357 protein-coding genes, 8 tRNA genes, 1 rRNA gene, 3 pseudogenes and 1 riboswitch are annotated in these 383,398 nt (G+C 41.5%); of the genes and pseudogenes, 152 read left to right on the top strand and 217 right to left on the bottom strand.

Annotated elements, in window-relative coordinates; translation table 11 throughout:
• From V6E90_RS13285 to V6E90_RS13300, 4 genes are all read right to left on the bottom strand, one after another.
• Positions 1–1,188, bottom strand: a 1,188-nt coding sequence (locus V6E90_RS13285) for a BapA/Bap/LapF family prefix-like domain-containing protein (RefSeq protein WP_332605601.1), incomplete at its 3' end; no start/stop codon positions are given.
• Between the two features lie 455 nt (positions 1,189–1,643).
• Positions 1,644–3,143, bottom strand: coding sequence for a cation:proton antiporter (locus V6E90_RS13290; protein ID WP_332605602.1), 1,500 nt, complete (start codon positions 3,141–3,143; stop codon positions 1,644–1,646).
• A 273-nt stretch (positions 3,144–3,416) separates the two neighbouring features.
• Positions 3,417–4,310, bottom strand: a complete 894-nt coding sequence (ypfJ, locus tag V6E90_RS13295) for a KPN_02809 family neutral zinc metallopeptidase (RefSeq protein WP_332605603.1) — start codon at positions 4,308–4,310, stop codon at positions 3,417–3,419.
• A gap of 37 nt (positions 4,311–4,347) precedes the next feature.
• Positions 4,348–5,274 carry a DUF808 domain-containing protein gene (locus tag V6E90_RS13300; RefSeq protein WP_332605604.1) on the bottom strand — a complete coding sequence of 309 codons (927 nt, stop codon included), beginning with the start codon at positions 5,272–5,274 and terminating at the stop codon, positions 4,348–4,350.
• 164 nt (positions 5,275–5,438) lie between these two features.
• Here V6E90_RS13300 and trpS point away from each other — a divergent pair, with 164 nt between their 5' ends.
• The 3 genes from trpS to V6E90_RS13315 all read left to right on the top strand — a co-directional run bounded on the left by trpS (position 5,439) and on the right by V6E90_RS13315 (position 9,257).
• Positions 5,439–6,452 (top strand): tryptophan--tRNA ligase, encoded by a 1,014-nt coding sequence (trpS, locus tag V6E90_RS13305; protein WP_023271589.1) that lies wholly within the window; start codon positions 5,439–5,441, stop codon positions 6,450–6,452.
• Positions 6,453–6,869: 417 nt separating this feature from the next.
• Complete coding sequence (locus V6E90_RS13310; RefSeq protein WP_016541331.1) at positions 6,870–7,514, top strand: YqiJ family protein; 645 nt, start codon at positions 6,870–6,872, stop codon at positions 7,512–7,514.
• Between the two features lie 30 nt (positions 7,515–7,544).
• Positions 7,545–9,257: a flotillin family protein gene (locus V6E90_RS13315; RefSeq protein ID WP_016541332.1), complete on the top strand. Its 1,713-nt coding sequence runs from the start codon at positions 7,545–7,547 to the stop codon at positions 9,255–9,257.
• A 170-nt stretch (positions 9,258–9,427) separates the two neighbouring features.
• Here the strand turns inward: V6E90_RS13315 and V6E90_RS13320 are convergent, their stop codons facing one another.
• The 10 genes from V6E90_RS13320 to sdhC all read right to left on the bottom strand — a co-directional run bounded on the left by V6E90_RS13320 (position 9,428) and on the right by sdhC (position 22,170).
• Positions 9,428–10,117 (bottom strand): alpha/beta fold hydrolase, encoded by a 690-nt coding sequence (locus V6E90_RS13320; protein WP_332605605.1) that lies wholly within the window; start codon positions 10,115–10,117, stop codon positions 9,428–9,430.
• Positions 10,118–10,291: 174 nt separating this feature from the next.
• Positions 10,292–11,182: a succinate--CoA ligase subunit alpha gene (gene sucD, locus V6E90_RS13325; RefSeq protein WP_003655479.1), complete on the bottom strand. Its 891-nt coding sequence runs from the start codon at positions 11,180–11,182 to the stop codon at positions 10,292–10,294.
• Between the two features lie 12 nt (positions 11,183–11,194).
• Entirely contained in the window at positions 11,195–12,361 is a 1,167-nt protein-coding gene (gene sucC, locus V6E90_RS13330) for an ADP-forming succinate--CoA ligase subunit beta (RefSeq protein WP_003655470.1), read from the bottom strand.
• A gap of 137 nt (positions 12,362–12,498) precedes the next feature.
• Positions 12,499–13,932 (bottom strand): dihydrolipoyl dehydrogenase, encoded by a 1,434-nt coding sequence (lpdA, locus tag V6E90_RS13335; RefSeq protein WP_332605606.1) that lies wholly within the window; start codon positions 13,930–13,932, stop codon positions 12,499–12,501.
• A gap of 59 nt (positions 13,933–13,991) precedes the next feature.
• Positions 13,992–15,182 (bottom strand): 2-oxoglutarate dehydrogenase complex dihydrolipoyllysine-residue succinyltransferase, encoded by a 1,191-nt coding sequence (gene odhB / locus V6E90_RS13340; RefSeq protein ID WP_065343720.1) that lies wholly within the window; start codon positions 15,180–15,182, stop codon positions 13,992–13,994.
• A complete protein-coding gene (locus V6E90_RS13345) occupies positions 15,182–18,022 on the bottom strand; it encodes a 2-oxoglutarate dehydrogenase E1 component (RefSeq protein ID WP_332605607.1) in 2,841 nt (946 codons plus the stop codon). Before V6E90_RS13345 ends, odhB begins: the two co-directional genes overlap by 1 nt.
• A gap of 748 nt (positions 18,023–18,770) precedes the next feature.
• Positions 18,771–19,481: a succinate dehydrogenase iron-sulfur subunit gene (locus tag V6E90_RS13350; protein ID WP_004664446.1), complete on the bottom strand. Its 711-nt coding sequence runs from the start codon at positions 19,479–19,481 to the stop codon at positions 18,771–18,773.
• A 14-nt stretch (positions 19,482–19,495) separates the two neighbouring features.
• On the bottom strand, positions 19,496–21,391 hold the full coding sequence (locus tag V6E90_RS13355; RefSeq protein WP_332605609.1) for an FAD-dependent oxidoreductase: 1,896 nt from the start codon (positions 21,389–21,391) through the stop codon (positions 19,496–19,498).
• A 12-nt stretch (positions 21,392–21,403) separates the two neighbouring features.
• Positions 21,404–21,769 (bottom strand): succinate dehydrogenase, hydrophobic membrane anchor protein, encoded by a 366-nt coding sequence (sdhD, locus tag V6E90_RS13360; RefSeq protein WP_004652198.1) that lies wholly within the window; start codon positions 21,767–21,769, stop codon positions 21,404–21,406.
• On the bottom strand, positions 21,769–22,170 hold the full coding sequence (gene sdhC / locus V6E90_RS13365; RefSeq protein WP_050559707.1) for a succinate dehydrogenase, cytochrome b556 subunit: 402 nt from the start codon (positions 22,168–22,170) through the stop codon (positions 21,769–21,771). The genes sdhD and sdhC overlap by 1 nt, the downstream gene beginning before the upstream one ends.
• A 900-nt stretch (positions 22,171–23,070) precedes the next feature.
• Here sdhC and gltA point away from each other — a divergent pair.
• Together gltA and V6E90_RS13375 are read left to right on the top strand one after the other, a co-directional pair.
• Positions 23,071–24,345, top strand: a complete 1,275-nt coding sequence (gene gltA / locus V6E90_RS13370; RefSeq protein ID WP_004652200.1) for a citrate synthase — start codon at positions 23,071–23,073, stop codon at positions 24,343–24,345.
• Between the two features lie 117 nt (positions 24,346–24,462).
• A complete protein-coding gene (locus V6E90_RS13375) occupies positions 24,463–26,226 on the top strand; it encodes a DKNYY domain-containing protein (protein WP_332605610.1) in 1,764 nt (587 codons plus the stop codon).
• Between the two features lie 76 nt (positions 26,227–26,302).
• Here the strand turns inward: V6E90_RS13375 and V6E90_RS13380 are convergent, their stop codons facing one another.
• Positions 26,303–26,800, bottom strand: coding sequence for a DUF1289 domain-containing protein (locus V6E90_RS13380; protein WP_016541339.1), 498 nt, complete (start codon positions 26,798–26,800; stop codon positions 26,303–26,305).
• Positions 26,801–26,909: 109 nt separating this feature from the next.
• On the opposite strand from V6E90_RS13380, the gene trhO reads away from it, so the two are divergent.
• Positions 26,910–27,842, top strand: a complete 933-nt coding sequence (trhO, locus tag V6E90_RS13385; protein WP_023271583.1) for an oxygen-dependent tRNA uridine(34) hydroxylase TrhO — start codon at positions 26,910–26,912, stop codon at positions 27,840–27,842.
• A gap of 141 nt (positions 27,843–27,983) precedes the next feature.
• Entirely contained in the window at positions 27,984–28,607 is a 624-nt protein-coding gene (locus V6E90_RS13390; protein WP_332605611.1) for a DedA family protein, read from the top strand.
• 33 nt (positions 28,608–28,640) lie between these two features.
• On the opposite strand, the gene V6E90_RS13395 is transcribed toward V6E90_RS13390, so the two are convergent.
• Positions 28,641–29,531: a LysR family transcriptional regulator gene (locus tag V6E90_RS13395; RefSeq protein ID WP_332605612.1), complete on the bottom strand. Its 891-nt coding sequence runs from the start codon at positions 29,529–29,531 to the stop codon at positions 28,641–28,643.
• A 101-nt stretch (positions 29,532–29,632) separates the two neighbouring features.
• Between V6E90_RS13395 and V6E90_RS13400 the strand changes: the two genes are divergently transcribed.
• Entirely contained in the window at positions 29,633–30,238 is a 606-nt protein-coding gene (locus V6E90_RS13400; protein ID WP_023271580.1) for a LysE family translocator, read from the top strand.
• A 123-nt stretch (positions 30,239–30,361) separates the two neighbouring features.
• Here V6E90_RS13400 and V6E90_RS13405 read toward each other — a convergent pair whose 3' ends face one another.
• Both V6E90_RS13405 and V6E90_RS13410 read right to left on the bottom strand, forming a co-directional pair.
• Positions 30,362–30,886, bottom strand: coding sequence for a YecA/YgfB family protein (locus tag V6E90_RS13405; RefSeq protein WP_016541344.1), 525 nt, complete (start codon positions 30,884–30,886; stop codon positions 30,362–30,364).
• Positions 30,887–30,958: 72 nt separating this feature from the next.
• Positions 30,959–31,165 (bottom strand): PA3496 family putative envelope integrity protein, encoded by a 207-nt coding sequence (locus tag V6E90_RS13410; RefSeq protein ID WP_004652209.1) that lies wholly within the window; start codon positions 31,163–31,165, stop codon positions 30,959–30,961.
• A gap of 348 nt (positions 31,166–31,513) precedes the next feature.
• On the opposite strand from V6E90_RS13410, the gene rpoD reads away from it, so the two are divergent.
• From rpoD to V6E90_RS13440, 6 genes are all read left to right on the top strand, one after another.
• Positions 31,514–33,400 carry an RNA polymerase sigma factor RpoD gene (rpoD, locus tag V6E90_RS13415; RefSeq protein WP_332605613.1) on the top strand — a complete coding sequence of 629 codons (1,887 nt, stop codon included), beginning with the start codon at positions 31,514–31,516 and terminating at the stop codon, positions 33,398–33,400.
• Between the two features lie 138 nt (positions 33,401–33,538).
• Entirely contained in the window at positions 33,539–33,826 is a 288-nt protein-coding gene (locus V6E90_RS13420; protein ID WP_004652212.1) for a YbeD family protein, read from the top strand.
• 147 nt (positions 33,827–33,973) lie between these two features.
• Positions 33,974–34,627, top strand: coding sequence for a lipoyl(octanoyl) transferase LipB (gene lipB / locus V6E90_RS13425; RefSeq protein WP_065343724.1), 654 nt, complete (start codon positions 33,974–33,976; stop codon positions 34,625–34,627).
• Positions 34,628–34,708: 81 nt separating this feature from the next.
• Positions 34,709–35,242: a hypothetical protein gene (locus V6E90_RS13430; RefSeq protein WP_004652214.1), complete on the top strand. Its 534-nt coding sequence runs from the start codon at positions 34,709–34,711 to the stop codon at positions 35,240–35,242.
• A 1-nt stretch (position 35,243) separates the two neighbouring features.
• Positions 35,244–36,428 (top strand): iron-containing alcohol dehydrogenase, encoded by a 1,185-nt coding sequence (locus tag V6E90_RS13435; RefSeq protein WP_262756764.1) that lies wholly within the window; start codon positions 35,244–35,246, stop codon positions 36,426–36,428.
• 268 nt (positions 36,429–36,696) lie between these two features.
• Entirely contained in the window at positions 36,697–38,091 is a 1,395-nt protein-coding gene (locus V6E90_RS13440; protein WP_016541349.1) for an APC family permease, read from the top strand.
• Between the two features lie 53 nt (positions 38,092–38,144).
• Here V6E90_RS13440 and V6E90_RS13445 read toward each other — a convergent pair whose 3' ends face one another.
• Positions 38,145–38,549, bottom strand: a complete 405-nt coding sequence (locus tag V6E90_RS13445) for a PH domain-containing protein (RefSeq protein WP_016541350.1) — start codon at positions 38,547–38,549, stop codon at positions 38,145–38,147.
• A 383-nt stretch (positions 38,550–38,932) separates the two neighbouring features.
• On the opposite strand from V6E90_RS13445, the gene V6E90_RS13450 reads away from it, so the two are divergent.
• Positions 38,933–40,666 (top strand): PT dipeptide repeat lipoprotein, encoded by a 1,734-nt coding sequence (locus V6E90_RS13450; RefSeq protein WP_332605614.1) that lies wholly within the window; start codon positions 38,933–38,935, stop codon positions 40,664–40,666.
• 78 nt (positions 40,667–40,744) lie between these two features.
• Here V6E90_RS13450 and V6E90_RS13455 read toward each other — a convergent pair whose 3' ends face one another.
• Entirely contained in the window at positions 40,745–41,299 is a 555-nt protein-coding gene (locus V6E90_RS13455) for a flavodoxin family protein (RefSeq protein ID WP_332605615.1), read from the bottom strand.
• A 117-nt stretch (positions 41,300–41,416) separates the two neighbouring features.
• Between V6E90_RS13455 and V6E90_RS13460 the strand changes: the two genes are divergently transcribed.
• Together V6E90_RS13460 and V6E90_RS13465 are read left to right on the top strand one after the other, a co-directional pair.
• Positions 41,417–41,800, top strand: a complete 384-nt coding sequence (locus V6E90_RS13460) for a winged helix-turn-helix transcriptional regulator (protein ID WP_016541353.1) — start codon at positions 41,417–41,419, stop codon at positions 41,798–41,800.
• Between the two features lie 15 nt (positions 41,801–41,815).
• The gene (locus V6E90_RS13465; protein WP_065343726.1) at positions 41,816–42,196 is read left to right on the top strand and encodes a VOC family protein; all 381 of its coding nucleotides are present in this window, start codon (positions 41,816–41,818) and stop codon (positions 42,194–42,196) included.
• Positions 42,197–42,206: 10 nt separating this feature from the next.
• Here V6E90_RS13465 and V6E90_RS13470 read toward each other — a convergent pair whose 3' ends face one another.
• From V6E90_RS13470 to lolA, 6 genes are all read right to left on the bottom strand, one after another.
• Positions 42,207–42,677 carry a tRNA (cytidine(34)-2'-O)-methyltransferase gene (locus V6E90_RS13470; RefSeq protein ID WP_004803126.1) on the bottom strand — a complete coding sequence of 157 codons (471 nt, stop codon included), beginning with the start codon at positions 42,675–42,677 and terminating at the stop codon, positions 42,207–42,209.
• Between the two features lie 42 nt (positions 42,678–42,719).
• Positions 42,720–43,424 carry a hypothetical protein gene (locus V6E90_RS13475; RefSeq protein WP_332605616.1) on the bottom strand — a complete coding sequence of 235 codons (705 nt, stop codon included), beginning with the start codon at positions 43,422–43,424 and terminating at the stop codon, positions 42,720–42,722.
• Between the two features lie 9 nt (positions 43,425–43,433).
• Complete coding sequence (gene cysG, locus V6E90_RS13480) at positions 43,434–44,810, bottom strand: siroheme synthase CysG (protein ID WP_332605617.1); 1,377 nt, start codon at positions 44,808–44,810, stop codon at positions 43,434–43,436.
• Positions 44,811–44,877: 67 nt separating this feature from the next.
• The gene (gene serS / locus V6E90_RS13485; protein ID WP_005205904.1) at positions 44,878–46,149 is read right to left on the bottom strand and encodes a serine--tRNA ligase; all 1,272 of its coding nucleotides are present in this window, start codon (positions 46,147–46,149) and stop codon (positions 44,878–44,880) included.
• Between the two features lie 118 nt (positions 46,150–46,267).
• Entirely contained in the window at positions 46,268–47,032 is a 765-nt protein-coding gene (locus V6E90_RS13490; protein ID WP_065343729.1) for an RsiV family protein, read from the bottom strand.
• A 122-nt stretch (positions 47,033–47,154) separates the two neighbouring features.
• Positions 47,155–47,853, bottom strand: coding sequence for an outer membrane lipoprotein chaperone LolA (lolA, locus tag V6E90_RS13495; RefSeq protein WP_016541357.1), 699 nt, complete (start codon positions 47,851–47,853; stop codon positions 47,155–47,157).
• A gap of 291 nt (positions 47,854–48,144) precedes the next feature.
• On the opposite strand from lolA, the gene V6E90_RS13500 reads away from it, so the two are divergent.
• Positions 48,145–49,014: a pirin family protein gene (locus tag V6E90_RS13500; protein WP_332605618.1), complete on the top strand. Its 870-nt coding sequence runs from the start codon at positions 48,145–48,147 to the stop codon at positions 49,012–49,014.
• Between the two features lie 68 nt (positions 49,015–49,082).
• Here the strand turns inward: V6E90_RS13500 and rpmA are convergent, their stop codons facing one another.
• Positions 49,083–49,337, bottom strand: a complete 255-nt coding sequence (gene rpmA / locus V6E90_RS13505) for a 50S ribosomal protein L27 (RefSeq protein WP_004640422.1) — start codon at positions 49,335–49,337, stop codon at positions 49,083–49,085.
• An 18-nt stretch (positions 49,338–49,355) separates the two neighbouring features.
• The gene (gene rplU, locus V6E90_RS13510) at positions 49,356–49,667 is read right to left on the bottom strand and encodes a 50S ribosomal protein L21 (RefSeq protein ID WP_004652230.1); all 312 of its coding nucleotides are present in this window, start codon (positions 49,665–49,667) and stop codon (positions 49,356–49,358) included.
• 445 nt (positions 49,668–50,112) lie between these two features.
• Here rplU and sdsA point away from each other — a divergent pair, with 445 nt between their 5' ends.
• The 8 genes from sdsA (at position 50,113) to V6E90_RS13550 (ending at position 61,211) form a co-directional block, all read left to right on the top strand.
• The gene (gene sdsA / locus V6E90_RS13515; RefSeq protein WP_016541359.1) at positions 50,113–51,090 is read left to right on the top strand and encodes an All-trans-nonaprenyl-diphosphate synthase; all 978 of its coding nucleotides are present in this window, start codon (positions 50,113–50,115) and stop codon (positions 51,088–51,090) included.
• Between the two features lie 14 nt (positions 51,091–51,104).
• Entirely contained in the window at positions 51,105–53,153 is a 2,049-nt protein-coding gene (locus tag V6E90_RS13520; protein ID WP_332605621.1) for a site-specific recombinase, read from the top strand.
• A gap of 604 nt (positions 53,154–53,757) precedes the next feature.
• Complete coding sequence (locus V6E90_RS13525; protein ID WP_016541361.1) at positions 53,758–54,408, top strand: phosphatase PAP2 family protein; 651 nt, start codon at positions 53,758–53,760, stop codon at positions 54,406–54,408.
• A complete protein-coding gene (locus V6E90_RS13530) occupies positions 54,395–55,645 on the top strand; it encodes an efflux RND transporter periplasmic adaptor subunit (protein ID WP_332605622.1) in 1,251 nt (416 codons plus the stop codon). Before V6E90_RS13525 ends, V6E90_RS13530 begins: the two co-directional genes overlap by 14 nt.
• 12 nt (positions 55,646–55,657) lie before the next feature.
• Positions 55,658–58,831, top strand: a complete 3,174-nt coding sequence (gene adeJ, locus V6E90_RS13535; protein ID WP_004755952.1) for a multidrug efflux RND transporter permease subunit AdeJ — start codon at positions 55,658–55,660, stop codon at positions 58,829–58,831.
• 5 nt (positions 58,832–58,836) lie between these two features.
• Positions 58,837–60,300, top strand: coding sequence for a multidrug efflux RND transporter AdeIJK outer membrane channel subunit AdeK (gene adeK / locus V6E90_RS13540; RefSeq protein WP_332605812.1), 1,464 nt, complete (start codon positions 58,837–58,839; stop codon positions 60,298–60,300).
• A gap of 108 nt (positions 60,301–60,408) precedes the next feature.
• Positions 60,409–60,759: a YbjQ family protein gene (locus tag V6E90_RS13545; RefSeq protein ID WP_005296351.1), complete on the top strand. Its 351-nt coding sequence runs from the start codon at positions 60,409–60,411 to the stop codon at positions 60,757–60,759.
• Between the two features lie 8 nt (positions 60,760–60,767).
• Positions 60,768–61,211: a YbjQ family protein gene (locus V6E90_RS13550; protein WP_278493655.1), complete on the top strand. Its 444-nt coding sequence runs from the start codon at positions 60,768–60,770 to the stop codon at positions 61,209–61,211.
• A 91-nt stretch (positions 61,212–61,302) separates the two neighbouring features.
• On the opposite strand, the gene V6E90_RS13555 is transcribed toward V6E90_RS13550, so the two are convergent.
• From V6E90_RS13555 to V6E90_RS13580, 6 genes are all read right to left on the bottom strand, one after another.
• Positions 61,303–62,931 carry an OFA family MFS transporter gene (locus V6E90_RS13555; protein WP_023271570.1) on the bottom strand — a complete coding sequence of 543 codons (1,629 nt, stop codon included), beginning with the start codon at positions 62,929–62,931 and terminating at the stop codon, positions 61,303–61,305.
• A gap of 228 nt (positions 62,932–63,159) precedes the next feature.
• Positions 63,160–63,870, bottom strand: coding sequence for a diphthine--ammonia ligase (locus V6E90_RS13560; RefSeq protein ID WP_332605623.1), 711 nt, complete (start codon positions 63,868–63,870; stop codon positions 63,160–63,162).
• A gap of 57 nt (positions 63,871–63,927) precedes the next feature.
• Positions 63,928–64,263, bottom strand: coding sequence for a hypothetical protein (locus V6E90_RS13565; RefSeq protein WP_332605624.1), 336 nt, complete (start codon positions 64,261–64,263; stop codon positions 63,928–63,930).
• A gap of 33 nt (positions 64,264–64,296) precedes the next feature.
• Positions 64,297–65,103, bottom strand: a complete 807-nt coding sequence (locus V6E90_RS13570; protein ID WP_332605625.1) for an SDR family NAD(P)-dependent oxidoreductase — start codon at positions 65,101–65,103, stop codon at positions 64,297–64,299.
• Positions 65,104–65,116: 13 nt separating this feature from the next.
• Positions 65,117–65,779, bottom strand: coding sequence for a hypothetical protein (locus V6E90_RS13575; RefSeq protein WP_332605626.1), 663 nt, complete (start codon positions 65,777–65,779; stop codon positions 65,117–65,119).
• Between the two features lie 112 nt (positions 65,780–65,891).
• Positions 65,892–66,572 carry a hypothetical protein gene (locus V6E90_RS13580; RefSeq protein WP_016541371.1) on the bottom strand — a complete coding sequence of 227 codons (681 nt, stop codon included), beginning with the start codon at positions 66,570–66,572 and terminating at the stop codon, positions 65,892–65,894.
• A 371-nt stretch (positions 66,573–66,943) separates the two neighbouring features.
• Here V6E90_RS13580 and V6E90_RS13585 point away from each other — a divergent pair, with 371 nt between their 5' ends.
• Positions 66,944–69,844: a valine--tRNA ligase gene (locus V6E90_RS13585; protein WP_332605627.1), complete on the top strand. Its 2,901-nt coding sequence runs from the start codon at positions 66,944–66,946 to the stop codon at positions 69,842–69,844.
• Between the two features lie 150 nt (positions 69,845–69,994).
• On the opposite strand, the gene V6E90_RS13590 is transcribed toward V6E90_RS13585, so the two are convergent.
• From V6E90_RS13590 to V6E90_RS13610, 5 genes are all read right to left on the bottom strand, one after another.
• Positions 69,995–70,471 (bottom strand): hypothetical protein, encoded by a 477-nt coding sequence (locus V6E90_RS13590; RefSeq protein WP_065343740.1) that lies wholly within the window; start codon positions 70,469–70,471, stop codon positions 69,995–69,997.
• 71 nt (positions 70,472–70,542) lie between these two features.
• Positions 70,543–70,950 carry an endonuclease domain-containing protein gene (locus V6E90_RS13595; protein WP_332605628.1) on the bottom strand — a complete coding sequence of 136 codons (408 nt, stop codon included), beginning with the start codon at positions 70,948–70,950 and terminating at the stop codon, positions 70,543–70,545.
• A 123-nt stretch (positions 70,951–71,073) separates the two neighbouring features.
• Positions 71,074–72,093: a molecular chaperone DnaJ gene (locus tag V6E90_RS13600; protein ID WP_332605629.1), complete on the bottom strand. Its 1,020-nt coding sequence runs from the start codon at positions 72,091–72,093 to the stop codon at positions 71,074–71,076.
• 104 nt (positions 72,094–72,197) lie between these two features.
• On the bottom strand, positions 72,198–72,785 hold the full coding sequence (locus V6E90_RS13605) for a hypothetical protein (protein WP_332605630.1): 588 nt from the start codon (positions 72,783–72,785) through the stop codon (positions 72,198–72,200).
• A gap of 48 nt (positions 72,786–72,833) precedes the next feature.
• A complete protein-coding gene (locus V6E90_RS13610; RefSeq protein ID WP_332605631.1) occupies positions 72,834–73,412 on the bottom strand; it encodes a TetR/AcrR family transcriptional regulator in 579 nt (192 codons plus the stop codon).
• A gap of 290 nt (positions 73,413–73,702) precedes the next feature.
• Between V6E90_RS13610 and V6E90_RS13615 the strand changes: the two genes are divergently transcribed.
• Together V6E90_RS13615 and V6E90_RS13620 are read left to right on the top strand one after the other, a co-directional pair.
• On the top strand, positions 73,703–74,122 hold the full coding sequence (locus tag V6E90_RS13615; RefSeq protein ID WP_332605633.1) for an acyl-CoA thioesterase: 420 nt from the start codon (positions 73,703–73,705) through the stop codon (positions 74,120–74,122).
• A 26-nt stretch (positions 74,123–74,148) separates the two neighbouring features.
• Positions 74,149–75,069, top strand: a complete 921-nt coding sequence (locus V6E90_RS13620) for a DMT family transporter (RefSeq protein ID WP_332605634.1) — start codon at positions 74,149–74,151, stop codon at positions 75,067–75,069.
• A gap of 53 nt (positions 75,070–75,122) precedes the next feature.
• Here the strand turns inward: V6E90_RS13620 and V6E90_RS13625 are convergent, their stop codons facing one another.
• A complete protein-coding gene (locus V6E90_RS13625; protein ID WP_332605635.1) occupies positions 75,123–75,908 on the bottom strand; it encodes a 3-hydroxybutyrate dehydrogenase in 786 nt (261 codons plus the stop codon).
• Positions 75,909–75,980: 72 nt separating this feature from the next.
• Positions 75,981–77,405 (bottom strand): GntP family permease, encoded by a 1,425-nt coding sequence (locus tag V6E90_RS13630; protein ID WP_005269564.1) that lies wholly within the window; start codon positions 77,403–77,405, stop codon positions 75,981–75,983.
• A gap of 506 nt (positions 77,406–77,911) precedes the next feature.
• On the opposite strand from V6E90_RS13630, the gene V6E90_RS13635 reads away from it, so the two are divergent.
• From V6E90_RS13635 to V6E90_RS13685, 11 genes are all read left to right on the top strand, one after another.
• Positions 77,912–78,796 carry a LysR family transcriptional regulator gene (locus V6E90_RS13635; RefSeq protein ID WP_332605636.1) on the top strand — a complete coding sequence of 295 codons (885 nt, stop codon included), beginning with the start codon at positions 77,912–77,914 and terminating at the stop codon, positions 78,794–78,796.
• 179 nt (positions 78,797–78,975) lie between these two features.
• On the top strand, positions 78,976–79,680 hold the full coding sequence (locus V6E90_RS13640) for a CoA transferase subunit A (protein WP_005243873.1): 705 nt from the start codon (positions 78,976–78,978) through the stop codon (positions 79,678–79,680).
• Positions 79,681–79,682: 2 nt separating this feature from the next.
• A complete protein-coding gene (locus V6E90_RS13645; protein ID WP_016651056.1) occupies positions 79,683–80,324 on the top strand; it encodes a CoA transferase subunit B in 642 nt (213 codons plus the stop codon).
• 132 nt (positions 80,325–80,456) lie between these two features.
• Positions 80,457–81,866 (top strand): short-chain fatty acid transporter, encoded by a 1,410-nt coding sequence (locus tag V6E90_RS13650; RefSeq protein WP_023271555.1) that lies wholly within the window; start codon positions 80,457–80,459, stop codon positions 81,864–81,866.
• Between the two features lie 351 nt (positions 81,867–82,217).
• A complete protein-coding gene (locus tag V6E90_RS13655; RefSeq protein WP_332605637.1) occupies positions 82,218–83,405 on the top strand; it encodes an ammonium transporter in 1,188 nt (395 codons plus the stop codon).
• A gap of 447 nt (positions 83,406–83,852) precedes the next feature.
• Positions 83,853–84,797 (top strand): transporter substrate-binding domain-containing protein, encoded by a 945-nt coding sequence (locus V6E90_RS13660; protein WP_016541383.1) that lies wholly within the window; start codon positions 83,853–83,855, stop codon positions 84,795–84,797.
• Positions 84,798–84,876: 79 nt separating this feature from the next.
• Positions 84,877–85,620 (top strand): amino acid ABC transporter permease, encoded by a 744-nt coding sequence (locus V6E90_RS13665; protein WP_262756727.1) that lies wholly within the window; start codon positions 84,877–84,879, stop codon positions 85,618–85,620.
• 1 nt (position 85,621) lies between these two features.
• Positions 85,622–86,305 (top strand): ABC transporter permease subunit, encoded by a 684-nt coding sequence (locus tag V6E90_RS13670; protein WP_016541385.1) that lies wholly within the window; start codon positions 85,622–85,624, stop codon positions 86,303–86,305.
• A complete protein-coding gene (locus tag V6E90_RS13675; RefSeq protein WP_442881261.1) occupies positions 86,302–87,045 on the top strand; it encodes an amino acid ABC transporter ATP-binding protein in 744 nt (247 codons plus the stop codon). Before V6E90_RS13670 ends, V6E90_RS13675 begins: the two co-directional genes overlap by 4 nt.
• Positions 87,046–87,233: 188 nt before the next feature.
• Complete coding sequence (locus V6E90_RS13680; protein ID WP_332605638.1) at positions 87,234–87,950, top strand: phosphatase PAP2 family protein; 717 nt, start codon at positions 87,234–87,236, stop codon at positions 87,948–87,950.
• Positions 87,951–88,011: 61 nt separating this feature from the next.
• Positions 88,012–88,827, top strand: a complete 816-nt coding sequence (locus tag V6E90_RS13685; protein ID WP_016541388.1) for a lipopolysaccharide kinase InaA family protein — start codon at positions 88,012–88,014, stop codon at positions 88,825–88,827.
• Positions 88,828–88,836: 9 nt separating this feature from the next.
• On the opposite strand, the gene V6E90_RS13690 is transcribed toward V6E90_RS13685, so the two are convergent.
• The 5 genes from V6E90_RS13690 to V6E90_RS13710 form a co-directional block, all read right to left on the bottom strand.
• Complete coding sequence (locus V6E90_RS13690; RefSeq protein WP_332605640.1) at positions 88,837–90,183, bottom strand: ATP-binding protein; 1,347 nt, start codon at positions 90,181–90,183, stop codon at positions 88,837–88,839.
• A gap of 4 nt (positions 90,184–90,187) precedes the next feature.
• Positions 90,188–90,865 carry a response regulator transcription factor gene (locus V6E90_RS13695; protein ID WP_065343750.1) on the bottom strand — a complete coding sequence of 226 codons (678 nt, stop codon included), beginning with the start codon at positions 90,863–90,865 and terminating at the stop codon, positions 90,188–90,190.
• A 14-nt stretch (positions 90,866–90,879) separates the two neighbouring features.
• Positions 90,880–92,517: a phosphoethanolamine transferase gene (locus tag V6E90_RS13700; RefSeq protein WP_332605641.1), complete on the bottom strand. Its 1,638-nt coding sequence runs from the start codon at positions 92,515–92,517 to the stop codon at positions 90,880–90,882.
• Between the two features lie 287 nt (positions 92,518–92,804).
• Entirely contained in the window at positions 92,805–93,911 is a 1,107-nt protein-coding gene (locus V6E90_RS13705) for a porin (RefSeq protein ID WP_332605643.1), read from the bottom strand.
• Positions 93,912–94,258: 347 nt separating this feature from the next.
• The gene (locus tag V6E90_RS13710) at positions 94,259–95,506 is read right to left on the bottom strand and encodes an MFS transporter (protein WP_332605645.1); all 1,248 of its coding nucleotides are present in this window, start codon (positions 95,504–95,506) and stop codon (positions 94,259–94,261) included.
• Between the two features lie 144 nt (positions 95,507–95,650).
• Between V6E90_RS13710 and V6E90_RS13715 the strand changes: the two genes are divergently transcribed.
• The 4 genes from V6E90_RS13715 (at position 95,651) to V6E90_RS13730 (ending at position 98,767) form a co-directional block, all read left to right on the top strand.
• Entirely contained in the window at positions 95,651–96,277 is a 627-nt protein-coding gene (locus V6E90_RS13715) for a lysophospholipid acyltransferase family protein (RefSeq protein WP_023271546.1), read from the top strand.
• 62 nt (positions 96,278–96,339) lie between these two features.
• The gene (locus tag V6E90_RS13720; RefSeq protein WP_332605646.1) at positions 96,340–97,257 is read left to right on the top strand and encodes a patatin-like phospholipase family protein; all 918 of its coding nucleotides are present in this window, start codon (positions 96,340–96,342) and stop codon (positions 97,255–97,257) included.
• A 181-nt stretch (positions 97,258–97,438) separates the two neighbouring features.
• Positions 97,439–97,897: an NfeD family protein gene (locus V6E90_RS13725; protein WP_016541396.1), complete on the top strand. Its 459-nt coding sequence runs from the start codon at positions 97,439–97,441 to the stop codon at positions 97,895–97,897.
• Between the two features lie 18 nt (positions 97,898–97,915).
• Positions 97,916–98,767, top strand: coding sequence for an SPFH domain-containing protein (locus V6E90_RS13730; RefSeq protein ID WP_004652274.1), 852 nt, complete (start codon positions 97,916–97,918; stop codon positions 98,765–98,767).
• Positions 98,768–98,815: 48 nt separating this feature from the next.
• On the opposite strand, the gene V6E90_RS13735 is transcribed toward V6E90_RS13730, so the two are convergent.
• The 4 genes from V6E90_RS13735 to prpF all read right to left on the bottom strand — a co-directional run bounded on the left by V6E90_RS13735 (position 98,816) and on the right by prpF (position 101,899).
• The gene (locus tag V6E90_RS13735) at positions 98,816–99,184 is read right to left on the bottom strand and encodes an MmcQ/YjbR family DNA-binding protein (RefSeq protein ID WP_332605647.1); all 369 of its coding nucleotides are present in this window, start codon (positions 99,182–99,184) and stop codon (positions 98,816–98,818) included.
• A 77-nt stretch (positions 99,185–99,261) separates the two neighbouring features.
• Positions 99,262–99,570 (bottom strand): hypothetical protein, encoded by a 309-nt coding sequence (locus V6E90_RS13740; protein WP_332605648.1) that lies wholly within the window; start codon positions 99,568–99,570, stop codon positions 99,262–99,264.
• 63 nt (positions 99,571–99,633) lie between these two features.
• A complete protein-coding gene (locus tag V6E90_RS13745) occupies positions 99,634–100,551 on the bottom strand; it encodes a polyprenyl synthetase family protein (RefSeq protein ID WP_332605649.1) in 918 nt (305 codons plus the stop codon).
• A 160-nt stretch (positions 100,552–100,711) separates the two neighbouring features.
• Entirely contained in the window at positions 100,712–101,899 is a 1,188-nt protein-coding gene (prpF, locus tag V6E90_RS13750; RefSeq protein ID WP_332605650.1) for a 2-methylaconitate cis-trans isomerase PrpF, read from the bottom strand.
• A gap of 372 nt (positions 101,900–102,271) precedes the next feature.
• Here prpF and V6E90_RS13755 point away from each other — a divergent pair, with 372 nt between their 5' ends.
• Positions 102,272–103,630, top strand: coding sequence for an amino acid permease (locus V6E90_RS13755; protein ID WP_016660181.1), 1,359 nt, complete (start codon positions 102,272–102,274; stop codon positions 103,628–103,630).
• Positions 103,631–103,699: 69 nt separating this feature from the next.
• Positions 103,700–103,772 (top strand) — tRNA-Arg (locus tag V6E90_RS13760).
• A 48-nt stretch (positions 103,773–103,820) separates the two neighbouring features.
• Here V6E90_RS13760 and V6E90_RS13765 read toward each other — a convergent pair.
• The 5 genes from V6E90_RS13765 to V6E90_RS13785 form a co-directional block, all read right to left on the bottom strand.
• The gene (locus tag V6E90_RS13765) at positions 103,821–105,233 is read right to left on the bottom strand and encodes a glutamine synthetase family protein (protein ID WP_332605651.1); all 1,413 of its coding nucleotides are present in this window, start codon (positions 105,231–105,233) and stop codon (positions 103,821–103,823) included.
• A 158-nt stretch (positions 105,234–105,391) separates the two neighbouring features.
• A complete protein-coding gene (locus V6E90_RS13770) occupies positions 105,392–105,952 on the bottom strand; it encodes an undecaprenyl-diphosphatase (protein ID WP_016541402.1) in 561 nt (186 codons plus the stop codon).
• Positions 105,953–106,164: 212 nt separating this feature from the next.
• Positions 106,165–107,274 (bottom strand): porin, encoded by a 1,110-nt coding sequence (locus tag V6E90_RS13775; RefSeq protein WP_332605652.1) that lies wholly within the window; start codon positions 107,272–107,274, stop codon positions 106,165–106,167.
• A 141-nt stretch (positions 107,275–107,415) separates the two neighbouring features.
• Positions 107,416–108,753 carry a CitMHS family transporter gene (locus V6E90_RS13780; RefSeq protein WP_016541404.1) on the bottom strand — a complete coding sequence of 446 codons (1,338 nt, stop codon included), beginning with the start codon at positions 108,751–108,753 and terminating at the stop codon, positions 107,416–107,418.
• Positions 108,754–109,237: 484 nt separating this feature from the next.
• Positions 109,238–110,317, bottom strand: a complete 1,080-nt coding sequence (locus V6E90_RS13785) for an AraC family transcriptional regulator (protein ID WP_016541405.1) — start codon at positions 110,315–110,317, stop codon at positions 109,238–109,240.
• A 131-nt stretch (positions 110,318–110,448) separates the two neighbouring features.
• Here V6E90_RS13785 and V6E90_RS13790 point away from each other — a divergent pair, with 131 nt between their 5' ends.
• Positions 110,449–111,909, top strand: coding sequence for a coniferyl aldehyde dehydrogenase (locus V6E90_RS13790; RefSeq protein WP_332605653.1), 1,461 nt, complete (start codon positions 110,449–110,451; stop codon positions 111,907–111,909).
• A 60-nt stretch (positions 111,910–111,969) separates the two neighbouring features.
• Here V6E90_RS13790 and V6E90_RS13795 read toward each other — a convergent pair whose 3' ends face one another.
• Genes V6E90_RS13795 through V6E90_RS13805 form a run of 3 tightly spaced genes read right to left on the bottom strand, consistent with a single transcriptional unit; the run spans position 111,970 to position 113,701 of the window.
• Positions 111,970–112,647: a DUF799 domain-containing protein gene (locus tag V6E90_RS13795; RefSeq protein WP_332605654.1), complete on the bottom strand. Its 678-nt coding sequence runs from the start codon at positions 112,645–112,647 to the stop codon at positions 111,970–111,972.
• Positions 112,644–113,012 (bottom strand): DUF4810 domain-containing protein, encoded by a 369-nt coding sequence (locus tag V6E90_RS13800; RefSeq protein WP_332605655.1) that lies wholly within the window; start codon positions 113,010–113,012, stop codon positions 112,644–112,646. The genes V6E90_RS13795 and V6E90_RS13800 overlap by 4 nt, the downstream gene beginning before the upstream one ends.
• A gap of 17 nt (positions 113,013–113,029) precedes the next feature.
• Complete coding sequence (locus V6E90_RS13805; RefSeq protein WP_016541409.1) at positions 113,030–113,701, bottom strand: CsgG/HfaB family protein; 672 nt, start codon at positions 113,699–113,701, stop codon at positions 113,030–113,032.
• A gap of 465 nt (positions 113,702–114,166) precedes the next feature.
• On the opposite strand from V6E90_RS13805, the gene V6E90_RS13810 reads away from it, so the two are divergent.
• Positions 114,167–115,792 (top strand): long-chain fatty acid--CoA ligase, encoded by a 1,626-nt coding sequence (locus V6E90_RS13810; protein WP_332605656.1) that lies wholly within the window; start codon positions 114,167–114,169, stop codon positions 115,790–115,792.
• A 29-nt stretch (positions 115,793–115,821) separates the two neighbouring features.
• On the opposite strand, the gene V6E90_RS13815 is transcribed toward V6E90_RS13810, so the two are convergent.
• Genes V6E90_RS13815 through kdpA form a run of 5 tightly spaced genes read right to left on the bottom strand, consistent with a single transcriptional unit; the run spans position 115,822 to position 123,572 of the window.
• Positions 115,822–116,520 carry a response regulator transcription factor gene (locus V6E90_RS13815; RefSeq protein WP_332605657.1) on the bottom strand — a complete coding sequence of 233 codons (699 nt, stop codon included), beginning with the start codon at positions 116,518–116,520 and terminating at the stop codon, positions 115,822–115,824.
• A 10-nt stretch (positions 116,521–116,530) separates the two neighbouring features.
• Positions 116,531–119,179, bottom strand: coding sequence for a sensor histidine kinase KdpD (locus V6E90_RS13820; RefSeq protein WP_332605658.1), 2,649 nt, complete (start codon positions 119,177–119,179; stop codon positions 116,531–116,533).
• Positions 119,180–119,191: 12 nt separating this feature from the next.
• Positions 119,192–119,827, bottom strand: coding sequence for a potassium-transporting ATPase subunit KdpC (gene kdpC / locus V6E90_RS13825; RefSeq protein ID WP_332605660.1), 636 nt, complete (start codon positions 119,825–119,827; stop codon positions 119,192–119,194).
• A gap of 9 nt (positions 119,828–119,836) precedes the next feature.
• Complete coding sequence (kdpB, locus tag V6E90_RS13830) at positions 119,837–121,849, bottom strand: potassium-transporting ATPase subunit KdpB (protein WP_332605661.1); 2,013 nt, start codon at positions 121,847–121,849, stop codon at positions 119,837–119,839.
• 16 nt (positions 121,850–121,865) lie between these two features.
• The gene (gene kdpA, locus V6E90_RS13835; protein WP_332605662.1) at positions 121,866–123,572 is read right to left on the bottom strand and encodes a potassium-transporting ATPase subunit KdpA; all 1,707 of its coding nucleotides are present in this window, start codon (positions 123,570–123,572) and stop codon (positions 121,866–121,868) included.
• A 488-nt stretch (positions 123,573–124,060) separates the two neighbouring features.
• Between kdpA and V6E90_RS13840 the strand changes: the two genes are divergently transcribed.
• Together V6E90_RS13840 and V6E90_RS13845 are read left to right on the top strand one after the other, a co-directional pair.
• Complete coding sequence (locus V6E90_RS13840; RefSeq protein WP_262756696.1) at positions 124,061–125,551, top strand: outer membrane protein transport protein; 1,491 nt, start codon at positions 124,061–124,063, stop codon at positions 125,549–125,551.
• 252 nt (positions 125,552–125,803) lie between these two features.
• Positions 125,804–127,033 (top strand): OmpP1/FadL family transporter, encoded by a 1,230-nt coding sequence (locus V6E90_RS13845; protein WP_332605663.1) that lies wholly within the window; start codon positions 125,804–125,806, stop codon positions 127,031–127,033.
• Positions 127,034–127,121: 88 nt separating this feature from the next.
• Here the strand turns inward: V6E90_RS13845 and thrH are convergent, their stop codons facing one another.
• A complete protein-coding gene (thrH, locus tag V6E90_RS13850) occupies positions 127,122–127,739 on the bottom strand; it encodes a bifunctional phosphoserine phosphatase/homoserine phosphotransferase ThrH (RefSeq protein ID WP_016541418.1) in 618 nt (205 codons plus the stop codon).
• Positions 127,740–127,947: 208 nt separating this feature from the next.
• Between thrH and V6E90_RS13855 the strand changes: the two genes are divergently transcribed.
• Complete coding sequence (locus V6E90_RS13855) at positions 127,948–128,568, top strand: phosphoadenosine phosphosulfate reductase domain-containing protein (RefSeq protein ID WP_332605664.1); 621 nt, start codon at positions 127,948–127,950, stop codon at positions 128,566–128,568.
• Between the two features lie 185 nt (positions 128,569–128,753).
• Positions 128,754–130,136 (top strand): WS/DGAT/MGAT family O-acyltransferase, encoded by a 1,383-nt coding sequence (locus tag V6E90_RS13860; protein WP_016541420.1) that lies wholly within the window; start codon positions 128,754–128,756, stop codon positions 130,134–130,136.
• Positions 130,137–130,172: 36 nt separating this feature from the next.
• Here V6E90_RS13860 and V6E90_RS13865 read toward each other — a convergent pair whose 3' ends face one another.
• From V6E90_RS13865 to V6E90_RS13890, 6 genes are all read right to left on the bottom strand, one after another.
• On the bottom strand, positions 130,173–130,346 hold the full coding sequence (locus V6E90_RS13865; RefSeq protein ID WP_004775299.1) for a PA1571 family protein: 174 nt from the start codon (positions 130,344–130,346) through the stop codon (positions 130,173–130,175).
• Positions 130,347–130,481: 135 nt separating this feature from the next.
• Positions 130,482–131,936, bottom strand: a complete 1,455-nt coding sequence (gene rng, locus V6E90_RS13870; protein ID WP_016541421.1) for a ribonuclease G — start codon at positions 131,934–131,936, stop codon at positions 130,482–130,484.
• 43 nt (positions 131,937–131,979) lie between these two features.
• On the bottom strand, positions 131,980–132,546 hold the full coding sequence (locus tag V6E90_RS13875; protein ID WP_016660179.1) for a Maf-like protein: 567 nt from the start codon (positions 132,544–132,546) through the stop codon (positions 131,980–131,982).
• Positions 132,534–133,025: a rod shape-determining protein MreD gene (mreD, locus tag V6E90_RS13880; RefSeq protein ID WP_332605665.1), complete on the bottom strand. Its 492-nt coding sequence runs from the start codon at positions 133,023–133,025 to the stop codon at positions 132,534–132,536. The genes V6E90_RS13875 and mreD overlap by 13 nt, the downstream gene beginning before the upstream one ends.
• The gene (gene mreC, locus V6E90_RS13885; RefSeq protein ID WP_016541422.1) at positions 133,012–133,869 is read right to left on the bottom strand and encodes a rod shape-determining protein MreC; all 858 of its coding nucleotides are present in this window, start codon (positions 133,867–133,869) and stop codon (positions 133,012–133,014) included. Before mreC ends, mreD begins: the two co-directional genes overlap by 14 nt.
• 17 nt (positions 133,870–133,886) lie before the next feature.
• Entirely contained in the window at positions 133,887–134,927 is a 1,041-nt protein-coding gene (locus tag V6E90_RS13890) for a rod shape-determining protein (RefSeq protein WP_004652309.1), read from the bottom strand.
• A gap of 133 nt (positions 134,928–135,060) precedes the next feature.
• On the opposite strand from V6E90_RS13890, the gene gatC reads away from it, so the two are divergent.
• The 3 genes from gatC to gatB are packed head-to-tail and all read left to right on the top strand — an operon-like array spanning position 135,061 to position 138,379.
• Positions 135,061–135,378 carry an Asp-tRNA(Asn)/Glu-tRNA(Gln) amidotransferase subunit GatC gene (gatC, locus tag V6E90_RS13895; RefSeq protein ID WP_004652310.1) on the top strand — a complete coding sequence of 106 codons (318 nt, stop codon included), beginning with the start codon at positions 135,061–135,063 and terminating at the stop codon, positions 135,376–135,378.
• Positions 135,379–135,431: 53 nt separating this feature from the next.
• Positions 135,432–136,910 (top strand): Asp-tRNA(Asn)/Glu-tRNA(Gln) amidotransferase subunit GatA, encoded by a 1,479-nt coding sequence (gene gatA, locus V6E90_RS13900; protein ID WP_016541423.1) that lies wholly within the window; start codon positions 135,432–135,434, stop codon positions 136,908–136,910.
• Entirely contained in the window at positions 136,910–138,379 is a 1,470-nt protein-coding gene (gene gatB / locus V6E90_RS13905; protein ID WP_023271527.1) for an Asp-tRNA(Asn)/Glu-tRNA(Gln) amidotransferase subunit GatB, read from the top strand. The genes gatA and gatB overlap by 1 nt, the downstream gene beginning before the upstream one ends.
• Positions 138,380–138,422: 43 nt before the next feature.
• On the opposite strand, the gene V6E90_RS13910 is transcribed toward gatB, so the two are convergent.
• Positions 138,423–139,043: a TetR/AcrR family transcriptional regulator gene (locus V6E90_RS13910; RefSeq protein ID WP_016541425.1), complete on the bottom strand. Its 621-nt coding sequence runs from the start codon at positions 139,041–139,043 to the stop codon at positions 138,423–138,425.
• Between the two features lie 111 nt (positions 139,044–139,154).
• Here V6E90_RS13910 and V6E90_RS13915 point away from each other — a divergent pair, with 111 nt between their 5' ends.
• From V6E90_RS13915 to V6E90_RS13925, 3 genes are all read left to right on the top strand, one after another.
• Positions 139,155–140,021: a metal-dependent hydrolase gene (locus tag V6E90_RS13915; protein ID WP_016660177.1), complete on the top strand. Its 867-nt coding sequence runs from the start codon at positions 139,155–139,157 to the stop codon at positions 140,019–140,021.
• A gap of 13 nt (positions 140,022–140,034) precedes the next feature.
• Positions 140,035–140,127 carry a hypothetical protein gene (locus tag V6E90_RS13920; protein ID WP_392390234.1) on the top strand — a complete coding sequence of 31 codons (93 nt, stop codon included), beginning with the start codon at positions 140,035–140,037 and terminating at the stop codon, positions 140,125–140,127.
• Positions 140,128–140,225: 98 nt separating this feature from the next.
• Entirely contained in the window at positions 140,226–140,705 is a 480-nt protein-coding gene (locus V6E90_RS13925) for a hypothetical protein (RefSeq protein WP_332605666.1), read from the top strand.
• Between the two features lie 89 nt (positions 140,706–140,794).
• Here the strand turns inward: V6E90_RS13925 and V6E90_RS13930 are convergent, their stop codons facing one another.
• The 7 genes and pseudogenes from V6E90_RS13930 to V6E90_RS13960 form a co-directional block, all read right to left on the bottom strand.
• A complete protein-coding gene (locus V6E90_RS13930; protein WP_332605667.1) occupies positions 140,795–142,099 on the bottom strand; it encodes a hypothetical protein in 1,305 nt (434 codons plus the stop codon).
• Between the two features lie 215 nt (positions 142,100–142,314).
• Complete coding sequence (locus V6E90_RS13935) at positions 142,315–142,836, bottom strand: hypothetical protein (protein ID WP_005322606.1); 522 nt, start codon at positions 142,834–142,836, stop codon at positions 142,315–142,317.
• A gap of 136 nt (positions 142,837–142,972) precedes the next feature.
• Positions 142,973–143,743 (bottom strand): annotated as a pseudogene (locus V6E90_RS13940) (hypothetical protein).
• A gap of 34 nt (positions 143,744–143,777) precedes the next feature.
• Positions 143,778–144,842 (bottom strand): DUF1176 domain-containing protein, encoded by a 1,065-nt coding sequence (locus tag V6E90_RS13945; protein WP_332605668.1) that lies wholly within the window; start codon positions 144,840–144,842, stop codon positions 143,778–143,780.
• A 154-nt stretch (positions 144,843–144,996) separates the two neighbouring features.
• Positions 144,997–145,374 (bottom strand): hypothetical protein, encoded by a 378-nt coding sequence (locus V6E90_RS13950; protein ID WP_332605670.1) that lies wholly within the window; start codon positions 145,372–145,374, stop codon positions 144,997–144,999.
• Between the two features lie 256 nt (positions 145,375–145,630).
• Positions 145,631–146,194, bottom strand: a complete 564-nt coding sequence (locus tag V6E90_RS13955) for a DUF4189 domain-containing protein (protein ID WP_332605671.1) — start codon at positions 146,192–146,194, stop codon at positions 145,631–145,633.
• A gap of 122 nt (positions 146,195–146,316) precedes the next feature.
• Positions 146,317–146,805, bottom strand: coding sequence for a hypothetical protein (locus V6E90_RS13960; RefSeq protein ID WP_332605672.1), 489 nt, complete (start codon positions 146,803–146,805; stop codon positions 146,317–146,319).
• Between the two features lie 284 nt (positions 146,806–147,089).
• On the opposite strand from V6E90_RS13960, the gene V6E90_RS13965 reads away from it, so the two are divergent.
• Positions 147,090–147,839: a DUF4850 domain-containing protein gene (locus tag V6E90_RS13965; RefSeq protein ID WP_332605673.1), complete on the top strand. Its 750-nt coding sequence runs from the start codon at positions 147,090–147,092 to the stop codon at positions 147,837–147,839.
• A gap of 6 nt (positions 147,840–147,845) precedes the next feature.
• Here the strand turns inward: V6E90_RS13965 and V6E90_RS13970 are convergent, their stop codons facing one another.
• The gene (locus V6E90_RS13970) at positions 147,846–148,745 is read right to left on the bottom strand and encodes a LysR family transcriptional regulator (RefSeq protein ID WP_332605674.1); all 900 of its coding nucleotides are present in this window, start codon (positions 148,743–148,745) and stop codon (positions 147,846–147,848) included.
• Positions 148,746–148,845: 100 nt separating this feature from the next.
• On the opposite strand from V6E90_RS13970, the gene V6E90_RS13975 reads away from it, so the two are divergent.
• Both V6E90_RS13975 and V6E90_RS13980 read left to right on the top strand, forming a co-directional pair.
• A complete protein-coding gene (locus V6E90_RS13975; protein WP_332605675.1) occupies positions 148,846–149,418 on the top strand; it encodes a chromate transporter in 573 nt (190 codons plus the stop codon).
• Positions 149,415–149,930 carry a chromate transporter gene (locus tag V6E90_RS13980; protein WP_016541434.1) on the top strand — a complete coding sequence of 172 codons (516 nt, stop codon included), beginning with the start codon at positions 149,415–149,417 and terminating at the stop codon, positions 149,928–149,930. The genes V6E90_RS13975 and V6E90_RS13980 overlap by 4 nt, the downstream gene beginning before the upstream one ends.
• Positions 149,931–149,979: 49 nt before the next feature.
• Here the strand turns inward: V6E90_RS13980 and V6E90_RS13985 are convergent, their stop codons facing one another.
• The 6 genes from V6E90_RS13985 to V6E90_RS14010 all read right to left on the bottom strand — a co-directional run bounded on the left by V6E90_RS13985 (position 149,980) and on the right by V6E90_RS14010 (position 159,159).
• A complete protein-coding gene (locus V6E90_RS13985) occupies positions 149,980–152,031 on the bottom strand; it encodes a M13 family metallopeptidase (protein WP_332605676.1) in 2,052 nt (683 codons plus the stop codon).
• A 218-nt stretch (positions 152,032–152,249) separates the two neighbouring features.
• Positions 152,250–153,443 carry a peptide antibiotic transporter SbmA gene (sbmA, locus tag V6E90_RS13990; RefSeq protein WP_332605678.1) on the bottom strand — a complete coding sequence of 398 codons (1,194 nt, stop codon included), beginning with the start codon at positions 153,441–153,443 and terminating at the stop codon, positions 152,250–152,252.
• Between the two features lie 227 nt (positions 153,444–153,670).
• Positions 153,671–154,651, bottom strand: coding sequence for a patatin-like phospholipase family protein (locus tag V6E90_RS13995; protein WP_016541437.1), 981 nt, complete (start codon positions 154,649–154,651; stop codon positions 153,671–153,673).
• Between the two features lie 157 nt (positions 154,652–154,808).
• Entirely contained in the window at positions 154,809–156,290 is a 1,482-nt protein-coding gene (locus tag V6E90_RS14000; protein WP_005206050.1) for an alanine/glycine:cation symporter family protein, read from the bottom strand.
• 94 nt (positions 156,291–156,384) lie between these two features.
• Positions 156,385–157,620, bottom strand: coding sequence for a sodium/glutamate symporter (gene gltS / locus V6E90_RS14005; RefSeq protein WP_004652335.1), 1,236 nt, complete (start codon positions 157,618–157,620; stop codon positions 156,385–156,387).
• Positions 157,621–157,809: 189 nt separating this feature from the next.
• A complete protein-coding gene (locus tag V6E90_RS14010; protein ID WP_332605679.1) occupies positions 157,810–159,159 on the bottom strand; it encodes a DcaP family trimeric outer membrane transporter in 1,350 nt (449 codons plus the stop codon).
• 424 nt (positions 159,160–159,583) lie between these two features.
• Between V6E90_RS14010 and V6E90_RS14015 the strand changes: the two genes are divergently transcribed.
• Positions 159,584–160,288 (top strand): nitroreductase, encoded by a 705-nt coding sequence (locus V6E90_RS14015; RefSeq protein WP_332605680.1) that lies wholly within the window; start codon positions 159,584–159,586, stop codon positions 160,286–160,288.
• Between the two features lie 22 nt (positions 160,289–160,310).
• Here V6E90_RS14015 and V6E90_RS14020 read toward each other — a convergent pair whose 3' ends face one another.
• The gene (locus V6E90_RS14020) at positions 160,311–161,525 is read right to left on the bottom strand and encodes a multidrug effflux MFS transporter (protein WP_332605681.1); all 1,215 of its coding nucleotides are present in this window, start codon (positions 161,523–161,525) and stop codon (positions 160,311–160,313) included.
• A gap of 107 nt (positions 161,526–161,632) precedes the next feature.
• On the opposite strand from V6E90_RS14020, the gene yccS reads away from it, so the two are divergent.
• A complete protein-coding gene (yccS, locus tag V6E90_RS14025; RefSeq protein WP_016541442.1) occupies positions 161,633–163,807 on the top strand; it encodes a YccS family putative transporter in 2,175 nt (724 codons plus the stop codon).
• A gap of 105 nt (positions 163,808–163,912) precedes the next feature.
• Positions 163,913–164,494 carry a YcxB family protein gene (locus V6E90_RS14030; RefSeq protein ID WP_016541443.1) on the top strand — a complete coding sequence of 194 codons (582 nt, stop codon included), beginning with the start codon at positions 163,913–163,915 and terminating at the stop codon, positions 164,492–164,494.
• A 111-nt stretch (positions 164,495–164,605) separates the two neighbouring features.
• Here the strand turns inward: V6E90_RS14030 and V6E90_RS14035 are convergent, their stop codons facing one another.
• From V6E90_RS14035 to V6E90_RS14060, 6 genes are read right to left on the bottom strand one after another with little or no spacing between them, the layout of a single operon-like run.
• Entirely contained in the window at positions 164,606–165,712 is a 1,107-nt protein-coding gene (locus tag V6E90_RS14035) for a type VI immunity family protein (RefSeq protein ID WP_332605683.1), read from the bottom strand.
• A 4-nt stretch (positions 165,713–165,716) separates the two neighbouring features.
• Positions 165,717–166,817, bottom strand: coding sequence for a type VI immunity family protein (locus V6E90_RS14040; protein ID WP_332605684.1), 1,101 nt, complete (start codon positions 166,815–166,817; stop codon positions 165,717–165,719).
• Positions 166,818–166,821: 4 nt separating this feature from the next.
• Positions 166,822–167,919, bottom strand: coding sequence for a type VI immunity family protein (locus V6E90_RS14045; RefSeq protein WP_332605685.1), 1,098 nt, complete (start codon positions 167,917–167,919; stop codon positions 166,822–166,824).
• A gap of 4 nt (positions 167,920–167,923) precedes the next feature.
• Positions 167,924–169,027, bottom strand: coding sequence for a type VI immunity family protein (locus V6E90_RS14050; protein WP_332605687.1), 1,104 nt, complete (start codon positions 169,025–169,027; stop codon positions 167,924–167,926).
• A gap of 15 nt (positions 169,028–169,042) precedes the next feature.
• Positions 169,043–169,753, bottom strand: coding sequence for a VRR-NUC domain-containing protein (locus V6E90_RS14055; RefSeq protein ID WP_016541448.1), 711 nt, complete (start codon positions 169,751–169,753; stop codon positions 169,043–169,045).
• The gene (locus V6E90_RS14060; protein ID WP_016541449.1) at positions 169,746–170,285 is read right to left on the bottom strand and encodes a PAAR domain-containing protein; all 540 of its coding nucleotides are present in this window, start codon (positions 170,283–170,285) and stop codon (positions 169,746–169,748) included. Before V6E90_RS14060 ends, V6E90_RS14055 begins: the two co-directional genes overlap by 8 nt.
• Positions 170,286–170,525: 240 nt before the next feature.
• Here V6E90_RS14060 and V6E90_RS14065 point away from each other — a divergent pair, with 240 nt between their 5' ends.
• Positions 170,526–173,063 (top strand): sulfite reductase flavoprotein subunit alpha, encoded by a 2,538-nt coding sequence (locus V6E90_RS14065; protein WP_332605688.1) that lies wholly within the window; start codon positions 170,526–170,528, stop codon positions 173,061–173,063.
• Between the two features lie 123 nt (positions 173,064–173,186).
• Entirely contained in the window at positions 173,187–173,972 is a 786-nt protein-coding gene (locus V6E90_RS14070) for a YdcF family protein (RefSeq protein WP_332605689.1), read from the top strand.
• A gap of 16 nt (positions 173,973–173,988) precedes the next feature.
• On the opposite strand, the gene V6E90_RS14075 is transcribed toward V6E90_RS14070, so the two are convergent.
• From V6E90_RS14075 to V6E90_RS14115, 9 genes are all read right to left on the bottom strand, one after another.
• Positions 173,989–174,477 (bottom strand): DUF2750 domain-containing protein, encoded by a 489-nt coding sequence (locus V6E90_RS14075; protein ID WP_065343788.1) that lies wholly within the window; start codon positions 174,475–174,477, stop codon positions 173,989–173,991.
• An 86-nt stretch (positions 174,478–174,563) separates the two neighbouring features.
• A tRNA-Val gene (locus tag V6E90_RS14080) sits at positions 174,564–174,639 on the bottom strand.
• Between the two features lie 101 nt (positions 174,640–174,740).
• Positions 174,741–174,817, bottom strand: a tRNA-Asp gene (locus tag V6E90_RS14085).
• Positions 174,818–174,855: 38 nt separating this feature from the next.
• Positions 174,856–174,931 (bottom strand) — tRNA-Val (locus V6E90_RS14090).
• Positions 174,932–175,034: 103 nt separating this feature from the next.
• A tRNA-Asp gene (locus V6E90_RS14095) sits at positions 175,035–175,111 on the bottom strand.
• Between the two features lie 43 nt (positions 175,112–175,154).
• A tRNA-Asp gene (locus tag V6E90_RS14100) sits at positions 175,155–175,231 on the bottom strand.
• A 24-nt stretch (positions 175,232–175,255) separates the two neighbouring features.
• A tRNA-Val gene (locus V6E90_RS14105) sits at positions 175,256–175,331 on the bottom strand.
• A 163-nt stretch (positions 175,332–175,494) separates the two neighbouring features.
• A complete protein-coding gene (elsL, locus tag V6E90_RS14110; protein ID WP_332605690.1) occupies positions 175,495–176,004 on the bottom strand; it encodes a cell wall-recycling L,D-carboxypeptidase ElsL in 510 nt (169 codons plus the stop codon).
• Between the two features lie 449 nt (positions 176,005–176,453).
• The gene (locus tag V6E90_RS14115) at positions 176,454–176,819 is read right to left on the bottom strand and encodes a YbaN family protein (protein ID WP_004802942.1); all 366 of its coding nucleotides are present in this window, start codon (positions 176,817–176,819) and stop codon (positions 176,454–176,456) included.
• Positions 176,820–176,919: 100 nt separating this feature from the next.
• Here V6E90_RS14115 and V6E90_RS14120 point away from each other — a divergent pair, with 100 nt between their 5' ends.
• The 3 genes from V6E90_RS14120 to dapE all read left to right on the top strand — a co-directional run bounded on the left by V6E90_RS14120 (position 176,920) and on the right by dapE (position 179,301).
• Positions 176,920–177,780 carry a DUF1853 family protein gene (locus tag V6E90_RS14120; protein WP_065343790.1) on the top strand — a complete coding sequence of 287 codons (861 nt, stop codon included), beginning with the start codon at positions 176,920–176,922 and terminating at the stop codon, positions 177,778–177,780.
• 120 nt (positions 177,781–177,900) lie between these two features.
• Positions 177,901–178,044 carry an entericidin A/B family lipoprotein gene (locus V6E90_RS14125; RefSeq protein WP_016541456.1) on the top strand — a complete coding sequence of 48 codons (144 nt, stop codon included), beginning with the start codon at positions 177,901–177,903 and terminating at the stop codon, positions 178,042–178,044.
• A 123-nt stretch (positions 178,045–178,167) separates the two neighbouring features.
• Positions 178,168–179,301: a succinyl-diaminopimelate desuccinylase gene (dapE, locus tag V6E90_RS14130; RefSeq protein WP_065343791.1), complete on the top strand. Its 1,134-nt coding sequence runs from the start codon at positions 178,168–178,170 to the stop codon at positions 179,299–179,301.
• 49 nt (positions 179,302–179,350) lie between these two features.
• Here dapE and V6E90_RS14135 read toward each other — a convergent pair whose 3' ends face one another.
• From V6E90_RS14135 to pilG, 6 genes are all read right to left on the bottom strand, one after another.
• Positions 179,351–179,806 (bottom strand): hypothetical protein, encoded by a 456-nt coding sequence (locus tag V6E90_RS14135; RefSeq protein ID WP_065343792.1) that lies wholly within the window; start codon positions 179,804–179,806, stop codon positions 179,351–179,353.
• A 13-nt stretch (positions 179,807–179,819) separates the two neighbouring features.
• Positions 179,820–184,871, bottom strand: a complete 5,052-nt coding sequence (locus V6E90_RS14140) for a hybrid sensor histidine kinase/response regulator (protein ID WP_332605694.1) — start codon at positions 184,869–184,871, stop codon at positions 179,820–179,822.
• 153 nt (positions 184,872–185,024) lie between these two features.
• A complete protein-coding gene (locus V6E90_RS14145) occupies positions 185,025–187,109 on the bottom strand; it encodes a methyl-accepting chemotaxis protein (protein ID WP_016541460.1) in 2,085 nt (694 codons plus the stop codon).
• A 46-nt stretch (positions 187,110–187,155) separates the two neighbouring features.
• Complete coding sequence (locus V6E90_RS14150) at positions 187,156–187,692, bottom strand: chemotaxis protein CheW (protein ID WP_016541461.1); 537 nt, start codon at positions 187,690–187,692, stop codon at positions 187,156–187,158.
• 48 nt (positions 187,693–187,740) lie between these two features.
• Positions 187,741–188,103, bottom strand: a complete 363-nt coding sequence (locus V6E90_RS14155; RefSeq protein ID WP_004652355.1) for a response regulator — start codon at positions 188,101–188,103, stop codon at positions 187,741–187,743.
• A 20-nt stretch (positions 188,104–188,123) separates the two neighbouring features.
• Positions 188,124–188,507 (bottom strand): twitching motility response regulator PilG, encoded by a 384-nt coding sequence (gene pilG, locus V6E90_RS14160; protein WP_004652356.1) that lies wholly within the window; start codon positions 188,505–188,507, stop codon positions 188,124–188,126.
• A gap of 279 nt (positions 188,508–188,786) precedes the next feature.
• Between pilG and V6E90_RS14165 the strand changes: the two genes are divergently transcribed.
• Both V6E90_RS14165 and V6E90_RS14170 read left to right on the top strand, forming a co-directional pair.
• Positions 188,787–189,440, top strand: coding sequence for a hypothetical protein (locus V6E90_RS14165; protein WP_016541462.1), 654 nt, complete (start codon positions 188,787–188,789; stop codon positions 189,438–189,440).
• 196 nt (positions 189,441–189,636) lie between these two features.
• Positions 189,637–191,352, top strand: coding sequence for a proline--tRNA ligase (locus V6E90_RS14170; RefSeq protein WP_016541463.1), 1,716 nt, complete (start codon positions 189,637–189,639; stop codon positions 191,350–191,352).
• Positions 191,353–191,404: 52 nt separating this feature from the next.
• Here V6E90_RS14170 and V6E90_RS14175 read toward each other — a convergent pair whose 3' ends face one another.
• The 5 genes from V6E90_RS14175 to V6E90_RS14195 all read right to left on the bottom strand — a co-directional run bounded on the left by V6E90_RS14175 (position 191,405) and on the right by V6E90_RS14195 (position 193,516).
• The gene (locus V6E90_RS14175) at positions 191,405–191,740 is read right to left on the bottom strand and encodes a YegP family protein (RefSeq protein ID WP_016541464.1); all 336 of its coding nucleotides are present in this window, start codon (positions 191,738–191,740) and stop codon (positions 191,405–191,407) included.
• Positions 191,741–191,892: 152 nt separating this feature from the next.
• On the bottom strand, positions 191,893–192,237 hold the full coding sequence (locus V6E90_RS14180) for a zinc ribbon domain-containing protein YjdM (protein WP_016541465.1): 345 nt from the start codon (positions 192,235–192,237) through the stop codon (positions 191,893–191,895).
• Positions 192,238–192,289: 52 nt separating this feature from the next.
• Complete coding sequence (locus V6E90_RS14185) at positions 192,290–192,646, bottom strand: DUF488 domain-containing protein (protein ID WP_332605695.1); 357 nt, start codon at positions 192,644–192,646, stop codon at positions 192,290–192,292.
• 21 nt (positions 192,647–192,667) lie between these two features.
• The gene (locus V6E90_RS14190) at positions 192,668–193,030 is read right to left on the bottom strand and encodes a DUF2004 domain-containing protein (protein ID WP_081403845.1); all 363 of its coding nucleotides are present in this window, start codon (positions 193,028–193,030) and stop codon (positions 192,668–192,670) included.
• Positions 193,031–193,063: 33 nt separating this feature from the next.
• Positions 193,064–193,516, bottom strand: coding sequence for an SRPBCC family protein (locus tag V6E90_RS14195; RefSeq protein WP_332605814.1), 453 nt, complete (start codon positions 193,514–193,516; stop codon positions 193,064–193,066).
• Positions 193,517–193,698: 182 nt separating this feature from the next.
• Between V6E90_RS14195 and ygfZ the strand changes: the two genes are divergently transcribed.
• From ygfZ to V6E90_RS14220, 5 genes are all read left to right on the top strand, one after another.
• Positions 193,699–194,424 (top strand): CAF17-like 4Fe-4S cluster assembly/insertion protein YgfZ, encoded by a 726-nt coding sequence (gene ygfZ, locus V6E90_RS14200; RefSeq protein WP_332605698.1) that lies wholly within the window; start codon positions 193,699–193,701, stop codon positions 194,422–194,424.
• A 128-nt stretch (positions 194,425–194,552) separates the two neighbouring features.
• A complete protein-coding gene (locus V6E90_RS14205) occupies positions 194,553–195,278 on the top strand; it encodes a DsbC family protein (RefSeq protein WP_442881262.1) in 726 nt (241 codons plus the stop codon).
• A 9-nt stretch (positions 195,279–195,287) separates the two neighbouring features.
• Entirely contained in the window at positions 195,288–195,608 is a 321-nt protein-coding gene (locus V6E90_RS14210; RefSeq protein ID WP_332605702.1) for a low molecular weight protein tyrosine phosphatase family protein, read from the top strand.
• Positions 195,609–195,682: 74 nt separating this feature from the next.
• Positions 195,683–196,414 (top strand): DsbC family protein, encoded by a 732-nt coding sequence (locus tag V6E90_RS14215; protein ID WP_023271401.1) that lies wholly within the window; start codon positions 195,683–195,685, stop codon positions 196,412–196,414.
• Positions 196,415–196,664: 250 nt separating this feature from the next.
• Entirely contained in the window at positions 196,665–197,465 is an 801-nt protein-coding gene (locus V6E90_RS14220; protein WP_016660719.1) for a tetratricopeptide repeat protein, read from the top strand.
• Between the two features lie 37 nt (positions 197,466–197,502).
• On the opposite strand, the gene V6E90_RS14225 is transcribed toward V6E90_RS14220, so the two are convergent.
• Positions 197,503–199,632, bottom strand: coding sequence for a TonB-dependent receptor (locus tag V6E90_RS14225; RefSeq protein WP_332605709.1), 2,130 nt, complete (start codon positions 199,630–199,632; stop codon positions 197,503–197,505).
• A gap of 207 nt (positions 199,633–199,839) precedes the next feature.
• Between V6E90_RS14225 and mutM the strand changes: the two genes are divergently transcribed.
• Positions 199,840–200,661 (top strand): bifunctional DNA-formamidopyrimidine glycosylase/DNA-(apurinic or apyrimidinic site) lyase, encoded by an 822-nt coding sequence (gene mutM / locus V6E90_RS14230; protein ID WP_332605711.1) that lies wholly within the window; start codon positions 199,840–199,842, stop codon positions 200,659–200,661.
• A gap of 10 nt (positions 200,662–200,671) precedes the next feature.
• Positions 200,672–200,983: a peptidylprolyl isomerase gene (locus tag V6E90_RS14235; protein WP_081401633.1), complete on the top strand. Its 312-nt coding sequence runs from the start codon at positions 200,672–200,674 to the stop codon at positions 200,981–200,983.
• A 55-nt stretch (positions 200,984–201,038) separates the two neighbouring features.
• On the opposite strand, the gene V6E90_RS14240 is transcribed toward V6E90_RS14235, so the two are convergent.
• The 3 genes from V6E90_RS14240 to typA form a co-directional block, all read right to left on the bottom strand.
• Positions 201,039–201,371, bottom strand: a complete 333-nt coding sequence (locus V6E90_RS14240) for a gamma-glutamylcyclotransferase family protein (RefSeq protein ID WP_016541476.1) — start codon at positions 201,369–201,371, stop codon at positions 201,039–201,041.
• 159 nt (positions 201,372–201,530) lie between these two features.
• The gene (gene mscL / locus V6E90_RS14245) at positions 201,531–201,962 is read right to left on the bottom strand and encodes a large conductance mechanosensitive channel protein MscL (protein WP_332605713.1); all 432 of its coding nucleotides are present in this window, start codon (positions 201,960–201,962) and stop codon (positions 201,531–201,533) included.
• 245 nt (positions 201,963–202,207) lie between these two features.
• Positions 202,208–204,043 (bottom strand): translational GTPase TypA, encoded by a 1,836-nt coding sequence (typA, locus tag V6E90_RS14250; RefSeq protein ID WP_332605715.1) that lies wholly within the window; start codon positions 204,041–204,043, stop codon positions 202,208–202,210.
• A 176-nt stretch (positions 204,044–204,219) separates the two neighbouring features.
• Between typA and V6E90_RS14255 the strand changes: the two genes are divergently transcribed.
• The 5 genes from V6E90_RS14255 (at position 204,220) to V6E90_RS14275 (ending at position 210,023) form a co-directional block, all read left to right on the top strand.
• Positions 204,220–205,578: a uracil-xanthine permease family protein gene (locus V6E90_RS14255; protein WP_016541478.1), complete on the top strand. Its 1,359-nt coding sequence runs from the start codon at positions 204,220–204,222 to the stop codon at positions 205,576–205,578.
• A 62-nt stretch (positions 205,579–205,640) separates the two neighbouring features.
• Positions 205,641–206,666: a class I SAM-dependent methyltransferase gene (locus V6E90_RS14260; RefSeq protein ID WP_016541479.1), complete on the top strand. Its 1,026-nt coding sequence runs from the start codon at positions 205,641–205,643 to the stop codon at positions 206,664–206,666.
• A 278-nt stretch (positions 206,667–206,944) separates the two neighbouring features.
• On the top strand, positions 206,945–208,402 hold the full coding sequence (locus V6E90_RS14265; RefSeq protein WP_016541480.1) for an amino acid permease: 1,458 nt from the start codon (positions 206,945–206,947) through the stop codon (positions 208,400–208,402).
• A gap of 252 nt (positions 208,403–208,654) precedes the next feature.
• The gene (locus tag V6E90_RS14270) at positions 208,655–209,860 is read left to right on the top strand and encodes an RtcB family protein (protein WP_016541481.1); all 1,206 of its coding nucleotides are present in this window, start codon (positions 208,655–208,657) and stop codon (positions 209,858–209,860) included.
• Positions 209,861–209,864: 4 nt separating this feature from the next.
• On the top strand, positions 209,865–210,023 hold the full coding sequence (locus tag V6E90_RS14275) for a hypothetical protein (RefSeq protein WP_016541482.1): 159 nt from the start codon (positions 209,865–209,867) through the stop codon (positions 210,021–210,023).
• 130 nt (positions 210,024–210,153) lie between these two features.
• Here V6E90_RS14275 and omp38 (V6E90_RS14280) read toward each other — a convergent pair whose 3' ends face one another.
• Together omp38 (V6E90_RS14280) and omp38 (V6E90_RS14285) are read right to left on the bottom strand one after the other, a co-directional pair.
• Entirely contained in the window at positions 210,154–211,179 is a 1,026-nt protein-coding gene (gene omp38 / locus V6E90_RS14280; protein ID WP_262756650.1) for an outer membrane protein Omp38, read from the bottom strand.
• A 468-nt stretch (positions 211,180–211,647) separates the two neighbouring features.
• Positions 211,648–212,706, bottom strand: coding sequence for an outer membrane protein Omp38 (gene omp38 / locus V6E90_RS14285; protein WP_262756649.1), 1,059 nt, complete (start codon positions 212,704–212,706; stop codon positions 211,648–211,650).
• A gap of 367 nt (positions 212,707–213,073) precedes the next feature.
• Here omp38 (V6E90_RS14285) and V6E90_RS14290 point away from each other — a divergent pair, with 367 nt between their 5' ends.
• The 3 genes from V6E90_RS14290 (at position 213,074) to V6E90_RS14300 (ending at position 215,448) form a co-directional block, all read left to right on the top strand.
• Positions 213,074–213,589: a GspH/FimT family pseudopilin gene (locus V6E90_RS14290; protein ID WP_262756648.1), complete on the top strand. Its 516-nt coding sequence runs from the start codon at positions 213,074–213,076 to the stop codon at positions 213,587–213,589.
• A gap of 110 nt (positions 213,590–213,699) precedes the next feature.
• Positions 213,700–214,875 carry a thiolase family protein gene (locus V6E90_RS14295; protein WP_004802873.1) on the top strand — a complete coding sequence of 392 codons (1,176 nt, stop codon included), beginning with the start codon at positions 213,700–213,702 and terminating at the stop codon, positions 214,873–214,875.
• A 129-nt stretch (positions 214,876–215,004) separates the two neighbouring features.
• A complete protein-coding gene (locus V6E90_RS14300; RefSeq protein WP_332605719.1) occupies positions 215,005–215,448 on the top strand; it encodes a VOC family protein in 444 nt (147 codons plus the stop codon).
• A gap of 51 nt (positions 215,449–215,499) precedes the next feature.
• Here V6E90_RS14300 and V6E90_RS14305 read toward each other — a convergent pair whose 3' ends face one another.
• The 7 genes and pseudogenes from V6E90_RS14305 to V6E90_RS14335 all read right to left on the bottom strand — a co-directional run bounded on the left by V6E90_RS14305 (position 215,500) and on the right by V6E90_RS14335 (position 224,561).
• On the bottom strand, positions 215,500–216,909 hold the full coding sequence (locus V6E90_RS14305) for a hypothetical protein (protein ID WP_332605720.1): 1,410 nt from the start codon (positions 216,907–216,909) through the stop codon (positions 215,500–215,502).
• Between the two features lie 58 nt (positions 216,910–216,967).
• Positions 216,968–217,181 (bottom strand): annotated as a pseudogene (locus V6E90_RS14310) (hypothetical protein); the annotation flags it as partial.
• A 49-nt stretch (positions 217,182–217,230) separates the two neighbouring features.
• Positions 217,231–217,716: a DUF934 domain-containing protein gene (locus V6E90_RS14315; RefSeq protein ID WP_332605722.1), complete on the bottom strand. Its 486-nt coding sequence runs from the start codon at positions 217,714–217,716 to the stop codon at positions 217,231–217,233.
• Positions 217,709–219,352 (bottom strand): nitrite/sulfite reductase, encoded by a 1,644-nt coding sequence (locus V6E90_RS14320; protein WP_004802867.1) that lies wholly within the window; start codon positions 219,350–219,352, stop codon positions 217,709–217,711. The genes V6E90_RS14315 and V6E90_RS14320 overlap by 8 nt, the downstream gene beginning before the upstream one ends.
• Before the next feature lie 173 nt (positions 219,353–219,525).
• Positions 219,526–221,931, bottom strand: a complete 2,406-nt coding sequence (locus V6E90_RS14325; RefSeq protein ID WP_023271391.1) for a glucose/quinate/shikimate family membrane-bound PQQ-dependent dehydrogenase — start codon at positions 221,929–221,931, stop codon at positions 219,526–219,528.
• A gap of 143 nt (positions 221,932–222,074) precedes the next feature.
• The gene (locus V6E90_RS14330) at positions 222,075–223,298 is read right to left on the bottom strand and encodes a carbohydrate porin (RefSeq protein WP_332605815.1); all 1,224 of its coding nucleotides are present in this window, start codon (positions 223,296–223,298) and stop codon (positions 222,075–222,077) included.
• A 144-nt stretch (positions 223,299–223,442) separates the two neighbouring features.
• The gene (locus tag V6E90_RS14335; protein WP_332605727.1) at positions 223,443–224,561 is read right to left on the bottom strand and encodes a CaiB/BaiF CoA transferase family protein; all 1,119 of its coding nucleotides are present in this window, start codon (positions 224,559–224,561) and stop codon (positions 223,443–223,445) included.
• A gap of 478 nt (positions 224,562–225,039) precedes the next feature.
• Here V6E90_RS14335 and V6E90_RS14340 point away from each other — a divergent pair, with 478 nt between their 5' ends.
• Both V6E90_RS14340 and V6E90_RS14345 read left to right on the top strand, forming a co-directional pair.
• Positions 225,040–226,053, top strand: coding sequence for an AraC family transcriptional regulator (locus V6E90_RS14340; RefSeq protein WP_004652394.1), 1,014 nt, complete (start codon positions 225,040–225,042; stop codon positions 226,051–226,053).
• 94 nt (positions 226,054–226,147) lie between these two features.
• On the top strand, positions 226,148–226,633 hold the full coding sequence (locus V6E90_RS14345; protein ID WP_262756639.1) for a GNAT family N-acetyltransferase: 486 nt from the start codon (positions 226,148–226,150) through the stop codon (positions 226,631–226,633).
• A gap of 1 nt (position 226,634) precedes the next feature.
• Here the strand turns inward: V6E90_RS14345 and V6E90_RS14350 are convergent, their stop codons facing one another.
• From V6E90_RS14350 to V6E90_RS14365, 4 genes are all read right to left on the bottom strand, one after another.
• A complete protein-coding gene (locus V6E90_RS14350; protein WP_016540624.1) occupies positions 226,635–227,066 on the bottom strand; it encodes an NUDIX hydrolase in 432 nt (143 codons plus the stop codon).
• Positions 227,063–227,608 (bottom strand): adenylate kinase, encoded by a 546-nt coding sequence (locus V6E90_RS14355; RefSeq protein ID WP_332605732.1) that lies wholly within the window; start codon positions 227,606–227,608, stop codon positions 227,063–227,065. The genes V6E90_RS14350 and V6E90_RS14355 overlap by 4 nt, the downstream gene beginning before the upstream one ends.
• Positions 227,609–227,661: 53 nt before the next feature.
• The gene (locus V6E90_RS14360) at positions 227,662–228,198 is read right to left on the bottom strand and encodes an AAA family ATPase (protein WP_016540626.1); all 537 of its coding nucleotides are present in this window, start codon (positions 228,196–228,198) and stop codon (positions 227,662–227,664) included.
• 83 nt (positions 228,199–228,281) lie between these two features.
• Complete coding sequence (locus V6E90_RS14365; protein ID WP_332605734.1) at positions 228,282–229,379, bottom strand: agmatine deiminase family protein; 1,098 nt, start codon at positions 229,377–229,379, stop codon at positions 228,282–228,284.
• A gap of 218 nt (positions 229,380–229,597) precedes the next feature.
• Here V6E90_RS14365 and V6E90_RS14370 point away from each other — a divergent pair, with 218 nt between their 5' ends.
• The 5 genes from V6E90_RS14370 (at position 229,598) to V6E90_RS14390 (ending at position 234,842) form a co-directional block, all read left to right on the top strand.
• On the top strand, positions 229,598–230,803 hold the full coding sequence (locus tag V6E90_RS14370; RefSeq protein WP_016540628.1) for an acetyl-CoA C-acetyltransferase: 1,206 nt from the start codon (positions 229,598–229,600) through the stop codon (positions 230,801–230,803).
• Between the two features lie 10 nt (positions 230,804–230,813).
• Positions 230,814–232,949, top strand: a complete 2,136-nt coding sequence (locus tag V6E90_RS14375) for a 3-hydroxyacyl-CoA dehydrogenase NAD-binding domain-containing protein (RefSeq protein WP_016540629.1) — start codon at positions 230,814–230,816, stop codon at positions 232,947–232,949.
• Positions 232,950–233,115: 166 nt separating this feature from the next.
• On the top strand, positions 233,116–233,340 hold the full coding sequence (locus V6E90_RS14380; RefSeq protein WP_005244151.1) for a hypothetical protein: 225 nt from the start codon (positions 233,116–233,118) through the stop codon (positions 233,338–233,340).
• A 246-nt stretch (positions 233,341–233,586) separates the two neighbouring features.
• On the top strand, positions 233,587–234,441 hold the full coding sequence (locus V6E90_RS14385) for a patatin-like phospholipase family protein (protein WP_016540630.1): 855 nt from the start codon (positions 233,587–233,589) through the stop codon (positions 234,439–234,441).
• A gap of 173 nt (positions 234,442–234,614) precedes the next feature.
• The gene (locus V6E90_RS14390) at positions 234,615–234,842 is read left to right on the top strand and encodes a hypothetical protein (RefSeq protein WP_016660169.1); all 228 of its coding nucleotides are present in this window, start codon (positions 234,615–234,617) and stop codon (positions 234,840–234,842) included.
• A 73-nt stretch (positions 234,843–234,915) separates the two neighbouring features.
• Here the strand turns inward: V6E90_RS14390 and V6E90_RS14395 are convergent, their stop codons facing one another.
• Together V6E90_RS14395 and V6E90_RS14400 are read right to left on the bottom strand one after the other, a co-directional pair.
• On the bottom strand, positions 234,916–235,548 hold the full coding sequence (locus tag V6E90_RS14395; RefSeq protein ID WP_016660168.1) for a hypothetical protein: 633 nt from the start codon (positions 235,546–235,548) through the stop codon (positions 234,916–234,918).
• A 116-nt stretch (positions 235,549–235,664) separates the two neighbouring features.
• Complete coding sequence (locus V6E90_RS14400; protein WP_332605739.1) at positions 235,665–236,882, bottom strand: class I SAM-dependent methyltransferase; 1,218 nt, start codon at positions 236,880–236,882, stop codon at positions 235,665–235,667.
• A 101-nt stretch (positions 236,883–236,983) separates the two neighbouring features.
• On the opposite strand from V6E90_RS14400, the gene trhA reads away from it, so the two are divergent.
• The 3 genes from trhA (at position 236,984) to lpxO (ending at position 240,208) form a co-directional block, all read left to right on the top strand.
• Entirely contained in the window at positions 236,984–237,625 is a 642-nt protein-coding gene (gene trhA, locus V6E90_RS14405; RefSeq protein WP_332605740.1) for a PAQR family membrane homeostasis protein TrhA, read from the top strand.
• 203 nt (positions 237,626–237,828) lie between these two features.
• Complete coding sequence (locus V6E90_RS14410; protein ID WP_016540633.1) at positions 237,829–239,139, top strand: MFS transporter; 1,311 nt, start codon at positions 237,829–237,831, stop codon at positions 239,137–239,139.
• A gap of 163 nt (positions 239,140–239,302) precedes the next feature.
• The gene (gene lpxO / locus V6E90_RS14415; RefSeq protein ID WP_023271381.1) at positions 239,303–240,208 is read left to right on the top strand and encodes a lipid A hydroxylase LpxO; all 906 of its coding nucleotides are present in this window, start codon (positions 239,303–239,305) and stop codon (positions 240,206–240,208) included.
• Positions 240,209–240,271: 63 nt separating this feature from the next.
• On the opposite strand, the gene V6E90_RS14420 is transcribed toward lpxO, so the two are convergent.
• Both V6E90_RS14420 and secA read right to left on the bottom strand, forming a co-directional pair.
• Positions 240,272–240,676, bottom strand: a complete 405-nt coding sequence (locus tag V6E90_RS14420; protein WP_016540634.1) for a hypothetical protein — start codon at positions 240,674–240,676, stop codon at positions 240,272–240,274.
• Positions 240,677–240,823: 147 nt separating this feature from the next.
• A complete protein-coding gene (gene secA / locus V6E90_RS14425) occupies positions 240,824–243,556 on the bottom strand; it encodes a preprotein translocase subunit SecA (protein ID WP_016540635.1) in 2,733 nt (910 codons plus the stop codon).
• Between the two features lie 365 nt (positions 243,557–243,921).
• Between secA and V6E90_RS14430 the strand changes: the two genes are divergently transcribed.
• The 3 genes from V6E90_RS14430 to V6E90_RS14440 all read left to right on the top strand — a co-directional run bounded on the left by V6E90_RS14430 (position 243,922) and on the right by V6E90_RS14440 (position 246,508).
• Positions 243,922–244,563, top strand: coding sequence for a peroxiredoxin (locus V6E90_RS14430; protein ID WP_016540636.1), 642 nt, complete (start codon positions 243,922–243,924; stop codon positions 244,561–244,563).
• Between the two features lie 551 nt (positions 244,564–245,114).
• A complete protein-coding gene (locus tag V6E90_RS14435; RefSeq protein ID WP_332605741.1) occupies positions 245,115–245,924 on the top strand; it encodes an MBL fold metallo-hydrolase in 810 nt (269 codons plus the stop codon).
• Entirely contained in the window at positions 245,924–246,508 is a 585-nt protein-coding gene (locus tag V6E90_RS14440) for a dual specificity protein phosphatase family protein (protein ID WP_016660167.1), read from the top strand. Before V6E90_RS14435 ends, V6E90_RS14440 begins: the two co-directional genes overlap by 1 nt.
• A gap of 140 nt (positions 246,509–246,648) precedes the next feature.
• On the opposite strand, the gene V6E90_RS14445 is transcribed toward V6E90_RS14440, so the two are convergent.
• The 5 genes from V6E90_RS14445 to trpA form a co-directional block, all read right to left on the bottom strand.
• Positions 246,649–247,578 (bottom strand): DUF6929 family protein, encoded by a 930-nt coding sequence (locus V6E90_RS14445; protein ID WP_332605742.1) that lies wholly within the window; start codon positions 247,576–247,578, stop codon positions 246,649–246,651.
• Between the two features lie 94 nt (positions 247,579–247,672).
• Positions 247,673–248,722: an SPOR domain-containing protein gene (locus V6E90_RS14450; protein WP_332605743.1), complete on the bottom strand. Its 1,050-nt coding sequence runs from the start codon at positions 248,720–248,722 to the stop codon at positions 247,673–247,675.
• The gene (gene folC / locus V6E90_RS14455; protein WP_332605744.1) at positions 248,713–249,999 is read right to left on the bottom strand and encodes a bifunctional tetrahydrofolate synthase/dihydrofolate synthase; all 1,287 of its coding nucleotides are present in this window, start codon (positions 249,997–249,999) and stop codon (positions 248,713–248,715) included. The genes V6E90_RS14450 and folC overlap by 10 nt, the downstream gene beginning before the upstream one ends.
• Positions 249,996–250,892 (bottom strand): acetyl-CoA carboxylase, carboxyltransferase subunit beta, encoded by an 897-nt coding sequence (gene accD, locus V6E90_RS14460; protein ID WP_262757784.1) that lies wholly within the window; start codon positions 250,890–250,892, stop codon positions 249,996–249,998. The genes folC and accD overlap by 4 nt, the downstream gene beginning before the upstream one ends.
• Positions 250,889–251,692 (bottom strand): tryptophan synthase subunit alpha, encoded by an 804-nt coding sequence (trpA, locus tag V6E90_RS14465; RefSeq protein WP_005269294.1) that lies wholly within the window; start codon positions 251,690–251,692, stop codon positions 250,889–250,891. The genes accD and trpA overlap by 4 nt, the downstream gene beginning before the upstream one ends.
• A gap of 276 nt (positions 251,693–251,968) precedes the next feature.
• On the opposite strand from trpA, the gene V6E90_RS14470 reads away from it, so the two are divergent.
• Complete coding sequence (locus V6E90_RS14470; protein WP_332605745.1) at positions 251,969–253,300, top strand: Na+/H+ antiporter NhaC family protein; 1,332 nt, start codon at positions 251,969–251,971, stop codon at positions 253,298–253,300.
• Between the two features lie 294 nt (positions 253,301–253,594).
• On the opposite strand, the gene V6E90_RS14475 is transcribed toward V6E90_RS14470, so the two are convergent.
• Entirely contained in the window at positions 253,595–254,617 is a 1,023-nt protein-coding gene (locus V6E90_RS14475; RefSeq protein ID WP_023271374.1) for an AraC family transcriptional regulator, read from the bottom strand.
• A gap of 116 nt (positions 254,618–254,733) precedes the next feature.
• Here V6E90_RS14475 and V6E90_RS14480 point away from each other — a divergent pair, with 116 nt between their 5' ends.
• On the top strand, positions 254,734–255,609 hold the full coding sequence (locus V6E90_RS14480) for a metal-dependent hydrolase (RefSeq protein WP_005206151.1): 876 nt from the start codon (positions 254,734–254,736) through the stop codon (positions 255,607–255,609).
• A 240-nt stretch (positions 255,610–255,849) separates the two neighbouring features.
• Here V6E90_RS14480 and V6E90_RS14485 read toward each other — a convergent pair whose 3' ends face one another.
• Together V6E90_RS14485 and V6E90_RS14490 are read right to left on the bottom strand one after the other, a co-directional pair.
• Positions 255,850–256,320, bottom strand: coding sequence for a hypothetical protein (locus V6E90_RS14485; protein WP_332605746.1), 471 nt, complete (start codon positions 256,318–256,320; stop codon positions 255,850–255,852).
• A gap of 134 nt (positions 256,321–256,454) precedes the next feature.
• Positions 256,455–257,450: a DUF2804 domain-containing protein gene (locus V6E90_RS14490; RefSeq protein ID WP_016540646.1), complete on the bottom strand. Its 996-nt coding sequence runs from the start codon at positions 257,448–257,450 to the stop codon at positions 256,455–256,457.
• Between the two features lie 213 nt (positions 257,451–257,663).
• Here V6E90_RS14490 and V6E90_RS14495 point away from each other — a divergent pair, with 213 nt between their 5' ends.
• Positions 257,664–259,442 carry a bifunctional metallophosphatase/5'-nucleotidase gene (locus V6E90_RS14495; protein ID WP_442881263.1) on the top strand — a complete coding sequence of 593 codons (1,779 nt, stop codon included), beginning with the start codon at positions 257,664–257,666 and terminating at the stop codon, positions 259,440–259,442.
• 61 nt (positions 259,443–259,503) lie between these two features.
• Here V6E90_RS14495 and V6E90_RS14500 read toward each other — a convergent pair whose 3' ends face one another.
• From V6E90_RS14500 to V6E90_RS14510, 3 genes are read right to left on the bottom strand one after another with little or no spacing between them, the layout of a single operon-like run.
• On the bottom strand, positions 259,504–260,016 hold the full coding sequence (locus V6E90_RS14500; RefSeq protein WP_332605747.1) for a DUF1543 domain-containing protein: 513 nt from the start codon (positions 260,014–260,016) through the stop codon (positions 259,504–259,506).
• Positions 260,017–260,025: 9 nt separating this feature from the next.
• Positions 260,026–261,255, bottom strand: coding sequence for a tryptophan synthase subunit beta (trpB, locus tag V6E90_RS14505; RefSeq protein ID WP_004652427.1), 1,230 nt, complete (start codon positions 261,253–261,255; stop codon positions 260,026–260,028).
• Entirely contained in the window at positions 261,239–261,895 is a 657-nt protein-coding gene (locus V6E90_RS14510) for a phosphoribosylanthranilate isomerase (protein WP_332605748.1), read from the bottom strand. The genes trpB and V6E90_RS14510 overlap by 17 nt, the downstream gene beginning before the upstream one ends.
• A gap of 119 nt (positions 261,896–262,014) precedes the next feature.
• Positions 262,015–262,228, top strand: a riboswitch (cobalamin riboswitch).
• A gap of 35 nt (positions 262,229–262,263) precedes the next feature.
• On the opposite strand from V6E90_RS14510, the gene V6E90_RS14515 reads away from it, so the two are divergent.
• The 3 genes from V6E90_RS14515 to V6E90_RS14525 all read left to right on the top strand — a co-directional run bounded on the left by V6E90_RS14515 (position 262,264) and on the right by V6E90_RS14525 (position 265,556).
• Positions 262,264–264,126 (top strand): TonB-dependent receptor plug domain-containing protein, encoded by a 1,863-nt coding sequence (locus tag V6E90_RS14515; RefSeq protein WP_332605749.1) that lies wholly within the window; start codon positions 262,264–262,266, stop codon positions 264,124–264,126.
• A gap of 104 nt (positions 264,127–264,230) precedes the next feature.
• On the top strand, positions 264,231–264,818 hold the full coding sequence (locus tag V6E90_RS14520) for a cob(I)yrinic acid a,c-diamide adenosyltransferase (RefSeq protein WP_332605750.1): 588 nt from the start codon (positions 264,231–264,233) through the stop codon (positions 264,816–264,818).
• Positions 264,819–264,839: 21 nt separating this feature from the next.
• A complete protein-coding gene (locus V6E90_RS14525; protein ID WP_016540653.1) occupies positions 264,840–265,556 on the top strand; it encodes a glycerophosphodiester phosphodiesterase in 717 nt (238 codons plus the stop codon).
• Positions 265,557–265,587: 31 nt separating this feature from the next.
• Here V6E90_RS14525 and V6E90_RS14530 read toward each other — a convergent pair whose 3' ends face one another.
• A complete protein-coding gene (locus tag V6E90_RS14530; protein WP_016540654.1) occupies positions 265,588–266,115 on the bottom strand; it encodes an META domain-containing protein in 528 nt (175 codons plus the stop codon).
• 211 nt (positions 266,116–266,326) lie between these two features.
• On the opposite strand from V6E90_RS14530, the gene V6E90_RS14535 reads away from it, so the two are divergent.
• The 3 genes from V6E90_RS14535 to V6E90_RS14545 all read left to right on the top strand — a co-directional run bounded on the left by V6E90_RS14535 (position 266,327) and on the right by V6E90_RS14545 (position 269,671).
• Positions 266,327–267,496 (top strand): acyl-CoA desaturase, encoded by a 1,170-nt coding sequence (locus tag V6E90_RS14535; RefSeq protein ID WP_016540655.1) that lies wholly within the window; start codon positions 266,327–266,329, stop codon positions 267,494–267,496.
• 138 nt (positions 267,497–267,634) lie between these two features.
• The gene (locus V6E90_RS14540; RefSeq protein ID WP_065343942.1) at positions 267,635–269,077 is read left to right on the top strand and encodes a protein adenylyltransferase SelO; all 1,443 of its coding nucleotides are present in this window, start codon (positions 267,635–267,637) and stop codon (positions 269,075–269,077) included.
• 12 nt (positions 269,078–269,089) lie between these two features.
• Positions 269,090–269,671 (top strand): L,D-transpeptidase family protein, encoded by a 582-nt coding sequence (locus V6E90_RS14545; RefSeq protein ID WP_016540657.1) that lies wholly within the window; start codon positions 269,090–269,092, stop codon positions 269,669–269,671.
• Positions 269,672–270,091: 420 nt separating this feature from the next.
• Here the strand turns inward: V6E90_RS14545 and V6E90_RS14550 are convergent, their stop codons facing one another.
• Positions 270,092–270,778: a response regulator gene (locus V6E90_RS14550; protein WP_004652437.1), complete on the bottom strand. Its 687-nt coding sequence runs from the start codon at positions 270,776–270,778 to the stop codon at positions 270,092–270,094.
• 46 nt (positions 270,779–270,824) lie between these two features.
• A complete protein-coding gene (baeS, locus tag V6E90_RS14555; RefSeq protein WP_016540658.1) occupies positions 270,825–272,498 on the bottom strand; it encodes a sensor histidine kinase efflux regulator BaeS in 1,674 nt (557 codons plus the stop codon).
• 131 nt (positions 272,499–272,629) lie between these two features.
• Between baeS and V6E90_RS14560 the strand changes: the two genes are divergently transcribed.
• From V6E90_RS14560 to V6E90_RS14575, 4 genes are all read left to right on the top strand, one after another.
• Entirely contained in the window at positions 272,630–273,004 is a 375-nt protein-coding gene (locus V6E90_RS14560) for a heavy-metal resistance (protein ID WP_332605751.1), read from the top strand.
• A gap of 311 nt (positions 273,005–273,315) precedes the next feature.
• Positions 273,316–275,118 (top strand): acyl-CoA dehydrogenase C-terminal domain-containing protein, encoded by a 1,803-nt coding sequence (locus V6E90_RS14565; RefSeq protein ID WP_332605752.1) that lies wholly within the window; start codon positions 273,316–273,318, stop codon positions 275,116–275,118.
• A gap of 162 nt (positions 275,119–275,280) precedes the next feature.
• Positions 275,281–277,062, top strand: coding sequence for an acyl-CoA dehydrogenase C-terminal domain-containing protein (locus V6E90_RS14570; RefSeq protein ID WP_332605753.1), 1,782 nt, complete (start codon positions 275,281–275,283; stop codon positions 277,060–277,062).
• A gap of 122 nt (positions 277,063–277,184) precedes the next feature.
• Complete coding sequence (locus V6E90_RS14575) at positions 277,185–277,682, top strand: phosphate-starvation-inducible protein PsiE (protein WP_016540663.1); 498 nt, start codon at positions 277,185–277,187, stop codon at positions 277,680–277,682.
• 41 nt (positions 277,683–277,723) lie between these two features.
• On the opposite strand, the gene V6E90_RS14580 is transcribed toward V6E90_RS14575, so the two are convergent.
• Positions 277,724–278,095: an RcnB family protein gene (locus V6E90_RS14580; protein WP_016660161.1), complete on the bottom strand. Its 372-nt coding sequence runs from the start codon at positions 278,093–278,095 to the stop codon at positions 277,724–277,726.
• A 153-nt stretch (positions 278,096–278,248) separates the two neighbouring features.
• Positions 278,249–278,740, bottom strand: a complete 492-nt coding sequence (locus V6E90_RS14585; RefSeq protein WP_065343947.1) for an RcnB family protein — start codon at positions 278,738–278,740, stop codon at positions 278,249–278,251.
• A 179-nt stretch (positions 278,741–278,919) separates the two neighbouring features.
• Here V6E90_RS14585 and V6E90_RS14590 point away from each other — a divergent pair, with 179 nt between their 5' ends.
• Positions 278,920–279,357: a hypothetical protein gene (locus tag V6E90_RS14590; RefSeq protein WP_016660160.1), complete on the top strand. Its 438-nt coding sequence runs from the start codon at positions 278,920–278,922 to the stop codon at positions 279,355–279,357.
• A gap of 84 nt (positions 279,358–279,441) precedes the next feature.
• Here the strand turns inward: V6E90_RS14590 and V6E90_RS14595 are convergent, their stop codons facing one another.
• The 4 genes from V6E90_RS14595 to V6E90_RS14610 all read right to left on the bottom strand — a co-directional run bounded on the left by V6E90_RS14595 (position 279,442) and on the right by V6E90_RS14610 (position 283,886).
• On the bottom strand, positions 279,442–280,251 hold the full coding sequence (locus tag V6E90_RS14595; protein WP_065343948.1) for a hypothetical protein: 810 nt from the start codon (positions 280,249–280,251) through the stop codon (positions 279,442–279,444).
• A gap of 105 nt (positions 280,252–280,356) precedes the next feature.
• Complete coding sequence (locus V6E90_RS14600; protein ID WP_332605754.1) at positions 280,357–281,721, bottom strand: sel1 repeat family protein; 1,365 nt, start codon at positions 281,719–281,721, stop codon at positions 280,357–280,359.
• Positions 281,722–281,823: 102 nt separating this feature from the next.
• Positions 281,824–283,287, bottom strand: a complete 1,464-nt coding sequence (locus V6E90_RS14605; protein WP_332605755.1) for a phospholipase D family protein — start codon at positions 283,285–283,287, stop codon at positions 281,824–281,826.
• Positions 283,288–283,469: 182 nt separating this feature from the next.
• A complete protein-coding gene (locus V6E90_RS14610) occupies positions 283,470–283,886 on the bottom strand; it encodes a carboxymuconolactone decarboxylase family protein (protein WP_016660159.1) in 417 nt (138 codons plus the stop codon).
• A gap of 108 nt (positions 283,887–283,994) precedes the next feature.
• Between V6E90_RS14610 and V6E90_RS14615 the strand changes: the two genes are divergently transcribed.
• Positions 283,995–284,315, top strand: a complete 321-nt coding sequence (locus tag V6E90_RS14615; RefSeq protein WP_332605756.1) for a winged helix-turn-helix transcriptional regulator — start codon at positions 283,995–283,997, stop codon at positions 284,313–284,315.
• Positions 284,316–284,452: 137 nt separating this feature from the next.
• Here the strand turns inward: V6E90_RS14615 and znuD are convergent, their stop codons facing one another.
• Positions 284,453–286,531 (bottom strand): zinc piracy TonB-dependent receptor ZnuD, encoded by a 2,079-nt coding sequence (znuD, locus tag V6E90_RS14620; RefSeq protein WP_262757773.1) that lies wholly within the window; start codon positions 286,529–286,531, stop codon positions 284,453–284,455.
• Positions 286,532–286,668: 137 nt separating this feature from the next.
• Here znuD and V6E90_RS14625 point away from each other — a divergent pair, with 137 nt between their 5' ends.
• From V6E90_RS14625 to V6E90_RS14640, 4 genes are all read left to right on the top strand, one after another.
• Entirely contained in the window at positions 286,669–287,439 is a 771-nt protein-coding gene (locus V6E90_RS14625; RefSeq protein WP_332605757.1) for a DUF4184 family protein, read from the top strand.
• A gap of 144 nt (positions 287,440–287,583) precedes the next feature.
• Positions 287,584–289,365, top strand: coding sequence for an aspartate--tRNA ligase (gene aspS, locus V6E90_RS14630; RefSeq protein ID WP_065343953.1), 1,782 nt, complete (start codon positions 287,584–287,586; stop codon positions 289,363–289,365).
• Between the two features lie 189 nt (positions 289,366–289,554).
• The gene (locus tag V6E90_RS14635) at positions 289,555–289,776 is read left to right on the top strand and encodes a hypothetical protein (protein WP_005269244.1); all 222 of its coding nucleotides are present in this window, start codon (positions 289,555–289,557) and stop codon (positions 289,774–289,776) included.
• A 4-nt stretch (positions 289,777–289,780) separates the two neighbouring features.
• Complete coding sequence (locus V6E90_RS14640; RefSeq protein ID WP_016660158.1) at positions 289,781–290,644, top strand: lysophospholipid acyltransferase family protein; 864 nt, start codon at positions 289,781–289,783, stop codon at positions 290,642–290,644.
• A 22-nt stretch (positions 290,645–290,666) separates the two neighbouring features.
• Here the strand turns inward: V6E90_RS14640 and V6E90_RS14645 are convergent, their stop codons facing one another.
• The 4 genes from V6E90_RS14645 to V6E90_RS14660 are packed head-to-tail and all read right to left on the bottom strand — an operon-like array spanning position 290,667 to position 294,226.
• Positions 290,667–291,818: a glycosyltransferase family 4 protein gene (locus V6E90_RS14645; RefSeq protein ID WP_016540675.1), complete on the bottom strand. Its 1,152-nt coding sequence runs from the start codon at positions 291,816–291,818 to the stop codon at positions 290,667–290,669.
• 20 nt (positions 291,819–291,838) lie between these two features.
• On the bottom strand, positions 291,839–292,618 hold the full coding sequence (locus V6E90_RS14650; RefSeq protein ID WP_016540676.1) for a glycosyltransferase: 780 nt from the start codon (positions 292,616–292,618) through the stop codon (positions 291,839–291,841).
• Positions 292,619–292,655: 37 nt separating this feature from the next.
• Complete coding sequence (locus tag V6E90_RS14655) at positions 292,656–293,420, bottom strand: glycosyltransferase family 25 protein (RefSeq protein WP_016540677.1); 765 nt, start codon at positions 293,418–293,420, stop codon at positions 292,656–292,658.
• Positions 293,417–294,226 (bottom strand): glycosyltransferase family 25 protein, encoded by an 810-nt coding sequence (locus tag V6E90_RS14660; protein ID WP_332605758.1) that lies wholly within the window; start codon positions 294,224–294,226, stop codon positions 293,417–293,419. Before V6E90_RS14660 ends, V6E90_RS14655 begins: the two co-directional genes overlap by 4 nt.
• A 679-nt stretch (positions 294,227–294,905) precedes the next feature.
• Between V6E90_RS14660 and V6E90_RS14665 the strand changes: the two genes are divergently transcribed.
• Positions 294,906–295,808, top strand: a complete 903-nt coding sequence (locus V6E90_RS14665) for a glycosyl transferase (protein ID WP_332605759.1) — start codon at positions 294,906–294,908, stop codon at positions 295,806–295,808.
• 78 nt (positions 295,809–295,886) lie between these two features.
• The gene (locus V6E90_RS14670) at positions 295,887–296,783 is read left to right on the top strand and encodes a lipopolysaccharide biosynthesis protein (RefSeq protein ID WP_332605760.1); all 897 of its coding nucleotides are present in this window, start codon (positions 295,887–295,889) and stop codon (positions 296,781–296,783) included.
• A gap of 18 nt (positions 296,784–296,801) precedes the next feature.
• On the opposite strand, the gene V6E90_RS14675 is transcribed toward V6E90_RS14670, so the two are convergent.
• The 3 genes from V6E90_RS14675 to V6E90_RS14685 all read right to left on the bottom strand — a co-directional run bounded on the left by V6E90_RS14675 (position 296,802) and on the right by V6E90_RS14685 (position 299,547).
• Positions 296,802–297,713 carry a glycosyltransferase family 32 protein gene (locus V6E90_RS14675; protein ID WP_332605761.1) on the bottom strand — a complete coding sequence of 304 codons (912 nt, stop codon included), beginning with the start codon at positions 297,711–297,713 and terminating at the stop codon, positions 296,802–296,804.
• A 73-nt stretch (positions 297,714–297,786) separates the two neighbouring features.
• Positions 297,787–298,545: a glycosyltransferase family 25 protein gene (locus V6E90_RS14680; protein ID WP_065344013.1), complete on the bottom strand. Its 759-nt coding sequence runs from the start codon at positions 298,543–298,545 to the stop codon at positions 297,787–297,789.
• Positions 298,546–298,548: 3 nt separating this feature from the next.
• The gene (locus tag V6E90_RS14685; RefSeq protein WP_065343956.1) at positions 298,549–299,547 is read right to left on the bottom strand and encodes a Stealth CR1 domain-containing protein; all 999 of its coding nucleotides are present in this window, start codon (positions 299,545–299,547) and stop codon (positions 298,549–298,551) included.
• 373 nt (positions 299,548–299,920) lie between these two features.
• Between V6E90_RS14685 and V6E90_RS14690 the strand changes: the two genes are divergently transcribed.
• From V6E90_RS14690 to V6E90_RS14700, 3 genes are read left to right on the top strand one after another with little or no spacing between them, the layout of a single operon-like run.
• Positions 299,921–300,802, top strand: coding sequence for an ATP-grasp fold amidoligase family protein (locus tag V6E90_RS14690; protein WP_332605762.1), 882 nt, complete (start codon positions 299,921–299,923; stop codon positions 300,800–300,802).
• Positions 300,803–300,837: 35 nt separating this feature from the next.
• Positions 300,838–302,007 carry a nucleotide sugar dehydrogenase gene (locus V6E90_RS14695; RefSeq protein ID WP_332605763.1) on the top strand — a complete coding sequence of 390 codons (1,170 nt, stop codon included), beginning with the start codon at positions 300,838–300,840 and terminating at the stop codon, positions 302,005–302,007.
• Positions 302,004–303,029, top strand: a complete 1,026-nt coding sequence (locus V6E90_RS14700; protein WP_332605764.1) for an NAD-dependent epimerase — start codon at positions 302,004–302,006, stop codon at positions 303,027–303,029. The genes V6E90_RS14695 and V6E90_RS14700 overlap by 4 nt, the downstream gene beginning before the upstream one ends.
• 86 nt (positions 303,030–303,115) lie before the next feature.
• Here V6E90_RS14700 and V6E90_RS14705 read toward each other — a convergent pair whose 3' ends face one another.
• The 4 genes from V6E90_RS14705 to V6E90_RS14720 all read right to left on the bottom strand — a co-directional run bounded on the left by V6E90_RS14705 (position 303,116) and on the right by V6E90_RS14720 (position 309,095).
• Positions 303,116–303,871, bottom strand: coding sequence for a hypothetical protein (locus V6E90_RS14705; protein WP_016162601.1), 756 nt, complete (start codon positions 303,869–303,871; stop codon positions 303,116–303,118).
• Positions 303,872–304,046: 175 nt separating this feature from the next.
• The gene (locus V6E90_RS14710; RefSeq protein ID WP_004652473.1) at positions 304,047–304,973 is read right to left on the bottom strand and encodes a branched-chain amino acid transaminase; all 927 of its coding nucleotides are present in this window, start codon (positions 304,971–304,973) and stop codon (positions 304,047–304,049) included.
• A 30-nt stretch (positions 304,974–305,003) separates the two neighbouring features.
• Complete coding sequence (glnE, locus tag V6E90_RS14715; RefSeq protein WP_332605765.1) at positions 305,004–307,751, bottom strand: bifunctional [glutamate--ammonia ligase]-adenylyl-L-tyrosine phosphorylase/[glutamate--ammonia-ligase] adenylyltransferase; 2,748 nt, start codon at positions 307,749–307,751, stop codon at positions 305,004–305,006.
• Positions 307,752–307,823: 72 nt separating this feature from the next.
• On the bottom strand, positions 307,824–309,095 hold the full coding sequence (locus tag V6E90_RS14720) for a sensor histidine kinase (RefSeq protein WP_332605766.1): 1,272 nt from the start codon (positions 309,093–309,095) through the stop codon (positions 307,824–307,826).
• Positions 309,096–309,395: 300 nt separating this feature from the next.
• Between V6E90_RS14720 and V6E90_RS14725 the strand changes: the two genes are divergently transcribed.
• Both V6E90_RS14725 and V6E90_RS14730 read left to right on the top strand, forming a co-directional pair.
• Positions 309,396–309,839: a hypothetical protein gene (locus tag V6E90_RS14725; RefSeq protein WP_032865931.1), complete on the top strand. Its 444-nt coding sequence runs from the start codon at positions 309,396–309,398 to the stop codon at positions 309,837–309,839.
• Between the two features lie 157 nt (positions 309,840–309,996).
• Entirely contained in the window at positions 309,997–310,482 is a 486-nt protein-coding gene (locus V6E90_RS14730) for an NF045616 family extracytoplasmic (lipo)protein (protein ID WP_332605767.1), read from the top strand.
• 139 nt (positions 310,483–310,621) lie between these two features.
• Here V6E90_RS14730 and V6E90_RS14735 read toward each other — a convergent pair.
• Positions 310,622–310,708 (bottom strand) — tRNA-Leu (locus V6E90_RS14735).
• Between the two features lie 180 nt (positions 310,709–310,888).
• On the opposite strand from V6E90_RS14735, the gene queA reads away from it, so the two are divergent.
• The 7 genes from queA (at position 310,889) to secF (ending at position 318,677) form a co-directional block, all read left to right on the top strand.
• Positions 310,889–311,926 (top strand): tRNA preQ1(34) S-adenosylmethionine ribosyltransferase-isomerase QueA, encoded by a 1,038-nt coding sequence (queA, locus tag V6E90_RS14740; protein WP_016162594.1) that lies wholly within the window; start codon positions 310,889–310,891, stop codon positions 311,924–311,926.
• A gap of 178 nt (positions 311,927–312,104) precedes the next feature.
• Entirely contained in the window at positions 312,105–313,133 is a 1,029-nt protein-coding gene (locus tag V6E90_RS14745) for a hypothetical protein (protein WP_332605768.1), read from the top strand.
• 31 nt (positions 313,134–313,164) lie between these two features.
• Positions 313,165–313,734, top strand: a complete 570-nt coding sequence (locus tag V6E90_RS14750) for a LemA family protein (RefSeq protein ID WP_332605769.1) — start codon at positions 313,165–313,167, stop codon at positions 313,732–313,734.
• Positions 313,735–314,176: 442 nt separating this feature from the next.
• Positions 314,177–315,307, top strand: a complete 1,131-nt coding sequence (tgt, locus tag V6E90_RS14755; RefSeq protein WP_005206304.1) for a tRNA guanosine(34) transglycosylase Tgt — start codon at positions 314,177–314,179, stop codon at positions 315,305–315,307.
• 108 nt (positions 315,308–315,415) lie between these two features.
• A complete protein-coding gene (gene yajC, locus V6E90_RS14760) occupies positions 315,416–315,745 on the top strand; it encodes a preprotein translocase subunit YajC (RefSeq protein WP_005206306.1) in 330 nt (109 codons plus the stop codon).
• A 51-nt stretch (positions 315,746–315,796) separates the two neighbouring features.
• Positions 315,797–317,698 carry a protein translocase subunit SecD gene (gene secD, locus V6E90_RS14765; RefSeq protein ID WP_016540693.1) on the top strand — a complete coding sequence of 634 codons (1,902 nt, stop codon included), beginning with the start codon at positions 315,797–315,799 and terminating at the stop codon, positions 317,696–317,698.
• Positions 317,699–317,708: 10 nt separating this feature from the next.
• Positions 317,709–318,677, top strand: a complete 969-nt coding sequence (secF, locus tag V6E90_RS14770; RefSeq protein WP_332605770.1) for a protein translocase subunit SecF — start codon at positions 317,709–317,711, stop codon at positions 318,675–318,677.
• Positions 318,678–318,800: 123 nt separating this feature from the next.
• Here secF and V6E90_RS14775 read toward each other — a convergent pair whose 3' ends face one another.
• Positions 318,801–319,514: an aspartate/glutamate racemase family protein gene (locus V6E90_RS14775; protein ID WP_332605771.1), complete on the bottom strand. Its 714-nt coding sequence runs from the start codon at positions 319,512–319,514 to the stop codon at positions 318,801–318,803.
• Between the two features lie 192 nt (positions 319,515–319,706).
• Between V6E90_RS14775 and V6E90_RS14780 the strand changes: the two genes are divergently transcribed.
• Positions 319,707–321,173 (top strand): NCS1 family nucleobase:cation symporter-1, encoded by a 1,467-nt coding sequence (locus tag V6E90_RS14780; protein ID WP_332605772.1) that lies wholly within the window; start codon positions 319,707–319,709, stop codon positions 321,171–321,173.
• Positions 321,174–321,195: 22 nt separating this feature from the next.
• Here the strand turns inward: V6E90_RS14780 and V6E90_RS14785 are convergent, their stop codons facing one another.
• The 37 genes from V6E90_RS14785 to V6E90_RS14965 all read right to left on the bottom strand — a co-directional run bounded on the left by V6E90_RS14785 (position 321,196) and on the right by V6E90_RS14965 (position 355,123).
• A complete protein-coding gene (locus V6E90_RS14785) occupies positions 321,196–321,849 on the bottom strand; it encodes a 4'-phosphopantetheinyl transferase family protein (protein WP_332605773.1) in 654 nt (217 codons plus the stop codon).
• Positions 321,850–321,871: 22 nt separating this feature from the next.
• Complete coding sequence (locus V6E90_RS14790; RefSeq protein WP_023271351.1) at positions 321,872–322,306, bottom strand: hypothetical protein; 435 nt, start codon at positions 322,304–322,306, stop codon at positions 321,872–321,874.
• Positions 322,307–322,323: 17 nt separating this feature from the next.
• A complete protein-coding gene (locus V6E90_RS14795) occupies positions 322,324–323,547 on the bottom strand; it encodes a beta-ketoacyl-ACP synthase (RefSeq protein ID WP_332605774.1) in 1,224 nt (407 codons plus the stop codon).
• A complete protein-coding gene (locus tag V6E90_RS14800) occupies positions 323,547–324,272 on the bottom strand; it encodes a 3-ketoacyl-ACP reductase FabG2 (RefSeq protein ID WP_332605775.1) in 726 nt (241 codons plus the stop codon). The genes V6E90_RS14795 and V6E90_RS14800 overlap by 1 nt, the downstream gene beginning before the upstream one ends.
• Before the next feature lie 17 nt (positions 324,273–324,289).
• Positions 324,290–324,718 carry an ApeP family dehydratase gene (locus tag V6E90_RS14805; protein WP_332605776.1) on the bottom strand — a complete coding sequence of 143 codons (429 nt, stop codon included), beginning with the start codon at positions 324,716–324,718 and terminating at the stop codon, positions 324,290–324,292.
• Entirely contained in the window at positions 324,719–325,912 is a 1,194-nt protein-coding gene (locus V6E90_RS14810; protein WP_332605777.1) for a beta-ketoacyl-[acyl-carrier-protein] synthase family protein, read from the bottom strand. It abuts the gene before it with no gap.
• On the bottom strand, positions 325,909–326,463 hold the full coding sequence (locus V6E90_RS14815) for a DUF3261 domain-containing protein (protein ID WP_332605778.1): 555 nt from the start codon (positions 326,461–326,463) through the stop codon (positions 325,909–325,911). Before V6E90_RS14815 ends, V6E90_RS14810 begins: the two co-directional genes overlap by 4 nt.
• A 1-nt stretch (position 326,464) precedes the next feature.
• Positions 326,465–327,760, bottom strand: a complete 1,296-nt coding sequence (locus V6E90_RS14820; protein WP_442881264.1) for an NAD(P)/FAD-dependent oxidoreductase — start codon at positions 327,758–327,760, stop codon at positions 326,465–326,467.
• A gap of 25 nt (positions 327,761–327,785) precedes the next feature.
• Positions 327,786–330,098, bottom strand: coding sequence for an MMPL family transporter (locus tag V6E90_RS14825; RefSeq protein ID WP_332605779.1), 2,313 nt, complete (start codon positions 330,096–330,098; stop codon positions 327,786–327,788).
• Complete coding sequence (locus V6E90_RS14830; RefSeq protein WP_332605780.1) at positions 330,073–330,750, bottom strand: LolA family protein; 678 nt, start codon at positions 330,748–330,750, stop codon at positions 330,073–330,075. Before V6E90_RS14830 ends, V6E90_RS14825 begins: the two co-directional genes overlap by 26 nt.
• Entirely contained in the window at positions 330,743–331,171 is a 429-nt protein-coding gene (locus V6E90_RS14835; RefSeq protein WP_004802675.1) for an acyl-CoA thioesterase, read from the bottom strand. The genes V6E90_RS14830 and V6E90_RS14835 overlap by 8 nt, the downstream gene beginning before the upstream one ends.
• A 9-nt stretch (positions 331,172–331,180) precedes the next feature.
• Entirely contained in the window at positions 331,181–332,722 is a 1,542-nt protein-coding gene (locus V6E90_RS14840) for an HAL/PAL/TAL family ammonia-lyase (protein WP_332605818.1), read from the bottom strand.
• 25 nt (positions 332,723–332,747) lie between these two features.
• Positions 332,748–333,680, bottom strand: coding sequence for an LpxL/LpxP family acyltransferase (locus V6E90_RS14845; protein ID WP_332605781.1), 933 nt, complete (start codon positions 333,678–333,680; stop codon positions 332,748–332,750).
• Complete coding sequence (locus V6E90_RS14850) at positions 333,680–334,420, bottom strand: glycosyltransferase family 2 protein (RefSeq protein ID WP_332605782.1); 741 nt, start codon at positions 334,418–334,420, stop codon at positions 333,680–333,682. The genes V6E90_RS14845 and V6E90_RS14850 overlap by 1 nt, the downstream gene beginning before the upstream one ends.
• Before the next feature lie 10 nt (positions 334,421–334,430).
• Positions 334,431–336,104 (bottom strand): AMP-binding protein, encoded by a 1,674-nt coding sequence (locus V6E90_RS14855; protein ID WP_332605783.1) that lies wholly within the window; start codon positions 336,102–336,104, stop codon positions 334,431–334,433.
• 6 nt (positions 336,105–336,110) lie between these two features.
• Positions 336,111–336,662 carry a septation protein IspZ gene (locus V6E90_RS14860; protein ID WP_016540711.1) on the bottom strand — a complete coding sequence of 184 codons (552 nt, stop codon included), beginning with the start codon at positions 336,660–336,662 and terminating at the stop codon, positions 336,111–336,113.
• Complete coding sequence (locus V6E90_RS14865; protein WP_005193178.1) at positions 336,659–336,907, bottom strand: acyl carrier protein; 249 nt, start codon at positions 336,905–336,907, stop codon at positions 336,659–336,661. Before V6E90_RS14865 ends, V6E90_RS14860 begins: the two co-directional genes overlap by 4 nt.
• Positions 336,908–336,918: 11 nt before the next feature.
• Positions 336,919–337,179, bottom strand: a complete 261-nt coding sequence (locus V6E90_RS14870; protein ID WP_005206340.1) for a phosphopantetheine-binding protein — start codon at positions 337,177–337,179, stop codon at positions 336,919–336,921.
• On the bottom strand, positions 337,163–337,984 hold the full coding sequence (locus V6E90_RS14875) for a lysophospholipid acyltransferase family protein (RefSeq protein ID WP_141669910.1): 822 nt from the start codon (positions 337,982–337,984) through the stop codon (positions 337,163–337,165). Before V6E90_RS14875 ends, V6E90_RS14870 begins: the two co-directional genes overlap by 17 nt.
• The gene (locus V6E90_RS14880; RefSeq protein ID WP_332605784.1) at positions 337,969–338,583 is read right to left on the bottom strand and encodes a beta-ketoacyl synthase chain length factor; all 615 of its coding nucleotides are present in this window, start codon (positions 338,581–338,583) and stop codon (positions 337,969–337,971) included. The genes V6E90_RS14875 and V6E90_RS14880 overlap by 16 nt, the downstream gene beginning before the upstream one ends.
• A 252-nt stretch (positions 338,584–338,835) precedes the next feature.
• On the bottom strand, positions 338,836–340,245 hold the full coding sequence (gene der / locus V6E90_RS14885; RefSeq protein ID WP_159414268.1) for a ribosome biogenesis GTPase Der: 1,410 nt from the start codon (positions 340,243–340,245) through the stop codon (positions 338,836–338,838).
• Positions 340,246–340,421: 176 nt separating this feature from the next.
• The gene (gene bamB, locus V6E90_RS14890; RefSeq protein ID WP_332605785.1) at positions 340,422–341,564 is read right to left on the bottom strand and encodes an outer membrane protein assembly factor BamB; all 1,143 of its coding nucleotides are present in this window, start codon (positions 341,562–341,564) and stop codon (positions 340,422–340,424) included.
• On the bottom strand, positions 341,564–342,262 hold the full coding sequence (locus tag V6E90_RS14895; protein ID WP_332605786.1) for a YfgM family protein: 699 nt from the start codon (positions 342,260–342,262) through the stop codon (positions 341,564–341,566). The genes bamB and V6E90_RS14895 overlap by 1 nt, the downstream gene beginning before the upstream one ends.
• 29 nt (positions 342,263–342,291) lie before the next feature.
• The gene (gene hisS, locus V6E90_RS14900; RefSeq protein WP_016540717.1) at positions 342,292–343,584 is read right to left on the bottom strand and encodes a histidine--tRNA ligase; all 1,293 of its coding nucleotides are present in this window, start codon (positions 343,582–343,584) and stop codon (positions 342,292–342,294) included.
• Complete coding sequence (gene ispG / locus V6E90_RS14905) at positions 343,581–344,696, bottom strand: flavodoxin-dependent (E)-4-hydroxy-3-methylbut-2-enyl-diphosphate synthase (protein ID WP_004802647.1); 1,116 nt, start codon at positions 344,694–344,696, stop codon at positions 343,581–343,583. Before ispG ends, hisS begins: the two co-directional genes overlap by 4 nt.
• 22 nt (positions 344,697–344,718) lie before the next feature.
• Complete coding sequence (locus tag V6E90_RS14910) at positions 344,719–345,513, bottom strand: helix-turn-helix domain-containing protein (RefSeq protein WP_016540719.1); 795 nt, start codon at positions 345,511–345,513, stop codon at positions 344,719–344,721.
• Positions 345,504–346,310, bottom strand: a complete 807-nt coding sequence (pilW, locus tag V6E90_RS14915; RefSeq protein WP_023271336.1) for a type IV pilus biogenesis/stability protein PilW — start codon at positions 346,308–346,310, stop codon at positions 345,504–345,506. Before pilW ends, V6E90_RS14910 begins: the two co-directional genes overlap by 10 nt.
• Before the next feature lie 16 nt (positions 346,311–346,326).
• A complete protein-coding gene (gene rlmN / locus V6E90_RS14920; RefSeq protein WP_016540721.1) occupies positions 346,327–347,562 on the bottom strand; it encodes a 23S rRNA (adenine(2503)-C(2))-methyltransferase RlmN in 1,236 nt (411 codons plus the stop codon).
• 121 nt (positions 347,563–347,683) lie between these two features.
• Positions 347,684–348,115 carry a nucleoside-diphosphate kinase gene (gene ndk, locus V6E90_RS14925; RefSeq protein WP_004652531.1) on the bottom strand — a complete coding sequence of 144 codons (432 nt, stop codon included), beginning with the start codon at positions 348,113–348,115 and terminating at the stop codon, positions 347,684–347,686.
• A 107-nt stretch (positions 348,116–348,222) separates the two neighbouring features.
• On the bottom strand, positions 348,223–348,423 hold the full coding sequence (gene iscX, locus V6E90_RS14930) for a Fe-S cluster assembly protein IscX (protein WP_332605787.1): 201 nt from the start codon (positions 348,421–348,423) through the stop codon (positions 348,223–348,225).
• 96 nt (positions 348,424–348,519) lie between these two features.
• Positions 348,520–349,071 carry a phosphatase PAP2 family protein gene (locus V6E90_RS14935; RefSeq protein ID WP_332605788.1) on the bottom strand — a complete coding sequence of 184 codons (552 nt, stop codon included), beginning with the start codon at positions 349,069–349,071 and terminating at the stop codon, positions 348,520–348,522.
• A gap of 38 nt (positions 349,072–349,109) precedes the next feature.
• A complete protein-coding gene (locus V6E90_RS14940; RefSeq protein ID WP_332605819.1) occupies positions 349,110–350,381 on the bottom strand; it encodes a glycosyltransferase family 4 protein in 1,272 nt (423 codons plus the stop codon).
• A 476-nt stretch (positions 350,382–350,857) separates the two neighbouring features.
• Entirely contained in the window at positions 350,858–351,697 is an 840-nt protein-coding gene (locus V6E90_RS14945; protein WP_332605789.1) for a symmetrical bis(5'-nucleosyl)-tetraphosphatase, read from the bottom strand.
• Positions 351,697–352,509 (bottom strand): 16S rRNA (adenine(1518)-N(6)/adenine(1519)-N(6))-dimethyltransferase RsmA, encoded by an 813-nt coding sequence (gene rsmA, locus V6E90_RS14950; protein ID WP_016540725.1) that lies wholly within the window; start codon positions 352,507–352,509, stop codon positions 351,697–351,699. The genes V6E90_RS14945 and rsmA overlap by 1 nt, the downstream gene beginning before the upstream one ends.
• 18 nt (positions 352,510–352,527) lie before the next feature.
• The gene (locus V6E90_RS14955; RefSeq protein WP_332605790.1) at positions 352,528–353,397 is read right to left on the bottom strand and encodes a pilus assembly protein PilJ; all 870 of its coding nucleotides are present in this window, start codon (positions 353,395–353,397) and stop codon (positions 352,528–352,530) included.
• A 36-nt stretch (positions 353,398–353,433) separates the two neighbouring features.
• Positions 353,434–354,408, bottom strand: a complete 975-nt coding sequence (gene pdxA, locus V6E90_RS14960) for a 4-hydroxythreonine-4-phosphate dehydrogenase PdxA (protein WP_332605791.1) — start codon at positions 354,406–354,408, stop codon at positions 353,434–353,436.
• 76 nt (positions 354,409–354,484) lie between these two features.
• Positions 354,485–355,123 (bottom strand): hypothetical protein, encoded by a 639-nt coding sequence (locus V6E90_RS14965; RefSeq protein ID WP_332605792.1) that lies wholly within the window; start codon positions 355,121–355,123, stop codon positions 354,485–354,487.
• A 267-nt stretch (positions 355,124–355,390) separates the two neighbouring features.
• On the opposite strand from V6E90_RS14965, the gene rplM reads away from it, so the two are divergent.
• On the top strand, positions 355,391–355,819 hold the full coding sequence (gene rplM / locus V6E90_RS14970; RefSeq protein WP_004802631.1) for a 50S ribosomal protein L13: 429 nt from the start codon (positions 355,391–355,393) through the stop codon (positions 355,817–355,819).
• A 12-nt stretch (positions 355,820–355,831) separates the two neighbouring features.
• Positions 355,832–356,218: a 30S ribosomal protein S9 gene (rpsI, locus tag V6E90_RS14975; RefSeq protein ID WP_004652544.1), complete on the top strand. Its 387-nt coding sequence runs from the start codon at positions 355,832–355,834 to the stop codon at positions 356,216–356,218.
• 163 nt (positions 356,219–356,381) lie between these two features.
• Here rpsI and V6E90_RS21895 read toward each other — a convergent pair.
• Positions 356,382–356,528, bottom strand: a pseudogene (locus tag V6E90_RS21895) (hypothetical protein); the annotation flags it as partial.
• A gap of 274 nt (positions 356,529–356,802) precedes the next feature.
• On the opposite strand from V6E90_RS21895, the gene V6E90_RS14985 reads away from it, so the two are divergent.
• The 12 genes from V6E90_RS14985 to V6E90_RS15040 all read left to right on the top strand — a co-directional run bounded on the left by V6E90_RS14985 (position 356,803) and on the right by V6E90_RS15040 (position 366,495).
• Positions 356,803–357,462 carry a glutathione S-transferase N-terminal domain-containing protein gene (locus tag V6E90_RS14985; protein ID WP_332605793.1) on the top strand — a complete coding sequence of 220 codons (660 nt, stop codon included), beginning with the start codon at positions 356,803–356,805 and terminating at the stop codon, positions 357,460–357,462.
• A 14-nt stretch (positions 357,463–357,476) separates the two neighbouring features.
• The gene (locus V6E90_RS14990) at positions 357,477–357,902 is read left to right on the top strand and encodes a ClpXP protease specificity-enhancing factor (RefSeq protein ID WP_016540732.1); all 426 of its coding nucleotides are present in this window, start codon (positions 357,477–357,479) and stop codon (positions 357,900–357,902) included.
• A gap of 15 nt (positions 357,903–357,917) precedes the next feature.
• The gene (locus V6E90_RS14995; RefSeq protein ID WP_332605794.1) at positions 357,918–358,580 is read left to right on the top strand and encodes a hypothetical protein; all 663 of its coding nucleotides are present in this window, start codon (positions 357,918–357,920) and stop codon (positions 358,578–358,580) included.
• 387 nt (positions 358,581–358,967) lie between these two features.
• The gene (locus V6E90_RS15000) at positions 358,968–359,327 is read left to right on the top strand and encodes a hypothetical protein (RefSeq protein WP_004802620.1); all 360 of its coding nucleotides are present in this window, start codon (positions 358,968–358,970) and stop codon (positions 359,325–359,327) included.
• Positions 359,328–359,490: 163 nt separating this feature from the next.
• Positions 359,491–360,459 carry a hypothetical protein gene (locus V6E90_RS15005; RefSeq protein WP_016540734.1) on the top strand — a complete coding sequence of 323 codons (969 nt, stop codon included), beginning with the start codon at positions 359,491–359,493 and terminating at the stop codon, positions 360,457–360,459.
• 8 nt (positions 360,460–360,467) lie between these two features.
• Positions 360,468–361,010, top strand: a complete 543-nt coding sequence (locus tag V6E90_RS15010; RefSeq protein WP_016540735.1) for a GTP-binding protein — start codon at positions 360,468–360,470, stop codon at positions 361,008–361,010.
• 22 nt (positions 361,011–361,032) lie between these two features.
• Positions 361,033–361,452 carry a roadblock/LC7 domain-containing protein gene (locus tag V6E90_RS15015; protein WP_004652554.1) on the top strand — a complete coding sequence of 140 codons (420 nt, stop codon included), beginning with the start codon at positions 361,033–361,035 and terminating at the stop codon, positions 361,450–361,452.
• Between the two features lie 360 nt (positions 361,453–361,812).
• Positions 361,813–363,156, top strand: coding sequence for a sphingomyelin phosphodiesterase (locus V6E90_RS15020; protein WP_332605795.1), 1,344 nt, complete (start codon positions 361,813–361,815; stop codon positions 363,154–363,156).
• A 12-nt stretch (positions 363,157–363,168) separates the two neighbouring features.
• A complete protein-coding gene (locus tag V6E90_RS15025) occupies positions 363,169–364,098 on the top strand; it encodes a lipase secretion chaperone (RefSeq protein ID WP_332605796.1) in 930 nt (309 codons plus the stop codon).
• Positions 364,099–364,292: 194 nt separating this feature from the next.
• On the top strand, positions 364,293–365,072 hold the full coding sequence (locus tag V6E90_RS15030) for an AraC family transcriptional regulator (RefSeq protein ID WP_332605797.1): 780 nt from the start codon (positions 364,293–364,295) through the stop codon (positions 365,070–365,072).
• Between the two features lie 74 nt (positions 365,073–365,146).
• On the top strand, positions 365,147–365,995 hold the full coding sequence (locus tag V6E90_RS15035; RefSeq protein WP_332605798.1) for a sterol desaturase family protein: 849 nt from the start codon (positions 365,147–365,149) through the stop codon (positions 365,993–365,995).
• 26 nt (positions 365,996–366,021) lie between these two features.
• Positions 366,022–366,495, top strand: a complete 474-nt coding sequence (locus V6E90_RS15040; protein ID WP_332605799.1) for a hypothetical protein — start codon at positions 366,022–366,024, stop codon at positions 366,493–366,495.
• 34 nt (positions 366,496–366,529) lie between these two features.
• Here V6E90_RS15040 and V6E90_RS15045 read toward each other — a convergent pair whose 3' ends face one another.
• From V6E90_RS15045 to V6E90_RS15065, 5 genes are all read right to left on the bottom strand, one after another.
• Positions 366,530–368,488 carry an acetyl/propionyl/methylcrotonyl-CoA carboxylase subunit alpha gene (locus V6E90_RS15045; protein ID WP_332605800.1) on the bottom strand — a complete coding sequence of 653 codons (1,959 nt, stop codon included), beginning with the start codon at positions 368,486–368,488 and terminating at the stop codon, positions 366,530–366,532.
• Between the two features lie 85 nt (positions 368,489–368,573).
• On the bottom strand, positions 368,574–369,404 hold the full coding sequence (locus V6E90_RS15050; RefSeq protein WP_332605801.1) for an enoyl-CoA hydratase/isomerase family protein: 831 nt from the start codon (positions 369,402–369,404) through the stop codon (positions 368,574–368,576).
• A 10-nt stretch (positions 369,405–369,414) separates the two neighbouring features.
• Positions 369,415–370,575, bottom strand: coding sequence for an acyl-CoA dehydrogenase family protein (locus tag V6E90_RS15055; protein WP_332605802.1), 1,161 nt, complete (start codon positions 370,573–370,575; stop codon positions 369,415–369,417).
• A 108-nt stretch (positions 370,576–370,683) separates the two neighbouring features.
• The gene (locus V6E90_RS15060; RefSeq protein ID WP_332605803.1) at positions 370,684–372,297 is read right to left on the bottom strand and encodes an acyl-CoA carboxylase subunit beta; all 1,614 of its coding nucleotides are present in this window, start codon (positions 372,295–372,297) and stop codon (positions 370,684–370,686) included.
• 2 nt (positions 372,298–372,299) lie between these two features.
• Positions 372,300–373,175, bottom strand: coding sequence for an SDR family oxidoreductase (locus V6E90_RS15065; RefSeq protein ID WP_332605804.1), 876 nt, complete (start codon positions 373,173–373,175; stop codon positions 372,300–372,302).
• A gap of 180 nt (positions 373,176–373,355) precedes the next feature.
• Between V6E90_RS15065 and V6E90_RS15070 the strand changes: the two genes are divergently transcribed.
• Entirely contained in the window at positions 373,356–375,323 is a 1,968-nt protein-coding gene (locus V6E90_RS15070) for a DUF2075 domain-containing protein (RefSeq protein WP_332605805.1), read from the top strand.
• Positions 375,324–375,387: 64 nt separating this feature from the next.
• On the opposite strand, the gene V6E90_RS15075 is transcribed toward V6E90_RS15070, so the two are convergent.
• A complete protein-coding gene (locus tag V6E90_RS15075; protein ID WP_332605806.1) occupies positions 375,388–377,190 on the bottom strand; it encodes an acyclic terpene utilization AtuA family protein in 1,803 nt (600 codons plus the stop codon).
• A 195-nt stretch (positions 377,191–377,385) separates the two neighbouring features.
• Here V6E90_RS15075 and V6E90_RS15080 point away from each other — a divergent pair, with 195 nt between their 5' ends.
• From V6E90_RS15080 to V6E90_RS15095, 4 genes are all read left to right on the top strand, one after another.
• Positions 377,386–377,985, top strand: coding sequence for a TetR/AcrR family transcriptional regulator (locus V6E90_RS15080; protein WP_332605807.1), 600 nt, complete (start codon positions 377,386–377,388; stop codon positions 377,983–377,985).
• Positions 377,982–378,491 carry a GNAT family N-acetyltransferase gene (locus V6E90_RS15085; protein ID WP_332605808.1) on the top strand — a complete coding sequence of 170 codons (510 nt, stop codon included), beginning with the start codon at positions 377,982–377,984 and terminating at the stop codon, positions 378,489–378,491. Before V6E90_RS15080 ends, V6E90_RS15085 begins: the two co-directional genes overlap by 4 nt.
• A 119-nt stretch (positions 378,492–378,610) precedes the next feature.
• The gene (locus tag V6E90_RS15090) at positions 378,611–379,228 is read left to right on the top strand and encodes a DUF6915 family protein (protein WP_065344005.1); all 618 of its coding nucleotides are present in this window, start codon (positions 378,611–378,613) and stop codon (positions 379,226–379,228) included.
• Between the two features lie 17 nt (positions 379,229–379,245).
• Positions 379,246–379,983 (top strand): hypothetical protein, encoded by a 738-nt coding sequence (locus V6E90_RS15095; protein ID WP_016540750.1) that lies wholly within the window; start codon positions 379,246–379,248, stop codon positions 379,981–379,983.
• A gap of 60 nt (positions 379,984–380,043) precedes the next feature.
• Here the strand turns inward: V6E90_RS15095 and V6E90_RS15100 are convergent, their stop codons facing one another.
• From V6E90_RS15100 to rrf, 6 genes are all read right to left on the bottom strand, one after another.
• Positions 380,044–381,207 (bottom strand): acyl-CoA dehydrogenase family protein, encoded by a 1,164-nt coding sequence (locus V6E90_RS15100; RefSeq protein ID WP_332605809.1) that lies wholly within the window; start codon positions 381,205–381,207, stop codon positions 380,044–380,046.
• Between the two features lie 133 nt (positions 381,208–381,340).
• Complete coding sequence (locus tag V6E90_RS15105; RefSeq protein ID WP_262757728.1) at positions 381,341–381,904, bottom strand: DUF4256 domain-containing protein; 564 nt, start codon at positions 381,902–381,904, stop codon at positions 381,341–381,343.
• Positions 381,905–381,926: 22 nt separating this feature from the next.
• A complete protein-coding gene (locus tag V6E90_RS15110; protein WP_332605810.1) occupies positions 381,927–382,274 on the bottom strand; it encodes a GFA family protein in 348 nt (115 codons plus the stop codon).
• Between the two features lie 65 nt (positions 382,275–382,339).
• Positions 382,340–382,735, bottom strand: a complete 396-nt coding sequence (locus tag V6E90_RS15115) for a hypothetical protein (protein WP_065344009.1) — start codon at positions 382,733–382,735, stop codon at positions 382,340–382,342.
• A gap of 74 nt (positions 382,736–382,809) precedes the next feature.
• Positions 382,810–383,205: a putative signal transducing protein gene (locus V6E90_RS15120; RefSeq protein WP_332605811.1), complete on the bottom strand. Its 396-nt coding sequence runs from the start codon at positions 383,203–383,205 to the stop codon at positions 382,810–382,812.
• Positions 383,206–383,296: 91 nt separating this feature from the next.
• Positions 383,297–383,398: ribosomal RNA gene (gene rrf / locus V6E90_RS15125) — 5S ribosomal RNA — on the bottom strand; the annotation flags it as partial.

Below are 383,398 nucleotides of genomic sequence, written 5' to 3' on the forward strand. Positions count from 1 at the left end.
TGAAACATCTGGTCCCACCGTATCCACTGTTTCAGTCCCTGGTACAGACGGGTTGCCTGCAGGATCAGTTGCTACAGCTGTTACTGTACCGCCATTCGGTAAGTTACCTGGATTTGGTGTGGTCCATGCCCCAGTCGTTGGATCTGTTGGGACCTGAACACTTGTACCATCTGGGAAGGTCACGGTCACAGTCGAACCAGGTTCCGCTGTTCCTGTAATCGGATCTGTACCATTGATTGGATTAATCTCTGGCGCATTCGGTGCAGTGGTGTCCACTGTATAAACTTGAGTATCCGTTACATTGCTGCTGTTACCTGCTGCATCTGTAAACGTCACTTTGGCATCAATAGTCTTATCGCCATCCGCCAATAAACCGCTACCCGGTACACTCACACTCCACGTACCATTCGCTGAATTGACTGTTGCGGTATAAGTCACCCCATTCACAACAACAGTTACGACAGTAGTCGCTGCATCTGTAGGTATACCTGTTAATGTCCCCGTTAATGTTACATTCCCCGCCGATTCTGCCGCATTCAGTACATTATCCGCAGTCACTGGATCAATATTAAATTTTACGGCATCGGTACTTGGTGGTGTGGTATCTGTATTGTTGTCATTATTTCCCCCACCTCCACCGCCACCACTTGCTGCTGCAATACCACCAATCGCAAGTACAGGTAAAGCCCATAGCCATGGACTGAAACCACTAGATGCTTCACCCGCATAAAGTAATGGCTCTACTGCCTGAATAGGTTGTAATGTTGCTGCTTCAACAGGTGCCGCCGCCGCCTCAGGCACAACTGCTGGAGTTTCTTCTAGAAAAACAGCCCCTTCATGATCATCATCATCTGAGTCCGCATCAGCATCGGCGTCCGCATCAGCATCGGCGTCTGCATCAGTTTCAGCATCTTTAAAATGCGCCCAAACTAATTGATTATCTTCACCTTGAAGAACCAGACTATTATCTGCTACTTCACTATTATTGAAGAAATTATGAATAACGATTGTTTCGCCATTCTTTAATACTACTACCGCATTTACACCATCTCTCTTAACAACTGAAATATCATTTGCAGAGACCTTAATTAATACAACTGAAGGTTCAGAAGGTAATGTGGCTGTTTTTCCCGTCGTATTTACAAGGGTTTGATGACTTTCCTTGGAAATAATTTGTATCTGAGACATGGTTATATTCCTCATTATAAATTTTTAATATTTAATCAGTTCTTAATGCATTATTAACTTAAGTTTAAATTATTGTTTCTAAGTGATAGAGTTCACAGCACCACTTTAAATCAAACCAAATAAATGTTAAATAGCTCACAAAACAAAAAAGTAAAATAACATTGAAACACTTCTTAACAAATAAGCAAGATATTGATTAAAAAGAAAATAAAACATTAATTTTTTTTAAAATTAAAATTCAAATTACACTTTTAAACAAATAGAACCAAAAATACCATTAAATTCCCAAAAGGTATTTAAATAAAATTTAAAAGACTATTAAAATATAATATCGAAATAGATTTAACATAGAAAATATTTAAAAATTCTTAAAAGATATTTAAAAATCTTTTAGATATAAAATAAAAAAAGCCTTTCAAAAAAGGCTTTTTTTAACAAACAAAAAAAACATAGTATTAAAAATTATCAGGATTCTCTAACCGCTTAACCTCTTCATGTTTATTCGGATGATGCATGGTTGCAACACCATCATCAGTTTTTTGATCCAATAAAATCTCTGGATTAAAGATAGTAATTGTTTCACGCCCCTGACTATCTTCACCTACAATATATTTAAAACCACGACGATTCATCTTATTACACAGCCGCTGATAGAAGCCTTTCAAACCTTGGGTCTCTTCACTCGGGTTGTAGTAGAAAGCATTCATTACAGCTGGTAAACCAAGACCACAAACTACACCTGATAGCAATACACTAATAAAGGTATAACCGATCAGGATGCTACTGTATTGACTCAATTCAGGAATATTCGCTACAGCAAGGATCAACGCCAATGAAATGCCTCCACGCACTCCGCCCCAAGAGAGTATTGCTAAGCTACCGTTATAGCTTTTATTTCGGAATGATGGAAATAAGGCAAAAGCGGCAAAGTTCGCTGCAAAGCGAGATAAATGTAGAATAATAAAGGCAATGATGCCACCAATAATCAGATTCGCACTCAAATCAAGGATAAACAGCTCTAAACCGATCAAAGTGAATAGGAAGGAGTTAATAATCCCCTCAACCGTATGCCAAAAATGATTGACCTCGCGAATTTCTCGCTGCTCACGAATTTCCTGCCATTTATTTCCGACGATCAGTCCACCAATCACACAAGCAATCGGTGCAGAGGCATGTGCAAATAAAGCCACTAAATATGAACCACTGGCAAGTAAGGCCGTGGTTAAAATCAGAGATTCCATCTCATGTTTACCACGAAGTAAACGTAAGATCGCAAAACCAAATGCAAAACCGATAATTACTGCAACGAAGATCTCATATAATAAGGTTTCAACTGTGGCCAATAATGAAAAATGCTCTCCTTGTAAAACTTTCAACAGCGTCATAAATAAGGCAATACACATTGCATCATTAAATAATGACTCACCTTCCAGTTTCACAATCAAATGATGCGGTGCCCGAATAGAACTGAGCACTCCTTTAACCCCAATTGGATCAGTTGCACCAAGTGCTGCACCTAATAAGAGTAAAACACCGATTGGTACTGGATAACCAACCAGCCATTGAAATAAGTACAGTAAACCTGCATAAAATCCAGCACATAAAACCAAAGCAATTGTGGCCAAAATGCTAATCGGCTTCCAGTAACTTCTCAAATCTGAAATTTTAAACTTCAATGCAGATGAAGTTAAAATAAAACAAATTACACCATTGATTAGAAAATCATAAAAATCAATATTTCTTACAGCAGCTTCAATATTATGAATATTAATGGTAATAAATTGATTACCATTTAATAGACTCGCACCCCACTGTAAAATAAAGACAAAAATAGCCGAGACAATTGGAACACCAATGGCCTGAGGAAAACCTAATATTCGTTTATTGAAAATGGTCGTCGCAATGGATAAAGCAAAAACAACCGTCAATGCCTGCAAAAGAAAAAAGTTACCCATAAGACCTCTTTATTTATTCAATTTTAATAACATAGACCTGCTTTAAATTTTAATAAATGATAAAATTTAAAATACTGTACGATTGAATAAAGAATGATGGCCTATGCTGTAATTCATTTATCTGATTATTTAATTCTTATTAACAAATGGTTTAAGCACAACAATAAACCAATCATCCTCAATTCAGCATAGACGCTATTATTTTACGTTAATTCTTCTTCTGATTCGTATATCTTCCGTATAAAAATCAAGGAGCAACGCTCCTTTTTTATCCTACTTAAAGGTATTACACTGATTCACATCACCCGATTTCAACCCAATTTGGAACCATTGCATCCGTTGTTCACTGGTACCATGGGTAAAACTATCTGGCACAACTTGTCCAGTCGCACGGCGCTGGAGATAATCATCCCCAATTTTCTCAGCTGCATCCATCGCTTCTTCGATATCACCTTGCTCTAAAAATTGAGTTCGTTTCTGATTCTGATGTGCCCAAATGCCTGCGAAACAATCTGCCTGCAGTTCCAAACGTACAGAAAGTTGGTTGCCTTGTGTTTGACTGGCTTGGGCACGTGCCTGCTGTACCTGCCCTGAAATACCTAATAGGTTTTGGATATGATGCCCTACTTCATGTGCAATCACATAAGCTTGGGCAAAATCACCCGCTTGATCCTGACGAGAGAGTTCAGTTTGATTCTGCTCACCAGAAATACCCATTTGCTGACGCATTTCTTTAAAAAATGAGGTATCGATATAAACTTTCTGATCAGCCGGACAATAAAAAGGTCCCATCGCAGCCTGTGCAGTACCACAACCTGATCGAAGCACCCCACTAAATAATACAAGTCGTGGTGGTTTGTAGCTCATCCCCAATTGTTGAAAAATCGGCGTCCACGTATCTTCGGTATCTGCCAACACTGTCCCAACAAAATCACTGGCCTCTTTTTGATCAGGTGTTAAGCTTTGTGGTGTACTGTCTTGCTGTGAAGACTGAGCATTGGTAACCGCTTGGGTTGCTTGATAGGCCTGTTGAGGGTCAACCCCAAAAAATTTCCAAGCCACAAAAGCGACCACTAGCCCAATAATACTAATTCCACCTGCTTTCGCACCGCCACCACCGCGACGGTCTTCAACATTGGTACTGACTCGACGACCTTTCCAACGCATAACTACCTCACATAATTCTGATGATGACGACTTAGCTTTAAGCGGATGCTTTTTTTGGCCAGAATTTCTGAATCAAACTGACAACCATCAACACAACCACACCTGCAAGCAACCCCACCCCTAAATTAATTAAGGTTGGCGTTAAAGCACCAATAATTGAACCTACACTCGGAATCAGCTCTAAATGATCAACCGTTTCTTCAGTAAAGTGATGCAATAAAGGAATGGTATGCGTAATGATCCCCCCGCCAACTAAAAACATTGCAATCGTGCCTACAATTGAAAGTGTTTTCATTAAAATTGGCGCAAAAGCAAGTAAACCACGACCGATTGTATTTTTTAATTCAGAAGCTTGTTGTGTAAGATATAAACCTAAATCGTCAATTTTTACGATCATTGCAACTAAGCCATACACCCCGACAGTCATAACGATTGCAATAATACTTAATACTGTCACTTTATTCATAAATGCAGCTGTTGCAACGGTACCTAACGAAATCACCACAATTTCAGCAGAAAGAATAAAGTCTGTTCGAATTGCTCCCTTTACTTTTTGCTTTTCAAACTGAGCCAAGTCGATCTCGACTTGTTGTAAGTTCTCACTGGCTTCCTCTGCTGTTTTGGCTTTTTTATGGAACAGCATATGCACGACCTTCTCTACCCCTTCATAACACAGGAAGAGGCCTCCGATCATAAGCAATGGATTAATCAACCAAGGGGCGACAACACTAATCAATAGAGCCAATGGAACGAGAATTAATTTATTAACAAATGAACCCTTTGCAACACTCCAGACCACAGGTAATTCTCGATCTGAACGCACACCGCTGACTTGTTGGGCGTTAAGTGCTAAGTCATCACCTAAAACCCCTGCGGTTTTTTTGGCTGCCATTTTACTCATGACTGCAACATCGTCTAAAATCGTTGCAATATCATCCAGTAGTAGTAATAAACCACTCGCCATTTTTATGTCCTGATTTGTATTTATATACCCATTGTAGAATCACGCAGTGAAAGCACAATATGATTTTAAGAAAAAGTTAAAATTATCGCTGACGAAAAAAATTTATTTCTCGTACAATAATATCAATCTTATATCTATGAAATTACTGAATCTTGGAACATATCATGAGTAATGTTGATCAACGTCCCATCATTTTGACAGGCGACCGTCCTACAGGACAACTCCACCTTGGCCATTTTGTCGGTTCATTACGTTCTCGTGTAGGTCTACAAGACAGTCACCATCAACATCTGCTATTAGCTGATGCACAAGCGATGACAGACAATGCAGATAACCCAGATAAAGTACGCAACAATATTCTTCAAGTGGCGCTTGACTATCTTGCTGTTGGCATTGATCCGACTAAAACCACGATCTGCGTACAGTCATGTTTACCTGCGCTCAACGAATTGACCATGCTTTATCTCAACTACGTAACTGTTGCACGTTTAGAGCGTAATCCAACGATTAAGTCTGAAATCCAAATGCGTGGTTTTGAACGTGATATTCCAGCGGGTTTCTTGTGCTATCCAATCGCCCAAGCAGCTGATATCACTGCATTTAAAGCAACGGTTGTCCCAGTGGGCGAAGATCAGATTCCAATGATTGAGCAAACCAACGAGGTTGTGCGTCGTGTGAATCGTCAAATTGGTCATGACCTACTACCAGAATGTAAAGCCCTGTTATCAAATATGGCTCGTTTACCTGGTTTTGATGGTAAAGCGAAGATGTCAAAATCCTTAGGTAATACCATTGTGCTCAATGCCACTGATAAAGACATCAAAAAAGCTGTAAATGCGATGTATACCGATCCAAACCATTTACGTATTGAAGATCCAGGTCAGGTTGAAGGCAATATTGTCTTTACCTATCTTGATGCTTTTGATCCAAATAAAGAAGAAGTAGAAGAGTTAAAAGCACATTACCGTCGTGGTGGTTTAGGTGATGGGACGGTAAAAAAACGTTTGGAAGGTGTGCTAAAAGAGTTAATTAGTCCAATTCGTGAACGTCGTGCCGAATTAGAAAAAGATCCGGATTACATCATGGATATTTTAAAACACGGTACAGACAAATGCCGTGATATCACTCAACAAACACTGGATGAAGTAAAAGCGGGATTAGGTTTATTTAGATTCTAATTTACGTTACTTTTCCCATAAAAAAGCCCACACTTGGGCTTTTTTTAATTTAACTATCTGATTAACTTTAATTATAAAACTTTATTAAAAAAATGAAAAACTAACAATTTTCGTCACTTCTTAACATCAATTAACAGTATTTAACATGAATACCGATGAACTTAGTCAGGTTTTTTAATAATATGGCCTCGTAGGTTAGTTAACACTAATCTCATGACATTTCTCCTTTCAACCGAAACTGTTTTAAACAGATTCGTTGTTCAACGCACTGATCACCCCAATCATTGCGTTTTTTTTTGCCTGCAATAATGTGGTCGATATAGGTTGAAATTCAGACGTATACGCTTTACTCTTATAACTGTTTTATTTTTATAAAAAATTTATTAATTAACGCTAAAAGAAATAAGAGTAATCGCGATGATCTGGGATCTTTTAATACATCCGTCTAATTTGGTTTTTAGCATTGCTTTAATGCTGTGCCTATTTATCGGTATCCTTGAACTCATTCTTTTATTATTCGGTGGTAGTTCAAGTTTTCTAGAACAGTTTTTACCTGACAGCCTCAGTGAGGTTGATCATGCAAATGTCTCTTTAGAGTCATCAGAAAATATTTTCACCCAATTATTAGAATGGCTCTATCTCGGTAAAGTCCCTTTACTCATTTGGCTGATTATCTTTTTAACTGTGTATGCACTGACGGGCTTGATCATCCAAGACCTTTTTTTCCAGTTTACTGAACACTATCTATCAGCATGGATCATTGCACCTGCCTGCTTATTTTTATCAATGCCACTCGTACGCTATAGTGCTGCATTAATTGCCAAAATAATCCCCAAAGATGAAACAACTGCAATTCAAGCAGATGATCTGATTGGTAGAACTGCACACATCATTTTAGGGGATGCGAAACCCAACTCCCCTGCACAAGCCAAAGTTAAAGACCAATTTGGCCAAACGCATTACGTCTTGGTTGAACCCGAGCTGGATCTAGTTTTCCATCAAGGGCAAGATGTGATTTTAACGCAAAGAACCAAAATTGGATTCCAAGCGATTGCTGCTTAATTTTTATATTTATTACATGAGGGTATTTACATGTTGAATTCAGCATTGACTGAAATTTTAATTATTACTGGTGTTATTTTTGCAGCACTGATTTTTATTGGCATTATCATTGCCCGTCTCTATACCCGTTCAAGTAAAGAAGTCTCCTTTGTCCGCACAGGTTTTGGTGGCGAGAAAGTGATTCTAAACGGTGGCGCCATTGTTCTCCCTGTTTTACATGAAATTATTCCTGTAAATATGAATACCTTACGTTTAGAGGTAAAACGTGCCGCAGACCAAGCACTGATTACTCGAGACCGTATGCGTGTTGATGTGATGGCCGAGTTCTATGTTCGTGTCAAACCGATTGCTGAATCAATTGCAACCGCAGCTCAAACCTTGGGGCGTAAAACCATGTCCCCACCAGAACTTAAAGATCTGGTTGAAGGTAAATTTGTCGATTCACTCCGTGCCGTGGCTGCGGAAATGGCGATGGAAGAATTGCACGAAAAGCGTGTCGACTTCGTACAGAAAGTTCAACAAGTGGTCTCAGAAGATTTATCCAAGAATGGATTAGAGCTTGAAACAGTATCCTTAACAGGTCTAGACCAAACCAGTTTTAAATTCTTTAATCCACAAAATGCCTTCGATGCGGAAGGTTTAACTAAACTGACTGAAACCATTGAAGACCGTCGTAAAAAGCGTAATGACATTGAACAAGATGCGGACCTTGCCATTCGTGCCAAGAACTTGGAAGCAGAGCGTGCACGCCTAGAAATTTCACGTGAAGAAGAATATGCAAAGTTGCAACAAGAGCGTGAAATCTCGATTCGTAAAGCTGAACAAACCGCAGAAATCGCCTCTCAAGAAGCAGGTAAAAAACGTGAGGCTGAAGAAGCTCAAATTGCTGCTGAGCGTGAAGTGGAGCTAAAACGAATTGCTTCTGCTCGTGATGTAGAGAATGAAAATATCCAAAAAGCGCAGCTCATTCAAAAAGCACAGGTCGAACAGAAGAAAACTATTGAATTGGCTGAGCAAGATCGTGCCATTGCGATTGCTGAAAAATCTCGTGCTGAATCAGAAGCCAAAGCGCAAGCTGACAAGGCCCGTGCCGAAGCGGTAAAAGCAGAGGAAGAAGTTGTGACGGTACGTGAAACTCAACGCGCTGAGCGTCAAAAAGCAGTCGAGCTGGTTGCAGCTAAACAAACGGCAGAGAAAGAAGCGATTGCGATTACCGTAGCTGCTGATGCAGGTAAGAAAGCCGCTGCCGATGAAGCAGAAGCAGTACGTATTGCAGCAGAAGCAGATGCTGAAAAGATTCGCTTAAAAGCGAAAGGTGAGGCGGATGCAAAAATCCTACTTGCTCAAGCATTGGAAAAACAATATCAGGTTGATGCGGAAGGTGCTCGTGCAGTCAATGAGGCAGCCAATACCTTGTCTGCTGAACAGGTAGAGATGCAAGTTCGCTTGGCACTGCTCAAACATTTACCAGAGATCATTCGTGAAAGCGTCAAGCCAATGGAAAATATTGATGACATCAAAATTTTACAAGTGAATGGCTTAAATGGCTTTGCAGGTGGTTCTGCTGTTTCAAGTGAAAATACTGAACATGGCTCAACGGCTTCATTATCAGATCAGGTGGTAAATAGTGCCCTACGTTACCGTTCACAAGCACCATTGATTGATAGCTTGATGAATGAATTAGGTCTACAAGGTGGAGACATCAATGGTTTGACGCAAGGGTTAAAACCAAAAGCGGAATAAATGTATATACGCCATTTATAGCACTCTTTTGTCAATGGAGACCGAAATGCCGAATGTTCGGTCTTCAATTTTTATCTTACGCTCTTCATTCTTTTCACTAGTATACATGCCAATCCATAACCTCATCTTTTACAAGTATGAGTACTTTAGACAAGATGAACCACTGTATTTCACTGAACTTCAGCCAAGAATAGTTTGATAATCGAGGCAGCATGACTCGGCACAGCTTGAAGTAAACAGTGAGGTGCATCAATCGGTACAATACGAACGTTTGAAAGTTCCTTCTGTATAAAATATGCAGCCGTAGGTGGAACGACTCGGTCTTTGGTTGCTTGTAAATACAAAACTGGCACTGCAATGAATTTTAACTTTGACAAAACATTAACTGCGTGAACTGCATTCAGTCGTGCTTCAAACGCTGCAGACGACACCTGCCCCACTGCCAAAGCTAGAGCTGAACGAAGTTCTCTAGTCGAATAGCGACCGAGCAGTAGGTAATCTAGCACTGCAATCGGCGCTAACCTAGGTGGGAGGATTTTAAGCAGAGAGCGAAATACCGAAAAAGTTGGACGAGGGTTGATCGCAAAGGTGCAGCATAAAATCACACCAATCAGACCTTTCGGCTGTGCCGCAGCAATAGAGATCGCGATAGGTCCAGAGAATGATTCACCAAGGATCACGAAAGGCTCATCAACTGGAAGGCTCTTTACAACAAGCTCTTCCAAAGTCTCATAACCGAATGCTTCTGTAGATGGATATCGAATAACTTTGACGTTAAAAGTATCACCAACTTCTGCGATCAGTGGCTGAAACAACGTGCCAGTGCCATCCATTCCAGGAAGAAGTACGAGAGCAACCATACAATACTAGCTACAGCTATACGGAAGATAACCATATAACTTTCCAAAAATTATTCCAAGGCTTCTCATCGATTTTATGTAATAACCAAAATTTGGGGATTAAAGCAATAATAACCCAATAAAAAAACCCCAATGTCTCCATTGGGGTTTTTTTAAAGATTAAAATCTAACGTATTACGCTAAACCTTTCTCTTTTAAAACTTGCAACATAGTAGAACCAAGCTCAGCTGGGCTACGTGTGTAAGCCATTCCCGCACGTTCAAATGCAGCGAATTTTTCTTCAGCAGTACCTTGACCACCAGAAATGATCGCACCAGCGTGACCCATACGCTTACCTTTAGGTGCAGTTACACCCGCGATGTAACCGACTACAGGCTTAGTCACGTTTGATTTGATGAATTCAGCAGCTTCTTCTTCCGCTGTACCACCGATCTCACCGATCATGATGATTGCATCAGTATCTGGATCGTCTTGGAACAATTGAAGTGCTTCGATTTGGTTCATACCTGGGATTGGGTCACCACCAATACCGATACAAGTAGACTGACCTAAACCAAGCTTAGTTGTTTGAGCAACAGCTTCATAAGTCAATGTACCTGAACGTGAGATGATACCAATACGACCTGGTTGGTGGATGTGACCAGGCATAATACCAATCTTACATTCACCTGGAGTGATCACGCCTGGGCAGTTAGGACCAACTAAACGAGTACCGTTACCGTTAGTTTCTAAGTAGCGTTTCGCTTTAAGCATGTCGATCGTTGGAACACCTTCAGTGATCACAACGATTAGGCCAACACCTGAATCAACCGCTTCAACGATTGAGTCTAAAACGAATGGAGCTGGTACATAGATTACAGATGCATCTGCATTTGTTTCACGTACCGCTTCTTTCATTGTGTTGAATACTGGTAGGTCAAGGTGAGTTGTACCACCTTTACCTGGAGTAACACCACCAACAACTTTTGTACCATAGTCTAAAGCTTGTGCAGAGTGGAAAGTACCGTTTTTACCAGTAAAACCTTGTACCAATACTTTAGTGTCTTTATTAATTAATACGCTCATGATTGATACTCCTTACGCTTTAACTGCAGCTACAACTTTTTCTGCGGCATCAGATAAACCGTTCGCAGAAATTAATTTCAAACCTGATTCATCAAGTAATTTAGCACCTAACTCAGCGTTGTTACCTTCTAAACGAACAACAACTGGTACAGTTACATTTACTTCTTGAACCGCTGCAATAATTGCTTCAGCAATCATGTCACAACGTACGATACCACCGAAGATGTTGATTAAAACACCTTGTACAGACGTATCAGCAAGGATGATTTTGAACGCTTCGATTACGCGCTCTTTCGTTGCACCGCCACCAACGTCAAGGAAGTTTGCAGGCTGACCACCATAAAGTTTGATGATGTCCATAGTCGCCATTGCAAGACCAGCACCGTTCACCATACAACCAATGTTACCTTCTAAAGCAACATAGTTAAGGTCAAATTCAGATGCTTTCAATTCACGCTCATTCTCTTGAGACTTGTCACGTAAAGCAGCTACTTTAGGTAAACGGTAAAGCGCGTTAGAGTCGATACCTACTTTCGCATCTACACATAAAATATCGCCATTTTCACGAACTGAAAGTGGGTTAATTTCGAATAATGCAAAATCATTTTCAACAAATGCTTGGTAAGCAGCAGCCATGATTTTTACAAATTGGCTGATTTGTTTGTCTTTCAAACCTAAAGCAAACGCAACTTCACGTGCTTGGAATGGTTGTAAGCCAACTAAAGGATCAACTTCAACTTTGATAATTTTTTCAGGCGTTTCTTCTGCAACTTTCTCGATTTCTACACCACCTTCGGTAGAAGCCATGAAAGTAATACGACGGCTAGAACGGTCTACAACCGCGCCTAAGTAAAGCTCACGCTCAACAGGATAAACGTCTTCAGCAACGATAATGCTGTTAACTGGTTGACCATTTGCATCTGTTTGATACGTTACAAGACGAGTACCAATGATGTTGTTAGCAAATTCAATTACATCTTCTTTAGATTTTGCAACTTTAACGCCGCCAGCCTTACCACGGCCACCAGCATGAACTTGCGCTTTCATTACTGCGAATTTACCACCAAGCTGTTCAAATGCAGCGACTGCTTCGTCTGCATTTGTTGCCAAGATACCTTCTTGTACTGGCATGCCATATTCTTTCAATAATGCTTTAGCTTGATACTCATGTAAGTTCATTTAGTTACCTACTATGTTGTTTGTAGTGATGCAGCCTAGATCTTCTTAAAACCAGACTGCTACATATTGAATCAATGATTATCTAAACTAGACAATCATCATCATTCAAAAAAGTGTGGCGAACCACACTTTATGTTTTATTTACGCTTACGTTGAATGGCGTGGATTGCACGACCGTCAACTGAAAGCGCTGCTTCATGTACAACTTCTGAGAATGTTGGGTGACCAAAAGTCATCAACTGTAAGTCTTCAACAGAAGAAACAAACTCAAGCGCGATCATACCTTGGTGTACGATATCAGATGCATTAGGACCCACAACGTGCATACCTAAAAGACGATCTGTTTTCGCATCAGCAACGAATTTCACAAAACCAGCAGTATCACCAGCAGCCAACGCACGACCATTCACCGCAAACGGGAATTGACCAGCTTTAACTTCGTGACCTTTTTCAGCAGCTTGTTCTTCAGTTAAACCAACCCAAGCAGCTTCTGGGTGTGTATAGATCACGCTGATAATCGTGTCATAGTTCACTTGAGCAGCATGACCGTGAATACGTTCAACCGCCATTACGCCCTCTTCCATTGCTTTATGTGCAAGCATTGGACCGCGTACCAAGTCACCAATCGCGTAAACACCTTCTACAGATGTTTGACATTGATCATTTACATCAACCAAACCACGCTCAGTCAATTTAATGCCTGAATCTTCAGCCAATAAACCTTCTGCATAGGCTTTACGGCCTACACAAACGATAAGCCTGTCAAAAACTTGTTCTTTGTCTTCGCCAGCTTGGTTGTATTTAACCGTTACTTCTTGACCATTGGTTTCAGCGCCAGAAACTTTCGCACCAATGCGGATATCCAAACCTTGTTTTTTCAAGATTTTTTGATATTCCTTCGCCAATGCTTTGTCAGCCATTGGTAAGAATGCATCTAATGCTTCAAACACAACAACTTCTGAACCAAGACGACGCCATACTGAACCAAGCTCTAGACCGATAACACCTGCACCGATCACACCAAGACGCTTAGGAACTTCTGAGAATTTCAATGCGCCAGTTGAGTCAACAATTAAGTCTTCATCAACAGGTGCGACTGGGATATTTACAGGTACAGAACCCGTCGCAAGAATCACGTACTTCGGTTCTAAAACTTGTACTTCACCTTCAAACGGTGTGAATTCTACTTTTTTACCTGCAAGTAATTTACCAGTACCTTGTAACCACTCGATACCATTACCTTTTAGTAACTGAGCAACACCACCCGTCAATTGATCTACAACTTTGTCTTTACGTGCCAACAAAGTGTCTAAATCAAATTTGACTTCACCTGTGGTGATACCGTGTTCAGCAAGTTCATGAACTGTTGCTTCGTAACGGTGAGAAGAGTCAAGCAATGCTTTAGAAGGGATACAACCAACGTTTAAACAGGTACCACCTAAAGATGGCTTACCATTGTGAATACGTTTTTCGATACAAGCGACTTTGAAACCAAGTTGAGCTGCACGAATCGCCGCTTCATAACCACCAGGTCCACCGCCAATGACAACAAGATCAAACTGTTGAGACATTTTTATCTCCAAAATCCCATATAAAGGATCACTTTATATGGGAGGCAATATTTGTAGTATTAAAGATCAAGAATGAGTTTAGCTGGTTCTTCTAACAATTCTTTGATTGTTACCAAGAAACCTACAGCTTCTTTACCATCGATTAAACGGTGGTCATAAGAAAGCGCTAAGTACATCATTGGCAAGATTTCAACTTGACCATTTACCGCCATAGGACGTTCTTGGATTTTATGCATACCCAAGATCGCTGTTTGCGGCGTATTCAAAATTGGCGTAGATAATAATGAACCGAAAGTACCACCATTGGTAATCGTGAACGTACCGCCAGTCATGTCTTCGATACCTAATTTACCGTCACGCGCTTTGAAAGCGTAATCACGGATACCGTTTTCCACTTCTGCATAGTTCATACGGTCAGTATCACGAAGGACTGGTACAACTAAGCCACGCTCACTCGATACAGCTACACCGATGTCATAGAAACCGTGATAAACAATATCATCACCATCAATAGAACCGTTCACTGCTGGGTAGCGTTTTAATGCTTCAGTCGCTGCTTTAACAAAGAAAGACATAAAGCCTAAACGCGCACCATGACGTTTTTCGAAAGCATCTTTATATTGCTTACGCATTTCCATGATTGGCTTCATGTTAACTTCGTTGAACGTTGTTAACATTGCAGTTTGTTGTGTAGCCGCCAATAAACGCTCAGCAACACGCTTACGTAAACGTGTCATCGGAACACGTTTCTCGATACGCTCGCCAACAGCAACGCTTAATGGTTGAACTGATGTACCTGGCTTATGGTTCGCAACATCTTCTTTGGTGATGCGACCACCGCGGCCTGTACCTTGTACGTCAGCAGCATTGATACCAGTTTCAGATAATGCTTTACGAACTGCAGGCGCTTGGTTCGAATCAACTGCTTGAGTTGATGCAGCAGCCGCAGGAGCAGATGCAGCAGGTGCCGCTTCTGCTGGAGCAGCAGCTTCAGGAGCAGCGGCAGCAACAGCACCAGCTTCGAATTGAGCAATCACTTCGTCAGAAAGAACTGTATCGCCTTCACCTTTGATGATTGCAACTAAGCTACCATCAGCTGGAGCAACCACTTCTAAAACAACTTTATCGGTTTCAATGTCACAGATCACTTCATCACGTGATACAGGTTCACCTACTTTCTTGTGCCAAGTTGCGATCGTACCGTCAGCAACTGACTCTGGAAATACCGGTGCTTTAATTTCGGTTGCCATTATTTAGAATCTCCTGATTGTTCAACTTCAATCGCAAGTGCGTCATTGATAAGCTGAGCTTGTTGTTTTGCATGCAAGTATGGCGAGCCACAAGCAGGTGCGGCAGATGCTTCACGACCAGCATAGCTAATACGGATTTGTTTACCAGATTTAAGAACGTCTTCATACAAACGAGGAACGATGAATAACCAAGCGCCTTGGTTCTTCGGCTCTTCTTGTGCCCAAACAAGTTCTTGAATGTTTGGATACTCAGCCATAACTTCAGCTAAGCGTTGTTCTGGGTATGGATACAATTGTTCGATACGTACGATTGCAACATGGTTTAGACCAAGTTCACGACGTTTTTCGAGCAAATCGTAATAAACCTTACCACCACAAAGCACTAAGCGAGTTACGTCAGCTTTGTTGATTTGATCAATTTCATCAATCACAGTTTGGAATGAACCGTTTGCTAATTCATCTAAAGTTGAAGTCGCAAGTTTATGGCGCAATAACGATTTTGGTGACATTACGATCATTGGTTTACGAATCGGGCGAACTGCCTGACGACGTAATGCATGGAAAATCTGTGCAGGCGTCGTTGGTGTCATCACTTGCATGTTGTCTTCAGCACATAGCTGTAAGAAACGCTCTAAACGTGCAGATGAATGCTCTGGACCTTGGCCTTCATAACCGTGTGGTAACAACATGGTTAGACCACACACACGCTCCCACTTGGTTTCACCCGAAGCGATAAACTGGTCAATTACCACTTGTGCACAGTTAGCGAAGTCACCAAATTGAGCTTCCCAAACGATCAAGCTTTTCGGCAATGTGGTTGAATAGCCGTATTCAAATGCAAGCACGGCTTCTTCTGACAATAAAGAGTCATAAACCGCAGTACGTGGCTGATTTTCTTTGATATGGCAAAGTGGAATATAAACAGAACCGTCGACCTGGTTATGTAATTTGGCATGACGGTGCGAGAATGTACCACGCCCCACGTCTTCACCCGTAATACGAACCAAGAAACCATCATCAAGTAAAGTCGCATACGCTAAGGTTTCTGCAGCACCCCAGTTGAGTGGCATTTCACCGGTTTGCATTTTCACGCGATCATCAATGACTTTTTGAACTTGGCGCTGCAATACAAAACCTTCTGGTAATGTATTCATGGTTAAACCAAGTTCTTTCAAACGATCGATGCTGAATGTTGTATCCCAAAGATCGGTGTATTCATGGCCCAAGTAAGGCGCCCAATCAACAAACATCTTTTTGTTTGGTTCACGAACTAAAGCATTGGCAACGTGATTACCTGCTTCTAAATCAGAACGATAGCCTTCAACCATTGCATCTGCGCTTGCGCGATCAAGTACTTTTTCTTGAACCAATTGATCAGCATACAAGGTACGTGTAGTCGCTTTCTTGTTGATCACTTGATACATTAATGGTTGAGTTGCAGATGGTTCATCTGCCTCGTTATGACCGCGACGACGGTAGCAGAACAAGTCTAAAATGACATCTTTACGGAAAGTATGACGGAAATCATGTGCAAGCTGAGTTACGAAAATCACAGCTTCAGGATCATCACCATTGACATGGAAAATTGGTGATTGGATCATTTTTGCAACGTCAGTACAGTATTCTGTAGAACGTGTATCACGTGGATCAGAGGTCGTGAAACCCACTTGGTTGTTGATCACGATATGGACTGTACCGCCCACTGTATAACCACGTGTTTGTGACATTTGGAAGGTTTCTTGGTTTACACCTTGACCCGCAAATGCAGCATCACCATGTACGATCACAGGAAGTACGTCATCACCGCCAATGTCTTTACGACGAACTTGACGTGCACGAACCGAACCTTCAACCACAGGTCCAACGATTTCTAAGTGTGATGGGTTAAACGCTAATGCCAAGTGAACTTCGCCACCTGGTGTCATTACGTTTGAAGAGAAACCTTGGTGATACTTAACGTCACCAGAACCTTTCTTATGTAGGCTCTTACCTTCAAACTCACCAAATAGGTCAGCTGGGTTTTTACCCATAATATTAACAAGAAGGTTGAGACGACCACGGTGTGGCATACCAATCACAACTTCTTTACAACCAACACTACCTGCACGCTGGATGATTTCGTTCATCATAGGGATAAAAGACTCACCGCCTTCTACACCAAAACGTTTCGCACCAACGAATTTATTACCAAGATACTTTTCTAAGCCTTCTGCAGCGGTTAAACGCTCAAGGAAGCCTTTCTTCTGATCACTGGTATAGTTAAATTTACCGCGAACACTTTCCAAACGTTGTTGAATCCAACGCTTTTCTTTGGTGTCAACGATATGCATGTATTCCACGCCAACTGAACTACAGTAAGTCGCTTCCATGGCCTCAACCATTTCAGACAATGTTGCTTCTGCTTTGCCAATTGCGAGGTTGCCAGTATTAAATACAGTATCAAGATCTGACTTGGTTAAACCGTGAGCAGATAAATCGAGGTCAGGAACGTCTTCGCGTTTCGCAAGACCTAATGGATCGAGTTTAGCTTTTTGATGACCACGGTTACGGTAAGCAGCGATGAGTTGTAATACACCAATTTGACGACGCTCATGTTCTGTACTTACAGTGCTTTGTACGACAGGCTGAACTCGGCTTGCATTACGTCCCAAAAGGAGGAATTGCTCGCGCACACTGCCGTGTGGTTGATCACCTTTAGGGTATTTATCGAAATATTCACGCCAATCCTCTGACACTGAGGTTGGAGAAGTTAGGTACTGTTCGTATAGCTCTTCAATATACGCTGCACTATCAGCGGAAAGTTCAGTGTCAAGACGCGATGCGTCAGCAACTTCTTGCATTTTTGGACCCATTTCCTATTGCAAAAAATAATACAGGCTGCCTTTTAAGCATACCCATGATTCATAGTGTCAAACTGGTAAACACGACACTACTACTCAAGATCATCCAACCTTGAGACATTATTACTACACATCAGGAGTATTCCCTTTGATGTAACAAATGAGCTACGCACCTTCAATTCAAGGCCCATAACTCATTCTTCATACTCGATGAAATCGAGCAATTTTTTGCAAATCATTTTAGAAAAATTAACTCGAATTTTAACTTTTCTAAATTGACTTTTTTGATGAAATCTGTACAAATCAGCAAGACACTATCGAACGATAACATCAAGAATCTGTTTATTTTTTGATTTCATTTGTGGCAGAAATCCTAACATGTTCTCAGGCTTGGATTGATTTTTTTGACACATACCATCCATAAAGCAGCGAAATACACATATCAAATTATATTCTAATATACCGCCCTTTTGATAAAAGTTGCACTCCAATTGGTCAAAAATAAACATTCTCTACAAATCTTGCACAAACACTATTCAATCTGATGAAAAATAAACCAATATTTTAAATATATCGATTCTCATGATTTGTCTTAACAGCAAAATCTATAAATATTTAAGGCCGAATTACTGAAATTCAAGTCTAAAATATTTAAGTAAACACTTTTTAACCAAGCTCACCCTTTAATCAAATCCCAATAAAAAAAGAAGCCCCTTTCGGAGCTCCTTTTTCGCATTAGAAAAACAGATTAACCTGCTTGATCTAACAACATATTACGAATGTGACCAATTGCCTTTGTCGGGTTCAAACCTTTAGGACATACAGACACACAGTTCATGATCCCTTTACAACGGAACAAAGAGAATGGGTCGTCTAAACGAGCCAAACGCTCTTGTGTTGCCGTATCACGAGAGTCAATGATAAAGCGATATGCATTTAACAATGCTGATGGCCCAAGGAACTTATCAGGGTTCCACCAGAATGATGGGCATGATGTTGAACAACATGCACAAAGAATACATTCATATAGACCATCTAAGTGTTCACGTTCTGCTTGAGACTGTAAACGCTCTTTTGCTGGTGCTGGCTGATTGTTAATCAAGAACGGTTGGATCTTGTCATATTGATCATAGAACTGGTTCATGTCTACAACCAAATCTTTTACCACTGGTAAACCAGGTAAAGGACGGATCACAATCTTCTCTGGTAAATCGTTCAAGTTCCACAAGCACGCTAAACCATTTTTACCATTGATGTTCACACCATCCGAACCACAAATACCTTCACGGCAAGAACGGCGGAATGTTAATGATTCATCTTGCACTTTCAACGCAAGTAACGCATCAAGCAACATACGGTGCTTATCGGTTAACTCAAGTTTGAAAGTTTGCATGTACGGCGCTTTATCCTTATCAGGATCATAGCGGTAGATTTCGAATGTACGAGTGCCTCTACTCATCTTTGTTCTCCCGATTAGAATGTACGTGGCTTAGGTTCAATTGCTTCAACCGTTAATGGGCTGAAACGTACCGGCTTATATTCAAGACGATTGTCTGATGAATACCATAAAGTATGCTTCATCCACTCATCATCACGACGACCGTAAGAGTAAGTTGGGTGATCAGGTGCCAACTCATAGTCAACAACCGTATGCGCACCACGACACTCTTTACGTGCAGCAGCTGAAATCAGAGTCGCCTTCGCTACTTCATATAAGTTTTCAACTTCTAACGCTTCAACACGTGCAGTGTTAAATACTTTAGATTTGTCTTTTAAATGAATGTTACGAACACGTGGTTCAATCGCAAGAATTTCTTTTACACCTTTGTCAAGCAAAGCTTGAGTACGGAATACACCTGCGTGATCTTGTACGATGTCACGAATTGCATCAGCAACTTCTTGTGCGTTTTCACCCGTCGTTGAATCATCTAACTTACGAATACGATCTAATGTATTTACCAATACATCAGCCGGAAGCGGTTGATAATCATCGCCATGATGTTTGGTCACGTAATCAATGATGTGCTCACCCGCGGCTTTACCAAAGACCACAAGGTCAAGCAAAGAGTTGGTACCTAAACGGTTTGCACCATGTACAGATACGCAAGAACATTCACCGATCGCATAGAACCCTTTCACTGGTTTTACATAATCACGAGTACCGACATAATGATACTCTTTAGTGTCTTTGTTGTAGCTTGCAGAGAATTCACCTTCTTCTACGCCATGCGGTACAACCACTTGGCCATGAATATTGGTCGGAATACCACCCATTTGATAATGGATTGTTGGCACCACTGGAATTGGCTCTTTGGTACAGTCAACGTTTGCAAACTTCTTACCAATCTCAAATACAGATGGAAGACGTTTCATAATGGTTTCAGCACCTAAGTGAGTCATATCCAATAAGATATAATCCGCTTTAGGACCACAACCACGACCTTCTTTAATTTCTTGGTCCATAGAACGTGATACGAAGTCACGTGGCGCCAAGTCTTTTAACGTTGGTGCATAACGTTCCATGAATGGTTCGCCGTCTTTGTTACGAAGGATACCACCTTCGCCACGACAACCTTCAGTCAACAATACGCCTGCGCCCGCAACACCCGTTGGGTGGAATTGCCAGAATTCCATATCTTGCAATGGAATACCTGCACGAGCAGCCATACCAAGACCGTCACCAGTATTGATATAAGCATTGGTTGATGCACGGTACACACGACCCGCACCACCTGTAGCGAATAAGGTTGCTTTCGCTTGGAATACTGCGATGTTACCGGTTTCTTGGTCAATCGCCGTTACACCAAGTACATCACCTTCTTCGTTACGGATTAAATCTAATGCAATCCATTCAACGTAGAATTGTGTACCCATTTTAACGTTGCTTTGATACAAGGTATGCAATAACGCATGGCCTGTACGGTCAGCAGCAGCACACGCACGTGGAACTGCTTTTTCGCCGTAGTTTGCAGAGTGACCACCGAATGGACGCTGATAGATCGTACCATCTTCGTTACGGTCAAACGGCATACCCAAGTGTTCAAGCTCGTAAACAACTTTCGGCGCTTCACGCGTCATGAACTCGATTGCGTCCTGATCGCCTAACCAGTCAGAACCTTTCACCGTGTCATAGAAGTGGTAGTGCCAGTTATCTTCCTGCATGTTACCTAACGACGCACCAATACCACCTTGTGCGGCAACTGTATGCGAACGAGTTGGGAAAACTTTGGTCAATACCGCAACTTTTAAACCCGCTTGAGCAAGTTGGTAAGCAGCACGCATACCAGAACCACCACCACCAACGATAACAGCATCGAAAGTGAGGTTTTGAATATTTGAATAATCTTGTTTAGGGTTAATTGCGCCCATGATCTCTTCCTATCAATTTGCCCAGAAAATCTGGATACCCCAGATTGCGTACACGAACACTGAAATAATGACAGCAGAAGTGAGTACAAGGCGTAAACCTGAAGCTGAAGGGCCCATTTGACGAGTCGTTACATAATCAGTAAAGACTTGCCACATACCAATCCAAGCGTGTGCAACGAGCGATAACACTGCTAATAAAGAAAAAATCTTCATTGGCAACGTCAGCATAAAGCCAGCCCACTGTTCATAACCGAATCCGCTATTGCAAAGGATCCAGCCAAACAAAACCACAGTGTATGCAGCTAACACTACAGCACTGACACGTTGGATATACCAGTCGCGAGAACCTGAACCTGTTAAACCTGTAGCACTTTTCATCAGAACATAATCCATACGAATGCTGCGACAATACCAACCGCAGACAAGATCAATGAAACTGTAGCAGCGATACGACCGCTTTGAAGTTCTTCAGCAAAACCGAGGTCAGCAAGTAAATGCTTCACACCTGCGATAAAGTGGAAAATCAAGCCAGCTACAAATACCCATACGATGAAACGTACAATGATATTTCCGAAAACGACATTTTTAACGTAGTCAAATCCTTCTGGAGAAGATAAAGACTTATCCAAAATCCATAAAAGAACTGCAACTAATACGAAAACGATTACACCTGATAGACGGTGTAGAATTGAGGCAATAGCCACGGGTGAGCGTAAATTTACCGCTAATACCTGACCCATGGACAAATTGACAGGTCTGTTGCTTTTCACAGCGGGCATCCTGTAGGTAGAAACTCCATCTGGAGTTTGTTTGACTTAATTCAAAGGAAAGCTGGCATTGTTAGGCAAGCACAGCACATGCCTAACCTATATAACGACACCGAATTATAAAACGTGAAATATCAAAATACAAACAATCAACTTTCGCTTTAGTCGAAAAAAACTTTAAATAAGAATCATTCACACGCATAATAACAGCGACAAATACACCAAGTTTCCCTAAAAACAACTATCTGATTGTTTTGTAATGATAAAAATAAAATACTATTTTTTATAAATACTTTTTAATTTTATAAATTCTTTTCTTCATATTTCACAAAAAATCCCCGTTTCAGCATGAAAGCAGCACAATTTTTCAAGCTTTATATATAGTCTAAAATAATACTGCTCATTTATATATTAAATATAATTAATTAATAATCTATGTTTATGCTTGTTTTTGCCAAATTCAATCAGTCATTTTTTAAACAATTAATCGCACCAAAATGCACCAACAACTTATCGCTCTTGAACGCTTTTGATTGGTTTTTGAATGAACAGTTCACTGTAAAGCACAGCAAATATAGGGCTTGCAGATGGGGTAAGTATTTATTTTATAAGCCGCAACACCTAAGCCCAATAAAAATTTACTTACAATTGGACTGATGCTTCATTTTTTTTATGCACCTAAAACTTGATTTGACATATTATACTCGACCGGTGCTGTGATTTTACTCAGTTTTTTCTTCGATACTGAATGACTAATTGACTGTAGCAACGTCATTTTTTATCCCTAAGTATAATTGACAAAATTTTAGTAACCACTAATCTTATAGCAAATTTTGACACCGTCTGATTCGCACATGACAAGATTAGTATTTCGAGTCAGATAATCATTCACCAGGACAGGAGATCTATTGAATGTCTGCAGCAACTGGCAAAAAAGCCGTATTACAGCTTGATGGCAAAGAAATTGAATTACCAATTTACAGCGGCACATTAGGCCCAGATGTAATTGACGTTAAAGATGTATTGGCATCAGGTCACTTTACTTTCGACCCTGGTTTTATGGCGACAGCGGCTTGCGAATCTAAGATCACATTCATTGATGGTGACAAAGGTGTGTTATTACACCGCGGCTATCCAATTGATCAATTAGCGACTCAAGCAGACTACTTAGAAACTTGCTACTTATTACTCAATGGCGAGCTTCCAAATGCTGAACAGAAAGCAGAATTTGATGCGAAAGTACGTAACCATACGATGGTTCACGACCAAGTAAGCCGCTTCTTCAATGGTTTCCGTCGTGATGCTCACCCTATGGCAATCATGGTTGGTGTTGTTGGTGCATTATCTGCGTTCTATCACAATGGCTTAGACATCGAAGATGTTAACCACCGTGAAATTACTGCAATTCGTTTAATCGCGAAAATCCCTACACTTGCAGCGTGGAGCTACAAGTACACTGTAGGTCAACCATTCATTTACCCACGTAATGACCTTGGTTATGCAGAAAACTTCTTACACATGATGTTTGCTACACCTGCTGACCGTGATTACAAAGTAAATCCTGTTCTTGCTCGTGCAATGGACCGTATCTTCACGCTTCATGCTGACCACGAACAAAATGCATCTACGTCTACAGTTCGTCTTGCTGGTTCTACTGGCGCGAATCCATATGCATGTATTTCTGCGGGTATCTCTGCACTTTGGGGACCTGCGCACGGCGGTGCAAACGAAGCTGTACTTAAAATGTTAGATGAAATTGGTAGCGTAGAAAACGTTGCTGAATTCATGGAAAAAGTAAAACGCAAAGAAGTTAAACTCATGGGCTTCGGTCACCGTGTTTATAAAAACTTCGACCCACGTGCGAAAGTCATGAAAGAGACTTGTGACGAAGTTCTTGCTGCATTAGGCATCAACGATCCACAATTGCAACTTGCAATGGAACTTGAGCGTATTGCACTGAACGACCCGTACTTCGTTGAACGTAAACTTTACCCGAACGTAGACTTCTACTCAGGTATCATCTTAAAAGCGATTGGTATCCCTACAGGTATGTTTACGGTGATCTTCGCGCTTGCACGTACTGTTGGTTGGATCAGCCACTGGTTAGAAATGCACAGCGGTCCTTACAAGATCGGTCGTCCACGTCAGCTTTATACAGGCTCGACTCAACGCGACATCAAACGTTAATTTCGATTAGCGTTAATAAAAAAGGATGCTTCTGCATCCTTTTTTTTGTTTTATCGGTTATGCTCTTGAAATAAAACTTAAACAACATTTATTTTACAGAACTAATTTACCGAGCCGATGATCAAAAAAACTACTATTTTGATGCAAGTTACGTTGCCCGTCTTTCAAATAAAAATGGCGTCTTTTACCTTGTTTTTATTGATGATCATACTAACTTGGGCGATTTTCATTTACTTTATTTATGATTTAAGCCTGTATTATTTTTATCAATTTATTCCTTTTTTCGCCCAGCTTTTCAATATCGCCTTGATGTTCGGTTTATTGCTTATCATTGTTTACCTATATAACCAGCTTTATCAGAGGTACTTTAGACGCGCCATCACCTTTAAGTTATACCAGCAAGGCATGGCACTAGAGAGTGCAAAGCAATCTACTTTTTTCACTTGGCAAGATTTGATTCAGATCCAACTTCAGCAGCAGCAAGCTCAAATCCATAGTTTTAATCTCCTGAGTAAAAGCAAGCCCTATCGACAGTATTTTTATTTTAATTCATGGATGTGGCCTGCCACATTAACCCAACAACATTGTGAGTTTTTACCATTTTGGAAAAAACTGGAAGCGCTGGCAAAACAGCAACAGTTGCAACGAATCAGCAATACAAGCACCCACAAGAAAACCCATATTGACATCATTAGCATAATTGCAAATCAACAGGCACTAGACGCTTTTCAACGGAAACAGAGATGGACTGCTTTCGCATTCATTCTTGGTATTTTAGTGAGTTTCAGCCTTTTTATTGCCTATCTTCTCTGCGATAAATTTAACGATGGTAGTGTCAAACTCCCCCATCAACAAACCCAGTCAATCTCTGGCACAAATTTCGAAACATTTCAGAATCAAGTTTATATTTTTAAACAAGGCCAAGGTACTTTTTTACTCCCTCAAGTCAAGGCCAATCAATTTACTGGTTTAGCCTTGGATAACCTTCCTGATCGTGCACCTGAGTTGTATAGCAATGTCGGTAAAACACCACAACAAGTTTACTGGCAAGACCATATCCTGTCTCAATTAAATCCTGCACAAACAAGCTATTTAGGCAATGACTTTACCAAAGATCATCAACAGGTTTACTTTCAGGATAAACACTTAGTCAACGCGAATGCAGATCACTTTGCAGCAGTACTGCACCCAGTTTTCAACACATTAAGTTATTTTTATGCCAAAGATGCTCAACAGGTTTATTACAAAACCCACGCTTTAACTGGTTTAAATCCACAACAGAGCCAAGCATTTCCGAATAGCAGCCAATATATTCACGATCAGCAGCTGGTTTATTATCAAGATACAAAGCTGAACCAGTTAAATGCACAACAAACGCAAATTTTCAGTGGCAGTAATCGTTTTAGTCGAGATCTGAATTTAGCAACCGATGGCCATGCTTATTATCTCAATCAACAACCACTCCCTCATATTGCTGAACATAAATTCTGGGGAACTACACCTGTTGACGTGACTCGGTTACAACTGCTTGGCAGTCAAAGCAATGAACCCTACCCCGGAAATTTCAGCTATCTTTTTGCAGATCAGCAACAGATTTATGTCTATGACGAGTTTTATCAACAACTCAAAGTGCTGTACCGTTTTCAGCAGCCTGTGCGATTAATAGTTTTAGCTGATCGACGTCTAAGTGATGGGCAACATAGTTACCTGATTACAGAAAAACTCTACCGCACCAGAGGACGCTCTTCTGGCAGCACCACCCATGGCTTTAAAATCAGCCTGATTCGTGAACAAGATCAACAGATCATGGCACAATATTTTGCTCGCAACCCTAACGCTCTAAAACTATCCAACCTACTTCATGACAGGGAGATCAACTAATCTCAGAATTAACAAGATAATAGGGATGTCGATCAACATCCTTGGTTATCATTCAGATTTCTGCAGGATTGCTGGCTTAAATCTCATCTTCTTCTAGCTCTAATGCGCGCAATAGTGTATTGCTGATGCCATCGGCACGCAACCACGCCAATTCATAACTGGCCTTTGCCAAAGCCAGTACGCGACGCTCAAACTCATCCCAGATCGGTTTAACCTGAGCATCGCTAATTCCCAGCCCACTCTCATGTGCCAAGTGTTTGTTTTTTTCACAAATCTTCAAAGCATGGTACAGCTTGCGCCCTTTACTGGCACTGTCTAAGACACGGGTTCGTTTATTCTGAATAAAACCCTCGATATGCTGTAAATTCGCATGAGGTAACAAAGGCACCAAAATTTGGTCCAGTTGCGCATCTAAGCGCTTCCACACCATCAAACGCTGCTCTGGCGTATAGGTATTCCACTGAATCACTTCATGATTAAAACGGCGACAGCCACGGCAGACCAGATCACCAAATACCGTTGAACAACGCCCTGCACACGGGGTCAATGAAGGGATTCGACGATCATTACTCAAAACCAACTCCTCTAAAACCATATTTATTTTATGGTTTTCTCGCTTATTTTCAGATTTCGCGCTAAAATGTGCGCCTTATTTTTCTATCTTAATACATTTGGAGTTATCCATGAACGCTACTGTAGAACAGCTTGCACCTGTAGAACAGCAAGCGACCAATAATTGGGTTGTTGCAGCACTATATCAATTTAAAGAAGTTTCAGATGCAGCGGATCTGCAACAACGTCTTTTGGACTTAGTGAAAAGCATCAATTTATGTGGAACTCTGATTGTAGCGTCTGAAGGCATTAATGGTACGGTTGCAGGCGATCGTGCCGCGATTGATGCCGTTCATCAATTCCTTTTGAACGAAGGTTTTAACGCAATGGAATATAAAGAGTCTGAAAGCTCTGAAAAACCATTCCGTAAAATGAAAATTAAACTTAAAAATGAAATTGTAACTTTAGGTGTAGAAGTCAAGCCACGCGATTTAGTTGGCCACTATCTTGATCCTAAAGAATGGAACGAGCTAATTAGTCGTGATGATGTGATCTTAATTGACACACGTAATGACTATGAATATAAAGCAGGCACATTCAAAGGTGCAATTGATCCGAAAACTGAAAGCTTCCGTGAATTCCCTGAATACGTAAAACAAAATCTTGAACAGCACAAAGACAAAAAAATTGCGATGTTCTGTACGGGTGGTATCCGTTGTGAAAAATCGACCTCTCTCCTGCTTCAAGAAGGTTTCAATGAGGTTTATCACCTCAAAGGCGGTATTTTAAAATACTTAGAAGAAACCCCTGCTGAAGAAAGCATGTGGGAAGGTGAATGCTTCGTATTTGATGGTCGTACTGCGGTGACCCACGGTGTTGAAGAAGGCGAAAACATCAAGTGTCATGCGTGTGGTTGGCCACTGACCAAAGTTGAAGCAGAATTACCAAGCTATGAACATGGCGTGTCTTGTGTATACTGTATTGATAAAACCACGGACAAGCAAAAAGCAGGCTTCCGTATGCGCCAATCACAAATTGCTGCGGCAAAGCGCAAACGCCTGTAAGCTAAAAAGTAGATTAAAAGCCATAGTATAACTATGGCTTTTTTATTGCGCGATAAAATCAAGTAACGATTCCACCCTTGAGCATTCACATAACAATCACTATGCTGAAAATAACAATCAAATGAATCAGATAAGGGCGTTATGGGACTTGAAGAATGGGTTCTATCCATCATGGAGAAACTGGGATATTTAGGTATCGCATTTTTAATGTTTCTCGATAATGTTTTTCCACCGATTCCCTCAGAAATCATTATGCCTTCAGCAGGTTATACCGCCTCCAAAGGTGAGCTTAGGCTGATTGGCGTGATTATCGCGGGAAGTGTTGGCTCCATTCTGGCCGCAATGTTACTGTATTGGGTCGGGCGCAAAGTCCCCCAGCAACAGTTGTTTCATTTTATCGAACGCTACGGCAAATATTTACGCATTCAAGTGAAAGATCTAGAAAAAGCACTGACATGGTTTAACAAACATGGACATCGCATTGTGTTCTTCGGGCGAATGATTCCAGCAGTTCGCTCCTTGATTAGTATCCCCGCAGGGATGAGCCGAATGCCTTTTGGTAAATTTATACTTTACAGTAGCGCTGGAACCGTGATTTGGACCAGTTTTCTCGCCTATCTCGGTTATCATTTTAGTGAAAATCAAGCGCTGATGATCGTGATTCTACAGCGTGTCAGCTATCTGATCCTTGCCATTGTGATGCTGTACCTGCTGTGGTGGGCAATTAAAAAGTTTTACCTGTCTAAATCAAATCGCAACTCATAGCACCAACAAAACTTAGCCAGAGATGAAACCGTGTTAAAGCGAACTGATAGCCAGTGTATCAAACCCCAACTGGCTTTTATGCATTTCATCTTTTAACCAGTCTCTGAGCAATCGTTTACGGATATCATCCTCAAAAGGTTGCGCGGATAATAAATAATAGGCCGAACCATCCACATAGGCTGTGGTGAGTGGCTCCAACATTTGATATTTCATTTCTCGCTCAACCATATAGGCAGAAACCACGGTTGCGCCTAAACCCGCCAAACAAGCCTCGATACAAAGATAAAAATGCTCAAGTGAAGATCGTTTTAAATCAGCAAACCGTTCTGGGTTTCGGCGCTTAAACTGTTGCCATAGCTGAGGTCTGGATTTAGAAATAAATACTTGCGTTGTTGCCGCTTGATCATACTTCGCCGCTACAGCAAGCATCTGTTCATCCGCAATTTTTTCGCTATACAGGGCTGCCCCCCAATCAAAATCATCTCGCCTTAAGGCCACATCAATATGTTGTGAATTAAAATCCACCGCCCCGCCGCCCGTTAACAAGCTCACTTCAAACTCTGGATAGAGCTGCTTAAATTGCGCTAAACGTGGGATCAGCCATTTCATCGCCAGCGTCGGTTCACAGGACAGAATCAGGTTCTTTTGTGCTTTGCTGTGTTGTTGTAATTGTAATAAGCATTGTTCAATCTGCTGAAAGACCTGCTGACAACAATCAAACAGGACTTCACCCTCTGGCGTTAAACTTAATTTTCGGGCTTCGCGCACAAACAATACCAGACCTAAACCATCCTCCAAGTTTTTAAGCTGTTTGCTGACTGCACTTTGTGTCACAAATAGCTTTTCTGCAGCTACAGTGACACTTTCATAACGCGCCACATAATAAAAAAACTTAAGTGAATTCAAAGACAATCGTTCAATCATTCCAAAAACTCATACATAACAGGAATTAACTTCAATTTTAAATATAGCAAGAATATGAAAAATATAAAAAATCTTTAATGAGTCAATTTAGGAATAAATGAGTGAATGAAATCATTGCTGTAGGTTTAGTGACCCTGCTCGCAGTTATTAGCCCTGGTGCAGACTTCGCCCTTGTGACACGAAATAGTTATCTCTATGGCCGCCATTTGGGCATCTGTACCGCCTACGGCATTGCAATGGGTGTCTGGGTACATATCAGTTATAGTTTGATTGGACTCAGCTTTTTACAGCAACACCTTCCCCACTTAATCCAACTGATTCAATATATCGGTGCAGCTTATTTGATTTATATTGGCTACCAAACCTTTACCCAAGCCCCGATCCTTTTTGATGAAAATAGCCATCAGATCACACGTTGGCAGGCCATTAGACATGGATTTCTTACCAACAGCCTCAACCCCAAAACCACACTGTTTGTGATGAGTATTTATTCACAGGTCATGACCAGCAATAACAATCTACACACCCTAATCGGCTATGGTGTATTTATTTCTGGCAGCCATCTGGCTTGGTTTAGCCTCGTTGCCTTATTCTGCTCCACCCCTTTTATTCGCAATAAAATCCTTGCGCGACAAGTCAGTATCAATCGGGTCATTGGTGGTATCTTGAGTGCTTTAGGACTCAGTCTATTTTTTGCTCATTTTTAAATCTTAGTCTTGAGATGAGCTCAATAGAACAGCACAAGCAGCCATAAAAAAACGCCTTCTAGAGGCGTTTTAGTATTTTATGATCATTCATCAACCACGATGACCGCAGTATCAGATATGCCCTTACGCAGGCGTATGGTACATAAGATAAATTTCATTTAGATTATCAGGAATTTCTTCAGCCAATTCATCCATTAACTGACCATTACGGCGGAAAGATTCCATCTGTGGATCTTCTTCATCAATACCGCTAAACACCATGATTGGCAGGGTTAAATCAACTAACTGCTCTTCAAACTCAGGCGCAAACCATGCATCTTCATTGAGGAACATGGCATCAACGAAACCAACACTCCAATCACCTAAGCTTGAATCTACATCTGCTTCTTCAATTTCAAATGGAAATTCGATTCCATTTTCATTGGCCAAGTCTTGACGAATTGATTCCAACCAAGCTTTAACTTGTTCAATGATTTCACTTGGAACTTTCTTTTGATTGCTCTCAAAAAGTTCATCTAACCAACGATCGAATTGTGGACCAACTGCAATCGCACATAAAAAGCCATGAGTCGCTGCAAAATCTAGACCATATTCGTTTTGATCGCCGTCAAGATAGTTACTCAATAAGTCTAAATCTAACGTGCTCATTCTTTCATCCAACTTTAAAAATACATCGGCAACAGCATAACATTTTCGGACATAAAGTCTTAGCTATTTCGCTCAGTCTTCGTCGTCAAGGTCATCGTCGTCGAAATCATAATCAAAATCTTTGAGTTCTCGCTCTAAACGACGTTGGGCCAAGAGATCATCGATCAAACGGCGCTTTTCTAATGATTCTTTGGCGCTGATTTTTCCAGATGATTCGTCAAAACCAGCATCATCTTCACCATAGTTATCATCATCTAATTCAAAATCTGTAGAAGACACTAAGTACCTCTAATGAAAAAATATAAATGGGCCTAGCCGCTATTTATCGGTCTTGGCCCACCTTGTCAAGTTTTATTTGTTTTTTTTACTATAAAATGATGATTTGTACTTTTTTTCGTCAGTTTTTTTGTGTATTTATAATCTGAGGATTGTTGCCCTTAAAAAACATCTTTAATCAGGACTGACTGCTTGAAAAATGATAACTTAACCCCATATTCAAGGAACGAACATGAAATCAAAGCTATTTTTTATTTAAAGCAAACGGATCAAATCCAAAACATTCGTCGTGAATTGTGCTATCATGCACGGTTTTTCACCGCCCCAGATTCAACAAAAGAGTAAGCAAAGATGAGCGATATGAATTCCCCTACTTCGCAAGTAGCGGCTCTGATTAGCCGAGGCAAAGAGCAAGGTTATTTAACTTACGCTGAGGTTAACGATCATCTACCAGACTCAATTACGGAAAGTGAGCAGATTGAAGACATCATTCAGATGCTTCAAGACGTTGGTATTCCAGTGCATGAACGTGCGCCAGAAACTGACGACACCATGTTTGGTGAATCAACTGAAGCTGCCGATGAGGTTGCTGAAGAAGAAGCTGCTGCCGTATTAGCATCGGTTGAAAGTGAGCCTGGTCGTACCACAGACCCTGTCCGTATGTATATGCGTGAAATGGGTACGGTTGAACTTCTTACACGTGAAGGCGAAATTAGCATTGCAAAACGTATCGAAGAAGGTATTCGTGACGTTTTACACTCGATTGCTTACTGGCCAAATGCTGTTGAAGTTGTTTTACAAGAATATAATGACTTTTTAACTGGCGAGCGTCGTCTTGCCGATATTCTCTCTGGTTATTTAGATCCAGAAACTGACGAAGATATTCCTGAAGTTCTTGAAGAAGAAACTGAACTTGAAGAAGAAGAGACAGATTCTTCTACAAAAACCAAAGACGTTAAACTTGATGATGATGACGAAGAAGAAGAGTCTGAAGGTGATGATGATTCTGAAGGTGATTCAGGTCCAGATCCTGAAGTTGCCAAAGTTCGTTTCTCTGAATTAGAAGCAGCGTGGAATGAAACCAAAACTGTTGTGGCAAAACATGGCCGCAATAGTGATGAAGCAAAAGCCGCGCTTGAAGCGCTTGCGGCTGTGTTCATGATGTTCAAATTCACGCCACGTTTATTTGATATTATTTCAGAAATGATTCGTGGTACGCATGAACAAATCCGTTCGAACGAACGTGAAATTATGCGTTATGCAGTTCGTCGTGGCCGTATGGACCGTAACCAGTTCCGTATGACCTTCCCTGAGCAAGAATCAAATCCAGCTTGGTTAGATGAACAAATCGCGAAAGCACCTGCTGAAACCAAAGCACATTTGGAAAAAGTACGTCCTGACGTATTGGCATTCCAGCAAAAGATTGCCGATATTGAAAAAGACCTTGGCTTAAATGTTAAAGATATTAAAGATATCTCGAAACGTATGGCGGTTGGTGAAGCGAAAGCACGTCGTGCCAAGAAAGAAATGGTTGAAGCGAACTTACGTTTGGTAATTTCGATTGCGAAAAAATATACCAACCGTGGCTTGCAGTTCCTCGACTTGATTCAAGAAGGTAACATCGGTTTGATGAAAGCCGTAGACAAGTTTGAATATCGTCGTGGTTATAAATTCTCGACTTATGCAACGTGGTGGATTCGTCAGGCGATTACGCGTTCGATTGCCGACCAAGCACGTACTATTCGTATTCCAGTACACATGATTGAAACCATTAACAAGATCAATCGTGTATCTCGTCAACTTCTTCAAGAAATGGGTCGTGAACCGACGCCTGAAGAATTGGGTGAGCGTCTGGAAATGGACGAAGTTAAAGTTCGTAAAGTACTTAAAATCGCAAAAGAACCGATTTCGATGGAAACACCGATCGGTGATGATGAAGATTCGCATCTTGGTGACTTCATTGAGGACTCAAACATCACTTCACCAGTAGATGCTGCGACCTCAGAAGGCTTAAAAGAAGCGACCCGTGAAGTACTTGAAAACTTGACTGAACGTGAAGCGAAAGTATTGAAAATGCGTTTTGGTATTGATATGCCAACCGACCACACTTTAGAAGAAGTAGGTAAACAGTTTGACGTAACCCGTGAACGTATCCGTCAGATTGAAGCGAAAGCGTTACGCAAGCTTCGTCACCCTTCTCGTTCAGAACACTTACGTTCATTCTTGGAAAACGACTAATCTTTGGGAAATCTTGTGCTAGACCAATACATGGTATTGGTTTAGCGCAGGACTTGAAGTTCAACACTTCATCCCCATTTATGTATTAGATCAAAAGCGCCTGCACTGATGCAGGCGTTTCAAATTAAGAGGTTGCTCATGTTAGACCGCACTCCTTCTCGTGAATTGCAAGAACATCTTTGGGTTTTCCCGATGGACTATCCGATCAAATTGATTGGTAATGCAGGGGATGAACTTCGAGTGGCTGTTGTTGATATTTTGCAGAAGCACTTCCCTGAATTTGATGGTGACACCGTAAAAGTTCAGCCGTCACGCACAGGCAAATACCACTCTTTAACTGCACAATTGCGCTTTGAAGAGTTGGAACAAGTTCATGCCTTATACGCTGACCTTGCAGCCTGTCCTTTAATTAAGACAGCGCTTTAATAAAGAAGTCCAAAATACGAAAGTGTTTTGGATTTTTTTTCGCAAAAAATAACACGCGACTTTTTAATAAACCCCTATTGATCTGATCCAAATCATTACATAATTCAACAACTCATCAATTCAAGCTGACAAGGAAATCCTGTTGTAATGAGCGCTGCAAAACCAACTTTAATCATTCGTTGTTTCAATGATCTACAAGATTACACGACTCGTTTTGAAGCAATGAAAGACTTCACAAGCAATCGTGATGAAAGCACACCTGATGAGGTTTGGCTGTTACAGCATCAAGATGTCCTAACCCAAGGACAAGCAGGCAAGCCTGAACATATTCTACTGCACAGTAATCTGCCGATTGTACATACTGATCGCGGTGGCCAAGTCACTTGGCATGGCAAAGGCCAATTGGTTGCCTATTTTCTATTAGACCTGAATCGCTTGAAATGGCATGTGCGTACTTTGGTCAGTTTTGCAGAACAAGCCATGATTGATCTACTCAAACAATACAACATCCATGCCTATGCCAAAGCTGATGCCCCAGGCGTTTATGTCGATGACCGCAAAATCGGGTCCTTAGGCTTTAAAATTCGTCGTGGCCGTAGTTATCATGGTCTTGCCCTGAATATTGATTGTGACCTCACTGGTTTTCAAACCATTAATCCCTGCGGTTATGCAGGCTTAGAGATGGTACGCTTACAAGACTTACTGACAGATTATCCAAGCTTTGAGCAGCTCTGTGCCGATTTTGTCCACTATCTGCAAAATACCGATTTCTTTAATGACCTTGTAGTCAAATCTGAATAATTTACTTTTCAATTCCAATAAAATAAATTAGAGTAAATACTCTAAATTAGCTTTTGCATAATTTTAACAAGGGATACGCAAGTGATTTCAACCAAAGCAGTGAAGCCCACGTTGCAATTTGCCTACGTCAAACTCATGATGGATGTTGTGGGTCGTGGCCTCGTGATGGCAAGCCAAGTGGATGATGAAGTACAACAGGAAGTGTCGAAGTTTCCGGTTGGTTTTATCCTTTCAATGAATGTTTTCCCCAATGGACCTGCATTTGTTGCTCGAGTAACCGAAGAAAAACAATTAGAGCTATTGTCTAATTACAAAGGCAAGCCTGATTTAACCATTACCTTCAAGCATTTAACCCATGCCTTTTTGGTATTTTCTTTCCAAGAAAGTACCGCACAAGCCTTTGCCAATGACCGTATGATTGCCGATGGTGATGTTTCAAGCGCCATCCGTCTGGTGCGTTGCTTGAACAAAATGGAAGCTCTGATCTTACCTAAGCTAATCGCTTCACTTGCAGTCAAACGCTACCCTGCTGAATTAACATTAAAAGAAAAATTCACAGGTGCAAAAAATATTTATCTTAAAGTCGCAAAATCATATCTCAAACGGAGCGCATAACATGGCTAAGCCTTATTACGAGTTTTTCTGTCCTGTAAAAGTCATTGCTGGTAACGCTGCCTTAGAGCATATTCCATTTGAACTTGCGACGCTTGGCGCAAAACGTCCGATGATCATTACCGATAAAGGTGTACGTGCCAATGGTTTGCTTAGCCCAATCGAAGCAGCATTCAGCACCACCGATGCGGTGATTGGTGCGATCTTTGATGATGTTCCACCCGATTCAAGCTTGGAAGTGGTTCGCTTAGCCGCAGAACTGTACCGCAAGCAAAAATGCGATGCGATCATTGCAATTGGTGGTGGCTCAGTCATCGACACCTCTAAAGCGACCAATATCTTGGTGTCTGAAGGTGGTGACGATTTATTACAATATTCAGGTGCGCACAATCTGCCAAAACCACTCAAACCTTTCTTCGTGATTCCAACCACCTCTGGTACAGGTTCAGAAGTGACCATGGTAGCTGTGGTTTCGGATACGCAACGCAATGTCAAACTGGCTTTTGCCTCTTATTACTTGATGCCGCATGCTGCAATTCTTGATCCACGCATGACACAGACACTCCCACCTCATTTGACTGCCATGACAGGCATGGATGCACTGACACACTGTGTTGAAGCCTATACCTGCTTAGCTGCGAACCCACTCAGTGATGCCTATGCCAGCGCAGGGATTAAAAAGATCAGCGAAAACTTGTTCAAAGTTTTAGACAATCCAAGCGATGCACAAGGTCGTTTAGAGCTTGCACAAGCATCTACTATGGCAGGGATTGCTTTCTCGAATTCAATGGTGGGCTTAGTTCACTCATTGGGTCATGCACTTGGTGCAGTTGCACATCTGCCCCACGGCTTATGCATGAACTTATTCCTACCATACGTGCTGGAATATAACAAAGAAATCAATGGTGACAAGATTGGTGAATTACTGCTGCCGCTTGCGGGTGCAGATATTTATGCTCAAACGCCTGCTAACTTACGTGCAGACAAAGCGATTGCCACAATTTTAGCGATGCGTGATCGTTTATTCAGCCTGACCAAATTGCCACGTACGCTACGTGAAACAGCTAAAGTCACTGAAGCACAATTGGATGAAGTTGCAGATAAGGCATTGAATGATGGTTCTATCATTTACAACCCGAAAGAAGCAAACTTGCAAGACATTCGTGCAATCTTACAAAAAGCATGGTAATACATTGAGTTAAATCAAGTATTCCTGCTTAACAGCCCCGATATTGATGTGATATCGGGGCTTTGTATTTTTAAGTGAATCTTTATTCATCTATTTATTTACCCAATTGGCAAAAAAATTGCTAAAAAAAGCATAAAAGTACTGACAATTTATAGTGTTTTAGGATAGATTGGCGCACTTTCGTTTTTTGTACGGGGGATCGTTTTTGTCTCAAACGATCCTTAACACTATGGCTGATCTTTGATCAACGATTATGAGGATAACGCCGTTGACAAATTTATCTGGGACTCAACCAACAGCGAAGCTTCAAAAGAATCTTGTGCTTTGGCACATCATCATTATTGGCTTAGCTTATATTCAACCATTAACTTTATTTGATACGTTTGGTTTAGTATCTGAAAGAAGTGGTGGTCATGTACCGACTTCCTACATATTTGCCTTAGTTGCAATTCTTTTAACGTCGATCAGTTATGGTCACATGATTCGTCGTTATCCGTCTTCTGGTTCTGCATATACCTATGCCCAAAAGTCGATTCACCCTAATGTTGGTTTTATGGTGGGTTGGTCTTCGTGGTTAGATTATTTGCTCTCTCCTCTGGTCAATATCATTCTTGCTGATATTTATTTGAGAGCACTCTTCCCAGAAGTAAATAACTGGATTTGGGTGATTGGTTTAACCGTCCTGATGACGGTGATCAACCTGTTTGGGGCACGTTTTGTCGCGCGTTTTAACAGTACCATTGTGGTCATCCAGCTCGGTGTTATTTTCTACTTTGTGTATCAGGTCTATATCCTGCTCACACAAGGGGTTTATGCCGATGGCACTCTGAATCCAGATAAAGCTGAGTTATGGTCGCTTGCGCCATTCTGGAATGAAATGACCTCTGTCGGGGCATTAATTGCAGGTGCAACGGTGCTATGCTTCTCATTTACGGGCTTTGATGCGCTTTCTTCACTTGCCGAAGAAACCAAAGATGCTGAAAAGACTTTGCCACGTGCAATTTTCACCACAGCATTGCTTGCAGGTATCATCTTCATTGTCAGCACCTACTTTATTCAGCTTTACTTCCCAAGTAATCCGAATACCTACTTCAACCCACTGGATGAATCTCAACCAGTCATGGTTGCAGCCATTGGTAGCCTTGCATTTAAAACCATGGTTTTATACTTTGCAGTCGTAGCAGTGATGGCATCAGGTATTTCGGCACACGCAGGTGTATCGCGTTTAATGTATGTGATGGGTCGTGATGGCGTGATCAATAAGAAATTATTCGGTCATATTAGCCCACGTTTACATACGCCAACTTACAATATCTTGATTGTGGGTGTTGTGGCTTTATCTGCGGGTTTCCTTGATCTTGAGCATATCGTGAACTTAATTAGCTTTGGTGCATTAACTGCATTTAGCTTTGTTAACTTCTCGGTGATTTCTCGCTATGCATTAAGAGATGGCAAGAACAAGACGCCTAAAGACATTATCAGCTATATCATTATCCCAACACTCGGTTTTGCCAGCGTGTTTATGATGTGGTTGGAAATTGACAAATTGGCTTTACAGATTGGTTTGGCTTGGGCCGTCATCGGTGTCGGTTATCTTGCTTACAAGACCAAAGGCTTCAAATACAATGCGCCACAGCATAATGAATTTGATGACAGACATTAATCTGGTGAAATCATAAAAAAGGCGCTGAATGCGCCTTTTTTATGCGCTTAACTTTAAACAATTCTTGATTTTGATCTTCTTAAGCCTTCGACATTTGATCTAATCTGAGTAATTAAGTCGCCACCGTCACGAATGGCAATCAGGTTTAATACTTTATCTGTCTTGTCGGTACTGATCAGCACAATATTACTTAAGCCAAAAATACGTAGAAAAAACGGTTGCTCATGTCGATAGTCTCTGACTCGATAGAGTTCCAATTGATTGGTGGTTTTATTCAATACCCCTTTGGACATAATTAAACGCTCAGAGGTTAACTCGTATTTTGTATATTTAGTCTGTAACCAACGCCATAAGATCAATAGCAAAGGAATGACCAAAAAGAATAAAACACCACACACAACAAAGTATGCAAGATTACTGATTTGAGAAGGAGTCCCCTGCCATTCTACATTTTCCATAACAACCCCGATAAGTCATTTAAAGTTTTTATGAGATCGCTTTCACAATTATTTTTATTGATCATTGCCTTATTAGAAATAATCGCTTTAAAAATTAGTTATTAAAAAATAATGTATGAAAGCACTCTGTTTAGTACATATTAATAAGAAAGAACTTTTAATACTTCCATAGCAAATATAATCAAAAAAATCAAAGTGATCAAAAGATTCAGATGTAAAGCATATTCAACAAAAAAACATTTAAAACCAATTTAATAACCTAATGAGGCCTTTTGTTTATTTCCCTCTCACTGCTGCATTATGATTAAAAAAAATCCAACAATATTTGAAAATTAAAAATCAAATTGATTTTTAAACACCACAAAAACAGAGGGAATAGAATAATGAAAAATATCGTGAAAGGAAGTGGCGTTGCGCTGCTTTCAGTAGCACTCAGTGCTTGTTGGTTTGACTCTGGTAGCGGCGGAGGTTCAAGCTCATCTGGACCTGCCCCAACGCCTACGCCTACGCCTACTCCAACGCCGACGCCGACACCAACACCTACTCCGACACCCACTCCAACGCCTACGCCAACTCCGACCCCGACACCGACACCGACACCGACACCGACACCGACACCGACACCGACACCAACGCCAACGCCAACGCCAACGCCAACGCCGACTCCAACACCTACGCCGACTCCAACTCCTACGCCAACACCTACGCCTACGCCTACGCCTACGCCTACGCCAGTCTCTCAAACCTTTGCAGGAACTTGGGAATCTCAATCATGTGCAGCAGCACCACTTAATTTCCGTCTAATTATGGAAAACCATGTCGTATCGAATAATTCATTCGACACACTTCTTGATACTGAACGTTATCAAGAAGCCAATTGCTCAGGGGAAATTTTTGGAGATTTTGAACACGATGGCGGCCCTCGTGGTCTGTCGTACTACAATATCGGCAACGCGCAACGCACGAATCAGACCACATATCATCTGGCACGAGTAAAACTTTATGGTGATGATGACAGTCAATCAAATGCAGCCGTATTAGCCTTTAAAGATGCAAATACGCTTTGTATTTTTGAAAGCTCTGAAACCAATGGCACGAACATTGATCAGACTGTACAAACAATGAGTGCTGCAAATCAATGCTTAAGAAAATCCTCACTTAAACGCTTCCAAAGTTTGAGAGCCAGTCCATTTATTACGACCAGCACTTATGAATTTAAAGATCTGGAACCCACCCTTGCACGACTCAAAAATCAACTAGATGCTCAAGCCAATGCAGGCTTTAGACTGGTAGATGTTCGTATTGATACCAATGTAACTTCCGACACCGCATCTTCTTTGCTTACTACCGAAGAAATGCGTATGCGTAATCTTTATATTAAAAACAACGCAAACAATGCAGCTAAGTGGCAATACCAACTCACCACGGCCACTACGACAGGCACATCAACCGAAAGACACAATCTGTTCAAAGCTGAATTAACGACTCAAGCGAGCCAAGGTTTCCATTACCGTACACAATATCAACTTGATCAGGATAAGGGCACCTTTAATATTTATGAAAAACGCGTTGGTGATACTGCAGTCTATACGGTAGATGAAAGTCTTATCCGCCCCAATCTCGTGACTCCAACAACTTGGACAAATTATGCCAATGAACTTGGCAAAGCAGGCTGTCGCTTGGAATATGCTTATCGCATCAACCTCCAACAGTACTCTTTCCTCTGTACCAACAGTAATCTTCATAATGGGACTTATGATTATCGTTGGATTCCAATCAGTAGCAGCACTAAAGCCACTGAGATCAAAACGATTTTGGATCAACAAAAAGCTGCTGGTTATATTTATCGTTTTAATTTCCAAGATGGTAATGATGATTATGGCTTAGTATTAGAAAGAGATAGCAGCAATACCAATACCACCAATTTGGTATACAAAATATTTGATGGCAGTGTCTTAGATGATCGTGAGCCAGGTGCCAGCGTTTATCTATATACACAACGCCTGATTGGACAGTCTTCTCTTGGCTGGAATTTATGGGCTACACCAATTACTGGTAGACGCTTCGCAAGTGGTGATCAAACACTTACGATTTATGCCAATCGTGCTAGAGACTAAGCCCATCGTGACACAACATTAAAAGCAATAACAAAAGACCGCCTAAATTTGGCGGTCTTTTGTTATTAGTTTAAAAACTTAACCATGCAATTTTTCAACAATTGCTTTCACGCGTTGTGCATAAAGCTTCGCTGTTTCTAAATCCCCTGTTGGAATCTCATCGGTACTTGCATCAGATGGAGACTGAACCAACAATCCAACCGAACCACCTAAGTTATTTACATCTTCACGCTTCGCTGCTTTGGTATTGGCAGGCAATAACCCCAAGCTCACCCAAATACCGCCATGCTGCGAAGCCAAAGTTTGTAATTGAATCAAGGTCACTTGCTTATCACCATTCAGGCTCGCGCTATTGGTAAAACCCGCAAAGACTTTATCTTGCCAACCACGAGTAAACCAGACTTTTGAAGAAGCGTCGGCAAATTTCTTAAATTGCCAAGGGGCTGCCGCCATATAAGTTGGTGTGCCAAACACAATCCCTTGTGCATCATTTAAAGTCTGCCAATCTTGCTCTGTGATCTCACCATTCTGATCAATTTCAATTAAAGCTGCGTCAATTGCACCCGCAAAAGTTTCAGCAACCACTTTGGTATGGCCATAGCCCGAGAAGTAAACAACCGCAATTTGTGTCATGAGAGTATCCAAAATTTTTCAAAAGTTCGATTTAATGATATATTTTAGAAACTAGGTGTCAATTAGTTACCAGATGGTAACTACTGCCATTCAATTGAAAAAATGAGGGTTGTCGCTATGAATCAGGCATTAAAATACGATATTTATCAACAACATTGTCCTGCTCGGTTATTTTTTGAAAAAATTGCAGACAAATGGGTGCTGATGATCATCAATGTGCTTGCGCGAGAAACCCAACATTTCAATTTACTCAAAAAGAGCATTCAAGGCATCTCACCTAAAGTATTGTCACAGAAACTAAAAATGCTAGAACGTGATGGCTTTATTGAAAGGCAAGTACAAGATACTGCACCAATTCGGGTGGATTATTCACTCACGCCACTCGGTCTGGAAGTTGCAGAAATGGCGTACCAACTCAAAGATTGGGCTGAAAGTAATATTGAACAAGTGATCTACGCTCAACAACGTTTTGATACGATACAGGAACAACAATTCGAATAATTCCGTGAGGTGTGTATGTACCCACAGCCTTTAATTGCAGTGGCCGATGTCGAGAAAACCAGTCAGTGGTATCAAACAGTACTGGGCTTAGAAAGTGGACATGGCGGCAGAGAATATGAACAATTGCTGTTTGAACAGCGCATGGTGCTGCAATTGCATCAATGGCAAGCCCATGACCACTCACATATCGGAGACCCTAAACGGGTCGTTGGTAATGGCGTTTTGCTTTGGTTTGAAAGCACTCAATTTGATGAGATTGTAGCGAGTTTACAAACCCATCAAGTCGAAATTTTGGAAGGGCCGAAATATAACCCGAACGCGCATCATCGCGAAATCTGGTTTAAAGACCCAAATGGCTACACGCTGGTTGTGGCGAGTCCATATGGTGATCTCTAAGCTGCGAAAATTAGAGTTGTTTAAAACCCTGTTGTCTCCACGCTTCATAGACAATCACAGCGGTTGCATTCGAGAGGTTTAAGCTTCTTGAATTTTCAGCCATCGGCAAACGAATCCATTGCTCTTGCGGGAACATGAGACGCACTTGCTCTGGCAGACCACGGGTTTCAGGCCCCATCAACAAGGCAACGGGACGATTCAGATCAACCGTATGCGGTGTCGCTGTCCCTTTGGTGGTAAGCGGGAAAACATGCTCAACCCCTTTCGCCTTTAAATCGGCAAGGCAAAGTTCGATATTGTCCCAAATTTGCATTCTTGCCCATTCGTGGTAATCCAAACCTGCACGCTTCAACTTTTTATCATCCAGCTCAAAACCTAAAGGTTTGACTAGATGTAGTTGCGCACCGGTATTGGCGCATAGACGAATGATATTACCTGTATTCGCTGGAATTTCAGGTTCGTATAGGACGACATGAATCACAAATTTTCTCTACTAAATTTTTCTAGATAAATCTTAAATATTTTACCAAGAATTAACCAATTTTACTTTGGCAATCCCCCAAGGAACCGCCTCAAATCCATTCGGATTATCATTTAAAAATGCTTCAATTTGATCGCTTTTTGAGGGCTCTTCAAACAACCCAAATTCATTTAAAGTTAAATCAAATTTTTCAACTAAATTGTTAGAAAGATCATGGCAGTGAAAACTATGAAAATCACCACTTACTTCCAAGCCAATATAGTCATATCCCAAAAGCTTTTCATCTGGGATGCAATCTTCTCTAATGCCTTTTTTTAAACACTGATAGATACCAATTTCGCCAACGTGTTCAGAACTTGAAGCAAAAATCTCTAAAATATCACTCCTATAATCACCATCTACATAAAGAGATAGCAAATAAATATCAGCATGATTTTTAAAAAATCTTTCTTTATATTGGGTTGCGGTCTGAATATCCTGAAAGACATTAGCCCAACCTAGCAAATTCTTCTGATGTAAGTCATTTACCCAATTTTCAAGTAAATGGAATTGTTCATTCGTTAAACTAAGTTTGGATTTTATTTCCTGAATTTCGTCTTGCGTTTTTAATACCCAAGAATATGACCAACGATCAACAAGATGATCATTTATACAAGAACTACATGTAAAAATTCTAGATGGCACGTCCTTAAATAGATTAGCTGATTTCAATTGAATGAGATGATAACCAGCTAAATAGAACGCCATGATCTTATCCTACATAGACCATTTTAACTGTTCGCGTAGACTCACCACTTCACCAATAATGGTTAAAGTTGGCGCTACGATCTGATGTTCAGATACTTTGGTCGCGATATCCGCCAATGTACCCACCACCACTTTCTGATCAGGGGTTGTTCCTTTAGAAATTAAGGCCACAGGCATAGTTGGACGCTGACCATGTGCAATCAATTGCTCACAAATGCGTTCCAAACCGACCAAGCCCATATATAACACCAAAGTTTGGTTTTCATAGACCAGTTCATTCCAAGGTAACTCAGGTGAGCCTTCTTTTAAATGACCTGTCAGGAAACGTACACTTTGCGCATAATCACGATGCGTCAGTGGAATACCTGCATACGCTGAACAACCTGAAGCTGCGGTAATACCCGGAACAACCTGGAAAGTCACATTGGCTTGCACCAATTCCTGAATCTCTTCTCCACCACGGCCAAAGATAAAAGGATCGCCACCTTTTAAACGACAAACACGTTTACCTTGCTGTGCATATTCCACCAATAAGGCATTGATGCCATCTTGCGGAACCGAATGATTAGAACGGGCTTTACCGACATAAATCTTTTCAGCATCACGGCGGCACAAATCCAGAATCGGTGCAGATACCAAGCGGTCATAAATCACCACATCGGCTTGTTGCATTAGACGCAAAGCTTTTAAAGTCAGTAGTTCTGGATCGCCCGGACCTGCCCCGACCAAATACACCTCACCTTTCGGTGCAGTCCATTCAGTTAAAGCCTGCTCAATCAGATCATTGGCCACATCAATATTGTCATTGAAAACCTGTTCTTTCAGCGGACTGGCGTACAAGTTTTCCCAGAAGATACGACGTTCATCTGGATTGGCAATTTTGGCTTTCACTTGCTTACGCCATTGCCCCGAAAACTCAGCCAATTTACCCATACCATGCGGCACGATGGTTTCAATCTGAGTACGCAACTGTCTGGATAAAACGGGTGATGCACCATTGGAAGCCACCGAAATTACCAATGGTGAGCGATCAATAATCGCAGGCACCATAAAGCGGCAGTGTGGAATATCATCAACACTGTTGACCAACAGATTACGCTGTTCACACTGTTCAAATACTGCTTTATTGACGTCGGGCTGATCTGTCGCAGCAATCACCAAGCGATAAGCTGTTGCCAGAACAGTTTCAGAAAAAGAGGCTTGAATATATTGCCCTGCCGATTGCTCAATCAGTTGGTCTAATTCGGGAAGGATCTCTGGTGCAATCACATCCACAATTGCACCAGCTTTGACGAGCAGGTTTGCTTTGCGGTAGGCAATATGCCCACCCCCCACAATCAGACAACGTTGCTGTTGCAACTTTAAAGAGATTGGGAAAATTTCCACGTGACGCCTCTATATTTTCAATCTGATTGAGCTAAAGCAAAAACTATGCACAAATTCGATGCACAGTTTAGTCGATGTAGCTAACACCGCCCATATATGGACGTAAAACTTCTGGAATCTCGATTGAACCATCAGCGCGTTGATAGTTTTCCATCACCGCAAGCAAGGTACGACCAACTGCCAAACCTGAACCATTCAAGGTATGCACCAATTCGATCTTCTTCTGATCAACACGGTAGCGTGCTTTCATACGACGTGCTTGGAAATCACCCACATTTGAGCAGCTTGAGATTTCACGATAAGTATCTTGGCTTGGTACCCATACTTCTAGGTCATAGGTTTTAACCGCACCAAAGCCCATGTCACCACCACAGAGCAAAATCTTACGGTACGGTAAGCCTAATGCCTGCAAAATGCCCTCTGCGTGTGCAGTCAACTCTTCAAGTGCCTGCATAGAGTGCTCTGGTTTTACGATTTGCACCATTTCGACCTTATCGAATTGGTGTTGGCGAATCAAACCACGGGTATCACGGCCATAAGAACCTGCTTCGCTACGGAAACATGGCGTATGTGCAGAATATTTCAGTGGCAAACGATCCGCATCAATAATTTCGTCACGAACGAAGTTGGTCACTGGCACTTCAGCAGTTGGAATCAAGTAATACTCTTTTTCACCCTGAAGTTTGAATAAGTCTTCTTCAAACTTAGGCAGTTGACCTGTACCACGTAAGCTGTCTGCATTGACCAAATACGGCACATAAGCTTCGGTATAGCCATTTTTAAGCGTGTGCGTATCCAACATGAACTGGGCTAAAGCACGTTGTAAACGCGCCAAAGGTCCTTTCAATACGCTGAAACGTGAACCTGTTAATTTGGTCGCCGTTTCAAACTCCAGACCACCCATCATTTCACCAAGATCGGTATGATCTTTGATCTCGAAATCAAACTGACGTGGTGTACCCCACTTTAGGATTTCAAGGTTATCGCTTTCATCTTTACCAAAGGGAACAGATTCATCTGGCAAGTTTGGAATCGCCAATGATTTTTGTTCAAGCTCAGCTTGCAACTCAGCCAAAGCCACTTCCGCAGCTTTGATCTCATCACCAATGGCTGCCATACGCGCCATGATTTCAGAAGCATCTCCACCCGATTTTTTGATTTGACCGACTTGCTTGGCACCTGCATTACGCTCAGCTTGCAAGTTTTCAGCTTTGGATTGCAAATCTTTACGGCGAGCTTCTAAATCAGCCCACTCTTGCACATTTAGCTGAATACCACGTTTTGCCAAAGCAGCATTGACTGCTTCGATATTATTTCTAAGTAATTTTGGGTCGATCATAATCAATCATGAATAGAGAAAAAAACTGGCTATAGTGTAAGGCTTTAACCTAAAAAAATACAGCGATTGGCAACAAAGTCTCAGCATCTACATCTAAGATGTAGATGCTGGAGAAGAACTAGTTCGGATCTTTTGGCAAACTTGGTAAATATTCAGCCTTCACAAACTGTTTGGCTGCATAGTACGGCAAAGTCAACTCACTCATACCTTCCGCATAAGATGCCAATTCATACAGTGGATAAACAAATACGATGCCATTTACCCCATAGTAATAGTTATCACTGACCTGTAATTGTTCTTTTTTAATGCTGTGGTCTTCGAGCCAGTTTTGATTGGATGCATATAGTTCATCGCGCAGTTTGGTATTCATATCAGGTTTGAGCAATTCACTGACCGTGATATGTTTTTTATTACTCAAGTCAAAATTCACAAACTCTTGATGTGACATGCCATGTGCCGCCCCCGCAGAATAAGAATAAGTCTGGATTGCAAAAGTGGCTAGATTATAGTTTTGCCCCACAAAGCGGACATAGGTACTGCTTTCGCTTTGCGATGCTTCGTCCGCAGGGACTTTTACTTTCTGGTCTGCAATATTGGAAAACGCATTCGGCTCGGCCTTTTTCATCCGATTCACGAAATATTCATCAATCCATTTCTGATTGGTTTCAACCGTTTGTAAATCATAGCTGGTACAACCGTCCTCCAAACAGACTTTCTGCTTTGGAATTTTAACCGTCACCACTTTTGCATGAATCAATGGAATATCGACTTTTTCAGTGGTCGCAGTGCTGTCTTTTTTAGGTTGGCAACCCGCTAATGCAACAACCGTCAGAATGGGGAGCAGTGGAATAATTTTTGATAATTGTGAAGGTTTCATCGTCATGCAAGTCTCTGATGTTTTTCTTCACTATACAAAGCCTTGCCCCAAGATGAAATTAAAAAATGTATCCAAACCTCATATCAAAAAAGCCGCAACATGTGCGGCTTTTCAAGTCAAGCGGAGAGTTACTGATCAATAATATCTGTGCCTTTAGGCGGTGTGAAATTAAACACTGATGCTGGAATCGCCTGATTCACTTTAATATTATTGAAACGCACATAAGTGGTTTGCCCCAAAGAGTCTTGTAATACCATCAAATTCGGCGCTTTATTGCCACCAAAACTAATCGTTAAACTCTGGAATGCCCCATCTTCTTGCTTAGGATATAAAGTGTAATACAGCTTGCTGCGATCCGGTTGAGTCACACGATAAGACTGCATGATCTGGTTGGTATTGCCCGATAACAATAATGCTGGCGTATTGGCAATTTGATCATCTAAGCTTTGACGCACGGCTTGCTGCAAGTCTGGATCATAAATCCACACCACTTTACCCGTAGTCACGATGGTTTGTTTGGCTGGACTGGTGGTTTCCCAATAAAATTTCCCAGGACGCTCAACTTTCATTGTTCCTTTAAAGGTCTGATTCATGTGTTGAGCAGTTAAACCTTTTTTTTGTACTGCTTTATTACTGTTTGCTACTTTTGTGCTTTGTTCAAAATCTGCGGTGAATCGTTGCAAGCCAGATAACTGTTGAACCAAACTGGTGGTCGCTTGCTGAGCCGATGCAGCAACAGGTGCAGCGAAGACCTGACTACTCACAACAGGAGCAAGTGTCATTGCACTTAACGTTGCAGCATAAGCCATTTTTTTTACGAAATTCATAAAAACAACCTTCTATCAGATTTCTACTGGTATGACGACATCTTACTGTTTTTAATCATTAAAAAAATGAAGAAAAGCAACGGTTTTGTGTAATTCGTGTCGCAAAGTCCTGCATTATGTATGAAGTTACAGCCTTTATGTAGAGATTGTAAGAACGAAAATTAACTTTTCGACCATTCACCAACTACATCCGTCAATGTCTGATCAGGGAAAATTATTGCTCAGCGTGAATCTAGACGAATCACCAGCATTTGCTAAGCTAAAAGCCAATGATTTTAACCAGCATCATTCATGAAAAGTCTTGCCTTTATCCACCGTAATGACACGCGATTTGCGATTGGCGATTTTTATCCCGCCCTTTCGGTATTTTCGTATCAGGAACTGGGGAATACCACCTCACCATTTTTATTATTGGATCATCTAGGGCCAGGACGCTTGGCACCCAAAAGCACGAAAAAAGGTGTGAGTGAGCATCCTCACCGCGGCTTTGAAACAGTGACCTTTGTGTTTGCGGGTGAGTTACAACACCAAGACTCTACGGGGCAAGGTGGAATCATCGGACAAGGTGATGTGCAATGGATGACAGCTGCCGCTGGTATTCAGCATACCGAACATTTTAGTCCAGAGTTTCGTGAGCGTGGTGGATACTTTGAAATGTTGCAATTGTGGATTAACCTTCCTGCAAAAGACAAAATGTCTACACCTCGCTATCAAAGCCTATTAAAGAATACGATCCCCCAAATACCTCTCGAACAGAATGCAGGCTATGTCCGGATTGTGGCTGGACAGTTTCAAAATATTCAAGGGATCGCCCAAACCTTTAGCCCAATGAATGTTTTTGATGTTCATCTAAATAAAGCTCATCAACTGACACTCCCTGCCCATCATGGGGACACGACTTTAATTTATTTACGTAAAGGCAAGCTTCAATTCACCGAACATGAAGACACATTGGAAGAACAGGCCTTAGCGGTGTTGTCCAGCTTTGATACTGATGTTGCGATTACCGCATTAGAAGATAGTGATCTGTTATTTTTATCTGCGCCGCCCTTGCAAGAGCCAATCAATGGGCATGGCTTTTTTGTGATGAACAGTTATGAGCAAATTTTACAGGCTTATGAAGATTTAAAAACAGGAAACTTTGGAAAACCTTCAGACTAAACCACAATGCAAAAACTTATATGCATAAAAAAACCCGCTAAAAGCGGGTTTTCTCGAACTATTAAAACTTAAGCTTCAACAGTTACATAGCGACGGCCAAATTGACCTTTCACTTCAAATTTTACTACGCCGTCAGCAGTAGCAAATAAAGTATGGTCACGACCCATACCAACATTTGCACCAGCGTGGAACTCTGTACCACGTTGACGAACGATGATGTTACCAGCAGTTACAGTTTGACCACCGTAAACTTTAACACCTAACATCTTAGGATTCGAATCACGACCGTTCTTCGTCGATCCACCGGCTTTTTTAGTTGCCATGTCTATTTACTCCTCGTATTAGCCTGCGATACCAGTAATTTTCAACTCGGTAAACCATTGACGGTGACCTTGTTGTTTACGATAGTGTTTACGACGACGCATTTTGATGATGCGGATTTTGTCGTGACGACCATGGCCAACTACTTCTGCAGTTACTTTTGCGCCAGCTACAACTGGAGCACCGATTTGAATGTTGTCACCGTTAACAACCATTAATACGTCATCAAACGTAATAGTCGCGCCAGTTTCAGCTTTCAATAATTCTACTTTAAGGGTTTCACCCTCAACAACACGGTGCTGTTTACCACCGCTTTGGATTACTGCGTACATAATGTACTCCAACTTGCCCGTGTCGTCGTGCCGATAAAGGGACATATCGATCTTAAGACGAACGCCACTGGGGTTATACAAGGGGACAAATTTTAAGTGAAAATTGATCAAACGACAAGTGATTTTACATAAACACATGTATATCGATAACTTGCTTGGATTTTTAAGCAAAATCAATTAGATTGATGACGGATTTTCGATTGATTCTGATCAAAATTTGAAATACATTTCTGAAAATAAGTTGTAACAATAACAAACTGTGTTTTTTAAAAGCCATAATTAAAGTAATGGTATGTGGTGGGAAACCTCTTTTCTGTCTAAATTAAGACCAAAAAACTCTTCATCGTGTCTTAAATAGCAGATTACACAGTCTGTATAACTGTTTAGTTATAGATAAATTGATACACTTGGCAACATTACCCACCTATACGAGGTTTTTCTTCATATGGTTATCGATTTTAAGCAAGACATTCTCTCCCCTGTTGCGACAGATTTTGCTGCGATGGATCGCCTCATTAATGAAGGAATTAGCTCAAAAGTGGGCCTCGTCATGAGTGTCAGCAAACACGTGGTTGAAGCAGGCGGAAAACGCATGCGTCCGATTATGTGTTTATTGGCAGCGCGAGCTTGTGGACTCGCTGATATGCAACAAGCACAGCATTTGGCGGCAGTCATTGAAATGCTGCATACTGCAACCTTGGTGCATGACGATGTGGTCGATGAATCAAGTTTGCGCCGTGGTCGTCCAACCGCAAATGCAACATGGAACAATCAAACTGCGGTTTTGGTCGGTGATTTCCTAATTTCAAGAGCTTTTGATTTATTGGTCGATTTAAATAATATGACCTTATTAAAAGATTTCTCGACTGGGACTTGTGAAATTGCAGAAGGTGAAGTACTCCAACTCCAGTCTCAGCACCAACCAGAAACCACAGAAGAAACCTATTTAAGAATTATCCATGGTAAAACTTCCCGCTTATTTGAACTCGCCACCGAAGGCGCCGCCATTTTAGCTGGAACAGAAGAATACCGTGAACCTTTGCGTCGCTTCGCAGGTCATTTTGGCAATGCCTTCCAAATTATCGACGATATTTTAGATTACACTTCTGATGCTGAAACATTAGGTAAAAATATTGGTGATGATTTAATGGAAGGGAAACCGACTTTACCGTTAATTTCTGCATTAGCTCATTCAACTGGCGAGGAACACCAAATCATTCGTCGCAGTATTGCAACAGGTGGTGTTGAGCATTTAGATAAAGTGATTGAAATTGTTCATCACTCAGGTGGCCTAGATTACTGTCAAAAACGTGCCCAACAGGAAACGGATGCCGCTTTAGAAGCGTTGAAAGCGCTGCCAGATAATGAATATCGCCAAGCACTGATCAATTTGACCTTAATGGCTTTACATCGACTACAATAATTTTTTGACTGCCTATGCATTTAACCTTATCTGATCTTTTTTTAAAAATGCAGGAACAGCTTGACCAACCTCAAGCTGTTCTTGACGAACAACTGTTGATTGAACTGGTCAATCGGATCCGTCCCAAAAATCCAAATGATGCGGATGAAGTTAAACAGCGTATCCATGCGCTAATCAAAATCTTATTACTGACTCCAACGTCAGCCATCTTACTGCAAAACTTTTTACTTAAGCTTATCAGCCAATATAAACAGTTAAGCTTATATGCTGACAGCGGGATTCTTTCGCTGGATGGATTTTGGAACCAGTTGGGACAACGTCTGGGCGCGCACTTCCTCCCTTTAGTCGAAGATGGTCAACAGCTTAAAACCCTAATTGGAAAAGTCTTTCACCAAGAAAATGACAGTGAATGGCTCGATCTGATTGAGAATCAGGACTGGATTACCCTATTTAATCTATTAGGTGAAAGCCAAAGCAATACCACAGAAAAACAAATTTCAAAAAATGAGCTAATTAAAGCGATTACGGTATTGTCCTATCGGATTAGTGGTATCGGCCTCTACCCTGAATTTATTAATGCGCAACCTGAAATTACCGAATATGAATCGCCTTTTCTGGTGCAAAATCGTGAAATCGTAGAGTTCATCGAGAAATATAAAAAACAGATTGATGATCAAGATGCGGTTGTGGTTTTACCACCACCAGATGCATCGCAAGCCTTTGTGATGCTGGATCAATGCCGTGAAGTGGTGCTCAAAATTCGCCGTGCCACCAAGCGGATTGGCGTTAGTATCAGCCTCACCTATTTATTATCGCTGTTAGAACAGGCAATTGATCGGATTGAACTGCTACTGACCCTATTAGCCAGCAAAAATGATGCGCGTTACACGGCATTAGGTGAGTTAATCACTGACTTAACCAAAGCGCATTATAATGAGAAAAGTGTCCGCCACTTATTAACCTCAACCAGTGAGCTGATTGCCTTACAGGTCACAGAAAATGCCAGTAAAACAGGTGAGCATTATGTAAGTACCGACAAATCAGGCTTCTTTGGCATGTACAAAGCAGCTGCAGGTGCTGGTGCGATCATTGCCACCATGGCAACGCTGAAAATTTTAACGGCGCGTTTGGTCTTAGCTCCATTTGGTCATGCCTTTTTATACAGCATGAACTATGCGCTTGGCTTTATGTTGATTCATGTATTGCACTTTACCGTGGCGACCAAACAACCTGCCATGACTGCAGCGGCGTTGGCGTCAACCGTACAGCAGCAAAAAGGCAGCAAGACCGCACAAATTGCAGAACTGGCCGCCTTGATTATTAATATTATCCGAACCCAGTTCATTGCAATTCTGGGGAATATCTCGATTGCGATTCCAACCGCAGCACTGATTACCTTTTTGTGGCAATACAATCTTGGTGAGCCACTGCTCAATCACGCCAAATCAGCCGCATTGCTACATAGCCTCAACCCCTTTACGTCATTGGCAGTTCCACATGCCGCAATTGCGGGTGTATGTTTGTTTTTCTCTGGCTTGATTGCAGGTTATTTCGATAACTTGGCAGTTTATCGTAAAGTCGGTCCACGTTTAAAACAGCATCGACGCTTAAAACGCTGGATGGGACAACAACGCTTAGATAAATTCGCGGGTTATATCGAGACCAATCTCGGCGCCTTGGCGGGTAACTTCTTGTTTGGAATCATGCTGGGCAGTATGGGCACGATTGGATTTATTCTCGGTTTACCTTTAGATATCCGTCATATTGCCTTCGCCTCTGCCAACTTCATCCAAGGTTTAATGACCATTGGTGGGCCTGACATTGGTTTAATTTTAGTGTCATTCCTTGGTGTGATGCTGATTGGATTAACCAACTTATTTGTCAGCTTCACCCTCACCATTATTGTTGCTTTACGCGCCCGCCGTGTCCGTTTTGCACAATGGAAGCCTCTCGCAAAGTTGGTAACGACTCACTTCCTGACCCGACCAAGCGATTTTTTCTGGCCACCTAAACAACCCGTTGAAGTGGAAGTACAGACGAAGAACACCCCATCTGCACACTAGCTTTGTACAGAAAAAACGACAAAGTACAAGTCTAACATTTGAACTATTTTTGCGTATAATCAAGCCACCAAAAATAGTTTAAATGGGTTGGTATTCCCTGCGTCTATTATTGAATAGATTACTTCTCCGCCATGGTATCCCTTTTACTAGGAGATACTATGACGCCAGTCTATAAGTATCTCGAATTGAATGAGAGATCTCAAGTATGCATCTGCACTCTAAAACTTACTGCTAAAACTATGTAAAACAACTTATTCAATCTTGATCTTTTACTTTTTGAATATTGCACTGAGCTGAATATTGCCTACATAAATACAGTTTAGGCTGCTTGAGTCAAACGAGGTGATGCAAAGTAAATTTGCAATCTAGAGAATGGCTTAGGCTGTTGAGAAAACAGCTTAAAAAAGTACTTTTCATGATAGGCATAGATTCAATTAAAAGTGAGATATACATCAAATTTTGTTATGTTTTTTTACTAAGTCTTAAAAAAACATCAAAATGAAATTATCATAAAATTTCAAGACTTGACCAAAAGTGTACTCGCGAGTACACTTTCAAACACTCAACAACCCTGAATAATGGTTAAGCAAATAATGAGTAGCGCATGCCGTACCTATTGCTTTGTATTGGTTGCTTTTTTTTAGGATTCGGTGTGATTGGATTAGTTCTTTCCAACACATCAACTTTAGACCTTTTTAGTGTTCAAGTTTTTTTTGAGCACCGTTCATTTACGCTTAATCATGTGACAGTTCTGCTCTCTCTACTTGGCGGGATGCCTTTTTTACTATTTTTAACTACATTTTTGTGTCTTTACCAAACTTGGATTAAAAATTATAAGAATGTGACCTTTATCGCTTTAAGTGTGATCGGCAGCATTGTGATTGGTTGGCTTCTGAAATGGAGCATTGATCGGCCAAGACCAATGGAGTTTTATCACTTGGTTCAAAGTTATGGTGCATCCTTCCCAAGTGCCCATAGCCTTTATGCTGCAACCCTTGCGAGTTTAGCCATGTTGTTGTGTCAACAACACAAATATCGCACCAGTGTCATTTTAGTATCTACTTTATGGTTTATCTTCATGGGGATATCTAGAGTTTATGCGGGGGTTCACTACCCAACTGACGTACTTGCCGGTTGGGGAATTGGGTTGATTTGGACTTCCTTGCTTTGGTTTGGGCTGTATCAAAGCACTTTCAGCAATAATTTGTTTTTAGATAAAAAATCTAAATTGAGGTGGAATAATGATGTCGGCTAAGCTTTGGGCTCCTGCCCTCACTGCTTGCGCATTAGCAACAAGCATTGCGCTTGTTGGTTGTAGCAAAGATCCTAAAGATGCACAGCAAGCTGCTGCTGCTCAAAAAATGCCACCTCCAGAAGTTGGTGTCATTGTTGCTCAACCACAAAGCGTTGAACAAAACGTCGAACTGTCAGGACGAACCTCTGCATATCAAGTTTCTGAAGTGCGCCCGCAAACAGGTGGCGTGATTCTAAAACGTTTATTTGCTGAAGGTAGCTACGTTCAAGCAGGTCAAGCACTTTATCAAATTGATGCAAATACTAACCGTGCAACAGCAGACAATGCTCGTGCAACCTTATTGCGTCAACAAGCAAACTTAAATGCATTACGCGTGAAAGAAGGTCGTTATCGTCAATTGGTTGGAACCAATGCGGTTTCTAAACAAGAATATGACGATATCAATGCTCAAGTAAAATTGGCTGAAGCTGATGTAGCTGCGTCTGAAGCTGCATTAAAAAATGCTGAAATTACACTGGGTTACTCAACAGTTCGCGCACCAATCTCAGGTCAGTCTAGCCGTTCTTCGGTGACGCCTGGTGCTTTGGTAACTGCAAACCAAGCTGATCCATTGGTCACGATCCAACAACTTGATCCAATCTATGTTGATATCAACCAATCAAGTGCTGAATTATTGCGTTTACGCCAGCAACTCAGCAAAGGCAGTTTAAATAACAGTAACAATACCCGTGTCAAAATCACACTGGAAGATGGGTCTGAATACCCAGTCGAAGGCCAACTTGCTTTCTCTGACGCAAGCGTGAATCCAGATACAGGTACTGTAACCCTACGTGCAGTCTTCTCGAATCCAAACCACCTGTTATTACCAGGAATGTATGCAACGGCTAAAATCTCGCAAGGTGTTTTACCAAATGCATATCTGATTCCTCAAGCAGCGGTATCTCGTTTACCTACAGGCCAAGCAATTGCATTGGTGGTCAATGCTAAAGGTGCAATTGAAACACGCCCAATTAAAACAGTGGGTGTGAAAGGTCAGGACTGGATTGTAACTGAAGGCTTACAGGCTGGTGATAAGGTTGTTGTTGATGGTGTTGCCAAGGTCAAAGAAGGACAAGAAGTGTCTACTAAACCTTACCAACCAAAAGCAGCTGAAGCTCAAAATGCAGCACCAAAAGCTGCTGAACAAAAACAAGCCAATTCACCAAAAGCTGAACAAAAAGCAACTTCAGAAGCTTAAGGGGTAGATTGCATGGCTCAATTTTTTATCCATCGCCCAATTTTCGCTTGGGTGATCGCACTGGTCATTATGTTGGCGGGTATTATCACGCTCACAAAAATGCCAGTTGCACAATATCCGACAATTGCCCCCCCCACGGTAACGATTTCTGCAACTTATCCTGGGGCTTCTGCACAAACCGTTGAAAATACGGTCACCCAAATCATTGAACAACAAATGAATGGTTTGGATGGTTTACGTTACATTTCATCGAATAGTGCGGGTAATGGTCAAGCATCAATTAACTTGAACTTCGCACAAGGTGTCGATCCAGATATCGCCCAAGTACAAGTTCAAAACAAACTGCAATCAGCTACAGCACTGTTACCTGCTGACGTACAACGTCAAGGTGTAAAAGTGACGAAGTCTGGTGCAAGCTTCTTACAAGTTATTGCATTTTATTCGCCAGATAACAGCCTTTCTGCTTCTGACATTAAAGACTATGTGAACTCAAATATTTCTGAGCCACTGAGTCGTGTGGCAGGTGTAGGTGAACTCCAAGTATTTGGTGGTTCATATGCAATGCGTATCTGGTTAGATCCAGCAAAGCTGACTAGCTTTAACTTGACGCCAAATGATGTTGCAACTGCTATTCGTGCACAAAACTCGCAAGTTGCGGTGGGTCAGCTCGGTGGTGCGCCATCAACTGCAGGCCAAGTTCTTAACGCAACGGTAAATGCACAAACCATGTTGCAAACCCCTGAACAGTTTAAAAACATCTTCCTGAAAAATACCTCAGGTGGTGCACAAGTTCGTTTGGGTGATGTTGCACGTGTCGAACTCGGTTCAGATAACTATCAATTTGACTCAAAGTTCAATGGTAAACCTGCAGGTGGTGTCGCAATCAAACTGGCAACAGGTGCCAACGCATTGGATACTGCTGCTGCGGTTGAAAAACGTTTATCTGAGTTACGTCATAACTATCCGAGCGGTTTAAAAGACAAGCTAGCCTATGACACCACACCATTTATTCGTCTTTCGATTGAAAGTGTTGTGCACACGCTCATTGAAGCGGTTGTCTTGGTATTTATCGTAATGTTCTTGTTCTTACAGAACTGGCGCGCAACGATTATTCCAACATTGGCAGTTCCTGTGGTTGTGTTGGGTACATTTGCCGTGATTAATATCTTCGGCTTCTCAATCAACACCCTCACCATGTTTGCAATGGTACTGGCCATCGGTCTATTGGTGGATGACGCCATTGTCGTGGTCGAGAACGTTGAACGGGTAATGCAGGAAGAACATCTGGAACCTGTCCCTGCGACCGAAAAGTCGATGAGTCAGATTTCAGGTGCCTTAGTCGGTATTACCAGTGTGTTAACAGCGGTATTCGTACCGATGGCGTTCTTTAGTGGAACCACTGGGGTAATTTATCGTCAATTCTCGATCACGCTGGTTACTGCGATGATCTTGTCATTGATCGTAGCACTTACCTTTACCCCTGCCCTATGTGCAACCTTGTTAAAACAGCACGATCCAAACAAGCAGGAAAGCAACAATATTTTCGCACGTTTCTTCCGTTGGTTTAACCGTAGCTTTGAAAGACTTTCGGAGAAATACCAAGGCGGTGTCAATCGTATGACCCACCACAAGTTATTCTCTGGGGTACTTTATATTGTTGTGATTGCCGCTTTGGTTGGCATTTATAAAGTTTTGCCATCTTCATTCTTACCAGAAGAAGACCAAGGTGTGGTGATGACACTGGTTCAGTTACCACCGAGCGCGAGCTTGGAACGAACCGATAAAGTCATCGATACCATGACAGGCTATTTCTTGAATAAGGAAAAAGAAAATGTAGAGTCAATCTTTACAGTTGCTGGTTTCTCATTCACAGGGGTGGGTCAAAACGCTGGTCTTGCCTTTATTAAATTAAAAGACTGGAGTGAGCGTACGACACCAGAATCACAAATCGGTGCCATCATTCAACGTGGTATGGCATTGAACATGATTGTGAAAGATGCGTCTTACATCATGCCATTGCAGTTACCCGCAATGCCTGAATTGGGTGTCGCTTCTGGTTTCGATATCCAGTTAAAAGATGCCAGCGGTCAAGGGCATGAAAAACTCATTGCTGCTCGTAATGCGATTTTAGGTATGGCATCACAAGACAAACGTCTTGCGGGTGTACGTCCAAATGGTCAAGAAGATACACCACAGTACCAGATCACCATTGATCAAGCGCAAGCAGGTGCAATGGGTGTCAGTATTGCCGATATTAACAGCACCATGAGCATGGCTTGGGGTGGTTCATATATCAATGACTTCGTTGACCGTGGTCGTGTGAAGAAAGTTTATGTCCAAGGTGAAGCGGATACACGCATGATGCCTGAAGACTTGAACAAGTGGTATGTGCGTAATAACAAAGGCGAAATGGTTCCTTTCTCTGGCTTTGCCAAAGGTGAATGGACCTATGGTTCACCACGTCTAGAGCGTTATAACGGCGTATCATCTGTTAACATTCAAGGTACGCCTGCACCGGGTGTCAGCTCTGGTGATGCAATGTTGGCAATGGAAGAAATCATTGGTAAGTTACCGTCTATGGGCTTAACCGGTTTCGACTATGAATGGACAGGTTTATCTTTAGAAGAACGTGATTCTGGTAGCCAAACAGCACCTCTTCTTGTTCTTTCATTATTAATCGTATTCCTGTGTCTTGCTGCACTCTATGAAAGCTGGTCTGTACCTGTTTCGGTATTGCTGGTTGTACCTTTAGGTATCGTCGGTGCATTTGCCTTGACATGGTTAGGTATGCTGATTAAAGGTGATCCAAACTTATCCTTTAACATTTACTTCCAGGTTGCAATTGTTGCCGTAATTGGTCTATCCGCGAAGAATGCGATTTTGATCGTCGAATTTGCGAAAGAATTACAGGAACAAGGCGAAGAACTCTTTGAAGCAACATTACATGCTGCCAAAATGCGTTTACGTCCAATTATCATGACTACACTTGCATTCGGTTTCGGTGTTTTACCGCTCGCCCTAGCAAGCGGTGCTGGCGCAGGTAGCCAACACTCGGTCGGTTATGGTGTACTTGGTGGTGTAATTTCTTCAACACTTTTAGGTATTTTCTTCATCCCTGTATTCTTCGTGTGGATTCGTAGTATCTTTAAGTACAAACCTAAAACTTTAAATACTCAGGAGCATTGATCGTGATGCAAACTGTATGGTCTATTTCCAGTCGTGGCATTGCAATCTCTGCCCTCGCGCTGTCTTTGGCTGCCTGCCAAAGCATGCGCGGGCCAGAGCCTGTGGTAAGCTCAGATGTTCCTGAAAGCTTCGCGTCTTACGGCAATGCTTCTGGAACATCAATCGCGGAACAAGGTTACAAAGACTTCTTTGCTGACCAACGTTTACTGCAAGTGATTGATCTGGCGCTTGCCAATAACCGTGATTTACGTACTGCAGCTTTAAATATTCAAAAAGCACAACAGCAATACCAAATCTCGGAAAACAATCAGTTACCAACGATTGGCGCAAGTGGTAGTGCGGTTCGTCAAGTGACCCCTACTCGTGATCCAAATAACCCATATTCAACCTATCAAGTCGGTTTAGGCCTAACTTCATATGAGTTGGATTTCTGGGGTCGTGTACGTAGCTTGAAAGATGCGGCTTTGGATAGTTATCTTGCAACGCAAAGCTCACGTGATGCAACGCAGATCAGCTTGATCAGCCAAGTCACTCAAGCCTGGTTGAACTACTCATTCGCGAACGCACAATTGAAACTTGCGGATCAAACGCTGAAAGCTCAACAAGACTCGTTTAACTTGAACAAGAAACGTTTTGATGTGGGTATTGATAGCGAAATCCCTGTGCGCCAAGCACAAATTTCGGTTGAAACAGCACGTAATGATGTTGCGAACTACAAGACTCAAGTTGCTCAAGCACAAAACTTGTTGAACTTGCTTGTTGGTCAGCAAGTGCCACAAAACCTGTTACCGCAACAACAAGTAGCGCGTATCACCCAACAAAGCGTGTTTAGTGCTGGTTTACCAAGTGACTTGCTCAACAACCGCCCAGATGTGAAAGCATCTGAATACCAGTTAAGTGCTGCAGGTGCGAATATTGGGGCAGCTAAAGCTCAACTGTTCCCAACGATTAGCTTAACTGGTTCTGCGGGTTATGCATCAACTGACTTGAGCGATCTGTTCAAAGCAGGTAATGGTGTATGGTCTATTGGTCCAAGCCTGAATATCCCAATTTTTGACTGGGGTACACGTAAAGCGAACATCAAAATCTCTGAAACCGATCAGAAAATTGCATTGGCTAACTATGAAAAGTCAGTTCAGTCTGCTTTCCGTGAAGTGAATGATGCTTTGGCAACACGTGCCAATATTGGTGACCGTTTAACAGCGCAACGTCGTTTGGTTGATGCGACCAATACCACATATAAACTTTCAAACGCCCGCTTCCGTGCAGGTATTGATAGCTATTTAACCGTATTGGATGCACAGCGTTCTGCTTATTCAGCTGAACAAGGTTTATTGTTGCTTCAACAAGCAAACCTTAACAACCAAGTTGAACTGTATAAAACCTTAGGTGGCGGCCTCAAAGCATCTACCAGTGAAACGGTAACGCATCAGCCATCAAGTTCAGAACAACATTACGCAAAAAAATAATTTCATCTTTTGCGGATAAAAAAGCTCACTTCGGTGAGCTTTTTTGTTGCAACCCTTGCGAATATTTCTTATCTTCAAACTGAATAGATTGAAGATTTAGAAAAGACAATGTTATTGAGCAGTTTAGAGTCTGTACCCGGGCATGAAATTTTACGTCAACTTGATGTGGTGTATGGCAGCACCGTTCGTAGTAAACATGTCGGCCGTGATTTGATGGCAGGCTTAAAGAATATTGTCGGTGGTGAGTTGACGGGTTATACCGAACTGCTTGAAGAATCTCGCCAAGAAGCGACTCAACGGATGATTGATAAGGCCAAAGGTTTAGGCGCCAATGCCATTGTCGGGATACGTTTCTCGACTTCAAATATTGCACAAGGCGCATCAGAATTATTTGTCTACGGCACAGCAGTGGTGGTGCAACCCGTTGCCCCTAAGCTCCCAGATCCATTTGGCGCATAGGCAAAACCATGGATGGATTCATTTTTCAGATCGTCCTGTTTCTGATCCTATTCTCAGTCGGTTGGGGTTTTGGTCGTCATATCGAGCAAAAACACTTGCGCGAACTGGACCAGAAAGAAAAGCAATTGGCGCATATTCGGATTGATACCAATCGCTTTGTCAAAACCTCTGCACATGGACATATGGTCAGCAGTAATGTGGTGATCTCACACGATTATTTTAAATATGTACTGGCAACCATTCGCAACTTCTTTGGTGGGCGTTTGGTCAGCTATGAAAGTGTGGTGGAACGTGCGCGTCGTGAAGCTGTGATTCGACTCAAGCAGGAAGCCCATGCTATGGGTGCCAATCAGATTATGGGGGTTCGACTCAGCACCACTGAATTGGGTATGCAAGGTGGTATGGTTGAAGTATTTGCCTATGGAACTGCCATCGTAAACGCTCCACATTGATGACAGTAGCCTATTGGGGAATTACTGTATTACCAATAAAATAAAAAATGCCTCGAATCATGAGGCATTTTTTATAGCTTAGATTTTAAAGTTAATGAAATAAAACAATCGCCTTTTGCAAAGTAAACCAAATCCCTGCCAGTAAAGGAAGCCCCACCACCAACCAAGCAAGTACCACGGTAATCGTCTTGGATGGCGCATGTGCTACATCATGATTCAGGCTTAAATCTTGCGGTAATTTCTCATGTGCCAAAGCCTTTTCAGCAGCCAATTCAGCCTCTGTCATGTATTGATCTTCATCAACTGGTTTGACCATTAAATTGAGTACAAATCCAATCGCTAACATAGCTGCCAAAATATACATCGTCGTGTCATAAGATTGAGCTTGAGCTATGCCATGTGCCAGTTGATAATCTCGAATATTGGTAATCAATAAGGTTCCAAATACGCCTGCGACAGACCATGCGGTAAGCAAACGCCCATGAATAGCCCCAACCATTTGGGTACCGAAAATATCAGCCAAATAAGCAGGCACAGTGGCAAAACCACCACCATACATCGACAGGATGACACAGAAGGCTAAAACGAATAATGGCAAATTTTCGGCCTGTGCCAAGTGTGGAATCGAGACATATAACAAGAAACCCAAGGCGAGAAAAATAAAATATGTGTTTTTACGACCAATAAAGTCCGATGTCGATGCCCAGAAGAAGCGCCCAGCAATATTAAATAAGGACAGTAAACCCGTGAAGCCTGCTGCAAAAGTTGCAATCTGCATTTTTTGGTCCGCATTTAATTCATTAATTCCCACATCTAAGCCGATGAGACGTCCGCCAAATACTTCCTGTAACAACGGCGAAGCCATGGCTAAAATACCTATACCAGCAGATACGTTTAAACAAAGTACACCCCAAATCAACCAGAACTGCTTGGTTTTCCATGCCTTATTTAAATGCACGTGACGATTGGTCACAAGACCTGTCGCCTGCGTTACTGTCGGTTGCCAGCCACTCGGTTTCCAATTTGAAGGCGGAATGCGGTAACCAAAGGCACCGCCAATCATGAAAATAAAATAAACGGCAGCCAGTACCAAAAACGTTTGCCAGACACCCACAGAGGTATCCGTTGCAAAGAGCTTCATTAACTTATCTGCCAATGGCGCACCAATCATGGCGCCTCCACCAAAGCCCATAATGGCAAGACCTGTTGCTAAACCCCGACGGTCTGGAAACCATTTAATCAGGGTAGATACAGGTGAAATATAACCAAGCCCAAGCCCGATGCCCCCTATTCCACCTCCTAACCACAATAACCACAACTGATGTGTATAAACACCCAGCGCAGATAAGATCAAACCACTTGCCCAGCAAAATGCCGCAACCACGCCTGCCTTTCGCGGCCCTGCATGTTCAAGCCAACCCCCAAACAAAAATGCGGATGAACCTAAAAAGACAAAAAACAGCGTGTACATAATGCTTAATGTAGACACACTCCAGTCACAGGTTGTAGTGAACAACTGCTCAAGCAGACCTATGTTTTTACATTCGATTGGCGCATCAATTCCCAATGCTTTGGATAATGGCAACCAAAACACAGAAAAGCCATATGCCATACCAATACTGAGATGAATCGCTAAGGCGGCAGGAGGCAATAGCCAACGGTTATAACCAGAATGGGCAATCGTGCGTTCCTTGGCCAGAAGTGAAAGTCGTCTTTCCATGTACAATCTCCATGCCTTCACTGCTAAAGAGAGGTTAGTATTATTCATTTGGATCTAGGTAGCGATTCACGCTTATGCCAGAGCTTTGTATTATGCTTATTTTTCAGTGAAGACCGAATGATTGTGCAAAAAATAGCTTGTTTTTATCAAGTAGCTTTTTTTAATAAAAAGTAAATAACGGGTTTAATGATTTTTAAAAAAATCCTGTGCCAAGCACAGGATTTTTGCTTAGGAGTCGGCAAAGATGGCTTGCCAATAATGATAGGTTTTTTCTTCCCCATTCTCTAACTTAAACTCATAAGACATTTGCCGCGTTTCAGCAATCTCAAATTCAACAGGGAACTTAAATAACCCGCCTGCATAAGCAAAGGTATGGTACTCCCCATTTTCACCACAGACATCAACTTCACTTGGCATTTGCTCAAGCAAAGCTGCATCGATATCTTGACCAATAAACGACTCATCGAGCTTGCTGGCATCGGTCACAATAATTTTGGTTTGAATCCCTGAATCCAAAAAATCTTGCATGACTTCAGTCGAGTTCAGGTTCCAGATTGGCTCAACCACTTCGATGCCTAAAGGCTGTAAACGATCTTCCCGATATTGACGCACATCACTGAGATAGATATCACCAAAGATAAAGTGCTCAACCCCCTGTGCCTTAAAATGATGGGCTGCATCCAACATACGCTGTTCATAGATAGGCAGATTTTTGGGCAAAAACACTGGATAAAGTGGAATGCCAATACTTTCAGCCTGCTTTTCAAGCAGCCTATGTGGAATGGCATGCATCGAAGACAACTCGGTTTCTTCATTCACTGTAGTTAATAAGGCAATCACCTCGAACTCGTCCTGCTGTAAGACTTTATACAATGCTAAGGATGAGTCTTTGCCGCCGCTCCAATTAAAAACGGCTTTTTTGCGGTTATTGATTGTCATTCGATTACACCATTCCACAGAGCATCTAGAATCCACTCTATTTTCAATTACTTCAGTCTAGTTGAGAACACTGGTGAGATATAAAACCAAAAAAAAAGTTAAACCCCCGAATATCCAGACAGTCGTAGATAAAATGTGAGGCACTTTTTTAATCATGATCGGCAAAGCAATCAGACAAGATAAAAAGATCGATGGAACAGCCAACATAAAGACTCCCATCCATGCATAGCCATTAGCGCCTTCAAAATGGGAAATCGTGACGGTCAATAACTGAGCCACAAGTCCAGCAATGAAGAAGCTGGCAGGCAAAGCAAGTAACAAATAACTGACAATCAATGGAATCGATACGCGATGGCTCGAAGATGGCTGAGATAAATTTTGACTATCTTCCACCTACACGTCCTTTTAAAACCACAATATTCGCAATCATTTCACTTTCATTTTGCGAATCATCTTATACAACAAGTTGGGTGACAATCGAGAGACCAACACACCCAATTGCTCTTTTTTCCCGCCAACGACAATATATTGCTCGCCTGCCATTAAGGATTCCACCACCCGTTCCGCAAATACATCAGCATCTAGACCATTTTCAATGGCTTCATCCTGATGCCCTTGGGGCTTACCTTCGCCATTTAAAGCATTGAAGGATACATTGGTTTTCACAAAACCTGGGAACACCACTGACACCTCAACCCCTGCTGGAGCAACTTCGGCACGCAGACTGTTAGCCCACATATGAATCGCTGCTTTTGCGGCAGAGTAAGTGGCACGATACTGTGTACCCAATAAGCCTGCTACACTGGAAACAAACACCACACGACCCGACTTTTGTTGTAGCAAGGTCGGTAATACGGTTTTGGTAAAGAACACTTGCGAGAAATAGTCCACCTCCATAATGGCACGTTCAGTGTGCATGGTGGTGTCCTGAATTAAGGCACGTTGACTCAAACCGGCATTATTGATCAACCAATCAATCCGCCCTTTACAGGCCAAAACCTGATCATGCGCGTGGCGGACTTGGGTTTCATCGGTAATGTCGGCAGCAATCGAAAGATGCTGTTCTGGCTTGAGTAGTCCAACCCGTACCGCTTCTAATTCATCATAACGGCGTGAAGTGAGCACCACTTGTGCCCCTTGTAAGGCACATTCACGGGCTAAAGCTTTACCTAAACCAGAAGAAGCCCCTGTAATCCAGACCACTTTATTTTCAAGTGTTTTGAGTTTTGCCATTTCTCTGTCCTACCTATGCTTGCTGGCGCATAAATTTAAGGAAATAATCGACATAGGTTGCTGCGACTTGCTGATCAATTTGCGCACCCAGTTTTTCTAGACGTTTATAGCCCAAATGAGTGGTCATATTAATGACCCCATTCAGCGTTTTATCCACCACAAAATTAAACTTGAGACATTTTTTTGGCTCACGGATTAAATGAGTTACCCCAACATCAATCACTTCTGTTAATAATTTTAAGGCATTTGGAATTTCGCGACTATCGCCTTCGGCCAATTTCAGACTAGAGGTTCTGACTTGCTGTGCCAACAGTTGTTCAACAGGATAGATCATATACACCTGTTCATCTTCAATCTGTAGGGTCTTGGAGAGATATTCCACCAAAGGGATTAAACGATCATTGCCAAAAAATGAGATCGACCACGGCATATATTTACGAATCGCATCTAAAATTTGCTGAATGACTTTTTCTGATTCGCCTGTTTGCGAATATTGCTGATTCTCTTGGAGCAGTACCATAAACACTTGTTCAATCACTTCACATGCCATTTCCGACAATACACTGCCTAAAGCATTGGCCTGACTTTCTTTACTTCCTTGCAATAATTGCGTCCGAATATGTGCAAAACGTGCATAAGTATCCGCATGAATATTTAAAAAAACGGCGGTGTTCATTTTAATAACCCTAGTTTTTGGATCGCATAAAAAAGAGCTTGATCAACAAGCCCTTTCATCAGATCAATTTTTCTATCATTTTTGGCGTTGTACACGCCGAATTTAGCACACTCTATTCAGTATCGACATGCATAAATGCTAAAAAATGATTGACACAATCCGTTGCGGCATTGCTATCCACTTGATTACCCATTTTCTCTAAACGCTTATAACTTAAATGTGCAGTCATATTGATCACCCCATTTAAAGTTTTATCCACCACAGCATTAAAATTGAGACATTTTTTCGGTTCACGAATCAAATTGGTTACCCCCAAATCCACGATTTGGATCAAGGTTTGGAATACATCGACCATATCACTGATTTCATTATTCTTGAGTTGCGTGACCAAACCATGTGCCTGCTGTACCAGTTGTCGATCAATCGGATAAGACACATACACCTGCTCATCGTGATACTTGATCATATTGGAAAAATAATTGGCAAAGGGACAAAGACGCTCATTGCCAAATAAGGCAATCGACCACGGCATATATTTACGCACCGCAGCAATAATCTGTTGAATAATTTTTTCTGATTCAACGGTGTTTTTTTGGGTGAGTTGTGTCGGTTGATGGCTTTGAATCAGTAAAACCGCAAACACTTGCTCGACAATTTCACAGGCAATTTCGGATAACACCTCACCCAAGATACGAGATTGGCTTTCATGCGTGCCCGCGTTCAATTGCTGGCGAATGGTCTCAAATTGTCCATGTGTGACGTCATTAATTTTCAATAAGATTGAATAAGTCATGAGCAGCATCCCTTTTTAGTTTTTCGCATTCTTATATTGTTGTTTTAAGCATCAATATTTTTAAGTTATGTGATGCACTCCACAAATCTAATCCTATTTGTATAAAAATCCAACGCCTTTCATCGGCTTTTTTAGAAAAATTTGAAGCGTATAAAGATGTTATCGTACTTGAGTGGTCGATTCGCTCTCATAAAAACCACTTTATGAAGATGTACTAAACATCTCATCTATAAAAGCTCAAGAAACACCAATTTAGCCATTATTTAAGCGGCTTTTATCATTCACATCAGGTCAGGCTGAAATGCCTACAGAAGCGAGGATTTTTTGCTACAATAGATCTAATTTTTTATTCAATTTTAATCTTCTGTACTATGACTGACGCTCAATCTGCTCAAAATATTGCAACCACTTACGATCCAACTGAGATCGAAAAGAAATGGTATCAAATCTGGGAACAACAAGGTTATTTCAAACCCTCAGGTCAAGGTGAATCATTCTGTATCATGATTCCGCCACCGAACGTCACGGGTAGCTTGCACATGGGACATGGCTTTAACAATGCCATCATGGATGCACTGACGCGTTACAACCGTATGATGGGTAAAAACACCTTATGGCAACCCGGGACTGACCATGCAGGGATTGCAACGCAGATGGTGGTCGAGCGTCAATTGGGTGCGCAAGGCGTCAGCCGTCATGACTTAGGTCGTGAAAAATTCATCGAAAAAATTTGGGAATGGAAAGAGCAATCGGGCGATACCATCACCCGTCAGATCCGTCGCCTAGGTTCTTCTGTCGACTGGTCGCGCGAACGCTTCACTATGGATGAAGGTTTATCCAATGCAGTCAAAGAAGTGTTCGTTAAACTGCATGAAGATGGCTTGATCTACCGTGGTAAACGACTCGTCAACTGGGACCCGAAACTACAAACTGCGCTGTCAGATTTAGAAGTTGAATCAGATAAAGAAGAAGCAGGTTCATTGTGGCACTTCAAATATTTCTTTGAAGATAAAAACCTACGTACCCATGATGGTAAAGACCACATTGTGGTTGCTACCACTCGTCCTGAAACCTTGTTAGGTGATACTGCGGTTGCTGTGGCACTGGATGATGAACGCTATACGCACCTTGTAGGTCAGAACATTATCCTGCCAATTACAGGTCGTGCTGTTCCAATCGTTAAAGATGAATATGTCGATAAAGAATTTGGTACAGGCTGTGTGAAAATCACCCCTGCACACGACTTTAACGACTATGAAGTCGGTAAGCGTTGTGAATTGCCAATCATCAATATCTTCAATAAAAATGCAGAAGTATTGGCTGAGTTTGAATACATCGCCAAAGCTGGCGAGCAAATTTCTAAAACCATTCCTGCTCCTGCAGACTATATCGGTTTAGAGCGTTTTGCAGCACGTAAAAAACTGGTTGAACAAGCCGAAGCTGAAGGCTGGTTAGATCAAATCCAACCTTATACGCTGAAACCACCTCGTGGTGACCGTTCAGGTGTGATCGTTGAGCCATTATTGACAGATCAATGGTATGTAAAAATTGCACCATTGGCACAACCTGCAATTGAAGCGGTTCAAGATGGCCGTATCAAGTTTGTTCCTGAACAGTACAGCAACATGTACATGGCGTGGATGAACAACATCCAAGATTGGTGTATCTCGCGTCAGCTTTGGTGGGGTCACCGTATTCCAGCGTGGTACGATGCTGAAGGCAACATCTATGTCGGTCGTGACGAAGCGGAAGTTCGTGCTAAAAACAACATCCCTGCTGATATTGCTTTAAACCAAGATGAAGATGTACTGGATACATGGTTCTCTTCTGCACTTTGGACGTTCTCAACCTTAGGTTGGACGGGCGATGCCAAGAAAGATGCGGAAAACTATTTCCTTAATACGTTCCACCCAACTGATGTATTGGTAACGGGTTTTGACATCATCTTCTTCTGGGTTGCTCGTATGATTATGTTTACGATGCACTTCATGAAGAATGAAGATGGTACGCCACAAGTCCCGTTTAAAACGGTTTATGTACACGGTCTGGTTCGTGATGGCGAAGGTCAAAAGATGTCGAAGTCTAAGGGCAACGTGCTTGACCCATTAGACCTGATTGACGGTGTTGACCTTGAGACTTTAGTACAAAAACGTACGACGGGTCTGATGAACCCGAAACAAGCGGCGAAGATTGAGAAATCAACCCGTAAAGAATTCCCAGAAGGCATTCAAGCTTATGGTACTGACGCGGTTCGTTTCACGTTCTGTGCGCTTGCCAATACAGGTCGTGACATTAAGTTCGATATGAAACGTGTTGAAGGTTACCGTAACTTTGCCAACAAGATCTGGAACGCAACCCGTTTCGTATTGATGAATGTTGAAGGTCAAACGGTTGCTCAAGAAGCGCGTCCTGAGCTGTGGGAACTTCCAGAAAAATGGATCATGAGCCGTCTGCAAAAAGCAGAAGCTGCGGTACATCAAGCATTCGCGACCTATCGTTTAGACCTTGCTGCACAAGCGATCTATGACTTTATCTGGAATGAATACTGTGACTGGTATGTTGAGTTAACTAAACCCGTTTTGAACGATGCCAATGTCTCTGAAGAGCGTAAAGCTGAAGTTCGCCGTGTATTACTTGCGGTGATGGAAGCGTCTTTACGTTTGGCACATCCGTTGATGCCGTATTTGACTGAAGAAATCTGGCAAACGCTTGCGCCGATGTTAGGCAAAGGCGGTGCAACGATTATGACTGCGCAATACCCTGTTCCTGATCAAGCAAAAGTGAATGATCAAGCTGAAGCAGATATGCAGTGGTTACAAGGCCTGATTGGTGCAGTACGTAATATTCGTGGTGAAATGGGCTTAGGTAATGCGCGTTTATTGCCTGTATTACTCAAGAACATTTCTGATGCTGAGCGTGAGCAAATCATCCGTATTGAAGCCTTGTTCAAAGCACTCGCTAAAGTTGAAAGCATCGAGTTCTTAAGCAATGAGCAAGAACCACCGTTGTCTTGTTCTAGCGTTGTCAGCCATGCTTCGGTATTTGTACCAATGAAAGGCTTGATTGATCCTAAAGCTGAGTTGGGTCGTTTGCAGAAGGACTTGGATAAAGTTCAAAAGCAACATGATCAAATTGCCAATAAACTTTCAAACGAAGGTTTCGTAGCGAAAGCACCAGCAGCGGTTGTTGAAGGTGAAAAAGTGAAATTGGCTGAGTTTGCTGATCAGCTAGCGAAGATTAAGCAAAGTATGGAGCAGATTGCTGCGCTTTAAGCGGTAATTTAAATAAAAAACCCCTCAATTGAGGGGTTTTTTTGAATGCATAAAATTAATAAATAAATTGCTAAGGGATCTAAAAATTGTCCAAGAGCCTATTCATGTAGATGACAAAGAAAGTTCTATAAGAATTTAAATATAGGACTCCTAATATCCTTTAATATCGGTTCTTTTTTGTATATCTGTTTCTTTAAGAAAACATGCATATTCACTCAACTTAAAAAGCCTCATCTCTCTAGGTTTTATGTCCAACCAATCTTTTACATCCAAGAAGATGTCATTATCAATATCCCATATTTGCTTATAACGGATATCAATTTCTTTTTCCTTACCAACAAACAGTTGAAAAGTATTTCTTAGAAACCCATCTTGTTGAATTACTGTTAAGCGCTCATCATCTAAACGATACAACTTTCTATCGAATAGAAAAAAAATAAACTCTTCGCAACCCAAAATTGCTACTAATTTTTTCTGTTTATCTACTTCAATAAAAAAACCATATCCATTCGCTGCACGCTTGGTTCTAGAGATATTTGATCTCTCTAATTCTTTATTTTCAAAATTAAAAGAATAAAGTTTTTCTTCATTATTAATATTTAAAAAAATTACTGGATTATTGTCCATTCTTTAAAATCCAAATAACTCTAATATTACTATGTTGCTTGATTCTATTCACGCTGAAAGTAGCAAATTTTCTAACACAGATTCGATATATCAATTTTCCCTCTCCTTTTGGGAGAGGTCTTATTAGAAAGTGCACAACATTTATTCCATAAATCATCCAAAACTCTCTCAGTATTTTTTAAAATCTCATGATTCCAATACCGTTCTACTTTTAAATCCAAAGCCTCTAAAAACTTGGTTCGTTCAGCATCATAAGCCCGCCCATCCTCAGTCCCATGCTGACTACCATCCAGTTCAACGACCAAACACAACTCATGGCAGTAAAAATCTACAATATAGGGTGCAATCACATGCTGTCTGCGAAATTTAAGATTCATAAAACGTTTAGCACGAAGTAGTTGCCACATCAGGTGTTCTGCATCTGTCGCATTACTGCGCATGGCTTTAGCGAATTCTAATAATTGTGGGTCTAGTTTCATTTTATGTTATCACCTCTCCCTAGCCCTCTCCTAAAAGGAGAGGGAATATCATCTAATTACATACCACTATAAAATCCATTGCTACTCCCTCTCCCTCAGGGAGAGGGTTGGGGTGAGGGAAAATCAAAGCACCCCATGACCCAACAACATTTCCACTCCACTCACCCTTTTCATATGTTTTAAACGCTCTTTTTCCCACTTCAACTGCTGCTTTAACTCAACACAATCCGCATCTATGGCTTTATACACATCACTAATATGCAAATGCTCTGCTTTGACTTTGTTCGCCAACTGAAAAGAATCCAAAATCTCATCAATTTGGCTTTCAAGCTGCTGACTCTGTGCATCCAAAGCCAGTTTATAAAACTTCACTTGCTCCGCTGATAACTCTTTAGCCCCAACACCTCTATTCTGTTCAAGCTGTAATTGAAGTTTGAGTAAATAAAACAAATCCTGCTGTTCATAGGCCTGACTCGCCTGCTGGAATAACTCGGTTTTTTCTTCCTTTTTGGACTCGTCTTGCTCACGGTCAGGATGAATCATCGCGGCAATTTTTAAATACACCGTTTTCAGCGATTGCGCTGCCATCTGCTCAGCTTGTTCTCTTTTCTGCTGTTGTCTGAGTTGCTTGGCCTGTTCCCTTGCCTGTTGCTGCTCGGCCGCATACTGCTCAAAATCATCTTGTTCTAATTCTGTACTTTGCTCATAACTTTGATGCTGTTCAAACTTGGCTGACTGTAGTTTTTTATTCTTTTTAACCGATTGCTGGGCATGTTGCTGATAAAAAGTATCAATCTGCTTGACCAACGTTAACTGTTCATCCTTCAACATCTTGGAACGCTTTAACATTTGGGCAAGCTGGGCAATTTTTTCATCCAGTTGCTGCATATCAGTTTTGGAAAACTCATGCTGTTGTAACAGCGTCCAAAGCTGATCTAGCTGCTGAAACAAGATTTCATGCAGCTCGCTATACACAGGCATCAGCTTTTGCCGTGTATGTTTTTGAATCTCGGCTTGCGCATTCTGCCATGTGGCAAGGCTGATTTTTTGCTGTTCTATTTGATCAATTAGGCGATTCAGCTTTTTCTGCTGTGAAGAAGGTTCAGCCCTTTGCTTTAAACTGACTTTGAGATCAAAGGACATAATGCTTCCGCCTAAAAATAAAAAAAGTGTAGCAATAATTAGCCGACAAAGGCAGCAAACACTTTCAATATCGTGTTTGGACAAACAAATCGCTTAACTAAGCTTTACTCATCGCCAAATAAGGTATTGGCTGAAACCACTTTGGTGATTTTAACTTTATCTTGTTTCAGCAAGGGATAGATTTTTTGTCTAACTGCATCACTGGTCATAGTGCCATTCAAATTCAGTAACACTGGCTCTTCACTCAGAGAGCCTTTGCCCAAGTATTCTTGATTCAAATCATTGGTAGTTGCTTGATTGACCACAACAAAATATCCCGCAATGCCTTTGACCTGACCACAGGCCAAACTTTGCGGTGACCAATCACCTTGGCGAATCACTTTTTGCAACGTATAGCCTTTACTTTTTAATTGCTGCGTTTGTGCTGCGGTTGCAATTGGAAAATCAATCCGCTTTTGCTGGCCTTTCCAGTTCACCAGCAAATGACTCGATTGACAAGATTCACGCATAACGCCTCCACTTCCTCTCAATGCGCCTTCATCGGGATCAAAACAGGATGAAATCACTTGAAAAGTCGCTTCACCACAATGCAAGGGCTCAGATTGATAGGTCTTGAATGACGTTGCTTGAGCTTGGTTTATTTGAATTAAACACAAAGATAACAGGCAAAAGTTGGCGAATTTATTGTTCATATCAAGTCATATTAGAATTAAAGGCTGATTCATTCTAACCAAGAATATTTATTTTTTTACTAAAATTTGAACAAAAGCATCACATGTATTCTGAAGGAAAGTGGGATCTTTATAAGCTCTTTCCATCACAGCAATACCCCTCGTATATGTGATTAAAACATCTGCTGTTTGACCAACTTCTAAAATCAATGAATCCTTCCATTTTGGGTCAGATAATTTAACCTCTAATGCCAATCGAAGTTCATTCATGAAATCTCTTAAGCGCTGCTGTATACGTTCACTTGTTAGATTTATATCTACTAACATTTTAGTGGTCAGACATCCTTTTGAAGGAGTGCCCTTAGACATATTAGCCAATGCTGCGCTAAAAAAATTGGTTAAAACCTCCTGTAATGAATCTCCTTTCATTGCCAAATCAATATTATTTAAAAAATTTTTACAATAAATTTCATATGCTTGAAGAAAAAGCTCATCTTTTCCTCCATACGCATTATACAAAGATCCTCGTTGGACACCTGTTTCCTTCGCAATCTCAACTAATGAAGTTGCTTGCCAGCCATTTCTCCAAAAGATATCCAAGACTAATGGGAGGATAAATGCCTCATCAAACTGCCTTACTCCAGACAAGTTACACTCCTTATACTTGACAACCCTGTCAAAATTGACAAGACTGTCAAAGATAACTCACAATTATCGTAATTAAAAGATTAGAAAATAATAGTTTTTCAATTTGTCAATTAACTAAAAGAGTGTTGTATGACATTGAAAAACCAAAATTAACACATTCCGCTATGAGGATGATTGTATATGAAAACAAATAGCAACTCTTATCAGTTTTTCATATTTTTAATATCAACTCAAAAATATAATCAAGAGTATTAATTATCCTTGGTTATAATTTGGTTAAGGACAATACAATGAATATAAAATCAAAATCTTATCCCCTAGTGACAATGGATAAATTAAGATATTCAGATACTGATAGACAAGGCCATATTAACAATGCTTTATTCTCAACATTTCTAGAAACAGGACGTGTAGAGATTTTATACAACCAAAAAATAATAAATCAATCAAATGAAACTGAATTTGTAATAGCAAACTTAACCATACAATTTATAAGTGAAATTTTATGGCCAGGCTACATTGAAACGAAAACTGTTATAAAAAAAATAGGTACGAGCTCCATTATTTTTGAACAAGTTATTTATCAAGCTGAAAAACAATGCGCAGCAGCAGAAACCGTAATCGTTCAAATAAACAAATTAAATCGTCAACCATCGCCGTTAACAAATATGGACATCCAAGAATTAAATAAATACTTAAGAAAAAGTTAAACATCAAATAAACAAGGATGTTAAAAATGACAAAAACAAATGACTCTTGGTTAGGTATTATCTACGGAAGCTTAGCAGCTTTAATATGGGCAGCTTTTCCAGTCATGACCAGATTTGGGGTTTCAAAATCAAACTTAGATCCCTTTGAGATTACTTTTATACGTTTTTTTGTTTCAGGAATATTAGTCATTCCTTACTTGCTCATGAATAAAAATATGAAAATCCCAATAAAAGGGCTTCTAATTATAACTGTTGGCTTAGGTGTTCCATATATGCTTATAATTTCCTTTGGACTCAAATATGCACCTGTCGAACAGTTTTCAATTATGACTCCAGCCTGTATGATCTTATTCTCTCTTTTATTAAGTACAATGATATTAAAAATAAAATCTCATAAAAATGAAAGTCTAGGTGTCATCACCATCATGATTGGAGTTCTATTTTCAGTATATTCAACATTTAATAGCTCATATATATTTTCACACTTTCTTTTTATTATTGGAGGATTTTTATGGGCAACCTATACGATTGCATCTCGGTATTATTTTAACTCAGCCATGTATGCAACTGCGCTGGTATGCTTCTTTTCAATGATTTTATATACACCATTTTATTTATACATCAAAGGAATAGAAATATTTTCCAACCCTTTATCCACTTTAATCCCTCAAATTATTTATCAAGGGTTTTTCGTTTCTATCATCGCACTATTTTTTTACAGTAAATCTGTAATTTTACTTGGATCAACTACAGGATCTGTTTTTGCAGCCTTAGTTCCTATTCTATCCACTCTAATTTCAGCAGTAATACTAAAAGAAACGATATCCTTAACTTCAATATCAGGATTATTGATCATAACAATTGGTATACTTATCACAATATTCAAAGCAAGTCAGTGGAAAAATATATTCAAACTTTTCAAAGATAAGAAAATAAATAGATTATAAATATAGACAAAAAATCTTGCTACCTCCCCCTCAAGTGAGAGGGAGTGTTGTCCTTACTGTGCAGTATAACCACCATCCATCACCACCGCCTGTCCTGTGATTCCTGCGCCTTTGTTACTGACAAGGAAAATCGCATAGTCGGCAATTTCTTCAACACTGAGTAAACGCTTTTGTGGCACCATCGCTAAAATTACATCTTCCAAAGCACTTTCCAGACTCACATTACGGGTTTTCGCCAAATCTGCAATTTGCCCACGCACCAACGGCGTATCCACATAACCTGGACATAATGCATTCACAGTAATGCCGTCACGGGCACATTCCAAAGCTGCCACTTTGGTCAAGCCGATCACGCCATGCTTGGCACTGTTATAACCCGCCTTACCAGCAAAGCCAATCAATCCATTGATCGAAGACATATTGATAATACGACCATATTTTTGCGCTTTCATAATCGAAAATACATGTTTAATCCCGATAAATGAACCTGTCAGCATCACCTGAACCAGTTTCTGATAAATATCTGTTGAGAAGTCTTCAATCGCTGCAACATGCTGAAAACCCGCATTATTGATCAGGATATCCAGACGACCAAAGGTTTGTGTGGTCAAATCAATTGCCGCTTTATAAGCCTGTTCATCAGTTACGTCACAAGGTGCAGACAAGGCTTCAAAACCTTGCTGTTTTAACTGCTCCACGGCTAGCTGGCATTTCTCTGCATTGACATCAGAAATCACCACTTTGGCACCTTCCTGAGCAAATTTTTTCGCAATTTCTAAACCAATACCGCTCGCCGAACCAGTAATAAAGGCCACTTTGGCTTCGAGTTGTTGAGTCACTGTGCTACTCCTGTTCTTAATCATTTTGATTGCTCACCTGTCAAAACGGGCAAGCTGAATTTAAAATTTGCCTTAGACAATACCGAACCATGTAAATGCAGCAATCACCACAAATACCGCCAAGGTTTTAATAATCGTCACTGCGAAAATATCTTTATAGGATTGTTTATGGGTTAAACCTGTCACCGCAAGCAAGGTAATCACTGCGCCATTATGCGGCAGCGTGTCCATACCGCCCGATGCCATCGCCACCACGCGATGCATCACTTCAGGGGGAATACCCGCTGCTAAAATCGCTGCATTGTAGGTTTCTGCCATCGCACTCAAAGCAATACTCATCCCACCCGATGCAGACCCAGTAATCCCTGCTAGTACTGTCGTGGTCACTGCACCATTGACCAAAGGATTGGTAAAGGTCGTCCCCAATGCATGGCTAATCAAAGCAAAGCCTGGCAAGGCCGCAATAATCGCTCCAAAACCATACTCCGATGCAGTATTCATCACCGCCAATAATGAACCACTGATACTGGCATTCACACCTTCTTTAAAGTTAGTTACCACGCGCTGATAATCAAATAAAATCGCCGCAATAATGCCAACAATCAAGGCCAAACCGACTGCCCAAATCGCCCCTGTTTTTGCCACATCAACAGTGTAGTTGGCTAAACCAATTGCATTAAAATCAAAGCCATTCGGATACCATTCTTTGATGGCTGTGGATAGATAACGGTTCATCACCGCAACCAGAATCAACGGAACAAAGGCCATACATTGACGCAGCACTGAACCGTTGTTTTGCTGAGATAGCTCTACATCAGCAGTCGTTTGCGTAGCTGCATCTTCAGCAGCAAAACCAGCATAACCTTCACCTGCACGAGCAGCAGCTTTACGGCGTGATTCCAGATACAGTAGACCCATGCTTAAGACGAAGATCGCCCCAATTACACCCAAAAACGGTGCTGCATAGATATTGGTACCAAAGAAGGTGGTCGGAATCACGTTCTGAATTTGTGGTGTACCCGGCAAGGCATCCATGGTGAATGTAAATGCGCCTAAGGCAATGGTGCCAGGAATCAAACGTTTTGGAATATTGGCCTGTTGGAACAACTGATTGGCAAATGGATAAATCGCAAATACCGCCACAAATAAGCTAACACCGCTATAGGTCAGAATGGCACCCAGTAAAACTACGGTTAAAATGGCTTTTTTTGCGCCAATCAAATTGACAATGGTACGGGCAATCGACTCAGCAATACCCGACATTTCCACCACTTTGCCAAAGATCGCCCCCAGCAAGAACACCAGAAAATAGTCTTTAATGAAATTAACCATTTTCGGCATAAAAACGCCCGAATAAAACGGCAATACATTGGCGGGATTAATCAGAAAAACCGCCAGCAATGCACATAACGGTGCCATCAAAATTACGGAAAAACCGCGATAGGCCGTGTACATCAGCAAGCCTAAAGACAGCAGAATGACAAATAAGTCCCACATATTCTTTTACTCCATTCCAAAGAATATATGTCAGGGTCAACCAAATTATTTTTTTTATACTATGTGGTGGTTATCCTAACCATAAACAAAATTAAAATACTGCGAACTGCGGTACAGAATCTAAAGCAAAGACGCATGCTAAAACGTATTTTAAAATAGCATTAAAATCATAAAAAACAAGACGATTAAAACAAAATACACCATTTAAATTAATCATAAAAATCATACAGATATAAAAATAACACCCAAATAATTTAATTGATTAATAAAACAAATTAACTATTCAAAAATACTCATTAATCTCATCAAAGTATATTTAGCTTATTATTTTAATAATCTATTTTTCGATATTGAGATAAAATAAATCAATAATCTCATATCGTATTTCAAAAAAATAAACGGCTTGCCTCTCATCAGCGAATTAACAAAAATGCCAGTCACAATGTGCTGTTTTTTTTATAAATTACAGCATATAAATCAAAAACTTTCCGTATAGGTCGCCCACCATGACTTTAAAGCAACTCAAAGCATTTCTGGCTTTGACCCGTACCCTGAATTATGCAAATGCCTCTGCTGAATTGCATCTCAGTCAATCTGCTTTAAGTCTAAGTATCAAATCACTGGAAGAAGAACTGGGTGGCAAGCTGTTTAAGCGCAATACCCGTCGGGTTGAATTGACACAGGAAGGAAAGTCATTGATTCCCTATGCCAAGAAATTACTGGCCAATTGGGAAGATATGGAAAAAGACGTCAAACAACGTTTTAAACTCAATCGTGGCACATTGAATATTGCTTCGATGCCCTTTGTCACCCATGCGATTTTGCCACAAGTGATTCATAGCTTTTTAGCCAAACATCCCAATATCAGCTTTTCCATTCATGACATTCCCAATGAAAAAGTACTGGAAAATGTTCAGGATGGTATATTTGAAATTGGCATCTGCTTTGAACCACCACGCAATGATCAACTGGAATTTAAATCCTTATTTGAGGAAGATTTCCTTGCGCTCTTACCAAAAACACATCCTTTGGCAAGCGCGGATTCGATCAGTTGGAAACAACTGTGTGCCAATCCCTTTGTGACCTTGCAACATCCCTCGATCGTTCGACACCTGATTGAAGAAAACTGTCTTAAAAACCATCTGACATTAGATTTAAAAGTTGAATGTCATCAAATCAGTTCCCTCTCCAGCTTTGTGGCATTAGATATGGGCGTCAGTGCCATCCCCCGTCATTTTCAAAATTTTATCGACAAGGAACATAACGTCTTGATTGAGATTGAGGACGGCAAATTGCCGCAAGCGATTGGGATTGTCTATAAAAAAGACTTTGAGCTTTCCAATATCTCAGCCGAGTTTATTGAGATCTTGCTGCAACATGATTTTGGCTAAGCCCTTTCGGCTGCTACAGCAAGACAGATTCACCCCGTCATCCTGCCCTGTTGAGTGAAATAGATGAAATTTATTGTATTAATGAGTTTCCCTCATTAATCCTTTAAAAATTTAAACTTCTGTAAATAATCCCTGAATGCTAAAACTATTAGAAACCAAGGAATTTACAGGTGAAAAAAATGAATAAAGTCTATTCAAGCGCAGCATTGGCACTGCAAGATGTGGTGCAAGATCAGCAGACTTTTGCGGTTGGCGGTTTTGGCTTATGCGGTATTCCTGAAGCCTTAATTCAGGCGCTGAAAGAAACAGGTGTCACAGGCCTGACTTGTATCTCTAATAATGCAGGTATTGATGATTTTGGCTTGGGTGTTTTACTCAAGACCCGACAAATTAAAAAAATGATCTCCTCTTATGTGGGCGAAAATAAAGAATTTGAACGCCAATATTTGAATGGCGAACTCGAAGTTGAACTCACCCCACAAGGCACATTAGCTGAAAAACTACGCGCGGGCGGTGCAGGCATTCCTGCTTTTTATACCGCAACAGGTGCAGGTACCTTGGTGGCTGAAGGTAAGGAACAACGCGAATTTAATGGTCGTACCTATATTCTAGAACCATCTCTCACTGCGGATGTGGCCTTGGTCAAAGCCTATAAAGCGGATAAAGCCGGCAATCTGGTATTCCGTAAAACCGCGCAAAACTTTAACCCTGAATGTGCAATGGCTGGAAAAATCACCATTGCCGAAGTTGAACAGATTGTAGAAATTGGCGAACTGGATCCAGATGAAATCCATTTAGCAGGGATTTACGTCAATCGTGTGGTGCTGAATGCCACGCCAGAAAAACGGATCGAACAAAAAACCCTCAAAGCACAGGACGCATAATCATGGCATGGACACGTGAACAAATGGCACAACGTGCCGCACAAGAATTACAAGATGGTTTCTACGTCAATCTGGGAATTGGCCTGCCGACATTGGTTGCCAATTACATTCCAGAGGATATGGATGTGTGGCTACAATCGGAAAATGGTCTGCTCGGCATTGGCGAGTTTCCTACAGAACAGCAACTTGATCCCGATTTAATCAATGCAGGCAAACAGACCGTTACCGCGCGTGCAGGTGCAGCCTTTTTCTCAAGCAGTGAATCCTTTGCCATGATTCGTGGCGGGCATGTCAACATTGCCATTTTGGGTGCCATGGAAGTCTCTGAGCAAGGTGACTTGGCCAACTGGATGATTCCAGGCAAGAAGGTCAAAGGCATGGGCGGCGCAATGGACTTGGTCGCAGGCGTACAGCGTGTGGTGGTGTTGATGGAACACAATGCCAAAGACGGTACCGCTAAAATTGTTAAACAATGCAGCTTACCACTGACAGGTCAAAAAGTCGTACATCGCATTATTAGCGATTTAGGTGTTTTGGATGTTGTTGCTGAAGGCATCAAACTGGTGGAGTTAGCACCTGATGTGACTGAACAACAAATTCAAGCGGCTACAGGTGTTGAGCTGTTGATTGAAGCCCAAGCTTAATTCTACACACGCTTTTATTTTTCTCGTTGAAGTGATGCTGTGATGGCATCACTTTTCGCTGTTTTCATAACAGCAAAAATTCATTTAGGACAAATGAATCAGATACAACAAAATTAAAAATGGATGCTCAAGATGAATAAACAACCTGCCTTGTTAGAACGGTTTGCCCTGCGGATTAGTAACTGGTCGGAAAAATGGTTTCCAGACTCCTACATTTTTGCCCTGCTCGGTGTAATTATCGTTTCCTTTGCTGCCATCGGGATTGGTGCATCGGTACAAGATGTCGCAAGCTCCTTCGGGAATGGTTTCTGGAGTTTAATCCCCTTCACCTTACAAATGACCATGCTGATTATTGTCGGTTATGTGGTTTCTGTTTCTGCTCCTGTGAAAAAACTGATTCAGAAAATGGCACGGATTCCACACTCTGGACGCAGTGCCATTGTCTTGGTCGCTACAGTTAGTTTATTGATTTCATTGGTCAATTGGGCAGTCAGTACCATTTTGACCGCATTATTGGTGATTGCGCTAGCCAAGCGTAAAGAGCTACAGATGGACTACCGTGCTGCTGCCGCCGCTGCAATTATTGGTATGGGCGCAACCTGGGCACTAGGCATCAGTTCGTCTGCGGCACAATTACAGGCCAATAAAGCCAGTTTGCCGGAATCCATCTATAACCTCACGGGTGTGATTCCATTTACCGAAACCATCTTCCTATGGCAATCCATGCTGATGACCTTGATCTTGGTGATTGTCTCAATTGCGATTGCCTATTGGTCTGCGCCGAAAGGTGACAACGTCAAAACCATGCAGGATTTTGAGCTGAGTTTTGATGAAGAAGAAAAAACTGAAGTTAAATCAACCCGACCGGGCGACTGGTTGGAAAACTCACCCTTATTGACCATTATCGTGGTGGCATTAGGCTTGATCTGGATGTTCATCGAGTTTTCTAAAACTAATCCCATCATCGCCATTTCTAGCCTCAATACCTATAACTTTGTGTTCTTGATGCTGGGGCTTGCACTACACCGTACTCCGCGAAACTTCCTCAATGCAGTGAGTCAGGCAGTGCCTGCGGTGTCGGGGATTCTGATTCAGTTCCCGCTCTACGGCAGTATCGCCTTTATTATGACCCAAGCGCTGAATAGTCAGGATTTATCGCTGTCGCATTATATTGCTGAATTCTTTGTTTCGATTGCCTCGAAAGAAACCTTTGCAATTGTGATGGGCATCTACTCTGCAGTACTGGGTTTCTTTGTTCCTTCTGGCGGTGGTAAATGGATTATTGAAGCGCCTTATGTGATGCAAGCAGCCAATGATTTACAAGTGCATTTAGGCTGGTCGGTGCAGATTTATAATGCGGCAGAAGCCTTACCAAATCTGATCAATCCCTTCTTTATGCTGCCAATGCTCGGGATTTTAAAACTCAAAGCCAAAGACGTGATCGGTTTTACTGTGACTCAATTGGTGTTCCATCTGCCTTTAGTGTTGTTCTTACTCTGGATTTTAGGACGCACTCTTACATATAGCCCACCAGTTATGTAACTACACAGTTCCGTCAGCGCCACTTTTTATCTTGAAACTCTTGAAGATGAAAAGTGGTGATCCCTGTTGCTTAGCACAGTAAAGATCATCGACCGATCTTCATGCGCGTTCACCTGGTTCGCTTTATTTAGTAATGTCCAAAACCGTGCTATTTTTAAGCAAATTGCACCACTTTTCACCAAAATTACAATTTAACTTCTAAATTGGTGCGTTTTTTGCTTTAGATATTTCATCAAATTAAGTTGTTGCAATACAGCTTGAGTTTCTAGATTTACTAAATCCATTTTGGTGCAGAAAACGAATCAAATATTTGCATCAAAATAAAATTTAGCACTTTTTTTGAGCACCACTATGCAAAACGTAGATCTATTTTTCTTACTGCTCGGGGCAGTACTGGTATTGGCAATGCACGCTGGCTTTGCGTTCTTGGAATTGGGCACCGTGCGCCATAAAAACCAAGTCAATGCATTGAGTAAAATCCTCACCGATTTTGCCATTTCAGCGATTGCCTATTTCTTTGTAGGCTATTGGATTGCATATGGTCAAAACTTTTTCCATGCAGGCAGTACCTTAGCAGCCGATCATGGTTATAACCTGATGCGTTGTTTCTTCTTACTGACCTTTGCTGCGGCGATTCCCGCGATTATCTCGGGCGGTATCGCCGAACGTGCCAAAATGCGTGCGCAAGCCATTGCCACACTGATCTTGGTTGCCCTGATCTACCCATTGTTTGAAGGCATGATCTGGAATAGTAACTATGGTCTGCAAAAATGGTTAGAGAACTCTTTTGGTGCAAGCTTCCATGACTTTGCAGGTTCTGTTGTCGTTCATGCCATGGGCGGTTGGATTGCCCTTGCTGCTGTGATTTTACTGGGTGCTCGTCATGGTCGTTATAAAAATGATGGTCGTGTCAGTGCCCATCCACCCTCATCTATTCCATTCCTTGCTTTAGGTTCATGGATTCTAATCGTGGGCTGGTTTGGCTTTAACGTGATGAGTGCACAACGGGTTGAAGCGATTTCAGGTCTGGTGGCAATTAACTCACTGATGGCGATGGTTGGGGGTACTTTGGCAGCCAACTTCATGGGCCGAAATGACCCAGGTTTCTTACACAATGGTCCATTGGCTGGCTTGGTCGCAATCTGTGCAGGTTCAGATATTGTGCACCCAATTGGTGCATTAATCATTGGTGGTACGGCTGGCGCACTGTTTGTTTACCTGTTCACCTATACTCAAAATAAACTGAAAGTCGATGATGTGCTTGGGGTATGGCCTTTACACGGTGTTTGCGGGGCATTGGGAGGTATTGCAGCAGGCATCTTTGGTCAACAAGCTTTGGGGGGGCTCGGTGGTGTTTCCATCATCTCGCAAATCATTGGCACAGGCCTCGGCATTATCATTGCCTTGCTTGGTGGTTTTATTGTCTATGGCCTATTAAAAGCTACGATGGGGATTCGTCTGTCACAAGAAGATGAATATCGTGGTGCAGACCTTTCCATTCATAAGATTTCAGCCAACTCGGAAGAGTCCATGTTCTAAGCTTGTGAATGCATAAAAGCGGCGATCAATGCCGCTTTTTTTTATGTGTAATCAAACAATATAAGTGATTCAATCTTTCCTATTCCAAGCTCTATTGTCAGCAGAAACGGCCTATGGATTGAGTATGGCAAGTCCTTGAAATATGCCACGCAAGATAAATGCTGTGCATGCTATCTAAAATCCAAATCACAGTCATGGCACATATCATGCTTTATATTTCTTGCAATTTTTACTGTAATTTACAATGTTTAAATTACACCATTCATCCACCATTACGATTAACAAAACCGTAAAGAATATCGCTTGAGCATGTGCATTGAACTCCATTAAGATGAAAAATAATGTTTTTTAATACATCAAAAAGAACACATTATTTTTCATAAAAATGAACGGTTAAACCGCAACAATGACGCATGCGATCATAACGATACAAAAGGAGTTTTGTAGATGATTTATAAACGCACCATGACCTCTCTGCTTTGTGCAGGCACAATGATATTCGGACTCAGTGCTTGTAGTGACAACAAAGCGCCGGCTGCTGGAGACAAAGCGACTGAAGCGGGTGCCTCCACTTCGGGAACATTAAACAAAATCAAAAGTTCTGGCACGATTGTGCTGGGTTATCGCGATTCATCGATTCCCTTTTCCTATATTGCCTCTACCCCAAACCAACCTGTTGGTTATGCACATGATCTGCAACTTAAAGTTGTTGAGGCAGTGAAGCAGAAGCTGAATATGCCAGACCTGAAGATCCGCTATAACTTGGTCACCAGTCAGAACCGTATTCCACTGGTCTCGAATGGCACGGTAGATCTGGAATGTGGCTCAACCACCAATAATAAAGAACGCCAGCAGCAAGTCGATTTCTCTGTCGGTTTCTTTGAAGTGGGTTCTCGATTGCTGACTGCAAAAAATTCGGGCATCAAAGACTTTGCCGATTTAAAAGGTAAAAAACTGGTGACCACAGCAGGCACCACCTCGGAGCGCTATATCCGTCAACATCAACAAGAACTTGGTATTGGCGAAATCATTTCCGCCAAAGACCATGCCGAATCCTTCTTGATGCTACAAAATGGTCGGGCTGTCGCGTTTATGATGGACGATATCCTACTCGCAGGGGAAAAATCCAAAGCCAAAGATCCAAATCAGTGGGATATTGTCGGGACCGCACCCATCCATGAAATTTATGGCTGTATGCTGCGTAAAGGCGATACAGGCTTTAAACAAGTGGTCGATGATGCCATTAAGGCAACCTATGCATCTGGTGAAATCAACAAGATGTATGAAAAATGGTTCCAGCAACCGATTCCACCGAAAAATATTAATTTGAACTTTGCCATGTCGGATCAGCTCAAAGCCTTAATCAGCAATCCACATGATCGCGATCAGTAATTCGCTCCCCTTATAGCAAGAATAGTATGCTGGAATGGGGCAACAGCAAATGTTGTCCTGATTCTGCTCAGGAGTCGTTATGAATTATAGCTGGAACTGGGGAGTTCTGTGGCAATCGACAGGGATCGGAGACACCACCTACCTGAACTGGATCATCACAGGTCTAGGTTGGCTGCTTGTGATTGCTGTGGTCGCATGGAGTATTGCCCTGCTGCTTGGTAGCACGCTTGGTATTATGCGCACGCTCCCCAATAAAACCGCCAGAGCCATCGGCACTGCCTATGTCACCTTATTTAGAAATGTACCTTTACTGGTTCAATTATTTATTTGGTTTTATGTGGTTCCCAACTTTCTGCCCGCACCAATTAAAAGCTGGTGGATGAATGATCTTGGCGCCAATACCACCGCTCTGATTTCCGCCAGTGTCGGACTGGGTCTATTCACCGCAGCACGTGTTTGTGAACAGGTGCGAACAGGGATTGAAGCTTTACCCAAAGGACAAATCAATGCTGGCTATGCCATGGGATTTACCACAACACAACTCTATCGTTATGTGATTCTACCGCAGTCCTTTCGTACCATTTTACCGCCACTAAGCTCAGAACTGACTAACTGTGTCAAAAACACCTCGGTCGCCTCATTGGTTGGGGTCGCAGAAATTATTTCGCAGATGAAAACCATTAGCGAATATACCCAAAACACCATTGAGATTTATACCTATGTCACGCTGATTTTTATCGTGATCAACATCTGCCTCATTTTTAGCATGAACCTGTTGGAAAAACGTCTACGTATTCCTGGTTTAATCTCAGGAGGCAAGTAATATGGAATGGTTAACTTCTTTTTTCAGTGACTTACAACAGTCCGGGCCTGCACTCTGGTATGGATTCAGCATTACTTTAAAAGTCGTGGTGATTGCAACCATTGGCGGTATTGCGATTGGTACTGTACTGGCAATGATGCGCTTGTCTTCAATCAAAATTTTCAATTGGATTGCACAAGCTTATGTGGATCTGTTCCGTTCCATTCCGCTGTTATTAGTCTTGATGTGGTTCTATTTTGCTGTGCCATTTTTTTATACCGCCATCACAGGTCAATATCTGACCATTGATACAGCTTTAGTTTCAAGTATCGTGGCCTTCATGTTATTTGAAGCTGCTTATTTTTCTGAAATTGTGCGTGCTGGGATTCAATCTATTCCCAAAGGTCAATCTGCTGCGGCTTATGCTCTCGGAATGAGCTATAGCCAGTCGATGCGGCTGATTATTTTGCCACAGGCATTCAGGAAAATGACCCCGTTGCTACTTCAGCAGACTATCATCCTATTTCAAGACTCCACCATGGTCTATGCCATTGGATTACTTGATTTCTTTAGAACAAACTATGTTCGTGGTGATTTGATGTCTCTGCTCACCCAATATATTTTATTTGCAGGTCTGGTGTACTTCACCATCAGCGCTTTAGCGACATTCGCAGTGAAACGTTTACAAAGGAGGTTAAGTGTATGAGTGACAATAACGTAATGATAGACCTCCAAAATGTCAGTAAATGGTATGAACAATTTCAAGTACTGACCGACTGCAGTACTCAAATCTGTCAAGGCGAAGTGGTGGTGGTCTGTGGCCCATCGGGCTCGGGAAAATCAACACTAATTAAAACCGTGAATGGGCTTGAACTGTTTCAGCAGGGTAAAATCTTTGTCGATGGTGTACCTGTGCATGAACCCAAAACCGATATGACCAAATTACGAAGCCGAGTTGGAATGGTGTTCCAACACTTTGAACTGTTTCCGCACTTAAGCATTACCGAGAACCTAACTCTGGCACAAATCAAGGTCCTTGGGCGTTCCGAAGCCGAAGCCAATAAAAAAGGACTGGCCTATCTAGATCGTGTTGGGCTAAGCGCGCATGCCAAGAAATTTCCGGCACAACTGTCTGGAGGGCAACAACAACGTGTAGCAATTGCCCGTGCGCTCAGTATGGATCCGATTGCGATGCTGTTTGATGAACCAACCTCTGCACTTGATCCTGAAATGATCAATGAAGTGCTTGATGTCATGGTGGGGCTGGCCAAGGAAGGCATGACCATGATGTGTGTGACGCATGAAATGGGCTTTGCCCGTCAGGTGGCAAATCGGATTATTTTCATGGACCAAGGTAAAATTGTAGAAGACTGTTCTAAAGATGAATTCTTTGGGGCACCACGTGGAGAACGTGCACAGCAATTCCTGAATAAAATCCTGCATTAATCAGTTCTGGTTTACAGTAGAAATAAAGCAGCAAAATGGCTGCTTTATTTTGAAAACCCTGCAAAATAAATCACCTATCTTATTTTTCAATGAGTACCCATTACTCTTTTTTAAGGCTCATTTAAGAGCCAATTAAGCTTCTACGCATTAAATAATCAGAACATCATCCAGCCCTAACAGCCAGTTCCATGATTCTGAAAACACCTTTTTTTGCATTGACGAGCTTTTTATTATTGATCAGCTTTTTCATTTTGTTATGGGTATTTCCTGTAGGTGGAACCATTGATTTACAACTGATTCAACCGTGGGTCAGCTTACATGGCAGCTTTCCCTATAAAAATGATTGGTTTCTTGAAAAGCTAAATCACACCTATGTTAAGCAGCTATTAACCGTTGTTTATGTAGCTTTTTTCTTTTTATGGTGCGCCTCTTTTAAAGTCGAAAAGCTGAAACCACAACGTTGGCAATATGGCTACATGTTTTGGGTGAGTATGTTATGTACTGGCATTGTCGGCTTACTCAAAGCCCACTCCTATCATGCTTGCCCTTGGTACATGACCCATGAAACCACGATGGGCTTTGTCTGGGATTTCTCGGCAACCGCTGGGCATTGTTTCCCAGGTGGACATGCCAGCACAGGCTTTGCTCTGATCACAGGCTATTTCGTCTATCGCTTGCATCAAACACAACGAGCTTGGTTTTATTTGATTACAGGAATCATTATTGGCTTTGCCATGGGCTGGGCGCAGATGATGCGTGGTGCGCACTTCCTTAGTCATAACCTTTGGACGGCTTGGGTTTGTGTCGCAATTAATTTGGTCTGTTATGCACTGACCTATAAATATCATCAAGCCGTTGCAAATCGTAATTCTATACCTTTACCGACAATTGATGTGGTAAAGTGAACGCCCGTACTCAAACAACGAGTACGTTTGACGCTCACATTAGGATTATTTTTGCTGCCGTATGTCTGACTATCAATCTTTTTTGGAAACCACTTTAGCAACTCAATCCGACTCTATTCAATCTTATGAATTAGATTCACGCAAAGTATGGCTTAAAAAAGCATCTGAACGCCATGGATTATGGCTTTACACTCCATTGAAATGGCTAGCAAAAATATTTAACCTCGGCTCCATCACCCCTGTTCCCAATCAAGGCGGGTCAGCTGCAATTCAATGTGAATTCAAACGCATCCAGCAACTTAAAGCCTTGGGGATTTCAACCCCAAATGTTTTGGCACTCTCAAAAAAAGGCATTTTACTCGAAGATGTCGGCTCACAACGTCAAAGCCCTGTGAGTCAATTAGATCAGAAGATTGCCAGCTTAAAACACCATCCTGAAGCACAATTCGACTTATTTCATCAAGCCATTCAGTCTATTCGTCAACTGCATGCAGACGAAGGTTATTTAAGTGAAGCCTTTGCACGCAACATTTTAGTCGATGAGCAAAATCAGTTCACTTTTATTGATTTTGAAACAGATCCGCGAGATGTGCTCAGTTTGCATGATTGTTTTGTTCGGGACTGGTTACTGTTTATCTTCTCAACAGCCTATCATTTTGAATTTGAAAGACTTGAGTCAGCCAGCCAACTGCTCTATCAAGCTTTATTAGATGAACCTCAAGTCTATAAAGATATTTGTAAGGTTGGTAAACGTTTAAATTGGGTATTACGCTTCAATGTCAGCAAAGTCGGTAATGATGGCAAACGTATCCAGAAATGTGTGCTCTTCCTGCGCTACCTAAAACAGCAATCTGAAAGCAATACACAGCCCAATTAAGTGCTGTGTTTACTCAAAGCGGTCATGATGTGCAAGTTTTTTCGGTAATTTGACCAACACACTCAGACCACCTAATTCAATACTTCGAGATAAAGTCAAAATTCCACCTAAACGTTGAGTGGCTTTATCCACAATCGAAAGTCCAAGCCCACTCCCCACTTCTAAATGATGATGGACACGATAAAAACGTTTTAAAACTTTGTCGTATTGTTCAGGATCAATTCCTGTACCGCTGTCTTCGATTTGAATATAGGCAAAATCATCCGCATCGCTATACACTGAAATATTAATAATGCCCTGATTTGGGGTATATTTAATTGCATTATCAATCAAGTTGAAAATAATCGAATGTGCGGTTGATTCAAGGCTCTGCATTTCGATTGGATCGTTACGTTCAAAACCTAAATCGATTTCCTTTTGCATAGCCAAATTGACCAACTGTTCAACACAGTTGAGCGCTACATCATTCAATCTGAAGTTTGTGTTGGGTTCAATCAGACTCAGTGCAACATCCTGTTTTGCCAAGGCCAAAAGCTGGGTGACTAAATGTTGAATACGAGCCAAGCCTTTGCTCAGATTCTGTAAAGCCTCATGTTCAGGAAACTGGCTGATCAAGATTCGTGTTTGTAAATTCAGCGCAGTCACAGGTGTTCTGAGTTCATGTGCAGCATCGGCAATAAATTGCTTTTGCTCGGTCTGAGCATGTTGAATACGTTCAAATAGACGATTCATTTCTTCGATGGTGGGCAACAGTTCTTGTGGATAATCTTTCACATCTATCGGCGACAGACCATCTGAATCACGCTGGGTCAGTTCGGTTTTAAAATCATCCAAGGGTTTTAAACTTAAACTAATAATAAATGCCAGTACAATAATTGCGATCGGTAACAGTAGGATATAGGGAACAAACATACTCCCAGCCAATTCCCATGCAAACGCATGGCGAACCTGTTCTTGCTGACTGACCTGAATCTGATAATCTTTGAGTGGAATCACATAAACACGCCATTTTCCTTGCGGTGTGTTTTGGGTATAAAAACCAGCTTGCTTCACAGGTGGAACCAGAAGATGAGTCTGATGCCATAAATGGCTTTGATCTTTATAGGCCCAGATATCAATCAATAAATCTTCTTCGTGATAGGTTCGATGCAGTTCCACTCGACTTGCCATTGGCGTTACAGGATGAGAGCTTGAACGCTCCGCCATATACTGCATTTGGGTATCTAAAATTTCATCGACTTCATGTAATGAAATTTTATAGGCGGCTAAAATCAAAAAACAGCCCAGCACAATACTGAAAATGGAGGTTCCCCAAATCAGTCGTTTCTTCAGTGAATAATGCCGAGTTGTTTTCATAAATTTAAGCTTGCCCCAAACGATAACCTAGACCACGAATGGTTCGAATAAAGTCTTTGCCAAGTTTGGCACGTAAATGGTGTACATAGACTTCAATGGTATTACTGGTCACTTCACTGTCAAAATCATACAACTTATCCTCTAAATTGGCTTTAGAGAAAATTTTATTGGGATGAGAAACCATCGGAATTAAAATTGCCCATTCACGATTGGACAGTTCAATCTGCTGCCCTTTAAAGGTTGCTAAATGCTGTTCTACATCTAAGATCAGCTCACCACTTTTTAACAATTGTGACTGACTTTTTAGTTGTGCAGCCTCATTACTGCCACGACGCAATAAAGCATGGATACGCGCCAGTAACTCATCAAACTCATATGGCTTGATCAGATAATCATCTGCGCCTTGGTTGAGACCATCGACACGATTTTGTAGCTGATCTCGTGCAGAAATAATCAACACTGGAACAGCGCTACGTTGGCGAATCTGTTTAAGGATTTGCATCCCATCCATTAACGGCAAGCCCAAATCTAAAAGTACTAAATCAAAAGCCTGTTTGGTCAGCAAAGCTAGCCCATCAACCCCATTGTTAACCCATTCCACCTCAAACTGATGGTATCGCAATAAAGTCAATGTTGACTCTGCAATCATAAAATCATCTTCTATCATCAAGATCTTGGTCATGATTCCATTACACCTTATGGTTTCGTACATGTTGCTAACATGTCATCTTTAGCATTAATTACGTTGGTTTTAATATCAAGTAAACTGAGCATGGTTGGGAATAAATTATCCTGACTCAGCTTATTTTTGCTTTGTTGTGCCAGACATTTGACTTGCTTGGCTGCTTGTTGCTGCCATGTATTCGAGAACCACATCAGCATTGGAACATGGGTTTGTTGCGTCGGTGCAATCGCATAAGGCGCACCATGCAAATACATCCCACTCTCACCTGTAGACTCACCATGATCAGATAAATACCACAAACCAGTTTGATATTGCGTTGTATTTTTTAAAGTCTCAATCACTGAATCTAAAACATAATCAGTATAAAGCAGAGTATTGTCATAACTATTAATCAAAGCCTCTTGGGTACAGCCTTGGATCGCATTGGTATCACAGGTAGGTTTAAATACTCGATACTCCGCAGGTATCCGCTCATAATAAGCTGGACCGTGACTCCCCATTTGATGTAACACCACCAACCGTGGCCGTGTATCATCCTTCGGAATCGTTTCAAGATAAGCCTTCAGACTATCAATTAAGATATCATCGAGACATTCACCGTTCTTACACCATTTTTGTTGAATTGGCTCAGGAATTTTAAACTCACCCACCCGATCACAAGTTCCTTTGCAGCCTGAATTATTATCAATCCAAGTGACTTGATAACCCGCTCGCTTTGCAATATCAAGTAATCCTTCACGATGACTCGCTAACCGCTCATCATAATCCTCTCGCTGCATACCTGAGAACATGCAAGGAACTGATACCGCCGTAGCCGTACCACACGAACTGACTTGAGAGAAATTTAAAATATCCTGTTTGGCGAGTTTAGGATTGGTGTCTTTGGCATAACCATTTAAAGAAAAGTTTTCTGCACGTGCTGTTTCACCGACCACCAAAACCATTAGTTTTGGTAATCCTTTCACTGCTGCATTTCGCTGCGCATCTTCACCATAGCTCACTAAAGGTAAATTCTCTTTAGGTGCTTTCTTTTTATAATAAGACACCGATGAGGCAATCATATTTTGTGGTGAAATCATGCCTTTTATATCGCGATTCTCTCGAAAGATTGCAGCAAAATCAACATAAAACACAAAGAGTAAACCACCAACAACCGCTAAAGAAATCACAGAAGTTATTACTTTTTTGATGATTTGTTTAGTTACAGGTTCAGATTTGAGTTTGACAATGAAAATCAAAATGCAAGGGATAACAATCATACCCAGCAGCCACACAAGCAAACGCCAAGACCAAGTATCTCTTGCTTCAGCCAAATTGGTTTGCATTAGATTTTGAATTTGGTCCGAAGTAATCCAAACGCCTAATGTATTCACCGCATAGGCCGCAAAGCCGCCGATAAAAACCAAAGCAATTGCAATCGGTTTTGCGGTCCATTTCCAATTTAAAATTTGAAAAATAAAATTATATAATGCAATGACCACCCCCACAGAAGCTGCCACAAAAAGCCCTGCCTTCATCCCTGTATAAGGTGTTAGCGCTTGCATCTTTTGATAAAAGGCAACATTCAGGAATAAGCCTAACCAAATCGCAAGCAATAGATTAAAACTAAGTAATGAAATAGACCTAGATCTGAATTTTTGTAGCGACATAGAAGGCATCATAATCTAAAAGTAAATTTTTCGTTTTTTTAAGATAAGAATAAAAACTTAAAAATGACTTAAACCAAATCATCAGTAATCGTAGATTCATTCAACTCAATCGTTGTTTTTATTAATAATTAAAATAACATCCTGTTTTCTAAGGATACTTTTCCACTACTTAAACTTAAATGTCACTTTGTTGTTATAAAATAATAGTTTGTAATTTCATTAACGCTTCCACAAAAAAGAAAGCGCCCTTTAAGCAAGCTTAAAGGGCGCTTTCTAAGACAAATAGATTAGAACTTGAATTCTAAACCTAGACCCGCTACAGGTTGTTTATCTTTTTTACTTGCTTGTTCAAGCGTTAAATAACCTGCATAACCATAGGTTTTCACTTGTTTGTTAAAAGCATAGTCCGCACCAGCAATAATTTGTTTTGCTTTAAAGTCGGCAGTGTTGGTTTTAAAGCTGGTGTCATTCTGGCTGTATTGGCCTTTCACGGTCCAGTTTTTCGCTTGAGGGATGTTATATTCAGCCCCCAGTAACCAGCCTTGTGCATCATCAATATTTTCAGAACCTGCCGCATTACCTTCGGCCTTTTCAACTTCAGAAGTTTGATAAAGTGCTTTTAATGCTAAACCTTCAAGCGGTGTCACTTTACCAATGGCACGAACTGTATTCGCCGCAGCAAAAAGGCTCCCCCCCGTAATTGCCGGTTCAGCAGCATTTAAGAAGCCTCGACCAAGGAAATTACTTGGAATCGCTTTGTCATAACCGATCCCTGCTACCACTAATGGATTTTCATAAGTGATCGATGTTGACCATGCATCACCTAAACCACGACCCGCAGTTTTAACAACACCTTTGTCTGACTTAATACCACTTGATTCACCAGTCGCAAGTAATGCATTAAATTTAAACGCACCATCCAGTAATTTCACGGCTGGAGATTCATAGACAACCACATTTGACACACGGTTCTCACCTGTGAAAATACCTGTAATATCGGCCTTGTTGGCAACATAGTTGTTGAATGTGTCGACTGTACTTGAGAGTTGTTTTAATGGCGTATCATGTGCACCAATTTTTAATGTACCCAATTGCACATCTTTTAAACCCACAAAACGGTTACGCTTGCTCCAGTCGTCGCCATCGCCATCGGCATTAAATGCCCATTCGATGGCATAGACTGCACTTAAACGCTCAGTCAGTTTTTCATCGCCTTTAATCCCAACGAATGAACTGTTTGAACTGATTTCCCAAACATCTTTGTTTGATTTAGTTGCATTTTTTTCTGGTAAATAATCAACACTGGCATCAATTTCACCATAAAATGTCGGTGCTGCAAATGTGGTTGTTGCAAGCAGACTGAGCACTGCTGCTGTTACAATTTTGATTTTCATTGTTTACATCCTGGTTAAATTTGTAACAAATCCTACACATTAACTTTATATGACAAAACGATTAAAATCTTATTAATTTATTCCAATTTCGACTAAAGTTTAATTTTTATACACTCACTTACTCATTCGAATTGATCTATTTACGGCATTTCCAACTAAAAATTTAATATCTATATCAATTAATTATAGTGAGATCACATGATTTCTATTCACAGAATTTTCTATATTCATAAAATAATAAAATCCGACGAAAATCATTCTATTCCCATATAAGCTAAGTCATGTACCCCAGTTTTTTGTTTCAACGCACATCTTTTAAATACAAAATTTGTAATAAAAAGTGACCACTATCTTGCTTTATTTTTCCAATAAAAAATTGGGCTCAAACACAGGATTGAAATGAAGCAAATCACCATTAGATAATCCGCATAACCGAGCCAATCTCCAATCACGCCACTGAATAAATAGAGAAAACCACTCACCGTGGCCATAATTGAAACCTGAAAGGTAAAGTCCGTCCCTGCAAAAGGTTTACGGCTATATTGCATGACCAATGTCAACATCACCACCAGCAGCATTGCTGAACAGGCATCTTCAATCGCATTGACCACATACAACCAAAGTGGCGCAATGTGAAACTGTGATTCATAGGCATAGCCTAAAACAGCATAGGCACTCAAACTTATAATTTTCAGAAATGAGAACACAATTAAACAATGTATTCTTGAGAAGTATTTTAACAGTAGCCCTGCAACAGCTGCTCCCAATAATGCCGCAATCGCCCCAAACATGGTAATAAACACCCCTATCTGGGTGAAGTTCAATCCCATATCCACCATTAAAGGTTTTAATAAAGGTCCAGCTAAACCATCCGCCACTTTAAAACTGATCAATACCAGCAACCATGCTTTTAATTCTGAAGAAGATTGGAAATAATCTAAATAGCTTTTGACCGCCTGTATAAACGATTGAGCATGTGCTTTATTGAGTGTGTCTTTGCTTTTATGTTGCGGCTCGGAATAAAATAAAACAGGCAATGTGTTTAAAAAAGCCAAACAGGCTAAAGCCAGAAAAGTCTTTTGCCAATCCAGCCAATCCAAACACCAAAGTACAGCTCCCCCACCGACAATAAAGCCCAAACGCGATCCAATCACTTGAAAGGTATTCCCCCAATGCTGTTGATCACTTTTAAGTAAATTGACAGCTAAACCATCTGTGGCAATGTCTTGCGTTGCTCCCGTTAAATTCATGATTAGGAGCAAAGCAAAGAAAACCAGCAGATAACTGGGTTGATCTAGTGTTTGTATCGGGAAAAAAGATAAAATAACGAGGATAATAACGCTAGATAATTGAGTTGGAAGAATCCAACTACGGTAGTGCCCAAATCGAGAGATACCCAAACGATCGACATAGGCTGCCCAAAAGATCTTAATCGACCAAGGCAACATTAATAAACCAAAGCCACCAATATGTGCCAGCGACACGCCCTGCGCCCTTAAAATTACCGGCAATGCATGCGTCATAAAACCAACAGGCAAACCCTGTGCCCAATACAAAGAAAACAATAAAATGTAAATCTGTCTAAGATTAGGCATTCCGAGTTTTCCATGGCTGCACGATAAGGTCGCTCAAGTATCCAACCCTTTCATCGCTAAGGCAATAAAATCTTATTTTTTGCCAATGCAGCTACGGTCATGAATGTTTAACATAATTGTAGTTGTCATTACATATCGTGATTTATGCCACAGCATTTTCCAGATTTACCTCCGCTAGTTCCACAACGTGGTACAGCTTATAGTCGTGCATTGTGTAAAAAACTTTTTCTCGGCCAAGGCTGGACGGTTGTCGGTGAGATTCCCAATCTACCCAAAGCGGTTGCGATTATCTCTCCCCATACCTCGAATATTGATGGCTGGTATGGCTTTCTCGCGATAGGTGGTCTGGGTTTAAAAATTACGGTTTTAGGTAAAGATACTTTATTTAAACCAGCTTTGAAGCCACTTCTAAACTGGGCGGGACTCATTCCTGTTCATCGTGATAGTGCTCACGGGCTTACCGAACAGGTGGTTGCCACGATTCATCAGCACGATAAAATCTGGATTGGCATGGCGCCTGAAGGAACCCGTAAAAAAGCCGAAAAAATGAAAAGCGGTTTTTACCATATCGCTCATGCTGCTGGTATTCCAATTGTGATGTTTGCCTTTGATTATGATCACAAAACCATTTACTGTTTAGGTGCTTTTACCCCAACAGGTCATTATCAACAGGACCTCGAACAGATCATGCAACGTTATGTCGGGCACTTCTCACCCAAGAACCCTGATTGGCTGGCAGAACCATTACAAAAACTTGTGAAAAAAAACTAGAAAATTAAGGGCAAATCTGATCTGATGTGCCCATCTTTTTGTTCATTTTATCTGCATTTGATATGAAAATTGCTCGACTGTCTTGCTTGGCTGTTCTAAGCCTCGCTTTATTTGGTTGTGATCAAGCAGCAAAGAAAACACCTCAAACTACGGCGATTAAAGCACGTGAACCTGTCATTGCACTCGCATTGGGTGGTGGCGGTGCCAAAGGCTTTGCTCATATTGGTGTGATCAAGGTGCTAGAGTCGCATGGTATTAAAGCCAAAATTGTGACGGGTACCAGTGCAGGTAGTTTTGTCGGTAGTATTTATGCCAGCGGTCAAACACCTTATCAAATGCAGAATCTGGCGTTAAAACTGCAAGAATCCGATTTGCGTGACTTAACGTTAAATAGCCAAGGTATTATTCTCGGTCAAAAACTGCAGAATTATGTGAATACGCAAGTGAGCAATAAACCGATTGAGCAATTCCCAATTCGTTTTGCTGCGGTCGCAACCCGTTTGGATAATGGGAAAAAAGCTGAGTTTATTAAAGGCAATGCCGGACAAGCAGTTCGTGCTTCTTGTAGTATTCCAAATGTATTTGTGCCTGCGGTGATTGGCAATACCAAATACGTGGATGGTGGCCTCGTCAGTCCAATTCCAGTGAAAACAGCCAAAGATATGGGCGCTGATATCGTGATTGCTGTGGATATCTCTGCACGTCCAGTGGGTGGCAAACCTTTAAGCATGTGGGGCTTACTAGATCAAACCATTAATATCATGGGCCAACAAAGTATTAATGAAGAGTTGAGTCAAGCCACCGTCGTGATTCAGCCTAAAGTGGGTCATTTAGGCACATTAGACCTAAAATCCAGTAATGAAGCGATTTTAGAAGGTGAAAAAGCGGCTCAAGCCAAGATCACTGCAATTCGAAATGCCATTACCACATTTAAAAACTCCCCTGCGGCTCTCAAACCTGCACCAAAATCTAAATTCTAAAAATCCGCTAAAGGGCTGTTGCCGCTGATAAAAACCTGTCCAATGGACCAGTGCTTTAAGCAGCGCCAGCCCTAAACTCTAAAAAAACAATCTTTGTATATTCATCAAGATAATGATCTGTTACAGTGCTAAAGGTGAATATTTTTTCACCTCCACTCCGTTTCATTATGCGAGCAAATCTATGGAATTTGTAGTTGAACCTTGGCACTGGTTTGTATTAGGGATTTTACTGATTCTTTCAGAATTGATTTTGCCTGCTTTTGCTGCATTATGGTTTGGCATAGCAGCAGTCATGGTCTGTATTTTACTGTGGCTTTTCCCGATGATGGGCTTTACCACCCAAGTGATTACTTGGGGTGTTTTATCTATTTTATGTACGATTCTTTGGTTCAAATTTATCAAACCACTGTCAATTGATAAAACCAAAGCAGGACTCCCACGTGAAGCAACCATTGGTCAAGTTGGTATGGTGATCCAAACTGGTCTTGAACATGGACAAATCATTGTACGCTTCTCGATGCCTGTCTTAGGTTCTGATGAATGGAATTGCCGTTGTGCTGTTCCAGTACACGTTGGTGATCGCGTTCGCGTGGTTGATATTTTGGGTAATGATTTAGTCGTTCAACCTCATACGTCATAAACACAAAGAGGGTTTTCAATGTCTGTCGGTACGATTGTTGTTTTAGCTTTTTTAGCTTTTATTGGTATAACCATTTTTAAAGGGGTTCGCATTGTTCCCCAAGGTTATAAATGGATTGTGCAACGTTTAGGTAAATACCATACCACGTTGGCGCCAGGTCTAAATTTCGTGATTCCCTATGTAGACGAAGTTGCTTATAAAATCACGACCAAAGATATTGTTTTAGATATTCCTTCACAAGAAGTGATTACCCGAGACAATGCGGTATTGGTCATGAATGCGGTGGCTTATATTAATCTCACCACCCCAGAAAAAGCGGTGTACGGGATTGAAAACTATACATGGGCAATTCAAAACCTTGTTCAAACTTCACTCCGTTCAATCGTGGGTGAAATGGACTTGGATGATGCGCTGTCTTCTCGTGATCATATTAAAGCGAAACTCAAAGCGGCCATTTCTGACGATATCTCAGATTGGGGTATTACCTTGAAAACGGTTGAAATTCAAGATATTCAACCATCACACACCATGCAAGCGGCGATGGAAGCACAGGCAGCAGCTGAACGTCAACGTCGTGCGACGGTGACCAAAGCCGATGGTGAAAAACAGGCCGCGATTTTAGAAGCAGATGGTCGTTTAGAAGCTTCGCGTCGTGATGCAGAAGCACAGGTAGTCCTTGCTGAATCTTCACAACGTGCGATTGAAATGGTTACCACTGCTGTAGGTGATAAAGAGATCCCTGTTGCTTACTTACTCGGTGAGCAATATGTGAAAGCGATGCAGGATCTTTCTAAATCAAGCAACGCAAAAACTGTGGTACTTCCAGCCGATGTACTCAATGCTATTCGTGGAATTATGGGTAAACACTAAGCCCTGTTTCCAACCAAAAATAAAGCAGCGTTATCGCTGCTTTATTTTTTATATATTCTGAATCCGTTTTCGATCTTTAACAGGGAGTTTCCCCACTACCAAATCATATGAATCTTTAATCAGATCTTGCAGTAAATCAGCTGTAATTTCATGACCACTGGCTATCGAGATCCAGTGTTTCTTATTCATGTGATAACCTGCCGAAATAGAGGGATACAGCTCCTGATATTCCAAGCTTTTCTCTGGTTTGCATTTAATCGTCACCAGTAACTTGCCCGAATAAGCCCCAATCAACATAAACACTCTATCGCAGATTTTAAAGACCTCACAGTCTGGACCAAAAGGCTGTGACTGAATGGAAAAAGCCAATTGTTGTCCATATTCAAGCGCATATTGTTCTAATTGATCATCAGTCATAACGAGATTTCCTATTATTAAAATAGATTTTTCTACTAAAAATGTTTTTTTAAGATTTCCCCCCAATTTTCTTGCTTTTATTTTAGTTGATCATAGAAAACCTCAAACTCTGTTTCACCCTCCTTTGCTGAGATTCCCCAAGGCCGTTCAGTTGTTATCATGCAACGCTTCCATCCATCTTGCCCAACCCATGATCGAATCATTTCACACGCAATCTCTCCATGCTGTGGATAGCGACTCATTTCATGCATATTTTGATTCGTAAAAATAGGGACTTTATCTACAAAAAACCATTCCCGATTTGAAGTATCTGTTAATAAACACTCAATCCATCCTGGAAAAGATGAATCTACAAATCGAACAATTTGAACATTTACCTTGTACATTAAATCCAATCTCGACAATTAATCTAATTATTAATCATCAACATATATTTTAACAAATGAGTATTAACTTTTACGCGCCAGTAAAAACTGTGAAATCTCAACCAGCTCTTTGGCATCATCACCAAAATAAGCCAAGGCTTCAAAGGCTTGATCATGTAACATTTGTGCATAGGCCTGTGCTTGCGCTAAGCCCATCAACGATGGGTAAGTTGATTTCTGAACTTGCTCATCTTTACCAGCCGTCTTGCCTAAAGTTTCAGTGCTTGCAGTCACATCCAGAATGTCATCTTGCACTTGAAAGGCTAAACCAATCGTTTGCCCAAATTGACGTAATTTAGGAATTGCTTGATCAGTCCCATTAAAAATGGTCACCGCGCCCATCATAATCGCCGCTTGAATTAAAGCACCTGTTTTATTGCGGTGAATATTTTCCAATTCAGTTTGATCAACTTGTTTTCCTTCCCCTTCAGCCTGTAAATCCAATACCTGACCACAAACCATTCTTGAACTTGCTGTTGCTAAGATTTGCACTTGTTTTAAGACAATGGCCGCTTCAGTTCCTTGCCCCTGTTCATCAAACAAACGGCTGCCTAATATTTCAAACGCCATCGACTGCAAAATATCACCAGCCAATAAGGCAGTATCTTCACCAAATGCGACATGGCAAGTGGGTTGTCCACGACGTAGTAAATCATTGTCCATGCATGGTAAATCATCATGTGCCAATGAATAGCAATGAATCAATTCAACTGCAACTGCGGCACGACGCGCTGCTGCAAAGTTGTGATTTGGCCGTAATGATGCTGCTGCATAACAGAGTGCAGGACGAACCCGTTTACCACCTAACATCACGGTATGATGAACGGCTGCTTTTAAAGGTTCTGGAATTGAAAATGCAGCCAATGCTGTCAATAAATCTTGTTGAATACGTTGTTGAGCTTGTTTTAAAACATCCGCATTAACTTGAGAGATAGATGACACAGTTGCCTCGGGAAATCTTAATGAATGGAAAATGACAAGACTTGCCAGAATGAACACATCATAACACTATTTATCTGAAGAAATTGTGTTTGTATTTTTAATCAATTCAAAATAATAAAGCCTTCAAATGAAGGCTTTATCAAATAACATGGCACACAAATTAGAAGCTATCACCCGGTACACGTACCCAACCTTCCATCAGTACACGCGCACTGCGGCTCATAATAGCTTTTTTCACAGACCATTTGCCTTCAATCAATTCAGCTTGAGCACCTACGCGCAAAGTCCCTGATGGATGACCGAAACGAACTGCTTCACGCTCACCGCCACCCGCCGCTAAATTCACCAAGGTGCCGGGAATAGCTGCAGCTGTCCCAATTGCCACTGCCGCTGTTCCCATCATGGCATGATGTAATTTACCCATCGACAAAGCGCGAACCAATAAATCCACATCACGGGTCTCAACGGGTTTACCACTTGATGAGCTATAGCTTTTTGGCTGTGATACAAAAGCAATTTTAGGCGTATGCTGACGTGCTGCTGCTTCCGAAATATCTTTAATCAAACCCATCTGCACTGCACCATAGGCACGGATTTTTTCAAAACGTGCTAAAGCTGCTGCATCACTATTAATATGCTCTTGTAACTCAGTTCCCTGATAACCAATATCTTCGGCATTGAGGAAAATCGTTGGAATCCCAGCATTAATAAACGTGGCTTGGAATGTGCCGACGTCAGGAACGGTCAATTGATCGACCACATTTCCTGTCGGGAACATATCCCCGCCTTCTTCACCATCATCAGCTGGGTCTAAAAATTCAATTTGCACTTCGGCAGCAGGAAAGGTCACGCCATCCAGCTCAAAATCACCAGTTTCCTGTACTTGCCCATTGGTCACAGGAACATGTGCAATGATGGTTTTTTGAATATTCTTCTGCCAAATCCGTACCGTGCAAATGCCGTTCTCAGGAACACGCGTTGCATCGACCAAACCATTTGAAATCGCAAAGGAACCCACTGCAGCAGTTAAATTACCGCAGTTCCCACTCCAGTCAACAAAAGGTTGGTCAATCGATACTTGACCAAATAAATAATCAACGTCGTGTTCTGGCTCAGAACTTTTTGCCAAAATGACGGTTTTACTGGTGCTTGAAGTTGCCCCACCCATTCCATCAATCTGTTTACCGTAAGGGTCTGGGCTACCAATCACACGCAGAAGAAGTTGATCACGTGCTTTGCCTTCTACTTGTGCCGCTTCAGGTAAATCATCCAGTTTGAAAAATACACCTTTACTTGTGCCTCCACGCATATAGGTCGCAGGGACTTTGATTTGCGGTACTGAGCTCATGTCAATTTCATCCTTTTATCATGTTCTTGGTGCAGATTGGTTTTGAGTCTAAAGTTACTGCATGGCATTCAAAAATACCATACGACCAATTGTTTTAGGATCGGTCATACGAGCTCAAATCTCGACCTTATATTGAGTCGGTTTCCTTACTTTCACAATGGCAGAAATTCCAATCCGTCTGTCGGGAAAAACAAGGACAGAATTTAAGCGTCTAAATTTACAGCAATTTTCATTTTAATATTCATACAAATAAATGATTTTAAATGACTTTTAAAAACAACTTTCCAGTCATAGCATCACTGTACTTTTACTAGGCGAAAATCTTTGAATCTATTAGAATAATCCAGTTAATTCCTCGTCGAGCTCAGTCCTTTGAACAACGATTCTTCTCAACTTCAGCGTGGACTAAAAAACCGCCATATCCAACTCATCGCGATGGGTGGAGCGATTGGTACGGGCTTATTTTTAGGTTCTGCGCAAATTATCCAGTCTGCTGGACCATCTATTATTTTGGGGTATGCAATTGGCGGCTTGATTGTTTTTCTGATCATGCGTCATTTAGGTGAAATGATTGTTGAAGAACCTGTAGCAGGTTCTTTTAGCCATTTTGCTTATAAATATTGGGGTAAATTTCCAGGCTTTATCACAGGTTGGAACTATTGGGTGCTCTATATCCTTGTGGCAATGACTGAGCTAACGGCAGTAGGTAAATATATTAATTACTGGTGGCCACAAATCCCCGCTTGGCAGTCTGTATTATTCTTCTTCGTGGTGATTACAGCAGTGAATTTGACCAATGTTAAATTCTATGGTGAATCAGAGTTCTGGCTAGCAATCATCAAAGTGACTGCTGTCGTTGCTATGATCTTATTCGGTTTATTCCTACTCTTCACTGCGGATGCCAATTCAACTGCCTCATTTAGCAATCTTTGGGCACATGGCGGCTTTTTCCCGCATGGCTTCGATGGCCTGTTCTATATGCTGGCTTTCCTGATGTTTGCCTTTGGGGGAATTGAACTGATTGGTATGGCCGCAGCAGAAGCCAAAGATCCAAAGACCACTATTCCTAAAGCGATTAACCAAGTGGTCATTCGTATTTTAGTGTTCTATGTGGGTTCGCTTGCGATTCTCTTGTCTCTTGTACCTTGGAACCAACTGGATTTAGGCGGCTTAGATAAAAGTCCATTCGTGATGATTTTCAGTCAAATGGGAATTGGTTGGGCAGCGCATTTACTTAACTTTATTATCCTGACAGCTGCATTATCCGTGTATAACAGCGGAATGTATGCCAACAGCCGTATGGTGTTTGGTTTAGCTCAACAAGGTAATGCGCCAAAAATCTTTACCAAAACCAATAAGCAAGGGGTTCCTGTTCCAGCAGTCCTTCTCTCTGCTTTCCTTATTTTTGGCTGTGTCTTGTTAAACTACTTTGTGCCTGAAGATGCGCTTGGACATTTAATGTATGTGGTTGTTGGCGCACTGGTTTTAAACTGGGCAATGATCAGCTTAACCCATTTAAAATATAGACGTCATATCAAAACAGCGCAAATCAAGACTTCGTACCCAGCTTTGTGGTCTCCATTCAGTAACTACTTAGTTTTAGCTTTTATTGGTGTAGTGCTCTACATCATGTGGCAACAAGGCTTCAAAGAATCAGTACTGATGATTCCGATCTGGATTGTATTGATGTTTATTTTCTATAAATTTTTAAATCGTAAAACTGAAGATTAACAGTTGATCGGTTTCATTAAAAAGTGATTGCTTCTGCAATCACTTTTTTGTTTATAATCATAAAATTATGCGCTTATAGCTTAACTGGATAGAGCAGTTGCCTCCTAAGCGACCGACGTGGGTTCGAGTCCCGCTGAGCGCATAACCCATCAACCCTCTTACGCATTGCCCAATCGTCAATATGAGTCATCTAAATATCCCAGCTTTTTTCGATAGCTGTAATTTGGCTATAAACACTTTGATATTCAGCCTGCTTTAGCGTACACCATAGCGTGGCAAAGTCCTTACCTAAGGATTCGATTAAAACCGAGTTGGCTTGGAATAATTGCAATGCCTGCATTTGCTCAGTCGGCAAGAACGCATGCTCACTTTTCATTTTTAGCTGATGTGCTTGCTTAGGAATATCTAATTGATGGGTAAGACCATGTAAAGTTCCAATCAACATCATTGTCACAGCCAAATAAGGATTACAATCTGCTCCCGCAACACGATATTCCAACCGTTGATTTTCTTGATCAGAACATGGAATTCGAATCGCCACATTACGATTATTCAACCCCCAATTGGCTTCAAGCGGCACATGATGACCAAGTTTAAAACGTCTAAAAGAGTTTAAGTTAGGCGCTAAGATCGCCATTGAATCAGGCATCAATAACAGCAGTCCACTCACCGCTTTTAATAAATTATCAGAGATTTTATCTTGCGCCGAACTAAAAAGATTCTGCTGCTTTTGATCTAAAAGACTCATATGGAAGTGCATACCACTGCCCGCTTTATGCATATCAGGCTTGGCAAGAAAGTTTGCACGCAAACCATGCTGATTGGCAATTTGTTTAATGCTTCTTTTCAACAACATAATCTGATCACATAAGGCTAAAAGATCAGTTGTATGCTGTAAATTAATCTCATATTGCCCTGAAGAAGATTCAGAAACAATTCCCGTAATTTGAATATTCTGCCTTTTTGCAACAGCTTCAATCTCATTCAGAATATGTTGATAAATGTCAGAGGTATTAATATCAAAACACTGGCTTGTGGACTCTTGCACAGCGGACAATTCAGTTAAAGGATGTAAATAGAATTCGACTTCGGCTGCGATGCAAGCAACGTAATTTTTATCGTGAAGTTGATAGAGCATCTTTTTTAAAATATTACGAGGTTCATATATGCAATCTTGCTGATGATCATCCTTCATGCTGAGCAGTAGCTGAGCTGTTGTTTCGGGCTCAAGCGCATGTGGTTTTAATGTTCCTAAAACAGGTTCACATAAATGATCAGGCTCTCCAATATATTTGCCAAGTCCTGTCTCCTCAATCACTTTACCATCCAGACTCATGGCATAAATCGACAATAGGAAATAACAGCCTTTATTCAGATTTTTTAGACAACCGACATCAATACGTTTACCGCGTAAGTGTCCATTTAAATCACATAAATAAATGTCGACATGCTGGGTATTGGGATAATGTTTTAAATAAGTTTCGACTTCTTCTATAAATCGTTTTTTTAGCGTAACACCATAAATATCATTGTTGCAGATTGCCGTTTGAATATACTTTTTAAGCGCAGATGGATGATTGATCTCAACAAGTACAGCACTCATAGCTGAAAGCTCAAGTTATATAGATAGATTCAGCTTAGTTGAGGCTCCAATAGAAGTAACGTAAACAGTACGTAAACTCTTTGGGAAATCGAATAAATTTCTTATAACTCAGGCAATAAAAAACGGAGTCAAACCCCGTTTCTGATTCGATTAAATCTCTAATCCGCAATGCGAATGATTTTCAACCTTCTGATTCTGATTGCCAATGCTTTTAAAACATAATTGATAGATATGACCAGCATAAAACCAATCACAAAAGAACCAATCACATCAAAGGGAAAATGGACGCCTACAAAAATTCTTGCTAAACCCACAATGGCACTGAGAATCAAGCCAATAATGCCAATCTTCTTAAAGCCCGCTAACAAATAAGAAAATGCAATAATCACGATTGTGAGCGTATGCTGACTTGGAAAAGATGAACTAGAACCATGACCAATCAACTTATGTCCTAAATCGAGCTGAAATGGACGCGGATGATGATAAAAGAATTCAATAATGTCACTTAGCAGCAGAGAAAACAGGACAATCACAAGTGCTTTGGCAAATATAAGATTGTATATTTTCCACTGCGTGACCAACAAAAATACCAAAAAACTAATAAAGACCGTATTCAAATCCTCAGCTAAAAAAACCGCAAGCTGATCAAGCAATGGGTTTTCTTTCGCAAAAGAATTTACACTATTAAATAACGAAATATTTAATGCTTTAAAAATCATTTCCTTTTCTATCCGCACTATCCATGAAGATCAATGCGCTCAATATACAGGATAATAATGAAGAAATTATTAATTTTTCCTGTAGTTTATTGTTCATATCTTGCTAAAGAATTAAGCGGAGCTATTACATGAAAAATAGATATAAATTCATGGAAAAAGCACCAATAAATAGAAGAAACCTCCGCTATTCATTGATGCTAATCAACTGAAAATTAGAACTTAAATTCTAAACCCGTGCCTGCAATCGGTTGCTTATCTTTAGCACTCGCCTGCTCAAAAGTTGAGTATCCAGCATAACCATAGGCTTTGACTTGTTTGTTAAATGAATAATCAGTTCCTAGCAATAATTGCTTAGCGTCAAAATCTGCTTCATTGCTTTTAAAGCTGGTGTTGTTTTGGCTGTATTGTGCTTTTACAGTCCACTTCGACTGATTTGGTAACTTATATTCAGCGCCAATCAACCATCCTTGTGAATCATCAATATTGATGGCACCTGCATCATTCCCTTTTTTATCCGCAACCTTTGAAGTTTGATACAGCGTTTTTAAAGCGAGACCTTCAATTGGCGTTAGACGACCAATTACACGCATCGTATTTGCTGCTGCAAATACTTCTTCAACTTGGGTCTCTGTCTCTGCTGCATTCAGCAAACCATGTCCCAAGAAATCACTTGGAATGGCTTTATCATAGCCGACACCAACCAAAAACACGGGATGGCTATAACTGAGTGATGCAGACCATGCATCTCCTAGTCCACGACCAGCGGCATTCACACCACCACGCTTGTCATCTTCAATGCCTCTACTTTCGCCTGTTGCGAGTAAAACACTGGCTTCTACGTTACCACCATTCAACGCAATTTCAGGAGAATCATAGACCACCACATTATTGACACGGTTTTCACCCGTCATAATCCCAGTGATGTCAGCTTTATTACCAATATAGTTATTAAAGCTATCCACTGGGCTTGATAAATCTTTTAATGGTGTATTATGTTTTCCGACTTTAAGCGTACCAAAACGTTCGTCTTTTAATCCGACAAAACGGTTTCGTTGTGACCAATCATTTCGATCTCCATCCGCATAAAATGCCCATTCTGCTAAATAAATCGCACTCAAATTTTCGGTTAATTTTTCTTCACCTTTAATCCCAAGAAATGAACTATTACTACTTACCTTCCAGACATCACGATCGGATGAATTCGCATTTTTTTCTGGTAAATAATCAATACTTGCATCAATTTCTCCATAAAATTTTGGTGCTGCAAATGCAGAATAGGTCGCAATACTCATCATCGTTGCGAGAGCAATTTTCATCTTCATTGTTATCTTCCTAACCATCTAAAAAAAAGTAAAAAAACGCTATTTCGCTCTATTTCAAGCAAAATTTAAAATTAAGGGGGAACGAATAAATATGAATGCTTTTATATATTTATGCATATAAAAGCATCATCATAATTAGATTTACATATTATAAAATGGGAATACGCCAAATATTAATGCACTGCCCATCAATACGCAGCAGGTAATAAATGCCCATTTCAAAGTGAATTTTTGATGGTCACCCATTTCTACTGCAGCCAAACCACAGAGTAAGTAGGTTGAAGGAACCAATGGCGATAATAAATGGATCGGCTGACCAATAATCGATGCACGTGCGATTTCTACAGGGGCAATACCATAATGCGATGCAGCTTCTGCAAGAATCGGTAACACACCAAAATAGAAGGCATCATTAGACATAAAGAAGGTTAAAGGCATACTTAATACACCCGTAATCGGTGCCAAATAAGGTCCTAAACTTGGCGGAATCACCGCGACAAAGCCTTTAGACATGGCTTCAACCATACCTGTACCCGATAAAATTCCAGTAAAGACACCTGCAGCAAAGATTACACCTACCACTGCTAATACGCTATCGGCATGCATCGCAATACGTTTTTTCTGCATGTTCACGCATGGATAGTTCACCACCAATGCAATACAGAAACCCAGCATAAATAGGATCGACATTGGTAAAATCCCTTTCACCAAAGACGCCATTAACACCAGTGTTAAAATTCCGTTAAACCAGCGTAAATGCGGACGTTGTGCTTCTGGATCTTTTGAAATTGAAATATCATCAGCATGGCTGATATCCACCAACTCAATCACACCTAAGCGTTTGCGCTCATACATGCCATACAGATAAGCCAAGAAGAATAACCAAGCAGCAGCCACAATCATCGATGGAATCATTGGAATAAACACTTCACTGGCATCGACTTGTAATGCACTCGCTGCACGCGCAGTCGGTCCACCCCATGGTGTCAAGTTCATCACACCGCTACAAAGCAGCATCAAACAGGTCATAATCAGGGGATTCATGCCAACACGTTTATACAGCGGCATCATAGCAGCCACACAGATCATGTACGTGGTTGAACCATCACCATCTAAAGAAACCAGTAGCGTCAAAAAAACCGTACCTAATGTGATTTTTAGCGGATCACCTTTTACTTTCTTTAAAATCCATCTGACCGAAGGATCAAATAAGCCCGAATCAATCATTAATGCAAAATACAAGATTGCAAAAAGCAACATCACACCAGTTGGCGCTAGTTTTTTAATCCCCTCTAACATGGTATTGCCAAGTTCAGCGAGCTGGATATGACTCAAACTGTCAAAATAAAAACCGAGACCCCAAGCAATGAGGGCGAATATGAATGGGATTAAAATTAATGCAACTAATGCACTGAGACGTTTTGACATGATCAAATACATAAAGCACATGATCATGCTGATACCTAAAAAAGTCAGCATTGAACGCAATCCTTAGCATAATAAATTTTTTATTAATGGGTAGACCCTACCCTAATCCAGCACAGATTCTATGCGATTTAACTTTAGGTAATTCATTTAATTTAATTATATAGTCAACACAGCCATTCACATGAAAAATACTTTAAAAGTATGCAAATATACTTTTTAATATAAGACTTTAATTATTAATATATTTTTATCAAACAATTTAGATCAATCGATCAAAACATCCGAGTAATAAACAAACAAAATACAACCTATTCAAAATATCAATGCTATATTATGGTGCAATTTTTGATTAAAAAATAACGTTTTTAAACAAATGATAATTAAAACAAATATCATTCATTTATAAAACTACTATTCTGGTTAAAATAAAAGCAGGAGAATAACCCTTATTGTATTGCTCTCAAATTATAATAAGTATTATTATCATAGGATATTAAAATAATATTAAAAATTCATATTCCAAGAATAAAACAACTTATTTAAACTCAATTTCATTATTTTTATGTAGCCTATACTCATTTGGTGAAATCCCAACCCAATTTCGATAGGCTTTTCTAAAATTTGAGGTATCCGAAAACCCTAAGCGTTCTGCGATTTCATCGATGCTCAAGCTGGTTGTTAAATACTCATCGGCAAGTCGGCGTCTAGTACTATCTAAAATTTCCTGATAACTGATATCGACATCTGCCAAACGACGATACAAAGTTCGCTTAGATAAATGTAATTGATCCGCCATCTGTTGTGCAGTTGGAAAGCTTCCCACAGCATCTAATAAAATGAGTCGAATGGTACGAACTAACTCGGGCTCTTGCTCATTGTCATCTGTTGCTAACATGCGCTCACAAAAAGATTGGCACATATCCGCAGTAATCGGATTGGCATTGGGACAAGGCCTATCAAGCCAATCAAGATCAAAATGCCATTGCATCACCTCAGCATCAAACTCGACAGGACAACGAAATACCTTTTCATACTCTGCCGCATATTCTGGGGCTGGATAAGGCAGTAATAATTTTTTAGCTTGAAATGGCGCTTCCAAAACACATTCAATCAAGCTTTGCATCGAACTAAACCAAAACTCGCAGACCAAAGGCAATAGCTTGCCGAGCGCAATAATCTCATGGCCTTCAAAAATGGCGACTTGCTTTTGAATTGAAAAGGTTTTCTTAAGGACTGGTGCAGCGAGTTTGATATGACGAATACCAAACTCCACTGCTTGTTGAAAATTACGGGAAGCGTAAAGCGCATAGCCATAGACACCAAAGTCGGATAAGCGTTGCTTTTGACCCGCCCGCATACCAATCAGCGGATCTGTGGTTAAACGCTGAATGGTTTTAAACAGTTGTAATTTTTGATAGGGAGAAATATGGGAAGCTGCGCTATTCAGTGCATCCTGAGAAATGCCCGTACCAGCCAAAAGTTCTGTCAGACTATAACCTTGTTGTTGCATCGCGTCTAGCAGACTAGTTAAACCAAGAATCGGTGTTCCCTGAGCCATCTGTTGTTGATCATAACGTGCTTCGACCAATGTTGAGCCCAGCTCTTGTTTACGCATTTTTTCACCTCATCCCTTAAGTGATGATGCATAATGGCACTAAATTACTTTTTGTTGTCTCAATTTAACATCGACTACAAAACGCATCAATCATAAAGTCTATTCTACTAATAAGCATGAAAGGAGCAACAATGACACTTTCAACTTCACAGGCCTTCAGTGATCCTGCAACCGAGCATATGCATTCGGTTTTCAAGCAACAACGTGCTGCTTTTACTGCTCAGCCCTACCCTGCTCTCGATGATCGACGTCGCAAATTATTGCAAATAAAAAAACAAATTATCCGTTATCAAGATGTGATTGCGTCTGCAATTAATACCGACTTTAGTTCACGCTCTGTAGATGAATCAAAACTGCTGGATTTACTCGGTTCTGTACTTGAAGCGGAACATGCCATTCGCCATGTCCGCCGTTGGATGCGACCAAGCAAACGTAGCACTGAATTGCTATTTTTATCGAATCGCTTACGAGTGCAGTATCAGCCCAAAGGTGTTGTTGGGGTCATTGTTCCTTGGAACTTTCCAGTTTATCTGGCCTTAGGTCCTTTAATTGCCGCAATTGCAGCAGGTAATCGGGTGATGATCAAACTACCCGAAGTGACTCCTGCGACTAATGCTGTGGTACGACGGATGTTGGCTGAGATTTTCAGTGAAGATGAAGTTGCTGTTTTTGGTGAGGAAATCCTTGACCCAGCCCAATTCACTTCGCTTCCATTCAACCATATTGTATTTACCGGCTCGCCTGCGATTGGTCGTGTAGTAATGCGCGCGGCCGCAGATAATCTGACCCCAGTCACCTTAGAACTTGGCGGTAAATCCCCTGCTTTGGTGAGTCGTAACTATCCTTTGGCTGATGCAGCAAAACGTGTTTTACACGGCAAAGCCACCAACTGTGGTCAGATCTGCGTTGCACCCGACTATGCACTGGTGCCAAAAGAAAAAGTGGATCAATTCGTTACAGAATGCCAAACGAATTTCACCAGTATGTATGGCAACAACATTCGCAACAATGACAATTACACCTCGATTGTGAATGATCGTCATCTAAAACGTTTGCTTGATATTTTGGATGATGCCCAAGCCAAAGGTGCTCAAATCATTGCCTGTGGTGAATATGATCGTGACCAAGATGCGCGTCGGATGCCGGTGCATATCGTACTGAATTGCACCCCAGAGATGCGAATTTTAAAAGAAGAGCTATTTGGCCCAGTTTTACCTGTGGTTGCTTATGATAGCGTAGACGATGCAATTCAGTATATTCAGGCAGGTGAGCGACCATTGGCTTTATATTTCTTTACCCATGATGCCAATGAACGTGATTACGTCTTAAAGCAAACCCACTCTGGTGGCGTGACCTTGAATGATTGGGGCTGGCATGTAGTCAACCACGATGCACCTTTCGGGGGAATCGGAAACTCTGGCATGGGTTCTTATCATGGCGAAGAAGGTTTCCGTGAACTTTCTCATGCTAAAACAGTGTTTGCACGTCATCGTTTCTTCCCAACCCAGTTGTTCTATCCGCCATACGGTACTTGGGTACAAAAGTTGGCCATACGTTTCTTCTTGAAACAAGGTGACCCAAATATCAAATAATCTTTAAGAATAAAAAAGCCTCATCAAGAGGCTTTTTTATTCTGCAGATGAAAAAATGAATTACTTTAGAACACCATCTTGTTGGTATTTCGGTGAACGAGGTCCATAGAGTAAACCTAAACCTGGGTTATGCTGTGTTGGGGTAAAGAGTTGCGTATTCACCACCGATGCCAACGGATAAGCCCGATCATTTAAGCTTCCCGCAATTTGTTCAACCAATGCCCCGACCAACGCAGTGAGTAAGTCATTGTTGCCACTATTGCTGGATTGAACAGCCTTTTTCTCACCCGTCCAAAGCGTTTCATTGCTGTTTAAATCAACCAATTTTGCTTCTACACTGACGGTTGCAACACTTTGGATCACTTGATACTGAGAACCATATTCTTTAATTCGAATATAGAGTGCGGCATCAGCCCCAAAGATTTCCTGTAATTTCTGCGGCGCAATGCTTTGTGCATCATGGCCATTGGTCACGCCGTTCTCTTTAAACATCGAGTCGACCACAGAAATCGGAAAGACGTAATAACCTGCTTCAGCAACGGGTGTAATCACGGTTGGCCAATAACTATAAGTTGCCTTCACATCTGGGGAATCATTGACTGGCGGTAACACCAGAATAGATTTCGGCATATGCTGTTTATAGGCCGTCATATCTTTATTCACTGTTGGAGATGATGCACAGCCGGTAACCAGTATGCCTGCAAGTAGAAGGTTTGAAACTAAAAATGCCTTGATCATGGCTTTGCAATTCCTCCATTGGCATTCATCTTCTGCAACAAACGATTCATCAATACCGTAGATTCAGGATAAACCTGTCGTTCCAATTGAAAATATTCCACGGCTTTTTGTGTATGATTCACTTGTAAAGATAACCAGCCCAGATGTGCATATAAGCCTGGTGGAACAGCCAGATTCTTCGCCTTGGCTTTTTCGATTTCCGCTTCTAGCTTGATAATTTGTGCGCTCGGTGTGGCTTTTTCTGGTTGGTTATACATCAGATAGGTCTGCTGTGTATAAGAGCCCCAACTATATAAAGGTTGAGGTCCAGCAGCACAACCGACCAATCCGATGCTGATCAGACTGGTGCAAACAATGTTTTTCATTTTAGGACGATCCAGTCTTATTGCGCAGTCCAACGATTATTCTGAATATCAGTCACCAAATTGTTGACTGCTTCGCGTACCGCTAGATCAAGCACCTTACCATTCAAGGTTGAGTCATAAGAGGCTGTAGAACCAAAACCAAGTACTTCACGCGCACCCAATGCATACTCACCCGCACCTTGTACTGAATGTACAATCTCTGAGGTTTTTACATCAACAATATTCAAGTTCACTTTGGCATATGCAATTTGCTGTTTACCGCGTCCCAAAATTCCAAATAATTGTTGATCACCCACTTCTTTGCGACCAAATTCAGACACATCGCCAGTAATCACATAGCGTGCACCTTTAATGCTTTGAGTGCTGTTGCTAAATCCCACTTCTTGTTTAAGTTCAGACAAATTATCGCGATTTAGAACTGAGAAATAACCCGTTTGCTGTAGATGCGTTTCTAAAATCGTTTTCGCCTGTCCACCAAGACGATCCACATTGTCAGAGAAGATACCTCTCATATAACTAGAACGATTATCAAACTTACCAATCGAAACAGGTACTTTCACCCCGTTATATTTAATCTGTTGAACAGCTGCCGTCACTTGCGGGCTTTGAATTGATTTGGATGTTTCTGTGGTTGAGCAGGCCATTAAGCCAAAAGTACTAAATACTGTTACCGCTAATAATTTTTTCATTTTGACTCAAATAAGCAAGATATAAAAAAGTTTCACTAGTATATACTAAAAAACTGAAAACAGCTTATCGCTATAAACGCACTAAACCATTATTAATTATAATAAAATTTATTCCATAGTCTCATAAATATTGCATATTATAAGTACATGATTATCGTTCAATCGGCTGGAATAACCGAGAATCTCCCTTAGTCCTTGGCTCAATCAGATGAAATGATCATTAGAGTTTTAATATGAATAAAATGTGCTTTCATATTGACCACTATTTTTCTCGATGCTACTTTCATTTTGCTAGACCTCAAGTTCTCACCATAGCCAAGCTGTGCTACATCTCTAGATAGATTATTCGCCCTAAATTTGCCTATTCAATATCATTTTATTTCAGCTAGTAACGATAAACAGTAAGACATCAAGCTCATGTTCACCTCTTAATTGAACAAATCAACCCACAAGAAAGGATAAAAAATGTTTGGAAAAATGATACATCAGGATTTATTGATTAGTAACTTAATTGAGCATGCAGCAAAATACCATGCAGATACTGCCATTTTTTCACGTGAAGTTGACGGTCAGCTCAGCACAACAGATTGGAAACACATCCAGCAGAATAGTAAACGCTTAGCGAATGCTTTCAAGGCGTTTAATTTAACAGAGGGTGATCGTATTGCCACAATCGCATGGAATAATCGCCGTCACTTAGAATCATGGTATGCCATTTCCGGATGTGGTTATGTTTGTCACACCATTAACCCACGATTATTTCTAGAGCAGTTGACCTTTATTATTAATGATGCCCAAGATAAAGTTATTTTCTTCGACATTACATTTTTGCCATTAATCATTGCAATTAAGGATCAAGTTCCTTCGGTTGAAAAATTAATCTGTTTAAGCGCCTATGATGAAAGCGTTGCCACCACACTTCCAAACGTTCTTTTTTATGATGCGTTAATTCAAGATCAATCGGTAGAATTTGATTGGCCACAATTCAAAGAAGAAACCCCCAGCTCCTTATGTTATACCTCCGGCACAACGGGGAATCCCAAAGGTGTGTTATATAGCCATCGTTCGACTTTACTGCACACGATGGCCATTGCACTCCCCGACTCGTTAAATATTTCTGCTCGAGATATTGTCATGCCAGTAGTGCCTATGTTCCATGTCAATGCATGGGGCATTCCCTATGCAGCAGCAATGGTCGGGAGTTCTCTCATTCTGCCTGGACCACATTTAGATGGTGAGAGCCTGGTTCGTTTAATTGATGATTATAAAGTTACCGTGGCATTGGGTGTGCCTACCATTTGGCAGGGCTTATTGCTTGCTGCCAAAAAAACAGGCAGCAGCTTAGAAAGTATGCAGCGCAATGTGGTTGGGGGCGCAACCTGCCCACCCTCTATCATCCGTGAATTTAGAGACACTTATCATTGTGACACGATTCATGCATGGGGAATGTCAGAAATAAGTCCACTGGGCACAGCCAATCAACCCAAAGCAAAACATGCCTCGTTAAATCCGACAGAACTTGAGAAATTGCGCCAAAGCCAAGGTCGTCCGCCTTTTGGTATAGAGCTACGTATTGTTGATGAAAATAGCATAACACCACTCGCAAATGATGGGCATACACAAGGAAACCTACAAGTTCGTGGTCCATGGGTCGTTGATCACTATTTTAATCAAGAAAAAAGTTCCCTGACTTCAGATGGTTGGTTTGATACTGGTGATATCGCAAGCATTGATTCTGATGGTTACATGACCATCCGTGATCGCGCCAAAGATTTAATCAAATCAGGCGGTGAATGGATTTCATCTGTTGAAATAGAGAATATTGCCGTCGGCCATCCTGAAATTCGTATGGCTGCAGCAATTGCTGCACGCCATCCCAAATGGGATGAACGTCCAATTTTAATTGCGGTAAAACAAGAGCACTCCACTTTAACTGAAGAGGATGTGCTTGAATATTTTGCCGATAAAATCGCATCTTGGCAGGTTCCAGATGCCGTGATTTTTGTTGATGCTCTGCCTATCAATGGAACAGGGAAAATTGTGAAGGCAGAACTGCGCGAAAAATATGGTGATTTTTTACTAAAATCATAATCGCTAAATACAGCGACCACATAATTTCACTATTCACCAAAGCGTAACCCTACACCCGCAATGGTGAAAATGTACTTAGGTGTCACTGCGGAATCCCCTATTTTAGTTCTGAGTTTTTTTACTAAGATTCTAAGATAGTGGGTATCCTCTTCATGACTAATCCCCCATAACTCAGTCATGATTTGTTTTTGCGTCACGATTTTACCTTGATGACGAATCAACAGTGCCAACAACTGAAATTCTTTTTTAGTTAAAGCGATATCTTCATCTGCCAGTTTGGCTGTATGTTCAGCAACATCGACCCAAAGCTGTCCATCATTAAATATTAGATTGTGTTCTGCCTGTTGTGGCTTATTGCGGAACATCACCCGAATACGGGCACAGAGCTCCTGAATGCTAAAGGGTTTGGTGACATAGTCATTGGCACCCGCATCTAGTAGTTTAATTTTTTGATTTTCATCTGGACGTGCCGACAAGACGATCACAGGAATATCGGACCATTGTCTCAATTCAAGCAATACTGCCTGTCCCTCCATATCAGGTAACCCCAGATCTAGAATCAACAAGTCCGCTCCACGTGTTGCCAAACTCTCCAATCCTTTCATACCATTTTCAGCCACATGTACCTGATAGCCCTGTGCACGTAAAGCAATGTCCAAAAACTTCCGGATTTGTGGCTCATCATCAATAATCAGAATTGATGCTGGTGAGTTAAATGAGTGCGGCATAACAGTGGTTTTAATCCTGATGAAGTGGTAATCGTATTCTAATTAAGGTGCCCTGACCATATGTCCCTGCGAGTGCTTCGATACTGCCCATATGCGCCCCAATAATCGCTTTAACAATAGCAAGACCTAAACCTGTTCCAGTTTTGCCCCGATCACCACGTTGCATGGTATAGAACATATCAAAAATTTGCTCTCGCTCATCTTCAGGGATTCCGACGCCTTGATCCATAATATCAATTTGTAGGAACTGATCTTCTTGATAAATCCTGACCTCAATTGGCACATCATCAGGTGAAAATTTGGCTGCATTTTCCAACACATTAAAGATGGCCTGCTCAATCAAGGCCGGATGCACAAATAATTGTGGCAAGTTATCTGTCATTGTAACGTCAATATTAATCTTGGGCTGATAGCGCTTCAGTCGCTGTGTCGCCGATCCGATCAGTTCTTCTACGCCAATCCAGTCACGACTTAGACTTAAACCCTGATGACCTAATCGGGTCATATCCAGCAGATTTTGAATATAACGATCCAAGCGTTCACCTTCAACATGAATGGTGTCCAATAAACTTTCACGATCCTCTGCTGGCATCTGCTCACCATAGTATTTCAGACTATCTGCTGATCCGATCATTGCAGCCAAGGGGGAACGTAGATCATGAGAGACAGATGACAATAATGCCGAACGTAACTTTTCAGTTTCTGCTACCACACGGGAGTTTTCTAACTGTAAAGACAACTGTACCCGTGACGTGGTTTGTGCAATATCATCAATCATCAGTTCCGCCAACCGTTGCTGCTCAAAACTGATTGTTTCTGTTTTTTGATTAAATCGAAGTGCGATCACCCCATAGCCTCCCACCAGATTTAGTGGATTAAACCACCATTCGGATTGGGTTAGCGTATTGGTAAAACGCCCACAAGGCTTGGCATTTTTCTGGGTCCAATTGGCCGCGATTTGATCTTTTTCATTCAACACACTGCTATCGCCTAACTCCTGTGTGCCAATTCTCAACCACACTGTTGCATTTAAACAACTCTCTAAATGTTGTTTGGCAATATTTAAAACCTGTTCAATATCGACACAGCTAGATAACTTCCGCTCCAACTCTTGCATTTGTAAAGACACTGAGTTGGCAGCACGTAAACTAAGAACCTGAGCGCGTAATTGATTGGCTAAACGCCCCACCAACAAGGCCGAAGCAATAAAGATAACAATGGTGATCACGCCACGTTCAGCACTAATGCGCAAGGTAAATCGAGGTTCAATAAAAAAGTAGTTATAAAGCAAGAAACAAATCACCACACTCAAAATGGTGATCAGCATCCGCGCCCGCATCGCAACCACCAACACGGTGACCACAAAAATCAAAGCCAATTCGCTATACCCAATAAAATGATCACTCACTGTTGCCGCAATTAAGCCCAATAAGACAATCAAACTACTTTCAATGATCTCACGTGGGTTAAAAACCAGTGCTTGTGCCGACCACGATACGCGTGTGCTATCTATCTGCGGTTTCGGTTCATTAGATTTCGTTTTTAATGGTTGAACGAAGGTGATCTCAAAAGGGTGCTGTTTTTCTAAAAGTTGATCAGCAATATGGTCTGAGAACAGACGCTGCCAAAACGATTTTTGAGGACTTTTACCGAGTAAAATATTGGATGCACCATAATCATAGGCCGCCTGTAAAATGGTCGATGCAATATGATTGCTATGTAACAAATAGGTATCTGCACCGAGTTTCCGCGCCAAGTTAAATGCCTTGGTTACGGCTAAGGTTTGTGTTGTTGTTTTCTGGCTCTTTTGAATTGAAATTACACTCCACATCGCATTGCGTCTCTCTGCGATACGATGTGCCCGCCTAACCAAATCCTCAGAAAACTCAGAACCATCAATTGCTAACATCACATGATTTTGAATCGGGATAATCTGCCCTTGTGCAACAAATTTTTCCCGATAATCAATTTCAACTTGCCCTGCAACGGTTTGAATCGCTAAATCCCGTAAAGCGGTTAAATGTGCCGGCTTAAAAAATCCCTGTAGCGCATGGGGTGCAACATCGGCTAAATAAATTTTGCCATGATTCATGCGTTCTAATAACTCAGGTACAGGCAAATCAACCAAACGAATGTCTTTCAAGCGTTTTAATAACGCATCGGGAACTGTTTCACTGACCCGAATGCCTGTAATTTGATAGACCACATCATTCAGGCTTTCCAGGTGTTGAATGTTTAAAGTGCTATAAACATCAATCCCTGCATCCAACAGTTCATTGACATCTTGCCAACGATATTCATGCCGACTGTTTGGCACATTGCGATGTGCCAATTCATCCACCAACACGATTTCAGGCTTTAATTTAAGAATTTGGTCAAGATCCATCTCTTCCAGCATACGGCCTTGATATTCCACAGCCTTTCTTGGAATTACATTGAGGCCTTGAATCAAACGCTCGGTATCAGATCGACCGTGGGTTTCAACCACCCCGACCATCACATGCTGCCCTTGTTGCATCAGTTCATGCGCTCGGGTCAGCATGGCATAGGTTTTACCTACGCCAGGTGCTGCGCCTAAGAAAATGGTTAAACGTCCAGATTGTTCGCGTTGACTATGTGCCAACCACGCATCTGCTTTGTTATTACGATCAATCTGCATAAGTGCGCTCTATTAACGAGGTGTAGATGACAATTGATCTAAGGCTAGATTCAACTGCAGTACATTGACTCGTGCTTGTCCATATAAACCAAGCTGTGCAGGCTGAATCTGTTGTTGTACTAAATCTCGCAATTGTTGCTCTGCTAAATGACGTTGTTGCGCCACTCGCTTCACCTGTAACAATGCACTCTCAGGTGAAATATCAGGGTCAATCCCACTACCTGATGCTGTCACCATATCGTTCGGTACCTGCTGTTCTGAAATATGATTGTTCTGGGCAAATTGCACCGTTCTTTCCTTAATTTGTTTTTGTAAGTCAGGATTAGAAACCGCTAAATTACTTCCCGCCATTCCATCTACACTGTAACTTACCGCACTGGGGCGACCATGGAAATATTGTTCACCAACAAAATTTTGCCCCACCAAACTTGAACCCACAATTCTGCCATCCAGTTCGATTAAGCTGCCATTGGCTTGCACTGGAAAGAGTAGCTGTGCAATAGAAACACTAGCCGTAGCATACAGCACTCCTGCAATTAGGAAACCCACGGCTATCAGACCAAGACTAGGACGTAGAACTGAATGTCCTTGACCCGATAATGCCAAGTCCTGTTGATTCAATTGCTCATGATTCAATAAAGTATTCATTTCTCACTCCTAAATCCATACAGACACAACAAGGTCAATGAGCTTGATCGCGATAAACGGAAAGATCACCCCACCTACCCCATAAATCAACATATTACGGCGTAACAATTGCAATGCACTGGCAGGTTTAAACTGCACCCCTCTTAAAGCCAATGGGATCAACATTGGAATAATCAGTGCATTAAAAATCAAGGCTGAAATTACTGCACTGCTTGGACTACTGAGTTGCAAAATATTCAGCACCCCAAGTTGTGGAATGGCCACCGCAAACAATGCAGGTAAGATGACAAAGTACTTGGAGACATCATTTGCTAAAGAAAAGGTGGTTAAGGCGCCACGGGTAATCAATTGCTGCTTCCCAATTTCAACTACATCCAACAACTTGGTTGGGTCAGAGTCCAGATCTACCATATTGCCAGCTTCTTTCGCGGCTTGAGTGCCTGAGTTCATGGCTAAGCCAATGTCTGCCTGTGCCAAGGCAGGTGCATCATTGGTACCATCACCGACCATTGCCACCAGTTTACCCGCAGCTTGTTCTTTACGGATACAAGCCAATTTATCTTCAGGTTTGGCTTCTGCAATATAATCATCCACCCCCGCTTCTGCTGCAATCGCTGCTGCAGTCAACGGATTGTCACCTGTAACCATAATGGTTTTAATACCCATCTCACGTAACAGCGCAAAACGTTCTTTAATACCCTGCTTGATCACATCTGATAGCTCAATCACCCCTAAAATACTGTGATTTGAAGCGACTACGAGTGGTGTTGCACCTTTAGAAGCCACTTGCTCGACACGAGTTTTGAGTTCAATGTTGTCTTTGATCTCTTGATTGGTAAATTTAAGGATGGCATCGACAGCACCTTTACGAATCTTTTGTCCAGTCGCTAAGTCCACACCAGACAAACGTGTTGATGCACTAAACTGGATAAATTCTGCATCTTGAGGCTCACGAATGCTCTCGCCCATTTCTTTACCCAAACTCACCACAGATTTACCTTCAGGGGTTGGATCAGCGAAAGACGTCAACATTGCGGCTTGACGTAATTCAGTTGGACTCACGCCAGCCAATGGATAAAAAGCTGTCGCTTGGCGGTCGCCATAAGTGATCGTGCCGGTTTTGTCCAATAGCAGCACATCAATATCACCTGCAACTTCAACTGCTTTCCCTGATTTGGCTAAGACATTGGCTTTGAGCGCACGGTTCATCCCAGCAATCCCAATCGCAGGGAGCAAGCCCCCAATTGTGGTTGGAATCAAACATACCAATAGAGCAATCAACAAGACGATGCTGATTTTAATCCCGACCATTGAACCAATAAAGGGTAAGCTTGCCACCACCACAATAAAAGTAATGGTCATAATATTGAGCAAAATACTTAACGCGACCTCATTCGGTGTTTTTTGGCGATTGGCACCTTCAACTAAGGCAATCATACGGTCTAGGAAACTATGACCAGCTTCATTACTCACGCGAATAATAATTTCATCTGACAAAACCTTAGTGCCGCCAATCACGCCTGAACGATCCGTATTGGCTTCACGCAATACGGGCGCAGACTCCCCTGTAACAGCTGATTCATTGATGGTCGCAAAGCCTTGAATAATCTCGCCATCCGCAGGAACAATTTCACCGGCTTTGACGATGACCAGATCATCTTTTTTAAGCAGATTGGCAGAAATCGTATTCGGTACAGCATTTAAATCGAGGATACGATTTGCGGTTAAGTTTTCACGGGCCTGACGTAGAGATGCAGCTTGCCCACGCCCTTTGGCCTCAGCAACCGCTTCTGCATAATTAGCAAATAGTACTGTCACCAATAAGATCAGACTCAACAGCAGACCAAAACCGAAACTGGTACTCCCCATCAAGGTTGCGACAATCGTTAAGATTGTACCCACCCAGACACAGGCCATCACTGGATTTTTAAAAGCATACTGTGGCAACAGTTTATGAAAAGTTTGCTGAATAATTTCTTTATTCAAAATATCCATTTGTTGTGTCGCATTTGAATGTTTCATTGTTGTCGCTCCACGCTTAAACTTTCACAGATAGCACAGATAAATAATCAGCAATTGGCCCAATCACCAACACGGGCATAAATTGCAACAAGGTGAGAATCAACACGATCCCAATTAAGGTCAGTGCAAAGGTCGGTGACTCAATATGTAAAGAACCTTTGCTTTCGGTTGCTTGAGGTTTGGTTGCTAAACTGACTGCAATCAACACAGGGATGATCAAGACGCTATAACGGCCTGCCAACAGAGCAATACTGGCACTCAGATTCCACCAGAGCGTGTTATCGCCTAAACCTTCAAAACCAGAACCATTGTTGGCATAAGCAGAGACATACTCATAAAACACTTGGCTAATGCCATGGAAGGCTGGATTTGAATTCCCTGTAATCGATGGAAATGCAATGGCAATCGCAGTTAAACCCAGAATCACTACAGGTTGTAATACAATCACCAGCGCTAACAACTTAATTTCAGCGACTTCAATTTTTCGACCAAACAACTCAGGGGTACGTCCCGTCATCAAGCCTGCAATGAATACAGCCAAGAACAGGTAAATAAAGAACTGTAATAGACCACAGCCAATCCCACCCCAAATGGCATTAATCAGCATATTGCACAGTTCCACCAATCCCGTGAGTGGTGAGGCAGAGTCATGCATCATATTGACCGAACCGTTATTCACTTGGGTGGTCAAACTTGCCCACAGTGCCGATGCCTCTGTACCAAAGCGGACTTCCTTACCTTCCATCAATGCCGTGTTTGCAATCAACGAAGATTTTTCAGTCCACAACGTTAATGAGGTTGAAGCCAATGACATGAATAGCATGGTGCCAAAAATCATCCACATCAATTTCTTACGTTGAATAAAGCGACCAATCATAAACACGACTGATAGAGGAATCAGTAAGATCGCGAGCATCTCAATCACATTGGATAAGGGGGTTGGATTCTCCAATGGCACACTGCTATTCGGACCATACCAACCACCACCGTTACTTCCCAGTTGTTTAATCGCAACCATGGGGGCAACTGGACCCAGTGGAATATGTTGAGTTTGTACTTCTGCTGTAGGCGCTAAAACCTGTGCAGTTGGACCAGCGGATAATGTTGCAGGAACGCCTTGAAAAGTAAGCAGCAAAGAAAAAATTAAGCCGAGCGGAATAAAGAATCTAAATAATGGTCGAATGATATCCATCCAGTAATTACCTAAATTAATCGTATTTCCATCTTTTTTATTCGAGCCCTCTTCGTTGCCAGATTGCAAAAACAAAGCTCTCAACATTGCCACCAGTAAAGCCAGTCCAATAATTGGCGACAAATATTGCAAGCCAACAATCACGGTCATTTGCGATAGATAAGACAGTTGAGCCTGTCCTGAATAGTGTTGTTGGTTGGTATTGGTCAGAAACGAAATGGTGGTATGTAAAGCCAGATCCCAATTCATATTCGGAATATGATCAGGGTTGAGTGGTAGCCATGCTTGAGTCATTAAAATGCTGACGCTTGCAGCAAGCAATAAAATATTACTGAGCACAAATGCTGTTAAATATTGCCGCCAATTCATTCCACTATGCTTGACACCCAGCACCGCATAAATGGGCCGCTCAATCCATTTAAACAACGCGTCACTTTTCATTGGCTTTGCTTGCATCACATCGGCAAGATAAGCCCCTAGCGGATACGCAAGCAGTAATGAAAAGACAAATACAGAGATAAATTCCCACATAGCATATGCCATTTAAAAATAGTTCAGCTTTAGTATGGAAATTGGGAACGTAAATTCTCTATATTGAAAAAAGCAGGAAACGTAAATTCTGCGTAAAATTATTCAACTTTGTTCTAATACGCTGAAATTTTTAGCTAAAAAGAAAATATGGAGAAATAAATCTCATTTTTTACAAAAAATCTTTGACCAAATAAAAAACTTTTTTTGGAAAAATGCAAAAAAGAACGATTATTATTTTAAAATAATAATTTATATTTATCATTATTTTACAAATAAAAACACATATGTATATAAATTTTTTAAGATTTATTTTTATCCATTTTCATCTAAACCAGCGTACTGTTTAGTTCATTTAGAACATTTACTCTTATTTTAATTATGGTATTTTTGTTACATGAAGTTATAGCCAATCACGATAGATAACTTTTTTGTTGTCAGATCATAGCTTCTTAACACTTAAGAATCTTGAAGTTCAAGGAAAGATTACAATGAAATTAAAACATCTTAGCACTGCCATGATCTTAGCAACGCTACCTGCAACTGGAGTTTTTGCAGCTGCGTTAGACCGTTCAGGTCAATCTATGTCTGCATTTTTACAACCGGGTAACTATTTTGAGGCGGGTCTTTCGGTTCTAGACCCAACAGTTAAAGGCCAAGAAGCTGGTACATCATCGACCACCCGTAAAATCGGGGATATGGGTGATGATTACATGTTCCCAAGTGCTGCTTTAAAACTACAGTTAACTGACAATTTCTCTTTTGGTCTTCTTTATGACCAACCATTTGGTGCCGATGCTCAATACACAGGAAATAACGTTTTTGTATCAAATCCTGGCTCTGATACTGTTTTACCTGTTGAAAGAACAAATGCTTTACTACAAAAGAAAGTAAGTGATTACTTAACATCTCCAACGGGTCAACAACAGATTGCTGGCCTTGTACAAGGTGGCATGACCCCAGCTCAAGCTCAAGCAGCAGTCACTCAAGGTTTCTTAAACAGTGCCCCAGTTAAGGCATTGCAAAAAGGCCTTGCTGATGCAAATGCATCTTTAGGCGTTGGTAATACTGGTGTAGAAGTTGATACCCAAAATATTTCATTGGTTTTCGGTTACCAACCCGTTAAAAACCTCAATCTTTATGCAGGTGGTGTATATCAAACTGTAAAAGGTAAAGTAAATCTTCGTGGTACTGCGTACAGTATTTATAACGGTTACGATGCAGATATTAAAGAAACTGGTGGTGCGGGTTGGTTAGTCGGTGCCGCATACCAAATTCCTGAAATTGCATTAAAAGCATCAGTAACGTATCGCTCTGAAATTGATCATAAAGTCAATATCAATGAAAAATTTGCTGTTACTTCAGCGCTAACGAGCAATCCTGCTGTGTTAGCTGGCTTATTAGGCATTACACCAGCAGAAGCTTTGGCTCAAGCTCAAGCACTTGAAGAAGGTAGTGCTGGTAAAAAGACTAAAATTACCACACCTCAATCTGTTAACTTAGATTTCCAAACAGGCATCATGGCGAATACTGTTGCATTTGCTAACGTTCGTTGGGTGAACTGGAAAGACTTTGCAATCCAACCGTATAAATTTGGCTTATTATCTCAACAGATTGGTGGCTTAGTTGGTCGTCCAAATGGCTTTAACTTAGTTGAATACTCTGATGACCAATGGTCTGTAAATGCGGGTGTTGGTCGTAAACTCAACGATCAATGGGCGGGTAACGTTTCGGTAGGTTGGGATTCTGGTGCAGGCAACCCTGTAACTACTCTTGGTCCAACAGAAGGTTATTGGAATGTGGGTCTAGGTGTTCAATATAGCCCTACTCCTGCAACCTTTATTGCGGGTGGTGTGAAGTACTTCTGGTTAGGTGATGCCAAAGCACAAACTGGTGCTCAAGCTGGCGGTAATGAATATGTTGCCAAGTTTGAAGACAATAATGCAATCGCTTATGGTTTGAAAATTGGTTATAAATTCTAATTAGAATTTATAAAAGAAAGGTCATCTTCGGATGGCCTTTTTTATTGTGCTTTAATAAATAAAATCAAAACTATAGATCAAAATTCAATATTCATTTCAAATCATAGAAACACCAAGATAAAACTTGAATGCTCAACCATTTTTCGTGACCTCATCAGTTCATTTATTGACATTTGTAAAATATTTAAGCGCATAAAAATTATGTTACTTTCCGCGCCATTCTGTTACAAAGTGATTTGAGAGAACATATTAATGAAGCTGAATGCTATTCAAACGGCTCTTCTACTTAGCTTAGTTCCAACAACGACAACATTTGCCGCAGCACTGGATCGCTCAGGCCAGTCTATTGCCGCTTTTTTACAGCCAAATAATTATTTTGAAGCGGGTATTACGGTTCTTGATCCCAATGTATCAGGTCAGGACACATCACAAAACAATACTGGCAATATGGCGAATCATTACTACTCGCCAAATGCTGCCTTAAAAATTCAAGCAACCGACAAATTCTCGATTGGTTTGATCTATGACCAACCTTATGGTGCTGATGCTGAATATACGGGCAAAAGTAACTTTATCGAAAGTCGACCTCTACCATTTAAAGGTGGTACTTCAGTTACCGTAGATACTGAAAACTTAAACCTGTTATTCGGTTACCAGCCAAATCAAAACTGGAACCTCTACGCGGGGGCAGTTTATCAAACCTTAGACAGTACTGTGCTATTACGTGGTCAAAGCTATAGTGCTTACAGCGGTTATGACTTTAAAACAGGTAAAGATGAAGCTGTTGGCTGGTTAGCGGGTGTTGCTTATCAAATTCCTGAAATTGCGCTCAAAGCATCTTTGACTTACCGCGCCAAAATCAAACATGAAATGAATGCCTATGAAACGCATGGCATTGCGGGTATGACTGGCAATGCAGGTTTTGATGCAATTTTAAATAAAATTAATCATTCAGAGGGTACAACTGAAATCACCACCCCTCAGTCGGTTAATCTTGATTTCCAAACAGGGATTATGGCAGACACCGTTGCATTTGCGAATTTACGCTGGGTGAACTGGAAAGACTTTGCCATTCGTCCCTATAAATTTGGTGCTGCTTCAACTTTACCGCCAATCGTTGCTTCAACAGGTAAAAAAGACGGTTTTGATCTGGTTGCCTATACTGAAGATCAATACTCGATTACTGCGGGTGTCGGTCGTAAACTGAATGAGCAATGGGCCGGTAATTTATCGGTAGGCTGGGACTCTGGTGCAGGTAACCCAGTCACCACATTAGGCCCAACTGAAGGCTATTGGAATGTCGGTATCGGTGTTCAATATAGCCCGACGCCTACAACCTTTATTGCGGGTGGGGTGAAATACTTCTGGCTCGGCGATGCCAAAGCACAATCAGGTTCGCAATTCAATACACCTGCTTATGTGGCTGAATTTGAAAATAATGATGCCATCGCTTATGGCTTAAAGATTGGGTATAAATTCTAACTATCGACCCAAAATAAAAGGCGCTATTTGGCGCCTTTTATTTTTCAATTTTCCCCAACATACTTAAAAGAAAGCTGAGGAGAATTCATTATTCAGGAATATCACGTTGCGATACCGAACGAATCGCCTGTTTTAATGCATCATAACCATGCAATGGTGGAAATTGCGGAAATTCGGCAATCACATTGGCTGGTGCATCAAATAAGAAACCATGATCCGCTTCACCGAGCATCGTAGTATCGTTATATGAATCACCTGCTGCAATGACACGGAAATTCAAGCCATGTAATGCTTTTACTGCCTGACGCTTTTGATCAGGTTGACGTAATTTATATGCGGTGATCATGCCATTTTCATCAGTTTCAAGCTTATGGCAGAAAATAGTCGGCCATCCCAATTGCTTCATTAATGGATGTGCAAACTCATAAAAAGTATCGGACAAAATAATCAATTGGAAATGGGTACGCACCCATTCAACAAATTCTTTCGCGCCTTCAAATGGTCCCATATCTGCAATCACAGCTTGAATATCATTCAATCCCAAGCCGTGCTGTTTTAAGATATTCAGACGTTGTGTCATCAGTACATCGTAATCTGGAATGTCACGTGTAGTTGCTTCGAGTTCTTTAATCCCTGTTTTTTTTGCAAAGTTAATCCAGATTTCTGGAACTAACACCCCTTCAAGATCTAGGCATACGATTTCCATGCTTATCCAAGTACCTTATGTGTTAAAAATTGCGCTAGTTTAGCATGGAGATGTATTAAGCAATTGCCCTTTTTTCATACGCTAGCCATAGATTTTTTGAATAAGAATTTGCTTTACGGACATATCCGACTCGACATAATTGCATTACTATATGAGGTAGTGTGTCGTGTATACGATAAAGACCGACGATAAGAAAAGGCAACGCGTTATGAGTTTAAACTTGGATCAAATCAATAGCGAATTGGGCAACGATGCTGAAAAATTAGTTGAATGGGCATTAAGCTTAAATGAAAAAGCTATTGTGACAACGAATTTCCGTCCATTTGAAGCTGTCATTTTACATATGTTGACCCGTGTTAAACCAGATATCCAAGTGGTATGGATGGATAATGGCTACAACACTGAAACCACCTATAAGTATGTTGATGAAATTACCAAACTCTTAAATCTTAACCTTCTCACTTATTTACCAAAACGTTCACGCGCACATCGCGAAGCATTGGAAGGGCCTGTTCCAGCACTGGACGATCCTAAACATGAGGCATTTACTGCTGAAGTAAAATTAGAACCTTTTGAGCGTGCATTACGTGAGACGGCACCAAAAGTTTGGTTTACAGCTTTACGCGCTACAGACACAGCCGTTCGTGCAGAAATGGATCCTGTAAGTCTTAATCCAGATGGTCTGATCAAAGTTGCGCCACTATTAAAATGGACCTCAAAAGACCTTTGGGAATATATGCAAAAGCATAACTTACCTGATAATGAAGATTATTTTGATCCAACAAAAGGTGAAGAACACCGCGAATGTGGTTTACATCTCAGTCACTAAATCAAATCCCCCATTAAAATAAAACCACTGATTCATCAGTGGTTTTATTTTTCCTGACTCGCTTGTCTAAAGTCATATTTTAACCAGAACAAACAGTATATACTGCGCAGAACGGTTCCAATAATTCTAATAAGAGCTCCTAGAGAGTATCTTAGAAAAAAATGCGATGAGAGGCTAGATCTGCTATGCGCCCACTACACCCCATTGATTTTATCTTTCTCTCGCTAGAGAAAAGACAACAGCCTATGCATGTAGGTGGCTTGTTTTTATTCGAGCTTCCAGAGAATGCGTCACCGACGTTTGTGCACGATCTCGTCAATGAAATTCGCCAATCAAAAAGTATCCCTGTACCGCCATTTAACAATCAACTGAATGGTTTATTCTGGGGTGAAGACAGCGAATTTGATCTCGACCACCACTTCCGCCATATTGCACTACCCAATCCAGGGCGTATCCGTGAATTACTGGTTTATATTTCACAGCAACATAGCTCTTTAATTGATCGTGCCAAACCACTTTGGACCTGTGACATTATTGAAGGCATTGAAGGCAACCGTTTTGCCATGTATTTCAAGATTCACCATGCCATGGTAGACGGCGTCGCAGGTATGCGTCTGATTGAAAAATCACTTTCGCAAGATCCAAATGAAAAGCATGTGGTGCCATTGTGGTGTGTAGAAGGCAAACGAACCAAACGTCTCAAAGCGCCAAAACCACCAACAGTCAGCAAAATCAAAGGCGTGATGGAAGGGATTAAATCGCAGCTTGAAGTTGCGCCTAAAGTCATGCAGGAACTGTCTCAAACCATATTTAGAGAAATGGGCAAAAATCCAGACTATGTCTCGACCTTTCAAGCCCCACCCTCGATTTTGAACCAACGAGTAAGTTCTTCACGTCGTTTTGCTGCTCAATCGTTTGAGCTAGGTCGTTTCCGTCATATTGCCAAATCATTGGGCGTAACACTGAATGATGTGATCTTAGCCGTTTGCTCTGGCGCTTTACGCGAATACCTACTCAGCCACAATAGTCTGCCAAAGAAACCGTTGATTGCGATGGTCCCTGCATCACTGCGTACTGATGATTCAGATGTCAGTAACCGTATTACCATGATTTTGGCAAATCTGGCGACCCATATTGAAGATCCAATTGAGCGTTTAGAAATTATTCGCCGCAGCGTACAAAACTCAAAACAGCGTTTTAGTCGTATGACTGCCAATGAAATCTTGAACTATAGTGCGGTGGTGTATGGACCAGCAGGTTTAAATATTGCGTCAGGCATGCTGCCCAAACGTCAGGCATTTAATCTGGTGATTTCCAATGTCCCAGGCCCACGTGAACCTTTGTATTGGAATGGGGCGAAGCTCGATGCGCTCTATCCTGCATCGATTGTGATGGATGGACAGGCACTGAATATCACTATGACTAGTTATTTAGATAAACTGGAAGTGGGTCTAATTGCATGTCGTAATGCTTTACCAAAAATGCAAAATCTACTCACCCATTTAGAAGAAGAAATTCAACGCTTTGAACAAGCAATTCAAGATTTACCACAAAAAGTGGCGAATTAATCATAGAGAAAAAATTAAGGGGCTTTCAGTGGCCCCTTATTTTTTGATTGTGCGGCAACGCTGTAGTAGTTGATGGCAGGCTGAACGAATCATTGCCGTGGTAATCTGAACTTCTTTACCTTGGCTGTCGACCATATAACATGTATTTACAGGATTACTGTCCAAAACATGCTTGAAACCGTGGTTCACTAATCTTTCACTCACATTCATGGTTATATACCTCATATTATTTGCTAAGGGACCTAAAAGTACCTATGGCTCATTTTATGGTTCTAGTATTTAAAATTCGTGATAGAAAGTAAAATTTCAGTTGTAACAAGGCTTAAGCGAAATCTTGTTACAACTTTAGGTTAAAATGATATCGTATTGCTCTTGCGTATATAGATTTTCCACTTGGAATTTAATCACACGATTAATGAAATGTTCTAAATCCGCGACAGCTGGGGCTTCTGCTGTTAATAGACGATCAATCACTGCTGGATGTGCAACGACAGTAAAGCCACCCTTGGAATCAAATGCACGCGCATAACGTAATATCTCTCGAAATATCTCGTAACATACTGTCTCTGCAGTCTTCACATATCCTCGCCCTTGGCAGGTTGGACAGGATTCACAGAGCAAATGCTCCAAAGATTCACGCGTGCGTTTACGGGTCATTTCGACCAGACCAAGCTCAGAAACCTGAGTAATTTTGGTCTTGGCGTGATCACGTTCCAACATGCGTTCAAACTGACGCATCACTTCTTCACGGTGCTCAGCTTCTTGCATGTCGATAAAATCAATAATGATAATGCCCCCCAAATTGCGCAGACGTAACTGTCTTGCAATCACTTGGGTCGCTTCCATATTGGTTTTAAATACGGTGTCTTCTAAACTGCGCCCACCAACATACGAGCCTGTATTTACATCAATGGTGGTCATGGCTTCAGTCTGATCAATCATCAGATAACCACCAGATTTCAGTGCGACACGCGTTTGTAAGGCTTTTTGAATATCCTCTTCAACGTTATACAAGTCGAAAAGTGGCTTTTCACCCGGATAATGGATTAAACGGTTTTGAATCGTCGGCACAAATTCATCAACAAACTCGCTGAGCTTGCCATGAATCTCACGCGAATCAACATAGATCTTCGCGGTTTCATCACTGGCAAGATCACGTACGATGCGTTGTGGCAGAGGTAATTCTTCAAAGATCAGTTCAGCTGTTGCCGCTTCTTTTTGCTTGCGCTGGATAAATTCCCACAACTTACTGAGATAGCACATGTCCTGCGCAATTGCGGCTTCATCCACCCCTTCTGCGGCAGTACGAACAATCACACTACCTGGTAAATTATGTTCTGCCTGAATATGTTCAATGATGCCACGTAAACGATCACGTTCATCTTCTGATTCGATTCGCTGTGATACCCCAATATGGTTACCATACGGCATCAACACCAGATAACGAGATGGAATGGAAAGATCAGTACTCAGGCGCGCACCTTTGGTGCCCAACATGTCCTTCATGACTTGGACGGTCAGCATTTGCCCAGGATGTAATAACTCAAAGACATTTGGAGTCGGCTGCGAACGCGACCACACCATATCGTTAATATGCAAAAAAGCGGTTCGAGACAAACCAATATCGACAAAGGCAGCTTGCATACCCGGCAATACGCGTACGACTTTGCCTTTGTAAATATTACCCACTAACCCACGTTTTACAGTTCGCTCAACGAATAATTCATTGACCGTACCATTTTCAATCAATGCCACACGACATTCCATCGGCGTGACGTTAATCAGCAACTCTTCTGCCATAACAAACTCAAAACTTTTATAAAAATTCTTATACCCGAAAGTGTCAGCGTAGTGCTTTAACCCTTTCTAATAACTGTGCTGTCTCATGCAAAGGCAAACCAACGACATTACTATAACTGCCTCGGATTTGCGGAATATACTGCGCTGCAATACCCTGTATTGCGTATGCACCCGCTTTGCCTATCGGCTCACCCGTGGCCCAATATTGTTCCATGTCTGCATGACTGAGTTGCTGCAACTCAACTTGCGTTCTGACTACAGTACTCAATATTTGAGTCGCAGTTGCCACACAAATACCAGAATAGACATCGTGCCATTGTCCAGAAAGTGCCGACCAGATGCTAAAAGCATGTTGCTTTGATTCTGGCTTGCCAATAATCTGTCCAGCAAAACTTAAGCTCGTATCTGCTGCAATTACAATTGCAGCAGGATATTTCTTTAAAACAACTTGCGCTTTATCTCTGGCCAAGCGTTCAACATAATGCTCAACCGCTTCTCCATCATGCACCGCTTCATCGACATCTGGACTAAATATTTCAAAGTCCAAACCCAGTTGCTGTAGTAGCTCCTGCCGACGCGGCGAGCTTGATGCAAGAATTATATGCGCCATTTATGTAAACAATAATAAACCAGAGGCCATGCCAATACACTGGTCACAACCGGTTGCCAGTGGCGCGCAATCGAAAAATGTGTACCCGCAATGGTCTGACTAATCCACAAGAATGTAATATGTACAACAGCCGCAATCACCGCAATCACCCAGGAATTACCAAAAGTCAAAATACGACGTTCACGAATTAAATAACGGATACCAAAAGTGATGAGTACGAAACTCAGCGCATTTAGACCAAAAGGTGCATCAAGCAACAGATCAGCAAAAAGCCCCATACCAAAGGCAAACCAGACCCCGCACCAGACGGGCTGGTAAAGAATCCAGAACAGCATGATCAAAAGCATGATCGACGGACGCCATCCTGAAGCCTCATAGGCCATTGGATAAACCATCAATACCGAAGCAATCACAATGGATAAAATAATCATCCATAGTGGGTCTTTGCGTTTTTCATAATTGAGCTTAGCGATCGGCATACGGTTGCTCCTGCGCTAAGGATTCAGAAAATAAAACCACCACATGATGACCGCTGGCAAGTTGCGCCGTTGGTTTCACATCAATTTCGGCAAACTCACCCGAAGTATGACGACTGACTTTAGACACGGTTCCGACTAGATAACCCGCAGGGAAATGTTCACCCAAACCCGAACTAAACACTTTGTCTCCGACCTGAATATTGGCACTAGTCGGTACATATTCCATTTTGAGTTGCCCCAAATCACCTGTACCTGACACAATCGCACGCATACCTGTCCGCTCTAAACGTACAGACAATGAGTGTTCTTTATCAGAGAGCAGCATGATCCGTGCACTATGAGGATAGACATTAATAATCTGCCCCATAATCCCTTTATCATCCAAAACTGTTTGTCCGACTTTTAAATGATCGACCGCACCACGGTTAATGATAATAATATGCCGCAATGGGTCTGCATCGGTTCCAATCACTTCAGCAATTTGCATACGTCCATCAATAATTAACGGCGTATCTAACAGCCCTCTTAAACGGTTATTTTCCGCAGAGAGTTCTGAAAGTTTTTGGAGGCGGACTTGTGCTTGTAGCAGTTCAGCTTGCATTGCGGTGTTTTCACGTCGCAATTGCGCTTCAGATTTGGTTTGTTGGTTAAGCCATTCTCGCGACAGTACAGGATAGCTTGCCAGCGCATAAATTGGATTATACGCGGCGTACAAGACATCCCTTGCAGGTTGAATTACATAAGGCATGCGCCAATCAAAGAAAAGCACCACCAAACATGTAATCACCGCAATGACAAATGAGCGAAAAGATGGCGGTTGTCTTGAAAAAAGATTCGGTTGCACCGCCTAGTCCTTATGATTTAACCAACGAAAAGCATATCGTGGTTTGGATTGTCAAAGAACTCTAATACTTTACCGCCACCACGAGTGACACAAGTTAAAGGATCATCTGCAACAATTACAGGCAAACCTGTTTCTTGTGCAAGTAATTTATCCAGGTTACGCAATAATGCACCGCCACCTGTCAACACAATACCACGCTCTGCAATATCCGAAGATAACTCAGGTGGCGTTTGCTCAAGTGCAGATTTTACAGCGCTTACAATGCTTTGTAACGGATCAGAAATTGCCTGCGTGATTTCATCAGAAGTCACGGTAATCGCGCGAGGTACACCCTCTGCCAAGTTACGACCACGAACTTCAATCTCGAGGGTCTTACCGTCAGCAACAGCCATCCCCACTTCTTTTTTAATGACTTCGGCTGTTGTTTCCCCGATCACACAACCGTGTGCTTTACGCACATAATTGATGATTTGCTCATCAAATACATCACCACCGATACGTAAAGAATCAGCGTAGACACAACCCTGTAATGAAATGATTGCAATTTCAGTGGTACCACCACCCACATCAACCACCATCGAACCACATGCTTGCTCAACAGGCATACCTGCGCCAATTGCAGCAGCCATCGGCTCTTCGATTAAACGTACATCACGCGCACCTGCATTAAATACAGCTTCACGAATCGCACGACGCTCAACCAAGGTTGATTTACAAGGTACACAGACCACAACACGCGGTGCTGGCGGGAATAAACGCTTTTCATGCACTTTGCCAATGAACTGATTCAACATGGTCTCAGTGACTTCGAAATCAGCAATCACACCGTCTTTCATCGGACGAATTGCTGAAATATTCGCTGGTGTACGGCCTAACATTTGTTTAGCATCAATACCTACAGCGGCAACAATTTTTTGTGAACCACTATGGCGAATTGCCACAACAGTTGGTTCATTTAATATAATGCCACGGCCTGGTGCATAAATAAGTGTATTTGCAGTACCTAAATCAATGGCTAAATCCGGCGAAAACAAGCCAATTAGTCGTTTTAGAATCACGGGGGCGTTCTCAATTAAACTTTGTGTGAATACAAGGTGGCAACTTTAACTAAATGTGATGATTTGAACAAGTCAATCGCTTATTATAACGCACGATATTTTGAAATTTTTTAATACTGAATTAGGTAAAGTTATGTCTACATCATCAGATGCTCAGCAGACAACAGACTTAAATGCGCAAACGGTCTCGCAAATTGCACACCTTGCCCGTTTATCTCTCAATGACACGCAATCTGCTGAATATGCTCAAAGTTTAAATAAAATTCTTGGCATGATGGAAAGCTTGAAAGGCATTAATACCGATGATGTTGAGCCTTTAAAGAGCCCATTTGACAACCCGCAACCGTTACGCGCTGATGTTGTGACTGAAAGCAACCATCGTGATGAATATCAAGCGGTCGCGCCTGCTACAGAAGCAGGTTTGTACCTCGTACCTCGCGTAATTGAATAAGATTTATTCGATTAGTCAATATTTTATATTTAGAATGTAAAGAAATTTTTCATATGACAGATTTACATCGCTTATCAATCCGTGAACTCTCTGAAGGCTTAAAAACAGCCCAATTTTCATCACGCGAATTGACTGAACACTATTTAAAGCGTATCGCCCAAATTGACCCGAAAGTAAAAAGTTATGTGACGGTCACCGCAGAACAGGCACTTGCTGAAGCAAATGCGGCCGATGCGGCACTGAAAGCAGGCAATGCACACACGCTGGCAGGTATTCCACTTGCCCACAAAGATATTTTTTGTACGCAAGGCATTAAAACCACTGCCGGTTCAAAAATGCTGGATAATTTCATTTCTCCTTATGATGCAACTGTGGTTGCAAAAGCTAAAGCTGCAGGTCTTGTGACTTTAGGTAAGGTGAACATGGATGAGTTCGCCATGGGTTCAACCTCTGAAAACTCTTATGTCGGTGCAACGTCTAACCCTTGGGCACTGGATCATGTTCCGGGTGGTTCATCTGGTGGCTCAGCAGCAGCTGTCGCGGCTGATCTCGCGCCAATCGCAACAGGTACCGATACAGGTGGCTCAATTCGTCAACCTGCTTCATTCTGCGGCTTAACCGGCTTAAAACCGACCTATGGCCGTGTATCTCGCTTCGGTATGATTGCCTATGCATCATCACTGGATCAAGGCGGCCCAATGGCACGTTCTGCGGAAGACTGTGCTTACTTGATGAATGTGATCGCTGGTCATGATGCCAAAGACTCGACTTCAATCAACAAAGCAGTGGACGATTACGTTGCTAACCTAAACGGTACGGCAGTGAAAGGCCTACGCATTGGTATTCCAAAGCAATACTTCAATGTGGCTGGTTTAGACGCAGATGTAAAAGCACGCGTTGAAGAGTCGTTGAAAAAGTTAGAGGAAATGGGCGCAATCTTGGTTGAGATTGATCTCAACATGACTGAAGCCTATGTACCAACTTACTACTTGATTGCACCTGCGGAAGCGTCTTCAAACCTGTCACGTTTTGACGGCGTACGTTATGGCTATCGTTGTGAAAATCCTGTGGACTTGATGGACTTGTACAAGCGTTCACGTTCAGAAGGTTTTGGTGCTGAAGTACAACGTCGTATCTTGATCGGGACCTATGCTCTTTCTGCGGGTTACTACGATGCCTACTATGTCAAAGCACAAAAAGTACGTCGTTTGATTCAGCAAGATTTCCTCAAAGCTTTTGAAAATGTTGACGTGATTGCTGCGCCATCTGCACCAACTACAGCCTATAAGATCGGTGCGAATCTCAGCCCGACTGAAATGTATTTAGGCGATATCTATACCCTTGCTGTGAACTTGGCAGGTCTACCTGCCATCAACGCACCTGTTGGTTTTGATAAAGACAGCTTGCCTGTGGGCTTACAGTTGATTGGTAACTACTGGTCAGAATCACAATTGCTTTCGATTGTGCATCAATATCAACAAAATACAGACTGGCATACCAAACGTGCGGCAATTGCTGAGGAGAATGCATAATGACTGAAGCTCAAAAGTTAAAGCTTATTGACGGTTGGGAAGTCGTTATCGGGATCGAGATCCACACGCAGTTGGCGACCAAGTCTAAAATCTTCTCTGGTTCATCGACTGAATTTGGTCAAGACCCAAATACACAAGCCAGCCTTGTTGATTTGGCCATGCCGGGCGTATTACCTGTATTGAATGCAGAAGTGGTTGATCTTGCGATTCGCTTCGGTTTGGGGATCGATGCGTATATCGACCAAGCCTCTGTGTTTGCACGTAAGAACTACTTCTATCCAGATTCTCCAAAAGGCTACCAGATCAGCCAGATGGACAATCCGATTGTGGGCTTGGGTCATATCGACATCCAGCTTGAAGATGGCACTGTGAAGCGTATTGGCGTGACCCGTGCCCATCTTGAAGAAGACGCAGGTAAATCGATCCATGACCAATTCGAAGGTATGTCGGGTATCGACTTAAACCGTGCGGGCACACCATTGCTTGAAATCGTATCTGAGCCAGATATGCGTTCGGTGGAAGAAGCGGTTGCCTATATCAAATCGATTCACACGCTCGTGCGTTGGTTAGGTATTTCTGACGGTAACATGGCAGAAGGTTCGTTCCGTGCTGACTGTAACGTGTCATTACGTCGTCCAGGTCAACCATTCGGTACGCGTTGTGAGTTGAAAAACCTCAACTCATTCCGTTTCATTGAACAAGCGATCAATGTTGAAATTGAACGCCAAATGGAAATTTTGGAATACGGCGGCGAGATTGATCAGGAAACCCGTTTGTTCGATCCGAACAAGATGGAAACCCGTTCTATGCGTTCGAAAGAAGAAGCGAACGACTATCGCTACTTCCCTGATCCAGACTTATTGCCAGTGATCATTGCCGACGCGCAGATCGAAGCGGCACGTGCTGCCCTTCCAGAACTACCTAAAGCACGTCGTGCTCGCTTTATTGCTGACTTTGCTGTGACTGAGTACGATGCACATGTATTGACGCTGTCACGCGAAATGGCGGACTTCTACGAAGCAGTTGTAGCTGCTGCGGGCGGTGCGAAGCAAGGTAAAGTCTCTGCAAACTGGGTGATGGGTGAATTCTCAGGTGCTTTAAACAAAGCGGGCCTAGAATTGGCGGACTCTCCTGTTTCCGCTGAGCAATTGGGCGGCATGATTGCACGTATTGTCGACAATACCATTAACGGCAAAATTGCAAAGCAAGTGTTTGGCTTTATGTGGGAAGCAGAAGGAAAATCTGCGGATGACATTATTGCTGAGAAAGGCTTGAAGCAAGAAACCGATACAGGTGCGATTGAAGCGATTATCAAAGACGTGCTTGCAGCCAATGAAAAAATGGTTGAAGAGTACAAGTCTGGTAAAGAAAAAGCCTTTAACGGTCTGGTTGGTCAAGTTATGAAAGCTGCAAAAGGTAAAGCCAACCCAGCTCAAGTAAACGAACTCATGAAGAAACTGATTGGTTAAACTCATCTAACCTCAAAAGTAAACCCGCTTTAGAGCGGGTTTTTTATATTTTTAATTTATTACGATCATCATCAATATAGGACATTGTAATATCGATTAAGCAATCAATTAATTCTTCAAAAGTAAAACCCATATTTTGAGACGAAAAGAAATTCATGGTCAGTGCCACACTGGAATTAATTAAAACATAAACCATCAATTTTAGATTTTTTATTCTGAGCACTTCAGGATGTTTAACTGCATATTCGATTGCTAAAGTATTGATTGCCTTCACTGCTTTTACATGACTGGCTTCGGTACTATATTTGCTCGAAACACTGAGCCAATAGAAATATTTATTCTCATCTTTCGCTAAAAATTCACCAATGTGCAAAAAAATTGATCTGATCGCTTCTGGAATTTCCATTTCTTGAATTCTGGGGATGACTTCGTAAATCACTTTAGCCAGCTCAGCAATAAAATGTTGTTGCATCTCGACAAACAAGGCTTCTTTGTTTTTAAAATATTCATAAAAACTTCCAGAACCAACGCCTGCAATCTCACATACTTTCAGTACAGTTGTATGATCTAATCCATTATTTTTTACTGATATAAATCCTGCATCAACTATAGAACTATAAGTATTTTTTGATCGACTTTGCTTTGGTTTTCTTATAGTTACCATTATAAAAATCTCCTTATTAAATCCGTCTTTTTTCCGTACAAATTCATTGATAGATTCTATATACAAACTCAATATTGTTCAAATTAACATCTATCTATAAGGGATAAGAAAATGAATATAGCTGCACAATCTCTACAAAGAATCGTTCGTCGTAATGTGATTATTCCTTTTGATAAGAACAAAAAGTTTACTTTTTACTATGAAGAGAATTCGGTTGTGACCTCTCTTTTTGTTGTATTGTCAGCCATGTTTCCACCCGGTGAAATGTTTTTCATTGAGAGTGTGCGCAATGTTCGTGATCAAATTACAGATGAGAAATTACTAGACGATATTCGAAATTTTATTGCGCAAGAAGCCTTTCATAGTCGGGAACATCAATCTCTCAATGAGCATCTTATCCAGTCGGATTATCCTGAAGTTGTGGAGATAGAAGCTAAAACCAAAGCAAAACTAGATGAATTTCGCAAACTTCCTAAAGTTGAACAATTGGCTGCAACCGTGGTGATGGAACACTATACGGCAACCCTTGCACGATTATTATTAACTGACCCATTAATTAAGCAGAGAACAACGCAAGAAAGCAGAAACCTTTGGGAATGGCACGCACTGGAAGAGCTAGAACATAAATCTGTTGCATTTGATGTATTGAATGCCATAGGTGGCAATACAGCTAAAAACAGAAGGATGGCTCTAACTCGAGTGACTAAACTTCTTTCCCCAGTACTTTTTCATTACTGGATCAAAATATTAAAACGCAGTGATATTAAATTTTCTATTCGGGAGCTCAAAGATGGTGTATATCTGGGCTTTGGAGGAATCAATCGTATAGGAATTATCACAAAAGCAATGATTGAAATGTTAGATGTACGAGATCGAGATTTCAATCCCCTACACATGCAAACCGATCAACTCGAAGCAGAATATCGAGAAAAATTATTTGGCGAAAATGGCATTTTAAAAGCTGTAGTTAAAAGCTAATTATTTTTGAAAAATAGAAAAAGCTTTTAACAGTCTTCTAGGTCAAATGATGAAAGCATCTCAGGGTAAAGTCAACCCAGCACAAATAAATGAATTGATCAGTTAAACTTATCTCATTGCAAAAAGAAAACCCACTTTAAAGCGGGTTTTCTAATTTTTATAGGATAAAATAGCTGCACAATAATTTTTTAAACTAACACAGACATGATCGTTCAACTTATGAAAAATAGATTACTCCTGAGTGCTTGTTTACTTTTAATCAGCAATTCTAATTTTGCACAAACACCTCAAGTGCCTAAAGCTGATAGTGAGGCTATTTTTAAAGCGGCAGGTTTTACAAAAAGTAAAAAAGGCTGGAAAAGTGATTGTTCAGTCGGTGAAATTACAACTTATGCAGATTTAAACGGTGATGGACTGAGAGATGCAATCGTTTCAGATTACGGTACCATGTGTTATGGCAATACAGGCGTTGGTTACTATGTTGTAGCGCAACAGAAAAATGGTCAATGGAAAACCATTTTAAAAGAAGCAGGTATGCCTGAGTTTTTAAAAACGAAAGGAACAGATGGCTGGCCTGATATTGAAAATGGTGGGCCAGGATTTTGTTTTGAAATTTTACGTTGGAACGGTCAAACATATAAGGTTAACCGTTATGAATATCAAGGCAAGGCTTGTGAGCAATAACTGATAAGATTTCTCTCAAATTATTGAACTAATCAAGAAACTAATTGGCTAAACCAATTTAATAAAAACTGCTTTAGAGCTAGTTTTTATTAAATTGCAATTTTTTCATTCGTGTTTAAACACAAAACGTGCTCTTCATCAAGCTTTTGAAAGGCTAACTTAATAGGTTCTTCCTTTTCTATCATGTGGAGCAAATTTGTATTAAGCAGTCCCATGCTGTAGTGCGCTTGCTGTTGAGATAAATTTAAACTAATTTCTAGCATTTCTAGCATTTCTAGCTTCCGCTCTTCTAAAAGATCCAACTTCTTGCTTTCACCAAATACTTTCTTATGTAAAACATCTACCCGTTCTGATAAAATTGTTTTTTTCAGACTTCCTGTCATAACAGCAACTCCTATCCCTACTGCCAAAGGAGCTGATATAAATGCTGCTGTGCCACTGAGTGCAATACTATTTTTATTATTTACCACAAAGCTTTGAGCATCATTCACTCTAGACTTAAGTTCTTTTACTTCTTTTGTTATATTTTCACCAATATTATCTATAAGATGCTTTAGGTTTTCTATTTCTTTCTTTACCTCTCCTGTACGGTATGCAACCAACTCAACATTTGTACCAAGATATTCAATCAATGAATTATTCATGCTTCTTAGATTTAAAGAAAGATACGCAAGAATAAGATTTTCTTGAATTTCTTCTAATCTCTTCTCTAAAGCCACCTTATAATCAGCTGTACCAAAGAATTCCTTATGTTCAGTTTTTTTTAATCCATAGTTTTTTAAGTCTGCTTTTAAATGTAAATATATTTTCTCCAGAGTATCATCATAAGAGTTAAGTTCAACTAAACTAACCACCTTATCTTTTTCTTGATTTTTTAAATTCGTAAAAATCATTATTTTTTCTTTTAATTTATTAGAAACCATATAAATACTAGATTCTCTATCATTCTTTTGAAAATCCTGAATACGATTTACCCCCTCTTTTAGATCATCTAACTTTTGATTAATATCAGCTAAATGTTTTTGCGCTACTACAACAGATAAAATTTGCCAGACTGCTGCAACATTTATTAGGCTTGATAACTTATCTGCATTATATAAACGTGCATTTTCAATAATTTTCCCATCAGCTCCTTTTACCATTGCACGAAATCCATTACCATCAATAGCTGATGTTAAACTGCCATTAACTACAACTTCCATTATAGAACTTTTTGTAAATTCTGCCTGAGTTAAAAGTGATGGAACTGCTTGAACTGCAACTGAAGCAAAACTCTTTAAATTATCTAAATGAGGAAATCTTGTATAAGAGGTTTCGTTAATTTTATCAACCACTCGAATTTCAATTAATGGATTTTTCTCATCCTCCCCTAAAACAATGCTAAATTGACTCATCTAAATCTAATTCCTCTGATTTTTTAATAGTTATATGAATATTTACAAAACAAATCAACAAGTTTTTTAAAATTAAGATAAAGAAGTATCTTTTCTAAATAAATATTCATGAAAATATTTTTATTTACTTTATCAATTTAAAACACTTAAAATAAGCCAAAAACCTCATAATAGTCTTTGGCTAAAAAGCTATGAAATTATGTACAAAAAATAAATCACTGCCCTCTTAACACACCCAACTTATTCCAAATATCAGGCGTTAAAAAAGTCGTCACTAATTTATTTAAATCAATATAACGTAAGGTGCCTTGCAACTGCTGTCTGACTGCTGGATCTTTGACAATATCCTGCCCTGCACTCTGCCCTAACTGTTGGAAAGCCTGTCCAACGGCTTGAATGCCCTCAGCCTGAATCACAGCTTTGGTCTGTGTCGAACACTGCTCCACAATCACACGCTGTAACACCTGTGCCAATTTTTGATCCAACTGGGTTTTCTGCTCAGGCGTAACATTACTAAAAGACTTTAAATCTGGATGTGCCGCTAAAGCCGTGAAAGTCCATTGCAAAACCGTGGTTTTATCCGCTGCGGTTGTGGCTTTCACTAAACAATCACTCAGTTGATCCACAGTTGGCCCTGCCATCGCCACTTGGGTCGTACCCAACACAGCCGCAGCCATCAACACAGAACGACTCAAATGAGAAAATTTACGGCGGGCAGAAGTATAAACACGAGACATAAGCACAGTTCCAAATTGCAATCTTTCTCTTTGTACCATGCTCTGACAAGATCATCTGTTATGAGGCTGTAAATTGCGTAAGCCCACGCGCTCAAAGCTTTAGTAAAATGTAAAAACCATGAAGATGGTAAATCACTTAACCAGCACCCTCATAGTCCCACTCTGCTGGAATATTCGGCTGCTCAGGTGCTTTATTTAAATCAATATTCAGGTTGCGGCTGCCCTTAAATGATTTCTCTCTCGAATCTGATGCAGGTGACACATCCAGACTGTAGCGGTAACGGAATTGCCAAAGCATCGGCTTAATCGGACGAATATCTAGGCTCAAACTATCTTCATCATGGCACTTGCCTTTAGAGCTTTCATAATCCTGTTCAGAAAAACAGGCCCGAATCATACGGCTAAAATTAAAAGGATAGTTTTCAATAAAGCGATGCGTTTTACCTGAATCCTTTAACTCATAAAAGCTGGCCCGTTCAATTCCTGCCCCACCACCCGAATACATTTCTGAAAAGGTATCAATCAGCGCAACCGCATAACGGTTTTGATCCATTGGAAACAGTTTAGGGTAAATATATTGTTTTGATCGTGCCATTTCCTCGGCAGGCGCCAATGGAATCTGCCATTGCTTCAATAATTTAAAGCCAGAATTCGAATGACTAAACTGGGCAATATTGCCCTCAGACAATAACCATAAGGTTTTATCTGGCGTTTTCAAACTCTGTAATTGTGTACGCTGCTGACATAACTCTTTTACTTGTTCACAGAGTTGCGTCTGTTCCGTTGCACTCAGTTGCCCCTTTTAAAAGTCAAGAATCTGTAAGGGTGCAGCAAAAACAGATGCACTAAAATAGGCGGATGCACCCATTAAAATCATTCCACCTAAACCCATCTTATGCTTAAGCATGCTATCTCCTTAGGCTATTTTTATAGTTACAATATTATTTGACGATTGATTCAATCTGATCAAGCTCCCACACCCCACCCGCAGCAAGGCCTCGACACATCCCTGTCCAGCGATCTAACGTATGTACAAACTTCTGCCCATCCCAAACCCATTCATCACTCGACCAGCAATCACCAATACCACGCCCTTTCTGGGAACTGCTGAGAATCCCATTATAAAACTCAGAGGAATGTTCCGTCACAAAAGTGGCTTTATTCACAAGTGACTCATCCAATACCCATGCACCATACCCTTCGTTATATGCACCTCGCCAACATAGCGTAGCTGCCAAAACTTTTTTATTGCTTAGTTTATAGAGATCAATCGCTTGGGGCGCTGTTTGCTTACCGTCATACGCCCCTTCACAGAATCCTTCTTTTTTAGGCACTGGCTGATTCGCCATCAGATTCTGATACAGCGCGGCATAACGTTTGTCACTGGGCCGCAAGGTCAAATAAGGTTTACTCGAAGTTTTAATTTGTTTAACCGTGAATTTGGGTTGAGCTGCTAATACATTCGACTCATCCGCTTTACCTTTTTTAATCAAAGCACCCACTGTGCCCACGCGCTTTTGAAAATCATCCATTTTCAGCAATACGGCTGTCAGACCTGTGTCTGATATTTTCCAATTTAAATTGGCATTTTTAAAAATGATTTCGGTCTTTTTCTTGGATTGTTGTAATAAGGCATTAACTTGATTTGTAGAGAGTTGCCCCATCAATGGGAACTCTGTTCCATCAACAGACACCTGTCCAAAGTCTTTGCCATTTACATAAACATGAAGATTTTTAAGCTTTGCTGCTGGCATAGATGGTTGTTCAAAACGCGACAAGGCAAATTCGACTTTTACAGGCTGCCGTGCACCTGCCTGACGGGTCAATAACAACGAGGCAGGTTCATCGTCACTATATTCATTGTAATAACCCGCAGCTCGACAAGTACCTGTATTGCTACAGTAAATTTCCCAGTCCTCATGATAAAATGCAATGCCTTTGATCTCTTGGGCAAAAGCATTGGAACTCAGGGCAACAAGGTAGCAGGCTAAAAGGATCTTTTTCATAAGACTTATGCTCTAGGCCGTCTAAATTTAATACTATTATTTTAATCATTATGAATACTGACATGATTACTCATACTATATACGTTTTAACGCTACAGATTAAGCAACTTTACTAAAAAATAAATAAACACAAGCAACTGTTTTTAAATAAATTTTAATTATTTTTCTTTAAAAAGAATTCAAACAACAATGCAATAGGAGTTGTAATATAGAGCAACATTCTAAGCATCATATATCCAATCAAAAGGAGAACATCACTCACAATGAAATTAGCATCCTCTCTATTGAATTGAATAAATAATATAGAGACTAGAACGCTAGAGAAAATGATAGAAATAAATGCTCTAAGAGAATAATTTTTAATAAATTTAGAAAAAAAGAAAAAAATATTCGCAATAAAAATAACCGACAAAGTAAAAGCTAAAACATGGTCTACAATAATATGTCTATGAAAATAATCATAAGAATAAGCAAAACCGATGATCAGTTGTAAATTGAGTAATCCCCACCCTAGATAGCTTAGCTTCATCATGGTTTATTTCTCAATATTTTTATGGGATTAGAGATTTGATCAAGTTCCCTTTTCAACTTAGACGGTAAGAAAATATCAGGTGGTAAGTTCTTAAATACACCTATCCCTATGATTGCATTGGAAGTACATCTAGCGCAGCTCAAAACGCACTGCCCCCTCTTCATTTAAAATTTTGTCTTCAATCTTTAGAAAGATAATATAACCATGACCTTACATGAGGTTTTAACGAAAAATGTAAGCTTTAACTTAGTCTAAATTACTTTTCGAGTAGCCCCAAAAGCGTTTGAGCCTTATAAACTCCAATAAATTTACATTGTCCATCTCCCTCTGAATGGCATCTTTCCATGACTTTTTTCTGCGATTTCCCAGCTGAATTGGCTACATCATAAAAAAGATTCCTATTCACATCTATAGCAAGTGCCATCACCTTAGGAGCCCTAAAAGCACCAAAAGATTCACAACCTCCATTTCCGCCATTCTCACATGCTTTCATCGCAGCACCTTGCGCGGTTGCAGATGTTCTCCGCCAAGCAGATGACCACACCTGTTGCTTCGCATCTGTAACAACAGCTCCCCAATAACCTGATGGACCTCCTTCCGATAAACCATCATCATAATTACCATTACAAGGCCCTGCTTGTGCAGCCCCGTCACAAGCATAAATGCCTGGTGCAATTTCAGGCCCATTATTTGCAGATGCCTGCCCACTTATCAACAATAATGGTACTGGTGCGAATAATAATAAAAGTGGTACAAATATCTGTCCCATTAACTTTAAATAACTTACTTTTAAATTCTTATAAAAATTTAAATAACTCATTGACTCCTCCTCCCCACACTTTAAATAACCTCTACAAGCATAGTTACTCGCCCACTTTTGATTTAGCTAAAACAGGACGACCTCTAGCAGCCCTGTTTTATATGTTCAATTTTTTCTACTAATTACTGACTTGTATGGAATCTCTCTACATATCCTTTGCTGTCAAAATTAATCCACAATGAAACACCCTTATTATTGCTATCCCCTGTACCTGTAGCAGTATTTACCGCATCAGTTTTAGCAGATTGAACCATTGCACCCACTTCTCCCGATCCACCGTTTGGGATTGCCTGCATCAAGCGATTTTTAAGAATACTCATGCCTGTATTAACGGTTTGAGAGGAAGAAGAAGCAAAAGCGCTAAGCGGAGAATTTGATGCTCCAGAATTGAAATACCAAGATTCAGTTTTATCCGAAGCAATAGACTTACTTTTAGGTTCGCCATACATCGCAATCACTTCGGCTTTAGTAGTCTTACCTTTAATTAAATGAGATTGTAGATAAGTCGGTTGATATTTTTCAATGGATGTACCAGCTGGCATAGACGCACAGGCTGTCATTCCAAATACAACCGCTATTAAGATTGCTTTAAATGTTAAATTTGTATTCATAACCATTTCTTCTAATTAGCTTGGGTTATGAACTATTTTATTTTGTTTATTTATCATCACGTTAATTATCAAGTTTATTAACATAAATTATTAATCAACATTTAACAATATTAATTAAATGTGAACTATAAGTTGAAATGTATTCTATATCGAACATTTTTCACTCTAACTCACTACAGCTAAGCTTGAACTGCCTTGTTAATACTCTCTATAAATCACCTTGCCAAATGCACTCACCTCAAACAATATGTTAATTTGAACTCAACCCAAAATGCATATTAAAAATGAAAACATCACTCACTATTTCCGCTGTTTTATTCACATTATCAGCCACTTCAACTCATGCAGAGGTCAGCACCTTTAAGCCGATCTTTCCCAAATTTTCAAATACAGCGCAAGAGCGAAAAGCCGAAAATCAAATTTATGCCTTAGGTGAAGTGTCCTTTGCCAATGATGTCCGTGTTCCCTTTTATGGGGTCACTGCGCTGAATCCTGCCGATGAAGGCCTATTAAAAGACTTTAAAAGCTGTACCGCAAAAAGCTGCCATTTTGACTTTAAGCTGGATACACTTCAGGCCAAACAACTTAAATTAGTTGCGCTACCTGAAATTGGTGCCGTACTTGTGCCTAAAGATTGGCACGATGTGGAGGCACATGCGGGCGCAAATGGTACGGGTTCAGCCTTGCTGATGAATCCAAATCAAAAACAGGCCATAGAATTATACGATTCATCCTTCTGTGTCGGTTGTGGTATGCCCAATGCCACGCTTTACTTTCCCAATCTGTTAAAAGAGAGTATTCAAAATGAGTTTGGCGGCTATAAAGACCCAAAAAAATTGGTCACTGTGGTCCATCCATCTAAACACGTGGCTTTCTTTAGCTATCAGATTCCGAACTTCAACAATAAAACCCATGGTGTCGCGAAATACCACGATGAGGACACCTTCAATTTTAGAGAAATCATCGTAACACTGGATAAATCACAACAGCACTTGCTTGGGCCAATTTTAAACTTCTATCACTTTAGCCATTGAGCCGTTTCAAACCGCTTGACTGACTTTAAGTAGATTTAAAAAATGCTCTACCCGAACACTATTGCCTTTGGCACGACAAATCGCATAAATCGGGGCGATACACGGCTTTTTCGCTTCTAGTGCTTTATACACAATCTGCTTATTCCAGAAGTCTTGAATCGACGCGGGGACAATTGACAATCCAATCCCGGCCGCAATTAGATTCAGGCTTGAAGTTAAACGCGGGGCTTCTTGGACAATGTTGGGGTTAAACCCAGCCTGATAGCAATTTGCCAGAATATTATCAAACAGGTCTTGCCCCGCAATACGGCGATACAACACAAACTCATACGGCTCTAAATCGAGTAGGCGGATTGATCCCGCTTGCTCAGCCAAAGGATGATTACTCGGCAAAGCCACAATCAGGGGTTCATCCAGTACATGAATGCTTTGAACTGCGGCATGAATCGGTGCGGGTTTGCGTAGGAAAACGATATCCAGTTTTTCATTGATCACTGCATCAGTTAAAGCGGTACTGCTGTCTTCTTCCAAATGAATGGCGACCGCAGGAAACTGCTCCCTGAATTGACGTAATAAGGCAGGTAAAAAAGGATGCAAGCCAGCGGAGTTGGTAAAGCCAATATTGATCTGCCCCTCCAAGCCTTGGGCAATGTTTTTCACCCGTTTGGGAATTGACTGGGCATGCGCCAAAATGGTGATGGCTTCCTGATATAAAGCCTTACCCGCTTCGGTGACTTCCACACCGCGAGGCAAGCGTTTGAGCAACGCGGTATCCAGTTCTTCTTCCAGACTTTTAATCAATCGGGTCAACGGTGGCTGTTGCATATGCAGTCTAACAGCGGCTTTGGAAATATTACTTTCTTCTACCACTGCAACGAATGCATTGAGCTTATGAATATCAATCATACATACCCTAAAAGTATAGATAACGGCAAAAATAGCATTTGTGAATATACCATAAATCTTTCATGCTATAGCTCACAAGGTTGAACAGAAAGGTAATCCAATGAAAGCCCAAGCCCTATCAATAGCGAGTGAACCACTAGCGACTGCTCCTGATTGTAAGGCACTTTTTACGGGATTTATGAAATTGGGATTGATGGGTTTTGGTGGCGTGCTGCCACTGGCACATCGTATTATCGTTGAAGAACATAAATGGATTGATGCTGGCAAATTTACCGACTTACTTGGCGTGTGCCAACTATTACCGGGCGGTAACATCATCAATATGGCCGTTGCCATTGGTATGGAATTCCAAGGCGTGAAAGGTGCGATCAGCTCAGTCCTCGGTTTAATCTCTGCCCCGACTGCAATTGTACTGATCATCTATCAGGTCTATGAGCATTTCCAGTACCTCCCCGCAGTCAAACACATGATTCAAGGTTTGGCCGCTGCCGCCGCAGGCTTGCTATTTGCGACAGGATTTAAGATGCTCAAGCCAATTTTAAAAAGCTATCTGACCATTTTCACCATTGGCCTGACCTTTGTGTTTATGATCTGGATCAAGCTGCCCTTAGCCCTGACTTTAGCGATTTTACTGGGCATTAATATGCTGGTTCTAGGAGTAAAAAAATCATGATCTTAATTACCCTTGCTGTCGTGTTTACTCAACTTTCGCTACTCGCTTTTGGTGGAGGTAATGCCATCCTGCCTGAAATGCAGCACCAAGTGGTGACCGTGCATCAATGGATGAGTGCAGAACAGTTTAGTTCGCTGTTTGCCATGGCACAGGCTGCTCCCGGTCCGAATATGATGATTGTACCTTTGGTCGGTTGGCATGTCGCAGGTCCAGCAGGTTTATTAGTCACTTCGTTGGCGAAGTTTGGCCCCTCTTCCATCATTACCATTTATGCGCTGAAATTCTGGGAACGCTTTAAAGCCAATCCGTTACGCGCACGTTTTGAAAAAGCGCTGAAACCGATTACTGTGGGCTTAGTTCTGGTCAGTGCATGGTTGATTGCCGATGCATCTGCACAAAACCTGCTTTTGGTCGTCATCGTAATTGTGACCGCGATTCTCGGCATGTTTAAAAAGATTCATCCACTTTGGGTCATGGCCGCAGGCGCAGGACTTGGAATCGCCTTCCTTTAAAATGCCAATAAAAAACCTGCTTGATGCAGGTTTTCTATTGAATCCAAAATTACCAGATACTGACCCGTTTTTCAGGCGCTAAATACATTTTATCTCCCACTTTGATCTTGAAAGCATCATAGAACGGTGCCTGATTGACTAAAGCTCCGTTAGCTCGCACTTTATCAGGCGCATGCGGATCAGTTTTTAAATACACAATTGCTTGTGCTTGACGGGTTTTGGCACGCCAAACTTGCGCCCAGCCCATATAGAAACGCTGCTCACCACTACGCCCCTCGATCACAGGCGCAGGTTTGCCTGCTAACGAAATTTGATACGCTTTATAAGCAATCGATAGACCCGAGTTATCAGCAATATTTTCACCCAAGGTCAGTTCACCATTGACGTGATAGCCTGCAATCGGCTCATAGGCATTGTATTGCGCAACCAAAGCCTGTGTTTTGGCTTTAAATTTCTGATGATCTTGCTTGGTCCACCAGTTGCGCATATTGCCCAATTCATCAAACTGGCTGCCCTGATCATCAAAACCATGACTGATCTCATGCCCGATCACACTGCCGATCCCGCCATAGTTCACCGCATCATCCGCATCGATATTAAAGAATGGCGGTTGCAAGATTGCAGCAGGAAAGACAATTTCATTGGAGGATGGATTGTAATAGGCATTCACGGTTTGTGGTGTCATAAACCACTCATCACGATCCACAGGTTTGCCTAACTTATCCAAACTGTCTTGGTGCTCAAACTCTCTAGCGCGAATTACATTGCCAACCAAATCTCCATCTTTGATCGTTAGCGCAGAATAATCACGCCATTTGTTTGGATAACCGACTTTAATCGATAAACTGGCTAATTTCTTCTTGGCCTGTAGTTTGGTTGCAGGACTCATCCAGTCCAGTTGGCTAATGCTTTGATCATAAGCCTGTATTAGGTTCTGAACCAAGGCATCCATACGCTGCTTTTTATCCGCAGAAAAATGTTTCTCCACATAGATTTTTCCAAGCCCATCGCCCAGTACCGCATTTACGGTTTGTACACCACGCTTCCAACGCACTTCTTGTTCAGCAACATCACGCAAGGTTTTGCCGTAAAATTCAAAGCTCTCATCGACCAAAGCCTTGTTTAAGAAGGGTGAAAAATTACTGATCAAGTTCCATTTAAAATAAGCTTTCCACACATTTAAAGGGGTGTTATTGATCACTGGATCAAGCGCTTTGAAATAGCTTAATTGATGCACCTGAATGGTCTGGATTTTATCTGTGACGCCAACCGTATTGAGGTAACGATCCCAATCAAAGTTACGGCTTAACTTATTCAAATCTTTGAGTCGGTAAATATTGTAACGCTTAGATAAATCACGATTCTGCACATTGCTCCACTGGATCTTGGCTAAATCCGTTTCCAACTTGAGAATGTCTTTTGCGTGCTGTGCCGCTTGTTGATCACCTGACAGTTGTAGCATGCGTTCGATATGCTTGAGATATTTGGAACGTGTTTCCACAAACTTCTGATCATCTTTTAAATAATAATCACGGTCTGGCAAACCCAATCTGCGCTGTGCCAGCCCTGCAATCATCACATCGGAACGTTTCATATCTTGATCAATACTGATATCAAACGGCGTTCTAACCCCGATACGTGAGAAATGCCCCATTAATTGAGCAAGGTCTTGTTTGTTTTGAATCGCATCCACACCTGCCAATTCTTGCCTTAACGGTGTGATGCCCTGCGCTTCAATTGTTTTTTCATCCATAAAGCTGGCATATAGGCTGGAAACTTTTTGCTCTACTGTTCCTGTTGCCGATTTTTTTGTACTCAGCGCTTCAACAATAGTATGCAACTGATTGGTCGATAGCTCATGTAATTCGTTGAATGCACCCCAACGTGATTTATCTGCGGGAATCTCAGTGTCTTTTAACCATGTGCCATTCACATAGTTATAAAAGTCATCATTGGCAGACACGCTTTGGTCGATATACTGTTGGTCTATGCCTGAGATTTTTTGCGTTGGAGAAGATTGAATTACGGGGTCTGCGTATACATGTGCAGTAAAAGCCGTCAGTGCAAGCGCCAATGCACTTTTGAGCAATACAGGTTTCATGATTTATCCTATTTATTTAGGTTCTAAGTTATACAAAAGAAAAATGAGAGATCATTAATTTTATCAAGCGACTATAGTGAAGTACTTTGATCAAATAAAGTCATTTTCGTTGCAATATATATTCACTTTTCACATAAAAACCACAAACTCCCTAAAACCTTTGGCAATAAAAAAGCCTTAGCATCGAGCCAAGGCTTTCTTAATCTAAACTGTTCAAACTAATCTAATATTTTTTCAAAAGCTTTAAGACGTTTATGAATCGATAGTAACTCGATGATGGTTTTCCATGAACTAATCAGATATTGGAAAGAATCTCGAACATTACTAAAAACATTCGAGATCTGTTGAAATAAACCAAGGGTTAACAAACCTGCTGAAATAGATGGGAATAACACGACTAATTTATACAAAATATCAAGTTGCCCATACCAGTTTGCAGTCAAATTAAAATAAGAATAATGAAAGTATAGGCGAAAGTAGTTTTTTCTTACCCCATTAAATAACTCTTTTAACTTTGCAGGTTGAGCATATTCAATATGATCTTCACCATAAACCAACTCTTTACGGTAAGCAGCCTCGACTTTCTGATTATTAAATTGTAGACCTGGCAATTTTATCCCAACAACCATTAAAAGTATGGTACCAAAGACGGCCCATAACACAGCAGCCCATACTAATGAATATTTAACCTCGCCAAAAATAGGTAATGCAGGTACATGATTTGATAAGATAAAAAGTAATGGTAAGAATGCGATGAGTGTCATAATGGCTTTGATGAACTCGACACCAAGATCTTCAACAATCGTTGCAAAACGCATAGTATCTTCTTGCACACGTTGTGAAGCACCTTCGATATGTCTCAATTTTTCCCAATTCTCGACATAATATTCATTCATCGCCGTACGCCAACGGAAAACATAATGACTGGTAAAAAAGACATTGATCGTTCCCAAGGTCACATACACCATAGCAATCCATAAAAAAACCGTCAATTCATTATAAAGATCCATAATATTCCCACCTTTGGCAGAAAGCATACTTTGGACTAAATCCCAAAATGGTACATACCAAGCATTAATCGCAACATTTGCTTGTACGGCGAACCAGATATTAAACAAGATAAAAGCTGAGCCCCAGATCGACCAGCGCTGCCATTTATTGTCTGAGAAAATACGCCAAAAACCAGCAAATAATGCTGTTGCGATAAAAAACCAAAGATAAAACCAAAGAGAAGAAGGTGCCCAAAAACGACTAACACCAATTGGCAACTCTGCACTAGCGTAGCCCGCAGGAAAACCTAGATATTCACCCCAACTATGCCCACCGCTGTACCACAGCAGCATATTCAGAGCGACCCATACAATCACTGAAATAAAAAACAGGCGCGGGTTCGGAAAGAAAGACTTAAACATCTGTTTAACAATCCTTGTTATGTAGCGATTTATTTGAACAAGCCATCCTATGACCTGAAACTTAAAACTGTCTGATAAAAAATTTTAATGATTTGTAGTTATTTACCTGTTTTTTTCCTTTTTTAATAGCTTTTTGTAGATGATTTACAATTTGTTTTTGCACGAACATAAGTTTAGTAAATGGACTCAAACACTTAAGCCCATTACAACATCCATAAAATAAAGGCTTAGCGTGGTGCTGCAGTACTCATTTTTAAGGCAATATCCTGTTGCTCGCTTTGCGTTGGGAAGCTTTTGCTTTGAATTGCCCATTGGATTTCGGCGAGTTTTTCATTGGCAGCATCTACCCCTGCTTGCATGGTCATCTCTCGACCTTTGACATCAAAGATATGCGCTTTTTCACGCAGATCGGGCTGAATCACGATATCGGCCTCTTTCAGCTCTTCTTCCGCCAAACGCCCTTGCATAATATTGATATTTTGGTTAAACAAGCCCCAGACATTGCTGGTCTCGGTATGAATCGGTTGCGCCAAAATATCGACTGCTATCACCACATCTGCACCAAGCTCTCGTGCAACCTGAACAGGCACTGGACTAACTAAACCACCATCAACATACTCAACATCATGAATTTTGGTCGGTACAAACATACTTGGAATGGATGCTGAAGCCCGCACTGCCTGCCCGGTATTACCATAATTAAATACGGTTCGGGTGCCATCTTTTAATTCAGTTGCCACCACATACATTGGGATTTTCATTTTTTCTAATGGCAGGTTATGTACCTGCTCGTTGATATAGTCTTCTACTTTTTTTCCATCAAAAAAGCCTTTTAGACTGACATTAACTTCGCGCACATCGTTAGCTTTAAGCTTTAATGCAATATCGCGTAATTCAGCTGGACTTTTACCACTGGCATAGATTGAACCGACAATACTACCCGCACTGGTGCCCACGATAAAATCTGGACGGATGCCTTGCTGTTCTAATACTTCGATCACACCAATATGGGCATAACCACGCGCACCACCGCTACCCAACACTAATGCAATCACAGGGCGCTTTTGCTGCTGTTTTATGGCATTAAAGGGTTGGCTCACAGCTTGCGCTTGTGCATCCTCAATGACGGGTTTCAAATGTGATGTGCTTTGGCAACCCGCCAAAACCGCCATTGAAAGACCCAACATCCATAATTTAAGCTGCTTCATACGCCACGATTGCCATATTCACCTAATTTCAGGCCTAAATATTAGCCTTAGCCAATTTGAAATGCTGTATCATTTTTTTGTATTTTTCATAAAAACTTCATAAAAAAAGCTCCTCGAAAGGAGCTTTTTTTATGTTTTTAGGTTTGCTTTGATGACATTACCAAATATCAGAATCAACTTTTTTCTTTAATTCTGGATAGTTATCAATCTTAAACTCAGGCTCTTTAATGCCACGTTTCAACTGAGAGGTATAGTCTTTCAACAAAGTGCGTGCCATTGGTGTTAATAAGAGAATTGCGATCAAGTTAATGGTCGCCATGATTCCCATGAACAAGTCAGCCATTGACCAAACCAGTGGAACACTACCGATTGCACCAAAGTACACCATCACCAACACAAAGATTCGGAAGATGAACATCACTTTAGGATTGTTATTGATAAATTGCACATTACTTTCTGCATAGGCATAGTTACCAAGTACAGCGGAATAACAGAATAAGAATAACAACACTGCTAGGAAGTCAGCACCCCAGTGTCCGACTTGAGTCTCTAAGGCACGCTGTGTCAGCTCTACCCCGACAAAGCCCGCATCGTGATAAACACCCGATACCAAGATAATGATCGCAGTACTGGTACATACAATAAAGGTATCAACGAATACACCAAGCATTTGCACCAAGCCTTGGTTCACTGGATGTTTCACATCCGATGCTGCTGCAGCGTTTGGTGCAGAACCCATACCCGCTTCGTTAGAGAATAAGCCACGCTTGATCCCTTGCATCATTGCCATCGAAATCATGGCACCGAAGAAACCACCCGCTGCTGCATTAAACTGGAATGCTTCAGTGAAAATCAGTTTGAAGATACCAGGTAGCAGTTCATAGTTGCTGATGGCAATATACATCGCCACTGCAAGGTAGAGACCAGCTTTGAGTGGGACAAACATTTCTGCGAATTTGGCGATACGTTTGATACCACCAAAAATTGCCAAGGCAACCATAACAACCAGTGCAAGGCCTACCCATGAAATTTCGAGATCAACACCACCTAAGTGTGCTACCAGATTGGCTTTGTCCCAACCCCAAGCATGTGAAGATGCATTGGCAATCGCATTGATTTGAACTGAGTTGAATACGAAACCATAGGTAAAGATCAAGGCCAGCGCGAAGATCACACCAAAAGTTTTACTGCGTAAGCCTTGGGTAATATAGTAGGCTGGTCCACCCCGAAACTGCTTACTATTGCTATCTCGTACCTTAAAGAGCTGCGCAAGCGAAGACTCAATAAAAGCCGAGCTCATCCCCAATAATGCAGTAAACCACATCCAGAACACCGCACCCGGACCACCAATTGCAATGGCAATGGCTACACCCGCAATGTTACCGACCCCAACACGACTGGCTAAACCCGTTACAAATGCTTGGAATGGCGTCAATCCATGTGAATCTTTCTCTTCACCTTTAGTACGACTGCCCTTCATCACCTTGATACTGTGGAAGAACATTCTAATCTGTACAGCTTTGGTTGCAATAGTATAGAAAATACCAACCGCAAGCAGGAAAACAACGAGGAAGTCCCATAAAGGATCATTGAAAAAACTTACCCAAGCCATCAGGGTGTCATTTAATTTTTCATTCATCACTTATTCGCTTTTAACTATTTTATGTACATCCGTACATATACGATAACAATGGATGAATCAAAAAAGCCCCGCTTGGGGCTTTTGATCCGACTTAGGCAAAGAATTTCAAAATTAATTGAATTACTGTTGCGTTAATTAAATCAACGAAGAACGCACCACAAAGCGGAACAATCAAGAAGGCTTTATGGGATGGTCCATACATATTGGTAATCGCTTGCATGTTTGCAACCGCAGTTGGCGTTGCCCCCATACCAAAACCACAGTGACCTGCTGCCAATACCGCTGCATCATAGTTTTTACCCATAACGCGGAAGGTAATAAATGCAGCATATAATGCCATCGTAATGGTTTGCGCACCTAAAATAACGACAAGCGGGCCAGCCAAATCTGCCAACTGCCATAATTTCAGTGAAAGCAATGCCATTGCAAGATAAAGTGATAATGATGCATTACCAAACACATCAATTGCACGGTCAAAGATATCTACTTTTAATACGCTTTCTAAAACATTACGTAAGATCACTCCCCCGCCAAGCGCCCAAACGAATGTTGGTAACTCGAACCAAGTACCCTTACTGAAACCTGTCATGAATTCTGCAAACGCCAAACATGCGGCAAACATACCCAACGTGGTAATCGCATTATCAGCCGTAATTAAACGAACCTGATGTGGATTTTCAAATGGTGCAAGCTCGTCAGGATGTTGATCTAAATGCGTATCGCGATTTTTGATTTCAGCTGGGGTCTGTGCTTGAGCAAGGCTATAACGGTTAATCAACAACTTCGCCAATGGACCACCGATAATGCCACCGATAATCAGACCGAAAGTTGCACTCGCCATACCTAAAGCCAACGCACCTTGAATCCCATGCTGAGTCTCAAGAATTTCACCCCACGCACCTGCGGTACCATGACCACCAGTCAATGTGATTGAACCTGCAATCAAACCCACTAAAGGATCAATGCCCAGCATCGTCGCAAGGCTCATACCCACAGCGTTCTGTACCACAATAAAGGATGCGACACAGACCAAGAAGATCACTAAACCAATACCGCCTTCTTTCAGCTTCATGAAGTTCGCACTTAAGCCAATCGAAGCGAAGAAGATCAACATGAAACTGGTTTGTAATTCACTACTAAAAACAATACTGTAACCCCAAAGTGAGTGTACAAGTAGTGAAAGTACCGCTGCAACCAAACCACCAGCGACTGGCTCAGGAATGTTATAGCGTTTTAAGAAGTCAATTTTATTAACGAGCAAACGTCCTAATAACAAGACGATGACCGCCGAAATTAGGGTATAGAAACCATTAAAAGTAAATTCCATATCTTCTTCCGTTTATTTTATTCGTTCTAGCGATGGTTTTTTCACCACATTGAAACGCATAAAATAGTAACTCTCAAAATGAGTGAAAACTCAATCAACTTAATAAAAAGCATACAGTTCTAAGCAAGAACTGAGGTCTGTTCAGTTGATCAGTTTTCACGGATGATTTACACCTACAGGATAGATGGCTTAGAAGTTATAGCGAGCCATGGCCCCTACACGATTATCCTTACCTTTTTGTCCATCAAAGGTTTTACGTTCGCCGTAGACATACTCTAGACCAAACGTAATCGGTGTGACTGGTGAATACATGATATTCCACCAACCTTGTTGCAAGGTTTTGTTCTGTGCAGCATCTTTTGCAATCACCGCTTGTTTAGCAAAGTCATTGCTATCATCAGCAAACATGGCGCCATAAGCCAACGTGCTACGTAATTTAGGATTAATTTGATATGTCGCACCGAGCGTCAACGCATCAAACTCATTTAGGTTTAAACCCAAATTATTCGGGTTTACGTTGTAAGCATTGTTGGTATACAACAAGAATTTGCTGTCACCTTTGACATGCGAGTAATCAATCATCGCCTGTAAAGCATCGCTGAACTTATATTTCGCACCAAGCGCAACACCCCAGCCTAATTCTGAATCATCAGCACTGAGCTGTTTGTCATTGTTATAGGCAGCTTTACTGCGGGCTTCAGTAAGTAACACACGTGCAGAACTTGTACCCTGACCTTCAGCAAAATCATATTTTAATTTTGAAGTTAACGCAGGTGCACGGTTATCATCATTGCCTTTTTCTAAGGCAACGAAATAATGTGTATTCGGATTAAATGCACCGCTATAACGAACCATTGGTGTACGGTAAGTACCAATCCCCAGTGGTGAGTTGAAATCTAGCATTTCTGGCTGTAAATCTGTTGCCAAGAAAGTCGAAGTGGTTTGACCAAATAACCAATCATTAAAGGTTAAATAAGCATGACGGATACGAATAGTGTCATTGCTGCTACCACCACGGAAGTCAACTTCCAGTTTACCGCCGACTTCTGCGCCTTCCACAGGCGCTTTAAAATCCAGTCCCAAACGCGTAACCGTTGCCGTGCTATAGAAACGATCACTGTTCTTTTCAGCGCCTTCTAAATCCACTTTATTGATACGGTTAAAGATCCCGTCACCACCTTTGGCTTGATAAGAAGCATCGCCACGCAAGAAACCATGTAATTTAACTTCTGCGCCAGAAGCAGTGTTAAACACCAATTGTGATTTCTTTGGAACCGCAGGTGCAACCGCTGCATTTGCAGGGTGGTCTGGATGTGTTTCCTTAAAATTAGAATGTTCCTTTACTTGAGCAAGGTCATTTTGTTGTTTTGCTTGGGGAACATATTGCTGTAATAACGCTTTTAATTCCTTTACTTCATCACGAAGTTGCTGAATCTGTTCTTGCTCACTAGCAGCATGCGTGTTGTTCATCATTAAGGCTGCAACTGTAAGTGCTAAACCTTGCATGATAAACGGCTTACGGATGAGAGATAAACTCATGAGAAGCTCCTTGTATATGGTGTATATTTCAACATTTCCCACAGACGTAAAATTGGATAAATTCAATACATCTGTAAATAGAAAATTCCCCCTCACCCAATCAGTAAGGAAAGCCTAATCAATTTTTAAAAAGGGCGTATTATGCATAAATTTCGGATATTGTGTGTACTTTTTATTTAAGGAGTTTTACCCATTTTCATGACAATAAAAAAATAATTTTTCGATTTCATTATGTTACTAATAGTTTTCTTTTTCACACAAACTGCACAAAACTTTAAAAATGAGTAACAAGACACATTAATTCTTTCTTTTCAGTGATCACTTTTTATACTCAATTAAAATTTTCCGTGAAAATCATCACTAAAGTTTATTTATTGATTTATAGTCTGCGGATACGACAAAACCAACATGATCAGGAGTTTTTATGAACACGGAACACGTCCGCTATGTAGATCAAGCCATCACATCTCGCCATTCAGTCCGTGCATTTTTAGACACCCCGATTGAGACGCAAACCATTAAAGATATTTTAGCGGTTGCCAGTCGCGCACCTTCAGGAACCAATGTTCAGCCATGGAAAGTTTATGTTGTGACAGGGCAAAAACGCGCAGAGATGATAGACCGTGTCTGTGCCGCACAGATTGAACTATTACAAAAACCAGAACTGGCAGTGCAATATCAAGAAACCTTTGCCTATTATCCTGCAACGTGGATTTCACCGTTTATTGATCGTCGTCGTGCCAATGGTTGGGGACTGTATGGCTTATTAGGCATTCAAAAAGGTGAAAAAGAAAAAATGGCAGCGCAGCAATTGCGTAACTTCCAATTGTTTGATGCACCCGTGGCCCTATATTTTACCGTCAATAAAATCATGGGCATCGGTTCAAAAATGGATATTGCCATGATGATTCAGAATGTCATGGTGGCTGCTAAAGCACGTGGCTTAGACACATGCCCACAGGCGGCATGGAATCATTTCCATCCAATCGTGCTGGATATTTTGGGTGCACCAGAAGATGAAGAACTGGTCTGTGCGGTGGCCTTAGGCTATGCGGATCCTGAGCATATCGTCAATACTTTTATTACCCCGCGTGAACCCGTTGAGAACTTTACGGTGTTTTTAGACTAGACCTGTAAACAAAGCAGTTTCTCTAAGCTGAGAGACTGCTTTGCTGTTTTCCAACTTTTAAAATGGCAAAAAAACCAGCACTGGTAAATAAAAGCATCATGATTCCCATGTTGAGAGATGCCTTCCACACCAAGAAATTCAAAATAATCCCTGCCAGTAGACCGCAGGCAAACTGCATACTGCCCATGATGGCACTAGCTGTACCAGCACGTGCACCTTGCTGAGACATCGCCAAAGCCATGGCATTCGGCCCCGTCAAACCAATCCCAGAAACCACTAAGAATAAACCTGACATTAGCAGTAATAGCGGTGCATCCGCCATCAATCCAGCAGTCAGCACAATCAATGCCCCAAAACATTGGATTAAACCACCCAAACGTAGGCGTTGAAAAATTCCCATGCGGGTATTCAGATGCTTATTGAAGGATGACATCAACATGATCCCGGCGGCATTTAAGGCAAAGGCATAAGAAAAATGCTGTTGCGACAATCCATATTGCCCCATAAACACTTCTGAAGCCGAGCTGATGTAGCAGAATAAGGCTGCCCCAGTTAGACAACCTGCAAACATCGGCACACGGAAACTTTCATCTTTGAGAATTGCAGCATAAAGGGTCGTAACTTGATAAGCCGAGAGTTTTAAACGGCGTTCGACAGGTAGAGATTCTTTAAAGAAGAAATGCACACACAGCCAACACATTACCCCAATCATCGATAAAGTGATAAAAATTGCTTGCCAAGGGAAGAAATTCAGAATCCATGCCCCAAAGATGGGCGCAAGAATCGGAGCCAGCCCCATCACAATCATCATGCTGGAAAATGCTTGTGCCGAACCCTGCATATCCAGACGGTCACGAATGGTTGCCCGTGCCATCACCACACCAACACAACCACCCAAGGCCTGAAAAATACGTGCGGCGATCAAGGCCCACTCATTGGTCGCAAATACGCAGGCCAAACTGGCAATTGCATACAAGGCCAAACCAAAATATAAAGGCTTTTTACGTCCAATTCGGTCACTGACTGGGCCATAGATCAGCTGACCAATCGCCAGTCCCAAGAAATACGCAGGTAAGGTATTGGCCACCATTTGTGTACTGACCCCAAACTCATCTGCCATTTGCGGCAGTGCAGGTAAGTACATATCAATCGATAGCGGCCCTAATGCGGTTAACAAAGCAAGCAACAAAATCCATGCTGTTGAATATTGACGCTGATTGGTTTGCTCTGTCTGCATAATACGCTACTTTTCATCTATATCTGGATTCTAAGCTTAGCATCCTCCATGAATTTGTGCATAATAAGAATGATAAAATCGATTGTAGAATACAAGAAGGACACCCCTTGAATCCTTGGTTCGGACGTTTAAAACAAACAACCTATAACACCACGTTGATGTATAACGTGCGCATGCTCATTGCCTTTACTGGGACTGCTTTTGTTCCCTACCTTTTAAATTTTCAATTAGCTACTATTCCACTGACTTTAGGTGTGGTTGCAGCCGCGATCAGTGATATCGACGACCGCTTTTCTGTACGTATCCAGAACCTGATCTATACCTATATTGGTTTCTTTATTACTGCTGCTTCAGTTCAATTGTTATTCCCCTACCCAGTTGCCTTTGCCATTGGGCTCATTGCGTCATGTATCGGCTGGATCTTATTGGGTTCTCTCGGGCGACGTTATGCCACCATCGCTTATGGCTGCTTAGTAACGTCTGTCTACACCATGTTGGGCGTGCATTTATTTGATCAATGGTATATTCAGCCTGCACTTTTAGTCGCAGGTGCAGCTTGGTATGGCTTGCTCTCTACCATTAGCTTTCTGCTTTTCCCTGTCCGAAAAGTTCAGGATCAACTTTCAGCTTCCTATTCAGCCCTCGGTAGCTTTTTATTTGCTAAGTCAAATCTATTTGATGTGGACATGACGCCTTCAAGCTATCAACAAAGCATGATTGATATCGCCTTGGAAAATGGCAAATTGGTGGGGATCTTCAATGACCTCCGTATGTCGTTATTGACTCGTTTGAAGGGCGACCGAGGACAAAAAGATACTCGGCGCAGTCTGCAATATTATTTTGTGGCTCAAGATATTCATGAACGTGCGGACTCAGCCCATATCGATTATCAAAAGCTGGCAAAGGTCTTTCAGCACAGCGATATCTTATTTCGCTTTCAACGGATTTTATCTATTCAAGGTAAAGCCTGTCAGGACTTGGCACAATCCATTTTAAGCCGTACCCGTTATGTGCATAACAAGCGCTTTAAGCATAGTTTTGAAAATTTAAGGCTGTCCTTAGAAAAATTGCGTGAAGACGGACATTATGATCAGGTGCGGGTAAATGCCTTATTTGCGCTCTATCAAAACCTGAAGTCAATTGATGCGCAATTACAGAACCTAGAGACCGAACGGAATCTGCAAAAGATCGATGCAGAACATGCAGAAAGTCAGCTCAAAGATGATGATCTCAAAGGCTGGAATGACATCATGGTTCGGGTGAAACAGCATCTCACACCTGAATCGGTACTCTTCCGTCATGCCGTGCGTTTATCCATCGTCCTCTTTATTGGTTATCTGTTTATCCAGATGACCAATATTGCTTATGGTTACTGGATTTTATTAACGGCATTGTTTGTCTGCCAACCCAACTTCAACGCCACCAAGCGACGTTTATATCTACGTATCATCGGTACCCTGATCGGGATTATTGTGGGTTTAGCGATTATCTATTTTATTCCTTCAATCGAAGGTCAATTGGTCATGCTGATCCTGAGTGGTGTCCTATTTCTGGAACTGCGCAGTAAACAATATGCACAAGCCACTGCCTTTATTACCATTCTCGCCTTAATCAACTTTAACCTAGATGGCTCTGCATTCGCAGCGGGTTTACCCCGTTTTATTGATACCGTGATTGGCTGTGCTTTGGCATGGTTTGGGGTTAGCTTTATCTGGCCAGACTGGAAGTTCCGTAGATTGCCCCGCTCAATTCAACGCTCCTTACAGGCGCAATGTAAATATCTGGCCGAGGTGGTGGAACAATATCATCAGGGCCGTAACAATGCCTTGAACTACCGTGTGGTTCGACGCGCTGCGCACAATACCGATGCAGAAGTCGCTTCATTGATTTCAACCATTGCAACTGAACCAAATATTGATGTGAACCGAAAAAGTTTGGCTTTTGAATTTTTATGTCTCAGCCATACCTTTTTAAGTTATATCGCAGCCTTGGGGGCACATCGTGAACAAATTCAAGATCAGGAAGTGCTAAGCTTACTCGATCAAGCTTTGGATGATATTCAAGGCGCCTTGCTCAGAGATGAAGTCCCTGATTTATCAGCACAAAATCTAATGCAAACCATTCGTGAACGCTTGGGCCGCAATGATGACAACGACCCGAAATCGCTGATTATTTTGCAGCAACTTTCGCTCATGCTGAGTGTGTTAACACGCTTAAGTATGTTGAAACAAAGTCTGAGCCATGAACCGAATGAAGATGGTACCGAATTTGCTTCACTTTAAAGGCTGTTGTAAATGCAATCGCCACCGATGTTCGCCATTGGCATAATATCTTTGCATGCCAATAGATGTTAAACTAAACCCAGTTATATACTCATTTTTTATACTATGACCGCCAAAACGCTATACGCTTATACGCTACAACCTGTTCCTTACGAAGTTTCTGAAGCTGAACAACGTCAAGCTCAACTGATGATTTGGCGTAGTACCAACAAATTCAGCCGCAAAGCATGGATGATTATGATTGCACTGGTTGTGCTTTCATTGGTTGCTGCAGGACTTATTAAATATTATTCAACCTACTCAACCGTGATTTGTTGGGTAGTGATTGTGAGTGTGGTGCTGTTCTATTTGATCAAACGTTTTGGTCTGGAATGGTACGTTAAACGCAAGATGACTGAATTCCCTGTACAGGAAATTAAAGGTCTACGTTTAGGTGTACAACCTCACGGTATTGTGATGCGCCAAAAAATGGGCCTGCAAGAAGGTACTGCAACCATTGGTTGGAAAGACATTTACGAATGGTATAGCTCTCCTGACTTTATTTTGGTGAACTTCAAAGTAAAAGCAAAAGGTGAAGAACAACAAGGTGCCTATATTTTGCCAAAACGTATGGACTCAAAGAATTTCTCGTTCAATACCATACGTAGACATTTGAATGAAACAGTTGGCGCAGCCAAATCAATCTAAACCTTAAAGATTGATCCAAAAACCTCCCTTGATGGGAGGTTTTTTACTGGATGAATAAAAGAAAAATTTAAGGATAAGGTCGTTATTTTATTTATTTTTAAAATGCATCGGCTAGTTATTCCAGTCTATGCGCCGATCTAAGAATGCATGCCTCGAGTTTAGCTTTGGCTCAGATTGTAGCTTGCCAAAATACTCAAGCTTCTGATCATCTTTAATGTCAAAACGTTTCATCCATGCTTCGGCTCGATAACCTTTAAGCAGAGGTATTTCTTCTGTATCGTAGTTGCCTCTATGCAGCGTCTGTATCCTTTCGGCTCGTAATGGCTTCAGGATACGATTGAGTAAGACATAAGGTGCAGGCAGAGGGTCAACTTCGTCAGAACCACTTAAAGGGAGATTGCCTGCTTGAATCACGATGCCAGTCCCATAATCGTACCCAATAAACCAGCTCATTGGTAATTCACTATTTAAGGCTTCTTGTTCACGAATTTTATTAAACCATTCATTGTTAATTGCAGTAAGCCAACTGACTGTTTTTATGCCATTTAATAAATGACTAGCATCTAAGAATGGGTTACCAATATTCATTGCCCAGAACTTCCGAGAAAAATAAGCTTCTGTAGGTTCATTTTTTTCAGATCTAATTTTAGAGATGATACAGGCATAGCCTGCATAACCATGATTGGCTTTTAAGCGTTGCGCGCAGTTAATAAATAATTCAATAAATAGTTTGGCATTCTCTTCAACCCATTCGACTGGCATAGAAAAGGTTAAAACACTCTGGTATGTCCCATTTTCCACTTGCCATTTACTTTTTCCGCCAATATTAAATTCCCAAGCGCCTGTAGCAAATTTTTCTTTGCCGCTGGTATAAAGAAAGCTAAGTGCTTTCATTGGGCTATAATACTTAAAAATCTCACGTATGGGCTTTGTCTTTTTGAACTCAGTACTGTCTGAACCAGCCCCTTTAGGAGGTTCTGATAACCACAGCCAAGTCAAATGTTCTTTGGCGTAGGTTTGATAGTCATCAAAACATTGTGCAATCGCCTCACGCATTTCGGCACTATAGCCTTCTTTAAAATAAAGTACAGCGCGAATACCAGGAATGGCACCCACATAATCTTCAGGGCCTTGAGGAGTGAAAATCCCTCCACCAATTGCGCCTTTTTCCTGTTGATCTGCCCAAACTTTATAATCTTCTTGATTTTTAAAATGCAAAGACCTACCCCCAATCAACACGCTGATCTAAGAATGCATGTTTCGAGTTTAGCTTTGGCTCAGATTGTAGCTTGCTGAAATACTCAAGCTTCTGATCATCTTTAATGTCAAAACGTTTCATCCATGCTTCGGCGCGATAACCTTTGATTAGAGGGTTTTCCTCAGTATCTTGATTTCCCCAATGAATAGCTTGTATCCTTTCGACTCGTAATGGCTTCAGGATACGATTGAGTAAGACATAAGATGCAGGCAGAGGGTCAACTTCGTCAGAACCGCTTAAAGCGAGATTGCCTGCTTGAATCACGATACCAGCCCCATAATCGTACCCAATAAACCAGCTCATTGGTAACTCACTATTTAAGGCTTCTTCTTCACGAATTTTATTAAACCATTCGTTGTTAATTGCAGTGAGCCAGCTGACTGTTTTTATTCCGCTGATAAGATATTTTGCACTTAAGAACGGGTCTCCAACATCCATTGCCCAAAATTTTCGAGATAAGTAGGCTTCAGTCGGTTCATTCTTGTCATCACGGATTTGAGAAATAATACAGGCATAGCCTGCATAACCATGATTGGCTTTTAAGCGTTGGGAGCAGTTAATAAATAATTCAATAAAAAGTTTGGTATTTTCTTCAACCCATTCCACGGGCATGGAAAAGGTTAGAACACTCTGGTATGTCCCATTTTCCACTTGCCATTTACTTTTTCCACCAACAGTAAATTCCCAAGCGCCTGTAGCAAATTTTTCTTTGCCACTGGTATATAGCAAATTAAATGCTTTCATTTGGCTGTAGGATTCCAAAACTTTTGATAAAGGTTTTGTATCTTTATATGCTGAGGTTGTTTTTTCTCCTTTTGGTGGCTCATCTTGCCAAACCCAAGTGAGATGATCTTTCGCATAGACTTGATAGTCGTCAAAGCATTGTGCAATCGCTTCACGCATTTCGTCACTAAAGCCTTCTTTAAAATAAAGCACAGCACGAATACCAGGAATGGCCCCAACATAATCTTCAGGTCCTTGAGGAGTGAAAATCCCTCCACCAATTGCGCCTTTTTCCTGTTGGTCAGCCCAAACTTTATAGTCTTCTTGATTTTTAAAATGCAAAGACCTACCTCCAATCAACACGCCGATCTAAGAATGCATGTTTCGAGTTTAGCTTTGGCTCAGATTGTAGCTTGCCGAAATACTCAAGCTTCTGATCATCTTTAATGTCAAAACGTTTCATCCATGCTTCGGCGCGATAACCTGTAATTAATGGATTTTCTTCATTATTATGATTCCCTCGATGTAGGCTTCCAATTTTTTCAACACGTAACGGCTTTAAAACTCGATTTAAAAGTACATATACCGCTGGTAATGGATCTTCATCTACAAATCCATTTAAAGGTAAGTTACCTGCCTGAATAATTATGCCTGTTCCATAGTCGTAACCGATAAACCAACTCATCGGTAATTCACTGTTTAAGGCTTCTTCTTGAATCTTATTAAACCATTCATAATTAATTGCAGTGAGCCAACTGACAGTCTTTATTCCACTAATTAAATTATTAGATTCTTTTGTAGGACTTCCAACATCCATGGCCCACCACTTTCGAGAAAAATAAGCTTCGGTTGGTTCATTTTTATCCTCTCGAATTTGAGAAATAATACAGGCATAGCCTGCATAACCATGATTTACTTTTAGACGTTGTGCGCAGTTAATAAATAGATCAATAAATAGTTGAGTATTTTCTTCAACCCATTCCACGGGCATGGAAAAGGTTAGAACGCTCTGATGAATCCCCATTTCAGATCGCCACTTACTAACGCCGTTAACAGCAAACTCCCAAGCACCTGTTGCAAACTTTTCTTTGCCGCTGGTGTATAAAAAATAGAAAGCCTTCATAGGACTATAATTTTTTAAACTATCTCGTATAGGTTTTGCTTTATCGAAGGTTGTATTTTCGCTTTCACTTTTTGGTGGTTCATCTTGCCATTGCCAAGTCAAATGTTCTTTGGCGTAGGCTTGGTAGTCATCAAAACATTGTGCAATCGCTTCACGCATTTCAGCGCTATAGCCTTCTTTAAAATAAAGCACAGCACGAATGGCAGGGATTGCCCCAACATAATCTTCAGGTCCTTGTGGAGTGAAAATCCCTCCACCAATTGCGCCTTTTTCCTGTTGATCTGCCCAAACTTTATAATCTTCTTGATTTTTAAAATGCAAAGACCTATCCCCAATCCACACGCCGATCTAAAAATGCATATTTAGAGCTTAGTTTAGGTTCTGCCTGTAATTTTTCAAAATAATCCAGTACGTCACTCTCTGGAATATCAAAACGTTTTAACCAATTGTCCGCAAGATAGCCTTTGACCAACGGAATCTCATCAGTGGAGTAGTTACCGCGATGGAAACTGCCAATCTTTTCAACCCGTAACGGTTTTAAAACACGATTCATTAATACATAAGGCGCTGGTAATGGATCTGTTTCAATTGAACCCGACAGCGGTAATCTTCCTGCTTGAATCACTACGCCTGCGCCATAGTCATAACCGATAAACCAACTCATCGGTAATTCAATATTTAGTGCTTTTTCTTCACGAATTTGATTAAACCATTCCGTGTTAATCGCAGTTAACCAATTTACAGTTTTAATGCCATGAATTAAATTATCTGATTCTAGATAAGGGTTACCAATATCCATTGCCCACATTTTTCTTGAAAAGAAAGCTTCTGTTGGTTCATTTTTATCACTGCGAATTTCTGAGATTAAACAGGCATAACCAGCATAACCATGATGTGCTTTTAAACGGCGAGCACAATTCAAAAACAGTTCAATAAATGCCTTACTGTGCTCTTCTACCCATTCAATCGGCATGGCAAAGGTTAGAGTGCTTTGTTGTGTTCCCTTTGCAAATTGCCAACGGCTAATTCCACCAATATTAAACTCCCAAGCCCCTGTCTCAAATTTTTCTTTACCACTGGTATATAAAAAGCTAATCGGTGTCATTGGGCTATAGAGTTTAAAAATTTCACGGATTGGTTTTAACTTGCTGTAGGCAATACAATCTGCCCCAGCACCTTTAGGTGGCGAACCTTGCCACAACCAAGTGAGATGCTCGTTGGCATAAGTCTGATAATCATCAAAACACTGTGCAATCGCTTCACGCATCTCATCGCTATAGCCTTCTTTAAAATACAGTACCGCACGAATCGCTAGATTAGCCCCTACATAATCTTCAGGGGCAGGTGCAACAAATAAGCCATGCCCCAAAGCTCCTTTTGACTGTGTTTTTGCCCAAGCCTCATATTCCTCTTGCGTTTTTAAATACATACTTTTTCCTTTGTTCTACCAAACAGGTACAGGAAATCTCGGCGCTGGAGTTTTCCCACGAGAGATAACATATAATAATGCGCCTGCAATTCCAGCAGCCCAAGCCGCAGCCGTAGATAGCTCAGTTACAGTACTCTCTTCCAGATTGCCGCAATCGCACTCTTCTGGCGTTAAAACTTTAACTTTATTTGCATCCCCAGCAATCTCTGTATAGCTTTTTTCTTGATCTCGGCCATACACATCATTACCAAATTTAATTTCCACCACATTCTTAATATTCTCCTGTGTCGGTGGCTTGCTTGGATCTTTGACAATGATCACATCGGGTCGTTTAGTTAAATTCTGTCCTTTTTCATAAGGATACCCTTTTTCTTTCTCCCAATATTTACGAATCCAAGCAGGCACATATTCATGAACTTTTGTCAGCAGACGCTTACTCATGATTGGCTCAGGTGGAGAGGTTGTCATATCGTAGGTCACCTCGGGTTTATAAGGACTTTGATGCCTCATAAATTTATCCAATTCACGCAAGCGTTCCGAGACACAGGACTGATGCAGATTTTGCCCAGTCTTCCCTTTATTTGGTCTCAGACCACAATAACAAATCGCCTTACATAACACTTCTTTATCTTGTGGCGTTAAAGCCCCTTGATCAAGCGCAATGACTTTGATGGGTTCTAACTGCGTCGTGGTGAGTGTTCCAAGTGGTTTTCCGCCCTTAGCCATAATTTAACTCACCGACTAAATCCAGATAGATTTTTGCCTCAGACGGTGTATAAATCCAGTCAGTAAACCCATTTTCATCACTTGCATAAATCGTGCTTGTGCCATCCTCTGTCGTAACTCTGACACGCCGATGCGCAATTGGCTCACCTGTCTTTTGATCGACGATTTGAAATCGGCCACTATAGTTTTGGTGCTCAGGCGCAGCGACCGTCTCTGCATCTTCATCGTTCGGATTTCCTATCAGGTAAGAAGAAAATGGAGAACTTGGGTCAACTATCACCAAATATTGGCTGGGCAACAAGCTTGCACCACATGCTGTTTTCATATTGGCTAGAGCAACAGCCCGCCCATCGGGCAATATAAAACTATTTTCACCTTGGGTAATCGGGAAAACACCTTTACATTTAGGGCAAGCGACCATATAGCCTTTGCCCGCCATGCCGATACCATTAATTGAAATACTTGGGTGTCCTTGTATAACCACACCACCATGATCAGTTTTGCAACCTTGCACAATTATAGCCAGAGCCATATAGATATCCTTATCATTGTTTTTAATTTAACTAAATTATAAACAATAAAAGCCACCTGTATACAGACCAGTCCGTTTTATTAGTAAAATTAAGTAAACCTCTACAGCTTTAAAGAAAATTCAGATTGCACTGAAAGAAATGAGAATCAAAATCAACATTACCTACAAAATCCATATTATGTACTTATTCTTAGGTTATAATTTCTTACATGAACTTCATTATCTTTCCATTTTTTGACCATGTTTAAAAAAGCATTCTTCCAAATTCATTGGTTTTTAGGGATTACCGCGGGGCTTATTCTCTCTTTGATGGGGGTAACAGGTGCAATCTACTCATACGAACCACAGATTCTAAAATGGATCAACCAAGACAGCTATGTTGTTGAGGTTGCTCAAACCCCAAAACTCACGCCTGCTCAGCTGTATCAACATTTCAATCAGCAGCAACCCGAGATTGAAATTAACAGCATTACCATTGCTTCTGACCCAACTGCATCTTCGACCGTCAATATCAAAAAAGAAGGTGCACGTCGTGGCTATAATATGATGGTGAATCCTTATACCGCTGAGGTCCTACCTGATATTAAAGGTCGTGACACGCTGCAATTTATTCAGCGGTTGCACCGTAATTTAACCGCGGGAGAATTTGGGGCACAGATTACTGGCGCATCTACGCTGATGTTGATTTTCTTTGTATTGAGTGGCATCTATCTGCGCTTTCCAAAGAAACATAGCATCAAACAATGGTTATTTATTAAGCCAAAACTGAAAGGTCGTAATTTTATTTGGGATCTACATGCAGTGGTTGGAACCTGGGTGGTGGTGTTCTATCTACTGTTTGCTTGCACTGGCTTATATTGGTCTTATGACTGGTGGCGTGCTGGCATGTTCAAAGTCATGGGCGTTGAACAACCACAACGTAATCAACAAAACAATGAACGTGGCAAAAATAAACAGCCTGAGCTGGAAAAAGCACAGCTTAACAGCATCCTGACGCAGACATGGACTGGGGTAAATGCGCAGATTGGGCGTGAATACTCAAGCTTAACCTTGAATATTCCAAAAAATGCGGATGCAAAAATTGAACTCTCGTTTGTCGATGCCATTCCTCAACATGAACGTGCGCGTAACCAAGCAGTCTATAATTATCAAGACAATAAATTCGAAAAATTTGAATTGTATGAAGACAAGAAGCTCAACGAAAAAATCATGAGCAGCATGTTGCCTGTGCATCGCGGCAGCTTTTTTGGTTCGACCTATCAATTTATTGCCATGCTGGCTTCATTGGCAATGCCACTATTCTTTGTAACGGGCTGGATGCTGTATCTAAAACGTCGCAAACAGAAAAAGCTGACTCAAGCTGCACGTCAGTCACTTAGCGCACAGCAGATTGATCCAAATGCTAAGCCTTGGCTGATCACTTATGCGACGCAAACAGGTGTGGCTGAACAACTGGCATGGCGTACTGCGACCAGCTTGCAGGAAGCGCAACAGCCAACGACGGTTAAACCGATCCAGCAATTGACTGAGCAAGACCTATTGCAGGCGGAGCAAGTTTTATTTGTGATCAGTACCTATGGCACAGGTGAGGCACCCGATCTCGCTGCAAGTTTTAGCAAGAAACTGATGCAACAAAAGCTTGATCTTAGCCAAATGCACTATGCTGTACTCGCGCTCGGTTCAAAAGAATACTCTGATAGTTATTGCAGCTTCGGCTATGCAGTCGATGCATGGTTAAAACAATGCAAAGCACAACCATTGTTCGATTTGATCGAAGTGGATAATGCCAATGCCAACGATATTCAGCGTTGGAATCAAGGTCTATCTGCGGTGACTCAGCATGAGCTACATGCCATGAATATTGAGAAAGTATTTGATCAATGGACCTTAAGCGAACGCTCCCTGCTCAATCCAGATAGCCTCGGGCAAGCAGCCTACAATATCGAACTGCGTTCGGCTTCTGATATGACATGGCATGCGGGAGATATTGCAGAAATTCAACCAGCCAATAGCCTAGCTGAAATTCAAAACTTCTTGATCAAGTACCAAACCCCAGCCCACAGTATCGTTAAATCATTGAACCAAAATATTGAACAAGCACTTTGGGATAAAAATTTGCGGGTTGAAATCAAGCCTTTCAGTTCGCTTGAAGATTTACTGGAACAGTTGCCGACTTTACCTACGCGTGAATATTCGATTGCCAGCATTCCATCGCAACAAATACTGCGACTAGTGGTTCGTCAAAAACGCGATGAAAATGATCAACTCGGCCTTGGTTCTGGTTGGTTAACCGAATTTGCAGAGCTTAAGCAAACGGTTGCTTTACGTATTCGGACCAATGAATCCTTCCATTTAATTGACGATAACCGCCCGATTATTTGTATTGGTAATGGTACAGGTATTGCTGGTTTGATGAGCCTGTTACAACAGCGTAATCGACAAAATTACACGGCAAACTGGCTGATCTTTGGTGAGCGCCAACGCGAACATGATTTCTTCTACCAAGAAACCATTCAAGCTTGGTTAAACATGGGGACACTACAACGTCTTGATTTGGCTTTTTCTCGCGATCAAGAGCAGCGCGTCTACGTTCAGGATGTATTACGCAACAATGCTGATGAACTGATCAAGTGGATTGAGCAAGGGGCTGTGATTTATGTCTGTGGTAGCATTGAAGGCATGGCCTCAGGTGTTGATCAAGCTTTGACAGATATTCTCAGTGAAGAAAAACTAGATGCATTAAGACAGGCTGGGCGTTATCGTCGAGACGTTTATTAATCTTTTTCCGATCTAAAAAACGAGTGCCAGCCACTCGTTTTTTTTCATCAGCGCATAAGAGAATTTGCCTTTCTCAGAATTTTGCATACACTTAGCACGGTTCAAATCGACACAATTAAGATTATGCAAATAAGTTCATGGGTTCGTATTGTTTTCGCCCTTATCGGTTCAATTCTTTTTTTAGATGGCGCAATTCTGATCGCCTTTAAAAAGATTCACATCGGAACAGTACTCCCTCTCCTCCTTGGGCTATTTTTCTGTCTTTATGCTTATTTCTATTATCATATTGAACGTTTCTTCTTCTATCATTTCCGCCTGCATTCGATTTGGCGCTTTGGTTGGCTATGTTTCTGGATCTGGTTAGTGAGCTTAGGCTATTTCTTTGATTATCTTTCAGACAATAATGCCAAAACCCAACATGTTCCCCCCGTCAAAGCGATTATTGTATTAGGTAGCGGCGTTGAAAATGGCCAACCTTCTGCCACATTGGCTAAACGCCTAGATCGCGCTGCCCCGATTGCTTTGGCTCAACCACAAGCCAAATTGGTCATGACAGGAGGGATTGATTTTGGTGAGCGTGATAGTGAAGCAATGGTGATGTCACGTTATGTACAGCAGCACTATCAAATCCCAACCTCACAAATCATCTTGGAAGATAAAAGCACCAGTACCGAGCTAAATCTTAAAAATAGCCAACAACTCTTGCAGACACAACAAATTAGCATCCAGCAACCGATTGCAATTGTGACCAGTGATTTTCATACCTTGCGTGCTGCCGCGATTGCTAAGAAACAGGGCTACAGCAATATCACCCTACTTGGCGCAACCACACCTCTTGCGACACGCTACAATGCATGGCTAAGAGAATATTTTGCCTATGCCAGTGGTTGGATCTTAAATGAATATTGATTGAGGGTCTCCTCCTTCAATACGAGGATGAAGCTGAGTTATGCAAACGAATATCGCGTGGTAGCGGAAGTTTTAACTCAGCAAACACATCAGGACGCTGTAAATAGATTTGATATAAAAAATTCTTGATATCCAATAATAAAGCATCTGGAGAAACCAACAGGTTATTGCCTTCTGGAGTTAAATCCAAAGATAAGATGGTATTGTTTTCTTTTAAAAATGGAATCATTTTTTCAATAAAGGCCAGCAAAGTTATTTCCTGAATTTCGTATTGCGCCCAATTGTCTTTAATTAATAGTTTTGCCAAACTTTTATTTTGCCAAACCGATAACGCATGCTGTCCAGAGGGTGTTGAGCATAATGCCCAGCCGTCGTGATAAAGTGCGATCACCTGACGTTGCATAATAATATTTTGGATAAACTGACGATATGCATCTTTGAGTGAAGAATTGGCAGGTGTATTTTGAGATTTCGACGCAGCCTTGCGTTGATAAGGGTTTCTCATAAAGTACTTCATATTAGAATCATTATTGATGCTAATCATAAAATAACTTTATTGGGATTACAATGTATGAGATATAGTGAGAAATATGGTGGGCGCTGACGGGATCGAACCGCCGACATTCTGCTTGTAAGGCAGACGCTCTACCAACTGAGCTAAGCGCCCTGAGGAATAAAAATTGATTGACTATCAATTTTTATGACGCAAGACAAACGGAGTGCGTAGTGTCTTACATTTTCATTTTCTTGAACAGGGAATCAAGAAAATGGCGCAGCGGACGGGGCTCGAACCCGCGACCCTCGGCGTGACAGGCCGATATTCTAACCAACTGAACTACCGCTGCACTGTATACTTCTATAGAGAAGTAGATGTCACTAATTATGGTGGGCGCTGACGGGATCGAACCGCCGACATTCTGCTTGTAAGGCAGACGCTCTACCAACTGAGCTAAGCGCCCTGAGCGAGGTAACAAATCTAAAGCATCGCTTTAAAAATTTGTTTGAATATAAAAGACATAAATTCTAATGTACTCAACTCTATCTAATCTTGCAATCTTAAAGTGGCGCAGCGGACGGGGCTCGAACCCGCGACCCTCGGCGTGACAGGCCGATATTCTAACCAACTGAACTACCGCTGCACGATAATTTTGCAATCATAGCAAACGACGATTAAAACTTAAGTGGCGCAGCGGACGGGGCTCGAACCCGCGACCCCCGGCGTGACAGGCCGGTATTCTAACCAACTGAACTACCGCTGCACTTGAGTCTTAACGTAAAGAGCTTGGTGGGCGCTGACGGGATCGAACCGCCGACATTCTGCTTGTAAGGCAGACGCTCTACCAACTGAGCTAAGCGCCCTTAACGTCTTCATCGTTTGTGAGGTGCATTATAGAGAATCTTTACAGCCTGTCAAACGCTTTTGCCATTCTTTTCCGAAAAAACAGCACGAATGATTAAAAAATAAGTCATTCCATGCAAAAACCGATATTTTCGTATTTTATTTAAGCACTTATTGCGATTTTCATGCATCATTTTTAATGGCATGTTCCGATATATATACCAAGGCGTGTTCAGAAACCAGTTCAAATAGTTCTAGGATTTCATCATTATTCATTCGAATACAACCATGCGACATCGGAATGCCCATCGGTTCGGTGTCAGGTGTACCATGAATATAGATATAACGCTTAAAGGTATCCTGCCCTTCCCCATGGTTAAAGCCTTCTTCTAAACCATCCAACCATAAGATTCGTGACAAGATCCAATCGCGTTGCGGAAATTGCTGGGCTAGTTGTTGGTCATACACCTCACCAGTCGGTTGGCGAGCAATAAATACCGCATTTTTAGGCGCATCCCCACCGATCTTTTGTGCGATCTGATGCCAGCCTCGTGGCGTTTTACCACTATTCTCTTGTTCACCAATACCGTTTTTACCCGAAGAGATCACATAGAATTTATTATGTTTTGGCAAATGTAAGGTTTGTTGTGCCAAGTCAATGATGATGTCTGCCTGATCTAGGGTATAGCTCATTTTTATCTCGAAAACTGATAGAACAATTTTATTTCAACATAGACTGTCAGCTTTTTCTTGTGCTTTTCAGTAGTTTTCATAATTGGCATGTTTTAAATATAAGTCGAAAAGCATAATTATTTTATTACTTTTGAATAGCCAGCTTTATTTCATCTCTTGCATTTAGGCATAGTCTTCTTGTTGCGGAGCTTTAATCACTCCTCAGGACAAAGCCTTAAGCGTTGCTTTAAGTTTGTTTATCCTCGCCACTCGCAGCATATGAGCCATATTTGGCGCAAGGTCTTGCGTATGAGGAATTATTCCGCAAGAGCGTTGCTTTTCTTAACTCGCCACTCGAACATAGTTCTCGTCTTGCGCATGAGAAATACATTTCGCAAGAGCGTTGCTTTGCTTAAACTCGCCACTCGAACATAGTTCTCGTCTTGCGCAGCTAAAAAGCGTTGCTTTTCTTAACGCTGCTCAGGCTCGGGGCGTAACCACAACCACACAGCCACGATAAACATCGTGACATCGGTAAAAACTTTTACCCAAAATGGCGCATTGGTAAATAGCATCAAAATACCACTGATCAGCATCATGATACTGGCAATCCATTTTGCCTTACGGGGAACAGTGCCATGCTCACGCCAATTGCGTAAGGTCGGTCCATATTTAGGATGATTCAACAGCCATGCATCCATTTCAGGCCAGCCTTTGGAAGCTGCCCATGCCGCAAGAATCAGAAATACGGTGGTTGGCATCCCCGGTAAAATTGCTCCAATGATTCCTAACGTAATAAAAATCACGACCAAACTACGCCAGAATAATGTTTTCATTGAGCAATTAACCAACACCGATTTACAACCGTGCTAGTATAAAGTGTTTTTATCGTTCTTTCTTCAACTTCACTTATTATTTCAATGATTGAGTTAATTCATGCCTAACCTGATTACCACTTCCAGTTATTTTGAACCGTGGTTACAGTTTAACAACCCAATCGTACGACATTTAGCATTTTGTATTGCCAGCCCTAATATATTGGCTGAAATTCCTAATGAGCTTCATGTAAAACATCATTTTGAGCTTCATCACGATTCGATTTGGCACACTCATTATCAAAACTATGAACCGCGTTTAAAGCAGCTCGATCAACAGCCCCAGCCACTGATTGATTTTCTGGCACAACTCAAAAGTACCCGACTTGGTCTACGTTTTGAAAATTTGCTCTGGTTTTGGTTATTGGATGATGATTATCATCCCTATCAGTTGCTAGGACACAGTATTCAAAAAATTGCGGGTGCAATCACTTTGGGTGAACTCGACTTCGTGATATTTAATCAGCAGACCGCAGAAGTTGAACATTGGGAAGTCGCCTTAAAATATTATCTAGGCGAAGGACAATTAGATTTAGCGCAATGGTATGGCCTAAACAGAGAAGATACTTTACAGCGAAAGTTAAAACATTTTACTGAACGGCAATTTCAGTTTTCAGAAGCCAATCACCATCAAATTCAAAGAAAGTTTGCAGTGATGAAAGGCCAACTCTATCTACCCCAAGAGCAAAATAACTTAAATTTACCATCTTGGATCAATGCATCACGACGTTTAGGGCATTGGGGTACGCACATCCCACAAACGCCTTATTACCGCCTACAACGACATGAATGGCTCTGCCCTGATCTAAAGCCCTCATCACAAACCGCAGTCTGGTGGAGCAATGGTCTGTATCATCAAGCAACAGCTGAACCAAACTTTTATATGTTTCGTCAGCCCTCGTTATTATTTAGTGTAGCTTAACAAAGTAACTGCCCAATAAGATAACATTTCATAACACTTCTACCATCAAACACTTATGTTCATTTTCTGGTAAATTTTTTAGCCTCTTAAGTACATCATAATTACATTCAAACGGAGAAGATGATGAAAAAAATCTTAGTTGCTTCAATCATGACTGCTTTTGTTTTAACTGGTTGTAATACATTCAAGGGTATTGGTAAAGATGTGTCTAAGGCAGGTGACAAAGTCACTCAAACTGCTGAAAAAACACAAGATAAAATGTAATCCTTGAAAGCAGCTTAGTAAAACCTTATCTAAACCTAGATAAGGTTTATTTTTACATACCTTTCTTTAGCATATTCCCCTATTATATCGGTTCATATTTCACCAGATTTAGCTACATCCCGCATGAACCATTCCGATACGCTCGAACTCAGTTTACAACTCCTACGTCAACCCTCTGTAACGCCTATTGACCATGATTGTCAAAATATCATGGCTGAACGTTTGGCAAAGATTGGCTTTAATATCGAAAACATGCGTTTTGAAGATGTTGATAATTTATGGGCACGTCGTGGCACAGAAAATCCTGTATTTTGTTTTGCAGGCCATACCGATGTAGTCCCTACAGGTCACTTAGACGACTGGAATTCGGATCCATTTTTACCAAGTATCCGTGATGGTAAATTATATGGTCGTGGTTCTGCCGATATGAAAACAGCTTTGGCTGCGATGGTGGTTGCCTCTGAACGTTTTGTTGCTAAACATCCAGACCATAAAGGCTCAATCGCCTTCTTGATTACTTCTGACGAGGAAGGCCCATCCATCAACGGTACCGTAAAAGTTGTTGAAACATTAGAAGCACGTAATGAAAAAATGACATGGTGCTTGGTCGGTGAACCATCTAGTACCCATCAATTGGGGGATATCGTCAAGAATGGCCGTCGTGGTTCTTTGAATGCAGTCTTAACTGTATATGGTAAACAAGGCCATGTGGCATATCCACATCTGGCAGAAAACCCGATTCATACGGCCTCTAAAGCACTGAATGAGCTCTGCGAAACCGTTTGGGACAATGGTAATGAATATTTCCCTGCAACCTCATTCCAGATTTCAAATATCCAAGCAGGTACTGGCGCAACCAACGTCATTCCAGGCACATTAAAAGTGACCTTTAATTTCCGTTATTCGACTGAAGTCACTGCCGATATCTTGAAACAACGCGTACTTGAGACTTTAGATCAACATAAACTCAATTACGACATCCAATGGACTTTATCTGGTTTGCCATTCCTGACGCCTGTCGGTGAGTTAGTCAATGCTGCAAAAACCGCGATTAAGAATGTCACGGGCATCGATACCGTGCTTTCAACCAGTGGAGGTACTTCGGATGGTCGCTTCATTGCACCAACAGGCGCTCAAGTGCTTGAACTCGGTGTGTTGAATGCCACCATTCATCAGATTAATGAACACGTCAATGTTGCCGAGCTTGAACCATTGGCTGAAATTTATGAGCAAATCTTAATCGAGCTGCTTGCTTAAAATAAAAAGACAGCTACAAAAAAAGGAACTCAAATGAGTTCCTTTTTTATTATAGCCCAAGCTGGGTCTGTATATTTTGCAGATGGGGAACATAGAATTCATGCTCTCCCATCTTCACATATTTAAACACCTTATCATCATCGGTTTCACGCTCTTCATCCACAATTTCAGAAATACGCACACGAATCGACTCAGGCATTTCATTGCAGACCAGTGCAAATCGTTCAGAAACGTCATCGCCTTCAATCACCAATGCAACACCGTGTTTCTGCTTTGGATCATTCACAGCGTAGACAGGAAGTTTTAGATCATGCCATTCAATATGATCAACATTGGTTTGGGTATCCATTGCTGATAACACAATATTTTGGGGTAACAGCATCGGTACTTTTTGATGGCACTGAATAATATATGCATCAATAAATCCCGTTGAGACCGTAATTAAATGTTGTAACTCTTGCTGGTCAATCTGGCCCAGTGTGGAGTTTGCGCTTTTCTTAGCCATTAATTTTCACCTCTTAGCGCACCGCAAGTAAGCTTTCAATATTTTCCAAGAGCGCCTCTTCTTGGAATGGTTTACCCATATACTGGTTTACACCCAACGATAATGCACGTTCACGATGCTTCTCACCGGTACGTGATGTAATCATGATAATTGGCAAGTCACGATGAATTTCATGATGTCGTACTAGGTTAGACACTTCAAAACCATCCATACGTGGCATCTCGATATCCAGCAACATTAAGTCTGGCTTCACAGTTTCAAGCTGTTCAATTGCATCCACACCATCTTTAGCGGTCACAACATCATAGCCTTGACGTTCTAATAGACGTGAGGTCACCTTACGTACTGTCACTGAGTCATCGACAATCATAATCAAGCGACGTTCATCATAACGTTGCTTGGTATAAATCTCATCGGCCTGCTTACTGCGTGCTGTTGACTGCGCTTGTCGAGCAATGTTTTGACCATCCAAGATCAAACACACTTGACCATCACCAAGAATCGTTGCACCTGCGATCACACCAATACTTGAGAACTGTTGCCCCACGGGTTTGACCACAATCTGTCCACGCGAACCAATCAACTGATCAACCAATAATGCCGTGGTCTGACCTTGAGCCCCTTTAATCAATAGCACAGGTAGGGAATGTACCACGCCGCTTAAACGTGGAATTGGCTGCCCAGCCACGAACTCAGACAAGTAGCGTAAACGATAACGTTCTTGATCAATACTGAAGTAATCTTCTTGGCTTTCAAAGTACTGTTCTAAAGCCACAGGTGAGATACGTACAATACGGTCGATCTGCGCCAATGGGAAGGCGAACTGTTGATCGCCAGCTTTTACCATCAAGGCATCACTCACTGCCACCGTGGTCGGTACGCGAATGGTAAAGGTTGTGCCCTTACCTAAGCTTGAATCGACACTGACGTGACCACCTAAGGCTTTAATATCACTTTGTACTACGTCGAGACCTACACCACGTCCAGAAATTTGAGTGACTTGAGCCGCGGTACTAAAGCCTGGATGGAAGATAAATTGCAGAATTTCTTCCTGATCAAGTTTCTGATCTTTGGTCATCAGACCTGTTTGTAACGCTTTATCCTTGATGCGCTTAACATCAATGCCTTTACCATCATCACTAAAGGTCACCACAACATCTGTGCCTTGACGGCCAATGTTCAGCACAATATGACCCGTCTCTGGCTTTTGCGCTTGTAAACGCTGTTCGCGGTCTTCAATGCCGTGGTCAATCGCATTACGTAACATATGTTCAAACGGCGCAACCAAACGTTCAAGAATGCTGCGGTCTAATTCACCTTCGGTATTATTCACCACCAGTTCTGTTGGGCGGTTTAAGGTCGATGCTGTTTGACGCACAATACGTTGTAAACGCGGCAATAGACGAGAGAATGGGACCAAGCGAGTACGCATCAAGCTTTCTTGAATTTCAGCTTGAATACGAGACTGTTGTAACAGCAAACCTTCGGTATCACGAATCTTTTCAGACAGCGTAGTTTTGAAGTCAACCAAATCCGATGCTGACTCAGCTAAAGACTTGGACAATTGGTTCAACGATGAATATTGGTCCATTTCCAGTGGGTCAAAGTCGGCATAACGCGAATTTTCACCGCCATGTCGTGCAATGATCTGACTTTCCAACTCACCTTCCATTCGGCGTAACTGATCCGCCAAACGCTTGATCGCCAGTTCCATTTCCGTCAAGGTACCGCCCAATTGACCTAAGTCCATCTCGATACGTGAACGGTTGATCGCATTCTCCCCTGACAAATCAATCATTTTCTCAATGACGTCAGCAGAAACACGGATCATTTCATTATTCTGTTCAATACGTTCAGCGGTTTCCCACTCACCCAACATTGACGGCGGCTCAGTACCATCCCCCTGAACAAACTCCATCGTATATTCAGGCGTAAAGATGTCCTTAGCAGAGAGTTTCTGTGGAAGTTGTGCCGAAACGTCGACAAACTCCATCTTCTCCAAACTTTGTTTTAAGCCGTCAAAATTGGCATATTGGCGCTTAAAGATCGCATCATGCAACCATGCGAATGCTGTATTGAGTAAATTGTCATACACATTCGAACTGAAGTGATGTACACCGAATTGCTCAAAAGCATTCTCTAAATGATAGGCAATAATCGCAATGGCATCCATTTCTGCCATGCGTGCACCACCTTTCAGACTGTGGGCATTACGCTGTAACTGTAATAGCAAACTACGGTTACCCCGTTGATCGAACCATTGCTTCAATAAACTTTGTGCTTGCTCAAGCAATTCTTCTGCTTCTTCAAGGAAAGTCTGTTCAACTAGATTACGAACATCATCATCTGTCGTATCAGCAACGGTTTCTACCAATTGTGCTGCGGAAATCTCCTCAAGCACTTCTGCCTCAACAGGTGAAGACTCAAGCTCAATCGTTTGTTCAGCAACTACGGCTTCAACGTTGTCCAACGCAGGCTGTTCCACCTGAATCGCTTCAACTGCGTCAAATTCTTGTGCTGTCTCAGGCACTGGCTCTACAGCAACAGACTCAATTGATTGATCTGCCTGTTGTAATAACTGCACCACATGCGTCGATGGATAATCTGTTTGCTGATCGCGAATGGTTTGAATACGATCTGCAATATCATCCTGTACCAAACGAATAATCGCGATGAGTTGTGGCGTCGCTTGAATCTGTTGGTTAATTAGCTTTTCATAAATGGTTTCTAATTCATGCGCGATCAAACCAATATGACGCGCTTGAATCATATTTGAACCACCTTTTAAGGTGTGCAAATAACGCATCAAATTCTTTAAGGCATTAACGTTTTGATGGTCCGCAGCCCATGTATTTAGATCGCTATCAATACCACCGAGTAACTCATCTGCTTCTTCTAAGAAGATATCCAGTAGGTCTGGATCAAAGTCGCGGTTGGCATCTGCTGACTGGAGCTGTTGCTTATCCAAGGCAAGCTGTGCCGCAAAAGCAGTGACATCAATCGCAGTAGACTCAGTTTGAACAGAAGTGGCTGTCGTCAATGTTTCGACTGGCTCGGCATCTGCTTCACTCACGATTGATTGATCTTGTTCCACTGTTGATACAGCTTCAATTCCAACCTGATCAGCAACGGGTGCTGTTTTAGATAAATCAGCAAGTACAATCAACGTGTGCGTCGCTGGATAATCTACCTGTTGATCACGAATGATCTGGATACGATCGGCGATATCATCTTGCACTGAACGAATCGTCGCAATCAATTGTGGCGTTGCCTGAATCTGTTGATTGATCAGCTTTTCATAAATTGTTTCTAATTCATGCGCAATCAAACCGATATGACGCGCTTGAATCATATTTGAACCACCTTTTAAGGTGTGCAAATAACGCATCAAATTCTTTAAGGCATTGAGGTTTTGATGATCCGCTGCCCATGTATTTAGATCGCTATCAATACCACCGAGTAACTCATCTGCTTCTTCCAAGAAGATATCCAATACATCTGGATCAAAATCACGATTGGCATCTGCTGATTGGAGTTGCTGTTTATCTAAAGCAAACTGTGTCGCCACATCTGAGGAAGCATGACTCACTGCGCTAACGGGCTCAATAACAGATGCATCTACAGGCACATCCATTGTTTCCACCGCAGCAGCCTGTTCCAAAGACTCAATATTTTGCTGGGTAAACGAACTTAATTCATTCAAAACACGTTCATGTGTTTTACTCAATGTGACACGCTGTCCCGCCGCCAAAGTATCAAACAGTTGAATAAACTGTTGATGAACCTGATGATACAGCTCAAAGGCATAATCAAGATTAAGTAAACTTGGCTTATAGATCAAATCCTGATAGCTGGAACGCAGCAAGCTGGTGTATTGATACATCCCGATCGTGGCATGGTGATGGGTATGCTGTAACAAGGTTTCTGCTTGCTGACTCAAGCACTGAATATATTGTGGGAACTCGTGACGGGCACGCTTCTCAAAATCAAACTCAACGTCTAATAGATCATTGATATTCAATTCAAGTAATTCAGAAACCAAGCCTTGCGGCCGCACAGATGTTCCGTTCTTTTCTTCAAGTTGGAAGTCATAGCTATCCCAAGCAACATTGAAGGTTTGATAAATTTCGTCAAACTGTTGCTGTGGCGCTTGTTGCTTCAAGGTATGCAAATAATCACGTACAAATTGCGCATAATGCGTCAGTAAAGCTGTTTCATCCGAGCTTGAGTCCAGCTCTTCTTGTAATAATGTTTTAAACAGATTTTCAACTTTAGCACTGGCCTCAAACACATGATCGACATGCGCCATCGCCGAGCTACCACGCAAGGTATGTAAGGCACGAATGAGCGTATTGTAGTGATCATTACTTGGGCGATCATTCTTTAAGAACTGATCAATCGTTGCAAGATGCTCTTCCGCTTCTTCCAAGAAGATGGCCAACGTTTCTTTAGCAAGTGCCTCATCTTCAAATGGTGCCGCCCATTCAAGTTCGGTAGCAGGCTCAAGCTGTTCTTGCTCAAGTAGCGTAGTCTCTACAACAAGTTCAAGACCTGTCGCCCCCTGCGCTTGATTCAGGTTGGTGGCTAGATTCAGAAGCTCCGCCAAAGCAGGTTCAGGACTTTGCTGCTGTTGTAATTGTTGTCCCAATAAAACCAATGGTCTGAAATCAATGAGATGACTTCGAACTGCTTTAAAATCATGTATAAGCTTAAAGCGATAAAGATTAAATACTGTTTGGACATAGCGTTGAATATCGCTATTGAGCACGATCGTTCCAGCGATCACACGATTTAAAGTATCTTCAACCGTCCATGCCAACTCACCTGATGACTTAGCACCCACCATTCTTCCAGAACCTTTTAAGGTATGAAAATGGCGGCGAATATCGCTCAGCACATTGTGTTGATGTGGTTGTTCTGTCCATTGAACGAGTAATGGTTCTAACTCAACAAAGATTTCATCTAATTCTTCAATAAAAATCTCAAGAATCTCTGCATCTTGTTCAAGATAACTGTCTTCAGGAAGCGTCATCGTTTCAACTAACGTTTTTAATATTTGTTTCATAGCTGCTTCTTTCGTTTTTATCCACCAATGTGGGTAAAAATTACGTCTATCTATCACACAAGATGTAGTTACATTTCGCCATCACCTTGTTGAGATATCCAACATCTCTAAAAATGGAAAGACAGACACCCCCATCTGCCTTTCCAATTCGGTTTAATCAGGTAACTTAAAGTCCGTTACCGATTCACGTAATGATTCAGCCATGTTTGCCAACTCAGATACTGAGCGTGCTGTATCAAACGTTGCAGTTGTGGTTTGTGAAGTAATTTCCTGTACAACATTCATCGTGGTTGCAATATGACTGGCAGATGCAGACTGCAGTTTTGCTGCATCAGAAATGCTCGCAATCAGTTTTGCCAAGTCACCCGATACGGTTTGAATCTCATCCAGTGCAATCCCCGCATCCTTCGCCAAGTTCGCACCACGAACAACCTCGGACGTGGTTTGTTCCATCGAAATGACCGCTTCGTTGGTATCGGTCTGAATGGTTTTTACCAAGCTTTCAATCTGCTTGGTTGCTGATGCAGAACGTTCCGCAAGACGTTGGACTTCATCGGCTACAACCGCGAAACCACGACCTGCTTCACCCGCCATCGATGCTTGGATCGCTGCGTTTAATGCCAAGATGTTGGTTTGGTCGGCAATATCGTTAATCAACGAGACGATGTTACCAATCTCTTGCGAAGATTCACCCAAACGTTTAATACGTTTTGAGGTCTCTTGGATCTGTTCACGAATGTGATCCATCCCTTCAATCGAACGGTTTACCACTTGCGCACCATTGGTTGCAATTTGTACCGAACGTTGTGCTACGTCAGCAGATTCAGATGCGTTGGCAGATACTTGGTCAATCGACAACGCCATTTCGTTCATCGCCGCTGATGCACCTGCAATTTCTTGTGCCTGATGTTCAGATGCTTCTGCTAACTGGTTGGTAATACTCTGAGTATCTTGGGTATAACGTGCAACCTCTTGCGAAGTGTCGGTAATACGAGAAACAAGGTCACGTAACTGATCAATCGCGAAGTTAATCGAGTCGGCAATCGCCCCCGTAAAGTCTTCAGATACTGTTGCATACGAACGCAAGTCACCGTCCGCCAAGTCGGCAATCTCATCCAGTAAACGTAAAATCGCGTTTTGGTTACGGTCATATTCGTCTTGTAGACGCGTTACACGTTCTTTATCGGTATTACTACGTAACATTAAGAGTTGTAATACAAAAAACACCAGAGCCGCTAAAGAGAGGATTAAGAAAATACCTGCAACAACGTTATCCCAACCACCTTCGGCTTTATTTGATAAATCATTGAGTGAAGTCAACAGCGCATCAGACTGCGAGAAAATCTGCGAGGATGCTTGACGTACACGAACAATCTGGTTGGCGTTTTGCAATACGGTTGCTGCTGCTGATTTCAATACAGCATCATAATCTGACTTAATGCTGTCTACAGATTCACGCAATGCTGCTGAACTAATGCGGTCTACACCGAGTTCTGAACTACCATTCAATTGTGCATTCAGATAAACACCAAAAGTATCAATATCCGCACCAAAGTCATTTGCAGAAACGCTTGAGTTGTCTGTGCCGACCAGTACCGAGTTGATCGAACGTAAAATACGTTCTGCAATGAACACTTGGTTTTTGGTGATAATTACCTGACTACTCGGCATATTTTCACGCACCATTTGGTCGACCATCAGGTTATATTCCGCCTGAATCTCAGGAATCGTTTCACTGATCGAGATGTTGGTGTCGTAAAGCTGGTTAATGACTTTTTGTTGCGATGCAATCAGATCAATATTCTTGGCAACAGTGTCCCAAAGACCACTGACTTTCTTGTACTCATCAGAACCTTTACCATAAACACTTTCAACAGTGTCTAGGTTTTCAGCAAACTGCTTCTCTGACTCGACCAATTTTTTCATGGCTTCTGGCGTACCAGATGCAGTTGCTTCAGTTGCTTGACGTGAAATGGTTTGCGATAACAAACGCAATTCACCCAAACTACGGGTCAACTGGTTTGAACGCGGAACGCTCACGAATAAGTAAATCAAGAGGATCGCTGCAAGGGCCAAAGCAATTAAAGCACGATAGATAATCGGTTTTGATTTCTCAGTTTCACCGAATAAGCGCGAAAACTGGTCAAGTTGCGTTCGAATATTGTCTAAGAACGCCCCACCCTTTTTCAGCCCTGCACTATCGCCATTGCCGTTCTTTTTTTTAAGTTTAAAGCCCATCTCAGCTTCTCCCCTGAATACGCGCTTATGTTCCGTAGCGTATAAATTAGTTTATAAATTTTATTGATGCATTCATGTACTGAGGGTTGTTTAATAACCGGCTCAATAAAAACACATGCCATTGTTGATTATGTTGATGGAAATGACCTTGGCAATAATCTTTCAATTTATTGTCCAGCTCATTATTTTGAGAGAAAAAACTCTTCTTATTAAAGTGTTGAATCCCCAAAACCTGATCGACGACCAACCCCACATAATGGTCTTGATGGCTAATACAAATCACTTTTTGCGTTGGAGAAAACTGACTTCGCTGCCCTGAAATAAAGTGTGTTAAATCAGAAACCGAAAGTAGTCGTCCACGAATATTGGCCAAACCTCGCACCCACGCCTGAGTGTTTGGTACTGGTGTGTATTTCGGAGGATAGATTACCTCCGAAATTTCCCCTAAAGGCGCAACAAAATATTGCCCTAACATCTCAAATGCGATACCAGACCAGCGGCTGACTTCATTTTGAGTTGAAGTGTATTGTTTATTGCCTCGCTTGGATAAACGAAGCAACTCGATAAATCCATTTGCTGCCATACCCTATCCCGTATTGAGTAATGAGAAGGCTCATCTTGAGCAAAAAAATTAACTTAATAATTGTTTAATGACATCAATAAGTTGCTGTTCATCAATAGGCTTAGTCAAATAATCACAAGCCCCTTGACGCTTACCCCATACACGGTCTGTGGCCTGATCTTTGGTACTCACAATCACAACTGGAATATGTTGAGTGTCCTTACCTTTACTAATTTGACGCGTTGCCTGAAAGCCATTCATCCCTGGCATTACCACATCCATCAGCACCAAGTCAGGCAATTCTGCCTGCGCCATGGTCACCCCATCAGCACCATTGGTTGCTTCAATAACGTCATAACCGTGCTTCGTTAAAATTTCTCTAAAGCGAAACGTTTCCGTAGGTGAATCATCTACAATAAGTATGCGAGCCATTTTTTCCTCAATCTTAAATTTTATGCGCTAACATGGTTGCGAATCGCGTTTAACAGCTCATCTTTACTGAATGGCTTGGTTAAATATTCATCCGACCCCACAACACGCCCTTTCGCCTGATCAAACAAACCGTCTTTGCTTGACAACATAATGACTGGAATATTTTGATAATTTAAAGAATTTTTAATTAATGCACAGGTTTGGTAACCGTCTAAACGAGGCATCATGATGTCGACAAAAACGATATCTGGATTAGCTTCTGCAATTTTTGATAATGCTTCAAAGCCATCAACCGCTGTAATTACTTCACAACCTTCACGTTGTAATAAAGTCTCAGCTGTACGACGAATCGTTTTTGAATCGTCAATCACCATGACCTTCAAATTTTGAAATTTATCTTCCATTTATTGTCCTGCCCCAATACTCAATACAAATTATGGTTGGTTTAATTTGTTTTATACAGATTAGTTGATATTTTTAACATATCTTTACTTGCATTATCAATGAAGTTTTTTGAACCAACCTATCAGTTTCGCTTAACAATCATAAACAGTTCACACTTTTGATTAAATTCCTAATTTTTTTGCTGAATAACTATTTTTAAATGTCTAAATTAGCACTAATATACAACTGATTATTATTTAAAAATAAGTGATTTAATTAACTTTTTTTCGGGGAATGTAATGACTGGTTCGTTAAAGTGCGGTTTCCGCATTGGTCACTTTACAACGATTACTCGTAGTTACATTTGTGGTTTTTTTCTATTGCTATTTGTCAGCCATTCTTGCCTTGCAGCTACTGAACAAGTTAAACCAGTTTGGTATCGTTATTATGACAAAAATGGCGTTGCCAATGTCAGTACCTCCGTCACCCCAGAACATATCAGACATGGCTATGAAGCACTTGATCGTAATATGCAGGTGATCAAACGCAATCGTGCTTATAATGCCGCTGCTGATGTTCAGCAATCGGCTCAACGTGAATCTCTCGCACGTCGTCGCGAACAAGATTTAAGACTCAAACGCGCCTATGGTAGTCCACAAATCGCAGCAGCAAAACGCGATCAAATCTTAGCAAATCTCAAAAAACAACTGAATTATCAGCAAGAACAATTACAGCAATTACAAAAGGACAAGATTGCTTTTAAACGCCAAGAGATGGAATATCATCGCAAAGGTGAAATGCTACCGACCCAACTTAAAAGCAATCTGCAAAATAATGCTCAAAATATCGAAAACGTCAAAAAAACGGTTGAAAGTCTACGTAATGCCTACCATAAGACTGAGGTTGAATATAGCGAGATTATCAATCGCCTAAATGCACTCGGCTCGACCTAAACCCTAAATATACAACCACGCACTGACCATCTCGACATTAATCTTTAAACAATTCCAATACTTAAGCGCATGCCTGTACTTTATACTGCGCCAAATTGAATGATTCATGTCATAATGCCCATTGCTCAAAACTGAGCTGATTATTTTGCTCATTGATAGCACTTTTTAAATAACACTTAACTTTAGGACAGTTTCCATGCGCGCAAGCCGCTTTTTATTTGCAACGTTAAGAGAAACCCCAAATGATGCTGAAGTGATTTCACACCAGCTCATGCTACGTGCGGGGATGATTCGTAAACTCGCTTCTGGCTTATACTCTTGGTTGCCCATGGGAACGCGCGTTTTAAAGAAAGTGGATGCCATTGTCCGTGAAGAGATGAACCGTTCAGGCGCATTAGAAGTCTTTATGCCAGTGACTCAACCTGCTTCGCTTTGGGAAGAGTCGGGTCGTTTTGAACAATACGGCCCAGAACTATTACGCTTTAAAGATCGTCATGACAATCCATTTGTGCTCGGTCCAACTCACGAAGAAGTAATTACCGACTTGGCCCGTAATGAACTCAAAAGCTATAAACAGCTCCCTTTGAATTTCTATCAAATTCAAACCAAATTCCGTGACGAAATTCGTCCACGCTTTGGGGTAATGCGCTCGCGTGAATTCATCATGAAAGATGCATATTCATTCCATGCGGACCAAGCATCATTACAAGAAACCTATGATGTGATGTACGACACTTATAGCCGTATCTTCACTCGTCTAGGTTTGGACTTCCGTCCAGTACAAGCAGATACCGGTTCAATTGGTGGTTCAGCTTCACATGAGTTCCATGTACTTGCGTCAAGTGGTGAAGATGACATCGCTTTCTCAACAGAATCTGACTTTGCAGCCAATGTTGAAATGGCCGAAGCCCTGTTAGTGGGTGAACGTGCTGCTGCAACTCAAGCGTATACTCTAGTCGAAACACCGAATCAAAAAACCATTGCGGATGTGTGCCAATTCCTCAATGCTGATGCGAAACAGTCCGTTAAAGCATTATTGGTACAAGGGCCGACCGATGATAAAGGTCATACACCAGTTGTTGCCTTGTTCCTCCGTGGTGACCATGAACTTAATGACATTAAAGCTGAAAAGCATCCATTGATTGCTGCACCATTAGCCTTTGCGACTGAACAGCAATTGCAACAGCATGGTTTAACCGCTGGTTTCTGCGGCCCACAAGGTTTAGTGGAAAAAGGCTTAACCGTGATTGTGGATCGTGCTGCATCGGTCTTGTCTGACTTTGTTGCAGGTGCAAATGAAATCGACAAACATGCAACTGGGGTTAACTGGGATCGTGATGCCAAATTCACAGAAGTATTTGACCTGCGTAATGTGGTTGAAGGTGACCCATCTCCAGATGGTAAAGGCACAATCCTGATTAAACGTGGGATCGAAGTCGGTCATATCTTCCAGCTCGGCACCAAATACTCAGAAGCGTTAGGCTGTAAGGTTCTTGGCGAAGATGGTAAACCATTTACCGTCACCATGGGGTGTTACGGCATCGGTGTAACACGTGTGGTCGCTGCGGCGATCGAACAAAACTTCGATGAGAAAGGCATTATCTGGCCACAAACGATTGCTCCTTTTGAAATTGCGATTGTGCCAATGAATGCACATAAATCACCACGTACGCTTGAAGCAGCAGAAGCATTGTATGCTGAGCTACAAGCACAAGGTTATGATGTCCTGCTAGATGACCGTAACGAACGTCCAGGTGTGAAATTCTCTGATCTTGAATTAATGGGAATTCCACATCGTATCGTGATTGGTGAAAAAGGTTTGGATGCAGGTACGTTCGAGTACAAAGGTCGTCGTGATGCTGAATCAAGCAATCTCAATAAAGAAGAATTATTAGCAAAACTTGTTCGCTAATCTAAATTCTAAACATAAAAAAGCCGTTTCCATGAAACGGCTTTTTTATTCATTAAGCAGTCAGATCTTTAATGGTTTCTGATGGGCCATTATTTTTCACAGACTCAATCCCCTTATCACGAGACTGTTCGCTTGCATACAGTTGACTGCTTCCAATCACCTGATGATTGGCAGCCTTTAAATTAAAATAAGCTTTTTCATTTTTAGACGTCAATCGTTCATAACGACCATCATCTGGACTATTTTTTTGTACCGATGCAATCCCATTTAAGGCCGCTGCTTTGGTTTTATACAACTCACTATTCAATACGGGCTCGCCATTTCCGGCTTTTAACACAAAACGATATTGCCCATCACTTGCTTGACTGACTTCGAACCATCCTGCCATAAGGACCTCTATTTTTTGGAGTTAGTGTTGTTTGTTATCTCATCCAATATAGAACAGCTGTGAAAGTTTAAAAAGATTAAATTTTGTTCGCTTTTGGTAATTATCATCAAACATAAAAAAGGAGCATTTTCATGCTCCTAAATAGAAATCGTTTAAACTTTTTTCACGAACTCTGACTTTAGCTTCATCGCACCGACACCATCAATTTTACAATCAATATTATGACCGTCACTGGCATCTGGAACCAAGCGGATACTTTTCACTTTTGTTCCAACCTTCACCACAGAAGATGAACCTTTAATTTTTAGGTCTTTCACAACCGTTACGCTATCCCCATCGGCTAGCACATTTCCATTGGCATCTTTAATGATGTCCTGTAATTCTGAAGCCGCTACTTCCCCTTCCTTCCATTCATGTGAACATTCAGGACAAATCAATAAATCGCCATCTTGGTAAGTATATTCTGATTGGCATTGTGGGCAATGTGGAAAAGACATAAAAGAAACTCAAAACGGCTATTATGATGGATAGATGTAATTTTTCAAAATTTTAGGCTTGAATCTCAATGCCAAGTAAATAATTCTTCAAAACTAAAGCATGATTCAGTTGAGGATCTTTGGCTGCATAAATCAGCGTCAATTGCTGTTGCGCTGCCATTTCTCTGAGTTCATTGACATGTGGATTTCCAGATAATTCTTGATAATAGCCTTGCTGAAAACTGAGCCAATGTTCAGCCTTGTGACAAAAAGCCTGCCGCAATTCCGTTGACGGTGCAATCTCCTTAAGCCATAAATCTAAATGCGCACGCTCTTTGGAGATTCCTCTTGGCCATACGCGATCAACCAAGATACGCTTCCCATCGGTGACTGCCACAGGGTCATAAATACGTTTAATCTCAATTTGCATACTCAGCCCTTCAATTTAGTTTTAACTTTCCATTGCGATATCAATCACCTGCCCTTTGGAATCAAAGCTGACACATATCACATAATTGGTAACTCCATCGGGCAAAGTAAAATCAAGCATGTCATGCGGCTCTAAACCCTCATCCTTCCATTGATGATCAAGCACCAAAAACGCTAATACCTGCAACGGCGTTGGAGTCGATGTCCCAAAGTGTTTTTGCCAATATGCAGATTCAATCTCTTCAAGATGATGTTGAATAAATAACTCTACACTGTCTTCGGCCTGTTGATTTTCTAAAGCTTCCCGCATTGCAAGGCGTGCAAGCTGTTCACGGCGTTCAACAATTGCTTGTTCTGACATAGCATCCCCCGATGTCATCATCATAAACTATATTTTTAAGCTGATTTTTCTTTTCGATTACTGATCTGGAATCTCAGCCTGTACCAATAAGCCAAGCAGATACAGTGATTCTTGCCAGCCTAGATAACACGCTTCGACAGGAATCACCTCTGGTATGCCTTCTTGAGTGATATGGATTTCGGTACCGACCAATACTGGTTTTAATTGAATCGTCACCTGAATCTCACCTGGCAGGTTCGGGTCATCAAAACGATCGGTATAACGCAAGCGTTCATTGGGTACTAGCTCAACATAGGTTCCACCAAAAGAGTGCGAGCGTCCAGTTGAAAAATTGGTAAATGACATTTTATAACTGCCACCCTCTTGAGGATCAAGATGATGGACTTTTGCGGTGAATCCATGCGGTGGTAACCACTTTACCAAGGCATCAGGATCTAAAAAGGCTTTATAAACCCGAGCTGGTGGCGCATTCAATACGCGATGTAATTTTACGGTCCCCGTCATTCTTATTCTCCAATCTTACGATTCTTGTGTTGGATCGATTTATCATAGCGATTTGGTGCACAAATGCTATGCCTTTAATCCCTCATTTGAGCACGAATATCGAGAATCTCAAGCTGCTTTTTTGTGAAAAATAGCGCAAAATAACAATCCATATTTTCGTGATTAGAATGCAGATTTAGGATTGATCTATGAGTCAGCTTGCTTTTACTGCTTTTAGCTTAAATGGTGTAGATGCACAAAAATTTTTACAAGGTCAGGTGACCGTGCATGTAGAGCGTATACCTGAAAATGAAAGTCGCTATACCGCTATTTGTGATTTAAAAGGACGTATTCATTTTGGTTTATGGATTAAACGACTTGGCCCAGAGAGCTTTGAACTTGTAACCACGCAAGACCAAGCTGAAGAATTTGCTAAGCACATTAAAAAGTTTGGTGCCTTCTCTAAAATGAAGTTAGAACAAATCGGTCCTGTCTTTCCAACGGTAAATGGCATTCAAACCGAATTTTCATCAGTAGAAAGTGATATCGGCACTTGGCAAATTCAGGCAATTCAGTCTGGACAAGCGTGGATTAGTCAAAGTACAGAGCATTTATTTCAACCACAAGAATTACGCTTACATCAACGTGATGGCGTACATTTTGATAAAGGTTGTTATCTCGGTCAGGAAATCGTGGCGCGTCTTTGGTTTAAAGCAAAGCCGAAGCATTGGTTGCATTTAATTCAAGCCCAAGGTGATCTGCCTGCACCAGCAACTCAACTCAGCAAAGATGTTGAGGTGGTGAATAGTGTTGCATTTGAAGAAGGCTATTTAGCACTGGTCATTGCAAAACCCGCTGCTTTAGAAGAGCTCGGTGTAACCGCTTTGGATCTACCAGATGCACTGAATGGTGATGTGGCTCGCCCACAATCATAAAACCCTAGCAAAAGCCCTCTTAGGGCTTTTGCATTATGTGTAAAATTATTAAAATAAAATTTCCTTTCAAATTCAACATATACTGATTTAAAACAATTATGCCTATTCTTTTTTTACGGGAAATTTCTGTGTATAAATTAAATTCACTTTATATTATGACAATTGCAATAATATTGAGCTCACAATCTATTTTTGCAAATACAGAACAAATTCACCAACGAATAAAAAGCCTTCCAAAAGAGCTCAAACCCGAATTTATAGATAAGACACCGATTCCCAATCTATATACTCTTTCAAATATTAGAGGTTCTATATTGATTGATGCTTCAGGCCGATATTTAATTGATGGGGATATGATTGATCTTGAGAATATGCAAAACATAGCAGACTATAATTATCAAAAACATTATGCAATCAACCCAAAGCAACTCCCTACAGCCAATGCATTAAAAGAAGTAAAAGGGAATGGTAAAAGAGTTTTATATGTTTTTGCAGATCCCGACTGCCCTGCATGTCAGGCATTACAAGGGATTCTTGAGGATATTGATAACATAACAATTTACACTTTCCCAATGGGATTAGCACATTTACACCCCACGGCCATTGAAACCTCCAAGAATATTTGGTGCTCAAAAGATCCTGTCAAAGCTTGGAAGGCATATTTATTAGATGGGGATAAACCAAATAAAAGAGCAAATTCGTGTCATCAACCCATCGATCAAAATATGGCAATAACCCAAAAATATCGAATTAATCTAACACCGACAATATTTAATTCACAAGGACATCGAGTTGTTGGGGTACCCGAACTTGAAGGCTTAGAAAATTTTATTAATACTGTCGATCATGAATGAGGTACTTGTTTGAATACCCTGTTTATTTGTAGTCGTAATCAATGGCGTAGCCCAACAGCTGAGCACATTTTCGCTCAAGGCTATGGCCTACATACCCGTTCCGCAGGGACCAGCCGTCATGCCAAACATACTCTCTCTTTAAAGGATATTGCTTGGGCGGAACAAATCTTTGTAATGGAGTCTCGACACAAGCAACAGATCAAAGAACAGTTTTCTAAACAACTCATACATAAACGAGTGTTTGTGCTCGATATTCCAGATGACTATCGCTATATGGACCCGGAGCTGATTGAATTACTTCAATTGGCGATGCAACCATATTTAAAATAAAGTTTGGGCTAAATTCTTGTCGAAAGCACAAATCAACGTTATTGTTCCTTTATTCTCAACACAACCGATTCCTCATGAAAATAACGATCAAAACATGGTTATCTGCACTCAGCTTGAGTCTGCTCAGCTTACAAAGCCTACATGCCGATAGCAAAACACTGGAAAGAAACTTCAAACAGAATTATCCAGATATTCCAGTCAAATCAGTTAGTCCTTCACCTTTACCTGGTATTTATGAAGTCTATGCTGCTGGCAAAATCATCTATACAGATGAAACAGCCAAATATCTGTTTTTCGGTAACCTTCTCGATGTCAAAAACAAGAAAAATTTGACCGAAGAGCGCTTAGCTGAATTTGGCAAAATTGATGTCAAACAACTACCGCTCGATCAAGCAATCAAATATGTAAAAGGTAAGGGAGAACGTATCCTTTACGTCTTTAGCGATCCTGACTGCCCCTATTGCCAAAAACTTGAACAGAATATGACCTCTATCGATAATGTCACGGTTTATCTGTTCTTGTTCCCACTAAAAAGTTTACATCCACAAGCTGAAGCTGTTGCCAATCAAATTTGGTGTTCAAAAAACCAGTATGAAGCTTGGGAGGATTATATGCTGCATCGTAAAGCACCAAAAAAAGCAGTACAGTGTGAAACCCCAATACAAAAGAATCTTGCCTTAGGTCAAAAACTACAAATTGATGGTACCCCGACCCTATTCCTGCAAAATGGGATGCGCCTCTCTGGTAGCCCACAAAATGCGGAACAGATTGAGCAGCTTTTACAGGAAGCCAGCAGTAACAAATAATACGCAATGATGGAGGCTTGTTGACTTTTTTGCCACAAAGGGTCACAAGCTTTCATTCAAAAAATTAAACATAAATTATTGATTTAATTTTATTTATTTAATTTACAGACTTAATTCCCCTTCTTCCATTTCACTACGATTTATACAAAATCCTTATTTACATTTTCGCCCAAACTTTTATGATGAAGGCAGCATATTGAGTTCTGCTATGCAAAGGATGAAAGCAGATCAACATGAAAGGAAAATAAACATGAAAAAATTGCTCATCGCGAGTTTAATTACGATTGCAAGCCATACAACATTTGCAGCAGACACTAAAGCAACAACCGTCAAGGCCGATCCGTTATTCACCAAAGCGACTCAACTTTACGAAGCAAAAGACTACCCTGCAGCCTTTCAGGAAATGCAACGTTTGGCCGATACTGGAAATAAACAAGCGATCTTTAATTTAGGTTATATGACTCAAGCTGGGCAAGGGACAGCGAAAGATGAGAAGAAAGCATTGCAGTATTATCAAGATGCATCAAACAAAGGCTATGGCCCTGCAACCTTTGCACTCGCTCAGGCCTACCATAAAGGCACACTTGGGCTAGGTAAAAATCCACAAAAATACAAAGAATATTTAGAGAAAGCCTCAATTCAAGGCTCTGATGAAGCGACCGTTGAGTTTGCTGATATTCTTTTTAGGCAAGGTAAGCCTGAATATGATCAACTTGCTATTCAGAAATTATTGCCTTTATTGAGAAAAGATTATTATCCTGCTAAAAATCTAAAAGCGGTGTATGACCTTGGCATTGGTGTAAAGAATAAAAATCCATTCATGCAGCAACAAGCGGTTGAAAGTTTAAAAGAGCTTGCCAAGAAAGACTATGCACCGTCACTGATGATTCTAGGTAATATGCTCGCCAACGGGAATATTATCGATCAAGATTTAGAACAGGCAAAAAATATTTTTACTCGTTTAGCAGCAGCAAATTACCCCAATGCGAAAGAGTCTTTGGCCAAAGTTGAAGAAGTAATTGCTGCGAAAAAAGCAGCACCCAAAAAGTAAAAAATAAAGAGCAGCATACACATGCTGCTCTTTTCACTTAGAATTGTTTGCTTACTTTAATTCCAGCACTCCAATTACGCCCATCCGCTGGTTCAAAGAAACGGCTATTGCTATCATTGACAATCACAGAGCCTGCATAGTTCTTATCAAATAAATTATCAATACGCGCAAAGCCATTAACCCCCCAATCTGCATATTTCCATGCATATCCTGTATAAATTGAAGCAACGGTATAGCTTGGCGCTGTATCACTATTCACGTCGTCTACATAAACCTTGTCCATATACTGCGCATCTGCACCCGCATAGAAGCCCTGCTCTGGTTTCCACGCTAAACCAAGAGAAGCTTGGTTCTTCGCAATACCGGGGATTGCGTTGCCCTTTTCAACAGCCTTAACCGTACCGATAGCTGGAATTGCAGCATCAAACTTAGCATCTAAATACCCGTAACTACTGCTAATCTCAAGATCTTTCCAAAGCTTTTTATTCCATGCTAACTCAAGCCCTTGACGAAGTGTTTTATCGGCATTCCGAAAGGTCGCACGTCCATTTGAAGTGCCTGCTGAAACAATATCATCTTTGGTTTTGCTCTGAAAAACAGCCAAAGTAAAATCACCGAGCAGGTTTTGTGATTTTACGCCGAGTTCATAGTTATCACTGCTAGATGGTTTTAGATTAAAGTTAAATCCAGCTTTATCCTTATCCGCCTGATAAGCCATTTCAGTAAACGTTGGGGTTTCAAAGCCTTTGGCGTAGCTCGCATAAGCCAATAACGCAGGTGTAATTTGCCAGCTTAAAGCAGCCGACGGTAACACCTTGTTATAATCGGTTTTATCACTATCATTGCCATTGCTTAAATAGTGATCCTTAGATTTATAATGCACATTGCTATAACGTACACCTGTGTCTAAACGCCAAGCTGGTAAAAACTGCCAAGAGGCTTGTAAATAGGGATCAACATTCCATAAAGTATTGTCTTCATCGCGACGCAATGTGCCTTTCACCCCATAAGTTGGCTTAGCGTTAACGAGATTAAAATTCTCATAGCCTTTGCGGTCTTCATCCATGCTATCAACAGCAAGCCCTGCGCTGAAGGTTGTATTCGGTAACAGCTCTTTCCCTGTCCAACGGAAATCAGCACCATAATAATTCCGTTCAAAATCGATCACCCCACCCGCATGATTTGGATTGGCTTGAGCTGTTTGAGGAATCGATTGATATTGAGTCACTTGACGATTGCCGAAATAAGCCATGGCATACAGCTCATGCTGATCATTAATCGGTTTAGACCACGTCACACCCGTTTGCGTTTGCTCAATATCTTTACGGACATTATAAGTATTATTCGCATCATTGACTTGACGTGGATTCTGCTGCCATTGAGCTCTATTTAACCCTTGTGGATCATTGGCATGAATCTTGACATAGTTGGTGACCCAGTTGATTTTAGTGCCATCATCCAAGTTCCACGTCAGTTTGGCATTATTTAAGACTTTTTCTGCACTGCTATGGTCACGATAGCCATCGGTATCAAAATAAGATGAACTAATGATATAGCTCGGTTCATTTTGATTTTTTGCACCGCCCTGTAGTACTACTCCTGCACGATTCTTGTTATGGCTGCCACCCGCATAACTCATTTCAATCGAATCTTTGCCCTGACCTTCTTTGGTCGTTGCCAAAATCGCACCACCTGATGAGTTGCCATATAGTGATGAAAATGGACCAGTTAATACTTCAAGATGACTGAGGCTACTTAAATCAATATTCGAGGTTTGGCCCTGTCCATCTGGCATCGTTGCTGGAATACCATCGGTATATAAACGGATCCCGCGCACACCAAAGGTAGAACGCGCACCAAAACCACGCATCGAGAGCTGCAAATCTTGAGCGTAATTTTCACGATTGCGTAATTGAACACTTGGAATCCCTTTCACCACTTCGGTTAAGTTCACCTGCGCAGATTGATCATTTTGAGGCATATCCACTCTAAAGATCGATGCAGGTGTTTGCATATAAGTGGTATTGGTTCGTGTTGCTTCAACTTTAATGGTTGGAAGCTGCACCGCTTGATCTGCATCGGATTCAACTGCCCAGACAGCGCTACTACTCGCCCCCATACACATTGCGACGCAACCATATAAAAGGTTTATTTTCAGTGAAGGCATGAAGGTTCCTTATTTCTCAAAATTTCAAAAGGATGATTTTTAAAAGTAAGCATCTGATTATTTTATATTTGTCTTACATCATTCACTTTAGCCAAAACCATCAATCTGGTTACTGATTGGCATTGGTAAATAAAATTAAATACCGTCATAATTGTAAGTGAAACATTTACCCTCATTGTATTGTTGTTGAAACAACTTGAGCTTTCTATGCCCGAACTTCCTGAAGTTGAAACCACCAAAACCAGCTTGCTACCGCTGTTAGAACAACGTGTCCAAGCCGTCAAAGTATTCAATGCAAGTTTACGTTGGCCAATTCCAAACGATCTCGACAAACTAGTCGGACAGCGTTTGACTCAACTTAAACGTCGCTCTAAATATATTTTAGCTGAGTTTGAACAAGATCAAATGCTCTGGCATTTGGGTATGTCAGGCAGCTTTCGTTTGTGTGAACCCAATGAAGCACTCAGAAAGCATGATCATCTGGTGATTGATTTTGAAGATTTGCAATTACGCTATCACGACCCACGTCGCTTTGGCTGCATTTTGTGGTTAGACCAACACAATCAAAGCAAACTAATCGACACACTTGGCCCTGAGCCATTAAGCGAAGATTTTAATGCAACTTATCTCCGTGAAAAGCTAAGTAAAAAGAATGTAGGCATTAAAATTGCTTTAATGGATAACCATGTGGTGGTTGGTGTCGGCAATATCTATGCAACAGAAAGTTTATTCAACATCGGGGTTCACCCAGCACAACCAGCTTCGACGCTGAGCAAAGCTCAAGTGGAAAAATTGGTCATTGAAGTTAAACGCATCTTAAAGCAGGCAATTGATTTAGGTGGCTCGACCTTGCGCGACTATAGCAATGCCATGGGCGAAAATGGTTACTTTCAACAAACGCTTTTGGCCTATGGTCGTGCAGGCGAAATGTGCGTGAATTGTGAAACGACTTTGGAAAATCTGAAATTAGGCCAACGTGCCAGTGTATTCTGCCCGCAATGCCAACCACTGAAGTTAAAAAAAGCGTAAGCTTATTAAGATGTACGGAGGAGAACATATCATGCAAACTGCGATTGTTCGACATATTTTAGTCAAAGACAAAGATCTGGCTGAACAGCTAAAAAAGCGCATTCAGTCTGGTGCTGATTTTGGCAAGGTCGCCAAGCAATACTCAACCTGTAACTCAGCAAAACGGGGGGGAGAATTGGGCGAGGTGAAAAAAGGTCAACTGGTGCCCGTCATCGATAAACTGGTTTTTAGCGCCGCAGAACGCATTTTACATGGCCCAATTAAAAGCCAATTTGGTTTTCATTTGGTTGAAGTCAAATTCCGTATGGGCAGTTTAAGATAATTGATCTCGTTGAGCTTAAATTTAGATTTAAGCTCAACTGTACGGTTATACGAATTTAATCTTGGGGTTTCATCACATAGGTCCATGCCAAGGTTGTGCCGCCATCTGACAGTTGAACCAGAACCTCTACCCGTTGATATTGCATCCCTTCAAAATCATCCAACATCTGCCAATTCTGTTCTAATTTTTCGGTACTAAACAAATATCCCTCAACCAAAGGATCTGCTTCATTCAACACGATTGCAGGTAAACCTTGATCTGGTCCCCAATCCAGAATATGAATGGTGCCATGCACTGACGCCTGCCGCCAATCACCGCCGATTTCCCCCAAAATATGGGCATTTTCTCGATTTGGGCACAGTGTGCCATATACAAATAATCGATTCATGTTGCTTGATCCCCTTCGCAATATGCACAGCATCTTAAAATGAAAGTAGCAATTTTTCTATGAAAAATAACGATTTTCACATCATTACCCTGAAATGATCTATTCCAATAGGCAATAAAAAAACGGCATCTCAAATGCCGTTTTTTTATTCAAGCTGAATTAACCTTGTTTTTTCAATTCATCACGAATTTCACGTAACAATTGAACATCTTCTGGTGTTGCTTCAGGCTCAGGTGCAGCCTCTTCTTGTTTGCGGATACGGTTCATCACTTTCACCAACAAGAATACCACCCATGCCAATAACAAGAAGTTAATCAGAATGGTTAAGAAGCTACCATAAGCAAATACATTCAGTCCTGCATCCTGTGCCGCTTTCAGGGTTGTCACATTATTCGGGTTTTCGCCAAGGATAAGGAACCAGTTGGTGTAATCCACATCACCACCCAAGATCCATGAAATCACCGGCATCACGATATCTTTTACCAATGAATCAATGATTTTACCGAAAGCGCCACCAATGATGACACCAATCGCTAAATCCATCATATTGCCTTTGATGGCAAATTCCTTAAATTCTTTAATAATACTCATCTATAACTCTCCAGAGTTGAACTTGATCGCAACCTGTTTTTGCATTGTTTATTACACAGGTGCAGTTATCCACATAATGTTGATAATTTAATATTTTTATCAAAAAAAGAAAGTTATTTCACACTTTAACAACACTTTTTATTTTAATAAAAATATGTGTTTAAGCATGTTCTTCCGCTTATGTTTATGCAATAAAAAACCGCTAAATAAATTTAGCGGTTTTGTCATTTTTCAGTGAAGAAAAATTATTTATCGCGGTTACGCTTACGTTCGTTTTCAGTTAAGTAACGCTTACGAATACGAATCGATTTTGGTGTTACTTCAACCAACTCATCATCTTCAATGAATTCAAGTGCTTGTTCAAGCGTGTATTCAATTGCAGGTGTCAAAGTTAAAGCATCATCAGTACCAGACGCACGAACGTTGGTTAACTGTTTTGCTTTAGTTGGGTTTACAACCATATCGTCTGAACGAGAGTTAATACCCACGATCATCCCTTCGTACACTTCTAACTGTGGCTTCGCGAATAAACGACCACGGTCTTGAAGCGTGAAGAGTGCATAGCCCAAGCAAGTACCTTGAACCATAGAAATCAATACACCGTTTTGACGCTTCGCTACGCTACCCTGTTTCACAGGACCGTAATGAGAGAAGCTTGATGTCATGATCCCTGTACCAGAAGTCATGGTCAAGAATTCAGAACGGAAACCAATCAAACCACGTGAAGGAACAGTTGCTTCAATACGGATACGGCCTTTGCCATCAACTTCCATATTGGTCATCTCACCTTTACGGTGACCCATTTGCTCCATTACAGAACCTTGGTGCTGTTCTTCAACGTCAAACGTTACGTTTTCATACGGCTCTTGTCTTTCACCATCAATTTCTTTGATGATCACTTGTGGACGTGATACGCCCATTTCAAAGCCTTCGCGACGCATGTTTTCAATCAATACTGAAAGATGAAGTTCACCACGACCAGAAACTTTGAAACGGTCTGGACTGTCAGTATCTTCAACACGTAATGCTACGTTGTGAATCAATTCGCGATCAAGACGTTCACGGATGTTACGTGAAGTAACAAACTTACCTTCTTTACCAGCGAATGGTGAGTTGTTTACTTGGAATGTCATCGAAACTGTAGGTTCGTCTACAGACAATGCAGGTAAAGCTTCTACATTTTTCGGATCACAAATCGTGTCAGAAATGTTTAATGCATCAATACCAGTAATACAGATGATGTCACCTGCTGATGCAGATTCTACATCAACACGCTCTAAACCGTGGTAACCCATGATTTTTAAGATACGACCGTTACGTGTCTTACCTTCTTTATCAATCACAGTTACTGGTGTGTTTAATTTCACTGAACCACGTTGGATACGACCAACACCGATAACACCAACGAAACTGTTATAGTCAAGTGATGAAATCTGCATTTGGAAAGGACCATCAACATCAACTGCTGGTGGTTCAACAATATCTACAATCGTTTGGAACAACGGTGTCATGTCTTCCGCTAATTCTTCTGGTGAAGGACCAGCAACACCACGTAAGCCTGAAGCATAAACGATTGGGAAGTCTAACTGTTCGTCAGAACCACCAAGGTTATCAAACAAATCGAATACTTGATCGATTACCCAATCTGGACGCGCGCTTGGCTTGTCAACTTTGTTGATAATCACGATTGGCTTCAAACCACGCGCGAACGCTTTTTGCGTTACGAAGCGAGTTTGTGGCATTGGACCTTCTTGTGAATCTACAAGAAGCAATACACAGTCAACCATCGACATTACACGTTCCACTTCACCACCGAAGTCGGCGTGTCCCGGGGTGTCCACAATGTTGATGCGGTATTCGGTGTTTGTACGTGCGTCTAACCATTTAATTGCAGTGTTTTTTGCAAGAATGGTAATACCACGTTCAGACTCAAGCGCGTTAGAATCCATAACACGTTCAATCTCGCCTGCGCGATCACCAAGAGCACCTGATTGTTGTAAAAGTTTGTCGACTAGAGTCGTCTTACCATGATCGACGTGCGCAATAATGGCAATGTTACGGAGAGTTTTAATATCTGACATGTAAAATTCGATACGCTTTAAATTTGAGGGCAAATTATACAGAAAAATACTAAACTTTAGTAGTGACAGTTTATTGACAGTGCACTTTTTTTCTGACGAAGTGTTATAGAATCGTTGGTAAAGCGAGCTAACTCTATTAGAATATTCCACTAATGCCTCTCGCTTTTTATACTCCCATGTCGAATTCACAACCTCAGCAGCAGCTTGATCTGGTCTATGGACTCAATGATCGACCGAAACCTTTTGTTGCATTTTTAGCCGCCTTACAGCATCTTTTGGCGATTTTAGTCCCAATTGTCACCCCTGGATTACTGATTTGTTTGGCACTTGGCGTCTCCCGCGAAGACACCAATATGATCCTTTCGATGTCTTTAATCATTTCAGGCATTGCAACCTTTTTACAGTGTAAAAAGGTAGGTCCATTTGGTGCGGGACTGCTCATTGTCCAAGGTACAAGTTTTAACTTTATCGGTCCAATCATTGGTATCGGGAGCGCAATGGTTGCTGCGGGTACACCCGTTGAGCAGGTGATGGCTGCCATCTTTGGTGTGGTGATTGCGGGTTCATTTATTGAAATGGGCGTTTCTCGAATTTTGCCATGGGTAAAAAAGCTGATTACGCCGTTAGTCACAGGTATTGTGGTGCTGTTGATTGGTCTTACTTTGATTAAAGAAGGTCTGATTAGTATGGGCGGTGGTTATACCGCAATGCAGGACAACACCTTTGCCAATGCAGATAACCTGATCATGTCATGTACTGTATTGGGTATTATTATTCTGCTCAATCGTATCAAAATTATTTGGGTCAAAAGTTCAGCAATCTTAATTGCCTTGGTGATTGGTTATATTCTTGCCGGTTTTATGGGCCATTTAAACTTTTCAGTACTCAGTGATGCTCCTTTGATTCAAATTCCAACACCAATGCATTTTGGACTCAGCTTCTCATGGAGTCTGTTCATCCCGATGGCATTTATCTATCTGGTCACTTCACTCGAAGCAATTGGTGACGTTACAGCAACCAGTAAAATTTCAAATCAGCCAGTCGATGGCCCAATCTGGATGCAACGGATCAAAGGTGGTGTGTTGGTCAATGGCGCCAACTCATTTTTAGCAGGTATCTTTAATACCTTCCCAAGTTCGGTATTTGCACAAAACAATGGTGTGATTCAATTGACTGGTGTGGCAAGTCGATATGTTGGGATTTGGATTGCCGTGCTCTTGGTGATTTTAGGTTTATTCCCTGCTGTAGCTGCCGTGATTCAGGCCGTACCACAAGCGGTACTTGGTGGTGCTGTCATGGTCATGTTTGGCGCAGTCGCTGCTTCTGGTATTAATATTCTTTCCAGTATTCACCTCGACCGTCGTGCTTTGTTGATTATTGCGATTTCACTTGCATTAGGTCTAGGTGTTGCACAAGTACCTCAAATCCTCGAGCATCTACCTGAACTATTTAAAAATATTTTTAGTTCTGGTGTTGCAACAGGCGGTATCGCTGCACTAATTTTAAATATTGTTTTACCTGAAACACATAAATAATCAACCAACAATCGCAAGTGCCCAGTTTCACGACTGGGCTTTGTTTTTGATGAGAGATCAAAATGGATCCACGTAGTGAAGTTGTCATCAGACAACAAGATTATTTAAATGGGCAAATCTTACTGATTAATGCCCCAAATGATCAGCTCGCCAAAAATCTACCTCAACATGTTCAAGCTTCTGTATGGACTTGGAATTATGCAGATCACCAAGCTTTCTTAAATACGGGGATCACATCGCATTTTTCAGTTGAATTCCCACAAGCAACGTTTGATCAGGTTGTTATTTTCGTCCCCAAGTCGAAAGAATTACTAAATTATATTCTGCACGTTGTCGTTAGCCATTTAAAACTTGATCACAATATTTTTCTGGTTGGTGAAAAAAAAGGGGGGGTTGAGCGGGCAGCAAAACAATTATTGCAATATGGCAAAACACTAAAACTTGACAGTGCACGTCACTGCCAACTTTGGCAAATGAAGATCGAACGAACAGAGCAGTTAAAACCACTGGAACACTGGTTAAAAACTTATACAGTTCAAATAGATCAAGAACAGTTAAATATCTGTGCCTTGCCTGGTGTATTTAGTCAAGATCATTTAGATGTCGGTACAGCCGTATTAGTCCCTTACCTTAGTCAAGTAAAATCAGGTAAGATTGCCGACTTTGGTTGTGGCGCTGGAATTATTAGTGCCTATTTGGCCAAACTAGATTCGAATCGGCAAATTTTTGCACTTGATGTTGATGCATTTGCATTACGGTCTACTGAGCTGACCTTTCAACGAAATGGTCTTAATTTAACTCAGTTAAATCTCCAAGCTGTCACTGGTTTTGTAGATGCACCGAATGATTTAGATGCGATCGTCAGCAATCCGCCTTTTCATCAGGGAATTCATACCAATTACGATGCGAGTGAGGAACTTTGCCAACGTGCGAAAAAACATCTGAAAAATTCAGGTGAATTATGGATCGTGGCAAATCGTTTTCTAAACTACCCTCCTCTGATTGAACAGAGTTTTGGTGAATGTCAGGTGAAAGCCGATCAACAAGGATTCAAGGTGTTATATGCCTGTGCAAACAGGGGCAGCTGATACTTTATCTATGGTTGCGGCAGAGAATATTTTTTAGGCGGTATAAGGCATGGTTGATGAAATTTAGTGATTCTAAATGAGTCAGCCATAACGCTATAGCGGCAAAAAATATTCCTGCCCCGAAGGGCTATGGTTGAAATTTCCTCACTCTTCGTTATGAAACTTAGCAATAGAGTCGCTATTACTTTCGTTTCATGCCTTGATTAATGAAATTTCAGCTTATAACGCAACCCAGATATAAAGTGTCAACAGACCCTTATACAGTTTAAGGAATTTTTATGAGCGATACATCTGCTCCTCAACACCTTCAGCGCAAGCTCGGGGCTCGACACCTGAACATGATTGCCATTGGTGGATCGATCGGCACAGGCTTATTCCTTGCTTCAGGTTCAACCATTGCCACTGCGGGTCCAGGTGGTGCGTTATTGGCCTATGCCCTCATCGGGATCATGATTTACTTCTTGATGACCAGCTTAGGTGAACTCGCAACGCATAATCCAACATCAGGTGCGTTCTTTACCTATGGTAGCCGCTATGTCGAAGATGGCTTTGGTTTCGCCTTAGGTTGGAATTATTGGTATAACTGGGCCATTACCGTTGCTTTCGAATTGGTTGCCGTCCAGTTCATCATGAAATTTTGGTTCCCTGATATTCCAGGTTTCTACTGGAGTGCGATCTTCCTTGCCATTATTTTTGGAATTAATGCCTTAACGGTGAAAGGTTTTGGTGAAAGTGAGTTCTTATTCTCTTTGATTAAAGTCATTGCCATTATCGTGTTTATCGTGATTGGTATCTGGATGATTGCTAAAATCATGATGACACCAAATGTCTCGGTATTTCAGCACTGGACTTACAAGGAAGCTCCTTTTGTCGGTGGTTTGCAAGCCTTAATCGGGGTTGCCATGATTGCTGGATTCTCATTCCAAGGGACTGAGATGGTGGGAGTTGCCGCAGGTGAATCAAAAGACCCTAAAAAGACCATTCCATTGGCGATTAAACAGATTTTCTGGCGTATTTTACTGTTTTATATCCTATGTATTTTCATCATTGGTACCTTGGTCAGCTATGACGATCCTCTACTGTTAAAAGCAGCTCAGAGCGAAGATATTGCACTCTCTCCATTTACGCTTTTATATGAAAAAGCAGGCTTTGCCTTTGCAGCAAGCTTAATGAATGCGGTAATTCTCAGTGCAATCTTATCTGCGGGTAACTCGGGAATGTACTCCTCTACCCGTATGTTATTTGATATGGCCAAAGAAGGTCGTGCGCCGAAATGGTTCTCCAAACTCGATGGCCGTGGCGTACCAATGAATGCACTCTATGCAACCACTGCAGTTGCGGCATTGTGCTTCTTAACCACCTTTATTGGCGAGAAACAAGTTTTCAACTGGTTACTCAACATGTCAGGAATGTGTGGTTTCATTGTATGGTTAGGTATTGCGATTTCACATTATCGTTTCCGTAAGGGCTATATTGCGCAAGGCTATAAAGTTGAAGATCTGGCATATCGCGCCAAGTTCTTCCCATTTGCCCCATGGTTTGCATTTATTCTTTGTTCAATCATTATCTTAGGTCAAAACTATCAAGCGTTACTTGGTGGTAAAATAGACTGGCTAGGTCTAGTTTCAACCTATATCAGCATTCCATTATTTTTGGCGATCTGGTTGGGTTATAAGTGGAAACACAAGACCAAGCTGATTGCTTATAAAGACATGAATGTCAAAGAAGGCGAATAAAAAACCGCTTTTTACTTGACCCAAATGAAAATATGAGTAAAATCTCGCTCATATTTTCAACGGCACCACATGATAGGAGGACGACAACATGCCATTACAACTAGGAACTACACCATAAGATTTGGCACTGTCGACTCACGGACAAGTGTACAAATCAATTGATCACTTGTCCGAATGCTCTATTTAACCTAGCATTCGCTAGGTTTTTTTATGCCTATTCGGACCAACAATTAAAATACCCGAGACAAGAAAATGGGCATACAAAAAATACTCAATGCAGATGCGCAATATGGTGTTCCAGTGAAAATTTTCACAACCGATATTGATAGCGAAAGTATTGAACAACTGAAAAAAATGGCACAACTGCAATTTGTTTATTCACATATTGCGGTGATGCCTGATGTACATGTCGGCAAAGGTGCGACCGTAGGCAGCGTCATTCCTACCAAAAATGCCATCATCCCCGCAGCTGTCGGTGTTGATATTGGTTGTGGGATGAATGCGATTCGACTCAACCTCAAGGCCTCACAGCTTCCAGACAACCTCGCACCGCTACGTCATGCCATTGAACGTAAGGTTCCTGTGGGCTTTGAACTGCATAAACAAGTAAAAGCAAAAGCTTCTAGCATTATTCCTCTGGAGAAACGCTTACAACCGATCATCAAAAAACATCCAGGTTTGGTTCGGATGCTCAGAAAGTTCGATGCCACTTGGCAAAAACAACTCGGTACCTTAGGCGGTGGCAATCATTTCATCGAACTGTGTCTGGATGAAAATCAGGACGTCTGGGTCATGCTGCATTCTGGCAGTCGTGGTTTAGGCAATGTGATTGGTACATATTTTATTGAATTGGCAAAGAAAGAAGCACAGCATCGTTTCGGTCATGTCCCTGACAAAGACTTAAGTTATTTTGCTGAAGGTTCAAATAGTTTTGATGATTATGTTGAAGCCGTGGAATGGGCACAAGAATATGCCTTTGAAAATCGACGTGAAATGATGCGTCTGATTTTAGAAGCAATCCGCCCACTGCTACCACCGTTTCAAATGACCAAAGAAGCAATTAACTGCCACCACAATTACGTCAGTCAAGAAACTCACTTTGGTGAGAATCTCTTGATTACACGTAAAGGTGCAATTCGAGCAGGTCAAGATGAATTAGGCATTATCCCTGGCTCAATGGGAGCACGCTCCTATATTGTAAAAGGCAAAGCCAATCCTGAGTCCTTCTGTTCATGCTCACATGGCGCAGGACGTAAAATGAGTCGCAGCAAAGCCAAACTACTGTTTAGTCAGGATGATTTGATTCAGCAAACCCAAGGGATTGAATGTCGAAAAGACAGTGCTGTGATTGATGAAATTCCAGCTGCTTATAAAGATATTGATCAAGTCATGGCAAACCAATCTGATTTGATCGAAATCGTACATACCCTCAAACAGATTTTATGTATCAAAGGATAATCAAATGAAACTCAAAGAAATGCCAAAAATTAAAGTCCGCAACCCTGTAGCGCTTTCGCCTTTATTACATAAAGGTGGAATTCATGAAACAGAGAAACCTCGAGCACAGCATCGACGTGAAAGACAAAATACCAAGCAGCAGCTTAAAAAAGAAATATGGTAAATAATTAATAGTGATTAAAATATTTTAAACCTATTCAATAAAAGGAGAATCCCAATGTTTTATGACTTAGATCCATCATATAAAAAAAGCGACTCTGACGAGTCGCTTTTTTTCAGTTCATAAACTCAAATTATTGAGCTTGTTGACCTGGTTGTACAAGAACAGTACGGCTACCAGTAATCGCAGCGAATACGCGACGGTTCATAGCACGACCTTCTTTAGTTTTGTTGTCAGCAATCGGTTGATCCCAAGCGAAACCTTGAGTTGTCAAACGAGTTGCGTTTACGTTGTATTCATTTACAAGTGCAGATTTAACAGAGTTAGCGCGAGCTAAAGATAAACGTTCGTTCAACTTACGTGGACCAGTGTTATCTGTGTGACCTTCAATACGAGCTGTCGCATTCGGGAACTCAGCTAACTTCTCAGCAACCTTAGCAATTTCAGACTTGTATTGTGGTTTGATAACAGACTTGTTCGTATCGAAGAATACGCGAAGTTCCATGTTAAGATCTTCAGTTAACTCTTGTGGTTGTGGAGCAACTGGAGTTGGTTCAACTGGAGCAACTTCTACAACTGCTGCAGCTGGCTTCAAGTGACCACCAAGAACTACGTTCAAACCAGCAAGTGCTGTATATCTCCAGTATTTCTCATCAAAATCGTACGTACCACGAGCTTCTGTACGAAGAGATAAAGCATCATTTAAGCGCCAGAAAGCACCTAAACCAGCGTTACCAATCGTGTCTTTCTTGTCAGCATAGATACCGTCAAAATCAGTTTTCATCTGACCAGCACCTAACAATACATACGGCTTAATTTTGCTATCGTAGTTTTTCGTGATCAAGTCAGAAGTAGCATAGAAATTACCAGCAACTGTTTGTTGCTTGTATTCAGCATTCGCTACGCCAGTACCATCAAGATCACCCTTCACCTGGTTATATTCAACTTCAAAACCTAACCAAGGTGTTAACTCAACGCCTAATGCAGCACCAACAAATAAATCATCCTGCAACTCTGCATGAGTTGTTAGGTTGTCATTATTATGCTTACTATCCTGCCAGCTATAACCCACTAATAATGGAGTTACTGTTACGCCAGCATTCGCAGCAGCTAATGGAGCAGCAACAAGCATAGCAAGTGCAATACGACTCAATTTCATGGATATCCTCCAAAAAAACAAAAAATTGTTTGTTCTCTAAACGCTTAATAGTTTTTGAATACTGAGAAATAGTCTTATTGTATCTTTTCCCGTTATTCACCTTACGTTAAATCATACAAATACTTGATCAATTTTCCAAGCATTTAATAACATTCAGTCAGCAGCCACCGAAAAAAATAACCTATTTCCCACCCCCAAAAACTAGAAAATTCTAATTTAACAACATCTAATTCAGGCTGTGAGAGCTTATCACTTTTTAATCAAAATTTTAACAAGCTATCAAAATCTTTTCAATAAAACTAAATAATTCTCACAGTACATCTAAAATTAAGACAAGATTATGCCAGTTTTTAGATTTTATGTTTTAGTTTTACATCAATACTACAAAAACTTTGATATATATAAATTTGATATATATAAAAAAAAGCGACTCTGACGAGTCGCTTTTTTTCAGTTCATAAACTCAAATTATTGAGCTTGTTGACCTGGTTGTACAAGAACAGTACGGCTACCAGAGATCGCAGCGAATACGCGACGGTTCATAGCACGACCTTCTTTAGTTTTGTTGTCAGCAATCGGTTGATCCCAAGCGAAACCTTGAGTTGTCAAACGAGTTGCATTTACGTTGTATTCATTTACAAGTGCAGATTTAACAGAGTTAGCACGTGCTAAAGATAAACGTTCGTTCAACTTACGTGGACCAGTGTTATCTGTGTGACCTTCAATACGAGCTGTCGCATTCGGGTATTCAGCTAACTTCTCAGCAACCTTAGCAATTTCAGACTTGTATTGTGGCTTGATGTCAGACTTGTTCGTATCGAAGAATACGCGAAGTTCCATGTTAAGATCTTCAGTTAACTCTTGTGGTTGTGGAGCAACTGGAGTTGGTTCAACTGGAGCAACTTCTACAACTGGAGCAGCTGGCTTCAAGTGACCGCCAAGAACTACGTTCAAACCAGCAAGCGCTGTATAGTTCCAGAAGTCTTCATCGATGTTATAAGTACCACGAGCTTCTGTACGAAGAGATAAAGCATCATTTAAGCGCCAGAAAGCACCAAAACCAGCATTACCTAAAGTACCTTCTTCTTTCAAGCCGCGACCAGCACGTCCGAATTCAGCAGCAGTAGCATCATCAAATTTGTATTTGTAATGACCAGCACCTAACAATACATATGGCTTGATTTTGCTGTCATAGTTTTTAGTGATCAAATCAGAAGTAACGTAGAAGTTACCGTTGATTTGTTGTTGCTTATATTCAGCATTAGCAACAGTACCGTCAACATCACCTTTCACTTGGTTATATTCTGCTTCAAAACCTAACCATGGAGTTAATTCGATACCTAAAGCAGCACCAACAAATAAATCATCCTGAAGCTCAGGACCATTTGTTAGATGCTTATCACCATTATTGTGTTTAGTGTCTTGGAATGTGTAACCAAGCATTAATGGAGTTACTGTTACGCCCGCATTCGCAGCAGCTAACGGAGCAGCAACAAGCATAGCAAGTGCAATACGACTCAATTTCATGGATATCCTCCAGAGATAACAATTGTTTGTTGTGTAAGCTCAGCCTATGGTTTTTCGCCCTGAGAACAGCGATGTTCTGCAGTATTATTTTTTCAGCTATTCACTTCACTTTGAATCATACAAACACTTGATCAATTTTCCAAGTGCTTGATAACTTTAACCTCGCAAATTATTGACAAAATTTCTTACAATTTCCGTTGTAGTTCAGTAAATTTTTAATTCCCATAAGATATCTGAATCGATTATTGTTCAGGGGCTTTTGCTTTAGTTTATTTTAATTTATTTTTTAGCAAAAATTAGCATAAAGATCGTGTTTTCACTTAACGCACTGTTAATAAAAAAATTAATAAAAATAGATAGGTAAAATATGTTTAAATCTTTTGGTTTCACTTTAATCGAGTTAATCATCACCTTAGGTGTTTTAGCAATTTTAAGCATCATTGCACTTCCTTATTTTCGTGAAACAATGATTGCAAATGAAGTAAGATTCCTCAAAAGAACTCTCACAATTCACATACAAAAAGCAAAAACGGATGCACAGCTTTATCATAAAAATGTGATGCTGTGCCCAAGTTTGGATTTTGAGAACTGCGACACAGATTGGAATAAGGGTTTTATTGGATTTATTGATACTAATCGAAATAGCCAACGCGATCCGAACGAAATACTACTTTTTATTGTTCCCCTGAATCATAAATATGGCCGCCTCAGTTTTAAGTCCTTTGGGCGAAGTCCCAACTCTCTTGTTTTTCAAGCTGAGAATGGCCTCCCCTTTGCCTCGAATGGCAGCTTTATCTACTGTTCCGAGTCCCCTCAGTACCATACTAAAATTGTCTTGAGCCGTATGGGCAATATTCGTTTTGAAAAGTTATCCAGTTGCTAAAAACTCTTCAGTCTAGCCTAAAATAAGTAAAACCCTTTATTCCAATCCTTTTTTTACTATACTGCTTAAGTTTGGAACATTTTTATAAATTATAAGTGTGGAGACACATCATGACTGATATCGTAATCGTTAATGGCGCTCGTACAGCAATGGGCGGCTTCCAAGGTGCATTATCTGGTGTTACAGCACCAGAATTAGGTGCAGTTACCATTAAAGAAGCAATTGCCCGTTCTGGCCTGCAACCGACTGATGTAGAAGAAGTAATCATGGGTTGTGTTTTACCAGCAGGATTAAAACAAGGTCCTGCGCGCCAAGCAATGCGTAAGGCTGGCTTACCAGACTCTACCGGTGCAGTGACTATTAACAAACTGTGTGGTTCTGGCATGAAAGCGGTGATGCAGGCAGCAGATATGATTAAAGCGGGTAGCGCAGAGATCGTGGTTGCAGGTGGTATGGAATCAATGACCAATGCGCCATATGTTTTGCCGAAAGCACGTGCTGGCTACCGTATGGGTCATGGTGAAATTAAGGATCATATGTTCCTTGATGGTCTTGAAGATGCTGAAACAGGTCGCTTAATGGGATCATTTGCCCAAGACATGGCAAATAAGCGCAGTTATACCCGTGAACAGATGGATGATTTCGCCATCCGTTCTTTACAACGTGCACAGAAAGCGATTACTGAAGGTTACTTTAAAGATGAAATCGTTCCTGTAACAGTTTCTACTCGCAAAGGTGATGTCGTTGTTGATCAAGATGAGCAGCCATTAAGTGCAAAAATCGACAAGATCCCATCATTAAAACCAGCATTTGCAAAAGATGGCACCATCACTGCTGCGAACGCAAGTTCAATTTCTGATGGCGCATCAGCGTTGGTCTTAACCTCAAGTGAAGTTGCAGCTCAACGTGGTTTACAACCGTTGGCAAAAATTCTGGCAACTGCGTCAAACTCTCAACATCCTTCTGAATTTACCATTGCCCCTGTTGGTGCAATTGAAAAAGTATTGAAAAAAGCGGGTTGGGATGCGCAAGACGTTGATCTATGGGAAATCAACGAAGCTTTTGCCATGGTGACTATGTGTCCAATCGATGACTTCAAATTAGATGCAGAGAAAGTCAATATCAATGGTGGTGCTTGTGCATTGGGCCACCCTGTTGGTTCTACAGGTTCTCGTATCATCCTGACGCTAATTCATGCGCTTAAACGTACTGGCGGTAAAAAAGGTGTTGCAGCTTTGTGTATCGGTGGTGGTGAAGCGACAGCGGTTGCAATTGAATTAATCTAAGCCTTGTTAACGTAATAAAAATCCTGCTTGATGCAGGATTTTTATTTTTTGGATTACAAAAAATAATGCACCCATTGTTCAATTCCCGATAAGTTATGCTGTGTATAAAAAAACAACAAGGAGTACAACATGCAACTTAATCATTATCTAAATTTTAAAGGACAAACAGAACAAGCATTCAACTTTTATAAATCTGTGTTTGGTGGTGAATTTGCCATGCTCAGCCGTTATGGCGATATGCCACCTACTGAAGGTGTCAGTCTTTCAGAAGCAGATAAAAACTTGGTTTTACATGTTTCCCTACCCATCAATGAATTTACTGTATTGATGGCTTCGGATGTGAATGATCAATTCTGCGCTCAAAATAGTATATTCACACCAGGTAATAACCACTATATTTCTATTAATCTTGATCCAGATGAACAAGATCAAGCACAACGACTCTTTAATGCTTTGTCCGCAAATGGTCAAATTGAAATGCCTTTAGAAAAGACCTTCTGGGGCGCGCTCTATGGCGCTTTCACGGATCAGTTTGGGATTAAATGGATGATCAATTGTCAGTTAGATGGGTAATTGCTTGTATATAATGCCGCCATATAAACTTTATATGACGGCATTATACCCCTAAATATTTTCTAATATCTTCTTTACCCCAACATCTTCGAAAATCTCAGGATATTTTTGAGTAAAAGCGGGCAAATGCTGTTTCATTTCATTTTTCTGAGGTATGGTCCATCTTGGCGGATAAATTTCATAACTTAGAAATTGTAGCCGCCATCGTAAATTATAGGAAAAATTCTGCTGATCATTTTCAGTTTGTATATATTTTTGTTGAGTAACAAACCAATACAATTGTTCCCATAAACTATAGCCTTGAGTTAGATCTAATCTCTGCTGCAACGACAAATTTTCTTTGACCAAACATAAATATTGTTTGAGTTCATCCAAAGTTGGCTGAGTATCACTATATATTTTTGCTTTAATAAATTGATAAGGCAATAATATTTGTTTAGTTAATTGAATGTATTCTAAAAATTGAAGCAGATTAATCTGCTTCTGTTTCAAGGCAAATAGGACTAATGCATTTGCAATCTGTTTGGATTCAATTTTACCAACAATCTCAAAAAGATGAGATGACTCTCCTTTGTATAACACCCATTGATAAACCCGCTTTTTCAACTGTTGTTGATCCAAGCTATCAATAGAATGTTGAGAAAAATACTTTTCAAAGTCAAATTGGTGTTGCCTTAAAGCAAAATATGCATAATCCATAACTGCTAAAAAAGGACTATGCCAGAGGTAAATCAAATCATCTGTTGTTAAAAATTTTCTTTGATATAAAACATCAAATAAATGATATTGCACATCTCTAAGTCTCGATGCTTTAAGCTCGACCCTAATATCCTGATTAGATTGATGTTGAATAAAATGATCAAGCCAAAACTTGCGAACCATTTGGTCTTTCGCTGCTTTACATAACTCAATCAAACAATCCCGTTCAATCCATTTGTATTTATTGATATAGAGCAATAACATACGAGGCAACTTACCTTGTACTGAAATCAAGGTTTCTTGCAAATAAGCTGTATTATTGGCCACTTCTTGCAACAATAAAGTTTCAATTTCAGGAACAACACGCATGCGTTGTTGTATTGCCGCAATATCTAAAAAATAATCAATACAAAGCTGACTAAACTCAGACCTTTTGCTCCAACGTCGAAAGTGTGCAGCCGCTAACTGCTGGTTAATCGGTACATAATCACTTAAGCGAAATAATAAAGCAGGAAAAAGCTCAACCTCATAACAGTCTTGTAATGTTTCTAATGTCTGCTGACGTGTATATCCATCATAACTTCTAAGCTGCCAAAGCAACTCATCCAAATGATTCTGTTTAGAGTTTGCATTGCTTGTTTTAGCTACATTTACATCACAATCTTGTTCTTCAAATCCTTCAACAGCAGGTTTTTTTAATACTTCAACTGTATTTATATATTGCTCAGATGAGCCAAATATCTTTTTTAAAAATTTAAACATGTTCTTTCTAAATCAGAGAATTCATTTTTATAACAAATTATGAAATAGCTGTCATGCCCTGCCCCCAATTAAACATCAATGCAGCACAGGTAAAAGAAATAATATATAAAACTAGAGCAATACCTTGATCAAGTTTATTGACCAGTCTATTACCCTTTGCCGAGTAAAATGTCGAAAGTACATCCGTTGCGATCGCAAAGAGTAACTACCCCAGGATTTATTTTTAAAATAAGGTTCAACTTTTTATTCTTCAATTGAGTTGCTAAAAGCATGACTCATAAAAAAGCTGAACCAAGGTTCAGCTTTTTTCTTTCAATCGGCTTATGCGCCAGTTTGATAACTTGCTTGTGGCACTGCGGTCGATGCTTGATAAGGATTGGTAAAATCCTGAAGCCCAGCAGCAGCTTCATGAATATCCTTACCTTCTTTCACCACAAATGTATCAAAGCCAGAACGTTTTAAATAGTTTAAAACATCCTTGAAGATATCGCCGACTGCGCGTAACTCACCTTGATACCCTTGGCGACGTAATAAGGCCGCAAATGAATAACCACGACCATCATTAAAACCAGCAAATTCAATAAAAATGGCATCAAGCTCATTCAATGGAAATTGATGTGTTTCAGGTGAATCATTCACAGTAATGTAAAGCGCCTTTTTGCCTTGTACATCTGCCAATTGATCCAACTGTTCAGTTGTCACAACCACGTCACCTTGTGGAATCACGCCATCTTCAGCAATGACTTGATACGTATTGTCAGCAATTGTGCCATCTTTAGAGAGCACTTGTAGCGTTGTATTAAGCATAAGCACGCTCCTTAAATGGTTGAATACCAACACGGCGATAGGTATCGATAAAACGCTCACCTTCTGTACGTAAGTCAAGGTACGTATTCAAGATTTCATCAATCACATCTGGCACAACTTCAGCTGCAAAAGAAGGCCCTAGGATATCACCGAGTGATGCATCATGATCGGCATGACCACCTAAAGTGATTTGATAGAATTCCGCACCTTTCTTATCGACACCCAGAATACCGATATTTCCGACATGGTGATGACCACAGGCATTCATACAACCCGAAATGTTCAGATCAAGTTCACCCAAGTTATAAATGGTGTCTAGGTCATCAAAACGACGGCTGATCGCTTCTGAAATTGGAATCGATTTGGCATTGGCCAATGAACAGAAATCACCACCCGGACAGCAGATAATATCGGTAATAAAGCCAATATGTGCACGTGCCATGTCACTGTGTTCAAGCGTTTGCCACAATTCAAATAGATCTTTCTGCGGCACATCGACCAATGAAATGTTTTGTTCGTGCGTGGTACGGAACTCACCGAACGTATATTTATCGGCCAAATCCGCAATTAAGTTCATTTCTTCACTAGTGACATCGCCTGGTGCAATACCTGCACGTTTCAAAGAAATCGTGACAATACGATAACCTTTCACTTTATGCGCATTGGTATTGACGTTAAACCACTGTTTGAATTTTGGATGTGCAGCGAATAAGTCAGTAAAGTCCTGATCTTCTAAATCTTGATAATCAAATGGCGTAAATTCTTCATCCAATTTTTTCAAGATTTCAGGTTGAATCTTCAATGTTTCACGCGTGTGCTCAAATTCAGCTTCCACTTTTTGTGCAAACACTTCTGGTGTTAATGCTTTCACCAAAATTTTGATACGCGCTTTATATTTGTTATCACGACGGCCATGTAAGTTATAAACACGTAAGGTCGCTTCTAAATAAGCAATTAAATCTTCGCGTGGTAAAAACTCACGGATCACACTACCAATAATCGGGGTACGGCCGAGACCACCACCCACCATGATTTTATAGCCCATTTCACCAGCATCATTACGTACCAGATAGACACCGATATCGTGAAATGCTGTTGCAGCACGGTCTTTTTCTTCTAAAGCCGATACCGCGATTTTAAACTTACGTGGTAAGAAGGCAAATTCAGGGTGGAAGGTACTCCACTGACGAATCAATTCACAGGTCGGACGTGGGTCCGCAATCTCACCAGCAACCACACCTGCAAACTGGTCAGTGGTGGTATTACGGATACAGTTACCCGAAGTTTGTACGGCATGCATTTGTACTGTTGCTAGCTCAGCAAGGATATCTGGTACATTTTCCAATGCTGGCCAGTTCAACTGAATATTTTGACGGGTTGAAACGTGGGCATAACCACGATCGTACTCTGTCGCAATTTCAGCAATTTTTCTGAGTTGTTTAGTATTCATCAAGCCATACGGCACAGCGATACGGAGCATAGGTGCATAACGTTGCACGTACAGACCATTTTGTAAGCGTAATGGACGATATTCGTCTTCTGTTAATTTTCCAGCTAAATAGCGTTCTGTTTGATCGCGAAACTGAGCAACACGTTGGTTAATCAGTTGTTGATCGAAATCCGTATATAAATACATGGCGTATGGCTAGTCATTCATTATAAAGGCGACTAGCATAGCGAGCTTTCATTCATCAACAAAATGCTTTTTTTGCATATTTAATAACGGTTTTATTGATAAGCCTATCTAGTTGCCACAAAAAGAAAAAGCCCAGACCAATCTGAGCTTTTTCAATCGTTTTCTAAATGAAATTAGTTCTTATCTGGCAATGCGTATGCCACAAGATAATCACCCATTTTAGTACCGAATGAACCATGTCCACCGGCCATAATCACCACATATTGTTTGCCATTGGCTTCATAAGTCATTGGTGTTGCTTGTCCACCCGCAGGTAAACGTGCTTCCCACAACTTATCACCATTTGAAACATTAAAGGCACGGATGTAATTGTCTTGTGTCGCACCGACAAACATCACATTACCCGCAGTTGAGATCGAGCCACCTAAACCTGGCACACCAATTTTCACTGGTGGTAATTGGAATAAGGTTGGCAAGCTGTCACGAATGGTACCAATACGTTTTTTCCAGACCACTTCATGTGTTTTTAAATCCACACCAGCAACAAAGCCCCAACCCGGTTGTTTACATGGTAAACCTAATGGAGATAGGAACGGACTGATATCAACACCATATGGTGTACCATACATCGGTTGCATGCCCTGCTCAGTACCTGCACCACGTGCTACAGGTTGACGGTTTGGATCTGCTGGAATTAAACGACTCACGAATGGCAAGCCAATCGGGTTCATCACCGCAACTTGACGATCTGCATTCACAGACATACCGCCCCATTCAAACACACCCAAGTTTCCAGGGAAAACTAAAGTACCATTTTCAGAAGGTGGTGTATAAATACCGTCATAGTTCAAACTCTTAAATTTCACACGACACATTAACTGGTCAAACATAGTGGCACCCCACATGTCTTTATCAGTCAATTTATCTTTCGGTGCTAAATCAAAGTCAGAGAATGGTTGAGTTTTTGAGTAGAACTCACCTTTGGTTTGTGGTCCCCATTTCACCGTTTGTGGAACAGGTTTTTCTGTAATCGGCACAATCGGCTGACCATTACGACGATCTAAAACAAAGGCATTGCCTGTTTTAGTCAATACATAAATCGCTGGAACCGTTTGACCTGATTTATCTTGAATATCTGCCAATGAAGGTTGTGATGGTACGTCCATATCCCACAAATCGTGATGTGTAGTTTGGAAGTGCCATACCAGTTTACCCGTGGTTGCATTGATCGCCAGCATTGAATTGGCATAACGCTCTTTTAACTCTGTACGATCTCCACCCCAGATATCTGGTGTACCTACGCCTGTTGGAACATAGACGATATCGAGTTTAGAGTCATAGGCAAGCGGCGCCCATGCATTTGGTGAGTTATGTACAAACTGCGTGTCTTGACCTGGCATTGCATTTGGATCCGCTGCGCCTGTATCAAACACCCACAATAATTTACCGGTGTTCACGTCATAACCACGAATCACACCTGATGGCTCTTTATTCGAATGGTTATCGGTCACTGAACCCGCGATCACGACCGTTGTACCTGATACTACACCTGGTGAGGTTGGGTTATAACCGCCTGGATAAGCATATGGCATGAACTCTTGTAAATTTACTTCACCATTTTGACCAAAGTCAGAACATGCTTTACCTGTATCTGCATTGACAGCTACTAAACGGCCATCATTGACAGGTACAAACACTTTACGAGGGCACTCAGTTGAGCTGGATTTTTTCGTCTGTAAGCTGGTTGCAAATTCAGTCGTGTTAGCTGCATCGTAATACATCACACCACGGCAGGTTAAATGCTGGAAGGTTTTATCGGTTTTGAGTTTTGGATCAAAACGCCATTTTTCCTTCCCTGTCGCAGGGTCAATCGAAATCAAATGTTGATGCGGCGTACACATAAACATGTTATTGCCGATTTTGATTGGCGTGACCTGATTCGTGGTTTCGCCTGAGTCATTTTCAGTTCGGAAATCACCGGTACGTAAGGTCCAAGCCACTTTCAGATCTTTCACGTTTTTATCGTTGATCTGAGTGAGTGGAGAATAACGCTCACCGCCTTGACTACGACCATATGCAGGCCAATCTTCAGGGGCAATGCCATCCACTGCTTTCGCTTGTGCTGGCTGTGGCGTTTGAATGACACCATTAATTTCTTGTGGATCATTAAAGATCGAGTAGACCATCACCACAATTGCAATAGCTAAAGTCGATGACAGTGCCACTTTACTTGAAGTGAGGTTATCAATCCCACGCGTCACCGCTGGAATGAGTAACCACAAACCTAATATACCAAGGATATCAAGGCGTGGCGCCAGTGCCCAGAAGTCAGTCCCAACTTCCCAAACACCCCAAACCACACTGCCTAACATCAACGCCGCATAGACCCATAATGGACCAGAGGCACGTTTATAGAGTTGTACTGCCACGATCAGCAACAGTACACCTGCGATCACATAATAAAAAGACCCGCCAATCGCTGCGAGCCAGATACCGCCAACGAGCAAGAACAATGCAATGAGGGCGATAATCACCACCGTCAAGGTTCTAAGCCCAGATTTTGAAGCAGATTGATTCATAAGATCACCTTGCATCTTTTATATTTTGGATCCACTAAAAAGATGACTTATCTATTCAATGGTCGAGTTCAAATCACAATAACAATCTTGCAAATATCGCCCAGCATCTGGACTGCATCTGCAAAACTGCCCGAGTATCGAAATTAGAAAATGGTTTGGAACTTAATCCCGCCAACCCAAGTCTTATCGCCATCCTTCAATGCGCCAACATGGTGGACATATTGAATATTTGGACGAATCGTCAACCAGTTGGTGGCATGAATGCCGTAGTACAACTCAGTGTTATATTCTTCATCCAACAGACTGTTGTTTTTATCATTGGCATGAATACGAGCAACACCTATAGCCAGTTCATCTTGAGGACGTTGGTCCAATAAACCCTTATAGATTAAACCGACATTTTGCATGTCTTTGATCGCATTGGTTTTCGAATCATGTACCGTCACATTGACAAAGCCTGTCAGACCTCGATCTGATTGACCGTCATGACGAGTGAGCTGCTGCTTCGCAGTAAACCAGCCGCCTTGTTTATGTCCAGTTTTGGCAGGATTCTCAATTTCTGCGGCATCAGCTGTGCTGTAATAATAACCAAAACGGTATTCACCAGGCAGCGACAATGCGCCTAATTTAGGATTCCAGACCACTTCTGCAGGAATAATCGCACCACGTGAACCATCGGTACTTAGGTTAAAACCTTTGCCACGTTGCAAGTTTTCAGGGTTATATTCATACGCCCCGATTTGTGCATATAGGTCTGGCTGCAAGTTATATTTAACACGCAATGCCCATTGGCTCACAGGCCAGTTGTACCATTGGTCACCGACCCAGTTACCGACCTGAGAACCGCATAGCGACAAGTTCTGGAAGTCACAGTCAAAGCTGTTGAAATCTTCACCTTCACCAAAACGACCGACTTTAATATCTAAGGCTTGATCTAAAAATTTCTTTTTGATCCAAAGGTCTGTTAGACGCCATGTTTGACCACGCCCCCAGACTTCCTGTACCGAACTTTGGTGACCTTGTAAGCCATCTGCAGTTTGTGACAAAGACTGACCATCACGATATGTCACCGTGATTTGTGCCTCTGTATCTTGCCAACCTAAAATTTTATTTAGGTCGAAGTGAGTACCTAAAGCCAATTGTCCAGTAAATTCACTGCCATGGCTTGAGTGTTGTTTAGAATCTAAAACCCCTGCGAATTCACCTGTGTAATCAGCAGAAAATTTGTAACCCTGTTCTTGCAACGCAGTGCGTTGACCGTTCCAATCACCAAACAGCCATTGACCATTTGGGTCAAATGCGGAAGAAGCTGCTTGAGTATGTTGTGTGAAAAGACTCAATGATAGAACGGATAAACAAGAAACAATCAAAGATTTAGAGATTGTCATGTTTACGTAACCTTTTATGTTATTGTGTATAAAAGGTTACTCTTATTTTTAAATTACAACTTATTCAAAATGTTAACAATCTGTACAATATTTTAACAATCAGTGATTAGTCGCACATATTTTCTACCATTTACCTTCACCCAAGCCCTGACCAATAAAGGCATACTTCATTTGTGAGCGAGAAAATTTAATTGGACAGGCCAACTGAGACTCAGTTTGTGCTGCATTTTCCGATACAGGTACGTCAACCACCCAGCCCCGTTGCTGCGCCATAGGTGAGACTAAAGCCTCGTCTAGGCTTAAAACAGGTTCTACACAGATATCCAAGCTTTGGAACAAGTGTTGCCATGCTGCAAAATCTTGGGTTTTGAACTTTTCTTGCAACGCCTGTTTTACGGTTTGGCGATCTTCAGGATCAAAGGAGGTGCCTTTGGCAAGCAGTACAGGTAATTCTAAAGCTGCGGCTAAGCCTGCCATAAATTGTGGCTCTAGGCTTCCGACCGAGAAATAACGTCCATCTTTGGTTTGATAATAATCATAGAAGCTTGCACCATTCAGCATACCAGCCTCAGGTGTTTGTGGCGTTTGTCCTGCCAGACTAGCTGAAGCCGCCATACTATTCAGACTGGCCACACAATCAGTCATGGAAATATCAATATATTGCCCAAGACCACTGCGTTGACGTTCAACCACGGCAGCAAGAATACCAATCACTGCATGTAAGGAACCACCTGCCACATCAGCAATTTGAATACCTAAGGGCGGTGGCCCACCATCCTGACGACCGCTATGTCCAGAAACACCTGCCAGTGCCAAATAATTAATGTCATGTCCTGCCCGATCTTTATACGCGCCAGTCTGACCATAACCTGTAATTGAACAGTAGATTAAACGTGGGTTAATTTCGGCCAACGTTTCATAGTCCAAACCTAAACGGCGCATCACATCGGGACGAAACTGTTCCAGCACAATATCAAACTCAGAGATTTTATTTTTGATCAGCTCAATATTACTTGCATCTTTAAGATCAAGTGCAATCGACTGCTTATTCCGATTCAGATAACTATGCGCAGTGGCCTGACCATTGGCATAGGGTGGCATAATCCTTACCAGATCGGGACGCGTCGGAGATTCAACATGGATAACTTCTGCACCCATGTCCGCAAGGTACATACTGGCAAATGGTCCTGGTAATAAAGTCGAAAAATCGAGGACTTTCAATCCCTTTAGTGCAGATGGCATAATAATTTTTACTCAATTTGTTCAAATTTTCTTTTATACTAGGTGTGGATAAACACAAAAACAATGTCATGTTCAGCCATTTACCTTGATAGTTTCGGCAATTTAACATGTATACAAGGCGCAATTATTTTTCTTGTCAATTGCCATAGGGCTTGTTAATTGATCATATATATGTTGCGTTGTTAGCAAAAATTTTATCAGACGAGGCATGAAACGACAGGAATGACAATTCATTTCCGAGTTTCATAACGATGTATGAGGAAATTTTTGTTACAACCCTACGGGACAAAGGCATTTTTTGATGCCACTGCGTTATGTCATGCTCATTTAGAAGTACTAAATTTCACAAGCCACGCCTTGTACCATCTAAAAAATGTCTATTGCCGCAGCTATATCTGATCAACTAACAAGCCCTTTTTATTTTAGACGGTTATTTAGGTCAATTATCGTGAATAGTAAAGAAACTGAAGGATTCAATATGAGCCGTGATACGATCAGCATCCACTTCGTGAATGCGGCTTTAACAGGTGTTAAACGCCTAGGCATGGACGTTGAAACGTTACTTTCACATGTCGGCATAGAGGCTGAATTACTGCGCCAACCGAAGGCTCGAATCTCTCCAGAGCAGTACACCCGTTTTGTAAAAATGTTATGGATGGTTACCCAAGACGAACACGTGGGCTTCGATGTACAGCCACGTCGCTTGGGTACATTTGCGATCATGTGCCAATTGATCATCCACTCAAAAACACTTGGACAAGCACTGGAACTCTCCTCTCAATTCTACAAACTGTTTGGAGATGAATGGTCTGTGAGCTTGGAACGTGACAAGCATGAAGCCCGTTTAGTACCGCATATTCCTAAAGCTTTAGATCCTGATCATTTCATTACTGAAAGTATGCTGATGATCTGGCATGGTCTTGCTTCATGGTTAATTGAACGTCGCCTACCTTTAGAGCGTGTGCATTTTGGTTATGAGCGTCCAAATCATGCTGATGAATATGATGCATTATTCTTTGCACCTGTGATGCAATTCGATGCGCCACGAACCGAAATTACATTTGCAGCGGATTATCTAGACCTCCCAATCCGTCAAGATGAAAAAACTTTAGAAGAGTTCTTAAAAGCAGCACCTGCACAATTATTAGTGAAGTTCAAAAATACCAACTCATTGACTTCACGCATTCGCGATGTATTAAAGAGCCAGATTGGCGAAGAAATGCCAACGCTCAACGATGTGGCAGCAATGTTGTATTTATCGCCACAAACTTTACGTCGTCGTTTGGCTGCCGAAGGCAAAAGCTATCAAGGTGTTAAGGATGCCTTACGTCGTGATGCGGCGATTCATTTATTGTTGACTCCTAATCTCACTCTTGAAGATGTAGCACAGCAAGTCGGCTTTAGTGAAACCAGTACTTTCCATCGTGCCTTTAAAAAATGGACAGGTGTTACCCCTGGTCTATATCGCCAATTACACGGTCATCACAACTAAGTGTTTCAATGCAGTGTTTAACGTTATGTCGTTGAACACTGCAATTTAAATATGCTAATAATTAAGCAGACCTCTACAATTTGCTTGAATAACAATGATCATTAAAGAAGCTGACTTCTCTCACCCACAAGTTCAAAATTTGATCCATATCCATTTGCATGGCCTGCATCAAAACACTCCACTTGAACATAGTTTTGCTTTAGACCTCAGCAGTCTGCAACAAGAGTCAATTAGCGTCTATACCTTATGGAACGATGATGAATTACTGGGCTGTGGTGCAATTCAAGAACTGACACCCGACCATGCAGAAATCAAATCTATGCGGACTCATCCCGACCATTTGCGCCAAGGTGTCGCAAAGCAGCTGCTGGAGTATTTACTAAAAGTTGCTCAAGAGCATCAATATCAACGAGTCAGTTTAGAAACAGGAAAAGATGCTCACTTTGATGCCGCAATTAGCCTTTATAAGCAATTTGGTTTTGTTCAAGGTGAGGCGTTTGCAGAATATACTGAATCACCCTATAACCAATTCTTTCATTTAGATTTATCAAAGGAGTCCATAAACGCAAACTTGAGATGATCTAGTTATTGAATAGCCATTGCTCAATGCCTTTTGGATAAACAGGAGATTGAGTGAGTTTTATTTGTTCTCGACTCAGCCACTGTGCGATATAGCGATATCCATTGGTTTCATTACCCTGTATTTCTTGCTTATTGTACACATCCGAATCGACAAATTTGGCATCATATATAAACACAATTTCATGGCCTTGCTGCCCATCAAAGCGAAATAGATTTTCCAATACACAGATAAGTTTTGGCTGTGTTATCTGCTGCTGAATTTCCTCTTCGACTTCTCGTTCTATTGCCTGCACAGAAGTTTCTCCAAACTCAACACCACCACCAATTGGTCTGAAAAAATATTCGTCCTTGTTGGGATCATACGCTTTTGCAAGTAAGACCTTGTCATTGTGGCGAAATAGGCATAACGCTTTGGCGCGAATAGATGTCATTGTTTAGCCTTAATCTGCTGTAAAAACTCAGCTGCTTGTTTCGGGGAGCTTAAATGAACAAATCGAATTTGCTGGTATTGGGGATCATTCATCATCGTCAAATACTTTTTCCGATTTTTAGCATGATGACTAATCATCCATAAAATAATCGAATCTTTAGACAGAAAACTGCTCTTAAAACTTTCTCGATTATTCGAATTCGCCCACAATCTTTTTTGCGTTACTGCTCGACTGATCGCCCGTTTCACTGAGCGATACAGATTCAAGGAAAAGGAATAATCTAACCAAATAATCGTATCAACATATCTCAGCTTCAAATCCTGCGCTCGGGAATAATTACCATCAAGCACCCATCCAGCAGTGGCTTGCTCCATTTGAGCTTGTAATTTAGCAAAAAATTCCTGATCAGGTGTTTCCTGCCAATCATCCAACCAAAACAAATCATCCATTTCAATATGCGCCACAGCCAGCTTTTGAGCAAGCTGACGAGCAAAAGTGGTTTTCCCTGAAGCAGATGTTCCGACAACATTAATAAATTTCATCACTCCCCCCTGATTGTATAACACATGATTTTACTTACACTGATGATGAGTATTTATAAGTGTAGACTTTCTAAAAAACGTCTGGTTTGCGTTGGTGTGGTTAAACGAATAAACCGAATATGCTGATAGTCTGGATGTTGCATCATGGCTAAATATCGCTGCTTATTTTGCGGATATTTCTGCAACATCCACAGAAAGATCGATTTCTTGGAGAACATCATTTTCCAACTCTCTCTGTTGTTTGAATCTTCCCATAATCGTTCTCGACTCAAAGCCCGCCATAAGGTTCGTTTTGTCAGTCGATATAAATTGATCGAAAATGAATAATCCAACCAGATCACCGTATCGACCTCAGACCAAATCCTATCGATACTACGCGTATACAGATTATCAATCACCCAACCTGCGGGTGCCGCGTCCATGCTTGATTTAAGCTTGCCAAAAAAATCATCATTCGGTGACTCCTGCCAGTCATCCAACCAAAGTAAATTATCCAGTTCGATGTATTGTAATTGTTGTTTTTGCGCCAACTGTCGGGCAAGCGTCGATTTACCTGAGCCCGTGGTACCAATAATATTAATAAATTTCATTTGTTATTAGCACAATAAAAAGGCAGGTGAGTTTAAACAACTTGCATCGGCTTGTGAACCAGTCGATGCAAGTTATAAATCAATTACTTATCTCTTGCCGCTTGAATCAGTTTCGCAGCATTGTCCCCTGTCACCTGCCAAGTGAGACAACGCACACTGCCGCCCATTGGACAAACACTTTCAGCATTCACAGGAATAACTTTCTTGCTGGTATTTTGCTGGATAATCGTGAGTGCTTTTTGATCATGCGGCATATTAAAGGTTGGCACATAAATATTGTGATGTGTGACCGTGGTATTCAAATTCACACCACAGGCTGACTCAAAACCCTCCCATTGCCCTTTAGGATTAGTCTTATATTCAACAGGCACTTCCACAATTTTTGCAGTTGGAAAAGAAGCTTTTAACTCCTTCATTACGGTGGTTCTAAATGCTGGTGTTTTTGAATAGTCATTCACAAGCAAAGTATTTTTATCTACCCAACTGACCATACCATCGGAATGTGCCAGCACTTCTTCATCTGGCTCTAGAATGGCAACTTCAGTTGCACCCAACGTGGCTTTTAACTCTTGTTTGGCCTCGTTATAACTAAGCTCATTATCTTCCAAGAAACGTGTGGTAGTAATCACACGACCCGCATAGTCATCAACTAGGTTACCCCCATCTAGCATCAAATCAGTTTTGGCTCTTTGAATTTGATAACGGTCAGCAAATTGGCTAAAACTTTTTTGCACATCTTTACTTTGTTTCTGCGTCATCGACGCCCAAGTATAGGTAAATTGCACGGGCTGCATTGGATTAACCGTGGTGAAGTCGCGCATCCAGATATCACGCACATCATCCACCAGTAAAATGTCTTCTGGCACTTTGCCGGTGAAATACGGTTTGGTGTCTTTATCGACCACAATCACCACATTATCATTACCCAAAATGGACTTGGCGTAATCAATTTGGAAATCGACAATCCGTTGAAAAGCAGACTTGTAATAAGGATCGTGTACAGAAGGCGCAGACAACACCAACAACATTTTGTCATCAGCAACTTGATTGGAATAGGTTTGACTCATCTTGTTTTTATCCTGCTTTGCTGTGCTGTTTTCAACATCCCGTCCAGATGTATCGCATCCAAAAAGTGACAAGATCAATGCCATCGCTGCATAGTGACGCTTGGTTTTTATCATGTGGTTTTGCCCATCATTTCTATCTCTCATTTTCAAGCACTAGTCTAATCGAAGACCCTGCCAGACATATTCAAAAGACACCAAAATTAACGATTGCCGATATTTCCAACTCCATTGGCGAAAAACATCAAACTTGTCAATGTTTATCATCATTGCACTGACATTTAAATTGAGTACACTCGATAAACAACAATTTTAAGGTGATACAAGGAAAACCTATGAGCGAGGCCTACATTATTGATGCCATTCGCACGCCACGCGGAAAAGGAAAAAAAGATGGCTCACTGCATGAAGTTAAACCCATTACTTTACTGACATCATTACTGAATGAATTACAACAACGTCACCAACTAGACACCTCAAAAGTCGATGACATCGTTTTAGGTTGTGTCACTCCAATTGCAGATCAAGGTGGCGATATTGCCAAAACCGCTGCGATTGCCGCAGGGTGGAATGATGATGTAGCAGGTGTGCAAATCAACCGTTTCTGTGCGTCTGGCTTAGAAGCCGTCAATTTGGCAGCACAAAAAGTTCGTTCAGGTTGGGAAGATGTCGTGGTTGCAGGTGGTGTGGAATCCATGTCACGTATCCCAATGGGTTCTGATGGCGGCCCTTGGGCACTTGATCCTGAAACCAACTTAAAATCTTCTTTTGTACCACAAGGCGTTGGTGCAGACCTCATTGCTACTTTAGATGGCTATAGCCGCGAAGATGTTGATGCATTTGCCGTCGGCTCACAACAAAAAGCAGCGGCAGCACAAGCCAACGGTTATTTCGATAAATCCGTGGTGCCTGTTAAAGATCATTCAGGTGTACTGATCTTAGAAAAAGATGAATTTATTCGAGGTGCGACCACAGTTGAAGGCTTGGCAAAACTCAATGCCAGCTTTGAAATGATGGGACAAATGGGCTTCGATGCAGTTGCTCTACAAAAGTATCCAGAAGCGCAAAAAATTAACCATGTACATCATGCGGGTAACTCATCAGGTATCGTTGATGGTGCAGCGGTGGTGTTATTGGCTTCAGAAAAAGCCGTCAAAGAACAAGGCTTAAAACCACGTGCCAAAGTATTGGCAACCGCATTGGTGGGTACAGACCCGACCATCATGCTGACAGGTCCTGCACCTGCTGCACGTAAAGCCTTGGCCAAAGCTGGCTTAACGATTGATGATATTGACCTATTTGAAGTCAATGAAGCATTTGCGGCCGTGGTGATGCGTTTTATCAATGAACTCAACGTTCCAGCCGAGAAAGTCAACGTCAATGGCGGTGCCATTGCCATGGGTCATCCATTGGGTGCGACTGGCGCGATGATTTTAGGCACTTTGCTGGATGAATTAGAGCGTCAAGGTAAAAAACGTGGCTTGGCTACATTATGTGTCGGTGGTGGAATGGGGATCGCCACCATTATTGAGTTGGTGTAAGGAGCACAACATGAGCGCTATTAAATACGAAAAAAACGCTGACAATATTGTAATTCTTACCCTTGATTCATCGGGTCAATCTGCCAATACCATGAATGCAGAATTCCGTGATTCACTCAATGACGTCAGCCAAAAGCTTAAAGCAGAAACCGATCTAAAAGGTATTATTTTCCGTTCTGCCAAGAAAACCTTCTTTGCAGGCGGTGACTTGGATGAGCTGATTCAAGTACAACCTGAACATGCCACTGAATTCTTCAAAATGATTGAAGAGCTCAAAGGTGACTTACGTGCGATTGAAACTTTAGGTGTGCCTGTTGTTGCTGCCTTAAATGGTACGGCACTTGGTGGTGGTTGGGAAATCGCATTAGGTTGTCACTACCGTATTGCCATCAATGATCCAAAAACCAAATTTGGTTTACCTGAAGTGACCTTAGGCTTGCTACCAGGCGGTGGTGGTATCGTGCGGATGGTACGTTTACTTGGCTTACAAAATGCATTTCCATTCTTGATGGAAGGTAAGCAGTTTGGCGTGGATAAAGCAAAATCGCTCGGCTTAGTTCATGACACCGCTGAAAATGAACAAGAGCTGTTAGACAAGGCGATTGCTTGGGTCAAAGCCAATCCGAAATCGCAACAACCTTTTGATGTCAAAGGCTACAAAATTCCAGGCGGCGATCCAAAAACGCCTGCGGTTGCACAAGTGCTTGCAATTGCTCCTGCGATGCTGCGTGATAAAACCAAAGGCTGTTACCCTGCGCCTGAAGCGATCATGGCGGCTGCGGTTGAAGGTGCGCAGGTTGATGTTGATACCGCTTTACGTATCGAATCACGTTACTTTACTCAACTCACAGTCGGTCAGATTTCTAAGAATATGATCGGTACTTTTTGGCATGGTCTCAATGCAATTAAGTCTGGTGCAAGTCGCCCTGCGGATGTTGCAAAATGGCAAGCGACTAAAGTCGGTGTGTTAGGTGCAGGGATGATGGGTGCAGGCATTGCCTATTCAACTGCAATCAAAGGCATTCCTGTCGTCCTCAAAGATGTTTCAGTTGAAAATGCAGAGAAAGGTAAAGCTTACTCACAAAAACTTCTCGATAAGCGTGTTTCTCAAGGGCGTATGAGCGCTGAGAAACGCGACCAAGTCTTAGCATTGATTACCGCAACAGCTGATGCAGCTGACTTGCAAGGCTGTGACCTAATCATCGAAGCAGTATTTGAGAACCAAGATTTAAAAGCCAAAGTGACCCAAGAAGCTGAACAATATTTGGCAGAAGGTGGAATCTTTGCATCGAATACCTCTACCCTACCCATCACTGGTTTGGCGACGGCGAGTAAAGATGCTCAAACGTTCATTGGACTACATTTCTTTAGTCCAGTCGATAAAATGCAATTGGTTGAAATTATCAAAGGTAAACAGACCTCTGCTGATACATTGGCGAAGGCCTACGACTTTGTTCAGCAAATTGCCAAAATCCCAATTGTTGTGAATGACAGCCGTGGCTTCTTTACCAGTCGCGTATTTGGTACTTTCATTCAAGAAGGAATGCGTCTACTTGCAGAAGGTGTGCATCCAGCCAAAATTGAAATGGCCGCTCTCAAAGCAGGTATGCCGGTTGGCCCACTGGCGATTCAGGATGAAGTGTCTTTAACGTTGACTGAGCATGTTGCTGGGGAAACCCGTAAAGCCTTGCAAGCAGAAGGTAAAGATTTGCCAAAAACCCCAGTGGATGAAGTGGTACACACCATGATTCATGAGCTGAACCGTAAAGGTAAGGCTGCGGGTGCAGGTTTCTATGACTATCCTGAAAATGGTAAAAAACATTTATGGGATGGGCTCAGTCGCTGGCAGAAAGAGAACAACATTTCTGAACAAGACATGATTGATCGTTTCCTGTTTGTGCAGGCACTGGATACGTTACGCTGCTATGAAGAAGGTGTTTTAGAATCTGTGATTGATGCCAATGTCGGTTCAATTTTTGGAATTGGCTTTGCCCCTTGGACAGGCGGTGCCATTCAATTCCTGAATCAGAACGGCATTCAAAAATCCTTGCAACGTGCTGAGCAACTGGCGGCACAATATGGTGAACGTTTCACACCACCAAAGTTATTGAGAGAAAAAGCACAGCAAAATACTGTGATCCAATAATCTTGATTTAGCCGAGTCGATTAAGGCCCGTATGGAACTCCTTGTCTGTACGGGCTTTTTCATATGTTCGACAAAATCACAGCAAATCATCTGAGTAATGCATCACAATTTATGCTATAAGTTTAGTAATTCTGCTTTATTTTTTTGCATCATTTGGAAATTTCTTATGTCTGAAAAACTCTGCCCAGAAACTTCGCCTTGGGGCTGGAAAGCATTAATTATCACCACTATTCTTAGTTTTTTGTTTATGGTGATTTTCTACTTGGCTATTAACAATGAACCAGATTATATGCCAATGAATCAGAAGAAAGCGGCAACTCCTGCGGAAATGTCACAATCCTCAATGTCGACAGAAACTGGCTCAACTGAAGCCCATCAACACAATCACTAAAATATTAGGGTCTGTCGACATTTCACCTTACGAGCTATAGCTCTCATTGCGACAGAGAACATTTTTTAGACGATACAAGGCATGTCTTATGCAATTTAGTTATTCTAAATAAATTAAGGCATAACGAAGTAGCGGCAAAAAATGTCCCTGTCCCGCAGGGTTATGGCTAAAACATCAACAGACCCTGTTGTCGAATATGATAAATCCGTGTAAAACATGGGTTTATCATGGTACTCGAGATTTTCAATGCTTCAACAAAATCGTCAGGCACTGGTCGTTGAAGGCGGTGGAATGCGCGGTGCATTCACCAGCGGTGTCTTAGATGCATTTTTACAGCAACAATTTAACCCTTTTGATCTGTGCGTCGGCGTCTCTTCAGGCTCAACCAATGTCGCCAATTACCTTGCCGCACAGCAAGGTCGTACGCTAAATCTCTACCTCGACCACTCGCTTCGTTCTGAATTTATCCAATATGGTCGCTTTTTCAAAGGTGGTGACTTACTGGATTTAAAATGGATGTGGGACATTGTCGAAAAAGAGCATCCGCTCAATCAAGCCCATCTATTTGCCAATCATCCTGAATTTTATATGGTATTAACACATGCCATTTCGGGTGAAGCCACTTATATCAAAGCGTCCAAAGACAATATCCTTGATGGATTAAGAGCCTCGAGCTCGATTCCTGTATTAACACGTCAAGCGGTTGAAGTGTTTGGTGAGCCCTACTTTGATGGGGGTGTTGCCGATGCTTTACCCGTACATTGGGCGGCACAACAGCATGATGTCTCTAAACTCATGGTACTTAGAACTCGCCCGAAAAATTATTATAAGGCCAGCAGTAAAGGTGACCAATTGCTTGCCAAATACCTGTTTAAACAGCAACGTGGTTTTGCGCATAGTCTTTTGACTCGCACACAACGTTATAACGACGCCGTCGAATTTACCCGCTCAGCCGCTAACCAGAAAATTTTGGAAGTGTGTCCCCCTGATTTAAAAAACATGGCAGGTCGTCTTTCTAAGGATAAAGCCAAGATTCGCTATAGTTATGATGTGGGTCTGGAAACAGGCTATAAAGCGATTGAAGACTGGAATACGCTTTAATCCTTATTCAGTCGACTTGGGATGGTGAAGCGGTTTTATTCTTAATACGCTTCCCTCTCTAAAGTATGAGCCCATTGCTGATCACTTTTCCCCAACTCCATATTTTTACTTGGCAAATCAGCCCCAAAAGGCGCAAAATCTAGTTTTGATTTTTGTTATTTTTGGAATTTATTATGAATAACCAACCATCCCCAAAAAAAGATTCAAATGAAGAAACGGTATTGGGATGGAAATTTGTCATCATTGTCGGTGTACTCAGCACTATCTTTTTAAGCTTTTTCTATTTGGCCATGACCCAAGAACCTGATTATATGCCAGGTGCACAACGTAAAGCGCAACAGCAAGAACAGCAACACACTCAACAATCAGCCACTTCTGAAGTCGTAACAGAACAGCATTAACCAGTTTTGCCCCTGACAAACTTCTCTTATTGGGAGTTTGTCATCTGACTGGAAAAAACCAAAGTGTTCATCTTTATTCGTCTTTTCTCCAAAACTTCCACTTATCTTTTGGGCAGATATAGGCTTGCTCTGAGACAGGAACCAATTGCTTCGACGCTAAATCATAGACCTTAAATTGGCATTGCTGGTTTTCATTCTCTCCCAATATTTCATACTCGCGGCCTGCTTGTGGTTTAAATGAAGCTTCCGTATTCTCACATCCATCGACCACTTTGGCTTTGCCCGTAGTCTGCTCTGTACCCACTACAAATCCATGCAGATTGATCGGTTGATTGGCAGTTACCACATATTCCTTATAGGTCACCATCTGATAGGTATTAAAATTCTGCTCAATGTCCTTTTGTATGATTGTGCGTGGCATACCAATCGAATAATTCATATTGATTCGGGTATAGGTTTTGAAAGCATTCCATGCCCCGTAGCCACTTAAATTTTCACGTATCCCTTGTTTTCTACTTTTACAATCAAAAGTATGCTGCATATATATTTGCTGGCCATTTTGGCCATATAAACGAACTCTGGCTTGCGTTGAAGGATTAAAACTGACAACGCCCTTCTGATTGAGTGGACTCTCAAACTCTTTTGCTTCACTTAAATTGGAGAAGACCAAGAGCAAAACAGCGAGATACATTTTGTTTTTCATCATTGGAATGACTCGACTTGTTATTCTTCAATTTTTATTTACAACCCTATCGCATAAGTAACGATATCAACCCATATTGATTGATATCGTTAGATTTATCCAGCAATCAATTCATGTGATTAGCACTTACAACCGATATTCTCGATTGGCATTTGATCTTGCAATAACAACTCCAGACTTTGTTTTTCAATGCCATACATGGCTTTTAAGGCTTGGATTTGCTGCATGATCTTGGCATCTGGTTGCTGAATATCCTTTCGTTTCGTCGCCAAAATCATTTTATTCTTACTGGTATGCTCCAAAGATACAAACTCGAATACTTTGGTTTCATAACCATAAGCTTTTAACAATAAGGCACGTAAAGTATCGGTCAGCATTTCCGCCTGTTGCCCTGCATGAATCCCGAATTGCAACATCGGCTGTAACACCTCTGGACTTTTTAGCTGTGGACGGAGTTCCTTATGGCAACACGGCGCACACATAATCATCGACGCATTCAGACGAATACCAGTATGAATGGCAAAGTCAGTCGCAATATCACAAGCATGTAAGGCGATCATTACATCCAACTTTTCAGGTTGATAACTCCGCACATCCCCTTCAAAAAAATCAAGATGATTAAAACCGGTCTGAGCAGCAACATCTTGGCAAAACTCAACTAAGTTTGAACGCAGTTCAACCCCCGTAATTAACGGTGTTTTCTGTTGTGCTTGTAGATAGTCATACAAGGCAAAGGTTAAATAGCCCTTTCCTGAACCAAAATCGACAATATTCAATTCTTGCTGTGATGCATCAATCTGCTCATAGGCATGCGAAAAGATTTCAATAAATTTATTAATCTGCTTCCACTTACGCGCCATGCTTGGAATGATTTGCCCTTTTTCATCGGTAATACCGAGATACTTTAAAAATGGACTTTGTTGTTGTACATAACGCTGCTTTTCACGATCATGCTGCTGTTGCTCTACTTTGGCTGTAGGCACTTGTTTTTTCTGGCTATTCAACATCGCTTTCTTTTTATTTTTCTTGAGTTGAATATCTTGATCAGAAGTGAATAGATTGGCTTGCTTAGACAGGTTCAATAGCTCAGCAATTTTTTCTAAGCCTTCATCAATCGCATAGTTTTTGGTCATGTCTTGTGTGGTGTAATGATATAAACAAGATAAACTTGCCTGACCCTGTAGTTCAATTACACGGAAAGTCATCTTTTCTAATTGTGCCATTTCGCCTTTGTACTGACTCAAAATCAGACGATCAAAGCTTTTATTTTCAATAGATTGCTGGATATCCAAGAAAAACTGCTGTTCTTGTTCAAAAGAAAATTTCGGCGCAAACATAATGAAAACCTGACAAATAGAAACTAAATTTTAAAGCGTCTTACTTTAAAAGGGAAATTGCATTACGATACAGTTGTATTTTTATGCAACCAGATCGCTTGATGAACACAAACACATTGCTGGACTATGACCCCAAAGAAGAACTGATTAATGCCTATAGTCATGGGGCTGGCGCAGTACTGGCTTTAATTGCCTCAATCTTTTTGATCATCAAAGGCTATGGCCTACCTTTAGGACAATGGATCAGTTTATGGGTCTATGGCTTTAGCTTAGTGCTATTACTGAGTAGTTCCATGCTGTATCACTTTGCCCAGGATGAACGTAAACGCTATTGGTATAAAAAACTGGATCATACCGCGATTTACTATCTGATTGCAGGCACCTATACCCCTTTTCTCAGTATCGCCATCCCGACTGCCAAAGCGCATTATTTACTGATTGCCTTATGGGCCATTGCCCTGATCGGGACACTATTCAAATTGGTCTTCATTCATCGCTTCCAAAAGCTTTCTTTAGCCGCCTATTTAGTCATGGGTTGGCTGGCTATTTTAGTCATGGATGATATGCAACGTTACCTGTCTAAAGAGGCGGTACAACTGCTGATTGCAGGGGGGTTGGCTTATACCATCGGCACATTGTTTTATGCCTTAAAAAAGGTAAGATATACCCACGCAATTTGGCATGTTTTTGTGCTATTAGGCGCAGGATTACACTTTTTGGCAATCTACTGTTATGTATTATAAGCCCATATGTAGCATTAAGTTTTCGAAGTAAAACTGCATATTCAAAAGGAATTTTCAAGACAGCCATTAGGGCTGTTGAGCTTTCATCCATACATTGCTTTATTGGCTAAAAAACACCCTCTATCGCAATGAGAGCTATAGCTCATAAAGTGAAATATCAGCAGTCCTTATATGTTCTTGAATGAATAACATGAAGGTCTTGTATGTCGTCAAGCACTACGACTGCCACTCCAGAAGTGGCCAGCAATTCAAAAGTACGAGTATTATTTGCCAGTCTAGTCGGTACCACGATTGAGTTTTTTGACTTTTATATCTATGCCACAGCAGCAGTATTGATTTTTCCACATTTATTTTTCCCTGAAAGTAGCGATGGTGCTGCGGTACTCAAATCACTGGCAACCTTTGCGATTGCCTTTATTGCTCGTCCCATTGGTGCAGCACTCTTTGGACATCTGGGTGACCGAATCGGACGCAAAGCCACACTGGTTGCAGCCTTGCTCACGATGGGGATTTCAACCGTCTGTATTGGCCTGTTACCGACCTATGCACAAATTGGTTTGGCTGCACCGCTATTGCTTGCCCTATGCCGTCTAGGCCAAGGTTTAGGCTTAGGTGGTGAATGGAGTGGTGCTGTACTGCTAGCCACTGAGAACGCGCCAGAAGGCAAACGTGCTTGGTATGGCATGTTCCCACAATTAGGCGCCCCGATCGGCTTTATCCTTGCGACAGGCTCATTTCTGTTACTCAATGCCTTTATGTCCGAACAAGCCTTTATGACTTGGGGCTGGCGTATTCCATTTATCGCAAGTGCAGTATTGGTTTTGGTCGGTCTCTATATCCGTTTAAAACTACATGAAACCCCCGCTTTTCAAAAGGTCTTGAATAAGCAGAAAGAAGTAAATATCCCTTTTAAAGAAGTGATGACCAAACATTTGCCGATGTTGGTACTTGGAACGATTGCCGCAATCTGTACCTTTGTGGTGTTTTATCTCACCACCGTATTTGCCTTGAACTGGGGAACAACAAAACTCGGCTATGCACGCGGTGACTTCTTGGTATTACAACTGTTTGCAACCCTCTGTTTTGCTGCCTTTATTCCTCTATCTGCAATTTTTGCAGAGAAATTTGGTCGTAAAAATACTTCTATTGTCGTGTGTATTCTTTCAGCCTTGTTCGGACTGTGTTTTGCGCCACTACTCGGCTCAGGTAGCCCAATTCTGGTGTTCTTGTTCTTATGTATCGGTCTTTCGATTATGGGCTTGACCTATGGCCCAATCGGTACGGTCCTGTCTGAGATTTTTCCAACCTCAGTTCGTTATACAGGTTCAGCTTTAACCTTTAACTTGGCTGGTATTTTTGGTGCATCCTTTGCACCGTATATTGCGACTAAGTTGGCAGAAAGTTATGGCTTAGGCGCAGTGGGTTTGTACCTCAGCTTAGCGTCGATCCTCTCTTTAATTGCATTTTTAATGATTCGTGAAACCAAACATGATGATGTAAATAACCAAATTTAATCATTATTTTTTCAGATGATCTGAGAAATATCACCGCTCAGATCATCTGAAATACCATTTAATTTCATAGTTTTTATCTTATAAAGTTGCTTTTACAACTGCATTCTTCCAAATATCTTTTGTGCTAAAATAACCGCCTTCATTTTTTTTAGACGATTGTGTTATGTACGCAGTGATTATCGTTGCCGTATTTTTAGTCAGCTTTTTGTATACTTATTTACGAGGCAAAGAACGATTAAAAGCATCTCGACAATTATTTGACCATTCGACATTTTTAGCGCCAATCAATATGTTTATGACTGGCTTTTCTAAATTGCCGAACCAACCTTTCTTCGATGTAGCGCAGTTTCCTGAACTCAAACCACTACAAGATAATTGGCAAGTGATTCGTGAAGAGGCCATCCAACTACAGAACCAAATTAAAGCGTCTGAAAAAAACAATGATGCCGGCTTTAACACCTTTTTTAAACGCGGTTGGAAACGCTTTTATCTGAAATGGTATCAAGACAGCCATCCATCAGCGCAACAGCTTTGCCCAAAAACAGTTGCCTTATTGGAAAGCATTCCGTCAGTCAAAGCCGCCATGTTTACCGAACTCCCTTCTGGCAGTTACTTGGGTAAGCACCGAGACCCTTATGCAGGTTCAGTACGTTATCACCTCGGTCTCGTGACACCCAATAGCGATGATTGCTTTATTGAAGTCGATCAAGAGCGTTATAGCTGGCGAGATGGTGAAGCCACAGTCTTTGATGAAACCTTTGTGCATTGGGCCGAAAATAAAACCGATGAAACTCGTATTATCTTATTCTGTGATATCGAACGTCCGATGAAATGGGGTTGGGCACAGACATTCAATCACTGGTTTGGTCGCAATGTCATGTCTGCGGCAAGCTCACCCAATGATGACCAAGACAAAACTGGTTTTATCAACCGTATTTTCAAATATGGTTATGCCGTGCATCACTATGGTCGTGGCTTAAAAGAGCGCAATCGCCCACTCTACTATGTATCCAAATGGTTGCTATTTGCTATTTTAATCGGTCTAATTTTGCTCCCAAGCTTTTTATAATAAAATTCATTCATAAAAAAAGAGATGCGATTGCATCTCTTTTTTATTTCAAACCAATTGAAATTAATTTGCTTTTGCAGTCTGTGTACCTGCGGTTTGTGCCGCCGCAGCGTTGGCCGCTTGAACAGCTGTTTCACCAATTAAAGCAACCTTGGCTTTCTCTTGGCTCTGTGCAGATAATGCAGGATTTGATGCCACAATACGGTTGATATTGGCAGAGTTTGCAGGCGCAATTGCAGCCGTTTGCAATACGATTGGACGGTTGCCTGTATCACCTAGAGTATAGCGAATGCCAGTACGTGGACTAATCACAGTTGTGACTTCACGCTTGACTTGTGCTTCAGCTGTATTGGTGCCTTTTGCCGCTAAGACTTTATCCACAGTCGTGGTTTGTGGCGCATCGTCTGCAAATGCAAAACCCGATACCGCCGCACTTGCCAAAATTAAAAGTTGTAATGGTTTTTTCATTGTCTTCCCGCTTTTAATGCGAACTCAATCAAGATCTGTAAGTCCAATAATGAAACTACAAAGCGTCTCTGGACTCAAGTAAATTCTCGTAAAAAAAGCAGAGGCCCATGCTCTGCTTTTTTATTTCAGCCTAAATCAAGTCGAAACTTAGATTTTACCGTGACATTGCTTATACTTTAAGCCTGAACCGCATGGGCAAGGTGCATTACGACTTTCAGGTACTGGGAATGCAGTATCACCTACATTTTCAATCTCTTCAGAAGCCGTCACTTCGCCCGTTAAACCATCAACATCATCATGTTCAAACGACAGACGCATTGATTCCGCCTGACGTTGTTGCTGTGCTTCAAGTTCTGCCAATTCTTCTGCCGTTGGTACATGAACACGAGAGAGATCGGTCACAACATCGGACTTGATCACACCCAACATATTTACAAACAAGTTGAATGCTTCTTTCTTGTACTCTTGCTCAGGATTTTTCTGTGCGTAGCCACGTAAATGAATCCCTTGACGTAAATAGTCCATCGCAGCCAAATGATCTTTCCAATGGCGATCAAGTGAGTTCAACATAAAGTGGCGTTCCAACATTGCTGCTGAATCATCCCCCATTTGCTCACGACGTTGGCGGTAGCGATTAATGACTTCATCAGAAATCCGAGCCACTAAACCTTCTTCATCCAAACGACGATCTTGGTCTAACCATTGCTGTACAGGCAGCTCAATACCTAAATCACTCTGTAAGGCACTTTCCAAGCCTTCGATATCCCATTGGTCATGAATCGACTCTGGTGGAATAAAGTTTGCGATCAGACCTTTCACCACTTCCTGATGCATTTCTTCAATATAATCTTGAAGTGTGCTTTCAGCTAAAACTTCATCACGTTGTGAATAAATGATTTTACGCTGTTCGTTGTTCACATCATCGTACTTCAATAAGTTCTTACGAATATCAAAGTTACGTGCCTCAACTTTACGCTGTGCATTTTCGATTGAACGACTGACCATTTTGTGTTCAATTGCTTCACTTTCTTGCAAGCCCATTGCACGCATCATGGCAACCACGCGATCACCCGCGAAGATACGCATCAAATCATCTTCAAGTGACAAATAGAAGCGAGATACACCTGGGTCACCTTGACGGCCTGCACGACCACGCAACTGGTTATCAATACGGCGTGATTCATGACGCTCTGAACCAATGATATGTAAACCACCTGAACTTAAAACGTCTTCGTGATCTTTTTCCCACTGTGCCTGTAAGCGTGCTTCATCTTCTGGGGTTGGGTTTTCAATTTTGGCAAGCTTGGCTTTCCAGTTACCACCCAGCAAAATATCGGTACCACGACCCGCCATGTTGGTCGCAATCGTTACCGCATTTGGACTACCCGCTTGCGCAATAATATCTGCTTCACGTTCATGCTGTTTTGCGTTCAAGACTTCGTGATGGATACCCGCTTGTAGCAATTTAGAAGACAAGATTTCACTGGCTTCAATCGTTGCTGTACCAATCAAGATCGGTGCAACACCCTGCTGACGAATATTGGTAATTTCTTCAATAATCGCAGTGTATTTACCATTCCGGTTTAAATAAATTAAATCGTTATGATCCTTACGAACCATTGGACGGTGTGTTGGAATAATCACAACGTCTAGGCCATAAATTTCTTTCATTTCAGCAGCTTCAGTATCGGCAGTACCGGTCATCCCTGAAAGCTTTTTATAAAGACGGAAATAGTTCTGGAAAGTTGTGGTTGCAAGCGTTTGGTTTTCAGGTTGAATTTCCATGTTTTCTTTGGCTTCAACCGCTTGATGCAGACCTTCAGACCAACGACGACCTGGCATGGTACGACCCGTGCTTTCATCCACAATAATGACTTCTTCTTTTTGCGTCTGTGGATTTACACCGATAATGTAATGCACGTTCTTTTGATAAAGATAATGCGCACGAATCGCAGCGGTGACATGGTGAACCAAGTTGAGGTTAGTTGCTGAATACAGACTCTCACCCTCAGCCAACAAGCCCATTTCAATCAGTTTTTGTTCAACTGTTTCATAACCAACTTCAGTCATTTCAACTGAGCGTTGTTTCTCATCAACCCAGAAATGTCCGCCATCAGCCACTTTTTCTTCTTTCTGTGGACGTAATGTTGGAGGAATACTGTTAATCAGTTGATAAAGATGAGATGAATCTTCACTTTGACCTGAAATAATCAACGGCGTACGTGCTTCGTCAATCAAGATTGAGTCGACTTCATCGATGATGGCATAACTTAAACCGCGTTGCTTTTTCTCTTGCAGAGAAAACACCATGTTGTCACGAAGATAGTCGAAACCAAATTCATTGTTAGTTCCGTAGGTAATGTCGGAAGTATAGGCTTGTGCTTTTTCATCTGGCATTTGCATCGAGTAAATCACACCAATGCTAAGACCTAAAAATTCGAATAATGGACGGTTTAACTCAGCATCACGTTGTGCCAAGTAGTCGTTCACTGTAATCACATGAACGCCTTGACCACTTAATGCATTGAGATAACAAGCCAAAGTACCCATCAGGGTTTTACCTTCACCTGTACGCATTTCGGCAATCTTACCTTCGTGTAAGGTAATACCACCAATCAACTGCACGTCATAATGGCGCATGCCCATGACGCGTTTTGCTGCTTCACGACACACCGCAAACGCTTCTGGCATAAGCTTATCTAAACTTTCGCCATTACTAAAACGTTGTTTGAATTCTGGAGTTTTTGCAGAGAGGTCTGCATCGTTAAGAGCAGATATCGTCGGTTCAAGCGCATTAATTTGTTCAACAATTTTACGCATGCGTTTGAGCTCACGCTCATTTTTTGTACCGAAGATACCTCCGATCAGACTTGCCAACATGAATAAACTCTCTAATCCTGTTTGTTATAAGGTTTGTCAATTTCAACAAACCCTAGGTCGGTTAATTTTTTCTTAGCTGTTATTATGGAGTCAGAAATAAGAACTACAAGTGCTTTGCATTCAAACAGGCAAAAAAATCTGCGAGGCGATTCTGACGTCACATCACTAAAGATGCGTTAATGTAGCAAATTTGCATTTAACTTACATCGACTTGAATGTGAATTTCTGATCATTTTTTTTACAAGATCAATAATCAATATCTCAAAAGTTCATAACAAAATACAAAAACAATAATTTTATTTATAAAGTAGATGCTGCATATTAATTGGAGATAGAAAACATAAAGAATGTATAGAGGACTGATCATGACACTACGTTTAGGCGATATTGCCCCGAATTTCCAACAACAATCAAGTGAAGGAGATATTGATTTCTATGGCTTTTTAGGGGATAGCTGGGGAATCCTTTTTTCCCATCCTGCGGACTATACCCCAGTCTGTACCACCGAACTCGGCTATACGGCAAAGTTGAAAGATGAGTTTGACAAGCGCGGCGTAAAAGCCATTGCACTGTCTGTGGATGATGTTGAGTCGCATAAAGGCTGGATTCAAGATATTAACGAGACACAGAGCACCACGGTTAATTTTCCGATCCTTGCCGACAAAGACCGTAAAGTGTCTGAACTGTATGGATTTATTCATCCCAATGCCAGTGAAACCTTAACCGTACGTTCATTGGTGATTATTGATCCGAACAAAAAAGTTCGTTTGATTATTACCTACCCAGCATCAACAGGTCGTAATTTCAATGAAGTACTTCGTGTGGTCGATTCACTGCAATTAACAGACAAGCATAAAGTGGCAACACCTGCGAACTGGCAACAGGGCGAAGATGTTGTGATTGTTCCGTCTTTAAAAGATGAGGAAGAAATCAAACAACGTTTCCCTAAAGGCTATAAGGCCGTCAAACCTTATTTAAGACTCACGCCACAGCCTGAACAAGATTAAAGCGTAAGCTTTAATTGCAGTGCAAGACAAACGCAGTGCGTAGTCATAAAGACGAGCAACGCTCGTTCCTGAGAAGCGGCTCAAGCTTCGCAAGAAGTCGAACAGCTATGCTGTGAGTTAAGAAATTAAAGCGTATGCTTTAATCGCAGTGCAAGACAAACGGAGTGCGTAGCAATAAAGACGAGCAACGCTCGTTCCTGAGAAGCGGCTCAAGCTTCGCAAGAAGTCGAACAGCTATGCTATGAGTGAAGAGATTAAAGCGTATGCTTTAATCGCAGTGCAAGACAAACGGAGTGCGTAGCAATAAAAACGAGCAACGCTCGTTCCTGAGAAGCGGCTCAAGCTTCGCAAGAAGTCGAACAGCTATGCTGTGAGTTAACAAATTAAAGCGCGATCACGTCTGCAATGAATAACTCGAATAAGATTGAATAACAATCGCTCCGCCTATCCCCTAGATAGGCTTTTTTATATCCAAGCTAAAATTGTTTTGGTATTTCTGAATCAATCGGTTATAAAAACAATTCGATCCGCTACACAATAAAAAAAGCATCATGATCTACAATATTCATCATCTGCATTGTGGCAGCTTCTGCCCGTCTTGTGCACCGCTGTTTGGACAAAAAGGCTGGAAAGCACATCTCGTTTGTCACTGCCTGCTGATTGAAACAGACCGTGGCTTAGTTTTAATTGATACAGGCTTAGGTCTTCAAGATTATTTGCATACAGAACAACGCTTAGGGCCTTTGCTCAAACGATTTGGTTCGATTGTGCCAAATCTAAAACTCACCGCTATTCAGCAAATTCAAAAACGCGGTTTTAATCCGAGTGATGTACAACATATTTTTGTGACCCATCTAGATTTTGATCATGCGGGTGGAATTTCAGATTTCCCCAATGCGACAGTACATCTTTTAGCTGCCGAGTTTAATGCCACCCAATCCCTCACAGCCAAAGGCAAACTTCGCTATAAGACAGAACAATTTAAACAACATCGTCACTGGAACTTTGCTGAGCATAATGATGGCGAAGCATGGTTTAACCTGCAAAAAGTCCAAGGGCTTCCGTTATTTCAAGATGAAATTTTAATGATTCCCTTGATCGGACATACGGCAGGACATTGTGGTATTGCGATCAAAAAGGCGGATGGTTGGATGCTATTTTGTGGTGATGCCTATTACACCCATCTAGAGCTCAATCCGAAAAATAAACTGAGAGCCTTGGATCTGACAGAACGTTTATTGGCCGAAGATAACCAACTGCGTTTGCAAAATCTAAAACAGTTACAATATCTCGCTCAACATGAGCCAAGCATTGAGTTAATTTGTGCCCACGATCCAGTCGAATTCAGTCGCTATCAGTAATGAAGAAAACACTCCTGAGCCTCGTGCTCATTTCTACGCTCAGTATGGGCGGCTGCATGAAGCATGCCAGCCTAAATGATGAACAACGCCCCAAAAACTGGGGAACATTGATTTCCCATACGCATAACTTTTATCAGATTAGCGATGATGTCTTTCGTAGCGATCAACCCAGCACTGAACTCATTCCGAGTTTAAAACACTATAATATTGATACGGTTATCAATCTTAGAGCCAGAAATGAAGATGCCAAAGTTTTAAAAGATCAGCCTTTTAATCTGGTGCATATTCCGATTTATACATGGGCGATTAACCGTCAAGATCTTTTACAGACCATGCAAGCGATTCAAACGGCCAAGCAAAATCATCAAAAAGTATTAATTCACTGTTACCACGGTTCAGATCGTACAGGGGCAAACATTGCCATGTATCGTATTATTTTTGAAAACTGGTCAATTGAAGATGCGGTCAAAGAAATGAAACAAGGCGGTTATGGCTTCCATGTGATCTGGAAAAACATTGATCACTTATTTACGCCTGACAATGTCAAATGGATTCGGCAACAACTATCGCATTCCAGTAGCTAAAGACTGGATTGCTTTGCTATGCAAGCGTGATTATTAAGCAAATAAGTTGGCTCGAGCAGCAACTTATTTGTTGTTTTCATTCTTATTAATCACTGAGCACAATTCAAAGACAAATGACCATCAAACAATAGGGTTTACCATTATGATGTTCCCAAAGCGGAGTGGCTGAGCAAGACCTTCAAAATTTCAGACTCACCGCCATCACTGTCTGTCACTAATAAAAAGACTTCGCCATCAGACCTTGACTCGAGCCATGTAATCCCTTCAACCTTGATTGGCAGTGTCTGCCCTTTTGCATCTTGAATCAAATGCATCGCTAAAGCTTTACCATCAGGTGAGAATACCAAGATAAAACTACCCAGCACATCACCATCATCATAGGTATTTAATGTTTGCTCAACCGCTGCCGTGGCCACTATTAGTTTTTTATCCACAAAAAAATAGGCATCAGAAATCCCACTTGCAACCCCCTCGATCTCAGGCAAGTTGAGATTAAGCGAGTTGATAAGCGCACTTTCTAACGATTTTCCTGCTTGAATTTTAGCTAAATTAAAGACTAAAACACCATGATGGCGATTAATATTGCCACGTTGAAAAATATACAGATGACGATCGTCTGAACAGATGGCTTCAATATTGAGATCTGCTCCACCCGTTAATTCAACACTGTTTTCCAAAAAGTGATAATCAACTGCATCCAGAAAAATGCGGATTTTATGGTTAGATGGATTATAAAGTAATGCTTGTTTCCGATTTTCGGTAGAACCTGATCCCATCACCAATAGTTGCTGTTGGCCATCCAAGGTTATGCAACTTAATGCTTCAAAATCAGGCTTTTTTGCTTTGCTCAATATGCTAAGTGATATTTGCTCAGACGACTCAGATAACGGAACTTTGTCAAAAACCGCGGCACTAGTCAGGTTATTGTTTCGATTGGTTTTTAATAAGTAACGAACATCGTCACCCACAAAGTAAACATCGTCCCCTATACAGGCGACACCAGACAGTGCACTAACCTCAGAATCTTGTGTAAAAACAAATCGTTCTAATATTCTGATCGCTGTATTCATGATCGCGAGTCCCCTATTTAATTTTGATGGAACACCCACAGCATCAATAAAGCCTGTGATGTGTTCCTGATTTGATCTAGGGGATGATCAACGTTTATCGCTGATCAAGCGGAACCCAATCAATCACCCAAGCCGATTTCATATTTAAGCTTTCATCTGTGGTAATTTTCTTACGGGTTGCATCAGCAATGTCACGGTCCTTGGCTGGGCCAACCATAATCCGAATCCCTTTCGAGGTCGGACTCGTCGTCACTTTATAACCTTTGGCACGTAATTTAGACACGACCGCATCCGCATTGGCTTGGTTTGCGGCTAGCGCCACTTGTACCATCCATTTCTTATCACCATTTTCCATCAGATCACGTGCTTTTTCAGCTTCGGCTTTCTTGTCTGCTTCTGCTTTACGCTTGTCTTCGGCGGCTTTCTTGTCTGCTTCAGCTTTACGCTTGTCTTCTGCTGCTTTTTTGTCTGCTTCGGCTTTACGCTTGTCTTCAGCTGCCTTCTTGTCAGCTTCTGCTTTACGCTTGTCTTCAGCTGCTTTCTTATCCGCTTCAACTTTACGTTTATCTTCAGCTGCTTTCTTGTCAGCTTCGGCTTTACGCTTATCCTCAGCTAACTTCTTTTCAGCATCAGACTTCTGTTGAGCTGTTGTTTTCTGCTGCTCAGCGCGCTTCTTTTCATCTGCAAGTCGCTGTGCCTTGGCTTTCTCATCTTCAACAAGCTCTGGCGGAATGTTGTCTGAACTTTCCTGAGCAGCTGCACGACGCGCATTAATCGCTGCATATTCTTCGGCTGCCTTACGCGCTGCTGCTGCTTCAGCCTGCTGCTGCATCTTTAAAAATTCAGCGGCACGTGCTTCTTGTTCAGCCACCGCTTTCTCACGTGAACGACGTTGTTCTTCAAGCAAACGCTTTTCGGTTTCAACATCAACCGCCAAAGGTTGTAGAGAAACCATTTCACTCTCTTGAGCAGGCTGAGCTGTTTTTGGCTTAGACTCTGTTTTGGGAATCGGATGAGTAACGGTCGCTTGAGTCTGATCTTGCTCTATTTCTTCATTACCTTTCAGAAGCAATGCTGCCAATAAAACACCACCACCTAATAGAACAACGCCACCCATCCAGCGTTGTTTGTTATTCATCGACATTCTTCTAAATACTCCCAGACCGCTTCTAAAGTATGAAACGAACCACAGACTAAAATCAGCTGATTGTTATGACCTTGTTTCAGCACAGTTTCAAACGCTTGCTGGATACTGCCAAACTCATGCACCTGTTGCCCTTGCAGTGCTTCTTTGATTTGTTGCACTGGTGCGGCTCTCGGCACATCTAAATTAGCAATAAACCAATCTTTTACTGTTGTTTTTAGTAAATCAGTGACCGATGGAATGTCTTTATCAGCCAACATTGAAAATACTGCAACAACTTCTGTGTACTGTTTATTGTATTTTAGGAATTTTCGCAACTGCTTCAATAAAAATTCGACGCCATGCGCATTGTGGCCAGCATCAAAAATGACGGTTTTATCTTGAATCTGACGTATTTCAAAACGCCCTTGTAAGCATGCTTGCTGAATCCCGCTGGCAAGCGCTTGCTGAGAAACCTCAACACCACTCACCAGTACGGCTGCGACTGCAGTGGAAATATTATCTAAGGCCAGTTGTCCAACTGGAAGTCTTAAGGTCGTACCCGAGGATGCAAATGACCAGGTTTCACCATCATCATTGAGCTGATAAAAATAATCACGATCTAAAGCGTATAACTGAGCTTGGGTTTCAGCCACTTTCTCTTGAATGGCTTGCGGCAGTTGCTGCTGACCTGCAAAAACGACTGGAATATTTGAACGGATAATACCAGCTTTTTCAAACGCAATTTTTTCGACGGTATCACCCAACCAATCGACATGGTCTAAACCAATATTGGTAATGACGGCAATATCGGGGTCAATCACATTGACCACATCAAGACGACCACCTAAGCCAACTTCGAGTACCCAAACATCACATTGTTGCTGCTTAAAAATAACAAAAGCAGCCAAAGTGGTTGCTTCAAAAAAAGATAAACTTAAACCACACTCACGGCGGGCTTGATCCACTAAAACAAACGCATCAACCAAACTTTGATCATCTACCTCTGTACCTGCCAATTTAACTCGTTCATTAAAACGATAAATATGCGGTGACTGATACAGCCCCACCTTATACCCTTGTGCATTTAAAATTGCAGCCAAAGTCGTCGTGGTCGAGCCTTTACCATTGGTTCCTGCGACGGTAAACACCTTCGCTTGTGGTTGCATTACTCCCAACTTTTCAGCGACGGGAATAACGCGTTCTAAGCCTAAATCAATGCCTGTAACGTGAACATGGCCCCAATAATCGAGCCATGTTGTTAATGTATCTGTTGCATGTGGAGCGAGTGGTTTCAAGGTAAATTCATCAGCTTAGCGACAAGTCTGTATACAGTATCACGTAATGCATGACGATGAACAATTTGATCGACCACACCATGATCAAGCAAATATTCTGCGCGTTGGAACGGTTCTTCCAGTTTTTCACGCACGGTTTGTTCAATCACACGTTTACCCGCAAAGCCAATCATCGCTTTTGGTTCAGCAATATGTACATCACCGAGCATTGCCAATGAAGCGGTCACACCACCATAAACAGGATGAGTGAGCACCACTAAGTATGGAACACGTGCTTCTTTCATTTTTTGAATCGCAGCTGCTGTACGCGCCATCTGCATCAAAGACAACATGCCTTCTTGCATACGTGCACCACCCGAAGCAGCAAAACAGATCATCGGTTGATGTAAGGCAATCGCACGTTCAGCCGCTTGTACAAAACGGTCTCCGACCACAGTTCCCATCGAACCGCCCATAAAGTCAAAGTCAAAAGCACATGCAATCAGGTCTAGGCCTTTCAACGAACCCTGCATGACCACCAGTGCTTCAGTCTCACCCGTTTTGTCTTGCGCTTCACGCATACGATCTGGATAAGCTTTGCTATCCACAAATTTTAATGGATCTTTGGCACTAAATTCTTGGCCCAGCTCTCCATTCACCTGATCAAAGAACCAGTTCAAACGATCACGCGCGCGCATACGTAAGTGTTCATCACACTGAGGACATACATAGGCATTAAATGACATTGCGGTACGTGTTACCAGTGCATGGCACTCAGGACATTCAATGGTCGGCTCAGTAAACGTTGCTTTGAATGTTTGCTGTTGATCTGCAACCTGAATACCAGGAACATGACGCTCCGTCCAAGGTGTTGAAGGGCTAAGAACCTTCCCTGATGTTAACTCTTGACTCATACTAACTCATCGAGCGCAGCTCGAAGCTCCTTCACTTTATTCACCGTCTGTTGCGCAGCTTGATCCGCTGGCAATGTCGCAAAAGATTTAACGAAAGCACTTCCTACAATCACGGCATCAGCAACTTGACCCATCGCTTTTGCAGACGCTGCATCACTAATTCCAAAACCGACACCCACAGGGACATTGGTCTTCGACTTAATTTTTGCAATACGCGCCGCCGCTTCAGAGGTATCTAATGTCGCTGCACCAGTCACACCTTTCAGTGACACATAGTAAACAAAGCCGCTGGCTTGATTGACCACATGTTGGATACGTTGATCGGTTGAGGTTGGTGCAAGCAAGAAGATCTGATCCATTCCATTTTGTTTAAGAACTTCACCTAATTGCTTTGATTCTTCTGGCGGTAAGTCCACCAAAAGTATTCCATCAACACCACAGTCTTTCGCATAAGCAACAAACTTTTCATAACCAATCACTTCAACTGGATTTAAATATCCCATCAAAACGACTGGTGTGGTTTGATCTTTTTCACGAAAGGCTTTCACCATATCCAATGCATCTAAAGTATTGGTTCCACCGGCCAAAGCACGCTCAGCGGCTAAGGCAATCACAGGACCATCTGCCATTGGATCAGAGAATGGTAGACCCAGTTCAATGACATCGACCCCTGCTTCAACCATTTGATGAAGTAAAGGAACAGTGACTTGTGGATGCGGGTCACCTGCCATCACATAAGAAACAAGCGCTTTACGTTGCTGAGATTTAAGCTGTTCAAAACGAGTGGCAAGACGTGACATAGGATTATGCTTTCCTTGATTTATATAAATTGAGGAGTTGTTTGTAGTCATACAAAAACACTGCATTGTAACGCTATTTTTTGTTCATTGAACAGAGTTTGACGTGATTGCGACCGTGAATCTTGCGACTTACAACGCCTCGTGTACATTTATCTATATTTTGAGTTTTTTCTCAATGATCAAAGCTTCCTAATTTTGGGCTTATCTCATCGCATTTTAGAAATCAGCCAAGCTCCTTTATACTAGCCGCAATTTTTAAGTTTTCTTTTTATTTTTATGTCTGCCCACTCTCAGGAAAAAGTACAAAGCAATGCCCTTGCTTTGCTACCGCTATTGGTATTTTTGATCATCTTTCTCGGGAGTGGTGTCTATCATTCAATGATCGGGACAGAATTTGCCTTCTATCAAGTCAAAGCACCTGTAGCCGCAATTCCAGCCGTTATTTTAGCTTTGCTGCTATATAAACAAAAACTCAACGTAGCCATCGAAGAATTTTTGCAGGGCGCCAGTCATCCCAATCTGGTTCTCATGCTTATGGTGTTTATGCTGGCAGGTGCTTTTGCCAGTGTCTCCAGTGCTATAGGCAGCGTCGATGCAACCGTACAGTTAGGGCTTTCACTGATTTCGCCAGAATTTGTGTTACCGATGCTGTTTATCATTGCGGCATTTATTGCAACCGCGATGGGAACTTCAATGGGTACCATTGCAGCCTGTGCCCCGATTGCCTTTGGTTTCGCCCAAGCCACTGATATTGCACCCGTCTATGCCATTGGTGCAGTGGTCGGTGGTGCTATGTTCGGTGATAATTTATCGATGATCTCAGACACCACCATTGCCGCAACCCGTAGCCAGAATGTTGAACTAAGAGATAAATTTAGAGTCAATGTCTGGATTGCCCTCCCTGCGGCCATTATTACCTTATCGGTTTATATTTCAATGAGCCACGAAGCGGAAGCGATTCAATCACAGCCTTATGATCTCTGGCTGATTCTGCCTTATCTGGCTGTGTTTTTCCTCGCCTTTACCCGTCTGCATGTCTTGGCAGTGCTGATGATCGGCGTGATTTTATCTGGGTTGATGGGACTGATTGAGAAACCAGATTTTGACCTTCTCAAACTGAATAGTGCGATTTATGATGGCTTTGTTGGCATGTTTGAAGTGGCATTACTTTCCATGTTGTTGGGTGGACTATCTACCTTGATGCAAAAAGAAGGTGGTTTGCAGTGGTTGATCCAACGGATCTATGCCATTACACGTCTATTCAAATTCGGTAAACAACGTGCTGGTGAATTCGGGATTAGCTTTCTGGTGGTATTTTCGAATCTATTCGTCGCCAATAACACGGTTGCGATTATTTTATCGGGTGATATGGCGCGTGAAGTGGCAAGAGAATATGGGGTAGATCCAAAACGTAGCGCGGCTTTGCTTGATATTTTCTCGTGTGTGGTTCAAGGGATTATCCCCTACGGTGCGCAACTACTGTTGGCCTGTTCGATTGCCAAACTCTCTCCAATTGAGTTGATTGGCAATATCTACTATTGCTGGATTCTTGCGGTTTGTGCAGTACTCGCCATTGTCTTTAATTATCCACGTTTAAAAAACCAATAGAAAGTTTGGGTTACTGATCAAATCCCACTCTCAATAACGCTTTAATTTAGACAAGAATCTACTATCGTGACAGGCGACATGGATGTCGCCCGTTGGACTGGCCTTGCGCTGCATTTCAAAGCAGTGCTTGAAAATTTGCTCAGGACGTACCGTCAGTCCAACAGAGGATTTTTGTTACTTTTCATCCCTGAAAAGTAAGGGAAATATCAAACCTATCTGATTATTCATCAATTAAACAACCTTAGCTAAACTCACTTATTAATTAAAAGTTTGATTAGCAGTCTGATCTAAAATCTAAAGTGATTTCAAAAACTGTTTGGGAGTAACGCCTGTCCAACGCTTAAACGCCCGCCCAAACGCACTCTGATCCGCATAATTCAACCGCTCCGCAATCTCAGAAAAAGACTTACCTTGCTGCAAATACAACTTACTCTGCTCCAAACGATACTGATCTAGCACATCCTGAAAATTCAGTTCATGGGCTTTGAGCTGACGTTGTAGCGTTCGTTCCGAACAATGCAGACGCTTCGCCACATAACTTTGCAATACCTCTTCCTGTTGCAATAAACCTTGCTCGATAAAGCCATGTATTTTTTGGCGAAATTGCTGCTGTTGGACTTCAAAAGAACTCACGCTATTCAATGAATGCTGCGCTTGAGTGGATAACACTTGATTCAGTTGCTGATCTGCGGCAATACTTTTTGCCTTTAAAATTTGATTGGAAAAGCGGATGGCGTACTGCCCCTGCTGAATTTGAATCGGGCAACCATAGAATTTTTCAAAATGATAAAGTGCAGTATGCGGCGCATAGCCAAATTGGATCATTTGCGGTGGCACTAAAGCATCTTGCACAATCGACTGCGAAATTTTAAAGATCAAGGCCAGATTGAGTTCATACATTTCCCGATAATCACTATAGGATGCACTCCAAACAATTTGGATATATTCAGAGAATTGCTGTACATCGAGCTGCTCTAAATTGGTTTGTTTAAACACCAGCGAATAGTAACGTTGTAATAATTGCAAGGCTTGCTGTAGATCAATACTGGTCGATGCCAAATAGCCCATCAAACCTAAATCTTGTAAATTGGCATGCTCTGCCAATACCAAAGTAATCGGACGAGTAAAGTGTGCTTGAGCAGCCTGTAACAATAAGGCGTAACGTTCGACATCAAAATCACGCTCATCTGGATTTTCCAAACAGGCTTGAAAGGCTTGCCAAAGTTCAGGTGCAACAACTTTAGACAAATCAATTTGTTCCTGTTGTAAAACACGATTAAACAAACGCAAATAGCCAATAATTATTTTAACTGACATGGGTCAATCTCATCCTGAGCTGTCGTTATTTGTATAAAACTTGGCTGTAACTGTCAAAACATTTCATCGGACTTTTTTCATACTGAGTACATGAAGAAAAACAAGGAATAGTCAAGATGAATGCACATGTTTCCTATCAAGTCGATCCAGTTGTCAGAACCAAACTGGACTTCCACCTCGACCAAGCGCCACGCTTCTGGTTTGGGGGGGATCCGTTCCGTACCCGTATGTTTGATGCTTTAAGCCTCACCTTCCCTGATGGCGAGCGCTACTTTATTGAATGTGTCCGTTTATTCCGTGACAAAATTGATGATCCAGACTTGCAGGAACGTGTGGCTGATTTTATCCGTCAGGAAGCACAACATGGTATTGCACATGACAAAATGAACCAAGTCATGAAAGATCAAGGCATGCCTGTAGACCAGTTCACGACACGTTTAAAGAAAATTTTTCGTTTTGAGCTCAAGAATCGCTCACCACAATACAACATTGCCATGACCGCAGCTGCCGAGCATTTAACGGCGCTAATGGCCGATACCTTTTATAGTAAAAAAGAAACCCTAGCAGAGGCTGATCCTTTTGTACGTGCGCTTTTTGCGTGGCATGCAATTGAAGAAATGGAACATCGGGATGTGGCTTTTGATGTGATGCGTGAAGTTGGTGAAGTGCCTGAAGCCACCCGTCGCTTTGCCCTAGTGTTCACCACAGTGATGATGTTTGGCTTCACCCTGTATCGTACCGATGTAATGCTTAAAACTGATGGTTTTAACTTGAGACAACGTTTTGATATGGCACGTAAAGGCTTGCCATGGTTCTTTGGTCGCAACGGTATTTTAACGGCAAAAAGAGCACAATATAGCGACTGGTTTAAAAAAGATTTTCATCCAAATCAACATCCTGTTATTCGCCAATACGATGTCTGGATTGATACTTTAGCTAAAACCAATGATCCGATTGCTGCGGGTGAAGCTTTTTGGCAAGCAGGGCTATGACCGAAGGCAATATTGCAATGAGATCATCTTATTTCGGTATTGCTCTTATTTCAATGTTTGAATAAGGATTGCCTATAAGCAGAATGCCTTGCACTCCTCATCAGTAAGTCTTCAATTACGGTGTACTTTCTTCACATGATCTGCAAGAAAGTACACATGATTTTTTAAGCAATATTTAATGAAAAACTTACCAGCAACATTAAATACAACAACGAGAATATATTCAGGGACGAGGAAAAATTATTCTTCCTCAACTTTTAAAACAAAATCCTGATCAAAATCTTTTAATCCATCCCTGACCGTACCAGAAATATTTATCTTATAAATACCAGACTTCGTGGGTGTGCCCTCAATCTTCGTCAAAGCATGCCGAGCAAACGGTTTTTCCCCTTGATCTGATGAAACAATCAAACCACTGTTTTGATCAATATTTGATGCCACAACAAAAGTATCTTCAATTACACCATATTCTTTCATCTGTATTTCTGCATAATAAGGACTTCCAACTTTTGCCATTGGAATTTCTTTTGTCAAAAAGACATCACTATTCTCATAAGAACATCCCAATAGAAATAAAAATGTAAGTACGGCAAGCTTAGGTCGCAAGAAAAACTGATTGGCTGACACTGAATTTAAAAATTGAACATGACATGTATGTTGTTGTACGCTTGATTCACGCTTCTTCAAAAAATAATTTTTATTAAAAATCATATTTTTATATTTAACCACCCTCGATTAAATGAATATTTTATATGGACTACAAGGAACTAGAGACAAAGTCAGCTGATGATAAAAACAGCCAACTTAAACCATTATTATGACTCAAACCGCTCAATTCGGTATGCCTACCACTTCGCATAGTGCTGTTCTAACAAACCATATTGATTATCTAATGACACCACTTCAACCTGCTCATGTGCAATGGTCCCGCTGACTTTGGCCTGCCATTGATTGAACTGACTCCCAATCAAACGCAGGTTAATATTTTCAAAACGACACCAACCTGTTTCCACCATCAAGTTTAAACATCCACCCAAAGAACGAATCGACCATGTGTTTTCATTTTGCTGTTCGAATAATACATCAGTTAAAGGATACAAACGCCCGTTGACCCACAAGGCATTTTCATTACCAAAACTTTCATTGACTCCTGAAGCAAGGTTAAGACCAATCCGCCGATCCTGTGCATCACGGAACTGGCAAGATAGCCAGAACCAAGCTGTTTCAGGACGTAGGAAACCACAGGTATCATCCAAAGCTGCAAGGCTATGTGCATTAAATTCAATCTGTTGTCGATCAGGACTCATAAAGAATCCTTCAACTGCCAGTGTGGTTTGCTTCTGGGTATAGGTCCAGCCATTGATCCCCGTCGGGCTACACAAACTTAAAGCATCCGTGCCCGCACAAAAAATTCGGGCTTTCAGTTGTACTTCACCATGTTTGGTCACTTGAATGTAGCGCACCCCATTGGCATGTTGCATATCGAATTGATAGGCTGATTTCTTAAAATGGCTTTGACTAAATAAGGGTTGCTCATCAAGCTGTGTTTTGAATGCCAAGGGCTGAATCGCATTCCACTCAATCACTTTTTGGGTTTGATGATCATAAACATAAAAGAAACCATGTCCTGCCCAAGATAAATCAACAATCGCCACGCCAATGCTGTAATGCGCATGTTGCAAACCACAGAATTTAAATTTCTTATATTTAAGCTGTTTGCGCCAACCTTTCAGTATCTGCCCATAAGGCGTTTTATAAATATAGTCGTCCAGATTAATCCGCGAAGGGACTTGTTCAAAACGTCCATAACGCGGTTGGCCATTGGCTTGTATCAAATCCATTTTATATTCCATGATTGCGAGATCGCATCTATGTCCATAATAGACTGTAAGTGATCAAATTTACTACTATTTCTATATAGAGAAGTGCTACTTAGTTCGCATTTTACCCGATAAACCCAAGCGCTTAATGGACTTTTTAGCTCATAATTTCATCAAAGATTCATACATAAGTTTTATTTTAAAAAACAATCTTATACCACTCGATCAAAAAACATGACGACTCAACGATTCTTAAAAGCAAATATGCTCTGTCTCATGATGCTGGCTTTAACAGCATGTAATGACGACAATGATAATAACCAAACACCGACCGTTGAACGCAGAAATCAAAATATCAATATCCTTGCGTTTAATGATTTTCATGGCAATTTAGAACCGCCAAAACGTTTTATTGAAGCCGATGATCCAAACGATAATAGTAAAACCGTACGTATTCCTGTCGGTGGGGTGAGTTATTTTGCGGATGCAATTAAAAAGCTACGTGCGCAATATCCAAACAATGCCGTCGTGTCAGCAGGTGACTTGATTAGTGCTTCACCGCTCACATCATCGTTGTTCTTGGACGAGCCCACCATTGAAACCATGAATGACATTCAGATTGATTTCAATGCCGTTGGTAATCACGAATTTGACCGCGGTACAGATGAATTACGTCGTTTGCAAAATGGTGGTTGTCAGCAATATACCAGTGCTAAACCCTGCCAGATCAATCCAAAATTTGAGGGTGCCAAATTCAATTTCTTGGCTGCCAATGTCTCGATGAAGGCTGATCCGAAGAAAACGCTATTCCCAGCCTATAAAGTCAAAACTTATGGCGGCATTCCTGTTGCCTTTATTGGCATGACCTTGAAAGCGACGCCGAGCATTGTGTCGGCTGCGGGTATTAAAGATGTCAACTTCCATGATGAAGCAGATACGGTCAATGCCTTGATTCCTGAGTTAAAGAAACAAGGTATTGAAGCGATTGTGGTGGTGGTGCATGAAGGTGTCGCACCAAGTACCAAATTTAATAAAAAAACCTGTGATGGTCTCAGCGGTCCGTTACTCGGTATCCTTGATCGCTTAGATCCTGCGGTCGATGTGGTGGTTTCTGGTCATACCCATCAATCTTATATTTGTGATTACGCAACCAAAAATCCACAAAAGCCGTTTTTATTGACGTCTGCGGGCCAATATGGCACGGCGATTACCAACATCCAATTAGAACTGGATGGCAAAACAGGTGATGTGATTAAGAAGGATGCCAAACAAGTTCCGATTCAAAGTGAAGCCTATAGCTCTGGTTCAACCACAGTGAACCTGACTGATCTTTATGAGAAATTCAATAAAACCCCAAGTATTGAAGCGATTTTGGATAAATATCGCCAAGCCGTCACCACCATTTCAGCCCGTGTGGTCGGCACAGCCAATGCGGTGATTAATCGCAATGCCACCGAAAGCGGTGAAAGCCCTCTTGGTAATTTAATTGCCGATGCACAACAAGCGATAGCCTTGACTGCGAGTAATCAAGGCTCTGACTTTACCCTGATGAATCCAGGTGGTGTCCGTGCTGATTTGTTGGTGAATAGCAGCAATCAGATCACCTTTGGCGATGTCTTTACCGTACAGCCTTTCGGTAATTCAATTGTGACCCTTAGCCTGACAGGCAAACAGATCCGTGACGTGCTAGAACAGCAATGGTCAGGTGCGAATTCTGGAACGGTTCGGATTTTACAGCCATCCAAAGAATTCAGTTATGCTTATAAGAAAGACAACTCGACTTCTCCACGCGCCAGCAATATCTTGGTGGCAGGAAAAGCGTTGGATGATAACAAGGTTTACCGTGTGACGGTCAACAGCTTCCTTGCTGATGGCGGTGATAACTTCACGGTATTAAAACAAGGTAAAAATCCAGTCGGTGGCGGGCAAGATATCGATGCCCTTGAAAAATATGTGGTGCAGTACTCACCGCTGAATGCACCGAAAACCGATCGAATCAAAGTACTGCCTTAACTGCATACACGCTAAAAAAACAGGGAAGCCATAGCTTCCCTGTTTTCATTTTAATTGTTGATTAATCCAAGGTCAGATAAGTATTTTCCCAAATTGTGGGGTTAAACTCACCTTGAACTAAATGGATATAACGCCCTGCAACATGATCAATTGGAATACAATCATCGACATCGACCACACGATCGGTATGCGGTTTATGCCAATCTTGTTCGATAAACTGCTTACCCAACTGTTTTGCAGTCACAGCATCAGACGCAACGACAAGATGATAGTTATGCAATTCACCAAAAGTATTAAGTGAATATCCACCTAAGTTAATCAAATATAATTTTTCAGCCAAAGCAGGTGGTGCAGCATCAGAAAACTGAATTTGATAATTCACGCCTTGTGATTGAACACCTGAAATCTGTGCCCAAGCATCAATATGTAAACCTTTCAATTCCCCAAACCAAGCCTGTTTAAGCTGCGGTGTAAGCTCAGACAAACTGTGACCAATTGTCATCACCACATCATGCACTTCAGTATTGGCTTTCGCATGTCGGCCACCCAACATCACCATAAACAAACTTGGCATTGTGAAAACTTACATCTCGACCATTTCAACGCCATCAATACGCGCAACGGTCATCAAGTCTTTATCTCCACGACCTGAAACAGTGGCAATAATGATTTGATCTTTCGACATGGTTGGCGCAAGTTTAGTGACGTAGGCCATGGCATGTGAACTTTCAAGCGCAGGAATAATCCCTTCGATCTTGGTAAGATCACGGAAACCTTGTAGCGCTTCATCATCATTGATTGGCACATATTCAACACGGTTCATGTCTTTCAGGAAACTATGTTCAGGACCTACGCCCGGATAGTCCAGACCCGCTGAAATACTATGAGTTTCGATGATCTGACCTTGTTCATCAGACATCAAATACGTACGGTTACCATGTAACACACCCACATGACCTGCATTCAATGGCGCAGAGTGTTTGCCTGTTTCAATGCCATAGCCAGCGGCTTCAACACCGTACATTTTCACGTCTTGATCATTCAAGAATGGATAAAACAAGCCCATCGCATTTGAACCACCACCTACACAAGCCACAAGAGCATCAGGTAAACGCCCTGCTTGTTCTTGGATTTGACGGCGTGCTTCACGACCAATAATCGACTGAAAATCACGAACAAGCTGTGGATATGGATGTGGACCAGCCACGGTACCAATCACATAATAGGTGCTATCAACATTGGTGACCCAATCACGCATCGCTTCGTTCATGGCATCTTTCAAGGTTTTTGAACCACTCTGCACAGGGACCACCGTTGCACCCAACAAACGCATACGATAGACATTCATGGCCTGACGTTTCACGTCTTCAGCACCCATGTACACCACACATTCCATGCCTAAGCGTGCTGCAATGGTTGCTGTCGCCACACCGTGTTGACCGGCACCTGTTTCCGCAATAATACGCTTTTTACCCGACAGCTTTGCCAATAAAGCCTGACCAATGGTGTTATTAACCTTATGCGAACCCGTATGGTTCAGGTCTTCACGTTTCAGGTAAATTTGCGCACCGCCGAGGTGCTGAGACCATCGCTCAGCATAATAAAGTGGACTAGGACGACCAACATAGAAGGCAAGATCACGGTCAAACTCTGCCAAGAATTGAGCATCATTCTTCATACGACCATAAAGACTCTCGAGGTCTTCAAGTGCAGCCATCAGCGTTTCTGATACAAAACGTCCACCATGAATACCGAAATGCCCTTGAGCATCTGGAAACTGGGTGTAGTCAATCACGTTATTTTGCTGATCCACGTTGGACTCCTTGCATAAATTTTTCAATCAGTTGTTGGTCTTTTATACCTTTTGCGGACTCGACGCCTCCGCTGACATCTACAGCAAAAGCCGCTGTAGTATCAATAGCTTCACTGACATTTTCAGGGGTCAAGCCGCCTGCCAAAATAAGTGGAATTTCAAGTTGTGGGAATTGGGTCCAGTCAAAACTGTGCCCTGTGCCGCCTTTCAGTTCAGGATGCCATGCATCCAACAGGACGGCACTGGCTCCCGCTGCTTGATAACGCTGGATTTCAGCCACAACATCTAAATCTGGTTTGACTTGAATGGCCTTATACCAACGGCGTTTACAGTGTGCTGCAATTAATTGACATTGTTCTGGCGTTTCATCGCCATGTAGTTGTAATACATCTAAAGCAACGGAATCAAGCACCGTTTGAATTTCTTCAGCACTGGCATTTACAAATAAGCCGACCAATTGCACATAAGGTGGTACCAGCTTTGCCAAGCTTTGGGCTTGCTCGATACTGACATGACGTGGACTGGGTGGAAAAAACACAAAACCAATCGCATCTGCCCCGGCTTGGACAACGGCTTGGATATCTTGTGCTCGAGTAATTCCACAAATCTTGGCGCGAGTTCGCATTTGGCTTTGGCGCATGAGCTGTCCAATTTAAACTGAATATTTTTGAAACTCTGGCATTGTAATGCAATTTGACTTGCTTTGGGCAAAGTTCATTCGCAAATGCAATTGTTTAAAAAACGTTAACACTTTATACTTTGCGTAATCTTGCAACAAGTCTAAAGCAAATTCTTTTGTTTATAGGGAAGTTGGTGTAAATCCAACACTGCCCTCGCAACGGTAACACCGAATCACTCATCTCAGCTCAACGCCAAATCACTGCATCGGTATGATGTGGGAAGATGATGAGTAACATCATTTATTTGATGATTATAGTGAAGTCCGGAGACCTGCTTGTTGTTTATTTCCACATTATCATTCACGACGGGTGAATGTCTGGAGCGCGCATGTCTACTGTTTTTCAACCGACTCGTTTAGTTGGTGCTATCGCTATTGCGATGGGGTTTTCTTCACCTGCTTTTGCTCAAGATCAATCCAGCGATAAAACTGCGACGCTAGATACGATTGTTGTGACGGCATCAAAAACACCTGAATCAATTAAAAACGTGCCAGCACGTATTAATATTATTGAACCAAAAATTCTAGAACAATCACCAATCGCATCTTTACCGCAGCTACTACAAACAGATGCATCTATTAATATGGTGCAAACAGGCGGCTATGGTCAATCAGCATCAATTTTTACACGTGGTACGAACTCAACACATACCCTTGTTTTACGTGATGGTGTTCGTTTAAATACTGGCTCATTAGGAGCTGCGTCATTACCCTTTATTGATACAACAGACATCAAACAGATCGAGGTTCTAAAAGGGCCAGCCTCTGTTTTATACGGAACCGATGCAATTGGTGGCGTTGTACAACTGATTTCTAAAACACCTGAAAAAACTTCGGCATTTGTGACAGGCGAAATTGGTGAGAATAATACATATAAATCAATTCTAGGTGCTGACTTAGCAGAAGATGGCTTCTACGCACAAATTCGTGGGCAACGCTTAGAGTCTGATGGAACTCAGGTCACTGACTTTAAAAATAGTAATGTAAAAACTGGATCTTATGACCAGAAAGGTTTTAGTGCAAAAATTGGTGTCGAAAAAGAGCAATATGCAGCATCTTTAGATTATGCACAAAACAAAGGTAACTCAATGTATGTTAAAGATATTTTTGATGAAAACTTTGTATTAACTGGATTAAAAAACGTAGCTCAAGATTTTAAAAATGAAATTATTAATCTTAAGGGACGTGTGAATGTGACAGACACTGTGTCTGTAAACGCCCGTTTGTCTCAATTTAAAGATGATCTTGCGCAAAAAAATAGTCCAGACTTTATTAATAATAAGACACAGGAAGCTGAACTTTCAACGAAATGGCAGTTTACACCACATCAAAATATTATGGTTGGCGTTGCCCATCAAAAAACTGAAACAGATCTATTATCTATCAGTGACTGGAGTACGGTTGATTACTTAAAAGATGTCAACAGTACAGGCTATTTTATTCAACACCAATATAAAGATGAGAAGTTAAATACCCAAGCTGGTCTACGCGTTGAAGATCATAAAACCTTTGGTACACATACTGTAGGCCAATTAGCCGCACGTTATCAAATTCTGCCTGCTACTAGTATCTATAGTAATATTGGCACTGCATTTCGTGCACCGAGCAATAATGATCTCTATGCTATTGGTTGGGGAGCTAACCCAGACTTAAAACCAGAAGAAAGTGTTTCTTACGAAATCGGTGTAGATCAGAATCTTACGGATAATCTTACAGTTGGCTTATCTGCTTATCGTAACGAAGTAGATAATCTAATTACTTGGGAAAATAATCGTAATATCAACAAAAAAGAAGCAACGTTTACAGGTGGTGAACTTAATCTAAATTGGGCTCAAGATGATTTATTGCTAAACCTTGGCTATGCTTATGTTCAACCCAAAGATAAGGAAAGTGACAAAGACTTAGCCCGTCGACCACGTCAAAGCTTAACTTTAACCACAGGCTTACAAAATGAAGTCTATGGTATTAGTACATCACTATCTGCGAAATCAAAGCCTAGAGACAATTCAAAAGTTGGAGGTTACGCCACTGTAGATGTAAATGCTTATTGGAATATCAATCCCAATATTAAAGTATTTACTAATATTCAAAATATAGGTGATGTTCAATATGAAACTGCGGCTTATGGTAGTGGTTACTACTATATTAACGGTGGTCGCCTAGCCTCTGCAGGTGTCACATTCCGTTATTAATCGCGTGATAAAATTATAAAAAATATTTTCTTAACTCCAGTTTCGGGGTAATGTTCTGACCGACATTATCCCCTTTTTATTTTCAGGATCAGAGAAACAGAACTATGGGACATCGTTTAAGTAAAATCTATACCCGTACAGGCGACTCAGGTACAACTGGCCTAGGGGATGGTTCGCGCGTTGCCAAAGATGATTTACGTATTGCTGCGCTCGGTGATGTTGATGAACTGAATGCAACCATTGGCGTGCTCCGTGCACAAATCAGTGCCAGCACAGTTGAAAATAAAGTACACTGGGACAAAAGCTTAAGCCTGATTCAACATTGGCTGTTCGACTTAGGCGGTGAAGTGTGTATCCCGAATTATCACTTACTACAACCTGTATGCATCGAATTTCTGGAAAAAGAAATCGATCACATGAACGAGTCTTTACCGATGTTAAAAGACTTCATTCTGCCATCAGGTACTTTAGCATGTAGTTATGCACATCAGGCCCGTGCAGTCTGCCGTCGTGCCGAACGTGCGTTATTGTCGGTACATCATCGTGACCAAAATATTCAGACAACCGCATTACAATTACTGAATCGCTTATCAGACTGGTTGTTCGTTGCTTCACGTGCCTTACAACGTGCTGAAGGTGGTAACGAAGTGTTGTGGCAAAAGAATATTAATGACAGTATCGATCAAGCATAATCATTTCTTGGGTAGATAAAGATGCGAATTATTGGTCACCGTGGTGCGCGTGGCGAAGCGCCTGAAAATACTTTAGGTGGATTCCGCTATCTGCATGATTTAGGTGTACGTGCCGTTGAATTTGATGTACGTCAACTAAAAGATGACCACTTGGTGGTGATTCATGATGATGATTTTGTACGCACCGCGGGCCGTTCACAACAAGTTGAAAACAGTAGCTTAGTTGAAGCCCAGCAATTCGATCATCGCCATCAATGGCAAGCATGGGCCTTTGAAGAGTATACCCCGAGCCTGCTACATGTTTTAGACTGTCTCACTGACTTTGAGCATATTGAAGTTGAGATTAAAGCGGTTGCAGATGAAGCTGCGGCTGAACGTTTGGTTCTGCAGTTACAACAAGATTTAAAAGGTTTTGAAACAACGGCGACCATTACCAGTTTTGATGTCAAAATCTTGGCCGCATTACAGCAACAACAGAGTTCGTTTAAACGTGGACTGTTGGTAGAAATCCCGATTGGTGAATATGCGATTGAACTGGCACAGCAATATGAATGCTGTCAGATTGGTTGGGGGGATTTGCTGGCAACCGATGAGATTATTCAACGAACCCAACAAGCCAATCTTGCAATCAGTGTCTGGACGGTGAATGATGTTGTACGTGCCAAGCACCTACAACAACTTGGAATTCAAGGTTTAATTACCGATCTACCCAGTACCATGCTGCAACACTTAAAATAATAAAAAGGCGGAACTCATTCCGCCTTTTTTGTTATCTTTTTCGCTGTGCTTGAATCAAACGCTGCCCTTTGGCATCCAATAGGTATAAGTTGGTACCCTCCAACTGAAAACGTTCAACACGCTGTATCGCATCCATCAAGTCTGCTTCTTGCGCCAACGCCTTATCACAACTTTGATGCTGTGCCATTACATCAAAATCCAGCTTACCTTGAGCAAAGTCATACTTATAGCGACCATAAATCTGATTACAGCCAGTATGCCCCGCTACCATTTTTGAAACAGAATTGAGCGAGAAACTTGGATATTGATTAAAGAACAATGCACGTTTGCCCTGAATCGAGGTGATCTGCCATTCCACATCCTGAACCCCATCGGTGCTTTTACGCACTTGCATCGCCGGCGCTTGCGTTACACGCTTGGGCTGTAAGGTGTTTTTTTGTGGGGGCGTAGGTTGACTTTGGCATGCTGCGAGCAGGATACCAGCCGATAATATTAAAGTTTTGTTAAAAAATGCCTTCAAAGAAAAAATAGGATTTTTCACGGTAATTTGCTCAGACATTGATTTATTTCACCTTTTAATTCATTGATCAATCTTACAAATGAATTCTGTTACTGTTCTTCCGATACAACTGTAGAATAATGCTAGTGCTAATTGATTTGGACATGCTAATATCGGCGATAAAATAGCAATATATCGTCATGATTGGTTTTGCTATCTCGTTTAGTTTTATTATCTTGTACAAACAAGGTTTTTAGGAGCGCTGACGGATATGACTTCCGCCCCACTCAAAAAAGCACCCATTAACTGGACTGCTAGCATTACCTTAATTGGAACACCAATTGTTGCTGCCATTTTAATTCCTTTATACGCCTATTATTATGATTTTAGTGTAAGTGCATGGGTCAGTTTATTCTTCCTATTAGCACTGAGTAGTCTAGGAATTACCGCAGGTTATCACCGTCTTTGGGCACATCGTGCTTATGAGGCAGCCTTACCACTTAAAATTTTATTGATGATTGGCGGTACATTCGCAGTTCAAAACAGTATTTTGTTCTGGGCTTCAGGCCACCGTACCCATCACCGTCATGTTGATGATGTTGATGAAGACCCGTATTCAATCAAACGTGGCTTTTGGTATGCGCATCTCGGCTGGATGATCCGCGATCATTCTCCATCTAAACCAGATTTTAAAAATGCACCTGATTTGATGAATGACAAATTAGTGATGTTCCAACACAAATACTATGTACCGATGGTGATTGCAGTTCATGTTGGCGTATTGGGTGGTATTGGTTGGGCAACGGGTGATATCTGGGGCGTAATTTTACTTGGCGGTTTATTGCGTTTGATCATTAGCCATCACGTAACCTTCTTTATCAACTCACTGTGTCACATGTGGGGTAAACGTCCTTATACCGATGAAAACACGGCACGTGACAACTTTGTGTTGGCTATTTTCACTTGGGGTGAGGGTTATCACAATTACCATCACATCTTCCAATACGATTACCGTAATGGGGTTAAATGGTGGCAATATGACCCAACAAAATGGTTAATCTGGACCAGTTCTAAACTTGGTTTAGCGAAAAACTTACGTCGTATTCCAAGCTTTAATATCAAAAAAGCAGAGCTTGCGATGAAGTTTAAATATGCTGAACGCGACTTGGCGATTTATGGTCATGATGTCAATACGGACATCGTGCAAATGAAACAGCGTATTGCACAAGAATATGAAGCCTTTACCCATACCTTAAATGATTGGGCGAAGCTGAAAGAGCAAGAGCTTCAAGCGAAGAAAGCAGCGATGGCTGAGAAGATCCATCAAATGGATCACAAACTTAAAGTTGATTTCCAACTGCTTGAACATCGCTTAAGCCATCATCGTGAATGTTTAGAAACCTTGATGCGTAATATCAAAAAAGCGCCAGTTTCTGAATAAAAGATTGATAACTAAAAATGGTCTCAAGAGAGGCCATTTTTTATGCCTGTTTATCTAGCATTCCTTTCCCCTAACGATTCCCCATTTCACGTTGATATTTGCTATAGTCATGATTCAGCTCTCTCTGATGTTTCAGTTATGCAATTCAATCCCCGCTATGCTTCCCTCAATCCAAAGCTCTATCACCAACAGCAGCCAAGTCCATTGCGCGGTGCCAAAGCAGGTCATTTTAATGAAGCATTGGCTGATGAATTGCAATGGAGCGAAGAAGATAAAGCCAACTGGGTAGAAATCTGTAGCGGACAAAAAACCTTTGCTGAATTTCCCCCACTCGCCATGGTTTATGCTGGCCATCAGTTTGGACAATGGGCTGGACAGTTAGGAGATGGTCGTGGCTTATTGATTGCACAAATCCTAAATCAGCAAGGCGAAACGATTGATCTACATCTCAAAGGTGCAGGTTCAACCCCCTACTCTCGTATGGGCGATGGACGTGCAGTGCTGCGTTCAGTGATTCGTGAATACTTAGCGGGACATGCATTAAATGCGCTTGGGGTTGCATCCAGCCATGCTGTGGGTTTTACCACCTCGACACAAGGTGTACAGCGCGAAACTCTAGAGCTGGGTGCGATGCTATTACGGACCTCAGAATGCCATATTCGTTTAGGGCATTTTGAATGGATCAATCAATATGCTCCTGAGCTATTAGCTGAATTCACGCAGAAATGTATTGAATGGCACTATCCAGAATGCCTGAAAGCTGAAAATCCGATTCTTGCATTTGCCCAAGCAGTGATTGAGCGAACCGCCATCATGATTGCCAAATGGCAATTGGTTGGTTTTGCTCATGGGGTGATGAATACCGACAATCTCAATATTACAGGTTCAACTCTGGATTTTGGCCCATATGGTTTTATGGAACGTTTCCGCCCCAATTGGATTAACAACCATTCCGATTACCAAGGTCGTTATACCTATCAAAATCAACCGAGTATCGGTCATTGGAATCTGTGGACGTGGCTGAATAATTTAATTCCGTTGGCGAGCACAGAAAACAAAGAACAATTCAAACTCGATCTAGCAGCATGCTTAGAACGGTTTGAGCCGATCTTCTTACAATATTATGGTCAAGGCCTATGCCAAAAAATGGGGCTGCCAGAATTTCATAAAGACAGCCTAGATTGTAGTTTTGCCTTTCTTGGTATCATGCAAACCGAGCAGCTAGATTACACCCAAAGTTTTCTTCGTTTGCAGCAACAGGATTACAAAGCATTAAGAGATGACTGCATCCATATACAACAGTTTGATGACTTCCTGATACGCTATCAAAATATTCGGCAGCATCAAGATATTGATCAATTGAATCAAACCATGCAACAGGTTAATCCACAGTATATTCTACGCAATCACATGGCACAGAAAGCCATTGAACTTGCGGAGCGTGGTGATTTTAGTGAGGTTGATCGTTTGTTTAAGCTGCTGAATCAACCTTATCAAAAACAAGCTGATTTAGAAACAGAAGCAGATACTGCACCATTGCCAAGCGATGTGCCTGAAATTTCTGTCAGTTGTTCATCTTAGAAGAAAAAATCTATGAAAATTGGGCGAATGATTGGATGTGCAATTTTAATCCTGTTATTGGGACTGGCTTATTTCCAGTATGGCAAGTTCATTCCAACTGTGGGAGCAGCACATCAGCCTCTTTCAGCCCATGAAATACAACAGCTTCAACAAAACAAACCCGTGACTTCCATTGAAGTGTTTAAAAGCCAGCGCATTTTGCAATTGAAACATCAACAGGAAGTCATTCGCAGCTATCCCATGCGTTTAGGCTTTGATCCGATCGGACACAAACAGTTTGAAGGTGATGGCAAAACACCCGAAGGGACTTATTCTATCGATTGGCGTAATCCTCAAAGCGCTTATTATAAATCTTTGCACATTTCCTATCCGAATAAACAAGATAGCGCTTATGCCCAACAGCAGGGTCAATCTGCGGGTGGTAATGTCATGATTCACGGTACTGTGCCAACACGAGCCACCTCCGTTCCTACAAGTGCAACTTATCTGCCTCGTAAAGACTGGACATTGGGTTGTATCGCGGTGACCAATTCTGATATGGATGAAATATGGCAATTGGTCAAGGATCACACCCCTATTATCATTCATCCATAAAGGGACTCGTATTCAGGACAACTTTTGCGGATAAAGGCGATGATCAAACTGCACAAGGCTTATGCAGAGGATAAGTTTATCATCTGGAATCGCTTACAATTTACCGTCACAACTCCTCACAAGCAATTGTAAAGTAATGTAAAAATATTTTGCTTATAAAAAGCGGATACCGAAGTTATCACCAGAAAAGAAGATAATTTCAACAAAAGCTTTGCGAAACTATCCACATTTTCTGTGGATAACGCTGTGGTTATCCACAGGATAAAACTTTTTGCAGTGCTTCGCTCATTGTCCTCACTAAGTTCCATCTTATTTCAGTTTCTCTATCCGCAGAAAAACGATGCGCTCTTTAAGTAAAACTCATTCCATATAGAGATCAGTTAAAGCTAAAGCAGCGCAAGACCGAATAAGATAACGCAGTTATTCATCTGGATATTCAAAACGATACCCGACGCCATACACTGCCTGAATCCATTCATGGCGATTACCTGTATCCGCTGCCTCTGAAATCTTACGGCGTAGGTTTTTAATATGGCTGTCGATTACACGATCCGCCACATCAAAACTGTCTGGATTAATATGGTCAAGTAGCTGCGCACGAGAGTAAACCTGACCTAAGTGCTCCAAGAATAACTCTAATAAACGAAACTCGGTTGGGGTTAAGGTCAATGCCTTTTGTTGATACCAAATTCGTTGCTGCGCTTTATCAATACGGAATAAATCATTTTGTTCAGGCTCTGCTTTACGCTCTAAACGACGCAATACCGCTTGTACACGGGCGACCAATTCTTTGGGACTGAATGGCTTACAGATATAGTCATCTGCTCCCATATTCAAACCTAAAACACGATCAATTTCTTCAGTACGAGCCGTGACCATAATAATCGGTAAATCAGACTGTTCACGGACTTTTCGGCAAATGGTCAAGCCATCCATGCGTGGCACCATCAAGTCCAAAATCATCAAACTCGGTTTACGTTGCTGAAACTGGGTATACGCATCCTGACCATCATGAAACATGCTGACTTCAAAACCAGCAGCTTCTAAATAGTCACGAACCAACTGCGCGAGTTCAACCTCATCTTCAACCAACATAATATGTTTCATGGTTTTCATCCTATCCATCATCCTCAACACAAGAGGATCTAAAAAGTTATTGAATTGATTTTGGGAAAGTTAGGACACAACGTAATCCGCCTAATGGTGAGTGCTCAAAAGTCAGTGAACCACCTAAAGCTTGTGCCAACTTACATGACAAGGCCAAACCTAGACCTGTGCCCCCTGTGCTACGGGTACGCGAATCATCGACACGATAGAAACGCTCACCTAAACGTGCCAGTTGCTCATCATTTACGCCCAATGGACTATCATCTACATACATTATCCATTGTTGCTCATCTTGTTGAGTGTGAATCTGTATTTTTCCACCTTGTTCGGTGTAACGAACACAGTTACCTAATAGATTGACGATAATCTGTTTAAAGCGATCCCGATCTAAAGATAGGATTGCCCCTTCTCCGGACAAGGTCACTTCAAGCTGATTTTGTTCAAATGTCGATTTAAAGTTTTCAACTTCTTGCAATACCACATCCCATGGGTTGACTTCAGCAAAATAGCATTTCAACTGTTGGGCATCGGCTTGTGCGAGGTCAGCGAGATCTTGGGTTAACTTCTTCAAAGTACTAACCTGACGCATCATGGCATTCAGGTGCTCTGGTGTGGCTTTACGAATCCCGTCCTGCATCGCTTCAATCTGTGCCTGCAATACCGCCAGAGGTGTTTTCAATTCATGTGAGGTATCGGATACCCATTGACGGCGAGATTCTTCATGTTGATGTAAAATATCAGCCAAATGGTTCAATTGATTAGACAAATCACCCAGCTCATCATTGCGCTTAATCATCACTTGATGTTGATAATTGCCACGAGTTAATTCCAAGGTGGCTTTTAATAAACGTTGAATCGGCTTCTTAAAATAGGTCGCCATCAGTAATGCCGCAACCAAACTGGAAAGTACCGTTAAGGCATAGACTAATAGCAAATAACGCTTTTGATTACTAAAAAAATTGATACTGGAGGCATCATCTTGATCCAGTACTGGCTTTAATCCGAGATAACCGACCACCTTCTCGTCAACGACAATTGGTCGGAACGAAATTTGATCAGTCGCAGGTTCCCCCACAATAAACTGCTGATTTTCATCGTATAAAGACAGTCGTGAGCTTAAACCTAAACGATCAGGAATCGAGACAAAGCGCTTTTTGCCCTGTTCAACAGGTGCAGTATTGAGTTTGCTGTCTTGTTTATCTTCTTTGCTATCTGTCTTTAAACGAAACTGACGTGGACTCAAAGGAAAACGTAAGCCTTCAAAGGGTTGATATTCCGATGGTAAATTTTGTTTGAGGATTTTTAATTCTTCATCATTAAAAATCTGCCGATTTTTGATCTCGACATTATTTTGTGCCAGCGTTGGAGACAGACTGAGTAAGGTATGGTCATTAAAATAACGTTGTTGTAAGGCAATATCATACTGACGGCGCAACCACCACTGGGACAAACGGTCATAGTCATCTGGTGCTGCGGTCCCTTCAATTTGCAGAATCTGCGCCTGAATGGCATTGCCCCAGTCATGATAAACCGTATAGACGTTGCCTAAATTGGCAATCAAACGGTCTAGCTTCTGCATTTCCACATCGGCCACATAACGGGCAAAGTTCTTTTGCATGGTCCAATGCAAAATCCCCAAGCTAATCGTTGCGATCAACAAGGTGGTCAGTAATACCGTTAAAAACAGGCGTAAGGCTAAGGGCACGCGGCGAACATTCAAAAGCAGACTCTCAATAGTGTTCTATTTGTGGATTGTAACCAACATGGTCGAAAAAAACTCTCCATTGTTTCTTCATCTTTATTATCTAATCTTTAACCATCAAATCACAACTGATCACGCTGGATAAAACAATGAACAAGACAAAAATCGTATTGATGACCACCCTACTCGGTTCTGTTTTAGGTTTGGCTGCCTGCCAGTCAACCACACCAGCGGAACAGTCAATGGATCGTGACCATCACCGCCATAATATGCAACGTGCCCAACTTACACCAGAACAACGTGCTGAATGGCAAGCCAAACGTGAACAGCGTTTAGAGCAACGCGAACAAATGCGCCAAGAACATCAAGCACAACGTGCCCAGATTGAGCAAGCCTGTCAAGGAAAGAGGATTGGAGAACGCGTGAATGTTCAATGGAATAAGCGTGTAATTGAAGGCACCTGTGAAGTTCGTTTTACCCCAGACAAATCACAGTTCAAACGCCAAGCTAACGCAAGCACTTAATTTCCCTGTTCCTCATCGGCGCTTTTAAAGCGCCTTTTTTTATGACCAAAGCATATTCATTTTTAAGTACACAGCTGCTTACGATTTTGCCTCGGCAGTTTCACTCAAAAGCCTAAAAAGCACCTACAATCTAAACGCTTAAACAGGTTGAATCATAAACTTTGACTTCACAGTCACTAAGAAATGACCTGCAAAAGCTTGTACCGAACTATAACTTGTTGCACGATTAGCAGTACAAAATGGTGCTGTTGGGCACATTTATCATTGACTAAGATTATAACTCTGGTTTAACCAGTATTGAGGAACCCGCTATGCCACAATACAAAGCACCCTTACGTGATATGCAGTTCGTATTGCACGAATTATTAAATGCTGAAGCACATTACGCGAAACTTCCTGCATTTCAAGACACTGTAAGCCGTGAATTGGTTGATCAATATTTAGAAGCAGCGGCTGATTTCTGCGAAAATGAACTTTCTCCTTTAAACCAAGTCGGCGACCGTGAAGGTTGTACTTGGAATGACGGTGTTGTAACAACACCTACAGGCTTTAAAGAAGCGTATCAAAAATATATCGAACTTGGCTTCCCATCTCTTTCTGCTGATGAAGAATTTGGCGGTCAAGCATTACCAAACTCTTTAGGGATCTCTATCTCTGAAATGGTGGGTACTGCAAACTGGTCATGGGGTATGTACCCAGGTCTTTCTCACGGTGCTGTTCGTACTTTAGAACATCACGGTTCTGATGAGCAAAAGAACACTTACTTGCCAAACCTTGTTTCAGGTGTTTGGACAGGGACCATGTGCTTAACTGAATCTCATGCTGGTTCTGACCTTGGTATTATCCGTTCTAAAGCTGAACCAAATGCTGATGGCAGCTATGCAATCTCTGGCGAGAAAATCTTTATCTCTGCTGGTGAACACGACATGGCTGACAATATCATCCATATCGTACTTGCACGTTTACCAGGTGCGCCAAAAGGTACGAAAGGGATCTCTTTATTCATCGTGCCTAAGTTCCATGTGAATGCTGACGGTTCTATCGGCGAGCGTAATGCGGTTCGTTGTGGTTCAATCGAACACAAAATGGGGATCCATGGTAACGCAACGTGTGTCATTAACTTTGACCAAGCAAAAGGTTATTTGATCGGACCTGAAAACCGTGGTTTAAACTGTATGTTCACCTTCATGAACACAGCACGTATCGGTACAGCGGTTCAAGGTTTATCTGCATCTGAATCTTCTTTCCAAGGCGCTCTAGCGTATGCGAAAGATCGTTTGGCAATGCGTTCTCTTTCTGGTCCTAAAGCACCTGAAAAAGAAGCTGATCCAATCATCGTTCACCCAGCTGTCCGTAACATGCTTTTAACGCAAAAATCATTTGCTGAAGGCGGTCGTGCGTTGGTTTACTTATTGGCTCAATATGCAGATATCGTTGAAAAAGGCGAAACTGAAGAAGAGCGTAAGTTTGCTGACAACATTTTGTCTTTGTTAACGCCAATCGCAAAAGCATTCTTAACTGAAACAGGTTCTGAATCTGCGAAGCACGGTGTACAAGTATTTGGTGGTCACGGCTTCATTTCTGAACACGGTATGGAGCAAATCGTACGTGATACACGTATTGCTTGCTTATACGAAGGTACCACTGAGATTCAAGCACTTGACTTGTTAGGTCGTAAAGTCTTGCAAACTCAAGGTGCAATGTTGAAAGACTTCACCAAGATCATCCATAAATTTGTTGAAGCAAACAAAGACAATGCTGCAATGCAAGAGTTCGTTGCGCCATTGGCTGCTGCCAACAAAGAATGGGGCGACATCACCATGCAAATCGGTATGCGTGCAATGCAAAACCCAGATGAAGTGGGCGCAGCTGCGGTTGACTACCTATACTTCTCTGGCTATGTCACGCTTGCTTACTTATGGGCACGTATGGCACTTGTTGCGCAAGAGAAATTAGCTAAAGGTTCAACTGAAGTTGACTTCTACAATGCAAAAGTGACCACTGCTCGCTTCTACTTCAAGAAAATCTTGCCACGTGTTCGCTCACATGTAGACGTACTTTCAACTGGCGTTGCGCCATTGTTTGAACTTGATGCGGAACACTTCGCTTTCTAAACATAGTTTAGAATGAGATGCAACGTTCATCACAGAAAAAGGACTGGTCAGTTTTGACCGTCCTTTTTTTGTTTAATCAATGCTAAATTTATACGATTCAATTTATTTGTTCGTTTTATTTGATCACTTTGCACATCAAGCTGTGCGTAGAAGGGAACGATTATGCCAATTTACAATGCGCCTTTAGCAGACATGAAATTCATCTTAAATGATGTATTTAAAGCAGAACAATTTTGGCAGTCTAATGAGAAACTTGCTCATGTAGATGCCGCAACAGCTGAAGCAATTTTAGAAGAAATGGCGAAGTTTGCCCAAAACGTGACACATCCGTTAAACCGTACGGGTGATGAAGAAGGCGCACGTTGGGAAAATGGTGAAGTTTTCACCCCAGCAGGTTTTAAAGAAGCATTCCGTCAATACGCTGACGGCGGTTGGATTGGCTTAGGCGCTGATGAAGAATGGGGCGGTCAGGCGATGCCGAAAATGCTGACTGTACTGTCTGATGAAATGTTATTCGCGACCAATCCATCATTCATGCTCTACCCGCTGCTTTCTGTGGGCGCTGGTATGACCTTAAACAGCTACGCATCACAAGAGCAAAAAGAAACCTATTTACCTAAAATCTACTCTGGCGAATGGTCAGGCACCATGTGCTTAACTGAACCCCATGCAGGTACAGATTTAGGCATTATCAAAACTAAAGCTGAACCTAATGAAGATGGTACGTATAACATTACGGGTACTAAAATCTTCATCACGGGTGGTGATAATGACCTTGCTGAAAACATCATTCATCTTGTGCTTGCCAAGACACCTGATGCGCCTGCGGGTTCACGTGGTATCTCGTTATTCATCGTTCCAAAGTTCCTGTTAAATGAAGACGGTTCTTTAGGTGAGCGCAATCCAGTTGGCCCAGGTTCTATCGAACACAAGATGGGGATTAAAGCTTCTGCAACTTGCGTGATGAACTTTGATGGTGCCAAAGGTTACCTCGTGGGTAAAGAAAACGAAGGTCTTGCTGCAATGTTCGTGATGATGAACTACGAACGTTTGTCGATGGGTATCCAAGGTCTGGGTGCTTCTGAATTTGCGTACCAAAATGCAGCACAATACGCGACTGACCGTTTACAAGGCCGTAGCGCAGCAGGTGTTCAATCACCAAACAAACCAGCAGACAGTATTTTAGTGCATGGTGATGTACGTCGTATGTTGCTCAATGTACGTGCCAATAACGAAGCTTCTCGTGCATTTGCAGTTTACGTAGGTCAACAACTGGATATCACCAAGTTCTCGACTGATGCAGAAGCAGTGAAGCAAGCCAATGACCGTGTTGCGCTGTTAACGCCTATCGCAAAAGCTTATCTAACTGATACGGCTTTCCAAGCAACCTTAGATGCACAAATGGTGTTTGGCGGTCACGGTTATATCCGTGAATGGGGTATGGAACAATGTATCCGTGACCTTCGTATTGCTCAAATTTACGAAGGAACCAATGGCGTTCAGTCTCAAGATTTAATTGGTCGTAAAACCATTAAATGTGGCGGCGCATTCATTGCTGAGTACATCACTGAAATCCGTGACTTTGCCAATGATCTAGATACAGACTTAAACTTCATTAAAGATGCAACGTTAGACGCTGCAACTGAAATCGAAGCCATCACGCAGTTCATTATTGAGCAAGCGGCTGAAAACGTAGATTTCCCAAATGCTGCTGCGGTTGATTACTTGCATGCAGTCGGCTTACTCAGCTTCGCCTATATGTTTGCAAAAATCGCGGCTGCTGCAAAAGACAAGTCTGGTGATTTCTACCAAAACAAAGTTGCATTAGCACAATACTTTGTAGACCGTATTTTGCCTGAATTAGATGCGCGTTTAGCGAAAATCAAAGCAGGTTCTGACTTGATCATGAACTTCAGCGAAGATTACTTCACAAACCAAGCTTAATTTTGGCGTGATGTTAAAAACTGCCTCAATCATTTGGTTGAGGCAGTTTTTTTATCGCTATAATAAAGTCAGCATAAAACTTGCATAACATTCTAATGATCATGTTGAGAATATAAATCTCTATGTCGAACTCTAAAGAGAAACTTGAAGGCTTACCCCGCCTATTTGACCGTTTCGGGCACTACGCGGTTGAAGCCTTTCATTATTTAGCCCTATTTATTATCGGCTGTATGATTGCATGGTCAGCCGTGCATACCGTGATTGAAATCCTAACGGTAAAACAGTACGCCACCATTGATGACATCTTACTGTTATTTATCTATTTAGAATTAGGTGCCATGGTCGGGATTTATTTCAAGACCAATCACATGCCCGTACGCTTTTTGATTTATGTCGCAATTACCGCACTCACCCGTCTATTGATTGCTGATATTCAGCATAATCATAAAGCCTCTATGGATTTGGTGATTACCACAGGTTCGATCCTAATTTTAGCGGTGGCAATTTTGGTGGTGCGTTTTGCTTCGTGGAACTACCCGTCTGTGATTCGAGGTAAGGATCAAGAACAACAATTGCCTTCCAATAAAACCCCTCGACCACAAGATGACGAACTGGCATAAATAAAAAAGCAGACGGATCGCCTGCTGTGTTCATGCATCTGTTATGCAACTCGGAAGACACGATATTTCGAGTCCACCAACACATATTTGCCTTGTACCTGCATCCAGTTATAACCGCGAGGTGGTTCATATAAACGATGGGTACGATAGTTAGAAACTACATAACGGTTACTACGAAATTCTGAAGGTAAGCGCTCGCCACGTTTAAAATTAATGCGCTGACCATAATGATTACCACGATCACCATTTGACCAACGCGGCTGCTCACGATGATCGTAACGGTGGTCATAACGATCATAGCGGTTGTCGTAGCGATCTTTATGATCATGATTCCAACGGTTTGAATCCGCCATAGCTGAAGCAGAAACACCCAACATAAGCGTTGATACCAATAATACTACGGTCTTTTTCATTGTTTGATCCTCTGTTTTTCGATCTGAAATCAGATTAAGAAAAACTCAAGGAGAAAGCATGAATAAAACCCACGACATTGCAAAGCTTTGTAATGAATAGCGAGAAATTATGGAGAATCCTCGAGAGATTAAATTTTAAAAAACCATCAAAAATCAGCGAATAATCTCAATGGTAAAATTATCATCGGTCACCAAAAGATAACGTCCATCCACGACCACCCAGTGCCGACCCTGCGGTGGTTCACGTAAGGAATAATAGTCCCAGTCTCGAATCACATAGCGCTCGCTCCGAAACTCACCTGGTAATTCATTGCCAACCACAAAAGACTCACGGCGATAGCTACTGTCATATTGTGTGTCTGGATAATATTCGACACGAACACCCGGTCGATGATTCGGATGAGGATAGTAATTATTTTGATTGGGTTGATAGTAGTAACCTTTCGGTGGCGCTGTCGGTGTATAACGCTGATTCGAAAAAGCGAATGGATCTTGTGTAGGTTGCTGATAGGAAGGTGAAGTCTGATGATAAGAACGACGTTCTACCCCACTATAGCCGCTCCAAGCATTGTCCGCATAGCTCATCACTGGGAGATAGCTCAATACAGCCGCCAAGCCATAAATATAAGGTTGAAATTGCTTCATCGTGATCTCCCTAAAAGCAGCGTATCTGTCTATTTTAGAATAAAAAATAAGCACAACTGTTGTAATAATATTTTTTCAGATCAACTGCTGAATTACACAGATAAACAGCAGCGAACTCTAGCTCTGCCGAGATATGTTAAAATCAATTTTTTGGTTTTAAGGCAACATCTGTGGCTGAAATGAATTTTGATCGTCTCTATCAATTCTTCTGTAAAGTGCCAAGTGTACAAGAAGCGCGTATTGTTGCGCATGGTGCAGATGGTCAGCATGCATGGTGGTTTAAATTTAATATTGATGTTGAACATCCGTTGGCATGGCAAACCGTTCAAGAACTTGGGCATGTACTCAATTATTTATCCACCAATGAACGTTTACCGACCCAGTTCTTCCCAGTGTCTCCACCGCCCTATATGAACGGTGAAGCCAAAGATTTCTTGGCTTGGGTGATCCAATGTAACCATCCAGAATTCACGCCTGATGTGGTCTGTGACTGGCTGGAGGCACGACTGCCAAGCCCAGTCGATGATGAAGCTCAGTGGAAAATCAAAACAGATTTAAGTGAACTCGATCAGATGGCCGATAAAGATTTAGATCAATTAATCCCGCCAAGCCCTTAATTTTTTTATTGATGATGTAGGTCTTTCAACAAGCTGAATAGCAAACAAAGGTTCACATTCAGCTTGTTGAGCTCACCTTCTAAATCAGGATAAGTCATAACCCAAATATTCTTGTGGCGATTCCGAATAAGGTAAAAGCAGATGATTATTTTTTAAAATCAGGTCTTTCATTGCCTTTTGATGAGCGGAATCTAAAGGATAAATCAAAGCAATATCCTGCATTAAATCTTCAATCTTTTCGGCATTAAAATCTGCTGTTTTAATCCATCCTAATAACGCGGCTCCGAGTCCGATAAACTCAAAACCATAGTGCTGGATTTTTTGAATCAGTGCATAGTTCTCAAAGGGATCAAAATCACAGGAAAAATAACCATTCGGCAGCATCGCTAGTTTCAATGCTTCGGTTTCAATATCCGCGACTTTAACTTCAATGACACTGTCCAGAGAAATCAATAAATGTTGATTGAAATAAAGCAGCGCTTCTAAATCATTTTCATCATAATGCTGCATTTTTTCAGCTAGGCTTTCAAAGCGCTGCTGCTGTGCAGGATCATTCAACTGTTGAAGATAATGCTGCAATTGCTTTGGAACACAGACATTTTGATAGCTTTGCTCCCAGCTTGGATCACCAACCTCAATCCCGTTCAGATCATCACTAAAGTCTACATACAAACGGTCATCCTCGACCGCATGCATCGAGGTATATTTTGCCTGTGCAGCATCATCCAAAACCAAAAACACTTTTTTAGGATAAACATCCTGTTTTAGAGCAAGATAGCATTCCAAGAGTTCTGCCCAACTCTGAATTTCAACAATATCGGCATAATGATTGAGTTGATGTACATCTAAATCAATCTGCTCATCCTGTCTGATCGTCAGTTTAATTTTCGCCACTGTGTAAAACCCTCGTTATGCTCAATTAAAACGTCGATAAACCCGACCATTCCCAAAAATATAAACACTCTATTTAACCTTATTAAAAGCTAAAAAGCAGCCGACTCATTTAAACCAGCTTTTTATCCGTGAGACCAGCCTGTGACTTAAACCAGACGGTTCAGCGTTTTCATCAAAAAGAGCCTCAATTTTCGGCTGTACCTGCTCCTCATAGCGTTGTGTTGCAGCAGATAAAGCCAGCGAAAAAATTTGATCCCAATGGCTGGTCGTCTCAAGGTCGAATTTCAGTTGGTCTGCTAGTTGATGGTTTTCTTGAATCCCCAAACCACCTCTTAAAGCCACAACTAAAACCGCTTTTACTTTGTTATCAATGCTGCCATATTTAAGTGCCAGTTCAGCCCATTGCGCTTGTTCCTGTTGTTCCGTTAACGTTACCATCCATTCAATCGCATCTAGACAACCTAACTCGCCGGCTTGCTGAAAATATTGCTTGGCACGCTCAGGATCATCCTGAGTGTAATAACGCCCTTTTTCATACAAGGCTTGCGCATGTTGCTGTTCTGCCGCAAGGGTAAAATAGTGTTCAATTTCATCACATTCATCATCACTGAGATCCGCTTTTCGATCTAATTCATAAGCGTAAGCATATTGTGCGACTGGCTGCTTCAGCTCTGCCGCCATTTTTAAATGGCTGAGTGAGGTCTCTGCCAATCTTGGTAGTTGAAGCCACGCCTCAGCTGCACCTAAATCGGCCTGTTGTTGATAAAATTTTTGCCGCCACTGCCACAATTGCTCTCGGTTTTGTTCTGAAATATAGCTGGACTCATCACTGCGAAGGAATTCAATGATTTTCTGGATCTGTCCTTGTTGAAAAGCATGCTCCAAATCATGCATGAGCTCTTGCTGTGCATGTTCAAAATGAATCGTCCATGTCTCGGTATCACATAAGCCAAGTTGCTTCAACTCTTCATCATCACAGTGTGACAGATACAAACTGGCACTCAGTTTTTCACCCTGATTCCAAGCTTGATAGAGATAGGGAATTGTCTCAATGTCCGTATAAGAAACACCATGTCGACCTTTAATGAGGAGCGCTTGGGTATTGCCCTGTGTGCTTAATTGATCTGTAATCTGATGTAATTCTTCATAAAGTTGCTCGCTAAGGTGGTTGTCATAGCCAACTGTATCGAAAATCGTATTTTTTCTTTTGAATAAATCAAACAGCATAGTGATGGCTTGGGTATGACCCAAACGTGCTGCCCGAAGCCAATATTGATCACGATAATACATATTCAGAGGCAACATACAGTCCCCTCTCTCATGATCATAAAACAAAGCCAGTTCAAATAATGCTTGTGGATCTTCTTGCTCTACCAGTATTTTGAAAAGTTCAACCGCCTTGACGGAATCAATTAAAGTATCGTTGTTGCCATAACTGAATGCCAAAGCTTGTTGTAATGTCTCAACCATTTATTATTGTCCATTTTTATATTGTCTAGCTTCTAAATACATTAATATTCAATATATTAATGTATTTAGAATGCCTTCTATCCGCTTATGTCCGAGAGCCAACTAGAAGGTCGATAAACCCGACCATTCCATAAAACGATAGATCCAGTATTTCGCTTTTGACTCGTCGGCATATTTTGCATAATCCACGGTGATTTGACGGCCATTGGCATTTGTCCATGCTGCATCAAAATACAGCCCTGCATCTTTAAACACTGGCGCTTGTGCTGCACCAATCACGCGCATATCGGTTTCAAGATTATAATTTTTTAAATTGCGTGCGGTTAAGTTGGCAGAGCCGAGGATAATCTCCGCTTGCTGAGCATTATATTTGAGTAGCATTTTACTGTGGCATTGTTCGCCACGGGTATCACACCAGCGAACTGGTATACCAACTGCATTCAGCTCCGAAGCCACTTGACGATTGGGAATGCCATTCTTTTGACGACCAAACGCATCTTTATTGGGGTCAAGCATAATACGAATGTTGACACCACGTTGCTGCGCCTGCTTGAGTGCATCAATGATATTGCGTTCCGATAAATAGAACATCGCCATATCTAGATGCTCTTTGCTCTTGGCGGTTTCAATCATTTTCACAACGGCATCATAAATGGCTTTTTCGGTCAGGACTTGCACTTGCGGTAATGTTTTATCTTCGGCAAGTCCGCCCATAATCACAAATGGGCTAGAACCATCAGACATATTGGCCACTGCTTGTTCAGTTTGCAACACATCAATCGCTGTTGGACCATCCACCACCAAGGCCACATTGCTATGATGCGAACTACCGTCATGTGGATTGGCAGAAGTCACCAAGCTTTTCCAGCCATCCACAGTATCAACCACCAAGGTTTTACGGTGATTGGCTTTGAAATTAAAAAGCTCTAAATAACTCCGTAAGGTAATTTTATCATTGCCAAACGGACTGCTTAACCAACCGCCCTCAGGATTATTACCTAAGTTTTGACAGCAGATATACCAAAAACCAGACCAAAGCGGATTTGAAGCACGTAAAGGCTTTAAATTTGTCTCAATCACATCTACGCCCGCTTGACGCAACTGCAGATAATGCTTTGGTGTTAGCCCACCATAGACCGAATTAATCGGATCGGTAATCACCACAACTTCGACATTTGGATGCAAACGACGCTTTACGATTAAGGCATCAGTGAGCTCCTGCATCAAAGGAAATTGTTTGACCTTGGATTTCCCTACTTCATGATTAAACAAGAACATATCCAGCACAATGGTACTCTGTGCCTGATCAATCAACTGAAACACTTCTTTGAAGATATGCTGGTCAACGTGTTGTTGGCCCTGTGCATCGATATAGGTCTGATCGGCCAAGAATTTCACATTGGCATGACGCAACTGACCGGTAAAATCCAATCCTTTTGGGAGTGGTTTTACGCTGTGATAAATTGCCGAAGCAATGTATCCAATCGCAAAAATACACAATATGACTGCCATGTAACGTCGACCTGACCAGTTTAATTTCCGATGAATTCGTTGGAAGATGCGCATATAAACAAAAAAAGCCCTAGCCTAATGGTTTAAGGCTAGAGCTTATGCTTTGATTTTTCAATGCTAATTTAGTGATTGTTTACAGAATTAAAATTCAATTAAGTGTATCCAGATAGGCTCTAACAAAGCTATTACTCCAACTAATCGTGCAACATCACTCCAGCGTGACATATTAAAAACAGCTAAACTTTCTCCCCCAAGGCGATTCTTAATCGATTTAAGCCACCCATCAAGGCAATACTACTGGTCAACTCAACAATTTCCCTGTCATTAAAATGCATAGGCAACTGGCTTTTAATCGACTCAAGCTGATCAGATAAATGGGTCATTGCTTCTGCCCACGCCAAGACCAAACTTTGTTTCTCTGAAAAGGCATTTGAATGTTTATAACCTGGAATTTTATCAATTAGCGCGGGTGCAACGCCCATGTCTCTCAACTCTTGTGCATGATAGGCACAGCAATAGGCACAGCCATTGATTTGGGAAACATATAACTCAGCTAAAGCAATCAAACTGGGATCTATCCCTGAGGATCTGATCGAAGCATGTGCGGCGTACAAATGCTGAATGGTTTTTTTTGCAATGTCTTTATAGTCCATCATCACATCACTCATATCGAAGGAAAAATCATTATTCAGGATGTGGTATAAATTGTAAATTAGGCATTATTTTGTTATATAGGTAACTTTTATATACTTAGATGTATCATGAAAGATAATATTTCAGGATGTTCAGTTGGAGAAGCAATGACGGTATTAGGTGGTCGTTGGCGCATGCTTATTATTTCCTTTCTGTTAGAGAAACCAATGCGTTTCAATGAACTACGCCGAGTAATTCCGAATATATCGCAAAGGATGCTGACCTTAGAGCTACGATTTTTAGAAGAAGAAGGTTTTGTTTTAAGAGAAGTGTATGCACAGGTTCCTGTCAAAGTTGAATATTCCATCACGGCTGAAGGTCAACACCTAAAGAAACTGGTCGATGTATTACAAGAAGTGGGGATATGGTTAAAATCGCGAACATCCTAAAAAATGCTTGCGATCGAGTTAGCTTCATTCATAAAGTGCTGCTATACAATTCACCTCCTCAATAAAAAAGCCATTCGCCGAAGCAACATCTCATGCTGCTGGCGAATGGCTTTTTTACAATTCGATTTTAACTTCGCTTAGAAGTTAAAATTCACCCCAACTGTGAAATTACGCCCGACTTGTGGAATGGTCGATAAGAATGATGCATGTTGGTACACCTGATCATCCAGCAAGTTATTGGCATTCAGGAATACACGATAATCCCCGACACTGTTATATTTACCAGAGTACGCCACACCTAAGTTCAACATGTTATAGCTTTGAGTATCGGTCTCATAAGCCGCAATCTTGTCTTGCTGGAACACATGATAGTACTCTGCTGAACCACTAAAGCCATCACCAAAATCAGCATTCACTTTAGTCCCTAGACGGCCTGCTGGCACTCGCGGTGCATTTTCGTTGTCGATTTTTCCACGCACATAATCACCAAATACACCGACTTTATAGATATCTGTGATCTGATAACCTGCCTCAGCTTCAGCACCGTAGAAACGAGCCTGATCTTGGGTATACTGCACCAAACGGAAATCTTTATAACGATCTAAGGTTTGGGCATAGATATAGTCATCAAACCAGTTGTGATAGACATGTACATGGTAATCAAACTTGTTATTGTCATAATGGAAACCGAGTTCCACATTATTGGATTTTTCTTTCTTCAATTGATCATTACCTAGTTCATAGGTATTGGTCGCAAAATGTCCACCATTGGCATATAGCTCTTGCGCTAAAGGCAAACGTTCTTGATGTGAAGCCACTAAAGAGAGTTTGTAATTTGGCGCAAACTCCCAGTTTGCAGCGCCTGAAACAGAAAAGGCTGAACCGTCGAAATCTTTTTTGCTTGAATCTTCAATATCAATTTTTTGTTGGTCTGCACGTGCTGCCACTTCAACATGGACATCATTGAACTGTGCATGCTCTAAAGCAAAAATGCTCCACTTCTTGGTCGTATTTGGTGCTAGGAAAGCTTCCTCACCGGTCAACTCTAATTTTTGCTGGCCATATTGGGTGCCGATCACCCCTTCCCATGGCCCAATTGGATTATGTACCAATTCTAAACGACCATCATAACCTTTGTTTTTAAAGCGAGTGGCGATGGTATCTTCTTCAATTTCATCATGTTTATAATCAGTATAGCTGGCCTGAGCACGTAATTTTTTAAAGCCCGTAAATGGATCATTCAGTTCAGTACGTACATCATAACGCTCAGATTTCAGATCAATCCAAGGCCCTGCCTCATGTGCATGATCATGGTCGTGATCGTCATGCCCATGATCGTGATCATCTCCGTCTTCGTGATCATGGTCACCACAGTGTAAATGAGGACGCCCAGAGAGATGAGCACTACAGCTCTCATATTCATGGCTATGTCCAGGCAGACCATATTTATCTTGACGATTGCTATATGAAATTCCGGTAAAGCCACGGTCATAAATCCAAGATAGGCCAACATTCACTGTTTCGCCTTTGGCAAAAGTATTGCCGACACGGCGTTCACGTTCACCTTCATGCACATAGTTCGGCGCGATATAGTCATTGGCTTCACGATTTAAACCTTCCACACGTAAAGCCACTTGATCACCGAGAGCAACAGTGACCCCAGCAGTTGCCAGCTTTTCATCACTACCCGTGTTGTAACGTAGACCCACATTGCCTTCATAGCCATTTTCAGGCATTTTGGTTGGAATCTTGCTATCGGTCACATTCACCAAACCACCCACGGTTCCAGCACCAAATAACAAAGTCGATGGTCCACGAATCACTTCGACCTGTTGAGCCAGTGCAGGGTCTACAGTGACCGCATGATCAGGAGATAGCGTCGATACATCAATGTTTTCAGAAGAGTTTTGCAAGACCTTTACGCGTGGCCCATCTTGCCCACGAATCACGGGCCGGCTTGAACCCGCACCAAATTGATTGGAATAAATCCCTGGTTCACTGCTCAATGCCTCACCAATGGTGACAGCCCCCTGTTGTAAGCGTTTTTGATCCACTACGGTATCGGCAACAGCAAAATCTTTCGATGTTTGCTCTAGTGGATGCGCTTTAATTCGTATTGTCTCTAAGCTTGTCACTTGCTCATTTTCTGCTGCAAACGTAGGTACAGATACAACAGCTAAAATAGATAAGGTCAAAATATTCTGTGGAAATGACATATCGTGTCTCGAATCAGTCGATCGTTATTTTTGTTATATTATAACATTTCATTTATTTTGCAATAAAAAACAGTGCAACAAAGAACATTTGCTACACTGCTTCTCCATGATTCAATGAATGGTCGTTTTTCAACGATATGCCTTTTACACTTTCACATGCAGTCCTTGCCCCACCCTTATCTAAATTAAGTCAGGGTCATTTGCCTGTCGCAGCCTTGGCGATTGGCTGTATGACACCTGATCTTTATCGATTATTTACCCAAGAAAATATCACTTTGACCCACCAATGGTCAGGTATCTTATTTCCGAATCTACCGATTGGCTTATTCTTTTGCTTATTGTGGTATTTCATCTATCGCCCTGTGACCTATCGCTGTCTTGAAATCAAAGATTCTTTAAATATTCACTCACTGGATGATTTTATTTCTTTCAGCTTTCTCAGCTGCCTTGCGCTGATACTGGGGATCAGCACGCATTTGATCTGGGATGGACTCACCCATCTCGATTTTCGAAGCTTTGCTTTCAAAGAACTGCTGGCTCAGAACATCTCACTGCTGGGTTTTCGTTATCCATTACATTTTATCTTACAGATCGGGTCATCCATTATTGCTTTGCCGTTCCTAGTGAAAATGTGCTGGCATTATTATAAGCGTCATAAACATCAGCATCCTGTCTCAGCTAAACTCAAAGGATTTGCTCTACTCAGCGTCGTCCTGTCCATCTTATATGGACTGTTTTCAGTTTTAGACTATAGCCGTCATATCAGTGCTGAGCTTTGGAACAGTGAGCGCTATTTTTTTGTTGGTAAATCGATCAATGAGTTTACACAAGCGGGATTAACTGTCTTTACCATGGCTTGTCTAGTGTTCTTGTTTTTAGATCGGACCAACCGTCTAAAATCATTTTAACAAAAAGCGTCTGTTTAAAATTCGCTTGAAAAGATTAAGACTTGAGACTATACGTTCAACAAGGCATAATCTCCCCTTCATTGGTGCTGCGCTGTTTACGCATTCACCTTCTACAGCCAATATAGTTTGGATATATAATTCAATATGATGCGCACTCATTACTGTGGCTCTTTAACAGAAGCCCAAATCGATCAAACTGTGACTTTATGCGGATGGGTTCACCGTCGCCGTGACCATGGCGGTGTGATTTTCCTTGATATGCGTGACCGTGATGGTCTTGTACAAGTCGTGATCGATCCAGATACTCCTGAAGCATTCGCAACAGCAGATAAAGCACGTTCAGAATTTGTATTAAAAATTACAGGTCGTGTTCGTCGTCGCTATGAAGGTACTGAAAATGCCAACATGGTGAGTGGTCAAATTGAAGTTTTAGGTAAAGAGATTGAAGTTCTTGCAGCTTCTGATACTCCGCCATTCCCATTGAATGACGAAAACACCAATATTTCAGAAGAAATTCGTTTGAAATACCGTTTCTTGGACATCCGTCGTCCTGAAATGTTAGAGCGCTTACGTTTCCGCTCTAAAGTGACCAACTTGATCCGTAACTATTTTGAAGATCATGGTTTCTTAGACGTTGAAACACCAATTTTGACACGTGCTACACCAGAAGGCGCACGTGACTATTTAGTGCCAAGCCGTGTTTCAAATGGTAGCTTCTACGCACTTCCACAATCACCACAATTGTTTAAACAGTTGCTGATGGTAGGTGGTATTGACCGTTATTACCAAATTGCGAAATGTTTCCGTGACGAAGATTTACGTGCGGATCGTCAGCCTGAATTTACCCAAATCGACGTTGAAACATCGTTCATGAGTGACGATGACATCATGGATTTAATGGAAGGCTTAACGGTTAAAATGTTCAATGAATTATTGAATGTAAAATTCGATAAATTTGAACGTATGACATATGCCGACGCGATGCGTGACTATGCATCTGACAAACCAGATATGCGTATTCCATTGAAGCTTGTTGACGTTGCAGACTTGATGCAAGACGTTGAGTTCAAAGTCTTCGCAGGCCCTGCAAAAGACCCTAAAGGCCGTATTGTCGCTTTACGTGTGCCTGGTGCAGGTTCATTGCCACGTAGTGCGATTGACGAATACACTAAATTCGTGGGCATCTACGGTGCAAAAGGCTTGGCTTACATCAAAGTCAACGAACTTGAAAAAGGTATCGAAGGTCTTCAATCTCCAATCGTTAAATTCATCGAGCCAATCGTGCTTGATCTATTAAAACGTGTTGGCGCTGAAAATGGCGACATCGTGTTCTTTGGTGCAGATAAAGCTAAAGTTGTAAATGATGCGATGGGCGCACTTCGTGTGAAAATCGGTCATGACTTGAAGCTAACGACTTGCGAATGGGCACCGCTTTGGGTGGTTGACTTCCCAATGTTTGAAGAAACTGATGATGGCAAGTGGACTTCTGTTCACCACCCATTCACACTACCAAAATCAAGTGTTGAAGAAGTAAAGAGCAATCCTGGTGAAGCCCTTTCTGTTGCCTACGATATGGTCCTGAACGGTACTGAAATCGGTGGTGGTTCACTTCGTATCTATACTTTAGAAATGCAAAAAGCAATTTTTGAAGCTTTAGGGATTGGTGAAGAAGAAGCAGAAGAGAAATTCAGCTTCTTACTCAATGCATTACGTTACGGTGCGCCTCCGCACGGTGGTTTGGCATTTGGTCTTGACCGCTTAATCATGTTAATGACAGGTGCTTCTTCGATTCGTGATGTAATTGCATTCCCGAAAACCAAGACTGCTGAATGTCCATTGACTCAAGCGCCAGCGCCAGTTGAAGCAAATCAATTGCGTGACTTAGGTATTCGTTTACGCGAAAAAGTAAAAACTGAAGAAAAATAAACCTTGAGTTTATGATTCAACAAAAACCCTGCTCTATGCAGGGTTTTTTATATCTATACCATCCCTTTACTTTTAAGAGATGAGGAACAATTATAGCGCCGCAAGGAAAAGGTAAAATAAGGATTTATACTTTGCGAACATGTCCACTAGTGGCATAATAGATTGCTTTTTTATTGAGAGATCCATCTTATGGCAATGCGTCCTGATGTACGTCGACATGCAATTGTAATTATTGTATTTTCACTTGCTCAATGGTTTTTCATGCGTTACATCTTGGCCAATGAACTCTTCAATATGGATACCAACCAGCGCATTTTATACTTCTGTGTAAGTAGCTTGGCCGGTGCTTTACTGATTTTTGTTGCATTAATCTATATGGTGCTTAAGGGCAACGTCGATAAGCAAGACTAAGATCATGTCGTTTTACACTACCCTACTCCGTATTCTCCCTTTAGCATTTTTGCGTAGTATCGCAAAAGTGGCGGCCTACTTTATCAATCAAAACCCCAATAAAAGTATGCTGTGGAAAACCAGAGTCAATTTAGGGCTAGCTTACCCACAACTGAGTCTAGAACAAAAAGAGCAGCTTGCACGAGAGAGTGTGACCAAGCAATGTCTCAGTTATATTGAATCTGGAAAATGCTGGGCAATGCCACCGGAATGGAGCATTCAACAGATTCATACGGTGCATCATTTGGATGTATTAACCGATGCGCTCAGTGACCCAAGAGGTGCACTGATTATTACACCGCATCTGGGTACATGGGAAATGATGAATGCATGGGTACACCAATACGGTATTCCAACCATCATGTATAAACCCATGAAAGATTCAGGATTTAATGCTTTTGCCTTGCATGCCCGCCAACGCCTCAATGCAACTTTGGTTCCTACCGACGCATCTGGTGTAAAGGCCCTGTTTAAGAATCTAAAACAAGGCGGTTTCAGCGTGATTCTACCCGATCATGTTCCCGATCCCTCTGGCGGTGTCGTGGTTCCTTTTTTTGGCATTCCCTGCCTCACCAGCACACTCGCCAGTAAAATGGCACAGAAAACCCAATGTCGTCTAGTCGGCCTAAGTTGCTTCCGTCGTGAAGATGGCGAAGGCTTTGATGTGTACTGTGATGATTTGAATGATCCACAATTATATGATCGAGATATTGAGGTTGCTACAACTGCACTCAACCAAGCGGTTGAACAGATGATTAACCGCTTTCCTGCTGAATATATGTGGGGTTATAAACGGTTTAGAGGTAGCAAAACCAACCACTACGCCTAAACCACGCACAGACGCGCTCTAATCACTTGTTTAAGGTACGTAGCACTGTGGTTCGCATATTTTCCTGAAAGTCTTCAACACTATGTCTATCTTTAATATATTGAATCGCTTGCTGGCCTAATTTCTGACACTTTTCATCATCAAGCATTAGGCTTCTAATTGCATTGACAAAAAGGTCAACTTTATCAAAACCATCTCCAAGAACATCCCCAACATGAATACCAAACTTCTCAGTCAACGCTTCTGGATTACGATTACTTACAAGCAATGTACCGAAAGACAAGGCCTCTAGAAATGAGATCGGAAGTGCCTCATGAATGGAAGTATTCACCAATATTTTAGCATCTTTCAAATATTGCTCTTTTTCGGCCCCATCAACATGACCAGCAAAATGCAAATTCTCAATTGCATAATAATCCTTCATGATTTCAGAGTTTTTTTCATCTTCTCTAAAAGTTTGACCTAATACAAAAAACTCATACTCGGGCATTTTTTTAGCAATTTCACAAAACAACCAACCTCGTTTTACCGACTCAATTCGACCTAAAAAAATAATCATATTTTTTTTCTGGTGCGTATCAAAATGAAAACTTTCATCGATATCAATTGGATTTGGTAGATACTGGATATCAACATCATCATTCAATTGATATAAATCTTTCGCTTTTTGATTTAAAAAATATCCTTGAGATATAAACTTAACTCGGTCTTGTTTATACCATTCATGGACCAAGTCATATATTTTTTGATTATAATATGAGGTTTCTGGGAATAGCTTTACGGTATTAATTTCATCCCACTCATAGTGAGGTCTTGGGTCTTGAACCCATAGAATTAACTTTTTGTTCGGATTTGGTTCATGTTTTAAAACATAACCATATGTGAGTTCAATGCTTAAATAGAGATCGTAATCTTGTTTTTTTAACCATTGTTTTGCAAACCACTTGCTGCGAGGTAAACGGTAAACATTCACATCATCTACTGGATACGACTCAGCAAAAAACCTGCGCTTTCCTCGTCCAAGCAAAACATCTACCTGAAAATCCTCATTCGGAAGATATTTTGCAATATGCCGTCTAGCTAAAAAACCATATCCGCCATAAGCAGTACCAACTGCACCAAAAAACTCATCAATAATTAGGCCAATTTTGATTTTTTTCTTTTCGACACTCATCTTAAATTTTTACTCTGCATTTAAATTTCATTTCTAAACATTTTGGCCAAAATACTGTTTGGAGCAATTTTATCCAAATCTAAATTTCGCAGCATCTCATTATACAAATGTATACCAAGCGTTCTCGTACTCGTAATATCTTCAATACTTAAGCCTGAATCAGTCAATTGACCAATACATTGATAATGTACGGGATAGAACACATCTATAGGCTGGATAAATTCAACTAAGTTTTGTGTCTTTACAAAATGAGTAATCGCATCAGGGCCTATAACGCCCCATGGCATATCTGCGATATGCTGACCTATACCTAACATTTTTTTAAGTTTTAAGCGTTTTTGACGAGATTTTTTATACCATGGAGGTACAAAAAATGGGTTATAAGCAGCATCCAATAAAGCGGCTAACAAGTTACTATCCTGAGGCATTGCTAATACTGCACCATTGATCTTATGATCACTTTCAAAGCCCAATAAATATTGAGACTCAGGAATCTCAATAGGCTTTAAACAATAAACATCACAATCAACATATATTCCAGAAACTTTTTTTAATAACTCATATCTAAACACATCAGAAAAAAGTGCATAACTTCCTGTTTGATTATGTTTAAAAATTTTGTCTGCTGGAATAATTAGATTTGCATCAACACACTCTACACCTTCTGGTACATCAGTAATTGTGTCATAAGCATGTAACAAAACCTTATGCCCACGCATCACAAATGATCTCAGGCAACAACTAGAAATTTGGCCTAAGGTTTTGCCAATCCACAGCGCATGAATCGTTGGAAGTTCCATTGGTACCTCATCAGTCAAATGCATAAAACATTTAAGACTATTTAAATTTTATTTTAACTTTGAATGGAAGTCGATAAAGTTGCAAGAATGCTCGTATAAGCTCTCTCTTCACCTTCTGCAGCAGATTTTTTTCTTTGACTTTCTCTGTATTTCGCCACGATAAACTCGATTTGAACTTTTTAGTTTCTGGATATAACAAGTATTCCTGAATACAGAGAGCGGGGTTCATTTGATAAACAGAATATTCTCCATCCTGTAAATATTTTTTAAACATTATTTGGTCAATATGATCAACTGAGGCTAATGCTTTTACATAGTTAAATAAACTTTTAGCTGCTTTATTGGAAAGAATATATCCGGCCGTACCAAAATTAGCATTTAATAATTTTGAGATTACCCGACCATGCTCTACTGTCACTTTATTATTAATTGATAGATAATTAAATTTAGAATTTTTTTCGAGTTTTAAAATTTCCCATCTACCCTTAATCCATTGACTATTCACTAGAAAGTCATTGGCACGCTCACCCAAATAGATATCATCTTCAAACACTGCAATATAGTCCATCTGTTCATCAATTGCTTTCTTCCAAAGCAATACATGACTAAATAGACATCCTAACTCGCCTTTACTTAGACCACTGTCAAGAATAGAAATTGAATACTTTTGAGCAAGCTCATCAATCTCTTGCGGTTCAATCGCATCAAAAAATTGAAAAGGGATATCCTTACAAGCAAATTGTTCCTGTATATGTAATCTACGATCAACTGCAGATTTTAGACTAATAACAAAACTTCTCACTTATAAGTTACTCGACACGCAAAAAAGATAATTTTTAACTGTGCTGCAATTCGAGCTATTTCAACCAATGCTTTTTGTAAACCACCAACTTTATTGGCTCTCATTCTTTTCTTTCGTTCAGACGTTAACTGACTTCTAAGCTGTACGCTACTTGAACGGTAATGAAGAATCGTATCTTGTATACACAATGCGGGTTGCATTTGATACATTTCAAACCCATGATTTTTAACAATATATTCAAACATGAAATTATCTAAGGGAATAATGTAATCAATTTTTTTAATTTCATTTAGTAAAAATTTTGCCCCTTGTAAAGACAAAATATAACCCGCTGTACCCAAGTTTTTGCCAGGTAATTTATAAATTGCTCTGCCAACATCGGGAAAGTCTTTACATTTAGAGCCTAAGATCACTTTGGGTGTAAAAGCCTCTAATTTAACCAAATGCCAATCGTTTTCAATCCAATCAGAATGATTCAAAAAAAGATCTGCTTTTTCCCCTAGATGAATGTCATCTTCAAAAATTGCCATATGAGAAATATTTTCATCTACGATTTTTTGCCATAGATGAACATGACTCATAAAACATGCGAGCTCGCCTTTTGCAATATAACTCTCATGTATACTTAATTTCATCGCCTGAGCATCACGAGCTGCAATATCAGGGGTCACTGCATCAAAAAAATTAAACGCTATTCCCTGCCCCTCAAATTGAGATGAAATATGACTACGGCGCTCTGTAGCGCTTGAAAGGCTTATAACAAACTTTTTCATACTGATGGAAAATTCATAAAAATTAGGCGACATGCCTACAGGCCATAAGGATACTGTTTTTTCATAATGATGTACATTATTTCGATTACCTAAGCTTACGATCTTTATAAGCCAATGAAATGAGTGATCTACGCTTCAAATAGGACATTAATTAAGGACATATTCATTCAATATGACTTGCAACAAGCGCGCCTTTGCATCAGTTTGTTATGGTAAGTTAGATGTGTTTTTCTAAAGACCAATATTAATTTAAATCAAATACTTCTGCTTTTACAGCAATTGATTAATTTGCATTTTTTAAATATATCCCTTTTACAATTCATACACAGCAAAACATAATCTTGCAACTAAAAACACAGGCTCAAACTTTTATCAAAACCCCATCAAGTTAGATTAAAAACCATTGATAAACATCGCCTTTATTCAAATAAAACATCTATCCAGCTCAAATCATTAATTATTTTTAATATTTTAAAGTTTTTTCCTCTTTAAAAATAGAATGACAACAAAATGGCCGTTATAAATCAAAATCTATAAACTATAGGGACAACATCTAAATAGCACTTTAACTCCCATATAAAATATATTTATTATCATTACATTAGCTCACACAAAAACTTTATAACACAATCAAAAATTAGAGAAATATTTCAAAAATAACTGCGCTTTTTAGTTATAATCGAAGGCAAAGCCTTAAAAATGGAAGCTAGGAATGTCTAACTCCACAATTAAAATTTTTGTTGGTTGCGATCCGAACAACTGTGACTTAGAACAAATGATGGTTCTGGACTATAGTGTCCGCAAGCATACCAATCATCCAGTTGAAATTATATGGATGCAGCTTAGTCACGATCCGAATAGTCCATGGTATACCAATCAGCAAACTGGTGAAGGTTGGCATACAGCACATTGGGCAACCCCTTTTTCAGGTTTTAGATGGGCAATTCCAGAATCATGTAATTTTGAAGGTCGTGCCATTTATATGGATGCCGATGTCGTCGTACTCTGCGATATTGCAGAATTGTGGGCGCACCCTAAAAAAGATGATGCAATTGTGATTGCCAAAGGCGGAAAGAACTCAGCCAGACTCTGTACTTGTGTTTGGGATTGTGAGAAAGCCAAAGCATATCTTCCCCCATTAAAAGAGATTCAAGCTGATCCTGAAAGCCATAAAAAGCTGATGCGGCTTTTAAAAGACAAACCCAAATTAGTTCAATCTTATCAAGACTCCTACAATAATATTGATGGTGAAGATTTAGCTGTTGATCAAATCAAAATCCTGCATTATTCAGATATGGGTACCCAGTTTAGCCACAAGTATTCATTACCACGCCTAGAGGCTGCAGGTCAGAAACATTGGTTTGATGGTAAAATTATGCCGCATCCACGTGAGGATTTGACGGAACTATTTGATCAATATTATCAAGAGGCGATTGCCGCCGGTTATCATCCAGAGAACTATCGTATTGAGCCATTTGGTGATTTCTCTAAAGCATCCCAAATACATTATCGTGGTAATAAAGTGACACGCCCAGAAGATAAAAATTGGTTTGCACGCTCCCTTCACAACCTAAAAACCAAGTTGAAAAAGAAAAGCTTTTCTTTAGATGACTAAAATATAATTGAAACTAGATCAGCTCTAATCCGCTATCTAGTTTCATTACTCTTGATGATTTTATAAATGAGTTTTTAAATGGTTCACTTCTTTTCAGGTCGTATTTCTAGAAGTATTTATAAATTGATTTATAAACTTTTCTTCCCTAAAGTAGCAAAACACAACCGTCGCTATTGGCCACTTTATAGTGTTGAACGCGACTCACAGAATCGTCTTGAGAAAATTTATTTTAAGAAAAAACTGGTTTCTAATAATCTCATTCCCCCACAAGTTTCGCATAAAAAATGCACGCTGGTCGCAACAGGCCCTTCGATTCAACAACTAAAACCTGAAATTTTGCATCAAAGCGATCAAGATTATATCGGTGTAAATGGCGCTATCGCATTTGATTCAATTCCATTTTCCAGTTATGTCATTATTGACCATAACTTTGTGAATGATCGTTTCGACCTAGTTCAAAAAGTCTTGAATAGCGATTGCACGTTTTACACCACACCTCGTTGCCTAGACCTGATTTTAAGACATGTTCGGATTGAAGACCTTCATTGCCAAATCAAAACCATTGAAACGATTACTGACGGTCAAGTCGAAACCTTTTTAGACCATGCTAGACACTTTGATCAAAATGAAACTGACTTCTTTATTCACAAAAGCATGGGTTTTTCACTTGATATCTATAAAGGGACTTTTGACTACTTTACCGTGGCTTATGTAGCCCTTCAGATTCTCTATACACTGGGGTATAAAGAAATTTATATCGCGGGTTTAGACATGAATAATTTTTCTCAACCACGTTTTTATGAAAGTATTGGCGGACAGCAACCGACCACCTTAAATCATCATGTCGATGACGTATTTCAAGCCTTTGATGTCGCGGCAACGCTATTTAAAGAAAAAGAGATTAAAGTTTTTAACCTGTCTCAAAACAGTGCTGTACAAGCATTTGAGAAGATTGACCCGAGCACCTTGCTTTAAACCCTGAAAGCTCTTGTTTTAGATATCGAGTAATGAACCTTCTAGATACATGCCTTTTTCATAATAATGACTCAGGGTTTTCCTTTCCTTTCCTGCAAGCTTAATTAGCTTTGGCATTTGCTGAGGCGGGTAATTGATTGCCATATCAATTAGCACTTTTTCTTTCACCCATTGATGTTTCACTTGGAAAAACAGGGCATTTTTGTCACAGTTAATTAAGCTCATACTTGGCAAATGACGACGCATCACCTTCTGACAAGCCACGTAAGCGACTAAATATTCTAATCGACCAATCTGTTGAAACAAATCTTGATAGTCTGGCTCGGTTTCCTTAAGCTGCTGTAAATACGCTTTAGGCGTCATTTCAATGGCTTGAGCCAATTCATCAAACCAATATTTAAAGAAGATATTTTTCTTTACACTGGCCAGTAACCAATTCTCTAAGACGGGAAAATTTTTGAGTGTTGTATTCTTGGCACGGTAATAGGCAAAGCTGTTGGTATGATTCTTCGCAATCAGTTCCTGAATCCAGTCTAAGCTTTCATAAACAAGGATGCTTGCATCCAACCAAATTCCTCCATGCTGATAAATCAACTCAAAACGGAGCAAATCGGCCTTTTGTTGTGGTGTTGCTTTTGGGAAACGATCAAAATCAATATCACTAAAGTTTTTCACTGTATCTGGCGTGAGAAAATAAACCTCATAATCCGGATTGGTCTTTTTTACTTGCTCAACACATTTTTCGACAAAGCCTGAAAGTGAACCTTCCCAATACATCCAGATTTTTTTAGGAATTACGGCATCCTGCACAATCGGATTGAGCACAATCAAATCCGCCTCGTTATCCATCGCGTCGTTTAACCCTCTCTGTTTATTCGAATACATCGTATAAAACTTTAAGAGATAGAATATTTTTTTAAATATCTTCATAAGGAAACTCAGCTAAAAACCAAAACACGTGTGCATTTCATTTCACGACAGGCATTTGCATAAACTATTCGTATTAGAAGAAAAGATGCTTAAAAGCATAATAGCGATCACGCCACATCCTTTTCTGCTTCTTTAATCCATGAGAGGAATCGCGTTTTTCTAAATCTTTACGCTGAATGCCCTGTGTCGCAACCGTACCTAAAATATCACTATCCAAGCCTGCAGGTTTCACAAAAGGCTGCCAAACGCCTAAGCCTTTCCCATTCTTGCTGAGCCAACCTTGGAAAAAGAGATCAACAGGTACATGTATTTGTTTGCCAAGTTTTACAAATTCTTCAGCCCCTTTACGAGACCACAGCAACCCCACCCCACGAATCGGAAAATAGTAGGCATGCCACAGGTTAAAACCATCCATCTGCACAATATCTTTAGCGAGCTTTTTCTTTTTAGCCGCCATATTCACCACGTACCAATCTAGCTCTTTACGCTGATCTAGATACTTGAGAAGTGAATCAAGATTTTGCTTAAAATTGGGTAGAACCTGAATATCATCTTCTAAAACCACCAAATAATCGGCATCGGTTTGCAGAAATTTTTCAGCACAACCATAATGACTCAAATAGCATCCCAGCTCTGAATTAATCAGGCTACGCCCTAAAATTCGCTGTGCCTCAGCATCATCGTACTGTTTAAACTCAGATAGCGCTTTACCACGACCATCGTAGGCTGAAAAACGGGTAAATGGCCAACCTTCTTGCTGTAATTGCGCTGTTGCACTGGCTAAGCGTTGATCACTCCCATCAAGGTTGATCAGATACGTTTCAACTTTCATCATTTATCCTTTGGCTGTTTCAGCCAATAAAACTTTGGGTATATAACCTGCCAACTTATGATTTAAAGCTGCATAAATTTGCTTTGCTGCAGTGTCACTCAATTGATCCAGACTTTGCATACACCCATATTTAATCTGTTCATTACCCAAGCTTTGCAAGAAGCTGCTTAAACTGCTTTCATTTTTCAAATAGGCAATCTCAAGATCAGGCTTTAGCAAGGCCTCACCCTTTTGAATCTTCAAATGATTCATCAATGAAATCGGATTGATTTGTTCTACACTGCGGAACTTATGCTGAATCTGTTTTTCTAAAAACTTAGGATGAGCAAGTAAATAGTCTTGTAATATTTTACGGTCAACCGCATGTGGATAATGATGAATCTCAAAAAACTTTTTAAATCCAAGCATATCTGCACCTAACATTTGCGCAATCATATGTTTAGGTTGTATCGGCTTATTAAAATATTGATTTAAAAGCTGACGGTACCAAAGCTTGGCCTTGAGCACAAAACTGCTTTGCCAATGCCCGTAAATCACCATTTTCTGATCAATAAGAATATCTTCTAATTGCGCTGGCGCGTTAAAAAAGAAATCATCATTCAAATAGAAAAAGTAGTCAGATACGCCCTGAATATTCCATAACATTGTTTCAATCGAACGGGTATTGAAAGTTGGAAGATATTGCTCATAACCCGCAAAGATTTCACGATGATCAACAATGCGAATCTTGCCTGCTTCACAAATCCCATCCTGAACAAAGTCATCAATCCATTGCGGTTGCTGACCATCTGTCACAATATAGATATGTCGACAAAATGGGACATATTTTAAAATAGATGCAACGTTATAGTAAATTTCATGGTTGCTAGCAAAACGGGTATCACTGATGGCATCAGAAGCTTGTGTTTTGCCCTGATACTGCATGCGCTTCTGTTTTAACTTCGGGTCATTGCCATCCACCCAAGCAATCACCACATCAACCGGTTGCATCATTTCACTCATCAATTCACTCTTAAACGATCCGAAAGCCCGAAAATACGGCCAAACATGTTTAATCTAGATGCATATGATAACACCACTGATCTGTTCACAGGCAGTCTCTTTTCGTAATGACTGGCATCTTGATGATCTAATCATTCCATATAAATCAATCTATTATAATTGCTTAAATTTTCATATCTATAAGGGGCTTCTACAACATTCAATTCAGCCAATTTAGCAACTTTATTAATCCTTACTTAAACCTTGCAATCCCTAACAAAATCAAACCTTTTGGAATCATTTTCCATCAATATTTACGACATTTTTATTAGACGAATTTAGGTATTTTTATTATAATTACAGGTTACTTTGATGGGATTTAATCTTTTGACTGATGATTTATAATTACTTTGAGTATCAAGCAAAAATAATTAGAACTAAATTTGTTTCAGATAAAGCGTATCTGACTAAACGGTTTATCTGCAAATTAGGTTATACCCCTAATTTTTGCTCACCAAAAAGCTTCAATGAAAAAGTCACTGCCCGCATGATTTTCGAGCGAAGTCCCCTATTCACAAAATTAGCGGATAAATGCGCTGTTAGACAGCTGGTTTCAGCCAAAGTGGGTGATGCCTATTTTGTCCCATTGATTGGCATTTATAAATGTATTGATGAGATTGATTTTAACCAGTTACCTAATCAATTTGTTTTAAAATGCACCCATGACAGTGGCAGCGCCATGGTCTGTCGCGATAAAAGCAAGTTTAGTGTCGAAGCAGCAACAGCTAAAATCAAAAATCATCTCAAAATGAACATGTATTTTAGAAAGCGTGAATGGCACTACAAAGATATTTGCCCTAAAGTACTGGTGGAAGAATATGTCGAGCTCTATGTCGATCCTGCCAGTCAATCCACCATTACCACATGTCGTGTGCACTGTTTTGAAGGCCGTCCCGAATATCTCGAAATTGATGTGCAAGATACTCAAGGCAATGACTACTCAAACATGTATGATACACAATGGGCGTTACAGCCATTTCGGGTCGACCTTAAAGAGAACTCACCTTCAGCTCTAGCTGCCCCGAAACAATTGCAAGAGATCATCCTACTTTCAGAAAAACTTTGTTTTTCCTATGGTTACAGCCGGGTAGACTTCTTACTCTCTCAAGATCATGTGTATTTTAGTGAAATCACGCTCACTCCAAATGCAGGACGAATGGTGATTACCCCTGTAGAATGGGATTTAAAATTAGGTGCATTGTGGCTATCCTATTAGCCGTCCATCATGTATTTAGAATCTGTTAGGTACTTATGAAAATAGCCATTGCTGGAACAGGATATGTCGGGTTGTCAAATGCAATGCTATTTGCACAACACCATGAAACCATTGCACTTGATATCCTACAAACTAAAGTAGATTTACTGAACAACCAAGTATCACCGATTCAAGATCATGATATTTCACTTTTTTTAAAAGAAAAAAAGTTAAATTTCACAGCAACGACAGACAAGCAGCTGGCTTTTCAAAATGCTGATTTTATTATTATTGCCACGCCAACTGACTATGATCCTCAAAGCAACTACTTTAATACACAAAGTGTAGAAAGTGTCATTCAGGACGTTCTCGCAATTAACCCAAATGCGACCATGATCGTCAAATCTACCGTTCCTGTAGGTTTCACCGAACAAGTCAAAAATAAATACCAGACTGAAAACATTATTTTCTCGCCTGAATTTTTACGTGAAGGTAAAGCACTACACGACAACCTCTACCCGTCTCGTATCATCGTTGGGGAACAATCTGAACGTGCGCAGCAATTTGCCGATTTACTGGTAGAAGGTGCGATCAAACAGGATATTCCTGTACTTTTAACTCATTCAACCGAAGCCGAAGCGATCAAGCTGTTTGCCAATACCTATTTGGCAATGCGTGTGGCATTTTTTAATGAGCTAGATACTTATGCACAAAGCTTTGGCCTAGACACCAAACAAGTGATTGACGGGGTCTGTCTTGACCCACGTATCGGTAGTCATTATAACAATCCATCTTTTGGTTACGGCGGCTATTGCCTGCCCAAAGACACCAAACAATTACTAGCAAACTACAACAATGTGCCCAGCAATCTGATTAAAGCGATTGTCGACGCCAACAGAACCCGCAAAGATTTTATTGCCGATTCTGTGCTTGCACGAAATCCAAGCACAGTGGGTATTTATCGTCTGGTGATGAAGAGTGGCTCAGACAATTACCGTGCCTCTGCGATTCAAGGTGTGATGAAACGTCTCAAAGCCAAAGGCATCGAAATCATTATTTATGAACCCACCTTCCATGAAGACAGTTTCTTTAAGTCCAAAGTGACGCAAGATCTGAATGAGTTTAAGCAATCGTGTGATGTGATTATTGCCAATCGCCTCTCCAGTGATTTGCTCGATGTACAAGATAAAGTTTATACCCGAGATATTTTTGGAGGCGATGAATGAAAGTTCTAGTCACAGGTGCTGCTGGATTCATCGGCTTTAGTGTTGCAAAAAAACTGCTGGAACGTGGTGATGATGTAGTCGGTTTTGATAATTTTAACGATTATTATGATCCTTCCCTAAAAGAGGCGCGTGCTCAGCAATTACAGTTACTGGCTGAACGCAACGACACTGGAAGCTTCACCCTGATTCGTGACAATCTCGCCAATAAAGCAGTGGTGGATCAATGTTTCCAAGCGCATCACTTTGATCGCGTGATTCATTTGGCAGCACAGGCAGGTGTACGTTATTCGCTTGAGAATCCACATAGTTATGTGGAGAGCAACCTGATTGCATTTACCAATATTCTCGAAGCCTGCCGTTACGCAGCAACACCGCACTTGACCTATGCCAGTACCAGCAGTGTCTATGGCGCCAACACCACCATGCCTTTTAGTGAACAGCATGGCGTTGATCATCCACTGCAATTCTATGCCGCAACCAAACGCGCCAATGAGTTAATGGCACATAGCTACAGTCATTTATTTAAAGTACCTACCACAGGGCTACGTTTCTTTACCGTCTATGGACCGTGGACACGCCCAGATATGGCCTTGTTTAAGTTCACCAAGAACATTTTTGAAGGCAAACCGATTCCTGTGTTTAATCATGGCAATCACACTCGCGACTTCACCTATATCGACGATATTGTTGAAGGGATTATCCGAACCAGCGATAAGATTGCCACGCCTGATGCCACGTGGGACAGCAACCACCCAAACCCTGCAACCAGCAATGCCCCATTTAGGATTTTCAATATTGGTAACAACCGTACGGTGAAACTGATTGAATATATTCAGGCAATTGAAAAAGCAGCGGGTAAAGAAGCGATTTTAGACCTATTACCACTACAGCCAGGTGATGTACCAGACACCTTTGCCGATAGCACTGCACTAGAAAACTATGTGGACTATAAACCTGCGACTTCAGTGGTTGATGGCGTGAAAAACTTTGTCGATTGGTATCGCCAATACCACAATATTTAACACCCCTTAAAGCAAAAAAATCAGGCATTGCGCCTGATTTTTTTATTCAATTCATCTCTTTATGTTCGGGATCAATGACACTCGGGTTATTGCCAAGACTCTTTAATCCAATCCGATGGCAACACATAGCGATACCATTTACCACCACCACCACTGATCGCATCAGGTGGATTGATTTCACCATGGAAAATAATAATTTTTGCGCCTTTTGGTTTGATAGGCGGCTGGAAATAAGCAAATGGCACTCGTCTTAAACAGTGGTATTTATAGCTTTTGCACCAGTCTTTATTCCAATAGCTCAGCTTGCCTTCTTTATGTACAAACCAAGATAGATACTCTTGTTCATTACGGAATTTTTGACTGATCTCATTAAAGTTTGCACGGAAGTACGGCAGGATATCCGGAAAAGCACCCAGTTTAAAACGATAAACCGAACTATTGCCTGTGATACGCCAAGGACGTTTCCAGTCGTGAATCACCAAGAACTCACCTTCCGCCTGGAAGAAGCAGTCAATATTATCAATGATCACCACATCCAGATCGAGGAATAAAGCATTGCCTTTTAAGCCATACAGATCAGGTTCAAAGGTTGACAGTTTATTCCAGCCACGCTCAGGGCTACCTGCAGGCAAATCTAGAGATGGAATTGGAAAACATTGAATATTCGGGTCAATGCCTTCGGTACGATCGGTCAAGCACACCATTTTAAAAGGCAGAGTCAAATGACGTTTGACCATGTTATACAAACGGTTGACGTACTCAGCACCATACTTGGTTCCCCACTTCATGCACAAGATCACATTGTCTTCATGAGTTGCCGAATTTTGTTGAATATCTACCATCTGATAACCTTAAATGCTTGAGATACGAGGCTACACTTTGTTCAAAAAAACAAAAGTGTTCAATCATATGCACTGAATATATGCTCATCTTAGCATAGAGCGGATTGTTTTTTTTAGTATTAATTCGTCAATAAAAAAGCGAAGCCTAAGCTTCGCCTTTGTGTACGATTACAGCTTATTTAATATAAGTTAACCAGTGTGCATATTTATCATTGCGACCTTGTACTGCATCAAAGAAGGTCTTTTGAATTACAGTGGTAATCGGACCACGTGAACCACAACCAATTTCACGGTCATCATACTCACGAATTGGCGTCACTTCTGCAGCAGTACCGGTAAAGAATGCTTCATCAGCGATGTAGAATTCATCACGAGTAATACGACGCTCAACCACTTCATAACCCAAGTCTTTAGCAATGGTAATCACGGTTTGACGAGTAATCCCTTCCAATGCACCACCAGCTAAATCAGGGGTATGCAAGACACCATCTTTAATCAGGAATACGTTCTCACCTGCACCTTGGCAAACAAAACCTTGTGGGTCAAGCAACATTGCTTCGTCATAGCCTGAACGTGCCACTTCCTGATGTGCCAAGATCGACACGGTATAGTTACCACATGCCTTTGCTTTACACATGGTCACGTTTGGATGGTGATGTGTGAATGAAGAGGTTTTCACACGAATACCACGTGCCATTGCTTCTTCACCCAAGTATGCACCCCAACCCCATGCAGCGACTGCAGCATGAATGGTGTTGTCTGTTGCAGCAATACCGAGTTTCTCAGAACCAATCCAAATTAATGGACGCAGGTAGCAAGATGCTAGTTTATTTTCACGAACCACATCAATTTGTGCTTGTTCTAATGTCGCTTGATCAAATGGAACATTCATCTGATAAATTTTTGCTGAATTTAATAAGCGCTTAGTGTGATCTTGCAAACGGAAGATTGCTGTACCATTTGGGGTTTCATAAGCTCTGACGCCTTCAAAGACACCCATACTGTAGTGTAGTGTGTGAGTTAAGACGTGAATTTTTGCATCACGCCAATCAACTAATTTTCCATCTTGCCAAATAAAACCATCACGATCAGCCAAACTCATCGCACATACTCCATTTTCTTTTTTACACAATTATTCACTTTCCAATGCTTGCGCAGTTGGATCAATTAATCTCTGCCATAACTTGCAAACGATCTCGCGGGTATCGTGCCAATCCGCAGCATTGACTTGCATAGATTGATTTGCAAGCGCTAGACGGTGGCTCTCAGCTCGTTCACGGAGATAAGCGTGTATTAATGCTGTGGCATCTTCACTGGATAAGCAGCCTGCTTGAGCAGCATCTTCTAGAATTCTTACATTGTCGGAAAAATGGGCGAGATCTGTATTCGTCCCACTCCATGCAAGCACAACATACTGTGCCATAAATTCGATATCAACGATACCACCTGAGTCCTGTTTTAAATGAAAAATCCCATGTTTTTTTTGCTCAGAAGATGATCCCAAATGATCTTTCATCTTTTGGCGCATTTTCAGCACTTCTTCCCGCACTACATTTTCATCACGCACTTGGGTCAGGATTTGACAGCGAATCTGTTCAAATTGCGTGCATAATCCACGATCTCCTGCAATCGAACGAGCACGCACTAGAGCTTGATGCTCCCAGAGCCAAGCACTTTTCTGTTGATATTGTTCATAAGCTTTTAAACTGGTGACCAACATCCCAGCCTCACCCGAAGGTCGCAGACGAGTATCAATTTCATAGACACGTCCATCCAAGGTTTGCGTCGTCATCAAGGACATAAATTTCTGCGCAACACGAATCGCAAACTCGGCCCCACTAATCCCCTTACGACCATCGGTTTCACCTTGTTCTTCAAGCGCATGGATAAACACTAAATCTAAATCCGAGCCATAGCCCAACTCAATGCCACCCAATTTGCCATAAGCAATCACCGCAAAGCCTTTATTGTCCAAACTGCATCGTTGCCCATCATTGCCGATAGGATAGCCGTGCCGTTCTGCAACCGCTTCATATGCGAGATTCAGCGTCGCCTGTACACTGACTTCAGCAATATCCGTGAGCGCATCGGAGACTTTCATCAACGGACTTTCTGCCAATACATCACTGGCTGCAACTGTCAGCACATTACTCTTTTTAAATAAGCGCAATACCCGCATCTGATCTTCAATTTGATCAATCTCGATCCGCAACAATTGTTGGCGCAGTGAATCTTCCAGATCTTTGCGTTGTGGCAGACCAAAATCCATCGACAAGAACTCGTCCAACAACACAGGATATTGCGCCAGTTCTTCACAAATCCACGGACTGACGGTTGCCATCTTGACCAGTCGCTGCAAAGCACCTCGGCTTTCCATCAACATCACCAGATAGACCGTACGACGTAACACCGATTCCACCAAGGGCATCAAACGTAACAGTGCCGTTTGCGGTTGATCCGACTGTAAAATCGCTTCGATCAAATGCGGCCAGAATTTCTTTAAACGCTCTAAAGCACTGGCAGGGATTTTGCGTAACGCCTGCCCATGCCAGAAATTTTGAATTAAGTTCTTGGCATCATCATCCAGTACTGCATTGAGCTTTTGCTCAAGCTGGACAAAATCATCTACAGGCTCGGCAAACTCTTTTTCCTGAATCAATTGCTTAAACTGGACTTTGACCTTGTCACGTTTCTGATTGAGCACCTCCAAGAAGGCAGCCCAATCAGCAAAACCAAGTGTGTCCAACATGCGTTGTCTCAGCTCAGGTTCCATTGGCAAAGATTGGGTTTGCTGATCATTCAAGGCTTGAATCGCATGTTCGACTCGTCTCAGGAATAGATAAGCATCTTCCAGATCAATCACTGCTTGCTGATCCAGCAGTTCGGCTTCACCCAAATGATGTAAATTGACTAAACATTGACGATCTTGCAGTTCGCGCTTCGATCCACCATAAATCAACTGAAAGACCTGCACGATGAACTCGATTTCACGAATCCCACCTGCACCGAGCTTAATATCTTCTTCGATATTACGGCGCATGACCTCACGTTCGATCATGGCTTTCATTTCACGCATGGCAGCAAAAGCGGAATAATCCACATAGCGGCGGAATACAAACGGACGCGACATGTCTAACAATTCTTCGCCCGCTTTGCCGCCGGTAATTACCCTTGCCTTAATCCACGCATAACGTTCCCATTCACGCCCATGCTGGCTTAAATATTTTTCTAATCCACTATGGCTAATCGCCAAGGCTGAACCATCACCCCACGGACGCAAACGCATATCGACACGGAATACAAAACCATCTGCAGTAATATGATCGAGCAAATAAATCAGCTTCTGTCCCCATAGAATACAGAACTGTTGTACATCAATACATTTACGCCCATTGGTTTCGCCTTGTTCATCGAAGGCAAAAATCAGATCAATATCACTGGATAAATTCAGCTCTTGCGCACCGAGCTTGCCCATACCAATCACAATTAGATCTTGTAACTGACCTGAATAACCAATCGGTTCACCGTGTTTGGCTAATAAAGGTGGTAATGCAAAAGCTTTGGCGGCACAAATACTGGCATCGGCAAAATCGGATAGTTCACGTGTCAGCGTCACGACATTGGTGAGTTGATTGGCATCTTGCCAAATCCAGCGAAACATGAGCTTGGCACGGAGTACGCGTAGGGCTTTCATCCATGATTGTTCATCTGTGACTTCAGCCACAGCCAGTTGCACTTTTTGATGGATGGTTTCGGTCGACAGCGAGTCCAGAAATAGATCTTCGGAATAGTCTTGTTCTAATTGTAATGTGTATAAATTTAAAACTTGTTCAGCATATTGGCTTGCAACTAAGGTTTTTTGTAGCTGTTGCGCATTCATATAAAAAGGCTCGACTGATGTCATCTCATCTAGGTTAGTTATATCAGTTACAAGCTTATCTTTAAAATCTCTTTAGACTAATTTCGCTTTGCTTTTTTGTTGATCCGTACATAAATCAACCTGTTCACGTTCGATTGGCAGCAACACGGTAAATACCGTGCCTTCGCCTTCATTGGAGCTGACATTGATTTCACCCAAATTCATTTCTACAAAGCGCTTACATAAACTTAAACCCAAACCTGCACCTTTCTCTCCTGCAGTGCCTTTATAACTCATGGTAATCCGTGGCTGAAACAAGTCATTGATTTGTTGTTGGGTCATGCCGAGACCAGTGTCTTTAACATAGATTTCAACATAGGTGCCTTTATGTTGTGCTTGAATATAGACCTTACCTGTACCATCAACATCGGTAAATTTCAGCGCATTCGACACCAAATTCTGAATCACCGAGGTGATCATATTCATATCGGCATAGACTTTAAGATTTTCATCCACTTCATTAATCAGTTGAATATTCTTCTTAATCGCCAAAGTTTTAAGAATGTCGGTCACAATATTGGTGATCTGGCGCAACTTAAAATTGATCGGGTGATAGACAAAACGCCCACCTTCCGCCATCGCCCAATTCAATAAGCTTTCCAATAAGTTATAGGTCGATTGCGAAGTGTCGTAAAGATAGTCAGCGATATTCTGAATACTGGATTCGTCTAAGGTTTCACGTTCTTTCGCTAATATCTCAGAGAAACCGAGTAGCCCATGAAATGGCGCACGTAGGTCATGGGAAATAATCGAAAAGAATTTGGTTTTACTAAAATTGAGTGCAGCTTCTTGTTCGTATAGTTCTTTCAACTCGTCATGGTTAAACTTCAATTCCAGTTGTTGCATGAAGTTGACACAATGTTCTTGCAGCAGTTGTTTTTGTAGATCGCTAAAGCCTTGAGCAGCTTCATCAAACAGGATGATATAACCGAGTGAAGTTTGATCTGGATGTCTAAGATGTAGTGCGACTGCGCTTTGAATTTTCTTTTTCAGTGGTGCGAGAAATGCCAGTAAGGTTGAGTATTGCGGATGGTCGCTATCGACCAGATCACCATTCACAAATAGCGTATTTAGACTTTTGCTAATCTTTGCAGCATCAATGGCTTTGAGTTTTTCAGGGCAACGGTGCCACAGATAAGGTTCTTGGTGAAATGATAGCAATGCGGTACTGGCTTGCATCAGTTTTCGATTGAACTGTAAAAATTGCTCAAGCAAGTTCTGCTCTGAAGTTAGCCCCAAAGAAAGAGAGATTTTACAAGCACTTAACTTTTCGGCTTGCTGTAGTTCTAATAATTGAATCGTCATTCCCGCCTCTCGAATATTTTCGTTATACGGTTCTTTACGTTTTATAAAAAAAATGTGAAAACTATCACTTAGTATTAACAAACTTTAACAGAAAAGGCAATTGTTGATTCAATCAATTCGCAACAAAACGTGAAATTTCATTAAATTTTAACTTAGATCAAATCCCAATAGATAAACTAATCTCCAGGTAAATGCTTTACTTTTAAATCATCATAAATCTCAATCAATGCATCTACACTCAGAAATAGCAATCCAGAAGAGAGAAAGTTAGACATGTTATTCCATGACAAGGGTTTTGATATGAAACTATTTAATATATTTCTTATTTCATTTATGCTATTCCTAGTTATTGGATGCACAAGTCAGAACAATGTAAAAACTGATATTGTTGTTTCTAGCAACCGAGACAATCTTCACTTCTCATTTCCGACAGATAAAAAAGTTTTAGTTTATCATTATGAAATTAATGATTATGAAAACTTTGAATCAGATGGTATAACTTATAAAAAATTATTTGTGTCTAAAGAAATCAACAAAGAAATGAAAGAAATTATTTTAAAGAACTACAAATCAAATCATATTTTAGAAAATCATGCTTACTATATATTGTTAGGTGAGCAAGGATTAAATAGAACTGGTATTGGATTTACCACAGTTGGTTTTTGTTTACATAGAGACAAAATACTTACCAAACAACAAAGTGAAAAACCTCACACATTTATTCAAAAATGCCATAATCTATAAGACTACAGATAGAACTATGCAAATTCTTAAACTAAGCTCAAGCACTATTGAAGCTTAATTCAAGGTATTTACCATGAAATTTCAAATACGGATAAGCACTATTTCTTGTGGATCCCATTAAGCTAAATAATATATCTAAGCAACCAAATAAAACCTGATGAAATTATTATATTTATTACTTCTTATTAGTAGTACTGCCAATGCTTCTCCACATTCCTCCCTATATGTCAAAGTTAAAGACAATGATGTCTGTGTATTTACAAAAAGAGCGTATGACAAAGCATATGAAAATCAGACCTTAATTTATATAGGTAAAGTAGATGGAATTAATGCTTTTCACTCTTCCTACTCAAAAACCTATTTGAATCTTAAAATGCCTATAAACGAAGAAAACTGTATTAAAATTAAATCTTCTGAATTTAAAGAGCCTTTTCCATATGAAGTTATTCTGGAAACAAACCAATCATATGCGCAAAGAATTTGCGTAAATAGGACTACTGAAGGAAAAACTGTATTATTAGAAGCTAAAGCAGATCTAGAGAAAGGTATATATTGTGGTACTAATCAATATGATTACTCTAGCAATGGTCTTTGGAGAATGTTAAAAAATATCTATTATTGGTTCGTCAGTTTATTAAATTAAACTATCTTAAAAGTTGCTTACGTACACTTCAACGAAGTGTAGCAAGCAAAGACTTTTCGTTAGAAATATGTATCTAATTCATTTTGATAGACATTAAAAAACCCCAAGCCTTTAATACCAGCTTGGGGTCTTTGAATCTTGGTCCCGAGGGTCGGACTCGAACCGACACGTCATCTCTGACAGCGGATTTTGAGTCCGCCGCGTCTACCAATTTCACCACCTCGGGAAGAGTGCGATGCTTTGTGTTGCGTATAATAACCTGTTTGATTTTATTGTCAAACACTAACTTACGCTTATTGCTCACTTTTAAATCACTCAGATATTTTTCTATCAATAAACACGCGAACTCAGCGAGAAAACGCAAAAAAGACTATACTACGCCCAATTTTTGCAATGTTTTAGATGTATGCAACTCTCCGACTTTTCGTTTGATCTCCCCGATGAACTTATTGCTCGCTATCCATTAGACAGCCGTAGCGCATCTCGCTTGCTGCATATCGATGCACAAGGTCAGTATCACGACCACGCCTTTACCGATATTCTCGACCTGCTCGAAGACGGTGATTTGCTGGTATTGAATGACACCAAAGTCATGAAAGCACGCTTAAAAGGCAAACGTGCTACAGGCGGAGCTATCGAAGTTCTGGTTGAGCGCATGTTGGACACCCACACTGCCCATTGCCACATCAAATCAAGCAACTCACCGAAAGCTGGCGCAGAACTGTATATCGGTGAAGATGCGGTGCCTGTCACCGTACAAGGTCGCCATGAAAATCTGTTTGTGGTGAAGTTTTCACAACCGATTTTGTCGGTGCTGGATCAATACGGCCAACTGCCGATTCCACCTTATTTCAACCGTGAAGCGGAAGAGATTGATACTGAACGTTATCAAACCGTGTTCCACGACCCTGAAAAAATTGCCAGCGTTGCAGCACCAACTGCCAGTCTGCATTTCGACCAAGGCTTATTAGAAAAATTAGCCGCGAAAGGCGTGCAAAAAACCTTTGTCACACTACATGTCGGTGCAGGAACGTTTATGCCTGTGCGTACCACTGACATTACTAATCACATTATGCACAGTGAATGGTGTGACGTACCACAAGCGACCATTGACCTGATTTTGGCCACCAAAGCACGCGGTAATAAAGTCATTGCAGTGGGTACCACGGCGACCCGTGCCCTAGAAAGTGCAGCACAAGCCAATCAAGGCAAAATTGCAGCTTGGACTGGTGATACGCAAATCTTTATCTATCCAGGTTATCAGTTCTGCATCGTGGATCGTTTGATCACCAACTTCCATTTACCAGAATCGACCTTATTAATGTTGGTTTCAGCGCTATCCAATCGTGACAATATCTTGGCGGCTTATACCCATGCAGTAGAACAACGTTATCGCTTCTTTAGTTATGGCGATGCGATGTTGGTGGATAAGCTCGACGCTTAATACTGATCAATCGACTAAATTACGGTTTAGTCGATTTTCCCTATAAAAATGCTTTGGTAAAAGCCGTTCATTCAAAATAATAAAACACAGCTAGATTCAGATTACAGACTTCTTAGTTTCTGAAATTTAACGCATAATTCAGACAAGACCACCCCATTATAATGAAACGATTATTTCCATGCCAATCGACACTGTACAACAAGCGCTGCATATCAGACGTAAAAAAAATGCGCAGGTTTTTCGCAATATTGCTCGGCTTTGGGAGGTTGGGCAGAAAGCACATAGCGATCAAGCCCTATTAGATGCACTGCATCCTTGGCGTGACGATCACAGCCTGCGTTTTTTTAATGTACTGCCCTATTTATTCGCATTGATCAGCGTAGGCACATTAATCTTTGGTTATTTTCTACATCCACATATTCAATATATCTGGAGCCTACTGGGTACATTCCTTACTGGTTTTCTGGCCTATTTGCTCTATGAACCACAACAACCATTAACACGTGTCATTCATTATCTAGAAGAACGCATGACCGTATTACGCTATGGTTTGCAGTTCCAGCAATTGCCTGCTTATTTACCGATTCAAGCGCAGCCCCTTTTGGTGATCAGTAAGTTAAAGCAACATTTCCCCCTATTTAATCGGGGTAATGAAGCCAACGAGATTACCCAATACGCATCGACCACATGGCATGATGGCAACACAGAACATCAGGTTCTACTATTTCAGTATCACTATGTCAGTGAAATGCCGATCCTACAGGATCAAAGCAGTGATAAAAAAATTGTCAAAAAAATCCATAAAGATTTGTGGGGTGCGTTTATTTTTCAAATGCCAGCCTTAGGAATTGCCGTCAGCAATCAACGCACTCGCTTCTTTGCGCCCTACACCAGCTCATGGCAAAGCAGTGATATTTTGATTAATCAAGAATTGAATATCTTTGGTCTTGATCAACACCAACTTGCCAAAGCAATCAGCCCGAGCCTCACCTTAAAACTACATGATTTTTTTCAACATTTTACAGGTGATTTAATTTATCATCATGAAGAGCAAATCATGTGTTACGTGGGCGAACAAAATCTTTTCCAAACCGCCAGTAAACGCAGTGACATTCAGGATATTCCAGCATTACGTGGACACTTAAGAACCATGACCATGCCGCAATATCATAAGTTTCAACAACTCATGCTGAATTTAATTCGCTAATCATTGAGCAATAACAATAAGGGGAATGGCGATGACAGGTTTACTGATCTTCTTGGGAGTTTTTGTCGCACTGATCGTGTGGGGCATTTCTATCCGTAATAATATCGTGCGTTATTTTAATGCCACCAAACGGGCATGGTCAGAAGTGGCCAACTTCGAACGTCAAAAAGTAAAGACCTTAGAAGCCTTGGAAGCAACACTGGATCAATATACTCAGTTCGAAAAATCAACTTTAGAAAAAGTCACCGAATTGCGCCAACAGATTCTCAATCTGAATGTGAATGACACGGATATTTCCCAATTACAACAAATTGAGAAAATGAGTAAGGAGCTGATTCGTAGTCTGAATGTGGTGGTCGAAAATTACCCCGAACTGAAAGCCGATGCGCTGTATAGCAAGATGATGGATGATATTCAGGAGCAAAACGAGAACGTCGGTGCGGCAATCACCATCTTTAACCGTAACGTGGAATTGTTTAATAACCAGATCGAAGTGTTTCCAAACAACTTGATCAATACCCTGACTTTATCCAAGAAAGCGATTCGCCCGTTTAAGGATAATCTGGCGACTGAAAATTTTGACTATAAACCGAATTTTTAGTGCGGTAGTTATAACATTTTTGCGTCTTACCGTTATCTCACTCATTTCAGCAAAAACCTTCGGTTGGAGTTACTTTTGTTTTGGCAAAAGTAACTCCAACCCTTGCACAGCTTTAATCGCTGTTCATAGACTGACGGTACATCCCTGCTACCGCAGTCTAACGCGGCGGCATCCATGCCGCCATCTCGATAGCAAATTCCCTCACAAATTTCGCATTACAAAATGCAAAAACCTTATTCACTTAAATCAGTATTTGCTCATCAACATTCGAACAAATATCACCCAAAACTTATCAAACTAAATCTATTTTATCTCTCGCTACATTTAGTAGTAGAACTACACGCCATAATCGGGGAAAATAGCCCCTTTCGATCAGCGAACTGTTTTTTCGCCTCCTTGCGCTGCAATCAAAGTAGCACTTCGATCTTGCTCAGGTTATTACATGAAATTTGAAAAATTAGGCCAGTCGGGGCGCGCCCGTCGTGGTCGACTTACTTTAGAACATGGTGTGGTTGAAACCCCTGTGTTTATGCCTGTGGGTACTTACGGTACGGTTAAAGGCATGCTCCCACGTGATATTGAAGAAATTCAAGCACAGATTATCTTAGGAAACACCTTCCACCTTTACTTACGTCCAGGTTTGGAAGTGATTAAAGAGCATGGCGGTCTGCATGAGTTTATCCAATGGGATAAACCAATTTTGACTGACTCAGGCGGTTTCCAAGTGTTTAGCTTGGGCGCAATGCGTAAAATCAAAGAAGAAGGTGTGACCTTCCGCTCTCCGATTGATGGTTCCAAGGTGTTCTTGTCTCCAGAAATTTCAATGGAGATTCAACATGTATTGAACTCAGATATCGTGATGATTTTTGATGAATGTACCCCTTACCCTGCCACCCATGAAGAAGCGCAAAAATCATTGCAGCTTTCTTTACGCTGGGCCAAACGTTGTAAAACGCACCACCATGATGCGCTTAACAATAAAAATGCCTTATTCGGCATTATTCAAGGTGGGATGTACGAAGACCTACGTGACGAGTCACTCAAAGGCTTGTTAGAAGTTGGTTTTGATGGTTATGCGATTGGTGGCTTATCGGTCGGTGAACCAAAAGAAGAAATGATCAAGGTGCTTGATTATCTACCCAACAAAATGCCACAAGACAAACCTCGTTACTTAATGGGTGTTGGTAAACCAGAAGACATCGTAGAAGCGGTTCGTCGTGGTGTCGATATGTTTGACTGCGTGATGCCAACCCGTAATGCTCGTAATGGTCATTATTTTGTCACCGATGGTCTGGTCAGAATCCGTAATAGTAAATATCGCCATGATAAAGGGCCTTTAGACCCACATTGTGATTGCTACACTTGTAAAAACTTTACTCGTGCCTATTTATATCATTTAGAGAAGTGTGGTGAGATGCTGGCATCAATGCTTGGCACCATCCACAACTTGCGTTACTACCAACGCCTGACGCAAGGTATGCGTGATGCATTGGATAATGGCACATTTGATGAATACGTTCAGGACTTTTATGCCCGTCGTGGATTAGAAGTTCCAGCATGTCCAGAAGACTAAGCAGAACGATTTGCATCAAGATTTGCGCCTGATCGCAAGACAAGGTACATTGCAAAACGAATTGGAATTTATTGTTAATTTTTTGCCTTTTAATTTTAGGAAATCGAAATGAGTTTTTTCATCTCTACTGCTCACGCTGCACCTGCTGCGGCACAAGGTCCAAGCCTTATGGCAAACTTATTGATGATCGCGGTATTCATCGCAATCTTCTATTTCTTGATCTGGAGACCTCAGGCAAAACGTGCTAAAGAACATCGTTCTTTAATCGAAAGCTTGGGTGTAGGCAGCGAGATCGTGTTTGCTGGTGGTTTAATGGGGAGAATTACCAAACTTGAAGGTGACTTTGCAGTTGTTGAACTCACTCGTGGTGTTGAGGTAAAAATCCAACGTGCGAGTGTCATTTCAGTATTACCTGAAGGCACATTAAATAACCTTTAATCATAAAATAGTCGTGCCTCAGCACGACTTTTTCATTTAAGAAGAAAGCGAATGCGTTACCCTGCATGGAAATATTTACTGATCCTTGTGGTACTTGTGATCAGTACGTTATATGCACTTCCAAGTCTGTATCCAGATGAACCTGCTGTCCAAATTTCGGGGGCAAAAGCAGGCACCAAAATTGATCAGACCATCGTGCAAAAAGCTGAGCAGATTTTAAAAACTGCCAACATAAGCAGTCACGACAATAGCTTTACCAACAACGCGGCATTATTACGCTTAAACTCTTCTGAAGAACAGTTAAAAGCCAAAGAAGTGTTACGTCGTGATTTAGGTGAAGACTATGTAGTTGCACTCAACCTTGCACCAACCACTCCTGAGTGGTTGCAAAAGATTGGGGCAAAACCGATGAAACTCGGTTTGGACTTACGTGGCGGTGTACACTTCTTGCTCGAAGTCGACATGGATAAAGCGATTAGTCAGCGTATGGAAACATCTGCGACTGATTTGCGTCGTCAGTTCCGTGATAACAAAATCAAATTTAACAACCTTGCTTTAAATAACAATACCATTACTGTCCAGTTTGCCAGCAATGCAGACCGTGATGCAGCGACTGATTTTTTACGTCGTAATGGCAATGAGTTTACCCAACAAGCGGTTGCAACATCATCTGGTGCGACTTTAAGACTGAATTATACCGATGCGCGTCGTCAGGAAATTCAATCTTATGCAGTCAACCAAAACTTAACTACTTTACGTAACCGTATTAACGAACTCGGTGTGGCTGAAGCATTGGTACAAACCCAAGGTAGCAACCGTATTGTGGTTGAATTACCGGGTGTACAAGATACCGCAGAAGCAAAACGTGTCTTGGGTCGTACGGCAAACTTAGAGTTCCGTTTGGTCGCAGATAGTAATGATCAATATATTGACCCATATACAGGGAAATATAATGGTCAGCCGCTTCCTCCAGGGACTGAAGTCTTTGCTTATCAGTCTTTAGACAGTGGTCGTCAATTGCTGTTACAACGTAACCGTATTTTGACTGGTGAACGTGTTCAAAACGCAAGTTCTGGCTTTAGCCAAGACTCTGGTGGTGCTGAAGTAAACATCACGCTGGATTCTTCAGGTGGTAAGTTGATGGCAGATGCCACTCGTGGTGCTGTCGGCAAACGTATGGCGGTTTTGTTTATCGAAAATAAACAAAAAATCTCTTACGTGGCTGATCCAAACACGGGTGTCCAGACTGAAGTTCGTACTCCATATACTGAATCTGTGGTGATCAACGCTGCAACCATTCAAGCCGTATTGGGCTCACAATTCCGTATTACTGGTCTAGATTCTCCACAAGAAGCGGCAGAACTTGCCTTGATGCTGCGTGCGGGTGCTTTGGCTGCGCCAATGTACTTCGTTGAAGAGCGTGTTGTAGGTCCAAGCTTGGGTCAAGAAAACATTGATAAGGGTGTATTATCGACCCAAATCGGTTTCTTGTTGGTTGCGATCTGGATGGTGGTGTTCTTCCGTTTATTCGGTTTGATCGCCAACTTTGCCTTGGTGTTTAACCTTGCCATGATCTTAACCGTGATGTCTTGGCTTGGTGCCTCTCTTACCCTACCAGGTATTGCAGGTATCGTGATTACTATTGGTATGGCAGTCGACTCCAACGTCCTGATCTGTGAACGTATCCGAGAAGAAATGCTCTGGGGTGCCTCGCCCAAACAAGCAATTGTCGCTGGTTATGATCGTGCCTATAACACCATTCTCGACTCGAACTTAACCACATTACTGGTTGCGTTCATCTTGTTCGCGATTGGTACAGGTCCGATCAAAGGCTTTGCGGTGACCTTGATGATTGGTATTGTTTGTTCAATGTTTACTGCAATTACCGTTACCCGTGCCATCGTACAGCTCATTTATGGCAAACGCCGTAATTTGAAAAAGTTGAGTATTTAAGGAGATTCACATGACTGATCTGACTCAACCAGACTCAAAGCAATACGGTCGCCCAGATGATCTAAAAATCATCCCATTCATGAAGATTGCCAAACCTGCGGCCATCTTCTCGATCCTGATTACCATTGCCAGTATCTTCTTTATCGTCACCAAAGGGCTGAACCTAGGTCTAGACTTTACTGGTGGTATTTCTGCAGAGCTTAACTACACGCAAGGGGTTCAGCCTGCGCAAGTGGTTCAGGCCTTAGATCGTGCGGGATTCAAAGATGCTGTGGTGCAGACTTTGGGAAGTAATACAGACCTGATTGTGCGTATGCCCGTGCAAGAAGACCTGAATGTTGAAGACCTCAGCAATAGCATCACCAAAGCAGTGCAATTACCGAATAACACCGTAGAAGTCCATAAGGTCGATGCGGTCGGTGGTGCAGTGGGTAATGAACTCTATGTACGTTCTGCGGGTGCAGTTGCGCTTGCACTCATCTTGATGTTGATCTACGTCACCATTCGCTTCGAGTTTAAACTGGCGATGGGTGCGGTAATGTCGTTATTCCACGATATCATCATCATTATCGGTGCATTTGCATTGTTCCAATGGCCATTCGACTTAACCGTACTTGCGGCTGTACTTGCGGTGATCGGTTTCTCACTCAACGATAACATCGTGGTATCGGACCGTATCCGTGAAAACTTCCGTAAGATTCGCGGTGCTACACCCCGTGAAATCGTGGATATTGCGCTAACAGAGACTCTTCGTCGTACTATTCATACCTCGATGACCTTATTACTCGTGGTCCTTGCCATGATGTTCTTGGGTGGCGATGGTCTACATTGGTTCTCTGTGGCAATGTTTGTTGGTGTATTTGTGGGAACCTACTCATCGATCTATATCGGTACAGCATTCGCCTTATGGCGTGGTCTGAATCGTCAGGACTTTATTGTTCAAGTTAAGCCTGAATTTGAAGAAGAAGAGATTCCTTAATCTCCTTTCTTTGGATTGAACAAAAATGCCAGCGAAATGCTGGCATTTTTGTATGCGCTTTAAGGAAAAGCTGAACTTAAACAGACGCTCATAATCGATATTTTTACACGCAGTTGCGCTTTATTATCCTTTTATTAAGGGATAATCATAATCTCCCCACTTACTGGTTTGAATGCCTAAACCATGTAAGCCCTCAATCAATTTGACCGCAGCCCGAACCCCATCAATAATCGGGATTCCCAACTCTAAACTGACCTGATCCGCCATCTCGGCCATGCCACCACAGCCCAAGACGATCGCTCCAATTCCATCCTCCATTTTGGCTTGCTGGCAGCTTGCCAATAATTTTTCATAGGCCGCTTGCTTATCATGTTCCAATGCCAATACCGGAAGATCAATGCATCGAATCTGTGCACATTTTCGTTCAAAGCCATATTGATGTAATAAATGTTCAGCAATAATTTTGGTTCGAGCTAAGGTGGTGACAATCGAGAATTTTGTCGCCACCAAACTGGCCATATGAAATGCAGCTTCGGCAATGCCAACCACAGGTGCCTGAGCCAATTCCCTCGCCGCATACAAAGCAGGATCACCAAAGCAAGCAATAATATGCCCATCGACCTGCTGTGCTTTGCCTTGTTGAATTAACTCAAGCACCCCAATAGCAGACATTGCCTCATCAAAATGCCCCTCAATCGATAACACGCCTTTCTCAGGAGACTGGGCCATAATTTCGGTATCTGCCGCGGCTACCTGACGTGCAGCCTCAGCAATCGATGTGGTCATTTGGATACAGGTATTTGGATTAATGATTTGAATTCGAGTCGCGTTTCTCATTTCTGCACATTTTTAATTCAAAAAATAAGCTTGATCATATTTCAATCCAACTGGTCTGAACAGTTAAAATATAAAATTAAATATTTAAATAAATATAATCAATAAATTAATAATAAATTTAAAACAATAATAAGAAGTTGGCTTAATTTCTGCATAACTGGTCTGAACAGTTGTTTATCTTGCAGACCCGTCATGAGCGATAACCCGAACTATAGTCCTAAACTCTCCAATGAAGATCTCATCCCTGCGCAACAAAATTGGACGTGGTATAACATCTTTTCCTTTTGGATGTCTGATGTACATAGTATGGGCGGCTATGTGGTCGCAGCGAGCTTATTTTCACTCGGTCTGGCCAGCTGGCAAGTTCTGCTTGCCTTACTCATTGGTATCGTGATTGTTCAAGTTGCGGCGAACTTGGTGGCTAAGCCCAGCCAAATTTCAGGGGTTCCCTATGCTGTGATCTCTCGCCAAGCCTTCGGAATTTATGGGGCCTATATTCCAGCCTTAATTCGCGGCCTGATTGCGGTTTCATGGTATGGCATTCAAACTTGGCTAGCATCTAATGCCCTGATGATGATTCTACTCAAGTTCTATCCAACCTTACACCCGCTTACACTAACTGAATTTGCAGGTCTAAGCACGATTGGCTGGATCTGTTTTGGTTTTATTTGGGCGATACAAGCATTGGTGTTCTGGAAAGGGATGGACACCATCAAGGTGTTTATCGACTGGGCAGGTCCAATGGTCTATGTGGTGATGTTAGCATTGGCCTTATGGCTGGTGTGGAAAGCGGGTTGGCATCATATTTCCTTTAACCTCAGTAATAAACAGCTCAGCGTCAATCAGCAGATCATGCAAACCATTGTTGCCATTGCATTGGTGGTGTCTTATTTCTCTGGCCCACTACTCAACTTTGGAGATTTCTCCCGTTATGGCAAAAATATGCAACAGGTTAAAAAAGGGAATTTTTGGGGACTGCCGTTTAACTTTATTTTCTTTGCCATCATTGTAGTGATGATTGTTTCTGGTACCTTTAGTGTTTTTGGAAAAATGGTACATGATCCACTCGAAACGGTTGCCATGATCGATAACGGATTTGTGGTGGTGCTCGGTTTATTGACGGTATTAACTGCGACCATTGGCATTAATATCGTGGCGAATTTCGTTTCGGCAGGTTTTGATTTTTCTAATCTCGCACCTCGCTTTCTTAATTTCCGCAGAGCGGGCATGATTGCAGCAATCGGTTCGATCTTTATCACCCCATGGAATTTATTTAACTCCCCAGAACTGATTCACTATACCCTTGATACTTTAGCGGCTTTTATCGGCCCATTATTTGGCATTCTACTTGCTGACTTTTATCTGATTAACAAACAACAAGTGCGGGTCAATGACTTATTTAGCGATCAACCCACTGCAGCGTATTACTATCAAAAAGGCATCAATCGAAAAGCCGTGATCAGCTTAATGGCATCGGTCAGTATCGGTCTGTTGTTGGTGCTTGTTCCGAGTTTTCAGTTTTTGGCAGCGTTTAACTGGTTTATTGGAGTCATACTGGGCAGCAGTTTTTACTATAGCCTCTCTCGGGAAAGTGTTGTTATAAAAGCAAATAGTGTTCGTCATCAGCAAAGCTTGAATCTTCCTCAAAACCATCAATGACTACATTGATGGTGGTTTTTCGCTAATACTGAATGATCTGTATTCGCGGAAACTGAAAACCACGACAAGATGGCTCTGCCCGCCATGCGATAGTCAGCACCATCTTCTGATTGAGAATAAAATGTTGATAGGCAAAGTGACCGATCAAGGGGTGAGAACACATGCCGCCATGATGGGATGGATGCACCTGCGTATTCAAACTATTCAAGTCTAAACGAATACCAAGACCTGACGCTTTCAATACCGCCTCTTTGGTGGTCCAGACCCGCAGCCAATATTCTGGATCCTGATCCTGCTGCAGCCAAGTCTGATATTCCTCGGCATGAAACGCATGTTGTGCCAAGGCATCAAAACGCACTTTACGATCCAGTTCTTCGACATCAATCCCAAGATCTTTGACCTGTCCACTCATCGCCAAGGCATAATATTGCTGACTATGGGTATGGTTAAAATGCAAGGTATGCGAACTTAAAAAGGGCTTACCATGTTCATGTTTGGAAAAACTGAGCGTCGTAACATCAGTTTGCAATCGTTCCGCCAACAGATGATTACGGTAGTCCCTGATCTGCTGCTTTTTATAATGGTTAAAGCTGCTTAAATCAGCAAAATCAGTTTTAGGCTTTTCAAGCAGTTGTGCCAATGCCTGAACATGGATTTCAATTTCACGTAGCGTCATTGGCTTAACCGAATCAAATCACTTAAAACTTCACAATATCGCCTTTCAGCGCAACGCTCGCCACTGCCATGCCCTTATAGCATTGATAAGTGGTCGAGCTTTGAGATTCATTTTTCTTAAAATAACTCACGATATTGGTTACTGCATTGGCACCACGCGCTTTCGCAGCTTTGTCTAACTGGATTAATGCTGAACGAAGCACCCAATCACATGACTTTTCTGCTGACTTACCAAAACCATTGGTTTTCTGATTGGTGACGATATCTTGTTCTACTACTTTTCCACCTGATTTGGTGCCTTTCAGATAAAACTTGACCGTTCCATCAAGCGTTCCATCGGCAACTGCACGATCTACCGCCGCTTTAAAATCCAGATTATGCACGGTATCTGCAGCGTGAACAGATGCAGTAAAACCAGCTGTTAATACAGTTGCTAAAAATAATTGTTTGATCGACATTTTATGCCCCTTACTTGTTATGTTGTTCGTTTAAAAATCAAAGAGGTGTTAATCCCACCAAAAGCAAAGTTATTGCTCATCATGATCTCGATCTTACTCGCTCTCACGTGCTGGGTAATATAATCTAAATCACCACATTGTGGATCAATTTCATCCAAATTCAACGTTGGAATCAATTGTCCACGCTGCATCATTTCGATACCCAGCCAAGCTTCAATTGCTCCACATGCCCCTAAGGTATGCCCAAAATAGCTTTTTAATGAGCTAATCGGTTTAGGTCCTAAAATCCTTGCCGTAGCTTGACTTTCAGCAATATCACCTTGATCAGTTGAGGTCCCATGTGCATTGACATAGTCAATCTGGCTGGCATCCAATTGTGCATCTTTCAATGCCATTTGCATGCATTGCCCCATCCGCTCACTATCAGGCTTGGTTACATGCTGCCCATCGGTATTGCTTGCATAACCAATAATCTCTGCATAAATCGTAGCTCCACGCTGCTTGGCATGTTCATATTCTTCAAGAATCAAGCAACCTGCACCTTCGCCAATCACCAAGCCATCGCGTCGTGTATCAAACGGTCGTGGAGATTTTTCAGGATGATCATTCATCCCACTGGTCGCCAATAAAACATCAAAAACGGCAGCACCTGCGGCACTCAGCTCTTCCGCGCCGCCTGCAAGCATCAGCGTTTGTTTGCCATATTTAATCGCTTCATAAGCCTGACCAATCGCCATTGAACCCGAAGTACATGCACTCGAGGTTGGTAAGGTAAGTCCTTTCAAGCCGAAGTAAACCGTCATGTTGACCGCACTGGTGTGAGACATCATGCGGATATAGGTGGTGGCATTGATCTTACTCATGTCTTGATCAATCAACATATTGCCAAACTCGCGCACCGCATCCACACTACCAGCAGATGAGCCAAAAGCCACACCTGCCTCTCCGCTGCTCAATATCTCATGACCAATTAGGCCCGCATCGTGCAAGGCATTTTCAGCACTGATGACCGACATTAATGCAACACGCCCCATACCCCGTGTCACTTTGCGATTAAAATGCTTGGCGACCTGAAAATCTGTCACTGGACCTGCGAGCTTGGTTCTTAAATCTGGATATTGCTCCCATTCGGACATATAGCAAATACCGCTCTTGCCCGCATGGAATTGAGCAAAGATGTCATCCGCAGTTTCGCCTAATGAGGTAATACCTGCCATGCCTGTAACCACAACACGCTTCATCAGATCAGTCCTCCATTGACCGAAATCACCTGACGGGTAATATACGATGCCTCATCTGAACATAAAAATTTCACCACAGCCGCCACTTCATCCACCTGCCCCATACGCTGCATTGGAATCATTTTTAATGCATGTTGTTTGACTTCATCGGTGACCATTTCTGTTTCAATCAAACCAGGCGCCACACAGTTCACGGTAATTTTGCGCTTGGCCAATTCCAAAGCCAATGCCTTGGTTGCCCCAATCAAGCCAGCTTTTGCTGCACTGTAATTCACCTGTCCACGATTGCCCATAATGCCCGAGACCGAAGAAAGCGTCACGATTCGGCCACCTTTGCGTAAGTGAATCATCGGCATGATCAAGGGTTTAAGCACATTATAAAAACCGTCTAAAGAGGTCGAAATGACCTCATCCCAGTCCTGATCAGTTAATGCAGGGAAAGCACCGTCATGGGTAAGACCTGCATTCAGTACCACCCCATAAAAAGCACCATGCTGTTCAACATCTTGCTCTAATACGCTTTTGACATGCTCACGTTGATTCACATCAAATAATAAGTAATGGCTGTTTCGTCCTAATTGCTGAATCTGCTCAACCACCTGAGCTGCTTCCGCCTCCCGTGAACGGGCATGAATGATCACATCAAAACCCGCCTGAGCCAATTGCAATGCAATTGCTTTACCAATGCCACGACTTGAACCCGTGACCAATATTCTTCTATTCATTGTTGTTCCTAAAACTATCATATCAATGTCGATTGATCAGCTGGTTCATAAACACTGAGTAAGGCAGTTATCACCTGCTCAGCAGCAGTAATCTCGCAAGAAAACTGCCCTAAACCTTCATGCAGATATTGCTGTTCAACGCGAATCCTCAAAGTCTGTCCAAGCGCAAAATACGCAAAGGGTAACTGTAGCTTGCGTGTGCCCAACAAAAAACCCAGTTTCGGTGCTTGCTGTAATTGTTGCCCCATCCAACCTGAATAGGCACTAATGGTTTGCGCCATAATTTCAATACTTGTCCAGGTCGGTAAACCCGCTGCCTCACAGAACATTAATTCAGGACGAATGGTCAATTCGGCAATGGCATAACCTTCTTTGACTTCGAGCAAATGATCAATAAAGACCATAGGTTGTTGATGTGGAATATATTCAATCGCATCCAATTTCATTTAGTGCTGCACCCCAAATAACAAGCTGATGTTGCTGCCGCCAAAAGCAAAAGAATTACTCAACACATAACGAATGTTCTCGGTCTGCCGAGCATCTGTGACATAGTTTTGATCAGCAAGCTCAGTATCAATCTCAACCTGTTGATGTAAAGGTAAGCCACTTTGATCTTGTAAGAGTTGGGTACAGATAAAAGCTTCTATCGCACCTGCCGCTCCCAAACAATGTCCCGTTTTATGCTTGGTACTGCTTAAGGGCACCTTCAACTCTTGAAAAACTTGTCGAACAGCCTTGATTTCCATCGCATCATTTTGCGGTGTGGCAGTTCCATGTAAGTTGATATACCCCACCTGCTGTGCTGTTATTGCTGCACTGTCCAAGGCACACTGCATCGCTTTCGCTGCCCCCAAACCCTCAGGATGCGGTGCAGAAATATGCCATGCATCCATCGATTCACCCACACCATATAACATAATTGGTGCAGAGGCTTTGGTCAGTAGAAATAAAGCTGCAGCTTCGCCAATATTAATGCCATCACGATTGACACCGCAGGGTTGGCAAACATCTGCCGATAAACTTTCCAAACTGTTAAAACCATTTAAGGTCAGTTGGCATAAGGTATCTACGCCACCGACCAATACCGCATCAGCTAAACCTGCCTGAATTAAACGTTGTCCTGCGGCAAAGGCCTTGGCGCTGGAAGAACAGGCGGTCGAAATGGTATAAGCCGCCCCTTGCCAGCCGAGATAAACCTGTAAAGCCTGGGCTAGGCAACCCATTTCTTGCGGTTGATGCATCACTTCAATAGTATCATTACCATCAAAATACTGTTTCAGTAATAGCTCACTGTCGGATATCCCCGAGGTCGAAGTACCGATCACAATACTTAGGCGGCTTGGATCAATGCTGGCAATTTGCTGTTGAAGTTTAGTCTCGATTTTTTGCAGCGCAGTCAATGCAAAACGTAGATTACGTGAGTCAAATCGAGCTAGCGATTCAGGTACAGTGTCTATCAATGGCTCTGCATAGCGTCCCACCCAAACTGGACGATCGGCTAAAAACCCTGCTTCCAGTGTCAAGGTATTGTCAGGAGTCGTTAAACCTTCACGAATCTGCTGAATATCCTGACCTAATGCAGAAAGCCCAACACTCACAGGAATCCCAACCGCTTGCAACTGAGATAAAGATTGAGTCATGGTTGCACCCCTTGCCCAGATTGATCACTATTCAAGGTATTTTCGATCGGGCTCAAGGTCATGCGGTATGGTACCTGCAAATTATCAAGCTCAATGCTATTAGCTTGGATTTGAATCGCTAATACCGCCTTTTCAGCAATAAAAACTTGCTGTTGCGTTGCCGATTGTTGTACCCGAACGGCTTGTTGTCCTAATTGAGCAAACTGAGGATAGGTCGCGAATAACAAATCCCGAACCACAAACTCGAAAGGCAATAAACGCATCTGATCAATGCGTTGCTGTACTTTGACCTGCTGCCCATCAAATTGTAATTGAAACAAAGGCTGTCCCGTTAAACCCAAAGCAACCAGACTGAGCTGATGACCTTGCTGTTGCTGATACAGCAAAAAGCTAAAGCTTTTATCCTTCCACTGCACTTCAACTTGGTCTTGCCGTTGATATTGCTGTGCTGGCCAATGGCTGCTTTTCAGCCCCTGTGCATGGGGCGCCAGTTGACAAGCACTCAACAGCAACATGCCACAACATAATAACGTTATCCAGATCCGTTGCATCTTAAACCTCTAAGGCTTTCTCTTGCGCGACGCCTTCACGGCAGTATTCGGCCAAGGTGCTTAACCGGCGTTTGGCATTTTTATGAATCGGATTTTGATCATCCCATGCATAGCCTGCCAGTAATGATGAAACCATACGACGAATGTTGTCATTTTGATTGCTTGCGAATACCACATCCTGAAACTCGCCTTCGTACCAAGACTCAACATAAGCACGGAACACTTTAATCCCTTTACGTAGTGGTAGTTCGTAGGCTTGCATCCAATCCACCTGTTCGCCTTGCAGTACCCGATCAACCAAAGGAATTGCCAGACTGGCAGATTTCAAGGCAATGGTCACACCCGATGAAAATACAGGATCGAGAAACTCGCCTGCATTGCCGAGCAAGGCATAATTCCGACCTGCCAAATGTTTAACATTTGCCGAGTAACCAACCAAAGTTCGAACTGGTGTATCAAATTTCGCCTGTGCCAAGACCTGAGATAATGCAGGATCATCAGCTAGAATCCGTTTCAATAACAAGTCAGGTTCATTCTGAGCGGCATCTTCAAGCTGATAATGATCAAAGAAATCCTGCTCGGCCACCACACCAAAGGAAGCTCGACCATCGGCAAAGGGAATCAGCCAATACCAAGCACGACGATCTTTTTCATGCACGGTAATTAAAATTTTGTCACGGTCAAAATCAGCACGATCACCAATTCCATCTTCAATATGGGTAAACAAGGCACGACGCACTGGGAAATTGGATGGGCTTTCTAAATCTAAAAACTTCGGTAAGAGGCGACCAAAACCACTGGCATCCAATAAAAACTTGGCTTGAATCTGATAGCGCTGCTGCGCCTCATCTAGCACGGTTAAAACAGGGTGTTCTACTTCAACATCGACAGCAACAACTTCATGTCCAAAACGAATATCCGCACCATATTGCTGTGCTTGTTGAGCCAGTAAGTGATCGAAATCAGCTCGGCGCACTTGCCAAGTGGTACCTGGCCCCGCACTGAATTTTTCTGTGAAATCGTAATGACTACGTTTTTCACCACACAAAAATGCCGCACCATTTTTAAACTGGAAGGCGCGGGATTGAACATGTTCCCGTACAGTTTCTAATAAGCCTGCTTCTTCTAGAAACACCATACACTGCGGCAATAAAGACTCACCAATCGAAAAGCGCGGAAAATATTGTTTTTCAATCACCGTGACCGCATAGCCTTTTTGACGGAGCAAGGCTGCGGCTGAACTGCCAGAAGGTCCAGCACCAATAATCACCACATCGGCTGTTTGTATCATCTTCATTATTGCCCCTAAAAATTTAATCTTTTTAATGCTGTTCTAAATTCACAAGATGGTGTTGATCGGCTGGCGTAAGCAACGTTGCATAAACAAATGAAAAGATCACACCCAATAAAACGGTTAGACCAAAACAATGAATCGCATAAGTATGACTCAATGATAATAGCCCAAAGCCCAATAAGGTCGACATCATACACAAAAACAACGCCATGCCAACCACCTGTGGATGATCGTGTCCATGTCGATAGAAAATCGCGTAATCCACGCCTATCCCAATGATCAAGAAGGTTCCCATAATACTGAACAAGTTAATTTCCACACCCAACCAAGCCTGTACAGCAAAGGTACTGATGAGTGCCAAAGTCACAGGCAGAACCAGCGGCATAATCGAACGCTTGCCATAGACCAAGCCCAAACCCAGTGCCAGTCCAAATAAGGCATAGATCAGTAAATGCTGCGCTTGCTGACGATGCTGTGCAAACGCACCAGAGAGAGTGCTCACTGGTTGTTGGAAAGCAATCTGTGCGGATTCAAGTTGCTGCAATCGCTGCGCCTGCTTCACCCCACGAACCATGACCAGACGCTCGGTAGGACTGAGCTGTAAAAATGCCAAGGGATGTTGTTGAAACACCTGTTCTGTGAGTAAAGGTTGCTGCTGCAATTGTTGTTGCCATTGCAGTAGATCAGCAAAATTCAACCCCATGCTTTCCGCATACTTTTTCAGTGCCGTGGCAGGAATCTGCTGAAGTAGTTGCACATTTTGCTGCTGCTGGGCCAAAGGAGGAATCCATTGTCCCAAAGCTTGAAAACCTTCAATTTGTCCCTGAGTTTGCAATTGCTGCAATTGATCAATCAATTGTGCTTCCTGCTGCTCAAGCTCAGCACTGGAGTGCGCACGCACAACAAAATAATCACTGCTTTGCTGCTGAGCAAACAAGGAACGAATATATTGGTCTTCCTGCTTCAGCTTGGTATCCATACTTTGCAAGTTTCGAATATCATCATTGGATTGCAAAGCAAATAGACTGCCTCCTCCAATCAGTAAGATACTCAAAATAAAGCCATAACGTAGTTTTTGATGTTGCTGAAACCATTGTCTGGCCATTCCAATCCAAGCTAAGCGTCGAATTGCAGCTTGTGCATTCAGCGGAGCTAAGCGCGGTAGGAGCAACACACTGGTGATCCAGGCAGCGACCAAACCGACAATTGAAAACACCGCAATTTGTCTAAAGGCTGGAAACGGCGTAAAGCTCAGAAAAATATAAGCCACAACCGTGGTCATTAAGCCCATAAATAAGCTTGGCAACAGCGGTCTAAGAATCCTAAATCCATCCAGTTTAGGGTGCTGCGATTGCATTGCCATAAAATAGAAAGAGAAATCGACACACACCCCGATCAGGCTTGCGCCAAAGACCAAGGTCATCAGATGAATTTCACCGAACACCAGATGCGTCACCGCAAATGCCAGTAAGCTCCCCGTCGATACAGCGATAAATTCAGTGATGAGGGGGCGGAATGAACGAAAGCCAAACCAAACCAACAAAATTAAGCCCAAGGTCGAACCGAGGCCGATGGTCGAGATTTCTTGCTTGGCCGACTGGGTTCCATAATTAGAAAATAAAATGGTCCCCGTCCAATGCGATTGAACCTGTAACTTATTCAGCTCAGGCTGTAGCTGTTTAATCCAAGCGCTGACCTGTTCCTGATAATCAATGTTATAAGGGCTCTGTTTTAATTGCAGAACCAATAAGCGTGACGTCTTTTGCTCATCATGAATGGTTGCAAAACCATCTTCCAGCTCAACATTGCTGGAAAGCTGATTGGCTGCGCTCAACATATAGCGTGGAAACAGCAACAAAGGGTCTTGTTGTAGTGAGGTCGCGGTGATCGGCATCCCGACACTCATTAACTGCATCAGACTTTGTTCAGTCAGTGCCTCATAGTCCTGCTGTTGCAAAAACTGTCGGTCTTGTTGATTCAGCAAACCTGCCCGATGTTGATATAACTGTTTGGAAAACTGCGCTAAATCCAATTGCGGTCGAAGCGGTTGCCACAGCTCACTATGTTGTAGCTTCTGTTGGAACAACTGAGTGGCTTGCGTTAAGGCCTGTTGATCCTGACTTTCTAAAACAACAAAGACCTTTTCATTGAGTTGATCACTCATATATTGCTGTGTTTTAGCAAGCTCAGGATTTTTTTGCGTTTCAGGCAGCAAAGCAAAAATATTGGTCTGGATATGGATTTCTTTTTTGACCCATGCCACCGCCAGCGTAAGCCCAACCAGCGTTAAAATAATTAACCAGATGGCTGTGAATTTATTTTGCCAATTGGAAAAGCGCATCTTCAGCAGCCGTCAGTTGATTCGGTTGAGTGGTTTGATTACGGAATAAAATCGTGGTGCTGTTATTGGCCTGTTCTTGAATTACGATTTTATTGACATACTGCTGCCCCTGCGCATCAATTCTCAGGAACAACTTTTTAAATAGCGCTGATTTAGGTGTTAATGCAATATTCCACCCACTCGGGCTGTAATTGGCGGATAACACATTAAAATTCTTGGCCAAGGCTTTGTCATCACCCGACATCAGTTGCAAAAATAAGCTCGCAACCGAACTATAAGGGGATTGGTCAATCTGAATCTGGCTATAAGTTCGTTGTGTTTTCTGGATGAGTTTCTTTTGGGTTACGATCAAATCTGCTTGCACAGGTCGTTTAATTTGCCAAAGTACCCCATTGGATTTTGCAAAGGTCAGTGTGCCATTGGAAACAAAAGTTTTGTTTAAACTTGCCAACTTCTTTTGCTGTTCAAAATCGGCTCGGATGAGTTCACTTTTAGCAAGCTGATTAAAAATCGTCGCGACCTGATCCGCATGTGCTGATGCTGAAACACTCAAGCTGAACAATACACTAACAACACTGAGTAACAACCAGCAAGTACGCTGTTGTATCGATGCAACAAAGCGATTGCGATTCAGAAAAGCAGAATTAACCATGCGGGTGCTCCTTAAACGCATCCCATGCATTTAAACAATCCAATAAAATTTGCGGTGACTGGAAACACATTTCTCGGGTTTCCATGTTCACAGCCACTTGCGTGGTATAGCCTTTGGTTAAACGTCGTCCAGTGTTTGCATCGAGAATCAGATATTCAATTTTTAACCGGTTTTCCCATTCCTTCAGAATTGCGCGAACTTTAATTTTCTGTTCAAACTCAATCCCCTGTACATAACGCACATGACTTTCAATCACAGGCCATGCATAGCCCGATGCTCTCATCTGGTTATAGTTATAATTAAACTGTTCCAATAACTTACAACGTGCAATTTCGAAATACTTTAAATAATGTCCATGCCAGACCACATTCATGGTATCGACATCATGAAACGGGATTTCAATGATTACATCTGCCTGCATCTGTCGCTCCTAGACCTGTTGCTGGAATTGATTGAACAATTCAAAATTGTCGAAACGATCAATAATCTGTTGTAGTTCAGTTTGTAAAGGACGATCTTCTTGCAGTAATGCAAAACTTTGTAAGGTCCACTCGACAAAGGCCTTTAAAGGCGGGCTTAATTGAGATTCAACACCTTTCAAATGCACGGCTTGCACACTGGCACAACATAAGGCCGCCAGAACCTGCTGCGTCAAGGTAATGACCCGAGTCGCATCTCGGGCAGCAATGGTGCCCATACTGACTTTGTCTTGGTTATGGCATTCGGTCGAACGTGAGAAAATAGAGGCTGCCAAAGTATGTTTCAAGGCTTCTGCGGTCCAAGCCGAAACCCCAATTTGAACCGCTTTAAAACCATGATTCAGTGGTAAGCGCTCGGCACTGGCACCCGTTAAATTACGCGCTAAACCATGATTCATTTTATGGTCGACCAACTGGGCAATTTGTCGGTCCATCAAGTCGGCAATATTGGCAATCATAATCTTCAAACTGTCCATGGCTTGGGCAATATGCCCACCATAGAAATGACCGCCATGTAACACCCGTAAATTCACCGGATCAATCAGCGGATTATCATTGCTAGAATTTAATTCATTTTCAATAAACTGGCGTAACCAGATTTTTGAATCTTCAAATACACCAATAATATGCGGCGCACAGCGTAAAGAATAACGATCCTGTAAGCGTGGACTTTGGTGTGCCGTCTGCACTTCACTGTTCAGCCATTCACGTAATTGCTGGGCAATCTGTTGCTGACCTTGATGCGGTTTTTGGGCAAATAAAACTTCATCAAAATGACTTGGATTGCCTTCTAGGGCCAAGACATTTAAAGCGGTAATCAAGGTACTGGCCAAAGCCACCTGCTCTGCTTTTTTATAATTTAAGCAGGCAATCGCCGTCATCACCGCAGTACCATTCATCAGTGCCAAGCCTTCTTTCGGGCGTAACACCAAGGCATCCAAGCCTTGTTCAGCATAGACTTGCGCAATCGGCACAATCTTACCTTGCGCATAGACATCACGCTCCCCCACCAAAGCACCTGCAATATAAGACAGCGGCGTCAAATCACCACTTGCCCCAACAGAGCCTTCCGACGGAATCACAGGAATGATATTTTCATTCAGCATCCAAACCAGACGTTCCAGCAAGGCCAAAGACACACCTGAATAACCACGTGCAAGGGAACAAAGACGAGTTACCACCACGGCACGGGCAGTGATCAGGTCTAGATTTTCACCTAGACCGCAGCCATGAAAACGAGACAGATGCAAAGGGAGCTCATTGACTTGATGCATCGGAATCTCAACCAGACAAGAGTCCCCATAGCCTGTGGTAACACCGTAGATCACGCCTTCATCCAACAACAGCTGATCCAGAAAATCTGCACCACGCTGAATCAATTCACGCCAAGCTGTTGCTGTCGGCAAAGCCACTTGACGCTGTTGTCGAGCAACCGCCACCACATCTTCAATACTGAGTGGCTGCTCGCCGACAATCAGAACCGGCTTGAGCATTGCTTCACTTTGACTTGCATTCACGTTATTTTGTCCAAAACTGATAAAAATTAAACCATTGATACGGTGCCCGTAAGCAATGTTGTTCTAATACGGCGACATAGGATTGGGTGATCTGTTGCATGCTACTTAATCGGGTTTTGCGCGGTAAATCAACTTGCTCGGCAATCGCATGAATATGCACCTGAAACTTCTGCTGGGCACGATAACAAAACACCGCCAGCACAGGAACTTTGAGTAAATTGGCCAAAATCCATGCCCCTTGTGGTAATACAGCCTCATGTCCCAAGAACTGGATGCTTTGCACTCGATCCGATTGCACAGGAATCCGATCCGCCGCCACGATCACCCACTCACCCTGCTCCATCTTTTCCTGTAACAGCATCGCAGTTTCAATGCCGAGTTCATCCACTGCAATTAAATTGACGTCAGCCTTATCATTAATTTTTTTTAAAAACTGATTAAATTGTGAGGCATGCTTTTGATACACCAGTACATTAATTTTTTGCGGGTGCTCTGACTTTAGCGCCCGTAGTAGCTCAATATTGCCAAAGTGCGACACCACAATAATCGCACCTTTTTGATAGTGTTGCTGGAAGTGCTCATGCCCAAACAATTGCAGTTTTTGCTCAGGAATATGCCCTAACCAGCCTTCAATTTTATCTAAAATGCATTCACCAAACTGCATAAAATGCGTATAGCTATTCATCCAGTTCGGCATTGCTGTAAACGGTGACTGAGACCCTGCAAATTGATGCAAACGTTGTAAATATTGCAGAGAAGCCTGTCGAGCTGTTACCGCAAACAGCCAATACCACATAATAATAAAATACAGTACCACACGGCATAACCAACGTCCGCCACAGCGATAAAATCCAAGCATCAGCATCAGCGGCAACAATCCCCCGCGTTCCTTAATCTGATGCCATGTATCCTGTGAAGTTTGCGGTGTCGTCATCAGTCTGCCTTAAACTTATGCCAAATCAACTTTGGAAAGCGCAGCAACATCCCTGCGAATAATCGCGCGTGTGCCTGACTTAAACCTAGATTATCCCGCCACACATTAAAATGTGACACACCATGTTCAGGATAAATGACTCGTGTAGGCACATTCACAAAGGGGGTATCATCCCATTTTAAGCGCACCAAAATTTCACTATCAAAACCCATTCGAGGTTGAAATTGAGCAGCATTGAGTACAGCTATGGTTTTCGCCAAAGGATAGATCCGGAAACCGCACATACTGTCTTTAATCTCGAAAGACAAACTGTTTAACCAGACCCAGAAATGCGTGACATACCGTCCATACAGACGTTTTTTCGGCACCGAGTCATCAAAGATCGGCTGTCCAATCACCATCGCTTGGGGATGTTGCTGCGACTGCTCGATAAATTTCGCCACATCCTGCCAGCAATGCTGACCATCCGCATCTAATTGCAGCGCATGTGTCATGCCTAATTGAGCAGCATATTGCAGCCCAGTCATAACCGCTTGTCCCTTGCCTTGGTTGGTCTGATGTTCAACCAAATCAACCAATGGATACTGTCCTGCCAGTCGATGTAGAATCGCTGTACATTCGGCATCACTACCATCATTGACAAGGATAATCGGATATTGGAATTGTTCCAGATACTGAACAAGATCAGCAAGATAATGCGGATGATTATATACAGGAATAACAATGCTATAGTTCAACATCAGCGGACTCCTAGACCTGTTCAAGCGCAAACAATAAACGCCCTGAAGCCAAGACCTGTTGCTCTGAGGTCATTTCAAAGCTGATTTTATGTAATTTACGAGTTAATTTTAATTGCACCACCGCATAAGGACGAATCAGGTTTTGAAACTTCAATTGCTCAAAGCCCTGACACCACTGTAAATCAGACCAACTATTTTTCGCAAACTGCTGAATAAAGCCAAGCTGCCCAACACCTGGATAAATCGGTTGAGTTGGAAAATGCCCCTTAAAACATTCCAGTTCAGCGGGAAACTCAAGGCTGAAATACTGCTCATCCTGTTGTTGCCATTGCGATAATACGACAGGCTGTAACATCGGGCTAAATAATGCTTTTAAATAATTTTTATCGCGTTTTGACTGGGTATTTTGTGGAATCTGACTTAAAAAGCGCCACTGTCGCGGAATGGCAATGCTTTCCAGCTGATACTGTAACTGCTGCTTCAACTGTTTGACAAAAGCGGCTTTACCTATCGTCATTAATTGCTGTTGAGCCTCGACACTAAGTACCACAATCGCGGCTAGAATTTGCCGATGCTGATGTTCAAGGAGGAGTGTATGACTTTGCGCTACTTCCAGCAAGCTATTCAGACTGTGTTCAATCGCATCCAGACTCAAGCGCTTTTCTTCCAACTTGATAATGCGGTCCAAGCGACCTAAAAGTTTGAATTGTTTATTGTCGATATTGATCCACTCAGCAGCATCACCAGTGATGATCCAGCCAGACTCCCCCGCATGGTTGCTTTGCACCATAAGTTGGGTGTTTGCAGAAATCTGAATCTCAACATTATTGAATGCCGTCCATGCTGCATCATCATATTGACGATGTGCAATCCCGCCTGTCTCTGAGCTTCCTAGCACTTCAACAATCGGCACATTCAAATGTGGTCGAACACCCGCATCCAATTTTCCACCCGAACTAAACACCATTTCGCACTGCTGCAAGACTAAATCCTGCGTCCAGCGTTTTAATAAAGCTGGACTGGAAATCAAGTAGTTATCCCACCCTTGTTGGGCTAAGCGCTGTTGCGCTTGAATAACATCTTCAGGAAAAGCCAATTGCGGATTAAAAAAATGACGTCCTGTTGCCAACGGTAAAAGCAATTTGAACAGTAATCCATAAATATGCTGGTGGCTGACTGTGGCAATGGCAACGCTTTTTTCTTTGAAATGAAAGCTGCCAGCTAGGCCGATCACTTCATTGAGCAATTGCTTCAAAGTACGTTCAATCTTTTTCGGTTCGCCGGTTGAGCCCGAGGTAAAGAACACGATCTCAGCCTGATTTAAGAAATCATCCTGTTGGATACGAACCAGTTGCGAAAAGCTTTGTTCTACCTTCTCAGTCGCAGGAACAGGCTGACGGCTTAGAAAGTAAATTTGTTGCTGGGCAAATTGTTGTTCTAGATCTCGAACACGATTGGGAGGTAAAATGATTTTTTTATTGGCCAATACGCCTGCAAATAATAACAGTAGAAACTGATAGCTGTCTTGTTCCCACAATGCCCACGTTTCTTGGCTCAGCACTTTGATTGCAGCCGTTTGCTCGGCGACGTCTTGCCAAAAATCGGCATAAGAAATTGTTTTTAATTCAGAAGTAATACACAACGCATTCGTTGAATCAGCATCATGATAAAAAGAAATAGGCATAATATTTTAAGGTGTCGTTTGATTTAAACGTTGATGTCTTTTTCGTAAAATGTACTCACCAAGGAATAATATTCCCATCAATAGGTAAGACACAAAACCATTATAAATGATCCAATATTTCATTGGTGCAAATACCGTTGTCAGTGCAATTACGGCATTCATCGCAAAGAAAAAGCACCACACTACCGTGACTTTCCGTGTCCACACCACGCCAGAGGCTGGCAGATCAGGCTCAACCAGACGTGCAAAGCGCTCAATCATGGACGGTGGTCGATATAGCGTCAGTGCAAAAATGATCAACGCACCGAGACTCATCCCCACAGGATAAAGCTTGAGCCAAGCATGATCTTTTAAAATCAGACTCAATCCACCACAAACAATAGCTAAGCCTGTCAGCGGTAATAGCAAATCTTTTTTGGCGCTCAGCAAGCGACTAATACCCAAAATAATCAATAAAACACTGACCCAGATGAACTGTCCATGTGACAGACTCCATCCAACAATAAAGGGGTATAACACAAAAAATGTGATCAATGCCCCTCTAATGAGATGTCTCATTCAGCAGTCATATTCTGAATGACCACAACAACATCCTGCACGGTTCTGACCGCTTTAAAATCTTCAGGCTTGACTTGCTTGCCAGTCAGTTCTTTAATTTTAACCACCAGATCGACAGCATCAATGCTGTCTACATCGAGATCTTCATATAAATTGGAATCAAGTTGGATATCATCAGGTTCAATTTCGAATAAATCCTGCATCCATTCTCTTAACTTTGCCAGCACCTGCTCTTGAGTTAACATCGATCTACTCCTTAACCTGCTTGCTGTGCTTCAACCAAAGCCACTAAGCTTTGAACGGATTTAAAATGTTGTTTGGTTTCATCTGATTCTGCATTCAAATGAATGTTATAGCGTTTTTTCAATGCCAAGCCCAACTCGAGCGCATCAATTGAGTCCAAGCCTAAACCCTCACCAAAAAGTGGTGCTTCAGTTTCAATATCACTGATGCCAATATCCTCAAGCGCGAGAACATCAATAATCATTTGCTTTAATTCATCAGCAAGATTGCTCATTTTTCGATAACTCATTATTAAAAATTTGATAAAAACCCTGATTCAACTGACGCACCTGTTTCGGTGAAACTTCTGAATCTGCCAAGATATCTTGGACTTCTATTGCATCCAACACCTTAATCTCGATATGAAAAGGCTGTGCGGGCACATGATACCATTTTTCATTTTTGGTTAAGGTCGATGGCGTACATCGAATCAAAACTGGACGTACTGGTACATTGGCACGAATCGCAATATTGGCAGCACCGCGTTGAAATTCGTTCAAGCACTCACCTTTTTCGGTTCGCGTTCCCTCAGGAAAGATCAGTAATGAAGCTGCACCTTGCTGTTTTAATCGAAGTACACAGTCTTCAATAAACTGCTGCGAACCCGCATTTAAAATATAACCCGCACTACGCACTGGACCACGAGTAAACGGATTTGACCACAGTGATTGCTTCACCACACAATTGGCCTGCTGCATCAATCCAATCATCACCACCACATCAATCAAGGTCGGGTGATTGGCAATCACCAACTCTTGGCGGCTATGTTGCAGTTTTTCCAGTCCCTCTACTGAGTAGGTCATGACCCCAAGTTTGACCATCATTTCAGTAAAGCCCTTAAAGCTGTAATGAATGACGTGCTGTGCACGTTGCTGACGTACAACTGGATTGCGGCTGCTTAAATGAACCAAGGGTGCCACAATGGTTGCAATCCCAACCCCACCCGCACCAAAACTTGCAAAGCTGAAACCTGTTGCTGCAACACGCCAAGCATAATTGGCTTTCTGTTTAATCTGATTCAGCTTTAACATTTTTTCCATCTCAACACCGATTGGCCAACTTCTGCAGCCTGCCAAAACTGGTAAAAAGCCAAACTTTCTAATGATTCTGAGCCATTAAGCTGTAAAACTTCCAAATTGGGCTGTTCTAGACTGACGATGCTTGCCAACGCAAATGTGGGAAACTCAACCGCATCAGCATAAACATTTGGCAAGGCTTGATCATATGCCACCACCAACACACGTTGTACGGTAGCTGTTGATTTTAAAACTGCATAAGCCTCGATCAATGCTTCCGTCCATTCACAGCTTAAACTTGTCGAAGGCGTCGCATCCTGACATAGAATCGAATACAAGCCTGCGATCGCATTGTGAACTGAGGTTGAAAATTGTGTTGGTGATGGTGTCTGTTGTTGTAATACGTCTTGAAGAATATCCAAGGTTTTTTGTTCATCCCCATAGCGGGAGGCCCAGACAATATAATCAACACGCTGACCATTTAGGCTTGTCAAAGCACTGCTTAATGCCATTTTTGCCAACGCAGATAAACGGCGACGTTGCATGGCAGGAATCGTGTCCAACGCAGCATAGTTTTGCTGTGCATCAATGAACTGAGGCTGCGTTAGATGGAGTTTCAACATGCCATGCACAATCCAATATGGTTTAAAAAATAATCAATTTGTAGAAATTTTGCGGTGGCATTATAGCACTCAGAAGAAATTTAACAAAAAATAATTTTCATTATATTTCAATGTCTTGCATTATTTATTTTTCAATAAAAACCAAAGATAAGTAAAACTAAATAAAATCACGCATTGTTTATATTAATTAACAAAAATAATAACATCAAAAAAGCCCAAAGCAAACTTTGGGCTTTTGGCATCAAGTGCAGCTTAACGCTTGAATTTCTTTTCCGCTTTCTTGAACTTCTGAACATAACGGCGTTTACGTGCTGCCACACGCTCATCAACTTGTGATTTACGCCCTTCAAACGGGTTCTCTGACGTCTTAAAGTCAATACGAACCGGTGTTCCTTCAAGTTTATAGACTTTACGGAATACGTTTTCCAAGTAACGGCGATAGTCCGCAGGTGTTTTATCCACCTTATTACCGTGGATCACGATGGTTGGTGGATTTTGTCCGCCCATATGCGCATAACGCATTTTAATACGGCGACCACTGATCATTGGTGGCTGATGTGCATCTGTTGCATCACTTAAAATTTGAGTCAGTTTCGCAGGAGAAACTTTTAGGTTTGCAGATTCATAAGCACGGTGAATCGATGGATAAAGCTCACCCACACCCGTACCGTGTAATGCCGAAATCAAATGAATCTTCGCCCATGGAATAAAGTCAAAACGACGTTCCACATCGAGTTTACATTGCTTACGATCATACTCGGTCATGTTGTCCCATTTGTTGATCGCAATCACCATGGCACGACCTGCTTCCAGCGCATAACCAATCAAATGCAAGTCTTGTTCAACAATTCCTTCGCGGGCATCGACCACAACCACCACGACATGGGCATCTTTCATGGCTTGCAGTGTTTTCACGATTGAGAATTTCTCAATCATCTCATCGACTTTACCTTTACGACGAACACCAGCGGTATCGATCAAGGTATATTGACGGCCATCACGCTCATAAGGAATATAAATCGAGTCGCGTGTTGTACCTGGTTGGTCGAACGCAACCACACGCTCTTCACCCAATAAACGGTTTACCAAAGTCGATTTACCCACGTTTGGACGACCAATAATCGCTAAACGCAGACCTGTGTTTTTATTATGTTCTTCTGGATTTTCATCTTCAGGAACTTCAGCCAATACATCTTCAAGCATTTGCTGAACACCACGGCCGTGGCTCGCAGCAACTTGTAATGGCTCACCCATACCCAGTTTATAAAACTCAACCAGCGCAGCCTCAGCATGAACACCATCAACTTTATTGGCAACCAAGTAAACTTTTTTACCCAGAGTACGCAGTTCACGGGCAATTTGTTCGTCTGATGCCAATAAGCCAGCACGTGCATCCACAACAAACACAATGATGTCCGCTTCATGGATCGCCGTTTTTGACTGCTCTGCCATGTATGAATCAATGCCGCCTTCATTCTCACCAATACCACCGGTATCGACAACAATGAACGATTTATTCTGAAAAACCGCATCGCCATATTTGCGGTCACGAGTTAAACCAGCGAAGTCAGCAACCAAAGCATCACGACTTTTGGTGATTTGGTTAAATAGCGTTGATTTTCCGACGTTTGGACGACCAATAAGCGCAATAACGGGTTTCATAAATTAACCTTAATTCAGACGAGCCATCGTTGATGGCATCGTATCAGAAACAGTATGGAAGATTTTGGTGATCAAGTAATCACAATAAAAATTCGGGGTTTTGTTTAAACAAAATCCCCGATCATTCTTTTATTAGCCATAGCTAATTGTGCATTTTACCACAAGCTAGCGCAAAATTAACGATTCTGCCAAATGGTTAATGCACCTTTTCGTGTCGCAACATAGAGCTGATTGTCAATCACGCGTAATGAGCGCACTTCACCACTGGTTTTGGCGCGGCCAATCAGCTTACCCGAAGCAGGATTAATCAAATGCAGCACACCATCCAAATCACCTACAACCAGATTTTGTCCTAACATGACAGGATTACTGAGCTTACGATTCAACAATTCTTCATTTTGCCAAACCAACTCACCTGTTGCCAAGCTATATGCATTCAACTTGCCATCTGTGGTCGCAACGAAGACTTTATCATCTGCGACTTCAGCACTGTTGGTGCTGCTAGCATCTTCGCTCCACACCACACGTTGTGTTGCAAGATCCGTTACCGTGACTTGGCCTTGGAAGCTTGTTGTCACCAGATATTGACCTGAAACAACCGGATCACCCACCACATCCACTAAACGCTGAATATCTGAACGACCTTCACTAATTGCCACACGACGTTGGAAACGTGGCACACCACTGATGATATCTAATGCATAAATATAGGCATTGGCAGAACCAATCAGCACAGTACGCTCATCCAAGCTGACAGGTGCAGGTTGACCACGTAAACTAAACTGAACATTCGGTAGTTTATACGCCCAAACCTGTTGTCCTGTCGCTGCATCATGCGCAAATACCGTACCATCATTAGCAATGGTAATCACACGACCCGACTGGATCAGCGATGGAGATAGAATGGCACCCGACAATTTCGCAGTCCATTTTTGCTCACCTGTCGCTTGGTCTAAAGCAAATAACTGTCCTTTACGATTGCCGCTGACCACAATCCCTTCACCCGCCTCAACACCTGCGGTAAGTTCTTGTTTGGTGATTTTACTTTTCCAAAGACGCTGTTTACCTTTGTATGCAGAAACCTGACCATCTGGGTCAATCGCAAAAATCACACCATTGTCTGTATCTAACTGCAAGCGTAACGCTTCAGCAGCATCGGTAGACGAAACACTTTGTGAAAACACAAGGCTTAAATTTTGTTCTTGTGTGATCTTTGGCAATGGATTCGGTTTTGCTTCTTTTACTTTATTGCTTGAACAACCAACGAGTAAAGCTGAAGCAATTGCAATTGCCAAAGGTAGTTTTAGTTTATTCTGCATTAAGACTCATCCACTTTGGTATCTAAGATCGGGCGCTCAAACTCAGGATCATCTACTAAAACGCCAACACTTTCGAGTTTAATTTGTAAAAGCTGACGCTCTTGTTTACGCTCGAGCAGGTTATCCCATGCACTTTGATACGCTTTACGCGCAGACGCGTTGTCTTTTTTCGCAACGAAAATATCACCGCGAAGCTCTTCAGCACTCGCCTTGAACGCAGGATCAGTCACGCTCGTTAAAGTTTTTAACGCTTCGTCATATTTGCTTTGCGCTAATTGTGCATCAGCCAAACGTAATTTAACAATTTGCAATAAACCTGCATCTTTAACTTTTGAAGTTTCAACTTTCTTCAAGGCTTTTTCAGCAGCTGCATAGTCTTGCTTGTCATAGGCAAGTTTCGCCATGATAAATTGTGTTTGAATCGCCTGAGCAGAGTCTGCATCATCTTTCACAATTTTATCTGCTGTTTCAGATAAGCTGGCAAAGGCATTCGGTTGACCGGATGCTGCTTTCGCCTCATCCATCAACTTTTGTACCTTCGCCGTTTGGTTCTGGGCTTCGGCAAGGTTTTTCTTATGCCAGTATTCCCATCCGAAAAAGGCAATCAAGGCAATGAGAATTCCGCTAATCATTGCAGAACCATATTTTTTGGCAAACGACTTTAACTGGTCGAGTTGTTCATCATCACTTAAACTCATGTGATTGTCCTTTTCCTAAATTTTGCAATTTATTGTTTAAATTTTTCGATAAAAAATGGCGTCAGCTCAGTGAGTGCAACTTGTGATTGCTCAGCTGTCGCAAGCGCTTTCACCAATAACTGCTGAGATTCCCACTCACGCTCACCCAAGATCACCGCATAGGTTGCACCTGATTGATCGGCCTTTTTCATTTGGCTTTTCATACTGCCTTGTGAACCCGTTTTTAAACGAAGCGAGCTGTTTGCAGCTTCTAACTGATCACGGATTTGCTCAGCCAAGACCAAGGCTTTGGCTTGATATGCAGGTTCAGCTAACAAGAAGATTTCACAATCACGTGCATCTTTGACTTGCGTAACCTGTTCAACCAATAACAGTAAGCGCTCCATCCCCATGGCAAAACCAACGGCAGGCACTGATTGATCCGCTTTGCCTTTGAGCTGCCCAACCAAACCATCGTAGCGGCCACCAGCACATACGGTACCTTGTGAACCCAACATGGTGGTGGTCCACTCAAATACAGTCTTGTTGTAATAGTCCAAACCACGTACCAGTTTCTGGTTAATCACAAACTCAATTCCTGCATCCGTCAGATATTGTTGCAGTTGTTGGAAGTGATTGATGGAATCTTCTTTTAAGAAATCATGCAACTTCGGCGCATTTTCCAAAATCTTTTGCGTTGATTCAACTTTAGAATCCAGAATACGCAATGGATTGGTGCTTAAACGGCGTTGCGAGTCTTCATCTAAGGCATCTTTGTGTTGACTTAAAAACTCAACCAAGGCTGCACGATAGGCTGCTCGCTCATCGATTTCACCTAAAGTATTTAACTCTAAGCGCACATGTTCTGCCACACCCATACGTTTCCATAAACGTGCGGTCATTAAAATGATTTCAGCATCGATATCTGGTGTTGCAACACCAAAAGTTTCCACACCAAATTGGTGGAATTGGCGATAACGACCTTTTTGCGGTTTTTCATAGCGGAACATTGGCCCGAGGTACCAGACTCGTGGTGTCGCACCACGCAGCAAGTTATGCTCCAACATCGCACGTACACAACCTGCGGTTCCTTCAGGACGTAAGGTCAGTGATTCTGGCGGTGTACCTTTGTCGAAAAAGGTATACATTTCTTTTTCAACAATATCGGTCGCATCGCCAATGGCACGCTTGAATAGACCGGTTTGCTCAACGATTGGCAAACGGATTTGTTGATAACCATATGCATCCATTAACGATGCAAGTTGCTGTTCCAGACTTCTCCAAGCCGCAGTTTGCGTTGGAAGAGTGTCATTAAAACCTTTAATAGCGACGATTGAACTCATGATGAACTACGAATAATGACTTTAGATTTTGCTTCTTCAAGCTCTTGAACACGTTGACGAACCATTGTTTCAATTTCATCAACCAGCTGATTTGTATCAATTAAATGGCTCTTTTCACCATTTCGATAGACCAGTGAACGCGGTGACGCACCGACAATCCCGATATCAGCTTCTTTCGCTTCACCTGGACCATTCACTTTACATCCGATCACAGACAAGTCCATCGGGGTACGGATATCTTCTAAACGCTCTTCCAAGGCCTGCATCACTTGAATTACATTGAATTCCTGACGTGAACAGCTTGGACAAGCAATAAAGTTAATCCCGTTTGAGCGTAAGCCCAAGGATTTTAAAATATCAAAACCGATTTTAATTTCATCTTCCGGTTCAGCAGCCAGCGAAATACGCATGGTATCGCCAATGCCTTCCATCAACAGTCCACCCAAAGCAATTGCTGATTTGACTGTACCTGTACGGTAAATGCCTGCCTCAGTTACACCCAAATGCAGTGGATTATCAATTTGTTGAGACAATAAGCGATAAGCATCCATGGTCAGAAACACATTCGATGCTTTAACACTCACTTTAAACTCATGGAAGTCTAAACGGTCTAAGATGTCGATATGACGCATTGCCGATTCAAGTAAGGCCTGCCCTGTTGGCTCGCCATACTTCACTTGCAAGTCTTTTTCCAGAGACCCCGCATTCACCCCAATACGAATCGAAATACCATGATGTTTTGCCGCAGCAACCACTTCACGCACTTTCTGATCCGAACCGATATTGCCTGGGTTGATCCGTAAACAGTCTGCGCCGTAGTCCGCAACCGCTAAAGCAATACGATGATCAAAATGAATATCGGCCACCAATGGCACAGAAACGCGTTTACGAATCGCGCCAAACGCCTCTGCGGCTTCCATTGACGGTACTGAAACACGCATGATATCCGCACCTGCATCTGCACAGCGCTGGATTTGCGCCACAGTTGCATCCACATCACAGGTTTCAGTATTGGTCATACTTTGAACACTGATCGGGGCATCACCACCGACATACACCGAACCGACACGGATTTTTCGTGTTGGACGGCGTTTAATTGGATTCACAATCATCGTATAGCTCTACTCTTTGGCATTAACGAGACAAACGGAATTCTGCTTTTCCATTGACCGTATATGGAGACAACGAAATTTGCTCCTGATTTAAAGTCAATGCTACTGCGGTCGCATCATCTAAACGAATTTGAAATGGCGATTCGCCACTTAAAGTCAACGTCGATGCTTGACGACCTGTTGCCAATACTTTACCTGTTGCATCGACAATATGCACAGAAGTTGGTCGATTAAAATTCAAGACCAATTGGTCACCAGATGTTGCCGTGGTGGTATTCCCCATCGGCAAAATCTGAACATCCGAGTTTTTGATCTTTGGCACATCATCTTCATCTTTATGGCCTGATGTCCAATTCTGCACCGCCATAACTGCCAACCACGCTAAAACTGCAACAGCCGCCACGATTGCAATCCGTTTTAACCAGATCCGGTTACGCACGCTTTTCGAGCCTGATAATTTCCCCATAATTTTAATTGGAGAATTATTCAAGGCATGGCTGGCTTTCAGTCCAGTATCATTAACATAAATTTCATCAAAACGCTGAATAATCGCACTGGCATCTGCATTTAAATGCTTTGCATAAGCACGATAATAGCCTTTGATAAAGGTCGCTTCTGGCAATGATTTATAATCATCTTGCTCCAATGCTGTCAAGGTTTTGACAGGCATATTCAATACGTTTGCAATCTCTTCAATTTCTTTCTTTTGTGCAATACGAATTTGACGCAAATACTCACCAGGTCGTTGAATATTTCCTAAGGTTGACGATGGCGAGGTTGTGCCAGTTGGCTGATGTGAATTTGGATTTATTTCCATACGGCCTCAGTACTGTACTGTAATTGCAAATAACGTTGATATTCTGGACTATCAGGAAAGAGTGCGCGCAGTTGATTGACTAACACTTGCATTCCTAATTGATCCGCATTCGCTCGAGCAATGCGTAAACCAATCCAAAGTGCCCGAGCACCTTGGTTTTTCTGTCCTACATTACGAACATATTGTTCGTATAGTTGCGATGCATCTCTATTATTTTGTTGCAAATAGAAAATTTCCGCCAACTCTAACATTGAAATGGTTGCGTTTCGATTCGCTTGTAGCGCCTGTTTGAATGATTTTTCAGCATTCGCAACATCGCCCAATCTTAAATAGATTCGCCCTAGGTTTTCCAACGACTGAAACCGTTGTTCATAGCCTAAAGTTGCACCCGCACGGGTAAATTGCTCAATCGCTTCATTATAGCGTTGCTGTTGATACAAATATGTACCGTAATTATTACGCGCTTGCGCATTGTCTGGTTCTGCAGAAATTGCCCGCTTAAAATAAGTCTCTGCTTTTTCCATATTACTGGCGCTGCCCTCTTGTTGCAGCAAAATGCCCATCATCATATTGGCATTGGCATCACGAGAATCAACTTTTAGGGCTTGGTCCAGCGAACGCTTGGCTGAATCCAGATCACGATTACGAATATATTCGGCAGCAAGTTGAGTACGCACTTGCACAGCTTTTTCTGGATCTTTTTTTAATGCTGTCGATGTCGATTGACACGCGGTTAAGCTCAATAAAATAAACCCAACAGCCGTGCTTATAATCGTTTTTGTTCGAGTGATCTTCAACGCCTTTCCCCAAGTATTATCCTTGTGTGCGCAAAATTTCTTGTCGTTGCGCCACTTTCTTTTTCCATTGTTCGGCACGACGAGTACGGTCAGCGACCTGTCCTACCAATTGTCCACACGCAGCATCAATATCATCGCCACGTGTCTGACGAATCGTACACACAAATCCTGCATCCGACAAAGTTTTTTGGAAGGCAATAATTCGGTTACGGCTCGAACGACCATAAGGCGCATGCGGGAACGGGTTAAATGGAATAAGATTGATCTTACTCGGTAGATTTTTTAACAGTTTTAATAACTGCTGTGCATGCTCAGGTTTGTCATTCACACCATCGAGCATCACATATTCGATGGTCACGTGACGACGTGAGCTTTCATTACCATCTTTAGCGAGATAACGTTGGCAAGCCGCGATTAATTGCTGTAATGGATATTTTTTATTAATCGGCACCAATTCATTACGAAGTTCATCATTTGGCGCGTGTAATGAAATCGCCAAAGCGACATCAATGTCCTGTGCCAGCTGATCAATTTTCGGTACGACACCCGATGTCGATAAGGTCACACGGCGCTTTGACATGCCATAAGCAAAGTCGTCCAGCATCAATTGCATGGAACTGAGTACAGCATCATAATTGAGTAAAGGCTCACCCATACCCATCATCACCACATTGGTCACAGTACGTTCGCGTTCAGCGACTGGCACATCTTCCATATAGGAATAATTCGCCATCCACAACTGACCAATGATTTCTGCTGGTGTCAGGTCACGCTGGAAACCTTGTTTACCTGTCGAACAGAATGAACAATCCAGCGCACAACCCACTTGCGAAGAAATACACAAGGTTTTACGTGCACCCGTTTTATCTTCCGCAGGAATCAGGACGGTTTCGACCAGAGAACCTTCGCCATCTCCTACGCGGAATACCCATTTACGGGTACCATCTTTCGAGTAGTTACGATGCACCACTTCAGGCGCTTTAATTTCACAAATCTTTTCAAGTTTTTCACGTAATTTGCCAGAGATATTACTCATCTCAGCAAAATCAGTCACAAAATATTGGTGCACCCATTTCATGACCTGACCTGCGCGAAACTTTTTTTCGCCCAAATCTTCAAAGAATTTTTCTAGTTCAGCTCGAGACATGCCAAGTAAATTTACTTTTTTCTCGGCAGCATGAACGACAGGCGTAGAAACAGACTGTTGTTTTTCATCTAAATTTTCTGATGAAACGACCACTGCAGAACTCATGTACATTTACCTAAACAATATCAGCGCTAAAAATAGCCGTGCATTATTTGCACAACTCAATCTATAAAAAATAAAAAACCAGATAAGTAGTATACCACTTATCTGGCTTGAATACTTTGGATTAACGAGTGCGTGGGCAAATCTCGTTATCAGCAAAGAAGTAAGCGATTTCACGCTCAGCAGAAGCAACTGAGTCAGAACCGTGAGCAGCGTTTTCGTCGATGCTTACAGCGAAGTCAGCGCGGATTGTGCCTGGAGCAGCTTCTTTAGGGTTTGTAGCGCCTAAAATTTCGCGGTGAGCAAGAACTGCATTTTCGCCTTCAAGAACTGAAACAACCACTGGACCAGAAGTCATGAATGCAACTAAGTCAGCAAAGAAACCACGTTCTTTGTGCTCTGCATAAAAACCTTCAGCATCAGCTTGAGAAAGGTGTTTCATTTTAGTTGCAACAATTTTCAAACCTGATTTTTCGAAACGAGCAAAGATGTCGCCGATGTGGTTTTTAGAAACTGCATCTGGTTTTACGATAGATAAAGTACGTTCAATCGCCATGATTGACTCCTATTATGGTTTAAACTAAAAAATTTGCCGCATTATACCGATGTCATCGCTAATAATCAGCTTGAATATGCAAAACTTAAGCGTTTTCTGACGAATTTTTAACGAACTTCATCTAGCCATGCCATTTGAATGGCTTCAAGCAAACCTTCAGTTGACTTATTTGGGTCATCACTAAAGTCAGGCAAAGCACAAACCCATGCATGTAAATCGGTAAAACGAATCCATTGTGGATCTACATCTGGGTGTGCTTCGGTGAGTTCAATCGCAATATCAACCGTATCTGTCCAACGTAAGCCCATATGACAACCTAAATAAATGAATGTAATTGAGCGTACTTTAACAAATCATACAAATTAAGAGATAGTGTTCTGTCGCTAAATTCGAGATAAAACACCTTACAAAGCGATATTGGCCGTTGGAGCCAATAAGATAATGCCACTGGCAACCGATGCACCAATCATCGCCCCCACAATCACATCACTTGGATAATGCAGACCAAGCACCATGCGAGACAAGGCAACCAAAATCGTAAATGGCAGCATCAACAACAATAATAAGGGTTGAATATAGCCCAATGTGATCGTCACCATGACCGCATGTAAAGTATGACCTGATGGAAAGCTAAAGTGATCCAACGGTCGCTCGCCCAAGACAATCACCTGATGTACTTGATACGGTCTCGGTCGTGTGGTTTTGTTTTTCAAAAACTTATAGATCAAGGTTCCGACAGAGCCTGCCGCAATCACATACAATATTTGCAGCCCGTATGCCAGACCTTGCATTGCCCATACAGACAACAACATCACATACCAAAATGGCCCATCCCCCAAACGACTGATCATTTTAAAAAATAAAGCGATTCGTTGTGACTGAGACAGATGATTGAGGTAAACACAGCCCTTTAAATCTAAATCGAGTATTTTTATTTTTGCATTTTGAAGATTCATACGATTTCTCCTCTTTTTGAGAGTAGCTTAAGTCGCGGTCATGGGAGACTCCTCACGACTTGATACAATGCTTGTTCTAATTGTTGTACGGGGAACTGCCAGCTACTTTGCTGCACACTTTCACTGGCCAATAAGCCCATTTGCCGTAGTTGCAGCAAGGCAGGTAATTGGCAAATCGATTGAATGAGATGATCTGTTTGCCCCAATGGACTCAACCAACCAGTGACATTCGGTTGTACATGCTGATGGGCGCAGACATAATCATAAGCCACCACCGCTAAGCCGCTGGCAATTGCTTCTAAGACCACATTTCCAAACGTATCGGCTTGGCTGGCAAAGGCAAATACATCAGCACTGGCATACGCGGCTGAGAGTTCACGACCACTCAGACTGCCCATGAAAATAATGTCATCTGATTGTGCCATCTTGCCCAGACGGGCACGATCTGGGCCATCACCGACAATCACAAATTTGCTATTTTTGCCTTGTAGGGCTTGTAATGCGTGAAAGCTCTTGATCAGCACGTCAACTTCTTTTTCAGGTGATAAGCGCCCGACATACAGCATCACTCGGGTATCAGCATCAACACCCCATTGTTGGCGGAGCTGTTGTGAACGATGCTTAGGTGAAAATTTTTCGGTATCTACACCGCGTCCAACTACCACCAATGGGCAAGTCACACCGAAGCCACGTAAAGCTTGTTCGGTATATTGACTTGGCACACAGGTCACATCGGTACTGTTATGAAACCACGTTAAATAGCGCTGAATCGGCTTAACCAAGAAAGCCAAGTCAAAGAAGCGGCTAAAGTCATGAAAGGCAGAATGAAAACCACTGGAAACTGCGATTTTCCTTGATTTCGCTGCTTGTAAGGCGGTTAAACCCAAAGGCCCTTCAGTCACAATATGCACCACATCTGGGGCAAATTTTTCAAAGGCTTTAGACACTTTAATATATTGCGGCCAACCGAACTGAATACTTGGGTATTTCGGAATCGGTTGTGACATGACCAAACATTCTTGTTCGGGATGAAATTCGGTACAGACTGCTTTTTGGGTTGGTCGTACCAATAGAATCTTATGTCCAAGTCGTTGTAGACCTTGGCACAACTGCATCATCGACAGCGCTACGCCATTGATTTCTGGTGGCCATGTTTCGGTTACAATGGCGATTCGGAGACGAGGACGAACAAGATCACGAAGCTCAGACAATTCATCTTGTTTATTTTTAAGTTGTTTCCTTTTAAAGTAAAATTTAAAATTTTCAGGAAACTCTTGCTTGAATAGAGATGTCGCGTATGTACTTTGCATATCGCCATCCATTTGTGTCGTTATTTTCATGCTTTCAGCTTAAAAACATTATTTGACACTTTAATGATCAGTCTATGACAGTTTTTTGACAGTCTTAAAATAAAAAATGCCCAGTCTGAAACTGGGTATTTGCACACAACACAATAAATACTTAACCTAAGTTTGATCAGAAACATGATACTCGGAAACGTCATCAGCAACCTGAGCAAGCCAAAGCGATTAAGCTTTGCCTTAGCGCAATATCAACGAAGTGCGTAGTTTAGGACTCAAGCATAGCTTTCATCTTACGGTACGGCAAAGATTATTAATCTTTGCTACTCGCCCCTCAGGTTTTGCCTACTTTTCCCAAAAGAAAAGTAGGGCGAGCCGCAGGCTGATTCTGTAATCCGATGAGAATTTATCAAGACTCCGTTAAGATAATTTTTTCCAACAAACTCTAGATAAAAATATTTAGATCAAACTTAAATTGCTCTTATTCAAGCCAAAGGATTGTCTACCGCAAACATGTGTTGATCTTCCAAACGAAATGCCATCAATTGCTGCCCCCAAACACAGCCACCATCGACATTTTGAATTTGGGCGCTAATGGTCTTGCCCTGCAAAGCTGCCCAATGTCCGAAAATCAATTGATGACTTTGTGCTGCCTGACTTTCAAACTCAAACCATGGCTGAAAACTCTCAGGCATCGGTGCATCTAAAGCATCTTTAAAATCAAATTCTAAACGGCCTGCTGCGTCAGTTAAACGCATACGGGTCAGATAATTGGTAATACAGCGTAAGCGAGCCATACCCGTCAGCTCATCTGACCATAGATCAGGTTGCGAACCATACATCTCGGCAAGAAAGCCATCCAAAACCGAGAGATCATCATGACCCACTACCTGCTGGACTTCTTGTGCCAATGTCACCGTTTTTTCGGCATTCCAGATACAAGGTACACCTGCATGAGTAATCAAGGTCTGTGCATTCGGAGATAAGCTCAATGGCTGTTTACGCAACCAATCGATCAACTCATCACCATCAATCGCATCAATTACTTCTTGAGTATGATCTTTGTCTTTGGCCTTTTTAAAACCACGTGCACAGGCAATCAAGGTCAAGTCATGATTACCCAGTACAGTTGCTGCAGCGCCACGATCAGCCAGTTTTTTAATAAAGCGTAATGCGCCGACCGAGTTTTCACCACGTGCAACCAGATCACCTGCAAACCATAAAAAGTCTTGGTCTGGATCAAAACGGATTTCTTTGAGCAATGCTTTCAGTGCTTCGAAACAGCCTTGTACATCACCAATAACGTAGTTATAGCGCTTAGACATCAAGCCACCATCTGATCAGAAAGCGCAACAAAATCAGCCAAGCTCAGCGTTTCTGGACGTGCCATTGGATCTACACCCGCTTTCTCAAAGCCATCTTCAACCAACATGCCTTTTAAGCTATTACGTAAGGTCTTACGACGTTGGGTAAACACATGCCCCACTAAACGCGCCAATGCTTTCTCATTTTTTGCCACAATCGGTTTAGTGTCATAGGGTTCTAAACGGAAAACCGCTGACGTCACTTTTGGTGGCGGATTAAATGAGCCTGGTGGCACTTCAAACAAGAAAGTAGGCTTACAGTAATACTGGATCATCACCGATAAACGACCATATTCTTTGGTGTTTGGTGTTGCCGTAATACGATCAACCACTTCCTTTTGCAACATGAAGTGCATGTCTTTCACTTTGTCACCAAACTCCAAGAGATGGAATAACAAAGGCGTTGAAATATTATAGGGTAAGTTCCCCACCACACGAAGTGGGCGACCTTCTTGGAACAACTGAGTGAAGTCGTATTTTAAAGCATCAGCTTCAATAATGGTCAAACGTTCAGGATGCGGCACACGACCCGGTAAACCAGCAGCCAAATCGCGATCTAGCTCAACCACGGTCAACGCATCACACTCGCCAATTAAAGGTGAAGTCAATGCCGCCAAACCTGGTCCGATTTCGACAATATTTTCGCCCGCACGCGGATTCACTGAGCGTACAATTTTAGCAATCACGCGTTGATCATGTAAGAAGTTTTGACCAAAACGTTTTCGAGCCTGATGCCCTTCATCTTTAGGGTTTAGGGCATTAATTTGATACATAAAATTCTCCACATAAATTTATTGCCCTGATTGCGTATTAAGCATTAATTCATTCAGACCATTAAAAAGTTCATCTGACTTGGTCAAATTTTCTCTAGCAGCTTTATAGACCATGGAAAGAAATTCTCGTTTACTCAGTAGATTAAGCTCTCTAGATGCCAAGATTTCCTGAGTACTCTCTTGAATTGACAACAAACTCTCACGCCCTTCCACATCTTTAACACGCTTCACACCTAATTCAGGATTCCCTTTGAGCTGTGCTTCTAGGTAAAGATTAAATGTTTCCAGATCAGCAAAAAAATCATCTATATTCTCAACAAGATGCTTATCCCCCAGAGTTACTTTATGCATTGAGCGAAGAATACGCTCAGCTACAAAAACTTGGTTTTTTGCGATAATGACTTGAGATGACGGATAGTTTAATCGCGTTAGATGATCGGTCAGCAGATTATATTCAGCCTGAATTTCAGGAATATTTTCCTGTAGGTATAAATCGAAATTTTGTAAGGCTTCAATCTGGTCTTGATGCTTCACAAGCAAATCAATATTAGCATTGATTGTACTCGCATCCTTGAGAATTTTATTCATACCGTTATGATTCGGATATTTTGCGTTCATAGCATCCAAAGCCAGATTAAATTTCTCCTGACTCCGTTTTAGGCTCTCTACGCCTGTTGGGCTAGCATAGACGACAACATCTGCCGATTGTCGTGGAATTTGCAATGATAGAATCTTTAAGTCGTAAAGACTATGTTCAACCCGAGTAGATGAACAGGCTGACAACATAAATGCCGCCAGCATCATAGCAAATTTAGTGATCCGACTCATGCAAAGCCATTGCACACCAGCAAAGCGGATGTGTTTCATCTGCTCCAAAGCAAAACTCATATCAACACTCAATTATGTTCTTTTTTAATTCATCAGTTATATCGATGTATAGGCCATAGATAAGGCTAAATCCACTGCGACATGCAAGCTTGATGCTTTTGCCTGTCCAGTGCCTGCAAGAGAAAGTGCTGTACCATGATCGACCGAAGTTCGAATAAAGGGCAAGCCTAATGTAATGTTAACTGCTTCACCAAAGCCTTGTGATTTTAACACAGGTAGACCTTGATCGTGATACATCGCTAAAACAGCATCGGCATCTTTTAGATTTTCTGGGGTAAACAAGGTATCCGCAGGTAAACTGAGACTCATGTTAATCCCCTGTGCGCGATAACTTTCCAGCACAGGATTAATGACTTCGATTTCTTCTCGACCTAAATAACCATCCTCACCTGCATGCGGATTCAGACCACAGACTAAAATACGAGGGGCAGTGATTTTAAATTTGCTTTTCAAGTCGTGAATGAGGATATCAATCACTTGCTGCAAACGATCTTTAGTAATGGCATCAGGCACATCCCGCAAGGGTAAGTGTGTCGTCGCTAAGGCAACCCTTAATGTTTTCGTTGCCAGCATCATTACCACACGATCCACACCTGCGGACTCTTGGTAATATTCGGTATGTCCGCTAAATGCGATACCTGCGTCATTGATAATTGATTTCTGTACAGGCGCTGTAGCCACACCCACACTCAGGCCTGACATCGCATAATCGGCTGAACGACGTAATTGTTCCAACACATAAGCGGCATTGGCTGAATCTAGTTGCCCTAAAACAACTGTGTTAGATAAAGGCACATGCTCAACAAAAAGTTGTCCCTGCAAACTAGATTCAGTCTGTCCTTGATAAGCAATCAGTTCAACATCAATACCTAAAAGATTGGCGCGTTGCTGCAACATCTGCATATCGGCAAGCACAACCACAGGGCGTTCATCGATACGCGCTGCCAAACTCAGGCAGATGTCTGGGCCAATTCCTGCAGGTTCGCCTGAAGTGACATATAAAGGGAGCATAGGTATCGCCAATCTTTTTGATTCGCTCTAGTGTAACCAAAATCTAAAACGAGCTATAGCCCTTCCATTTTATAAATTATTTGACTTCAGTATTTGTGGTCGCTTTGGGTAAGTTTTGCGGAACAAGATTAGAAGGTACGAACTCAACCTTACGTGTCCATGGATTGATCTTGGGCTGTACTTTTTTCTCAGCCTGTACCACCACTGCTTCTTCTTTTTTCTCAGTAACCACAACAGCACTGGCAGCTTTATCTGCCAATGGATTATTGACAACTTCTTTCTTTTCAACGGTGGTCGTGGCTTGTGCCTGTTGAGGCTCTTTCTTCTCTACAGTCGTTGGCGCAACCACTGTATTGACTGGGCGTATATATGGCGCTGCGATTGACCCTTGCTTGACCACGGTCTGTGCGGTTGCAGGTTGAACCACTTGCGCCGCTGTATTTGAGCTTTGTCCTTGCAGATTCATTTGGTCAACAGGAATTTCAATCGCTTTCATTTCTGTAGTGACAGCCATCGCTGGGTCTACATGGTCATTGCCTCGACTTTCCAGCACCTCAAGTTTACGACTGGTTCCCTCTTTGGGTTGAAATTCAGAATAGTTGGTCACACTGGTCTGATCTACCCATTTGTAAAGTCGTCGTGCATTAGTTTGTGTTGAACAAACGCCGATCAATAAGGTGACGACAACAATTTTTGTAGAAAACGACAACCGCATCAAATTCCCCAGCAGAAAAGCTTAATACTTCTATTTATTTCAAACATTTGCTAGAAAAATAATAGGACAAATCAAACGCTCTCACAAGGCAAATAATGTTGCCATCAATAAAGGGCGCCTTAGTTCCCAAATCGGTCACATTTCAGCAAATTCTGGCGTCTCAGGCTAATTTTTCTTGTGTGCTTTTATAAAACCGTGTAGAATTCGGTCTCCTTTTGTTTGGACAGATTTCACCGTCCAAACCAACTATAATAGGTAGTGGTTTAAATGAAAACTCTCAGCGCTAAGCCAGCTGAAGTTCAACACGACTGGTATGTTGTTGATGCTTCTGGCAAAACTTTAGGTCGCCTTGCGACTGAAATCGCTCGTCGTTTACGCGGTAAGCACAAGACTTCTTATACTCCTCACGTTGACACTGGTGACTACATCGTTGTGATCAATGCTGAACACGTTCAAGTGACTGGTAAAAAAGCGCTTGATAAGAAATATTATCGCCATACTGGTTTCCCTGGTGGTATCCGTGAGACTAACTTCGAGAAGTTAATTGCTCACAAACCTGAAGCAGTTTTAGAAAAAGCTGTTAAAGGTATGTTACCAAAAGGTCCTCTTGGTTATGCAATGATCAAAAAAATGAAAGTGTACGCTGGTACTGAGCATCCTCATACTGCTCAACAGCCACAAGTTTTGGACATCTAAGGGATACAGCACATGGCTACTAATTATGGTACAGGTCGCCGTAAGACCGCAACTGCACGTGTTTTCTTATCAGCTGGTACAGGTAAACTCGTAATTAACAACCGTACGCTTGAGCAATATTTCGGTCGTGAAACTGCTCGTATGGTTGTGCGTCAGCCTTTAGAGCTTTTAGAAGTTACTGAAAAATTTGACCTTTACATCACTGTTAAAGGTGGTGGTATTGGTGGTCAAGCAGGCGCTATCCGTCACGGTATTACTCGTGCATTGATCGCTTCTGACGAAACTTTAAAACCTGCTCTTCGTCAAGCTGGTTTCGTTACACGTGATGCTCGTGAAGTTGAACGTAAGAAACTTGGTTTACGTAAAGCTCGTAAACGTCCTCAATTCTCTAAACGTTAATCGTTTTACGAATTGGACAAAAAACCTCGGATTTATCCGAGGTTTTTTTATAGCCTACTTTTCGTTATTTCTTTTTAGAACAATCCATCATGGCATCACCCATCCCATCGGCTGCAGCAAATTCCGTGATCGTACAGCCATTCTGCTGATAGGTTTTAGTGCTTTTCGAAAACTGATGATCTTTAGGAATCGGTGCATTACAGGGTTGGTCAGTTTTTTCATTCACCATTTGGATTGGTCCATTGTTATAAATCGTCACTTTACAACCTTTGACCACATACTGTTGTTTTATTCCACCATATTGTGAGTCATCCTGATCAACAGCCGCAGCAATCGTGACATCTGTAGCTGCTCCACTTTCTTCTGATGATACAACACTTGCTGGCTTGGGCACTGAGCTTGCACAACCACCGAGCAATAACGCGCTACACAGCACAGTAAAGTAATATCGTTCCATTCCCTTCTTCTCTCTTTGAACTAATTGAATCATAAATCTATTCTGTAACAAGCATATTGTTCAGCTTTAAGTGATTTCCAACGTTAATTTTAGTATTCTAAACAGTCAACCATAATTTTTTGGACTTATGTCTCTAGAAAATCCCCCACCCCCCGTCCAAGGCATTACGCTTTATAGCCATGCAGATGATTTCCGTTCCCATTGGATTCGTTTTTTACTCGCTGAAAAACAAATCAAATACCAACTGATTATTACTGATCATGAGGATGAGGATTTGGCTGATCTTAATCCCTATAATCAACTTCCGATGTTGATTGAGCAGAATCTAAAACTGTTTTCTGCCAATGTCATTGCTGAATATTTAGATGACCGCTACCGCCAGAATAAACTCTATGCTGATGCTCCAATGGCGCGTGCAGAACAACGTCAATATATCTGGCGCTTTGAACAAGACTGGTTCCAACTCGCTGACCATATGCTGAGACATGTCGATAGTTTAGACCCAAAACAAAAACAGAAAGCACAGAAAGAACTGAGAGATACTTTGATTTCACTCACCCCGCTGTTTCAACATTTCCCTTATTTTATGTCGGAAACATTTTCAATTCTTGATTGTATGCTAGCCCCGCTCTTTATACGGCTCAAAAGTATGGGGGTTGAACTCCCTGCACAGCACTGTCGACCTATATTCTTGTATTGTCATCGTATCTTTAGCCGACCATCGTTCATTAAATCAATGACAGCTCAAGAAAAAAACAGCTACAATGATTTGATTTCTACGATTTAATAAGTTTTTCAATTATGTCTGAGCAAATAACTTTTACGCCTACACGCCCATATCTTGCTCGTGCCATTTATGAATGGATTTGCGATAACCAGCTCACCCCTTATTTATTAGTGGATGCGACACAACCGCATACTGATGTACCACTACAATTTGTGAAAGATGGTCAAATTGTTTTAAACCTTGCTCCACATGCCATTCATCAACTGCACATGAGTAATGAAGCCATTACCTTCTCTGCACGCTTTGGTGGTGTCGCAAAAGAAATTTATGTGCCGATTCGTGCCGTACTGGGGATTTATGCCAGAGAAAATGGTCAAGGCCTATTTTTCGATCCTTCTGAATATGCCGAGATTGAAGAAACGGCTGTAACATCGGTTGAAGAAACAAAGCAAGAAACTGAGACAACGAAAAAGAAACCTTCACTAAGAATTTTAGATTAAGCGAGGATAGGCACGATGGCATTTGACTTAGTTCAATATTTTGCTGAACAAATTAAAATTCAAAAACCACAACTTTTTGGTCAATATTCTCCTAAAGAAAAACAAGCGTTTATAAATGAAGTCAACGTATTGGCCCTTGGGCAACTGATTAGTCTATGGAAGCAGAATCCACAGAAACTGTATCAAGAAGTTCAAACAGCTGATCCGCTATATATTCAAGAAATTGCTCGCCATCTCACCACTTCAGCTCATAATCAGTCAGCCCTTAAAAGCGCTGAATTGGAGAGCAACCTTTCAGATGTCCTTACTTTGCAACTGACCGAGCTTAAGCAGCTTGACCAAACTGGTAGTTTTGGTCAAACCGGCCTGACAGAACTATTATTGGGCCAAATCGAACATTTGTCTGGACAGGCGGAAGACTGGGTCTGGTCGACCAATCAGTTGCCCGAGTTACTCGGTTCAAAGCCAGTTATTCAACAAGAAGTATCACTCGAAGCAACCATGCAAGAATTCAATCAAATGGTCCATCAAGCACAACCGATTACGCCTGACCATACACCTGTTGCTGAGGTAGAAACGCCAGAAACTCCTGCATGGGCCTATATCGTTTCACCAATCGTGGCATTGGTCATTCTGATCTTTTTGTATTGTTCATATTGCCAATTAGTTTCGGTTTAATCTCATTGTTTAAATGATAAAGAAAGTATGATTACTTTCTTTATCATAGACTTATTATTACCTTAATTTTATTTAAAATATAAATTTACCTATATTAATAAAAAATAATTTACATTTATTTACAATCAAAGCCAACCCTTAAAACCCAATATTAATGTGAATAAAATCACATTAAAAATAAAATCCAATCCTTAATTAGTATTTTTATTTGTTTGTTTGACAAAAATTGTCAATTACTAGCAAATCAGTCAATTCAATTATTTTAAAGTATGATTGATTTAATAAAAGAGTTTCCTATAATGAGATTAACTACTTTTGAAAACTAATCAAAAACAGAAGTGGCGAATATAAATTCATAAACAAAGATGTATTAGTAGAGATAAAATCATGGCTAAAATTTCATTAGAAAGCTTAACAAATATTGATGGGTTCGTTGCAGCAGCATTAGTAGATACAGAAAGTGGCTTGGCGCTAGCGACCCAAGGTGGGGGCTCAATCGACTTAGAACTGGCGGCTGCGGGTAATACCGAAGTTATTCGAGCAAAACGCCGTGTAGCTAACTCACTGAAACTTAACGATGACATTGAAGATATTCTGATCACACTGGGCAAGGCATATCACTTAATCCGTCCTCTAGAAAGCAATGGTAACCTGTTCCTCTATCTCGTACTCGATCGCAGTAAATCTAACCTTGCGATGGCTCGCCACGAATTAAAAACATTTGAAAAAGAATTAGATTTTGCTTAATTCTAAGTTTCAAATTACTTAATATATTAGGCTTCTTGTATATTTATTATCTTCTTATTATTCATAATAAGAAAATATAAATATGCAAGCGGTCTATTATTAGTCTTTAGTATTAGACTAATTTTATGCAGTCCAATATTTTATAAAATATTAAAGTGATACTATGAATGGACATTGCATCAATATCGCAATTTCAGGTATAAGTTTAAAAGTTTCAGATGAGTTAAAAATAGAGCTTAGAAAAACAATACCTCATGAATTTGGCATTAACTGGATCAATATTGCCGATCCGAATATCGATTTATTATTAATAAATGAAAATTTCTTTGAAACCGAAGGTATTCAACGCATTTTAGAAAAAAAACAACTTCCCTGCTTAAAAATTGCAAAAGGAGAAGGCTCACAGCATATTGAAGAACATAATACCCTTTACTTACCTTTTCAGCATACGGATGCATTAAAAAACTGGATTCATCTTCGCCTTTTAAGCTATATCACCCATCAACAGGCACAACAACCCAAGATCGAATCGACCTCGACACATAATGCCATCAATGAAAAATATTTAACGGACATGTTAAATCCTGAAAATGCCCGTCTGCATTTGTTTGATGACCACGGTACTTTGGCCATTATTGATACGCGAAGCCAAATTGCATGGCTAGAACCAACCCGTACCCACACACAAACCAACCATAGTTTTAAATATGAATTTGCGACCACCTCAAACTTCACCAAAGTTTCTCGCAAAGTTGAATATAACTTACAAGATTGGTTATGGAACCTGTTTTGGCATTCACTCGAGTTTCAGCGTTTAGCCCCAAATGAAAATGAATACTACAAAATTGAATATTGGCCACAGCCAGCTCAAGGCACAGACCGTAAAACCACTTTATTGCTTTCTGCTTGCTTTATACAAGGAGCCCAACTCTATCAAGTTGCAACACAATTAAAACTTCCTATTCAAACGGTTCAACAATTTATCGCTGCCTGCATTATTTCTGACAATGGCGGCATTATCCCTGCTTCAGAAAGTCATTACCTACGAATCGAAACGACTGAACAAACAATTGAACAACAAGGTTTTTTAAATAAATTTTTCGGCAAAATCAGACGCCGCTTTGGGCTTTAAGGATTGATATGATTCTCCAACAATATAAAATTGTCTTTGCAGGAAGCATGGGCGCAGGTAAAACCGAAGCGATCAAATCGCTTTCAGAAATTCCTGTCCTCGCAACCGAAGCATTCAATACAGACAGTCAGGCCCATAATAAAATGCAAACTACGGTAGGTATTGATTATGGTGAGATTACTTTAGATGACGGTGTCAAAGTGGGCTTATATGGTACCCCTGGGCAATCACGCTTTGACTTTATTTGGCCTGTGATTTGCCAAGGCGCTTTGGGGGTTATTTTACTGGTTGATCACAACAGTAAAGTACCCATCGAAGAACTAGAGGGCTATCTAGATACCTTTAAAGACTATACTAAAAACATTTCAATTGGCATTACCCATGTGGATGAAAATAAAGGACAGCCAACAACGATCTATCGTGAATGGTTAATTCAAAATGACTACCAATACCCTTTATTTTTCATTGATGCTCGCAAACAAGAACATATTTTGCTGATGATTGAATCTCTCATAGCAGCATTAGAAGTCAATTTAAAAGCAACAAATTAATTACTTTATAAAGAGAAGAATTATGTTCAGTATTCCCAGTCAGCAACGTACAGCGCCGAAAGAGCTGATTCAGTTTGCTAAAGCGCAGGCCAATGATATTTTAACCAATATCCGAGGGGTCGATTATATTATGCTCTGCTCAACAGATGGATTTGAGCTGGCCTCCATTTACAAGAAGAACCCTTATAACAGCACCAAACTTGCCGCTGTCAGTAGTTCAATCTTGGCCATGGTGACGGCTTTTCTCAATGAAATTCAGCTGACTGGATGTCAAAGTATTACCTTGGACGCTGAAAATGGTAAAGCGATTCTCACCTCCATCCCTGCTCCGCATCATCCCATGGTGATGGTGACTTTAAGCAATAAAGATGTATTGCTGGGACAGCTGCTCTATAGTCTAAAACAAACCAGTAGCGCAATCGTCGACGCTGACCAAGCTTAAAACCGTTTTATCTTAAAAAATCTGACAAGCATAACGAGTTTGTCAGATTTTGTTCATTTATAGCCCCTATAATAAATAGATTACTTTTCAATTTTCATTTTTGAACCATATCATTTTCTAGATTTCACTAAAAAACTGTCAAAATGCACGAATAAAGCCCAATAAAAGTCAGAATTATGAAATAAAACATTGTTTTTAAAAACATCAGATGAATGGTTAGAAATTTAAATGATTTAGCAATATTTTTTCATTATTATGATTTTCGAACAAATAACAATCATAAAATTTTCACAAATGAATAATTTCAACAATGAAATATGTATTTGTTCAAACATTATTAAGCACTATGGAGAGATAAAGATGAAGCTGAAGAGCTTAAAACTAGGCGCAGGGGTCGCGCTCTTAATCAGTGGTTTTTCTACCCAACAGACCTTGGCTGATTCCTACGTGTTTGTGACCAATACCACGCCACAAACCGTATCAATACAAGTCAATCAAACTGGGGCAAGCTTAGAACAAGGCAATCAATGGGCGCAGGAAGCGACTCAACTTGCACCCTACGAGACCAAACGGGTGTTACGTATCAACCGTTATACTGGGATCAAATCTGGTAAAACCTATAACTTTGATACCGTTCTCAGCAGTGGCAATTCACAAGTCACTTTAAAACAAACCATGACGGGGACTTGGTCGGGCAGCAATATTAAACATGGGATTCAAACGGCGACCACAACATCACCTTGGTATTCAGATCGTGATGTACATCGTATTAGCACAACTTATGCTGGTTTATCTGCACAAGCAGCGGTAAAAGCTGAGTACACGGGGGGCTATGATGATTTCCACTACACTATTCATCAAAACACACTTCAAGAGCCTGTTTCGGCCAGTGCCGATGAGCTCAAAGTACTGACTTATAATATTTATGCCCTCCCGATGGTGGCGAGTAAAATCAGCGAACGCTTGGCTGAATTACCAAATCATTTAAACGGTTACGATGTGATTATGATGCAAGAAGCCTTTGCTTCGTCGCGTACTGGCATGCTGAATCAACTGGCGCAACAGTACCCATATCAAACTCATATTCCAGTCGGTTCTGGCTATAACTTGTTTGACAGCGGTTTGGTGATTGTGAGCCGTTATCCAATCGTCAAAACGGCACAATTGATTTATCCAGACTGTACCGGAACTGATTGTTTTGCAGATAAAGGTGTGTTGTATGCAGAAATCATTAAGAATGGTAAGGCCTATCATGTGACCTCTACGCATACCGCTTCTTTTGATACCGATGCAGCGCGTGCACTGCGCCAAACTCAGTTCAAGCAGATTCGCCAATTGGTCAATCAACAAAACATTCCAAGTTTTGATGCTGTCTTGATGGGCGGTGATTTTAATGTGAACAAGTTGTTATGGCCGCAAGATTATCAAGACATGTTGACCAATCTGAATGCCACCGCAGCACCAAGCACAGGTTATACTGCATCGACTTTTGACCCACGCGTGAATAAGTTGGCTGGAGCAGCGGGTTCAGGTGGTGCAACAGTCGAATATCTAGACTATGTGGTAGCATCAAATAACCACCGTCAACCAACTCAGTCTCGTAACGATGTGCGTATCTTACGTACCACAGCGGACCCACTGTATATGACTTGGGATCTTTCAGATCACTTCCCTGTGATGGGGCAATTTAATTACGGCCCATAAACGGAATTCGTTATGAATAAAAGACTATTGCTGACAATGCTTATTGTTGTCGTGGTCTTGGTTGGGATTGTAGTTTGGAAGAGCACTGCCTCTTCCGCTGCAATTCAGCAAGCCAAATCCACCGCATCATCTCAAGATTCATCAACACAGGTGAGTAATGAAGGCATGCCAAACAAAAACAAGGACGAAGTTTTTCAAGAGTCACTTTTAAAACAATTAAAAACACTACAACAGCAACCTGGCAATATCACCGAGTTTCTCAATGATTTTAAAGCCAACTGCTCTGTATCCGACTGTAATGCAGCTTTAGCAAAAGCTTTAGCCAATTATCCAGATCAAAACTTTGCACATGTGGTGGAAAATCTAATAAAACGTCTGCCGCAATATGAACAACGCATGCAAAATACCGTGTTATCAACGTCGTTATCACCAAAAGAACGCTTTGAAGTTTTGTGGAAGCTCAGAGAACAAACCTTGGGACAAGCCGAAGCGATGCTGGGTTTTGGGCAAGAGCGTGGCTATGCAGATTATCGGTTTGCTTACAATGATTTGGCGCAGAATCAAAAACTGAGTGCTGAACAACGCTTAAAAGCATTTGAGCAGCTACAAAAACAGTACCCTGATGCAACTCAACAAGAAAATAAAATGGGGCTTTATGAACAAGCACTCGGTTTAATCAATCAAGGGCAACATAGCCCTGCTGAAACGCAACGCTTAAAGCAGATGTTACAACAACGTTATCTGACTGAGCAGCAACGCCAAGAGGTTCAGCAAAGAGAACAACGTGAAGTTCAACAACAGCAACAAGTCGACCAATATCAACAAGCTGTGCAGCAGTTGCAACAAGAGATGGAGCCGTTAAAAACACAACTCTCAAATGAAGAGTGGCAAAAGCAATATCAAAATCGTTTAGAAAGTCTGCGTCTAAAAATGTTCTCTTAACACATTGAACTCAACGGATAGCAGCTTAAATTTATATCTCATTTTTGATAAAAATCAGCCGACCATTTAGATAAACAATGCGTCGGCGTTAAACAAAAATGTGACTTTTAAAAGTCCCGCCATTCGCTCATTTGACACACAACATGTATTCCCGCTAAATAAGCCATTCAATCACTTCAAGATCATGATGTGGCATGAGCAGCGTTAAACATGTGAATTCTGGTTGGACTGGTCAAGCAGCAATTGCTTTGGGAGTTGGCGCTTTTCTTGGACAATCAGGAAACAATCACCCTCACCACCACTATGCGCATCAAATCACCATGTCCTTGAACCCAGATCAAGCTGTACAAGTGATTGCTGATAGCCAACGTTATCAAGCACCGACTTTACTCATTCCTGCCAAGCTAAAGCATCAACTTATAACAGGCGACTATCTGTCAATCTATCTTGATACCCATCATGCACTCACCACCCGATTCAATCTAGATCTTCATCGAGCAACACAGGTATATGAGGTATCCACAGATCTACAACAACAATTACGACAAAGCTTTTGTCTAAAGACTCCCCTCAATCATGGCTTAGCCCATTTCTTAAAAACGACACCACTGAACAACCATGCCTCCCAGAGCAATCCACGGAAGCTTGAACACATACTAGAATTGCTTTATCAAGGTGTCTTGCAATCCAACATTCCTGATCGTCAATATTTAGCACAAATTGCAGGTTTATCTGAAAGTCGCTTTTCGCACTGGTTTCGTGAACAGGCAGGACTACCTTTACGCAGTTATCGCAAATGGTTACGTCTCATCTGTGGATTAGCCCAAATGCAAGAAGGACTCGCCTTAACGGATACAGCTCACCAAGCTAATTTTGCTGATCAAGCGCATTTCACACGAACTTGTATCGAGTTATTGGGAGTGCGCCCATCGGAACTGAGTGATATGCAGGGCAAAATTTTCTTTATTGAATAAATAGCTGTTTTGTTCAATTCAGTCCTGCAATCGCACAGGCATAGTGACTGTTCATTGTTTTGGAACAACACACCATGCCGAAGTTAATCCAGTACCTCATTCGCTATAGCAGTTATCCCTTGATTATGGGGCTGAGTCTGTTTTTTTTATTCCCCATTGCAACTGGCACGCTTGCCTATTGGCCTTATGTACCCTTAATCGCAGCCGTTGCGATTGGGCTGGTTGCTCTGCTTGAGCAGATTCAGCCCTATGAGCCAACGTGGTTAAACGATCACGAAGATACAGGTGTTGATATTCTGCATGCCAGCTTTAGTGTCATCATGATTTTTATTACCGCGGAATGCATTACTTTATTTCGGCAGCTGATTCATATTCCGAGCTTTTGGCCAACCGCTCTACCGATCTGGCTACAATTACTGATTGTCGGTCTCATCATCGATTTTGGCTTATGGCTGATGCATTACTTCAGTCATAAAAAACGATTTCTATGGAAACTGCACGCTCTTCATCATAGTTCTGAACGATTATATTGGCTGAATGGTGAACGTCGGCATCCCTTAAGCGCTATTCTGCTCGCTGCACCGGGAATTATCTGTATTACCTTAATCGGTGCACCAGCCAATCTAATTGGTACTTGGATGGGATTAACCGCGATTCATTTGGCTTTTCAGCATGCCAATCTCGATTATTCTTTAGGTGCTTTTAGGCATTTACTCGGGGTTGCCGAAGTCCATCGCTGGCATCATAAACATGGTTTTGGTCGTAAAAACTTTGGTGAATTCTGGATGATCTGGGATCATCTGTTTGGGACGTATTACTATGAAAGCAAACCCGTGAAAGCTGGACAAGTGGGGGTAAGGACTGCTCTACCAAAGACTTATCTCAAACAAATACTGTGGCCATTCGCTAGAAAAAACCAATAAGACGCATAAATTTAAGGAAATCAGCTATGCATTACCCGCAATATCAACAAGATCTCAACACTGCACTTGAATCAGAAATACTGGGTGAACTGATCTTTTTAAATGCAGCCAAACATACACGTTCAATTGAGCAACAACAAAAATGGCAAACGCTGGCCAAACTGGAAACCCAAACCTTGCACAAGTTACAGCAGTTCTTAAGCCAACAAGGTCAAACGGCGACGATTCGTTTGCATGTTAAGTTACAGGCCAAAGCATCAGGCATTGCGATGGCCAAACTGCCATGGAAACTGGCTATGCATTTACTTAAACAAGGTACGCAACCGTTTATGGTCACTTTTGAGCGGATGCAGCAACACGCCGATGCCAACACACAAGATTTTCTCCAGTATTTGTTGGCGCATGAACAAGCCTTAGCTGAATTTGCAACACAAGAGTTACAAGGGAACTCAGAACATTCTTTAGATGCTGTCCTCTACTTATTAAAAAGCGAGGCATAACACCTCGCTTTTTTGTTCTATTCTATTGCCACCCTCAAGTCGTGCTGAGGTTTAACAACAATTGACGTTTTTTCACCTGTTGCCCGACTTGACCAATCAACTCCTCGACAACGCCATCGACATCGGATTTGATTTGTTGCTGAATCTTCATCGCCTCAAGCACCAATAAGGTCTGCCCTTTTGTTACCGAATCTCCGACATTGACCAACAGATTCACAATCGCACCGTCCATTGGTGCACGGATTTTGCCATCACCCACCACTTCTGCTGCCTCTGGGGCTGCATAAGTAATATTTTCAAGCACGCTATTACCATTGCCTCTATCTAAATACAGCTGATTTTGATCGAAGACATAGGCGAGCTTGCGTCGAACACCTTCACAGCTATAAACAACCTGTTCATCACTGATGCTTATAATCTTGATTGTCGCGTGTTGATCACATAACGCAACTTTGACCTGCTGCTGATCATTTTGCACATGCAGCAATATCTGCTGATCGGCATATTTCAATTTCAGTGGAAACGGCATACTAACACCAGTTTGCCAAGCGACTTGCTGTTGATTTTGCTGGCTAAACAATGCGGCTGCGACGGCTAAGGTTTCGAGTGTCAACGTTTGTTGGTGCAGGCTGACATCTTCTTGGAAATGTTGCTGAATAAATGCAGTGTTGGTATCCCCAGCCACAATAATCGGATGGCGCAATAAATTGACAAGAAACTGCTTATTGCTATTCACCCCAAGCAAAACACAATCATCAACCGCTTTGGCAAGCAGGCGAATCGCATCCTGACGGGTCTTGCCATAGGCAATCACTTTGGCCACCATCGGATCATAGAAAGGACTGATTTCACCGTGTTCAAACATGCCATGATCAACACGAACATTGGGTAAACTGCCATCAGCACCTGCTGCTTGCCAACGCAGCACTTTACCTGTTTGTGGCAGAAAGTCCTGACGTGGATCTTCCGCATATAAACGGACTTCAATCGCATGTCCATTTAAGACCAAGTGATGTTGTTGTAAAGGCAGGGTTTCACCATTGGCAACACGCAATTGCCATTCCACCAAATCCAAGCCTGTGACCATTTCAGTGACTGGATGTTCGACTTGTAAACGTGTATTCATTTCCAAGAAATAGAATTCACCGGATTGATCAAGCAGAAACTCGACCGTGCCTGCCCCAACATAATCACAAGCCCGTGCTGCTGCAACAGCAGCCTGACCCATTTTCTGACGTAGTTCTGGTGTCATCACTGGACATGGCGCTTCTTCGACCACCTTTTGATGACGGCGTTGAATCGAACAGTCTCGTTCAAATAAATACACATAATTGCCATGCGTATCGCCGAAGACCTGAATCTCGACATGACGTGGGGCAATTACCGCTTTTTCTAAAATCAATTCACCCGAACCAAAGGCATTCTCTGCTTCGGAACGTGCTGTTTTTAAGGCTTCAAGCAAATTCGCAGATTGCTCAACCAGACGCATGCCTCGCCCACCACCGCCTGCCGAAGCTTTGACCATTAAAGGATAGCCAATCTTCTCAGCTTGTTGTGCTAGATAATCAAGGTCTTGCTGATCGCCTTCATAACCAGGCACACACGGCACCCCTGCTTGAATCATGGCAATTTTAGAAAGACGTTTACTCCCCATCAGCTCAATCGCCGCAGCCGTCGGCCCAATAAAAGTAATGCCATGATCAAGACAAGCCTGAGCAAAATCGGTATTTTCAGATAAAAATCCATAACCCGGATGGACCGCATCTGCGCCTGTCTTTTTGCAGGCTGCAATAATATTGGCAATGGATAAATAGGATTCAGAAACTTTAGATGCACCGATATAAACCGCTTCATCTGCCAGCTGTACATGACGGGCATTGGCATCTGCATCTGAATACACCGCAACCGTTTGATAGCCCATTGCTTTAGCTGTTTGCATCACGCGAACAGCAATCTCACCACGGTTTGCCACTAAGACTTTTGAAAAACTCATTATTTCATCTCTATTATTAAATCCCTCTCCATCCGCCTTTTAAAGCGGAAGCCCCTCCTTTAATAAAGAGGGATTAGGGGAGATTTCAGTCAAACCAACTCGGATTACGTTTTTGAATAAAGGCCATGGTTCCTTCTTGCCCTTCTGCACCACCGACTGCTTGAGCAAACTGTTGTGCGGCATCATCCAAAAGCTGCGCTAAAGGTTCATTCCGTGTCCGATGTAATAAAGCTTTGGTGGCACGGGAAGCCAGAGGTGCAGCACGTTTAATCTGCTGAATTATGTCTGTAAGTTGTTGTTCAAGCTCAACATCATCTGGTGCAACTTGATGAACCACACCTAAGTCCAAAGCCGTCTTGCCATCAAAACGTAAACCCAATAAGGCCAAACGACGGGCTTGGGTCAAACCAATTCGCTTCACCACAAAAGGCGCAATCTGTGCAGGTAAAATGCCCAAGCCTGTTTCTGGCAGACCAAACTGAGCACTCTCACGGCTGATGGCAATATCTGAAATACAGGCCAAGCCAAAGCCTCCACCAAGCACTGCCCCTTCCAGCACAGCAACAACGGTTTGGGGAGCTTGATCAACCTGTTCGATCATGGCACCAAAACGGCGATTAAAATCGACATAAGGTTGCAAACTGCCTGTATTCGTAGCTTCAACACGTAAGCTCGCCATATCTTTGATATCACCGCCAGCACAGAAATGCCCACCTCGACCACGTAAAATCACAGCACGAATAGAGACATCATCGGCAATCTGGCTAAACACCTGTTGAATAGCAGTGACCATATTTAAGCCCATGGCATTACGGCTCTCAGGACGATTTAGCCATAACGTTAAAATGCCACCTTGTTGTTCTAGCTGAATGCTGTCATCTATCGCCAAGCTTGCAAGAGAAGTTGCAACTGTCATGCTCCAGCTCCTATTTTTTCTGTTTCTTCGGCAAGATATCGGTGAGCTTACAAATGATTCCGAGCATAATTTCATCTGCACCACCACCAATCGACCCTAAACGGCCATCGCGGAACAGTTGTGATGCAGGGTTATCCCACATAAAGCCATTACCGCCCCAATATTGCAGACAGCTATCTGCCACCTCACGACTTAATCGTCCTGCTTTCAGCTTCGCCATTGACGCCATCAAGGTTGCATCCTCACCAGCAATATGCTGCTCACAGGCTTGATAAGTTAGAGCTTTCAGTGCTGCGACTTCAGTCATCAGTTCTGCAAAACGGAAATGTACATATTGGTTATGAATCAGGGGCTGACCAAAGGTTGTACGTTCTTTGGCATAATCAATGGTTTGCTGAATGACCTTTTCCATACCTCCTACAGCATTGGCACAGGCCCACATCCGCTCCTCTTGGAACTGCATCATTTGCATCATGAAGCCCATGCCTTCCACCCCAACCAAGTTGCGTTGCGGTACACGCACATTGTCGAAATAGACCTGTGCCGTGGTGGTTGAACGCATGCCCAGTTTATTTAAGGGTTCTGAAAAGCTGATCCCTGCCGTTTTTGCAGGAACAATAATCATGGATTTATTGACGTGTGGTTTGTCATCCGAGGTATTTGCCAATAGACAAAAGAAATCGGCTTGCAATGAGTTGGTGATCCACATCTTGCTGCCGTTAATCACATAATCGTCGCCATCTTTTTTTGCTGTAGTTTTAATAGCTGCCACGTCAGAACCCGCATGCACTTCCGAGACCGCAATCGACGCGACATATTCACCACGAATGGCAGGATTTAAGAACTCATCTCGCAGCTCCTTACTGCCAAAACGTGCCAGTGCAGGTGTTGCCATATCAGTCTGTACGCCAATCGCTAGGGGTACACCGCCACAGGCTGCACGACCTAGTTCTTCTGCCACGACAAGGTTGTATGAATAATCGAGTCCTAAACCACCATTCTCCTCAGGCTTACAAATTCCCAATAAGCCCAAATCCCCCATTTTCTTAAATACGTCATGAATTGGAAAACGACCTGCTTCTTCCCATTCTGGAATAAAAGGGTTCAGCTCATTTTCAACAAACTGACGTGTGGTCCGACGTAAAGCATCATGTTCTGCGGTAAATTTCATTGTTTTTTTCCTTAAAACTTGTTTTTCCCCTCTCCCTAACCCTCTCCCCAAAAGGGCGAGGGAATCCCTTCTCCCTCAGGGAGAAGGCTAGGATGAGGGTGTTAAAAATTAAAATCTCGACACACCAAATCGCGTTGGGTTTAACTCACGTTGTTGTGCTTCATAAATGGTTTGCAATAAAAAGATCAGTACTTTACGGGTATCTCTTGGGTCGATGATGCCATCGTCATGCAGCATTGCAGTATTGAATAAAGCAGTCGACTGTTGTTCCAATTTCATTGCCGTACTTTGTTCCAAGAAATCCAGCATCTGCGGATTCGGTTCCATCCCTGAGGCTTTTTGCTTGCCCTCAGCCACGATGCGCAAGACTTTGCCTGCTTGTGCTGCGCCCATCACCGCCACATGCGAATTGGGCCATGCAAAAATAAATTGCGGTGACAGACTGCGCCCACACATGGCATAGTTGCCTGCGCCGTAAGAGCCTGCCACCACAATCGAGATTTTTGGCACAGTTGCATTGGCTACAGCCTGAATCAGCTTAGAACCATGCTTGATAATACCGTTCTGCTCCGCATCGGTTCCGACCATAAAACCAGTAGTGTTATGCAAGAATAAGAGTGGACGTTGGGTCTGTTCACAGAGATGAATAAATTGCGCTGCTTTAGCTGCCCCCTGTGGTGTGATCGGGCCATTATTGGTAATAATGCCGATATGCAGCCCTCCTATTTTGGCCCAGCCACAGACTGTTAAAGCATCATATTCCTGTTTAAATTCGAGAAAATCCGAATCATCGATAATCCGTGCAATGATTTCTTTCATATCAAAAGGTTGCTTTGGATCTTGCGGAACAATCCCTAACAGCTCTTCAGCCGCATAACGCGGTTCTTTATAATGCTGATTGGATTGTGCGGTTTGTTCTTTCCAATTGAGATGTTCAAAAATTTCACGCGCTAAACGAATACCATCCGCATCATTCTCCGCAAGATATTCCGCCACGCCTGAAACTTGGGTATGCATTTCTGCACCACCCAGTTCTTCCGCAGTCGCCACTTCGCCTGTTGCAGCCAATAACAACGGTGGGCCCGCCAATAACATTTCTGTTTGCTTGCGGACTGCAATCACATAGTCAGACAAACCTGGTTGATAAGCACCACCCGCAGTTGCGTTGCCATGCACCACAGCGACTTGGGGAATCCCTGCCGCAGACAATCGTGCCTGATTGGCAAAGGTCATACCGCCATAAGTAAAGACTTCAGCCGCATAGTTCAGGTTTGCCCCGCCACTTTCCGTCAATGTCACCATTGGCAACTTTTGTTCTAATGCAATCTTTTGCAGGCGCAGGGTTTTATGTACCCCCATCGGTGACATGGTGCCACCCTTGATTGCACTGTTACTGGCAGAGACCAAGGCACGTACACCACTGACAAAACCAATACCAGCAATCACCCCGCCGCCGGCTTCAGAACCATCTTTATCGTCATGCATGTTGTAGCCAACCAAGCCACACAACTCGACAAAAGGTGAATCGGCATCTAACAGTAAACGAATACGCTCATGCGGCAAGATTTTGCCTTTCTTATCAAACTTGGGTTTTGCTGCATAAGACTTATCAATGCTTTTTTGCTGCACAGCACGAACTTCAGCCAACTGCGCTAATAATGCCTCTCGATTTTGCTCATATTGCTCACCGCCTACTGCAATTTCAGATTGGAGAATACTCATGTTTATTCTCCATCTGTTTTGAAGATGTCAGGGATAAAAGCACGATGGAAACCATTAAAGGCGTCATTATTGGTCGCATCTGCCAATGGATACATACGTGTACCTTGTGAAGCAGCCCCATCAATGCGCAGGGTGACACCAGATACAAAAGCCGCAGCATCGGAGAGTAAATAACAAATCGCGGAAGAGATTTCAGACTCAGTACCCATACGTTTTAACGGAACATTACTCGCCAAACTTGGAATGATCACTTTGGCAAAATCACCACTATAGTTGTCCATACCCGAAGAAATAATCCAACCCGGTGCAACTGCATTGACACGTACACCCGACTTGCCCCATTCAACCGAAGCTGTTTTAGTGAGATTATCAACCCCTGAACGTGCTGCACCCGAATGCCCCATACCAGGCATACCACCCCACATGTCTGCAGTCATATTGACAATACTGCCACCATGTTTTGCCATCCACTGGTTATAAGCCTCACGCATCAAGTAGAAGGTTGAATGTAAGTTATTACGGACCACAGCATCAAAACCATTGGCAGAAATATTCTCTAATGCAGAAGGAAATTGTCCACCCGCGTTATTGACTAATCCATCGAGCTGGCCAAATTTTTCCAGCACCTCAGCAATCATGTTTTTGACTTGCTCTTCATCACGATTGTCACAGACAATAAAATGGACTTTGCCCCCATCCTCCAGAATTTCTTGGCTAACCTTTTCCAGTTTTTCAACTTTACGTCCTGTGATGACAACTTGCGCCCCCAAAGAAGCCAACTCATGTGCAGTACAACGGCCAATGCCAGAACCACCACCTGTAACGATCACTACTTTGTCAGCAAATGCATCTGTCCTGAAAATTGATTGATAACCCATGTTTTATGATCCATTCATCTATTATTTTTAACTGAATACACACTACCAAGCAAGTGCTTGGTTTGTAAAGTGCCAAGATGCCTTTCTTATTCAAATTAAAATGTCATTTTTTGCTAAAACATTATTTCTAGTGCTAACATGCTGTTCAATCTAAGATTTTTTAAACTTTAAAAACTCACAATGAATACAAGCTATTATCAAAGTTCGATAGATTTTTTTTTAAATGAAAATAAAAATGCAATTTTTGGACAACTTGCACGTCATCATCAACATGATTTAGAAGATTTACAGAAGAATGCTTGGCTTGAACAAATTGATTTTCTAAAACAGGAGCTTAAAGAGTTCTGTGGCCACTTATATTTTGAGTTCTCTATTCCTAGAATGGGAAAACGAGTAGATAATATATTAATTATAAATAATTTAATCTTTGTAATAGAGTTTAAAGTAGGCGAAAAAAGTTATTCAAACTATGCCCAAAATCAGACAATTGACTATTGCTTAGATTTACAAAATTTTCATGAAGGAAGTCATAATAAAACGCTTATCCCGATTCTTATCGCGACGAATGCCCCAAGTACGACCTCTCAGATTGATAGCTCTCTAGACTTGAACGGTTGTATTCTATGTAATAAAGACAATTTTAAAGCAACCTTGATTCAAATTTTAGACCAAGTAAAAGCAGATGAATGTTTAAATATTCATACTTGGGAAAATAGCATTTATAAGCCGACACCAACTATTATTGAGGCTGCTCAAGCCTTATACAAAGGTCATAGCGTTAAAGAAATTTCACGAAGTGATGCCGGTGCGATTAACTTATCAAGTACCTCTATTCGAATAAACGAAATTATCGAAGGCTCGAAAGCTCAGCATAAAAAATCAATCTGCTTTTTGACTGGGGTTCCTGGTGCCGGAAAAACGCTTGCTGGACTAAATATCGCGAATGAACGACTAAAAGCAGATCAATCAGAACATTCAGTATTCTTATCTGGCAATGGTCCATTAGTGGATGTCTTAAGAGAAGCCTTGACTAGAGATTCAGTAGAGACTGCTAAGAGAAGTGGGCAGAAAATTTTACGTACAGAAGCAGAACGGAAAGCAAAGGCTTTTATCCAAAATATTCATCATTTTAGAGATGACAATTTAAGAACGCCTCATGCCCCTATTGAAAAAGTTGTCGTTTTCGATGAAGCACAAAGAGCTTGGCAAAAAGAACAAGTCTCCAAATTCATGCAACAGAAAAAGGGAATCCAAAACTTTGATATGTCTGAGCCCGAATATCTAATCAGTGTGATGGATCGGCACGATGATTGGTGTGTAATTATATGTCTGATTGGTGGCGGTCAAGAAATTAACACTGGTGAGGCAGGCGTTTCAGAATGGATCGAAGCACTCAAAACAAAATATTCATCCTGGGATATTTATTACTCAGATAAGATTTTGGCTGAACCTAACACCTATCTAAATAATTTAGATTTATCAAATTGGCTAGAACAACATGGACATCAAAAAACTGATCTTCATTTATCCGCCTCTGTCCGCTCATTTCGAAGTGAAAAAGTTGCCTCCTTGATCCAATCCATTTTAGAAAATGAAAATGATCAAGCCGCTCAAATTTACCAAGATATCAAACATAATTATCCAATTAAAATCACGAGAGACTTAACCAAGGCAAAAGACTGGTTAAGACATCAAGCTCGAGGTACGGAAAGAATTGGACTGATCGCAAGTTCAGGCGCTAAAAGACTAAAAGCAGAAGGTATATATGTTAAAAATGATATATCTCCAGCTGATTGGTTTTTAAATCATCAGGATGATACCCGGTCATCTTATTACTTAGAGGATATTGCGACTGAGTTCGATATTCAAGGACTTGAAATCGACTATACCTGCGTAACTTGGGATATTAACCTCTATTATGATCAGGGTTGGCAATTTCAAAGCTTTAAAGGCTCAAAGTGGCAGAATATTAATAAAGACTCAACTAAAAATTACCTTCTCAATGCTTATAGAGTTCTATTAACGCGAGCCCGACAAGGTATAGTTATTTTTATTCCTGCTGTAGATGGAAAAGATCCAACAAGACCTCAAAAATACTATGACTCAATCTATGACTATCTGGTCTCTTGTGGGCTAGACAAAATATAAAAAGTAGGAGTTTCACTTGTACTGCTTTAGGACAAACGAAACTCCAATACCAGGTAAGTACAGCTCAAAATATTAGTTTTCTAGACACTTTCACCGGCATATCCAATAATTGCTGAGCAAAAGCCTTACCTTGTGGATCAATTCGCAAGCTGGCAATCCCTCCACCACCCAATGCATTTTCCAACATGAAATTCAGCGCATGCATTGCAGGCAATTCATAACGAATCACCTTTGATTTTTCAGGATCAAGAACATGCTGCATATACGCTGCAACATTGGCTTCTGTCAGTGCCGCGCGAATCCAAGGTAAATATTCAGCCTTGCGTGCGATCACCCCAATATTGCTATGATTGCCCTTATCGCCACTGCGTGCATGTGCTACCTCAATTAAAGGAACTTCAATCTCATCACCTTGATACGCGGCTACGTCACCAACGAGATGCTGCGCATAATCCTGTGAAGATTGTCCAACTGGGATCTGAACGGGATAACGTTGTCCTGAAAAATCGACTTCGACTTTTAATTGATCTTTATCAATCAAGAATGAAAATAGTTTCACCACAGCTGAGGCTTTAGGGCGACCACCAACAATCCCTGCCAATGCAGGCGCCATGCCTGTTGAAGCTTGAGCAATTTCAGACGCAAAGAACATACAGGCTTCTTTAAACAGATGCTTAACTGCGATCTTAACCACCACTTCACGACTGTCTTTCACTTTCGCATGTGCACCATAAGTACTTTCAATACCTAGAATCTCAACCGACTTTTCACTAAACGGAGGAACTGAACGCAGTGCCAAAACCCGTTCACATTTGTTGATAATGGCATCCGCAATCACTTGGGCCTTTTCTGGTGCTTCACGACCTGCAATCAAGAAACTGACCAAGACACGATAACCATCGGCATAGGTGGCACTCACTTTATATTGCTGAGTTGGCGCACGACCTGTTGCTCCTGTCACTTTGACTCGATGCTCTCCCACCTGTTCTAAATGCACTTGGCTAAAATCAGCGCTTACATCTGGTAAAATATAGGCTTGCGGATTGCCAATTTCATAGACAATCTGCTCTGCTACCGTCGCAGTTGAAACGAGGCCACCTGTCCCTTTCGGCTTGGTCACGATAAATGAAGCATCAGCACTGACCTCTACGATTGGAAAGCCCATATTGTCAAAGCCTTGAACGAGACGCCAATCGGTAAAATTACCACCAGTACATTGAGCACCACATTCGATCACATGCCCTGCCAATGAACCTTGTGCCAGCTTGTCATAATCATCCAGTGACCATTTGTATTCATGTAATAATGGGGCAAGCACAACTGCTGAATCGACCACACGGCCTGTAATCACAATATCTGCACCTAAATCTAAAGCATCGCGAATCGCAACAGCGCCTAAATAGGCATTACTACTAGCAACATGCGCAGGCAAGGCATCGCCATTAAACATTTCCTGAACATTTTGGGTGAGTAATTCAGCATGTTTGGGCAATACATCATCACCCAGTACCACTGCGACTTTTAAATCTAAGCCCTTTTCATCAATGATTTTCTGTAAGGCATCACGGCAAGCCAGTGGATTCACCCCACCTGCATTGCTGATCACTTTTATTTTTTTCTCAGCAATTTTATTGATCAGTGGTGACATCACTCGGCTAACAAAATCCAGTGCATAACCATGACTTGGATCCATCATCATCGCCTTGGCCATAATCGACATGGTGATTTCTGACAGATAGTCAAAGACCAAATAATCAATATCACTCAGATGCACCAGCTGAAAGGCGGCAGTATTGGTATCGCCCCAAAACCCTGATGCACACCCAATCTTGACTACCCTCTGGTCATCCTGTTTGACAGTTGTCATGCGCTTTCTCATTGTTATTGCTAAAAACGCCTCAACATTACCAAGCAAGTGCTTGGTTTGTAAAGTGCATAATGCTATGCTGTATTGGCAAAAATAGACAAACTCAAGCAAATGCTTGTTATAAAAAGATAAGACAATGCATCAAATGAATTTTGTTACAATAGACTTTAGATTAAACGGGATAGACGAATAGGCATGATCGCAACCTCAATTGAGCAAATACCCAAGATTGTTTGTTTTGATGACAGTCCACGTGGACGTTTACTGCAAGGTGCTGCCTATCTATTTTATAAGCAAGGTTATGATAAAACCACGGTTCGTCAGCTCGGTGAGTTTATTGGCATTCAATCGGGCAGCCTGTTTCATCATTTTAAAAGTAAGGATGAGATTCTGGCGACAGTGATGGAACAAACCATCATTTATAACTTTGCCCGTTTAAAGGAAGCAGCTGAACGCTCAACCGATCCTGAACAGCAATTACGTCATCTCATTAAAGCGGAGTTACTCTCGATTGCAGGTGATACAGGCGCTGCGATGGCGGTTTTAGTACACGAATGGTTTGCGCTTTCTAAAGAAAAACAAGACTACCTTTTAAAAATGCGTAATGAATACGAGCAAGTTTGGCTGGATGCGATTGAAAAACTACGCGCCCAAGGTAAAGTCAAACATGATGCTTTTATTTGGCGTCGTTTGCTCGGTGGTTCGATTTCTTGGACAGTGACTTGGTACAAACCCGAAGGCAAAGTCAAAATTGATGAATTGACGGACATGGTTTGGGAAATGGCGGTGAAATGAGTGCTATCTATTTACGTAAGCCTCAACACAGTGATCTAGCTGAAATTAAACATGCCTACCAAAATAGTATTCACCTGCATCAACCGTGGACCTATCCACCAGCTGATTTTGAACACTACCTCGTGCAAGAACATCGTTATTTTGTCTGTTTAACAGAAAATCACGCCATTGTTGGCACCTTCAATATCTCGAATATTGTTTGTGGTTACTTTCATTCTGCCTATTTAGGTTATGAAGCCTTTCATCCTTATGCAGGACATGGCTATATGCGACAAGGGTTGCAACTGGTTTTACACGAAGCATTTCAAACACTGAACCTGCATCGACTAGAAGCCAATATCCAACCAGACAATCTGCCCTCTATTCGCCTTGTGGCACAGGCAGGTTTTATAAAAGAAGGCTTTTCTCGCCAGTATCTACGAGTGGGCGGAAAAGAATGGAAAGATCATGAACGTTGGGCAATTTTAAATTCGGATTGGACCGATAAAAAATATCAGGCATTCTAAAAAATTGATTCCAATTTAAGCACGACACAGCTTATCGCTCACGTCTATTTATCTATATTCGTTGTATTAGAAAGCTGCTATTGTTGTTAAACATCAAACGATTATAAGAATTAGTAACAATGAATCCCGTACAACATGCCAATATATCGGTGAAACGTCGTGGGGGCGAGCTTGAAGATTATATTGATATTCATGCTCTAATCGACAGCACCAAAATGTTGTGTACAGACAATCGCCATCGTATCTTGCATACCTTTTGGGGTGTTCAAGAAGTGATTATTCCAATCTTTGGGCATCATTTCGAAAATAGTGCAGGCAAAAGCATCGAGGTGAAAGACCTGTGTGAAAAAGACCACCTATTGGTTGATTTCCATCATCGTTTTATTCCAACTTTAGGTGATTTTGTTGCAGCGATGCAGGATATCCCTACAGATGGATTGGCGAAACGCTTAGAGAAGTTCCATGCTGATGTGATTAATGATCCAAAGCTGTCAGCAACCCTGCTCTCGCCATTATCGGTGACGGGACAATTAAAGTCTTTGCTGATTACCCATAATAGTTGGTTTATCAATAGCATTCTTCCGATGATGGGAAAAGGTGAAGCCAAATTTATTGATTTTGATATTCGTCCTGATTTCTTTTTCAATCCAATGCGTTTTGAACTCTGGATGGACAATGGCATGGCTGTGCCACCGAGTGCAGCTAAGCTGCAAGACTTAAAAACTAAAATTGCTTAACTTAAGGGGAAATAAAAATGAGCAATATCCAATACGTGATTCGTCAAAATGACTTTGCTTATAATGACGAATGGCATCTGACCAACTGCGTTTCAACTGGGGCAATCAAACAAATTTATACAGATAAAGTTGAAGCAGAAAAGGCCTATAAAACCTTAGTTGTTGAGGGCTTATATTATGATGAGCTTTGTAACTATGACATCGGCAATGGTGAAGTAGATGATGAGGTCTACGAAAAACTTGAAGCTTTGGTATTAGAAAAAACAGGCAAAAAATTTGATATCGAAGATGGTGAAATTCCGAAACTGAATGAAGATGATGCTTTCGAATTTGCCCAAATTTCAGGTATTGTCTGGTATCAACTTTTAGAAGTCGATGCGTCACAGCCTTGCTATGTCCTCTGGATCAACTCAGAAGAAGACTATTTTTCTGGCTATGAAACTGGCAGTATTATTTCTAGCCAAGATGAGAACTTTAGTGATGTTTCGTGGGAATCCAATATTTATGCGATGGACTATGAGTTCGAAGCCTTGATGGATAAACCCCTTGCAGAGCTGAGCGATAGCCCATTGTTATTGAAACAGTTTATCGAGCAAACTGCGGATATTCGCTATGATGCTGAAAAAGATAGCATCGAAGGTATTGCACTCGACAACATAAAATTTATTGATATCAAAGCACTAAATTCATTTCTAAAACAACCCATCTTTGAAATCCGTCAGATTTCTTTAGAAGAATTGGCTGAACTCGAATAAATCTCAAAATGAAAAAAGTGCGGTGTTCTAACCGCACTTTTAATGAGCAATGGAATAAGTTTAATAACCCAATTGCTTGCTAATTAAATCCTTCATAATTTCTTCTGCACCTCCACCAATCATATTCACCTTCACTTCACGATAAATACGTTCAGATTTAGTACCGCGCATAAAGCCCATGCCTCCGAGTGTTTGTACCGCAGCATCGGCACAGAATTGCATGGTTTGAGTCGCAACATTCTTCAGCATACAAATCTGGGCGATCAGTTCACTGCCCTGCAATTCAGGCTTACCCAAGCGATAAGCGGTATCCTCAAGTAAAGCACGGGTTGCGGTCAGACGCGTAGCCATATCCACCAATTTATGACGCATGACCTGATGATCAACCAAACGCTTACCGAAAGTTTGGCGTTGCTGTGCCCAATCCAATGCTTCCTCATAACAAGTCAGGGCAAAACCATAACTACTGGCTGCAAGAAAAAAACGCTCCATATTGAAGTTATTCATAATCACCAGAAAGCCCATATTTTCAGGGCCCAATAAATGGCTAGCAGGCACTTTGACATTATCAAAATGCAAATGTGCTGTATCTGAAGCCCACCATCCCATTTTATCCAGTTTGGTTTTGCTAATCCCTGCACTATGTGCATCAATCAACAGCATGGATATACCATTTGCGCCTTTCGCATTCGGATCGGTACGTACAGCCACTGAATAATAATCCGCTCGCATTCCTGAAGTGATAAAAGTTTTTTCGCCACTCACCAGAAAATAATCACCTTCACGCACTGCCTTGGTTTTAAGAGAAGCGACATCTGATCCACCGCCTGGCTCAGTAATCGCCAGTGCCGAAATTTTTTCACCCGATAGAATTTGAGGGAGTACCTCAGCTTTAACATCTTCATTGGCAAAGTGCTGGATGGGTGGCGCACCAATGGTATGTGACAGTAAAGAGGCTGCTAAGCCACCTGAAGCACATTTTGCTAATTCAATCGAAGATAACAAGGTATAAAATGCATCTGTCCCCGCAATCCCACCATACTGCTCTTCAAATCCTAACCCCAATAGACCAATATCTGCAGCTTTCTTATAGAGCTCTCGCGGAAAGGTTTCACTTTCATCCCATTCATTGATAAAAGGCGAAATTTCTTTTTCAACAAAACGTCGAATACTCTTGGCAAATTCAAGATGCTGCTCATTGTAGTACAAAGGATTAAGGTGCATATTCTGCTTCCTAGCAATTATTGATCATTGTTTATTGAATGAGCACTAAAGTAGCAAAACCAGAAAAACCAAGCAAGCGCTTGTCTCAATTAAAAATTAAAAAATATGCAAAAGTGGAGGTCTAATCATAAAACTATATTTTTAATCGACCACGAAACCCACGGGTCGCATAATAAGATTGAGCACCATTATGATAAGTAAAGACTCGGCCATAACGGCTATCACAGAAAATTGCACCACCCAATTTACGTACATCTTCTGGGGTTTTGACCCAACTTGAGGTTTTTAAATCAAAATGTTCAACTGACTGTAACTGCCTATATTGCTCTTCTGTGAGCAATTCAATACCCATTGCCTCAGCAAGCTCAATAGCATTGTTTTCGGGCTTATGTTCTTTACGCGCATCTAAAGCAGCACGATCATAACAAAGGCTTCTACGCCCTTTTGGTGTTTCTACAGCAAAATCATAAAAGATGATTTCACTTGATTCAGAATCAAGTGAAACGATATCTGGCTCTCCCCCCGTTTCTTCCATTTGACTGAGCGACCATAACTTTTCTGCTTGCTGCTGTAATCGCTCCTCGATATCAACCCAATTCAAGCCTTTGTGACGATGCATATTCTTTTCAAAACGTTTTTTCAATATGTCCAGTAACTCTGTCGCTTGTTCAAACTCTAACTTCTTATTCTTAGTCATTTTTATACTCTAGATTTTATGATTACACTGAGCGTCCATCAAAAGGATTGATTTTGAGGCTTTCCAAATTTAAATCTTCAATACATCGAACATTAATGGCATACATCTGATTCCCTTGCGGATCGATACCTGTTGCATAAGGATGAATCCCACAGATCTTACAGAAATGATGATCGATCATATGTTTATTAAACTGGTAGCTCGCTAAAGCATCTTCTTGAATTGAAATATCAACCTGATCCCTAGGTAAAAACCATAACAATGAACCTTTTCGTTGGCAAATCGAACAGTTACATGACAAAGCCTCGGTTAACTCACCTTGTGCAACCAAGGTAATTTTTCCACAATGACAACTTCCTTTATATTCCATCTTATTTTCCTTTTTATAATGTTCTACTGTATTAAACAAAGCTGTTTAAATGATGTCCACATAATTTAGTTATTTCTTTGGTGATAAGAACATATCAGTTGATGCCGCCATTGAAATTCTAATCGAGCTAAAGCACCAACAAAGACCGCCTCTCCAGCAAGATGGATCACTGCAAAGATTGTCATTTCTTGCCAAAATCGCCAAAGCATAAACAAACAAACCACGACCCAGATGCTATTTGCGATCGCCAAGATATTGATGAGCAACAGTGAGCGTTTTTTATAATTGGCTAGTGCAAATGAATAGCATGCATATAAGAGATTAATGCAACCAATGAAAATGACGACATGCTTAGGTAAATGATAAAGCTGACTGAACCATTCGCCAGCGAACAACACAATCAAGCCTGCGGATGCAGCCGCAGTACAATCTACCCATAAAATTTGCTTGGCAATCTTCATTTTTTGAATGCTCTTTTTATTTTAAGTTTAAGTCAATCATATTTAAAACATCTTGCCGCTTTTGCAATACAGCACTAGCTCCAAAAATGTTGGCACTGCCGACACTTCATTCCATTTTTATAAGAAAAGAGTGGAAAACCTAGCAGTAAAAAAATCACATAAGCGGGACGTTTACCTTCTGTATACGGTTGTATATCGGTACTGCTACAATGAGGACAGCTTTCACTTGCTGCTCCAAACTGTTGTTCTACTTCTTGGCTAAAATCTTGAGCAAGTAATGCTTTAGCCTCTTCAGCATAGCTTTCAGGAACTAATAGTCGCACACCACCTAAAGCATTGGAGTAAAGCCAATCCATATTAATCGTATGTTCATTTTCAATACGTGCTGGAATTTCAGCTGCTTCTAATTGCGTTTTGGCAATTTGAGCCTCGTAGGGAAATGAAAAGCTTTGTACAACGATCCAAGTCATATCAGAAAGCCCTTAAAACAACCAGTATATAAAATTTTAACCAATAAAAAACACCCCCTCAGCGTAAGCGGAGGGGGTGTTTAGATTTAAAAGCTGGCGATGACTTACTCTCACATGGCAAGTGCCACACTACCATCAGCGCTAAGAGGTTTCACTTCTGAGTTCGGGAAGGGATCAGGTGGTTCACTCTTGC

Source organism: Acinetobacter sp. ESBL14, assembly GCF_036668815.1.
Taxonomy (GTDB): Bacteria; Pseudomonadota; Gammaproteobacteria; order Pseudomonadales; family Moraxellaceae; genus Acinetobacter; species Acinetobacter gyllenbergii.

What these genes read in the sequence shown, in the direction of transcription:
- V6E90_RS14945 (WP_332605789.1), bottom strand. Translation starts at nt 351,697, where the DNA reads ATGTCTAAGCGCTATAACTACGTTATTGGTGATGTACAAGGCTGTTTC.
- V6E90_RS15095 (WP_016540750.1), top strand. Translation starts at nt 379,246, where the DNA reads ATGAGCAATATCCAATACGTGATTCGTCAAAATGACTTTGCTTATAAT.
- thrH (WP_016541418.1), bottom strand. Translation starts at nt 127,739, where the DNA reads ATGGAAATCGTATGCCTAGATCTTGAAGGGGTGTTAGTTCCAGAAATC.
- V6E90_RS15115 (WP_065344009.1), bottom strand. Translation starts at nt 382,735, where the DNA reads ATGAAGATTGCCAAGCAAATTTTATGGGTAGATTGTACTGCGGCTGCA.
- V6E90_RS14320 (WP_004802867.1), bottom strand. Translation starts at nt 219,352, where the DNA reads ATGTATTTATATACGGATTTCGATCAACAACTGATTAACCAACGTGTT.
- prpF (WP_332605650.1), bottom strand. Translation starts at nt 101,899, where the DNA reads ATGAGCTCAGTACCGCAAATCAAAGTCCCTGCGACCTATATGCGTGGA.
- V6E90_RS14825 (WP_332605779.1), bottom strand. Translation starts at nt 330,098, where the DNA reads ATGCGCTTTTCCAATTGGCAAAATAAATTCACAGCCATCTGGTTAATT.
- V6E90_RS14390 (WP_016660169.1), top strand. Translation starts at nt 234,615, where the DNA reads ATGAATAACCAACCATCCCCAAAAAAAGATTCAAATGAAGAAACGGTA.
- gatB (WP_023271527.1), top strand. Translation starts at nt 136,910, where the DNA reads ATGACTGAAGCTCAAAAGTTAAAGCTTATTGACGGTTGGGAAGTCGTT.
- V6E90_RS13555 (WP_023271570.1), bottom strand. Translation starts at nt 62,931, where the DNA reads ATGGAAAGACGACTTTCACTTCTGGCCAAGGAACGCACGATTGCCCAT.
- secA (WP_016540635.1), bottom strand. Translation starts at nt 243,556, where the DNA reads ATGTTGGCAAGTCTGATCGGAGGTATCTTCGGTACAAAAAATGAGCGT.
- V6E90_RS13310 (WP_016541331.1), top strand. Translation starts at nt 6,870, where the DNA reads ATGATCTGGGATCTTTTAATACATCCGTCTAATTTGGTTTTTAGCATT.
- V6E90_RS14875 (WP_141669910.1), bottom strand. Translation starts at nt 337,984, where the DNA reads ATGGAAAAAATGTTAAAGCTGAATCAGATTAAACAGAAAGCCAATTAT.
- V6E90_RS14075 (WP_065343788.1), bottom strand. Translation starts at nt 174,477, where the DNA reads ATGAGAAACCCTTATCAACGCAAGGCTGCGTCGAAATCTCAAAATACA.
- V6E90_RS14670 (WP_332605760.1), top strand. Translation starts at nt 295,887, where the DNA reads ATGGTTCACTTCTTTTCAGGTCGTATTTCTAGAAGTATTTATAAATTG.
- V6E90_RS13800 (WP_332605655.1), bottom strand. Translation starts at nt 113,012, where the DNA reads ATGAAAAACATTGTTTGCACCAGTCTGATCAGCATCGGATTGGTCGGT.
- V6E90_RS13545 (WP_005296351.1), top strand. Translation starts at nt 60,409, where the DNA reads ATGTTATTGAGCAGTTTAGAGTCTGTACCCGGGCATGAAATTTTACGT.
- V6E90_RS13950 (WP_332605670.1), bottom strand. Translation starts at nt 145,374, where the DNA reads ATGATGAAGCTAAGCTATCTAGGGTGGGGATTACTCAATTTACAACTG.
- hisS (WP_016540717.1), bottom strand. Translation starts at nt 343,584, where the DNA reads ATGAGTTCAATCGTCGCTATTAAAGGTTTTAATGACACTCTTCCAACG.
- V6E90_RS13795 (WP_332605654.1), bottom strand. Translation starts at nt 112,647, where the DNA reads ATGATCAAGGCATTTTTAGTTTCAAACCTTCTACTTGCAGGCATACTG.
- V6E90_RS13975 (WP_332605675.1), top strand. Translation starts at nt 148,846, where the DNA reads ATGAAAGCCCAAGCCCTATCAATAGCGAGTGAACCACTAGCGACTGCT.
- V6E90_RS14490 (WP_016540646.1), bottom strand. Translation starts at nt 257,450, where the DNA reads ATGGATTTGATACAAGCCAATGGCCAACCGCGTTATGGACGTTTTGAA.
- V6E90_RS14610 (WP_016660159.1), bottom strand. Translation starts at nt 283,886, where the DNA reads ATGGACTATAAAGACATTGCAAAAAAAACCATTCAGCATTTGTACGCC.
- V6E90_RS14910 (WP_016540719.1), bottom strand. Translation starts at nt 345,513, where the DNA reads ATGGAAATAAATCCAAATTCACATCAGCCAACTGGCACAACCTCGCCA.
- V6E90_RS14240 (WP_016541476.1), bottom strand. Translation starts at nt 201,371, where the DNA reads ATGAATCGATTATTTGTATATGGCACACTGTGCCCAAATCGAGAAAAT.
- V6E90_RS15060 (WP_332605803.1), bottom strand. Translation starts at nt 372,297, where the DNA reads ATGAGTATTCTCCAATCTGAAATTGCAGTAGGCGGTGAGCAATATGAG.
- V6E90_RS14520 (WP_332605750.1), top strand. Translation starts at nt 264,231, where the DNA reads ATGGGACATCGTTTAAGTAAAATCTATACCCGTACAGGCGACTCAGGT.
- V6E90_RS15120 (WP_332605811.1), bottom strand. Translation starts at nt 383,205, where the DNA reads ATGACTTGGATCGTTGTACAAAGCTTTTCATTTCCCTACGAGGCTCAA.
- V6E90_RS14410 (WP_016540633.1), top strand. Translation starts at nt 237,829, where the DNA reads ATGTCGTCAAGCACTACGACTGCCACTCCAGAAGTGGCCAGCAATTCA.
- V6E90_RS13655 (WP_332605637.1), top strand. Translation starts at nt 82,218, where the DNA reads ATGCAAAACGTAGATCTATTTTTCTTACTGCTCGGGGCAGTACTGGTA.
- aspS (WP_065343953.1), top strand. Translation starts at nt 287,584, where the DNA reads ATGATGCGCACTCATTACTGTGGCTCTTTAACAGAAGCCCAAATCGAT.
- V6E90_RS13820 (WP_332605658.1), bottom strand. Translation starts at nt 119,179, where the DNA reads ATGCAGATTGATCGTAATAACAAAGCAGATGCGTGGTTGGCACATAGT.
- V6E90_RS14710 (WP_004652473.1), bottom strand. Translation starts at nt 304,973, where the DNA reads ATGAGTTTGGCTGATCGTGATGGTTTTATTTGGCAAGATGGAAAATTA.
- V6E90_RS14690 (WP_332605762.1), top strand. Translation starts at nt 299,921, where the DNA reads ATGATTTATAATTACTTTGAGTATCAAGCAAAAATAATTAGAACTAAA.
- bamB (WP_332605785.1), bottom strand. Translation starts at nt 341,564, where the DNA reads ATGCAGAATAAACTAAAACTACCTTTGGCAATTGCAATTGCTTCAGCT.
- V6E90_RS14325 (WP_023271391.1), bottom strand. Translation starts at nt 221,931, where the DNA reads ATGAATCAATCTGCTTCAAAATCTGGGCTTAGAACCTTGACGGTGGTG.
- V6E90_RS14800 (WP_332605775.1), bottom strand. Translation starts at nt 324,272, where the DNA reads ATGAATAGAAGAATATTGGTCACGGGTTCAAGTCGTGGCATTGGTAAA.
- gltS (WP_004652335.1), bottom strand. Translation starts at nt 157,620, where the DNA reads ATGGAATTTACTTTTAATGGTTTCTATACCCTAATTTCGGCGGTCATC.
- V6E90_RS14645 (WP_016540675.1), bottom strand. Translation starts at nt 291,818, where the DNA reads ATGAGTGTCGAAAAGAAAAAAATCAAAATTGGCCTAATTATTGATGAG.
- V6E90_RS14180 (WP_016541465.1), bottom strand. Translation starts at nt 192,237, where the DNA reads ATGTCTTTTCCACATTGCCCACAATGCCAATCAGAATATACTTACCAA.
- V6E90_RS14270 (WP_016541481.1), top strand. Translation starts at nt 208,655, where the DNA reads ATGGGCATACAAAAAATACTCAATGCAGATGCGCAATATGGTGTTCCA.
- V6E90_RS13450 (WP_332605614.1), top strand. Translation starts at nt 38,933, where the DNA reads ATGAAAAATATCGTGAAAGGAAGTGGCGTTGCGCTGCTTTCAGTAGCA.
- V6E90_RS13960 (WP_332605672.1), bottom strand. Translation starts at nt 146,805, where the DNA reads ATGAATACAAATTTAACATTTAAAGCAATCTTAATAGCGGTTGTATTT.
- ndk (WP_004652531.1), bottom strand. Translation starts at nt 348,115, where the DNA reads ATGGCGATTGAACGTACTTTATCTATCGTAAAACCAGATGCAGTTTCT.
- V6E90_RS13705 (WP_332605643.1), bottom strand. Translation starts at nt 93,911, where the DNA reads ATGAAAATCAAAATTGTAACAGCAGCAGTGCTCAGTCTGCTTGCAACA.
- V6E90_RS14615 (WP_332605756.1), top strand. Translation starts at nt 283,995, where the DNA reads ATGAAAGATAATATTTCAGGATGTTCAGTTGGAGAAGCAATGACGGTA.
- V6E90_RS13390 (WP_332605611.1), top strand. Translation starts at nt 27,984, where the DNA reads ATGGGACTTGAAGAATGGGTTCTATCCATCATGGAGAAACTGGGATAT.
- V6E90_RS14795 (WP_332605774.1), bottom strand. Translation starts at nt 323,547, where the DNA reads ATGAAGCGTGTTGTGGTTACAGGCATGGCAGGTATTACCTCATTAGGC.
- V6E90_RS14190 (WP_081403845.1), bottom strand. Translation starts at nt 193,030, where the DNA reads ATGATGATGACATCGGGGGATGCTATGTCAGAACAAGCAATTGTTGAA.
- ispG (WP_004802647.1), bottom strand. Translation starts at nt 344,696, where the DNA reads ATGATTGTGAATCCAATTAAACGCCGTCCAACACGAAAAATCCGTGTC.
- accD (WP_262757784.1), bottom strand. Translation starts at nt 250,892, where the DNA reads ATGAGTCAAGAGTTAACATCAGGGAAGGTTCTTAGCCCTTCAACACCT.
- V6E90_RS14805 (WP_332605776.1), bottom strand. Translation starts at nt 324,718, where the DNA reads ATGAAATTGGATGCGATTGAATATATTCCACATCAACAACCTATGGTC.
- omp38 (WP_262756650.1), bottom strand. Translation starts at nt 211,179, where the DNA reads ATGAAATTGAGTCGTATTGCACTTGCTATGCTTGTTGCTGCTCCATTA.
- V6E90_RS14895 (WP_332605786.1), bottom strand. Translation starts at nt 342,262, where the DNA reads ATGAGTTTAAGTGATGATGAACAACTCGACCAGTTAAAGTCGTTTGCC.
- pilG (WP_004652356.1), bottom strand. Translation starts at nt 188,507, where the DNA reads ATGGAAGATAAATTTCAAAATTTGAAGGTCATGGTGATTGACGATTCA.
- V6E90_RS15020 (WP_332605795.1), top strand. Translation starts at nt 361,813, where the DNA reads ATGAAGCTGAAGAGCTTAAAACTAGGCGCAGGGGTCGCGCTCTTAATC.
- yajC (WP_005206306.1), top strand. Translation starts at nt 315,416, where the DNA reads ATGAGTTTTTTCATCTCTACTGCTCACGCTGCACCTGCTGCGGCACAA.
- V6E90_RS14685 (WP_065343956.1), bottom strand. Translation starts at nt 299,547, where the DNA reads ATGAGTGAAATGATGCAACCGGTTGATGTGGTGATTGCTTGGGTGGAT.
- V6E90_RS14810 (WP_332605777.1), bottom strand. Translation starts at nt 325,912, where the DNA reads ATGACTCAATCTTTATCTCAGTTGCAAGCGGTTGGGATTCCTGTGAGT.
- V6E90_RS14725 (WP_032865931.1), top strand. Translation starts at nt 309,396, where the DNA reads ATGAAACTATTTAATATATTTCTTATTTCATTTATGCTATTCCTAGTT.
- V6E90_RS13520 (WP_332605621.1), top strand. Translation starts at nt 51,105, where the DNA reads ATGCATTTAACCTTATCTGATCTTTTTTTAAAAATGCAGGAACAGCTT.
- V6E90_RS14995 (WP_332605794.1), top strand. Translation starts at nt 357,918, where the DNA reads ATGGCATTTGACTTAGTTCAATATTTTGCTGAACAAATTAAAATTCAA.
- V6E90_RS14385 (WP_016540630.1), top strand. Translation starts at nt 233,587, where the DNA reads ATGCTTCAACAAAATCGTCAGGCACTGGTCGTTGAAGGCGGTGGAATG.
- trpA (WP_005269294.1), bottom strand. Translation starts at nt 251,692, where the DNA reads ATGTCACGTCTTGCCACTCGTTTTGAACAGCTTAAATCTCAGCAACGT.
- lpxO (WP_023271381.1), top strand. Translation starts at nt 239,303, where the DNA reads ATGTACGCAGTGATTATCGTTGCCGTATTTTTAGTCAGCTTTTTGTAT.
- V6E90_RS13730 (WP_004652274.1), top strand. Translation starts at nt 97,916, where the DNA reads ATGTCTGTCGGTACGATTGTTGTTTTAGCTTTTTTAGCTTTTATTGGT.
- V6E90_RS14695 (WP_332605763.1), top strand. Translation starts at nt 300,838, where the DNA reads ATGAAAATAGCCATTGCTGGAACAGGATATGTCGGGTTGTCAAATGCA.
- V6E90_RS13765 (WP_332605651.1), bottom strand. Translation starts at nt 105,233, where the DNA reads ATGAGTGCTGTACTTGTTGAGATCAATCATCCATCTGCGCTTAAAAAG.
- V6E90_RS14340 (WP_004652394.1), top strand. Translation starts at nt 225,040, where the DNA reads ATGAGCCGTGATACGATCAGCATCCACTTCGTGAATGCGGCTTTAACA.
- V6E90_RS14965 (WP_332605792.1), bottom strand. Translation starts at nt 355,123, where the DNA reads ATGCGGTTGTCGTTTTCTACAAAAATTGTTGTCGTCACCTTATTGATC.
- V6E90_RS14265 (WP_016541480.1), top strand. Translation starts at nt 206,945, where the DNA reads ATGAGCGATACATCTGCTCCTCAACACCTTCAGCGCAAGCTCGGGGCT.
- V6E90_RS14570 (WP_332605753.1), top strand. Translation starts at nt 275,281, where the DNA reads ATGCCAATTTACAATGCGCCTTTAGCAGACATGAAATTCATCTTAAAT.
- V6E90_RS13740 (WP_332605648.1), bottom strand. Translation starts at nt 99,570, where the DNA reads ATGTACAAGGTAAATGTTCAAATTGTTCGATTTGTAGATTCATCTTTT.
- V6E90_RS13685 (WP_016541388.1), top strand. Translation starts at nt 88,012, where the DNA reads ATGTCTGACTATCAATCTTTTTTGGAAACCACTTTAGCAACTCAATCC.
- V6E90_RS14400 (WP_332605739.1), bottom strand. Translation starts at nt 236,882, where the DNA reads ATGTTTGCGCCGAAATTTTCTTTTGAACAAGAACAGCAGTTTTTCTTG.
- V6E90_RS13600 (WP_332605629.1), bottom strand. Translation starts at nt 72,093, where the DNA reads ATGTCCTTTGATCTCAAAGTCAGTTTAAAGCAAAGGGCTGAACCTTCT.
- rpsI (WP_004652544.1), top strand. Translation starts at nt 355,832, where the DNA reads ATGGCTACTAATTATGGTACAGGTCGCCGTAAGACCGCAACTGCACGT.
- mutM (WP_332605711.1), top strand. Translation starts at nt 199,840, where the DNA reads ATGCCCGAACTTCCTGAAGTTGAAACCACCAAAACCAGCTTGCTACCG.
- V6E90_RS13665 (WP_262756727.1), top strand. Translation starts at nt 84,877, where the DNA reads ATGAATTATAGCTGGAACTGGGGAGTTCTGTGGCAATCGACAGGGATC.
- V6E90_RS15040 (WP_332605799.1), top strand. Translation starts at nt 366,022, where the DNA reads ATGCATTACCCGCAATATCAACAAGATCTCAACACTGCACTTGAATCA.
- rlmN (WP_016540721.1), bottom strand. Translation starts at nt 347,562, where the DNA reads ATGAGTTCTGCAGTGGTCGTTTCATCAGAAAATTTAGATGAAAAACAA.
- V6E90_RS14585 (WP_065343947.1), bottom strand. Translation starts at nt 278,740, where the DNA reads ATGAAGCAATTTCAACCTTATATTTATGGCTTGGCGGCTGTATTGAGC.
- V6E90_RS13735 (WP_332605647.1), bottom strand. Translation starts at nt 99,184, where the DNA reads ATGACTGATGATCAATTAGAACAATATGCGCTTGAATATGGACAACAA.
- V6E90_RS15045 (WP_332605800.1), bottom strand. Translation starts at nt 368,488, where the DNA reads ATGAGTTTTTCAAAAGTCTTAGTGGCAAACCGTGGTGAGATTGCTGTT.
- V6E90_RS13770 (WP_016541402.1), bottom strand. Translation starts at nt 105,952, where the DNA reads ATGATTTTTAAAGCATTAAATATTTCGTTATTTAATAGTGTAAATTCT.
- V6E90_RS13910 (WP_016541425.1), bottom strand. Translation starts at nt 139,043, where the DNA reads ATGGTAACTATAAGAAAACCAAAGCAAAGTCGATCAAAAAATACTTAT.
- V6E90_RS14525 (WP_016540653.1), top strand. Translation starts at nt 264,840, where the DNA reads ATGCGAATTATTGGTCACCGTGGTGCGCGTGGCGAAGCGCCTGAAAAT.
- mscL (WP_332605713.1), bottom strand. Translation starts at nt 201,962, where the DNA reads ATGAGTATTATTAAAGAATTTAAGGAATTTGCCATCAAAGGCAATATG.
- V6E90_RS14070 (WP_332605689.1), top strand. Translation starts at nt 173,187, where the DNA reads ATGCAAATAAGTTCATGGGTTCGTATTGTTTTCGCCCTTATCGGTTCA.
- trhA (WP_332605740.1), top strand. Translation starts at nt 236,984, where the DNA reads ATGAACACAAACACATTGCTGGACTATGACCCCAAAGAAGAACTGATT.
- V6E90_RS13630 (WP_005269564.1), bottom strand. Translation starts at nt 77,405, where the DNA reads ATGTGGGACTTATTTGTCATTCTGCTGTCTTTAGGCTTGCTGATGTAC.
- V6E90_RS13290 (WP_332605602.1), bottom strand. Translation starts at nt 3,143, where the DNA reads ATGGGTAACTTTTTTCTTTTGCAGGCATTGACGGTTGTTTTTGCTTTA.
- V6E90_RS13395 (WP_332605612.1), bottom strand. Translation starts at nt 29,531, where the DNA reads ATGATTGAACGATTGTCTTTGAATTCACTTAAGTTTTTTTATTATGTG.
- V6E90_RS13675 (WP_442881261.1), top strand. Translation starts at nt 86,302, where the DNA reads ATGAGTGACAATAACGTAATGATAGACCTCCAAAATGTCAGTAAATGG.
- rng (WP_016541421.1), bottom strand. Translation starts at nt 131,936, where the DNA reads ATGGCAGAAGAGTTGCTGATTAACGTCACGCCGATGGAATGTCGTGTG.
- kdpA (WP_332605662.1), bottom strand. Translation starts at nt 123,572, where the DNA reads ATGTGGGAATTTATCTCTGTATTTGTCTTTTCATTACTGCTTGCGTAT.
- V6E90_RS14305 (WP_332605720.1), bottom strand. Translation starts at nt 216,909, where the DNA reads ATGTTTAAATTTTTAAAAAAGATATTTGGCTCATCTGAGCAATATATA.
- V6E90_RS14140 (WP_332605694.1), bottom strand. Translation starts at nt 184,871, where the DNA reads ATGAAACAAATATTAAAAACGTTAGTTGAAACGATGACGCTTCCTGAA.
- lpdA (WP_332605606.1), bottom strand. Translation starts at nt 13,932, where the DNA reads ATGTCTCAACAGTTTGATCTTGTTGTCATTGGCGGTGGACCTGGTGGT.
- V6E90_RS14785 (WP_332605773.1), bottom strand. Translation starts at nt 321,849, where the DNA reads ATGACGCTACGTGAAATTGAAATCCATGTTCAGGCATTGGCACAACTG.
- V6E90_RS13810 (WP_332605656.1), top strand. Translation starts at nt 114,167, where the DNA reads ATGTTTGGAAAAATGATACATCAGGATTTATTGATTAGTAACTTAATT.
- V6E90_RS14665 (WP_332605759.1), top strand. Translation starts at nt 294,906, where the DNA reads ATGTCTAACTCCACAATTAAAATTTTTGTTGGTTGCGATCCGAACAAC.
- V6E90_RS14010 (WP_332605679.1), bottom strand. Translation starts at nt 159,159, where the DNA reads ATGAGTTTATCTCTCATCCGTAAGCCGTTTATCATGCAAGGTTTAGCA.
- V6E90_RS14815 (WP_332605778.1), bottom strand. Translation starts at nt 326,463, where the DNA reads ATGCAACGGATCTGGATAACGTTATTATGTTGTGGCATGTTGCTGTTG.
- V6E90_RS14560 (WP_332605751.1), top strand. Translation starts at nt 272,630, where the DNA reads ATGAACAAGACAAAAATCGTATTGATGACCACCCTACTCGGTTCTGTT.
- V6E90_RS14155 (WP_004652355.1), bottom strand. Translation starts at nt 188,103, where the DNA reads ATGGCTCGCATACTTATTGTAGATGATTCACCTACGGAAACGTTTCGC.
- V6E90_RS14780 (WP_332605772.1), top strand. Translation starts at nt 319,707, where the DNA reads ATGAGCGATAACCCGAACTATAGTCCTAAACTCTCCAATGAAGATCTC.
- V6E90_RS13605 (WP_332605630.1), bottom strand. Translation starts at nt 72,785, where the DNA reads ATGAACAATAAATTCGCCAACTTTTGCCTGTTATCTTTGTGTTTAATT.
- V6E90_RS13615 (WP_332605633.1), top strand. Translation starts at nt 73,703, where the DNA reads ATGAATATAAAATCAAAATCTTATCCCCTAGTGACAATGGATAAATTA.
- V6E90_RS14495 (WP_442881263.1), top strand. Translation starts at nt 257,664, where the DNA reads ATGACGACTCAACGATTCTTAAAAGCAAATATGCTCTGTCTCATGATG.
- gatA (WP_016541423.1), top strand. Translation starts at nt 135,432, where the DNA reads ATGACAGATTTACATCGCTTATCAATCCGTGAACTCTCTGAAGGCTTA.
- V6E90_RS15110 (WP_332605810.1), bottom strand. Translation starts at nt 382,274, where the DNA reads ATGGAATATAAAGGAAGTTGTCATTGTGGAAAAATTACCTTGGTTGCA.
- V6E90_RS14675 (WP_332605761.1), bottom strand. Translation starts at nt 297,713, where the DNA reads ATGAAGATATTTAAAAAAATATTCTATCTCTTAAAGTTTTATACGATG.
- V6E90_RS13790 (WP_332605653.1), top strand. Translation starts at nt 110,449, where the DNA reads ATGACACTTTCAACTTCACAGGCCTTCAGTGATCCTGCAACCGAGCAT.
- V6E90_RS14660 (WP_332605758.1), bottom strand. Translation starts at nt 294,226, where the DNA reads ATGTCGCCTAATTTTTATGAATTTTCCATCAGTATGAAAAAGTTTGTT.
- V6E90_RS14260 (WP_016541479.1), top strand. Translation starts at nt 205,641, where the DNA reads ATGGATCCACGTAGTGAAGTTGTCATCAGACAACAAGATTATTTAAAT.
- V6E90_RS13420 (WP_004652212.1), top strand. Translation starts at nt 33,539, where the DNA reads ATGTTAGACCGCACTCCTTCTCGTGAATTGCAAGAACATCTTTGGGTT.
- V6E90_RS14500 (WP_332605747.1), bottom strand. Translation starts at nt 260,016, where the DNA reads ATGCCAAGTTTGTTTATGGTGATGTTGGGTGGCCGACATGCGAAAGCC.
- V6E90_RS13405 (WP_016541344.1), bottom strand. Translation starts at nt 30,886, where the DNA reads ATGAGCACGTTAGATTTAGACTTATTGAGTAACTATCTTGACGGCGAT.
- V6E90_RS14720 (WP_332605766.1), bottom strand. Translation starts at nt 309,095, where the DNA reads ATGACGATTCAATTATTAGAACTACAGCAAGCCGAAAAGTTAAGTGCT.
- ygfZ (WP_332605698.1), top strand. Translation starts at nt 193,699, where the DNA reads ATGAGTCAGCTTGCTTTTACTGCTTTTAGCTTAAATGGTGTAGATGCA.
- V6E90_RS14145 (WP_016541460.1), bottom strand. Translation starts at nt 187,109, where the DNA reads ATGGGCTTTAAACTTAAAAAAAAGAACGGCAATGGCGATAGTGCAGGG.
- V6E90_RS14830 (WP_332605780.1), bottom strand. Translation starts at nt 330,750, where the DNA reads ATGGTTAATTCTGCTTTTCTGAATCGCAATCGCTTTGTTGCATCGATA.
- V6E90_RS13560 (WP_332605623.1), bottom strand. Translation starts at nt 63,870, where the DNA reads ATGACAATCAATAACCGCAAAAAAGCCGTTTTTAATTGGAGCGGCGGC.
- V6E90_RS13650 (WP_023271555.1), top strand. Translation starts at nt 80,457, where the DNA reads ATGAATAAACAACCTGCCTTGTTAGAACGGTTTGCCCTGCGGATTAGT.
- V6E90_RS13490 (WP_065343729.1), bottom strand. Translation starts at nt 47,032, where the DNA reads ATGACGATGAAACCTTCACAATTATCAAAAATTATTCCACTGCTCCCC.
- V6E90_RS14275 (WP_016541482.1), top strand. Translation starts at nt 209,865, where the DNA reads ATGAAACTCAAAGAAATGCCAAAAATTAAAGTCCGCAACCCTGTAGCG.
- V6E90_RS14220 (WP_016660719.1), top strand. Translation starts at nt 196,665, where the DNA reads ATGAAAAAATTGCTCATCGCGAGTTTAATTACGATTGCAAGCCATACA.
- V6E90_RS14170 (WP_016541463.1), top strand. Translation starts at nt 189,637, where the DNA reads ATGCGCGCAAGCCGCTTTTTATTTGCAACGTTAAGAGAAACCCCAAAT.
- rpmA (WP_004640422.1), bottom strand. Translation starts at nt 49,337, where the DNA reads ATGGCAACTAAAAAAGCCGGTGGATCGACGAAGAACGGTCGTGATTCG.
- V6E90_RS14485 (WP_332605746.1), bottom strand. Translation starts at nt 256,320, where the DNA reads ATGATTTTTAATAAAAATTATTTTTTGAAGAAGCGTGAATCAAGCGTA.
- V6E90_RS14055 (WP_016541448.1), bottom strand. Translation starts at nt 169,753, where the DNA reads ATGGCTAAGGGCGGAAAACCACTTGGAACACTCACCACGACGCAGTTA.
- V6E90_RS15015 (WP_004652554.1), top strand. Translation starts at nt 361,033, where the DNA reads ATGTTCAGTATTCCCAGTCAGCAACGTACAGCGCCGAAAGAGCTGATT.
- V6E90_RS13725 (WP_016541396.1), top strand. Translation starts at nt 97,439, where the DNA reads ATGGAATTTGTAGTTGAACCTTGGCACTGGTTTGTATTAGGGATTTTA.
- V6E90_RS14635 (WP_005269244.1), top strand. Translation starts at nt 289,555, where the DNA reads ATGGCAATGCGTCCTGATGTACGTCGACATGCAATTGTAATTATTGTA.
- V6E90_RS13840 (WP_262756696.1), top strand. Translation starts at nt 124,061, where the DNA reads ATGAAATTAAAACATCTTAGCACTGCCATGATCTTAGCAACGCTACCT.
- V6E90_RS13320 (WP_332605605.1), bottom strand. Translation starts at nt 10,117, where the DNA reads ATGGTTGCTCTCGTACTTCTTCCTGGAATGGATGGCACTGGCACGTTG.
- V6E90_RS14135 (WP_065343792.1), bottom strand. Translation starts at nt 179,806, where the DNA reads ATGGCTAAGAAAAGCGCAAACTCCACACTGGGCCAGATTGACCAGCAA.
- V6E90_RS14445 (WP_332605742.1), bottom strand. Translation starts at nt 247,578, where the DNA reads ATGAATACAGCGATCAGAATATTAGAACGATTTGTTTTTACACAAGAT.
- rsmA (WP_016540725.1), bottom strand. Translation starts at nt 352,509, where the DNA reads ATGTATCAAATTAATGCCCTAAACCCTAAAGATGAAGGGCATCAGGCT.
- V6E90_RS15090 (WP_065344005.1), top strand. Translation starts at nt 378,611, where the DNA reads ATGAATCCCGTACAACATGCCAATATATCGGTGAAACGTCGTGGGGGC.
- V6E90_RS14060 (WP_016541449.1), bottom strand. Translation starts at nt 170,285, where the DNA reads ATGGCTCTGGCTATAATTGTGCAAGGTTGCAAAACTGATCATGGTGGT.
- typA (WP_332605715.1), bottom strand. Translation starts at nt 204,043, where the DNA reads ATGTCAGATATTAAAACTCTCCGTAACATTGCCATTATTGCGCACGTC.
- V6E90_RS13945 (WP_332605668.1), bottom strand. Translation starts at nt 144,842, where the DNA reads ATGAAAAAGATCCTTTTAGCCTGCTACCTTGTTGCCCTGAGTTCCAAT.
- V6E90_RS14435 (WP_332605741.1), top strand. Translation starts at nt 245,115, where the DNA reads ATGATCTACAATATTCATCATCTGCATTGTGGCAGCTTCTGCCCGTCT.
- V6E90_RS13590 (WP_065343740.1), bottom strand. Translation starts at nt 70,471, where the DNA reads ATGGACAATAATCCAGTAATTTTTTTAAATATTAATAATGAAGAAAAA.
- V6E90_RS13635 (WP_332605636.1), top strand. Translation starts at nt 77,912, where the DNA reads ATGACTTTAAAGCAACTCAAAGCATTTCTGGCTTTGACCCGTACCCTG.
- gatC (WP_004652310.1), top strand. Translation starts at nt 135,061, where the DNA reads ATGTCTACATCATCAGATGCTCAGCAGACAACAGACTTAAATGCGCAA.
- V6E90_RS13970 (WP_332605674.1), bottom strand. Translation starts at nt 148,745, where the DNA reads ATGATTGATATTCATAAGCTCAATGCATTCGTTGCAGTGGTAGAAGAA.
- V6E90_RS14550 (WP_004652437.1), bottom strand. Translation starts at nt 270,778, where the DNA reads ATGAAACATATTATGTTGGTTGAAGATGAGGTTGAACTCGCGCAGTTG.
- V6E90_RS13435 (WP_262756764.1), top strand. Translation starts at nt 35,244, where the DNA reads ATGGCTAAGCCTTATTACGAGTTTTTCTGTCCTGTAAAAGTCATTGCT.
- V6E90_RS14605 (WP_332605755.1), bottom strand. Translation starts at nt 283,287, where the DNA reads ATGCGCATCTTCCAACGAATTCATCGGAAATTAAACTGGTCAGGTCGA.
- V6E90_RS13775 (WP_332605652.1), bottom strand. Translation starts at nt 107,274, where the DNA reads ATGAAGATGAAAATTGCTCTCGCAACGATGATGAGTATTGCGACCTAT.
- V6E90_RS13670 (WP_016541385.1), top strand. Translation starts at nt 85,622, where the DNA reads ATGGAATGGTTAACTTCTTTTTTCAGTGACTTACAACAGTCCGGGCCT.
- rplM (WP_004802631.1), top strand. Translation starts at nt 355,391, where the DNA reads ATGAAAACTCTCAGCGCTAAGCCAGCTGAAGTTCAACACGACTGGTAT.
- sucD (WP_003655479.1), bottom strand. Translation starts at nt 11,182, where the DNA reads ATGAGCGTATTAATTAATAAAGACACTAAAGTATTGGTACAAGGTTTT.
- V6E90_RS14700 (WP_332605764.1), top strand. Translation starts at nt 302,004, where the DNA reads ATGAAAGTTCTAGTCACAGGTGCTGCTGGATTCATCGGCTTTAGTGTT.
- queA (WP_016162594.1), top strand. Translation starts at nt 310,889, where the DNA reads ATGCAACTCTCCGACTTTTCGTTTGATCTCCCCGATGAACTTATTGCT.
- V6E90_RS14650 (WP_016540676.1), bottom strand. Translation starts at nt 292,618, where the DNA reads ATGGAACTTCCAACGATTCATGCGCTGTGGATTGGCAAAACCTTAGGC.
- sdhC (WP_050559707.1), bottom strand. Translation starts at nt 22,170, where the DNA reads ATGCCCGCTGTGAAAAGCAACAGACCTGTCAATTTGTCCATGGGTCAG.
- V6E90_RS14680 (WP_065344013.1), bottom strand. Translation starts at nt 298,545, where the DNA reads ATGAAAGTTGAAACGTATCTGATCAACCTTGATGGGAGTGATCAACGC.
- secD (WP_016540693.1), top strand. Translation starts at nt 315,797, where the DNA reads ATGCGTTACCCTGCATGGAAATATTTACTGATCCTTGTGGTACTTGTG.
- V6E90_RS14820 (WP_442881264.1), bottom strand. Translation starts at nt 327,760, where the DNA reads ATGAAGATGATACAAACAGCCGATGTGGTGATTATTGGTGCTGGACCT.
- V6E90_RS13575 (WP_332605626.1), bottom strand. Translation starts at nt 65,779, where the DNA reads ATGAACACCGCCGTTTTTTTAAATATTCATGCGGATACTTATGCACGT.
- glnE (WP_332605765.1), bottom strand. Translation starts at nt 307,751, where the DNA reads ATGAATGCGCAACAGCTACAAAAAACCTTAGTTGCAAGCCAATATGCT.
- V6E90_RS13660 (WP_016541383.1), top strand. Translation starts at nt 83,853, where the DNA reads ATGATTTATAAACGCACCATGACCTCTCTGCTTTGTGCAGGCACAATG.
- V6E90_RS15030 (WP_332605797.1), top strand. Translation starts at nt 364,293, where the DNA reads ATGAGCAGCGTTAAACATGTGAATTCTGGTTGGACTGGTCAAGCAGCA.
- V6E90_RS13875 (WP_016660179.1), bottom strand. Translation starts at nt 132,546, where the DNA reads ATGGCGCATATAATTCTTGCATCAAGCTCGCCGCGTCGGCAGGAGCTA.
- V6E90_RS13455 (WP_332605615.1), bottom strand. Translation starts at nt 41,299, where the DNA reads ATGACACAAATTGCGGTTGTTTACTTCTCGGGCTATGGCCATACCAAA.
- V6E90_RS13350 (WP_004664446.1), bottom strand. Translation starts at nt 19,481, where the DNA reads ATGAGTAGAGGCACTCGTACATTCGAAATCTACCGCTATGATCCTGAT.
- V6E90_RS13805 (WP_016541409.1), bottom strand. Translation starts at nt 113,701, where the DNA reads ATGAAAAAATTATTAGCGGTAACAGTATTTAGTACTTTTGGCTTAATG.
- V6E90_RS14000 (WP_005206050.1), bottom strand. Translation starts at nt 156,290, where the DNA reads ATGAATGAAAAATTAAATGACACCCTGATGGCTTGGGTAAGTTTTTTC.
- odhB (WP_065343720.1), bottom strand. Translation starts at nt 15,182, where the DNA reads ATGGCAACCGAAATTAAAGCACCGGTATTTCCAGAGTCAGTTGCTGAC.
- V6E90_RS15100 (WP_332605809.1), bottom strand. Translation starts at nt 381,207, where the DNA reads ATGCACCTTAATCCTTTGTACTACAATGAGCAGCATCTTGAATTTGCC.
- V6E90_RS14600 (WP_332605754.1), bottom strand. Translation starts at nt 281,721, where the DNA reads ATGGTTGAGACATTACAACAAGCTTTGGCATTCAGTTATGGCAACAAC.
- V6E90_RS14750 (WP_332605769.1), top strand. Translation starts at nt 313,165, where the DNA reads ATGACAGGTTTACTGATCTTCTTGGGAGTTTTTGTCGCACTGATCGTG.
- V6E90_RS14380 (WP_005244151.1), top strand. Translation starts at nt 233,116, where the DNA reads ATGTCTGAAAAACTCTGCCCAGAAACTTCGCCTTGGGGCTGGAAAGCA.
- V6E90_RS15035 (WP_332605798.1), top strand. Translation starts at nt 365,147, where the DNA reads ATGCCGAAGTTAATCCAGTACCTCATTCGCTATAGCAGTTATCCCTTG.
- trhO (WP_023271583.1), top strand. Translation starts at nt 26,910, where the DNA reads ATGAACGCTACTGTAGAACAGCTTGCACCTGTAGAACAGCAAGCGACC.
- V6E90_RS14020 (WP_332605681.1), bottom strand. Translation starts at nt 161,525, where the DNA reads ATGCAGACAGAGCAAACCAATCAGCGTCAATATTCAACAGCATGGATT.
- V6E90_RS13855 (WP_332605664.1), top strand. Translation starts at nt 127,948, where the DNA reads ATGAGTTTAAACTTGGATCAAATCAATAGCGAATTGGGCAACGATGCT.
- V6E90_RS14575 (WP_016540663.1), top strand. Translation starts at nt 277,185, where the DNA reads ATGTCGAACTCTAAAGAGAAACTTGAAGGCTTACCCCGCCTATTTGAC.
- V6E90_RS14835 (WP_004802675.1), bottom strand. Translation starts at nt 331,171, where the DNA reads ATGCAGGCAGATGTAATCATTGAAATCCCGTTTCATGATGTCGATACC.
- V6E90_RS15055 (WP_332605802.1), bottom strand. Translation starts at nt 370,575, where the DNA reads ATGAAATTTACCGCAGAACATGATGCTTTACGTCGGACCACACGTCAG.
- V6E90_RS14375 (WP_016540629.1), top strand. Translation starts at nt 230,814, where the DNA reads ATGAGCGCTATTAAATACGAAAAAAACGCTGACAATATTGTAATTCTT.
- V6E90_RS14470 (WP_332605745.1), top strand. Translation starts at nt 251,969, where the DNA reads ATGTCTGCCCACTCTCAGGAAAAAGTACAAAGCAATGCCCTTGCTTTG.
- lolA (WP_016541357.1), bottom strand. Translation starts at nt 47,853, where the DNA reads ATGAATTTCGTAAAAAAAATGGCTTATGCTGCAACGTTAAGTGCAATG.
- V6E90_RS13375 (WP_332605610.1), top strand. Translation starts at nt 24,463, where the DNA reads ATGATCAAAAAAACTACTATTTTGATGCAAGTTACGTTGCCCGTCTTT.
- V6E90_RS15065 (WP_332605804.1), bottom strand. Translation starts at nt 373,175, where the DNA reads ATGGGTTATCAATCAATTTTCAGGACAGATGCATTTGCTGACAAAGTA.
- V6E90_RS14940 (WP_332605819.1), bottom strand. Translation starts at nt 350,381, where the DNA reads ATGCAAAGTACATACGCGACATCTCTATTCAAGCAAGAGTTTCCTGAA.
- V6E90_RS14015 (WP_332605680.1), top strand. Translation starts at nt 159,584, where the DNA reads ATGAACACGGAACACGTCCGCTATGTAGATCAAGCCATCACATCTCGC.
- V6E90_RS14990 (WP_016540732.1), top strand. Translation starts at nt 357,477, where the DNA reads ATGTCTGAGCAAATAACTTTTACGCCTACACGCCCATATCTTGCTCGT.
- V6E90_RS14370 (WP_016540628.1), top strand. Translation starts at nt 229,598, where the DNA reads ATGAGCGAGGCCTACATTATTGATGCCATTCGCACGCCACGCGGAAAA.
- V6E90_RS13715 (WP_023271546.1), top strand. Translation starts at nt 95,651, where the DNA reads ATGCCACAGCATTTTCCAGATTTACCTCCGCTAGTTCCACAACGTGGT.
- V6E90_RS14705 (WP_016162601.1), bottom strand. Translation starts at nt 303,871, where the DNA reads ATGGTAGATATTCAACAAAATTCGGCAACTCATGAAGACAATGTGATC.
- V6E90_RS14295 (WP_004802873.1), top strand. Translation starts at nt 213,700, where the DNA reads ATGACTGATATCGTAATCGTTAATGGCGCTCGTACAGCAATGGGCGGC.
- iscX (WP_332605787.1), bottom strand. Translation starts at nt 348,423, where the DNA reads ATGGGCTTACGTTGGACAGATACGGTTGATATTGCGATTGAACTCACC.
- V6E90_RS13865 (WP_004775299.1), bottom strand. Translation starts at nt 130,346, where the DNA reads ATGAATGTGAGTGAAAGATTAGTGAACCACGGTTTCAAGCATGTTTTG.
- V6E90_RS14535 (WP_016540655.1), top strand. Translation starts at nt 266,327, where the DNA reads ATGACTTCCGCCCCACTCAAAAAAGCACCCATTAACTGGACTGCTAGC.
- V6E90_RS14345 (WP_262756639.1), top strand. Translation starts at nt 226,148, where the DNA reads ATGATCATTAAAGAAGCTGACTTCTCTCACCCACAAGTTCAAAATTTG.
- V6E90_RS15025 (WP_332605796.1), top strand. Translation starts at nt 363,169, where the DNA reads ATGAATAAAAGACTATTGCTGACAATGCTTATTGTTGTCGTGGTCTTG.
- V6E90_RS13550 (WP_278493655.1), top strand. Translation starts at nt 60,768, where the DNA reads ATGGATGGATTCATTTTTCAGATCGTCCTGTTTCTGATCCTATTCTCA.
- V6E90_RS15075 (WP_332605806.1), bottom strand. Translation starts at nt 377,190, where the DNA reads ATGACAACTGTCAAACAGGATGACCAGAGGGTAGTCAAGATTGGGTGT.
- V6E90_RS14215 (WP_023271401.1), top strand. Translation starts at nt 195,683, where the DNA reads ATGAAAATAACGATCAAAACATGGTTATCTGCACTCAGCTTGAGTCTG.
- V6E90_RS14050 (WP_332605687.1), bottom strand. Translation starts at nt 169,027, where the DNA reads ATGTATTTAAAAACGCAAGAGGAATATGAGGCTTGGGCAAAAACACAG.
- V6E90_RS14840 (WP_332605818.1), bottom strand. Translation starts at nt 332,722, where the DNA reads ATGCTCAAGCCGGTTCTGATTGTCGGCGAGCAGCCACTCAGTATTGAA.
- V6E90_RS13530 (WP_332605622.1), top strand. Translation starts at nt 54,395, where the DNA reads ATGATGTCGGCTAAGCTTTGGGCTCCTGCCCTCACTGCTTGCGCATTA.
- V6E90_RS13925 (WP_332605666.1), top strand. Translation starts at nt 140,226, where the DNA reads ATGATCGTTCAACTTATGAAAAATAGATTACTCCTGAGTGCTTGTTTA.
- V6E90_RS14580 (WP_016660161.1), bottom strand. Translation starts at nt 278,095, where the DNA reads ATGAAAAAGACCGTAGTATTATTGGTATCAACGCTTATGTTGGGTGTT.
- V6E90_RS14450 (WP_332605743.1), bottom strand. Translation starts at nt 248,722, where the DNA reads ATGTCGATGAATAACAAACAACGCTGGATGGGTGGCGTTGTTCTATTA.
- V6E90_RS14935 (WP_332605788.1), bottom strand. Translation starts at nt 349,071, where the DNA reads ATGAATCTTCAAAATGCAAAAATAAAAATACTCGATTTAGATTTAAAG.
- sdsA (WP_016541359.1), top strand. Translation starts at nt 50,113, where the DNA reads ATGGTTATCGATTTTAAGCAAGACATTCTCTCCCCTGTTGCGACAGAT.
- V6E90_RS14235 (WP_081401633.1), top strand. Translation starts at nt 200,672, where the DNA reads ATGTACGGAGGAGAACATATCATGCAAACTGCGATTGTTCGACATATT.
- secF (WP_332605770.1), top strand. Translation starts at nt 317,709, where the DNA reads ATGACTGATCTGACTCAACCAGACTCAAAGCAATACGGTCGCCCAGAT.
- V6E90_RS13585 (WP_332605627.1), top strand. Translation starts at nt 66,944, where the DNA reads ATGACTGACGCTCAATCTGCTCAAAATATTGCAACCACTTACGATCCA.
- V6E90_RS13700 (WP_332605641.1), bottom strand. Translation starts at nt 92,517, where the DNA reads ATGTCGCTACAAAAATTCAGATCTAGGTCTATTTCATTACTTAGTTTT.
- der (WP_159414268.1), bottom strand. Translation starts at nt 340,245, where the DNA reads ATGAAACCCGTTATTGCGCTTATTGGTCGTCCAAACGTCGGAAAATCA.
- lipB (WP_065343724.1), top strand. Translation starts at nt 33,974, where the DNA reads ATGAGCGCTGCAAAACCAACTTTAATCATTCGTTGTTTCAATGATCTA.
- sucC (WP_003655470.1), bottom strand. Translation starts at nt 12,361, where the DNA reads ATGAACTTACATGAGTATCAAGCTAAAGCATTATTGAAAGAATATGGC.
- V6E90_RS14565 (WP_332605752.1), top strand. Translation starts at nt 273,316, where the DNA reads ATGCCACAATACAAAGCACCCTTACGTGATATGCAGTTCGTATTGCAC.
- V6E90_RS14115 (WP_004802942.1), bottom strand. Translation starts at nt 176,819, where the DNA reads ATGAAAACATTATTCTGGCGTAGTTTGGTCGTGATTTTTATTACGTTA.
- V6E90_RS14300 (WP_332605719.1), top strand. Translation starts at nt 215,005, where the DNA reads ATGCAACTTAATCATTATCTAAATTTTAAAGGACAAACAGAACAAGCA.
- adeJ (WP_004755952.1), top strand. Translation starts at nt 55,658, where the DNA reads ATGGCTCAATTTTTTATCCATCGCCCAATTTTCGCTTGGGTGATCGCA.
- V6E90_RS15000 (WP_004802620.1), top strand. Translation starts at nt 358,968, where the DNA reads ATGGCTAAAATTTCATTAGAAAGCTTAACAAATATTGATGGGTTCGTT.
- V6E90_RS14315 (WP_332605722.1), bottom strand. Translation starts at nt 217,716, where the DNA reads ATGCTTAATACAACGCTACAAGTGCTCTCTAAAGATGGCACAATTGCT.
- omp38 (WP_262756649.1), bottom strand. Translation starts at nt 212,706, where the DNA reads ATGAAATTGAGTCGTATTGCACTTGCTATGCTTGTTGCTGCTCCGTTA.
- V6E90_RS15085 (WP_332605808.1), top strand. Translation starts at nt 377,982, where the DNA reads ATGAGTGCTATCTATTTACGTAAGCCTCAACACAGTGATCTAGCTGAA.
- V6E90_RS13345 (WP_332605607.1), bottom strand. Translation starts at nt 18,022, where the DNA reads ATGCAAGAAGTTGCTGACGCATCGCGTCTTGACACTGAACTTTCCGCT.
- V6E90_RS14175 (WP_016541464.1), bottom strand. Translation starts at nt 191,740, where the DNA reads ATGGCAGGATGGTTCGAAGTCAGTCAAGCAAGTGATGGGCAATATCGT.
- V6E90_RS13570 (WP_332605625.1), bottom strand. Translation starts at nt 65,103, where the DNA reads ATGGCAAAACTCAAAACACTTGAAAATAAAGTGGTCTGGATTACAGGG.
- V6E90_RS14430 (WP_016540636.1), top strand. Translation starts at nt 243,922, where the DNA reads ATGACACTACGTTTAGGCGATATTGCCCCGAATTTCCAACAACAATCA.
- V6E90_RS13780 (WP_016541404.1), bottom strand. Translation starts at nt 108,753, where the DNA reads ATGCTGACTTTTTTAGGTATCAGCATGATCATGTGCTTTATGTATTTG.
- V6E90_RS14530 (WP_016540654.1), bottom strand. Translation starts at nt 266,115, where the DNA reads ATGTCTGAGCAAATTACCGTGAAAAATCCTATTTTTTCTTTGAAGGCA.
- V6E90_RS14120 (WP_065343790.1), top strand. Translation starts at nt 176,920, where the DNA reads ATGCCTAACCTGATTACCACTTCCAGTTATTTTGAACCGTGGTTACAG.
- V6E90_RS13845 (WP_332605663.1), top strand. Translation starts at nt 125,804, where the DNA reads ATGAAGCTGAATGCTATTCAAACGGCTCTTCTACTTAGCTTAGTTCCA.
- V6E90_RS14845 (WP_332605781.1), bottom strand. Translation starts at nt 333,680, where the DNA reads ATGACGACACCGCAAACTTCACAGGATACATGGCATCAGATTAAGGAA.
- V6E90_RS14365 (WP_332605734.1), bottom strand. Translation starts at nt 229,379, where the DNA reads ATGATAAAAACCAAGCGTCACTATGCAGCGATGGCATTGATCTTGTCA.
- V6E90_RS13785 (WP_016541405.1), bottom strand. Translation starts at nt 110,317, where the DNA reads ATGCGTAAACAAGAGCTGGGCTCAACATTGGTCGAAGCACGTTATGAT.
- V6E90_RS15070 (WP_332605805.1), top strand. Translation starts at nt 373,356, where the DNA reads ATGAATACAAGCTATTATCAAAGTTCGATAGATTTTTTTTTAAATGAA.
- V6E90_RS14510 (WP_332605748.1), bottom strand. Translation starts at nt 261,895, where the DNA reads ATGCGCCAAAGCCAAATGCGAACTCGCGCCAAGATTTGTGGAATTACT.
- V6E90_RS14475 (WP_023271374.1), bottom strand. Translation starts at nt 254,617, where the DNA reads ATGTCAGTTAAAATAATTATTGGCTATTTGCGTTTGTTTAATCGTGTT.
- V6E90_RS13475 (WP_332605616.1), bottom strand. Translation starts at nt 43,424, where the DNA reads ATGGCGTTCTATTTAGCTGGTTATCATCTCATTCAATTGAAATCAGCT.
- V6E90_RS13355 (WP_332605609.1), bottom strand. Translation starts at nt 21,391, where the DNA reads ATGGGCGCAATTAACCCTAAACAAGATTATTCAAATATTCAAAACCTC.
- V6E90_RS14150 (WP_016541461.1), bottom strand. Translation starts at nt 187,692, where the DNA reads ATGGCAGCAAATGGATTTATCGAGTTGCTTCGTTTATCCAAGCGAGGC.
- V6E90_RS13580 (WP_016541371.1), bottom strand. Translation starts at nt 66,572, where the DNA reads ATGACTTATTCAATCTTATTGAAAATTAATGACGTCACACATGGACAA.
- V6E90_RS15105 (WP_262757728.1), bottom strand. Translation starts at nt 381,904, where the DNA reads ATGACTAAGAATAAGAAGTTAGAGTTTGAACAAGCGACAGAGTTACTG.
- znuD (WP_262757773.1), bottom strand. Translation starts at nt 286,531, where the DNA reads ATGTCATTTCCACAGAATATTTTGACCTTATCTATTTTAGCTGTTGTA.
- V6E90_RS14745 (WP_332605768.1), top strand. Translation starts at nt 312,105, where the DNA reads ATGCCAATCGACACTGTACAACAAGCGCTGCATATCAGACGTAAAAAA.
- V6E90_RS14955 (WP_332605790.1), bottom strand. Translation starts at nt 353,397, where the DNA reads ATGAGTTTTGCTTTGGAGCAGATGAAACACATCCGCTTTGCTGGTGTG.
- V6E90_RS14125 (WP_016541456.1), top strand. Translation starts at nt 177,901, where the DNA reads ATGATGAAAAAAATCTTAGTTGCTTCAATCATGACTGCTTTTGTTTTA.
- V6E90_RS13930 (WP_332605667.1), bottom strand. Translation starts at nt 142,099, where the DNA reads ATGAGTCAATTTAGCATTGTTTTAGGGGAGGATGAGAAAAATCCATTA.
- V6E90_RS14860 (WP_016540711.1), bottom strand. Translation starts at nt 336,662, where the DNA reads ATGAGACATCTCATTAGAGGGGCATTGATCACATTTTTTGTGTTATAC.
- V6E90_RS14420 (WP_016540634.1), bottom strand. Translation starts at nt 240,676, where the DNA reads ATGAAAAAACCATTACAACTTTTAATTTTGGCAAGTGCGGCGGTATCG.
- V6E90_RS14790 (WP_023271351.1), bottom strand. Translation starts at nt 322,306, where the DNA reads ATGTCGATCAAACAATTATTTTTAGCAACTGTATTAACAGCTGGTTTT.
- V6E90_RS13640 (WP_005243873.1), top strand. Translation starts at nt 78,976, where the DNA reads ATGAATAAAGTCTATTCAAGCGCAGCATTGGCACTGCAAGATGTGGTG.
- V6E90_RS14255 (WP_016541478.1), top strand. Translation starts at nt 204,220, where the DNA reads ATGTCGAATTCACAACCTCAGCAGCAGCTTGATCTGGTCTATGGACTC.
- V6E90_RS14030 (WP_016541443.1), top strand. Translation starts at nt 163,913, where the DNA reads ATGACCGCCAAAACGCTATACGCTTATACGCTACAACCTGTTCCTTAC.
- kdpC (WP_332605660.1), bottom strand. Translation starts at nt 119,827, where the DNA reads ATGAATACTTTATTGAATCATGAGCAATTGAATCAACAGGACTTGGCA.
- V6E90_RS13915 (WP_016660177.1), top strand. Translation starts at nt 139,155, where the DNA reads ATGAATATAGCTGCACAATCTCTACAAAGAATCGTTCGTCGTAATGTG.
- mreD (WP_332605665.1), bottom strand. Translation starts at nt 133,025, where the DNA reads ATGCCGATCGCTAAGCTCAATTATGAAAAACGCAAAGACCCACTATGG.
- V6E90_RS13525 (WP_016541361.1), top strand. Translation starts at nt 53,758, where the DNA reads ATGCCGTACCTATTGCTTTGTATTGGTTGCTTTTTTTTAGGATTCGGT.
- V6E90_RS13500 (WP_332605618.1), top strand. Translation starts at nt 48,145, where the DNA reads ATGAAAAGTCTTGCCTTTATCCACCGTAATGACACGCGATTTGCGATT.
- V6E90_RS14480 (WP_005206151.1), top strand. Translation starts at nt 254,734, where the DNA reads ATGAATGCACATGTTTCCTATCAAGTCGATCCAGTTGTCAGAACCAAA.
- kdpB (WP_332605661.1), bottom strand. Translation starts at nt 121,849, where the DNA reads ATGAAACATTCAAATGCGACACAACAAATGGATATTTTGAATAAAGAA.
- V6E90_RS15080 (WP_332605807.1), top strand. Translation starts at nt 377,386, where the DNA reads ATGATCGCAACCTCAATTGAGCAAATACCCAAGATTGTTTGTTTTGAT.
- V6E90_RS14865 (WP_005193178.1), bottom strand. Translation starts at nt 336,907, where the DNA reads ATGTTAACTCAAGAGCAGGTGCTGGCAAAGTTAAGAGAATGGATGCAG.
- V6E90_RS15005 (WP_016540734.1), top strand. Translation starts at nt 359,491, where the DNA reads ATGAATGGACATTGCATCAATATCGCAATTTCAGGTATAAGTTTAAAA.
- V6E90_RS14870 (WP_005206340.1), bottom strand. Translation starts at nt 337,179, where the DNA reads ATGAGCAATCTTGCTGATGAATTAAAGCAAATGATTATTGATGTTCTC.
- V6E90_RS14850 (WP_332605782.1), bottom strand. Translation starts at nt 334,420, where the DNA reads ATGTTGAACTATAGCATTGTTATTCCTGTATATAATCATCCGCATTAT.
- V6E90_RS13645 (WP_016651056.1), top strand. Translation starts at nt 79,683, where the DNA reads ATGGCATGGACACGTGAACAAATGGCACAACGTGCCGCACAAGAATTA.
- V6E90_RS13965 (WP_332605673.1), top strand. Translation starts at nt 147,090, where the DNA reads ATGAAAACATCACTCACTATTTCCGCTGTTTTATTCACATTATCAGCC.
- pdxA (WP_332605791.1), bottom strand. Translation starts at nt 354,408, where the DNA reads ATGCTCCCTTTATATGTCACTTCAGGCGAACCTGCAGGAATTGGCCCA.
- V6E90_RS14185 (WP_332605695.1), bottom strand. Translation starts at nt 192,646, where the DNA reads ATGCAAATTGAGATTAAACGTATTTATGACCCTGTGGCAGTCACCGAT.
- V6E90_RS13860 (WP_016541420.1), top strand. Translation starts at nt 128,754, where the DNA reads ATGCGCCCACTACACCCCATTGATTTTATCTTTCTCTCGCTAGAGAAA.
- ypfJ (WP_332605603.1), bottom strand. Translation starts at nt 4,310, where the DNA reads ATGCGTTGGAAAGGTCGTCGAGTCAGTACCAATGTTGAAGACCGTCGC.
- serS (WP_005205904.1), bottom strand. Translation starts at nt 46,149, where the DNA reads ATGATCGACCCAAAATTACTTAGAAATAATATCGAAGCAGTCAATGCT.
- V6E90_RS15050 (WP_332605801.1), bottom strand. Translation starts at nt 369,404, where the DNA reads ATGACAGTTGCAACTTCTCTTGCAAGCTTGGCGATAGATGACAGCATT.
- gltA (WP_004652200.1), top strand. Translation starts at nt 23,071, where the DNA reads ATGTCTGCAGCAACTGGCAAAAAAGCCGTATTACAGCTTGATGGCAAA.
- V6E90_RS14545 (WP_016540657.1), top strand. Translation starts at nt 269,090, where the DNA reads ATGAAAATTGGGCGAATGATTGGATGTGCAATTTTAATCCTGTTATTG.
- V6E90_RS14590 (WP_016660160.1), top strand. Translation starts at nt 278,920, where the DNA reads ATGAATTTTGATCGTCTCTATCAATTCTTCTGTAAAGTGCCAAGTGTA.
- V6E90_RS14775 (WP_332605771.1), bottom strand. Translation starts at nt 319,514, where the DNA reads ATGAGAAACGCGACTCGAATTCAAATCATTAATCCAAATACCTGTATC.
- V6E90_RS14395 (WP_016660168.1), bottom strand. Translation starts at nt 235,548, where the DNA reads ATGATGAAAAACAAAATGTATCTCGCTGTTTTGCTCTTGGTCTTCTCC.
- sbmA (WP_332605678.1), bottom strand. Translation starts at nt 153,443, where the DNA reads ATGTTTAAGTCTTTCTTTCCGAACCCGCGCCTGTTTTTTATTTCAGTG.
- V6E90_RS13815 (WP_332605657.1), bottom strand. Translation starts at nt 116,520, where the DNA reads ATGCCGCACTCATTTAACTCACCAGCATCAATTCTGATTATTGATGAT.
- V6E90_RS13985 (WP_332605676.1), bottom strand. Translation starts at nt 152,031, where the DNA reads ATGAAACCTGTATTGCTCAAAAGTGCATTGGCGCTTGCACTGACGGCT.
- adeK (WP_332605812.1), top strand. Translation starts at nt 58,837, where the DNA reads ATGCAAACTGTATGGTCTATTTCCAGTCGTGGCATTGCAATCTCTGCC.
- V6E90_RS14515 (WP_332605749.1), top strand. Translation starts at nt 262,264, where the DNA reads ATGTCTACTGTTTTTCAACCGACTCGTTTAGTTGGTGCTATCGCTATT.
- rplU (WP_004652230.1), bottom strand. Translation starts at nt 49,667, where the DNA reads ATGTACGCAGTAATCCAAAGCGGTGGTAAACAGCACCGTGTTGTTGAG.
- V6E90_RS14290 (WP_262756648.1), top strand. Translation starts at nt 213,074, where the DNA reads ATGTTTAAATCTTTTGGTTTCACTTTAATCGAGTTAATCATCACCTTA.
- V6E90_RS13595 (WP_332605628.1), bottom strand. Translation starts at nt 70,950, where the DNA reads ATGAAACTAGACCCACAATTATTAGAATTCGCTAAAGCCATGCGCAGT.
- V6E90_RS13935 (WP_005322606.1), bottom strand. Translation starts at nt 142,836, where the DNA reads ATGTCTCGTGTTTATACTTCTGCCCGCCGTAAATTTTCTCATTTGAGT.
- tgt (WP_005206304.1), top strand. Translation starts at nt 314,177, where the DNA reads ATGAAATTTGAAAAATTAGGCCAGTCGGGGCGCGCCCGTCGTGGTCGA.
- trpS (WP_023271589.1), top strand. Translation starts at nt 5,439, where the DNA reads ATGAGTAATGTTGATCAACGTCCCATCATTTTGACAGGCGACCGTCCT.
- V6E90_RS14165 (WP_016541462.1), top strand. Translation starts at nt 188,787, where the DNA reads ATGACTGGTTCGTTAAAGTGCGGTTTCCGCATTGGTCACTTTACAACG.
- V6E90_RS13465 (WP_065343726.1), top strand. Translation starts at nt 41,816, where the DNA reads ATGTACCCACAGCCTTTAATTGCAGTGGCCGATGTCGAGAAAACCAGT.
- V6E90_RS14625 (WP_332605757.1), top strand. Translation starts at nt 286,669, where the DNA reads ATGCCTTTTACACTTTCACATGCAGTCCTTGCCCCACCCTTATCTAAA.
- V6E90_RS13980 (WP_016541434.1), top strand. Translation starts at nt 149,415, where the DNA reads ATGATCTTAATTACCCTTGCTGTCGTGTTTACTCAACTTTCGCTACTC.
- V6E90_RS13680 (WP_332605638.1), top strand. Translation starts at nt 87,234, where the DNA reads ATGATTCTGAAAACACCTTTTTTTGCATTGACGAGCTTTTTATTATTG.
- V6E90_RS14730 (WP_332605767.1), top strand. Translation starts at nt 309,997, where the DNA reads ATGAAATTATTATATTTATTACTTCTTATTAGTAGTACTGCCAATGCT.
- V6E90_RS14360 (WP_016540626.1), bottom strand. Translation starts at nt 228,198, where the DNA reads ATGAAATTTATTAATATTATTGGTACCACGGGCTCAGGTAAATCGACG.
- V6E90_RS13315 (WP_016541332.1), top strand. Translation starts at nt 7,545, where the DNA reads ATGTTGAATTCAGCATTGACTGAAATTTTAATTATTACTGGTGTTATT.
- V6E90_RS13620 (WP_332605634.1), top strand. Translation starts at nt 74,149, where the DNA reads ATGACAAAAACAAATGACTCTTGGTTAGGTATTATCTACGGAAGCTTA.
- V6E90_RS14855 (WP_332605783.1), bottom strand. Translation starts at nt 336,104, where the DNA reads ATGCCTATTTCTTTTTATCATGATGCTGATTCAACGAATGCGTTGTGT.
- V6E90_RS14335 (WP_332605727.1), bottom strand. Translation starts at nt 224,561, where the DNA reads ATGCCATCTGCACTAAAGGGATTGAAAGTCCTCGATTTTTCGACTTTA.
- rpoD (WP_332605613.1), top strand. Translation starts at nt 31,514, where the DNA reads ATGAGCGATATGAATTCCCCTACTTCGCAAGTAGCGGCTCTGATTAGC.
- V6E90_RS13995 (WP_016541437.1), bottom strand. Translation starts at nt 154,651, where the DNA reads ATGAAGCAGCTTAAATTATGGATGTTGGGTCTTTCAATGGCGGTTTTG.
- V6E90_RS14350 (WP_016540624.1), bottom strand. Translation starts at nt 227,066, where the DNA reads ATGACATCTATTCGCGCCAAAGCGTTATGCCTATTTCGCCACAATGAC.
- V6E90_RS14985 (WP_332605793.1), top strand. Translation starts at nt 356,803, where the DNA reads ATGTCTCTAGAAAATCCCCCACCCCCCGTCCAAGGCATTACGCTTTAT.
- V6E90_RS13695 (WP_065343750.1), bottom strand. Translation starts at nt 90,865, where the DNA reads ATGACCAAGATCTTGATGATAGAAGATGATTTTATGATTGCAGAGTCA.
- V6E90_RS13300 (WP_332605604.1), bottom strand. Translation starts at nt 5,274, where the DNA reads ATGGCGAGTGGTTTATTACTACTACTGGATGATATTGCAACGATTTTA.
- elsL (WP_332605690.1), bottom strand. Translation starts at nt 176,004, where the DNA reads ATGAGCTATACCCTAGATCAGGCAGACATCATCATTGACTTGGCACAA.
- V6E90_RS13720 (WP_332605646.1), top strand. Translation starts at nt 96,340, where the DNA reads ATGAAAATTGCTCGACTGTCTTGCTTGGCTGTTCTAAGCCTCGCTTTA.
- V6E90_RS13690 (WP_332605640.1), bottom strand. Translation starts at nt 90,183, where the DNA reads ATGAAAACAACTCGGCATTATTCACTGAAGAAACGACTGATTTGGGGA.
- dapE (WP_065343791.1), top strand. Translation starts at nt 178,168, where the DNA reads ATGAACCATTCCGATACGCTCGAACTCAGTTTACAACTCCTACGTCAA.
- V6E90_RS14880 (WP_332605784.1), bottom strand. Translation starts at nt 338,583, where the DNA reads ATGTTGAAACTCCATCTAACGCAGCCTCAGTTCATTGATGCACAGCAA.
- V6E90_RS13710 (WP_332605645.1), bottom strand. Translation starts at nt 95,506, where the DNA reads ATGCCTAATCTTAGACAGATTTACATTTTATTGTTTTCTTTGTATTGG.
- V6E90_RS14440 (WP_016660167.1), top strand. Translation starts at nt 245,924, where the DNA reads ATGAAGAAAACACTCCTGAGCCTCGTGCTCATTTCTACGCTCAGTATG.
- sdhD (WP_004652198.1), bottom strand. Translation starts at nt 21,769, where the DNA reads ATGAAAAGTGCTACAGGTTTAACAGGTTCAGGTTCTCGCGACTGGTAT.
- V6E90_RS13955 (WP_332605671.1), bottom strand. Translation starts at nt 146,194, where the DNA reads ATGAGTTATTTAAATTTTTATAAGAATTTAAAAGTAAGTTATTTAAAG.
- V6E90_RS15010 (WP_016540735.1), top strand. Translation starts at nt 360,468, where the DNA reads ATGATTCTCCAACAATATAAAATTGTCTTTGCAGGAAGCATGGGCGCA.
- V6E90_RS14640 (WP_016660158.1), top strand. Translation starts at nt 289,781, where the DNA reads ATGTCGTTTTACACTACCCTACTCCGTATTCTCCCTTTAGCATTTTTG.
- V6E90_RS13460 (WP_016541353.1), top strand. Translation starts at nt 41,417, where the DNA reads ATGAATCAGGCATTAAAATACGATATTTATCAACAACATTGTCCTGCT.
- V6E90_RS14065 (WP_332605688.1), top strand. Translation starts at nt 170,526, where the DNA reads ATGTTTAAAAAAGCATTCTTCCAAATTCATTGGTTTTTAGGGATTACC.
- V6E90_RS13445 (WP_016541350.1), bottom strand. Translation starts at nt 38,549, where the DNA reads ATGGAAAATGTAGAATGGCAGGGGACTCCTTCTCAAATCAGTAATCTT.
- V6E90_RS14225 (WP_332605709.1), bottom strand. Translation starts at nt 199,632, where the DNA reads ATGCCTTCACTGAAAATAAACCTTTTATATGGTTGCGTCGCAATGTGT.
- V6E90_RS14355 (WP_332605732.1), bottom strand. Translation starts at nt 227,608, where the DNA reads ATGAAATTTATTAATGTTGTCGGAACATCTGCTTCAGGGAAAACCACT.
- V6E90_RS14540 (WP_065343942.1), top strand. Translation starts at nt 267,635, where the DNA reads ATGCAATTCAATCCCCGCTATGCTTCCCTCAATCCAAAGCTCTATCAC.